Origin of the sequence: Streptomyces sp. SM18, assembly GCF_002910775.2 — a bacterium.
GTDB classification, from domain to species: domain Bacteria; phylum Actinomycetota; class Actinomycetes; order Streptomycetales; family Streptomycetaceae; genus Streptomyces; species Streptomyces halstedii.
On the sequence record NZ_CP029342.1, the window covers coordinates 575,620 to 1,036,992 of the forward strand.

Consider the following 461,373-nt stretch of genomic DNA (forward strand, 5'->3'; position numbering starts at 1 on the left):
CTATCCGCTGGTCGGTCTCCGAACCGCTGTCGGAGAACAGACCGCAGCCTGCCAGCAAAGAAAGGGAAGCAAAGGCTGCAGCGGCCTGCAGACTGGCCCGGTAGAACACGTGCACGCTCCTCGATCAGCCATGGGTCGGCAGACCATACCGCAGCGCCCCGCCAGGCCAATCCCTTGGTCTGACGGGGCACTTGACCCAATCGGGGAGAAACCGGTCCAGGCCCCTCTCAGCCGACGCCGGCGTTGAGGGAGATGCCGCCGTCGACCACGAGGGTCTGCCCGGTGACCCAGTCGGACTGGGCGGAGGTGAGGAAGGCGGCCGCGCCCCCGATGTCCTCGGGAACGCCCAGGCGGCCGAGCGGATAGGCCGCGGCGGCCTCGGCCTCCCGGCCCTCGTACAGCGCTTCGGCGAACTTGGTCTTCACCACGGCCGGGGCGATCGCGTTGACCCGGACGACGGGCGCGAACTCGTGGGCCAGTTGCAGGGTCAAGTTGACCAGGGCGGCCTTGCTCATGCCGTAGGCGCCGATGAAGGGCGACGCGGAGATCCCGGCGACGGAGGCGATGTTGACGATCGCCCCGCCGTTCTCCCGCTGCCAGGCCTTCCACGTCAGCTGGGCGAACCCGAGCGCCGAGAGCACATTGGTCTCGTAGACCTTGCGGGCGACGCCCAGGTCCAGGTCGGCCATGGGGCCGAAGACCGGGTTCGTACCGGCGTTGTTGACCAGGAAGTCGACGCGGCCGAACGTCTCCATGGCGCGCTCGACGGCCTCGGCCCGGTGCGCCTCGTCGTGCGCCTTGCCGGCGATCCCGAGGGCCCGGTCGGCGCCGAGCCTGACGACCGCCTCCTTGAGCGCGTCCTCGCCCCGGCCGGTGATGACGACCCGGTCGCCCCGGGCGACCAGCGCCCGCGCGATCCCGAAGCCGATGCCGCGGCTGGCACCCGTGATGAGCGCGACCTTGCCGCTGTCCTGCGCAGTCATGATGTCCGTCGCCCTTCCCGGGTCAGTTGAGCGGTCCGCCGGCGACGTACATGACCTGGCCGGAGACGAAGCCCGCGGCGTCGCCCGTGAAGAAGGCGATCGCGTGGGCGATGTCCTCCGGGCGGCCCACGCGCTGCACCGGGATCTGGGTGGCCGCGGCGGCCTGGAACTCCTCGAAGCCCATGCCGATCCGGGCCGCGGTCTGCGCGGTCATCTCGGTGACGACGAAGCCGGGCGCGACGGCGTTGGCCGTGACGCCGAACTTGCCGAGCTCCTTGGCCAGCGTCTTGGTGAGGCCCTGGAGACCGGCCTTGACCGCGGAGTAGTTGGCCTGGCCGCGGTTGCCGAGCGCCGAGGAGGAGGAGAGCGAGACGATCCGGCCGAACTTGGCCTCCACCATGTGCGCCTGGACGGCCTTCGCCATCAGGAACGCGCCCTTGAGGTGCACGTTCATCACGAGGTCCCAGTCGTCCTCGCTCATCTTGAAGAGCAGGTTGTCGCGGAGCACGCCCGCGTTGTTGACGAGGATCGTCGGGGCGCCGAGTTCGGCGGCGACCCGCGCGACGGCGGCCTCCACCTGGGCGCTGTCCGACACGTCGCAGCCGACGGCGAGCGCCGTGCCGCCCGCGGCGGTGATCCGGTCGACCGTGTCCCCGCAGGCCGCCTCGTCGAGGTCGAGTACGGCGACGGCGCGGCCCTCGGCCGCCAGGCGTACGGCGGTGGCGGCGCCGATGCCCCGTGCCGCTCCCGTCACGATGGCGACGCGCTGCTCGGTGGTGGACATGCTTGGTTCTCCTCGCCCTTGGGGTAGCGGCTCAGCGGACGTCAGGAAGTTCCCGATGGCTGAGCAACCGCTTAGTACCTTCAGCAGTCGAGACGCTAGAAGCCCTGGCACCCGGTGTCAACGGCCCACGGGTACCAGGGCGCATGTCACACCCGGCGACGCCGCCTCCCGTACGGCACGGGCGGCGCCGCCCGCCTCCGGTCAGCGCACCAGCACGTCGAGCAGGCGTTCGACCTCGGCCTCCGGGTCCCTGGTGAGGCCGCTGTGCACGACGCCCGGCTGGACGACCGTGGAACGCGGCGCGATCAGCCAGCGGAACCGCCTGCCCGCGTCGTCACCGGCCGCCTGGCCGGCGCCGTCGCCTCCGTGGCAGACCCCCTCGACCGCGCGCAGGGCGGCCCGCACGCCGACGACGTCGGCGGCCGGGTCCAGCGCCAGCAGCTTGCGCTCGTCCAGGTGGATCCGGGCCGCGACGAAGGACCTGGCACGGCAGTACACGAGCACACCGGCGTTGAAGCACTCGCCGCGCTCGACCCGGGGCACGACGCGCAGCACCGCGTACTCGAAGACATCGCGCTCGTTCATCGGCCGCCGTCCTTGCTGGTCCGTCCGGTGTCCGCCCGCGCGGCGCGGTCCTTCTTCGTGGGGTGCGGCCACGGGGTGAGGTGCTCGGTGAGCCAGCCCGGGGCCTGGGAGGGCCGGGGCGCGGCGGGCTCCTCCATGAGGATCCGCTCGTGGATGCTCCCGGCGCGCGCCAGCAGCGGTTCCACGTACGCCCGGCGCAGCCGGTCGGTGGTCTCGAAGCCGGGTTCGCCCTCCAGCCATACGTCGGGCACCTGGGCGACCACCTCGGTGAGCAGTTCCTCGGTGACCAGCGGGGCCAGTGCGGCGGCGGCCGCCGCGATGTCGGGGGCGAACGGCGCGAGGACGTGGTCGGAGGCGTTGTACGGCTTCGCCGCGGAGGCCCGGGCACCCGGCCAGTTGTGGTGCCAGATCATGGTGGCCCCGTGGTCGATCAGCCACGGATCACCGTGCCAGACCAGCATGTTGGGGTTACGCCACGACCGGTCCACGTTGTTGATCAGGGCGTCGAACCAGACGACCCGGCCGGCCTCGGCCGGGTCCACCTCGTAGGCGAGCGGGTCGAAGCCGAGGGAGCCGGGCAGGTAGTCCATACCGAGGTTCAGCCCGGCACTCGCCTTGAGCAGCTCCTGGACCTCCTGGTCCGGCTCGGCGAGGCCGATGACGGGGTCGAGCTCGATGGCCACGAGCTCGGGGACGCGCAGCCCCAGCCTCCTGCCGAGCTCCCCGCAGACGACTTCCGCGACGAGGGTCTTGCGCCCCTGCCCGGCTCCGGTGAACTTCATGACGTACGTGCCCAGGTCGTCGGCCTCGACGATCCCGGGAAGTGAACCACCCTCCCGCAGGGGTGTGACATAGCGGGTCGCTACGACTTCTTCCAACACTTTCCCAGGCCACCTATCTCTTCAGCCTTACAATCCACGGACGACCTCTCCGGGGCGTAGAGGCAAAAATCACCGGTCAACGGCGCTGGGGAGAATCTGGGGAGTTTCGGCTGGCGAGCCGGTCTCCCCGCTCCCCAAGCAGACCGTCGATGGTGCCGCGCCCCTTGCTACCAGCTTCCGGCATGAAGTGAGCATAGTAACCGAGGGTGATCGCCGGCGAGGAGTGTCCGAGCCACCGAGCCAGGGTCACGACGGACTCTCCGGCTTCCAACATGATCGAGGCGTAGGTGTGCCGAAGCACGTGGAAACCGTCCTTCGGGGCCGCCGCCCACTGCCAGGCTTTCGCCCCCTCGGCACGTGGCGGGATGACTCCCGCCTTGGCCAAGGCGGGCTTCCAGGTATAGGTGTTCCATGTGTTCACCGCCACGGCGTTGCCGAAGCGCGTGGTGAGCAGCAGGGAGAACTTCTCCCCCTCCCCCTCCGGCTTCCCCCACGGCAGCTCTACCTCTACCGGCGGGAACGCTTCGATGTGACGCTTGAGTTCCTCGGCTACCGAGGGGGGCAGATCCACCGTGCGGATCTTCTTCCCCTTCGGCAGGGCGAAGTATAGCCTTCCGTGAATCGCCTGCACTTGGCGCCGAACGTGAAGCATGCCGCGTACATAGTCGACGTCCTCAGGACTCAGCCCGAACACCTCGCCCTGGCGGAGCCCGCACCCCAGGCCGACCACGACAGCGATCCTGTTCCGCTCGTTGATGGCATCGCGGACCCGCAGTGCCGTAGCCATCGACCACGCGTCGCGCCGCTCCCGCGGCGACTTGGGCCACCGCACAGATTTCGCGTGCATAGGGTTGCGCACGAGGCGCTTGTCGTCGACGGCCGCTTCCAGAATGGAGGAAAGCTCGGACAGGATGCCGCGCTGGTAGTCAACCGACAAGACTGTCGACTCCAGCTTGGTTATGAACGCCCGCAGATCCGTTGCGGCGATACTCCTGAGCGGAAGCTGACCCAGGTACGGGACGATATGGAGACGCGTTCTACGCTCCTGACCGTCCTTGGTTTTCGGAGCACCGCCTCGCCCCGGTGCCCAGTGCGTCGCGATGTAGTCGGCCAGCATGATGGACCCGTCACGCGGGTCTACGAACTCACCTCGCTCCTCGTCCGTAGCGGCGCGGCGAAGCCACGCCTTGGCGTCCTCCAGCACGTCAAAGGATCGGTCTCGCACCCCAGGCACGCCGGCGACCTTGTACCGCTTGCCCTTACCGTAGCGAGCGGTCTTCTCCCTTCTCCCGGTGACCGGATCCTTCTTCTTTTTGAGCCAACGATCCTCGATATAGCCGGCCAACTTTGTTTCCTTTCACGAGGGAGCGAAACGGCTCGCGACAACCCTTCGAGGCATCAAGCACCGGGGTTACGTCGCAGCGGAGGTGTACTCAGCGGACTCAGAGCAGGGTTGGAGCGGGAGTCTGCGCTTTCCTGCTCATCGACCCAGGCGTCGAGAGCTGTGCGCCGATACATGACCCGGCCACGGGGGCCCAAGCGGAAGCTCGGCGGCCCCTGCCGTCGGTGCCGCCAGACATAAAGCGTGTGCGGTGAAATGCCGAGGTACGCGGCAGCGTCCTTGACGCTGAGGAAGCAGGTCCGTACAGCGCTCGTGGGTTCGGGCACGGCCGGGGGGTCGAGCAATGGTCGTGTAGGCATGGAGCACTTCCTGTGAGGGACGAAGCAAAGCGGGCCCCGGAGGCCCATGTCCGCTACGACTCCACCGCCAAGCACAGTCGGAGGCGAACACCTGAATAGTCCTGACCATCGCCGGTTTGGCTAACCGGTGATCGTCGGCTATGTTGCGCGCGCTGCGTCGGTTGAGATCGGCAGGAGCTCGGGGCAGCCTCGGTCATGAATCCATCCGGTACGAGCGCAGAGCCAGGGCCACGCCGTCCGCGACGAGCACCAGCAGACCGCCATCTACGAGGCGGTCAGATTTCGCGCCGCGAGGCGCTGAGAAATACCCGTTGCCCGGCCACATCCCTATTCGCGACCCCAGAGCGCGTCGCAATATGGGCGAGAATTGCGACGTCGTGGCATTAGCTTCGCTACAGCAGGTCCTCACCGAATAGGCCAGCTGAACAGACGCACACACAGAGTCCGGTAGAGTCCGCTTATCGGATAGCATAATCAGGCAGACCCCCTAAGCAGAAATAGCGCCAGAACGAGAGTCTCGCATGGTTGGAATTTCGGTCTTTCCGAGCCTTACTCGTCGAGCACCCCTCCTCTGAACTGGTATTTTCCGAGACGTTGTACGTTGACATGAATCCGCCCGAGGTTCCAGTCTTTTGCAATTGAATGTCGTCTGCCGTGAGCGAATGCCCGCTGTCTCCCAGCGGGGAGCCGCCCGCTTTGGGCACGATAAGAGATTCCCCGCAAACGGGCACCGGAGGGGTCATGGCCTGTATTCTCCGGCCGCTGTCCCCAAGTGCTGTGGTGTGGGAACCGGAAGGGTTGGTCCAGGGCGGGCCGGAAAGAGGCGCTGGGGCCTCGGGAAAATCCCGCGCCCGCGTCTGCGGGTGCTACATGATGACGGGCATGCACCTTCGTGACGAAGAGATATGGCGGGCGATCGACCAGGGCCTCCGGCCGATCGACTGGGCGGCGTGGTTCGGTAGCCCGGAGGGCGCCGACTACCTCACGGCCGCCGGTCATGCCGTGACCGAACGCGCGGTGGCCGGCCTCACCGCCTTCTTCGACAGCCGCTGGCTGCCCAGGGCCGTGAGTCCTTCCTCTGCCTCGGGTCGGACCGGCGACGCTTTCGTGGGTCTGGGCAGGTCCTCCCCGGTGTTGCAGTTCACGAGCGGAGCCGCGCCAGGAGCATGGGTGGAAGCGGTGAGGTGGTGGGCCGCGTACGCCTACCTGGAGAAGGCCCGGGTACGCGGACTGGCCACGGTCAAGCGGGATGCCCGCCAGGACGTCACTCTGTCTCGTTTCTTGCACACCCAAACCCAGGCCCGGCTCGCACTCATGGGAGCGGCCCGAGGGCTCCCTGTCGAGTTGGAGCCAGCGAAGGACAGCGGTGGCCCCGGTGACGTCCGCATCGACCGCGTCTTCATCGAGGTCGTCACCTTCGCCGAGGACCAGAAGTTCAAGGACTACGAGCGCTTCCGGAACGACTGCCGGATGCACCTCTTCGCCCTCGACAGGGGGCGTGAGATCCACTGGGAAGGCAACTTCCCTGAACACCTCAACGGCGACGACTTCGAGAGCTGGAAAAGGCGGGCCGCGGAGGCCGCTCAGCGGTGTGCGGAATCAGGGGACTCGATCGACGTACTCAGCAACGCCGGAAGGCGGCTGACCGTCCACCCCGGCAAGGCGCCCCTGGGCACCATCCTGTCTGGGGACACCGTGGAGAGCGACCAGGGCAGGAGGCTCCTGGGCAAGGTGCGCGGCAAGTGCGTCAAGACGACGGGAGCGGGCACGGCGTGGATTTGGGTCGAGGACCACAGCGGCCTCTTCCACTTCCCGACGCCCTTCGCCGAGATGTCGCTCGCCGCCAAGACCGATGCGCTCGCAGACCTGCTGGGGCCTCTGCTGGCGGAGTACGTCCACGTCGCCGGGATCGTCGTCTCGAACGGCGCCCGGCGATGCTTCCCACTTCCGCCGAACGAGGATGCGCTTCGCCCCGCCGCGCAGGGCTTCCGCCGGGGCCTGCCTCTCGACCGGGTTCGCGAAACGATCGTGATCCCCAGGAGGATCCTTCTGCCTGAACAGACCGCCCTGATTGCCAGGATGTGCGACGCCGAAGCTGATTCGCTCGACTGGGCTCTGGGGGAACTCGGTGTGCCTGGGGGCGTAGCGTCGCTGGTGGCCAGCTCTTCGACGCCGCGGCGAGTCTCCCCGCTGTGGACACCGTGAGCCGGCCGAGCTGGTAGGGCGGCGCGTAGTTCGGCCTCGGCAGCGATCCTCTACTCACGGTCACGACGCCGTCGCGGAAGGAACTCATCCCAAGCCCCCTGGGGCGACCCGCGTCGGCGTCCCGCCCTCTCTAGGGAGTCTGGGCCTGGTCGATGAGGCGGAGGAGGCTGGCGGTGTGGGTGAGGTCCGGCAGTACGTGCTGTGCTCCTGCGTCGCGTAGTTGCTGGTCGGTGGTGGTACCTGAGGCGACCGCGACGACCCTGGCACCGCCTTCCAGGCCGGTGCGCACATCTTCCAGCGAGTCACCAACGATCACCGTGTTGTCGCGACTGAACCGGCCCCCATGCTTCGCGGCTGCTCGGTCTTGTGCGAAACGCACGAGAGCCGGACGGTGGGGGTCGTCGGACGCGTAGCCGCCGATGGTGGTGTCGAGGTAGCCCACGAGGCCCAGCTCCGACAGCTTGGTCTCGGCGCTGCCCCGCAGATTGCCGGTGACGACGGTCGGGATCAGGTGCTCCGCTTGCTGGACCGCGGCGAGCGCGTCCACAGCTCCAGGCATGATGACACCCTCGGTGGCCAGCAGCTCCCGGTGGCCGGCGAGACGGTCGGGAAGCTCGGCAATGATGCGGGCCGCCAGCGTCTCCACGCTCTGCTCGGGAACACGGTTGACGCGCAGAAGTTCGCGGACGGCCAGGGGCATGGTGACCCCGGTACCACGGGCGGGCAGAGCTGTCGGAGGGCGGCCGACGACGCTGGTGAACGTCTCTTTGTAGACGCGCCGGTCGATGTCACCGGTGTAGACGAGGGTACGGTCAATATCCCAAAGGACCAGGATCATGCGGCACGTTCTTCCATGATGGCCCGACCGCGGTCGACGAGTTCCAGGGCGGGTGCCGCCGAGGAGTAGCGGCGGGCTTCGGCGAGCATCGCGGCGAGATTGTCGTCCAGGCGCGCAGATCGGACGCCATCAACGAGAGTAAGGACTTCGTGTCCGGTGGCAGATCCGGCGTCGACGTCGCCGGCGCGCATCTGGGCGGTGGCGGCGCGGGAGAGGAACTGCGCGCGTGTGCGGATCTCGTCCGGACTGAAGGCATTGCGGGCGCCGGCAAACGCCTCGGCAGCCTGCTCGGGACGGCCGAGGTCAAGCAAGCAGCTGCCGGTCTGGCCCATGACCTCACCAGGGTTGATCCAGTACAGCCAGTGCGGGTCGTCCTCTCCGCGCCCGCGGGCGCACAGGACCTGTGCCTCTTCCAGCGCGATGTGGGCCAGGCGGTCTTCGCGCAGGCGCGCGTGCCCGCGGGCCTGGCGGGTGAGGAGCATGGCATGCAGGGCTGGAGCGTCCTGGTCTGCGATGACCTGGCGGGCGGTGCGCGCGGCGGTGACCGCTTCACGGGGGTCGCCGGCGGAGTAGCCGTGGATAGCGAGGAAGGACAGAGCCCCGGCCCGTAGCCTGCTGTCGCCGCTGGCATGGGCAGCCCGCAGGGCGCCGAGGAGGAGGTTGTGGGCGACGGTGTGGGCGCCGCTGTCGAAGTGGTACCAGCCGGTCTGGATTGCAGTGTCCGCAGTCACCGATGCGAGGCGCCGACCCGTCGCCTCGTTGAAGTCACCTTCCTTCAGGAGCCGAAGGAGGACCTTGAGGTGCGCTGTAGCGGCTCGGGCCAGGTTGCCGCTGCCGTGGCTGGCGTCGGCCTGGCGCAGGGCGTCAGTGGTGGACTGCAGGCTGGTGAGGAGTTGGCCGGAGACGCTGATTCCGTTCCGGGCGGTGGCGGCGACGGCCTCAGGAGGGGCGATGGCTGCTTGCAAGATGTACTGCGTGAAACCGGCCCCGCCCAGGCCGGCGATCACGCTGCGACGGTTCAATCCGTTCATGGCTCCTTCGACGGCTGCTTCAAGTGACGTCACCATACGAGCCGCAGTCCACGGCAGAGCCGGGTCGATGGCCTCGACGAGTCGCTGTGAGTCGGCCTGTGCGAAGGGAACGAGGAGTAGCGGGCGCAGGTCAGAGGGAAGCCCCAGTCCGGTCAGGACATCGATGATCGTGTCCCGCCCGTTGACCTGTTTGAGGCCGCGCTCCAGGTCCGAGATGAAGCCCTGGGTCAGTCCGGTCAGCTCCCGTACGGCCTTCTGCGAAAGCCCGGAACGGCGCCGGACCAGACGTAAGACCGCCCCGAAATCCCAGGCGGCAAGGGCCCGATGTACCTGCTCGTCGCGCCATGCCCGGTCCGGGATGGTCGGTGACGCATCGGCTCGGGCGCAGGTGGAGCAGCGCGTATCCGGGTTGTACCGGCTGAGCGGCTGCCCGCACCGCCCGCACGCGCGCCCTGGTCTCCCCGACATGTCCACCTCGGCTCTTCCTGTCACGATCCAGCTCGCCCCAGCCGTGATACCAGGCTAGGTGGAGATCGATATCGCTGCAGCGATGCCCTCGAAGCCGACACGCATCCAGACTCGTGGCACTGCACCAGCCGTCAGCCGTCGAACTGCGCTGGTGACAGGCCGTTTTGATCTGCCGGTCCCGAGAGGAGATGCCCCGATGGGAACAGGATGTCTGGCTCCGCCCCCGTTGCGTGGCACCCGTCTTCGGCTATGCGGCGATCTCGACGCGGAGCTGCCTAAGGGCGTGGGTGGCGGCGTCATGGGTGTCGGGCAGCGCGCCGGCGGTGGTCCTCTGGACGCGCTGGAGCTGATGAGGAAGACGCTGGGCCTGAGCCTCGCGAACAGCCGAGGCCAGAAGCTGAGTAGCGCCGTGGCTGTCGCCGGCAAGGAGGCGGACGCGGCCAGTGGTGATGAGTTCGATGACACGCCACTGGGGTGCGACCGCGATGGTCGGGGCGGGCGGGGCGGACTCGGCATGCCGTATCGCGTCGCGAGTGCGGCCCGTGGAAACGAGGCCCCGAAGGCGGATCTGGTAGAGGGCGCTGGGATTGACGAGGCTGGTGTGCTGGACCCTGTCGAGGAGCTGGTGGGCCTCGCGGACGGTGTGGTCAAACAGGGCCGCGTTGCCGAGGGCGCCAGCGGCACGTGCCAGGAGCGGCAGCACCGCGGCTCGCTGCTCGGCGTCTGCAGCAGTGGCTGCCGCCTGGGTGAGCCGGTCGACAGCGGCACCGAGCAGGCCCGCCTTGCGCAGCTCGTTGCCGTGCATACGCAGGGCGGTGGTGGTCAGGGCCCGGTCGTCGAAGGCGCGGACGACATCCAGGCTCTTGGCGGTCCAGTGAGCGGCCGTGGCCAGCCGTTCCTCGGGCATCACGTTACCCAGGGCCGTTCCGAGACTCAGCCGGGCATCTGCGAGGAGTCGCAGGACATCGCGTTCGGTGCTTCCGCCCCGGGCGCGGGCTTCCAGCCGAGCGACGAGCGGCCACAGTTCGGCAACGGCCTCGGCCGCATGCCCGCATTGGCGGGCGACCTCGGCGAGCCGCACGGTGGAAGCACCGAACTGGACCATGGCCCGGTGGTCGGTATCGTCAGGGTCGGTGACGCCCAAGACGTGCGCGGGCAGAGCGAGCCGCTCAGCGACGTGACGCAGGCTCCCGACATCACTCAGTTGCCGTTTACCCAGTTCAAGCGCGGAGACGTACGTCTTGTCGTAGCCCAGAAGGTCACCGGTCTGCAGCTGGCTGATGCCGTGGACGCGCCGGTAGTACTTCAAGATCGAAGCCAGGTTGCGGGTGGCGAGGACGGCCTGGGCCTCCGGCGTTGCCCAGCGCCAGGAGACCAGCCTCGCCGACCGACGCATGGCCGACCCGGAAGCGGAGGTGGTGATGTCCATGGCGGTTTACCTTCCAGGGTGGGCGTACCAAGCTGCGACCGAGTGCTTGTAGCCCTCGGGCATGGTCAGGCCAGCAATCTCGTGCTGGTGGAACAGCCCGATCTCCTTGTGCTCGTGGCTCAGAACCGGCACATGGTCGGGGGTCAGGACCGTGCAGCCGTAGGTAACGATCAGGACCCGACGGCCGGGGAACGGCTCGTAGATCCAGGTACCGCCGTCGAGCAGAGGGCCGGCCTTGACCGTCCAGCCGCTTTCCTCGAGCAACTCCCGTTCCAAAGTGGCGTTGAGGCTTTCGTCAGCCGGTGCCGATCCGTGGCCTTCAGGTCCGATCTCCAGTCGGCCTCCCGGCAGTTCCCACTCACCTCGCTCATTGCGCAGCAGGAGCACTCGCGCCTGGGAGTCGAGGGCAACGCCCTTGACGGATACCGGCCACAGCGACGGTTTGTACACGGGCTGTCCCTGAAATGTGAGGGCGGGCATGTCCCTCGGAACGTAGCACTCGCTCGCAGAGCGAAGCCCGGCTTGCCACCTTTGTCCGGATCGACAGTCTGTCGCTTTACCCCGACCGCCACTCGTCCGGAGGCTGGACGTCCAGCCCGATTTCAGAGGAGCACGTCGATGACGCCCCCTTCGCTCACCCTGTTCGAGGCACACGCCGCGCCCCTCGCCACCGGTTTCGGCCAGATCACCACCGTGATGGAACTCGTGCGAACGCGGGGTATCGCCACCGTCGAGGGCCTGGACACGCGGACGAAGGTCCTCTCGTTCGCCCGGCAGGTGATGACGCTGGTATCGCACCGCGACAGCGACCCGGACGCGCTGACCACCATCCGCGACAGAGGCGCCTCCTCTCAGCGGCCTGGGCTGGCGGGGCTGGGTACCGGGGAACTCCTCGCTCATACCGAACGCTCCAGCCTCCCCAGCCCGCCCCGTCTGATGCTGCTGGTCTGCCAGCAGCCCGCGGACTCCAGCGGAAACGTGCTCCTGACCGATGGTCGGGCCCTCCACACCTTCCTCCTCGAACGCGCACCTCAGGCCCTGGAGATGATGACGCTTCCCGGTACGGCCTTCTACGGCGACGGCGGCGGACACCCCTCCCAGATCTTCACTCGCCACCGAGGCGAGCGGATCACCATCCGCCTACGCCAAAACGCCCTCGCCGCATTCAGCCCCCTTCTCCAGCCGCACCTGGCCCACCTGCGCACCGCGATCGAGACCGTCCAGCAGCGCATCACCCTTAACGCCGGCCAGGGCTACATCATCGACAACAGCCGCTGGCTCCATGCCCGCACCGGCTTCCGCGGCGACCGTGTGTGCCTGCGCGCCCTGGGCAGCCCCAGGACTCCGATACCCCCCGGCTTCCCCGTCGTGGACCCCAGGGCTGACGCCGTGCCGGATGGCCTACCCGGGACCTTCCTCCCGTCGGCGCCCGTCGGCCGGACGCTGCTGTGAACTCCTGCGTACAACACGACTTCGCCGCAGGCGCACTCCCCGACGGCCTTAGAAGCCATCTCATTTGGCGAGTCTGCGGTAGCAGATGAGGGTGCAGGCGATGCTGGTGAAGGCGAGGAAGTGGTCGGCCTTTCGTTCGTAGCGTCGGTGTAGGCGACGACAGCCGGCGAGCCAGGACATGGTGCGTTCCACGGTCCAGCGGTGGCGGCCCAGCCGTTGCGAGGACTCGACTCCCTTGCGGGCGATGCGGTGGGTGATGCCGCGCTGGCGTAACCATCGCCGCAGGTGGGCGTAGTCGTAGCCCCTGTCGGCGTGGAGTTTGGCGGGTTTGCGCCGGCGCCGTCCGCGGCGCGAGCGGATCGGCGGGATGCCCTTGACGAGCGGGATCAGGGCCTGGCTGTCGTGCAGGTTGGCCCCGGAAATGCCAACGGATATGGGCAGACCTGACCGTTCCGTGATCAAGTGGATCTTCGAGCCGTACTTGCCCCGGTCGACAGGATTCGGACCTGTCAGGTCCCCCTTTTCAGGGCCCGCATGTTCACCGAGTCGATCGCGCACCGCGACCAGTCCAGCTCGCCGCGGGCACCGAGTTCGTCGAGGACCAGGCGGTGGAGCTTGGCCCACACCCTGGCCTTCGACCACTCCGAGAACCGCCGGTGGGCAGTGGCTCCGGACGGGCCGAACGACGCCGAAGGCAGCTGCTGCCAGGTACAACCCGACGTGGCCACGAAGACTATCGCCGCCAGCACCTCCCGGTCGCCGTGCCGACGCCGACCACCACGCTGCGGCCGTGACGGCGCCTCCGGCACCACCCGCTGGAACAACTCCCACAACTCATCTGGCACCAGCCGCTCAACGATCCTGACGCCGGGAGGCTACCGACCGCAAAGGGGAAGGGCCGTAGTCAGTGGCCCATTCGACGCTGCTCGTCGAACCGAAGCAGCACCCGTACCAGACGCCACACTCCGGCAACCGCTCCGAGCAGTGCACCCCCTACCAACACGCCTCTCTCTGCTGAGCCAGAGAGGTCAAGGACCAGGACGAGAGCCCAGGCGACGGCAAAGATCCCCCCAGCCAGCACGGCGGCAGTCACCAGGGCGAAAACGATCTCCACCGTCATTGCGTCCTTTTCCCACCGCGACTCACGCCCCATGTCCATGCTGCAAGTCTCACATCACGGTCAAGTCAACGGGCCTGCGCCTGGTCTCCCATTGCACGGGCGGCTCGATCGCCAATTGAGATGACTTCTAAGGCTTGGGCACAGCGACATCCTTCCCACCTGCCATACAAGGCAAGCCAGTTCAGATGTCACCCGATCGTGCGGCAGACCCGTGGGACTTCGCCGAGCGCCACCACGCGCCCTGGCTGGTCTGGGCGACACTCACCGCGACGGGCCTGGGCTGCGCGCTCGCGGTCCGCGCCCTCTCCCGCACCGGAGCCCTGGCCGGCCGGAAGCCCGCGGCGGCCGTGGCCACCTGACGGGCGCCGGGACCGGGCACGGAAACGCGTGACGGCCCGCCGGTGCTTCCGGCGGGCCGTCACGCGGTGAAACCCGGACGCCCCCCCCTGGGAACTACCAGAGCATCACGAGATCTTGATCCCTACCCTTGACGGTTTTCCACAAGGTGGTTTTGCCCTTGAGTTCGCCGAACCACAGGGTCGCTTCGCATCCGTCCTCGAAGGTCAGGAAAACTGTGGTCGCCTCCATTTCTTTCGCGCTGCTCCACGTCCCCTTGCCGGTTTTTGAGTAAACGCCGCCCGGATGACATTGAAAGAATTCGGATTCAAGTTCGTTCGCCTGGAAGTCTCCGTTTTTCAGAAGCTCGACGTACGAGGATCCGTCCTCCCATTTCTTAGGAATTTCCTCGGCGCTCATGACTCGCCCTGCGGGGAACTTGGCGGATTCGTCCCGCAGGACGGAGCACGCTGCACAGAAAATCACCAAAGCCAGCGCCAGGGCGGCGCGAGTGAGCCGGACCGCTGGGCGCAGGTGGGGGCGAATGTCGGGTGCGTGTGTCATTTTAATCGCTTTCGGGGATTTCTGTTCGAGGCATCCGGGTGCTGTATCTAATATTTGTATATGACCGTGCGGAAAGTGATGGTCATGTCGTGGGCTTTTCCGAATCCCATGAAGCCGTCGCTGTCGTAATTTCGCTGGATGAAACGGTCGGCTGGCGTGTTGTAGCCGGTTGCGACGTGCGCAAAGGAGGAGATCGACATGGTATTGCTCACCGTGATTCGAGCCTGAATCCCGAACGAGTTTGCTCTGATGATTTCGAATCTCGAACTGTACGATCCCAGTACTGCGGTCGCGACGTTGGTGTCGCCGGTTGCCATGGATCTCGCGTCGGCCATGAATTGCCCGAACTTGTCACTCTTTTCCGATATTGAATTTGAGGGCAAATCGCCTTCAGTCTTTCCCTTCTCGTAATACCGACTGGCGATTATTTTCCTCTGCTCTGCCATCAGGTCGGACGATGCGACCTGGAGGGCGACCTTGCTTCCTTCTCCGTAGACCGTTGAGGGTTCGTTGGCACCGAGGGCCCATCTCAAGCCGATCGGGACCAGCCCCCAGTCGCCGCCGCCCCGGATCGCGTCTTCAGGATTGCACCGCGTGTCGATGGTCATCAGCGCGCAGTCACGCTCACGCAGGTATTCAGGACTGGCTATGTGGATCGGAACGTAGGGGAGGACCTTGGGCTGAGGACCGACGAGAGGTCCGGCTCCGGTTCCGGTCCCGCCGAGACTGTTGAAGATGGGCGGGGCGCACACGTAGCAGGGCGGTGGGCTGGACACTGCACCGCCGCCACCATTGCTGCTACCCGGCTTCTTCGTCGAGGGTTTGGCCGGCTTCTTTTTCTTCTTCATGCCGGGGACGCCGTTCTGGCAGCTGGTGATCTCACCTGTGTGACACTCCGGGACTCCGAGTCCGCTCGGGTCGGAGAGCGCTGTCGGGTTCTGGGCGCCGTAACTGTAGCCGTTGAGAGTCTGTGGCATGTCGCTCTGGAACAGCGGGTCGACGCTGATGAAACGACCTGTATCGGGGTCGTACTCGCGGGCGCCGAGGTGAGTCAGTCCCGTGTCCTCGGTGTCGTCGATACCGCCCACGAAGCCCTTGGTGCCGGGCCAGTTCGTCGGAGTCTCGCCCCGGATAGCCCCGAAGGGGAGGGTGCGGCGCTGGGTGAGGGCCAGGCTGGTCGCGTCGATGGCGAGCTGGCCGGTGCCGTGATGGTCGGCGATGGTGAGTGAGTAGACGCCGGCGTCGTTCTGGATGGCGGTCTGGCCGCCGCCGAGGTCGATGTAGCGAGTCGCCTTGGGCTTGTCCGCGCCGGTCGCCAAGGTGACTTCGGAGTGCCCGAGGTAAAGGGTGACCTCGGCGGGGGCCTTGACCCCGAATCCTGAACACGGGTTATGCGGCTTGTGCCAGCGTAGTTGGTGTGCGATGGAGGGCGTTCTCGAAGGCGATGGGTGATCGTTGTCCGAGGCGGGAGTGTCGGCGTCGGGTGTTGTAGCGGTGGAGCCATCGGAAGGCGTCGAGTCGGGCCTCGCGCTCGGTCGGCCAGCTCTTCCGTCCTTGCAGGGTCTCGCGTTTGAAGGTCGCGTTGAAGGACTCGGCGAGTGCGTTGTCCGCGCTGGACCCGACCGCGCTCATGCTTCGCCGAACCCCTGCTGACCTGCAGGCTTCGGCGAAACTCCTGCTCGTGTACTGGGCTCCGTGGTCGGTGTGCATGATCGATCCGGCAAGGCTGCCGCGGGTGCGGATCGCAACGGCCATGGCGTCGGTGACGAGGTCCGCGCGCATGTGGTCGGCGATCGCCCAGCCGGCCAGACGGCGTGAGGCGAGGTCGATGACGGTCGCCAGGTAACAGAACTTCCCGCCGTCGACGGGCAGGTAGGTGATGTCACCGACGTACTTCGTGTTCGGCCTGTCCGCGGTGAAGTCGCGGCCGATCAGGTCCGGGGCCTTGGCGGCGGCCGGGTCGGGGACGGTGGTGCGGTGTCGGCGGCGCAACCGGACTCCTTCGATCCCGGACGCCCGCATGATCCTGGCGACCCGCTTGCGGTTGACCGCGACACCGTTCTCCTCGCGGAGCTCGGCGGTGATCCTCGGGGCTCCGTAGGTGCCGTCCGATTCCTGGTGCACCGCCCGTATCCGGGCCGCCAGGCGGGCGTCGGCCACCTGCCGGGCGGCCCGGTTCGCAGCTGTCCGGCGCCAGTAATAGAAGCTCGAGCGGCTCACACCGAGGATGCTGCAGAGCCGCTTCACGCCGTAGCGGCGCTGGAGGTCGGCGACACACTGGAAGCGGTTCACCAGCGCGTCTCCCCGGCGAAATACTTCGCCGCTTTGCGCAGGATCTCCCGTTCCTCCTCCAGCTCACGGATTTTCTTCCGCAAGGCGGCGTTCTCCGCCTCCAGCGGTGCCGGCGGCAAGGCTGGTTCCTGCGTCCGCCGTCCTCGGGGACGGCTCACCCCGGCTGCCCGAACCCAGTTCCGCAGCGTCTCCGGGTTGATCCCCAGATCGGCTGCGACCGACCTGATCGTCGCTTCGGGCCGCGACTCGTACAGCGCGACCGCGTCCGCCTTGAACTGCGGCGGATAGTTCTTCATGACCACGAGATGTCCGTCCTCAGGTCCTCAGGATCCAGTGTCTCGTGTGTTCAACATCAGGGGTCAAGGCCCCTCCACCGCCTCCCTCAACGTTGCGGGACAGCCCTTAGCGTTCGATGACTCCGCGTTCGGCAAGATCTTGGTCAACAAAGCCATAGCACAAGGGCGGAGCGAACGGGCAGGATCAGCACCATGAAGATTCTCGTGCTTGGCGGAACGTGGTTCCTCGGGCGTGCCGTTGCCCAGGCTGCACTTGATCGTGGTTGGTCGGTGACTGCCTTCAACAGAGGAAGGTCCGGTACCGCACCGGAGGGGACTCGCGAGGTCCGCGGAGACCGCACCGTGCACGCGGACCTGCTTCGCCTGGGAGAGCAAGGGCCCTGGGACGCCGTGATCGACACGTCGGCCTCCGAGCTGGCCCCCCGTGATGTGCTGGCCGGGGCCCAGGTTCTGGAGTCCGCAGCGGGTAGATACGTCTATATCTCGACCGTGAACGCTTACCGGGGGTGGCCAGACGAGCCACTGATCGAGTCGTCCGAACTGCTGGACGCACCGCCCGACGCCGATGTGAATTACGGACGGCTGCCGGCGAACTGGGACGGACCCGACTGGTACTACGGTCGGCAAAAGGCGGGCGCGGAGCGCGCTGCCACCGCGGCGTTCGGTACGCAACGCGTATCGATCCTGCGCCCTGGGGTGATCCTCGGTCCCGGAGAGTACGTGGGGCGCCTTCCCTGGTGGTTGCGCCGCACGGCCAAGGGCGGGACGATCCTGGCTCCTGGCAACCCCGACAAGTCGATACAGCCCGTGGACGTCCGCGATGTGGCCGCCTTCGCGCTCGATCAGGCGGCCTCCTCGGATGGCGGAGAGTTCAACGTCACTGCTCCCTTGGGCCGGGAGACGATGGGCGGATTCCTTACGTCCTGCCTCGATGCCACAGGGAGCAACGGACGACTGACCTGGGCACCCGATGATCTGCTGGTCGAGCATGGAGTGCAGCAGTGGACCGAACTTCCGCTGTGGCGCACCCATGCCGGGGCCTGGAACGTGGACTCGACTCGGGCGCACGCGGCCGGGCTGCGATGTCGGCCTCTGGCAGAGACCGTGGCCGCTACGTGGGAGTGGATGCAATCAGGCGGTGTGCCGGTCGAGCACCCTCGTTGGGCTGAGCACGGCATCTCGTCTGAGAAGGAGGAAGAGATCCTCGCGAAGTTGAGCTCGTGACTGTCAGGGCTCGATGGCCAATGGTGGTGTAGCCGTTAGCCGTTGTGCTGACGCCGCTGCCGTGAAGTCCTCGATTCGCTCACCAAGTTCGATGGCCTCCGTGGCAGCGCGGAAATCCGCGTGGGCGAGCCCGGCGCGGACTGCCGCCATGCGTTCGAGTGTCCCAGCTCCCCTCCACTCAGCCGGCACGCTGAAGGCCGGCTCAAGCGCTGCCTGGACTCCGTCGAGTTCGCCTCGCAGAAGTCGGGCACGTGCAAGGTCCACGTACGTCTGGGTCGAGATGAGCAGGGGTCGCTGATTCTCCGGCTTGGCGTCGAGGAGCTGAAGGGCTTGCTCCGCAGCTTCCTCGGCGCCATCGGCATCTCGAAGCAGCAGGTAGGTAGTCGCGTTGCTCATGGCCACTCGGTCACTCGGGAACCCGAACTCGCCGCCGACGTCATCATGGAGTTCGTCCCGCGATCCGGAGCCCTGTTCAAGGGTGTTCCGTATTGCCCGCTGCGCTGCCGCGTGATCTCCCAGGTGTCCGTGGGCCCGGCCCTCGATGACGAACAGGCGCGTCATCGCCGTGTCGCCGAGCCCTCCGAACTGCTGCGCAGTTCGGATCAGGCGGACGGCTTCCGCCGGACGACCACCCCAGTACGACAGGAACGCAAGGGCACCGTGTGCGTACGCCTGGAGCGGGCCGTGTTCGATCACCTGGCCGTACAACGCTGCTGTACGGGATAGAGAAACGGCAGCCGGGAGTGACCCCAGGTCAAAGCAGATCGCGGAGAGCATAGCGGCCGACTGGCCAGCCGCCAGGTATCCGCGCTCCCGCTGGCGGGGCACCTGAGTCCGTTCCAGCATCGACTGCGCGATGCTCAACAGTTCCTTCGCCCTCCGGTAGACCTCGAAGGGGGACGTTCGGCTGTACTCGCGTGCCAGGGAGACGATGTCGTCGTCAAGCTGGTCGAGTGTCATGTCCGGCACGCTGAGGGACGCGGCGTCCCCAGCGTGCGAAGCGGCATCCCGAGCAGTCATTGCAAGATCACTCTCATTGATCGTGGATACGAAGCCGGCACCCGGCGGCGGCTCCTTGCTTGGCGGCGCGCTTAGGAGAGCACGGGCGCTGTGCCCGAACATGTACTCCAGAATTTCGGGTGCAGGCGGATTGGGGAGCCCCCTCACCTTGCCGCCGGTCCACCGGCGGTAGGTCTGTTCCTCTACCGTTGCCGTGGACGGGGGCTCGCCGGCTGCAGCAGATATCTCCTTCGCGGCCTTCTCGTACTCTCTCCTGAAGCGGGCGTACGTCCAGCCGCGTTCCCAGGTCAGCAGCTGAAGCAGTGTGCGTACTTCCATCTCCAACGGCTCCCTTCTGGCCGGTGGCAATGAGGAGGCCCGTCTCGGCCAGGGTGTAGGCCCCGCGGTCCAACTATTGCCCAACTTCGCTGCCGGTAAGAGATCTTGAAGCCAAGTGGGGCTCAGATGACATGTTGGTGATACCCGCGTCACCCGCCGGCGACGCAGGTGATACCCACGGTGACATGGTGGGCTCCGAGTCCCAGGGGGAACCTTGATCTCCCCTCGCCGTCACCACGATGAGCGTCTTGGACTGGCGAGGCACGGTCTGCTAATCCCCACGAAGCCGAGGCCCTCATGAGCCAGAGCACCACCTCTCAAACGTGCACCAAGCGGTACACCCGGGCCCCCCGGCAATCCACTGCACCCATAGGGGCAGACGCATTCCGGGCCGCCTTCCTGCCCGACACCTCGGCGGTCGCGCGTATGCGGGCCTCGACGGCGGCCTTTCTGCGTCGGTTCGGTCTGACGGGGCCGGTTGCCAGCAGCGTGGTGTTGGTGGTTTCGGAACTCGTCACGAACGCGATCAAACACGGTTATGGCGAAGTTGAGCTTGAGATCCGAGTTGTGAGCGGGACGATCTCCGTATCCGTGACCGACGAGAATCCGGCGCCGGCGGTGCTGAAGCAGCCGGGACCGGACGACACGTCCGGCCGAGGAATGGCACTGGTCGAGGCTTACTCGGACAGGTGGGGCAGTACAGGCGAAAAGACGTGGTGTGAGTTTCGACACGACAGAGCCGGGAGCGCGGCATGAACGCCGCATCCCGGTTGGCAACTCGCCAGAACGTTCTCGGAGACGCCCCCGGCGAACAGTTACAGCGAGCAGGTCTACGAACGCCCCGCTGCGGTGCGCCAATAGTCGGCGAGCATCTCACCCGGCCAGGTCGGTTGGGACACGGCGCCTCTGGGCCCCATCTCCTGGAAGTACGGGGCGAGGTCCACAACTGGAGTCCCGTCGACCGCATCGAGATCCGTCACCCGAAGGTCCCGGCCATCCACACCCAACAGTCGTGGATAGCTGACAGCCAGCTGGTTGGGCCGCCGGTGGTTGCGGTGGACGAATGTACCGGTCGTCGGCCACCTCGGATTTCCCCGTGGGCTCCGCGCGTGCAGCTGGACGTCTTCCGGCCGCGCCATGTGAAAGCGCCACGTCACCGTCAGGTGGGAGAACTCCTCAATGCCCTGCAATGTTTCGAGGGGATACGTGTCGTTGAGCCTGATGACGGATTCGATCCCGCCCTGGTAGTCGTCCTGAACGCGGGTGTGACCCCCGACCACCGTTGCGATCGACTCAACCTCGTACGTCGCCATCAGGGGTCGTTCCTCTCACTCAGAGTTTTGCATCCTGTTGCCGTCATGCGAAGCAACGGGCCTGCTCCAGGGTCAGCCTATGACCCGCAGCATCTCCCCTGCCCGGCGGTCCAATTCGGCAACGTGGCGACCTCCGCGTTGCCGAAAGGGCGAGAGATCACTTTGCATCCGAACTATGACGTCGCGGGCGCGGCCCGACAGAACGCCGGCCATGGCATCGAGGGCTTGCCCCCAGGTAGCGCATGCCTCGTCGAGGCGGCCTTGCTGGACCTGGACAGCGCCGAGGTACCCAAGGGTCACGCTGTGGGTGCGGGCGTATTGCTGGCGTCGGCGGGTGGCGACGCTGCGCTGGAAGTGGATCTCCGCGTCGCCTGGCTGCCCCAGGTCGCGCAGGGCGCAAGCTGTCTCGTGGGCGAGGGAGGCGTCCTGGAAGAAGTCCACGCGGCCTGGCGCATCGTCGTTGTCGGCGCGGGCGAGGTCCCGCTCCGCTCGGGTGATGGCCTCGATGGTGCCAGACCGGTTGCCGTCGGCCGCGAGCGCTCGTGCGTGAACGATCGCGAGCAGGGCTTTCTCCCGCTGGCTGGCCTGGCCGTAGCGGTCGCGGGCCATGGAGGCGTCGGCCAGGGCGAGCGCTTTGCGTGGGTGCCCGAGGTCCACCGCTTGGTGGGCGAGGGCTCGCAGGATGTGGCCGGCGAGTGGTCCGTCCCCGGCTTCGGCCGCGATGCGGGTGGCAAGGGTGAGGTAGCGCTGGGCGGTGCGGTGCTCGGAGGCGTCGAAGGCCATCCAGCCGGCGAGGTAGGTCATCTCCGCGACGGCGGAGTACGTGTCCCGGCGGCTCTGTTCCGTGCGGAATCGGCTGCCGAGCAGGGGGACCGCTTCGTCGCGGAGGTGGCCGGCCAGCGCCGAGCGCCCGGAGGCGCCTCCGCGCTGCTGGTCTCGCGCGGAATAGAAGTTGGTGAGGTCGCGGACGTCGTTGATGTCGGCCTGGGCCACCAGCCGGGGAGAAACTGCCGTGCGTCTGGCTGCTGCGGCAGGGGCGGCTGCCCACCACGAGGCGGTGGGCAAGGCCAGGCCGGCGGCGGAGTACGCGGAGGTCGCCAGCAGTTTGCGTCGGTGCATGTCCAGATCGTCGCTTCCCAGCTCGGCCAGCACAGTCAGAGGGTCGACGCTCCAGTCAAAGCCGCTGTCGGTCGTGCCTGTCGGCACGTCTTCCAGCCCGAGGTCAGCCAAGGTGAGGCGGCGGCCGAGCTTGCGGGAAAGCGTCTCGCGCAGGATATGCCGCGCTATCGCGCTGGGCTTCGTGCCCAGGACCCACATGGAGATATGCGAACGGGAGATGGCCTCCAGCTCCCGTACGTCACTCTCCGCAGCTACGCGGGCGACAGCAGCGGCTGCTTGAGGCTGGGACCAGCCCGCTTCGCGCAGAAGGGCGGAGAAGGCGAGGTTTCGCTCACGGGCCATGGACTGCCCCTCGGTTTCGAAATGATCTTTGGCGCCTTTGGCGGCCTTGGCAGCCGTGCAGGCATACCCCTCGGCGGTGATTCAGGGTTCGCTCAAAGTAGCGGCCGGATCACTCACTATGCACGTCAGCCGTCGGCACTCCAAGGCCAACCTCGCTCAACTTGGCGTGCTCTACACAGGAGTTGTGTCATGCGTCTCTCTCTGGGCCTGCATCAGAAGACCTGTCACCGCAATGGCAGAGGCAAATGGTTCGCCCTCCCTCTGGAGACGGCCGATGTCCAGCGGGATCATGCGGTGTCTGCCGCGGAGACGGTAGCCCTCGTATTGGACGAGGAGTCCCCGCTGCCAGAGAGCGCCAGCGATGTGGAGGAACTCGCACGGCGCCTTCGCGGTCACATCAGCCAACTTGGGGCCGCAGCCCCGCCGAGAGCGCCCGAGTTACTCAGCGCGCAGCGGGTCGCTTCGGCGGACGTCCCGGGCGGGTACGTGCCCAGCAGGGTGCACCTGGTCAAGCTGGCCGGGGCAACCAGGGTGCTTATCGCGACCGTGCAGGCGCTCGGTGGCACCGCCCCTTCGAAGCGGACCCGGAAATGGCGTGCGTGGAAGCCGAGGATCAACGCGATGCGCGGTTCGGTCTTCGCTCTTGCCTTCGCCTGCTTGATCGTCGCCGCCTCGGTGCCCCGGCCATGACCTCACTCTCCGCGGACGACGAGCAACCGGCCGCGCTTGTCCGCAGACAAATCCTCCCCGAGAGAGCGAGCACCCGCCGCCCCGGTAACCGCCAAATTGCTCCTCATCTACCGTTCCCGGCCGCAGCGGCGGCCCATTGCCTTCCCGGATTCCCGGGGTCTACGGAGATCCACACAATGACTCGCCTTCCGCGTATCGAGCAGTACGGTCTGATCGGCGACATGCAGACCAGTGCCCATGTCTGCGACGACGGTTCGATCGACTGGTTGTGCCTGCCCCGCTTCGACTCGCCGGCCGTCTTCGCTGGCCTGCTCGGCACCCAGACTCACGGCTTCTGGCAGATCGCCCCGGCCCCGTCTGCCGGCCGATCCGACGCTGGAGTGGTTTCCGAGCGCCGGTACCGCGGTGACTCGCTCGTCCTCGAATCGCTGTGGCGCACCCCGTCGGGGTCGGTTCGGGTGCTCGACTTCATGCCGCCGCGCGACGGAGTACCCCAGGTGATCCGAATCGTCGAGGGCGTGGCCGGCGAGGTGCCCTCTTTCTGGCTCGTAGATGCCTTGGCCCTGACGGGCCGCCTGGGTGAGGCCCACGCCCGTTTCGAACGTCTTCTCGCGCTGCGCAACGACCTCGGCCTCCTCGCCGAGGAGTACGACACCATTCAGCAGCGCCAACTCGGAAACTTTCCGCAGGCGTTCAGCCACATGGGCTTGATCCAGAGCGCCCTGCTCCTGCAGCAGCTGGCGACCCAGTCCTCTCCCCACCGAGGCGCGGTGACGATTCCGGCGTGTGGGCCGCAGCAGAACCACAACGCCACGACGTCGCAGCATGCCCAGCCGCCCCTTTTCCACTGACGAGGATTCCCATGCCTGACAGCGTGTTCCCGACACGGTCGGCCGCGACCGACCACCGCCGTCGGCGGTCGTCACGGACCGATGCGTCCACGGTGCACTGTGTCCGTCGTGCCGTGATGCTGCCCCTGCTGCTGCTTGCGGGCCTGCTGGGCGCCGCCTTCGCCGTCTGGTCGACGGCTGCAGTGGCTGTCGGCTGGCTCTTGGTCGGCCTGGTCTGCGGACTGACCTGGGTCGTGCTGGTAACGGCCCGCAGTGTGCGTACGGCCACCGAATCCCTGCAGACAGCCGCCGAGGAACGGCGAGCTGTGGTGCTGACCGCCATCACGGGAGCTGCGTCGGCCGTCGAGAAGTCGGTGCAGTGGTCGGCGGACGAGCTGTGCCGAGGGGCACGGCCGCCGCTGCCGGACATGCAGATGCCGCAGCCGGCCAGTGCGACCGCGGAGGTCGACGCAACGTTCAGTGCACTCCAGGTGCAGGCCATCGCGTCGCTGATACGTGTGCACGACGAGTCCCAGTCCGTCGTCCTTCTGGAAGTGCTGCGCCGCTTAGCCGTGCGGGAGCACGCCTTGGTCACGAAGGCCCTGGTGGCCCTCAGCCAGCTGGAGATGCTGACCGACGACCCGGAGCTGCTGTCGAAGATCTTCGAGATCGATCACCTCGTCACGCGGATGCGTCGTCAGGTGGAGAGCACGGCGGTGCTGGGCGGGCAGTCTCTGCGCAGCGTGCGTCGGCCGGTGTCCGTCACGACCACACTGCGTGGTGCGGTCTCCGAGGTGGTGCAGTACCCGCGCGTGGTAGTCGCGACCGGTTCTGTGGGGGGCGAGCTGGGGCTTCCCGGACATGTGGGTCCGGACCTGACACACCTGTTGGCCGAGCTGATCGAAAACGCCTGCGAGTGCTCCGACCCGGCGACGAAGGTGACGGTACGGGCACAACGGGTACCGAACGGGCTGGCGGTCGAAGTTGAGGACTGGGCCATCCCCATGCATCCGCAGACCCGCGCACAGATGAATCATCTGCTCAAGGCCCCCGACGAGGTCGATGTCAGCGGTCAGGTGCGAGACGGACAGCTCGGCTTGCTGGTCGCCGCGAAAATCGCGCAGTCACACGGACTGTCCGTTCTCCTGCAAGAGGCCGTGACCGGAGGCACCACCGCTCTGGTCGTCATTCCGGCCGGGCTTCTCGTAACACTTCCCCCGTCGGTGACGCGGGCGCTCACCCCCGGGAGACACGCCCTTCCTCACTCCTGCCGCGGCAACCTGCCACAGCGGCGGCTGCCCCTTCTGCGGAGCAGACCCCACACCCGATCGCCGTGGGCCCGCCGGGAGCCGACGTGGCGGGGCACGCCCTTCCAGCGCCCGACCTTCCCCGGCGTACACGGCAGGCCGGTTCCTTCCCTCCACCGCGTGAGCGGGAGCAAGCACCCCCGACTGCGGCGACGCCAGGGCTCGCAGCCGCCTTCCGCACAGGCATCGAGGCCGGCGGGGCCGCCGGTTCTCCGCCCACTCCGGCCGAGCAGCCCAGCCCCTGACCCGGAAGTATCCGCCGCCCCTTCCTCTTTCTGGAGCGATCCTCATGAGCACCCATTCTGAAACGAACCCGACGATCGGCGTCGTGCCCGCATCCGAGGCGACGGCGAGTCATCAGCGGGAGGGCATGGCCTGGCTGCTGCGGCAGTTCGCCGACGACGTTCCGGGCGTTCTGCACGCCGTTCTGCTGTCGCGGGACGGGCTGCGGCTCCTGGACAGTGAGGTCGACAAGGACTGGGCGGACGAACTGTCGGCCGCGCTCAGTGGCGTGGCGTCCCTCGCGTCGAACGTTAGTGGCCCCCGCCACCAGAAGCGGCCGGCCAGGCAGATCATCATCGAGCGCGAGGACTGCCTGTTCTTCGTCCAGAGCGCCGGTCGCAGCGCGGCCTTCGAAAACCACCCGGGCAACGAACGCGGGGAGGTGGACACTGTCCTCGCCGTCATCGCTGGCCCGGACTCCGACGCCGGCCCCGTCGGCTTCGAGATGGGGCGCCTGGTGAAGAGGTTCGCCCCCTACATGCAGATCCCCGTCCGCGTCGGCACAGGTGATGAGATCCGGTGAGCACCCGCGGCGACGCGGCCGAGGGCTCGACGTTCGTGCGGACCTACACGCTGACGCGCGGGCGTACCAGGCCGCGGCACCTGCTGGGACTGGACACCGTGCTGGACGCCGGCCCCGGACGGCCCGGCCTGGGCCAGGCCGAGGAATGCGAAGAGATCCTCGCTCTGTGTCGGGAGCACCGGCGTTCGGTGTCCGAGCTGGCGGGACGGCTCGGACGTCCCGTCACCGCCGTCAAGATCCTCGTCTCGGACCTCCTGGACGCCCACGCTCTGGTCATCTCCGTCACCGATGCCTACGCCTCCGACGCAGATGACCGTCCCACCACCCATCTGTTGGCGGCCCTTTCAGTGGCCCTGAAAAGGAAGTTTCCCGATGCCATCGCCTACCGCCAGGCCGGATGACCCGCCTGAGAGCCTGCGGACTTCGGCGCTCTCGCATGGTGGTGCACCGACCGTGCTGAAGATCGTGATTGCCGGGGGTTTCGGTGCCGGCAAGACCACCGCCGTGGGCGCGGTCAGCGAGATCACGCCGCTGAGCACGGAGGAGTACCTGACCGAGGCGAGCGCGGACGTGGACAGCTTGGAAGGTATAGAGGCAAAGCAGACCACCACGGTCGCCTTCGACTTCGGACGCCTCAGCCTCCCCGAGGCGCCCGTGCCTCTGGAGCTGTTCCTGTTCGGCACACCTGGCCAGGACCGGTTCGTCGACCTCTGGTACGAGCTCTCCCGCGGGGCCGTCGGAGCGGTGGTCCTGGTCGACACTCGCCGACTGGAGAGCAGCTTCACGCCCGTCAGCTTCTTCGAGGACATCGGCCTGCCCTTCGTCGTCGCCGTGAACCACTTCGACGTCGACGGAGCCCACCGCTACCACCCCGAACAGGTCCGCGCCGCCCTCGACCTGCCCGCCTCCGTACCGGTGGTCACCGGCGTTTCGCCCCACTGGGCGGAGGGCGCGAGGGCAACCGCGTGGGACGCCCGCAATCCGAGCCACGTCGCCGGAGTCCTGCTGACCCTCGTCGGCCACGCAGTGCAGAGCACACCGGCGCGCCCCGCTCACCCCACATCCGCCGCCACCCTCCAGGACGCCTGATGTCATATCAGCCCAACGATCCCCACCTCGGGCCCCAAACCGCCCCGTCCGCGCTGTCCCTGCCGCAACGCGGCATGCGCGACAGCGCCCACGGGCTGCCCATCCCAGCCGGTGCTGCCGTTACCGGCCCGCAGGCCCAGCAGGCGACCGAACTGGCGCAGCGGTACGAGCTGCTGGAGCGCCTGGGCGTGTCGACCGCTGCCAGCCAGTACTTCGACGAGCTGGCCCGCGACATGGCCGGGCAGACCGGGTTCCTGTACGGGTTCGTTAATCTGTTCCTGGAGGAGCAGACCTTCGTGGGACTGCACCAGCCGCCCGCGGACAGCGGGTACGTCATCGTCGGCCGCACCATGAGCCACGACCACGGCTGGTGCCCGGAGGTCGTGGCACGCAAGAAGGCCCTGCCACTGCACGACGTGCACGCCAGCCCCCGTTTCAGCGGCAACCACGTGGTCGACGCAGTCGGCATTCGTTCCTACTTCGGCGCCCCGCTCATCCACGGGAGCGGCACCGTGCTGGGCACGGTCTGCGTCATCGACCCCGAGAAAAGGCCCTTGAGCGAGGCCCGACGGCTCAGAGACATCGTCATCAACGCCGGCACGCAGGTGTTGGGCCGCATCGCCCGAGCGCCCGTCCGCTAGACCCGTTCCACCGCCTCCACCCGGGAGCAGGCGATACCCGGCCGCTTCACCGCGCGAACTTCATCCAGGGAGAGGGAGACGACCATGCCCGCCACATCCGCTACGCCGCCTCCGGCGCTGCGCCCTTATCTCACCGCCTGCCACGACCTGCTGTGGAGCGAGGCGGACGCCTTCGCAGCCGAGCACGTCGCGCCGCGCGCCGTGCGGATGGAGGCCGCTCCGGGCCGGGTGGAGCGCAAGGTCGCCGATCTGATGGCCGCGCGGGGCTGGTTCGCCGTCACCGTCCCGCCCGTCTTCGGCGGGCTGGGTGCCGGCCATGTGGCCAAGACGGTTCTGATCCACCGCATCGCGCGGGTCTCGGCAGCTGCCGCAGCCATCCTGCAGGCCACCCTGATCCCCGTCGGCGCCCTGCTGCACTTCGCCACCCCTGAGCAGAAAGCCCGGTGGCTGCCCCAGGTGGCTGACGGTTCGCTGCTCCTGTCGATCGCGGTGACCGAACCGGCCGCCGGCGGACACATCGGCGGCATCGAGACGACCGCCGAGAAGGCCGGCAACCACTGGCTGATCACCGGCAGCAAGATCCACATCGGCAACAGCCACCTCGCGGGCGCCCACCTCGTGCTCGCCCGGACCGCCGAGGCGGGCGTGCGGACCTCGCAGGCGTTGACCGCGTTCATGGTCGAATCCGACCGCCATGGGCTCTCCGTCCCTGCCCACCGTCCCGGCCTCGGCCTGCACGGCTTCTCCGCCGGCCGCCTAGACCTCGATCACGTCCGCGTCCCCGTCGACAACGTGATCGGACAGATCGGCCAGGGGTTGAGCGTTGCCCAGAGCAGCAGCATTCTGTATGGGCGCCCCAACCTGGCCGCTGTCAGCCTGGGCATCCACGAGGCTGTCGCGGCCACCACGACTTCCTACCTCAAGGCCCGGCCCCGCTACCAGGGCTCCCTGTCTGATCTGTCGGTCTTGCGGGACCGCGTCGGCGACGTGGAGGCCCGCCTGCGCGCGGCACGCATTCTGGCCTACCAGTCCGTGCATCTCCTCGACCAGGGCCTGTCCTGTGATGCCGATCTGATCAACGCAAAGTACCTGGGCCACCAGTGGGCCATGACGTCCGCCCAGGACGCCATGGAGCTGCACGGCGCCCACGCCCTCGACCGCGAGTACGTCCTCCAGCGCCTGTGGCGCGATATCCAGCACACCCACCCGCCGGCAGGAACGGGTGAAGTCCAGCGAATACGTCTGGCCGACGCCGCTTTCGACGAGGACGACATCCAGTGGTCCGAGCGCCTCGCGGCCGAGACCGCCTGGGCGCAGCCCGACCCCACCGCCGCATGAACCCCCGTGCGCGGCACCCCGTGAATCCCGACCGCCGTGCACGGGCCCGTGCCGCCGGCCCCCGTCCCCCGCGGGGACCGGCGGGACCCAGTCCCCTGAACGCCTTTCCAGACGAGAAAGAGACACCCGTGACCGCGCCCACATCACTCCACCAGCGCACCCCTCGGTTATCAGCCGTGTACGAGATGCGGACTCTGTGCACGGACGCCGAGCGGGACGAGGCCGCGGCGCTCGTCCAGGACCGTCAGAGGTGGCTCACCATGCGCAGCCTGCCAGTGCCCGCCCGTGCCGATGTCCCAGCCCTGTTCCGCAAACCGCAGGCGAAGCCGGCCGGACTGTTCGAGGACGGTGTGCTGCTGGCCTGCATGATTCCGCAGCGAGCGCCTGACCTCGGATGGGGTTCGGGCCCGTGTCTCTTTCTGAGCTGCAGCCACACCCTGCCCGACCGCTCCGATGACACCATTCTGCTGATCACCCTGTGGGCTTCCGACTTCGCCGCACGACTCGACCTGCCGCTCGTGCGCGCCGAGGCCTTGGCCCGCCAGCCCCTCGGCGTTGATCCGATCGCCCCCTTTCTTCTCCGACTCACCGACATGGGCTGGGACGTGCGCGGATCGGGCACGGGGCAGCACGAGGAGCGCGTCGCTCGCCTCGAACTCATCGCCGAGCGACGTTCTGGACTGAGTGCGCTCATATCCTGCCGGGTCCACGAACCGCAGTCTTCCGCAGACAGCCGGACCGTCGCGTGACGGCCGCCGAACCTCTGCGGCCGGACCTCGCCCGCGAACTCATCGACCGAGCCACAAAGGCGGCAGCGCGCAGAGCCAAGCGCCTGCGCAACCAACTCGACGCCGTCCAACTCGGCCAAGACCGTCATGCCGACCACGCTGATACCAAGGTCCTGCGCCGCGTCCTGGCCGAACACGACTGGCCCGGCCACCGCCTCGTCGGTACCGAAGCGGCACGCGCCGCCTGGAGCTTGGCTCTTCACGCCGACGACGACGCCGATCTTCAACGGGCGGCCACCACCCTGCTGGAGCGCGCAGTCCAGGACGGCGACGCGCGCGTCCAGCACTGGGCCCACCTTTACGACCGCACCCTGGTCAACAGCGGTCGCCCCCAGGAGTTCGGGACTCAACAGGTTTTTGCACCGGCAGGTGTTGAGCTGTGCCCGGTGCGCGCGCCCGATTCCTTGGACCAGCGAAGGGCATCCATCGGGCTGCCACCGATCGCCACGGGCTTGGAGAAGGTGCGTCGTCGGTGCGCCCAGGATCATCCGGTCGACGACTCCTCGACCGTCGTGCTCGCGGCGATCGCATGACCCAGCGAGCCCCGCCCACTTCACCCATCCGCCGCACCCACCGATCCCCCTCATACGAAAAGGACCGTTTCGTGATGAAGCTCACCACCAGCGTCCTCGCTGCTGGCACCGCAGTCTCCTTGGCGACCATCGTGGTCGGAGCCGCCCGGCTCCGGCAGGACGCGAGGCACCAGGCCGAACGAAACGAAGCGCTCCTCGCGGGCAACCAGCTGGCGTGGCTGGCGCAGGTATCCACCAATCATGACCTCGCTGAGATCTGGAAGCCCGAGGACATGGAGACCGAGGAGTACATGCGGCTCATGTCGTCCAACCGGCTCCTCTGCATGCTCAGCCTGCGCGACCGCCTCGGCTTCGTCCCGAAGGGGCACCTGCCCTTCCACGCCGAGTGGATCATGAAAAGCGACGTCAGCCGCCGGTACTGGAAGCACTTCGGTGACCTCCGCGCTCAAGAGGCCGAGGGCAACGAGCGGGCCAAGCACTTCACCCGGGTACTGAGCCACGCCGCCAAGAACACCCCCCTGGCGCAGCCCGCAGCGGTCTGACAGCACCGCATCCCGATCCCAGACCCCACGGACCAGGCAACTTCGCCAGCCTGCTCGTCCGGCACTAGACCCCGAGGCCCGACCGGGCCCCGGCATCCCGTACCACCCACTCCAAGGAGGCATGCATGACCGCCATCCAGACCGAAAGGCCGACCGCCCCCGCCCCGGCGGACCTCGTGAAGACCGACGACGACCCGTTCGGGCTCGACATCACCTTCATCGAGGGCACGCCGGCGACCGAGACGGTCCTGATGTGCAGCACCGGCGACACCTGCGGCAGCTCCTGCCCCAGCGCCTGCACCACTTCGTAAGCCGGATCACCCCGGCAACGCGGTCCGGACGGGGGTTCTACCCGTCCGGCCCGCCCCGCCCGCCACGCCAGAAGACGAGGAGAGCCCTGATGACACGGCATCGGCCCAGACTGTACGAGGCCACGGGGCAGACCATGCTACGCGCCGCGGCCCACACCACCGAGCCCGCCATGCCGCCCTGGCCGACGGCCACGGCGCCCGCGACGGAGTGGCGCGCGTGGCTGAGCACGGTATGGTCCGACGCCGACTTCCGCCGGACCGTGTCGCAGGCGAGCCCTCACCTCGCCGAGCAGGTACAGGCCATCATCGACGGCCGCACGCCGAAGGCGCGCCGGATGCGCCGCGCGGCACTGTCCACCGCCCGTTACGCGATCCGCTACGCACGCCGCTCCACCCCCTACGGCCTGTTCGCCGGCGTCGCCCCGCTCGCCTTCGACCAGACCACGTCCGTCCGCATCGGCGACGAGCACCAGGCCGTGCCCCGACCCGAGCCAGCCGGGCTCGAGGAAGTCCTCAGCGCCCGGGAGAGCGACGCCGCGTGCATGGCCGACACCGAGCTCTGCGTCAACACCCTGATCTATCAGCGCGACCGGCACATCCATGTGCCCTCCGAGGGAGATGCGGAGTTCCGCCTCGCTCTGAGCCCCGCACTGCGTCTCATCCTCGACCTGGCCCGATCGCCCATCGGATACCGCCAGTTGTCCGACAAGCTGGCTGCGGAGTTCCCCGCTGCGAGCGACACCGCGCGTGACCGGCTGCTCGGTGAACTGCTGCGGGTGCGGCTGCTGCGCTCTTCGCTGCGCGCACCCGCCACCGTCGCCGACCCCACCGACGTCTTGCCGCCCGAGGCACGCGCTCAGGCAGCCGGCCTGCGGACGGCGTGCGACCTGCGGCTGGATGCCGACGTACATCTGCCCGAGCAGGTACGGATCGAAGCGGAGACCGCTGCGACCGTACTGGCCCGCCTGGTCACCCATCCGAACGGGACACCGGCCTGGCGCCGGTGGATCGAGCGGTTTACAGAGCGCTACGGCGAGAACACGGCGGTATCGGTGGACGTGGCCACGGACCCTGACCGGGGCGTGGGCTTACCGGCAGGGTTCGTCAAGGCGAGCGAACCCCCTCGGCCGATGTCCCGGCGTGACCGCCTGCTGCTGGAGCTGGCCAGCATCGCTACCGCCGAAGGCAGCCGCACCGTCGCGGTGACCGGGGCGATGATCGAGGAACTGGAAGCAGCGGCCGACGACAAGCCTCACGGCCTGGCGCCCCACCTCGAACTGGCCGCGCAGGTCCACGCCGCCTCCGTCACGGCCCTGGACCGGGGCGACTTCAGGCTGCGTGTCCTGACCGTCTCTCGCTCGGCCGGATCGATGACCGGCCGGTTCTGGCACCTTTTCCCTGGCACCGAGGCGACGTACGCGAACCTGCCGACAGTAGATCCGCAGGCGGAACTCGTGCAGCTCTCGTTCCACGCCGGCCGGGTGCCGGCCGACCTGCTCACCCGCGCGCCGCAGGCCCTGCCCCGGGTCGTGAGCGTCGGCGAATTCCGCCGTCCCGCCCCGCACGTCCTCTTCCCCCGCGACCTCTCGGTCACCGTCACCGACGGCCGCCCTCAACTGGTGGAGTCCGCGACGGGCAAGCCGCTGGAGCTGCTGGCCCCCACTGCCATCAATTTCCTGTGGCACAACTACACGCCGCCGATGGCCCGCTTCCTCGGTGAGATCAGCCGGGCGACCTCCCCGCAGGTGACCTGGTTCGACTGGGGAGCGGCCTGGGCCCTGCCCTTCACTCCCGCCCTCACCTACCGGCGCACCATCCTCACCGATGCCCGGTGGAAGATCAGCAGCCGTACGTTGCCCGCCCGCACCGCCCCGCTCCAGCAGTGGGCGGACCAACTCCATTCCTGGCGTAATCGGTTTCGGGTGCCGGAGCGGGTGCTGCTCACGGAGGACGATCAGCATCTGCCCCTCGACCTCACCCGCGCCCTCGACTTGGACCTCCTGCGCGCGCACCTGGACGCCAGCCCCTTCGGCATCGCCACCCTGCATGAGGCGCCCCCGCCGGACGCGGACGGGTGGATCGGCGGCCGGGCCCACAGCATCGTCGTCCCCCTAGCCAGGCACTCATGACCAGGACCACCGCGCCCCGTACGCAGGACCTGTCCGAGGGCGCCCTGGGGATGGCTCTGCTCGACATCGAGCGCCATGACACGTCCATCGCCCGCCGCCACCTCACCCAGGCCACCGCACGCGGGGTCAGCACCGGAAGTAACGCCAGCCTTTTCCACGGCGCCCCGGCATTGGAGTTCGTCCTGGCTCGCGCCAACGGGGCCGGCGACGATGTCCGCGCGGCCGTCGACCGCGTCGTGGATGCCCGGCTCGCCGCCGCCCGCCGCCGTCAGGCGGCCGGCGTGCTGCCCCACCTCGCCGAATGGGACCTCATCCGCGGCCTGACCGGACTTGCCGCCCTCCTGCTGTCCCGGAAACCGCCCGCTCCCCGGCTGCCCGATGTGCTCGCCTGCCTCGTCGCGCTCGCCGGCCCCGCCCGCAGTGACGGCCGGATGCTGCCCGGGTGGTGGTCGGCGGTGGGCCCGAACGGGAAGGAGATGGCCGGCGGGCACGGCAACAACGGCTTGGCCCACGGCGTCGCCGGGCCCCTGGCCGTGCTCTCCCTCGCCCTGCGTGCCGGCGTCAGCGTTCCCGGCCAAGATGAAGCCGTTGGCACGTTCGCAACGTGGCTCGACCGGCACGGCGTCCACTACTGGTCTACCGCAGCGCACCTGGACGCCAACGAGCCAGCCGCGCCGGAGCCGGCCCGCCAGTCCTGGTGCTATGGCCAGCCCGGCATCGCCCGCGCCCAGCAGCTCGCCGCGCTCGCCCTCGGCGACCCGGCCCGCCGCCGGGTGGCCGAGGACACCGTTGCGGCCATCCTGACCGACCCGCTGCGGCTCGCCCGCATCACCGACTCCACGCTCTGCCACGGCTGGGCCGGCCTACTGACGCTCACCCGCGCGGTCGCCGCCGACAGTCCTTCGCCCGATCGCTTCGCCCCGATCATCCAGGACCTGCACCGGCGGCTGACCGCCGACTGGGAGCACCTGCCCAAACCCGGCTTCATGGAAGGCCGCGCTGGAGCCCAACTCGCTCTGCATGCCACCGATACCACCGGCTGGAGCCGCGCCCTCCTGCTCACCTGATTCCCAAACCTTCCGCCTTGCAAGGAGTTTCCTACTTATGACCTTCGACGATGAGAATCTGCCGATTCCCCCGGCCACATCCTGGTGGCACGCATCCGTGGCCTTCCCCGATCCACATGTGGACGCCGCTCGGGCCCTGGCGACCGCGCTGGCCAAGCACCGCTTTCACTTCCTGCGCAAGGACGCCGGCGTGCGCCTGCGCACCGAACAACCCACCACCGGTCTGCTGGACAAGCTCGTCGCCGACCACGTGATCACCGGCTGGACCGGCGGGACGTACGAGCCGGAGACTCATGCCTTCGGCGGCCCCGAGGGTATGGCGGTTGCGCACGAGTTGTTCTGCGCCGACAGCCCGGCTGTGCTCGCCGAGACCGGCACTCCCGGCGCCCGCGAGCGCAGCGTGATGCTGCTGTCCGCCATGATCCGCGCGGCCGGGCTGGACCCGTTCGAAGCCGGAGATGTCTACGCCCAGTGGGCCGCCCTGCGACCCCCCGTCGCCCCGCCCCAGGGGCCTGCCCTGGAGAAGGCCGTCTGCGCTATGCGGCGGCTGATGAACGCGGACGCGGCTCTGCGCCCCGACGCGGAAGCGGGCTGGGCCGAGCGCGTCGCCGCGTTCGAGGACACCGGCCGTCACCTGCGCCGGCTCGCCGCCGACGGCCGACTGATACGCGGAGTCCGGGGCGTCATCACCCATCACGCGATCTTCGCGTTCAACCGCGCGGGCGTACCTGCCGACGCGCAGGCCGCCACCGCGTGGCTCGGCCGTCACGTCGCCTTCTCCACCGGAGAAGGAGCCGACGTGCCTACCCGCAGGTCCGTATCCGCGGACCTTAGCCTCCCTCGAATGGAGACCACCTTGACACCCGTAACCGACCCCAGCCAGCTGCGCGAAGCCCTCGCTGCCAGGCTCGTCGACAGCGGCCACCTGCGCAGCAAGGCCGTCATCAACGCCTTCCGCACGACCGACCGGAACGCCTTCCTGCCCGGCGTCGATCTGGAGAGCGCGTACAAGGAGGACGCCGTCCCGATCAAGCACGACGAGCGCGGGGAGATGATCTCCTGCATCTCCGCGCCGTCCATCGTCGCCACCCAGCTCGAACAGCTCGGCGCCCAGCCCGGCCACAGGGTCCTGGAAGCCGGAGCCGCCACCGGCTACAACGCCGCGCTCCTCGGCAAGATCGTCTATCCCGGCGGGCAGGTGTGGACCCTCGACGTCGACCAGGACCTCGTCGCCGACGCGAGTAGGCACCTCGTCGAGGTAGGTGTCGACATCGCCACCGCGGTGATGGCCGACGGGGCGGCCGGCCTGCCTGAGCACGCCCCCTACGACCGGATCATCTTCACTGTCGGCGCCGGCGACGTCCCCGTGAAGATCCTCGACCAGCTCGCCCCCGCTGGACGTCTCGTCCTGCCGATGCGCATCCGCGGCAGCATCTCCCGCTCCTTCGCCTTCGAACGCGACGGGGAGACGTGGAAGACCGTCTCCTGCGAGATGGCCACCTTCATCCCTCTGCGCAAGGGCGTGTGCGACGACGTGTACACGCTGGTGCCGATGGACGGCGAGGGCAACGTGCGCCTAGAGACGTTCAGCGAGCAGGACGTCGACCGCGACGCCCTGCGCACCGTCCTCGACGAGCAGCAGACCAAGATCTACACCGGGGTGAAGTTCCGCCAGGGCTCCGCTTGGGAGTGGCTGTACCTGTACCTGGCCTGTGTGCTGCCCAACGGCCTGTCCCGCCTGCCCGGCCAGCGCCCCGGGTTCACCCCGCACTTCGGGTGGGGCTCCATGGCCGCCCTCGACGGCGGATCGCTCGCGTACCTGACCATCCGGGAGGACGAGGACGAGAAGGGCCGCTACTGGGAGGTCGGCGTGATCGGCCACGGTGAGGCGGGTGCCGGCCTCGCCGAGCACGTCGTGGACGAGATCCGCGCCTGGGACGCGACAGGGGGCAACGACGCCCCCGCACCGGGCTTCCGGATGGCCACCGCCGACTCCCGCGACCTGCTGACGGCGGGCGACCCGCGCTTCGTCGTCGACAAGCCCTACAGCCGACTGGTCGTCGACTGGGCGCGCAAGGGCTGAGCCGATGATCCCCGCGATAGCCAGCCGCATCCCTCTAGTCCTCCGGACCAAGGCGCCCGCGCTCCCCTTGGACGAGCGCATCAACCACCTCACCGGGCTGACCGTCGCACCCGCAGGTGCGAGCCACCACGACCTGGTGGCCCGCACCTGCGGGGTCCTCAACTACGCCGCGCTCATCATCTCCGACGTCGGCCTGCCCGACCTGGCCACCGACCTGTGCTGGCGCCAGCACCAAATCTTCGCCGACGCCGGACGCCTCAACGGACGGATCGCGGTCATGTCGCTGATGCCACTCGTCAACCTCTCCCGGCTGCGGATTCGCGCCGGTCAAGGGGAAGCCGCCTACGACCTACTGGTCGGTCTCAACCAGGCCGCGCGGCACCGGGAGAAGACCGAAGTCGACGGCCGCAGCGTCGACCTCTCGGCTCTGACCGACACGGACGAGGACCACCGCGCGGTGTGCCAGGAGCTGTACATCACCCTGCTCGTGGACGGCGCCCGCGCCCTCGCCCGCATCGGACGGTGGACCGAAGCCGCGGACGCCATGGCTCAGCACCGCGGCATCGGCAACCGGCTCCTCGACGGCCGCCAGATCAAGATCATGGCCTTGATGGAGCAGGGCCTGGACGAGCAGGCCCGCGCCCTGATCGACACCACCCAGCCCACCGAACCGTGGGAGGAAGCCGTCGCCCTCCTCCTGCACGCCCATTGTCAGCCCGCAGACGTCCCCGTGCCTGCACCCGACCTCGACCGCACCCTGGAAGAGGCCCTCCAACTCCTTGACCTCCCCAATCCGCCGACCGCCGCCTTCCAGACCCGGGTGGGCCTGTCAGCCCTGGAACTCGACCGCACCGGACGCCATACCGCACGCATCCTCGACTGCCTCGTCGGCGTCGCCCGACTCGACGCCTACGCCGCACGGGAAGCGCTGCACCACCCACTCGCCGCGTCCGCCCTGGACGACCGCGCGACAGACGAACTTCACGCAGTGATCACCATGGCGGGACTGGAATCCGGAGTCCTCTCCGCCTGCCACCACGAGGCACTGACGAGCACGGTCCACTACGCCGAGACAGAGTTGGAGAACCTGCTGCAGGCTGCACACGATGCCGGCGCCTGTGCAACACCGGAGTCCGCCCGATGACAAAAAAGTCCACGCACCCCGTGGAGTTGGAGACCGTCCTCAGCCTTCTCCTCCGGAACCAGATCAGCACCGGTGACTGGCCCGCAGGCACCGCCCTGCCCCTGCGTCTCCTCGCAGAGCGCTACTCGACGGACAGGCGCACCATGCGGCGGGTCCTTGACGCACTGGCCGCGGACAGCCTCGTCGAACGGAGCAGCCGCGGATGGCTGCCCATCGGCATGACGAAGGCGCTCTCCCCGCCGCCGTCGTCGGCGGACACATCACCCGCCAGACGCGCCGCGGCCGGCTCGCCCCTAGGTGTACCGGACAGCGTGGCAGCGAAGGCCCGGCGGATTGAGGGCATTCTGCGCCGCCGCCTGGAGGCAGGGGAGTACCCCCCTGGTTCCCATTTCCCCAGACAGGCCGACCTCTGCGCCGAGTTCTCCACGTCACAGACACCGGTCTCCATGGCCGTGCGGGCCCTCGCCGAAAACGGCCTGCTGGTCATGGGAACCGGGGGGCGGCCAACGGCGGTCGTCACCCCGTCGCCCGGCACGCCGCAGGCGCCTTTGCCGCTCCTGACGGGCGGTGAGCAGGACGCCGCCCACCGGTTGCGCACGTATATACATCTGCACAAATGGCGGCGGGGGGACCTCTATCAAGCCAACTCGATCGCGGGCTTGGTGCCCGGCATCCCGGTGTACATGGATCTGCGGAATGTCCTTGTGCATCTGCGGGAGGAGAACCTGGTCGAGTACCAGCCTCCGCTCGGATGGCGTCTCAACGTCGCGGGCACGGGGTGGGAACTCCCGGCCGGATGCCCTCTCTTCTTCTACATCGACCGCGAACTGCGAGACCGGTTCCGCGCAGGCCGTTACGTAGAGGGCACCCGCCTCTCCGTGCGGCACCTCGCCTACGGATTCAGCGCGCCGCAGAGCCAACTCCGCCGAATTCTGCGGACGCTGGTCAGCGACGGACTTCTGCAGGCCGTGGACGCCGGCCACGTCGCCACCGGCCGGACCGAACGCGAGCCACCCGCCCCACCGCCCCGCATCCACATCCCGGGGCCGCGACTGGCGCTGCCCAAGCCCTCCGAAAGCCGCGCGCAGCCTAGCGCCATGACGAGGACATCCCCGCAGTGAGGCGGGTCGACCCGGTCCACCCATCCACCCCACAAGCGCAGTAATTAACCAGTGAGCGAGCGAGTATCCAATGACCGTCACCGTGGACAAGTTGCCCCTGAACCCGGTTCAGTTGAGGGCCATCACACTGCTGGCTGACGGCCTCGTGGACAAGGAGATAGCCGCCAACCTTCGGATGCCCCAGACCAAGCTGCGGCGGATCGTGCTGGAGGCCCGCAACGCCGTAGGCGTGGGCACCAACAGGGCCTTGGTGCACAGACTCCTGCAGGTCGGGCTGATCTCCCCCAGCGGCGCCCAGCGCGTGGACCCGGACGTCCTGACCCCGCTGCAGCGCAATGTGTGGCGGCTGCTTCCCATCGACGAGACGCAGTACTACCTGCCCGCCGTCATTGCCACCCGGCTCGGTCTGACCGCCGGAACGATCAGACCGGTGCTGGCTTCCATCAAGCGGCTAACTGGGGTTGAGCTGCCGGCCTGCGTACGCATTGGGTACGAACTGGGCGTCCTCGCCGACGACGACGAACTCGTCGTCCACCTGCCGATCACCCGCCGGAAACAGGTCCCGGTCCGCAGTACCTCGGCCCTCACGCCCCTCCCCGCTGCCACCCGCACACCACGACCCGCCCTGTTCGATCTTCTCCCCCGCGAGCTGGCCACCCTCAGCCCGGACCACACCGCGGTCCCGCCGGAGGCGCGGGTCCTGACCCTGCGCCTGCACGACGCCCGTGACCTCCTCGCCCGCATCGCCCCCACAGATGTAGGTCCCGCGATCATCGACCCGTACGCAAGGTGCGTCCGTCTCTTCCTCGCCCCCTCGACAGTCGGTGACGGCCGCCCGCAGTGCGGCAGCCTCGCCCGCCCCGACTACAAACCTCCACTGCCGCGGACCTCCGCCCCCTCCGGCGATACCGCCCACTGGCTACTCCCGCCCTACCTGGCGCCATGGGACTACCGCCTGCTCGCACCCGTGCTCGGCGACCTCAACACGTCACCAGCTCGACCCGCCTGCCCCGCCTCGGAGCGCGCACCAGGGCGGGGCAGGCCGTCGCCTCGCCTCAACGCCGTCGAGTGACCAGTGCGAAGGAGCCCACCTACCTGATCAAGCCCCCCTGATCCCTGCCATTCGCCACTCGCCACTCGCCACTCGCCACCCAGGAGGCAACCGTGCACGCCGAGGACACCAACACCCGGGCTTGGCAGATCTATGGCCAGCGCCAACTCGCCCGCGCCTACACTCCTCCCGTACCCGACCGGCTCAGCTGGACGTCCTGGGAAGGTATTGGACCGGGAGCCGAGGTCCTCGGTGACGTCACCGGCCGCCGTGTCCTGGACATCGGCTCCGGGGCTGGCCACCACGCCGTCCACCTCGCCCAGGCACACGGAGCGCGTGTCACTGGCATCGAGTTGTCCGCGACGCAGTACGAACGCGCCGTCGGCGCCCACGCGGGCGTGGACGGCGCAGAGTTCGTCCAAGCCGACGTGACCGAGTACCTGGCCAGAACCGAGCCGTTCGACGCCGCGTACGCGATCGGAACCCTGGCCTTCATCGACCCACACCGCTCGCTGCCGGCACTGCGCGACGGCCTGCTTCCCGGCGCCCCACTGATCCTTTCGCTCCTGCACACCGACCTGCACGGCTGCGGTCCGTCCACCGAGGTCGCGCCCCGCGACCAGGTGATCCTGCTGCGCGACGACCCGCCCCTGCCGACGCAAATGTGGGTCCTGGCACCGCAACTGTGGGAGGACCTGCTCACCGAGTACGGCTTCCGCGTCGAGGCCATCGAACTGTTCCCGCACCCCGACGAGAGCGCCTCGGTCATCCAGCAGCTCATCCGTGCCCGACGCCTTCCCGACCGGCCGGCGCGAGCCTCCAGCCGACCCCGCAGCACCCAAGCCCCGGCCGCCCACGCGGCAGTCGGCGTCGGAGCCATCCTGCTCAGCGAGCAGGGCACCCTGCTGGGCCGACACCACCGGGGCACCCTCGAACTGCCCGGCGGGAGCGTGGAGGCCCTTGGTGAATCCTTCGAGGACGCGGTCGTCCGAGAACTTGCCGAGGAAACCGGTCTGGTCGCTCGCACCGGCGACGTGGAACTGCTTGGCACGCTCGTCGATCAGGTCGAAGGCATCCTGCGGGTCACCGTCGGCGCGCTCGTCCACGCCTGGCAGGGGCAGCCGGTCACACAGCCGGACGAGAACGTCGGCGACTGGGCGTGGTATCCGCTCGAACACCTCCCCGACGGACTGTTCGTGTGCAGCGCCCAGATCCTCACGGCCTGGCGTCCCGACCTGCCCATCGACCACCCGCTGGCGCACTTCACCGCCTTCGCCCCTGCCAGCAGGCGCCGCTGACACGACAGCCGCGCGCCCGGTGCCCTCCTGCGACACGACATCGGTGCCGCACCCCCGGTAGTCACACACCGCTCAACTTCAAGCTGGAGTTCTTCATGCCGCATCTCTCCACGCGCCGGTCCATGCTCTCGGACGGCGCAGTCGGCGCCGCCCGACTGCGCGATCTGGAGCAAGCTGCCCTGCGCCACGGAGTCCCCGTCGAGGACGTGCTATTAATCGCCGTCAACCTGTACGGAATCACCTCCGACCACGACCGGCACCGGGCCCGGGTCAACCTCCGGCTCGTACGACGCCGCGACACTGCCTGGCAGATCATCGTCCCGCTGAACCAGCCGGCCAGCCCGTTCCGGCTCCGCGGCGACGAGCTGTCGCTGAACGGCTCGGTAGTCGCGCACGTCGAGCGCATCGACGCCGACGAGGCCGTCGGCGGGTACTTCCGCAACGACGGCCGGGCTGCGACCCTCAACCCCAACGCCCGAAGCCGGTGCGTCGGGTGCGGCTGGTGCCCGAACACCCTGGAAGCCGCCGCCGATCCGAGAATGCAGGAGGACCAGGGGCTCGATGACCTCCTACTGGCCCTTGGGGAGCAGCACCCACGTCGCAAACTGGCCGAGTTGGAAGAAGTCACCGTCTCCACCGGCTGCTTCGAGCGCGAGGGCGCCGCCGTCACGCACCTGACCGCCCTGCGCCCCGCCCTGGAGCGTGCCGGCGTCACGGCCCGGATCGGCTTCCTCACCTCCGTGCTGCGCAGCAACGAGGCGTTCGAGATCATCGCGTCGCAGGTGTCGCCGTTCGTGCTCCGGCTGACGGCCGAGCACTTCACCCGGCGCGAGGCCCTCATGAAGGCCACCAAGGCCGACCTGCAGCCGGAGCAGATGCCGGACCTGCTGGCACGGGCGCGTAAAGCGGGGCTGGACACCTCGTACACGTACATCGTCGGCCTCGACCCGATGGAAGACCTTACCCGCGGTGTGAGCGAGCTGGTCGACGAGGTCACCGCGTTCCCGAACATCCAGGTCTTCCAGGCACACAACCTGATCATGCAGGGGATGCGGACGCCAGGCGCGGAGAGCCTGGAGTACTACCTGCAGGCGCGCACGGCGATCGAGCGGGCCATGGCGCCGACCGGGCTGCGGCCGGTGGGCTGGGAGTGCTACCGGCCGCTGTGGTACTTCACCTACGCGGGAGAGGACCTCGTCGATGGGCTTCGCTGACCCGGTCATCGACCGGGTGAGAGTCGAGCGCCTCGACGAGAAGGTGGCGGGCCCGTGGGAGACCGGCGACAGCCAGTTCGCGGTGGCGGTCGAGTCCGGCGGGGTGGCCGGAGTGTTCGCTCCGGTCGACGAGTTGCCCGCCGCCTTGGTAGCCACCCGGCTCGGGCAGAGCGCTCTGCACCACCCGGTGGTAGACCACAACGGTCTGCTGCGCAAACTCCTGGGCGAACTCGGTCCGCACGCGGCGGGGCTCGGACGCTGGGCGGTCGGGGCGCTGGACTGCGCGGTATGGGACCTGCACGGGCACCTCGCCAGCCTCCCGGTCGCGGCCCTGCTCAGCGACCGTCCCGCAGGACAGGTGCCGGTCTACGCCTCCTGGCTCTCCCTGGACCTGACCGCGGCTTCGGCCGTCGAGTCGGTCAAGACCACCGCTGGCCAGGGGTTCGCCTTCACCAAATGGGCGCTGCGCGAGGCAGAAGCCGGCGAACTGGCACTGCTGGCCGAACGGGCTGCGCAGTGGGCGGGGCAGAGCGTGGCGGTCGACGCCCTGGGCACGTGGGGCTCCACCCGATCCAGGGAAGTTGCACGGCGGCTCACCCCGGAAGCCGTGCGCTGGGTGGAGGACCCACTCCCGCGGACCGATCTGGCCGCTTACACGCTTCTGCGCAGGCAAACGAAAGGTCTACCGGTCGCGATGGGCGAGCGGCTGTCCTGCCTGGAGGAGGCCGCAGTCCTGCTGAGGCGATGCCGTCCGGAGGCGTTCACGTTCGACGCGGTGTGGTGCGGCGGCATCACCGAAGCGCGGGACTGGCTGGGTGTCGCTCACGATGCCGGGGTGCCCGTCCATCTGCACGGGCGGGCGTTCCTTCCCGCCGTGCACCTGGCCGCAGCCTTCCCTCACGCGGCGGGCGCGGTGGAGTACCAGGTGGTGTGGGAGCCACGCCGGCAGCGCACGCTGCGCGGCACGCTCCGGCCGGAGAGCGGGTATGTGGCCCTACCCGACCGGCCCGGTCTCGGGATGGAGGTGCGCCGGTAATGCCGAGGCACACAGGTGCGTTAATGGTCCGCGGACGACTGGAGCGGCGCGAAGGAACCGTCCTGCTCGTCGTGGACGAGCGGCTGAGCGGACACGACACTTTCCTGTCGACAACTCTTCGCCTCGACCAGCCGGTGCGCCTGCCCGACCTCCCTGTCCGGATCCTTACATTCGACGACGTCACCGTCCTGGCACCCCTCGTCTCCGTCCTGCCCCAGTCGCAGGACGGCGAGGAGTGGGGCGGTACCTTGCTGATCCCGCACGGCACCCGCCCGCCAGCGATCCCCGACGACCTCGCCCAGGCCGCTGCCAAGGCCGGGGTCGACACCAGCAGCTGGTCGCCGGCCGAAGCCCGCCACCTGCTGACCTTCCTTAGCGAAGCTGGTTCCGGGCCAGTGCGCACCGAGCGGATCGGCCTGATCATCGCGGCTCTGGCGGGTCTGTCGTGAACGCAAGTGGGGTGCGGCTGGTGAGCCTCGATGTCGGATACACCCTGGGCGAGCCGTCAGGGACAACGCTGACGCAGCGCCTGGTGGAGCTGTCCCCGCTCCCGGCCCGTGAGGCGAAGCAGGTCGCCCAGCGGATCCTGCACGCCCTGGACCCGCGCCGTGATGCGGCGGGGCCGCAGACGGTGTGCGCCGCTCTGGGTCTCGCGCCGTCTGCCTTCCCCCACGACCACCACCCCCCTCACTTCACTCTGTGGCCCGGCGCGGTGGTGGCGGTGGCACGAATCGCCCGCATCGTGCCAGTGGTCACCCTGTCGAACGTGAGCCACTGGGACGAGCGGGAGACCGACGTCGCCGCCCTTCTCGCCCCCCACCTCCGGGCCCACCACCCCTCGTGGCAGCTCGGGTTCACCAAGCCCGACCCACGCGCTGTGCAGACTGTTGCCTCGCTGCACGACCGTGATCCCGCGGAGGTGCTGCACGTAGGCGACAGCCTCGACTACGACGTGCGCGGCGCCCTCGCCGCCGGAGCCCAAGCTCTGTGGATCACCCCGCGCCCGCCGTCGGCCGAAGCCCTCCGGCTGCTGGCCGAGCACCCCGGGCGGGTCACGGTCGTGCCCGACCTCGCCCGCGCGGTCGGGCACATCGAGCAAACCGTCCTTCCGTCACCCCACACGATCAGGAGCACCACCCCGTGAGCCAGTTCGACACCACCGCCCCGTTCTACGCCGCCTACCGGCCCGGCATCCCGAAGGATGCCGTCGAGCTGCTCGCGCGGCGGGTGGCCGGCAAGGGGCACCCGGTCCTGCTCGACCTCGGGTCCGGCACCGGACAGGTCCCCCTCGCCCTGGCCGGGACGGTGACAGAGATCGACGTCGTCGAGCAGGACGCCGGCATGCTCGCCGAGGCAGACAAGGCGCTCGCCGGGCTGCCGGTCACCGTCCGCCTGCACAACGCCTCGGCCGAGCAGTTCACCCCGCGCTCCTCCACCCGGGCCGATCTCGTCACGGTCTGCCGCGCGTTCCACTGGATGGACCAGGAGGTGGTGTTGTCGCGTCTGGAGGGCATGACCGCGCCGGACGCGACCGTCGCGGTCATGGGCGACGGCAGCCTGTGGACCGCACGCACCGAGTGGACCGACGCCCTGCGGGACCTGATCCAGGAGTACCTGGGCGAGAAGCGTCGAGCCGGAGTGGGCAAGAAGTACGAGGCGCACGACCGGCCATACAGCGAGATCCTCGCCGAGTCCGCCTTCGGCCAGGTCGAGGAGCACACCATCGCCGTCGAGCGAGAGTGGACCACCGACACCGTGATCGGCTACCTGTACTCGACTTCCTTCGCCGCCCGGCCGCTGTTCGGCGAGCGAGTCGAGGACTTCGAGCGCCGTGCCCGAGCTCTGCTCGACAAGCACACCGCCGCAGGCGGGCTGATCGAGCACGCCTCCTTCCAGGTCGTCCTCGGCCAGCGCGGCTAACCCGCTCCTCCCTCTACGCCGGGGCGGCCCACTCCCCGCCCCGGCTGTCCCGTCCCTCCGGAAGGAGAACCACCATGCCCCGACCTCAGACGTGGAGCGACTACGAGCGGCGCCGGTTCCTCGACGACGGCGTCCTCATACGCCGTGGCCTGGTCCACGGCGAAGTCCTGTCCCGGGCCCGTGACCTCGTCAGCGACTGGTTAGCCGAGGCGTACGACCCCGCGCGGCTCACCGCCTACACCGAACGCAGCTTCGCCCCCGAGCTGGAGGAGCACCCCGGCCTCCTCGCCGTCTACCAGCACAGCGGCCTGGCGGAGCTGGCCGGAGATCTTCTGCGGCCTGCGAGGACCGCCCCGGTCACGCGGGCGCAGATCCAGATCCGGCTTCCGCACGGCGCGCAGCAGCCGGTGAAGCGGATGCACGTCGATGGCGTCTCCTGCCCCCACCTGGAACCCCGCGACCTGCGCACGTTCACCTTCATCGTCGGCGTCGTCCTGGACGGCAGCGCCACTGCGGACGCGGGCGCTCTGCACTACGTGCCCGGCGGGCACCACCAGATGGCCCGGTTTTTCGCCACGGACTGGGCTCTGGGTCAGCCGGCCCAGACCCCCGACGACATCGACGCCCAGGACGGCACCGCCTTCACGGCCGAGCCCGGCGACGTGGTCGTCATGCACCACCTCGTCCCGCACCGGGTCGGCATCAACACCAGCAGCACCCCGAGGGTGATGGCGTACTTCCGCGTCCACCACGCCCAGCACACCGACCTTGCCCTGCGTGCCCTGTCGGACCCGTGGCTGGAGTACCCGGCGCTCGCCGACCTCACCCGCCCCGGCACCGCGTGAGAAAGGGAGAGCGCCGTGGACGTCCTCATGCTCGACCAGCTCCCCGACGCTGCCCGGCTCCTGGCCGCCGGGCAGATGGTTGCCGTACCCACCTCGCGCTGGTACATGCTGTGTGCCCGCGCCGCCGACCCCGCCGCCACGAACGCGATCTCCCGCGCCAAGCAGCGCCCGAGCACCAAGCCGCTGCTGCTCCTGCTCGACTCCCCGGCCACAGCCGAGGCCCTGTTCGACCTGAGCAATGACGCCTGCCTGCTGGTCGACGGTCTGTGGCCGGGAGACCTCGCGCTGCGCCTTCCGTGGAAGCCGGGCATCGAGACCATCGCGGTGACCGGGTCCCCGGCACTCGTCGGATGTCCGGACGGGTACCTGGGCCGCCTCGTCGCCCTGGTCGGCGAACCACTGGCCGCCGCCGTGTGCAGCATCTCCACTCCCGCCGCCGGCGAGACGGACCACCCGGCGCTCAGCGCCGCCCAGGTCACGGCCTTCGACCGGGTCACCGGGGCCGGGATCGCTGCGGTCGTCGACGGCGGGATCTGCCCGCACGGCCGGCACATGACCATCGTCGACTGCCCCGCGGGCACCGCAGCCCGCCTGGAGCGGGAAGGCACCGTCCACGCCCGCGCTGTCGAAGCCGCCCTCACTCCGGCCGGAGGATCACATGTGGGCTGACCTCGCCCGCCGTTCGAACCGCCTGGTGCCCGACGTGTCAGTGGCCGCCGTCGCCGACGCCCTCGACTACCTCTGTCTCGCCCAGCTCTACCTACGCGACAACCCGCTCCTAGCCCGGCCCCTGGCCCCGGCCGACATCAAACCGCGACCGGCCGGCCACTGGGGGGTGTGCCCACCCGTCAACCGGATGCTCGCCACCCTGGGCCCGCTCCAGGCGGCCGTCCCCGATGGCTACGAGCTGCACGTCCTGCACGGCGCCGGTCACGCCGGTCCCTCCGCCCTCGCCCACGCCTACCTCACCGGCCGGCTCGGCCGCGTCCATCCCGATCTGTCCCAAGGCGAGGCCGGGCTAGGCGAACTCGTCGCGGCCTTCCCCCGGGCCGACATCGGTGGGGAGATCACCCCGATGATCCCCGGCCACCTGCACACCGGAGGTCAGCTCGGGCCCGCCCTCGCGATCGGGCAGGGCACCGTCCTCGACGCCGCCCACCGGCTGTCGGTGGTCCTGATCGGCGACGGAGAGTGCGAGACCGGAACGACCGCCGCCTCCTGGCTCGCCACCCGCGCCCTGCACGGTACGGGCGACCACGGCACCGTCCTTCCCGTCGTCCTGCTCAACAGGATGCGCATGGGCGGGCCGAGTCTACTGTCCACCCTGAGCCGCACCGAACTCACCGCCTATTTCACCGGCCTCGGCCACCGGCCCGTCTACAGCGACGGCCTCGACATCGGCCAGCTCCGCCAGGCAGTGACCGAAGCCCTCGGCGCTGCCCAGCCCCTGGGCATTCCAGGGCCCTCCAGCGTCCTTGTGCTCACCCTGGTCAAGGGCCACGGCGCCCCCGCCCACCTCGCCGGTACCCAGGCGGTCCACAAGACGCCGCTGCGCGACCCGGCCGAAGTGCCCGCCGAGTTCGACGCGCTCGCCGACTGGCTGGCCTCCTACCAGCCCGCCCAGCTCCTGACCCCCAGCGGTCGGCCCCGGCCGCACCTGCTGCCCGCGCTCCCCCTACCCCGGCCCGAACCCGCCGGCGTCCCGGCGCCGCGCGGGTGCGTCGCCGCCTCCACCCAGGTCGCCGCCCAGGCCGCCGGGCGCCCGTTCGCGCAGGTAGTCCCCGAGGTACTGCGAGCCCGCGCCGAGCAGGGAGCGTTCCGCTTGTTCAGCCCCGACGAGCTGGCCTCCAACCGCCTCGACCTCACCGACGAACACGGACGCCCGGCGCCGTGGGCGGTGGAAGTCCTCAACGAGGAGCTGTGCCACGCCTGGGCCCAGGGCTACACGGAGACCGGCCGGCACGCGCTCGTCGCCACCTACGAGGCGTTCGCGCCAATCACCCTCAGCCTCATCCAGCAGCAGCTCAAGCACCGGGCGGTGCGCCAGCACGCCGGGCTCGCCCCGCTGCCCAGCCTGGTCTACTTCCTGACCAGCCTGGGCTGGCACAACACCCTCACCCACCAGAACCCCAGCCTCACCACGGCACTTCTGGCCAGCGGCGACCCCACGCTCCACGTCCTCACCCCCGCCGACCCCGCGCGTACCGCCGCCAGCCTCACCTTCGCCCTGCGCAAGCTCGACCGGTGCACGATCGTCGTCGCCGGCAAGCACACTGCCGTCCAGCACCCGCTGGAGACCGTCGAAGAGGAATTGCGGCACGGGATCGCGATCTGGCCTCACCTGACCCACCCCGGCGGCGGCGAGCCCGACCTGATCCTCGCCTCCGCCGGCGACCTGCCCGCCGAGGCCCTGACCACCCTCGCCCGGCGACTGCGCGCCGACCGCCCCGGCCTGCGCCTTCGGTACGTCCATGTCCACGACCTCACGGCCCTAGCCGAAGACGGCACCCGCCCCCTGGCCCTCGCCCCGGACGCGTTCGCCCTGCATTTCGGCACCCGAGCGCCGATCGTCCTGGCCACCAGCGGGCACTCCGCCGACATCCACGTTCTCCTCGGCCGCCGCCACCCCGGCCCCCGGCTCACCGTCCTCGGCTACCGCGACCCCGGCCGTCCCGTCTCCCAGGAACACCTCCGCCGACTCTGTGGCCTCGACGACGCCGGCCTGTGGCAGCTCTCCACCACCCTCGCCGACACCCTGAAGGAGATACCGGTATGAGCACCCCGCTCCCGCCTGTCGCCCCGGACGCCGACACCACCGACGCCTTCGAGCGCGACGGGTACGCGATCATCCGCAATGCGATTACCCCGGATCTACGCGACCGGCTCCTGACCGCAGCCGAGAAGCTGCTGACCAGCGACATCACCCAGGGCCGTGACCAAGGAGGGGACGGCAAGCGCGGATTCCGCGGATGCCTCAACCTGGACCCCGCCTTCCTCCCGCTCCTCGCCAACCCGAACGTCCTGCCCACTGTTGTCCAGCTCCTCAGTCCGAACATCCACCTGCTGTCCGCCCACCTCATCGCCCTGCCCAGCGGCCCGCCCCGCACCATCCGCATCCCCGAGCGCCACGGCTGGCACCGCGACATGTACGGCGTCACCGCGGACCTCGGCTTCCCGAGCACCCCCCGGATGGCAATCAAGGCCGCCCACTACCTCACCCCCATCACCCCTGACTGCGGCCTGACCATGTTCCTTCCCGGCAGCCACCGCCTCACCGAAGAGCCCGTCGTCCCCGCCGGCGCCATCGACCCGCCCGGCGCCATCACCCCCGACATCACCGGCACCGACGCGGTCCTCTTCGAGAACCGGACCTGGCACACCGGAGGGATCAACCTCTCCGGTCTGCCCCGCATCGCTCTGATGCTCCAGTACGGATACCGCTGGCTCCACCCCGTCGACGACCCCGCGACCGACCTCCGGAAGGACCCTGCCCTCGCCCCGATCGAGCAGCAGCTCTTGGGCCTGCCCGACCGCCACCTGGACGGATCTCTTGCCAAGGGCAGGGGAGCCGCCCCCATCCGCTCCTGGTGGGAGAGCGCGCCATGGACTCCCAGGTCGGCCCAGCGCTGCTACGTCGAGCGTTCGAGGTAATAATCTGCGTCGACCTCTCCGATCCCCTTTGCGGGGCACGCCCTTCGACGTCACCCGTCTACGGCACGCGTGTCCTCTGACAGGTGATCTTGCCCGATTGACAGGTGAGTGTGACCGCCGGTTTGTCTCCCTGGCGGTTCTCTACAAGGGCGAGTAGGTCCGGTACTTCCCCTGCAGGGAGGAAGCCGCCGCGTCGGCCACGTCAGCGCGGGGACCGGCTGCGCATCCCCGGAGGAACTCCGTGACGCGGGGGCCCGGCCATCCTGCCGCGGCGGCAGCGGCCCAGAAGCGGAGGCCGTCGTGGGCGTCCAGAGGATCGAGGAAGTCGAGGACGTGGTCGATCGTGGCCGCGTCCAGGACGAGTCGCTGCATGGCGACGGCGCGCAGGGCGCCGTCTGCGAGCATCGGGGTGCCGGCCTCCAGGCACCAGCGCAGGGAGCGGGCCGCTTCGTCCGGTGTGCTCAACCGGACGACGGTGTCGCCGAGCGCCGTGTACACCATGGTCGCCTCGAAGGGCCGCTGGGCGAGTTCCCGGATCAGTCCGAGGGCGGGCCGGTGGCCGCACGCCCCAAGGGCCATGACCAGCTGGTACTGGGTCTCCCACGTGCGGATGTCGCTGACCTCCCGCCGGAGTGCCTCCAGCAGCGACGGGCCCGCGGCGGGATCGGCAAGCCGCCGCAGGCGCAGGGCAGCGGAACGCCGCTTGGGTGAAAGCCGATGGCCGAGCTGCCCCGCGGCTTCGTCCAAGGTCAGTGCCATCTTGAATCCCGTCCGGTCGATTCCGTGCCTGCGAAGCCTAGGCGTTCGCGCCGACAGGGCGGTTCGCGGTTTCACAGCGCCGAGCGGCCCTGCCACCGGTCAAGATCGCGTGGCAGAAACCCCCCGTCCGTCAAGATCACCTGTCAATCGGTCAAGGTCACCTGTCAGAGGTCAACGCGCGCCTTCGACTCCAACAGCCGCGCCACCACCCCGTAAACTCGAACACGTGTCCGAAGATACCTCGCGCCTCGACCTGCTCCGCTTCCTGGAACGCATCCAGGAGCGGGACCTCGCACGCACCCGCCAATGGATCATCGAGGAACAGCAGCGCTTGGCCGAGATCGCCGCCCGCCAGCCACCGCCCCCGCCGCCGGACTGGCTCGTCGAGCAGGGCATCGGTGTGGGCAGACCGATCGTGGCCGTACACCAAGGCGGGTGTCGCATGGCCGGGAAGCGCACCGCACCCATCCCCCGTGGTGAGGCGCTGCGCCTGCTCGGCGAGGACACCGGGCGGGCGTGTCAGCAATGTCGGCCGGACACGGAGCTCGGGGTGCTGTGACTGCGAGCCCGGTGCACGCTGGGGAGATGGAGCAGCACCCGCCGATCGTCGTGCACCGGCCGTCACCCACGGGCGGGCGGCGGGTGACCGCGCGCGGGCAAATCCTCGGCCTTGCACACTCGGACCACGATTTGGTGGTCTTCCTCGCCGATGCCGGGCTCCAGGACCCGGACATGCTGCTCGATAACCCGGCCTGGGTGGAGTGGCGGGGCGGTCGGGCTCACGAGTGGGGCGCGGCATGACGCCCTTCCCTAAGCGCCGAGTGCGCCACGTCTACCTGACCGACACCAAGATCACCGAACCGGTACCCCGAAAGCAATCATCGCGAAGCCTGGGACGCGGACGGGCCTTCCCGGTCACAGCGTCAGCGGCCCGGCGCTGCCGAATGCAGCGAAAAGCTCGCGACATCGGGATGCCGTACATCCAGGGGCCTGGGCAAGACGATCACTCTTTTGCGGGTTAAGCAGGGCGGGGAGGCCATCCGTCCGAGCGCGGTGCCGCTACACATAATGCCACCCGGTGATCATCCCGTACATTATATGAACATGGAGAGAGTGCACCGAACCCCCATAGGGGAAATAGCTGAGAAGCTGTATCAGCAGCCGGCGGCGGCTGACTACGAGAAGGCCCCGATCCTGCTGGAAGAGCCGTCCAGCACCCCGTTGTCGGCCGAGAATCGCGCCAGTCGGGTTCGGGCAGCACTGAACGCCATCGAAGATCGACTGGGCCCTGCCACCCAATACGGGGGCAGCGGCAGAGGCCCCAGCGTCCGCTGGAAGTCTGCGAACGGAACTCTCGTTTTGGATCAAGGTTCGGGCGGGCTGCAACTCTCCATCCACATAAGCGACGAACTTGACCGCCGAGAGGTCACGATCTTCCGCCAGGGAGTGGGCACATCCCCCCACCAGGTAGCGACATACGATGATCTCCCTTACCTGTGGCAGCTGAACCGCACCGAATCGGGCGCAGCCGAAATTTCGGCTGCGCAGACCCCTCCCGCATCCGACTGGCCGCTGCTGGAGCAATCCGTGAGATCGCTACTGGCGGCCCTGTCAGATCAGCTGCCGGCCCAGCTCGGCGCGGCCGGGGTGGGGTTCAACTTCGTCAATCACGCCGATGGAGACCGCACCCTCGGCGTCTTGTGCAGCCCAGACGACGAGCTGATGGCCCTCCTCGACACAACCGACTCGCCGGACCAAGGGAGCCCAGGTCACGCCGAGTACGAGAGTGGCATGCTGAGTCGCGGCTGGCACTCCTGGATCCCAGTGGCCCGGTGGTGGGAGGCGAGCTTTCCTCTCGGGGTTGAGGGCGCCTCGGCGTTGGCCGCGCTCGTCGTCGGCGAGCTGCGGCACCGCAGTGCTGGACGCCCTATCAATCTCGGCTTGTCGGATCTCAGCGTGAACGAGGTCTTGGACGCGGGCGGCCTGGGTCCGGAACTTGGTCAGCTATTTTTGCCAGGTCTGGGCATCAACTACTGAGCAGCAGCCCGGGGGCCGTCGCATTTGTTCGGGAGGTGACGGCAGGTCAACCAATGGGCTCCGAGGCGCGTTTGAATGCATGTGCGGGTCGATACCCGGCATCACACTCCGGCCGGCCGCTCCTTAGCTCGGTGATGCACTGTCAGGTTCATTAGCAGCCAAGGAGCTTCGTTTACTCGTAACTGCGGCACCGCTCAAACCGTAGAGATAGAGGGCACCTTACGATTACGACCTGAGTAAGCCTTCAGTGTGAGCCTATAGGGAGTCGCAGGTCCTGAATCCATGAAGCTCAGGAACGAAACTCACCAACCAGACCATTCGGTCACGGCGCTCCCCGAGTTCTGAAACTCTGTGATTCACGCCACATGAAAGCAACTCGGACCTGGCGATCTCCCCCCGTAGGCGAGATCACCGCGGGGCACGCGGTGACCTAAATCCCCCGCTACCAATCAGAGTTAGGCGCACGCAGTGATCCCTCGCCATGTCCGGGTAAATCTATGTCGAGGCATGCACCCGACAAACGGACGCCTAGCAGCCCGCTTAAGGTCATCGCACGGGGAGGCCCGTCTTCCCGATGACTCGCCTCTCGCTCGCAGCAAGGTGCCCCTCGCGCCGGACTGCGTGGCGAAAGGCCACCCAGGAAGGGGCTGTAATGGTTTCGTCGCGCGCGCTGTTCTCGGGCAGCGAGATGCGCAAGTTGCGACGGCACTGCGAAGCGAAGCTCCGTGACTTGCCCCTCCCAAGTGATGCCTTCGGCGTGGGTCCCCTGGTGGCAAACATGGAGGCTGCCACCGGCCGCAGGATCCGCCTTGTGGAGGTGGACGACGCGGAATCTGATCGTCGCACTGCATGTGGCCTGCGGGTTCGAGGACGAAACGCCACGTACATACTTTTTCGGCGACGCCCGACCCCCCATCAAACTGAGCACACGATTTTTCACGAGCTCGCCCATGAGTGGCTCGACCACCGCTCCAGCCTCTCCCCCCAAGAGGTTCTTCGCAGCATCCCTGCTGCCGTCTGGGAGCAGATCGTCGCCGATCTAGGGCCGGATGTGGTGATCCAAGCCCGGTCCCGCTACGGCACAGCCGAGGAGAGGGAGGCGGAGCTGTCAGCCAGCCTCATCAAGCTCAAGCTCCAGCGGCGCGCAGAGGTCGGGCAGGACCCGATGAGCCTCTTGGAATCCAGCCTCTCCCATCCCGTGGCGGCGCCGCGCCACGCCCGCACCGCCTGAGGTCGGCACCGATGCTCGATATCTTCACCTACATCGGAGCGACGGTCATGACGGTGATGGCCCTGTGGCGGCTGCCGGCGCTTCGCTACGACGAGCCGGAAAGACGAGCCCTCTGGGCGTGCAGCGCTGGCTTCGCCGCCGCTCTGTGGTGCCGCGTTCCTGCCGTAAAGCGCGCCTTGGACGCACCGATCACTGACCTGTATGTGCTGGTGAAGTACCTCACCTCGATTGTGGCCATCCTCGCTGTGCTGCGGTACATCACGGCGATCTACGGCAAGCCGGCAGGTGCAGCCACACCCCGATACGTGAGGACCTCGCGACGCATCAACCGCATCGCGCACGCCTGCGCACTCAGCGCGGTCGTCACAATGGTCGTGCTCTTCTTCACCGCGGTAGACCGGAGCCGGGCGAGCGTCGAGTTCGCCACCGACCACGCGGGACAGTGGGGCGCCGCCACCTTCATCAGCATCCTGTACGTATACCTGGCCTCTGCCACGGCAACCTGCGCCTTCCAATGGGCTCGCGCCGCTCGCCGTGCGGAAACTCGGCTTCTACGCTCAGGACTCGCGCTGATGGCCCTCGCCACAACCCTGTACACGGTCTACTCGCTGTTCCGGATAGCCACCGTCTGGGCGCCGACGAGCGCCGGCGCTCCGACCATGCGAGTCGTCACCGACAGCAGCAATCTCACGATCGCCCTCCTCTGGGCCGCGGGAGCGAGCATCCCTTCCGCGAAAGCCCTCTCAGCGCGCTGGATGACCTGGCGCGCCCTACAGAGGCTGTACCCGCTGCGGCGTGACCTGATGGACGCCTTCCCTGACATCCCGTTTCAACCGTCGGCATCCCGCCTGCGGGAGCAGACTCGGACCTCCCCGTCGCTCGATCTCAGGCTCGATCGGTGGACACAGGAAATAGCGGACGCGGTCGAGCAACTGCAGCATCACGCAACCCCCACCCTTCTGCACAGAGCAGAGGACATGGCTGCTGAGCACTCGGACCCAGAGCCGGCAGCAGAGGCGTACTGGATCAAGGCCGCCTTGCACAACGCACGTTCGGGCACTCGCTTCCAGCGCCCGGTAAGAGGTCTTCGGGACAAACCTCTCTCGGACAGCCACGCTGAGGCGCACTGGCTCGCTCGCGTACAGTCCGCCTATTCAACCATCTCGAACGAGCAGCTCAAGTCCCTATCCGCCCTGGACTGAGCCCCGAAGAACACCGCTTCAACGACCACGCCGCCCGTTAGCCAGGCCCACGAGGGACTCGAAGGGCATCGGTCAACGCGACTCATCCTCGTCGAGCAGCTTGTTGAGAACGGCCAGGAATGCCGGGGATACGCCTCTCTCGCCGCCTCGCGCAGCGAGCGCCACGTCGTGCTGCGCCGCCAGGAAGCGGATGTCTTCCAGTACGCGCTGCTGCGCCGACTGTCCGTCGTGGAAGACCATGGGCGAGACATCGAAGTACAGGCCGAGCGCCTCGAAGGCGACGGTCCGGGCACCGTCGTCGAAGATGTCCTGTGCACGGGCGCCGCTGAGGAGTGCGTCCACCTGCTCGGCCTTGAGAACCTCCGCACTGACCTTCGAGTTGACTGCGGCGGCCAGTTCCGCAGCCGTGGGGCGGCGTTCAGGGAATGCACCTTGCATGAGCCCGGAGAGCGTGTCGGCCAGCTGCGGGCTGGAGGGTTCAGCTGGCTCTTGCGCAGCTGCGATCTCGCCGAACGATCTGCGTTGGGCCGCCTTCAGCTCCTCGACCGTCACTCCGTAGAGCGCAGCCAGCGCGGGGAGCGACGTCTCATCGAGCTTCCGTACGCCGCGCTCTGCCGCCCCCAGACGGAATCGACTGACGGCTTCGGTCACCTCGGCCGCATGGCTCTGGGAATACCCCGCATCACATCGGAGATCGACCAGGTCGGGATCTCCATTTCGCGGGAACAGGGTGTCGATGTCTACGCCCAGCGCCCGTGCGATAGCCGGCAGCTTCTCGGCAGGCGGGATCGACTTGCCACTCTCCCAGCGGGCTACAGGCTCGTGTGACCCCACGCCGGCCTCCCGACCAAGCACTTTTTGGTGCATGTCGACTGCCCGCCGCCTGGCTCTGAGGCGTCGGCCGTCGAATCGGCGCGGAGGCATCGATTGCTCCAAAGGTGCAGGTAGCGGGGTAGAGGGGCGGCTTCATCGGGCCCTTGCAACAACAATCTACATGAAGTAGGTTCTCGTCGCACGGACTCCTGCGACCCGGAACCGGAGTTCGATCATCCGTTTGTGATCACGCTGCACTCCGCCGTGTGCTCCGTGTCGATGGCCCCTGCCTCGGAGAGTTCGTCATGATCCATTGCCTCGCTCCAGCAGCCTGGCAACTTCTACAGGGTTTAAGAACCATCTATGGACCTTGACGCGGAGCCGCGCGTATGTTCGTCGTCCCCCGCAGGGCAGACCCCCTGCACAGACGAGCACAGGAGCGTTGACGTGCACAAACTCCGGTCCTCATAGGTCCTGAACACAGCGACGGCGTCCGAGAGCTGCAACTCCCGGACGCCGGACGCCTAACGGCTGTACCGCCCCTGCAAGGGCGGAGATCGCCACCATCACCACGCTGATCCCTTCCACGGGGCGTCTCAGCGTGGCAATACCAGAGGAGATTCTTACATGCGCTCCGCCCTGCGCAAAAGGCCCTTCCGCTTGGCATGCGCGGCAGCCATATCCGCCTCGACGCCTCCGCGCTCCGAGCCGGACGACACCTCGACAGCCCCGGCAAGCCACCGGCACCGCTCCATCTCCAGGAGTGGCCGATGAGCAGCGAAGCCCGCGAGTGGGTCTGGGAACACAGCTCAAGCCGGGGGGCCGCGCGCCTGGTCCTGCTGTCGATCGCCGACCGAGTGGCCGACGACCAGTGTATCTCCTGGGCCTCGCTGTCCAGCTTGGCCAAACGCACCCGCGCCTCGGTCTCCACGGTGCGCGATGCCATCGAGCGCCTGATCCTCGCCGACGAGCTGGAACAGCTCGACGATCTCGTCGGCCCGCAGCGCAGCACCGTCTACCGCCTGCCCCTCGCGGCCGAGGCCGCAATACAGGCACGGCGAGAGCAGCAGGAGGACGGCGGCGAAGCGGTGGTGTCCGACGAGCCCGCCGCGCCGGCGAAGCTCCGCCTCTCCGCCCTCCGGCGGTACGGAATCCGTCTGCGTGAGGTGCCGGATTCCCCCGCGAGGGTCCGGAATCCGGCAGTACCGGAAACCGGCAGGTCGCGACGGAAACCGGCACCCCGTCGTACCGGCTACCGGCACAGCGATGTACCGGCTACCGGCACACAGAACCGTAGTGAACCTGATTTGAACCGGAGGTACAGCAGTAGTGGTGCTGCCGTCACCTCGGCTGCCGAGTGGCAGGTCGACCCCGCCACCCACACCTGGACCCGCCAGCAGGGACACCTCGACCGCCTCGGCGAGCAGGGCCTCCAAGTCGCCGACGCGAAATGGCGTGCCCACCGAACCGGCTACAAGCCGAGATCGGCAGACGCCTGGGCCGCCGACTGGCGGTCCTGGATCGCCCGAGAGCACGCCCCTGGCCGCCCGAACCTCCACGCCATGGCCGGCAGCAAGGCCAGCGCCGCGCCGGGCGGGATGACGCGGGCCGAGGCACACACCGCCGCCCTTCTCGCCGCCCTCGACGAGCCGACCGGAACGGAGGGCTGACCATGGAACGCCGCGAAACCGCCGCCCTGCTGGCCTACATCGGCCGACTCGACCCCCGCACCATCCGCACCGACCAAGGCGAAGCACGCGACCAGCTCGACCAGTGGCACGAGCTGCTCGGCGACGACAACGACGACGTGCCGATGATCACCCGGCACGGCTGGGACGCCCGCATCGCCGCGCGTCAGCACATCCGCACCTCGCCGTACCAGATCCTGCCCGCGGACATCGTCCGTCCCTGGGAAAGCTACCGGCGCAGCCGGCTGGCCCGGCACTCCGACCCCACGCCGTCCGTCGACCCGGACGACCAAGCCGCCTGGACCGCCGAACTGATCGGCACCCGACGCGCCGTCGCAGCCGGCACCGAGCAGCCCGCCCAGGCCCGGGCGATCACTACCGGTCGCCACGCGGTCAACCGGAAGCTGGAGGCGAGGCTCCGGGAGATCGGCTCCTGCATACCGCCCGCCGCCCGAGCTGCCCTCGCGCCTTACCGGCCCTCCCGAGCGGCACGAGAGGCAGCCGTCGCGCAGGGTCTGCCAGACGCCCTGAGTGTCCGGTGCGCGTGGTGCCTGGCCCAGCCGGGCGAACCGTGCCGCCGGCGGAGGATCGGCCCCGACGGCGGTGCCCGTGGCATCGCCCCGTGCTCAACGCACCCCAGCCGTCTCGACCTCGCCACCGCCCAGCAGGCCGAGCAGGTCCAGCAGCCCGCCGTGGCCTGACCTGCGCGCAGGCCAGCATCCCGTCCGGTGCACCGCCCTCCCCACACCACCGTCCCGCCCCGGCTGCGGCGCACGCTCTCGCGCCGCGGCCGGCCCCTGACGCCGCGTCCGCCCCCGACGACTCCTGCGGCCGACGCGGCAGCACATCGGAGATCCTCTTGCGCCACATCACCGCCCACGACGCGCCGGCCACCGGCCTGCGCGGCCTCGGAGACACCAGCTGGCACACCCGTGGAGCCTGCTATGGCCTGGACGTCGAGGACGCCGAGGCGGTCTTCTTCCCCGGCCCCCGGGACCACGAAGAGATCGCGGAGGCAAAGGAACTGTGCGGCTGGTGCCCCGTACGCCGCGACTGCCTCGACTTCGCCCTGGAACACAGCCTCAAGGACGGCGTCTGGGGCGGTCTCACCGAGGCCGAGCGGCGTCCCCTGCACGACGGTCTGGCCCAGCGCCTCGACTACCGAAGAGTGACGGCCTTCTTCCGGGGACGCGACGTTCATCTCACCGAGACCGAGCGGCAGGTCGTCATCGACCACGCCTACGTACGTGGCTGGACTCCGTACCGGCTCGCCGCCGCCCTACAGATCAGCCGCAAGCACGCCCGTGACCTGCTCCGACTGTCCGCCAACAAGGTCCTGGACCGCGACCGCACCTACGGCGTGCCACGGTCCAAGAAGAAGCGCAAGAAGATCGCTGCGACCACGGCTGCGCCCGCGCCCATCAAGCCCGGCACTCGTCCTGCGGCACCGCCGGCCTCGGCGTCCGCCCCTCTTGGAAAGGCCGCATGACCTCCCCCTCTACACACCCCGCCGTCGCGCCCATCGGGTTGTGGGACCGGCTCGCCATCGTGGTCCTCGGCCTCGCCGGATGCGCCCTGAGCTACGACGCACTGCAGCAGATGGCCGTCGCGATCCACATCCGCGGATACCTGACCTATCTCTTCCCCCTCGTGGTCGATGGCTTCATCGCCTACGGGGTACGCGCCCTCCTGGTCCTCTCCGAGGCTCCGCTGCGTGCCCGGCTCTATGTCTGGATGCTCTTCGGTACGGCCACCGCGGCAAGCATCTGGGCCAACTCCCTGCACGCGGTCCGCCTCAACCAGCAGACCGCTCACACCACCGGCCTGCGCCTGGGCGACACAGTCGTCGCCATCCTGTCCACCCTCGCCCCGCTCGCCCTGGCCGGCGCGGTCCACCTGTACATCCTCATCACCCGCCACCGCCCGGGCACCGGATACACGGGGGCAACTGCAGCGGCGGAATCCGGAGAACAGAGCACGGACCAAGGGCCCGCCTCCGCCCCACCGGCGGACTGGACCCGCCCTTCGGACCGTCCAGGAGGCGGTGCGGACCACGGGCGCGGACCAGCACCGGAGGGTGGTCCAGCGAGCGTGGACCACTCCGACCCGCCCGGTCAGGGCCCCCTATGGACCACGGACCATGACACCGGGTCCGTCCCGGCGGACCACGAGGATCCGGCTGGGGACCACCGGAGCGACTCGGCCTCGGAGCAGGCAGCCAGCCAGGACGCGGCGGCTGCGGACCAAAAGACCGGTGATGGTCCGCACGGCATCGAAAACTATGGGCGGACCGGGAAAACCCCAGGTCAATCCACTCATAGCTCCCATGGCCCGGTGGAGCACGACCGAGCGGACCATGGGCGTGGACCGGCCCAGGATCTTGACCCGACGCGCACGGACCAGGTTGCCCCGGCAGACCAGATGCCGGACCGCGAGCACTCTCGGACCGCGGTCCGGCTCGCCGGGCCCGCCGCCACGGACCAAGACGCCCCGACCCTCGCGGACCAGCCCGGGGACGGTCCGGCGGACCAGGACGAGGACGATTCCTCAGCTGGACCGCAGGGGGCTCCGACCACGGACCACGAAACCTCGCCTGAGCCGCGGACCACGTCTGCGGACCAGAACGACGAGGTCCCGTGGGAGGTGAAGGTCGAGGTGGCCCGCAAGGCGGCTCTGGAGTCGGGTCGTATGACGCGGCGGGTCATACGACCGCATCTTCGGCGCGCCAACATCACCATCAGCAACGAGGGCTTCCGCAAGCTCCAGGCTCAGTTGTACGCAGATCCTGGGCTCGCGCACCTGCCCCGAGACACGAGGAGGTCGCGATGAAGACCTGCCGCCGGTTCAGCACCGTCCGCGCGGAGTACGAGCGCGAGATCCGGTACATGCTCGCTCACTCCGAGCGGTACGAGGGCAAACCAGCAGCGAAGTCCAGCGCGAAGCAGGCGACCTCGGCGAAGCAGCGGATGGCCCGGGCGCTCAGCAGCCACGTCGGGCGCTGCCCCGAGTGCGGCTGAGCTGAAAAAAGGCCAGTTCATCACCCCTATCCGTTCAGGCGGCCTTGCTCTGTGCCGGGCCACCGCCCCTCTCCGGGAGACGCGCCGTGATCCCTCGCTCATCCGAGCCAACCGCCGCCGAGGCCAGCGCCTGGGCGGATGTCCTGGTCCGTCGGCGACTCCTGTACGCCGCAGTTCTCACGCTTACGGGCCATCGGCTTGTCCAGGACGTGCCTGACGGGCCCGTCCGCGTCCTCTGCGGACCGGCCGACATCGTCGCGCTGGCCGGGGCCATCCAGCACCGCGCCGACTCCACGAGGTCCGAAACCCGATGACGAACGCACCTCGGAACAGCACCACCCCGGAACCGGATCACGACTCCAAGTCGGTCTCAGGGCGAGCAAGTTATCGCAAGAGCATTGCTCCCGCCGGGAGCAATGCTCTTGCGTCCCCCGCCCCTGGGGCGGCGGGAGCGGATCGGCACCGGGGGGCGCCAATCCGTGAGGATGCGACCGAGGGCGGCTCGCATCCTGGGAAGCAGGACGAACACAGCTGCCACAGTGCGAACTGCACGCACACCGCCCCTTCGAAGCCGCATGTGCAGCAGCGTGAACGCCTGCGTGACGAGAACAAACGCATACGCCAGCCCAGCTGCCGCATGAACGACGACGAGTACCAACTCCTCACCCGCGCAGCCGCCGTGTGCAACATGAGCGTCGCCAGTTTCCTCGCCCACGCCGCTCTTAAAGCCGCCGGCGACCTCGACCGTACGGCGGCGGAAATCGCCGCCCAACGAGAAATCCACAACGAGCTCTTCGCTTTGCGCCGGCACCTCGGCCACATCGGCAACAACATCAACCAGGTAGCCAAGGCGACCAACTCTGGTGCCGACGTCCCGTACGCCGAAGCCGTACTCGGCGCCGTCCAGCGCGCCACCCAGCGCGTGGACGCCTTCATCCAGCACTACCTCAACACCGAAACCCGAGCCGGATGATCCCGCGCGTCCACAAGCGAGGCTCGAACACGTTCGGCCTGCTCAACTACCTCTACGGCAAAGGGACCCATGAGGAGCATGTCGACCCGCATCTCGTCGCGGCCTGGGACAGTTTCGCTCAAGACCCCGGTCGCGATCCGCAGGCCACGAAGCGGCATCTGCAGCAGCTCTTGGACCAGCCCGTCCAGGCACTCGCGGAGTCGCGCCGCCCGGCGAAGCACGTCTGGCACCTTTCGGTCCGGGCCGCACCGGATGACCCGGTTCTCTCCGACGAGCAATGGGGCGAGATCGCCCGACGCATGGTCGCCGCGACCGGCATCGCACCGGCCGCCGACGAGGCGGGATGCCGCTGGGCAGCCGTGCGCCACGCCGACGACCACATCCACATCATCGCCACACTCGTCCGCGAGGACGGCCGGCGCCCGCGCCTCAACAACGACGCCAAGCGGTCGCAGGCCGAAGCCCGCTTGATCGAAGCCGAGTACGGGCTCAAGCAGCTCAGCACCGGGGATGGGACCGCAGCGCAGCGCCCAACCAGCGCCGAGCGCCACAAGGCCCACCGACAGGGCCGCGAGCGCACCGCGCGCGAAGAACTGCGCGAGAGCGTACGTCGATCAGTGACCGGCGCCAGAAGCGAAGAGGAGTTCTTCGACCGCCTCGCCGCTGCCGGCCTGCTGATCCGCAAGCGCGAGGCGCCATCCGGCGACCTGCTCGGCTACAAGGTGGCCCTGCCGGATGACCGCAACAAAAACGGTGAGCCCGTGTTCTACCCCGGCGCGCGTCTCGCCCCGGATCTGTCCCTGCCGCGCATCCGGGAGCGCTGGTCCGCCGACTCCGACAAGACGGGGTCGCCAGATTCTCCCGGCAGTGCATCGTCCAACAGCCCTTCTGCCGCGCGTCGCCGGACGGCCACGGCTGCGTGGGTGGCAATCGGGGTCGTCGAGGACGGTGACGACGCAGTCGCTGCTGCGTACATCGCCGCAACCGGCGAGGTCCTGGACGCCCTCGCGAAAACGTCCGCCGCCCACACCCGCAGCGAACTACGCGATGCTGCCAACGCGTTCGAGCGGGCCTCGCGATCCCACATACGCGCTGTACGCGGGCACGACCGGGCCTTGCGGCAGGCTGCCCGCGACCTCGTCCACGGAGGCCCGGCCCTCGGCCGGGGCGAGGACGGCGCCAGCACCGCGATGGTGATCGACATGCTGTTCTTCCTCGTCACGGCCGCCGCCCACTGGCATGCGAGGAAGGGCCATGCCCAGCAAGCCGAAGCCGCTAGCCGGGCCGCCGAGCACCTGCGCAACGCCTACCGGCCCGCCGCCGCTCAGCCACTCGGTGTGCTCCACCAGCGCGGCCGACGCCTGAGCCAGCCGGTACTCCAACGACAGACGGCGCTTCTGCGCGAAACGCTGCCGAGCCTGGCCGAGAAGATTCTCGCCGAGCCCGGTTGGTACGCCCTGGCCGCGACCATCGCGGAAGCCGACGCCGTCGGCCACGACCCGGCAGCACTCCTGTCCGACGTCGTGGAGAGCCGAGAACTGGGCACTGCGGACTCGGTCAGTGACGTCCTGGTGTGGCGACTGCGGCGGCGAGCGGATCTACCGGCCGACGCTACGGGGATACCGAAGAACCGCACGGTAAAAAATCCCGCGAAGGTGCGTCCGGCAACGGCCCGAGCCACCACCTCTGGTCGCCGTTTCGGTGAAGAGGCACCCGGCCACACGCGATGAGCCCCCGTCGCCGGTGCAACTGCGCCTCAGAGGAACTCGTGGACGCCGCGCAATGTCGTGCGCAGCTTCGCCTGGGTGGGCCGGCTGTCGAGCCGGACGTCGAGTGCGCCGGCAAGTGAGGTGCCGTCGCGGAGGCCCTTCGGCAGTCGGGAAGCATCGAGGCCGTCCCGCTCAGCAATCAGCACACCCAGGCCGTGACGACTCACGGCATCGGTACCCGCAAGGTGGTGCATGCCGCGGGCGTCGGTGAAGGCCAGTTCCAGCAGGGCGGCGGCAAGGTCACCGACATGCACGGGGCAGCGGATGTCGTCGGTGAACAGGGCTCCGGATCGGGAGCCGGTCGCGAGGTCGTGCACGAGGCATACATGCTCGGTCTGGAGGCCCCCGATGATCAGAGAGGTACGGACGATGACGGCGTCCGGAGCCAGAAACCGGATGCCGGTCTCCGCCGCGGCCTTCGCTGCGCCGTACGGGGTGACGGGATCGGGACAACAAGATTCGTCGTAGTGGACTAGGTGTATTGATCACGGTTCATGGGGCGGGGGGATCTCACAGACGAGCAGTGGGCAGTGCTGGAGCCGTTGTTGTACTGGCCGGTTGGCGGATCGGCGAAGGACGATCCGGTCCGATTCGATTCGACGAGTAGACGTGTGGTGCCCACTGGTTGTCCGAGCCGTGGGTGACACCGGCCTCCTGCCACACGCTGCTCCGGCACGTCGGCGGAAAGCGAGTACCGATCACGACGTCAAATACGTGCCGTGGTTGATTTTTCGTTTTCACAGCCGTGGCACCGATAAGCTCATTACGGGCATTGAGGGCTGCCCCGCCGCAAACATATTGTGAGGAGAGCCACACTTGCGTGTCGCGAGTCGTCAGATTCGGTGACCTGTCAGGTCCCGCGTCGGTCACGCAAGAAATTTATCGGTCGTATTCGCTCGAACCGACTACCCTGCGTTCCGCTCAGGGGCAAGCTTCGCGTTGCGTCATGCGTTTTCACGAGATTCCCGTGTGGTGGGCCCTCTGGGGCGCGGTAGCTTTTGGTGTCACCACGAAAGCGGGAGCCCCGACTTGGCCTCGGGACCCCCGCACGTGGTGAGCCCAGTCAGATCTCCATAGAGCTCGTAACACGATCTTGTTGAAGTGTGCTGGTTGGGCGTTACCGGTGTGGCGATTCGGCCGTTCGTGAGGGTGTGGGTACTCGACCGTGGATCGTGGACGATGAGTTGTGGGCGCTGATCGAGCCGCTGCTGCCGCCGTGGCCGGAGCGGTCCCCGGGGCCTCGGCCGGTGTCGGACCGGCGCTGTCTCCAGGGCGTTCTGTTCGTCCTCTACAACGACATAGCCTGGCAACTTCTGCCCCTGGAGCTGGGGTTCGGCTCGGGTCAGACGTGCTGGCGCCGCCTGGACCGGTGGCAGAAGGCGGGGGTCTTCGACCAGCTGCACCGGGTCCTGCTCGCGGAGCTGAACGCGGCCGGCAATCTCGACTGGTCACGGGCGTGCGTGGATGGTTCTCACATCCGCGCGAAAAAGGGGGCGCCGACACCGGTCCGTCGCCGGTCGACCGGCGGAAGACGGGCAGCAAGCACCACCTGATCTGCGACGGACGAGGTACCCCGCTCAAGGTCATCACGACCGCGGCCAACGTCAACGACGTCACCCAAACCCTCGCGTTGGTCGACGGCATCCCGCCCGTCGCGGGCCGACCCGGACGACCCCGCCGAAGGCCCGTAGCCCTCCTCGGCGACAAGGGCTACGACTCCAACCCGAACCGAGACACACTGCGCAAGCGGCGGATCATGCCAGTCATCTCCCAGAAGGGCCGCCCGAACATCAAGGGCCTGGGCAAACTCCGCTACGTCGTCGAGCAGACCTTCGCCCTGCTCCACCACTTCAAACGCCTCGCCGTCCGCTGGGAACGCCGCACCGAACTCCACGACGCCTTCGTCTCCCTCGCCTGCAGCCTCATCTGCTACCGACGCCTCAAGAAGCCTCGCCCATGATCGTGTTACGAGCTCATAGGAGAAAGAACATGCGCCACCTTCTCCGTCGGCTGCACGGTGCTGTGCGGTCGACTTCGCTTGAGAGTACCCTTCCGTCATTTCTGCTGCCACAAACCACACTGCTCAGGGTTTTCGCGGTCCGGGTCACGTGGGGCTCACTGCTGCTGAGCGTACTGGTCGTCATGACGTCTATGGGAACTTTTTCTGTTCCGTCGGGTGCCTTGTGGGCGCTTGCAGCGGCCTGCGCCGCTGACCAGTCGGTGCTGATGTACCAGGGGTACTGCCGCCGTTAGCGGTCGAGCCGGAGACCGGTCTGCGGACGTGGTCTCCGGCTCTCTCCTTGTCGTGACGTGATGCCCGGGGTTCCGGGTGCCTACGCATGACGCCTTGATGAATCGGAGAGGGAGACGTGGCTCAGCTCGAAGGGACCTCCCGGGAGCACCAGTACATTTATGCCTTGTGCAGCTACGCACTGTGTCGGCGGCGCTTCCGTCGGCGGCGCGGCCCCGGACGCCCGCGGGCCTATTGCTCCACGGCGTGCCGGCGCTTGGCGCAGCGCCTGAGGGACGATCACAGAGCGTCCACTGGTCAGTGGAGCAACCGTGCGGACAATGGCAGGGTCGCTGCCGAGCGTCTTCAGTATCTGAGTGATCAGTTGCTCGATGGCGAGCGTCGGGCCGCACAGCTGGAGGACTTGGTGCGGGCTGCGGGGGCCGTTGCCGCAGGAGTGGAGTCCTATGTCGGGGCAGCGGTGAATGACGCGCGCAGGCGGGGCCAGAGCTGGGTTTCGGTCGCGCGTGCGGTGAATCTGAGCCCGGACGCGGCTCGTCGTAAGTGGCAGGGCTATACCGGCCCAGAGGCGGCCTCTCTTCCCGAGGCCGTTATGGTCGGCACCACACCGTTCAGCGGTGCCGGGTATGACGTTGCTTCGGCCCGCTCGAACAGGGAGCAGCTGGGTGCCGCCCTGCGGTATCTCCTCCGAGCCAGTGGACGTACCACCGGTGCCGTGGCTGATCAGGCGGGCATCCCGGCTACGGCATTCTCCCGGCTCCTGACCGGGGAGCGCATCCCCGAGTGGCCGGCCGTCTTTACCCTCACCACCATTCTCGACGGGCGGCCCGAAGAATTACGCATGCTGTGGGAATGGGCCAAGGGCCGGACTCCGACCGCCGCCCACGGCGGCGCCACGGCAGTGGCCCGACTCGGCAATGCGATGCGGGGGCTCCACCTCGCCGCCGGCCGTCCGACCATGCGCGATCTCGGCCTGCCAGGCGTTCACGGAGCAGGCAAGCTGCGGCTCCTGGAGGCAGTTGTCAATGGCGACTCGATGGCAGGCTGGGAGGACTTCGCGCTGCTCGTCCAGCACTTGGGCGGCTCCCAGGAACAGTTCCGCCACCTGTGGGAGGACGTTCAGTACAGCATCTTCACTCTGTCGGTGAAGGCAGCGGTACATGGCACGGACTGACCACGGCGTCACACATCCGAAGTCGCTTTGCGGCGCAGCAGCGGCGGCGCGTCGCTTCCCACACGCGGGAGCGACGGCAAGAGTGCTGTCGTCGGTGGCCGACGAGGCAGTCGAGATCGTGTTTCCCGCTGACCTCGTTGTGTTCTGCTCCCGCCGCCGCGCTCTCTACACGCGATACAGTGCGCTGCGCATCCGGAGTTGGACGGCGGGAAGCGAGATCGCTGCTGCGGCTCTCGGTGACCTGGCCCTCCTGTGGCGGGAGGCGCTGGAGAGTCCGTCGCCCGCTGCTCTGTCCTGGCAGTTGCTGGGGATGAGGGTAGTTCGTACCGTCCGGGGCTGCGGCGTAGACCGACTTCATCGGACGTTGTCCGCTCGGCAGGCGGACGTGGTGCTGCTTCGCTACCGCCTCGGCCTGACCGTACGGGAGACCTCCGACCTCATGGGACTCTCGGCGGCAGATGTGCTTGTCGCCTCCCGGGCCGCGTTGAGGTCTCCTTCTCAGTCCCGTCTTCCACTCTGATCCCAGTGCCCCCGGCGTCATTGCCGCGGGGCGACCGGACCGTTGCTGCCCTCCCGATGGCATGCCAACGGGTTTTGCGCCACCTTTCGGTGGTCCTCTCGGTGATGAGGTGGCCGAGGGTGGAGTATTACTCCTAACATGGGGCGCCATCAGGGCCGGAGGCCGGCGCACATCCCCCTGCCTGTCGGGGTATTGCGTCGGCATATGACAGTCGGGGGTCTCACATGGACGTCAGCAAGGCCAGTGTCGCGCGCATGTACGACTATCTGCTGGGCGGTACAGACAATTATGAATCCGACTGGGCCGCGTGCGAGGAACTTTTGCGTCTTGCGCCCAGTACACAGCAAGTCGCGTTAATCAACCGCCAGTTTCTTGTGCGGGCAGTCAAGTACATCGCCGGTACCGGCAACGTGAAGCAGTACATCGATCACGGGTCCGGCCTGCCGACCCAGAACAACGTCCACCAAGTCGCCCAACGATCCGACAAGAGCGCACGCGTCGCGTATGTGGACAACGACCCCATAGTCCTGGCCCACGGGCGCATGATGCTGGAGGAGAATCGGAATACCGCGGTCATCCAAGCCGACATGCTCAACACGAGGCATATCTTCGACCGTGCCAAGGAGCTGGAGATCTACCAGCCAGGGCGTCCCACTGCAGCTCTGTTCGTTTCCGTTCTCCACTGCATCCCGGATGAGAAAGATCCGTGGCAGCTAGTCCGGAATGTCGTCGAGGAACTACCTTCTGGGAGTTATCTCGTGCTCAGTCATTTGGCAAGCGACGACGCTCAACTCCGGGAGGACGTGACCAGGCTGATGCGGCGAGTCACGGGAGATAAGTGGGGAAGAGTCAGATCGTTCGCGGAAGTCGACCGCTTCTTCGAGGGCCTGGAAATCGTCGGAGAACTCTGCGACGTTTCGCGGTGGCGGCCGGACAGCGACCTGGGGCCACGGCAGGAGCAGGCGGAATGGATCGAGTACGGTGGAGTAGCCCGAGTTCCTTAGGGGTCAGCCTTCCAGCCTCTTGATGTGGCGCTCCAGGATCTTCAAAGTCGTCGTCCGGTCTTCCGCCAGGTGCCACAGCGACGTCATGGCGAGTTTGTAGCGCACCAGGTCCTGGGGACGCGTCACATAAGTCCCCATGTCCGGAACTTCCAGATACACCATGTCCATTTCACGTCCCGGCGGAAAGGCGAGGTGAGTCATAGAGGCGGCTGGGGACAGGGCTTCCGCACCGCGGTCGAAGGAAATGATGCGGAGGTGCACGTGCTCCCTGTTCTCCTCCCAGCTATACAGCTGCCGGAGTTGTTCGCGCATGACGGCTGTGCCGCCAACTCTTCGCACCAAGGCGTTCTCATCGATTACGGCGTAGTACAGCGGCGGCGAGGAGCGTTGGAGCAGTCCCTGCCGGATCAGACGAACATGAACCCGCCGCTCGACATTGCGCTCGATCTGCGCCGCGTCTATCCCGGGTTCACTGTGCACCTGCATGAGGGCGCGCGCGTACGGGCCCGTCTGCAGCAGGCCGGGAATGTACTGCAGTTGGTAGGTCCTGATGGACTTGGCGGACGCCTCGACGCTGATCAGTCGTTCCATCCAGCCGGGCACCACGTCATGGAACTCGCCCCACCACGCATCGGTGTGTGACTTCTGCACAAGGCTGGCTATGATGTCCAGCTCTTCGGCTTCATTCACGCCGTAGTGACGCGCCAGCGCGAGAACGGTCTCCTCACGAAGAGGAGTGATGGCGTTCTCGATACGGCTGAGGGTCGCGACTGATCCGATGACGCCGGCCTTGACGACGTCCGCGCCACGAAGGCCCAGGCGCTCGCGGAGTTGGCGGAGGCGCGCACCGACTACTCGGCCCGCTCCTGCCGGAGTGCCGGCCGGCTTGGCGCCGCCCGGCACTACACGGAGAGGCTGCCCGCTCAACATCCCACCCCTTGATCGGCATCTCACTCATAGCTTCTCAAGGTGAGGATGTCACATCAACCAGGTGTGAGCGGCCTCCGATGCGATTCAGGCGGCCATGCTGTCGAATTCCCCCTGCCGGGCTCCGGCCAGCATGGCCTTGATCTCCGAACGCGTGAACACCAGCGCCGGCCCCTCCGGGAAGCGTGAATTACTCATCGCCACCTCCCCATTCGGCAGCTCTGCAAATCGCACGCAGTCTCCACCGGCCGGGTTGCTGGCGGAGCTCTTCACCCACCGAACGTCACCCATCGAAGACGCCGGCGCCCCGTTTTGAAAGTTGATCATCCCAGTCCTCTCCTTCGTTGACCTGCACATTTCGCGCTCGCCAGCCTCGCCGTCACGCCCAACCCCCCAAACCTGTCGATCTGATTGTCAGGGCTGATGAAATTTCACGGGCCGGTGGAACGCACATGATCGTAGGCGTACGAGCAGGGGTTTCGCCGTCCCCCGAAAGGGCTCTTTTTCAGTATGGTGATACGAGAAAGGATTCGAATTTACGTACAAGCGGAATTCAATGTTCCGTTTCGATGATGGCCTAAACATCACCCATAGCGACAGGGTGGCTTAAGGTGGCGAAAGTGGCTCGCCACCTTTCCCCGTGCCTGGGATGGGGGGACAGAGCCTCTCGGCAAGTTTCATCGCCCCAACTCAGAAGGCACGTTCGTACTTCCTCTCTGCTTCCGGTCCCCTCTCAGCCGAAACGGCGAGGCTTGGAGCCGCACCACCAGCCTCCGGCATGACCGAAAGTGCACCTTCCGCCCCCCTTCTTGACCAAGTGCGAGGCCACCTCGCGTACCGGGCCGGATGACGCCAAAGGGTGCGGGCGCCCCGCCCGGCGCCTGCTGCCGCTTCGCCCTTGCCGCCCCCGGCCCCAGTACGGCGCCCGATGGGAGGCTCGCCCGGATTCCCGGAAACACGGTCACGCCGGCCCGTCCCCCTTGCTACAAGAGCAGCATGGGAATCTGGACCGACGCCTTCATCGCACCCCCGAAATCGACTCTCCTGCGACCGGAGGCGTTCGGTCGGCTCACGGTCGAGCTGGCGCGTGAACGTGTGGCCCGGACCCCGTCGACGCTCCTCGCGGGGCAGCTCTGCGTCAACGCGAGCCTCAACTGGGGCAGTGTCAACGGGCAGGCCCGCTGGGACGGGCGGCCGTCCGCCGGTACGGTGCTGCGGACCGAGGAGTACCGGGGAATCCCGAACCCGGACGACGCCCCCTCCCCTAGAGCGTGTCTCTCTGATCGATTGGCCAGTTGATCGGATGTGTCCGTCCGATTAGTGATCACTGATGCGATGTGGGACCGGATCGAACCGCTGATGCCGGCCGATCCGGTCCGCGGTCGGCGATGGGCCGACCACCGCCGAACCCTGGAGGCCATCGCGTGGAAGTACAGCACCTGCTCGCCCTGGCGGGACCTGCCCGACGAGCTCGGCTCGTTCCAGACCGCCCACAAACGGTTGATCAGGTGGGCCGTGGACGGCACCTGGGAACGCGTCTTCGCCGCGGTCCTGGCAGCAGCCGACGACGCTGACGACATCGGCTGGACCGTGTCGGTGGACTCCACCGTCTGCCGGGCTCACCAGCATTCCGCCGGCGCCAGGAAAAGGGGGCTCCGGGCCGGGCCGAACCCGACGATCACGCGCTCGGACGCTCCCGCGGCGGCCTGAGCACGAAGGTCCATCTCGCTAGTGACGCCCGTGCACGGCCCCTGGCCCTCCGCGTCACCGCAGGCCAAGCCGGTGACGCACCGGCCTTCGAGACCGTCATAGCCGCCATCCGCATTCCGCGAAGCGGTCTCGGACGACCGAGAACCCGCCCCGATGCCGTCCTCGCGGACCGAGCGTACTCATCCCGTGCGATCCGAGGTCACCTCCGCCAACGCGGGATCCGCGCTGTCATCCCCCAGCCCTCCGACCAGATCGGCCACCGGCTGCGGCGAGGCAGTGCTGGAGGGCGACCGCCCGCCTTCGACGCCGAGGCATACAAGCAGCGCAACTCGGTCGAACGCTGCATCAACCGGCTCAAGCAATGGCGCGGCCTGGCCATGCGGACGGACAAGCTCGCCATTGCCTACCAGGCCGCACTCCACCTCGCCGCGATCCTCATCTGGGCACGGCGATAGCCCGCTCAGCGATCGACCACCCAACGTGCGTCCGCAGGCCAAGACCCCGCGCCAACGATGTGCTCCACGAGCCTGAATGCCTCACCGATGGGGACGGTGTCCTCATCCGGATACTCGTCGCCCTGCCCGTTGGACAGGATGAACCCGTCGCTCGACCCCGCACTTCCGGGGTCCACGGCATGCTCGCCGGGATCACCCTCGCCTTCGAGCAGCACCACCATCGCTCGCTCGGCATCCGTCACGAAGGCCAGCAACCGTCCAGACGAACTGGTCAGCCACGTCTCAAGCTGCCCGTTGTCGATCCTCGACCGAAGAGCCTCCACCACCCCCGTCGACGACACAGGGACAGGGCTGTCGTCATTGACCACCCAAGACTCGATCACGAGCACGACGATCTCACAGACGGATCCAAGAGACAGGCCCTAGACCCAAATTCCGCCGGACCGCAACCACGCCCCCGCCACCGCGGACAATGCCTCGCCGACCTCCGGGCGATCTGTGCGAGCGTCTCGGCGAGGGTATCGACGGCAACCAGGGCATCGTCGGCCGCCCCGCTCCGACCGGACCCGGCCGCAGCCTCCGCGAGCTTGCACGCCGCTTCCACCGCCCGGTCCGCGCGCTCCTCGATGCCGGGCCCCCCGTTCCACCAGTCCCATGCCGAGACCGTCGCCCAACGCGCCGAAAAGACGAAAGGAGATCGCCCGACGAACGGCCCACACGCCTTGACCGGCCATGCACGTGGTGCGGCGGACTACTCATCGCTCACACCCGGAGCGAGGACCTGGACATCGCCACCGAACTCGGTCAGTCCATGCCGATCGAGGCCCGCGCCCTGCCCGGGCGGCGAAGGGGTCAGCGGGAGCGCCAGTCTGTGAAGACCAGTTCGGCGTCGGCTTCCACGACCGCGCGAAGGTCCTCGTCGTCGTCCGGGGCGTGCAGGTCGAGCGCGGCGAGGACTCTCCGGTAGTACTGGTAGGAGAAGTGCGGGTCCCCCGCCGCGATGAGGGACGACAGGAGCGGCTCGTCGTCGGCTGCGGACTGATTGATGTGGACCAGCACCTGGACGCGTTCCTCGTTGCCGAGGGGAGGAAGTGCGGAGCCGAGCTGTTGCTCCAGTCGGCTCCAGCTCGTCGAGGTCCGCTCCCGAGCGGCCTTCTTCAGGGCTCCGCGGACGGCTGACGCGGTGGGCACGAGATGGGCCGGCAGCGTGGCCGAGTGCTGCTCCGGCACCGGCACTAGCTCCGGAACTCGTTCCGGCTTCTGTGCGGAGGGGGCGGTGGCCTCCGGCTCTTCTACGGGGGCGACGGGCCTCTCCGCGTATTCGTTCACCTTGTGCGCCTCGGCCAGGGACAGAATGTCTCCGGCCCCCGCCGCCGCGAGCACGAGTTCCTCGACAAGCTCTTGCCGTTGCTCAGGCGACAGCACCTCATGCTCACGGCGCAGCCGGCCGAGGATGCTCTGGACCAGCCCTCGCGCCCTGTTCCGCTCTTTGCGTACCCGGGCCTGTTCTTGTTGCTCCTGAAGCTGCGCCTGGCGCCGCTTCATCAGTTCCTCGGCCTCCGCCGCGTCGCGGACTGCGCGTTCCCGGGCCGCAGCCGCACGGCGTGCGTCCGCCTCTCGCCGCTTCTGGTCGGCACGCTGACGGGCTTCACTCAGCAAAGTGTTTGCTGCCTTGAAGACGGTGGCTTCCTGCGGTGTGGCCGCCACGTCGTTGAGAAGAAGCTCTCGGGCCGTGAGGATCAGCGTGGAGACGTCGCGGTCGTATCCGCGTCCGACGGCGATTTCGAGCCGGTCGAAGAGCTGCCGCCGGGTTCGGTCCTGCTGGGAGATCCATCTGTCGGCGTGCTCGATCGCTCGTTGCAGGTGCGTGAGGGCCTGCCCTTCGCAGCGCGGTACCTGGAGCTGTGCGGTGTCCCGCAACTTCCGGACGGCGGCACCCTCCTCGCAGCGCACGGCCTGGTCGATGAGCCGGGTCAGAGCGCCGATCTGCACCGGTCCTTTCGGCGTCTCGGCACGGGGCTGCGGCACGGGCGCCTGTTGCGCGGCTGCGCGGGCCGTCTTCCAGCGCGTGACGACGGGGGTGATGAGGCGGCCGTGCTCATCGACGGTGCAGTCCGCCAGGTCGAAGTCCCAGTCGGTGCCGACGTACGGGACCTCGGTGCCCAGCACCATGACCCGCTGGTTGCCTTCGCTGATGAACTTGACCCGGTGTACGTAGCCGCGGCGAACCAGGGTGCGGTGGTCGATCGGGACGCCGGGCCCGAGAATGACCTCGGCCGCCGTCGTCGCTTCCCAGTCGGGCGGCGTGGCGGGGTTTAAGTGCAGCAGCAGCGTATGCCCGCCCACCTCGATCTCCACGAGGGAGCCGGCCGGGGCCTCCGCATGTTCGTGATAGCGGTAGCGCGGAGTGTGCCCCTGACCGCGCAGCCACTTCTGGGTGGCCGTGCGCACATACAGGTGATCCGCGCTCGCGATGCCCCGAGAGCGGCGGCCGCACTCGGGCAGTAAACCGTCAGGGGCGGGGAAGTGAGCGAAGTGACTGACGCGAACGTAGCCCCGCCTGGTCAGGAGTTGCCCGCCGCACCCGCCCAGTAGGATCCCGCACCAGAACGTCGTCCCGGAGAAATCCTGGCGGAATTCGTCGAGCTCGTCGGCGTCCGTCGGGCACACCACCGGATCATCTGATCCAGGACCCGCGAGCACGGCCGTCTGGATCTGCCGCGTATCAACGTCCATTCCCATGGCCAGCCCCCTCGCCAGCACAGCCCAGTCCTCACGCCGACGCCGGAGCCTCCAGGGCGAAGAGTGGGTAGGTCATCATCTGTCGGTCAGCCTAGTGAGCGTCACGGAGCGTCGCGCGAGTTTCCGGATGATGCCGTGGCCGATTACCTCGGTATTTCCGACGAAAGCGTGCGGGGCCGGTCTACGGTGGGTGGTGGCGGTCGTGCGTGGGCGCGGCACCGCGAAGGGGGACGTGTGGAAGCCGAGTTGGCCGCGTTGGCGGCTTCGGGGGCGACGACGCTGGTCGGGTTGATGGTCTCGGATGTCTGGGCCCAGGCGCGTGACAGGGTGGCGGGGCTCTTCGCTCGCGGCGGTGACCGGTCGGCCGGTGAGCTGGCACGGATCGAGCGGTCGCAGGCCGAGCAGTTGCAGGCATCCCGGGAGGCGCTGGTGATCGCTCGTGCGTCTCAGGACGAGGCGACTGCGGCCGACATCACGCAGGAGTGGGAGTCGCGATTGCGCCGACTGCTGCGCGGTGATCCGTCGACGGCCGACGAACTGCGCCGGCTGCTCGACGAACTGCGGCCGCAGGTGCCGCAGCAGCCTGCGGTGAGCGTGCACAACATCATCTCCGACGGGGAGTTCCACGCGCCGGTCTTTCAGGCAGCGCGTATCTCCGGGGTGCGTTTCGGCGCCTCGGGGTCTTCGGCCCAGGCAGGGGAGGAGAGTTCGTAGCCGGTGTCCCCACGCCGGGGGATTCACCCGGCGGATGCGGTGACAACCGGGACTCTGGCTCGTTCTTGCTGAAGCCCGCGGGTCCGGTGCGGCGTGGGGAGTAGCGTGCGCGCTACGGGAGTTCGAGGTCCCGGGTTCTGGATTCCGGGCGCGGTGGTGTCCGCCCGGGCCGGCGCACGTGATCGAACCCGCGACGAGTGTTGAGTGCCCGCAGTTGCTGTCGCCGCCGCGGGCTGCGACGGGGGTAGGGATGCGTGACGAGGCGGAGTCCGCGGCGGCGGACGGGGGGACTGTCCATAATGAGGTGAGCGGCGGTTCGCAGGGCACCCTGAACCAGGGGCGGGACTTCATGTGGTTCGTAGGGGGCTCCCACATCCATGTGCGGTCCGGGGAGGAGCTGGTCCGGGAGGGGGCCTGGTCGGACTGCCCGTATCTGGGACTTGCACCGTTCCTCCAGCGGCACGCACGGGTGTTCTACGGCCGAGACACGTTGGCCGAGCGGCTGGCCGAGCGGCTGATGACGCAACTGCCCCAAGGCATGCTGGTGGTGGTGGGAGCCTCGGGAGCGGGAAAATCGTCGCTGCTGCAGGCCGGGCTGTTACCGCTCCTGGAACGGGGTGAGCTGGGGCGATGGCCGGTGCTGAGCATGACTCCCACAGGGCAGCCGCTGCGGGAACTGGCCCACGGGCTGGCCCCGATGGCCGGGGTGGACGTGGTATCGGTGGACCGCTCGCTGCGGGACGACCCCCAGGCCGCACCGCAACTGATCGAACAGGTGATCCGCGCAACCAGCACCCACACGGACCAGGCCGCGGGTATCGACACGGACCCCGGTGGGGGTGGGCGGGCGCCCCGGCTGGTGCTGGTGATCGATCAGCTGGAGGAGTTGTTCACCCTCGCCCAGAAGAGCAAGCAGGGCCGGGAGGAGCGGGCCGCCTTCCTCGCGGCACTGCGGGCGGCGACGACCCCGGCCGAGCCGGGCGGAGCACCGGCCGCGATGGTGGTGGCAGCGGTCCGGGGTGACTTCCTGGACCAGGCGCTGCGCTTCCCGCTGCTGGCCGAGGCGATCGACGCCGAGGTGTTCGCGATCACGCCGATGAGCGAGACGGAGCTGCGGTCCGCAGTCACCGGCCCGGCCGCCGAAGCGAAGCTTGGCATCGACGAAGCAGTCGTCGACGCGGTCGTGGCAGAAGTACGCTCCGGCGACCCGGCCACCGAAGGCTTCGGAGCAGGAGTGCTGCCCCTGGTCTCCCAGGCGATGTACGCCGCCTGGAAGCACCGCGAACCCGGCGGGGAACTGAACCTGCGCGCCTACCGGCGCGGCGGCGGGACCACCGACGCCGTCAACCGCAGCGCCCAAACCCTCTACGACAACCTGCCCCCCGAACAGCAGACGATCGCGGGTACGGTGTTCACGCTGCTGACGATCGTGGCCCCGGACGGGCGTTTGGCCCGCCGCCGCCTGAGCATCGTGCAGCTCCGCGCGGCGTGCACCGCGGACCCGGCCGAGGTGGACGCGGTGGTCGCGGCGTTCGCCGCGCACCGGCTCCTGGTCATCGACGGCACCGGCGTCGAAATCGCCCACGACGTGCTGCTCACCTCCTGGCACCAACTCACCACATGGCTGGAGGGCGACCGCCTGGACCGGGCCCTGCACAGCCAACTGCTCACCGACACCACCACATGGATCGACCACCAAAAGCACAAGGCGTACCTGTACCCGGCCCCCCGGCTGACCGAAGCCCGCGCTGCGGCCGACCGCTGGACAGCCGACCCCGAGCGCTACCCACAGCCCACCGCCGACGCGGCCGAGTTCCTCCTGGCCGGCCACCGCGCAGCCCGCCGCAGCACCCGCATCCGCCGCGCCCTCATCGCCGTCCTGGTCTTCCTGAGCGTCTTGGCCGTCCTGGTCGTCCGGGATGGCGTGGACGACCGGGACCTCCAGGACGGCCAGGACCCCCAGGACGCCTGGGACTTCAAGTACGCCATGGTCAGCCTGGGCGTCTTGGCCGTCCCGGTCATCCTGGTCGTTTTGGCCGTCCTGGCCATCCTGCGCATCCTGCGCAGCCGGGTCGGCGGGGTCGGCCGGGTCGCCTTGTTCGCCCTGGTCGCCTTGTTCGCCCTGGTCGCCCTGGTCGCCCTGTCCGTCCTGGTCGCCCTGTTCGCCCTGGGCGACCAGGGCCCCCTGGGCGACCTGAGCACCCAGGTCGTCCTGGGCAGCCGGTTCGCCCTGTTCGCCCTGGTCACCCTGGTCGCTCTGTTCGTCCTTTTTCTCCTGGTCGCCCTGGGCGGCCAGGGCCCCCTGGGCGCCCGGGGCGCTCTGGGCGCCCAGGTTGCCCGAGTCGCCCGGGTCGTCCTGGGCGGCCGGGTCGCCCGGGTCGCCCGGGTCGCCCGGGTCGCCCTGTTCGCCCTGGGCTCCCTGTTCGCCCTGTTCGTTCTGTTCCTCATGGTCGTCCTGGTCATCCGGAGCATCGCCATCTGAGTGCAAAGGCCCGGAGCGGACGCCGCAGCCCACCACGAAGCGAACAGAGACGTCGAGCGCCAGGTCTTCGAGAAAGTCCTACGGTCCGGCCTCGGACGGCTGGGCACCGGGGCGGAGCGCAAGGCGGAGGTCGACGACATCGTCCGGCAGACGGTCCTGGGAGACACTCCCTAGGGCCCCTCACACGTGGACTCCACCGTCGCTCGCGCCCACCAGCATGCGGCGGGTGCCCGAAAAAAAGGGGGGATCTGCAAATCGGGCCGCCCGGTGGTGTGTTCACAGGACCCGACGACCACGGGCTCGGACGCTCCCGGGGTGGGCTGACTACCAAGCTCCACTTGGCGGTCGAGCAGGCTCAGAAGCCGATGTCGCTGGTGATCACGGCCGGGCAGCGCGGTGACTCCCCGCAGTTCCAGGTGGTCCTGGGACGCATCCGGGTGCCTCGGCTCGGCTGGGGCCGTCCACGTACCCGGCCGGACAAGGTCCGCGCCGATAAGGCATACGGCTCCCGTGCGAACCGCGCCTACCTGCGCAAGCGCGGTATCTGCTGCACGATCCCGGAGAAGTGCGACCAGATCGCCAACCGAAAGAAGCGCGGTTCTCACGGGGGCCGGCCGCCCAAGTTCGACAAGGCCGACTACGAAGAGCGCCACGCGGTGGAGTGCGGGATCAATCGCCTCAAGCGCCACCGCGCGGTGGCGACGAGGTACGACACGCTCGCCGTCCGCTTCGAGGCGACCGTCCTCATCGCAGCCATCAACGAGTGGTTGTGACTCCTTCATCTCGCCTGCGCACAGGGTCGGTGACGAGCAATTCCTGCAGGAGTTCAACGACGAGATCGGGCTGTCCTACGAACGGGCAGTGGCCCGTTTGCCACTCGCGCACGGCGTCGCTGCTCACGTGAACGAGGCGGCAGCCGTACTTCGCCCCAGCCATTGCCAGGCGGACCGAGCCATCGGCCGTGACGGCCCAGTCGGCGCCGCCGCTGCTCGCGTTGATGACCACGCAGGGGGCGAGCGAGGCAACGATCTCCTCGACACGGTCGCCGACCCGCAGGTCCACCTCGTACCACGTGGCCTCCGGACCATCGCACGGCCTGGTCGCGAAGGTCGCGGCGACGCGATGTCCAGCGGCAGATGCCTGGCGGACCAACTCGGCGCCCAGGAAACCGCCGCCGCCGACAACAAGAACAGTCATGTCATGCCACGGTAGACGGTCCTCACCTCGCTCGAAGCGGCCTCGCCTGGAGCAACGCCAGCCCCAAGAAGCGAGGAAACACCTCATGGCCTGCGGACGGTGACTGTGGACTCTGTGAATTGAAACCGCCAGGGGCATGGGGCACGATCATGAAGCGAGTCGGACGAGGCAAGGGGAGGACGCCAGGGTGTTTCACCGAATACGACGTAGGGCCAAGGGGCCGAGCGAGGCGCAGTGCCAGTTCGCCGAGGTGTATGCGCGGATGCAGAACCAGGTCCCGGCGGGCTTCGGGGAGCCGCCGGCCTACCCGGAGCCCACCGAGTCGGTCGCCGTGGTGGACGACTTCCTCCCGCCGGAGCTGCGCGTACCGAGCCACGACCAGGTCGACGGCAAGATGATGCCGTGGACGCAGCCCCTGGTCCTCGACGGTGAGATGGTCGCCTGCGCCGAGTGCGGGGCATACCGGGACTGGCTCATCCTCTCCACCCGCGACCAGATCTGGCTGCGCTGCCGGGCCGGCCACCAGCAGCAGGAGACCCGCCTCGACACGGCGTGGTACAACCGGCACTCTGGACCGGCGGACGCGACGCACGCCACGTTCGAGGACTGCCTGCGCCACCTTGGGCACTGACCACCACTCCTACGACCCCACCGGGCCTCCGGGCCCGCACTGACCACCCGTCGCCTAGCACCAAGGGGTCAGTTCCGTCATGCGCGTTCGCGTCGCCACCACCATCCTCGGCATCACCGCCGTACTCCTCGCCGTACCGGCCTGCTCCACCGACACCGTCGGCAACCCGTCCGACTCCGCGCCGTCCGCCCGTCCCGGGAAGCAGGCCGACACAGCCCAGCAGGTTGCCCTGCTCTCGTCGGCCGCGCTGGAGACGCGCCTGTTCAACGAGAGCGACCTGGGCAGGGGCTACCTGCGCAAGCCTGAACGCCCCTCCCAGCACGACGACGTCGCCGTCATCGGCTGTCCAGCCCTGAGCGAGCTGGGCGGCGACGCCGCGACCGGCGGCACGCTCAGCTTCCCGCGCAAGGCGAAGGCGGACTTCACCTACGGGGGCAGCTCCTCGGAGGTCTCCGAGGAGCTGTACAGCGACAGCCCGACCAAGCTGACCGACGGTATCGGCCGGATCTTCGACGCGATGACCGGGTGCCCGACCTATCAGGTCGTCGCCGGCGGCACCCCCATCGACATGGCTTCGCAGAAGCTGAACCGCCCCACAAGCTCGGCGACGAGCAGTGGAGCCAGCTCCTGACGTTCTCCACGAGGGAACGGAGCACCGTGGTCAAGCAGACCGCCATCCGCGACGGAAGTCTGCTGCTGATTGTCTCCGGCTCCCCGGCCCTCGTCGACCGGCACCTCGACAAGGCCCTCGACAAGGCCACGACAACGAGCTGACCTGCCCATCCGCCCTGCTGCTGCCTCCGAACGCTATGCGTCGGGGGCAGCAGTGCGTCACAGGGGCAAAGCCTTGTGGACATCAACGGTGCACCGCGACTGTCGCGGTCCGGGAAGCAAGAAGCCCGGCGCCCTCCAATGAGGAGGGACCGGGCTGCGGGCGTCGGGAGGGGCTGGCTGGATGTTAGATGGCTGGCGCGCGCAGAAGCCGAGCCTGAGTGGCCTCAGGCAGCACCCGGCGCAGGACCGGCGCGGTCGAGCTGAGGGAGGCGGCGAAGGCCACGACGAGATCGTGCGGGACGCTCGCGCCGAAGGACGCCGCCCACAGGCACGGCGCGCCGAGCGCGGGTTCCGCCCACGCCTGCCACCCAGCCGATCCCACTTCGTCGACCTCGGTGGTCAAAGCGCGGGGGTCGCCGTCCTGGATGAGGGGCGGCACCTCGCCGAGGCTGATGTGCGAGGTGAACGTCGGATCCGTCGCCGCCGCCCGGGGCTGGTCGATGTCGCGGAACCAGCCGTGTGAGGCGACGGCGTCGAGGACCAGCTCGGGGCCCGCGATCGGCACGGCGGGCTGGTCGCGGGCATCGAGTGCGACGAGAAAGTCGGCCACGGACTCACCAGGGACGCCGCAGGTGAAGTACGCCGACCACTGAGCGAGCCGGCTGCTCGTGTCCGGGCGGGCGGAAACCTGCCAGGCGATCGGCAGATCCCCCAGGTGGAACGGCTCGTCCGCCAAGCTCCACTGTGCCCACCGGAGGGTGTCGGGGCTGATGTGCAGGACGGTACTGCGCAGGACCTGGCGGTCCTCATCTGCTTCGTCCGGCTGGTGACGACCGCGGACGATCGTCAGGCTCGTCCAGCCCAGGCCAGAAAGCGTGTCAGCGACGGCGTCGTAGAGGCGCCCATCATCACCGGCCAAATATCGGGGCCCGACCCAGAACGCGGGCTGGCCACCAGGCGGAGTGGACGGGTCGAAAGGGAAGTCGGGGTACAGGGGCGCCTCCAAAGGCTCGGTGCGGGTTCTACTTGCCGCCGGCACGGCGGCGAAGTCGGCGTGGGGGTGCCTGGACAGGGCCCTGCCACGTCAGGTCGACGGCCACCTCGGGTGGCAGATGGCCGAGCTGTGCGTCCTCGTCCCGCCCCTCGGCGAGGTAGACGACGGTCCGGTCGGTCTCGTCCACCGATTGCACGACCTGTGCCAGCCGGTGTGCCATCGGAAAGTACGGATTCATGGCCTGGCGGACCGGAGCACTCCGGTCGCAGGCGGACAACAGGTCGATAAGATCACCGACGGTCATCTCCGGGGACGTCACGAAGGGCCTCCTGGGGCGAGGGGACGGGGAGCGAAGAAGGCCGGCAGGAAGCCGGTCCTCCGGGCGAGAGCTTCCACTGAGTCCTGCACGGTCATACGCGCCGCGACGTCTCCAACACTCGCGCCACGGCGGCGGCGACGATGTCGGCCGGCGTCTCGGTGTCGAACGACAGGTGGTAGCCGGGCACCTCGGCCGTGCCGGTGACGGCTATCGTCCATCCCTCACCGTCGGTGCCGGGGCGGCCGTCCGGGAACCAGCCGAGGTAGAAACGGCCATCCTTCGAGCTGACATGCACGTCCGCGCGATCGTCCACGATCAGGTGGAAATCTTCTGCAGAGAATTGGTCCATGACGAGCGTGGGCTGGCCCGGACCGAGCTGCCACTCACGCAACCGCAGGGCTTCGACGGTGGTAGAGAAACCGGCGCCCAGGGACGCTATGGTCACAGGCAATCACCTCTCTGACCTGGGGTTTCTTGTAAGGTGGTCTACGTTGACATGCCCTCGCCCGCGTTGGCCAGTCTTTCCGCGATCTTTCCTGTCTGCCCCCAGCGAACTGCCGAACCTAGACGTCCTGCAGGGCCTCAAATCTCGTTGCGCAGTCGCAGGACTGGATGCATTTCGACGGCATTGATTACGCGACCGTGAGACAGCGCAGACCAGAGGCCCGTCGCTTAGGACAGACGCCCGAAGCAGTAAGGAAATGCCACCGCGCAATGAAGCGACTGCGCCGGCCACTGTTCTCAGCGAGTCACTGTGGCCGGCATTCCGCCATGGACCCTAGTAGTCAGACGCGAAGTCCACTGAGCCTTTTCCATCTTGATCAGGTGGTGAGTTCGAGGGCGACGACGGCACGGACGACGGCGGTGATCCGGGTGGTGCTACAGCGGAGCTTCCGCAGGAGCCGCCAGCATTTGAGGGTGGCCATGGCGCGTTCGCCGAGGCTGCGGATCTTGGTGTGATCGCGGTTGTGACGCCGGCGCCAGCCGCGCAGATTCTTGCCCCGGAACGGGACGCGGACAGCAGGGCCTGCACCCTGATACGCCTTGTCCGCCCAGCACTTGATGTCGTCGGCGGCGAGACCGGCGGGAATGCCGTGGGTCCGGGCCGCGGTCAGGTCGTGCACGGCTCCGGGTAGCGCGTCCGAAGCCCAGATCAGACGGCCGGCTGGATCCGCGAGGACCTGCACGTTCATCCCGTGGTGCTTCTTCTTCCCCGAGTAGTACGGCTGGTCGGCGGCAACGCGGTCGATCGGCAGCACGGTGCCGTCGAGGATCACGTACGCCTTCTTCCGCACGGTCTGCATCGCCTGCTCCAGCGTGGGCGCCAAAGCGGCCAGGAGATCGACGGCCTCGCGTATATACCGGTAGACCGTCGCGACCCCGACGCGGAAACCCGCTGCGAGGCGGGCATAGGTGTCGCCGCAGCGCACGTGGGCCAGGACGAGCAGGGCCTGCCGACCGCAAGTCAAACGACGCCACCGGGAGCCGATCCGACGGCGGTGACCTGCGAGGAGACCGGAGAGGTGTTGCAGGGCTCGGCTGGACAGATCGATGCCGGACGGGTAGACAAGCACGCGAAAGCTCCTGGCGGACTGGTGATCTTGGTCGTGAACCGTCTACCAGGAGCTTTCTTCCTGCCCGCCGCCGGGGTTATCCGCCCAACCTCCCGTCAGGTTGGAAACGGCTCACTCACTCTTGGAGGTCCTGCGCGTGGTCTTCAGCGCTTCCAGGGCACTACGTTCGTCGCGTTGCCGGGAATCAGCTGGCTGCAGCATGCTGCCTACGGACCCATCAGGCAGTTCCGCAGTGGTGAGCAGGATGAGATCGGTCTGGTCGAGGTTGAGTTGCCCACCGTGGATCGCGTGGGCCCAAATACGCAGGGTCTTCCACAAGTCCGTACTTGCGTTAGTCATCTTCGTGCCAGGGGCACGGTGCTTGAGCTGGTAGTACGTCCGCCCGTCTCGGCGGACCTCCTCGATGTCGTCCCCAGCCTCGATTGCCAACGCCCAGTCAAGGTCTCCGAGTCGGCTCACACATAGATGGAGAGCCTCACGTAGCTGGTACACGTAGCCGAGGGCCGAGGCCGACGCCTCGAAATCAGGTTCCCGCTCAGCCATGCCTAACCCCCTGCAGGCCCAGACTCACCGTGAGTGACCCGATCTTGCCACGTACGGCCCACGACTGATACCCCCTTCACCTGACAACGTGCGCTGAACGAGGTTGCGCAACCACCTCCTGGCTCGCTCCCCGACCCGATAGCGGCGAGTGGCTGACAACCGGCGAACGGACCCCGGGGCGTCCCGCGCATGCCTACCTCTGAGCTCCGACAGCGCCATGGGAGCTGATCACGTGGAGCAAGCGGCCAGCCTGGTGCCGCAAGCGGTTGGGCAGCACCGACCGGCCTCCTGCGATGGCCCCAACCCATGAACGCATCAGCTTCATCTCTGTCGCTCATGCTCGGAACGCACGGCTCCCCTACAGCCTGAAGCGGGCTGCACACCACTCTCTGCCGACATCTCAGTTGATCTCGGTTAAGCCCGGCGGCCATGCCATCTGTGGCCCTACGATGTTCGCTCGGCTTGCACGTCCTCTGGAGTACCATGCGCCTCGAACACATCAGGATCGACAACTTCCGTGGACTGAGCCACGTGGACATGTCGTTCTCCCGTTTCGGATGCCTCATCGGCGAGAACAACGCGGGGAAGTCCTCGGTGTTCCAGGCCCTCAACATGTTTCTTCGCTCGGGCTCTGCAGTCGACACCGACTTCTTGAACCCCGCGCTCCCCATCCGGGTCCAACTCACGTTCGCCGGTATCGGTGCAGCAGATCTCCAGCGGCTTGAGGAGAGTCACCGCTCGCGCATCGCCCCTGTGGTCGCAGACGGACGCCTGACCCTGGCGCGGACATACACGGGTGCCGGCAAGGGCTCGATCTGGGTAGTCCGCAAGGTGCCAAGCGAAGCACGCTTCCACAAGGGAGCCTTGAAGGAGGTGCTCCGGCCCAAGATCTCCGCTGAGGAGCTTGAGGCGAACGTCAAGTACACCTACCCGGAGATCTTTGCCAAACTACCCGGCAAGATCACTCGTGCTGCCGTCGAGCGGGAATGGGCCGAATGCGTCGCCGCTCTTGGGGACGACGACTACACCACGGGCGATGACCCACTGATGACCGGCTTGGACAAATCGGTCGCTCCCCTGCTGCCGGAGCCCATCTACATCCCGGCCGTGAAGGAGCTCAACGACGACCTCAAGACCACCTCGACAGCAACGTTCGGACGCCTGCTGTCCATCTTGTTCGAGGATATCGAGCATCAGTTGCCGCAACTGGAAACATCCTTCGAACTGCTCCGCAGCCAGCTGAACGTCGTGTCGCAGGAAGACGGCAGCGAGTCGGATGGCCGGCTGGCGGAGGTGCGCGAGATCGAGTCGCTGATCCAGCGCAACCTCCAGGAGTCCTTCCCTCGTGCACGAGTACGCCTGGAGATTCCCCCGCCACGACTGCGTAGCCTGCTGGAGGAGGCGCAGATCACCGTCAACGACGGCATCAACGGCCCCTTCAAGACCAAGGGCGACGGTCTGCGCCGGTCAGTGGCTTTCGCCATCCTCCGCGCCTACGTGGACATGAAGACGTCGAAGCCGACTCAGCCTGACAGTGCGCAACAGCCCTGCCTGCTGCTGTTCGAGGAGCCCGAGGTGTTCCTGCATCCGCAGGCGCAGCGCCAGCTCTTCGATGCCCTGACCGTGTTCTCCAACTACAACGACGTCCTTGTCAGCACGCACTCATCGGCGTTCTGCGCGCCAGGAGCGACCGGCACCTTTGTAAAGGTCGTCAAGGACCACACGCTGGAGCCGCCAGCTAGCCGGACATACGTGATCGACCTATCCGACATGGACGCCCGCGATCAGTTCGAGATCATCACGCACGAGAACAACGAGGCGGCCTTCTTCGCTACCTCCGTGCTCCTCGTGGAGGGGCCGAGCGACCGTACCCTCATCCCTCACATCGCACGCACCCTCAGCCCGCAGTGGGACTTCGACAAGCACGGTGCCGCGATCGCCAAGGTCGAAGGCAAAGGCAGCATCGAGCGGTACCGCAGCTTCTTTCAGCGCTTCGCGATGAGGGTCTCGGTCGTCGCGGACCTGGACGTCGTGCTTGACGGGTTCGACAAGCTGGGTGCGAGCATCGAGTGCCGCCAACTGCGTGACCGCGTAGTCTCCAAAGTCAACGAACTGATGAAGAACGAGGACGTCAAGGCATCAGCCGGCACCCTCAAGAGCCTCAGCAAGAACGGTAGCGCGCGTGCTCTGTGGGAGCATGCACAGCTCAAGAGTGAAGAACACGCACAAGGTCTGTGCAAGTTCGAGGAACTGGATGCAGCCGTGAAAGCGTTCTTTGCCCGCTCCGCATCCGGAACCGCGCGGCGGATCCTCGAAGAAGCCGAGGACCCAGAACTGGCGAGGATGAAGCGGGAACTACTGCAGATGCTTCGCCACGAAGACATCTACGTCTGGGAACTCGGGGCGATCGAGGCCTATTACCCCGAACTCCAGGCCAACGAGTCGAACAACAAGAACGACCGGGCCCGCCTGTTCTGTGAGCGGTACACCACCGCTGATGCCATCCGCGGGTTGCCAGCTTTCAAGGAATCGGCGTCCTGCGAGTTCGACCTCATCTTCGAGTCCTTCTTCGGAACATCTCTGCTGCGGCCAGGCACAGTTGCGTTCCCCCACCAGGCACCTGCGGGTGACGGTGAACCTCAGCTTGGCAGCTCGGCCGAGGTTAAGGAGCCGCGGGCGCACGATGTGAGCCTTTGAACAGGTGAGTGATGTCGGCACACGGTTGTTGCCCGAGGGAATCGGGTGTCGGCCCTTCTGAGGGGAAGTCAGGCTGAAGCAGGCAACGACGTACGGGGGCGTCGGCCGCAGCCCCGGCGGGGGACGCCTTCCCGTTCGAGGACGTTACTGACAGTTGCCTTGCACATCCCAGTTGCATCGGCGATCTCTTGGAGGGACTGGTCCCGTTCGGTGTAGCGGCTGACGACCTCTTGAACCAGATGCGTGTACTGACGGCGAGGAGCTCGGGGGCGGATCTCTACACCGATGCGCCGGAGTTCACTGGCGATATTGATCCGAAACGCTTTGGGTTCGGGCTCGTTGGTTGTGTGTGAGTGATCTGGTGGGGGATGCGCGGACGTGGTCACCGGACGCGCAGGAGGCTGTGCGGCTGCTGGCGGTGTCCGCGCTGGTGGAGGGCCGGGACAGGTCGGAGGTCGCGGGCTTGTTCAGAGTGTCTGTCAGGGCCGTGGACAACTGGTGGGCGAGGTGGCAGGAGGGTGGCCGGGACGCGCTGCTGTCCCGGCCGCGAGGACGCCGCACAGGCGAGCACCAGGTGCTGTCCGAGGCCGAGCAGGCCGCGGTGCGGCAGGCAGTCCTGGAGCACATCCCCTGCGAGCTGGGGCTTTCTGGTCAGCTGTGGACGCGGGGGCTGATATTGATCCGAAACGCTTTGGGTTCGGGCTCGTTGGTTGTGTGTGAGTGATCTGGTGGGGGATGCGCGGACGTGGTCACCGGACGCGCAGGAGGCTGTGCGGCTGCTGGCGGTGTCCGCGCTGGTGGAGGGCCGGGACAGGTCGGAGGTCGCGGGCTTGTTCAGAGTGTCTGTCAGGGCCGTGGACAACTGGTGGGCGAGGTGGCAGGAGGGTGGCCGGGACGCGCTGCTGTCCCGGCCGCGAGGACGCCGCACAGGCGAGCACCAGGTGCTGTCCGAGGCCGAGCAGGCCGCGGTGCGGCAGGCAGTCCTGGAGCACATCCCCTGCGAGCTGGGGCTTTCTGGTCAGCTGTGGACGCGGGGGCTGATAGGTGAACTGATCTTCAAGCTGTACCGGGTCCGGTTCACCGAGCCCGGGGTGGGCAAGTACCTCAAGCGATGGGGGCTGACGTTCCAGCGGCCGGACAAGCGTGCTGTCGAACAGGACCCGGAGGCCGTCCGCGCCTGGTGCGAGGAGACCTGGCCGGCGATCCGGGCCAGGGCGAAGGCGGACAACGCCGAAGTCCTCTTCGGCGACCAGGTCGGGATCCGCACGGACCAGGTCACCGGCCGCACCTGGGGCGCCAAAGGCGCGACGCCGGTGGTCCGTCGCACCGGCAACCGGTTCTCCGTGAACGCGATGTCCGCGATCAGCACCCGCGGCCGGATGCACTTCATGGTCTTCACCGACACCTTCGACGCGAAGGTCATGTGCCGCTTCCTCGCCCGGCTCGTCGGCCACTTCGACCGCAAGGTGCACCTGATCGTCGACCGGCACTCGGCCCACCGCTCGAAGGCCGTCCGGGACTGGCTCGCCGACCACAAGGACCAGATCGAGCTGCACTTCCTGCCCTCGTACTCACCCGAGCTGAACCCCGACGAGCTCGTCAACGCCGACCTCAAACGCAGCCTGCCCCACCGGGCCAGAAACCAGGCCGAACTCGCCACCGAAACCCGCAGATTCTTCCACCGCCGACAACGCCAACCCCACATCGTGCGCAGATACTTCGGCGCCCGGCACGTCCGCTACATCCTCGACGAGTGAACCCAATGAGTTTCTGATCAATAGTTGCGTGCCCGCCACCGACGGTGCGGGCAATCTCGGCAATTGAATGGCCGGATGCATAGAGCTGGCGCCACGTCTCGATGCGGCCGGCAACGATTTCGTGGCGGCTGAACGGGTGGCGGTCGATGATGCAGCGGACATGGGCTGTGTTGGTGCCCAGTGTTCGGGCGACAGCAGACGCGCTCTGGGAACCCGCCTGGAGTAGATCGTGTACCTGGGTGAAAGCAATGCTGTCCAAAGAGATCCCCGCAAGTCCCAGGACGTCCAGTTGCGCCGGCACGGAGGGCTCCCACAGCACCGGTTCGTTGATGTCGTGGTCGGTGAGCAGTTCAGAGCAGCGGCGAGTGAGAGCGTCGACCTCCAAGGGATGGAGGTCGAAAGCGAAGAGAGGATACTTCTTTGGCTTGTCCTCATTGGTCACTGAGCTGGGTGACGGCATCGTCCGCACGGGATTACCAGTGAGACGTTGGTAGATCCAGCGATTTGCGTGGTGCACATATGAGGCCGCCGGGTAGTTGCGGCCCGCGTTCCTTCTGATTTCCGTCCAGGCTTCGGCGCTGATGAAGTCGTTGCGCCGTCCGAACAGCTTCCTTCGCCGCGCATAGTTGATCAGGGAACCCTCGGCATCGAGGAGATCGGCGAGCAGGGTGAGGACCCGAAGAATCTGCAGTCCTGTCTCGTGGGTGTGAAGCGTATCCAGTGAGCCGTTTCCAACCTGACGGGAGGTTGGAAACGGCTCTGTGTCGGATGCTCTGTGGGAGCGGATAGAGCCGCTGCTGCCGCGCAAGGAACGCCGGTTTCGGCACCCTGGACGGAAGCCGCTGCCGGATCGGCAGGTGCTGTGCGGCATCCTGTTCGTGCTGCACACCGGCATCCAGTGGGAGTACCTGCCGCAGGAGTTGGGCTTCGGTTCGGGCATGACGTGCTGGCGGAGGTTGCGGGACTGGAACGAGGCCGGCGTCTGGCAGCAGCTGCACGAGGTGCTGCTGGCCGAGCTCAACGCGGCGGCCCGTCTCGACTGGTCGCGTGCCGTGGTCGACTCCAGCCACGTACGGGCCATAAAAGGGGGAGCCTCACGGGACCGAGTCCGGTCGATCGTGGCCGAAGCGGATCGAAACACCACCTGATCACCGACGGACAAGGCACACCGCTCGCCGTGATCCTCACGGGCGGCAATCGCAACGACGTCACCCAGCTCCTGCCCCTGCTCGACGCCGTCCCACCCATCAGAGGCCGGATCGGGCACCCGCGACGCAAGCCGGACTCACTCTTCGCCGACCGCGGGTACGACCACGACATCTACCGCGACCAGGTCCGCCAGCGCCGCATCGTCCCTACCATCGCCCGCCGCGGCACCCTCCACGGCACCGGACTGGGAACCTACCGCTGGGTCGTCGAACGCAGCTTCGCCTGGCTCCACGGCTTCAAACGCCTCCGCATCCGCTGGGAACGACGGGCCGACATCCACGAAGCCTTCCTCAAACTCGCCTGCTGCCTCATCACCCACCGACAGATCAACTCATTGTGTTAGCCGCTGTTAAGGGCGACACCACGCTGGTCAATCTGCTTCGCCACGCCGTGCAGGCAGCGTCCGAACGACGACGGCTGGGCTCACGTCGCGAGCGGCGATGCCGTAAGGCGCCTTCCAACAGCTTCAACGGGCGGCCGACACTGGACTTCCAGTGTCGGCCGGGCCGTCCCTCCGGTTACGCACGACGAGCCCCCGGAATAGATTCCGGGGGCTCGTGGCCACAGGGCGGGTGGGTCAGCTCTCGACGGAGCCGTCGTCGGTGGAACTGTCCGTTCGCTGGCGGCGGGCTGCGAAAAGAGCACCTCCGCCCGCCACGATGAGGAGACCAGCGCCGCCGATCAGCCACGGGGTGGCATCGGCGCCGGTGTGGGCGAGCGAGCCCGCAGGGGCGGGCGTTGCGGCTATCGGCGCGGTCTCGTCGGAGGCCGGAGCGCCGACGGTCGATGGCTCCGGGGTCTCCTCGTCCTTGCCGGGCCTGTCCGGGGTCGGCCGGTCGCTCGGCTTGTCGCTGGGTGTGTCCGGGGTCGGCTGGTCGCTCGGTTTGTCGGTCGGCTTCTCCGTGGGCAGCGGGATCTTGGCGTTGGTGGTGGTTACCGTCACCGGATCGCCCGGCTGGGCCTTGAACGTCTTCGAGGGCTTGTGGATCTCATATCCCTTAGGCGCCTTCACCTGCTTGACCCAGAAGTCTCCGTTACGGGCATTAAAGGGGAGCTTGCCGCTGGCCGTGCCATCGGATCCGGTGGTCAGCGTCAGGATGGTCTTTTCGCCGCTGCCGATGTTGACCGTCGATCCGGGCAGCAGCTTGCCGGTCTTGTCGTCCTTGGCCTTCAGCAGGACCGAGGCGTCCTTGAACGGGTCGACGATCGTGAGTGGCATGTCGACGCCGGGGGTGACGATGACGTCCTGGTCGTCAACCGTGTCGTGCAGAGGGCTGCCGCTGGTGACTTCCTTGAGGCGGTAGACCCCCGGCGTGAGGCCGTTGAAAACGAGCTGCCCCTGGGCATCGGTCTTGCCGTTGGCGGCTTCCTTGCCTGCGGAGTCGAGCAGGGTGAAGGACGCACCGGCGAGCACGTCGCCTCCGGGGTCCTTCTTCAAGATGGCAACGCCACCGGTTTCCGCCTCGCCCGCGTTGCGCGTAGTCGAAGACGGTGTGGGCTCGGTGCTCTGGGCAGACGCGGTCGGTGCCCAGGACAGGCTGCCGGTCACCGCAGCGGCGACAGCTATAGCGGCCGGGAGGGTGCGAGCGGAACGGATGCGCAAGAAGAGACTCTCCAAGGGATGGGGGCGGGAGCAGGTGAAGGTGGCCGGGCTCAGCGGGAGCAGCCCTGCATCGGTCTCGGGGGTGAGGCGGCCGGGCCGCTCGCCGGACGAAAGGGCGCGGTGATGGCGGAGCGTCGGGCGGCGGCACGGACGAGTTGCTGCTGCTCGACGGGCAGCTGCTCGATGCCAATCAGGCCCTGGGCGCCGGCAAGACCGAAGGGGATCCGGCGTTGAGGCGCGGCGTCGAAAAGTTTGGTGAGCGGGACGTCGGGCAGCCGGAGCGGGGCACGGCCGACGGGGGCCGGGCCGTGCATTCAGCGAGTGCGGGCACCGTTGCGTGTGCTCGGTGGGACCGCCACGTTGAGCACGCTGCGGTTGGCCGCGGGCTTGGGCGCGGACGCGGTCCAGGCGCCAGGGAACCAGACGGCGGTGTAGTGCTCGACGGCATCCCGCAGCCCGGTCGTGACAGCCCCGTCCCACGGGGGCCGGCCAGGGCGGTGGTAGGTATCGAAGGTCGCGTACAGCTTGGTGTTCGGGTGGGTGTTGGCGGCTTCGTCGCGGCGGTGGAAAGTTCCATGGTCCAGGAAACTCAATGCCACTGCGTCGATCTCGCCGCGGTCCGGGTGGACGACCGCGACACGCAGCCCGCCGTAGGTGTCCGCGTGAATGGTGCCGGTGAAATCGATCCTCAGCCGCAGCGGTACGCCAGGCACGGGGGCGGCGAAGTAGGTGTTGCCCACGACGGTGTGGTCGTGGAAGGGAAGGCACAGCTCGGCGAAGAACTCGGCGGCCTGCAGGGACAAGTGGAATCTCCGGTCGAGGTCGGGCTGGTGTTACCGGCGAGGGCCGGGCAGGGCCGGTCGGCTGCTGGTGCTCCAGCGCGGGACGCTGGTCGCGGGGAGCGCGGCCGGGCGTCGGGATGAGACAGCCCGCTGCACCTCGAGCGGCGTGGGAGCCGGCGGGCCGGACGGCAGGACCGAAGTGAGCTGGACCATGCCCTCGCGGTAACTGAACGTCGCTTCGCGCCAACGGGGCAGTGGGGCCGGGTCGGAGACGCACTGGGTGACGGCAGTGAGCAGGGCGACCGGGGTGCCGGTGCTGGCGGTCGCGTACCAGGCAGGCCGGTCGATGGACTTGCCGGCCCACAGCTGCCAGCGGGCGTCTCGGGTGGTCAGTTCGGCTTCCGGGTCCAGAGGCCCGGTGGTGAACTCCAGCCCGGCAAGCCCGTCGGGTGACTGGACGGTGAGGGAGGCGCCCCGCTGCGGGCGCTCCAGCTGCCAGCCTCGTTTGATGAGGGGGGCGACGGCCAGGAACGGCTCGCGGTCATCGCTTCGGGAGTCCGGTGCCGCGAGGTAGGCGTCCGGGCCCTGCTCGTATGCCGTGGCGAGGGCTGTGGTGAATGCCTGGACGAACTCGGTGGGGGTGCTGTCGTTGAAGCAAACGCCCCAGGTCGGCGGCCCGAAGGAGTCCTGGTAGGCGTTGATGCGCCAGAGTCCGTCGTCCTCGCCTTCGGGGAGGTAGCCGAGGCGGATCTTGCGGTCGGGGGCGTTCGTGTACGCGTTGCCGAGGTCGTCGTGCTGCAGTTCCCAGCCGAGGTCGAGGAGGGGAGCGAGGGCTGGGTCGCCGATGCCGGTAGTGCCGGCGAGGTAGCGCGGGGAGACGTAGACGTCTCCGTCGACGTCGGTGCGCGGATCGGGCTGGTGGCTCAGCGGTCCGCCCTCGTGGTGATGGTGATCTCGTCGGCGGCGGTGTCGAGGCGGTCGGTGACCTCGACGGTGTTGCGGCCGGTGACGATGTAGAACCCCGCCCTCGCGGTGAAGAGGTCACCTTCGGGCGGCAGGAGGAGCTGCTCGCCGATCTCGCGGATCCACCGCACCTGGTGCAGCCACGGGGTGTGGGCGGCGAACGGGATGTTGATGTGCCGTGCGGTGAGGGTGCCGGAGGCGTCCGGGTGGAGCATGCGGATGCCCGCTGCCCCGCGTCGGGTCGAGGTGAGGTCCGGTGCCCGGCCGCAGGCGAGGTCGGCGGCGGCCTTTGGCAGATCGATGCCGGTGGCGAGGCGGACGAGATGTCCGATCATGTCGCCGCCGATCCGGGCGTTGACCTCGATCAGCCGGGGCTTCCCGTCCACGAGACGCAGTTCGACGTGCTGCACGCCGTCGGTGATTCCCAGGGCCCTGACTGCGGCAGCGGCGGCTGGGGCAACCTGGGTGAGGAGCGGGTCGGTGGCATCGACGGTGTGCCCGGTCTCGTCGAAGTACGGTGCTGGGCCAAGGTGTTTGCGGGTCACGGCGATCGCGGTGGTCTCGCCGCGGTGGGTGACGCACTCGACGGAGACCTCCGGTCCGTCGAGGTACTCCTCGACCAGGACAACGGTGTCCTCGCGGCTGCGGCTCGCGCCCTCGGAGGCGAAGGCGAACGCGGCGGGGAGTTCTTCGGGGCGGTCGACGCGGATCACGCCGATGCTGCCGGCGAAGGCGGCGGGCTTGATGACGGCGGGGAACCCCAGCGCCATCGTCGCAAGGCCGGCCTCCAGCAGAGTTCGTGCCTTCAACGAGGCAGCCGACGGCACCCCGTGTTGGGCGAACAGGGAGCGGGCGGTTGCCTTGTTGCGGCAGGCCCGCATCACCTCGACGGAGTTCGAGGGCAGACCGAGCGCTCGGGCGATGCGGGCGGTGGGTACGAGGTTCCACTCATCCCAGGTGACCACGGCGGCGAGGTCGTGGCGAGCAGCCAGGGCCCGACCGCCGGCGAGCAAGGCTGTGGGGTCGGTCAGGTCGACAACTGCGTGGTCGACGATGAACGGTGTCTCCCACGTCGGCTCGGTGCCGGTGAGCAGGACGACATCGTACGCGGCAGCCACCTGCTCAAGGCAGTAGCCGCGATAGGTCTCATCACCCGGGGAAACCAGAAGTACGAGAGGGCGAGTGGACAAGGGTTCTCCGTATCGGTGGACGGCAGGACGAGATGGGAAGGAGTTGTCTCTCAGGCGGCACGGCGTCGGCGCAGCTCGAACGCAGCAGCCCAGTGCGGGTGCTCGTCGATCAGGATCCGGGCGTAGAGGGCTGTGTAGCTGTTGTTCAGCCCGACGACGCCATGCGGAAGCTGACGGCGCAGGTCCTCGAAGAGATCCTTCAAGCTGACGCGGGTGGCGCCTGCGGCCAGGCGGCGGGCGGCCAGGCGTTCCAGGGCGCGATAGACGTGCGGGTAGTTGGCGTCGAAGGCGCGGAACTGCTCGGTGATGCTGCGACCGCTCGCGCGGTGTGATCCGAGGATGGCGGCGGGCATGAGGTTCTCCATAGGCTGGGGAGTGCGGAAGGGTCAGGAGCGCAGGGCGGGATCGGTGCGCAGCCGGGCGAAGGCGCAGAACAGGCCGAGAGCCTGCAGGGCGGCGCATGCAGTGATGACGTGGCCCAGTGCGTCCGGCGGGGTGAGCGCGGTGACGATGCCCGCGAGGGGGAAGGGCAGTAGGAGGATGAGGACGGTCGCCGACAGGGTGCTGCCGAACTTCTCCGGCGGAATCAGGCGGGAACGCAAGGTGCGCAGAACCACCGTCATGCCGCCTTCAGCTGCCATCAGGATCGCGATCAGGACCAGGTACGAGCGATAGTCGGGGGCCTGGGCGGCGGCGAGGCAGGCGAGTGAGGCGAGGGCGGCGCAGGTGGCGCCGACCGGCCACATCCCCAGGCGGTCGAGGGCGAACCGGCAGATCGTGACGCTGAGGAGCGTCGCTCCGGCTGCTGCGGACCAGACCAGGCCGACGGCTGTGGTGGTCTGCCCGAAGTGCTTGACGACGATCACCGGGCTGGCCGCTTGGAGTAGCCCGGTGGCCAGGTTGGACAGGGTCAGCCCGGTCACGAGCCAGCCGAGGGCGGGAAGGGAACGGATGGTGCTCCACCCGGTGAGGAGTCCGGTGCCCGGCTGTCGTTTCGAGGGGCGGGCGGGCGTGACTGGCGAGGGGGGTGTGCGTAGGGCGAGCAGCGCGGCAAGGAGCGAGAGCGTGGTGATCACGGCGAGCATAGGCGGTGGCCCTGCGAGCAGCAGCACTCCGGCGAGCGCCGGGCCGGCGACGGTCGCGGTCTGTTCGATGCCGAGCAGGATGGCCTGTACGCGATGGGCCTGCCCCTCCGCTCGGCGGCCGGCGGCGGCACCCGCGGTTTCGGCCGCGATGTAGCTGATCGCGGTGAGCACTCCGGTCGTCGGCGCGAGCACCATCACGGTCACGCTTGCGACGAGGCCGGATGGGTGGAGGTGCAGCAGGACCGCGCCGGCGGCGAGGGCCAGCGCGCGACCCAGGGCGGCGAGGTGGAAGACGGAGGCTGCCCCACGCCGGTCGACGAGTGCTCCCGCCCATCCGGACGCCGCCAGTCGCGGGATCCATTCCAGGGCGAATGCGGCACCGGTCAGCGCGGCGGAGCTCGTGGTAGTCAGGACCAGCAGCGGGATGCCGTACGTGGACATCGCGGACGTCAACGCGTCTGCCGCGCGGGGGAGGTAGACGCCTCGCATCAGCCCGGCGCTGTGGCGTGCGTGCCGGGGTGCAATCGCTGGGCTCACGCGACCGGCTCGGGCTCGGGTATCCGGGTGACCTGCGGGTTGGCGGCCAGCCACTGGATCAGCAGAGCGCGGACACGACCGAGGTCTGCCACAGCCTCGGCGCTCGACAGGCGCCCGCCCGACGGCCACGAACTGCCGTCGGCGTCCTGGGCCACGAGAGACGGCGTCAGCAGGTCGAGGACGTGTCGGATGCGGCTGCTGAACTCGCAGACCGGTGTCGGGTAGGCGTGGCGGCGGGCCCAGCGAGCTGCCGCGTCGTACAGATCAGCCAGCTCCGACCCGGGCTCGGTGAGTTCGAGTCCGGTACCGGGTGCGGTCCGGACGAGACCGTGGGCGCGGGCGGCTTCGGTGGCGCTGCGCTGTTGGTGCCTGGGGAGGTCGGGGAGGGTGTTGGCCAGTCGTCGCGGCGGTATCGCGCCGTTGTCGTCGATCTCGGTGACCAGGCGGATCAAGGGGCGTGAGGCCAGCAGCTCGACGGCGGTGCGTACTTCGGCGGGGGTGAAGAGGCTGGTCATCGGCGCGGGCCGCCCGCCGGGAGGGGCGCCTTCGGGCGAGCGGGCGTGGCATGGGAGAAGAGATCGCGGTTGTGCCACGCCGGAGAAGTCTCAAGCGTGCGGGTCTGCGGGAGGGCCGCCGGGACAGATCGTGGTTGGCTGCTGGTCCACGGCCTCGGCGCGGGTTGCGCCTGAGTGTGCCCCCAGACCGGGTGCTGGGCTGCCTGGCTGAGGGGCTGCCCGGCCGACCATGCGGACAGAGCACCGAGGACGGGGCCCAGGTCGTCGCCCGCCACGGACAGCCGGTAGGGCCGGCCGTTGCCCTCGGTGTCGACCAGACCGTCGGCGACGAGCTGCCGCAGTGGCGGGTACACGTTGGTCCAGTCACTGCTGGGCATCACGATCCGGGCCAGAGCCATCGCGCCGACGTCCTGGCGGGTCTTGAGCACCCACAGGATGGAGGCGGCGTGCCGCCGGGTGAGCAGGGTGAGACTGTCCTCGATCTGCTCGATCGCGGGCAGCGGGCGGTCCGCCGTCTCCAGGTGCTCCTCGGCCCAGGTGACGATCACCGGCAGGACCGGCAGAAGCGCCTCGCCACGCTCAGTGCGGCCGTAGGTCACATGCCGCGCGGTGTGTTCGGCGCGCTCGACGAGGCCCGCGTCGCACAACGACTTGAGCTTGGGGTGAAGCTGGCCGCTCTGCAGCCAGGACACCTTGGCCGCCAACTCGCTATAACGAAGCGGCGGCCCGGAAAGCGCCAACAAGATCCTCACGTTCCAACGTGGGGTGATCATGGCGAGGGCCTCGGTGACCCGGGCGATGTCGGCGTCGGTGTCGGGAGGCAGAGCAGTGATGGCCACGGGAAGAACTCCTGGTGAGTAAGAGGAAACCGCCGGATCAGCGGCTATGTGCCGTGCTCTGGCACGGAAGGGCCGGAGCCGGAAGGGGCGGAGCCGGGACGGGTGGCGAGGGAGTCACCGGGGAGGGCTCCGGGGCCGGGACGCGGGCGAGGCTCTGCAGAACGGCGTCGAGCGACTTGGCCTGGACGTCGCGGACCTCGACCGCCTCGGCGAGTCGGCGTGCACCGTCAAAGAGATGGGAGACCTCGTGCCGGCCGACCTGGCGCTCGGGGTGGATGAGCCGGGCGAGGTGGTCGCGGTGGAAGTCGATGCTGCGCTCGGCGAGGGCAAGGGTTCCGTGCATGCCGAGCAGAGCGGAGAGCATGCCGGGCGCCTGGCCACGGGCGTGGGCTTCGAGGTCGGCGAGCGGTGCGCCGTACAGGTCCTCGATCCGTCCGGCTATCCCGGCGGACGTGAGGTGGGACAAGCTGCGGCTTTCACGGTCGGTGGGCCCGGGCCGCCCCGGCACGCTGGGGTACCGGGGCGGCGGACGGGGACAGGGTCGCGGTGGTCCTGAGTTGTGCCATGCGGAAGGGCCGGGCCAGCTGACCAGGAGGAGGCATGGTGCGCAGCAGCTCTCCGAGGGCTGCGCGATAGCTGTCGCGTGCGTCCAGGGCAGCCTCCAGCCACTGCGCATCGGCGCGAAGTTTGTCCGCCGACAGATCACCCATATCGCGGTCCGGATCCATGTCCGTGTGCACGCGGTCGCGGACACGGGCGACCTGCTCCTCGGTGAGCGCGAGGAAGGAGCGAAGTTCCAGGGCGCGGGCGAGGGCAGGAGAGGCATCCGGCCCGGCCGCCGCCGCCTCGTACAGCTCGGGCACCGGGGGCCCAAAGACCTTCTGCAGCTCGGCGTCCATGGTGCTGGCCTTGTCCCGGCTCATCGGACGGCCGCACCCGTCCGCGATGCCGACGCCGGCGCCGGTGTCCCCGGAGGGCGTTGGGGAGCACTGGTCTGCACAGCCGGCCCGGTTCGCGGGCGCAGGCGGGTAAGGCGCTCGGCAGCGAGGTCCTTCTTACCCAGAGCGTCCGGGTCGAGGAGCCATCGCACGACCGTGGCCCGGCCGTCGCGTGTGGCGACGGCCGCGTTCACACGGTGGGCAAGGCCCATGGTCGGGTCGTCGACCTCGCTGGGCTGCGTTTCCAGCGCGGTCAGAAGGCCGTCCTCCGCGCGGTTGAGCGCAGCCTGGGCCGCGACCAGATGGCCGTGCCACTTGACGATGTCGGTGGCGTCAGGATTGTCGGTCGGCGCGGCGGCGACTGCTGCCTGCAGATGCTCCAGGTCCATGCCGAAGCGTGCTTCGATCCGTTCGGTGAGCACGCCCACGACATCCTCAGCGTCAACGGAAATGCCGTCGGACAAGAGAAAAGCTCCCTTCTGGAAAGGCCGGTGACTGACAGGCGAGCTCTGTCAGTTCAGGCACATGCGGACATCGCGGTAGACGTAGGTGCCGGACACCTAACCCTTGACGCCGGTCGACCTGTCCGTGATGTAGAGCCAGTTGCCGCTCTTCTTGTGCACGGTGAACTTGTGGCTGCGGTAGAGCACGCCGAGCGCGGTGGACTTTGTGGTGGCCTTGGACCGGATGGTGACGGCAGCCGTGCGGACCTCGTAGGGCAGCGGCGGCAGGGAGGAGCAGCTGCTCGCGGGGGCGGCGGCCACGGTGGCGGGTGCCGCGCTGGCGGTCGTGGCGGACAGCGTGGGCACAGCGAGCGCACCGAGCATTGCTGCGGATACGGCAATTCGAGTGAAGCGCATGCGGAAGAAACCTCCGTGAAGGCATGGGGGGTTGTTTGGAATGGCACTGCGGTTGGTGTCGCGGCGGCTGTATAAGAGTCCGGGGAATCGCCGGTTTGGCTAACCGGCGATCGTCGGTTATGTTGCGCAGCTCGCGTCGGGCGTGGCGCTCAGCGGGAGCGGCTGGCCGGGCGCGGGGCAAGGGGTTTCGCCACCCCTGCCGGAGGGATGGCTGCGGCTGATGGGCGGACCGGTGGGAGAGGGCTGGCCTCGCCGGTGAGACGGTCTTCGCACCACTGCAGGGCGGCCTTGCTCGTGTCGAAACCGCCCTCGCGCAGGGTGTGGGTCCACGCGTCGGTGTCGACCTCCTCGACTACGACGCGGTACGGGCTGGGAGCTCGCTCGTCCAAGGCGCGGAGTGCCACGACGGTGACCGTGTCGTCCGGGTCGTCGCAGGTGTAGGAGTAGCCCAGGGCGTAGTGGTTGCCGTGGTCGGCGAGGCGCCGCTCCAAGGCTCGCGTGGCCTCGTCCGCTGGCGGCGTGCCCAGTTCGGAGTCGAGGCCGATGGCGTCGTGCGGGCAGCCTCGGTGGATGAGCCAGGACTGCGCCATCGCGGGGAGCGGCAGCTCCACCCGCTCGAAGCTGAATGTCTGCTTCTCGTGCTCCCGTTGCAGGTGGACGGCGAGTATCTGTGGCATGCCGGGGTGCCCCCAGGTGGCGGTGCGGTCGAAAAGCACGTAGTAGCTCTGGGGACCGTCGTGGTGTTCGGCTAGGGGGACGAGCATGTCCTCGTGGACAGCGACCTTGCGGTAAAAGTCGAGGTACCTCTCCTCGTCGGCGTCGAGGTCGTCCAATTCGAAGTCAACCTGGGGAATGGACTTCCTGACCGGCGTCGGTTCGGTGGGGGACAACAAGAGCCTTTCGGTGGAGTTCAGCGGCGCTTCGCCGGAGTGGACGGGAATGCGCCCGGGCGAGCTGGGCTCTTCGGCGCATGCGTCGTGGGAGGCCGGCGGGCGTCGAGCAGTGCGGCTCGTCCGGTGTCTGTGAGGGAGACGGGCTGGCCGGCGTGCACCGGGTGGTTGGTGTCCCGTACGACCAGGCCGGCACGTTCCAGCTGCTGCATCTGGGGATAGGGGATGCGGGTGCCGGAGGAGGCGGCCACGGATGCCCGGCCGGTCAGCAGGTGTTCGTGGAGCTTGGCACCGCCGGCGATGGCGAGCAGTGCCGTCTGGTCGTCGGTCGAGAGCGGTCCTTTGTCGGGCGTCGATGGTGCGGCGGCCTCAATGGGCTCCAGGGCTGCGAACACCTTTTCGGCTGCGGCGTCGCGCGCGTCGGCGGTTTCCTCCAACTGGTCCACGGTGCGATTGATGCGTACGAAGAGAGCACCGTCGACAGGGAACTCACCGCTCGTGAGCCGGTTGAGCAGTTTGAGGTAGAAGGTGACGCCGATCTGAGCGCCGGCCAGCGTGCGGTGCCGGTCGACCAGTTGGGCGTGCGGTTCGTCGAGGACGCCGCGCTCGCGGTAGGCCCACAGGGTGTCGATGTCGTGGCCGGTGACCGCTTCGATGCGGTGGTCAAGCTGCGTGACCGCACGCCGCACTGGTGTCGGCGGGGGGTGAGGGGGCATAGGCGATGCTCCGTGCGTTCAGCGGGGGTGATGGTGCGCGGGGTTCTGTGCGGGACGGGGCAGACCCGGTGGTGCGGTGGCCGACGGACCGGGCCGGGGTGCGGGGCCGCGGGTGGTCAGCTGGGGCGGTCGGGAGCGTGCCGCGTGGGTGCGGGCACTCAGCGGCCGACGGGCCATCCCCAGGCGGCGGCCGACTTCGTCGTAGACGTCGTTGCCCGCACGCGGTCGGACCGCGACGACGTGCACTTCCTTCGGGTGTGCGGACTCCGCGGGTGCCGGGCGGATGCCGTAGACGATGCGCCATTCCTTGCGACGGTCCACGAAGAGCTTCCGGAATCCCTCCAGGTCACCGTCGAGGCGCAGCCCGAAGCGCTGGGCGGTCACGACTTCCTGAAGGTAGGCAAGGGCGAGGTCGCGGATGCCGCTGGGGGCCTGGAGGAGGTCGGTCAGGGCCCGGGGGTCGAAGCTCAGGCCGAAGGCGGGCTGCCCCTGTCTCGTGCTCATGACGTCGGCTCGTCCGGCTCCGCAGGCCCGGCGGCCTCTGCCGAGGCCGCCATCTCCGCGCGCACGGACGGCGGCGGGCCCGGCAGGAGACGGTGTGCGGGACGGTCGGGAGAGGTCATGCACGCCGACAGCGGGCCGGCCGGGGCGCGGATCGCCGCGACAGCGTGGGTGAGAAAGTCCCGGTGCCACACGAACAGGCCGGAGAGACCGGCGTCGGGTTCCTTGTGCTGCTGGTAGGCGAGCCACAGAGCGTGGAGCCAGGCCACGACATCGTCGTGTTCCTGCCACTGCAGGCACCAGGGCGCTGCGGTGGTGACCTCCGAGCCGTAGACCGGGAGGAAGAAGTCGTCGACCCAGTCCGACAGGGCGTCGAGTTCGTCTTCCCGTTCCTCGCCGTCGAGTTCGAGGATCGGGCGGGGCTCGGGCGGGGCTGAGGGAGACGGCCCGCCGAGTCCTGGCAGGCCGAACGCGGCGAACGGCGATCCGCTCGGCTCCGGGGCGGAAGCAAGGTGGTCAAGCTGCTGCGCCTGCTGCGCCGACTGCTCCATGAGCCGTCGGACGCTCGCCTCAATTCCCTCCAGCTGCGGATCCGGGACGCGAACCGGCTCCAACTCCCCGCCGTCTGCGGGCTTTGTGGATTCGGGCATGAAAAGTTTCGGCCTCCTACGGGACGCGGAAAGAGAGAAGGACGGAGGGAGCGACGCACGGACCGGACGGTGAGATACGGGATCTGCTGTGCCGGGATTCCGCTATGGGCTCCAGTCACCTCGACCGTAAGCGCGGTCGCGGCTCAGACGGTGAGAACCACGTCGTCCTGGGTAAGGGTTTCACGGACTGTTTCGGTGAGCCGGTCGGCCGCGATCGACGCGTAGTGCTCGGTCTTCTCCACACCGATAAAGTCCCGGCCTTCCAGCAGGGCGGCGACGCCCGTGGAGCCGGAGCCGGCACAGAAGTCGAGCACTGTGCCACCCGGCGGGGAGATCTTGACCAGCTCGCGCATCACCTCGACCGGCTTCTGCGTGATGTGCTGGCGCTTGGACCCCGAGGGCTGCGACGCCGAGTACATACCCGGCAGGTAGACCGGGTTCCGGGAACCGTCGATCGGCCCCTTCGACCCCCAGATGATGAACTCACAGTTCTGGGTGAACCGGCCCTTCTGCGGCCTGGCCTGCGGCTTGTGCCAGGCAAGCACGCCCCGCCACAGCCACCCGGCCGCCTGGATCGCATCCGTTGTCGTGGCGAGTTGGCGCCAGTCGGTGAACAACAGCGCGGTCCCGCCGGTCTTCGTCAGACGGTGCGCTTCGGTCATGATCTGCGTCAGCCAGAACCCATAGCTGCGCTGGTCCATGTTCTCGCCGGTGAAGTCGGCGAGGTCGTTCTTGGAATCGGCGGAGGTGTACTTCTGCTTGGCGGAGCGGGTGGTGCGCTCCTTCGCGGTCCGGCCCCCGCTGTTGTACGGCGGATCGGTGATGACCGAGTCGACGCAGCCGTCCGGAAGGCCGGTGAGGATGCCGAGGGCGTCGCCCTGGTGCAGGGAAAAAGGCAAAGAGGAACCCCTATTCGGGTATGGGAACGCGGAGCGAAATGGGACTCACTGCCTCACGCAGTAGTCCTCGCGGGCTGGAATCGGGCATGCAGAAGCCCAGAGCCACAGACCGAGGAAGGTGAGGGGGAGTCCAAAAACTGTAGAGGCGAATCCGCCGACGACCAAAAAGTGCTCCGTGAGGTGCCGGATTCCGATACCTCAGGCCGATTTTTTGGTCAACGGCCGATCCGCGCCTACTGTTTTTGAACCGTCCGGCGCACACCGCCGCTGGCTACTCCCCTCCGTGTTTCACGGAGGTACTCCCTGCCCTGGAACACCTAGTTCACGGCCTCGCCACGCGAAGCGAGCGGCAACTCATCCGTGCCGGCCCGTCCCGATCGCCCACCCCGGCCGCCGCGCCCTTCCATGACGCCTCGCGCACCGGCACGCCGGTCACCGCACCCCTCAAGGACACGTTCATGACGTCTCGTTACCCACCCATGCCCACACATGCTGACCGGCGAGCTATCGGCTCCGGTTGAAGGCGCTCGCCGCCGGCATCGGCGTCGTCTTCCTCTCCCCCATCCTGATCGCCGGCACCGGCATGGTGCTGGCAACCTCTGCCGACGCCGTGCAGAGCAACGGCTCCCTCAGCAACTGTCTGACCGACATCGACACCGACAAGGTCGCCGAGCAGGTCGGCAAGATCCTCGACGGCGCATCCGGCGAGAACGTCCGCATCGAGGGCCTGGACCTGCCTTCCGAGCAGGTCCCCCACGCGCAGACGATCGTGGCCGCCGGCCTCTCGCTCGACGTCCCCACGAAGGGACAGATCATCGCGCTCGCCACGGCGATGCAGGAGAGCCGGCTGCGCAACCTCAACTACGGCGACCGCGACTCCCTCGGCCTGTTCCAGCAGCGTCCCTCCCAGGGCTGGGGCAGCGCCCAGCAGGTCCGCGATCCGGTCTACGCCTCCGAGCAGTTCTACAAGCACTTGCTCAAGGTGGACGGTTGGCAGCAGATGACCGTCACCCAGGCCGCCCAAGCCGTGCAGAAGTCCGGCCTGCCGGACGCGTACGCGCAGTGGGAGAACCTGGCCACTGCATTGCAGGCTGCCATCGCCAAGACCTTCCCCGGCGGCGCCAACGACACGGACCAGGCCACTCAGCCGCCGACCCTTTCCACCGGCTGCGCGCCGGGCCAGGACGGTTCCGGCTTCGGTCCCATCCCCGAGGGGAGGGTCCCGAAGGGCTACACGATCCCCAAGGACGCCGCCCCGAAGGCGCGCAAGGCCATCGAGTGGGCGATGCGCCAGCTCGGCACGCTCTACCAGTGGGGCGGGTCCTGCACCAACGCACACGGCCCCGACCCGATGGGCCGCTGCGACTGCTCCAGCCTGATGCAACAGGCATACGCGCAGGTCGGCGTCACGCTTACCCGCACCACGTATACGCAGGTCAACGAGGGCAAGGCAGTATCGCCGGCCCAGCTCAAGCCCGGTGACCTGATCTTCAACCACGGCAGCGCCGCACGGCCTGAACACGTCGGCATGTACATGGGCGAGGGCCTCCTTATCGAGGCGCCGCGCACCACCAAGCCGGTCCGGATCACGCCGATCAAGGACTGGACGATTCTCGCCGCCCGCCGCGTCCTCTGACGCTCGCCCGGCACTGTAGGTTCCGATTTCACTTGTCGTTGTCCAGCCATCTTGTCGTCGACTTGTCGCCTGCTGGGGTAAACCCGCAGGTCGACCGTCCGAGACATCTGTCAGCCCGACCTATCCGGGCCCTCCCGGCTGAAGAATCCGACAAGTTCGCTGGACGATTCCGCCGACAAGTCTCCCGGACAGTCCGCCAAAGGCGCTGGTCAGCCGAGCGTCAGACGACAAGTCGAACCGGAACCTACAGGCACCGCGCCGGGCGGGCTGTCGCCGCGGCCACTTCCGCACCCCAAGCACACCTCCCCTCCGCTTCCCCTCTTCCGCCGGCCCTCGCCTGGCCCGCGTATGCAAGGAGCCTCGCCACACCTATGCCCGTCCCTCTCGCAGACCGCCTCATCCAGCTCGCCTACGACCCAGGAATCTCGCCCCAGGGCGGCGGGCTGCCCGGCCTCGCCGTGCTGAAGAACGTCGTCAACAGCATCAACATGTTCGGCATCATCGCCGTGGTCGGCGCCCTCGCCGTCTCGCTCGGCGTCTGGGCCTGGGGCCACCACAGCGGTGGCCACCAGGCCGAGGCCAACGGGAAGAAGGGCGTCCTCGTGGCAGCCGGCGCCGCCCTCGGCCTCGGTGCCGCTAACGGGATCGTCGCGTTCTTCTCCAGTCTGGGGTCGCAGGTTCACTGATGCGCAAACGATTCCCCTCCCTCTCGGCGCTCTCGTACGGCACACACTGGCCAACCGGCAAGCGCATCGCGATCGTCGCCTCCGCCGTCGCCGTCCTCCTCGCCATCGCCGCGGTCGTCGCCCTGCTGACCGGCGGTGGAAACGGGCACCAAGCTCCTGGGGCCGCCGCGCCCACCCGGACGGGCAGCCCGTCCTCCACCGAGGCGGCCCCGAAGCCTTCCTCCGGAACGGGGTCGGTGCCCAAGCCTCCCCAGATCGCCGAGCCGGTTGCCTACGCCAAGGCGGCGGCCCAGATGCTGTGGTCTTACGACACCCGCACCACCAGCCGCGACCAGCAGCTCGCCGGCATACACACCTGGATGACAGACGAGAGCATCTACGCCGACTGGGCCTCGGTCTCCGGTCAGGTGCCCGATCCGGTGCTGTGGTCACGGATGGCCGACCAGGAGCAGCACGCCACCGCCGGCGTCACCGAGGGCCACTTCCCCTCGGCGTTCAAGCAGGCGCTCGCCGATGACCCGTCCGCGATCACCGAGGCGTACATCTACGTCGTCACCGTCAACGGCAAGCAGCAGATCGCCTGGAAGAAGGGCGGCGGCGGAGCCGAGGAGCGGGCTGTGACCCTTGCGGTCCAGTGCCGCCCGAGCCATGACTGTGCCCTGGCCGCCATCGCCCCGAGCGTCACGCAGTGACCCGCGCCTGCAACAAGAACGGAGGGGTAGCTCCTCGTGGGTTTCTGTGATCTCCCCCTGGCAGACAAACTGTGCGCCGTCGGCGACGCGGTGGATTTCGCTTCGAACCCCGGCAAGGCCATCGGTGACTGGATGGCGAAGTCCGCCGGCGAACTCGCCGCCGCGGCGGCCGACCTGGCCGCCGTGGCAGTCAACACCACCACGGAGGTGGACCTGAACGCCGGCTGGTTCCGCGACAACTACGAGATGCTGTTGCCGCTGGGCCTGGTCCTGCTGGTCGCCACGTTCTGCGCGCAGTTGGTGCGGGCAGCCATCCGGCGTGACGGGCAGGCCCTGACACAAGCGTTCACCGGCACTATGAGCGGCGTCCTGTTCGCCTTCTGTGCCATCGCGTTCACGACGGTCGCGGTGGAAGTGGTCGACGCGATATCCAATGGCCTGTTCAAGGCCGCGCACCTGAACATCGAGACGGCGGTGCGCCGGATCGTGAAGGTCAACCAGCTCGGAGCCTTGACCGGACTGGGCTGGCTTGTCCCGGTCGTCGCCGGTCTCGGCGCCGCCCTCGGAGCGTTCCTCTACTGGTGCGTGATGATGGTGCGCAAGGTCGGCATCCTCGTCATGGTCACCTTGGCGATCTTCGCGTCCGCCGGTGGCGGCTGGGAGGTCGCCCGGCGCTGGCGTAAGGGCTGGATCGAGGCCACCGCGACCCTCGTGGTCTCCAAGCTCCTGATGACCGTGATCTTCGTTCTCGGTATCGCCGCCATGGGTAAGACCGAGGCCAAGGACGGCACCGCCGCTCTGGCTGACGTCATGGCCGGGATCGTGATCATGGTGCTGGTGCTGCTGTGCCCGTATGCGGTCTTCAAGTTCGTGCACTGGGCGGCCGACGGCACCGACGGCGAGTCCGTCCACCGTGCCGGTGGCGCGGGAGCCCAGATCGCCAAGGCACATGCCGAGAAGGCCGCCCGCAAGGCCGCCTCGGCTGCGGCCACCGCCGGAACCGGCGGTGCGGCAGCGGGAGCGGGGGCCGCCCCGCAAGGCCCCGATGCCGGCGGCGGAGGTGGATTTCCCGGCGATGTCGCCGCCAACCCGACCGGCGGAGGCGGAGAGGGCAAGGAAGGTTCACCATCCGGAGGCTCGGGTGTCTCGCCCGGTGGCGATGCCGTCAAGTCCGGTCTGGAGAAGGCCGTCCAGCCTGCACCGACCAGCGTGTCCGACGACACCAGCGGCCAGGTGGGCGGCAGCCAAGGGCCCGGCGGACCGGGGGCGAGCGCCTCATCCGGCCAGGGCGAGGGCTGGCAGTCCACCCCGCCGACCACGACCCCGCCGCCCCAGGGAGCACCGCCGTCCTCTGGCTCCCAGAGCGCCACGTCCAGCGGGTCGGCCACACCGCCGGCGGCCGGTCTCTGATTCTCTGCCCGACTCCCGGGGGCGGGGCCAAGCGCCCCGCCCCCGGGTACCACCCGCGCCTCCAGGAACCGCCCCTTGACTGATCTCTCCGCCGCCCCGATCACGGTGAAATTCCCGCACCGGAGCCGCCGCGGCATCCTCCTCGGCCTCTCACTGCCCCAACTTGCGCTGGCTTCGAGCACGCTGGCGCTGCTGCTGATGACGGTGATCTCCACGGGCCTGCTGGGCGCCGTCGCCCTGGCCCCGCTGTGGGCCGCCTCTGGCGCCCTCATCGCCGTCCGCCGGCACGGCCGCTCCCTCATCGACTGGGCGCCGATCGTCACCCGCTACGCTCTCCGCCGCCGTACCGGCCAGACGCTCTGGCTCGCCCGGCCCGTTACTCGCCCGCGACAGGACGGCGTCCTTCACCTGCCTGGCGCCGCCGCCTCCCTGAAGGTGGTCACTCCTGGTGACTCCGCCAACGGTGCTGCGGCCGTGTACGACCCGCACCGGCAGACCCTGACCGCCATCGCACGCGTCACCTCCCGCGCCTTCGTCCTCCTCGACGCGGCCACCCAGAACCACAACGTCAGCAGCTGGGGACGCGCGCTGGCAGGCATCGCCCGGATCGGCCACATCGCCACCGTGCAAGTGCTGGAGCGCACCGTCCCCGACAGCGGTGACACCCTTACCCGGCATTGGACCCAGAACGGGCGGCACCAGGCCCCGGTCGCCAGACAGATCTATTCCGAACTGGTTTCCTCAGCCGGCCCTGCCGCCGCTCCGCACGAGACCTACCTCGCTATATCCCTTGATCTGAAGGCCGCCAAGCGGCTGATCGCGCAGGCCGGCGGCGGTTTGCCAGGCGCGTTCACCGTCATGGAGCAGACGACCGCGTCGCTCGCCCAGGCCGCCCGGAACGCCGGTCTCATGGTGACCGGGTGGCTGAACGCCCGGGAGATCGCCGCAGTCATCCGCACCGCCTACGACCCCAAGGCCCTCGCAGCCCTCCAGCAGTGGTCCGAGACCGGCCGCGCCGAAGCGGAACCCGCCGCCGCGGGGCCTGTCGTCCAGTTCGAGGAGTACGACCGCCTCGCCACCGACAGCGCCCGGCACGCGACGTACTGGGTGGAGAACTGGCCGCGCACCGAGATGGGAGCGGGCTTTCTGCACGAGATCATGTTTACCGCCGGAGTGCGGCGCAGCCTGTCCCTCATCTACGCACCCCAGGGGCTTGAGTCCGCTCTGCGGGATGTCCAGCGAAGGAAGGCCGCGATCATCGCCGACGCGAACGAGCGCGCCCGCCGCGGTCAAGTCGATTCCGAAGAGGATTCCGTCGAGTACGCCGACGTCAAGACGCGAGAGCGCCAGCTCATCGCCGGGCACGCGGACGTGGCCCTGACCGGACTGGTCACCGTCACGGCCGAGACCGATGCTCTCCTCGACGCCGCCTGTGCACAGATCGAGACCGCCGCCGTCACCGCCGGCGTCGACTTGCGCCGCCTCAACTACCAGCAGCCCGACGCCTTCATCGTCGCCGCCCTCCCCCTCGCCCGCACGACCTTGTAGCGGAGGAGTCCAGCACATGGGGCACTGGCCCCTTCGACAATGACCTGGCAGCCGACTACGCCTTGCTGCTCGACCGGTCAGGCGCGCCCGAGGTTCTCCTGCGCCACGCCCTCTCCGAGCCGGGCAGAACCACGATCCAGAACTGGGAAGTGACGGTCGCAGCCGCAGCGGTGATCGCCTCGTCCCGTGCCGGCAGCGAGCCTCTCCACCCCGTGTACTGCCCGCAGAAACACCTGCCACCGCTCCCCCACGATCTGCGGGAACTCGCGGCTGCGGCCCTCGTCACCATCCTCACCCGCCCTTCGCAGACTTATGGATGGGTGGGCGAACAGTTCGTCACACGCTGGCTCTCCAGCCTCGCCCAACTGCACGGGGTGCTCGCAGCGAGGCCAACCCAGCTGCCTCCGGCAGCATCTCCGGCCTGTCGCCCCACCCAGACGGCGCCCGACTCGGGCACCCGTCGCCGCTGACCTCACCGACCCAGCAAGGACCTTCTTGAACACCAGTCCCGCGCACGAAGCACAGCCCTATCTGCGTGCCGCCACTGCCGGCATCCACCACCACGCCCGGAGCCTGCCCACCCAGGACCACGCCGCCGACCGCGTTCACCTGGACGTGCTGCATGCCCACTTGACCACGCTGCACCAGCTTCTGGACCAGCTCGCAGACACCACCCGGCCCCAGAATCCCGCTGCCGGGCGCCACCTCGCCACCGCGCGGACCCGGCTGTGGCAGGCCGCCACCGAAACCCACGCCGCCTTCCACCGACTGCCGACCACGACTGCCAACTCCACCGAGTGCCGCCCCGAACAGCTTCCCGAGGGACCAACAGTCCTCACGATCTGCCAGCGCCACCTCGCTGCCGGGCACATCACCCGGCGCAAGACCACTCCCAGCGACCTCCGCGCGCACACCACGGCATGCGTGCGATGAGCACCACCCGCAGAATCGAGCGCCCCCGATGAGCCACCGGCCCGCCCGCCGCGCCTTCGCCAGCCCCCTGTTCACTCCCTACGGGACCGACCGGGCCAGCCGCAGGGAAGCCCGTCGCCAGCTCTCCGAAGCCACCGCCAAGGCCCGTGCCGACGCCAGCAGCCACCGGACAGGTCCTGCACCCGCCGAGCATGAGACACCCGCTCCGCTCTACCCGTCGAGCGGACGCCCCGGGCCCGCCTCCGCCCGCCAGAACCGGCTGAAACTGCCCGCCCACCGCATGACCACCGCAGTGGCCGCCGGCGCATACCCATTCCTCGCCGAAGGCGGCCTCGGAGCCGAAGGCATCTACATCGGCCGCGACGTCCACGCCGAGGCCAGCTTCGTTTTCGATCCGTTCGCGCTGTACGGCAAGGTCGAGGGGTTCACCAACCCGAACCTCCTGTTGGCTGGCGTGATCGGCCAGGGCAAGAGCGCACTGGCCAAGTCCTTCGCGCTGCGTTCGGTGGCCTTCGGATACCGCGTCTACGTGCCGTGCGACCCGAAAGGCGAGTGGACGCCTGTGGCGGAGGCCCTCGGCGGCCGGTCCGTCGCCCTTGGCCCCGGGCTACCGGGACGCCTGAATCCTCTCGACGCGGCGCCGCGACCACAGGGCGTCTCCGAGGCCGACTGGGTCGGCGAGATCCGCAAGCGACGCCTGCTCCTGCTCGGCTCCCTTGCCCGCACCGTTCTGGGGCGGGACCTGATGCCCATGGAACACACCGCCCTAGACGTCGCCCTCGACGCCGTCGTCACCCGTGCCGCGGTTGCCAGCCACACTCCGCTCCTCGGCGACGTCGCCGCCACCCTCAACAACCCTGGCGCCCTGGCTGAGGCCGCCGCGATGATGTCAGGACAGCTCGGAGACGCAGCCCAAGACCTGGCCCACGCGATGCGCCGTCTCGTCCACGGGGATCTCGCCGGCATGTTCGACGCCCCCTCCACCGTCGCCTTCGACCCGAACGCGCCCATGCTCACCATCGACCTGTCCCGCCTCGGCGGCTCCGGCGACGACACCGCTCTCGTCCTGGCGATGACCTGCGCGAGCGCCTGGATGGAGTCCGCCCTCTCCGATCCGTCCGGCGGCCGGCGCTGGATCGTCTACGACGAGGCGTGGAGGTTGATGCGGCACGTCGGTCTGCTGCAGCGGATGCAGGCCCAGTGGAAACTGAGCCGCGGCCTCGGTATCGCCAACCTCATGGTGATCCACCGGCTGTCCGACCTACTCACCGCCGGCGACGCCGGATCACAGGGCCGCGCCCTGGCCGAAGGGCTTCTCGCCGACTGCAGCACCCGAATCATCTACCGCCAGGAAACCGACCAACTCCACGCCGCAGCCTCCCTGCTCGGCCTCACCTCCGTCGAGATGGACGCCATCGCTCACCTCAACCGAGGGCGCGGATTGTGGAAAGTCGCAGGTCGGAGCTTCATCGTGCAACACCTCCTGCACAGCCACGAACTGGCGCTCTTCGACACTGACGCCCGTATGCACTGAGGAACAGAACGCCCGTGACACCTGGCATACAACGCGACCTGATACCCAGCGCCGAGGCCCATCACCTTATCGGCACGCTCAACGTGATGAAGGACAAACTACTCAACGCCGCCGAGCAGTGGCAGCTGCTGGACGAGAACGGAGACGTTCCGGCCTCACCCTCCTACGCCGCACTGCTCCAGCACGCCGCGGACGCACAGGACCTCTCCCGCGACGTTTTCCGGCTGACCGCCGACTTCGCGCGGATCCCTCACCGCACCACCAGTGCCGGCAACACCGTTTTGAGACATCTCGCCACGGCGGCGACCATGTCGAGCCACGCAGCCTCGCACTTCTCCGAGACTGCGGAGTGTGCCCTGGCCCTGCCCCGGTCTGCCACCCCGACCGACCGGCGCTACCTCACGAACCGCATGGTCAACGACCACGCCTCAGCCCGCGCCTTCCTGCGGCGCTCCTCGGAATCCCTGCGGGACGCGGCCAAGGAACTCGACGACCACCTCGGCTTCCAGCCCTTCCTCGCGCCGCTCACCCGTCAGGAAGGCCCGCCGCTGCCTCCACCTCCCACGCCGGGCGGTCGCCGCCGCTGACCGCACCGAACCCGTAGCCCAATGCACCCACGTCCCCCAAGGAATGCCCCTGAACCGCCCCGTTCATTTCAGCGACGCCGACTGGGCCGAGTACCAGCAGTGCCAGGCCGAGCACGACGACCTCATGGCGCAGGTCGTCGCCGACCGCGAAGCCCATCTGGAACACGACCTGATCGCCACCTACGACGAGTACCAACTCGACTTCACCGCGCTTCCGAAGCCGGAAGCCGGCCCTACCCGCCGGACACCTCCGCCGCACCGCTCACCGGCCTCCCGCAGGAGGAGCCGTGGCCGCTGACGATGACAGCACCCCCGACACTCGCCGCGCGACTCCCCTCGCGCCGCTTCCTGACCACCGCAATGTGAACACCCCCTGGTGGCAGGAGCTGTGGCGCCGCCACGCGCACATCACCACACCACTGCGAGAGCGCGGGCTGGAGTGTGACATCGAGTTCGGCCTCAGCGCCTACATCGTGCGCGTGTCGCTCCCCGACGACAGTTACCTGATCATCGGCCCGCCGCAAGAGCCGCCCTCCGAGCGCCCGCCCGGGGACCCGGAGGGCTGGATCGTGACCCGTGAGCGCAACAGCGACCGGTCAAGTTATTTCGAGCGCATCTACGACTCGGCTCCCCCCGCATACCCCGATCCCCCCGAGCAACCAGAGGCCCGCCACGGCGGCAGCGTCCAGCCCTTGATCGCAGCCCTCGACCATCACCTCGCGCAGCTCGGGCTGCTGCCCCATGCCGTCGCGCCCCACGAAAGCCCACCTGTGCACTCAGCTCATCCGTCCAACCCGTCCAAGGACCCGGACGTCACCGAGAGGGCAGACCGAACCGCCTACGCCTACGGCGACGTCCTCCTCACTCTCACCGACCAGCTCAACGGGACAAACTCGCACGCGGACGCCGCCGCTCTGCTCCACCAGATCCTGGAGCCGACCCACGGCCTGCTGGAGCGGCTCGGCGAATTCTTCGAGGCAGCCGCGGAGAAGGCGAAGGAAGCAAAACAGGACGACGGCTTCGACCTGTCTTACGACCTCGCCGACGCCGCCGCCGAAATCCGCAACCTAGGGGAAGACCTACGCGTAACCGAGGACCGAATGCGGGCGCTGACACCGCTCCGTCCCACACCGCAGGTGCGCTCCGCCCCGGCCCTTCCGCCTCGCTCAGTCCCGCCAGCCGCGCCGCGACACACCCGCTGACACCGCACCCACGCCACCCCTGCCAGGAAGAACATGACCGCACCCCGTACCGATCTCTCCGCCTTCGCCAGCGGCCTCGCCGATCGCCTGCCAGGCATATGGACCAGCCACTACCAGCGCGCCCAGTACGCGGATCAGCCGCCCCGTACCGAGCAACTCTGGGACATCGGCCACGTCGACTACATAGTCAGCCAGAACGTCCTCACCCACGACGCTGTGCTCCACGGGCCGGACAACCAGCGACTGTACGTCACTGACCGGCCGCTCTACCCGCACCAGTTCGTCATCGCGCCGCTCGTGCCTACCGCAACGCACATCAAGCCGCACCACTTCGACACCGTCGAGGAGCCCAACGGCATCGCCGTACCCGATGATCCGACCCGGGCTGCGGCTCAAGTCGCCCGACGGATGCTGCCCCGCTACGAGCAGGCCCTCCAGACAGTGCTCACCAACGCAGAAACCCATCCCGAGCCTCCACACCGACCCGGGCCGCCACAGGTCGACCAGGTCCTCACCCTGACCCAGTACGCCGACGGAGTCCTCGGCACACCCTACGAGAGCGTGCCGGTGGACGCCCGTATGACGCTGTACGCCCATGGGTTCCAGTACCACCCGCACCAAGCGGCATTCCTCCTTCCCGCCGTCTACGGGGACAGCGGTCGCGCCCTTCGCGTCCACGGCGTGGTCCAGCAACTCACAGCCAAGGGCATAGGTGTGAATCTCCGCCACTCGGCGCCCACCACCACTGCGGCCCTCCCGCCGGCATCTCCGACGACGGCACCCGTGACCAGCCGTACTCGCTGAACCCTCCGGTCGGCGCCGCAACCCTCTCCCGTCTGGCCGACACGGTGATCGATGCCGAGATCCCGGTCGCCGACATGGTCCACGGCGGCTCTGATCCGGAGCAGGAGCAGCGCGTAGCCGGTCGCCGAGACCTGGCTCGCCGAAGGCGAAATGTTCCTGCGTCGGGGGCCCGCGCCAGCGCACCCCACCGCCGCCCAGCCCGGCCTCTCGCCGCGGCACGGCCCGCGCACCGCGGCCCGTGCCCCTTCCGCCCCACGTCCCGAGGAGAACCCCGCCCCCTTGCAGCCCGGCACCCACTTCGCCTTCGGCGACCACCAGGAACACGGCTTCGTGGCCTCCTTCGCCTCCTCCCTGCCCGCCCATCTCGCCCATTGGTACCTGCTCCGCGAGCAGTTCGAGCCCGTACCCGACGAACCTGGGCTGTTCCGGCTCAGCGAACCCGAGCGCGAGGGCATCCGCCGCACCCGGCAGGCCGTGCACGACCTGCGCAGCCAGGGATACACCGTGCAGGCCGACATCCCTCTCGACCCCGCCGCCGCTGCAGACCCACCACGGCCTGCCCCGTCGAACGGCCTTATGGAGCGCCGCAGCCGTCTTGCACAGGCCGCCGCCGGCCGGACAACGCAGAGGGGTACCGCACCCGCCACCTCGCCACCGTCGGCCCGGCCGATCCCACCGAAGCCCTCCTACGCGCCGACCGTCCACCTAACGGCTTCGGGCGGGGGGCGGTCACGATGACATCCGTGAACGGCCCCACCCCTCGGCCCTCGGCGGCCGACCTCGCGCACCGTGCACACGACTTCCGGCTGCGGATGTCCGTCATCGGCTGCGAGACCGAGACCGCACTCGACACCACACGCGACCGCTACGGGCGAACCGTCCATGCAGGCGCCGCCACAGCCGCCCTGGCCCACCGTGACCAGGCGGCCGTGGAGGCATACGCCAAGCACCTGGCCCCGTACGCCGACGCACTGCTCGGTTCCGCTCGCCGCGCGCTGGACGAACTGCCGCCAGCCCGGCACCTCGCCGGATGGCGGACAGTGCTGGATGGCCTCGCCGCCTCCACTGCCGAGATCCGCCGGGCCCTCGACCAGCCCGCCACCCCCAGCTCGGCAGCCGAACGCGCGCAGCATGCCGCGTTATGGCCCCACCTCGCCACCTGGGCGGATCACGGTTACATCGCCAGCAACCTCGCCGACCAGGACCAGCGGCCCCACCGCAAGACTCCGCTGAGCGGCGAGGAACAGCACGCGTGGACCGAGCGGGCCCAGGCGGCGCAGCGGCGCGGGGAGCTGGAGCTGACCGAGTCGTGGCACGCCGCCGACGGGCAGCCGATCACCCTCGCGTACCTGGTCGAGGACGACGACTCGACGGTGGTCGCCCTGCGAGGTGACCCGGATGCACCGGGCTGGCAGGTGATCGGCCACCACGTTCACGACTACGTGGCCGGGCAGGCGCTGCCCGCCGCGGTCCCGCCTGGTGTGCTGCGCGCGGACATCTCCCGGTTCAACCGCCCGGCACCCGCCCCCGAGGTCTCGCTGCAGGAACTCATCCGGGACGTCATCGAAGCCCAGACCGCCGGAGATGCGTCCAACGCGCTACTCACCGCCACCCAGCGCGGGTACAACGCGGGCCCGATGATCCGACTCCAGACACTCGTGGAGACCACAAGCCAGTTCGCTTCCGCGCTGGAGACCGTGCAGGGCCGGCAGATCGCTGCCCGGCTCGCCTCGCTCGGCCGACAAATCGACTTCCTCACCCGCGAAGTGCACGAGGCCGCCGAAAACCTCGGCGCGACCGTGGCCGTCCTGCCGCCGCACCGCACCCCCGTGCTGCGGGCCCGCCCACACGCCGCCCCAGGGACAACACTTCCAGCCGCGCCACCGCAGCGCACCACGCCGGCCGCGCGCCACCCGTAGCAGCCCCCGCACCCAGCCGGAGACATCCTGACTGCCGCCACCGCCCACATCACCTTGTATCTGAGCCCCGAGGACGGGCTCGTCGCCCTGCCCCACGGCCCCGGCACCGACTGGGCCCGCACCGCACTGGACCTCTCCGCCTTCGAGGAGCACCACGAGGGCATCCACGTCCTGGCGCTGAACACCCCGGCCACGGCGCAGAACTCAATCGACACCCTGTACCGCAATGCCCAGCACTTCGGGATCACCGTCGACATCACGCGCCGGCCCTTCATCGGCGATGCCGCCCGCCGTATCGCCCAGGCACTCGACGGGACGTGGGCGGTGGAGATCGGCAACCTCCAGCTACCCGAGTCCGACGCACGCCAGCGCTTGCGCTGGGCATGGTCCGCACCTGACGGCTCGCTGTCCTACACCGTGGGGGCCTACGGCGCACAGATGTCGGCCGCGGCGTTCCTCGCCCATGAGGACGGGCGGGAACTGATAGTGGCCGAGAGGCCGTGGGACAAGCAGCTCCTCGTCGGCGCCCTCGCTTCCCATATCGACTTCCCCTCCCTGGGCATTCAGCCGCCGGCCAGCATCGTCGCCCCCACCGAGCAGGCAGCGCTGAAGAAGATCACCCGCACCCTGTTGCCCTCCTACGACCGGGCCTTGACCGACGCCCATCTGCTGATGCTCGACGCCACCCTGGCTCAGGTGCGGGAAGCCCGTGACAGTGCGGAGCATGCCGGCCTGATGCCTCTGGCGTCCGCTCTCCGCCAGCACGCGCCGTACCTGATCCGGCAGCTGCGCAGCACACTGCCCGGACCTCTGGCCGCGCAGTCGGCCGCCGTCCTCGACCGTGCCGAGAGAACGTTCACCCTCGCGCCGCCTCCGGAGGACCAGGCCGCCAGTGTGCTGCTGGAGCACGGAGCGCGCCTGACCGAGATGACCCGTTCGCTCGATCACGGCCTCATCGACCGGCCCGCCCCCGCACCCGCCGCCCCGCCCGGGCTGCCCCAGCCTCCGAGCGGGCCCGCCTCGCCTTCGCCCAACACCCCACCGCTTTCCCGCCACCACCGATAGGAGATCTGCCTTGCCCGATGCACCAGCGGAATCGTTCACGCCGATTCGGCACATCATCACCGGCGAGATCACCACCACCGGCTACAACGCCGCCGCCCGGCGGATCCTGCTCCAGGACGGCTTCGAAGAGACGCCAGGCTGCGCCTGCCGAGCGACGGAACCCGGTACGGAGCGGACGCACGGGCCTGCTCGGCAGCCAACGAGCTGCTCGTCGCCGACCCCCTGCGCCTGGACCGAGCCCCCGGTCGGCCGGTGAGCGCCGACGGTACGCCCCAGTCCAGTCACCGATATCGGCAGAGTTCGTGATCCGCTCCGAGAGCGGCCCGCCCCTCCGGCACATCGCGAACCACGCCCGCACCTGCACCTGTTGAAGGGGCCTCATATTGACCACACCCGGACCGCCTACCAGTCCAGTGCGCACCAAGGGCGGCGAACTACGGGCCAAGGTGGCCCGACTGCTGGCCGACCGGCCTGCGGACACGCTCACCATCGGGGACATGGCCAGGCAGCTGGGCCACTCCCATGGCGCCGTCCGCAACGCGGTCCTGACCCTAGTGCGACGCGGCGAGGCCGACCAAGGCGGAACCGGACAACCGTCGTTCCGCGCGAACGCGAACACCGCCGCCGCCGCGCAGACCGCTGTGATCAGCCCACCGGGCACTCACGCTCCCCGCGCCCAGGCGGCCACGACCCGCACGACCATCACCGCAGCGGCCACGCCCAGACAGACCGGCCCGATCCGCCGCGCGGGGGGCCAGCTCTACCACCCCCGGGAGCTGGCCGATCTACCCGACGTCGAGGCGCTGAACCGTCTGCGTGACGCCGACGTGCCGGTGCTGCTCTACGGCCCTCCGGGCACCGGCAAGACGTCGCTGGTGGAGGCGGCGTTCCCGGACCTGCTCACCGTCGCCGGTGACGGCGACACCACGGTCGGCGATTTGATCGGCGAGTACACGCAGGCCGACAATGGGGGTTACGTCTTCCAGTACGGTCCGCTGGTCACTGCGATGACCGAGGGCCGTGCCCTGCTGATCGACGATGCCACCTTGATCTCGCCGATGGTCTTGGCGGCGCTGTATCCCGCGATGGACGGGCGCCGGCAGATCCAGGTCAAGGCTCACAAGGGCGAGACGATCAAGGCCGAGCCGGGCTTCTACGTGGTGGCGGGCCACAATCCCGGCGTCCACGGCGCGGTGTTGACGGAGGCGCTCGCCAGCCGGTTCAGCGTGCAGATCCAGATCGGCACGGACTATGACCTCGCCAAGGCGCTAAGGATCGATGCCCGGGTGGTCCGGGTCGCCCGACACCTCGCCCACCAGGTCGAACTCGGTGAGCTGGGCTGGGCCCCCCAACTGCGAGAGCTGCTGAGCTATCAGAAGACGGAGGCCGTCCTCGGCACCCAGGCCGCGCTCGCGAACCTCGTCGGCATCGCTCCCGTGGAGGATCGCGACGCCGTCGCCGCCGCCATCATCAAGACTGTCGGCGTCACGAAGGTCGCGCCCCTCACCCTCGGCAAGCAGCTCCCCGCCTCAGCTGCCCGGCAGCCCCCGGGCAGCACCGTCTCCGCGCACCGGGGCCGCTCGCGATGAACGCACACCACCACGTCCAGTCACCCGCCACCACCCGGGACGACGACGCCGACCTCGCGCGCTGGGACGACGACGGCGCCCCGCCCGCGCAACCGCGTTCCTCCCCGGCCGCGTGGCTGCGCGTGGGAGCCGAACTCGGCGACCGGCTGGTCGCCCTCTCCGGCCGCCAGGACCTCCTCGTCACCTGCCGCCCCGGCACGCGCAGCGGCGCACCGGCCGCGTTCTTCCCCACTCTGGGCGAGGTCGAGTTCGACGCCCGCCTGTTCGCCCCGCTGAAGCCCCACGAGATCCATCCGCAGATCGTGGGCGACGAGGAGCGCTATCCCGCCGCCTGGGGCGTCTTCGTCCACGAGGCCGCGCATGCGGCCCACTCCGTCTGGACCCATCCTGACGGAACCAACCCCCGCGTCGTGGAGGCCGCGCTCCTGCTGGAGGAGAGCCGTGTCGAAGGCGCACACCTGATCACGCGGCCCACGGACCGCACGTACCTGCGCACCAGTGCCCGAACCCTGGTCATGCCCGACATCGCCCACCCCACCCTCCAGGGCATCGAGCACGCCGCCTCCGTGGCGGCCCTGATCCTCGGCCGCCGCGACGTCGGCATCCTGGACGCCGGCGAGACCCGGGCCGTCTCCGATCTGTGCGAAAAGGTGCTGGGCAAAGACCTGCTGGCCACCCTCACCCGCATCTGGACCGCATCCCACCAGTGCGCCGACCACGACGCCACGACCATGCTCGCGCACGGTCAAGAATGGTGCGACGCTCTGGATGCTGCGGCCCCTGCCCTGCCCGTGCCGGACAATCTCACCGATCTGCTGTCCGGCGCCGTGGGGGTCGTCATGGACAGCACGGCGGCCACCGACGCCGCCGACCTCGCGGCACAGGACGCAGCGAACAACGCCATGGCGTCGCGGTCCAAGGCGCAGGCTCAGGACCGCGCCCAGCGGGCCGGCCAGCGACGCAAAGCCGCCGCCACCGCCAAGAGCGTCTTCAACACCCGTGGCACCACCGTCAACCCCGACGGCACAACGGTGCCCCACAGCACCCCAGTCACCGGCACCCGTCGGCCCACCGCCGCCGAGCAGAGTGCCGCCGCGCGCCTGAACCGTGCCCTGCGGGCCGCCGCCTACCGCGAGCGGACCGAGAAGCGGACCACCAGCCCCACCCCGCCCGGCCGCCTCAACATGCGCGCGGCCCTCGCCCGCGACGCTCAGCGCGCGGCCGGGTCGGTCCCCACCGCGGAACCGTTCACCCACACCCGCCGCCGGAACTCTCCCACCCCACCGCTGCGTGTGGGTATCGCCGTCGACGTCTCCAGCTCCATGCGTGCCGCCTGCGCGCCCGTCGCGTCCGCTGCGTGGATCGTGGCACGCGCGGCAGCCCTGACCGACCCCGAGTCCCTTACTGCCACCATTGCCTACGACCAGCACCTAACCGCATTGATCCGCCCCACCCACCGCGCACCAGAGCGCGTGACGACGTTCGATGCCACCGGCGGCCACCACAACCTCGGCGACGCCATCGACGCACTCGATCACGGCCTCGAACTCAGCCGCCCCGGCGCCGGCCGCCTCCTTGTGATCGTCACCGACGCCCGGTACGGCAGCGACGAAACCGCTCACGCCGTCACCCGCGTCAAGCGGCTCTCGACCGCCGGCTGCGCCGTACTCCAGCTCACCCTCACCGCCAGGTCCCAGCACCTGCCGGGGACCACTCTGCTGCACCTGCCCCGGCCCTCCAGCGCTCCCGTCGCCATTGCCACGGCGGCCACCGACGCCATCCGCAGGACACGCTGAGACGACGCAGGTCACCTCACCACACCCCAACAGAGAGGCACTCGATTTGAAGCCGCAGAACAACCGCGCGACCTCGAACGCAACGCCCGTGAAACAGAATTATCCGGGAGTCCGCACGGAATGGACCGTTGAGCACCTGTGCGGTGACTCGATCGTCCATGATCTGTCCGACCGTCCCGCCGACCGCCGCGCCGGCTTCGCCCGATGGCTCGCGGTCAGGAACTGCACCGAATGCTGGAAGGCGTCGCGCGACAGCGACACCGAGTCCAAGGAGAAGTGGCTCGCCACCAAGCGCGCCGAGGAGCAGCAGGCCGCCGCGGAGTGGGCCGAGAAGTTCGACATGCCGCCGCTGGAGGGTTCGGAGCGGGCTCTGGCTTGGGGCGAGCGGACCCGCCACCAGCTGATGGCGCTCGCACACACCGTGCTGGTCGTGGAGGGGAGTTGGGACGAGGCGGATTGGGCGGAGCTGGAGGAAAAGGCCCGCTCGATCACCCGGGCCGGGTGGTGGATCGACCAGCGCGGCGCCGAGGGTACCGACGTGCCCGAACTCCTCGACGCAGCTGCCGAGGCGGACCGCGGGACGGAGAACCCCTTCCGCTGATCGCGGGGAACATAGCCGGAAAACGCCGGTTAGCCAAACCGGCGTTCCTCCGGACCATTGTTCCTCCCACCCCGCCACCGATTACGTGGAAGGAACCGCATGCCTCAGCCCCCGCCTACCTCGGCCTTCGCGCCGACACCCGACCCGCTCACCCCCGACCGAGATATCACACATCGGCATTTCCAGGCCGGCGACACCGTCGTCGTCCTCAAAGGGGTCGCCGCCGGTGAACTGTGGGGAGATTCGATGCGCGTGGTCGCTCCGTCCTGGCATACCCCGACCGCTGAGGACGGATGGCGACTGCATGATGCGACTGGCGGCGCCCAGTCCTACGTCACCGCTCACCCCCGCTATCTCGTGCACCTCTCACGCCGCTGCCCGGACTGCCTGATCTACCTCCGGGCCATGGAGGACGCGCTCCTCGCGCGGTTCGCCGGCCGTGACGATCTGATCGACTGCGGCTGGTACACCACCACCGCCCTCGGGCATCTCGTCCACATCGCCGACGTCTAGAGTGGCCGGTGATCCCCCGCCTGCACGGGCGCTCCCACACTCCGCACGACCCGCTCGAAGAAGCGCTGGCGCGTCCCCTGTCACCAGACGAGAGTCTGCCGGTGTGCACGATCGTCGCCCGCTGGCACGGTATGGACCGCTTCATCGCGGATGACGAGCGGAGGACCTGGACGTCGCTGCAGTGGGCCGATCACGTCGAAGAGGCCCTGTTGGAGCACCCGTTCGCGGCCAGCCCCGGTGACGACCGGGAGGCGATTCTCCATCTCGATGTCCGTCTGCACCCGGATGACCGGGACCTGACCGGGCTGGAGTGGGCCGAAGTCGCGCACCGGCTCGCGCGGACCGCCGGCATCGAGATCCCCGGCAAGGAAAGCGGCTGCGCGTGGATCGCCGTCCAGGCCCGGCCCGGGCGCCTCGACCTGATCGCCAACCTGATCCACCTCGACGGCGCGTGGCAAGCTCCGTCCACCGACGTCCTGCGGCGCCTCGTGGACGAAGCCCGCCGCATCGAACAGGACCTCCACCTGATCTCCCCGGTACGCACCGGGCCCACAACGCGGCCCGCCCTCCGGATGGCGCCGACGGCTTCGGCCCAGCTCGCGAGCGTCCTCACTCAGCTCGCCGACGAACAGGCCGGTCCGCTGGCCGCAGTCCGCGGACTCATCGAGCACACCGCGCACCGGTTCGCCCGCCAGTCCGAAGCCGTCGGCACCGACACCGCTCACCGCCTGGAGCTGCTCGCCCGTCGCCTGCTCGCCCTCCAGCAGGACCTGCACACCACGGCCGCTCAGATGGCCCAGGCCCGGATCGCCGCCGTGCCACCCTCACCCCCGCGCAGCGCCCACCGATCACCGTAGGACAAACGTCTCATTGCCCCTCGCCGAGCGCATTCGGGAGGCCACAACTACGGACGCGACAGCCGAGGCACTGAACCGAGCTGACCACCGCCCACGACGGCATCCTCGCCGCGTTGGATGAAATTCTCACCGCCACCGCCGACTTCCACGACGGGCTCGGCCAGGCAGCCGACCCCCACATCGCGCGGCGGCTGCGCTACCTCGCCGACGAGCACCTGTGCGTCATCCGCACTGACCTCTCCGACACCAGCAACGCGCTCGCCGACCGGCACGCACCACACCCCGGGCCGCAACACCTGCAACGGAGAGGTCCCCGCCACCGAAAGCGAGCGCTCCGCCGTGTGCGCCCACCCGCCCCGCCGCGCGCGCTACCTGCCCCACCGCCCGCGGTGGCCGCCGGACTGCGCCGCTGACTCCCACCTCGCCCAAGGACACCATGCACGACCACGACACCTCCGAGCGCCTCGCCTCGTACGCCGACGTCCTCGCCAGCGAACTCCCCGACACCTGGATCAGCTCCCCCGTCCCGGCCCACGCGAAGGAAGACCTCGCCGACCGGATCTGGGACCTGGACCTGGTCGCCGGCTTTCTCGCCGAACACCCTCTCCAGCTGGCCGCCGTCCTAAGCCGCCCGGACGGCGCCCAGCTCGTCGTCCTTGACCGGCATGACGAGCGTGACGGATTCCTCATCGCCGCAGTCGCCCCCAGCGCCCTGCCCGACGAGGCGTACCGCGCCGTGCCCGAACCCAACGGCATCGCCTTGACGGACGACCCGTTCCTGAGCGCCGAGCAGGTTGCCGGCGACCTGCTCGGCCGCTACGACACCGCGCTCGCCCAGGTGCGTCACAACGCCCTGGGTGGCATCCAGCACTCCCAGGCTGACCGGGTCGTCCTGACCTGGCAGCCGGACGGAAGCGTCGCCACCGCGCCTGTCGACGGCCGCGCCGGAGCGGTCCTCATCACCAACGGCTTCGTCCAAGACCCGCAAAGCGGCATCTACCGCCTCAACAGCGACGATACCCAGGCGCAGGCACGTGCCCTGCGTGAGATCGGCCCGCAGCTGGAGGCGATCGGTATCGGGACCGCCCTTCAGCATCTCGCAGGCCGGGCCGCACCCACGTCCGCTCCGGCCGCCGTACCGCCGGTGCCGGCAGGTAACCGCGCGCCGGCGGGCCGAGGGCGATGAAGCAGACGGCGGCCTCCACACCGCCGAGTCCCACCCGACCCCCAGCCTCCCGCCGCCGTTGAGCCCGGTACCAGCCAGCGCCAACTCCCCCTCGCACCGGCCCGTTGCCCACCCCGAAAAACCGGGTGGCCCCGCCCCGCTCTGGGGCCGCCCCGCCCCGCTCGATTCCCGGAGAAACCCGTAGCCCGCACGCCCCCGCCCATCAGCCACCGGCTCAAGCCCCGCCTCGCAACCGCTCTGTTTCGCCGCTACCTGCGCGCCTGCATCCTGGCCGGCTCCGACCGTGCCTCTCTCCCCTGGCCGGTGCTCGCCCGGGGGCCGTCCTCGCCGAGACGCAGCGCGTCGGACAGCGCCACCACCACTGACCGTCCACCGACCCGGAGGAGCATGTCCCACCCCGCCCCCTGCCCGGTTGAACTGGCCGACGACATCACCCGCCGTCTCGGCCAACTCGCCGACCACCTTTCTCAGCTTCCCCCGCCCCAGGCCGCACGGGTCATCGCCCGCATTCTCGATCCGGATGCCGGAGTGCTCGGCGGCATCACCCACCTCGTCATCACCGGCAGTGTGTTCGCCAAGGACCAGGCCGAACGCGGTCTCCTACCCCCGGAGGTGTGGCTCGCTCTGGGACGCGCCTCGAACGAACTGCACGACGTCGCTCTCGACCTGGACGAACACCAAGACACCTTGCGGCAGGTCGGCACCCAGCCCTCCACTACTGCGGCCAAGCCTCCGGTCCCCGCACCGCTCGTGGTCCGGCGGCGCCGGTGAAGAAGCGGAAGCAGTGGTCCGGCTGGGGTCCGGGGGAGCAGGCCGAGCAGCATTACCTGGTCCAGCCCCGGGCCCTGGCCGGCGGCGGGGACGTCCGGCACGTCTCGGAGTTCCTGCGCGCCTCGGGGTGGCGGGACAAGTCCAAGACAGGCGGCCCCCTGCACATGGAAAGCCCGGACCGCACCCTTCGTGTCGCTTACGACCCTTACGTCCTGCCCGGTGGGTGGACCATCCACGGCAGGGCGGACGGGGCGAACGGGGAGTGGGCGGCTCACCTGGGTCGGCAGACGCCGGTGGAGATCGTCGCCGGTCTGACCGACGCGCTCACCCGTCCCCGCTCCGCCCGCGCCCCCAACGTCTGGGCGCCTTTGAAGGAGCAGGAGTGGGACATGGGTTTCCAGGGCGATCACTACATGGCCACCAGCCCCGACGGCACCGCATGGATGCAGTACCACCACAGGCCCGACGGCTCGGCAATGTGGTGGACCGGGGCGAAGGACCAGCAGGGCAACGGCTGGACGGCCACCTTCACGCCGAACACGCCGATGCACCTGGTGCAAGCCTTCTCGGCCGAACTCGCCGGTCCCGATCCCGTGATGCGCCCGCGCGGACGCGTCCCCATGAGCGCGCAGATCCGTACCTGGTCGGTCTCCGTCAAGCCCTCCCAGCTCAGCGCGTGGCAACAGGCCCGAATCACGGCCGCCCGCGCCGCCACCTGGGCCCGCAACAGCGCGCAAAGCCCCCGGCCCCACACCAACACCCGCCCGTACGCCCCGGCCGGCGGCACCCGGACCCGCCGCTGACCCACCTGCCCATTCCAAGGAACCCGATGCCCGCATCCGCCCCGGACACCATCCGCACCCTGACCGAAACACTCTCCAACCTCACCAACTACCTGCGCCAGAACCCCGACCCCGCACAGGCCCTCGCGCTCGTCGAGCCGCTGGTCCACGACTACACGGGCGCCCCCGTCCAGATAGCCGACACCCTGCGCGCCCTCGTCCGCGCCCTGCAGGACCACCCCGAGGCCCCCAACATCCGCCACACCGACTCCCTCTTCCAGGAGTTGCTCGGCGCCGCGTCAGAGCTGGAGGACCAGCACACTCTCCACTACGCGCTTGAGGACATTCGCGCCCTCTACCCCCGAAGCTGCACCGGCGAACCGGGATGCGCCCGGTGCCGGTGAGCGAGCGGCAGCTCGCCGCCTTCACGCACAGGCACGCCACCCAGCTTCCGTTCGACACCAGCCCGCGTCACCTGGCCGGCCCCGGGGATGCCCGCCACGTCACCCACGGCCTCGCCGCCGCCGGATGGACCTGCACGTCCGACCCGCTCAGCCCCGAGATCGTGCTGCGCAGCCCGGACCACCGCTACAGCATGCAGTTCGACCCGCAGTCCGCCACCTCCGCATGGTGGCGGCTGCAGGCCGAACCCACCCGCACCGAGCGGGGCTGGTACGCAGAGTTCGGCGAACTCGTCCCCGCCGAAATCCTGGGCCGTCTCACCGACGCGCTCATCGCCCCGACACCCACCGAGCACGCCGACCCGTTCCAGGCTTTGGAGTCGGCAGGATGGGCTCTCGAATCAGAGACCACAGCCCACTCCCCCGACGGAATGTGCCACGTACACCGGCCAACGGACGAAGGCGTATGGAGGTCGTCCTGGCGCATCGAGACCTGCGAGCCCGGGTTCGAAACGCCGATGGGGCCCCGGATCTGGCACGCCTTCGTCGACGAGTCCATGCCCGAACACCTCGTCTGCGCCTTCGCTGCCGCACTCGCCGGCCCTGCCCCCCTCCAGCGCGCCATGTACGACCAGACCGCCCACTACAGCGCCGTACAGAGCCGGAGCCCGCTCACGCCCGAGGACGTCGTCGCAGCCCACAGCACCCGGCTCGACGCCATCCGAGCACAGGCCCGCGCCGCCCGCCGACAGCAGCGGGCCCAGCCCGCAGTTACCCCGGCCACGGCCCGTGCCGTCCGCCCGGCCGTTCGCCGCTGATCCCAACAGGACCCTCACCATCTCCGCCGACCACACCGCACACCGCAAGCTCCTCCGTCACCTCGACCGCTACCTGAGCGACAGCAAGAAGATCCTCGACGCGTGGGACGTCTACTCCGACGAACACACCGACCTCGACGGCTGGCCCCACGACGACCACGCCTACGGCATGCGCGCCAACCAGCGCGACGCCGACACCGCCGAAGCGTTCGAGGACCTCCGCGACGGCGCCCGCCACCTGCTGGCCACAGCCGAAGTACAGCTCGGAAACCTCCCCGCCACCGCGGTGCAGAACCGCTGGGTCTACCAACTGGGCGTCCTGCAGACCACCCTCGACCGGCTCGACGAACTGCACGAGCAGTGGCTGGAAACCCGCGACAGCCTCCCCGCCAACGCCAAGCCCGGGACCCCTGTCTTCGATGACGCACTCGCCGAGCACCACGCCGAATCGTGGAGCTACCTCGACGACTGGGCCTGTCACAGCCAGGCCCTGCGCGAGATCAATTCCACCGCCCGGGACATCCCCTCGCCCCTGGCCCCGCCCCCGACCACGGTCCCCGCACCTGGCCGGCGGACGCCCGTGCGGAGGTAAACGTGTCCCCGAGTTCCGAGACCGTCGAGGTCGACTTCATCAGCCCGCGCCACCTCGCTGGCGGCGGCGACCCCGCCTGGATCACCGTTGCCCTCCACCGAGCATGCGGCTGGAGCCACGGTCACGACCCCCTGATGCCTCGCGTCCTTCTCTCCAGCCCCGACCAGAAGGCCCTCCTGCGCCTGGAGCCCGACCCCGTCGATCAGTGGTGGATCCTGCACCACGCCGCAGAGTGGCCTTGTTCGCGAGAACCGACAGCAGATGTTCACCACTTCGAGAGGCACGACGGTCAGCGGTTGTTCGATTCTGTCCCTTGAGGCGTATGGGCTGCCCGGGTGTAAGTATGTGCCCGGAGCAGCAGCGGGTGAGCTCCCCGGCCGAGGCTGGGCTGGGGCTCAGCTGTCGGCCTTGATCACTTCCATGGTGAGGTAGGAGATCACTCGGCTGACGCCGGGAATGGTGACGAGCTTGGTCATCTGGAAGACGGCGTAGGCGTCGGCGTTGGCGACGGCGACGCGGAGGAAGTAGTCGGGTACGCCGAAGACGCGGCGGACCTCGATGACCTCGTCGAGTGCGGCGACGGTCGTCTCGAAGTGCCGCAGGCTGTCGACATCGGTGACAGAGACCTCGACCGAGACGATGACCTCCACACCCCGCCCCAGGGCCGCAGGGTCGACGATCGCCCGGTAACCGGTGATCACCCCGCGCGCCTCCAGCCTCTTGAGCCGCCGCAGGCACGGCGGAGGCGTCAGCCCGACCCGGGCCGCCAGCTCGACGTTCGACATCCGCCCGTCCTGGCGCAGCTGAAACAAAATTTCACGGTCAGTCGCATCAAGAGTTTCATCATTGCCCACAGGGCAGATTCTAGCGTCGAATCCGCAACCAAATGAGGCTCGGTATTTCCTAAAATTGCTCATAGGTCAGTCACGGCATCCGGTTTGTTGCGTCCATCAGGCCGGCTTCGACGAGGAGATACCCATGAGCGCACGTTCCGACCTGGTCGCCGCGTGGCTTCAGCCGCGAGCCGAGGAGATGGTCGACTTCCTCGCCCGCCTGGTCGCCGAGCCTACCGAGAACCCGCCCGGCACGGGCCTGGGCCGGTGCGCGCGGCTGCTCGCCGAGGAGATGGGCCGTCTGGGCCTGGAGGCGGAGCTGGTCGAGATCACCGGCCCGCACAGCCTGGAGGAGCCGTTCATCGTGCGCGGCGAGGCGGGAGCCGGCTCGAAGCTGGTGTACTTCCACGGCCACTACGACGTGGTGCCGGTGCAGGACCGGGGGCAGTTCACCCTGCGGCGTGAGGGCGGCAAGCTGTACGGGCGGGGGACGGCCGACATGAAGGGCGGCATCGTCAGCATGCTCTACGGGGCGGCGGCCGCGAAGGAGCTGGGTCTGCTCGGGGACGGGCGGATCGTGGTCCACCTCGTCCCGGACGAGGAGACCGGCAGCGTCGTCGGTGCCGGGCACCTGCGCGAGCACGGCATGATCCGCCCGTCCGCGGTGGCGATGGTGACCGGCGAGCCCAGCGGCACCAGCGTCTGGAACGCCGCCCGCGGCGCTATCAGCCTCAAGGTCAGCTTCGAGGGCCGCGAAGCGCACGTCGGGCAGGCCGCGTTCGGCATCAACACCTTCGCCCACATGGTCCATGTGGCCCGCCCACTGCTGGCCTACGCCGAACAGATGGCTGCCCGGCCCACCGGCTACACCATGGACCCCGACGACCCGACCGGGTCGATGGTCGTGGTCGGCGGTCTGTCCGGCGGCGGGTCGAACTTCAACGTCGTGCCCGCCGACGCCTGGTTCACCGTCGACAGCCGCTTCAACCCCGAAGAGGACCTGCACGCCGAACTGGAACGGATGCAGACCCTCATCCGCGAGGCCGCCGCCGAGGTCGACGCGAAGGTCACCGTCGAGGTCACCCAGTTCCAGCCGCCCGCCGGCACCCCGGCCGACCACCCCGCCGGAGCCGCGCTCGCCCGCTGCGTCGAAGAGGTCCGCGGCGAGAACGCCAGGTTCGAGATGTGCGGGGGAATCCTGGAGAACCGCTGGTACGACCAGCTCGGCATCCCTGCCTTCGGCTACGGTGCCGGCCGCCTGGACGTCTCCCACGGCCCCGACGAACACGTCGACGAGCAGGAACTGTTCCGCACCGCCGCCGTCTACGCCCTCTACGCCGCCGACACCCTCACCTGACCCCTCTCTCCCCGGGCCGGGCGCCGCCCGGACCGGGGACGGCGCAGACGACGCCCGCCGTGTCCCCCTGTCCATCCTCATCGCGCGCAGGCGCGCGCACGTTCAGCCAGGGCCCCTCCAGATCCCTGTCCTGAGAAAGGAGTCCCTCGTGGAACTGTCCGCCGTCTTCGGATTCGCCGCCGTGGCGCTGGCCATGATCGTCGTGCCCGGCCCCGACTGGGCCTACGTCCTCGCGGCGGGCACCCGCAACCACGTCGTGTGGCCCGTCGTCTCCGGCATCGCCATCGGCTACGCCCTCATCACCGCCGTCGTGGCCCTGGGCGTCGGCCCCCTCATCGCCACCCGCCCGCTCGCGCTCACCGCTCTGACCGCCGCAGGCGCCCTCTACCTCATGTACCTGGGCATCCGCGTCCTGCGATCCCGCCCCGAACCCCTCCAGGCCACCGAGGCCGCAGCCGCGTCGTCGCTCCACTTCCTCGCGCGAGGAGTCGGGGTGAGCGCCCTGAACCCCAAGGGCCTGCTGATCTTCCTCTCCATCCTCCCGCAGTTCGCCCACCCCACTGTCACCTGGCCCCTTCCCCTCCAGCTCACGGCCCTCGGCGGCGTATTCATCCTGATCTGCGCCGCGGTGTACTTCCCCCTCGGCCACGTCGCCGACCGGGTCCTCGGAGCGCGCCCGCGCATCGCTCAGATCACGACCAGAGTTGCCGGGGCGGCGATGATCATCGTCGGCACCATCCTGCTGGCCGAACGCCTCATCCCAACCTTCTGACACGGACGCCGTCACCACAGTCTTCGGGAACGTCACTACAGTTCGCCCACCCCCGCAACCCACCTTGGAGCGGGCGGACTGCTGTCGCAGGACGCCTGCCGCGAAGGCATCGCAACAACGGCGCTTGGCCCAAGCAGTTCGATTTCGCGGCTCGCCCAGGTGCCTCCCGAAGTGGTGAACATCTGCTGTCGGTTCTCGTGAACAGAGCCACCGCAGAGCCGGACAGGCCCGCCTGGTATGCGAGCTTCGGCGCCGATACGTCAGTCGAACTCATCGCCGCCGCTACCGACGCCCTCACCGACCCGGCCACGCCGACGGACGCGTCCTCCGATCCGTACGAGCCCCTTCTGCAGATCGGCTGGTCGCCCACCTCCACAGACAACGGCCTCGCGTCGCCCGACGGCACCGCGTACCTCCAGCGGCTGGGCAGCGCGGAAGACCCGGGAGCCTGGTTCGTCACCGCCACCCTCGCCCCGAACCGGCCGGTGTGGCAGGCCCGCTTCAGTGAGCACACCCCCACCCGACTCGTCGCCGCGTTCACCGCTGCACTCGCCGACCCGAAGCCAGTGGCGCGAACCGGCAGCTTGCGCAGTCTCCCGACCCGCGACCCGCAGATCATCACTCGTAGGACCACGGACGTGCACGCCGAACTTCTCGCCGGGGCACTGGAAGAACGCGTCGGCTCCCTCGCCGCCCGGCATCCCGCACCGCCGACGAGCCCGGTCCCCTCACCGCAGCAACCGCCAAGGAACCACCGCAGCCGCTGATCCCCCGTCCCCGTCCGGAAGCACTTAGCCCTTGCCCCCCTCCTCCAACAGCAGCAGCAGCAGCAGCACCGAAGGATATGACCTTCTTCTGCGCCTCCTCCTCGGCGTGCTCGCTGTGGTTGTCCCCCTGTCCCACCTTGCCTGGCTGACTGGCAACATCACCGCCTACCTCAACGGCACAGGCTGGGCCCCCTACCAGCCGACCAACTCACTACTTCACCCCGAACAGGTCTGGCCCCACGTTGGAGAAACGTCCCTGCTGATCGGGGCCCGCATCGTCCCCGTACTCCTGTTCCTGGCCCTTGGAACGGCGGGGGGTGTCCTGTGGGTCCGGTACAAGAATCGAGGCGGCGGCCGGAAGAAGGTCACCGACATGGCCAAGGCCCGGGACATCGAGCCGCTGATGGCCAAGGCGATCACCGACAAGGCCCGTTCCTTGCGCCCGAGCCTGAAGGACGCCAAGCACATCGCCGCGAGGGACACCGGCATCCTCCTCGGTAACCTCCAAGGCAGCCGTCACGAGGTGCGGATGGGTTTCGAAGATGTCGCCGTCGCGATCATGGCCCCCAGGTCCGGCAAGACCACCTCGCTCGCCATCCCCTCCATGCTCAACGCGCCCGGCCCGGTCCTCCTCACTTCGAACAAGGCCGCCGGAGACGCCTTCACCACCGTTTATGAGGGCCGGGCGGCGGCAGGGACGGTGTGGACCATGGACCCGCAGCAGATCGCGCACGCCCCCCGCGTGATGTGGTGGAACCCCCTCGCCAGCGCGAAAACCCTCGACGGCGCCGGGCGTCTGGCTGGCCACTTCCTGGCCGCCTCGGTGGACGCCTCCCAGCAGGGTGACTTCTGGTCGAAGGCCGGGAGCAACATCCTGTCTCAACTTCTGCTGGCCGCGGCGCTCGACGAGCGGCCGATCACCGACATGATGCAGTGGCTCGCCTTCCCCGCCGACCGCACCCCGCTCGACATCCTCCGCGACCACGGCTTCGCCGCCGTTGCCACCCAGCTCAAAGGGACCGTCGAGGGGCCGCCGGAGACGCGCGACGGCATCTACGAGACCGCCCGCCAGTATGCCGCCGCCCTGCTCAACGCCGAGATCGCCGCGTGGGTGACGCCCCAGAAGGACGTCCCCGAGTTCCGGCCCGCCGACTTCGTCACCTCCGCCGACACCCTGTTTCTGCTGAGCAAGGACGGCGGCGGCGGGGCCTCGGCACTGATCGCGGCATGCGCGGACTCGGTGATGCGCGCCGCCACCGCCCAGGCCGAACGCGCCGGCGGACGCCTCGACCCACCGATGCTCGCGATCCTCGACGAGGCCGCCAACGTGTGCAAGATCAGCGACCTTCCGGATTTGTACTCCCACCTCGGCAGCCGCGGCATCATCCCCATCACGATCCTCCAGAGCTACCGCCAGGGCCAGAAAGTCTGGGGCGACGCCGGCATGGACGCCATGTGGAGCGCCTCGACGGTGAAGGTCATCGGTTCGGGTATTGATGATCCCGACTTCGCCGACAAGCTCAGCCGTCTGATCGGCGACCACGATGTCGAGACCATCTCGGCTTCGCACTCGGAGTCCGGCAAGTCGACCTCGGTGTCGATGCGGCAGGAACGGATCCTGCCCGCCGACGCGATCCGCGCCCTGCCCAAGGGCACCGCGCTCTGCTTCGCCACCGGCATGCGCGCCGCCATGCTCGACCTGCGCCCCTGGTACCGGGAGCCCGGAGCGGAAGAACTGTCCGCAGCCTCCGCCCGCGCGTCAAAGGCGATCACCGACCGCGCCGTCGCGAAACACGCGCCCACACAGGCCGACTTCGGGAAAGCCGCGTGAGCCGCATCCGCCTGCACCCGGTGCCGGTTCACTCCCGTGAGACGGAGGACTGCGCGCGCCTGGCAACTGAACGCCGGCCTGCCTCGGGCCAGATAACACACCCCTCCCGGCCACCTCGCCCGCTTCCTGTAGGCCCCTGAGCAAACGTCTCGCCCTAACCGCCTGCGGGACGGACTGGACGAACGCGAATCACACTCCTGGAGATGACCTGCACATCTACGAACCCACCGACCTCGATGACATGTCCCCGCGCCACGCAGTTGATGCCGTAGCTGCGGACATACGCGACCACCCCATCACCGTGGACGGCACCGGCCTGTTCAACGCCACGCGGCACATCGGCCTGCTGTGCCACCTCACCTCGCGCATGACCGCCGACGCCGAGTACCAGCTCGCCCCGAACATCACCGGCCTCCCGCCCGCCGACATCCTGGGTACGGCCGCCGGCCACCTCGGACGGGCTCTAGCCCACTACGCACAGGCCCTCACCCCGCTCATCGCCCTCACCACCACGGGGCAGCACAGGCTCCAGCGCAAGCTCGACTCGCTCGACCACCACAGCCGCCTGCTGTCCCATCTCGACGACGCCGGGCGGGCCCTGACCGCAGCCCGCACCTCGCTGGAGGCACCGCAGCCTCCCGCTGCTCCCGGCGCACCCGCTCCGGCACCCTCCACAGCGCTCGCACCTGCTGCCCGGCGCCGCGCATGACGACACCGCCCGAGGGCCTCCTGTTCGACGTGGTCGCCCCGCCGACGCCGGTTGAGCGTCTGTTGCTGCTCGCAGACCAGTACGTGCAGCACAACGACATACTCGGCCGTCTCTTGCAAGCCGGTCCACGGGCCGAGCCCGACACTCACGTCGCCTCCGCCCAGCGGCTGGCTGCCGCGACGCGCACCGCCATCAAGGCGATCGTTGACGAGCGGCTCTTCGAGAGTCACGAGCTGTCGGACGCAGTGATCCGCCTCCAGCAGCTCGCCTTCCTGAGTAACGCCTCCACGGAGCACCCGCTCCCCACGGCCCGCATGCTGACGGCCCTGGCTCCCGAAGCCACCATGAGCTGCGCCGACAGCCTCGCTGGCGAGATCCGACGCCGACGCTGGAGTACCACCGGCGCTCCAGCCCACCAGCTGAACTCCACACAGCACACCGCCCTGTGGGAGATCGCCTGCGGGAACGTCGTGGCCACCAGCTCTCTGGGACGCCAGTACGTCCACTACCGGGACGCCCGCGTTCTGATCGGCACGCTGCGGTCGCTGGAGGCCAACGGCCTCGTCGAACGCGTCCCGCAGTCCGCACCCCCCGCCTATGTCGGAGGGCCGCTGCAAGACCGAGTCCGTCTCACCTCCACTGGAACCACCGCCCTGGCCTCCACCATCTGCCTGCCTCCAGCCGCCGGGAGCCCAACGGCAACAACGCCACCCCCCACCCCTGTCAGCGCGCAGACGGCCGCCCGAAGGCGCTGACCGATCCTCCAGCGCTACCCCTTACTCACCGGAGCTCATCATCCCCCTGCGCCACATCGACCTGCCGCTCCAGATCGACCTTCTCCGCGAGCTCGGAGCCGACTTCACCGCCCTGCACACCAAGGTCACTGAGCTCGCCCCCGAGCCGGGCAGTGACCTGCTGCGGCAGGTCGGCCCGCAGATCCTCGCCATCCACGGCCTCGTGAGCCGGTCCCTGGTCCGGCTGTCCGTCCTGGACGGCAGTCAGTACACCGCCGTGCCCGGCAGCCGACTTTCCCTGGATACGCTCAGCGGCGTCACCGCCTCCGCTTCGATCGCCGCCTCTCAGCTGGCACGAGCCGTGGGCGACAACCCGCTCGAAGGCGCGGACTTCGCCGGCGGTCCGCCGGTCGAGGAGGAGTCCGTGCGCCAGGCGAGGCACACCGAGGCCGCACCGGTCCTGGCGAAAAGCCTGGCCGCCGCTGCCCAGCACCTCGAACTGAGCGCAACCTGCTGCCAGTACACCGCATCCGCCATCATCCGTGACCTGACAGAGCATCCCGAACACCGGCCCGACCTGCCGGAACTGTCACCCGCCCAGTACGCCGTGCTCGAACGGATCGCCCAGGGCGGCACCCGTCGATACGCACCGCACAACCGGCCCGTCCGCGTCACCGACGGGGACGGTCGGACCATCCACTCGAAGCCCTTCGGCGTGCTGGAGAAGGAGCGCCTGATCCGTGTGGCGCGGACTTCCAGGTATGTGAGTCAGGACGTCGTGGTCACGGCTGCCGGACGGCTCGCGCTGGATTTCCAGAAGCCGCACCGCTCCCAGGCACCGTCACCAGCCAAGCCGCCTGCCCCCCGCAACACGGGCGGCAGGAATCGGTGAACTCGTTTGCCCCGAACGATCTGGTCCTCGTCTCGCCGCGGTACCTAGCCGGCGGTGGGATGAACAAGATCAACGACGTCATCGGCCCTCTGGCCCACCTGTTCGCGTGGCCCTATGAGCACAACCCGCGAACCGGACGCATCGACATCGACAGCCCCTGCGGCGGCGTCTTCCTCGACTTCGACCCCAACCGTCCGGACGGCGTGTGGTGGACCATCGCCCATCACGAGCCCTACTGGCAAATCGAGTTCAGCCGAGGGACGCCGAGCGAGGCCATCGCGTCCGTTACCCAGGCCCTGCCCCAACTGCTCGGTGACCGCCGGCATGCCGACCGCATTCCTCTCGCGACCGGGTCCATGTCCCACCTTGCCAAGACCAGCGTCCTCCATTTTAACGGGGGTGGCGTGGGCCTCTCCCGACGGCCACTGCACCGTGGAGCACAGCACGGACCCCCTGCACCCGTGGCGGATCGAGCACTCGGTGTACGACGGCTTCGACACGCACTGGAGCGCCACGTTCACTCTCGAGGTGCCCGAGCGTCTGGTTGCCCAGTTCTTCACCCACCTCACGACCACCACGCCGGTGGAACGTCTCTTCCGCGATGTCCCGCATTTCGTGCAGAAGCTGGACGAGGTGCTCATCACCCCGGCCCGTGGAGCCGCTGTGAACCCGCATGTCTACCACGCCGGCGCCCAGCTCGGCCGTGCCGTACGCCACCGCTGATCTCCCCACCGACCGGATCCCTGCGGCGTCGCCTCCGCAGCCCTACATCAGCGCCGCTGGCGGACCCGCCCCGCGCCGTCTATGAGCACCTCGACCGTTTGGAGCGCGAGATAGCCGCCCCGGCCGGCATCCCTGTCCTGCGAGTGTCCGCCGGCAACATCCGCGACGACGCCCTCGACCCGCACCACCGGTTCGCCTCCATGCCGCTCTACATCCTGAACCAGGACGGCAAGGCCGGGATGACCCGACGGCAGTGCACAGGCGAATACAAAGTCAAACCGATAAAGAAGCAGGTCAGAACCCTTCTCAGCTATCCCTACCCCGCCCGGATCCCGCGGGAGGTATTCGTCGAGCAGTGGATCGGCATCTCGACCGACGAGTTCCACCGCGCCAAGGACGCGGACGTGAAGTACATGCGTAACCGGCACCCGCTCATTGACCTGGGCTGGTCGCGCGCCGACTGCATCCGGTACCTGACGTCGCTCAACCTGGCGGACACTCCCAAGAGCAGCTGTCTGGGGTGCCCCTTCCACGGCAACGCGCAATGGCGCCATATCCGCGACACTTCACCTGCCGAGTGGGCGGACGTGGTGGCCTTCGACGCCGCCATCCGCCAGGGAAACGCGCGCGCGAACGCCAGTGGCAACCGGCCGTTGGGCGAGGCGTTCCTCCATCGCTCCCGCGTGCCCCTGGCCGACGCCCCTATCGATCACGTCACCGCCGCCGAGTGGGCCGCCCTCCAGCAGGAGCTGGGCAGCGACGACGACGTCGCGGTGCTGGAGGAGGGTGTCCCGGACGGATGCTCGCCCTGGGCCTGCCGCGGAGACGCGGCCGCGTTGGCCCGCGACGACTTCGGGCTGGCCACGTGATCATCCTCGATCTGTTCGCCGGACCAGGCGGCTGGAGCCACGCCCTGATGATCCTCGGGGTGCGCGACGTCGGCCTGGAATGGGACGAGTGGGCCTGCAAGACCCGCGCAACGGCCCGGCAGTTGACCATCCGCACCGACGTCGCGATGTATCCGGTGGGGCCCTTCCTCGGAAGGACCGCCGGGCTCATCGCCAGCCCGCCCTGCCAGGCATGGTCGATGGCAGGTAAACGTCTCGGGATCCTCGACCAGCCGCTGGTCCACCAGGCCGTTGCTGACCTCGCCGTCGGCCGCGACACCCGCGAACAGCTCCTCACCGCCTGCCAGGACGAACGCTCGCTGCTCGCCGCCGAGCCCATGCGCTATCTGCACGCCCTCAACCAGCACGGCCAACCCGAGTGGATCGCGATGGAGGAAGTCCCGGACGTCTTGCCGCTGTGGCGTCAGTACGCTGCGATCCTGCGCAGCTGGGGCTTCTCGGTGTGGACGGGGATCCTGAACGCGGCGGACTACGGAGTGCCGCAGACCAGGCGGCGCGCGATCCTGCTCGCCTCGCGCACCCGCACCGCCGAACCCCCGCCGCCCACCCACGCCAAAGTCGCCGAGCCGGAGTCGCTGTTCGGGCCGGGCCGCGCCCGGTGGGTATCCATGGCCGAAGCCCTCGGCTGGGGTGCCACCGACCGCCCGGTGCCGACCGTGTGCGCCGGCGGAGGGCCGGGAGGCGGCCCAGAGCCCTTCCCGTCCGGATCCCGCAAAACCCTCAGCGACGCCCGCGACCGCGGAACCTGGAAGCCCCAGAGCACCCTTGTCCTGCAGTCCCGCCGGGAAGGCGCGGGGTGGTCGGCCCTCGACGGAGCCAGGGAGAACCGGCCGGCCGACGAGCCAGCCCCCACGTTCACCGGCGAGACACACCGCTGGTCATGGTCCCTGCGCAGCAACAACCAGTCCAACGCGACCGTCCGCCGATCTGACGAACCGGCCGGCACCCTGTTCTTCGGCCATCGCGCCAATGAATGCGTCTGGATCGCCGAAGCCGCCTCCAGCGCCGCTGGCGAGGAGCAGCCGGCGCCGGAGTCCATCCGGATCACCGCCCAGGAAGCCGGCCGCCTGCAGACCTTCCCTGCCGACTACCCCTGGACCGGGAACAAGGGGCAGGTCTTCGGCCAGATCGGCAACGCGGTGCCGCCCCGGCTCGCCGCCCATCTGCTGGCCCCGCACCTCGGCAAGACCCTCCACCCCGACGACTACACCCTGGCCGCGTAGATGCCCCACTCCACCGACCCGTACGAGGACGACCTGGACGACCTGCCCTCTCCGCGGCCCGTCCACTACGCAGAGCAGTCCCTGCTCGGGGCGCTCCTCCTGGACCCCCACCGGCTCTCCGACATCCGTGTTCTGGCAGCGGAGCAGTTCAGCAACCACGCCCACGGCGCCCTCTTCCAGGCCATGCGTACGGTTCCGCTGCCCGATCCGGAGACCCACCGCTCCGATCCCGCCTGGCTCAACGCCGTCCTCGACGCGGCCCGCCCCCATGCCCCAGGGCTATCCGTCTCCTACCTCCACACCCTCGTCCAGGTCTGCCCGTGGCCCCAGCACGCGCCGGCGTACGCCCGGATGATCCAATCCGATCACGCCCGGCGCACGCTGCTCATGCACGCCCAACACCTCGACCAGACCGCCACCGACGCCACCTTGCCCAACCGGGCCGCAGCCACCCTGGCCCAGGCCGACTCCCTCGCACAGTTCCTGGACACGCTCGCCGGACAGTTCGCCCCGCACCCCGGCTCCCTGCCGCACACCGCCCTGCCGACACAACCCACGGCGCGCAGCAGCGAGGAAGCCCTCGACGAGGAACACCTCCTTCTCGCCACCGCCACCGCGCACCCGGCAGCGCTGAAGGACATGCGCTGGCTCCAGCCCGAGGATTTCACGCAGCCCCTGCACGCAGCCCTGTGGCAGTGCCTGACCTCGCTGGTCCACCGCGCCGAGCCGGTAGACCCGGTCACCGTGCTCTGGGAAGCCCAGCATCGCGGGCTCCTCACCGACGACCTCGCCGCCGGTGACTTGATGGCTCTGGTCTCCACACCCGTCGGGTCGGCCGACTACTGGGGTGAACGCATCCTTCAACGGTCCCTGTTGGCCCGCGCGTGTGACGTCGCCACACGGATCGCCACCTACGCCGAGGACCCAGCCAACACGACGCACCAGCTGATCACCGGCAGCCGCCGTGTGCTGGCCGACCTCACCGCACTGCGCACCCGCTGGCAGCGCAGCACCGCCCCCACACCACCGACGACTCCCCGTGCCCCGCGCAGTCCGGCCGTCTCCCGGGCCGGCCCGCCGCCCCGAGCCACCGCAGCACGCGCACTCCGATGACCCCCGCTCCGGCCGAATCGCGCCGGCCGGAACCGCGAAACGAGACCAGATTGCCGCACCCCGAAACCGCCCCTCACATCCGCCTCGGCGTGTACCAGGAGCGCTCCAGCGCCGTCACCGCCACCATCACGGGCACGCCCACCCGCACGATCCAAGCCCTTCTCACCATCCACGGCTTCGAGCCGCTGGACGAACAGACGATGGTCATGGCACGTATCGACCGCGAGGAACCGCACCACGCCGAGCAAGCCGCACGCGCCCTGCGAGCCGAGAACCTCACCGTGGACATCACCCCCGAGCTGCGCGAGGAGATCGACACCGAATGGACCTGGGCCAACTACCCCATGCCCTGGTGCTCGCGCGAGGAGATCCGCGAGGTTTCCAACGGCGCCCAGAAGATCTACGACGACATCCGGCACGGGCGCCTGATCATCCACGCACACGCCCACGACGGCTTGACCACCGTCGCCGTCGGCACCTACCGCGAAGGCCGTCCGAGTATCCACCTCCACGGGGAAAACCACCTGCGCACCGAATCGATGCGGTACGGCAACCCCGTGGAAGCCATCACCGAGTTCGATCGCCTCTACGGCGACGCCGTACGCCCCGGCCCGGCGCCGGCCACCAGCACCGAGCACGAAGCTGCACGGATTCGCACCTCGCTACCGGGTACGGCCGACGCGCCGTCGGCACCGGCAACGACCGGGCTCGTAGACGCGCACGCTGCCGCGGTCGGCAACCACGAAGCCCTCCTGAACGACTTTCTCGCGTCGCACGGAAAGTGGGAAAAATGGCGGACCTGGTCGGACGAGACCACCCACGCTGTCCACGAATCCCTAGTCATGCGAGCCGAGTTCGTTCACGAAGCCGACCCTGATGACGCCCAGTGGAAGATCGCGGCATACGAGAGCCCGGTCGGCGAGCGCCTGTGGCACGCCACCCTGACCGCCACGGTCCCCGTGGATATCGTGCGGGCGCTGCTCGAAAGCCTCGACTCCGCGGACGCGGTCGAGATCGCTGCTGGCAACGTGGTCTCGGAGGCCAACGTCTGGGAGGCCACCCGTCCGTTGTTCGAAGCCGACTGGGACCACAGCGTCGACGGCCGCTTCATCCGATGGCAGGCACCAGGTGATCACTCCGCAGGTGTCCAATTCGATGCCTTCGCAGCAAACTTCCGGCAGTCCGACCTGCCCATGTGGACGTTCTGGGGCGAGGGCACCGCCGATGCCCCCGAGTGGGCGCTGACCTTTTCGACGCAGGCCGCCGGTTCCGTACTGCAGGACGTCGCCGTCGAGGCGGCCGGTCGATACGCAGCGCCGCTCGCCTCCGCGCGACGGCAGAACAGCCTGCGGACCGCGTCACCCGTCCCGGACCCACATGCTGGCCCCCCGGCCAGAACACGCTGACGCAGGCGCCAACCTCACCGCACGATCCGCCCTCGCGCGCCCAGCGCTCCTGGCCTGACCACCTCGGCTCGATCTTCCGCGAGCGCAGTGTATTTCCGGCATGGGAGTCCAGGTCATCAGCGGGGTGTGTGGGGCAGGATGGTATTTGAAGCGTCCCAGTCCGGCATGCTCGTGAATGCCGAGCCGCTCCACCGTGGACGGACTCGGGTGAAGTGAAGGATTGCAGTATGGCCAGCGGCACCGTGAAGTGGTTCAACAGCGAAAAGGGCTTCGGCTTCATCGAGCAGGACGGCGGCGGCCCCGACGTCTTCGCCCACTACTCCAACATCTCCGGCGGCGGCTTCCGCGAACTCGTCGAGGGCGACAAGGTCAGCTTCGACGTCACCCAGGGCCAGAAGGACCCCCAGGCGGAGAACATCGTCCGCGGCTGAGTCAGGCCGCCGTCACCATGTGGGGGTGCCCGCCGTTACGGCGGGCACCCCCACATGCGCGTCTCGCAGCGCCTGGTGTGATCACCCGGTCTTCCAGCGGACGATCAGCTACTCCTTCCCCTTGGGCGGGGGCCAGGGCACGCCCCCTCGAATTCGGCCGTGAAGCCTTCGGCACCCAGGAGCCGGCATCCCGGCGCGCTTCGATTCCGGACGAGTGGCTCGCTGTCCCGCCCGACGCCGACCTCCGCGAAACATCCCTCATCCGCGATCCCGACCCGTACACCGACGGATTGCTACGCATGGCCTCCCTGGCAGCGCTCGTCCCCGGCGATCAATTCTCGCTCTGGGTATTCCTGCGCAGCCGGGACGGCCAGAATTTCGTCATGGACCGTCACGGAGTTACGGGAAGGAGCGTCGGAAACCAACCGTTGGGGCCCCTGACTGATCTTCAGGTATACGCCACGAATCCACAGGGGCTTTACGAAAGAAAGTCGCACGGCCTGTGTGTGCACGAGAGGTGGCTGAGCCCCGAGCCTGATCTTCTCACTCTCCGAGACCTCGTTGCGCTCTACCTTCAAGACCCGGGGTACGACGACTGGACAGGCTCGGGCTGGTGCAGTGCATGCGCCGGATACGCGGTGCGGAGGCTGAACGAGGAAGAGTTCGTCCACTACTGGGCGAGCGTGCAGGCCACTCACGCCGCCTTGTCCGGCGGGCCCCGGTAGAGCCGGGCGGCAATGTAGCGGTGGATCCCCGGTTACCGAAACCGGGGATCCACCGAATACTTATAGCTCCACCGCCACTACCTGACCGCTACGTCGAAGGGCCGCATCGCGACAGACCACAACTTGGCCTCGATTCGTCAGCGGTGAGTTCGTGCTGACCGGCCTGGCGGTTCGCCCGTAATGTTCCCTCGTTGCGGTTGTCGGGCCGTCGCGTGTCGCTGCGGCTGCGCCGGGTTCCACGTCTCCCGGAGGGGGCTCCTTCCTGGTCTTCGTCGGGGCGGTTCCCGGTCGTCAGGTGACGGCCGCGAGGTCGCAGATCCGGGTCCAGGCCAGAGTGAATGCGCTGGTCCAGGGCCATGTGGGGTCGAGACGGAGGTAGCGGCGTCTGGCGTGATGGGCGAGGCGGCCGGGCTGGTGGTCGAGCGTTTCCAGAGTGCGGTGCACCGTGGAGTCAGATGCCCCCGGTCCGGTCAACCGCACCTGGTGCAGGGCGAGGTGTTCGGCCTCCAGCACACTGCGGGTCCCGAGCGCGATCGATATCGCCAGGTGTACGAGGACCACCGCCCGATCCCGCCACCCCACACCACCCTGCGGGAACACCCCGGTCAACGCCTGGGTCAGCCCCGACCGGTCCGCGAGCCGCCGCAGCAGCACCACTCCCGCGTGTCCGACCAGCCCTTTACCGTCGGCCCGCACGCTCAGACCCCGGTCCCACCCTGTACGCTCACTCACCAGAAAGGTGCCCTGATTTCTGCTACCGATGCTTCCTCGACAGTCACATCCTCGCAGGCCAGTGGCGCCTTTCTGCTATTGGGCCGTCAGATCATCCAATTCGGCTGAAGAGCCAGGGTTGATCAGGCAAGCGCACAGGGCCCTGGGGGCCATTACTCGTTCACGCCGCGGCGTAGCTCAGCCGGAACAGGTCCTGAGCACGCTCCAGGTCCCGCTCGGTGCGCAGCTGCACCTCCAGGTCGCCCGTGCCGTGGTGACCGAGCCCCGTCACGTCCCGGGTGAATCCGGGCCTGAGATCGACGCTTTTCGGGTCGGCCTTCAGGTAGACGAGCAACTTGGTCTGCTGGGGCGGGATGACGCAGGCAAAGTTCCGCAGCCGCTGGTAGGCGGCGTACTGCTTGCGCTGAACCCGCGTGACACCGTTCCCCAGGCCGCGAAACGTCTCGTCCGCAGCCACGGCCAGCTCCGCCATGGCGTCGGTCCGCCGCTGGAGCGCCTGTGGCGCGTCCGCGTGCGTATGGCGGCGGGTGCGCCGGTTCGCCGCTCCCGACTTGCCGGTGACGGAGACCACCGTTTCCAGGCTGACGTGGTCCCTGCCGTAGTACCGGTAGCGGACCAGGTCGATGCTACGACGGTGCTCGCGCACTGCGTGCGCGTCGTAGCGAGTGAAGTCGCCGGCAACGCAGATCAGGCGGGGGGCGCTCCACAGGACCTGGGCTGCGGTCGGCACTCCGAGCCTGTCGCGGACCAAGCTGTCGAAGGCGCTCCGGTGCCGCGTGAGCCACGACAGGTAGTAGAGGCCCTGGTTGATCACGCCGGCATCCGTGCCGCGCTTGTACTCAACGATGACCGGCGCACCGTTCTCGTCAATCCCGAGCGAGTCGATCCGCCCGCCGTCGACGCAGTCGATCACGTACTCGCTCGCCAGGAACCGCACCCCCAGCATCGTGTCCATGTGCGCCTCGATGAGGCTCTGCACATCCGCCTCGACGTCAACAAGACGCGGCGTGACCTCAGTCATGCCGCCTTTCGTCGTGTGGAACAGCTTCACTCGACGTCTCCCCCTCCTCGGTTCGGAGATCGTCAACGCCGAGCTGGGTCGGGATTGTTTCCGCGGGAGGCTTCGGGCGTGTGAAGGAGGTGTCAGAAGCTACGTGCGGGCCAGCATGAGGCACCCTCGTCCCACGGTTCCCAGGGACCAGCAGATCCCACATACGTCCCACAGGATCGCGGGACGAGCGCCTGGAAGACTGCGTTTCCGCAGTTCAGCCCCGTAGCTCAGTGGATAGAGCACGTGCCTTCTAAGCGCTTGGCCGCGGGTCTCGGCTGGCCGGGCACTGAGTCTCCGTGCTCGACGCGTCCCCTACGCCGAGGGAGCCTCCGCAGGTCCCGCAACCACGGAGAAGGCACGCGGCGTTCCTCGTCGTTGCTGGCGGATAGCGTGAGGTCCTTGCTTCTATACCCGTTGACTTCCTTAAGCCTGCCGTCAGCGCCGGACGTCGAACAACCTGGTCGGCCGTACCCCGAAACGCCATCCCCCATTTGGCCGCACCCTCGAACGAGTGCTGTTCGCACCTCCAATCAGATGCACGGATGCTGAACGATGTTGACCTGCGCGTCAGCCACGCTGGAACCCTGGCCGTGCGAAAACGCAACGCCCATCGGCGCGCTGCGCCCAGCGCTGGGAGGAGGCCGGTCACCGACGAGCGAAGGACCCTATCGGCCACCACTGACAGAGTCGTATCCCTCACCATTGAACCTATTTGCTCGCCCATTTCCTCGATGCTTCGATGATCCGCCATTGCCGAAGTGGGCTGCTTTAGAGGGAGGTTGGGTGGCCATTCCGTCCTCTGCGCTCACCGATCTTGGGAGGTCGATCGTGATCGAGGAGCTGTACGAACGGCTGCATGCCGCAGCCAATGCGCTGTCGGAGGACAGCGCTATTCGGGTCCGGGCAGCGTATGAGCCGACCAGCAGTTCGGGCGGCAGGATCTGCCCGCCGACGGTGAAGGCCAAGTCCACCGACGCGGCCGGCTACCTGATCGAGCCCCGCTACGTGGAGGGCGATGAGGTCAGGGTGGTGCTCCTCGATCAGCGCCAGTCGCAGGCGAACCGGTGCGAACAGGCGCTCCTGGACGCGGTACGCCGTGAAGACCTGTTCCTTCCCCATCTGGAGCTGACGACGGAGGCCGGGGGGACGGCCGTATCGATCACGAGCCTGGAGGCGCCGCACAGGTCCTGCGACGCCTACTTCCGCGACTCCCAGAACGAAGAGGGGACAACGTTCGACAAGACCGAGGTCGGGGCCGCGCTGCGCCGGGCGGGAGCGGCAGACCTCCGCGCCTATCTGGATCAGTCGCCGGCGGACCTGGTGTATGGCGTGTGGGACTCGCACCGTAAGCGCCGGATCCAGGTCAAGGTCCCCCGCGCCTACACCTCGGAGATGTACGGCGTCTCGCCCCTCGTGGGTGTGCGGGCGGCCGGGCGCGTGGACCGGCTGAACCTGGCTGGTGACACCGTCGCGGTCACCGAGACGGGGTGGTCTCCGCTCGATGGTGCGAAGCCGCCCCGCGGCGTCGCGTCCGCAAGGATGTCGGAGCTGGGCCACGGCATGATCCCACCCTCTGAAGGCATCGGCGGGGTCTCGGTCAAGGCGGTGCACCGGCAGGCGACGGTGTCCCTGGCGCAACTGTCCTCGCTGCGCTTCGGGAGCGTCACCGAGGAGTTCACGGCCGCAGGCCGGGCGTTGCTCGCGTCCATCGCGCTTCTGGGAGACCGGCTGGCCTTCGGTGCGTCGGCTCTGCACCTACGTTCGGGCTGCGACCTTGTCGTCGTCTCGGAGCAGGTGGAATGGGTGCAGCGGGGGCGCAACGGGGTGCCGGTGACGGAGCCGATGGAGTGCACGACGTCCCGCGATGCACAGGCGCTGTTCGAGATCGCTCTGGAACGGGCCCGTAAGTCCGGGCTGGAGTGGCCGGTCGAGCCGTTCCGTGTCCGCCCGAACGCGAGTCTGCAGCAAGCGATCGAAAAGTCCTACGAGATCGCCGGAATCGGCGCGGCCGAAGAGGAGTGACCTCGTGCCGTTCCATCTTGACGTGCATCTGCTGGACAGTTCGTACCACGCCTCGACACTGAATCGTTCCGGTGCGGAGTGGCCGCCACACCCCTATCGGCTGTTCTGCGCTCTGGTCTCGGTGGCCGATGAGGATGACCCGGTCCAGAACGCTGCGCTGACGTGGTTGGAGGAGCAGCCCCCTCCCACGGTCCGGGTCCCGGCTCGGTCGGTGGAAGCCGCCGAGACTCGGCGGGCATGGGTGCCGACCAATGCGGTGGAGCGGAAGAAGCCTGGGCACGCGGTGCTTCCCGGACGGATCTCCGGCGGCCAGCCGAAGCAATGGCCCCAGCGCAATCTCGCGGAGCCGATGGTGAGCTTCATCTGGCCGCAGTGCCCGTCCCCGGGTATCCAGGCGGTGCTTGAGCTCCTGCTGTCCCGCATCGGCTACTTCGGCCGGGCCAGCGGGCACGCGCTTCTCACCGCGGCCGTGGTCGGCGATGCCGAGGTGACGCCCGTGGGCGAAGGGTGGCGTGAGTGGTCTCCCGCTTCCCGTGAGGCCAGGAACGTGGAGTTTCTCCGTGCTCCCTACCCGGGCTTCCTCACACGTCTTCGCAGCGCACATGCCGAGGGTCAGCGAGCGTTCCAGCAGGCCCGGCCCCACGCCTATCAGCTCGTCGGCATCGAGTCTGCGGGGCCGAACGACATGGTGGTGGAGGGCCCGTATGTCGATCTGCTCCCCTTCGCGTTCCCCTCTGGGCTTTCGCTCGACCCGTCCCTCACGCTCAAAGTGACCTCCTCGTTGCGTTCGAAGGTCAGCGGCATGCTCTCTGCGGCAGGGCACGACGTGGACCAGATGATCGCGGTGCACGGGCACAAACCTGCCGGGGACCAGCGGCACGTCTGCGCCTTCGTTGCGCTGCCGTTCGTTGGACATCGCCACGCGGACGGCCGGCTGCGCGGGGTGGGCATCGCGTTGCCCCGAGATCTCGATCCGGCGCACCGCAAGGCGCTGCTGGCGGTTCTCCTCCGTCTCGGTGGCGGGCTGCGCAAGCTGTCCGTGCCGACGCTGTCCCGCCCCGTTCCTCTGTCATACGCCGGTGCGGGCGACACCGTGCAGAGCACGCTGCAAGCAGTGCGCGCGGAGCGATGGACCACCCCGTCCACCCAGTGGACGACGGCCCTGCCGATGGTCCTGGACCACTTTCCCAGAAGAACCCCGAACGGGATCGAGACATCAGTGGCGACCAGCTGCGTCCTGGCCGGATTCCCCGAGCCGCGATCGGTCGAGGTCCTGCACCGAGGCGCATACGTACCCGGCGCGCCGGAACTCCCCCCGTATGCGCTACGCCGCAAGGCCGGCGAGCGGCCTCTCCTGAGCCGCCACGTCCGCCTGCGGTTCGCCGAGCCGGTCACCGGGCCGATCATCCTGGGCAGCAAAAAGAGCTACGGCCTTGGCCTGTGCATTCCGGTCCCCGCGCGAGAAGGAACGGCATGACCATCCCCCTTGAAGGCGCCCTGCATCTGGAGGAGTTCTCCGACTTCGTCCAGGAAGTCCGAGGACACCGGCCCTTTCCCTGGCAGACCGCATACCTGAACCGGGTCGCGGAAAGCGGCATCTGGGCCGACCTCGACATCCCCACCGGCCTCGGCAAGACCAGCACCATCGACATCTGGTGCTTCCTCCTGGCCTGGCAGCACTCCAGCGGGGCCCGGCGGACCGTGCCTGTACGGCTGTTCTTCGCTGTGGACCGACGCCTGGTCGTCGACCAGGCACACGAAAGCGCCAGCTCCCTTCAACGGGCGCTCCACGACAGCGGCGCCACTACGGTGACCGGCCGTGTCGCCCAGGCGCTGCGTGAACTTGGCGCGAGCGACACCGCCATGGACAGCGTGCGCATGCGGGGCGGCGCCGACTGGAGCTCCCGCTGGCTGCGCTCCCCGGCTCAGCCCGCCGTCATCTCCAGCACCGTCGATCAGTACGGCAGTCGTCTGCTGTTCCGCGGCTATCACACCAGCCCGCGCATGCGCCCCATCGACGCCGCTCTGTGCGGCATGGACGCCCTCCTCGCCGTGGACGAGGCTCACATCGCGCTGCCGCTGCTGCGCACGGCCACCGACTGCGCCGCTTACCAGGCCACTGCCTCCCAACCGGACTTCGCCGGCCGTGCCGTCCAGGTCGTCAGCCTCTCCGCGACCGCTTCGGCCGCCGCGGACCGGCCCCGGCACTCGATCACCGACGCCGACCGTGCCCACCCTGTGGCCAGCCGGCGCTTGAACGCGCAGCGCCGCCTCACGCTCCTGGATGCCTCGCCGAACGTGAAGGACACGGCGGCAGCCTTCGCGCAGGCTGCCGCGCTGGCGGTCGAATCCCTGCTTCCGGTGATCGAACGACCGGTGATCGGCGTGATCGCCAATACCATCCGCGCCGCCCGCGCCACCCATCACCTGCTGGCCCAGCGCGAGGACGCCGACACCGTGCTGCTGACCGGCCGCACACGCCCCCTCGACCGCGAGCGTCTCCTGGCCCACCCGCTGGTCACCGAACTCCTCGCCAGCGTGCAACCCGACCGCGAACGGCCGCTGATCGTCATCGCCACCCAGACCGTCGAGGTCGGCATCGACATCTCCTTCGCCGGCATGGTCACCGAGAACGCCTCCCTCGCGGCACTCATCCAGCGCCTCGGCCGTCTGGACCGCACCGGCGACCTGAACCTCGCACCCGCCATCGTCCTGCGCACCAGCACACAGACCAAGCAGAGCACCATCCCCGTCTACGGTGAGTCCGCCGAACGCACCTGGGCGCATCTGACGGAGAAGGCGCCCACCGTCATAATGTCCGGACTCAAGGCTCCTTCACTGGCCGGAGTTCTTGCCGAGGGCCTGCTCGTCAATCCTGTAACCCTGCCCGCGCTGCTCGCGGACGTGGACACCAGCGTCCTCAACGTGGAGCCGCCCCTCATCCCTGTAGTCCATCGCACCCTCGTCGACTCCTGGACCCGCACCAGCCCCGCCCCAGTCCCCGACCAGGCGCCAGCCCCGTTCCTCCATGGCCTGGACACCTCACCCGAAGACGTCCTCGTGCTCTGGCGCGCCGACCTTCACGAGACCGACGGACAGCCCGACTTCGCACAATGGGCCACCCGCATGAGCCAGACCCCGCCCCACGCCGGCGAAACAGTCGCGATCCCCGCCCGGCAACTGCGCCGCTTCCTCACCTGCGCCCCCGCCGACGACGACACCAGCGACCTCGAAGGCACGACGCCCACCCTCGACACGGCTCCCACGGCCAAGAGGCAACCGGCACCCACTATGTCGCCGGTGCTGCGTTACGACGACCGCGAGAACCAGTGGGTGCCAGCCACCGAGCCCCGCGAAATCCGGCCCGGTAGCACCGTAGTCCTGCCCGCACGCTACGGAGGCCATGACGCCTACGGCTGGACCGGCACTCGCGACCAACCGGTCACCGACCTCGGCGACTACCCCACCACGGACACCGCGCCCACCCGAATCGACGCCCACGTCCTCACTCCCCGAACCACCGGCGAAGACTCGGTCACCGTCCGCCTCACGACAGCGACCGCCCACGCAGCCCAACGGCTGCGCGTTGAGGACCCGGATGAGACCACCGGCATCGTCAACGAACTCCTGGACGTCCTCCTCGCCGCCCCGGTTTCCCTCCTCGGTGGGCCGTATGCCGACCTGGCCCAGAACCGTCTGCACCGCCTGCGCACTGTCGAGCGGTGGACCACGGCACCCACCGGCCGCACCGAGGAACAAGGGCATGTTGTCCTCGACCCAGAAGACCTCTGCCGCCTCGTCCTCATCCCTGCACGGCCGCCACGCGGACAGCGCGAACGGACCCCAGGCATCGCCGACGACGCCTCCGACGCAAGCTCGCTGACCCGCCCCGTTTCGCTGTCACAACACAGCGTCGCCGTCGCCGAACGCGCCGGCGCCTTCGCCACGGCCCTGCGCCTGCCTCCCCCGCTCATCGACGCCCTCCGGGCCGCAGGACACGCCCACGACTGTGGAAAATCACACCGCCGGTTCCAATGCATGCTCTGCGCCGGAGACAGACTCCTGGCCGAAATCCTGGACGAACCCCGCGCGAAATCCGGGATGGACCCCGCCGATCACCACGCGCGCCGCCGCGCAGCCCAACTCGCGCAGTGGCATCCAGACATGCGACACGAAGCGATCAGCGCGCTCGCCGTCACCGCCTGGCTGGACACCCGCCCCGACCACCCCCGGGGTGACGACGACCACCTGGTGCTCCACCTCGTCGCCGCACACCACGGCCACGCCCGCCCGCTCCTTCCTCCCATGACCGACCCCGCCCCGGAGAAGGTGACGTGCACCATGCCCGACCAACAACAGGTCATCGTCGACAGCGCCGACATGGGCACCGACTGGACCGGCCCCGACCGGTTCCACACACTCAACCGCCGCTACGGGCCCTGGGGACTGGCCCTGCTCGAAGCCACCCTCCGTCTCGCCGACATGGCCTGCTCCGAGGAAGGAACCTGACCATGACCCGCCATTCCCTCGAACTCCCCGCCCTCTACGGCAGCTCACCCCTCGGGTTCCTCGCCGCTCTCGGCACCCTCCACCTCAGCCACCACATGCTCGATCAAGCCCCGCAACTCTCCTGGGCTGGCCCGGACGCACCAGCCATCCTCCACACACACCAGCCCCTCACCCACGACAGCCTCGCCGACCTCCTGGCAACCCAACTGCCCATCCAGCCCGAGAAGGACGCCCTGGCCCTCGCCCCCGGCATCCTCGACCAGCCCCGTTCATCCGGCCCGGGCGCACCCAACGACCCCCTCCGCATGCCCCTCCCCGAAGCCCTCGCTCACCTCCGCGCCCACGCCCAGGCGGAACGCGACCACAACGACAACCACGCCCACTGGTTCACCTCGCTGATCAACACGCTCAGCGCCAGCCCCGGCAAAACCGAAGACACCACCGCACCGAAGAGGACAACGAAAGACAGCTCCCAGGCCCTCTACACCCGTACAACCCCGCTCTTCGGGCGGACCGGCCGCATGACCCTCCCGAGCAGCTGGGCCACCGCCGCCCAACACTGCATCAACAACCCCAACCACCTCCACGCAGCCCTCACCAACTGGAAGCGAGTCGACGGCTACGCCGGCGCCAACCTCGACCACAGCTCCCTCGGCGACGCCCACATGGTCAGCCACGGCAAACCCACCCAACAAGGCGTCCCCGGAGCAACCTGGCTCGCCCTCCACGGCTTCGCCGCCATACGCCTCATCGGCAACACCAACCGCCCCCAAGCCACAAGCTGGAACACCACCACTAACGCCTTCACATGGCCCACCTGGCACCCGCCCCTCACCACCACCGCACTCACCACCCTCCTCGAACACTCAGCCATCCGCACCCCCTCCAAACCAGCGGTCCTCGAAAACCTAGGCGTCACCGCGATCTACACCGCACAACGCACCCGTCTCCTCCAAGGCGACGGACCGCTCTCCCCAGGACAGCGCGTCACCCACAGATCTCGGAACCACAGGCACCCCACGAAATGCGCCACCACTCCGAAGCGAAATGACCGAAATGCCTATACCATGCATCCATGATCATGGTCGGCCCGGTTCGCTCCCCCGGAGCGTTGCAGGCTGGGCGGGCCAACACCCCGGACTCCGTCCGGAGCACCACTGCGGCACGTTAATCACGTCACCCAGGCCACCGGTAAAGTTACCGACACTCCGGGTTCCGGCCGGAGCACCACTACGGCGGCCTGGTCGTGTCTGGCCCGCTTCGCGCCGTTCACCAACACTTCGGGTGGCGACTGGAGCACCAGTACGGCACTACGACTTTCGAGTTGCGGCAAGGCATGGCGCTCCAACACTCCGGAGACCATCCGGAGCACCACTACGGTGGCGAGACAGAGATGTCGCTCGTACAGGCGATCGCGCCAACACTTCAGGTTTCCCCCGGAGCACCACTGCGGCGCGACGTACAAACGGGTGTGGGCCAACCTGCTGGTACCCAACACTGCGGGTGCCGCCCGGAGCACCACTGCGGCTTGCGCTTGCGGAGGCTACGCGTCACCCTCGCCCACCAGCACTCCCGGTTTCCCTCCGGAGCACCACTGCGGCAGCGTCCCAGCGGTGTGGCCCACGCCAGCATTCGTCAACCACTCCGGACTCCGACCGGAGCACATCTCCGGCCACCGGTTGGCCGGGTTGAGCTTGCAGTCGAACGGCCAATACTCCGGGTTGCAACCGGAGCACTACTTCGGCACTGTCTGGCGCAAGGGCACCGCGATCAAGGCCGTCCCAAACCTCCGGGGTGCGCCCGGACACCCCGCGGTGTGAGCCCGTACGCGGCGTACAGCACACCCCGGTCCAACGCTCCGGGTTCCGTCCGGAGCGCCACTGCGGCAAGTCTGGCAAGCCGGGGACCATCAAACCCAAGGCGACCAACACTCCGGGGGCCCGACCAGAGCCCTACTGCGGCGACGCCCTGGCCACGCCCATGTGCTCCGGTCTTCCAACACTCCGGATCGCGTCCGGAGCACCACTGCGGCACGTCGATCAGCGCGATATCGCTGATGACATTCCACCCCAACCCTCCGGATTCTGTCCGGAGCACCACTGCGGCGTCGCGACTGCCGGAAGCAGTCCACCGGACCAGGACGCCAGCACTCCGGATTTCATCCAGAGCACCACTGCGGCCCGTCACTTGCCGGTCAGCAACTCCCCAAACCGTCCCAGCACTCCGGATTCCTTCCGAAGCATCACTGCGGCTATGTGTTCGTCGAGTACGACGACCCCGCGACGCTGCCAGCACTCCGGATCACCTCCGGAGCACCACTACGGCCTCATGAGGTAGGTGCCGTCGCCCTTGATCCACCACTAACACTCCGGGTTTCCTCTGGTGCACCGCTACGGCTCCTTGACGTCCAGGGGGTACAGAGCCGGAAAGAGGCCAACACCCCAACTTCGCGTAAAGCGCCACTGCGGCAGCGCAATCGGCGGAGCCCGGAGATCAAATCCCCCGCCCATCCGGCAATTCGTTCGACCAGAGCTGAGCCCCGCCAACACTCCGGATTCCGACCGGAGCACCACCGCGGCGACCTCGACACCAAGCCTGGCGACGTCGGCCCGGACCCCAGCCGCCGGATCCCGTCCGGAGCACCACTGCGGCACGGTCACCCCGCTCGTGGAGACGTCCACGCCGGACCCAACACTCCGGACCCCGTCCGGAGCACCACAGCGGCCACAGGTTTAGGAGGATGTGGTTCTCGATCTCCTGCCAGCACTCCGGATTCCGTCCGGAGCACCACCGCGGCTGCTACCTGACGGGCTGGTTTGCCGGCCAACCGTTTCAGCACTCCGGATTCCGTCTGGAGCACCACTGCGGGAGGATGATCGTCACGGCGGTGATGGCGTGGGCAGACTGACACTCCGGGGTCTGACCGGAGCACCACTGCGGGGACTACGGACAGGTGAAGCAAGCCCGCAGCCGGGTTCCGGCGCTCCGGGGTTTAACCGGAGCAACACTGCGGGTGGGCGACGGCGACGGGGACCAGCCAGCTATCCCTGCCGACACTCCGGGTTCCGACCGCAGCACCACCACGGCGGCGCGATCGTCGGAGTCCTGGGAACGGAATCCGCGACCGACACTCCGGGTTCCCTCCGGAGCACCACTTCGGCGGCTTTTGGCGCTGATCAATGTGCGAACGGGGCACGCCGACACTCCGGATTGCGACCGGAGCACCACTTCGGCAGGATAATGGAATTGCCCTGCCGCGACGGGGCGAGCCCAACACTCCGGATCCCGTCCCGGAGCACCATTGCGGCAGGTCAGCAAGGTGGACGACGATGCCGGACAGCTTGCCAACACTCCGGATCCGTCCGGAGCACCACTACGGCAGCGACTCCTTGACCATTACTGCCGGGACCACGACACCAACACTCTGGATCCCGTCCGGAGCACTACTGCGGATCCTCGACGTCGAGGCAGTACAGGACCGGAAAGACACCGACACTCCGGATTGCCTCCGGAGCACCACTACGGCTTCGATTCTCTCATGGCGCCAGCGCTACGAGAGCTTCCAACACCCGGCTCCCGGTCGGAGCACCACTGCGGCGTCCAGACGTTGCAGTCGTACGCGCGCGGGGTCCTGCCCAACACTCCGGGTCCCGTCCGGAGCACCACTGCGGCGCCGAGCCGCCCACTGGCGGAGAGGCATACATCCCCCACCACTCCGGATTCGTCCGGAGCACCACTGCGGCGGCCCAGGCCGACCGAAGGCATTGCCCCGGATACGCCAACACTCCGGGTTTCCTCCCGAGCACCACTGCGGCATCGCCCGTGTCGCGACCGGCGACTACGATGCCGTGCCAGCACTCCGGATTCCGTCCGGAGCACCACCGCGGCTGCTACCTGACGGGCTGGTTTGCCGGCCAACCGTATCAGCACTCTGGATTCCGTCCGGAGCACCACTGCGGCATCGAGACGACTCAGGTCCTCCAGGGCAACACTCCAGCACTCCGGATCCCGGCCGGAGCACCACTGCGGCGTTGCTACCCAGGCAACCGCGAATGCGTGGCGGCACCAACACTCCGGATTCCGTCCAAAGCACCACTGCGGCATGGCGCTGCCAGGGTTCGGCCCCCCGAATCGGTCCAGCACTCCGGATTCCGTCCGAAGCATCACTGCGGGTCCGCCTCCCGGGCCTCGGTGGTCGTGGCCCGTACGGCCAGCACTCCGGATTCCGTCCGGAGCACCACTGCGGGGGCGTGCAGGCGCTTGGCCTCCTCGCGCTGCTCCTCCAGCACTCCGGATTCCGTCCGGAGCATCACTGCGGCTGCCTGGCCGTCCGACCGATGGGCGTCCGGGTCGGCTCCCGCACTCAGATGGCGAACACCAGGACGTCGTTCCCAGCGCTCCGGATTCCACTACGGCGCGAACAGTTACGGGACGGAAACTGGACGCTTCCTTCCAAGCACCTGTACAGAGCCGAAAGACATCCGTCAGTTGTGGGAGTCCCCTGGGACTTTTCTGGGACTTCCGGCCCCATCAAGCGGCACGAACGTGAAATAGCCGAAAGGTCATTCGCGCAGGTCAGCGACCGCCAACCGCTCATCGCGGCAGGTCACCGCACTCGCTGGTCTCTTCCGGGACAACTGACCATCATTGCGGCCGGTTCGAGGACGGCGACGCATTCCACGTGATGCGTCGTCGGAAAGGCGTCAGCTTCCGACGGCAGATTCGAACTTGAGCCTGCTCAAGCAGAGTCAGACTCGCGCCTTGCACTCATCCGCTCGGCGCCAGGCTTCTGCCCTGCCCTCGCAGGCAGTCACTCAACGTGCCCTTGGCAGCGCCTCCGGTGGCATGACGTCCCGTGCCGCCAGGCCCGCCGCAGCGTCACTTCCTGGGGAGAATCTGGGGAGTATCGACGGTCCTGGGGAGCGCGTGGGGAGAATCGACCGCGTAACGCAGCACGATCTCGAAAGACGCTGAAAGACTTATCCGCGCAGGTCAGGGGCGGGTACAGCCGCATCGATGCAGGTCAGCGCCACCAGGTAGACAACTTCATGACGTACGTACCGAGATCGTCGGCCTCGACGATCCCGGGGAGCGAGCCGCCCTCACGCAATGGCGTGACATAGCGGGTCGCTACGACCTCTTGCAACACTTTCCCAGGCCACCCATCTTTTCGGTCTCACCCACCACGGACGATCTCGCCGGGGCGTGGAGGCAGGAATCCACCGTCAACGCTGTGGGGGAAAATCCGGTGAGCTTCGGCTGACAAGTCGTCGTCTCCCCGCCCCCGAGCAGACCGCCGGCGGTGCCGCACCACTCGCTGCCGGCTTCCGGCATGAAGTGAGCATAGTAACCGAGCGTGATCGTCGGTGCAGGGGCGGGGCTCGCACGCCCGGGCCGACGACGACGCGCAGGGCGACACGCGTCCTCGCGCGCGGGCGGAGGCGGCCCGCGTCCGGGACCGCCCTCTTCCCGGTGCCTACGACTCCGAGGGTCCGCACTCGGTACCCGAAGTGGAATCATTCGGACACGAGATCCGCCGGACCCACCCGCACGGGCAGGAGACACACGATGACTTGCCCACGCGTGCTGAGAAGACCGGCCAACAGCAGTCCGCGCTGGTTCTCCAGAACCCGGTAGCGACGGTGCTGGGGTTCCACCTGCGGGATGAGGACCGCCACATGCTTGCCGTCGCCGACGGCCCGCTCCACGTAGGCCATGAGCGGGCGGACGAGGGTGTGCTCCGGGCTGCTGATGACATCGAGCCGCACACCGGGGTTCCACCGCGCCCACTTCTCGCGCATGGCCTCGGCCTTCTGCTGCTCGTCCTGTGCCGTGACGACGACGACGTCGCTCGCCAGAGAGCAGGCGGCGGTGAGGGCTCGTTCGGCGATCTCGTCGACCTCACCGAGCGGAACGATGACAGTGGTGGGGACAGGGACGGGTGGCCGCAGGGTCCGCCTGCGGTTGAGCGCGTTGGTGACCGAGGTGTAGTAGTGCTCGATCCTGGAGAACAGGAGCATGCACAAGGGGACGACGAGGGCGACGAACCAGGCGCCGGAGACGAACTTCGTCGTCAGGAGGACGACGCCGGCCACAGCCGTGAGGGCGGCTCCGAAGGCGCTGACGGCCACCCGTGGAACCCACCCGTCGGGACGTCGGGTCTTCCAGTACCGCACGAGACCGATCTGACTGATCGTGAAGCCGACGAAGACTCCGATCGCGAAGAGGGGAAGCAGCCGGTGGAGCTGCGCGTCGACGGCGACCAACAGCACGCAGGCGACCAGAGCCAGGGCCACGACGCCGAAGCGGTGAACAGGTCGCTCGGCGCGCAGGGAGAAGAGATGGGGCAGCCGGTTGTCCTTGGCGAGCAGGCTCATCAGTACCGGCAGGCTGCCGAAACTGGTGTTCGCGGCGAGAGCGAGCGCGAGAGTCGTGATCAGGGTGAAGGCGTAGTAGACCCAGCCGGTCCCGAAAGCACCAGCGGCCAGCTGGGCCACAATGGTGACCCCCTCGCGGGGGACGACGTGGTGCCGTCGGATCAGGAGCACCAGGCCGAGCACCATGGTGGCGAGAAGGACTCCGAGCAGTACTTCCGTGTGCTGTGCCCGCCGCACACGTGGTTCGCGGAACATGGGTACGGCGTTGGCGATGGCCTCGATGCCGGTCAGGGCGGTGCATCCCGCCGAGAACGCCTTCAACAGCAGCAGTACGCCGAACGCCTCGCTGATGTGAAAAGTCTGCGCCGTACCGACCACGGCGACGGGATGGGACCGGAAGAGTCCCACGACGACGACCGCCAGAACGCCTGCGGCGAAGAGTGCCATGGGCGCCATCAGCACTCGGGCACTGTCCGCGATGCCCCGCAGGTTGACGGCGGTGAGCACAGCCAGTCCGGTCAGACACACGGCGAGCAGGTGATCGCCGAGTGCGGGGAACGCCGAGGCGAGGCTCGCGGCCCCGGCGGCGAGACTGACCGCGACGGTGAGGATGTAGTCCACCACCAGGCTCGCCGCTGCCAGGAGGCTGGTCCGGCGGCCGAGATCCTCCTTCGCCACCGCGTAGGATCCACCGCCGTTCGGGTGCACCGCGATCACCTGACGGTAGGAGATGACGAGTACACCGAGCAGGCCGGCGATGACCAACGCGATGGGCAGAGTCGCGCTGGTCGCCGAGACCCCCGCGGCGACGAGTGCGAGGACGATCGCCTCGGGGCCGTAGACGACCGAGGTGAGGGCATCCAGGGACAGAGCGGCCAGACCTCCGGCAGCTGTGAGACGGTATTTGCCGCCCTCTCCGTGGAACCGCGGCACCTTGGGGTGGAGCTTCCTGGGGGCCAGGCCGAGCATGCGTCAACCTCACTTGGTTCCGGCGACGGTCTCTCTACCCGGCGTAGAGGAAGCCGTCGGCATCTGAGGCGGATGGTCCTCGTACGAACGCTGCCCGCCGGACATCACGCGCGGTGCACGCCGGGACGGATTCGTCCCCTTGGCCCACACCCGGTCGGCGGGCTCCGCCGCCCACGGGGTCTTCCACCCGCTTTCCCTGCCCGTCGGCCCGCCGGCGGTACAGCCCCGGCACCTGCCCTTCGCGCCAGTGGGACCGTCGTTCTCATGACCTCCTGCGCGCCGGCTCGGGCAAGAAGGTGCCGTGCTTCAGGCTCTGCTCGACGGCCTCCAGGGAGCGCCCCTTGGTCTCCGGCACGCGGAAGAAGACCACGATCCACGCGATGACGTTCAACGTGGCGTACACGAGCATCGCCCCGCCCAGGGTGAGCGTGCCGACGAGGGTCAGCGCGGTGGAGGTGACCAGCAGGTTCGATCCCCACAGTGCCGCCGCGTGCAGGCCGGTGGCCGCGGGGCGGATCCTCAGGGGGTACACCTCCGACCCGATCAGCCAGCGCCGATCCGGTCGACCAGCAGCTTGCCGACCAGAGTCATCACCACGTACACGACGCCGACATAGACATTGGCCTGCAGCGAGAAGGTCGAGGGGAATCCCGCGTCGGTCAGGATCACCGGCGTGTAGTAGATCATCATCTCAAGTCCTGTGATCTGAGTGAAGATCGCCACCATGATTCCCGCGATCAGCGCCGGGCGCAGCCACTTCTCCCCGAGTGCCCGCCACGGCCCCTCCTCGGCGTGGCGTGGCGCGCGTCTTCAGCGCGGTGCCGTGGGCCTGGTCCCCCCTTCGGCGGAGAGGGACCGCAGGTCGGTCCGGGCTGCGGCGACCGCTCCCGCGGCGACGGTCAGCCAGCCGGCCACCGCCACCCACACCAGCGCCCGGCCCGGGTGCGTCAGCCAAGGCGCGGAGACGGCGGTGGCCACCGAGAGCGTCGCCGCCGCCGTCATGCCGAGCGGGAACACCGTCGACCAGCGGCGGACGTCGTAGCGGAACCGGGGCCGCACCACCTCCGAGATCAGGAGCACCGCGTACCAGGCGAGGGCGAGGACGAGCACCGCGACCGTGGCGTGCCGCAGCGCCGTGTCCGCGTCGTCGTTCCACAGGTACGGCCCCGACTGGGCCGCCGTGAGCAGCTTCGCCCCGGCCAGCGCCGAGATGGCGAGCGCGCCGCCGGCCACCCACTGGTCCCCGGCCCCTCGGGCCACCTCGCGCGGATCGAAGCGGAAGAGGGCGACCGCGTAGAGCGCGAGTCCGAACCAGAACGGCACCAGGGCCGCGTGCGCCGGCCAGGCCGTCGATGTGGTCGCGGACAGGGTGGCACCGAGCACGGCGAGCCCCTCGGTGGCCACGCACCCCAGGAAGACCGCCCCTGGCATCCGCGGCCCCCAGCCGCGGACGACCGGGACCAGCAGCACCGGCCACAGCAGCGCGGCCAGCGCCAGCAGCGCCGCCGCCACGGGTGTGGCACCCAGCAGCGCGAACCGGGTGCCGACCACGGTCGTCGCGGCGACGGCGGTGAGCGCGCCCGGACTTCCCGCTTGCGTCACCCACTTCGTACGGTCGCGCACCAGCAGGACACCGAAGTCGGCAGCGAGCGCGATCCAGGCGGCGCACGCCAGGGCCAGCGCCGCGAGGGACAGGCTCTCGTGGCCGACGAGGTGCAGGCCGACCGAGACGATGCCGGTCGCCATCACAGCGGCTCCGGCCGCCGGTGGCCTCCGCGCCCACCAAGCGCGCAGTGCGGGGATGCGCGATGCCATGGACCGACCCTAAGGGCTGTCCCGTAATCCCTGGTGGATCAGCGCGCGGCGTCAGATGCGGTGGATCGCAAGGCGGAGGGACGTCCGCATACTGGATGTATGGGCGGGCGGCCCGACAACGCGGCGAGGTGCCGTAGCTGTCGTCGTGCGCCCGCCAGGGATGACGGGACAGCTCTTGAAGAGCCTCCAGGGCCAGGACGGTCGCACCACGCCGTGCCCGTCCTGGTACGCGGCCCGCCGTGTTCGCGTGCGCCCGGTGCCACCATCCGTCCGACGCGCTTCCGGGTGTCCGCCTACCGTCCCCGCCGCCCGTCCGGCGAAAATGCCCTCCATGACACCCGCGACGAGAGCTCCCGTTCGGTCCCGCCCCGGCAGACCCCGCAGGCTGCGCGACGTCTCACCGGGCCGCAGGGGGCTGGTCCTCGCGTGGTTCGGCTTCACCGTGGCCTTCGGCCTGATGAGGCTGCTGACCTGGCTGATCCACATCGATGTCGCCGGAGTGGGTGACGTCAGCGCCGGGGGCGTCCACATCCACCACTACGTCTGGGGCATCCTGCTCCTGCTGGTCGTCGGCGCGGTGGGGCTGGTGGAGCGCTCGCCCCGCATCCGGGCGTGGCTCGGTCTCGGGTACGGGGTGGGGGCGGCCCTGGTCGTCGACGAAGCCGCGCTGCTGCTGAGCCTGGAGGACGTGTACTGGGACGACGAGGGCGGCATCAGCATCGCGCTCGCGCTGATCGTGATCGGCGTGGCCGGCAGCCTCCTCGTCCTGACCAGGCGCCCCACCGAGGACTCCGGCGGATGAGCGGATCAGCGGATCAGCGGATGAGCGAGGCCGCACCTGGTCGGACCGCGTCGAGGTCGCGTCGCCCGCGGCGGGTCTGACGGGTGGTCACTCCTCGGTGGCCACGCGCAGAGCGAGCATGGCCACGTCGTCGTCACCGCCGGAGGGGAGCATGCCGTTCAGCAGGTCGTCGCAGAAGACGTCGAGGGGGCGTCGGGCGGCTTCGGCCGACCGGCCGCGCAGCCGTTCCAGACCGGTGTCCAGGTCCTCGTGGCGGCGCTCCACGAGGCCGTCGGTGTAGACGAGCAGGGTGGACCCCGGCGGCAACGGTTCACGGGCGCTGGTGTAGCGGGGGTCTGGTACGGCGCCGATGAGGGGACTGCGTGCGGCGGTCAGGAAGCGGGCTGTGCCGTCGGGCCCGATGAGCAGAGGTGGCGGATGGCCGGCGACGGAGTACTGGAGCTCCAGTCCGCCGGGGCCGGACCGTTCGAGGCGGGCCAGGACGCAGGTGGCGGTGCACTCCGGATAGAGCGTCTGGACGGACAGGTCGAGACGGCGCATGATCACCGACGTGGGCTCCTCGCGGTCCAGAGCCAGCCCCCGGAGCATGTTGCGCGTCTGGCTCATCGTGACCGCGGCGGGCAGGTCGTGACCGGCGACGTCGCCGATGGTCAGCACGGTGGCGCCGTCCCGCAGGACGAAGCAGTCGTACCAGTCGCCGCCGACCTCGGCGCCGACGGTACTGGGCCGGTAGCGGACCGCGATGTCCAGTCCGGGCACTTCGGGCGGGGCGGGGAGCAAGCTGCGTTGCAGGGCGAGGGCGACCTGCCGGGTGCGCCGGAGTTCCAGGGCGTTGCGCAGCGGCGTCTGCGTCCGCCCGATCAGTTCACGCAGCAGTTCGGTCTCGGGTCGCCCGAGTGGCTGCCGGTCACCGCAGGTGTAGGCGACGAGCAGTGCGGCGGTGGTGCCGTCCACGGCGACGGGAAGCAGGACGACGCTGTTGCACCGTTCCGGCAGCCACGGTCCGCTGCCCGCCGGGCCGAGAGCGGGTGGGGCCTCGCCGGGCGGGAAGTCGGTGTGCAGAGGGCGGCCCTGTTCGATGGCGCGGGCGAGCGGGCCACCGGGCCGGAGATGTTCCTCGCGGTGCCGGGGCAGGCCGGGCAGACCGGGACGGGTGAGGGCGACGACGCGTTCTGCGGTCAGCGCGGCGCCGGCGGGCCGGTCCAGGGTCTGCGGCAGGAAGTAGACGCTGCAGGCGTCAGCGACCTCGGGCACGATCACATGGCTCAGGGCGTCGAGCATGTCCTCCAGCCGGGCGGTGCCGGCCGTGGCCTCGGCGGCGCGGGCCAGCACGTCCTCCCGGCGGCGTACCTGCCACTCCTGTTCGGTGTCGGCGCAGGTGCCCACCCATTCGACCACGGTGTCGCCGTCGCGGACGGGTGCGGCGTAGATGGCGAAGTGCCGGTAGCCGCCGTCGGCCACGCGGAGCCGGTAGGTGCTGGTGAAGTCCGCCGGTACCTCGGTCAGCGCCCGGTTCCAGTTCCGGGAGACCTCCTCACGGTCGTCGGGGTGGACGGCGTCGAGCCATCCGTCACCGCGGAACTCCTCCCACGTCTGCCCTGTCGTCCGTTCCCAGCCGGGACTCGTCTCGGTCATCTCGCCCGTGGGCCCGGCCACCCACACCACCTGTGTGCCGGCGTTGACCAGACTGCGGTACCGCAGCAGCGCACGGCGGCGCTGTTCGGCCAGGACGCGGATCTGTTCCGCGGCCTCGACCTGTTCGGTGACCTCCACCACGACGGCCAGGACCCCGTGGTCGTCGGCGCCGAGCGCCGTCCGGGACGCGCTGAAGTTGAAGTACCGGGTCACGTCGGCCACCGATCCCGGGTAGGTCACGTCCACCGGGGCCGTGGAGAGCCGCTCCGTGTGACCGGTCGCGAGAACGCGGTCGAAGATGCTGAAGTATCCGGTCTGCGCCAGGTCGGGAAACGCGTCCCGCAACGGCTGGCCCAGTGGCCGGTCGCCGAAGGTCTCACGGTAGACGTCGTTGCGGTAGGCGATGCGGTGCTCAGGGCCACGGGAGACGAGGACCGCGACGGGGGCGGCGTCGAAGACGTCCAGCCCGATGCCGCTGGACAGGCGCTGTGGCTCGCCACCCATCACATACCTCCCGCTTCGCCCGGCAGAGGAGCGGACCTGCGGGCATCCGGCCTCGCGCCACAGGCACTTCCCCCCGTCAAGGTATGCCATATGCGCCGTAAAGGGACGGGGAGCGTCACCGGGAGCGCACAATCGGGCCGGCGCCCCGCGAAGGCGGCGCTTCCCGCTCCCGCGCTGTCCGGCCGTACCGGCGACCGGAGAGGTCCGGACCGCTGGGCGGCGTGACCGCGCTTGTGGGTGTCCCGGCTCCCCCGCCCGCTTACGGGTGTACGGGTTCGCTCTCCCGTACGTGGCGGTCGCGGGCGGCCAGCACGCCGAAGACCCCCTGTGCGGCGAGCAGCGCCAGCAGCGCGAGGAGAGGGACGGTCCAGGAGCCGGAGGCGTCGTGCAGGGTGCCCAGGGCCAGGGGGCCGCAGGCGGCCAGGATGTAGCCGAAGCACTGGGCCATGCTGGAGAGCTGGGCGACGTGCCGGGTGTCCGGGGCGCGCTGCACGATGAAGAGCATCGCGAGGCTGATCGCGCCGCCCTGGCCGAGGCCGAGCAGCAGCATCCACACGTACGGCGCACCGGCGGGGGCCACGAGCAGACCGGTGATGCCGGCCGCGCACAGGAGGGTGGAGACGACCGTGACGCGTGCGGCCGGCATGCGGCGTTCGGCGAGGACGGGGGCGAGGAAGGAGCCGGCGATGCCGAGGAGCGAGGAGAACGACAGCATCCATCCGGCGGCGCCCTGGCTGAGGCCGGCGCTCTTGAGCAGCGTGGGGATCCACGCGGCCGCGGCGTAGTAGGTGAGGGACTGCAGGCCCATGAAGGCGGCCACGTGCCAGGCCAGGGGCTGGCGCCACAGACCCCGGACGGGGTGGGCGGCCTCGGCCGCCGCGCGGGAGGAGACCCGGTGGCGGCTGCGCGACTGCGGCAGCCAGACGACGAGCGCCAGGACGGCCAGGGCTCCCCAGCAGGCGAGCAGCGCACGCCAGCCCAGGCCCGAGAGGTGCTGGAGCGGCACGGTCAGTCCCGCCGCGGCCGCCGCTCCGGCGAACAGCGTCATGGAGTACACGCCCATCATGGAGCCCACCCGGTGCGGGAAGTCGCGCTTGATGAGGCCGGGCAGCAGGACGTTGCCGATGGCGATACCGGCGCCGATGACCACGGTTCCGCCGAAGAGAGCTCCCATGTGCGGCAGCAGGCGTATCGCGGTCCCGGCGACGACCAGGGCCATGGCGACGAGCAGGGCGCGCTCCATGCCCAGGCGGCGGCCCAGCCGTGGGGAGACCGGGGCGAGCAGGCCGAAGCAGAGCAGGGGCAGTGAGGTCAGCAGGCTGATGGCGGGTGAGCTGAGACCGGCCTCCCGTCCGATGGCCGGGGTCAGCGGTGAGACCGCGACCAGCGCCGGGCGCAGGTTGAGGGCGAGGAGCACGATGCCCGCCACGGTCATCCACACGGCGCGGCCCCCGCCGGCGCCGTGGTGACGCGGCCGGGCACCGGCCGACGAGACCGGGTGGCTCGCCGCGGCCGCCGTCGTCTCAGGTGTCATGTGCTGTGGTCCGTTCTTCTCTCGTGGAGCCGTGACGGCTCATGCCACTCGGCGCCAGGGCGGACGGAGCCGCCCTGAGGGCTCCGGGGGCCGGGGGTGGGTCAGCGGGACAGGCCGCGCAGCGCCTCCGCGGCGGCGCCGAGGTGATGCAGTGCCGCCTTCTCCGCGGCCTCCGGATCGCCTCGCTCGATGGCGTCGACGATGGCGGTGTGCTCGGCCACCTGCCGACGCACCGCCTCCGGCAGCGGCGCCCCGACCACCGAGTGGAGCGTCAGCCGCAGAGAGTCGCTGAACTGGTCGTACAGCTCGGCCAGGACCGCGTTCCCGGCCGCCGCGGCCACCGCGCGGTGGAAGGCGAGGTCGGCCTCGACGAACGCGGACGTGTCGTCGCCCCGCTCCCAGGCGTCCTCCCGCCCGGCCAGCGCCTCCCGGATCCGGGCGAGGTCCTCGTCCGTGCGCCGCACCGCCGCGTACCGGGCGGCGTCGCGTTCGAAGCTCGCGCGGACCTCGTACGCCTCCAGGGCGTCGCTGTACCGCAGCCGGCGCCGGACGGCCGCGCCGAGGCCGTCGCGGGCCAGCACGTAGGTGCCGTCACCCGGCCGAGGGCCGAGCAGCCCGGTGTGCGCCAGGGCGCGGACGGCCTCCCGCACGGTGTTGCGGCCCACCCCGAGCTGTTCCACCAGGGCGGGCTCGGCCGGGATCCTCGACCCGACCGGCCACTCACCCTGCCGGATGAGTTCCTCGATCTGCGCGATCACGGAGTCCACCAGATTCGTACGCGGCGTGGTCTGCAGCGGCATGTCCACCTTCGTCCCTCAGCTATCGTCCTACGACCGTAACATCCCATGTTTGACACCGGGGGCGTGTGTTCCGGTTCCGGGCACACCGCCGACGCGGTCTCGCGGGCACGCCGGCCGACCTTGGTGTGCTCGACGCGGGCCCTGCCGTGTTGTCGAACAGGCGGTTCAACGACTCCAGCGGTTCGCCTCCCCGCGGTGGCGACATGCCAACCCCCGCTTGCGACGGCGGCCTGACCACAACGGTCCGGGCGGTCAGACCGTCAGCGCCGCGTGCAGCGCACCGAACGTCTCACGGAGTTCCACCGTGGCGATCGGATCGATCTCCATCTGCACATGACACACATCGTCGTCCCCGTTGGGAGTCAGGCGTACGAAGAAGGCGAAACCGTCCTCGACCGGCTCCGCCGTCAGCGTCAGCGGATTGTTCCGACCGGGAGTCGCCGCTGCGGAAAAGCGCACACCCGACGGCGTGCGCAGGCGAGAGAGTATCCGCGCCGCGAAGTCGACGACCTCCGCAGCGCTGAGCTGCGCGGTGAAGTCGGCTGTCAGCCAGGAACACCAGTCCGCCGTGATCTGCCAGCTGTCCGCACCGGTCCGAGCCATCTCCAGCCACACGTCATCGCTACCGAGGCGTATCCGCGGCTGTTCCATCTCGCCCTCCGACATCCGTGCCAGGGCTCAAGATCGTACGGTGCAGCCCCCGTTGCCCCACGCGATCCGTCCTCCGGTACCCCGGGGAACCTTTCCTGCCGGACCGCTGGTGGCAGTTCCGGACGGTTCACAGCAGTTCTGGACGGTCTCACCGGACCTTGAGCGGCGGCGATCCTCATACGCCCTGGTGACCCGGGTCAGCCGAAGAGGGCGACGAGTCCGTTCACCCAGATCGCGAGGAACACAAGCGCCGCCACCAGGCAGCCGGCGCCTGCCAGCACACCGCCGGCCGTCCATGGCCCGGAGGGCGCCTCGTACTCCCCTTTCAGGTCGTCCCGGTAGGAGGCGGGGTCCGTCCAGTCGACGGGGTGTCCTGGCTTTCCGGCACAGGCGGTCCGCACCGCGACCAGCTGTCCCTCCGCGAAGGCGGTGGCGGCCTTCGCCTCAGGGCCGTGCCAGGCGAGGGCTTTCATTCGCCACCCGGGAGACTCGTACCGGGTCTCGAAGGCGGCGGTCTCGTCGGCATTCCGGTCCTCTTCGAGGTACATCCAGCGTCCGGCCTCAGCGGCGTCGCCGTAGAGCCGGTACACCTCGGCCAGACGACGGCGGAGTGACAGGTCGTGCGGGTAGGACGAGATGAGACCGCGCAGGCGTTGGCGCGCGACGGGAACACGGCCGGCGGCCAGGTCCGCGTCGACTCGGGCGAGTGTCTCTCTCAGGGGCATGAACGCATGATCGTGTACCGCACCGACCTGCGTCGAACCCGTTTTGCCGCTCAGTACCCACTCGCTCTCGACGGCATCGCCTGAACCTCACCAAGACGCGAAACCGCCAGTCGGGGACGGTCCCTGGGCTGACTCCGAGACCTGCGGCACGGACGAGCGCCACGACTCCTCCGGGGTGGCCGCGGTGCGACGGAATGTGCCGTACATGACGTCCACCTGACCTGGGAGCCACTGACCCTGACCACCCGACACGCACCCCGCCACCATTGACATGCCTCCTCCAAGCCCCCAGGCTCGCTGGGTGGTGACAACGTTGTCCAACGAGAAGAGGCGAGCCGTGCGGATGTTCAGGAGACGTGGGCGGGGCGCGGGGGTCGGTGTGCTCGCGGTCGTGCTGGTGGCGGGCTCGCTCGGGGTGGGGACCGCCTCGGCCGCCGGTGGGGAGGGCGTGGCGGCGGAGTCGGGCGGGTACTGGGCCACGTCCTACGAGCCCGGGACGCCTCGGCCCGCGGGGTTCCCGGCCCGGGGCCCGGCGCGGAACCTGCGCGGAGAGACCACCCAGGTCACCACCACCGTGCGGGACGTGCGCTCCGCACACCCCAACGCCACCAGCGCGACGGAGGGCGTCGAGAACCTCGCCGACCAGGACTCCGGCACCAAGTGGTTCGCGCGGGACAGCGGACGGCCCACCGACGACGGACCCATCCACGCGATCTACACCCTGCGTGCCCCCGCCGCCGCCACCGGCTACTCGCTCACCTCCGCGAACGACGCGGCTCCGCGTGACCCGTCGGCATGGACCGTGCTCGGGAGCGACAGCGACGCCGCCGCGAAGGACGCGGACGCCCCCTCGTGGAAGGTGCTGGACCAGGAGAAGGGGCAGCGCTTCGGCGCCCGGGGGCAGAGCAACTTCTACGCGATCGACGCCCCGCGCCCCTACCGCCACTACCAGCTCCGGATCACCGGCAACTGCGCCGAGCGGTGCGAGGGTTCAACCGGTGACCACACCAAGCTCCAGCTCGCCGACTGGACCCTGCGCGGTCCCGCGGGCTCCCAGGTCCCGGCCCTCGGCGTCGGGGTCGAGAACGCCGACTCCGTGGGCGCGGCCGACGGCTCCGCCGCGTTGCGGTACGCGGGCCGGGTCCTCGCCTCCGGACCCGCCGCCTCCACGGTGGTCCTGCGTTCCGGGCTCGACGTCCCGATCGGGCGCGATTCCAGGCTGCGCTACGCCGTCCGCCCGGACGACACCGCCTCCGCCCACGTCGCGCTCGTCGTCGTCTACACCGACCGGGACGGGCGGCACCCCCGCACCCTCAGGACCGGCACGGGCGGCCGGACTCCCACCCCTGGGAAGTGGAACACCGTCTCGGCCGACCTCGGCGCCCTCGCCGGGAAGCGCGTCCATGAGGTCCTGCTGCGTTACGAGGACGCGCACGCCAGGCCGGGCGCCCACCCCACGGGCTGGATCGACGACATCGCGATCGGCAAGCCCCTCGTGGACGACTCGACCTCCTGGAGCTACCTCGACACCCCGGGCGTCGACCCGGCGCGCGGGGACCAGGACCGCACGGCGTGGACCCGGACCGGCTTCGACGCGGGGGACGTTCCCTGGAAGACGGCGGCCGGTCCCTTCGGGGTGAAGAACGACGGCACCGACCTCGGTGACGGCTTCCCCGTCCGTACCGGGCTGAAGCTCCGCAAGGACACGGGTGACAGCGTCGAGGCGTACTTCTTCCGGACCTCCTTCTCGGTGGACCGCGCCTTCCTCGGATCCGTCACCGGGCTGCTCGGCACGGTCGTCTACGACGACACCGTGACCGTCTATCTCAACGGCAGCCGCGTCGCCGGTCACGGCGACGGGGAGATCGAGAAGAACCTCCAGTACCAGACCCCGGACGGCACCCGGGGCGCGGGAGACCCGGTGGCCGCACGCTTCGGCATCCCGGTCTCGGCCCTGCGCGAGGGGACCAACACCCTGGCCGTCGAGGTCCACCAGTGCGACGGCACCAGCTCCGACGCCTACTTCAGGTTCGGCTCGCTGGCCCCGACCACCGACTCCCTGCCCTTCACCGACGAACGGCTCGGCGCCTTCTACGCCTCCGACACACAGCCCACCGCACCCGGCGGCGGCGACTACTTCACCTGGCTGCTGCGCTCGTTCGACACCGCGCGCAACACCCCCTCGGTGATGGGAGCCAACGAGACCCTGCCGAAGGGCACGGCCTACGAGGAGCTGACCGCGCTCAACGACCGGACGGTCGTCGACATCAACAACGCCCCCTCGGGGCCCACCGATCCACGGGTGCGCAAGGCCCTGGTGGACGGCGCGGGCAGTCCGTACCGGACCATGGCGGACGGACTGGGCGGCACACTCGGCCGCCTGTACGAGCAAGCGCTGAAGAACGGCGAACTGCCCAAGACCCAGGCCCTGTTGTCCGGCCGCGTGGAGCACACCCCCGACTCCACCGCCGACTGGTACCAGACCGCCAAGAACACCTACCAGTACAAACGCCCCTTCGTCCGCATGGGGTTCACCGGCGACCAAGGCCTCATCGAGCCGTGGGACAGCCCCGGTGGGTACGACGGTCTCGCGCGTGACGGCTCCTTCCCCAGCGGACACACCAGCCACGGCTACGCGCAGGGCATCGTCCTCGCCACGTTGCTGCCCGAACTGGCGCCGCAGATCCTCGCGCGCGCCTCGGAGTACGGCGACAACCGTGTCCTGCTGGCCTTCCACTACCCGACCGACATCATGGGCGGCCGCGTCGTCGGCCAGAAGACCGCTCAACTACGCTGGTCCGACCCGGAGTTCCGTACGCTCCTGGAGCAGGCGAAAACGGAGCTGGAGACCGTCCTCGCCCAGAAGTGCCAGGAGGCCGGAGCGGGCGATTCGCCGGCGCGCTGCGCGGGCGACGGGAAGAGCTACCTGCCCACGGACGAGGCGCTCACGGTGTACCGGCAGCGGATGACCTACGGCTACCCGCACATCGGCGCGGAGAACCGGCCGCCGGCCGTCCCGGACGGGGCGGAGGACCTGCTGCGCACCGCGCACCCGAAGCTCGGTGACGGCCAGCGGCGCGCCGTCCTCGCCGCCACCCAGCTCCCCTCCGGCTCCGTGCTGGACGAGCAGGGTGACGGGGGGAGCTGGCAGCGGATCGACCTCGCCGCGGCGATGGCCGCGAAGGTCACCGCGCACCACGACGGGACGCTCACCGTCAACGGGGTGCGGGTGAGCGCCGAGGGCGTACCGGTCGGCAGGTAGACACCGGCCCGTGGGGTCCGGCCCTCTTCGCGTCGGACCCCACGGGCCGGGTGAGCGGGCCGTGGCCCGCACGACACGTGCCCGGCCGCGAGGCGGTCCGACGGCGGTACGGGAGGGGGTGGTCCCGACGGCGGTACGGGAAGGGGCGGCCGGGCGCCCGCGGCCGACGCGGAAAGTCCCTGAGCTGCGGGCCCGTCCGCGTACGCGTTACGCTCCCCACGGGCCGACGAGTGCCCCACCGGCACACCTCGCGACGCTCGCGTGGGTGGAACAAGGGTCAAGGAGGAGCTCCGGCACATGTCCAAACATGAGCGGTGGAACGCGCTGCTGGAGCTGCTGGCGGTCGAGGGCAGGCTGGAGGTCGACGAGACCGCCGCCACCCTGGAGGTCTCCCCCGCGACCGTCCGCCGGGACTTCGACGAACTCGCGGAACAGAAGATGCTCGTCCGCACGCGCGGCGGTGCCCTCGCGCACGGCGTCTCCTACGAGCTGCCCCTGCGGTACAAGTCCTCCCGGCACGCCTCGGAGAAGCAGCGCATCGCCACGGCCGTCGCCGAACTCGTCGGCGAGGGAGACGTCGTGGGGCTCAACGGCGGGACCACCACCACCGAGGTGGCCCGCGCGCTGGCACTGCGGGCGGGCGGAGGACGACGCAACGCGGCGGACATCCCGGCACCCGTTCTCACCGTCGTCACCAACGCACTCAACATCGCGGGCGAACTCGCCGTGCGCCCCCAGGTCAAGCTCGTGCTCACCGGCGGCGTGGCCCGCCCCCAGACCTACGAGCTGGTGGGCCCGTTGACGGCCGGCGTACTGAACGAGGTCGTGCTCGACGTGGCCGTCCTGGGGATCGACGGGCTCGACCTCGGACTGGGCGTGATGGCCCATCAGGAGGACGAGGCGAGCATCAGCAGGCTGTTCGCCGGACGCGCGCGGCGCGTCGTGGTGGCCACCGACGCGTCGAAGCTGGGGAAGCGGGCCTTCGCCCGGATCTGCGGGCTCGACGACATCGACGTCATCGTCACGGACTCGGCCGTGCCCGCCGAGACGGTCGCCCGCCTCACCGACCTCGGCATCAAGGTGATCGCGGTCTGAGGAGCGGCCCTCGGCGGTGTCGGGCCCCGAGCGAGCGGGTGGGCCCTGAACGGGACTCGGGTGCGGCGTCCGGCGCCGCCGTCAGACAGAACACACAGCGCGGTACACGGAGTACGGCCCCGCCTGGCGAAGGGGCCCGGCGGGGCCGTGTGCGGCGGCCTCGGGGCGTGGCGGCGCGGCCGCCCGGGGGGCGTCACCCGGTTCGGCGGCCCCCCGGCGTGGCGGGGCGGCGACCGGGAGGCCCCGGGCGGACCGCTCGAACCGCCCCGTTCGTACGGTGGGGGCCGGTTGACCGGGGCAGAGCGGTCGCATAGGAAACCGTCCGGGGACGACGGATGCCGAGCGGCGGTCGCACACCTCGCTCACGGGTGAGAATTCCGCGCCCACTTCCGGGCACATGCCGTACGGCGGCCGCTGCTCACCCCGCTCCGCACGGCCGCCCGCTCACGTATGGTTTGCCTCGGTGCGCCGGGAAGTCTGGTCGGCAGTTCATTCGAGCTGCCCTGGGAGCCCCGTGCCGATCCCCCTCTCCGTGACCGCGTCGCCGTGCGCCGTCGCTCCTCCGCGCCCCGGACCGGGGCGGCGCTTCGGCCGGGGGCTCACCCACGCGCCCCGCGTCGCTCGTCCGCCGGACTCCGAGCCGGAAGGGCGGGCCGGACGCACCGGCCCGGAACCGCGCCCTCCCCCGCCCTGGTCCACGCGCCCCCTGAGGCCGCTCGGCCTGCCGCCTCACGGACCGTCGACGTCCTGCCCCTCCTGCCTGCGAAGGTTCCCGCCCATGACTCCCCCTGCCGGACCGTCCGACGCCGAAGCCCTGTCGGCCGCCGTGGCCGACGTGCTCGCCCGTTTCGAGCGGTACGCCTACATCCGCGGCCGCCGCACGAGCATCACCGCCGCTCAGACCACCCAGCGGCAGGAGCAGCACGCCTTCGACGCACTGCTCCGCGCCGTCGACCGGCTCAGGGCCCTCCACCAGGTGTCCGAGGGACCGCAGGACTGATACGGCGGCCGGCTCAGCGGGCACCGCCCGTCCCGGACCACCCGCCGAGGCGGGGGTCCGGGGCCGCGCCCACCGGAACGCGCCACCGCCGTCAGGGGCAGCCGACCACCTGTGCCGCGTACGACAGGCCGGCGCCGAAGCCGAGGAGGAGGACGGGCGCCCCGCTGGGGACCTCGCCGCGTTCCACGAGTTTGGACAGGGCGAGGGGGACGCTGGCGGCGGAGGTGTTACCCGAGTCGACGACGTCGCGGGCGACGATCGCCTGGGGCGCTCCGATCTGCCCGGCTACCGCTTCGATGATCCGCAGGTTGGCCTGGTGGGTGACGACGGCGGCGAGGTCGGACGGGGCCACCCGGGCCCGCTCGCAGGCCTCGCGGGCGACCGGGGCGAGGGAGGTCAGGGCCCAGCGGTAGACGACCCGTCCGTCCTGGCGGAAGAGGGCGGGCGGGCCGGCCGGGCCGGTGGTCTCCAGGGTGATGGCCGAGCCGCGTTCCGGCCGGGAGCCCCAGACCACGGGCCCGATGCAGTCGGACCGCGCCTCGTCGGTGGCCCCGACGACCGCGGCACCGGCTCCGTCGCCGAAGATGACGCAGGTGGAGCGGTCCTCCCAGTCGAGGAAGTCGCTCATCTTGTCCGCCCCGATGACGAGCGCCGTACGGCCGCTGCCGCCGCGCAGGGCCAGATCCGCGTTGGCGAGCGCGTAACTGAACCCGGCACAGGCGGCGTTGAGGTCGAAGACCGCCGCCGTGGGGATGTCCAGGCGACGGGCGACGCGGGCGGCGACGCTGGGCATCCGGTCCACGGCGGTGCAGGTCGCGACGGTCACCAGGTCGATGTCGGCGGCGTCCACACCGGCTCGGGCCACGGCCTTGGCGGCGGCGGCGACCGCCATGTCGGCGACGCTCTCGTCCTCGGCGGCGATACGGCGGGTGGCGATGCCGACCCGGGATCTGATCCACTCGTCCGAGGTGTCGACCAGGGCGGCCAGGTCGTCGTTGGTGAGCACGCGGGTCGGCTGGTGATGGGCGACCGAGAGTATCCGGGCGCCGGGGCTGGTCACGGTCACGAGTCCTCCAGTGGATGGTGTTCCGGGGAGCGGGTCCGGTGGGCGTCGGTGCCCACGGAGCCGCGGAACGCTGAGCGGGGTGACGGTGCCCGGCCTCGCCCCGGAGACGGCGCCGTCCGCGGCCGGGCCCACCCGGCCGGGGTGCGGGCGTCCGGGGCCGCGCCACGGGGACCGGCCCGGCGTGTGTTCACGCCACACCGCGCTGTGGACCGGGTACGGCGTCCGGGGCCGCCGGGACCAGGGCGGCGGCGACCGCGGCCATCACGTCCGCGACCTCCGGGAAGAGGAAGAAGTGGTCGCCGGGGAGGACCACCAGCCGGGAGGGGGCGTCGGTGTGCCGGCGCCAGAGGTGCAGCCGCTCCTTCTCCACAACGGGGTCGGCGTCGCCGCCGAGCACGGTCATGGGCACCGCGAGCGGAGGCCGGTCACGGTAGTGGTAGGTCTCCAGCATCGCGTAGTCCGCGCGCAGGGTGGGCAGGAACAGCTCCATCAGGCCCGCGTCGTCGAGGATCCCGGCCGGTGTGCCGCCGAGACGGCGCAGTTCGTCGATCACGTCGGCCTCCGGCGCCGCGTGGATCGGCCGCCGGGTGCGCGGGAGTTCGGGGGCCTGCGCGCCGGAGACGAAGAGGTGCTCCGGCCGTGGCAGGCCCCGGCCGCGCAGCGTCCTGGCGAGTTCGAAGGCGAGCAGGCCGCCCATGCTGTGGCCGAACAGCGCGTAGGGCCGGTCCAGGTACTCCGCGAGGGCGTCGGCCAGCAGCCCGGCCAGGAACACCAGGTCGGTGACCGGGGGCTCGCCCCAGCGGCCGCCCCGGCCGGGGATCTCCAGGGGATGCACCTGGACCGGGTCGGGGGCCAGGTCGCGCCATTCCCGGTACACCGCCGCGCTGCCGCCCGCGTGGGGAAGGCAGAAGAGCCGGACGCCGGGGCGGTCCTGCGGCTCTCCCTGGGCAAACCACGGGTTGCGCACGATGTGCTTCTCCTTCGCTTCACTCCGGTTCACGGGGGCCCGTGCCTGGCTCGTCCACGGGCTCCCCCGACGGCCGTCGGTCGGTCGGTCGGTCAAAAGGGTGATTCGGTCAAGACGCAGGCCGGTCGGTGAGGGTCAGCGCGCCCGAAGGGCAGCGCTCCACCGCCTCCCGCGCGGCCTCGTCGGCGTCCGGCCCCCGCGGGCCGTCCGGCAGCAGGACGACGGTTCCGTCCTCGTCGGACTGGTCGAAGAAGTCGGGGGCGGTCAGCGCGCACATGCCCGCACCGACGCAGCGCTCCGTGTCAGCCTGGATTCGCATGGCCATGGTCCTTCGTGCCGTGGTGGCCGTCGTCGCCGACGGCCGGGGCGGGGTCAGACGGCGACCCCGCCGTCGATCTGGAAGGTGGTGCCGGTGATGTACGCGGCCCGGTCCGAGAGCAGGAAGGAGACCAGGTCGGCGACTTCGTGCGGCTCACCGAACCGCCCCAGCGGGATGCGCTCCGTGAACCGCTGCCGCAGGTCGGCGGGCAGTTCCATGACGGGGTCGGTGGCGACGAAGCCGGGCACGACCACGTTGGCGCGGATGCCGTACCGGCCGACCTCGCGGGCCAGGGACTTGGTGAACCCGATGATCCCGGCCTTGGACGCGGCGTAGTTGGTCTGCCCGGGATTGCCGTGCAGGCCGGCGATCGACGACATCGTCACGATCGCCCCCCGCCGGCGCTCGATCATGCCGTTGATGACGGTCCGGCAGACGTAGTACGTGCCGTCGAGATTGACCTGGAGGACATCGGTCCAGTCGTCGTCCTCCATCGCCGCCAGCGGACCGTCGCGCAGCACGGCGGCCGAGGTGACCACCGCCGCGACCGGACCGAGGGTGTCCTCGATCCCGTCGACCAGGTCCTCCACCGCGGCGCTGTCGCTGACGTCGGTACGGCGGATGTACGTCCGCCGCCCCAGCGCGCCGATCTCCTTCTCCAGGCTCTCGGCGGCGGCCGCGTCGGAGGCGTAGCACACCGCCACGTCGAAACCGTCCTGGGCGAGCCGCAGCGCGACGGCCCGGCCGATTCCCCGCGCGCCGCCCGCCACGAGCGCCACGGGGGCGTCCTGGGGCGTCACCGTCTCCCCCTGTCCGGCCGCGTCGGTGCCGCTCATGCCGTGCCCTCCTGTTCGGGTACGTCCGTGGCGAGCAACTCGCGCAGCTGGGCCTCGACCTCCTCGTCGGAGAGTTCCGCGAGCAGGTCCAGGTCGAGGTCCGGCTCCGGGGCGTCGCGGTCGATGACCTCGATGACGTCCTCGGGGCGGGCCGGGGTCCCGGAGCCGGGCCCCGCGTCCAGCAGCACGGCGGTGTGCGCCACGGTGGGGTTCTCGAAGAACGCCCGCAGGTCGAGCTCCACGCCGAGACGGCTCTTGACGCGGGTGCCGATCTGTACGGCGGCCAGCGAGTGACCGCCGAGGGCGAAGAAGTCGTCGTCGGCACCGACCCGGTCGACGCCCAGGATCTCCTGCCAGACCTCGGCGACGTCCCGCTCGCGGTCGGTGCGGGGGGCGACGTACGGCGTGGCCAGTTCGGGGCGCGGGTGGGTGCCGCCGGGCGGGGCGAGCCGCTCCATCTCCCGCTCCAGGAGGTCCGGGGTCAGGGAGCGGGCCAGCTCGCGTACGGCCGTGAACTCGCGGCGGCAGACGACGAGGTGGCCGGGGAGGCCGGGGGTGGCGAGGAGGCGGCCGAAGACGTCCTTGCCCTGCTGCTCGGTGATGCCTTCGGCGAGGACGCGCAGCACACCGGCGCCGGCCGGCTCGTCGGAGCCGTCCCCGTCCGCGCCGGGCTCGGGCGGCTCGGCGGCGCGCGCTATCTGGTCGCGCAGCCCCTCCAGGTCGTTGATCCGCTTGATGGTGAAGTCGGCGATCCTGACGAGGAGCCGGCCGTCCGGGTCGAGGAGTTCGATGTCGCAGGTGCTGGTCTCGCCCGCCGAGTCGGCGGCCTCCTTCACCTCGACGTAGGCGTGCACGGTGCTGGTCAGCCCGTGGTGGACGCGCAGGGAGCGGTAGCTGAACGGCAGGTAGTAGGTGTCCGGCGCGTGGACGCGGGCGGTGCCGCCGGCCGCGTCGAGCAGCGCCGGGTGCAGCAGGTAGTGGTCGAGGTCGCCGTGGTACTCCTCGTCGAGCCTGAGGGTGGCCATCACCCGCTCGGGGCCGACCTGGATCTCCTTCATGCACTTCCAGCGCGGTCCGAAGGAGAACTCGATCGGGCCGCCCTTCTCGAAGCGGTCCAGACGGAGCCCGAGCTTGATCGACTCGTCGGTGTCGAGGACGTCCGTCACCTCGCAGGCGGCCAGAAGCGCGTCGAGGTCGCGTACGACGTCCGGCTCCGGGTCGAGGAAGGCGACGGTGCCGCGCGCGTGGTCGGTCCAGGTCACGGCTCCGGGGGCACCGGCCCGGCTCTGTACGGCGAAGTGCCACCGTCCGTCGCGTTCCTCGACAGTGGTGAAGACCTCGCGGGACTGTCCGTCGGGCACCACCACGGGCACGAGGTACTGCACGTCGCTGATCTCGACGTCCCGTCCGGCGGCCTGCTCGGCGACGGCGGCCCTGACGAGTTCGAGGTAGGCGGTCCCCGGTACGAGGCCGTGGTCCTGGATGCGGTGGTCGCCGACGATCCAGCTGTCGGCGGTGGTCAGGACGGTGGTGTACGTGCGTGAGGTGGGCGTCGAGCGGACCAGGCGCCGCAGGAGGGGGTGGCCGTCCAGCGGGGTGCCGGTGCCGCCCCCGAACCGGTCGGCGAGGCCGGCGGCCATGCCGACGTCCCGCCAGGTGTCCCATCCCACGGCCGTGACGGGCAGTCCCGTCGTACGGCGCTTGTCCTGCGCCCACGCGTCGAGGAAGGCGTTGGCCGCGGCGTAGTCGCTCTGGCCCGGCCCGCCGAGGACGGCGGTGACGGAGGAGCACAGCAGCATGAAGTCCAGCTCGTCCCCGGCGCAGACCTCCTCGAGGACGAGCAGACCGTGGGTCTTGGCGGCGAGCACCTGGCCGGACTCGGCCGGGGACTTGGTGACGATCATGCCCTGGGAGGGCACTCCGGCCGCGTGCACCACACCGTTCAACGGCCCTGCGGTGGACCGCAGTTCGTCCACGGCCCGGCTCATCTGCTCCTGGTCGGTGACGTCGGCGCGCAGCAGGACGACGCGGGCGCCGAGCGATTCGAGGTGCCGGAGCCGCCGGATGCGGAAGGCGGTCGGGTCGCTGTCCTCGTGCGCGGCGAGATAGGCGTCCCGGTCTTCCGGCGGCGGGAACGCGGAGCGGCCCAGCAGACCGAGGACCGGGCGGTCGGCGGTCTCGGCGAGGTGCTCGGCGACGGCCAGACCGATGCCGCCGAGGCCGCCGGTGACGAGGTAGACGCCGCCGTCGCGCGGTCCGGTGGGCCCGGTGTCGCCGGGGGCGGGCCGGCCGATCCAGTCGGCCCGGTCGAAGCCGCGCGCCCACCAGTGGCGTCCGCGCAGGGCGATCTCCGCTCCGGTGTCCGGGCCGGTGAGGGCGCTCAGCAGGGCGTGGACGGCGTCCTCGCCGGGGGCGGCCGGGTCGGTGCCGGTGACGTCCAGGACGCGGCAGGTGGTGCCGGCGGTCTCCTGGGGGATGACCGTGGCCGCGCCGAGCAGCAGGGCGTTCTCGGGCCGCAGGGTCTCGTCGCCGGTGACGTCGTACACGCCGCGGCAGAGCACCTCGACCGTGACCGGTACGGGCGGCCGTTCGGCGCCGACGGCCTGGGCGAGGGCGACGAGGCCGTCGAAGCCGGTACGCCGGGCGGTGTCCAGCCGTTCGGCGGCGGACGTCCGGTCCTGGTCCGCGCCGTGGGCGGTGGCCCACAGATGGACGAGGCGGACGCGCCCGGTGTCCGGGGTCGTGAAGGGGGGTGCGGCCAGGGACCGGACGAGGGCGCCCAGATGGTCCCGGTCGGCGGGGTCGAGGGTCCAGGTGCCGGAGCCGTCGTGCTCCAGGGCGGTGCCCGCCGTGACGCGTACGACCTGGTCCCCGGTGGCGGCGAGACGGGTGGCGAGGCTGTCCCCGAGCGGGAGTTCCGCGCCGAGGACGACCCAGGTGTCTCCGGTGGCCCGTGCCGCGCTCCGGGCGGGGAGGGGCAGCCGCTGCCAGCCGGGGGTGTAGAACCAGTCGGCGGCGGTGGTGACGGCGGGCTCCGCGCCGGGCGCCGGGCCGGCGGTCTCGGTGGGCTCCACCCAGTAACGGCGGCGCTGGAAGGCGTACCCCGGCAGCCTGACCGGGAGGTGCCGGTCCGGGCCGTGCACGGCGTCCCAGTCGACGTCGGCGCCCGCGCTCCACACGGTGCCGAGGCCCGCCAGCAGGTGGGCGTCGTCGGGGGTCCGGTCGCCGGGGTGCCGCAGGGAACCGGCCACGGTGCGGTCTGGTGTCCAGTCGTGGTGGGCGCGCGCGAAGTTGGCGAGGTTCTGGCCGGGTCCGGCCTCGACCAGGACGAGGAGGGGGTCGGCGAGCAGGGTGTCGAGGGCGTCGCGGAACCGGACCGGCCTGCGCAGGTGGGTGCCCCAGTACTCGGGGCTGGTCGCCTGTTCCTCGGTGATCCAGGTGCCGGTGACGTTGGAGAGGAACGGGATCGTCGGGGGGTGCAGGACGACCTTGCGCACCTCGTCGGTCAGGGGGCCGACCGCGCCGTCCATGTCGGGCGAGTGGAAGGCGTGCGAGGTGTGCAGGCGGCGGCAGCCGATCCCCTCGCCGGTGAGCCGCTGTTCCAGGGCGTCCACGGCCTGCGGGGTGCCGGAGACCACGGTGAGCGCGCTGGAGTTGACGGCGGCCACCGACAGACCGTCGCCGAGGCGGGCGGCGGTCTCCTCCTCGGAGAGGAAGACGCTGAGCATGGCGCCCCGCGGCATCTCCTGGACCAGGCGGCCGCGTGCGGCGACGAGGTGCGCGGCGTCCTCCAGGGAGAACACCCCGGCCAGGCAGGCGGCCACGTACTCCCCGATGCTGTGGCCGACCATGGCGCGCGGCCGGACACCCCAGGACTGCCAGAGCCGGGCGAGGGCGTATTCGACGCAGAACAGCGCGGGCTGGGCGACGCGGGTCTGCCGCAGCCGCTCGGCCGCCTCCGGGTCGTCGCGGCCGAGGACCAGGGTGCGCGGGTCCTCGCCCAGGTAGGGGGCGAAGAGCTCGGCGCACCGGTCGAACTCGGCCTGGAAGACGGGCTCGCGGGCGTAGAGGTCACGGGCCATGCCCGGGTACTGGGCGCCCTGTCCCGGGAAGAGGAACGCGACCGGGGCGGTGTCGGACGCGGGCGTCCGGGGGGCGTCGCCCGCGAGGCCGCGCAGCGCGTCGACGGCTTCGCCGGTGGTCCGGGCGACGACGGTGGCGCGGTGCGGGAAGGCGGCCCGGCGCCGGGCCAAGGTGTCGGCGACGGCGCCGAGGGAGCCGCCGGGACCGGCTTCGAGGTGGTCGGCGAGGCGTGCGGCGGCCTCGGCGAGCGCGGGCGCGGACTTCGCGGAGAGCGGCAGCAGGCGGGCGGGGCCTTCCGTCGTGGTGCCGGTGCTCCGGTCGCCCTCGTCGAGGGGGTCCGGCTCCGGGGCGGGGGCCTCCTCCAGGACGATGTGCACATTGGTGCCGCCGATGCCGAAGGAGCTGACCCCGGCGCGGCGCGGCTCGTCCGCACGGGGCCAGGGGCGCAGTTCGGAGTTGACGTAGAAGGGACTGGTGTCCAGCTCCAGGCCGGGGTTGGGCCGCTCGCAGTGCAGGGTCGGCGGGATGGCCTCGTGTTTGAGGGCGAGGGCTGCCTTGATCAGGCCGGTGACACCGGCGGCCGCGTCGAGGTGGCCGACGTTGCTCTTGACCGAGCCGATGGCGCAGTAGCCCCGCTCGTCCGTGCCCGCGCGGTGGGCGCGGGTGAGGGCGGCGATCTCGATGGGGTCCCCGAGGGGGGTGCCGGTGCCGTGGGTCTCCACGAAGCCGACGGTGGCGGGATCGACGTCGGCCAGGGCCAGCGCCTCGGCGACGACCTCGGCCTGTCCGTCCACGCTGGGCGCGGTGTAACCGGCCTTGAGGGAACCGTCGTTGTTGACGGCGCTGCCGAGCACCACCGCGTCCACGGTGTCGCCCTCGGTGCGGGCATCGGCGAGGCGGCGCAGCACGACGATGCCCGCCCCGTTGCCGGGCACGGTGCCTTCGGCGTCGGCGTCGAAGGCGCGGCAGGTGCCGTCCGGGGAGAGGATGCCGCCGGATTCGTAGGCGTAGCCGCCGTGCAGCGGGGAGCTGACGGACACGCCGCCGGCCAGGGCGATGTCGCATTCCCCGTTCAGCAGGCTCTGGCAGGCCAGGTGCACGGCGGTGAGCGAGGTGGAGCAGGCGGTCTGGACGGTGACCGCCGGGCCCTTCAGGCCGAGTTTGTACGCGGTGCGGGTGGCCAGGAAGTCCTTGTCCGAGGCGAGCATCACCTGGTACATGCCGGAGGAGTCCAGCACCCGCTGGTTCCTCATCAGGTTGAACAGCAGGTAGGTGTTGAGGCCGTTGCCGGCGAAGACGCCGATACGGCCTTCGAAGCGGGCCGGGTCGATCCCGGCGGACTCCAGGGCGTGCCAGGCGCATTCGAGGAAGACGCGGTGCTGGGGGTCGAGGAGTTCGGCCTCGCGGGGGCTGTAGCCGAAGAAGCCCTCGTCGAAGAGGTCGGCGCCCTCCAGCGCGCCCTTGGCCCTGACGTAGCCGTCCTGGGCCAGGACCGCCGGTTCGACGCCGGAGTCGGCGAGTTCCTCGTCCGCGTAGTGGCTGATGCCCTCGCGGCCCTGTTCGAGGTTGGTCCAGAAGGTCGGCACGTCGTCGGCGCCGGGAAAGCGGCCGGCCATGCCGATGATGGCGACGCGGTCGAGGTCCTGGTCATGGTCTGGCTGTGGCACGTGGATCACCTGTCTCCGCGGGAGGAAGCCCGGCGTTCGGCTGCCTGCTGCCGCCGGTTTCGGGACTGTCGTCGGTTCTGTGCGCGCTGCCTGGCGCCGTGCGTGACGTTCTCGGAGTCGTCGGGTGTGCCGCCGCCCAGGTAGGCGGCGAGCGACTCGACGGTGGGGTGCTGGAACAGCTCGACCATGGTCAGTTCGTGGCCGAGCGTGGCGGCCAGTTCGGTACGGAACTCGGCCATCAGCAGGGAGTGGCCGCCCAGGTCGAAGAAGTTGTCCCGCATCCCGACGCGCTCGGCCCCCAGCAGGCGGCGCCACAGGTCGCCGAGCGCGTGTTCGGTGCCGTTCTCGGGCGCGACGAACCGGGTCCCGGATTCCGGGCGGTCCGGGCGCGGTTCGGGCAGGGCCTTGCGGTCGGTCTTGCCGCTGGGGGTCAGCGGCAGGGCGTCGAGCACGGTGAAGGAGGCCGGGACCATGTACTCCGGCAGGTATCCGCGCAGATGGCCGGCGAGTGCGCCGGGGGCCGGCGGCGTGTCGCCCGTGACGGTGACGTACGCGGCGAGGCGGATGTCGCCGGGGGCGTGCTCCCGGGCGGTGACGACCGCCTCGCGCACCGCGCCGTGCCGGGTCAGCACGGCCTCGATCTCGCCCAGTTCGAGCCGCTGGCCGCGCAGTTTGACCTGGTGGTCGAGGCGGCCGAGGAACTCCAGGGCGCCGTCGGCGCGGTAGCGGGCGAGGTCGCCGGTGCGGTAGACGCGGGCGCCCGGCACGAAGGGGTCCTCGGTGAAGCGCTCGGCCGTCAGCTCAGGGCGTTTGAGGTAACCCCGGGCCAGGCCCCGGCCGCCGATGCACAGTTCGCCGGGGATGCCGGGCGGGAGGGGCCGGTCGTGGCGGTCCAGGACGTAGAGGCGGGTGTTGGCAATGGGGCGGCCCAGCGGTACGGGGCCGGAGCCGTCGCCCGCGGCGCAGTGCCAGGCGCTCACGTCGATGGCCGCCTCGGTGGGGCCGTACAGGTTGTGCAGCTCGGCCCGGTGGAGGCCGAGGAAGCGGTCGTGCAGGGAGCGGGTCAGCTCCTCGCCGCTGCACAGGACGCGGCGCAGCCCGGCGGACTTCGCGGGGGGTTCGGCGAGGTAGAGCTGGAGCATGGACGGCACGAAGTGGACGGTGGTGATCCTCTCGGCCTCGACGGTGTCGGCGAGGTACCCGCAGTCGCGGTGCCCGCCGGGCCGGGCGACCACGAGGGTGGCGCCCGTCATCAGCGGCCAGAGGAACTCCCACACGGAGACGTCGAAGGAGAACGGCGTCTTCTGGAGCACCCGGTCCGTGCCGTCCAGGCCGTAGGCGTCCTGCATCCACAGCAGCCGGTTGCGCAGGGCCGCGTGGACGTTCATCACGCCCTTGGGGCGGCCGGTGGAGCCCGAGGTGAAGATGACGTACGCCAGGTCCTCGCCGTCCACCCCGACGCCCAGGTCGTCCGGGGACAGGCCGGACAGTTCCGCGGTGAGGTCCTCCACCCGCAGCACCGGGCAGCCGAGGGCGGGCAGCCGCTCGCCCAGGGCGCCGTGGGTGAGCACCACGGAGGGCTCGGCGTCCTCGGCGATGTCGGCGAGCCTGCCGGAGGGCAGGTCGGTGTCGAGGGGGACGTACGCCCCGCCGGCCTTCAGGACGGCGAGGAGGGCCACGACCAGCTCGACGGAGCGCTCCAGGGCCAGGCCGACGAGGACGTCGCGGCCCACCCCGTGGGCGCGCAGCAGCCGGGCGAGCCGGTTGGCGCGGCCGTTCAGCTCGGCGTACGTGAGCGAGGCACTCTCGAAACGGACGGCCTCGGCGTCCGGGGTGTCGCGGACCCGCCGCTCGACGCACTCGTGCACCAGGCCGTCGGGCCACTGCCGGTCGGTGGCGTTCCACGCCCCGGTCGTCGCGAGGAGCCGCGCCTCGTCGAAGAGGTCGAGGGAGCCGATGGGCGAGCCGGGGCGGGCGACGGCCTGTTCCACAAGGCGGCGGAAGTGGCCGGCCAGCCGGACGACGGTGGCCTCGTCGAACAGGTCGCGGTCGTACTCGAACCAGCCGGTGACGCGGCCGTCGGTGTCGAACGCCTGGAGTTCCAGGTCGAAACGGGCACCCTCGCTCCTGACCGGGAGCCGTTCGAGGCGGGCGCCGCCCATGGCACGCGGGGGCACGGGCTCGCGGCCGTAGCTGAAGCTGACCTGGTAGACCGGGGGGCGGCTCAGGTCGCGGGCGGTGTTGAGGTCCGCGACGATCAGCTCGAAGGGGATCTCCTGGTGGCCGTAGGCGCCCAGGCAGGCGTCACGGACCCGGGTCAGGGCCGTCTCGAAGGCGGGGTCGCCGGAGAGGTCCGCCCTGATGGGCAGGGTGTTGACGAAGTACCCGATGAGCGGCTCGACCTCGGCGCGCCCGCGCAGCGCGGTGGGCACGCCGACGACGACGTCCTCCTGGCCGGTGTAGCGGTGCAGCAGGATCTGGAAGACGGCGAGCAGTGCCATGTACGGGGTCGCGCCGTGCCGGCCGGCCAGCGCGGCCAGCGGGCCGACGAGTTCGGCCGGGAGGTCGATGGGGACGGAGCCGCCGTTGAAGCCCTGGACGGCGGGGCGGGGCCGGTCCGTGGGCAGGTCGAGCACGGGGGGAGCGCCGGCGAGGTGCTCACGCCAGTACGCGAGGTCCTCCTGCCAGCCGCCGTCGTCGAGCCGCTGGTGCTGCCAGGCGGAGAAGTCGCCGTACTGGATGGGGAGTTCGGGCAGCGGAGAGGGGCGGCCCGCGGCGAACGCCTCGTAGAGCTCGGAGAGTTCGGAGAGGAAGACCGCGAGGGACCAGCGGTCGGAGACGAGGTGGTGCATCGCGACGACGAGCGCGGACCGCTCGGGGCCGGTGCGCAGCAGCCGTACGCGCAGCAGCGGGCCGGTGTCGATGTCGAAGGGGGTGGCGAGTGCCTCGTCGATCCAGGTGCGGCGGTCGGCGTCGGAGTACGCGGGACCGCTGAGGTCGGTCTCGGGGACCTCGATGTCCAGGTGCGCGTGGACGACCTGGACGGGTGCGCCGTCACGGAGCTCGAAGGTGGTGCGCAGGGCTTCGTGGCGGCGTACCACCTCGGCGACCGCGGCGCGCAGCAGGCCGGTGTCGAGGGTGCCCTCGACACGCACCGCGCCGGGCACGATGTAGCCGGGGTTGCGGGGGCGGAGCTGTTCGAGGAACCAGGTGCCGCGTTGCAGGACCGCCAGCGGGAACGTGTCCTCGGAGGGGCGCTCGGCCATCAGGGCGTCGAACCGGGCGCGCTCCTCGGGGCTGAGGGCGGCCAGTCTCCGGGCGAGGTCGTCGGTCACGGGCGTGTCTCCGGACCGGACCCCGGCGCGGTGGTACCGGTGAGTTCGTCGAGCAGCGCGGCGGCGGCGTCCGCGGCGCGAGGCGCCCGCCGGATCGCGCCGGGCGCCTCGCCTCCGTTCCGTACCTGGTCCGCCGGGGAGGCGCCGGCTGTCGCCGACAGCTCCTCGACGACGCGCCCGGCGAGGCTGCTGATGGTCGCCCCGCCGAGAAACTCGGTGATCTTCAGGGTGAGGCCCAGTCTGCTCTGGATCTCGTTGCGCAGTTCGACGGCCATCAGGGAGTCCAGTCCGAAGCCGGTCAGCGGCTCGTCCAGCCCGATGTCGGTGGAGGTGGAGCCGAGGACGTCCTTGATGCCGAGCGCGAACTGGGTGCGCAGCGTCGTCAGACGCTCGTCCTCGGCCAGCGCCAGCAGGTCGGCGGCGGTCGGGATGCGGCTGGTGCGGCGCCGGCCGCGCGACGCGCGCCTCCCGGCGCGGGTGGACCGGGTGCGGGGGCCGTCCCCGGTCCCGGAGGTCTCCTCGGCAACGGCGGCGGTGCCGTCCCAGGGCCGTAGGGGCTGCCAGCAGTCGACCCGGTCGAAGGGGTAGGTGGGGAGCGGCGTCCTGGCGCGGGTGTAGTCGCCGTCGAAGCCGTCCCAGTCGACCGGCACGCCCGCCGCGTACAGCTCGGCGACGGTGGGCAGCAGGACCTCCCACTCGTCCTGCTTGGGCCGCAGGCTGGGCAGCAGCAGGTCGTCGTGGCCGGGCGGCAGGGCGTCGCTGACGACGCCGAGCAGCGTGGGGGCGGGGCCGACCTCGACGTAGGTATGGTAGCCCATCTCGCGCAGGGTCCGTACGCCGTCGGCGAACCGTACGGTGCCGCGCAGGTGCCGGCACCAGTAGTCGGCGTCCGGCACCTGGTCCCACGGCCACAGGGTGCCGGTGACGTTGGAGACCAGCGGGACGCGGGGGGCGCTGAAGGTGATCTTCTCGGCGGCGCGGCGCAGCGGCTCCAGGACGGGGTCCATGCACGGGGAGTGCCCGGCGGAGGCGATGTGCAGCTTCTTGGCCTCGACGCCCCGGGCGGCCAGGGCCGCGCACACGGCCTCCACCGCGTCCCGCTCACCGGAGATCGCGGTGTTGGCGGGGCCGTTGGCCGCGGCGATCGCGACCTGTCCGGGGTACGCGGCGATCTCGGCGGCGACCACCTCCTCGGAGGCGAACACGGCGGCCATGGACCCGGGCAGGGAGAACGCGTCGATGACGCGGGCGCGTTCGGCGACGAACGTCAGGCCGTCCTCCAGGGACATCACGCCCGCCACGCAGGCCGCGACGCACTCGCCGAGGCTGTGGCCGATGACGGCGGCGGGGGTGACGCCCCAGGACTGCCACAGCCGGGCCATGGCGTACTCGACGGCGAAGGTGGCGGGCTGCGCGTAGGCGGTGTCGTTGATCCGCGTGTCGTCGGGGTCGTCGGGGAAGAGCACGGAGAGCAGCGGCCGGTCCAGGACCGGGCGGAGGATCTCGGCGCACGCGTCGACCGCGTCCCGGAAGGTGGGCTGGGTGTCGTACAGGCCGCGGGCCATACCGGGGCGCTGGGCGCCCTGGCCGGTGAAGAGGAAGACGACCTCGGGGCTGTCGGCCTCGCCCTGGACCAGGCCGGTGTCCGTCTCGCCGCGCGCGAAGGCGGCCAGCCGCCCGGCGACCTCCTCGCGGCCGGTGCCGACGGCGGCGAGGCGGTGGCGGAAGTGGCTGCGTCCGGTGCCCGCCGAGTAGCACAGGTCGGCCAGCGGGGTGGGGTCGTCCTCGGCCAGGCGCTCGGCGTACCGGCCGGCGAGGGCGCTCAGCGCGCTCTCGGTGCGGGCGGACAGCGTGAGGACGGAGGCGGGCCTGCGGTCGTCCGCGGCGGCGGGCGGGGCGGGCGGCGGGGCCTGCTCCAGGATCAGGTGGGCGTTGGTGCCGCTCAGGCCGAAACTGCTCACCGCGGCCACGCGGCGGCCCTCGGTCTCCGGCCACGGGGTGAGGCGGGTGGGCACCTGGAAGGTGGTGCCGTCGAAGGAGATGTTGGAGTTCAGCCGGGTGAAGTGGAGGTTCGGCGGGATCTGGGCGCGGTCCAGGCAGAGCGCGGCCTTGATGAGACCGGCGATGCCCGCGGCGGCCTCCAGGTGGCCGAAGTTGGTCTTGGCGGCGCCGAGATAGACCTCCGGGCCGCTCGGGCGCCCGTACACGTCGGCCAGCGCCTCGGCCTCGATGGGGTCGCCGAGGCGGGTGCCGGTGCCGTGGGTCTCGATGTAGCCGATCCGCTCGGGTGCCGTCCCGGCGGCGGCCAGGGCGCTGCGGAACACCTCGCGCTGCGCGGCCCCGTTGGGCGCGGTGATGCCGGCGCTGCGGCCGTCCTGGTTGACGGCCCCGCCGCGCACCACGGCCAGGACCCGGTCGCCGTCACGCTGTGCGTCGGACAGCCGCTTGAGGACGACGACACCGCAGCCCTCGCCGCGCACGTAGCCGTCGGCGCTGTCGGAGAAGGCCATGGCGCGGCCCTTGCGGGAGACCGAGCCGAACTGCGACTGGGAGATCATCAGCATCGGCGAGAGCACCACGTTGACCCCGCCGGCCAGGGCCATGTCGCACTCCCCCAGGCGCAGGCTCTGGGCGGCCTGGTGGACGGCGAGCAGGGACGAGGAGCAGGCGGTGTCGATGGTGAGGTTGGGGCCGCGCAGGTCGAGGAGGTAGGCGATGCGCGCCGGTACGAAGGACGGGGCGGCACCGGAACTGCTGTAGGCGCTCACGTCGTCCGGGTGGCGGATCTGCGCGGTGATGTAGTCCCAGGAGGCGGCGCCCATGAAGACGCCGGTACGGCTGCCGGCCAGGCCGGACGGGGCCCGGCCCGCGTTCTCCAGGGCCTCCCAGCACACCTGGAGGCTGAGGCGCTGGTGCGGGTCCATCGCCAGGGCCTCGCGCTTGGATATCCCGAAGAAGTCGTGGTCGAACGACTCGATGTCGTCGAGGAACGCCCCGGCGCGGGTGTAGATCTTGCCGGGCCTGCCGGCCTCCTCGTCGTAGAACGCCTCGTGGTCCCAGCGCGTGCCGGGGATGTCGCCGACGGCGTCGACGCCGTCGGCCAGCATCCGCCAGTAGCTCTCGGCGTCGGTGACGCCGCCGGGGAAGCGGCAGCCCGTGCCGACGACGGCGATGGGCTCGGAGCGCGCCCGCTCGTACGCGTCGACCTGGCGCTGGAGCCGGTCCATCGTCAGATAGGCCCGCTTGAGCGCCTCGGCCGCTCCCGTGCCCGTTCCCGGTGCCGTCATCGCTGACCCCCTTCGTCGATCTGCTTCGTCTTGGCCATGAGGAGTGCTTCGAGTTCCGCGGTGGTCATCGCGTCGAGGTCCGGCGCCGCGTCCGCGGTGTCCGGGCCCGTGCCGTCCGCAACGGCCGGTACCTCCGGCAGGGTCCGTGGGCCGGGCGCGGGCCGCGGGTCCTGGTCGTCCTCGGCCCGTTCGCTCTCCAGCGCGATCTTCATGCGGTCGGCCAGGTAGGGCACCAGCGCGTCGATGGTCGGGAAGCGCCAGGTCACGGTGGAGGGCAGGGGGACGCGCAGCGAGGACTCCAGCGACTTGCGCAGCTCCAGCGAGAGCAGCGAGTCGAAGCCCATGCTGGTGAGCGGTGCCCCGGCGTCGACGGCGGCGGGGTCGCCGCCGAGGAGGCCGGCGGCGACGGCCCGGCAGTGTTCGGTCAGGACGGCCCTGCGGCGGCGGCCGGGTTCGACGGCGAGCATCCGCCGGTGGACGTCGTCCGCCGGTCCCGCGCCGCCGTCGTGTTCCTGGCCGGGGTCGTCCAGGAGGGTGCGCAGCAGGCCGCCACCGGGGTGTTCGCGGAGTCTGGCCCGGTCCACCGGCAGGACGCAGACCTGGGTGGCGGTGCCGCTCAGCAGCCGGTCGAGGACGGCGATGCCCTGCTCGGGGCTGATGCTCCGGATGCCCCGGGTGGACAGGGCGCCGCCCCGGTCGGGCCGGGCGGCGAGGCCGATCCTCGACCACGGGCCCCAGTCGATGCTCAGCGCGGGCAGGCCGTGTGAACGCCGGTGGTGGGCCAGGCCGTCGAGGAAGGCGCTGGCGGCGGCGTAGTTGCCCTGGCTGGCCGAGCCGAGGACGGCGGCGGCCGAGGAGTACAGGACGAAGAAGTCGAGTGCGCGGTCGAGGGTGGCCCGGTGCAGGTGCCAGGCCGCGGCCGACTTCGGGGCGGCGACGGACCGGAAGCGGTCGGCGTCCAGGCCGGTGAGCAGACCGTCGTCGAGGATGCCCGCGGCGTGGACGATGCCGGCCAGCGGCGGCATGGAGCCGTCGACGCGGGCCAGCAGCCCGTCGACCTCGGCGCGTTCGGAGACGTCCGCGGCGAGGACGGTGACCTCGGCGCGGGTCCGCAGGTCGGTGAGGACGCGTTCGGCGTCGGGGCCGGGCGCGCCGCGGCCGACCAGGGCCAGGTGCCGGGCGCCCTGCCCGACGAGGTAGCGGGCCGTCTCCAGGCCGAGCGCGCCGAGGCCGCCGGTGACGAGGTAGGTGCCGCAGGGGCGTACGGGCGGGGCGCCGGGGGCGGTGGTGACGGTCTCGTCGGCGGCCGGGCGCAGGACGATCTTGCCGGTGTGGCGGGCCTTGGCCATGGCGGTGAAGGCCTCGGTGGCGTCGGCGAAGGGATGGACGGTGACGGGCAGGGCGCTGAAGTCGCCGTCCGCGAAGCCCTGGACCACGTCGGCGAAGAGCGCGGCGATCTCCTCGGGCCGGTCGCGGATGGTGCGTTCCAGGTCCACGGCGAAGAAGGCGCGGTTGTCCTTGAACAGTTCCAGGCCGATGTGGCTGTTGTCGTAGATGTCGCGCTTGCCTATCTCCACGAAGCGCCCGCCGGGCGCGAGCAGCCGCAGGGACCGTACGAGGGCTTCGCCGGAGGCGGAGTTGAGGACGACGTCGACGCCCCGGCCGCCGGTGAGCGCGGTGATCTCGTCGGCGAAGGCGACCGTGCGGGAGTCCATGACGTGCTCGACGCCCAGATCACGCAGGAGGGCCCGCTTCTCGGGGGTGCCGGCAGTGGCGAAGACGCGGGCGCCGCGCCGGCGGGCGATCTGGAGCGCGGCCAGACCGACGCCACCGGTCGCGGAGTGGACCAGTACGGTCTCCCCGTCCCGCAGGCGGGCGAGGTGTTCGAGGCCGTGGACGGCGGTGAGGAAGGCGAGGGGCAGGGCGGCGGCCTGGTCGTCGTCGAGGGTCGGCGGAGCCGCGACGGCCAGGCGCTCGTCGAGGGTGACGAAGGCCGCCATGCAGCTGGGACCCGTGGCGATGACGCGGTCACCGGCCCGGAGCCGGGTCACCCCCTCACCGACCGCGCTGACGCGGCCGGAGCATTCGGCGCCCAGCGGCACGACGCCTTCGGCGCCGGGGTAGGTGTCGAGGGCCTTGAGCACGTCGCTGAAGTTCAGGCCGGCGGCGGCGACTTCGATCTCGATCTGTCCGGGGCCCGGCGGGGTGCGCCGCCACCAGGTGGCGCCGAGACCGGCGAGGCTGCCGGGGCGGTCGGTCAGCAGCCGGTGGTTGCCGTCGCGGGCGGCGTCGAAGGACCAGGCGGGGCGGGCCTCACGGACGGACCGGACGGGGGCCGTCCACGGCTGGAGCGCGGGGGTGAGGCGCGCCTCACCCCGCAGGGCGACCTGGTCGTCGGCGCCGTCGCGCAGTACCTCGGCGAGCAGCCGGCCGCTCTCGCCGCCGGGGCGGGCCGGGTCCAGGTCGACGACCGTGGACCGCAGTTCGGTGTGCTCCAGGCCGATCACCCGGGCCAGGCCCCACAGGGGCGCCTGTCCGACGTCCGGCCGGTCCGCGTCGGCCACGCGCTGGGCGCCGCGGGTGAGCAGCACCAGGCGGGGCGCGGGGTCCGTCCCCGCGCGGGCGAGTTCCTGTACGAGGTGGAGCGCGGGCAGGCACGCGGCGTCCCGGGCGGCGGGGAACTCCCGCTCGGGGCCGTCCGGGGTGAGGGTGACGTCGAGCGTCCAGGCCTGGACGATCCCGTCGGGGACGGTGCCCTCGGCTGCCAGGCCGGCCAGCAGCGCGGCCATGTCCTCGGCGCGGGACGGGTCGAGTTCGTAGTGGTCCGTGTCCACCTTGCGGTAGGCGGGGCCCGCGGCGGCGGTCAGGCAGCGGCCGCCGCGCGCGCGCAGTTCGGTGGCGAGGGCGTCGGCGGTGCCCCCCGCGTCGGTGAACAGCAGCCAGGTGCCGGGCCGGCGCCCGGAGTCGGGGGCGGTGAGGGGGGCGGGGCGCCAGGCGATGTCGAGGAGCGCCTCGTCGAACGGGTCGGCCGTCCCGGTGCGGTCGAGGCGCTTGAGGGTGATGCCGGTGATCTCACCGACGGGTGTGCCCGCGTCGTCGTAGAGGACGACGCTCGCGCCGGTGATCTCCTCGGCGCCGGGCCGCGGCGCGGTGACCGAGGCGTGTGCCCAGCGGGGCTCGGCACGGTCGGTGAAGAGGGTGAACCCGCCGGTGGCCACCGGGAGGTACGTGGCGTCCAGGGGCTGGTCCTGGGCGTCCAGGGCGGCGCCGAGCGCCTGGAGGGCGCTGTCGAGGACGGCCGGGTGCACCGGGTGGGCGCCACGGTCGGTGGTCAGCGCACCGCGTTCGCTGAGCCGGGCGACGACCTCGCGCCGGCCCCGCCACAGCTCCTCGATCCCCTGGAAGGCGGGGCCGTACTCCAGACCGGCGCCGCGCAGCGCGGCGTAGTGGTCGGCGACCGGGGCGGAGGTGGCGCAGCGGGCGCGTACGGCGTCGAGCGGTTCGGTGCCGGCGGCGGGGGCGGCGGGGCGGAAGGAGGCCCGTGCGGCCTCGGTCCACTCGTCGTCGGCGCCGGCCCGGGTGAACAGGCGCAGCGTGCCGGTCTCGGCGGTCCCGGGTACCAGGACGAGTTGCAGCGTGGTGGCGTCGCTCCGCTCGGGCACGACGGTGAGCCGGCTGAACGTGACGTCCTCCAGGGCCGCGTCGCCCGAGAGGTGTGCGCTGGCCGCGGCGAGCGCGGCGTCCAGGACGAGAGCGGCGGGCAGCACGGGGCTGCCGCCGACCTGGTGGTCCGTCAGATACGGGAACTCCGCCAGGTCGACGGGGGCCGACCAGTGGACGGTGTGCGGGGGGAGCGCCGAGGCCGTACGGTCCCGCAGGACCGGGTGGCCGCGGTGCGCGGTCCGGCGGCGGGCGGGCTGCTCGTACCAGTTCCGGGTGCGCTGCCAGGGGTAGGTGGGCAGGTCGGCCAGGGGCCCGGCGGGGCCGTGGACGCGGGTCCAGTCGATCCGGTGGCCGGCGGTGTAGAGGCGGCCCAGTTCACCGAGCACGGTGGCGCGGCCGGGCTGTTCCCGGCGGAGCGAGGACACCGCGACGCCGTCCCCGGAGGCCGCCAGCCGTTCGGTGACCGCGTCCGTGAGCATCGGGTGCGGTGACATCTCGACGAAGACGTTGTGGCCGGTCTCCGCGAGCCCGGTCACGGCGGTGTCGAACAGCACCGGCCTGGTGAGGTTGGACGCCCAGTACTCGGCGTCGAGCCGCTCGCCCGCGAGGGTCTCGCCGGTGACGGTGGAGACCAGGGGGACGGCCGTGGCGCGGGGCCTCAGGTCGGCCAGGAGCCGCCACAGCTCGGCGGCGACGGGCTCCATCAGCGGGCAGTGGGAGGCGAACTCGACGGATTCCAGGACCTTGGCGTAGAGGCCGTCGGCCTCCAGGGACTTGGCGAACTCCTCCAGGACCGCGCCCTCGCCGGAGAAGACGGTGGAGTGCGGGCTGTTGGCGGCGGCGGTCCACACCGGTCCGGGGGTGCGTTCGGCGAGGATCTCGCGGGCCCGTTCCAGGGAGACGCCCACGACGGCCATCCGCCCCTTGCCGGTGGCGGCGTGCAGGACGGTGCCCCGGTGCAGGGCGATCAGGAGGGCGTCCTCCAGCGAGATCGCCCCCGCGACATGGGCCGCGGCGATCTCTCCCACGCTGTGTCCGACGACCGCGGCGGGTTCGACACCCCAGGAGCGCCACAGGGCGGCCAGGGCGATCTGGACGGCGGTCAGGGCGGGCTGGCCGACCGCGGTGTCCAGGAGCCGGGAGCGGGCCGGGTCGGCGGTGAGCTGGTCGAGCAGCGACCAGTCGGTGTGGCGGCGCAGCAGGGCGTCGGCACGTTCGAGGACGGCGCGGAAGCTCTTCTCGGCGGCGAGGTCGCCGTGGAGCAGGTCGGCGGCCAGCGGCCACCAGCGGGGCCCCTGCCCGGAGAAGACGAACACCGGCCGGGACCGGAGGCCGGCCCGGCGTACGCCGGAGCTGAGGCCGGGGACCTCCTCTCCACGGCCGAACGCCTCGATCGCGGCGCGCAGTTCACCGGGGGTGCCGCCGACGCAGGCCAGACGGTGTTCGTGGTGGGCGCGGCGGACGGCGGCGGCGGACGCGAAGGCGCTCACGGGGGTGGTGTCGGTGAGCTTGTCCGCGTGGCGGACGGCGAGGTCGCGCAGGGCCTGGCCGTCGCGGGCGGAGACGGTCAGCAGGACGGCGCCCCCGGCCTCGGTGCGGGCGGGTACGGCGGACGGCGGCTCCTCCACCACCAGGTGGGCGTTGGTCCCGCCGAAGCCGAAGGAGCTGACCCCGGCGAGGGCGGGAGCGTCCTGGACGGGCCACGGCCGCAGGGTGTCGGCGACGCGGACGGGCAGGTCGTCGAAGGGGATGTGCGGGTTGGGCTCGGTGTAGTGCAGGGTCGGGGGCACCGTGCGGTGGCGGACCATCAGGGCGGCCTTGATCAGACCGCCCATGCCCGCGGCGGCCTCCATGTGACCGAGGTTGGACTTGACCGAGCCGATCAGGCAGGGCCGGTTGGGGTCGCGGCCTTCGCCGAGCACCGCGCCGAGGGCCTTGGCCTCGATGGGGTCGCCGAGGATGGTGCCGGTTCCGTGTGCCTCCACGTAGGCGATGTCGGCGGCGCGTACGCCGGCCTTGGCGTGGGCGGCGCGCACCACCGCTTCCTGGGCGCGCGGGTTGGGGGCCATCAGGCCGTTGCTGGCGCCGTCCTGGTTGACGGCCCCGCCCCGGATCACGGCGTACACGGGGTCGCCGTCGGCCAGGGCCCGGCTGAGCGGCTTGAGGATCACCGCCCCGGCGCCTTCGGACCGTACGTATCCGTCGGCGCTCGCGTCGAACGGCTTGCACCGGCCGTCGGCCGACATCACCCCGGCCTTGCTGAAGTTGATGGCGAACGCCGGGGACAGCACCAGGTTGACGCCGCCGGCGACCGCCAGGTCGCAGTCCCCGTTGGCCAGGCCCGCGCAGGCCTGGAGCACCGCCACCAGGGAGGAGGAACAGGCGGTGTCCACGGCGATGCTGGGGCCGCGCAGGTCCAGGAGGTAGGAGAGGCGGTTGGCGGCGATGCTGAGGGCGCTGCCGGTGCCGGTGAAGACGTCGATGGCGTCGAGGTCGGCGAGCTGGCCGGTGGCGTAGTCGAAGCTGGAGATGCCGACGAACACCCCGGTGCGCGAGCCGGACAGGCTGTCCGTGGGCACGCCCGCGTTCTCCAGTGCCTCGAAGGTGACCTCGGCCAGCAGCCGCTGCTGGGGGTCCATGCGGTCGGCTTCCTGCCGCGAGATGCCGAAGAAACCGGCGTCGAAGCGGTCCACACCGTCGATGAACCCGCCCCAGCGGCTGTTGGTGCGGCCGGGCGCGGACGGGTCGTCGTCGGTGAACTCCTCGGTGCTCCACCGGTCGGCGGGGACCTCGGTGACCGCGTCGCGGCCTTCGCTGAGCAGCTGCCAGAAGCTGTCCGGGCCGTCCACGCCGCCGGGGAAGCGGCAGCCGATGCCGATGACGGCGACGGGCTCGTCGGCCGGGGGTCCGGCCGGGGCGGCGAGGGGGGCGGTGGCGGGCGCGGGGGCGGCGAGGGTGGTGGCCGGCTCGTCGAGGGGCGCGGCGGACGGGGCGGGCGCGTCGGCCGGAGCGGGTGCGTCGGCCGGGGCGGGCTCTCCCGCCAGGTGCCGGGCGAGCTTGGCCGCGGTGGGGTGTTCCCAGACGACACCGGGTTCCAGCGGGACCCCGAGGCGGCGTTCCAGGTCGCCGACCATCGTGACCATCTCCACGGACCGCAGCCCGTATCCGGCGAACGGCAGCTCCGGATCGACGGCGGCCACCGTGGTGCCGGTCGCCTCGGCCAGCGCCTCGCGCAGCCACAGCTCGATCTCGACGGCGCCGGGGGCCGGGGGCCCCACCGGTGCGGGGGCGGGGCCGGTCTCCGCCTCGTCGGCCCGCCAGAGCGCGATGGGCTCGGTGGTCCCGGCGAGGAGGGCGTCCACGCAGTCCTGGCGCCGGAGCTTGCCGCTGGAGGTCTTGGGCACGGTCCCCGTGCGGACGAGGGCGACCACATGGGCCCGCAGCCCGTGCTCCCGGGAGACGTCGGCGCGGATCGCCTCGATGACCCGGGCGCGGTCCTCGGGCGCACGGCTGCCGCGGTACTCCTGGACGACGACGAGGCGTTCCTCGCCGTCGATCTCGCGGGCGGCGGCCACACCGCAGCCCTGGCGCAGGCCCGGGGCGGCGCTCTCGACGGTGCGTTCGATGTCCTGCGGGTAGTGGTTGCGCCCGGCGACGATGACGACGTCCTTGATGCGGCCGGTGACGTAGATCTGGCCGCCGTCCAGGAATCCGAGGTCACCGGTGCGCAGGAACGGTCCCTCCCCGGTGTCGAGGCGGGCCCCGAAGGTCTCCTCGGTCATGCCGGCGCGCTGCCAGTAGCCGTGCGCCACGCTCGGGCCCGCCATCCACAGCTCACCGACCCGGTTGTCCGGGAGGGCGGCGTGGGTCTCCGGGTCCACGGCGAGGACCCGCTGGCCGTCCTGGGTGGTGCCGCAGCTGGGCAGGGGGCGCACCGCCTCACCGGGGCCCGCCTCCTCGGCGACGCCCGCGAGGAGGGATTCCGCCCGCAGGTCGCGGTGGACGGGGACCGCGGTGGGGTCCCCGGTGGACACCGCCAGCGTGGCCTCGGCGAGTCCGTAGGACGGTGCGTGGGTGCTGTGCCGGAAGCCGCACGGGGCGAAGGCCTCGGTGAAGCGCTCCAGGGTCTGCCCCCGGACCGGCTCGGCACCGTTGATGGCGACCTTCCAGGTGCTCAGGTCCAGCGTCCGGCGGTCCTTCTCGGTGACCTTGGCGACCGCGAGGTCGTACGCGAAGTTGGGGGCGGCGCTCGCGGTGCCGCCGGCGTCGGAGATCGCGCGCAGCCAGCGCAGCGGCCGCTTGAGGAACGAGTACGGCGACATGAACGTGACGGGGAACCCGGCGTAGGCGGGGGTGAGCAGCCCCATGATCAGGCCCATGTCGTGGAAGGGCGGCAGCCAGCTGACCATGTGCTGGCGGGGGTCGTCCAGGAAGAACTGCCGGTGGATGCCCTCGATGTTGGCCATCAGGTTGCCGTGGCTGACCATCACGCCCTTGGGGCGGTTGGTGGAGCCGGAGGTGTACTGGAGGAAGGCGAGGTCGTCACGGCGGGTGCCGGGTTCGCGCCAGCCGTCCGCGGCGGCGGTGTCCAGCTCGTCCACGGCCAGCCAGTGGATGTCCCGGAGCGCCGGGGCGTGTTCGGCGAAGCGGTCGACCAGCGCGACCGTCTCGGCCGGGGCCAGGACCACCGCGGGCTCGGCGTCCTCGACGATGCCGACCAGCCTCGGCAGGGTCCGCATCGGGAACGCCGGGTCCGGCGGGTAGACGGGTACGGCGACGACGTCGGCGTACAGGCAGGCGAAGAAGGAGATGACGTAGTCCAGCCCGGCCGGGCACATGATCAGGGCGCGTGCTCCTGCGGGGAAACGTTCCCGCAGCATCGCGGCGACGGTGCGGGCCCGGAGGTCCAGCTCCGCGTTGCCGAGGGCCTGGGGCTCGCCCTCACCGTCCACGAGGAAACGGAAGATGTGCTCTTGCGAATGTTCGCCCAGAACCATACGGAAATGGTCGACCAGCGATTGTGCGTCCCGGCCCGACATCCGACCGTCCTCTCCATGCTCGACACCTTGCGTGAACCCTTACGTCATTACGTGGATCTCTCCACGTAATTCCGCCGCACAGACGGAAGGCGGCATCAGGCCGCTCACAGCGGGCAGCCGTCCGGCTGTTACCCGTACTTCATGCGTGTTTCATTCAGCGGATAGGCCGGATTGCGGCCGGAGGAATCGCGAGGAGGCGATCCGGAGAAGCGGTGGGGAATCGAGAGGCCGACGCACCGGCCGAGCCTCTCTATTGATTCCCGGCATTCGAGCGTCAGCATCCAACAGGCCCCGCGATCCCGTCAAGGAACATCAGCGCCGCACGGTTCACGGTGGCCCGGCTCCACGCCGGTGTCCGAATATCGCCCTGTGACCGCGAAACCGCGGGCCCGTCTTCCGGCCGAGCGCACGGTCTTCTGACGGACCCTCCCGCCTTCCGACGGGCCGTCCCGCCGTCCGGCCGGCGCGGTCCGAGGCGTCAGACGCCGGCCGGGGCGGTGCGGAACCTGTTGATCGCCGTCTCGTGCCGGGCCCGCTTCTCCGGGTCGCTGACGCCCAGCCCCTCCTCCGGCGCCAGGCAGAGCACGCCGACCTTGCCCTGGTGCCGGTTGTGGTGGACGTCGTGGACGGCCCGCGCGGTGAGCTCCAGCGGGACCACGTCGGACAGGGTGGGATGCACGTGCCCCTTGGCGATGAGGCGGTTGGCCTCCCACGCCTCGCGGTAGTTGGCGAAGTGCGTGCCGATGATGCGCTTGAGGTTCATCCACAGGTAGCGGTTGTCGTAGGTGTGCTGGTAGCCCGAGGTGGACGCGCAGCTCACGATGGTGCCGCCGCGGCGTGCCACGTACACGCTGGCGCCGAAGGTCTCGCGGCCCGGGTGCTCGAAGACGATGTCCGGGTCGTCGCCGCCGGTCAGCTCCCTGATCCGGGCGCCGAACCGCCGCCACTCACGGGGGTCCTGGGTGTGCTCGTCCTTCCAGAACGCGTACCCCTCCGCGCTCCGGTCGATGACCAGCTCCGCCCCCATCCGCCGGCAGGCCTCCGCCTTCTGCGGACTGGAGACCACGCACACCGGTATCGCCCCTCCGTTGAGGGCCAGTTGGGTGGCGTACGAGCCCAGACCGCCGGAGGCGCCCCAGATCAGCACGGTGTCACCCTGCTTGAGGCGGGCCCCCTTGTCGGAGACCAGCTGCCGGTACGCGGTGGAGTTCACCAGGCCCGACGCGGCGGCCTCCTCCCAGCTGAGGTGACGCGGCTTCGGCATCAGCTGGTTGGCCTTGACCAGCGCCAGCTCGGCGAGGCCGCCGAAGTTCGTCTCGAAGCCCCAGATCCGCTGCTCCGGATCGAGCATGGTGTCCGCGTGCCCGTCGGGGTGGTCCAGCTCCACCGAGAGGCAGTGCGCGACCACCTGGTCGCCGGGGCTCCACGCCGACACGCCCTCACCGCACCGCAGCACCACTCCGGACAGGTCCGAGCCGAGCACGTGGTACGGCAGGTCGTGCCGGGCCGCCTGTGGCGAGATCCGGCCGTAGCGGGAGAGGAAGCCGAACGTCGGCATCGGCTCGAAGATGGACGACCACACCGTGTTGTGGTTGATCCCGCTCGCCATCACCGCCACCAGCACCTCGCCGGCGGCCGGCTGAGGGGTGGCGACCTCGTCCAGATGCAGCGACGCGCGGGGGTCCTTGTCCCGGCCCTCCATCCCGTCGAACATCGCCGTCTCGTCGGCGTGCGTGGTCACCCCCCGGTAGAAGTCGGGCACCGGAAGTTCGCCCACCTCGCCGAACTCGCCCGCGAGAATCGCGTCCAGGATCTTCTGCATATGTCTCCGGCCTTCTTTCCGACTCGGTCCGCGAAACAGCGGGACGCCGAGAAACTCTGTCTGCCTTGAGAGAAGCGCGCTCGAATCGCCCCCGTGAAACCTGGCACGCGATCACTCTGCCGAATTGCGGAGGCAAGTGCGCCCCGCATGCTGGCACCGGCCTTCCGACGCGTCCAGTGCGGGCCGTTCAACTGTGGTGTCCGCCCAGTTGAACGCCGGGCCGCGCAGGCGTTCGTCAGGGTCACCCGGACTCCGTGTAGGGGATGTCCCCGATGCCGGAGCGTCCCCTTCCGGCTACCGTGAGCCAGGTGAACCGACACGACCGTCGTTCGCGCAGCTGAAGACACCGTGCGCCGGGAGACCACCTCCCGGGCGGCACCACTCGAAGACTCACCCGTGACCGACACGGGTGCCGATATTTTTCGCAAAGGGGGCGAACATGCGAACCACCTCCGCCGGTTGGACCACCGGCCGGATCGTCGCTGTCGTGTTCGGCGGGTTCCTTTCACTTGTGGCTCTGACACTCATCGGCCTGGGCGGCACCGCTCTGGCGATGGGCTTAAACGACGACGGCTACATCGATCTGGGCACCGACGAGTACAGCCACAGCACCGACACCTATGCCATGACAACCGACAGCTGGCATGCGGACAAGCAGATGGGCGGTCTGTACAAGGACCTCCGGATCACCTTCACACCGGACAAGGACTCCGACCCGGTGTTCGTCGGCATCGCCGACAAGGCCAAGGCACAGCAGTACCTCGACGGCGTGCAGCACGTCACCATCCACGACTCGGACTCCAAGGGCGACGACCAGAGCGAACACCCCGGCGGCACCCCCAAGACGCCTCCGGGCGAGAGTGACGTCTGGGCGGCCAAGGCCAGCGGCGAGGGCGCGCAGACGGTCAACTGGTCCGTGGAGCCGGGTGAGGTCACCGCGGTCGCCATGAAGGCCGACGGATCGAGCGGGCTCGCCGGACATGTGACGGTCGCGGCGAAGATCGCGGGGCTGGCCTGGGCCGGCGCCGCCCTGCTGGTCGTCGGACTGGTCGTGCTGGTCGCCTCGGTCATGTACCTGCTGGTGCGCCCGGTCCGCCGGGCACGGGGACGCGCGGCCTGACCCCGCCGGCGCGGCGGGACCCGCGAGGACGACAAGACGCAGACACCCTCCGGTGTCTGCGTCTTGTCCGTTTGTGTGCCGGTTGCCGGGCCGGCAGACCGGCCCTGGCCCGCACGGCTTCGCTGGACAGATCGATCCCCGAATAGGTAGACAAGCCCTGGAGCTCCGGGCGGACAGTCGATCGTGGTCCGCACCCCGGGGGCTTCGTCTCCTGCCAGGCACTTCCTCCTTCAACTGGTCGGTTCAGCAGTCGAGTTGCAGCACCCCGCGCCGTGGCCGGAACCACCTGGCCGCAGTGCGGTTTCTCGCAGAGCGCGGACGGCCGGCCCAGGCCGTCGCCGTGGCCCGCGAAGCCCCACCGTGGCCGCGGCCATGTCCCGTGGCCGGTCGCGGCGGGTCGCCGAGCGACCGGAACCGGCGATCCCGTCCCCCCGCACAGGCGCAGGCGGCGCCCCGCGGACCTCGCACCGCGCCGTCCGCCGCAGAGACCAACGATCAGGAGATTGGCGCATGACCGACATCGACCTGACCAGCCTCACCACGGAGCAGAAGCGCGCGCTGCTGGCGGAGCGGCTGCGGCGCAAGGGCCAGGCCCGGCCGGCGCCGCGCGAGCGGCAGTTCCCCGCGTCGTTCCCGCAGCAGCGGATGTGGTTCCTGGACCAGCTCAACCCGGGCACCGCCGCGTACAACATCCCGGCGGCGGTGCGCATGCGGGGTCCGCTCGACGTGGAGCTGTGGCGCCGCGCCCTCGCCGAGATCGTCCGCAGACACGAGTCGCTGCGCACCACCTTCGACGAGGTCGACGGCGAGCCCGTGCAGGTCGTACACCCGTCCGGCGAGCTGGAGCTGACGGTCGAGGAGTGCGGTCACCTGCGCGGGCCCGGGGGCGAGAAGGGCATCCTGGACCTGGCCCGTCAGGAGGCCGCGCGGCCCTTCGACCTGACCACCGGGCCGCTCATGCGGATGCGGTTCCTGCGCCTGGCGAAGGACGAGCACGTCCTGCTGCTCACGATGCACCACATCGTCGCCGACCTGTGGTCGACGTCGGTGCTCTTCGGTGAGCTGGTCGCGCTGTACCAGAGCTACCTCTCGGGTACCGAGGCCGCGTTGCCCGAACTGACCGTCCAGTACGCCGACTACGCGGCCTGGCAGCGCAAGAAGCTGGCGGGACCGGGCACGGCGGCCACCCTGGAGCACTGGAAGAAGACCCTCGACGGGGCCGCTCCCGTCCTCGAACTCCCCACCGACCGGGCCCGTCCCGCCGTGCTCGGCACGGCCGGTGACTCCCGGCCCTTCCACCTGTCCGCCTCGGTGATGGACGGCGTGCGCGAGCTGAGCCGGCGCACCGGCGCCACCCCGTTCATGACCCTGCTCGCCGCCTACGTCGCCCTGCTGCACCGGTACAGCGGGCAGGAGGACATCGTCGTCGGCGTGCCCGTGGCCAACCGCGGGCAGTCCGAGGTGGAGCGGCTCATCGGCTACTTCGTCAACACCCTCGCGATCCGCAACGACGCCTCCGGCGACCCCACGTTCACCGAGCTGCTCGGCCGGGTGCGCGGCGCCGCCCTCGACGCCTTCGCCCACCAGGAACTGCCCTTCGAGCGGCTGGTGGAGGAGCTGTGCCCGGAACGCGACCTGTCGCGGTCGCCGGTCTTCCAGGTGTCGTTCGTGTACCAGAACATACCCGTGCCCGAGTTCGGCGCCGGCGGGCTTCGCCTGGAGCTGATGGAGGTGCCGAGCACCACGGCGCGGTTCGACCTCGAACTCCAGGTGTTCGAGCAGGGCGACGAGCTCACCGGCTGGTTCGAGTACAACACCGAGCTGTTCGACGCGGCCACGATCGACCGCATGGGCGGCCATCTGAAGGTGCTCCTGGAGAACCTCCTCGCCGACCCGGACCAGCCGGTCCTGGAGGCCGCCCTGCTCACCGAGGCCGAGGAGCGCGAGCAGCGCCGGGAGCGGGAGTCCACCCGCCACACGTGGCCGGACCAGTTGCTCACCCATCAGCGCGTCGAGCGGCAGGCCGTCCTGCGCCCGGACGCCGAGGCGGTCCACTGCCAGGGCGAGAGCCTCACCTACGCCGAACTCGACGCGTCCGCCAACCGGTTGGCGCGCACGCTGAAGAACCACGGCGTGGGCCGGGATGTGCTCGTCGGGGTCTGCCTCGAGCGCTCGCCGGACATGGTCGTCGCCGTGCTGGCCGTGCTGAAGGCGGGCGGCGCCTATGTGCCGATCGACCCGAAGCTGCCCGCGGACCGTACGGCGTTCATGATCGAGGACTCCGGGCTGCCCGTCCTGATCACCCAGAGTTCGGTGGCGCCGGGTCTGCCGGAGTCCGAGGCGACGACGCTCCAGGTGGACACGGTGCGTGCGGAGATCGCCGCCGAGTCCGCCGAACCCCTGGACGAGCCGGTCGACGGCGCGGACCTCGCCTATGTGATCTACACGTCCGGCTCGACCGGGCGCCCCAAGGGGGTCCAGCTGCCCCACCGCGCGCTGCGCAACCTCTTCTGGGCGATGAAGCAGTGGCCGGGCATCGACTCCGGCGACAGCCTGCTCGCGGTCACCACCCTGTCGTTCGACATCGCCACCCTGGAGCTGCTGCTGCCGCTGGTCGAGGGTGCCCGTGTGGTGCTCGCCACCCGCGAGGTGGCCACCGACGGGGCGCTGCTGGCAAAGGAGATGGCCGCCACCGGCGCGACCATGATGCAGGCGACCCCGTCCACCTGGCGGATGATGCTCGACGCCGGCTGGTCGGGCCGCCCCGGGCTGCGCGGGCTGATCTGCGGCGAGGCCCTGCCCCCCGACCTCGCCCGGCGGCTGCGCGCCAAAGGCGTGGACCTGTGGAACATGTACGGCCCGAGCGAGACCACGATCTACTCCCTGGGCACCCGGATCGTGGACGACACCATCACCATCGGCGGGCCGATCGCCAACACCGAGGCGCACATCCTCGACCCGCGGGGCCGTCCGGTGCCGCCCGGCGTCCCGGGCGAACTCTGCGTCGGCGGCGACGGCCTGGCACGCGGTTACATCAACCGGCCGGAGCTGACGGCCCAGCAGTTCATCGCCAACCCCTTCGAGTCCGGGCTCGCCGACCGCCTGTACCGCACCGGTGACCTGGTGCGCCGGAGGGTGGACGGCACCATCGACTACCTCGGCAGGCTCGACCACCAGGTCAAGCTGCGCGGCCACCGGATCGAACTGGCCGAGATCGAGTCGGTGCTGCTGCGCCAGGAGCGGGTGAAGGACACGGTCGTCGTGGTCCGCGAGGACCAGCCCGGCGACCAGCGGCTCGTCGCGTACGCGGTGCCGGGCCCGGCTGCCGGTACGCCCGACGAGCTCCGCCGCCTGCTGCGTACCGCGCTGGCCGAGAAGCTGCCCGACTACATGGTCCCGTCGGCCTTCGTGTTCCTGGACGCGCTGCCGAGGACCCCGAGCGGCAAGACGGACCGCGGGGCGCTGCCCGCCCCCGAGGCGCGGCCCGGCCGCACGGCCACGGCGTACGTCCCCCCGCGCGACGCGGAGGAGAAGGCCCTGTGCGAGGTGTTCGCCCAGGTGCTGAACGTCCCCCGGGTGGGCATCGACGACGGCTTCTTCGCCCTCGGCGGGCACTCGCTGCTGGCCACCCGGCTGGTGGCGAGGATCCGCGGCACGCTCGGCGTCGAGGTGCCGGTGCGCGCGCTGTTCGAGAAGCAGACCGTGGCCGAGCTGGCCGAGTCGCTGCGGCGGGGCGACGGCGACGCCCGGCCCGCGCTGGCCCCGGCGGTCCGGCCGGATCCGCTGCCGCTGTCGTTCGCCCAGCGGCGGCTGTGGTTCCTGCACCAGATGGAGGGCCCCTCCCCCACGTACAACCTGCCGGTGGTGCTGCGGCTGACGGGCGCGCTGGACGTGGCGGCGCTGCGGGACGCCCTGGCCGACGTCGTCGCCCGCCACGAGTCGCTGCGGACCGTCTTCCCGGACGGCGGCACGGTGGCCCACCAGCACATCCTCGACCCCGGGCGGGCGCGGCCCGCGCTGCCCGTGCGGGAGGTGTCCGGGGCGGAGCTCGACGAGGCCGTGGCCGCGGCGGTCCGGTACACCTTCGACCTCTCCACCGAGATCCCGCTGCACGCCGAGCTGTTCGCGGCCGGCGAGGACACCCATGTCCTGGCCGTCGTCGTCCACCACATCGCGGCGGACGGCTGGTCGCTGGCGCCGCTCCGGCACGACCTGGCGCTCGCCTACCGGGCGCGCCTGGCCGGGCGGGCTCCCGGCTGGGAGCCGCTTCCGGTCCAGTACGCCGACTACGCCCTGTGGCAGCGCGCGTACCTGGGCTCGCCGGACGACCCCGCGAGCACCTGGTCGCGCCAGCTGGACCACTGGCGCGAGACGCTGGACGGTCTGCCGGAGCGGATCGCCCTCCCGGTCGACCGGCCCTACCCGGCCGAGGCGTCCCACGACGGGGACACGCTCACCTTCCGCTGGGACGAGGACCTGCACGAAGGGCTGGCCCGGCTCGCCCGCGGCTGCGACGTCAGCATGTTCATGCTGCTCGACGCGGCGATCGCGGTGCTCCTCGGCCGGCTCGGCGCGGGCGACGACGTCCCGATCGGCGTGGCCACCGCCGGCCGCGACGACCAGGCCACCGAGAACCTCATCGGCTTCTTCGCCAACACCCTGGTGCTGCGCACCCGTACCTCGGAGCGCCAGACCTTCCGGGAGCTGCTCGGCGCGGTGCGCGAGCGCACCCTCGACGCCCTCGCGCACCGGGACATCCCCTTCGAGTCCCTCGTGGAGAGCCTGCGGCCGACCCGGTCGATGTCCCACCACCCGCTCGTCCAGGTCATGCTGTCCTGGCAGACCGTGACGGACGAGACGGCCGGTCTGCCGGGGGTCGAGGCGGAGCCCGTGGTGACGGGCACCGGCACGGCGAGGATGGACCTGGTCTTCCTGCTGCACGAGCGCCTCGCCGACGACGGCACACCGGCCGGTATCGAGGGCGGTATCGAGTACAACGCCGACGTCTTCGACCCCGGGACGGTACGCACGATGCAGCGCAGGCTGCGACAGGTGCTGCTGGCGATGATCGCCGACCCGGACCGGCCGATCGGCGACGTGGACCTGCTCACCCCGGCCGAGCGCCACCGCGTCCTGGTGGAGTGGAACGGCGCGGGCGGCCGGGCCCCGGAGGCCGGACTGGCCGAGCTGTTCGAGGCCCAGGCCACCCGCACCCCGGACGCCGTCGCGGTGGCCGGCGGGGCGGAGCGGCTGACCTACGCGGAGCTGTCGGCGGCCTCCGACCGGCTCGCCACGCGGCTGCGCGGGCTGGGCGTCGGCGCGGAGGGCCGCGAGGACGCGGTGTGCCTGCTCATGGAGCGCTCGGTGCGGCTGCCCGTGGCGCTGCTCGCGGTGGTCAAGGCGGGCGGCGTGTACGTACCGCTCGATCCCCGCTACCCCGTCTCCCGGATGCGGCTGATCATGGAGGACACCGGGGCGGGTGTGCTCCTGGTGGACGGGGAGGGCCTGGACCACCCGGTCACCGACCGGATGCGTGTCCTCGACGTGGCCGGTGAGCTCGCCGCCGCCGACGGGGTGCCGGAGGGTGCCCCGGAGCTCGCGCACGCGGGCGGTCCCGACCGGGCGGCGTACATCATGTACACCTCCGGCTCCACGGGCCGGCCCAAGGGCGTCACCGTCACCCACGGGAACGTGGCGAGCCTCGCCGCCGACCATGTGTGGCGCGGCGGGAACCACGCCCGCGTCCTGATGCACTCCCCGACCGCCTTCGACGCGTCCACGTACGAGATGTGGGTGCCGCTGCTGTCCGGCGGCGAGGTGGTCGTCGCCCCGGCCGGGGAGCTGGACCCGGAGGCGCTGGTACGCACCGTCCGCGAACACGGCGTCACCTCCGCCTTCTTCACGGCGGCATTGTTCAACCTGCTGGTCGAGCGCGACCCGGCGGCGCTCGCCGGGATGCGCGAGGTGCTGGCCGGTGGCGAGGCCCTGTCGCCCGCCGTGGTCGCGAAGGCGCTGGCCGCCTGGCCGGACACCGTGCTCACCAACGGGTACGGGCCCACGGAGACCACGACGTTCGCCGTGCTGCACCGCACCCGCGAGGTCGTGGACGGCACCGTGCCGATCGGCATGCCGATGGACGACTCCCGCGCCTATGTGCTCGACGGGCGGATGCGGCCGGTGCCGGTCGGTGTGCCCGGCGAGCTGTACCTCGCGGGAGGGGGCCTGGCCCGCGGCTACTCCGGCCGGCCGGGGCTGACCGCCCAGCGGTTCGTGGCCTGCCCCTTCGGCGCCCCGGGCGAGCGGATGTACCGGACCGGTGACCTGGCCCGGCGGCGGGCGGACGGGCGCGTCGAATACCTCGGCCGGACCGACGACCAGGTCAAGATCCGCGGCTTCCGCATCGAGCCGGGAGAGATCGAGAACGCGCTCGGCACCCATCCGGCCGTGGCGGACGCGGCCGTGCTCGTCCGGCAGCGGCCCTCCGGCGGCAAGGATCTCGTCGGCTACGCGGTGCTCGCCGACGGCGCGCACGCCGAGCCCGCCGAGCTGAGGTCGTACGTGGCCGAGCGGCTGCCGCAGTACATGGTGCCGGTGGTGGTGACGGTGCTCGACGCCTTCCCGATGACCGGCAACGGCAAGCTCGACCGCCGCGCGCTGCCCGCGCCCGATCTCGGCGCGGACACCGCGTCCCGGGCGCCCGAAACCCCGGTGGAGCGGACTCTGTGCGCCGTGTTCGCCGAGGTGCTGGGGGTGCCCGAGGTCGGTGCCGAGGCCGGCTTCTTCGACCTGGGCGGCGACAGCATCCAGGCGACACAGCTGGTCGCCCGCTCGCGCACCGCCGGTCTCGTCTTCACCGTGCGGGACGTGTTCACCCATCAGACGGCGGCCGGCATCGCCCGGGTGGCGCGAGGAGCCGACGACGACACCGTGGCGGCCGTCACGGAGGACGGGACCGGCGAGATCCCGCTGCTGCCCGTCATGGAACGGCAGCGCCGGCTGGGCGGCCCGGTCACCGGCTTCGACCTGTCCACGACGGTCGGCCTCCCGTCCGACGTGGACGAGGAGCGGCTCACCGCGGCCCTCCAGGCGGTGGTCGACCGGCACGACGCGCTGCGCACCCGGCTGGTGGTCGGGCCCGACGGCTCCTGGTCGCTGCACGCGGACGAGCCCGGGACGGTCCAGGTGGCCCGGATCCTGCGCCGGGTGGCCGTCGGCGCGCCGGACGATCCGGACGTACGGGCGCTGATCGCCGAGGAGACGGCGGCGGCCAAGGAGCGGCTCGACCCGACCCGGAACGCGATGCTCCAGCCGGTGTGGTTCGACGCCGGGCCGGGGCGCGCGGGCAGGCTGCTGCTGGCCGTGCACCACTTCGCCGTGGACGGGGTGTCGTGGCGGATCCTGCTGACCGACCTCGCCACCGCGTGGGACGCGGTGGCGGCGGGCCGCGCCCCGGTCCTCGCACCGGTGGCGACCTCGCTGCGCGGCTGGGCGACCCGGACGACCTCCGCCGAGGCCGTCGCCCGTCACCGCACCGAACTGCCGGTGTGGCAGGACGTCCTGCGGGACGCCGCGCCGCTGGTGGCCGGTGAGCTGGACCCGGTCCGCGACGTTTCCGGCCGCGAGGGGCGGCTGTCGGTGTCCCTGCCGGCCGAGGACAGCGGACTGCTGGTCGGCATGGTGCCCGCGGTGTTCCGCTGCGGCATCCAGGACGTCCTGCTGACCGCATTCGGTCTCGCCGTGGGCCGGTGGCGCGCCGGGCGGTCCGGCGACGGCGGTCCGGTGGTGCTGGACGTGGAGAGCCACGGCCGCCACGAGCACCTGGTGGACGGTGCCGATCTGTCGCGCACCGTGGGCTGGTTCACCGGCGTCCACCCGGTCCGGCTCGACTGCGCCGCCCTGCCGTGGGACGAAGTGTCCGAGGCCGGCGACCGGTTGGCGGCCGCCGTCACCCACACCGGGCGGCAGGTGCGGGCCCTGCCCGAGCGCGGCCTCGGCTACGGGCTGCTGCGCCACCTCGACCCGCGGACCGCACCGGTGCTCGCCGCCCTGCCCGCGCCACGGGCGCTGTTCAACTACCTCGGGCGGGTCCCCGTCACCGACGCGGAGACGCCGTGGCTGCCGCTGCGGGACGACACCGCGCCCGGCACCACCGGGGCCCGGCCGCTGCCGTACCCCGTCGAGGTCAACGCCGTCACCCAGGACGGGCCGGACGGCCCCCGGCTGGTGGCCAACTGGAGCTGGGCACAATCCCTGCTCACCGAGGAGGAGGTCGGCGAACTCGCCGAGTACTGGTTCGACGCGCTGCGCGCCGTCACCCGGTGCGCCCGAGCGGTGGAGAGCGGCGCGGTCGAACTGGTCCACGAGGACGAGCGGGCGGCGGCGGCGGACGCGGCCGATCTGCTGCACGCGCCGATCCCCACGGCGGACCGCGCGGACGGCACCGGACTCTCCTTCGGCCAGCTGGAGTTCCTGCTCCAGCCGGTCGGCCCGGACCACGCCCACCACGCCGTGATCACCGCGTGGCGCGTACACGGCGGGCTCGACGCCGCCGCGCTGCGCCGGGGCCTGGACGACCTGGTGCACCGGCACGACATCCTGCGCACCCGCTACGTCCACCGGGGCTCGGCGACCCTCCAGTTCGCCGACGGCAGGCCCGTGTGGCCGATCGAGACCGTCGATCTGCGCGCGTACGACGAGGGGGCCCAGCGCGCGGAGCTGCACGAGTTGCTCACCGCGCAGACCAGGCGCCCGTTCCGCATCGAGGACGGGAACCTGCTCCGCGGCCTGCTCGTCCAGCTCTCCGACCAGGAGCACGCGCTGGTCCTGGTGGCCCATCACATCCTGGTGGACCACTGGGGTTTCCTCGTGGTCCTCAACGAACTGGAGGAGCTGTACGCGGCCCACGCGGCGGGGCGGGAGCCGAAGCTGCCCGACGTCATGGTCCAGCACCTGGACTACGCGGCGTGGGAGCAGGGGCTGCTGGCGGGCGGAGCGCTCGACGAGCACGTCGAGCACTGGCGCGGGGAGCTGGAGGGTGCCGCGCGGACGCTCGACTTCGAGGCGCCGGAGCACCAGGCGGACGACTTCCTGGAGGGCTTCAGCCACAGCGTCGTGGTCGGCGCCGAGGTGATGGCGGCCGTGCGGGAGGCCGCCCGCCGCGAGGGCGTCACGCTGTTCATGATGCTCATGTCGGCGTTCCACGTGCTGCTGCACAGCTACTCGGGGGCGACCGACATCGCGGTGAGCCACCCGCTGGCCGGACGTGAACGGCCGGAGACCCAGTCGATGGTCGGCCCGTTCATCAACATCATCCTGAACCGGTCCAGGATGGCGGACGACCCCACCTTCCACGAGCTGGTCCAACGGGTGCTCCAGGGCGAGCTGGACGCGTACTCGCACCAGAACGTGCCGGTGCGCGCGCTGGTGCACGACGGAGTCGTCGGAGACGGCAACATGCTGCCCCTGCGGGTCATGCTCAACCTGCTCGGCGTACCCAGCAGGACGCTGGCCCTCGAAGGGCTGGAGACGGCGCCGCTGGACGTGCGGATCGGCGACGACACGCCCCTCCCGGAGCTGATCACCGCCATCGAGCCGCACAACCTCGACCTGTATCTCGTGGCGCGCGAGGTCGAGGGCGAGCTGCACGGGCTGTGGGTGTACTCGCCGGACTACATCGCGCCGCCGGTCATGGGCGCGCTGGTACGCCAGTGGCCCACGGTCCTCGAACTGGTCGCGCGCCACCCGGAACTGACTGTCTCGCAGCTGCGCGAGCGCGTACGGGCCGCGGGCGGCGACGAGCGGCGCGGCCGATGAGCCCCGCCCGGCGGGCCGGCCGGCACCACCGCCACCCGGCGGCGGGCCGGTCCGCCGGGTCCCCCGCGGCGCCGGTCTTCGACCGGTCCGCATCCATCACCACAGCCGTCGCCCGGTCGACGGCGGAACGCAGGGAACATGACTGAGACAGCCAACCTCCTCACCCACGGGCTCCCGACACTCAGGGAGAAGCCGTTCGACCCGCCCCAGGTGATGCGCGCCGAGGGCCCGATCCACCGGATGACCTTCCCCGACGGCCACGAGGGCCTGCTCGTCACCGGGTACCAGCTGGGCCGGCGCATCCTGTCGGACAGCCGGTTCAGCTCGGCCGCCCACCACAAGCACCTGGCGTTCCCCTCCGACCGCCCGTCGGACCTGGAGGCCAACATACCGGGGCTGTTCGAGCACATGGACCCGCCGGACCACACCCGGTTCCGGCGGCGGCTGGCCGGCCAGTTCACCCTGCGCCGGATGCGCCTGCTGGCGTCGCGGATCGAGGAGATCACCACCGAGTACGCCGACGCGATGCTGCGTAAGGGCCCGCCCGCGGACCTGGTCTCCGACTTCGCCGTGCCGGTGTCCTCCCAGGTGATCTGCGAGCTGCTCGGGGTGCCGGTCAGCGACCGGGAGCGGTTCGAGGGCAACTCGGAGAAGCTGCTGCGCCTCGACGTCGACCCGCAGGAGGCGCAGGCCTCGCTCAAGGACCTCGTGGACCTCACCGCCGAGCTGCTCATGCGCAAGAAGGCCGAACCGGCCGACGACGTGCTGAGCGTCCTGGTGGCCGGGGACGACATCACCATCGAGGAATCGGTCGGCGCCACCCTGCTCCTGCTGGTCGCCGGGCACGAGACCACGGCGAACATGCTCTCGCTCGGCACGTACGCGCTCCTGGACAACCCGGAGCAGACGGCCCTGCTGCGCGCGGACGAGTCGCTCGTCGAGAACGCCGTGGAGGAGCTGCTGCGCTACCTGACCGTCGTGCACGTGGGGGTGCAGCGGACCGCGACCGAGGACGTCGAGATCGACGGGGTGACCCTGCGCGAGGGCGAGACGGTGCTGATCCACCTCCCCACCGCCAACCGCGACCCGCACCAGTTCACCGGCCCGGACCGTCTCGACGTCACCCGCGGCGGGGTCAGCCATCTGACCTTCAGCCACGGCATCCACCAGTGCCTGGGGCAGCAGTTGGCGCGCCTGGAGCTGCGGATCGGCTACACCACCCTGCTGCGGCGCTTCCCGGACCTGCGGCTCGCGGCCGCCCCGGAGGACATCCCGATGCGCTCCGACATGACCGTCTACGGCGTGCACACGCTGCCGGTGGCGTGGTGAGCGACCGGCCGGACACGGAGAGGAGACGACGGTGAACCCGTTCGACGACCCCGACGGCGTGTTCCTGGTGCTGGTCAACGAGGAGCGGCAGCACAGCCTCTGGCCACGCGACGTCCCGGTGCCCGCCGGCTGGTCCACGGCCTTCGGACCGGACACCCGGGACGCCTGCGCCGGTTACGTGGACACCTGGTGGAGCGATCTGCGCCCGGCCTCGATACGGACGGCTCGGTGAAGACCGCGCCGGACGGGTCGGAGAAGACCGCGACGGCGAGTTCGCCCCTGCGTTCCTGGCAGTTCCGCAAAGTCCTCACCGCCGAGTTCATCACCTCGCTCGGCACCCAGATGACGACGCTGGCGCTGCCCTGGTTCGTCCTCACGACCAGCGGGTCCCCGGCACGGATGGGGCTGGTGTTCCTCATCCAGATCCTGCCGGTGCCGCTGCTGAGCATGTGGGCGGGGCTGCTGGTGGCCCGGTGGGGTCCCCGCCGGGTCACGATCGTCGGTGACCTCGCCAACGCGGTGCTGGTGGCGAGCGTGCCCGCGCTCTACCTCGCGGACATGCTGCCGTTCTGGGCGCTGCTGGTGATCGTGGCCCTCATCGGCTGCGTGGCGTCGGGCTACCTCTCCGCGCAACGCGTGCTGCTGGCCGAGGCCATCGGCTCGGACGAGGGCGCCGTCACCGCGGGCAACGCCCTGTTCGAGACGGCGACGTCGACGGCGCGGCTCATCGGGCCCGCGGGCGCCGGCTTCCTGATCGCCCAGTTCGGCGCGCTCAACGTGCTGTGGATCGACGCCGCCTCGTTCGCGCTGTCCGCGGCGCTGCTGACCGGGCTGCCGCGCCGCGTACCGCGGCCGGAGGCCGCGGCGGCGCACAACATGACGGAGGGCGTGCGCTATCTGCTGCGGGATCCGGTGCTGCGGACGATGTCGCTGGCCGCGCTCGGATACGGCGCGCTCATGCCCGTCGTGCTGCTCGCCCTGCCGGTGATGGCCCGGACCCGCTACGACTCCGACCCGCACGTGGCCGGCTGGCTGCTGTCCGCGTGGGGCGGCGGTACCGCGCTGGGCACCCTGGTGGTGGCCCGGCTCGCGCGGCGGATCTCCCCGACCCACCTGGCGGCGTGGGGAGGTGTGGGCGCGGCGGTCGCGCTGTGGTTCCTGCCCTGGGACCAGCCGGCCCTCACGACGGCGCTGACGGTGGCGGCCGGCTGCATGTTCCTGCCGGCGGTGACCGCGCCGGCCGTCGCGCTGATGACACTGCGGCCGCCGGAACATCTGCGTCCGCACGTGGTTCCGGTGTTCGGCGCCCTCGTGTTCACCGCGAGCCCGGTCGCCTACGCGGTGGCGGGCGTGCTGTTCGAGCAGTTCGCGGTGGGCACGGTGCTCGCGGGGGTCGCCGTGGGGGCGAGTCTGTGCTCCCTGGTGCTGCTGAGCCTGGTCCGCACGCCGGCGGACTGACCCGCGCCGGCCAGGAACGCCCGTCCCGGCGGCCTTCGCCGGCCCCGTCTCCGTCGTGGAGCGCGGGCCCGGCGAAGGCCGCCGCCGTCGTTTCCGGCCCCCGGACGCGGTACGGACGTCTTTCCCACCGGAAGGCGGACTTCATGGCGAACGGGCGCGACGGCCTTTTCTCGCCGATTCACCGGGACGCGGGGCTGGAATGGAAATGCTCACAGAGTGAGTAAGAATTCATCGGCTTTCCCCGGGAAACCGAGAGAAAGATTTTACTTTTACGCGGGTGTTCTCGCGGTGGCGGAGGGTGCCGGGCGCACACCGGGCGCGGTGACGCGGCGGGACGTTCCGCGCGGCGGCCCCGGGGCGCTCCGGTGCGGGCCCGCGGTCTCAGCCGGACCCCCCGCCTCTCAACTCGGCAGGAACGGCCGAGACACGCGGCAGCAGCAGACACCAGAACCGGGTCAGCACGCGGTGCGAGGCCCACCGCGGGTCCCGCTTGGCCAGCACCTGGAACCCCACGGTGGCCGCGACCACCGCGATCGCCACGTGTTCCGCCGCCGCCCCCTCCAGCAACTCCCCCGCTGTGTCCGCGCGTTCCAGGGTCGATTCGACCCACCGCTGCCACAGGGCGCTTACCTCGTCCAGGCCCTGAGGGCTCCCGGGGTCCCCTCCCAGGTCGAACCCCGCCCGCAGCACGGTGTCCTCCCGTAACCGGCACACCAGGACGTGGCTCGTGTCGATGAGCAGTTGCAGGGCCCCGCCCTGGCCCATCCGCCGTTCGCCCTGCGCCACGACCCCCTCGAAACGCCTGGCCGCCGCGGTCGTTACCGCGGCGGCCAGGGCGGACTTGGTCGGGAAGTGGAAGTGCAGCGCGCCGTTGGTCACCCCTGCCTGACCACTGATGGCCACGAGCGAGGCGTTGCAGTACCCCTCCCGGCTGAAGACTTCGGCCGCCGCCGCGATCAGTGCGCTGCGGGTCCGTGCCGCACGTTCCTGCTTGACCATGTAGGTGCTCTCCATAGCTCCCGAGCCGGCTCCCTGCTCCCACGTCGGGAACATGGAGATGACACCCCCGTCAGCGGCCCCGCGAGAAATGCGGGACTCACCCGTCAACTCCCATTCAGCATAATAAACCGCAGATATGGTTTGCTATTGGATGATGCGCACTCGGCCGGTACATGCCTATGCGGCTCATAAACCCTCCGGGGCAGGACGGCGGCCCGCCCGACGCCTCGTCAGCACCCGGCCGGCCCGTCTCCGGGGTGAGATGTTCACGGACTTGACGAACCCCCTGGATCTCGAGAAAGAACCGACTACGCTGTTTGCGTAGCCCTACGTGAGCAAGCCGCAGCCTCCCGGAGCTACGCCGCACCCGGGGGCCACGGGGGACCGCGTACGTACGGATTCGGGGGAAGACATGGACATCCAGGTGCTCGGCGGCTTCACCGCGCGGCTCGGATCAACGCGCGTAGCTCCGACCGCTCCCAAGCCTCGCCAGGTGCTCGCCCTGCTCGCCCTCAACGAGGGCCGGCCGGTCCCGACCGCCACGCTCCTGGAGGAGTTGTGGGGCGCGCGGCCGCCGCAGAGCGCCCGTGCCACGCTCCAGACGTACGTCCTGCGGCTGCGGGAGCTGATCGACTCGGCGTCGGCCGGCTCGACGGGCCCGCCCGGACGTACGGCCAAGCAGGTCCTGGTCACGATGCCCGGCGGGTATCTGCTCGACACCGGGGGCGGCACGCTCGACTTCCGCGCGTTCGAACACCTGACCAACGAGGGGTACCGGGCCATGGCGGCCAAGGACCGGCCGACCGCGGCGCGCCTGCTCCACGCGGCCCTCGACCTGTGGACCGGGCCCGCGCTCGCCGACGTGCGGCCCGGCCGTCATCTGGACGTGCAGGTCCGGCGGCTGGAGGAGTCCCGGCGCTGCGCGCTCGACCAGCGGATCGAGGCGGACCTCTTCCTGGGCCGCCACCTGGAGTTGCTGCCGGAGCTCACCGTGCTCGTCGAGCGGTACCACCTGCACGAGAGCCTGCACGGCCAGTTCATGCGCGCGCTGTACCGGTCCGGACGCCCCGGCGAGGCGCTGCGGGTCTACCAGCGGCTGCGGTGCGCCCTCGTCCGGGACCTGGGGATAGAGCCCGGCGCCGCGCTGCAGCGGCTGCAGCGTTCGATCCGCGCCTCGTCCGACGCTCCCCACGACCTCGCGCGTGACGCCCGCAGAGCCCCCGCCGAGGTCGCCTGAGGGAAGCACCGGCGGGCACGGGCGCGCCCGCCGGGCTCCGTCGCGCCCCGGGCCCGCCGTTCAGACGGCCCGGGGCGCGCGCATGCCACCGCCCCCCTCCAACTCCTCGGCGAAGGCGAGCCATTGCTCGCCGCACTGCCGGGCGACCCGTGCGACGTCCGTGTAGCGGTGTGCGGGTACCGCGTCCATCAGCCAGCTCCACCGCTCCTCGTCGAACCCGCCCGTGGACAGGAGTTGCAGGAGCATCCGGCCCGCTTCGGAGAAGCGCAGCGAGGGATCCTTGCGCAGGTTGACGAACTGTCCGGCGCCCGTGATCACCGAGGGCTCCGGCCGGGTCCGGCCGGCCCGGCCGCCGCCGTCCACCGGGGTGGGTCTGCGTACCGGACTCCCGCCCCGCGAGGCGTCGTCGGCCTCCGGCGCCTCCCGCAGTCTGGCCGGAACCGGGTCCTCACCCGCGCGGACGCGCAGGCGGACGTCGCGGGCCGTCGCCAGCGCGATGCCCGCCTCCTGGGCGATCTCGCGCAGCGAGGCACCCGGGCGTTCCGCGATCACCTGGCTCGCCCGGCGCCGGCCGGCGGCGCTGTTGACCGGCCGGGACCGCCCGTCGCGTCCGGTCCGGGTGTTCAACTGCTCGATCCGAACGGTTGACCGCTTGCGCAGCGCCGCCACCGTGCCCGGAGCCAGGCCCGTCACCTCGGCGATCCGGCGGTCCGACCAGTCGGGGTGGCTGCCGATGATGCGCTCGGCCGCCGCCGTCCGGTCCCGGCGGGACAGCGGCAACCCGTGTGCGGCGTTGAGCTGGACGGCCAGGACGAAGGCGTCCTCGACCGAGCCGTCCACGTACCGGACCTCGATGGTCTCCTCACCCCGCAGCGCGGCCGCCTGCGCCCGGTGCAGGCCGTCGACGATCCGCATCGTCGGCCGGTGCACCACGATGGGTGGCAGGGGGGTCCGCGTCTCGGCGAGGGTCTCGATGTGCTCGGCGTCCTCCCCCGCGGTACGCGGGGAATCCGACGCCACCAGTAAGGCGAGGGGAACCCGCTCGGTGACCGGTCGCCGAGAGGCGCCAGGCGTCGACAATGTGGGCCTGTCCGCCGTCAACGGGTCGAGCATCAGCGCCTCCTCGGGTATCTCCTGTCCGGGGTTCACGGCTGGACCATAGGCGTAAAGAAACCGGCTTCCCTGTTTACTCCAGAAGGGCTCTAGCGCGCGTCCAGTCTTTCTCCATACGGGCGGCCCGCCCCGGCGCCACCGGCCGCTCCCCGCCGCGCCTCCCGCACCTCCCGCACACGCGCCGACCAGGGCGTTCAGCGGCGTCTCGGGAGGACGCGACAGCGCTCCCGGGCCGGATCCGGCCGCCGCCCGTTCGGGCACCCCAGGACGCCGTCCGGGGGCCGCGGTGCCCGAAACGGCGCCGGGAGGGCGGCGGCGACCGTCCGAGTTGTCACCCCGTCCGGCGGCGCGGACAGTGGTACGAGGAGGTCATGCCCATGCGCGTATTCGTCACCGGCGGGTCCGGCTGGATCGGCTCGGCCGTCGTCCCCGATCTCGTCGGCGCGGGCCATCAGGTCGTCGGGCTCGCCCGCTCGGACGCCTCCGCCGACGCCCTCACCGCCGCCGGGGCCGAGGTGACCCGCGGCAGCCTCGACGACCTCGGCGCCCTGCGTGCCGCGTCCGCCGCGGCGGACGGCGTGATCCACCTGGCGTTCAACCACGAACTCGCATTCGAGGGTGGGGATTTCAAGGGCGCCGCCGACGCGGACCGGCGGGCCGTCGAGGCGATGGGAGAGGCGCTGAGCGGCTCCGGCAAGCCCTTCGTCATCGCGTCGGGCACCCCCGTGGTGCCGGGGAGGACGGCGACCGAGCGCGACGGGCACGACATCCCGCCGGGCACCGCGGGCGATCCGGCGGTCGCCGGCCCGGCGACCCGGATGGCCACCGCCGAGTGGACGCTCTCGCTCGCCTCCCGTGGGGTGCGCGCGGCCGTCGTACGTCTGCCGCGGACCAACCACGGAGAAGGCGACAAGGGGTTCGTCGCGACCCTGGTCCAGCTCGCCCGGGACAAGGGCGCGGCGGGTCACTACGGCGACGGGTCCAACCGGTGGCCGGCGGTCCACCGCCTGGACTCGGCGCACCTGTTCCGGGTCGCGCTGGAGGACGCCCCGGCGGGTACGACGCTGCACGCCGTCGCCGACGAGGGCGTACGCCTGCGGGAGATCGCCGAGGTCATCGGCCGCCACCTGGGCGTGCCCGTGGTCTCCGTACCGCCCGAGGACGCGGGCGGGCACTTCGGCTGGCTGGCCAGGGTGCTCTCCACCGACCAGCCCGCCTCCGGCGCGCTGACCCGCGAGCTGACGGGGTGGCGTCCCACCCGGCCGGGGCTCGTCGCCGACCTCGACGAGGGCCACTACTTCCGCGCCCCGTCCGCCTGAACCAGCGCACGGCCGTACGGCCCGTGGGGCGCGCCCCCGCAGGGCCGTACGCGACCCGCGTGGACGCGCCGCGCGGGCCGCGTCCACGCGGGTCGCCCACGCCGTTTTCCCCGCGCTATCGTGCTCGGGCAGGCACCGGGCCGTTCCTGAGGGCGGTCCGGCGCGACCTCCGTCACCCTCGGCCGCCCGTCACCTCTCATGGCCTCGGGGAGGTCCGTCTTCTCGGCCCGACGGGTCCCACAGGCAAGGAGTTGAGCATGGGCGCGCAGGACACGGCCACCCGGCTGCGGGCGATCACCGACGAGGTGTCGGGGCGCTTCTACGAACGGGCGGACGTGGTGCGCACGCTGGTGGTGGCACTGCTGGCCGGGCAGCACTCGCTGGTCCTCGGTCCGCCCGGTACGGCGAAGTCCGAGATGGCCCGGGAGCTCACGGGAAGGATCACCGGGGCGGCCTACTGGGAGATCCTCCTGTCCAAGTTCACCGCGCCCACGAGGATGTTCGGCCCCATCGACGTCGCCGCGCTGGCCCGGGGCGAGTACCTCCAGATCTACGAGGGCCGCGCCACCACCGCGCACGTCGCCTTCATCGACGAGATCTTCAAGTGCTCGACGGCGGCGCTGAACGAGACGCTGGGCTACCTCAACGAACGGATCTACCACCCCGAGAGCGGTGGCGAGCCGATCCACTGCCCTCTGATCGGGGCCATCACGGCGAGCAACGAACTGCCCGCGGGAGAGGACACGGCCGCGATCTACGACCGGCTGCTGGTACGGATCGAGGTCGGGTACCTGGCGGACCCCTCGAACTTCGCCGCGCTGGTCCGCTCCGCCGTCGGCCGCCCCCGGGCACCGGTCAGGACCACGGTCGAGCTGGAGGAGTTGCGGCACGCGGTGACCGAGGACGTGCCGGCCGTGGACGTCCCCGACACGATCGTGGACGCGGTGTGCACGCTGCGCGCCGCCCTGCGCCGCAAGGAACTCGTCGCCTCCGACCGCCGCTGGAGGCAGGCGGTGGGGCTGCTCCAGGCGTCCGCGTACCTCGACGGCCGGCCCGCGGTCGCCGAGACCGACCTGTCCGTGCTGACGCATGTGCTGTGGGACTCCCCCGCCGAACGCCCGGTCGTCGAGCGTGAGGTGCTGCACCTGGTCAACCCGGACGCCAGGGAGGCGCTCGACCTCGCCGACACCATCGAGGAGCTGGAGGCCCAACTCGACGCCATGGCCGGGCAGTCACGCGAGGCGCTGAGCGAGTGGGTCATCAAGAACGCCCACAGCAAGCTCGCCACGGCCGGGAAGCGGCTGGAGACGCTGCGCGAGGAGGCGGCCGGCGCCGGCCGCTCCACCTCCGCCATCGACCGGGTCACCGGCCGCCAACGCGCCGTCCGCGCCCGTGTTCTCACCGAGGCCCTCGGTGTGGACGCGAGCATGGTGCGGGCCCAGCTCTGAGCACCGGACGGCCGGGACCGTGGACACGACACCGCACATGCTGGACGAGCCGGCGAGCCGGGCCGGCGCCTGGCCGGGCCGCTCCACCGGGGCCCCCGGCCACACCACGGCCGTGGTCACGGACCGGTTCGACCGCATCACCTGGCAGGACACCTATGAGCAGTCGGCCGGACTGCGCGAGCTGGCCGGGGAACTGGGCGAGCGCTACGCGCACGCCTCGGACCTCCTCACCGACGCGTTCCTGGCCGCCTACAAGGTGGCCCCGCAGCTGCGCGAGCGCGCGGAGATGGCCCCCTCCCGGCTGGTCGCGCACCAGGTCATCGCCGCGCTGACGGAATCGGCGGAGTTCGCCGGGCTGCGCCGGGAGACGGCCGGCGACCCCTACGCCGCCGCCATGGCCGTACTCGCCCAGGCCTCCGCGCTGCGCGGGATGCTGGAGAGCGGCCGCGACGCCCAGGACCGGGCCGACCGGGCGACACGGGCCCGGCAGGCCGCCCAGGACGCGGCCGACACCGTGGGCGAGGCACTGGGGTGCGCCGCGGACGGAGCGGCCGAGGACGGCACCGTACGGGCCCCCGCCGCCGACACCGTACGCAGGGCGGTCGAGGCCGCCGAGGAAACGGCCCGGCAGGCCGCCCAGGACGCCAGGCAGGCACTCGCGGCGGCGGTCCCCGGTATCCGTTCCGGGGCGCGGAAGGCGGCGGCGAGGGCCGCCGAGGCCGTGCGCGAGGAGGCGGCGCTGATGCGGGCGTGGGGCGTGGCCCCCGGCGACCTGGAACGGATGCCGTTCGACCGGCGCGCCCGGCTGGCCGAGCGGCTGCGCACCAGCCGGCTCGCCGAGTGGGCCGAACTGATCGGGCGCTTCCGGCAGATGGCCCGTGGTGAACGCGCCCGCAGGGTGGAGAACGCCACCGGGGAGCTGGTCGGCGTCACGCTCGGAGACGACCTCTCCCGCGTCATCCCCTCCGAACTGGCCAACCTCGGACTGCCCGCGCTGCGCGCCGTGTTCGCCGCCCGCTACGCCGCCGGGGAGCTGATGCTCTACGACACCCGGGGGGAGCGGGCCACCGGCCGGGGCGCCGTCGTCGCGTGTGTAGACACCTCACACTCCATGTACGAGTCGGGACCGGGCGGAGTCACCCGTGAGGCGTGGGCCAAGGCGTGCGCCCTGGCGCTGCTGGACCAGGCGCGGGACGCGAAGCGGGACTTCGTCGGCATCCTCTTCTCCTCCGCCGACAAGGTCCAGGTCTTCCGCTTCCCGGCCGGCTCGCCCGCGGACATCGCCCAGGTCCTCGACTTCGCGGAGACCTTCCTCGGCGGCGGCACCAGCTACCAGAGGCCGCTGTCGGAGGCCGCCGGCGTGCTGGAGGCCGAGTTCGCCGACGCCGCCCGTGCGCACGGCGACATCGTGATGATCACCGATGACGAGTGCGGCGTCACCGAGGAGTGGACGCGCGGCTGGAACGAGGCCAAGCGCCGGCTGGGGTTCCGTGTCTTCGGCGTGGCCGTCGGCGCCCCGCTCGCCGCCGGAGCCGGCTCCGTCCTGGAGGCGCTGTGCGACAACCTCCGCTCCGTGGACGACTTCACCGACGTACACGCCGCAGCCGACCTGTTCCGCGTGATCTGATCCGGCGGCGGGGCGGAGCGGGGCGGCCGGGCGGTGGAGGGCGGACGGTCAGGCGGTGGGGGCGGGTCCGGGCGGCAGGTGGACGGTCATGACCAGGTGGCAGGTGTCCGCGCCGGAGCCACGGTAGGCGTGCGGCACGTCGCCGTCGAAGGCGGCGGTCTGCCCGGCTTCGACGGGGTGCTCGGTGCCGTCGACGACCAGGGTCATCCGGCCGGAGGTGACGCTGACGGTCTCCACGACCCCGGCCTGGTGGGGGTGGCTGGGGTACTCCTCGCCGGGCTCCAGGCGCCAGCGCCAGACCTCGGCCGGGGCCCCGCCCGAGGTCGTCAGCATGAGCCGTGCCTCGCTGCCCCGCTCCCCCGTCCACAGGGGAGGCACGGCGTCGGCGGTCACGACGCGGACGCGGCCTTCGGCCGGTCCCTCCAGCAGCGCGGACACCGAGACGCCGAGGGTGTCGGCCAGCCGGACGAGGGTGGCGAAGTTGGGGTTGCCCTGGGCTTTCTCCAGTCCCACCAACGCGCCCTTGCTGACCTGGGCACGTCGGCCGAGCTCGTCCAGGGACAGTCCGGCCCGCGTGCGGGCCGCCCTGACGTTGTGGGCGAGTGTCCTCAGGGCTGAGGCCGTCTCGGCCATCCGATCACATCCTCGCGAGTGGACCACTGGAATGCACCGTGCGGTCGTTTGGTTGACAAGTAGCGGTCGATCCGTTGTACGGTTCAGTCGTTCTACCGAGATTCTAGGGGATGTCCCGTGCTCGCTCCGCTCCTGGCCCTGGGCAGCTCACTCGCCTACGGATGCGCCGACTTCCTCGGCGGACTCGGCGCCCGCAAGGCTCATGTGCTGCGCACGGTGATGATCGCGGCCCCGGCCGGTCTCGCGGCCGAGCTGCTGCTCTGGCCGCTGCTCGGCGCCTCGTTCGACGCCGGCGCCCTCGGCTGGGGTGCCGCGTCCGGGGTCGCCTCTGCCGCCGCGTTCGCCCTGCTCTACCGCACCCTGGCGATCGGCCCGATGAACGTGCTGTCGCCCGTGACCGCCCTGGTGTCCGCCGCGCTGCCCGTCACCGCGGGACTGCTGCAAGGCGAGCGTCTGGGCGCCGCCGGGCTGGTGGGCCTGCCGCTCGCGCTGGTGGCGGTGGTCCTGGTCAGCGCCGGGCACGGCGCCGGTCCGGCACGGCCTTCCCGTACCGCTCTGCTGCTGGCCTCAGGGGCGGGCGGCGCCATCGCCCTCCAGCTGATCCTTCTCCACCAGGCACCCTCCGACAGCGGTGTGGCCCCGCTGATCGCGGGCCGGGCGGTCTCCTCGGCCCTCACCCTGAGCGTGGCGGTGCTGCTGCGCCGCGGGCTCGGACCCGAACGTCCCGCCTACGCGATGTCGGCGGCGGCGGGTGTGCTGGACTCCCTGGCGAACCTGCTGTTCCTGCTCGCCGCGCGCGGCGGTGACCTGTCCGTCGTCGCCGTGATCACCGCCCTCTACCCGGCGGGTACGGTCCTGCTCGCCCGCGGCGTGCTCGGCGAACGCGTCCGCCCCGGCCAGATCGCGGGCCTGGGCACCGCCGCCGTCGCGGTCAGCCTCCTCGCCCTGACCTGACCGAGCCCGCCGCCCCCGGCCCATCTCCCCCACACCACGAACTCCCCCGGCACCCACACGAAACGGAGCCCTCGCCATGACCGACTTCCACCTCGCCCCCGCCGTCGCGGACGCCTTCCCCGACACCCGCATCGCCCTGGTCACCGCCAACGGCCTGCGCGGCCACGGCCCCTGGCCCCGGACCGTCGCGGTCCGGGACGACCTGGAGCGGCGGCTCGCGGACGGGACCTGGCGGCCCGCCGACGAGACCGACCCCCTCATCGAGGCCTGGCACACCGCGTACCGCTCCTTCGGGACCAACCCCCGCCGCGTCCGTCCCAGCGTGGACGCGCTCGGCCGCCGTTTCGCGAAGAAGGGGACGCTGCCGCGCGTCAACCCGGCCGTCGACGCGTACAACGCCGTCTCCGTGCGGTACGGCCTGCCCGCCGGCGCCTTCGACCTGGACCACGTCACCGGCGGTGTCCACATCCGCCGCGCGGACGGCACCGAGACCTTCACCCCGCTCGGGGAGCCCGGCACGGTCGAGAACCCCAAGCCCGGCGAGATCGTCTACGCGGACACCACGGGCGTCCTGACCCGCCACTGGAACCACCGCGACGCCCACCGCACCCGCGTCACCGAGGACTCCGGCCATGTGGTCTTCGTCCTCGAAACCCTCCACGCCACCCGTGACGGCCATCTCCTGGCGGCCGCGGCGGAGGACCTGGGGAGTCTGCTCGCGCCCCACTGCGAAGAGACCGCCCTGGACCACCTCAGCCCGGCCGAACCCCTGACCACCGTCTGAGGGCAGCCCGCCCGCCGCAATTCGCTGGGCGGCCCCACCCCCGGCCGGTACTGTGCGACACGGTCCGGCCCCCACCTCGCACGGTCGTGACGGGGCACCGCGGGGCAGCCCTGAGGAGAGACATGACGAGCGGGTTCACCGAGTCGGCCGCCGACCGCCGTGATCCGGAGGGACTTGCGGCCCTCCGGTGCGCGGTCCTGGACGTGCCCGAGACCGGCCGGGCCGGAGGCCGAGCCGGGACCGGCTCCTGGGCACCGGCCGCCGAGGACGCTCGCGCGAGGCAACTTCCGCCCGCCCTCGTACCGTCCGCCTCCGCCTCATGATCGCCAGGCTGCAGTGTGTGGTGCTGGACTGTTCGAACCCCGTGGAGCTGTCCCGGTTCTACCGGTCGCTCCTCGGCGGCGAGGTGAACCGGCCGGATCCGCGGTGGTCGCTGGACGAGGGCTGGGCGACGCTCCACGTCGAGGGCGGGCTCGTGCTGGCCTTCCAACGGGTGGAGGACCATCGGCCGCCCCGGTGGCCGGACCCCGCCCGCCCCCAGCAGTTCCACCTCGACCTGGAGGTCGCGGACCTGGAACGTGCCCACGAGGACGTCGTGGAGCAGGGGGCGACGGTGCTCGACGAGGGGGACGGAAAGCGGAGTTGGCGCGTCTTCGCCGATCCGGCGGGGCATCCGTTCTGTCTCGTGCGGCACTGACGACGCGCCCCGGGGCCGAGCCCCTTGACGCACGATGTGCCACCGCGGCCGTCCGGAAGACGGCCGCCCGGTCGCCTGCCTTCCGGGCCTGACCTCACGGCGGATCGCCGACCTCGCGTTCGTGACGGCGTATTACGGCCGCAATGGCGCGGATACGCCACTTCGACGGCGCTCACCCCCACTGCGGACCTCCGCGACACGGGCGGAACCATCGAATTCCGCGCCACCAGCAGCCTTTATCAGTCATGTGTTTCGCATGCGTTCCTCACAAACACAGGGGCACATCGAACGTTGTAGCGCCCAGGATTCCGTTGATAATCTCCTGCTGTCTGTGCCGACCGATCCCGTCGGACGAAGACCGCCGCACCGACCGGTTCGCCGAAGCTTTCCGCAGCCGGCCCGTCCGCGAAATCTGGAGTTTTTCATCATGGCGCACCGGTTCACATCCAGGATTCCCCTGACCGAAGGGCAGGCCGGAATCTGGTACGGCCAGCAGCTGGATCATTCCAAGGCCGCCCACTCCTTCACGGAATTCCTGGACATCACCGGACCGGTCGTCCCCGATCTGCTGAGAGAGGCGATTCGCCGCACGGTGCGGGAGGCGGAGGCGCTGTCCGTGTCCTGCGGTGAGGACGCGGAGGGACCGTGGCAGCGCGTGGACACCCGCGCCGCCCTCGACGTGCCCGTGATCACCCTCGGCGGCGAGGGCGGACCCTGGACGGCGGCACACCGGTGGATGCGGGAGAGGCGTGCCGCCCCGCTGGACCCGGCTCTGGGGGGCATCCAGCGCCATACCGTTCTCCGTCTCTCCCCGGAACGTCACCTGTGGTTCTGGCAGATCCACCACCTGGTGGCCGACGGCGTCAGCTCACAGCTCCTCGTCCGCCGCGCGGCCGACGTCTACACCGCCCTGGCCACCGGCCGGCCGGTGCCCGCCACCCCGTTCGGCGGCCTGCTCCCCCTCGTCGAGGAGGAGCGGGCCTACCGCGCGTCGGCGGAGTACGCAGACGACCGCCGGTACTGGCTGGGACAGTTCGAGGGCATCGACCACGTCTCCAGCCTCACCGACGAGTCGGCGCTTGCGGCCGGTGTTCCCGTCAGGGAGTCCTGGCGCGCCGACACGGAACTGGCGGAGGGGCTCCGCGCGTTCTCCAGGCTCCAGGGCGTGCACTGGTCGCGCGCGGTGATCGCCGCGTTCGGCGCGTACGTCGGCCGGCTCACCGGCTCGGCGGACACCGTGCTGGGACTGCCGGTCTCCAACCGTCACACACCCGCCGCCGCGACCACACCCGGCATGGTCTCCAACGTGCTGCCGCTCCGTCTGCGTACGTCCCGTTCCACGAGTTTCGGCGCGTTGTCGGAGCAGGTCGCCGAGAAGGTCAGGGAGAACCGTCCCCACCGGCGGTACCGCTTCGAGGAATTACGTCGCGAGATGCGCGAGAAGAACGGAAACGCGCGCGTCTTCGGCCCCATCGCCAACACCCTTTCGTTCGCCTCCGAAGTGACCTTCGACGGGTGTCCGGCCGAGCATCACAATCTCACACCCGGTCCGATCGAAGACCTGATGGTGGGGGTCTACGAGAGGCCGGAAAGCCTCACCTTCACCCTCGACGCGAACGCGGCCCTCTACGGGGAAGAGGATCTCAAGGGGCACCGGGAGAGGTTCGAGGCGTTCCTGCGCCAGGCGTTGAAGAGGCCCGAACAGCCCCTCGGCCGTATCGGGTTGCTCAGTGCCACGGAACGCCGGGAATTCCTGGGGATCCGTCCGCGCCGGCCGGTGGCGGAGAAGGAGAGGCCGCGCACGCTCGTGGAGGCGTTCGAGGCGCGGGCCGCCCGGAGTCCGGACTCCACGGCCGTGACGTGCGGCACGTCGAGCCTGACCTACGGAGAGCTGAACGCGCGGGCGAACCGGCTGGCGCGGCTCCTCGTCCAGGAGGGCGCGGGGCCGGAGCGGTTGGTCGCGGTCTCGCTGCCGCAGGAGATCACGCTCGTGGTGGCACTTCTGGCGGTCCTCAAATCGGGTGCCGCCTACCTGCCCGTCGATCCCGACTACCCCGAGGACCGGATCGGTTTCCTGCTCCGGGACGCGGAGCCCCTGCTGGTGCTCACCGAGGCCTCGGTGGCGCCCCGGCTCCCCTCGACGGGCGTCCGCCCGGTCCTCGTCGACGCCGGTGCCACCGGGGAATCCTCCGCCGCGTACACGTCGGACGACATACGGCCCGACGAGCGGACGCGCCCGTTGCTCCGGGACAACGCCGCCTATGTGATCTACACGTCGGGGTCCACGGGGCGGCCCAAGGGAGTGGTCGTCCCGCACGGGAACGTCCTGTCCCTCTTCGATGCCTGCCGGGAACTCTTCGGCTTCCGGGCGGACGACGTGTGGACGATGGCCCACTCGTACTCCTTCGACTTCTCGGTATGGGAGCTGTGGGGGCCGCTGCTGCACGGCGGCCGCCTCGTCATGGTCCCCGCCGCCACGAGGCGTTCGCCGGACGAACTCCTGCGGCTCCTGGCGGCGGAGCGTGTCACCGTCCTCAGCCAGACGCCCTCGGCGTTCTACCAACTGCTGCGCTCGGACGCGGAAGACGTGCGCACCGGACGCCGGACGGCCCTGCGCTACGTGGTCTTCGGCGGCGAGGCGCTCGACCTCGACCGGCTCGACGAGTGGTACGGGCGGCACGCCGACGACGCTCCCGTCCTGGTGAACATGTACGGGATCACGGAGACCACGGTCCACGCGAGCCATGTGGCGCTGGACCGTTCCGTCGTCGCGTCCCGGGCTCCGCAGCTGATCGGCCGGAGCCTGCCGGGCCTCGCCCTCTATCTGCTGGACGAGGACCTGCGGCCGGTTCCCCCCGGTGTCACGGCGGAGATCTACGTGGCCGGTGAGCAGCAGGCCCGCGGGTACATGGGCCGGGCGGGCCTCACCTCCTCCCGGTTCGTCGCCGACCCGTTCGGGCCGCCAGGATCCCGGATGTACAGGTCCGGGGACCTCGGCCGCAGGCAGCCGGACGGCCTGCTCCGCTACGCGGGACGCGCCGACGACCAGGTGAAGATCCGTGGGTACCGGATCGAACTGGGCGAGGTGGAGGCGGCGTTGCGCGCCTGCCCGGGGGTGGCCGCCGGCCGTGTGGTGGTCCGCCGGGACCTCGTGGGCGACCGTTCGCTGATCGCCTACGCGGTGGTGGAGGATCCGGCCGCCACGGACCCCGCCGGCCTCCGCGCGCGCCTCGCGCGGCGTCTGCCGACGCACATGGTCCCGGCGGCGGTCATGGTGATCGACCACATCCCCCTCACCGCCAACGGGAAGCTCGACCACCGCGCCCTGCCCGAGCCGGTGTACGCCGCCGCGTCACAGGGCGCGGCTGCGGCGACCCCGCTCGAACAGGACGTCGTGGACGCGTTCACCCACGCGCTGGGGGTGGCCGGCATCTCCACCGAGACGGACTTCTTCGACGTGGGCGGCGACTCCTTCAAGGCCGTACGTCTCGCGCGCGGACTGGGGCACGGGGTGTCCGTCCTGGACGTGTTCCAGAACCCCACACCCGGAAGGCTCGCCCTCCGCGTCCAGGAGCTGGAGCGAGCGGAGGGCCCGCAGCCCGTCCTGCGGCGGCTGACCCGTGAGGAGGGCGCGGGCGCCGCCCTCGTCTGCATACCCCACGGGGGAGGCACCGCCGCGGTCTACCAGGGCCTCGCCGCCGAACTGGCCCCGGTGGCGGAGGTCTGGGCGGCGGCCCTGCCCGGACACGACCCGACCCAGCCCCAGGAGACCCTGCTGAGCCTGGAGGACAGTGCCGACGTGATCGCCGACGAGATCGGCCGTTCCGTCACCGGGCCGTTCGGGCTGTACGGCCACTGCGCCGGATCCGCTCTCGCCGTGGCGGTCGCCCAACGGCTGGAGCGGGCGGGCCGGATGCCAGGGGTCCTGTACATCGGTGCCGCGCTGCCCGAGGCCGCCCCCGAGGAACAGCTCGCACGCGCCACCGGATGGAGCACCGAGTCCCTGCACGCCTACATACGCTCCCTCGGGGGCTTCGAGGGAGCGCTGGACGAGTCCCACCTCCAGTCCGTCCTGGACGTGATCCGGCACGACATGGAGCAGGGCCTCCTCTTCCACATCGAGGGAAGGAAGGGGCGCCACAAACGCTTGACGACCCCGCTCGTCGCCGTACTCGGTGACGCGGACAGCGCCACCGAGGGGTACGAACAGGACTACGTCGCCTGGGAGCGCTTCGCGGAGAGCGTCGAGCTGGCGGAGATACCCGGGGGCGGGCACTACTTCGTCACGCACCAGCCCAAGGTGCTCGCGGCGGTCCTCGCGGAACGGCTGGCGGCGCTCGCCTCCGGATGACGCGGCCTCCTCACCCACGCGGTGTCCCCCGGCTCCGGGCCGGGGACCATCGAGCGTACGTCCGTACACTCTCGCGGTAGGGTGGCGGGCATGACGACGGACCCCTTCGCGCAGGACCCGCGCTCCAACCTGGAACGGATGCTGGCCGGCGATCTCTACATCGCGGACACGGAGATCGCCGACCGCCATCACCAGGCGGTGCGCCTCGCGGCCCGCTACCAGGCCGCCTATGTCGAGGACCCCGCCGCCGCCAGGCCGCTCCTCGCGGAGCTGCTGGGTTCCCTCGGTGAGGACGCCGAGGTGCGGCCGCCGCTCCAGGTCGACCTCGGCAGCAACATCACGCTCGGCGCGCGCACCTTCGTCAACTTCAACCTCACCGCGCTGGACGTCGCGGCGATCACCGTCGGCGACGACTGCCTGATCGGGCCGAACGTCCAACTCCTCACGCCCACACACCCCTTGGAACCGCAGCCCCGGCGCGACAAGCTGGAGGCGGCCCTCCCCATCACCCTCGGGGACAACGTCTGGCTCGGCGGCGGCGTCATCGTCTGCCCCGGCGTGACCATCGGCGACAACAGTGTGATCGGCGCCGGTTCGGTGGTCACCAGGGACGTGCCCGCGAACGTCGTCGCCGTCGGCAACCCCGCCCGGCCGATCCGCACGCTCTGAGACGGACCGGCGATGGCCACCGGACGCACCGACCCGCAACGGCGCGAGCGCATCCTCGCCGCCACCCTCGACCACATCGTCGAGGAGGGCGTCGCGGGAGTCTCCCACCGCAAGATCGCCGCACGGGCGGCCGTCCCGCTCGGCTCGATGACGTACCACTTCACCGGCATCGACGCACTGCTCCGTGAGGCCTTCACACGGTTCGCGGACCACATCGTGGCCGTGTTCGAGGAGCACCTGCTCCGCGCCGAGAGCCCCGAGCAGGCGCGCGAGGCCGTCACCGACCTGGTGCACACGCTCTCCGCGGGGCCCCGGCGGGACCTCGTCCTCACCCAGGAGCTGTACACCCTCGCCGCCCGGCGGCCCGAGTACCAGGAGCTGACCCAGGCGTGGATGCGCCGCAGCAGGCACCTGCTGGAACGGCACTTCGACCCCGGCACCGCCCGCCAGCTCGACGCGCTCATCGAGGGACTCACGCTGCACCGGGCCCTGGACAACGGCGCACCGCACCCCCGCGCGCTGACCCGGCAAGCGGTCACCCGCATCACCACCACCGCCTGAGCGCGGCCCTCCAGCAGCCCGTGGGGGCGCGGACCTGACACCGCGGCCCCACGGGCGCCCTCACCTCACGGAAGACGGCGGCGCCCCGGGCACCGGAGCCGCACCCATGGCCACGGCCCGCCTCAAAGTGGCATCGGGACGTCCTCCGCGTTTCGGCCATCGCCGCCGCGACCCGCCCCCGTACCCCGCAAGGGTCGGTGCATCCCGCATAGGCCGCTCCTCGCGTGGTCCCACGGATTCCGCTCCGTCCGAAACACCCCGCGTGCGAAGGACCCGGCCCGTCGTTGGTCTTCGTGACGTGCCAAGTTCCCTTCCGCGTAACGGGATTGACATGACCGGCGACCGGCCGGGCGGGCACACCGTGAGGCGGACCGCGCGAGGAGGCAAGTGAGTGAAGAGGTACTTACGACGGGTCCGGATGGTCGAACCGGTGGTCTCCGCCGCCGAGCGGGAGCTGTTCGGCGGGCCGTTGCGCTACGACATGGGCTGGGCCGAACACGAGCGTGCCCCGCTGGACCTGACGATGCTCTCGGCGATCCGGTCCATGCCCCGGCTGGTCGGCGGAACGCTCCGCCGGGCGTGGACGGCCGACCGCCCGGCCCTGCTGGCCGTGGCGGCCGGTGAGGTCGGCCAGGGGATCGCGGCGGCCGTCGGTCTGCTGGCCGTCAACGCCGTGATGCACGCCCTGCTCGGGACCGGCGCGGCCGCCGACCGGCTGCACGACGCGCTGCCCGCGCTGGTCGCGGGCGCCCTGGTCGCGGTGGTGAACGCCGGGCTCGCGGGCCTGTCCACGTCCCGCGCCGGACGCCTGGAGCCCCTGATCGAGCGGATCGCGACGACCGAGTACCTGGAGGCCGCCACCGCCGTCGAACTGGAGGCGATCGAGGATCCGGAGTTCCGCCGTCTGATCGATGTGGCCCAGTACGGCGCGGCCTCCGCCCGGCGCATGATCGGCGCCTGTGTGGCCGCGCTGAACGGCACGATCTCCCTGCTCGCCACCGCGAGCATCCTGACCGTCCTGCACCCGGCGCTGCTCCCGATGCTGCTGCTGATCGCGGCGCCGCGCGGCTGGGGCGCGATGCGGGTGGCGCAGGAGCGGTACGTGTCGGTGATGAACTGGATCGAACATGTACGGGCCAGCCGTCTGATCGGTCATCTGCTGACCGAGCGGGACGCGGCCCAGGAGGTGCGGATCCACGGCGTGGGCGCGTTCCTGCTGGCGAAGTACCGCGGCATGGCCGAGAGCGCGGAGGCCGAGCAGAAGCGGCTCGCCGACGGCAAGGCGCTCACGGAGCTGGTGGCCGCCGCGCTGTCCGGGCTGGCGATGGCCGGGACGTACGGGGTGATGCTCTGGCTGATCCTGTCCGGGCACATGGGCCTGGCCGTGGCCGGTACGGCGGTGATCGCCGTGCGGGCGGGTTCGGCGAGTCTCGGCGCGCTGGTCATGAACGTCAACCAGCTGCACGAGGAGAGCCTCTACGTGCAGGACCACGACCGGTTCCTGGCGGAGGCCGCGCGGCGGGCCGTTCCGGCGGGCGGCCACCCCCTGCCGGAACGGGTGGGCCGGGTGGTCCTCGACACGGTCACCTATCGCTACCCGGACCGCGACGAGGCGGCCCTGGACGGGGTGTCGGTCGAGCTGCCCATGGGTTCGGTGACCGCGGTGGTGGGTGAGAACGGTTCGGGCAAGAGCACCCTGATGAAGGTCCTCGCCGGTCTGCTGCTGCCGCAGAGCGGCACCGTGCGGTGGGGCGGTGCCGATCTGGCCGGTCTCGACCGCTCGCAGGTCTTCGACCGGGTGTCCCTGCTGACCCAGGACTTCCAGCGCTGGCCGGTGACCGCCGCCCTCAACATCCGCATCGGCCGTCCCGCGCGGGAGGCGGGGCTGGAGGAGCTCCAGCCCTCGGTCGACTACGCCGGGGCCGCCCCGGTGGTGGCGAAACTGCCGAACGGGCTGCGGAGCCTGCTGGCACGCATGTTCCGGGGAGCCAGTGAACTCTCCGGCGGCGAATGGCAGAAGATCGGCCTGGCCCGTACCCACTGGCGTACCGAGACGTGCGCCGCGGACAGTGTGCTGATCGTCGACGAGCCGACCTCGGCCCTCGATCCGGAGGCCGAGATCGCCGCGTTCGACGCCATCCGCGGGCTCGCCGGGCCGCACCGGGCGGTGGTCCTGGTCACCCACCGCATGTCCGGGGTCCGCCACGCCGACACCATCTACGTCCTGGCCGGTGGCCGGCTCGCGGAGCACGGCAGCCACGACACCCTGATGGCCGCCCGGGGGCGGTACGCCGCGATGTTCGAGACCCAGGCCGCCCAGTACGCGGCCGGGCCCCGCACCGGCGTCCCGCACCCCAGTGGCCCGCCGGTCCCGGAACCCTCCTGACGGACCGGGCGCCGGGCGCACCGGGCGTGCCGCCGTGCCCCCGCCCCGGGGCCGCACGGCGGCACGCCCGGTGCTCCAAGGGGGCCGGGTGGGAGCCGCCGGTGGGGGCGCCGGACGGCCGGAAGCGGAGGAGGACGGACGGGGACACCCGAGGAGCCGAGTGTCACCGTTGGTGACATGCGGGCATCATGTCCATTATGTCTTGGCGGCGCGGCGTAGAGGTCATCCCGTGGGCGGTCATCGTGATTGCCGTGGTCGCGGATCTCGTGACGCCGACGGACGTCAGCAGCGCCCCCCTGCTGGCCGCGGCGCCGGTCTCGGCGGCGCCCCTCACCCGGACCCGGACCATCATCGGGGTCGGCGTGGTGGCGATGATCGTCCACGCCTTCCTGGCCGTCATCGACCACACGTTCGGATGGCGGCTCGGGATCGGGAACCAGGTGACGCTCGCCGCCGTCACCGTGCTGGCCGTAGCCCTGCACCGGATGATGCGGCGCCGCGAGGAGGGTGCCTTACGGGCCCAGCGCGTCGCGGAAGTCGCCCAGAAGGCCGTACTGCCGACCCCGCCCGCCCGCATCGGCAGGCTGGAGATCGCCGCGTCCTACATCGCCGCCGAGGACGAAGCCCTCATCGGGGGAGACTTCTACGCGGTACGGGAGACCGGCCACGGCACGCGCGCGATGATCGGGGATGTGCGGGGCAAGGGGATGGCTGCCGTCCAGGCCGCCTCCGTGATGGTCGGCGCGTTCCAGTCCTACGCGGACTACGCCCGTGACATGACCGAGCTGGCCGCCTGGCTCGACCGCCATCTGGAGCGCGAGGGCGAGCGCCGGGCGGGTCTGGAACAGGCCGAGGGGTTCACCACCGCGCTCTTCGTGGAGTTCGACTCCGCGTCGCAGACCGTGTCCCTGCTCAACCGGGGGCACCCGTCCCCCTTGCTCCTGGACCACCGGGGGCGGGTCCAGCCGCTCGGTCCGTCGCAGGAGGCCCCTCCGCTGGGGATGACCACCCTCGGCGTCGTACCGGCCCCCATCGACCGGTTCCGCTTCCCGCCCGGCTCGACGCTGCTGTGCATCACCGACGGCGTCACCGAGGCACGGGACCCCGCGGGCCGCTTCTACCAGCCCGAGCAGCGGCTCGCGCACCTCACCCACCGCCTTCTGGAGCCCCGCCAGCTGTTGCGGGTCCTGGCCGAGGACGTGGAGCGGCACAGCCACGGGCGCCCCAAGGACGATCAGGGCATCCTCGCGATCACCCATCTGAGGCCGCCCCACCCGGCGTGACCCGCCCCGGGGCCGCGACCGCGCCGTGCCGGGGCGGCCACGGACGGAGGCTCCGGCGGTCCGGAGTCCCGGCGGTCCGCGCGAGTCAGGAGCGCGGGGCGGGCGCTCCGGGACCGGCTCCGGCCGGTTCGTGCACGGCCCGGCCGGCGGCGCGCAGGGCGTCGACCGCCGCCCTGACCGAAGGACGCCGGTCCGCGTCCGTACGCCAGACCGCGTGGACATGGCGGCGCATCGTCTCCCGGACGGGCACCAGCCTCACCCCGTCCGGCACCGGCCCACGCCCCAGCCGGGGCGCGACACAGACCCCGAAGCCGGCCGCGATGAGGGCGAGCTGGGTGTGGTGCTCGCCCGCGAGATGGGCGATACGCGGCTCGATGCCCTTCGAACGCAGGGTGAACATCAGCCAGTCGTGGCAGAACTCCCCCTCCGGCCAGGACACCCAGTCGTCGGCGGCGAAGTCCTCCAGCCCGACCTCCGCGCGGTCCGCCAACGGATGACCGGCCGGCATGGCGATGTCCGGCGCGTCGTCCAGCAGCCGCACCGTGGCCAGGCCACCGGGAACCGGCAGGCGCTTGTTGCTCCAGTCGAGCACCACGGCGAGGTCCACGTCCCCCCTGAGCACCGCCCGGATCCCGGCCTCCGGCTCCAGCTCGGCCGTACGCGGTCTGAGTTCGGGGTGGTCCGCGCGCAGTGCGGTGAGGGCGGCGGGGAACAGCCCGCGGGCCGCGGTCGGGAAGGCCGCGAGCCGGACCTCGCCCACGACCTCGCCGCGCTGCGCCTCGATGTCGGACTGGGCCAGGGCCACCTGCGAGAGGATCGTGGCGGCATGGCCGGCGAGCAGCCGGCCGGCGTCGGTGAGACGCACGCCACGGCCGTTCCTCGCGAGGAGCTGCTGGCCCACCTCGCGCTCCAGTTTGGACATCTGCTGGGAGACCGCGGAGGTGGTGACGTGCAGCCCGTCGGCGGCACCGCTCACCGATCCGTGCCGGGCGAGTGCGTCCAGCGTGCGCAGGCGCTCCAGATTCAACATGTAAGCGATGCTACACACTCGACGCAACGAAGTCTCACTTGTGCTAAGAAAAGGAGCCCGTCATCGTTGACCCATGAGCATCCCTCCACCGCCCCCGGCCCCGGCCGGTCCGCCCGTCACCCCGGCCTCCCACCCACCCGTGGTCCCGGCGCCCCCACCGGCGCGCGGCCGGTTCACGGACTGGCGCCTGCGGTTCGTGGCACTGTCGCTCATCTGGGGATTCAGCTTCCTGCTCATCAAGGTCGGCACCGACGGGTACGCGCCGTTCCAGGTCACCCTCGGCCGGCTGCTGTTCGGGACGGCGGTGCTCGGCGCCGTGATGGCGGTGCGCCGTGAGCGGCTGCCGCGTTCCGTCCGCACCTGGGGCCATCTCCTGGTCGCCGCGTTCCTCCTCAACGCGTTGCCGTTCTCCCTGTTCGCGTACGCCGAGCTGACCATTCCGTCCACCCTCGCCGGGATCTGCAACGCGACGTCTCCGCTCTGGGGCATGGCGCTCTCGATGGTCGCGCTCTCCGAGGACCGGCCGACCCGGCGCCGGGTCGCCGGGCTCGGGCTCGGTTTCCTGGGGGTCCTCACGGTGCTCGGCGCCTGGCAGGGCTTCTCCGGCCTGGACCTCGGCGGTACGGCGATGGCCCTGCTGGCCTCGTTGAGTTATCCGGTCGGCTGGATCTACGTCCGCCGCACCCTGGCGGGCACCGGCTCCTCCACCCTCGCGCTGACGGGCAGTCAGCTCTTCCTGGGCACCGTGCAACTGGCGCTGGTCACACCGCTGTTCACCTCCTTCCCGACCCACTTCCCGCTGATGCCGACGCTCGCGGTGGTGGCGCTGGGCGCGCTGGGGACCGGGCTCGCCGTCCTGCTCCAGTACGGCCTGGTCCAGGAGGTCGGGCCCACCACGGCGCAGATGGTGACCTACCTCATCCCCGTCATCGCCACCGCCGCCGGAGTGGTCCTGCTCGGCGAACGGCTGAGCTGGAACACCCCGGTCGGCGCCCTGGTGGTCCTCGCGGGCGCCGCCCTCACCCAGAAGGCGGTGCGGACGCCGCGTCCGGTCAGCCGTGACTGACGGGACGGGCCGGCCCCGCCGCGTCCGCCACCGCGTCGGCCAGCGGCCCGATGTCGGCGGCGATCAGCGTCGAGACGGTCAGCCGTACCCCCGGCGGTGAGGCCAGCCGGAAGCGCGCGCCCGGGGCCACCGCCCACCCCGCGCGCAGCAGCCGGGTCACGGCCCCGGTCTCGTCGCTGACGGGCACCCAGACGTTCATCCCGGTCCTGCCGTACGCCGCCACGCCGCGCTCGGCCAGAGCCGCCACCAGCGCGTCCCGGCGCTCGGCGTAGGCCCGCGCGACGACGGCCGCGTCGACGGCGCCCGAGGTCCACAGGTGCGTCACGGTCCGCTGGAGCAGGCGGCTGACCCATCCGGGGCCGAGCCGCTGACGCCCCGTCACCCGGTCCACGGTGAGCGGGTCCCCGGTGAGCACGGCGAGCCGCAGGTCCGGCCCGTAGCCCTTGGCGGCGGACCGGACGAGGGCCCAGTGCGTGGTGACACCCCCGAGGGGGTGCGGCGGGGTGTCGACGATGGCGTGACCGTGGTCGTCCTCGATCAGGAGGACGCCGGGGTGCCGGGCGAGCACCGACCTCAGCTCCGCGGCCCGTTTCGCCCCCACGGCCGCTCCCGTCGGGTTCTGCGCCCTGCCGGTGACCACGAGCGCCCTGGCCCCGGCCGCCAGGACGCGTTCCACCTCGGCGGGCAGCGGGCCGTCCTCGTCCAGCGCGACGGGCGCGGTGCGCAGCCCGAGGGCGGGGACGAGGTCCAGCAGGGCACCCCAGCCGGGGTCCTCCACGGCGACCGTGTCACCCGGCCTGAGGTGGGCCGACAGCACCCGCTCGATCGCATCGAGGGAGCCGGAGGTCACGGCGACCGGTCCGGCGGGGACGCCGTCCGCGTCCAGCTCCGCGCGGGCGAACCGGGCGAGCTCGGGCAGGACCGCCTCGTCCCCGTACACGGCGGGCCGGAGACCGTGCTCCCGCGCCGCCGAGGCCAGCGCCTCACCGAGAGGGGGCAGCAGCGCGGGGTCGGGGTTGCCGTCGCCGAGGTCGCGTACGCCGGGCGGCGCCTCGACCCGCAGCGAGCCGCGCGCCGTGCTCGCGGGTCGCGTGCGCACCCTGCTCCCCCTGCGCCCCGCCGTCTCGATGACCCCGCGCTCCCGGAGCGTCCGGTACGCGGCGGCCACCGTATTGGGGTTGACCCCCAGCCGTACGGCCAACTCCCGCATCGGGGGCAGTACCTGACCGGGCGTCAGCTCTCCGGAGCCGACCCCGTCCTCTACGCTCGCGGCGATCTCGGATGCACGCCGCCCACTGATCCGGTACTCTCCTAGCACAAACGACATTATGCACTAGTGCAATGGGGGTACGCAATGCCGGAGACCGCGCCATCCACCGGAGACGGCCAGGAGACCACCGCCTCCTACACCCCGACCGCGCGCACCGTCCCGACCCGGGGCCGGGAACGCGCGTCGTACGACAGGGAGTTGGTCCACTCGGTGCTGGACGAGGCCTACGTCTGCCATCTGGGCTTCGTACGCGACGGCGCCCCCGTCGTCCTCCCCACGCTCTTCGGCAGGATCGGCCAGCGGCTGTACGTACACGGCTCCACCGGCTCCCGGCCGCTGCGCGAGGCGGGGGCGGGCACCCCGGGACTGCCGGTGTGTCTGACGGTCACCCATGTCGACGGCCTGGTGCTGGCCCGCTCCGCCTTCCACCACTCGGTCAACTACCGCTGTGTGGTGGTCCACGGCACCGCGCTCCCGGTGACCGATCCCGAGGAGCGGCGCGTCGCGCTGGACGCGATCGTCGACCAGGCGGTCCCCGGCAGGTCCCGGGACTCCCGCCCGGCCGACGCCAGGGAACTGGCCGCGACCGCGGTCCTCCGGCTCGACCTGGACGAGGTCTCCGCGAAGGTACGCACCGGAGGGCCCGGCGACGAGCCGTCGGACCTGGCGCTGCCGTACTGGGCGGGCGTGCTGCCGCTGACCCGTGGACACGGCGCGCCGGTCCCCTCCGACGACCTGGACCCGGCGGTCCCCGTCCCGGACTACCTGACCCCGCACTGAGGGATCAGACCGGCACGGCCGCGCGCTCCCGGCGTGCGGCGGCCGCCTCGCGTGTCTCGGCGAAGGCCAGTCCCGCCACCGCGGCGAGCAGCACCAGCGTGCCGACGGCCATGGCCGCCGTGAGCCGCTCCCCCAGGACGGTCACCGCGATGACCGCCGCGCTCACCGGCTCCAGCAGCATGATCACGGAGACGGTGGCGGACCGGACGACCGCGGCGCCCGCGAAGTAGAGGGCGTACGCGAGGGCCGTCGGCACCGCGGCCACGTAGACCATCAGCCATCCCACCTGAGCGGGCGCGTCGGTGTGCGGCACGAGCCCTTCGGCCAGCGCCAGGGGCAGCAGTCCCACGGCGCCGATCCCGAAGGCCCAGGCGCTGGTGGCGAGGGCGTCACCGGACGTGCCGTCGCGGCCCAGCCACCGGGTGAGCAGGGTGATCGCCGCGTAGCCGGAGGCGGACAGCAGGGCCAGCAGCACACCGGCCGGCCGCACCTCGGCCGCCCCGCCGCCCAGCACCAGCACCCCGAGCCCGGCGAGCGCACCGGCCACGGCGGCCACCCCGCCCGCGCCCAGGCGCTCCCCCAGGGTCAGCCGGGCGCCCACCGCGATGAGGACGGGCCCGGCCCCCAGGGTGACGACGGTTCCCACGGCCAGCCCGGTCGCCTCGACCGCCGCGAAGTACGCGCTCTGGAACACGGTGAGCCCGAGGCCGGTGCCCAGGACGCGCAGCAGCCGGCGACGGCCGGACTCGGGGGTACGGGGACGGCGGGGCCGCAGCGCGAGCGCACCGGCCAGCAGGACCAGTCCGCCCGCGCACCGCCAGAAGGACAGCGCCAGCGGGCCGAGGTCACTGACCCGGTAGAGCAGCGAGGCGGCGGCGCCCGCCGTACCCCAGGCGACACCGGCGACGACGAGATAGAACAGGCTCCGCCCGACGGGCAGGCCGGAAACAGGGTGGGACACGGGAGTTCTCCGCACGAAGAGGGGGTGGTGGTCGCTCGGATCCGCGTGCGGGCAGCGACGGACCGCCCGGGAGACACCCGGGCCCGGTCTTCGTCAGGAGTGGCCGCCGCGGACTAGACGGACGGCGGCGGAAGGACGGTGCGCTGCATGATCGCCACCCTATGGTGCGGCCGGTCGCCCGGACAACCCGCCGCCGGCCCCTGTGGACACGTCCCCGTCCGCGCTCTCCCCCTCGGGGAGGCCGGGCGCGCCAGGACCGGACGCCACCGGACCGGACGGCGGCCGGGGCGCGGACGACTGCGCGATGAAGGCCCCGGCCAGCACCACCGTGCCGCCGACGAGTTGGGGCGCGGAGAGGTGTTCACCGAGCAGCACCCAGGCGAGCACGGTGGCGATGACCGCCTCCAGGCAGGCGACGACCCCCGCCACCTGCGGCGACAGCAACCGCACGGAGACCACACCGGTGAGGTAGGCGAGGACGGTGGCGAGCAGGACGATCCAGCCGAGCAGCAGCCAGGCCGGCACGGCGTGGCCGTTCATGGCGGCATGCGCGCCGAGGATCCCCCAGTCCATGCCCCACGGCCTGGCGACGACGGTCAGGACGAGCGCGCCGCCCAGCAGCCCGTACGCGATCACGCCGACCGGGTGGGGCGGTTCGGCCTGCTCGGCGCCGGGGCCGTCCGCTTCCTGGCCCCGGCTCCCCTGGTCGGACAGGACGAAGTAGCCGACCTGGCAGCAGGCCGCGCCCAGGGCGAGCAGCAGCCCGAAGGCGTCGAAGCCGAGCCCCGCCCACACCTCGACGACACAGGCGAGGCCGCCCACCGCCAGCACCACCCCGACGGCGGCGGCCCGGGTGACGGGCCGGCGCTGCACGAAGCGCACCCAGCCGAGCACCAGGGCGGGCGCGAGGTACTCGACAAGGAGGGCGACCCCGACGGGGATACGGGAGATCGCGGCGAAGTAACAGGCCTGCACCCCCGCGACGGCGAACAGCCCGAATCCGGCGAGCAGCGCGGGCCGTTCGCGTACCAGGTTCCGGTGCCGCCAGGCGACCGGCAGCATGACCAGGGCGGCACCGGCCACCCGGAGCCACACCACGTGCAGCGGATCGAGACCGGCCTCGATCAGCGGTTTGGCCGCGACCCCCGAGCCACCGAATGCGAACGCCGAGACCAGGGCGAGGCCCAGTCCCGCGCTTCTCCCCTGAGTCGCGTGCATCGGCACATCATGGCAGCTGACGTCAGCAGCGTCACCCCCGTCACACCTGTCGCCGCGATGTCCGTGACCACGGTGGCCCCGGCCGGGCGGTCCGCGACCCCGCGCGGTCCGGGATCACGCGGTCGCGACAGCGCCGCCCGGGATCAGGCGGTGCGCGACGAGGCGGCCCGGAAGCAGGCGATCGGGACCACGCGGTCCGGGACCACGCGTCCGCGACAAGGCCGCCCGGGATCACGCGGTCCGGTCGGCGCCGGTCAGCCGGTGGGCCGCGCGTGCGGCGAGCAGCGCCGGGTCGGCGCCCGCCCTCTCCAGCACCTCGACGGCGCGGCACCGGGGATCGGCCATCAGCGCGGCGAGCAGATCCAGGCCGCCCGCGCGCGCCCGCCCGCACAGGGTGGCGGTGCGGACGGCGCGGCCGATCGCGGCGGCGGCGGAAGGTGACCAGGCCCCGGTGCCCGTGCCCGGCTTCCGGAGCGCGGGGAAGGCACCCGAGTCCTCCCGGGTCCCCTGCCAGCGCAGGCCGTAACCGATGCTGCGCTGCACGAGGTAGCCGAGAACCCTGGCCAGTTGGTGGCCGCCGTCGAACACCTCCCGGACCTCGGGGTCGGACTCCACGAGGGAGTGCAGGAGATGAGCCGTGTCGGTGTGCCGGTCGCCGTCGCGGACCGCCCGTCTGCGGGCACCCGTCGCCACCGCGGCCAGCTCGTCGGTGAGCGGGGCCGCGTCGTCGGCGGGGTTCGGCGGGGCCTGTTCGGGTGTCCATGGCGTCCGGTGGTGCACCCTTCCACTCCATCAGCGCCGAAAGACGAAATCGTCCCCAGCACGGCCCATCCGCGCATCCCGCGAAAGGTGGGCGGGACCGGTGGTTCCTCATCCTCCGGGATGAGATCGCACCCTCACACGGGAAGGGCCCGCAGCACGGCGCCTCGGGCCCACACACCGGGAAGGGCCCGCGGCACGGTGCCGCGGGCCCTTCCCGGGCCGCTCCCCCGGCCCACGGGTCAGTTCTCGTCGGCCAGGATCAGATACAGCTTCTTGCGTGACTCGTTGATCACGGCGAGCGCCTTCTGGCGCTGCTCCGCCGAGCCGGTCTTCCAGACCTGGCCGAACGCCTCCATCAGACCGAAGCCGGCCTGCCGGATCTCGTTCATGCTCTCCCAGTCGACACCGCGTCCCGCGTCCTCCCAGGGCGCCTCGGGGCCGGACTCGGCCTCCGTACGGCCCGCGTCGGTGAGCGTGAACAGCTTCTTGCCGCCCTCGCTGACGCTGACGATGAGCCCCTCGTCCTCCAGCAGCTGGAGGGTGGGGTAGACGGAACCCGGGCTGGGCCGCCACGCCCCGCCGCTGCGGTCACCGATCTCCTGGATCATCTCGTAGCCGTGCATCGAACGGTCCTTGAGCAGCGCGAGGATCGAGGCGCGCACGTCGCCGCGCCTGGCCCTCCCCCGGCCACCCCCTCGGCCGCGTCCGCCGCCCCCGAAGGGTCCGCCTCCACCGAAGGGCGGCCCGAACGGCCCGAAGGCCGGGCGCCCGCCCTCGAACTCCCCCCTGCCGGGGCCCCGGCGTCCGGGTCCGGGGCCGTAACCGTGGTCATGTCCGTGGTCGTGTCCATGTGAACGCATGACTGCGCTCCTCTCTTCGTCGTCGTGTCGCGACTCCTGTCATCGATCGGTTCATCATTGATCTGTCGCGATGCCTCAACGATATATCGGAAGCTATCGCCTGGCAAGGGCAGGGCGAATCCGGGACGACTGACCTGCGCCAGTGAACGTTGATCGATTGCCGCTGCAGGGCGATCAATGATCTTTCGTGTCAGCCAAGGACGACCACATGGAGGTTTGTGTCAGTGGAGGGTGACCGCCGGTGGGATAGATCCCCTTGTCAGACTGCACGCAAGATTTCAGTGCAACGGGCCGTACGGGAGGACGGGCCAGCAACCATCCGGCCGTGCGCGATCGTCTTACAGGCATGTCGCACCCGAACTCCGGCCCTTCCCTGACTCCGCCCGACTGGCCGCACTGCGGCCATGGCACCACTCCGGAGGACCTCGTCGGCTGCCGCGGCATTCACGTCCCCGGCCACACCGCGTGTCTCGCCCACCTGGCCGATCCCGACCGCGACACCTATCTGGCCAGCCTGTCCCCCGGCACCGACATCGACCACCGCGGCACCCCCTTCACCGAGCCCCTCCTCGATGCCCTCCTCAATGCTCTCCGCGACCCCGCGACTCGACACCCCAGGCTCGGCAACGCCAGGTTCGAGTCAGCAACCTTCACGGGCATGGCCTGGTTCGGGTCGGCGACCTTCACGGGCACCGCCAGGTTCACGTCGGCGACCTTCGAGCGCGCCGCCAGGTTCGAATCGGCGACCTTCATGGACGGTGCCGGGTTCGCGTCAGCGACCTTCACGGGCGACGCCAGGTTCAGGTCGGCGACCTTCACGGGCATGGCCTGGTTCGAGTCGGCGACCTTCACAGGCGACACCAGGTTCGAGTCGGCGACCTTCACAGGCGACGCCAGGTTCAGGTCGGCGACCTTCACGGGCAACGCCAGGTTCATGTGGGCTACCTTCGAGCGCGCCGCCAGGTTCGAATCGGCGACCTTCATGGACGGTGCCGGGTTCGCGTCGGCGACCTTCACGGGCATGGCCTGGTTCGAGTCGGCGACCTTCGAACGCGCCGCCTGGTTCGAGTCGGCGACCTTCACAGGCGACGCCAAGTTCGAGTCAGCGACCTTCACAGGCGACGCCAAGTTCGAGTCAGCGACCTTCACGGGCAACGCCAGGTTCATGTGGGCTACCTTCGAGCGCGCCGCCAGGTTCGAATCGGCGACCTTCATGGACGATGCCGGGTTCGCGTCAGCGACCTTCACGGGCGACGCCAGGTTCAGGTCGGCGACCTTCACCGGCGACGCCAAGTTCGAGTCAGCGACCTTCACGGGCAAGGCCTGGTTCGAGTCGACGACCTTCACAGGCGACGCCAAGTTCGAATCAGCGACCTTCGAGCGGGCGGCCAGCCTCGGGCCGCTGGTGTGTGCCGGACGAGTGCAGCTGTCGGGGGCGGTGTTCGGCGGTCCGGTGACCCTCTTGCTTGCCACGCGCCGCCTGGAGTGCCGGCGGACCCGTTGGTCCGCGACGGCTGAGCTGCGTCTGCGCTACGCCACTGTGGACTTCGCCCACGCGGTCTTCGAGTACCCCCTGACGATCGCGGCGGAGGCCAGTCCTTTCGTGCTCACCGACGGAGGGCCGATGGCAGAACAGGGTCTTGGCGGCGCGCCCGACGCCAAGGTGCGGATGGCCTCGCTGCGTGGGGTGGACGCAGCTCACCTGGTCCTCGCCGATGTCGACCTGTCACGGTGCCTGTTCACCGGGACCGTGCATCTGGACCAGCTGAGGCTGGAGGGCGCCTGCACCTTCGCCAAGGTCCCGTCACGCACAGCCTGGCGGCACTGGCGACCGGTGCGATTCACCGAGCGCCGCACCCTCGCTGAAGAACACCACTGGCGTGCCAGCCAGCCAGCAGCGGTCCCCGGCTGGAACGTAGCGGAGTTCAGCACCGGACGCGTCGGACCGGCGCAAATGGCACCCGTGTACCGGGCGCTGCGCAAGGCGTTCGAGGACGGCAAGAACGAGCCGGGAGCAGCGGATTTCTATTACGGCGAGATGGAGATGCGCCGTCACGACCGAGCCAATACCACCCGTGCCGAGCACGGGCTGCTGAACGGCTACTGGCTGCTGTCCGGCTACGGTTTACGCGCCTCTCGCGCCCTGGGCTGGCTCGCCGCCGCCATGCTCGTGACCATCGTGCTGCTCATGGGCTTCGGGCTCCCCAAGGACGACCCGAAGCAGGAAGCGACCGGCACCGTGCCACCCGGCGGCGGCAAGGTCACCTTCGAGATCGACAAGAACGAGCCCCAGAACCCCACGGGAGACAGATTCAGCGGCCAGCGATTCGAGAAGGCCCTGAACGTCACCCTCAACTCGGTGGTGTTCCGCTCCTCCGGCCAGGACCTGACCACCGCCGGCACCTACATCGAGATGACCTCCCGCGTCACCGAGCCCATCCTTCTGGGCCTCGCCGTCCTTGCCGTCCGCAACCGCGTCAAACGCTGACCCACCGCTCCCATGATCCGGGTCGTGAAGCAGCCAGTACGCCCGAACCGTCGTGACTCGCCGTACGGAAGATTTCAGTGCCCAGGTCACAGCACTGTCCACTGAAATCTTCCGTACGGCCCGACACCCCTGTCGGGCTCAGGCCGGCCAGCCCACTCGAACTCCCAGCCCACGGCCCGGCAGGCATGCCCTGTCGCGCCGAACCCCTCCCGCGTCGCCTCATCCATCTCGTCTTCGGCCCGGACGTCGACGATGCGGGGCGCCGCCGTCGGACAATCGGACGAAGTAGTCGGGAGCGTGCCGACGCTTGCGTGTGCCGTCGTGCCGGTGCAGCCAGAACGGCTGCGAGGTGATCGCGACCACCTGCGGATCACGGTCCAGCAGGATCAGCCGGTCCCGTTCCAGCCACGACTCGTAACCCACGTGATCCCGCATCGTCGACGAGTAGAACCAGCCGGCGAACCCGTGACCGTCCTTGTGCCAGCTGAACTCCCGCACCGGATCCACAGCCTCGAACGGCACGCTCCCAGCTGGCCCCAGCGATCGGCAAACGAACGTGCCGTTGGCGGAAAAAGCCAGTTCAAACGGCGCAAGGGTACCATCACCGACCACACTGACAGGTGCCCCACCACGTCCCCGCCTATACCTGTACACCGAATGATCAACCTGCGGTGGCACAAACTGGCGTTGATCATCCTTCAGTGGCAATCGATCAACGTTCACTGGCACAGGTCAACGACTGACCTGCGTCCGTGGGTGGTGATCGATGGCCGGAGAAGGCCGGTGGAGGATGACCGCAGACAGCGACGGTCGCCCTGCTCGACGGGTCTGTAGTGTGCGGCGATGACACGAAGCGAGCGGCTCGCCGACCAGTTGGACTGGTACTGGCGCAAGAACCTGCGGCCACGGCTGGACGGCCTTACCGACGAGGAGTACTTCTGGGAGCCGGTGCGTGACTGCTGGAGCATCCGCCCACGTGGCACGTCGGCCGCACCGATGCCGGAGGGCTCGGGGGCATGGACGATGGACTCCGCGTCCCCTGCCCCGGTACCGCCACCGGTGACCACGATCGCCTGGAGGCTGGCGCACATCGTCGTCTCGTGCCTGGGCTACCGGGTCGGCTGGTACTTCGGGGGCCAGGACGTCGACTCTGAAACATTCGCCTACGCGGGGACCGCTGACGAGGCACTGGGACAGCTCGACGAGATGTACGGGAGATGGAACGCGGGGGTCCGCGAGCTCTCGGACGCCGACCTGGACCGTCCGCCCACGGTGGGTCCCGAGCGGTTTCCCATGGAGAACAGGGTCCTGCACGTCAACAGGGAGCTGATCCATCACGGCGCCGAGATCTCCCTGCTGCGCGACCTCTACCGCCGGCAGAACGGAGCCGTACCGCGCCGGACATGACTTCCGGCAGCCGGCGAGCGGGCCGCACGGCGCCAGAACCGCCCGGCGGCCCGAGGGACCCCGGGGCCAGGCCCCCTCAGGCCAACCATCCGGGATTGGCCTTGGACCGGCACCGGCGTCCCGCCTACGGTCGGCTCCATGAAGATCCGCATCGTCGACGCGTTCACCGACCGGCCCTTCGCCGGCAACCCCGCCGGCGTCCTGCTCCTGGACTCCGGCCCCTTCCCCGCCCCCGACCGCCTCCAGCGCCTCGCCGCCGAGCTCAATCTGTCGGAGACGGCCTTCGCCCACCCGCTGCCGCCGGGCGGTGAGGCCGACTGGGCGCTGCGCTGGTTCACACCCACCACCGAGGTGGACCTCTGCGGGCACGCCACGCTCGCCACCGCCCACGTGCTGCGCACCACGGGGACCGCGGACGGCACGGTACGTTTCGCGAGCCGGTCCGGCGTCCTGCGTACCACCGCCCAGCCGGACGGCACCCTCACCCTGGACTTCCCGACGGCGCCGCTGACCCCCGTCGCCGTGCCGCCCGGTCTCGTGGAGGCGCTCGGCGCGTCACCGCTCTCGGTCCACGACACCGGGGAGAACGTCGGTGACCTCCTGGTGGAGCTGGCCGACGAGGCGGCCGTACGCGCCCTCCGGCCGGACTTCCCCGCGCTCGCCACCTGTTCCCGGCGCGGCGTCATCGCCACGGCCGTGGCCGCCGACCCGGCCGCCGGCTACGACTTCGTGTCGCGCGGCTTCTTCCCGCGCGTCGGCATCGACGAGGACCCGGTGACCGGCAGCGCGCACACCGCGCTGGCGCCGTTCTGGTCGGCGCGGCTCGGCCGTGCGGACCTCACCGGCCTTCAGGCGTCGGCCCGTTCCGGACTGGTGCGCACCTCGCTGCGGGGCGAGCGCACCTGGCTGACCGGGAACGCGGTCACGGTCGTCGAGGGCGACCTGCTGGCCGCGCTCTGAGGGGCCGGCCGTTCACGGGAGGGGCAGCCAGTCCACCTTCCCGGCGAGCAGCGCGTACCCGACGAACGCCCCGATGTCGAGCAGGAGGTGGGCGACGACCAGCGGGGCGACGCGTCCCCAGCGCCGGTACAGCAGCACGAAGACCACACCCATCACCACGTTGCCGAGGAAACCGCCGATCCCCTGGTACAGGTGGTAGGAGCCGCGCAGGACCGAGCTGGCCACCAGCGCGGCCATCGGCGTCCATCCCAGCTGCCCCAGACGCCTCAACAGATAACCGACGACGATGACTTCCTCCAGGACGGCGTTCTTCAACGCCGCGAGGACCAGCACCGGAAACTTCCACCACACCTCGGGCAGCGCCTCCGGCACCACCGTCAGGTTGAACCCGCCTGCCCGCGCCACGAGGTAGAAGGCCAGCCCGGCACTCCCGATCCCCGCCGCGACCAGCGTCCCGCGCACGAGGTCCGGCCGGGGGCGGGTCAGGTCGAACCCGAGCGTCCGCAGTCCGGCTCCCTCCCGCATCAGCAGATGGGCGACGAGCGCCACCGGCACCAGCACCGTGGTCATGCCGAACAGCTGCCAGGCGAGGTCCAGCCACGGCCGCCCGGGGGCGTACGAACCGTTCAGCGTCGTGGCCTGGTCCTTCAGGCCGCCCGGTTTCGTCAGCGAGCCGATGAAGCTGATGAGCGCGGACACCCCGCTGGCCCCGAGCGAGAGGGCCAGCACCAGCACGGTCTCCGACCCCAGTGTCCGCCGCGAAACCCCCTCGTGAGCAATGGTTCCCGCCACGCGCTTTGCCTCCACCCGTACATCCGCCGTCAGGGTCGCGTCCGGATGCCGCACCCGGCCCTGAGGGCTCTCCCGTAGCCCCTGAGGGCTGTCCCGTGGCCCTTGACGGGCCGGCCCCTAGCTTGCCCGACGCCCGTGGTCCGCCCCGACACCGGGGACGCCGGCATCAGCCCCGGAGGCCGTCAACGGGCCGGGAAGCCGACCGGCCAGGTGTGGACCGGCTCCCCCGTCTGCATCAGATCGCCGTAGCGCCGGGTGGTGGCCGCCAGCGCGCCCTTCCGGTCGAGCCCCGCCTCCCGTGCCCGGTGGTAGGTCCCGGCCTGCCAGGAGGCGCCGTTGACCCGGCGCCGGCAGCGCTGCTCGATCACCCCCAGATACAGGTCCCGGTCCGCCGGTTCGATGTTCCAGGCGTCCAGCCCGGCGGCGGCCAGCGGCAGCAGCTCGTCGCGCACCAGCTTGACGGCCGGCACCGTGGCCACGCCGCCCGAACGTCCGGGGCGCGGCCACAGCAGCTCGGCGTCGATGCCGTGGCGGCACGCGGTGTCGAAGTTCTCCGCTGCGGCCTCGAAGGGCAGCCTGGTCCACACCGGCCGCGACTCGTCGGCCAGCGCCCGTACCAGCCCGTAGTAGAAGGCGGCGTTGGCGATCACGTCGACGACCGTGGGCCCCGCGGGCAGCACCCTGTTCTCCACCCGCAGATGGGGGACGCCGTCGGCGAGCCCGTACACCGGGCGGTTCCACCGGTAGATGGTGCCGTTGTGCAGGACGAGTTCGGCCAGGGTGGGCGCCCCTCCCTCGGCCAGTACCTGGAGCGGGTCCTCCTCGTCGCAGATCGGCAGCAGCGGCGGGTAGTAGCGCACGTTCTCCTCGAAGAGCTCGTACGCCGAACCGACCCACCGCTCCCCGAACCAGGTGCGGGGGCGCACCCCCTGGTTCCTGATCTCCGGCGGCCGAACGTCCGTGGCCTGCTGGAACAGCGGCGGCCTGGACTCCCTCCACAGCTCCTTGCCGAACAGGAAGGGCGAGTTGGCGCCGAGGGCGATCTGCACCGCGGCGACGGCCTGGGCGGCGTTCCACACGTCGGCGAACCGCTCCGGGGTCACCTGGAGGTGCAACTGGACGGATGTGCAGGCCGATTCGGGGGCGATGGAGGCGGAGGTGGAGACCAGCCGCTCGACGCCCTCGATATCGAGGAGGAAATCCTCGCCGCGAGCCGCCGCCATTTGGTCGTTGAGAAGGGTGTACCGGTCCACGTTCGACAGGTTCGCCGAGACGACGTCATGGCGGCCGAGCGTCGGCAGGATGCCGATCATCATGATCCCGGCGTCCACCTCGGCGGCTTTGCGGTCGGCATATGCGAGACCGGTCCGCAACTCCTCGGCGAGCTGATCGAATACTCGGCCGCTCAGCCGGTGCGGAAGGATATTCACCTCCAGATTGAACATCCCCAGTTCCGTCTGGAAATCCCGGCTGGCGATACGCTGGAGCACCTCCGCATTCCGCATCCTCGGCATGCCGTCCGAGCCCGCGAGATTCAGTTCGATCTCCAGGCCCATGAGATTTCTGGGCCGGTCGAACCTCCGGTCCTCCAGGAGCCGCTCCAGGCCCTCCAGGCACCGGGTGAGCTTCCGGCGGAACTCATGCCGATCGGACAGGTCATAGGTGCCCGCCACGACCTTCTCACCCATCGAAGGGTCCCTCCTCGAGTGGGCGGCCCGCGGCACAGGCCGCTCTTATCACGATCGATAATGCCCCGAGGAAGTGATCCGTAACGCCTCCACGGCTCCCCGGTACCCAGTAGTCTGGTGGGGGAAGCCTCAGGCACATTCCAGCGGCATGCAGCATATGCGCTCTCGGGTTCGGCACACGCGAGGGAATCACCGGCGGTTTTCAGCCTACCGCCGCGTGGAGAAAATACCTGGCGAACGCACCGGCAGCCGCCCCGAACCCGGAGAAACACCGCAATTCAAAGACTCGAAACCACCTTGCGGGCAATGCCCGGGGCGGGTAGCCGAAACACCGTGTGAACATTTGTCGTATAAACTCTGCGCACGGGGCAGAGAGTTGACGCACCGGCCCGGCCGCCCGTCACCGGCCTTCCTCTGGCCCCGCCACGCCGACACCGCCGTCTGCACCCGCCCATGTACCAACGTGTCTCCGAAGTGAGAGGCGACCCACCATGCCGCTGCTTGTCTCCCCGGCCCCCGCGCCCGCACTGCGCAGCGTTCTCGCGGCACTCGGTTCTCCCACCGCAGTCCGTGAAGCACACACACCCGCTCTCCGGTCCGTCCAGGGACCGCTGAGCCCCGAACTCCCGCTTCCCGTCCATGTTCTCGACCGGATCGCGGCGGTCGGCGCGGCACCGTCCACCCGCCTCGCCGGCTGGCGCTTCCTGATCCGCGGCGGTGAGCGCACCGTCGCCGCCGCGGACACCGTCCTGACCGCCGACGGCTGGACCTTCTCGCACTTCTTCGAGGGTCCCTACCTGGCGTCGACGGAACTCGCCCTCCGGCAGGCGGAGTCGAGCACGACGCCCTACCAGGCGCGTCTGCTGTCGGTGCCCGAGCTCTACATGCTCACCCTGTGGCTGCACGAGGACACCGAGGACGACGCGGCCGGCGGCGGCCTCGCGCCGTCCGACGTACTCGTGCCGCTGGCACCCGCGCCCACCGGGATCACCGCACACCGCCCGCACCCGGTCGCCGCTCTGCTGCCCGTCATGACACTGCGTGTCGCCCCGCCCCCGCTGCCCGGCCTCCCGGAGGTGCCCGGCCTGCTCGGCTCGCCCGCCTGACCGTCCGCCCCGAGGTCCGCGCCCCCGTCCGCTCCACGACGGGGGCGCGGTCGGCTCATGCGGGCTAGCCCGCTCAGGTCACCCCTAACCACCCGAAGGGACAGTGCAGTTGCCCTGAGCCGTCCGGCCGGGTGACGAGCCGGAGCACAAAGAACGGGAGCTGCGGCGAAATCCCTGCGGAACGACGCCCGTAGGGCAACACTGGTGGGGACCGACGTGATACGGAGGCGGTCCCGGCCGCACACCGTCACCTCGCGGGACACCCGACCCCACGCAGCGAAAGAACCCGCCATGTGCCAGCACCAGCCATCCTGCCCGACCGCGGACTCCAACGACCGGGAGGCCGCCCGACTGATGGCGCACCACCCGGAGCAGGGATGGAGCCTGCTGTGCAACGGCGTCCTGCTCTTCGAGGACACCGGTGAGCTGCTTCCGGACGGCCAGGTCATCGCCCCGCACCGGCCGCTGAGAGCCGGTCAGACCCTGAAGGCGGCCTGATCCCGCCGGGTTTCGCCCGGCGGGAAGCGGCGGGACCGGCACGGGCGGACATCCGCACCGGCCCCCTGTGTGGTGCCTACCGGTCGTACGCGTCCAGCGGCGGGCAGGAGCAGACCAGGTTGCGGTCGCCGAAGGCCCCGTCGATCCGGCGGACCGGCGGCCAGTACTTGTCCGACGGCGTGACACCGGCCGGGAAGACCGCCTCCTCACGGCTGTAGGAGTGCTCCCAGGCGCCACCCAGCGCGGAGGCCGTGTGCGGCGCGTTGCACAGCGGGTTGTCGTCCGCGCTCCAGGTGCCCGAGGCGACCTTCTCGATCTCGCCGCGGATGGCGATCATCGTGTCGCAGAACCGGTCGAGCTCCGCGAGGTCCTCGCTCTCGGTGGGCTCGATCATCAGCGTCCCGGCCACCGGGAACGACATCGTCGGCGAGTGGAAGCCGTAGTCGATCAGCCGCTTGGCGACGTCGTCGATGCTGACACCGGTCGCCTTGGAGATCGGGCGCAGGTCCACGATGCACTCGTGCGCGACGAGTCCGGCCGGACCGGTGTACAGGATCGGGAAGTGCGGCTCCAGACGCTTGGCGATGTAGTTGGCGGCCAGCACGGCCACCTGCGTAGCCCGCTTCAGCCCCTCGCCGCCCATCAGGCGGACGTACGCCCACGAGATGGGCAGGATGCCCGCCGAGCCCCACGGGGCGGCCGAGACCGGACCCACGCCCGTCTCGGGGCCCGCGGCGGGCTGGAGCGGGTGGTTGGGCAGGTACGGGGCCAGGTGGGCGCGCACACCGACCGGGCCGACCCCCGGGCCGCCGCCGCCGTGCGGGATGCAGAAGGTCTTGTGCAGGTTCAGGTGCGAGACGTCGCCGCCGAACTTGCCGGGCCTGGCGAGCCCGACCAGGGCGTTGAGGTTGGCCCCGTCGACGTACACCTGGCCGCCCGCGTCGTGCACCTCGGCGCAGATGTCGGCGACGTGCTCCTCGAAGACCCCGTGCGTGGAGGGGTAGGTGATCATCAGCACGGCGAGCTCGTCGCGGTGCTTGAGGATCTTGGCGCGGAGGTCATCGACGTCGACCTCACCGTCGTCGGCGGTCTTGACGACCACGACCTTCATGCCGGCCATCACGGCGCTCGCGGCGTTGGTGCCGTGCGCGGACGACGGGATGAGGCAGACGGTGCGCCCCTCGTCGCCGTTGGCCCGGTGGTAGGCGCGTACGGCCAGGAGACCGGCGAACTCGCCCTGCGATCCGGCGTTCGGCTGGAGGGACACCGCGTCGTAGCCGGTGACCTCGGCCAGCCGCTCCTCCAGCTCGCGAATGAGGGTGAGGAAGCCCTGGGCCTGCTCGGCCGGCGCGAAGGGGTGCAGCGCGCCGAACTCGGGCCAGGTGATCGACTCCATCTCGGCGGTCGCGTTGAGCTTCATGGTGCAGGAGCCGAGCGGGATCATGCCGCGGTCCAGCGCGTAGTCGCGGTCGGCGAGGCGGCGCAGGTAGCGCAGCATGGCGGTCTCGGAGCGGTACTGGTGGAAGACCGGGTGGGTGAGGACCTCGTCCGCGCGCAGCAGGGTCCCGGGCAGCGCGTCGGCGGCCCGCTCGTCCAGCGCCTCGATGTCCCCCGTCGCCCCGAAGGCCGCCCAGACGGCGGCGACATGGGCGCGGGTGGTGGTCTCGTCGCAGGCGACGGAGACGTGGTCGGCGTCGACCTGCCGGAGGTTGACCCCGCGCTCGCGCGCGCCCGCCACGACGTCGGCGGCACCGCCGGGGACGCGCACGGTGAGCGTGTCGAAGTAGGCGCCGTGCACGACGTCGGCACCGGCGGCGCGCAGCCCCTCGGCCAGGATCGCGGCATAGCGGTGCGTACGCCGGGCGATGGTCCGCAGTCCCTCGGGACCGTGGTAGACGGCGTACATCCCGGCCATGACGGCGAGCAGCACCTGCGCGGTGCAGATGTTGCTGGTGGCCTTCTCGCGGCGGATGTGCTGCTCGCGGGTCTGCAGGGCCAGCCGGTAGGCCTTGTTCCCGTCGGCGTCCACGGAGACACCGACGAGGCGTCCGGGCAGGCTGCGCGCGAACTTCTCGCGCACGGCCATGAAGCCGGCGTGGGGTCCGCCGAAGCCCATCGGCACACCGAAGCGCTGGGTGGTGCCCACGGCGACGTCGGCGCCCAGCTCACCGGGCGAGGTGAGCAGCGTCAGGGCCAGCAGGTCGGCGGCCACGGTGACGATCGCGCCCAGTCCGTGGGCCTCGTCGATGACCGGCTTGAGGTCGCGTACGGCTCCGGAGGCACCCGGGTACTGGAGCAGCACACCGAAGACGCCGCGAGCGGCCGCGTCGGCGGGGATGCCCTCGGACAGGTCGGCGACGACCACCTCGACGCCGGTCGGTTCGGCGCGGGTCCGGAGCACCGCGACGGTCTGCGGCAGGGTGTCGGCGTCGACCAGGAAGACGCCGTCCTTCACCTTGCCCACCCGCCGGGCCAGGGCCATGGCCTCGGCGGCGGCGGTGCCCTCGTCGAGCAGGGAGGCCCCGGAGGTGGGCAGCCCGGTGAGGTCGGCCACCACGGTCTGGAAGTTCAGCAGGGCCTCGAGCCGGCCCTGGGAGATCTCCGGCTGGTACGGCGTGTAGGCCGTGTACCAGGCCGGGTTCTCCATGACGTTGCGCAGGATCACGGGCGGGGTGAACGTGCCGTAGTAGCCGAGCCCGATCATCGGGGTCAGCACCTGGTTGCGGTCGGCGAGGCGCCGGAGCTCCGCCAGGACCTCGGCCTCGGTGCGCGCCCCGGGGAGGTTCAGTGCCTCGGCGCTCTTGATCACATCGGGCACCGCGGCGGCGGTCAGCTCGTCGAGGGAGCCGTAGCCGACCTGCGCGAGCATCTTCGCCTGGGCCTCGGCGTCGGGCCCGATGTGGCGCTGCTCGAAGGGGATGCCCTGCTCCAGCTGGGAGAGCGGCGTGCGGCGGGGGGTCATGATGGAGGCCTCCTGGTCTGTCACGACCTGCGAGGGGCACCACGGCGTGGCTGCCCGGACGGCCTCCCCCTCTGTCATCTCGACCTGAGAGCTTCACCGGCCCGCCCCGCGGCGCGCCGGTTTTCACCGTCGGTGAGGCCGGGCTCGTCCCGGCACGCGTGCCGGTCCGGGATCCCGCCCTGCTTTCCAGAGTGGCTTCGTCCGTGCGGTACGGGGGCCTGAGAGATTCCGGGGAGGAGTTGCTCCTTCGGCGCCTCCGGACACCTTCACCGGAGGACTCTCCCGCACGGGGTCGGCAGCCGCTTCCAGCCTACCAGCGGGCCGGGATCGGCAGTCTCGAGTGGCCGAACCCCCGGTTCTGGCCTTTCGTAGTGCCTGTGGAGCAGCAGCGACCACGCCCATGCCGTCGTGACCAGTGGGAGGCACCGTGCAGGCCGACATCGATCCGCGCAGCCTGATCGGCCGCAAGGCCTTCGACCGGACAGGTGCCAAGGTCGGCACGGTGGACGAGGTCTATCTCGACGACGCCACCGGTACGCCCGAGTGGGCCGCCGTGCGTACCGGGATCTTCACGAGGGACGCCTTCGTCCCGCTGGAGCCGAGCGAGTTCGTCGACGGCCGGCTGCGGGTCCCCTTCGACCGCGCCCTGATCAAGGACGCGCCCGACTTCGGTGTCGGCCGCCACCTCTCGCCCGAGCAGGAGCTGCAGCTCTACCGCCACTACGGGCTGGACTCGGCCTCGTCCGCCACCCCCGCCCCGGACAGGGACTTCGGCAAGCTGGCCGGCCACGAGGAGTAGTCCGCTGGCTCGCGCACCAGCGGGAGCGGGTCGGCCGGGCGCAGACGTGGGTCGTCGGTCCGGAACGTACGCACCCGGCCGGGCGCCGAATCGGGCTCCTCGAACCGCACGGTGACCCGTCCGACGCCGCTGCCCTGCACCCAGCCGTACCCGTGGACCTCGTGCCGCACGTCGTGCCCGGCGGACCACCGCCGGGTCTCCGGCTCCCCGGAGCCCGAGCCCGGCCCGTCCGGGGCCGGAGCGCCCGCCTGGTCACCGGCCGGCGGCTCCTCGGCGTCCGGCCCGTCGTCCCCGCTCCGCTCCGCCTCGGCGGCTTTCCGGGCGTCGGCGGCCTGCCGGGCGTCCTCGGCCTCTCTCGCGTCCGCGGCCTGCGCGAACAGATCCTCCTGGGTGAAGTCCGCCAGCCCCGTGACCCCCACCCCGAGCAGCCGTACGCCCCCGGTGGTGTCGACGGCCTCCAGCAGCCGGGCGGCCGCCTCCCTGACCACCACGGGATCGTCGGTGGGCCCGCGCAGGGTCTCGGACCGGGTCAGCGTCGAGAAGTCGTAGCGGCGCACCTTCAGCACGACCGTCCGGCCCGACCGTCCCGCGCCTCTGAGCCGCCCCACACACCGGCCGGCCAGCCGCTCGACCTCCGTACGGACCCGCACCCGGTCGTGCAGGTCCACGTCGAAGGTGTCCTCCACCGACACCGATTTGGCGTCGCGCTCGGCGACGACGGGCCGGTCGTCGTGACCGAGGGCCATGCGGTGCAGGGCGGCCCCGTGGGACCGGCCCAGCAGGCGCACGAGCTCCGCCTCGCCCGCCTCGACGAGGTCGTGGACCACCGTCATCCCGGCACGTCTGAGATGATCGCCGGTGGCCGGGCCGACCCCCGGCAGGATCCGTACGGACATGGGGGCGAGCAGCTCACGCTCGGTGCCCGGCTCGATGAGCAGCAGCCCGTCCGGCTTGGCCTCCTCCGAGGCGATCTTGGCCAGCATCTTCGATCCGGCGAGCCCCACCGATCCGCTGAGACCGGTGACGGCCCGGATGACGAGGCGCAGCTGCTCGCCGATCGCCCGCGCGGAGCGGGAGTCGTCGGCGACCCCTCCGGCCTCCAGGTCCACGAACGCCTCGTCCAGGCTCAGCGGCTCCACCAGCGGGGACAGCCGCCCCAGCAGCTCCATCACCTGGTCGCTGACCGTCCGGTAGAGCGCGAAGCGGGGCACCAGATAGGCGGCGTTCGGCGCCAGGCGCCTGGCCTGGGCCATCGGCATCGCCGAGTGCACCCCGAAACGCCGGGCCTCGTAGGACGCGGTGGCGACCACGCCGCGCGTGCCCAGACCGCCCACCACCACCGGCTTGCCGCGCAGACTGGGCTTCGCCGCCTGCTCGGCGGAGGCGTAGAAGGCATCCATGTCCAGATGCAGGATGGTGGGCGCTGCTCTCACACCACCGATGCTGCCCTACGCCACTGACAACCGGTCCGTGCCGGCGCCGTGAGGGGCACCGGCACTCGCCTCATACGGCGCGGTTGCGGCGCCGCGCCAGCTCGTCGGCCGGGTTGTGCCCGACGAGCGTCTCCCCCGTGTCCACCCGCTCCCCGTGCAGCTGGGAGAGGGCCACGTCCACGTCCCGCCAGACGACGCCGACGGCGATCCCGAAGATCCCCTGGCCGCCCTGGAGGAGGTTGACGACCTCGTCGGGCGAGGAGCACTCGTAGACCGTCGCCCCGTCGCTCATGAGGGTCATCCGCTCCAGATCCGTGAATCCGCGCGCCCTGAGGTGCTGGACCGTGGTGCGGATGTTCTGGAGAGCGACGCCCGTGTCCAGGAACCGCTTGACGATCTTGAGGAGCACCACGTCCCGGAAACTGTAGAGGCGCTGTGTCCCCGACCCGTAGGCCGGACGCACGCTCGGCTCCACCAGCCCCGTACGCGCCCAGTAGTCGAGCTGCCGGTAGGTGATCCCGGCCGCCGCGCAGGCCGTGGGCCCCCGGTACCCGATGCCGTCCGCCGTTGCCACACCGTCCGCCACCACCACCGCCGGCGTCACCGGCTGTCCGATGGCCCGGTCGGCCGCACTGCCGTGCTGCCGGTACAACCCGCCCGCAGCCGTACCGTCGCCGCTGCTTCTCACGCCGACCTCCGTCCTTGACCTGCCCTCTCGAAGGTAGGCAGTCACCAGGGGTGCGTCAACGATCGCCACACTCGGCACGCCGAGTGATATTCCCCCTGAGGGTGGTTTCCCGTGACCGGTCGCGGGGAACGGCTTCTCGGATGCGCCGGTGGCGCCCCGGCGCACGCGTCACTGGCTGTTGGTACCGAAGTCCTCCGGCGAGATCTGGTCGAGGAACTCGCGGAACTTCTCCACCTCGTCCTCCTGCTCGTCGGGGATGGCGATGCCCGCGTCGTCCAGCACCCCGTCGCTGCCGTAGATCGGCGTGCCGGTGCGCAGGGCGAGCGCTATGGCGTCGGACGGCCGCGCGCTCACCTCGACCCCGCTGGCGAAGACCAGCTCCGCGTAGAAGACCCCTTCTCTGAGGTCCGTGATGCGGACCTCGGTGAGCTCCTGGCCGACGGCTTCGAGCACATCCTTGAAGAGATCATGGGTCAGTGGCCTGGCCGGAGCCATGCCTTGCTGGGCGAAGGCGATCGCGGTCGCTTCCCCAGGGCCGATCCAGATCGGGAGGTACCGGTCGCCTCCCACTTCACGCAGGAGCACGATCGGCTGGTTGGAAGGCATTTCCACCCGGACACCCACAACGTCGAGCTCGTTCACACAGCAACCCTAGGACGTGCCCGCCGTGTTTGGATAGTCGGGCTCCTCCGCACTCAGTGGAAACGCACCTTCAGGGCCGACTGCACGAGCGCCGCGTGGAGCCGTACGGACAGCTCGGCCAGCTCCTTGGCGGTGGCCTCCGCATGGGCCCTGGTCTGCGGATTCCTGTGCCGGCGCAGGGGCGCGACCACCTGTTCGACCAGTCCGGCCTCCCGCTCGGCGGCCGCCCGGACGGCCCGCAGATGGCGGGGTTCCAGACCGAACCGCCCCAGATCCGCCACCAGCCGCGCCACGGTCACCGCCTCCGCGTCGTAGCTGCCCCCCGGACCGGGCGCGATCAGCCCGTAGGACTCCCACTCGGTGAGCTGGTCCTCGGAGACCTCCGCGGTGGCGAGGAGCTCGGAGCGGCCGATACGGGCGGCCGTGGGCTGTCCCCGGTCCTGTTCCCAGACGGGGTCGGCGAGCTCCCCCTGCCCGCCCGGGGGGAGCGGGACGCGCTCCCCGCGGGCCGACGCGTCCAGGTGCTCCCTGATGACCTTGAGCGGAAGGTAGTGGTCCCGCTGCATCCGCAGCACCCGCGCCAGCCGCTCGACGTCACCGGCGGTGAACTTGCGGTATCCGGCGGGGGTGCGCTGCGGCTCGACGAGCCCCTCGGTCTCCAGGAAGCGGATCTTGGAGATGGTGACCTCGGGGAACTCGTCACGCAGGCGCAGCAGCACGGTGCCGATGCTCATGGCGCGCTCGTCCGCGGCGGCGGTGCCGTGTCCGGCACCGCCTGTGGGTGTTCGCAGCATGGCCCTTCCTGGGGTCCCCCCGGACGCGGAGTCCGGGGGTGGGTCACACGCCCCGCTGGCTGGCGTAGAAGACCAGCCGGTACTTACCGATCTGGACTTCGTCGCCGTTGTTCAGCGGGACGGAATCGATCCGCTCACGGTTGACGTAGGTGCCGTTGAGGCTGCCGACGTCGCCCACGGTGAAGCTACCGTCCGGGCTCCGGTGGAATTCCACATGACGCCGCGACACGGTCACGTCGTCGAGGAAGATGTCGCTCTGCGGGTGGCGGCCGGCCGTGGTCAGGTCGCCGTCCAGCAGGAAGCGGCTGCCGGAGTTGGGCCCCCGGCGCACCACGAGGAGCGCGGAACCGGCCGGCAGGGCGTCGACGGCGGCCTGTGCCTCCGGCGAGAGGGAGGGCAGGGCCGTCTGGCCCGTCGCCTCGGCCTCGTACGCCTCGATACCGGAGATCGAGATGGTCGAGGTCGTCTCCGAGGCACGCTCGGGCACCCCGCCCCTGAGCGGCGCGCCGCAGTTGGAGCAGAAACGACTGTCCGCGGCATTGCGGTGCCCGCACCTCGTACAAACCGCCATGGCCGAGCCCTCCGGGGCGGAGGCAAACCCTCCACCCGAACTTGAGGCTGTTGAGTCCCCGAAACCTATGCGGCCGGCACCGTGGGGGTCAACAGACGACGCGCCGGGCCCTCCCGGCACCTCGTCGCGGAAGAGCGGGCGCTCCGAGCCCTGCTCATCGGCTCCCTGACCCTGCCGCTGAGCACGGTGGCGGGCAGCGCCGGCGCTGTCCTCGCGGGAGCTCTTGCCGAACAACTTCGCAAACAACTTCACGGGCGTTTCCCCTTGACCGAAATAGACCCGCCCGTGGGGCAGGACGAACCCTGAACGAACACACCTGCCGACCCGGACATCCTCACAACGTCCGTATCCTTCCGACAGTTTCCACCACGCGTCACCGATCCGATGCGGCGACCCCCCGCTACCTCTGCCCCGTGTCCTCCGGGCGCCGTACGCGACGCCCTCACGGTGACGACGACCGAGCGTAGTCAGGCTGCTTCGCAGGTCGCAAGGCGTCGATGACGATGTCCTCGGAGCGCGTCACCTCTGCCGTCGCCTGCTCCTTCTCCAATGTCTGCACGACCCCGCCGGGGATGTTGAGAGCCGGTTCGAGGTCCTGCGGCTTGCCGATGACCTCGAACTCGTACGGGGCCCGGATCCTACGGCCGTCGACGCTCAGTTCTCCCCCGTCACCGGAGAAGTATGTATTGGCCACCACCCGCACTCCGTTGACCTCGATCGCCTCCGCACCCGCCGCGCGCAGCTCCTGGATGGCGTCAAGGAGCATATCGGCCTTCACGGCTTTGGCCGGGTCGCTGACGGTCAGGGTGATGCCCGGTCCGTGAGCCGCCACCGTGCCGGCCAGGATGCCGAGCTGACGCTCCTTCTCCAGGGTCTGCTTACGGGCCTCCTCCGCCTGGTCGGAGCTGTTCTCCAGCTCCGTGCGCTGGTCGTCGAGGCGCTGCTTCTCGTCCTCCAGGCGCTGGGTCCGGTTGTCGAGTTCGTCGAGGATACGGACCAGGTCCTCCTGGCGGGCGCCGCGCAACGCGCTGTTGTCGCTGTTCGACCTGACCTGGATGGCCAGACCCAGCCCCAGGACGAACAGCAGGAGCGCCACGACGAGTTGGGCCCTGGTGACCCGTGGAGGCCACAGGCCGGCCAGCAGGCGCCGGCGCCCGTCCGACGGGTCCTTCGGCGCGGGGGCGGCCGCCGGGGGCGGTGTGGGGACTTCGGGCGGCAGCGCGCCGCCGCGTCCCGGAATGCGGGGGTGCTCTTCGTCGGTCATCGGCGTCAGGCCCGGAAGACGTGCCGGCGGATCGCCGCGGCGTTGGAGAAGATACGGATACCGAGGACGACGACCACGCCCGTGGAGAGCTGCGCGCCGACGCCGAGCTTGTCACCGAGGAAGACGATGAGCGCGGCCACCACGACGTTCGAGAGGAACGAGACCACGAAGACCTTGTCGACGAAGATCCCGTCGAGCATGGCGCGCAGACCGCCGAAGACGGCGTCGAGCGCGGCAACGACGGCGATCGGCAGGTAGGGCTCGACCACCGCCGGTACTTCGGGCCGGACCAACAGTCCGACCACGACTCCCACGACGAGGCCCAGTACGGCGATCACGATGTGCCCTTCCCTGTGTCTGCCGCACCACTTCCCGTGTCTGCGGCCCGAGGCTCTGCTGTGCGTACGATCAGGCTCGGCGCGGCCGGCAGGCGCACCCGCTTCCGCTCCGAGAGGCTGGTGCGGATGCCGAAGCTCTCGTGCAGCGCCTGGAGGTACTGGCCGTCCGCGCTGTCCCGGAACGCGGAGGCGAGCTTCGCGGCGTCCCCCACCGCCAGCACCGTGTACGGCGGCACCAGCGGCCTGTTGTCGACCAGTATGGCGTCGCCGGCCGCGCGGATGGCGGAGAGGGCCGTCAGCCGCTGCCCGTTGATGGCGACGGCCTCGGCTCCGGACTGCCAGAGGCCGTTGACGACCCGCTGCATGTCGCGGTCGCGCACCCGCCCGGTGTCGGCGAAGCCGGTCGACTCCCGGGGGCCTCCGCCGCCCTGGTCGGTGTTCTCCGCGTCGTCCACGACCAGTTCGATCCCGGGACCCTCGACGGGCGTCGCTCCCGACAGCAGGGCGACCAGACCGCCCTGGTCCCCGCCGTGCTCCTCAAGTGCCTTGCGCTGGCGCTCGCCGACGTCCTTGCGCAGTTCCTCGACGTCGGCCTCCAGAGCGTCGGCCGAGTCGGTCTCCGCGTTGACGCGGGCGATGAGCTCCTCGCGCTCCTTGGCGACGACGGGGGCGGCGACCCGCGCCTCGGCCGCGCCCAGCGTCACCACCAGGGCGGCCAGCACGAGTCCGGCCGCGAGGCCCAGCTTCGACTTGAGCGTGCGGGGCATGCCGCTGCGGCCCTCGGCCTCGCGCCGCGCCGACGCCTCGGCGTACCCCTCGTCGAGGCTGTGCTCCATGACCGTGGTCAGCAGCGACATGGACGCGTCGGGGCGCGGAGGCGGCGGGGCGCTGCTCCGATCGGGGGGCGGCTGCGACATGCCGCACATCGTCGCACGTCATGGCGGCTGCCGCCGAATGGCCCCACCACCGGCGGGGAAGCCGCGGGTACGCGGCCTCCCCACCGTGGCTCCGGGACGGTGCCCGGGGGTCAGTCGCCCGCGCTGTCCACGACCGCGGCCCACTCGTCGAGCAGCACCTGCGCGGAGGCGTCGTCGGGCCCTTCGGCCCACAGGTGTGTCACGGCCTCCGACGGGTCGGGCAGCACCATGACCCACCTGCCGTCCGTCTCCACCACCCGGACGCCGTCGGTGATGTCCACGTCGCGGTCCCCGGCCGCCTCGACGACCCGCCGCATGACCAGGCCCTTGACCGCCCAGGGGGTGGCGAGGTCCCGGCGCAGCACATGGGCGCGCGGGATGCGGGCGTCGATCTGGCTGAGCGTGAGCTGGGTCCTGGCCACCAGCCCGATGAGCCTGACGAACGCCGCGGCGCCGTCGAAGACACTGCTGAACTCCGGGACGATGAAACCGCCGCGGCCGTCCCCGCCGAAGATGGTGGTGTCCTCGCGGCCGACCCGGGTCAGGTCGTCCGGGGACGTGGTCGTCCACTCCACCTGGGTGCCGTGGTAGGCCGCGACCTGCTCGGCGACGCGGGTGGTGGTCACCGGCAGGGCGACACGGCCGCTGCGCCGCTCGGCCGCCACGAGGTCCAGCATGACCAGCAGCGCGCGGTCGTCCTCGATGATGCGGCCGCGCTCGTCGACGAGGGAGAGCCGTTCACCGACGGGGTCGAAACGCACCCCGAAGGCCGCTCGCGCGGACGACACGATCTCCCCGAGCCGGACGAGTCCCGCCCTCCTGGTCTCGGCGGACTCGGTGGGCCGGGATTCGTCGAGTCCCGGGTTGATGGTCAGCGCGTCCACCCCGAGCCGTCCGAGCAGGCTGGGCAGAACAAGTCCCGCGCTGCCGTTGGAGGCGTCCACGACGACCTTCAGGCCGGCGTCGGCGATACCGTCCGTGTCGACGTTGCGGAGCAGGGAGCCCGTGTACGAGTCGAAGACGCTGGACGGGAAGTGCAGGTCCCCGATCTCGCCGGGGAACGCCCTGCGGTACTCCTGGCGGGCGTAGACGCGGTCCAGCTTCCGCTGGCGGGCCTGGGAGAGGTCGGCACCGCGTTCGTCGAAGAACATGATGTCCACCGAGTCGGGCACGCCCGGCGAGGTACGGATCATGATGCCGCCCGCGCTGCCCCGCGCGGTCTGCTGCCGGGCGACCGGCAGGGGCACGTTCTCCAGGTCCCGTACGTCGATGGCGCTGGCCTGGAGCGCGGAGATGACCGCCCGCTTCAGCGCGCGGGCGCCCCGGGAGTGGTCACGGGCCGTGGTGACCGTCGCCCCCTTCTTCAGGGTGGTGGCGTAGGCGCCGGCGAGGCGGACGGCCAGTTCCGGGGTGATCTCGACGTTCAGGATCCCGGACACTCCGCGGGTGCCGAAGAGGTGCGCCTGACCGCGGGACTCCCAGATGACCGACGTGTTGACGAAGGCGCCGGCCTCGATGGTCTTGAAGGGGTAGACCCGCACATTGCCCTGAATAATCGATTCTTCACCGACCAGGCATTCGTCGCCGATGACGGCGCCGTCCTCGATCCGGGCCGCTCGCATGACGTCGGTGTTCTTGCCGATGACACAGCCGCGCAGATTGCTCTGCGCCCCGACGAACACGTTGTCGTGGACGACGGCGCGGTGCAGGAACGCACCGGATTTCACGACGACGTTGGAGCCCACGACCGTGTGTTCACGGATTTCGGCACCGGCTTCGATCTTGGCGTAGTCCCCGATGTACAGGGGCCCTCGGAGTACGGCGTCGGGGTGGACGTCGGCGCCTTCCGCGACCCAGACGCCGGGCGAGATCTCGAAGCCGTCGATGTCGACGTCGACCTTGCGTTCCAGGACGTCGGCCTGGGCCTTGACGTAGCTCTCGTGGGTGCCCACGTCCTCCCAGTAGCCCTCGGCGATGTAGCCGTAGATCGGCTTGCCGTCCTTCATGAGCTGGGGGAAGACGTCGCCGGACCAGTCGACGGAGGTGTCGGCCTGGACGTAGTCGAAGACCTCGGGCTCCATGACGTAGATGCCGGTGTTGACCGTGTCGGAGAAGACCTGGCCCCAGGTCGGCTTCTCCAGGAAGCGCTCGACCTTGCCCTCTTCGTCGACGATCGTGATGCCGAATTCCAGTGGATTGGGAACCCGTGTCAGGCAGACCGTGACCAACGCTCCCTTTTCCTTGTGGAAGGCGATGAGATCGGTCAGGTCGAAGTCGGTGAGGGCGTCGCCGGAGATGACCAGGAAGGTGTCGTCCTTCAGGGCGTCCTCGGCGTTCTTCACGCTGCCCGCGGTGCCGAGTGGCTTCTCCTCGTTGGCGTAGCTGAGCTCCATGCCGAGCTCTTCGCCGTCGCCGAAGTAGTTCTTCACGAGCGAGGCGAGGAACTGGACGGTCACCACGGTCTCGTTGAGCCCATGCCGCTTGAGCAGCTTCAGCACGTGTTCCATGATGGGCCGGTTGGCCACCGGCAGGAGCGGCTTGGGCATGCTTGAGGTCATAGGGCGAAGACGCGTGCCTTCGCCGCCTGCCATCACGACGGCCTTCATGTCGGAAACGTCCTCCTTGAGAGACGACGGTCTAGCCGACCTCACCCGTCGGGGGCGACACCTCAGCATCCGCTGCGGGCCGGCGACACTGCGCGGCACCGCGTCCACGAGCTAATCGGCTACTACATCCGCCTTGACGAGTCGGCGGACCTGGACCACGTACAGGATCCCTGCCCACCAATAGAGGGTTGTACCCCATCCCGCGAACGCCCATCCGAAAACAGCGCCCAGCCATGCCAGCCAACCACTTCCGTCGCTGAGCAGCAACAAGGGGAAGGCGTACATGAGGTTGAATGTTGCAGCTTTACCGAGGAAGTTGACCTGCGGCGGCGGATAGCCGTGGCGGCGGAGGATTCCCACCATGACGAGCAGCATCAGCTCGCGGGCGAGGAGGGCGGCGGTCAGCCAGAGCGGAAGGATCTCGCGCCAGGTGAGCCCCACGAGGGTCGACAGGATGTAGAGGCGGTCCGCCGCCGGGTCCAGGAGTCGCCCGAGGTTGCTGATCTGGTTCCATTTGCGGGCCAGCTTGCCGTCGAGGTAGTCGCTGACACCGCTGAGCATGAGCACCAGCAGGGCCCAGCCGTCGCTGTTGGGGCCTCCGAACACGGGGCGGAGAATCAGCCACAGGAAGAGCGGTACGCCGACGAGGCGAGCCATGCTGAGGATGTTGGGGATGGTGAGTACTCGGTCCGTCTGAACTCGAGTCTCCTGGACCTCCACCCGGGGGCCTCCTGTGAAGAATGTGCCGACAATGCCCCATGACACTACCCCCAGCCGATGCCGGCGGGTACACGGGGGTACGAGGGGTACACGGAGGTGTCGGGCCGGCCTCCCGTACACCCCCTGAAACGCAGAAAAGCCCCGTGCCACAAAGGCACGGGGCTTTCCCGGAATAATAGTTCGGCGGCGTCCTACTCTCCCACAGGGTCCCCCCTGCAGTACCATCGGCGCTGAAAGGCTTAGCTTCCGGGTTCGGAATGTAACCGGGCGTTTCCCTAACGCAATGACCACCGAAACACTATGAAATTAACCAACACCGGGCAACAACACGGCAGTTCGTTATTTCAGAACCAACACAGTGGACGCGAGCAACTGAGGACAAGCCCTCGGCCTATTAGTACCAGTCAGCTCCACCCGTTACCGGGCTTCCACATCTGGCCTATCAACCCAGTCGTCTACTGGGAGCCTTAACCACTCAAGGTGGTGGGAACACTCATCTCGAAGCAGGCTTCCCGCTTAGATGCTTTCAGCGGTTATCCTTTCCGAACGTAGCCAACCAGCCATGCCCTTGGCAGAACAACTGGCACACCAGAGGTTCGTCCGTCCCGGTCCTCTCGTACTAGGGACAGCCCTTCTCAATATTCCTACGCGCACAGCGGATAGGGACCGAACTGTCTCACGACGTTCTAAACCCAGCTCGCGTACCGCTTTAATGGGCGAACAGCCCAACCCTTGGGACCGACTCCAGCCCCAGGATGCGACGAGCCGACATCGAGGTGCCAAACCATCCCGTCGATATGGACTCTTGGGGAAGATCAGCCTGTTATCCCCGGGGTACCTTTTATCCGTTGAGCGACAGCGCTTCCACAAGCCACTGCCGGATCACTAGTCCCGACTTTCGTCCCTGCTCGACCCGTCGGTCTCACAGTCAAGCTCCCTTGTGCACTTACACTCAACACCTGATTGCCAACCAGGCTGAGGGAACCTTTGGGCGCCTCCGTTACTCTTTAGGAGGCAACCGCCCCAGTTAAACTACCCATCAGACACTGTCCCTGATCCGGATCACGGACCCAGGTTAGACATCCAGCACGACCAGAGTGGTATTTCAACGACGACTCCACAACCACTGGCGTGGCCGCTTCAAAGTCTCCCACCTATCCTACACAAGCCGAACCGAACACCAATATCAAACTATAGTAAAGGTCCCGGGGTCTTTCCGTCCTGCTGCGCGAAACGAGCATCTTTACTCGTAGTGCAATTTCACCGGGCCTATGGTTGAGACAGTCGAGAAGTCGTTACGCCATTCGTGCAGGTCGGAACTTACCCGACAAGGAATTTCGCTACCTTAGGATGGTTATAGTTACCACCGCCGTTTACTGGCGCTTAAGTTCTCAGCTTCGCACACCCGAAAGTGCACTAACCGGTCCCCTTAACGTTCCAGCACCGGGCAGGCGTCAGTCCGTATACATCGCCTTACGGCTTCGCACGGACCTGTGTTTTTAGTAAACAGTCGCTTCTCGCTGGTCTCTGCGGCCACCCCCAGCTCAGGAAGCAAGTTCCCTCACCAGGAATGGCCCCCCTTCTCCCGAAGTTACGGGGGCATTTTGCCGAGTTCCTTAACCATAGTTCACCCGAACGCCTCGGTATTCTCTACCTGACTACCTGAGTCGGTTTAGGGTACGGGCCGCCATGAAACTCGCTAGAGGCTTTTCTCGACAGCATAGGATCATCCACTTCACCACAATCGGCTCGGCATCAGGTCTCAGACTATATGCACGACGGATTTGCCTACCGTGCGTCCTACACCCTTACCCCGGGACAACCACCGCCCGGGCTGGACTACCTTCCTGCGTCACCCCATCGCTTACCTACTACAAGTCTGGTTCATCGGCTCCACCACTACCCTCAACTCCGAAGAGATCAGGCCGGCTTCACGGACTTAGCATCGCCTGATTCAGTACTGGGCGTTTCAAAGCGGGTACCGGAATATCAACCGGTTGTCCATCGACTACGCCTGTCGGCCTCGCCTTAGGTCCCGACTTACCCTGGGCAGATCAGCTTGACCCAGGAACCCTTAGTCAATCGGCGCACACGTTTCTCACGTGTGTATCGCTACTCATGCCTGCATTCTCACTCGTGAACCGTCCACAACTCGCTTCCGCGGCTGCTTCACCCGGCACACGACGCTCCCCTACCCATCCCAGCAGGCGTTGGCCCTCATGCTGGAATGACACGACTTCGGCGGTACGCTTGAGCCCCGCTACATTGTCGGCGCGGAATCACTTGACCAGTGAGCTATTACGCACTCTTTCAAGGGTGGCTGCTTCTAAGCCAACCTCCTGGTTGTCTCTGCGACTCCACATCCTTTCCCACTTAGCGTACGCTTAGGGGCCTTAGTCGATGCTCTGGGCTGTTTCCCTCTCGACCATGGAGCTTATCCCCCACAGTCTCACTGCCGCGCTCTCACTTACCGGCATTCGGAGTTTGGCTAAGGTCAGTAACCCGGTAGGGCCCATCGCCTATCCAGTGCTCTACCTCCGGCAAGAAACACACGACGCTGCACCTAAATGCATTTCGGGGAGAACCAGCTATCACGGAGTTTGATTGGCCTTTCACCCCTAACCACAGGTCATCCCCCAGGTTTTCAACCCTGGTGGGTTCGGTCCTCCACGAAGTCTTACCTCCGCTTCAACCTGCCCATGGCTAGATCACTCCGCTTCGGGTCTAGAGCGTGCAACTCAAACGCCCTGTTCGGACTCGCTTTCGCTACGGCTTCCCCACACGGGTTAACCTCGCTACACACCGCTAACTCGCAGGCTCATTCTTCAAAAGGCACGCAGTCACGACTGCTGTTCCGAAGAACAACAGCGACGCTCCCACGGCTTGTAGGCACACGGTTTCAGGTACTATTTCACTCCGCTCCCGCGGTACTTTTCACCATTCCCTCACGGTACTATCCGCTATCGGTCACCAGGGAATATTTAGGCTTAGCGGGTGGTCCCGCCAGATTCACACGGGATTTCTCGGGCCCCGTGCTACTTGGGTGTCTCTCAAACGAGCCGTCAATGTTTCAGCTACGGGGGTCTTACCCTCTACGCCGGACCTTTCGCATGTCCTTCGCCTACATCAACGGTTTCTGACTCGCCTCACAGCCGGCAGACTGTGAAAGAGAGATCCCACAACCCCGCATGCGCAACCCCTGCCGGGTATCACACGCATACGGTTTGGCCTCATCCAGTTTCGCTCGCCACTACTCCCGGAATCACGGTTGTTTTCTCTTCCTGAGGGTACTGAGATGTTTCACTTCCCCTCGTTCCCTCCACACTGCCTATGTGTTCAGCAGCGGGTGACAGTCCATGACGACTGCCGGGTTTCCCCATTCGGAAACCCCCGGATCAAAGCTTGGTTGACAGCTCCCCGGGGACTATCGTGGCCTCCCACGTCCTTCATCGGTTCCTGGTGCCAAGGCATCCACCGTGCGCCCTTAAAAACTTGGCCACAGATGCTCGCGTCCACTGTGCAGTTCTCAAACAACGACCAGCCACCCATCACCCCGTCCTCACGGACGAGTGCACTGGGGCCGGCAACCAAAGGAACAGACTCAACGAGCCCGTACCTTCAGATACCCAACAGCGTGCCCGACCCGACCTGTCCCCCACCACGTTCCACGCCGAAGCAGTACTAGCAGTAATGAACCTGTCGTGCCGAGTAGTCAACGTTCCACCCATGAGCTAACCACCGTCGAACATTTGCCGACGTAGTGGCCCTCGATTCCTTGACGGAACCTCGATGCTCCTTAGAAAGGAGGTGATCCAGCCGCACCTTCCGGTACGGCTACCTTGTTACGACTTCGTCCCAATCGCCAGTCCCACCTTCGACAGCTCCCTCCCACAAGGGGTTGGGCCACCGGCTTCGGGTGTTACCGACTTTCGTGACGTGACGGGCGGTGTGTACAAGGCCCGGGAACGTATTCACCGCAGCAATGCTGATCTGCGATTACTAGCAACTCCGACTTCATGGGGTCGAGTTGCAGACCCCAATCCGAACTGAGACCGGCTTTTTGAGATTCGCTCCGCCTTGCGACATCGCAGCTCATTGTACCGGCCATTGTAGCACGTGTGCAGCCCAAGACATAAGGGGCATGATGACTTGACGTCGTCCCCACCTTCCTCCGAGTTGACCCCGGCAGTCTCCTGTGAGTCCCCATCACCCCGAAGGGCATGCTGGCAACACAGAACAAGGGTTGCGCTCGTTGCGGGACTTAACCCAACATCTCACGACACGAGCTGACGACAGCCATGCACCACCTGTATACCGACCACAAGGGGGGCACCATCTCTGATGCTTTCCGGTATATGTCAAGCCTTGGTAAGGTTCTTCGCGTTGCGTCGAATTAAGCCACATGCTCCGCTGCTTGTGCGGGCCCCCGTCAATTCCTTTGAGTTTTAGCCTTGCGGCCGTACTCCCCAGGCGGGGAACTTAATGCGTTAGCTGCGGCACCGACGACGTGGAATGTCGCCAACACCTAGTTCCCAACGTTTACGGCGTGGACTACCAGGGTATCTAATCCTGTTCGCTCCCCACGCTTTCGCTCCTCAGCGTCAGTAATGGCCCAGAGATCCGCCTTCGCCACCGGTGTTCCTCCTGATATCTGCGCATTTCACCGCTACACCAGGAATTCCGATCTCCCCTACCACACTCTAGCTAGCCCGTATCGAATGCAGACCCGGGGTTAAGCCCCGGGCTTTCACATCCGACGTGACAAGCCGCCTACGAGCTCTTTACGCCCAATAATTCCGGACAACGCTTGCGCCCTACGTATTACCGCGGCTGCTGGCACGTAGTTAGCCGGCGCTTCTTCTGCAGGTACCGTCACTTTCGCTTCTTCCCTGCTGAAAGAGGTTTACAACCCGAAGGCCGTCATCCCTCACGCGGCGTCGCTGCATCAGGCTTTCGCCCATTGTGCAATATTCCCCACTGCTGCCTCCCGTAGGAGTCTGGGCCGTGTCTCAGTCCCAGTGTGGCCGGTCGCCCTCTCAGGCCGGCTACCCGTCGTCGCCTTGGTAGGCCATCACCCCACCAACAAGCTGATAGGCCGCGGGCTCATCCTTCACCGCCGGAGCTTTTAACCCCGTCCCATGCGGGACAGAGTGTTATCCGGTATTAGACCCCGTTTCCAGGGCTTGTCCCAGAGTGAAGGGCAGATTGCCCACGTGTTACTCACCCGTTCGCCACTAATCCACCCCGAAAGGCTTCATCGTTCGACTTGCATGTGTTAAGCACGCCGCCAGCGTTCGTCCTGAGCCAGGATCAAACTCTCCGTGAATGTTTTCCCGTAATCGGGATGAACACCACGAGAGCGGAACGACCAGGTCGGAATAAGACCGGTCGTTCACAGCGTCCTCGCTGTGTTTCGCCTACCCGCATCCCCGAAGGGACCGGGCAGGTCTTTTCAAAGGAACCACCAACCTGCCGAAGCAGGCCGGGGTATCAACATATCTGGCGTTGACTTTTGGCACGCTGTTGAGTTCTCAAGGAACGGACGCTTCCTTCGGTCCCGTTTCACCGGGGCCCTCCGGGCGCTTCCTTTCGTTCTTGCGTTTCCGACTCTATCAGACTCTTTCGTGTCCGATTCCCGGTCGAAGCGGGTCCCGCGTTCTTCCGCTTTCCAGTTCTTCGCTTTCGCGTTTCCCTTTCCGGCGAGCCAGACTCTATCAGCCTTTTCGCTATTGCTTTGACCGCACCCCCTGCGGACATGCAGGGGTAAGGATCAGAGTTACAGTCTGGGCTTGGGAGTCGCTGCCGACCCCCGACTCATGAGTCGCGTTGGGGCCAGGCAGGGAAACGACAGTACAGGTCCCTGTGTGTCGAGGCAAATCGTTCGGGGTGCGTTCCCGGGATCGTCAAGCGGTAGGTCTCGGGCCGAACCGGGACTTCGTATGACTTACGCTGCTGACGAGTACGCCGCCCTCCATCCGCTGCGGCGGCGGCCCATATGTATCTCCACCCCCTGGGAGGCCCCCCATGACCACAGTGACCTCACCTCTTGCCGGTCGTGCCATCGGACTCGCCGAGGTGCCCGACCCGGTCTTCTCCGGCGCGATGGTGGGCCCGGGTACCGCGATCGACCCCGTGCGGGAGCCGTCCGAGGCCGTGTCTCCGGTCGACGGGATCGTCGTCTCCCTGCACCCGCACGCCTTCGTCGTGGTGGACGACCAGGGCCACGGCGTCCTGACCCACCTCGGCATCGACACGGTGCAGCTCAACGGCGAGGGCTTCGAACTGCTCGTCAACAAGGGGGACACGGTGACCCGGGGACAGGCCGTCGTGCGCTGGGACCCGGCCGGGGTCGAGGCCGCCGGCAAGTCGCCCGTCTGCCCGGTCGTGGCCCTTGAGGCGACCGCCGACTCGCTCTCCGACGTGCGCGAGAGCGGCGAGGTGAAGGCCGGCGACACGCTGTTCGGCTGGCAGTGACACCCTCGGCGCGGTAGAGCGCGCCGAGCGGAGCGACAGCCAGTTGGGCACCCACCGCGGCGGTAGGACCGCCGCACAAATCGGAGACGGTGAAATGGAGACAACGCTGCGAGGCGTCGGCGTGAGCCACGGTGTGGCGATCGGCGAAGTTCGGCACATGGGTACGGCTGTGCTCGAACCACCGGCCAAACAGATTCCCGCGAACGAGGCCGAGCGCGAACAGGGGCGTGCCCGCCAGGCCGTGGAGGCCGTGGCGGCCGATCTGATCGCGCGGGGCAATCTGGCCGGTGGCGAGGCACAGCACGTGCTGGAGGCCCAGGCCATGATGGCGCAGGATCCCGAACTCATCGCCGACGTGGAGCGGCGCATCGCCGTCGGCAGCACCGCCGAGCGCGGCGTGTACGACGCCTTCGCGGCGTACCGGGCGCTGCTCGCCAATGCCGGGGAGTACCTGGCGGGTCGTGTCGCCGACCTCGACGACGTACGCAACCGCATCGTGGCGCGGCTGCTCGGGGTGCCGATGCCCGGCGTGCCGGACAGCGACGAGCCGTACGTGCTGATCGCGCGTGACCTGGCACCGGCCGACACGGCGCTGCTCGATCCCTCGCTGGTCCTCGGCTTCGTGACCGAGGAGGGCGGGCCGACCAGCCACAGCGCGATCCTCGCGCGGGCGCTCGGGGTGCCGGCCGTGGTGGCTCTCCCCGGTGCGGGTGAGATCACCGAGGGCACCGTCGTCGCGGTGGACGGCAGCACCGGGGAGGTCTTCGTCGAACCCTCCGTGGGCCGGCAGGAGGAGATGCGTGGTGCCGCCGCGGCGCGCAAGGCCGCGCTGTCCGCCGCGACCGGGCCCGGTGCGACCTCGGACGGGCACAAGGTGCCGTTGCTCGCCAACGTCGGCGGACCCGGTGACGTCCCCGCGGCGCTGGAGGCCGGCGCCGAGGGTGTCGGGCTGTTCCGTACGGAGTTCCTGTTCCTGGACGACAGCTCGCGGGCGCCGTCCGAGGAGAAGCAGATGGCGGCCTACCGGGCCGTGCTGGAGGCGTTCCCCGAGGGGCGCGTGGTCGTACGGGTGCTGGACGCGGGGGCCGACAAGCCCCTGGACTTCCTGACTCCCGCCGACGAGCCGAACCCGGCGCTCGGTGTCCGCGGGCTGCGCAGCCTGCTGGACCACCCCGACGTCCTGCGGACGCAGTTGACGGCGCTGTCCAGGGCCGCAGAGGGGCTTCCGGTGTATCTGGAGGTCATGGCGCCCATGGTCGCCGACCGGGCCGACGCCAAGGCGTTCGCCGACGCCTGCCGCGAGGCGGGTCTGCGGGCGAAGTTCGGTGCGATGGTGGAGATCCCGTCCGCCGCGCTGCGGGCGCGTTCGATCCTCCAGGAGGTGGAGTTCCTGTCGCTGGGCACCAACGACCTGGCGCAGTACACCTTCGCCGCCGATCGTCAGGTCGGTGCGGTGTCGCGGCTCCAGGACCCGTGGCAGCCCGCGCTGCTGGACCTCGTCGCGCTGTCGGCCGAGGCCGCCGCCGCGGAGGGCAAGAGCTGCGGTGTCTGCGGTGAGGCCGCCTCGGATCCGCTGCTGGCCTGTGTGCTGACCGGTCTGGGGGTCACCTCCCTGTCGATGGGCGCCGCGTCCATTCCGTATGTGCGGGCGACGCTGGCCAAGCACACGCTCGCGCAGTGCGAGCGCGCGGCCTCGGCCGCGCGTGCCGCCGACTCCGCCGAAGAGGCACGGCTGGCCGCGCAGGCGGTGCTGTCGGGCGAGTGAGGTGTCACGGCCGCCGGTGAACGGCGGGCCGTGACCCGTGGGTGAGCGAAGGGGTCCCGCCGGTGCCGGCGGGGCCCCTTCGGCCTGTCGGTCCGGTCAGTGGTGCGCCTCCGGTTCGTCGGTGCCGAGGTCGAAACCCGCGCGGTACTCGACGTCGGGTTCGGGCGGGACGGGTTCGCCGGTGTCCGCGTCCGTGCAGTAGGCGTCGAAGACCTCCCCCGCGCTGAGCGGGACGAGGCTTCCGCGGACCAGGCGCCAGCCGTACACGCGGTCCCGGGTGTCCGGTGCGGTGGTACGCAGGACGACACCGCCCCTGGTCTCCAGCGCGACGCCCACGGCGAGGACGCCGGCGAATTCGGCGCCTTCCGACGGTTCGAACCGGTCGGGGCCGTCGGGGGCGTCGCCCGCGCCCCGGGTGGTGTGCAGGACCGCGAGGAGCCGCTCGTCCTTGGCGGGGACGGTGCACACCAGGTGGTGGGTGCCCGGCCCGGCCGCCTCCAGCAGTCGCGCCAGCAGGTGGGAGGCCCGGTCGAAGGCGGCTCGGCCGATGTCCTGCCCGCAGTCACGGCAGTCCCCGAGGTCGGCGAGGAGCATCGTGGCGTACTCCCAGGTCGCCCGGCGGACGGCCGCGGAGACCAGGAGCGGGATCAACGCGTCGATGGGCTGGCCCGTGTACGCCACGGTGGCACCGGTGGCGGCGACTTCCGCGGTGAAGCGGCTGCGGCTCCCGCGCAGATCGGGGTCGAGTCCCGCTCCGGCGCAGAACTCCGCGTAGTCCTGGGGGTCGAAGAGCGCGACGGAGGTGTGTTCGCCGCGCGCGGCGAACGCCCTGAGGAGCCCTTCGACCTCCCTGAGGTAGACGGTGTGGTCGTCGAAGGCGAAGCTGCGGTAGCGGCGCATGGCCGCGAAGTCCTCGGCGTCCACCAGGAGGCCGACGGTGCTGGGTGTTTCGCGGCGCAGCGCGCGCCGCGCGGACGGGCCGGACCTGTGGCGGGCCGGTGTGGTGCTCCGGCCGTGCTCGGTGCCTCGGTGCTTCCTGGTGTGCGTCATGAGTCCCCCTGCGCATGGTTGATCGATGCTCACTCAGCGTAGGCAGGGGGACTGACAACGGGTCGGTCAGCGGCGTTCGCGGGCGAGTTCCTCGTAGAAGTGGAGGAGTTCGGGGTGGTCGATGGAGCCGGTGCTGACGGCCTTGGAGAGGGCGGTGCCCTGGAGGAGGCGTTTGACGGGGACCTCGACGCGTTTGCCGGTGAGGGTGTGCGGGATGCCGGGGACCTCGATGACCTCGTCGGGGACATGGCGTGGGGAGAGGTTCTCGCGGATGGTCCGCTTGATGCTCTCGCGCAGGCCGTCGTCGAGGGTGGCTCCTTCGGCGAGGTGGACGAAGAGGGGCATCCAGTAGCCGCCGTCCGGTTGCTCGACGCCGATGACGAGGGATTCGCGGATCTCGGGGAGCCGTTCCACCGCCTCGTAGATGTCGGCGGAGCCCATGCGTACGCCCTGCCGGTTGAGGGTGGAGTCCGAGCGCCCGTGGATGACGACCGAGCCCCGCTCGGTGAGGGTGATCCAGTCCCCGTGGCGCCAGACGCCGGGGTACACGTCGAAGTAGCTGTCGTGGTAGCGGCTGCCGTCGGGGTCGTTCCAGAAGCGGATCGGCATGGAGGGCATGGGGGCGGCGACGACGAGTTCGCCGACCTCGCCGGTGAGTGCCCGGCCGTCGGGGTCCCAGGCCTGGAGGTCGGTGCCGAGGCAGGGTGCCTGGAGTTCGCCGATGTGGACGGGGAGGGTGGGGACGGCGCCCGCGAAGCAGCTGCACACGTCGGTGCCGCCGCTGACGGACGCGATCCAGAGGTCCTCGGCGACCGCGTCGTGGAGCCAGCGGAAGCCGTCGGGCGGCAGGGGCGAGCCGGTGGTGGCGACGCACTGGACCCGGCTGAGGTCGTGGTCGCGGCCGGGATGGACGCCGGCCTTGCGGCAGGCCATGACATAGGCGGCGGATGTGCCGAAGAGGGTCGCGCCGGTCTGTTCGGCGACCCTCCACTGGGCGCTGACGTCGGGGAAGCCGGGGCTGCCGTCGTAGAGGACGACCGTGCTGCCGGTGAGCAGGCCGGAGACGAGGAAGTTCCACATCATCCAGCCGGTGGAGGTGTACCAGAAGAAGCGGTCCTCGGGGCCGAGGTCGCAGTGCAGGCCGAGCTGTTTGCAGTGCTCCAGGAGGATGCCGCCCTGGGACTGCACGATCGCCTTGGGGAGTCCGGTGGTGCCGGAGGAGTAGAGCACCCAGAGCGGGTGGTCGAAGGGGACCTGCTCGAAGACGGGTTCGGTGTCGGCGGCGGTGAGCCGGGACCAGTCCAGGGCGCCCTCGGGTGCTTCCGTGCCCAGGAGCGGGATGTGGACGACCGCGCGCACGGTGGGCAGTTCGCGGCGGAGTTCGGCCACGGTCTCGGTGCGGTCGTGCTCCTTGCCGCCGTAGCGGTAGCCGTCGACGGTGAACAGCACGACGGGTTCGACCTGCTGGAAGCGGTCGAGGACGCCGCGGGCGCCGAAGTCGGGGGCGCAGGAGGTCCAGACCCCGCCGACGGCCGCGGTCGCGAGGAAGGCGACGGCCGCCTGGGGGATGTTGGGGAGGTAGCCGCTGACGCGGTCGCCGGGGGTGACGCCGAGGGCGCGGAGTCCGGCGGCCAGTGCGCCGACCTGGCGCCGGAGTTCGCTCCAGCTGACCGGCACCTGGGTGTGGGTCTCGTCGACGTGGATCAGGGCCGGCGCGTCGGCGCGCAGGGGGTCGTCGGCGGTGCGCAGGGCGTGTTCGGCGTAGTTGAGGGTGGCGCCGGGGAACCACTGGGCGCCGGGCATGGAGCGGTCGCCGATGACGGTCTCGTACGGGGTGGAGAAGCGGATGTCGAACCAGTCGGCGACGGCTTGCCAGAAGGTGTCGAGCTCCTCGACCGACCAGCGGTGCAGGGCCGCGTAGCCGCCGTCGGCGGGGGCTCCGTACCGTGGCGCCGCCCAGCGCTGGAAGCGGGTGACGGCCGCGGCCTCGACGCGCTCGGGGTCGGGCTGCCAGAGGGGGGCTTCGCTGGCTGCTGGGGTCATGGGGCGGCTCCCTGGCCTTTCTCGGGGTACGCGGGGTGTGCGTCTCGCGCGCACGGGCGGGGTGTGCGCGTGAGCGGCAGTTACGGACGATGCCATGTGATCGTCCTTCGCACCAGGGTCCTGGGCGCCGGTCGCGCCCGGGGCGGGATTCCCGGCCGGTGCGGACGCGCGGGGCGGCGGGGCCGGGTCAGCGGTAGCGGCCGGCGAACCAGTTGCGCACGGCCTCGGTGTGCAGGGGGAAGGCCAGCTCCCCGGGGGCGCGCAGCACGTGGTGTCCGCGGGTCTCGTCGGTGGGTGCGGAGGGCGGGAGGCCGGCGGCGGGGCGGGGCGGGAGCAGGCCGAAGAGGAGCAGGTGTCCGTCGGGGGAGCTGAGGGCGTCGGCGAGGCGTACGTCCGTCTCGTCGGCCCGGATGCCCGTCTCCTCGTGGAGTTCGCGTACGACGGCGTGCCGCCAGTCCTCGGTGTGGTCGATGTATCCGCCGGGCAGGGCGACGTCTCCGCGCCGCGGCGGGATGTCGCGGGTGATGACGACGAGGCCGGTGGTGTCCGGGCCGGTGACGGGCAGCAGGGCGACGGCGACCGGGAGCGGGTTGCGGTAGGCGGTGTGGCCGCAGGCGGCGCAGGTGCGGGGCCAGGTGCCGGCGGGGGAACGGGCGTCGGCGGGGTAGGGGGTTCCGCAGGTGCCGCAGTGGGAGTCCTTCACGGGCGGACTGTATCGGGTCACCCTTCTCCCGGCGCCCGGAGCGGTGGACGATGTGCCCATGACAGGAATCGCCCGTACGTTACGCGCCCCGGCGGCCGTCGCCGTCTCCCTCCTCGCCGTGACCGCCGCCGCTCCCCCGGCACAGGCGGAGCCCGGCCCCACGGCGCCGGGGGAGTTCGTCGATCCGCGGTCCGTCGATCCGACGGTCCTCACGGAGATGCGGTACGCCACCGCGCACACCTTCATGGGAGAGCGGGTGGACGGCTACCGGCAGCCCGTCTGCCTCCTGACCCGCCCCGCGGCCCGTGCGCTGCGCACGGCACAGCGGCGGCTGCTGCGTCAGGGGTACTCGCTGAAGGTGTACGACTGCTACCGGCCGCAGCGGGCGGTGGACCACTTCGTGCGCTGGGCGAAGGACCCCGACGACCAGGTCATGAAGGGGGAGTTCTACCCGCGGGTCGACAAGTCGCGGCTGTTCGAGGACGGTTACATCGCGGAGAGGTCGGGGCACAGCCGGGGCAGCACGGTCGATCTCACCCTGGTGAAGCTGCCCGCCGCGCCGACCCGGCCGTACGTGCCGGGCGAGGAGCCGGCGCCGTGCTTCGCGCCGCGGGGTGAGCGCTTCCCGGACAACTCCGTGGACATGGGCACGGGTTTCGACTGCTTCGACACGCTGTCGCACACCGACGATCCCCGGGTGCGCGGGGTTCAGCGCGCCAACCGGCGGTTCCTGAAGAAGACGCTGACCGACGTGGGGTTCGTGAACCTCCCCGAGGAGTGGTGGCACTTCACGTACCAGCCGGAGACCTTTCCGGACACCTACTTCGACTTCCCGGTCTCCAGGGGGTCCGTCGGCGGCCGCTGACGCCCGGTGGAGCGGGCGGACGGGACCACCCCCGTGGGCTCCGGACGCCCGCTCCTCCTCTCGGACGCGCAAGGGCCGTGTCCGGTTGCCGGTGGAGCCGTTACGGTGCCCCCATGCCACAGCAGACGTTCGGATCGTATGAAGAGTTCTGGCCCTACTACGTCGCGATGCACGCGAAGGCGGCGACCCGGTGGGTCCATCTGACCGGCACGCTGACCGGTCTCGCCGTCACCGCGTACGGTCTCGCCCGGGGCAGGAAGCGGTACGCGGCGGCGCTGCCGCTGATCGGTTACGGGACCGCGTGGCCGGCCCACTTCCTCATCGAGGGGAACAACCCGGCGACGTTCGGGCACCCCGCCTGGTCGCTGCGCGGTGATGTGCGGATGATCCGGATGATGCTCGCCGGGCGGGACCGGGAGCTGGCCGAGACCGCCGCCGCGTGGCTCGCCGAGAACCGCTGAGGCCGACCGTGCTCACAGGGTTGACGACCCGTCACCCCGGGTGAAGACTCCCTGCCGGGTCACCCGTACGCGCGGCCCGTACCCCGGTCGGCGGGGGTGCGGGCCGCGCTCCCGCGCGGTCCCCGGGGCTCAGGTCCTCGCCGGTTCCGGTTCCCTGGGCTTGCCTGCGCGCGCCATCGCGTGCTCGACGACGGCCACGAGCACGTCCCGTACGGACGAGCGTTCACGGGCGTCGCACAGGAGGACCGGCACCCCCGGGTCGAGGTCGAGCGCCGCCCGGACCGTCTCGGCGGGGAAGCGCTGGGCGCCCTCGAAGAGGTTGACCGCGACGGTGAAGGCGATGCCGCGCCGCTCGAAGTAGTCCACGGCCGCGAAGGAGTCCTCCAGCCGCCGGGTGTCGGCCAGGACGACCGCTCCCAGGGCTCCCTGGGCCAGCTCGTCCCAGAGGAACCAGAAACGGTCCTGCCCGGGGGTCCCGAACAGGTAGAGCACCAGGTCCTCGCGCAGGGTGATCCGCCCGAAGTCCATGGCCACCGTGGTGGTGCTCTTGCCCTCGACGCCGCCGAGGTCGTCGACCGGCCGGCCGGCCTCGCTCAGCCTCTCCTCCGTGCGCAGCGGCCGGATCTCGCTGACCGACCCCACCAGGGTCGTCTTGCCCACACCGAAGCCGCCCGCCACCAGGATTTTCAGGGTAACGGGCTCCACGGGCCGCCTGCTGCGGCTAGAGCGCCCGAAGGCCATTGATCACCTCGCGAAGAATGTTCACGTCCGGCAGTTCGGCCGGCGGAACGGGACGGGTGACGTGCACCAGCTCCTCCTCGACGAGGTCACCGACCAGGACGCGGACCACCCCGACGGGGAGGTCCAGTCCGGAGGCGAGCTCGGCGATCGACTGGGGCATGTCGCTGCACAGTTCGACGATCTCCACGTGTTCCGGGGAGAGCGTCTGGTCCCGGCCGGGATCGTCGGCCGCGGGTTCCGGGACGACGATCGCGATCAGGTCGAGACGGTGACGGGACGCGCTGCTGGTACGCCCCCGGGTCATGGCGTAGGGGCGGACCACCGGTCCGGCCTCGGCGTCGTACCAGCGCGAGGAGTCCGCGTCGGCGGAGCCGCGGGGCGGTCCCGGGGTGTCCCGGGCGGAGTCGGCGCTCATGCCATCTCCTCACCCTCCGGCGGACGTACCGGTCGCCCGGGGCGCGTTGGCCAGGTGGGCGCCCACTCGCTTGACCATCAAGGTCATCTCGTACGCCACCTGTCCGACGTCCGAGTCGGAGTCGGCCAGGACGGCGAGACAGCTGCCGTCACCGGCCGCCGTCACGAAGAGGAACGCCTCGTCGAGTTCGACGACGGTCTGGCGGACCCGGCCCGCCTCGAAGTGGCGGCCCACTCCCTTGGCGAGGCTGTGGAAACCGGAGGCGACGGCCGCCAGGTGTTCGCTGTCCTCGCGGCTCAGGTCCTGCGACGTGCCGGTGGCGAGGCCGTCGCTGGAGAGCACCAGCGCCTTGCGGATGCTCGATACGCGCTCGACCAGTTCGTCCAGGAGCCAGTTGAGCTGGCTGGAGCCCTGGCGTGCGGCGTCGGTTGCTGCGGCGTTCGGTGCGGTCATCGACCGTCCCCTCCCGGAGTGGTTCCTGGTGCTGTCTCGCCGGGGCCGGCCGTGTCCTCGGCGTTCTGCCGACGGCCACGCTGCCAGCCGCGTTGGATCGAGGCCATGCGGTTGCGTACGTCGTCCGCGTCCCGTCCGAACTCGTCGGCCCTGTCCGCGGGGTCGTGGCCGGGAGTCCGCTCTGCGGACTCCCGGAGCTGTGGGGCGATGCTGGCCTGCCGGATCCTGCGCGGCAGCCCGCCGATGGTGTCCGGTGCGCCGTCCGGGGCCGTGCCGGGTGCCGGGGAGTCCGGCCGGTCCGCCTTCCGGTCCGCGGCGCGGTCCTCGGAGGGCGCGGGGTGCGCACGTCCCGTCTCCGGCACCCGGCGGCCGCGGTCGGTGACCAGCGTCGGCGGCTTGCGCCGGGGCAGCGGGACGGACCCGGCGGGGCGCATGGGGCGGACGTCGGCCGTGCGGCCCTCGGAGGGGTCGGAGGCCTGCTGGTGCTGTTCGCGCTCGGTGTTCCGGCGCAGCCCGCGGGCGCGGAAGATGCCACCGCGCTCGCTCTCCGTGTCCTCCAGGTCGGACACCCCGTCCAGGACGGGCCCGAGCGCCGGATCGAGGTCACGGGCCAGGGCGGGGTCGTCGGCGAGCTCCAGCGCGCCCACCGGGCCCTCCAGCTCGACCGGGCCGTCCAGCGCGACGGTGGCGGTGGGCACCGGGGCCAGTCCGGGGGGCCGGCCGGTGTCGGCGGGGCGCCGGGCGGGGGCGCCGTCGCCCGGTCCGCCGCCGATCGCCTTCTCGGCCCTGCGGTCGAGGCGGAAGCCGGTGCCGTGGGTGTCGGGGGCGTCGGTGAGCAGTTGCCCCGGGATGAAGACGACGGCGGTGGTGCCGCCGTAGGGCGAGGTCTGGAGCGAGACCCGGACGTTCTGCCGCTGGGCGAGCCGGCTGACCACGAAGAGGCCGAGGCGGTCGGTGTCGGACAGCTCGAAGTCGGGGGTCTCGGCGAGCCGCAGGTTGGCGTCGAGCAGGACCTCGGGGGCCATGCCGAGGCCGCGGTCGTGGATTTCGAGGGTGAAGCCGTTGGCCACGCGTTCGCCGTGCACCTGGACCGCGGTGTGCGGGGGCGAGAACACGGTGGCGTTCTCCAGCAGTTCGGCGATGAGGTGGGTCAGGTCGGCCACGGCGGGGCCGCCCACGCCGATGCGGGGCAGCCGCCTGACCTCGACGCGTTCGTAGTCCTCCACCTCGGCGACCGCCGCCCGCACCACGTCCATCAGCTGGATGGGCTTGCGCCACTGCCGGGACGGGGCCGCTCCGGAGAGGATCACCAGGCCCTCGGCGTGGCGGCGCATGCGGGTGGTGAGGTGGTCGAGGCGGAAGAGGTCGGCGAGTTCGTCGCCGTTCTCGGTACGGCGCTCCATGGCGTCCAGGAGCGTCAGCTGCCGGTGCAGCAGCACCTGGTTGCGGCGGGCGAGGTTGACGAAGACCTCGGAGACGCCGCGGCGCATGTCGGCCTGTTTGACGGCGGCCTCGACGGCCGCCCGCTGGAGGGTGTTGAGCGCCTGCCCGACCTGGCCGACCTCGTCCTTGCCGTAACTCAGCTGCGGGGCCTCGGTCTCCACGTCCACCTGCTCGCCCGCGGCCAGCCTCCGCATCACGCTGGGCAGCCGGACGCCGGACACCTCGTGGGCGTCCTTGCGCAGCCGGGAGAGGTCGCGGATCAGGGCGCGGCCCACGCGTACGGAGACGAAGACAGAGACGATCAGGGCGAGGAAACCGAGGACACCGGCCACACCGGCCTGGATCAGGATCCGGTACCCGGCGGGCTCGGCGCGGTCCTGGAAGCGGTTGGCCATCTCGGTGTTGTCGTCGGCCAGGTGGTCCAGGACCGGTGGGGCCACCTGCTGCCACCGCTGTGCGTCGAGGGTCCCGGGCTTCTTGAACGGGCCGGCGGCGATGAGCTTCTGCTCGGTCGTGCGCAGCGGTTCGGTGTCGGGGCCGGACCAGTACTGGTCCATGCGGGCCCGCTCGGCCTCGGGCAGCAGCTCCAGGTTGACGTCGTAGAGGAGCCGGCGGTTGGCGGCGAGGTCGGAGACGGCGCGCAGTTCGGGGGCGCCGAGCCGGCCCGCGATCAGCCCGGACGCGACCAGCGCGTCCTCGCGGGAGAGCATCTCGCGGGCCCGCGAGACACCGACCAGGGCCCGGAACTCCTTGTCCGTCGTGACGTTCTCCATCGTGTGGAGGCCGTTGAGGAAGCGGTAGCAGGGGTCCACGAGGCCGTTGTAGAAGTCCAGGGCGCGGGTCCGGTCGATGGTGCGCCGCTCGACGGAGGACCGCAGCGCCGCCAGGCCGTCGACCTCGCGCAGGACCGCGTCGAGCTGTGCTTCGGCCTCCGGGCTGAGCGCGTCGCGTATGCCGTCGCGGTCCGCGCTGCTTCTGACGTCGGCCACGGACCGGTCGGTCGCGGCGCGTTGGCGCAGGAGGACCGGCAGGGCGTCGGAGGCCCGGGGGTCGGCCAGGAAGACGAGGGTCTGCCGGCGCTCGCCCTGGACGGCGCGGACGGTCTCCTCCAGCGGATGGCCGAGGTTCTCCATGATGGAACCGGCGCCCAGCAGATCGCGGGCCTCGCGGCCGGTGATGTAGGTGGCGAAGACCCACAGTCCGGTGAGGGAGACGAGCGGCACCAGGAGCAACGCCACGATCTTCCTGCGGATGGACTTCCCGCGAAAGCGCATGGCCTCCCCCAGCTCGACCCCGCGCCGCGGGGGTGGTCGTGTCGGTGTGTCCGGTCGTTCGGCGGTGATCCGCCGGACGACCATCGGTCTTCCGTCAACAAACGGCGCGAGCCTACTACTGACACGCGGACAACTCGAAGACGCGTCCGGACGAATTTCAGCCCTTCTTTCCGGTGTTGATCACCAGTTGTCCTGGTATAACCGGCGAAGAAGTTCGCGAAGTGTGACACGGGCGGCGAGGCCACGGCGCTTATTCACACCCCGGGCGGTTGGCTGGAAGTCTTCGTTCTGTAGGCTTTCGGGTCTGATTGAGGGCGTTCGGCGGGAATCTTCACGCACCGGCGTTCGTTCAGCTGTACGGGGGCAGACGACCGTACGGGGGATGGTGCGCGCGCCGCTGTGGTCCGCCGGCGTAGACCGGGCGGACGCCGGGCAGCCACTCCTCCTCGGGTCGTACGGCGGAGGGGAGTTGAGGGTCCGTGAGGACGGATGAACACCGGGGTACGACGGCGGCGGCCGCGTCGGCGGGCGGCGCCCGGATTCCCCGGCAGCGGCTGTGGGTGGAAGAGCCCGCGACACGGCGGCGGATGCCGGATCCGGTGCGTACGGCCGCGGTGCGGGCGGTGCTCATCATGTCGGTGACGCTGGTCCAGGCCGTGGTGGCCTTCCTGTGCACGCTGGCGGGCTCGTGGCTGGCCTTCCCCATGGTGCTCAGCGGGGTGGCCAGCACGGTGGTCGCCACCTGGTCGGTGCTGGACGTGTGGGTGACCCGGCAGGTGTGGAACCAGCGGCACGGGGTGGTCTCCGTGCCGAGCAGCACGGCGCGCCGTATGCGGCGCGAGCGGCGCAGGGCCCGCAGCGCGGCCCGGTCCCAGGCGCGCCGGGACGCGCGAATACGCCGCCGGGGCACGGGCGGCCTCTCCCAGGCCTGACCGGGTCGCGCCCGGCACGGACCGCCGTGCCGCCGGGAGGCTCAGCGTCCCAGCGGCTCCGCTGACGTGCGGCTGCCGGCCGCCGGGCGGGTCTCCGGGACGGGCACCGCGCCCGGCGTCCCGTCGGCCGGGGCGGCCCGCTTGAACATGCGGGTCGCGGTGATCTCTCCGTGGACCGTCTCCCCTTCGGGGTCCTGCTGCGGAAGGCCCGGCCGCAGGTGCTCCTCGACGCTGATGTACTTGAGCCCCGCCCGCAGGTCCGCGTCGTTGCGCAGCCGGATGACGAGGGGGAACTCGGCGAGCGCCGTGGTGTCGAAGAGCCCCGTCGTGTACAGCAGCTGGACGCCGAGCGCGTCGGCGACGGCGCGCTGGAGCTCCAGCAGGTAGGTGGCGTTGGCGCGGCCGATGGGGTTGTCGAGGAAGAGGGTCCCGGCGTGGCGGTGCCGGTCGCGGCCCCGGTCGTTGCCGCGCAGGGCCGCCATGGTGCAGTACAGCGCGATGGCCGCGGTGAGCAGCTGGCCGCCGGAGAAGACGTCTCCCATCTGTCCCACGGGCACCCGCTGGGCGCGGAGCACCGCGTCCGGCTTGAGGATCTCGACCGCGATGCCCTTGGGCCGCAGCGCCGCCTCGACTCCGCGCAGCAGCAGGGACATGCCGTCCCGGCGCAGGTCGGAGTTCTTCTTGAGGGCGGCGTGCGTGGCCGCGTCGACGACCTCGCCGAGCCGTTCGGTGAGGGTGGCCTGGTCGGGTTCTTCGAAGCGGATGCGAAGGAACTCCTGCCCCGACCACTCCCCCAGTCCTTCGGGCAGCCGGGAGAGCCGCTGGGCGGAGCGCAGGGTGGCGAGCGCGGACTCCACCAGGCCCCGGAGCCGGTCGACGATCGAGTCGCGGTTGCGTTCCAGCTGGGTCAGTTCGTCGGTGAGCACCCGGAGCCGGGGGGCGAAGGCGGCGGCCCACTTCTCGGCGTGGTCCGGCAGGGCCGCGGCCGGGAGCTCGCGGATCTGCTGGCGGGCCGGGGTGCGGACCTGTTCGTAGCGGGTGGAGTTGGCGTGCCGTACGAGGACGTCGCTCGCCTCGCGCACGGAGGACTCGGCCGCCGAGAGGTCGGCGGCACAGCCACGCAGGGAGCGTCGTGCCTCGGCGGCGGACTGCCTGGCCTCGTCGAGGGTGCCGGGGTGGGGCTCGGGGGTCTCGGTCTCCTCGTCGGGCCCGTGGTCCCTGAGCAGGTCGCGCAGGAGCGCCGCGGTCTCCTCGAAGCCGCCCGCCGACTCCTCCGCGGTGCGGTGGGCGCGGAGCAGCTGGGCGTGGGCGGCGCGGGCGGTGTCCAGCGCGTCGGTGGCGCGGGCGAGTTCGGCGGTCGCGGCGCGCAGGAGGCTCTGCGCCTGGTCCGCGTCGGCCGGGACGAGGTCGTCGGGCAGCTCGGTGTGGTGGGGTTCGCCGTCGGCCGGGGCGAGCCGCTCGGCTTCGCCGCGCAGCCGGCCCAGGTGCTCGCTGGCCGTGGAGGCCCGGGTCTCCAGCAGGTGGACGAGGGACTCGGCGCGGGCCGCCGCGGCCTGCCGGGACGGGCCGTCGGCTCCGTCGGTGCCTTCCAGGAGGGTGGCGGCGCGGGTGCGGACCTTGTTGGTGAGGCGGTCCAGCTCGGCCAGGGCGGCGCTCTCGTCGCTCTCGGCGCGGGCCTGTTCGGCGCGCAGGTCGGCACCGACGCCGACCTTCTCGTACAGCCGGGACGCGGCCCGGTAGGCCTCGCGCAGGGCGGGCAGCGAGGTCCGGGCGCTGTCGGCGGAGGGTGCGGGGAGGGACTCCGGGGCGCCCGCGATCTCGGCGCGTTCGGCGCGCAGGGCGCGGGCCGTGCGATGGGCGTCGTCCGCCGCCCGCTGGGCGGCCCTGCGGTCCTCGTCGGCGGCGCGGGCCCGGTCCAGGCACGCGGCGGCGCGCGCCTCGGACTCGGCCGCCTCGTCGGTCAGTTCCCGGAGCCTGGCCTGCCAGGCGGCCCGGTCGCGGAGGCGGTGGGCGAGGCCTGCGAGCGCGTCGGCGGTGCGGCGGGCGCGCTGGGCGGCCTCCTGCCGCTCGTCGCGGACCCGTGCGGCGTCGGCCGCGGCCTCGTCGGCCTCGGCGCGGACGGTGCGGGCCTCGGCGAGCACGCCCTGGGCGCTCTCGGCGGCCGTACGCGCGGTGTGGGCGGCCTCCCGCAGCTCGGTGAGCATGCCGGGCGGGCAGTCGGCGCGCCATGAGCCGATCCGGGCCGCGAGGGCGCGGTCGGCGCCGAGCCGGGCCGCGAGGGTCCGGATGTCCTCGTCGCGCGCGGCCGCGCGGGCCCTGAGCTCCTGCCGCTCCTCGTCGGCGGCGTGTTCGTCGTGCATCGCCGGGTTCGGCGGGACCAGGAAGACACTGTCCCCGTCCAGGGCGCCGCCGGCCGGGACGGGTGCGAGGAGGGCGGCGGTGGTCCCCACGGCCACGGCGGAGCGGGGCAGCAGGGCGGCGGTGCCGAGCACTTCGCGGGCGCGGGTGTGCGCGTCGGGGTCGGTGATGACGACGCCGTCGACCAGCTCGGGGCGGGCCGCGAGTACGGCCGCGTGGTCGGCGGGCGGGACGGCCTGGGCGAGGTAGCGCCAGCCCGGCAGGGCCGGGATGCCGTGTTCGCCGAGGTGTTCGACGGTGGCGAGGACGTCGGGGCCCGGCGGCAGCAGTCCGCCGTCGCCGAGGGCGCCGAGGATGCGGGAGTCGTCGGCAGCCGCGGTGCGCAGGTCGAAGAGCCTGCGTTCGGCGGTGGCGACGCCCTGGTCGAGCAGTTCGCGCAGTTCGTCGGCGCTGTGGTCGAGCTCCTCGGCGGTGAGCGGCTGGGCGCTCCCCGGTACGGTGGGCGCCTCCTCGCCGGCCGCCCTGCGCGGGTGGGGTACGCCCCCGCCCACGGGCATGCCCAGCAGGTCCGCGAGGCGCGGGTCGGCGGCGATCGAGTCGGCGGCCCTGCGTTCGGCCTCGTAGGACCGCTCGGCGGCGCCGGCGGCGTCGGCGGCGCGGGCGGCGGCGAGTTCGGCGCGGCTCTCGGCCGCCGCCGACTCCCTGGCGTGGTCGGCGGTGGTCCTGGCCGCGTCCCTGGCGGTGTCCCAGGCGGCGACCGCGGCCTTCTCCGCGTCGTTCGCGGCGAGGGCCGCGCGGGCCGGGTCGGCGTCGGGCGCGGTGTCGTCGAGCCAGCCGGCCCGGACGGCCTCGGCGGTCTCCTGTTCGACCTCGGTGAGGCGCTGGCGGAGGTGTCCGGCCTCGCTGCGGGCGCGCTGTGCCTCGGTGGCGGCGGTGGTGGCGTCGCGGTGGGCGGCCTCGCCGGTCGTCTGGAGGGTGGCCGAGCGCTCCTCCTCCTCCTCGGCCACGCGTTCGCCCCGCTCGGCGGCGGTGTGCAGGGCGCGTACGAGGTCGGCGGCGGCGGTGGCGCGGGCGGCGAGCGCGGGGGCGGCGTCCCGTTCGGCCTCGCGGATGGCGACGGCGACCCTGGCGGAGCGGTCGGCGGCCGCCCGGTGGCGCAGGACCGCTTCGGCGGCCTGCCAGGCGGCGTGCAGGGTGCGGGCGTCGCCCAGCTCGCGGCGCTGGGCGGCCGCGCCCTTCTCCGCCGCGGCGAGGGCGAGTGAGGCGTGCCGGTAGGCGAGTTCGGCGGCGACCAGGCCGCGGTGGCCGCGGGCGGTGTCGGCCTCGGTGACGGTGTGGGCGGCGGAGGTGACCTGCTCGGCGAGTTCGGCGGTGCGGCCGCGTTCCTCGGTGGCGCGGGCGAAGAGCCGGCGGGCGAGGGTGCGGGCGCGGCGTTCGGCGGCGGTGTGGATGTCGCGGCTGCGGGCCCTGGTCGCGGTGGCGTCGACGATCCGGCCCAGCAGATCGACGGATCCGGCGGTGAAGTCGCGCTCGGCGGTGAGTTCGGCGCGTCGGCCGAGCTTGTTGCCGAAGCCGCTGACGAGGTCGGCGAGGCCGTCGGTGTCGCGGGTGTCGGTGACGGCCCGCAGCAGCAGGTCGGTGAAGTCGGAGTCCTTCTTGACCGCGAAGAGGCCGGCCGCCTCGCCCTCGTCGGCGTTCATCTCGCGCTGGTAGCGGAAGAGTTCGGGGTCGAGGCCGAGATCGCCGAGGTGTTCGTTCCAGCGGTCGTGGATCTCCTCCCAGTACACGTCGAGGTGCTGGTAGAACTTGCCGGCGTCCGTCAGGGCGTCCCGGAAGCCCTTCATGGTGCGGCGCCTGCCCTGGGCCCCGGAGGCGCCTTCGGCCGGGCGGCCCACCGAGGTGGCCTCGGCGACGGGCAGGTTGTCGAGGCTGAGTCCGGGTCCGGGGCGGAAGGAGTACCAGGCCTCGGCGAACTTGCGCGGGTCGTTGGAGACCTGGCGTCCGCGCCACTCGCTGACCTTGCCGACGACGACGCACTCGCCGGTGAGCGTGTGCTGCCACTCCAGGGCAACGTGTCCGCAGTCGTCGGCGAGCAGGAACTTGCGCAGGACGCCGGAGCTGGCGCCGCCCAGGGTGTTGCGGTGGCCGGGCAGCATCACCGAGAAGATCAGCTTGAGCAGGACGGACTTGCCGCCGCCGTTCTCCAGGAAGAGCACGCCCGCGGGCGCCGGGCGCCGGGGCGGTCCGACCGGCTCCTCCTCGAAGAACTCCGCCTGCGCCGGGGCGGGGTCGGGGACGGGTTCCCCGACCCCGCGCAGGTCGAGCACGGTGTCGGCGTAGCGCGCGCCGGCGGGTCCGATGGAGTAGAGGCGGACCCGGGACAACTCGTACATGGCGGCGGACTCTCGTCGTTCAGGCAGCGGACGGCAACGGCGCCGTCGGCGTACGCGGGGCGGTTCGGCGGGGGCGGGTCAGGAGTGGAAGGGCAGACCGGCGTCGGCGGCCAGCTCCAGGCCGTCCGCGTCGGGCGGGGGCAGCAGGGTGGCCGACCCGTCGGTGACCGGGACGACGCCGAGCTCCAGCAGTTCGGCCATGGCGGCACCGCCCGCCATGTCGCGGACCTGGAGCTGGTAGCGGGCGGTGGTGCGGTAGGTGCCGCCCGCGTCGTCGCCGGTGCGCTGGAGGAAGCCGGAGTCGGCGAGGAAGGCGACGGCCTTGCCGATGATGCCGGTGGTGGATCCGGCGAGCCGTCTGGCGTCCTTCGTGGCACCGGTGGAGCTGCGGCGGGCGTAGACGCGCCAGCCCGATTCCAGGCCGGGGCTGTCGGTGGCCGGATCGGTGTTGTCGCCCTGCCGCTCGGCGCGCTCCTCCAGCCGGTGGCAGGCCTGGCGGACGAACGCGTCGACGCCGTTGACCGTGATGCGGCCGATGTAGGCGTCGTCGGCGAGGTCCTCGGGCCGGGGGAAGGCCATGGCGGCGACGGCGAGGTGGGCCAGTCCGTGCAGGAAGCGGTCGGCGGTGTCGGAGGAGGCCCTCCGGGCGTAGTCGCCCATGCGTACGGCGAAGACGGAGTCCTCGGCCGCGGTGACGGCCATTCCGGCGCGGGTGGAGACCTCCAGGACGACGAGGCCGAGCCCGGTGGCGACGGCGTCGGCGAGCCGGGCGAACGGGGGCTCCTCGCGGTAGCGGCGCAGGAGTTCGGCGTACTCGACGTCGCGGGCCGGCATCAGCTTGGGCTGGAGTCCGAAGGAGACGAGCCGGGCGGCGTCGGCCGCGTCCGCGGGGGTGACGGCCGTGGCGGCGGTCTGCGGGGCGGTCTCCGCCGGGTACGCGGGCTGCGGGTCCCCCCACGCGTCGGTGGGCTCGGCGTACGGCTCGGTCACTGCGGTGGCTCCTCGGTACGGGTGGTGCCGCTCTCTCGGTGCGGCCGGTGGCGGTGGCCGGGACCGGGCGCGCTCACGAGGCGTCCTTGCGGTCGGCGGCCATGCCCGCGGCGTCCAGCAGGGCGGTGCCCACTATCAGGTCGGCGCCGCCGAACTCGTGGTCGTCGAGCGGTGTGCCGTCGTCGACCGCGAAGAGCAGTCTGCGCTCGCCCTGGCGGTAGGCGGTGCCGACCGGCGGGCTCGCCGCGTGGACCGCGAGCAGGGCGACCAGGTAGGGCAGGTCGGGGTCGCGGAGCCGCGCCTCGGCCAGCAGTCCGGAGAGCCGGCGGGGCACGTCGTGGTCCAGGTCGAGCAGCTCCATGGCGTGGGCGAGCTGCTCCTCGCTGAACCTGCTGTCGTCGGGGGTGGCGACGAGGTCGGGCTCGGGCATCTCGGCGCCCAGGTGTTCCCGTTCGACCGGGGGTGTGAGCAGCATCTCGACGAGGTCGCCGACGCGCACGGAGACGGGGGTGCGCAGTCCGGTGCCGTGGGTGAAGAAGGCGTCGGTGGCCCGGGTGGCCTGGTCGACGGGGAGCGGCAGCAGGGGGGCGAGGAGCTGTCCGTACAGGTCGAGGCCCGCGTGGGCGGTGGGCGCGGCGAAGGCCTGGCGGTCCTGTTCGGCGCGGAAGAGCGGGCCGGCCTCCAGCAGCCGGGACTGGAGCTGGGTGTGGCGGCGGATGCAGTCCTTCACGATGTCGACGAGTTCGGCGGCGCGCCGCTTGTGCTCGGGCTCCTCCGCCTCGTCCCTGGCCTTGCGGATGTTGGTGAGGATCGCGTTCTCGTGGCGGTAGCGGTCGGCGACGTGGTCGAGCGCTTCGGCGATCATGTCGGGGACGGCGTTGAGCCAGTCGACGGCGCGGACGTTGCGCCGGGTCGCCTCCAGGGTCCTGCGGAGCGTCTCCGCGTACTGGACGGTGCGGTAGCGGGCCTGTTCGGCGGCGAGCTGGGCGTCGGCGAGGCGGCCTCGGCTGATGAGGACCTCCAGCTTCACCTCGGCGGCGATCTGGGCGCTGGTGACATCGGTGTCCAGGGCGCCGACCAGGACGTTGACCGCTTCGTCGGTGGTGCGGAGGTAGACGCCGCCACCGTGTCCGGGGACCTCCTCGACGAGCTTGAAGTCGTAGTCCCGGCGGATGTAGACGCCGTCGGCCCCGAAGGTGCCGTACACCGCGCGGAAGCCCCGGTCCACGCTGCCGACGTTGATCAGGTTCTCCAGGACCCAGCGGGCGACGCGCTCGTGCTCGGTGGCGGGGCGGTCCGGTGCCTGGGCGGCGATCCTGGGCAGCAGCCTGGCCACTATCTGCTCGTGGTCGGCCCCGGTGTCGAAGTCCATGTTGAGGGTGACGAGGTCGATGGCGGCCAGGGCGACTTCGGCCATGGCGTACACCGTGTAGGCGCCGGCCAGATTCGCCTTGCGCGCGTCGAGGTCGTGCAGCGGGGCGGTGCAGGCGAGCGCGCGCAGCCGACGTGAGAGCCCCTCGTCGGCGGCCGGGCCCGGGGCGGGCCGCGGCCCCGCGCTGAGCTGCGGCGCGGCGGTGTGGGTGTCGGCAGGCGAAGTCACGTTGCACAGATTAGGTCCTCGCACCGACAACGGTCGAAACGGTGCGGAAGCGACGGGCCGGGGGCGGCCCTCAGGCTGCCCCGTAGCCGCCTCCGCCCGGGGTCCGCAGCACCAGGACGTCACCGGTGTCCAGTTCGGCGGTGTCGCAGCCGTTCAGGGGGGTGACGGGCCCGCCGCCGGCCCGCTCGACCCATTGCTCGCCCAGCGCGCCGGGTTCGCCCCCGGCCATGCCGTACGGCGGTACGCGGCGGTGCCCCGACAGCAGGGCCACGGTGACGGGTTCGAGGAAGCGGAGGCGGCGTTCGACCCCGCACCCGCCGTGCCACCGGCCCGCCCCGCCGCTGCCCTCCCGTACGCGGAAGCTCTCCAGCAGCACCGGGTAGCGCCATTCCAGGATCTCGGGGTCGGTGAGCCGGGAGTTGGTCATGTGGGTCTGTACGGCGTCGGTGCCGTCGAATCCGTCGCCCGCTCCGGAGCCGCTGGCCACGGTCTCGTAGTACTGGACGCGGTCGTTGCCGAAGGTGAGGTTGTTCATCGTGCCCGACCCCTCGGCCTGGACGCCGAGCGCGGCGTACAGGGCGCCGGTGACTGCCTGGGAGGTCTCCACGTTCCCGGCGACGATCGCCGCCGGGAGGACCGGTGCCAGCATCGACCCCTCCGGGACGCGTACGTCCAGGGGGGTGAGGCATCCGCTGTTGAGCGGGAGGTCGTCGGTGACCAGGGTCCGGAAGACGTAGAGGACGGCGGCCATGACCACGGAGGTGGGGGCGTTGAAGTTGCCGGGCAGCTGGGCGGAGGTTCCGGTGAAGTCGATGACGGCGGCGCGGTGTTCGCGGTCCACGGTGACCTCCACCGCGATGACAGACCCGTCGTCCGTCTCGTAGCGGCAGGAGCCGTCGCGCAGCCGGGACACGATCCGGCGTACGGACTCCTCGGCGTTGTCCTGGACGTGGCCCATGTAGGCCTGGACGACATCCAGGCCGAACTCCTCGACGGCGCGGCGCAGTTCCGCGATGCCCTTCTCGTTGGCGGCGATCTGGGCGCGCAGGTCGGCGAGGTTGCTGTCCGGGTCGCGGGAGGGGTACGCGGCCGTGGTGAGCAGCTCTCGGGTCTCCTGTTCGCGGAACGTCCCGCCGCGTACCAGGGGCCAGTTGTCGAAGAGCACGCCCTCCTCGTCGATCGTGCGGCTGAAGGCGGGCATGGAGCCGGGTGTGATGCCGCCGATCTCCGCGTGGTGGCCGCGCGAGGCGACCAGGAAGCGCGGGCGCGGGGCGCCGCCGTCCCGTCCGGCCGGCTCCTCGTCGAACACGGGTGTCACGACGGTGACGTCCGGCAGGTGGGTGCCGCCGTGGTACGGGTCGTTGACGGCGTACACGTCCCCCGGTCGCAGGGAGTCCCCGTTGCGGCGCAGCACCTCCTTGACGGTCTCCCCCATGGAGCCGAGGTGCACGGGGATGTGCGGGGCGTTGGCGACGAGTCCGCCGTCCGGGGCGAACACGGCGCAGGAGAAGTCGAGGCGCTCCTTGATGTTGACGGAGTGCGCCGTGTCGCGCAGCCGCACGCCCATCTGTTCGGCGACCGACATGAAGAGGTTGTTGAAGACCTCCAGCATGACGGGGTCGACCCGGGTGCCGACGGCGGTCCTGGCGGGGCGCGGGGTCACCCGGCGCAGCGTCAGGTGGCCGGAGGCCGTCGCGGTGGCCCGCCAGCCGGGGTCCACGACGGTGGTGGAGTCCTCCTCGGTGACGACGGCGGGGCCGTCCACGGTGTCGGAGCCGCGCAGGTCCCGGCGCCGGTGGAGGCCGGCGTCCCGCCACCGGTCGCCGGTGAACACGCTGACGGTGGCGGCGGGGCGCGGCGCGCCGGAGCGGCCGGTGTCCTCGTCCGGCGGCGGGGCGGCCGGCGGTCCCGCCCTCCCGGCCGCCTCGACGGAGACGGTCTCGACGATCAGGGGCTTGTCCATGGTGAACCCGTAGCGGGTGCGGTGGGCGGTGGTGAACTCCTCGGTCATGGCGGTGAGTGTGCCGAGGGCGACGGGAAGGCTCGCGTCCGTCCCGGCGTAGCGCAGCAGGACCCGCGCGCGGGTGGAGACGGCGCTGTCGGGGATGTCGTCGGCGCGGAGGCCGGCGCGGGTCCGTCCGGCGAGGCGGTCGCAGACGTCGTGGACCCGGGCCGTGGTCTCCTCGTCCAGTCCGGCCTCCACGGACTCCTCGCGCATGGCGGTGGCGTCGGCGAGACCCATGCCGTAGGCGGACAGGACCCCGGCGAGCGGGGGGACGAGGACGGTGTCGATGCCCAGGGCGTCGGCGACCGCGCAGGCGTGCTGCCCGCCGGCCCCGCCGAACGCGGTGAGGGCGTAACGGGTGATGTCGCGGCCGCGCTGGACGGAGATCTTCTTGATCGCGTTGGCCATGTTGAGGACGGCGATCTCCAGGAAGCCGGCGGCCACCTCGGCGGCCGTCCGCGGGTGGCCCGTCGCGTCCGCCACCTCCTTCGCCAGCTCCTCGAAGCGCCGCCGTACGACGTCCGTGTCGAGCGGTTCGTCGCCCCGGGGGCCGAAGACGGCGGGGAAGCGGGCGGGCTGGATCCGGCCGAGCATCACGTTGGCGTCCGTCACGGTGAGCGGTCCGCCCCGGCGGTAGCAGGCGGGGCCGGGGTCCGCTCCGGCCGAGTCGGGGCCCACGCGGTAGCGGCGCCCGTCGAAGTGGAGGACCGATCCGCCGCCCGCCGCGACGGTGTGGATGCTCATCATGGGGGCGCGCATCCGTACACCGGCGACCTCGGTGCCGAGTTCCCGCTCGAACTCGCCCGCGTAGTGGGACACGTCGGTGGAAGTGCCGCCCATGTCGAAGCCGATGACCCGGTCGTGTCCGGCCTGGGCGGACGTGCGCACCATGCCCACGACGCCTCCGGCGGGGCCGGAGAGGACCGCGTCCTTGCCCCGGAAGTGGGCGGCGCCGCGCAGTCCGCCGTTGGACTGCATGAACATCAGGCGGATGCCGGGCAGTTCGGCGGCCACCTCGTCGACGTACCGGCGCAGGATCGGGGAGAGGTAGGCGTCCACGACCGTGGTGTCGCCGCGCGGGACGAGCTTGATCAGCGGGCTGACCTCGTGCGAGCAGCTGATCTGGGTGAAGCCCGCCTCGCGGGCCGCCGCCGCGACGGCCTTCTCGTGGCCGGGGTGGCGGTAGCCGTGTGTCAGGACGATCGCGGCGCTGCGGATGCCTTCCGCCCGGACCTCGGCGAGCCGTTCGCTGACGGCGGCGCGGTCGAGGGGCACCACCGTCCGCCCGTGGGCGTCGTGGCGTTCCGGGATCTCGACGACCCGGTCGTACACGGCCTCGGGCAGGACGATCCGGCGGTCGAAGAGGCGCGGCCGGTTCTGGTACGCGATCCGCAGGACGTCCCGGAAGCCCTCGGTGACGACGAGGACGGTCGGTTCGCCCCGGCGCTCCAGGAGGGCGTTGGTGGCGACGGTGGTGCCCATCTTGACGCCGGCGACCCGTTCGGCGGGGACCGGGTCGTGGGGGCCGAGCCCGAGGAGGAGCCGGATGCCGGCGACGGCCGCGTCGCTGTAGCGGTCCGGGTCCTGGGAGAGCAGCTTGCGGGAGACCAGATGCCCGCCGGGATCGCGGCCCACCACGTCCGTGAAGGTGCCGCCCCGGTCGATCCAGAACTCCCAGCGTCCGGTCATCCCCCCATTCTGGCGCGGGGGACGGACCCGCGCAGACGGGACGCGACGGCGCCGCGGGGCCCCGGGCACGGCGCGTCCCCGGGTGCGGCGCGTCCCCGGGGCGGGGCGGGCGGCCGGGCCTGGCGTTCCGGGCGCACCGCCCCGGCCGTACACCCGGGGCGGCGGGTCAAACGGCCGCGTCGGGGCCGATCCTGCTGCGTACGGCGGTCTGCACCTCGGCCTCCTCGGCCGGGTCGGCGGCGAGTCTGCGCAGGCGTTCGGCGACCCGGATGTCTCCGGTCTCCGCGTGCAGGGCGGCCACCTCCCGGGTGGTCTCCTCGCAGTCCCAGAGGCACTCGACGGCGAAGCCGGTGGCGAAGGACGGATCGGTGGCGGCGAGGGCCCGCGCGGCCCGGCCGCGCAGGTGCGAGGAGGACGTCTCCCGGTAGACGTGGCGCAGTACGGGGGCGGCGCAGGCGATCCCCAGCCGGCCCGTGCCGTCGACGAGGGTCCACAGGCGCGCGGCGTCCGGGCCGTCGCCGCGGACGGCCTCGCGCAGGGCGGCGAGGACGAGCGGGGCGTCCTGCGCGGTGCCCCGGCAGGCGAGCACCCCGGCGGCCGAGGCGCCGAGGGCGTCGGGCCGGTGCGCCCAGCGGCGGGCGCGCTCCACCGCGCTGTCGGCGCACATCCGCTCGAACGCGGCCACGGCCGCGTCCGCGACGGTCCCTGAGGCGCTGACGGCGGCCTCCTCGATGAGGTCGAGGACGGCGGGGTCCTGTGCCTCGGCGAGGTAGTGCAGGGCGGCGCAGCGGGCACCGTCCGGGCCGTTCCGGGCGGCCTCGACGATCCGGGGCCGGTCCTCGGCGCCGGCGACGGCGGCCAGGCAGCGGGCGGCGGGCAGATGGAGCACGCTGCCGCGCGCGAGGCCCTGCTCGGCCCAGTCGAAGACGGCCTGGACGCTCCAGCCGGGGCGGGGGCCTCCGGGCCGCATCTGCCGCTGCCAGCGGTCGAAGGAGCCCTGTTCGCCGGCGGCGCGGATCCGGGCGCCGACCGACGGGCGCGGGTCGTCCGCCCAGAGCCGCCAGGGCCGCGGCTCGAAGGCGTCCCGCACCGCGGCGGCCAGTTCGGCGTCGCCCTGCGGGGTGGCGGGGAAGCGGTCGAGCACGGGTCCGGCGAGCGAGCGCAGCCCGCTGTCGTCGTCGCGCAGGGCCAGCTCGTCCAGGGCCCAGGCCCAGTTGGCGCCGGTGGCGGCGTAGCGGCGCAGCAGGACCAGCGCGTCCTCGCGGCCGTAGGAGGCCAGGTGGCCCAGGACGGCGAGGGCGAGGCCCGTGCGGGAGTCGTCGGTGTCGAGGTGGTCCTCGGGGGCCCACAGGTGGCCCTCGATCTCCTCGGTGCCGCCGTCGAGGTCGAGGTACAGACGGGCGTAGTAGAGGGAGCGGTTCTCCACCTGCCAGTCGTGGCGCGGATCACTCAGGACGCAGTGGTTGAGCGCCGCGAGGGCTTCGGGACGGGGTGCGGCGAGCGCGTGGAGCGTGCCGTCACCGCGGCCCCTCTGCAACAGGCCGACGAGGGTGCCGCTCGGCGCTATGAACGGATCGAACATGGGGAAAGCCTCACATCAAGCTGTCGACGCGACCGGGACTGTGCTGTTCCACGTGCCGGGGGAGCTGGTGCCGCGTCAGCCAGGGTCTGCCCGTGGAGGAGCGGCGTCAGGTGCGTGCTCTCGGCGTGCCGGCCGGAAGCCCTCGTACTGGATGTACTCGGGTTTTCGGCCGGTGCGGCGAGAGTGCGTGCCGGGCGTCGCGGCGGGGCGAGCCTTGGCTGCCGCGACACTAGGCCGCGTGGCAACATGATCGGCCGACCGTCGTCTTCTGCCTGGTGCTCATCTTCCTCTGCCTCTCGTCGGTGGTCCGGGGCGGACCCGCGACGTCATGATGACCCAGCCATTTCGCCGACGCGACCACATTTACGGCGCACCGGTCACCCGGGCGTCCGGGCGGCGCCTCAGCGCGCACCGAAGAGTTCCAGCAGGTCGGCCTTGCCGAACATCCGTGCGGTGTCCACGGCGGACGGTGTTCCGGCGGCCGGATCGGCGCCCGCCGCGAGCAACGCCTCGACCACCGCGCGCTCGCCCTTGAAGACGGCTCCGGCGAGCGGGGTCTGCCCCCGGTCGTTGGCCCGGTCCGGGTCGGCGCCGCGCCCGGCGAGGGCGGTGACGGCCGGGGCGTGCCCGTGGTAGGCGGCGAGCATGAGCAGCGAGTCGCCCCGGTCGTTGGTGAGGTCGGCCGGGACGCCCGCGTCGACGTAGGCGGCCAGGGAGTCGGTCTCGCCGCGGCGGGCCAGGTCGAAGACCTTGGCCGCCAGTTCGACCACCTCGGGATCGGGGGTTTCGCTCATCGGACGGGCCGCCTTCCATAACTGTTCTCGCCGTTGCCGACCTGGGGGAGTACGGCGGGGGGCCGTACGAGTGAATCGACAGGGTACTGCTCCGTAGCCCACGTGAGCCTGCCCGGATGCGGCGAGAGATCACAGCGGGCAGCGTTCTTTCCAGCACGCCCCGGGGCGTCGGCCGGCCGGTCCCGGCCGCGGCGGGCGGGGACGAGCACCCCATATCCGCCGGTCGGGTGAAAAGTACCACTGTTCACCCGATCACCCCTTTATTCACATAGACACACTTTGTCATGCTGGAAGCACTCATGGTGACCGTCCCCCTCAACCAGGAGAAACCCTCATGATCCTCTCCATCTCGGGCGTGGTACTGCTCGGTGTCGTCGTCTTCCTGTTCTTCAAGAAGGACGGGCTCAAGCCCTCACACGGCCTCATCTGCGCGCTGTTCGGCTTCTACCTGGCCGGGACCGCCATCGCGCCCAGCATCACCGCCGGCGGGGCGAGCCTCGCCAGCATGCTCGGCGGGATCAAGTTCTGACGCTCCGCGACCGCTCCCACCCCTTCAGGAGACCGACGTGGCCCGGCGACCACTCCCCCGCGTTCTGAGCAGCGGCGGCGCTTCGATCACTCGCGGCCGTGCGTTCGCGCGCACGGCCGCCGACAGCGCCACCGACGTCCTCCATCCGCTGATCACCGTCACCCGGGGCCTGCGGCTGCTGGCGGGAGCGGCACGGCAGAAGTGGGCCGCGACCCCCAGGGACCGGCGCGGACACGTCCTGTTCCTGGTCGCGGCCTGCGTGCTGGGGGTGGCGCTCGTCCCGCACGGACCGGTCCTGGCGGTGGTCTCGGTGATGGGCGCCGCCGCCTGGAAGGGCCGGGCGCGTACCCCCGCGAAGACCGGCCCCGACGAGGCCGGGGCCGCGCGGCTGCGGTCGCTGTACGAGGCCCTGGTGCCGCACTTCTCGGTGGCCGAGGACCCCGGCCCGCTCTTCTCGCACGGCGGCGACTGGGACAAGGCGTTCGGCTCGTCGTACGCGTTCGACGACGACGGCCGGCTGACCAGGCTCCAGGTGACCTACCCCGCCTACTTCCCGGACGGCGACCCCGCCGCCCGTACCCGCGTCGAACAGGTCCTGGACACCAAGTCGGGCCGGGGGCGCGAGTACCACTTCTCCTGGGACGAGGAGGGCAACCGCCTCCTGATGACGGTGCTCGACCCGCTGCCGGTCACGATCGCCGCCCAGCGCTTCGTCACCGCGCCGGGAGAGACGGTCCTCGGGTTCACCGACGCCGACGCGGTGGGGCGCACCGTACCCGTACGGGACGGCGACACCACCCGGGACGCCGCGCCGGTGGTCTGGCGCACCGGCTCCCGGTCGACGGAGCCGCATCTGCTGGCCGTCGGACAGCCCGGGAGCGGCGTCACGACCCTGATGCGCTCCCTGGCCCTCCAGGCCCTCCAGCAGGGCGACCTCCTGGTGGTCGAGGGCGCGGGCACCGGGGAGTACGCCTGCCTGAGCGGACGCGACGGCGTCCTGGCCGTCGAATGCGGGCTGTCCGGGGCGCTGGCCACGCTGGAGTGGGCCGCGCACGAGACGGAGCGCCGGCTGATCGCCGCCAACCGGGCCCGGCAGGCCGGCCACCCCGAGCCGGAGGACGTCAAGCGGCCCCTGTGGATCCTGCTGGACCGGCCGAGCGCGCTCGGCCACCTGGCCGCGGCAGAGGGCCGGCCCGACCCCCAGGAGCTGCTCCAGGTGCCGCTGCGGCACGGCCGGGCCGCCGGGGTGACGGTGGTCGTGGCGGACCACTTCGACGCCCTGGACGCCCTCGCGGAGACCGTACGGGCCCACACCCGGGCCCGCGCCGTCCTCGGCCCCGCCACCCGCGACCAGGTGCGGTCGGTGCTCGGCGTCCAGCCGCACACCACGCCGACCCCCGACATGCCGCCGGGCCGGGGATACGCCCGGCTCGGCACGGGCCCGGTGCTGCGGCTCCAGGTGCCGGCGACCCCGGACCCGTACGACGGGGCGACGAGCGAGGCGCACCGGCAGGCGGTCCTCGATCTGCTGCCCGGCGCCCTGGCCCCGGTCGAGCGGGTGCCGGAGGCGGCGCCGTGCGAGGACGCGGCCGGGTCCGTCCCCGCGCACCGGGACGCCCTGGTGGCGGCCCCGGCCGTCGCGGAGGGGTGACGCGCTCCGCCGGGCGCGTCCGCCGCCGCTCAGGCCACGAACGTGCGGGGGGCCTCCGCCCCGGCGGCCGCCCCGGACCCGACCAGCTCCGCCGCGGCCGCCAGCCGCACCGCCGCCTCGTCCGCCACCGGGCCGCCCACGGTGAACGGCAGCCGTACATAGCCCTCGAAGGCGCCGTCCACCCCGAAGCGGGGCCCGGAGGGCACGCGTACGCCCACCCGTTCACCGGCCACCGCGAGACGCGACCCGGAGAGCCCGCCGGTCCGCACCCACAGCGTCAGTCCGCCGTGCGGCACCTCGAACTCCCACTCCGGCAGCTCCCGGCGCACCGCCCGCACCAGCGCGTCCCTGTTCTCCCGCGCCTGGCCACGCCTGAGGGCCACGGCCTCCTCCCAGCCGCCGGTGCGCATCAGCCAGTTGACGGCGAGCTGCTCCAGCACCGGCGTCCCCATGTCGGCGTACGCGCGGGCCGCCACCAGGCTGCGGATGACGTCCGGGGCGGCCCGGACCCAGCCGATCCGCATGCCGGCCCAGAACGCCTTGCTCGCGGACCCGACGGTCAGGACGGTGCTGCCCGCCGGGTCGAACGCGCAGACGCGGCGCGGCACACCGACCTCGTCCAGGCGCAGTTCGCTCATCGTCTCGTCGGCGATGAGCACCGTCCCCGCGGAACGGGCGGCCTCCACCAGGGCGCGGCGCTGCGGCTCGTCGGCCAGGGCACCGGTCGGGTTGTGGAAGTCCGCGACGACGTACGCCAGCCGGGGCGCGGCATCGCGGAGGACCTGGCGCCACCGGTTCATGTCCCAGCCGCCCAGCCCCTCCTCCATGGCCACCGGTACCAGCCGGGCGCCCGCCTCCTTCATCAGCTGGAGGATGTTGGCGTAGCTCGGCGACTCCACCGCGATACGTTCGCCGCGTCCGGCGAACAGGTGGCAGATCGCGTCGATGGCGCCCATCGCGCCCGTGGTGACCATGATCTGCTCCGGCATCGTGGGGACGCCGCTCGCGGTGTAGCGGTCCGCGATCGTCTGCCGCAGGGCGGGCAGGCCCGCCGGGTAGTCACCGTGGGTGTGGGCGTACGGCGGCAGCTCCTCCAGGGCGCCCCGCACGGCCCGGGTCAGCCAGGGCTCCGGGGCGGGCAGCGAGGCGCAGCCCAGGTCGATCATCGAGCCGAGGGACTCCGGGGGCAGCGGTTCCAGGCCGCGCGCCGGCAGCGGGTTGCCCGCCGGGACGGCCGTCCAGCTGCCCGCGCCGCGCCGGGACTCCAGGAAGCCCTCGGTCCGCAGTGCCTCGTAGGCGGCGGCGACGGTGGTCCGGCTGAGGGCGAGCGCGAGGGCGAGTTCGCGTTCGGCGGGGAGCCGGGCGGCGACCGGGACCCGGCCCTCCAGCACGAGCAGGCGCACCCCGTCGGCGAGGGCACGGTAGGCGGGTGGCTTACGGCCGCCGGGGGGCAGGGGGCGGGGCTGCTGGGCCTGGAGCTGCCGGGCCAGCTGAGCGGCCCCCACCGTCGACGTCCACTGCGCCATGGAAATCAGTCCACCTCTCTTGGATTGGCCATGGTTGGCGGCCGATCCCCCGCCACACAGTGACATGCGTCAGTCCACCGTCGCCACAGGGGGTACCACGTGTCCGATGTCACCGCCCGGAGCCGGGCCCGGGTCCCCCGGCGGCTGGTCCATCTGTACGTGGGGCTCGCGCTGTACGGGGCGAGTTCGGCGCTCCTGGTGCGGGCCGGGCTGGGCCTGGAGCCGTGGGGTGTGCTGCACCAGGGGCTCGCCGGGCGGACGGGGCTGTCCATCGGTGTCGTCTCGATCGTCGTCGGGGCGGTCGTCCTGCTCCTGTGGATCCCGATCAGACAGCGCCCGGGGCTCGGTACGGTCTCCAACGTCTTCGCGGTGGGCATCGCGATGGACGGGACGCTGGCCCTCGTACCGGACGTGCACGGGCTCGCCGCGCAGATACCCGTGCTGGCCGCCGGCATCGGGCTCAACGGGGTGGCGACCGGTCTGTACATCTCCGCGCGCTTCGGCCCCGGGCCACGGGACGGGCTGATGACCGGTCTGCACCGGCTCACCGGGCGCTCCCTGCGGCTGGTGCGTACGGCGATCGAGGTGGCCGTGGTGGTGACCGGCTTCCTGCTCGGCGGTTCGCTCGGCGCCGGCACCGTGCTGTACGCGCTGTCCATCGGACCGCTCGCCCAGCTCTTCCTGCGCGTGTTCGCGCTCCCCGGCCCGGACGACGGCCTCCCGGACGGCGCCGGTCCCCCGCGAGGGGCGATACTTCCGCGGTGACAGCAGTGAACGCGGCGTCCCGGGGGCGCCATCCCTACCTGGACCACCCCTCGCCGATCCCGTTCGCCCACCGGGGCGGGGCCGCGGACGGGCTGGAGAACACGGTGGCCGCCTTCCGCCGGGCGGCCGGGGTGGGCTACCGGTACTTCGAGACCGATGTGCACGCCACCGCCGACGGCCGCCTGGTCGCCTTCCACGACGCCACCCTGGACCGGGTCACGGACGCGCGGGGCCGGATCGGCCGGCTGCCCTGGAGCGAGGTGAGCCGGGCACGGGTCGCGGGCAGCGAGCCGCTGCCGCTCTTCGAGGACCTGCTGGAGGAGTTCCCCGGCGCCCGCTGGAACGTGGACGTCAAGGCGGAGGCCGCGCTGCTCCCGCTCCTCGGCCTGATCCGCCGGACCGGCGCCTTTGACCGGGTGTGCGTGGGCTCGTTCTCCGAGGCGCGGGTGGCCCGGGCGCACCGTCTGGGAGGTGAGCGCCTGGCGACCTCCTACGGGGTGCGCGGCGTGCTCGGGCTGCGGCTCCGCTCGTACGGCCTGCCGGCGGCGGTGCGGGCCGGGGCGGTGTGCGTCCAGGTACCGGAGAGCAGCCACGGTGTGCGGGTGGTGGACCGCGCCTTCCTGCGCACGGCGCACGCCCGGGGCCTCCAGGTCCATGTCTGGACGGTCAACGAACCGGAACGGATGGCGGCTCTCCTCGACCTCGGGGTGGATGGCATCATGACCGATCACATCGAGACGCTGCGCACGGTGCTGAGCGACCGGGGGGCCTGGGCCTGACCGCCGGACCGGCCGCGTGAGCACAGGACGAGCGAGGGGGACGCGCCGCGTGAGCACGGGCACCGGTACGGGTACCGAGGGAACGGCGGATCCGGAGGCGGCCCGTACGAGGGAACAGCGCGGCTGGTACTTCTACGACTTCGCGTGTTCCGTCTACTCCACCAGCGTCCTCACGGTCTTCCTCGGCCCGTATCTGACATCGGTCGCGAAGGCCGCCGCCGACGCGGACGGGTATGTGCACCCGCTGGGCATACCCGTGCGGGCGGGGTCGCTGTTCGCGTACTCCGTCTCGGTCTCGGTGGTCGTCGCGGTGCTGCTGATGCCGCTGGCGGGGGCCGTCGCGGACCGCACGGGACGCAAGAAGCCGCTGCTGGCGGCGGCCGCGTACACCGGGGCGACGGCGACGGCCTGCATGTTCTTCCTGGACGGCGAGCGCTATCTGCTGGGGGCGTTCCTGCTGATCGTGGCGAACGCGTCGATCTCGGTGTCGATGGTGCTGTACAACGCCTATCTGCCGCAGATCGCCACCCCGCAGGAGCGCGACACGGTCTCCTCGCGCGGCTGGGCGTTCGGCTACACCTCGGGCGCGCTGGTGCTGGTCCTCAACCTGGTCCTCTACACCGGCCACGACTCCTTCGGCCTCTCCGAAGCGGACGCGGTCCGCGTCTGCCTCGCCTCGGCGGGTGTGTGGTGGGGTGCCTTCACGCTCGTCCCGCTGCGCCGGCTGCGCGACCGCCGGGTGGCCCCGTCCGGCGAGGGGGCGGTGGGGTCGGGCTGGCGGCAGCTGCGGGCGACGCTGCGCGACATGCGCCGCCACCCGGTCACGCTGGCCTTCCTGCTCGCCTATCTGGTCTACAACGACGGCATCCAGACGGTGATCTCCCAGGCCTCGGTGTACGGCTCCGAGGAGCTGGGCCTCGACCAGACGACGCTGATCACCGCCGTCCTGCTCGTCCAGGTGCTGGCGGTGGCGGGGGCGCTCGGGATGGGACGGCTGGCCCGGACGCACGGCGCGCAGCGCACGATCCTGGGGTCGCTGGTCGTCTGGACGCTGATCCTGGCCGGGGCGTTCGTGATGCCGGCCGGCGCGCCGGTGTTCTTCTACACGTTGGCCGCGGCGATCGGCCTGGTGCTGGGCGGCAGCCAGGCGCTCTCGCGCTCGCTGTTCTCGCATCTGGTGCCGCGGGGCAAGGAGGCGGAGTACTTCTCGGCGTACGAGATGAGCGACCGGGGACTCAGCTGGCTTGGGCCGTTGGTGTTCGGTCTCGGATATCAGCTGACCGGGAGCTATCGGGATGCCATCCTGTCCCTGGTGATCTTCTTCGCTCTCGGTGCCGTGCTGCTGGCACGGGTTCCCGTGCGGGCGGGTGTGGCCGCCGCGGGCAATCCCGTACCGGACCGGATTTAGACGTTGAAGTCAAAGGCCGGTAGTGTACGCCTTTGGCCTGCCCGGAGGACCGTTACTGCGAGCGGAAGAAGCCGAACCGTTGGGTGATAACTTCCGCCATAGGTGACAAACCGGGCGGTGGTGGGTACTCAACCCTGATAAAGCAGCGGCACGACGGGCGACGCAGGACCGGCAACGGGAATCTTTACCGCCGACCGGACGTTGACCGGATGACGACGACAGCGACACCTGTCCTGTGGGCGACAAGCCCGGGAGGCACGATTCATGAGTGAGCGAGCTCTCCGCGGCACGCGACTCGTGGTTACCAGCTACGAGACGGACCGCGGCATCGATCTGGCCCCGCGCCAGGCGGTGGAGTACGCATGCCCGAACGGCCATCGATTTGAGATGCCGTTCTCGGTAGAGGCGGAAATTCCGCCGGAGTGGGAGTGCAAGGCGTGCGGCGCCACGGCACTCCTGGTGGACGGCGACGGCCCCGAGGAGAAGAAGGGCAAGCCCGCGCGTACGCACTGGGACATGCTCATGGAGCGGCGCACCCGCGAAGAGCTGGAGGAGGTGCTGGCCGAGAGGCTGGCCGTTCTGCGCTCCGGAGCCATGAACATCGCCGTGCATCCGCGCGACAGCAGGAAGTCCGCCTGACCCGCACACCGGGTACGGCGGCACAGCGAGCACAAGAGCCGCGGGCCGTGACACCGACCAGGTGTCACGGCCCGCGGCTCTTTCCGTACGCGGTCCGTGGCCGCCACGCGCTCTCTCGGCGCGTACGGTCCCCGGCTCCGGGGCCGGGGACCGCTCCCGGTGTCAGCGGTCGAGCGGGGGCCGGTGGTCGCCGGTGCCGTCGTCGGGGCCCTGGCGGGCGTCGGTGCCGTCCTCGCGGATCACCTCGCCTTGGACCACCTTCCCGTCCGGACGGTGGATCCGGGCCTGCTGGAAGGCCTCCGAGAGGCCTCCTGGGGCCGCCGCCGCCCGCATCCGGCGTTCCAGCGAGCGTTCCGCGTACCGGCTGAGCAGGGAGCGCACCGGGGGCAGCAGCAGGAGCAGACCCGCCACGTCGGAGATCATGCCGGGGATCATCAGGAGCACGCCGCCCAGCATCAGGAAGCCGTTGCCCTTGCTGCCCGGGGCGGCCGGCTGCCCGGTGGGCGACGCGCCCGGCTGCCCCGGCATCTGCTGGAGCGTCTCGGTGAGGTTGCGGAAGGCCCGCCGTCCGGCCCGCTTGACGACCGTGGCCCCCAGCACGGGACCGGCGACCAGGAGCAGCAGCACGGTGAAGCCGTTGGCGGCACGGGCCACCAGGATCAGCAGCCAGATCTCCAGCACCAGCCAGGCCGCGATGGCCAGCGGCAGGACGGTGCGGGCGCGCGAGCGTCGGGGACGGTTCGTGGGCGGGGTGCCGGTCGTCATGCCACCAGTGTGCCTGCCCGGGCGTCCGAGTGACGTAAGGGGGTGATCATGAACGGCGCCCCGCCCGGGTCTCAGGACTTCTTGCGGCCCAGGATCTTGTCGGCGCGGCCCGTGATGCCCCAGCCCGTGACCCGCCACAGGGCCTCGACCAGGATGTCCCGGCTCATCTTGGAGTCGCCGATCTCGCGTTCCACGAACGTGATGGGCACCTCGACGACGTGGTACCCGGCCTCGACGGCGCGGCGTGCCAGATCGACCTGGAAGCAGTACCCCTGGGAGGCGACCTCGTCGAGGCCGAGGCCCTGGAGGGTCGCGGTGCGGAAGGCCCGGTACCCGCCGGTGATGTCCCGGACCGTGAGGCCCAGCAGCATCCGGGAGTAGAAGCTGCCGCCACGGGAGATCATCTCGCGGTGCCGGGGCCAGTTGACCACCCGGCCGCCGGGGACCCAGCGCGAGCCCAGCACCAGGTCGGCGTTCTTGAGCGCGGTCAGCAGGCGGGGCAGCTCCTCGGGCTGGTGGGAGCCGTCCGCGTCCATCTCCACGAGCACGCCGTAGTCGTGCTCGGAGCCCCAGCGGAAGCCCGCCAGATAGGCGGCGCCGAGGCCTTCCTTGCCCTTGCGGTGCAGCACGTGGATCTGCTCGTCGGCCGCGGCCAGCTCGTCCACGACCTTGCCGGTGCCGTCGGGGCTGTTGTCGTCGGCGACCAGGATGTCGGCTTCCGGAACGGCGGCGCGCACCCGGGCGACGATCAGCTTGATGTTCTCGACCTCGTTGTAGGTCGGAATGATCACCAAGACCTTGCCGAGCGGGCCGAACTGCCTCTGACCGCCGTCGTTCACTACTGCCCCTTAATGTCCGTACGCAGGTGCACACCATATCGAGCGCGCGGGGTCCGGACTCCGACACGGTGGGAAGGTGTCGTGCCGGATCGCCGGGCAGGCCCCGGGAGGAAGCGTGGATACACGGACAGAAAGCATCGAACTGCGGATGGGGGCCCGGTGTCCTTCGGGCCGACCTGGGACCCGCTGGCTGCGGGTCGACCGAAAGCCGTTGTCTACTGAACCGCCGGGCCCCACCCGGGTCGCACCTGCCGTCCGGACGCAACCTTTCCTCGCCCCCGAGGCGCGGGCGCTGAACCTGGCTGTCAGTGGTGGTGCGCCGGTGCGGCACACCACCCCGTGACCCAGCGGCGTTCGACGACTGCGTGGAGGTCTGCCCGGCCGGACGTCCAGTGGTGGACCCGGCCGAACCTACCGGCCTCCGGGCGCTTTCTGTCAACACCCGCCCCACCTGCGGTTTCTTCCCAAAACGCCTGGTCAGTGACCGGGTGGCGGAGGTCGTCGCGCGGAAGCGGCGCCTACGATCGGCGGAACGGAACGGCCCGGCGTCACTCGTTCGGCCTCACATGGACGGTCCGTCCGCCGACCACGGTGCGCAGGCAGACGGGCAGGGCCTCTCCCGGGGTGAGATCGGGCAGGCCAGGGGTGCCGGAGCGGGGGTCGGTCGACCAGCGGGCCACCCGGTCGTCGGGGGCCTGGACCACCAGGTCACCGGTGCTCCAGACGGCGTAGTCGGCCGGGGCCCCGGGGACCAGCACGCCCGCGTCGTCGCGGCCCACGGCCCGCCAGCCGCCCCGGGTGTGCGCGGTGAAGCCGGCCCGTACCGAGACGCGGTGCTCCGGGGTCCGGTGGAAGGCGGCGGCCCGGATCGTGCCCCAGGGGTCGAGCGGGGTCACGGGGCTGTCCGAGCCGAAGGCCAGCGGCACCCCGGCGCGCAGCAGGGCGGCGTACGGGTTGAGCGTGGCGGCCCGCTCCGCGCCCAGGCGCCGGGCGTACATGGCGTCCGGGCCGCCCCAGGCCGCGTCGAAGGCGGGCTGGACGGAGGCGGTGAGGCCGAGTTCGGCGAAGGCCGCGACGGTCTCGGGGGTCAGCATCTCGGCGTGCTCCACCCGGTGCCGGGCGGCGCGCACGCGGGCGAGCCCGAGGGTGTCGGCGGCGGCCCGTACGCCCGTCACGACGGCGGTCAGGGCCGCGTCGCCGATGGCGTGGAAGCCGGCCTGGAGACCGGCCTCGGTGCACGCGGTGACATGGGCGGCGATCTGCCGGGCGTCCAGGTGGGCGGTCCCGGTGTGCGGGGCGTCGGCGTACGGCTCGTGGAGGCAGGCGGTGTGGGAGCCGAGGGAGCCGTCGACGAAGAGGTCCCCGGCCGCGCCGACGGCGCCGAGTTCGCGGATCCGGGCGGCTCCCTTCCCGTCCTCGACCAGGTCCGCCCAGTAGCCGAAGACCCGGGGGCCGGGCCGCTCGGCGGCGAGGGCCAGGAGGCCGGTGAAGTCGTCCTCGTCGGAGATCTCCGGGCCGGCGCACTCGTGGACGGTGCCGATGCCGAGGGAGGCCGCTCGGGCCAGGGCGGCGCGCTGGGCCTCGGCGCGCTGCGCGGGGGTGACGGCGGCGTGGGCCGCCGCGCGCACCGCGTGGTGGGCGGCGCCGGTCAGCGGGGCGTCGGGGTGGTAGCCGGCCAGGTCCCGGACGCCGGGGACAAGGTCGAGGAGGGCGGTGGTCACGACGGCCGAGTGGACGTCGATCCGGGGCAGGTAGACGGCCCGGCCGCCCGCCGCCCCGTCGAGTTCGGCGCGGCTGGGCGGGCGCTGCTCGGGCCAGCGCGTGGCGTCCCAGCCGTGGCCGAGGACGACCCGCCGCGAGGGGTGGGCGTTCGCGTACGCACGCACCGAGCCGAGGGCGTCGGCGAGGGTCCGGGCCCCGGAGAGGTCCAGTCCCGTGAGGGCGAGGCCGGTCGCGGTGGTGTGCACATGGGCGTCGGTGAACGCCGGGGTGACCAGGGCGCCTTCGAGGTCGACCACCTCGTCCACCCCGCCCGCGAAGGCGTCGGCCGCCCCTTCGGATCCCACCCAGGCGACATGGCCGCGTTCGACGACCATCGCGGTGGCGAACGGGTCGGCGGGGCTGTGGACGTCTCCACCGCGCAGCAGCACGGTGCGGTGTTCGCTCTGGGGGGCGGTGCTCTGGGTCATGGGTCCAGTCTCGCGCCTGCCCGGAGCGCTTCTGTCCCCGCCCCCTGGCAGGCGCCCTCCGGGAGGCGCCCCCTCCGCGCCTCAGATCCTCGGGGGCCGCGCCTCGTAGGGGGTGGACAGGACGACGGTCGTACGGGTGGAGACGCCCGCCAGGGTGCGGATGCGGGTGAGCAGGTGCTCCAGCTCCAGGGGGGTGGCCACCCGCACCTTGAGGATGTAGTTCTCGTCGCCGGCGACGCTGTGGCAGGCCTCCAGTTCCGGGACCCCCGCGAGCCGTTCGGCGATGTCGTCCGGGGCGCTGGGGTCGAACGGTTTCACCGAGATGAACGCGGTGAGGGGCAGGCCGACGGCCTCGGGATCGACGACCGCGGCGTAGCCCCGGATCACCCCGCGCTGCTCCAGCCGGCGGACACGCTGATGAACGGCCGAGGTGGACAGGCCGGTGGCCTTGCCCAGGTCGGTGTAGCTCATCCGCCCGTCCTTGACGAGCAACTCCACAATCTGACGGTCCAGCTCCTCCATGCGGTCAACCTATGGCCCCGAGTGCCTCCAGGCACAGCCGCGAGGGCCCCGGAAGGGCACGTTCGAGGGTCATGTGATGAACGCCACACGGCTACGGATGGGTAGCCGCCGACCTGGAGGTTACGGCCGTGCCCCCACGGGAAGTGCTTGGTGTGGTCGAGGCCGTGGCGCCGAGCCGGCCCACCCGAGGGGGGAATATCCCATGCAGAGCCTGAAGCCCACCGGGCGTACCGAACCGGAACCCGTCGATCCTGACGAGGACTCCGCTTCCGACGCGTACGACGACACGTACGAGATGTACCGCGTGATCTGCCCGGACTGCGCGCAGCCCATCGCCCTGCTGGCGGACGAGGACGTGCTGCCCGAGCACGCCCTGTGCCCCACCCCGTGGAACCCGTTCGTGCTCACCGTGTGCGCCGGTACGGGCCGCGGTGCCTCGCAGGCGCGCCCGGCGGACGAGTCGCTGGAGGTCCACGAGCAGGAGGCGGGGCTGCTGCTGACGCTGCCTCAGGGGCTCGACTGGCGGATGCAGCCCTTCTCGCACGCCGGGGGCCCCGGCTCGCGGCCGCTGCGGGTGGCACCCACCCTGCGCCGCGCCGCCTGACACCCACACGCACCGCTCACCGCCGCCGGGCCGTCCGCGCGGCGGTGTTCCGTGTGCGGCCCCGGTGCCGGAAGGGGCGGGCCACGGGCCGGGCCGTCAGGACCCCGAGGGCCATGACGTCACCCGCCCGTCCGGACCGGACCGCACGGCCCGGCGTGACCGCCGGCCGGCACGGCTCGTCGCGAAATCGGGCCCTACGGCTCGGCGGGACTCGGGCCCTACGGCCCCACGGGACTCGGGGCCGTGGCTCAGCGGGACTCGGGGCCCGCGAGGTGGCGGGCGATGACCATCCGCTGGATCTGGTTGGTGCCCTCGACGATCTGGAGCACCTTGGCCTCGCGCATCAGCCGCTCGACGGGGAAGTCGAGCGTGTAGCCGTAGCCGCCGAGCACCTGGACCGCGTCGGTGGTGACGCTCATGGCCGCGTCGGTGCAGAACAGCTTCGCCATCGCCGCCTGCCGTGAGAAGGGCAGGCCCGCGTCGCGCCGCCGGGCCGCCTCCAGGTAGAGGGACCGTCCCGCCTCGATCCGGGTGGCCATGTCGGCGAGCATGAAGCGCAGGCCCTGGAAGTCGGCGACGGGGCGGCCGAACTGGCGGCGCCCGGTGGCGTATCCGACCGCCTCGTCGAGGGCCGCCTGAGCCACGCCGACGGCACAGGCGGCGATGCCCAGCCGTCCGGAGTCGAGCGCGGACAGGGCGATGGCGAAGCCCTGCCCCTCGTCACCGATCCGGCGGTCGTCCCCGACCCGCACCCCGTCGAAGTGCAGTTGGGCGGTGGGCGAGCCCTTCATGCCCATCTTCTTCTCCGGCGCCGCGGCGCCGAGCCCGTCGGCGTCCCCGGGCACCAGGAACGCGGTGATGCCCCGGGGGCCGTCCACACCGGTGCGGGCCAGGACCGTGTAGAAGTCCGCGACGCCGCCGTGCGTGATCCACGCCTTGGTGCCGGTCAGGACCCAGTCGTCGCCGTCCCGTACGGCCTTGGTGCGCAGCGAGGCGGCGTCGGAGCCAGAGGCGGGCTCGGAGAGGCAGTACGCGCCCAGGAGTCCGCCCGCGAGCATGGCCGGAAGACGGGCGGCCCGCTGCTCCTCGGTGCCGAAGCCGGCGAGGGCGTGGCAGGCCAGCGAGTGGACGCTGACGCCGAGGCCGACGGTGAGCCGGGCCGCGGCCAGCTCTTCGAGCACCTGGAGGTAGACCTCGTACGGCTGGTCGCCGCCGCCGTACTCGGAGGCGTAGGGCAGTGCGAGCAGACCGGATTCGGAGAGGAGGGTGAAGACCTCGCGGGGGAAGTGACCCGCTTCCTCCTCATCGGCGGCCCGGGGCGCGATCTCCTTCGACACGATGTCGCGCACGAGTGCGACGAGCTGCCGGGACTCCTCGGTGGGCAGGCGGCGTTCCACCGGCTGCGGGGCACGGTCGGACATGACGGTGCTCTCCTCCCTGTCGGGCGTTGCGGCGGTCGCGCGCGCGGGGTGTGAGCGGCGCCGCCGGGTGGTCCCGGGCGCTGCCCGGACATCATGGGTTCTCTCAGCCGAATCCTGCCCTCTCGGATCACGAGAGAAGCCGGCCTGTGGCTGTGGCGGGTCGAGTATGCCCGATCGGGGCGTCCCCGTCACCGGGTCCCAGGAGCCGATGATCAGGGAAATTGGTCCGAACCATTGACCCAACTGGTCTAGTCCTCCTACGGTCTCCCCCATGCCTCATCGCGTCCATGCCAACCACGGGCGCGGTGGGGCATCCATCGAAGCCCTCCCCCACGAGGAGCCAGAATGACCGGAATTCACCGTTCCCGCAGCCGCCTCAGGGCGCTCGCCGCGACCGCCTGCGCCGGAGCCCTCGGCGCCGCGCTGCTCGGTGTCGCGGGTACGTCGACGGCGGGCGCGGCCCCCGTCACCGCCTCCGCCGCCACCCCCACAGCCGCGGAGGCCACCCCCACGGCCGCCGGCGGCAAGGTCGTCGGATACTTCACCAACTGGGGTGTCTACCAGCGCGATTACCACGTCAAGGACATCGAGACGTCGGGCTCGGCCGACAAGCTCACCCACATCAACTACGCCTTCGGCAACGTCCAGGGCGGCAAGTGCACCATCGGGGACAGCTACGCCGACTACGAGCAGGCCTACACGGCCGACCAGTCGGTGGACGGCGAGGCGGACACCTGGGACCAGGAACTCCGCGGCAACTTCAACCAGTTGCGCAAGCTGAAGAAGCTGCACCCGGATCTGAAGGTCATCTGGTCGTTCGGCGGCTGGAGTTGGTCCGGCGGCTTCGCCGAGGCCGCGCAGAACCCGGCCGCGTTCGCCGAATCCTGCTACGGCCTGGTGGAGGACCCCCGTTGGGCCGATGTCTTCGACGGCATCGACATCGACTGGGAGTACCCCAACGCCTGCGGTCTGACCTGTGACACCAGCGGCAGGGAGGCCTACGGCGACCTGCTGGCGGCGCTGCGCTCGAAGTTCGGCACCGACAACCTGGTCACCTCGGCCATCACCGCCGACGGGTCGGACGGCGGCAAGATCGACGCCGTGGACTACGCGGGGGCCGCCCAGTACCTCGACTGGTACAACCCGATGACGTACGACTTCTTCGGTGCCTTCGCGGCCCAGGGACCGACGGCTCCGCACTCGCCGCTGACCTCGTACCCGGGCATCCCGACGGAGGGCTTCAACAGCGACGCGGCGATCTCCAAGCTCAAGGGGCTCGGCATCCCGCCGGAGAAGCTGCTGCTCGGCATCGGTTTCTACGGCCGCGGCTGGACCGGCGTCACCCAGGCGGAACCGGGCGGCAGCGCCACCGGCGCGGCACCCGGCACGTACGAGGCGGGCATCGAGGACTACAAGGTCCTCAAGAACAGCTGCCCGGTCACCGGCACGGTCGCCGGCACCGCGTACGCCCACTGCGGCACCGACTGGTGGAGCTACGACACCCCGGCCACCATCGCCACGAAGATGGAGTACAAGGACCAGCAGGGGCTGGGCGGCACCTTCTTCTGGGAGCTCAGCGGGGACACCGCCGACGGTGAGCTGATCAAGGCCATCAACTAGCCCGGACCGGGTACACGCACACCAGGGTGGGCAGGGGCGGGGTGCCGGGCGGGCGCCCCGCCCTCTCCGTCGCGCGGACTCCCGCGCGGCGGAGGCGGCCGGAGGTCACAGGAGCCCGGCCTGGGTGACGAACAGGGCGAGGACCACGACGAGGGTCCAGCCCAGCAGGTGCTCCAGCACCTTCGGCCCGTCGTCGGGGCCGCCGGTACGGGCGCGGCGGGCGTGGCGGGGGTTCTCGGCGGTGGGCATCGCGGTCATGGCATCTCGCTCGGTCGTTCGGCTGCGGTCCTCCCCCCTGACCCGACCACAGTGCCGCAGAAGGCCGGGCGGGGGTAGAGACGCCCGTCACAGCGCCCGGACCACCGGGTGCCCGCCCCCGCCGCCCCGTGCCGCTCCCCCGGCGCGAGGCGGCCCTTTTCCGGGCCGCGCGGACGGCACCGGCTGTGTGCGACGCCACAGCGGGCGGCGCGGGGCCGGTACCCCGCCGCCGAGACGGCGGCCCGGGGAGCGGATGGCTCCCGTCCGGGCCCCGGCCGTACGCGCCCGAGCCCCCGGTGCCGAACCGGGGCCCCGGGTTCTCGACCCCGAGGTCACCCGCGACGACCCGCCGGGTCTCGTGCGGGCCCGCGTCTGGTCACACCAGCCCCAGCGACCCCAGCACGCGTCGCTGGCCCGGTGTCGGCCGCGTCGGCCAGTAGACGTAACACACGCCGCCCGTACCGCTCCTGACCGTGCCGTTCGCGTCGTAGCGTTTCGTGCGGAGCCAGATGTTCTCCCATTCCCGCCTGCGGTAGACCCGGTGTACCGCGTCGTTGTCCGGGGACGCGGGGTCGTTGGCGACGACGTCGCCCTCGGGGGTGAAGCCGATGACCGTCATCAGATGGCCGGAGGTGCCGTAACCGGCCCCGGTCAGCTCCTCCTTGAGGAAGGACTGGGAGGTGATCACCGGGATGCCGGCGCCGACGAGGCGTTCCACGTCGGTCAGCGACCCGAGCCGGGTGACCACGGCGTTCATGTCCCGGTAGGTCGCGGCGTAGGCGGCGTTGAAGGGCCAGTTGCCGCAGCCCTCGTACTGGTGGTCGTAGGTGTACCGGGCCGCGTGGCAGACCTGGGGGTCGGCGAGGCCGGGTTCGACCCAGGCGAGGTCGGCGGCGGTGGGGCGGCGCCCCCAGTACTCGATGATCATCTGCGAGGACGTCGGACTGCACCACGCCTCCCCGCCGTTGTCGTACTCGGGGTACTGCCCCACGTGGACGTTCTGGGAGTAGCGGGGCACCGCCAGCTCCCGGACGGTCCGGTGGGGCGCGGGCGGGACCGTGAAGCGGTCCGGAACGGCGGAGGCGGCCGCGCCGGCCCGGTGGACGACGGGGGTGCGGCGGCTGCCGGGGGCGCGGTGGAGGGTGAGCCGCAGGCGGTAGGCGGTGATCCGCGTCCCGCTCGCCGCGTCGTCCACCGCGAGGGTGTCGGTCCACACCGCGCTCCTGCCGTCGCCCTGGTCGTCGACGGAGGTCCGCAGGATGTCCTCGTCGCCCGAGGCCCAGTGGCCCATCACGTACCAGGGGGTGTCGGTGCCGTCGGAGTAGCGGCCGCGCAGTTCGATCCGGATCCAGGTCCCCGCGGGGGTGTGGGCGTTCCAGGAGGCGATGACCTCGGTGGCCGGGACGGCGCAGCGGTGGAGGGGCGAGGTCCAGGTCGCGTACTCCCAGGAGGCGGTCACGCCCGTGTGCGGGTCGGTGTGGTCGGTGGTTCCCTCGGCGGTGGCGATCACCAGGCCGGGGCGGCGCCCGGGGGCCACCCGGGTTCCGGCCGCGGAGCCGCGGCGCCAGTCGGTGTACGTACTCCAGAAGCGGTTGTCCACGAGCGGGGCCGCCGTCGGCGCGGAGGGGGTGCGGGAGGTGACGGCCGCCGCGGGCGAGGCGGCCGCCGCCCCCGCTCCGGCCGCTGCCGCGAGCGCGGCGGTGAGGACGGTCCTGCGTGACGTCGGTCTGGTCATGGGCGAGACCCCCGGTCGTGGGCGGATGTGGGGCTGTGGTGCCGGTCCGGTGCGCCAACTATCGCGGGTCGGGGCGGGATCGGACCAGTGATTCGGCGCGTGCCGCCGGAGCAATATTGGTCTGCTCCACTGGCGTGACCTGGGGCTGCGCCGGACGGGTGGACGCCGGCCGGGCCCGGCCGTGCTCGTAGGGTGGGGCCATGGACGATCTGGCGGCCCACGCCCGGCGGCTGCGCCTCCTGCCGCCGTCCTCGGGGCCCGTACGGCTGGTCGCGGTGGACGGTCACGCGGGGTCGGGCAAGACCACGTTCGCCGCCCGGCTGGCCACGGCTCTCGGCGGCGCCCCGGTGCTGCACCTGGACGACCTGGCCACGCACGAGGAGTTGTTCGGCTGGACGGAGCGGCTGCGGGACCAGGTGCTCACGCCGTTCTCCCGGGGTGAGCCCGCGCGGTACGCGCCGTACGACTGGACCGCCCGGCACTTCGGCCCGCCGCGGACGCTCGATCCCGCCCCGGTGGTCCTGGTCGAGGGGGTGGGGGCGGGCCGGGCGGCGCTGCGGCCGAGCCTCGCGGCCCTGCTGTGGATCGAGCTGGACCCCGTGAGGTCCTGGGAGCGGGGGCGGCGGCGCGACGGTCCCGGGCTCACGGACTTCTGGGACGGCTGGGTCGTCGCCGAGCGGCGCCACTTCGACCGGGACCCCTCGTATCCCTTCGCGGACGCGGTGATTCGGCAGGGGCCCGAGGGTTATGTGTGGCTGGAAGGGCCCCGAGTGACGGCGGGGAAGAATCAGATCATCACACAGAGCGAGGAGTGAGTGCCTCCGGTTCGGGTGGCCGGAAATCTCTCGGAGAATCGCCCCACGACTCTCCCAACTCGGCTTGACCGAGGGGGTGTACAGGTCTTACGTTCTGAATGTGCGGCTTTTCGGAGCCCCGTAGACACGAAGCCCCCGGTTGTTCCCCCGTGACCGGGGGCTTCGTCCTGCTCCCACCCCCGCTCCCCCGGCCGCCCCGGAGCGGCCCGACGCCTGTGCCACGGCACCGTTCTCTCACCGTGTGTCACCGCCGAGAAGCGCCGGTTACGCCCTCTCCCGCCCGCCGGACGCGCGGGTACGATGCACCCGGGTGTGGGCAATTCCCTTTCTTCGCGCGGTGATTCGGAGCGCCCCGGTGGGCATGCTGTGCGGGCGGGACATTCTGGGGGCTCGGTTTGTGGGGGAGCTGATGGACATCGGCACGCAGGGCACACAGGCCCCGGCCGACCTCGCCTGGCTGCGTGGCGTGGACGCCTACACGATGGGCGCCTACCCACAGGCCGAAGAGGAATTCAGAGCGGCGGTACGTCTCGATCCCGGCATGGCCGACGGCTGGCTCGGCCTCCACGCCCTGCGGATCGACACGACGACGGCGCTGCTGCGCATGTACCGCCACCGCGAGCGCTTCGGCGAGCAGCGCACCCGCCACCGGCGCACACTCAACTCCTGGTACTGGCTGGGGTGGTGGGTGCAGCCGGTGCTGGAGAGTCCGCGCGATCTGCTGCTCGCGCACGCCTCGCACTGGCTGGACGGCCGCCATGTGCCCGAGCTGGACCGCGCGCTGGCGGGCCTGCCGCCGGTGGACACGGATCCGCAGGTCCGCTTCCTGCACGCCTGCCGCTCCTATCTGGTCAAGGACTGGGACCAGCTCGTACGCACCACCGAGCCCCTGGTGGACGACCCGCTGCTGGGCATCGAGGCGGGGCTCTTCGGCGGCATGGCGCGGGTGCGGCTGGAGATGTACGGCCAGGCCGAACCCCTGCTGTCCGCGGCCCTGATGCGCTGCCGCAGCGAGCAGCCGCAGCGCAAGGAGCTGCGGTACTGGCTGGCGCGGGCCCACGAGGGGACGGGGCGCAGTGCCGCGGCGCTGCCGCTGTACCGGGCGGTGCACCGGGTGGACCCGGCCTTCATGGACACCTCCGCCCGGCTCGCGGCCATCTCCGAGGGCGACGGCTACGACGAGACGGCCGATCTGGCCGCGGTGTCCCTGGCCGGCCTCGGTGCGGACGGTACGGGCGCGGAGGCGCTGCCGGACGCGGACACGGTGCTGGGCACCGATCTGGTGGACGGCCCCGAACCCTGGCTGGGCGGGGACGCCCGGGGCGTCCCGGGCGCGACCGTGCCGCCGCCCCGGAGCGCCGGGCCACGGGAGAAGCCCGGACGCGGACGCGCGGCGGCCCCGGTCTTCCCGGCCGGGCCGAGCGACCCCCTGCTGCTGGCGGAGGCGCTGGCCGAACTCGAACGCATGGTGGGCCTGGAACCCGTCAAACGCCAGGTCAAGGCGCTGTCGGCGCAGTTGAACATGGCGCGGCTACGGGCCGAGCAGGGTCTTCCGGTGCAGCCCCCGAAGCGGCACTTCGTCTTCTCCGGGCCGTCCGGCACGGGCAAGACCACCGTCGCCCGCATCCTCGGCCGGGTCTTCTACGCGCTCGGGCTGCTGGGCGGCGACCACCTGGTGGAGGCCCAGCGCTCGGACCTGGTGGGCGAGTTCCTGGGGCAGACCGCGGTGAAGGCCAACGAGCTGATCGACTCGGCGCTCGGCGGGGTGCTCTTCGTCGACGAGGCGTACAGCCTCTCCAACTCCGGTTACAGCAAGGGCGACGCGTACGGTGACGAGGCGCTCCAGGTGCTCCTGAAGCGTGCCGAGGACAACCGGGACCACCTCGTGGTCATACTCGCCGGCTACCCGGAGGGCATGGACCGGCTGCTGTCCACCAACCCCGGCCTCTCCTCACGTTTCACGACCCGGGTGGATTTCCCCAGTTACCGTCCCCAGGAACTCACCGCCATCGGGCAGGTGCTGGCCGCCGAGAACGGCGACGGGTGGGACGAGGAGTCGCTGGAGGAGCTGCGCAGCATCAGCGGGCACGTGGTCGACCAGGGCTGGATCGACGAGCTGGGCAACGGCCGCTTCCTGCGCACCCTGTACGAGAAGAGCTGCGCCTACCGTGATCTGCGGCTGTCCGGATACCCGGCCGCCCCGGGCCGGGACGACCTGTCCACGCTGCGGCTGGCGGACCTGATGCAGGCGTACGGCGAGGTGCTGTCCGGCAGGGGCCCGCTGGACCGGGGGACGCAGGAGCCGGGCGCGCTGTGACGGGCCGGGCCGGGCCGGCCGGGCCGCCCGGTCCCTTCGCAGGGGGCCGCCCTTCGCCGGACCGGCGGTCCCTTCGCCGCACGGACCGTCCGGCCCGCACGGCGAAGGGGCGTGCTCAGCCCGTGAGCCCCAGCGGCGCCATCGCCTTCTGCTCCGCCGGCACCCGCACCGTGCGGCGCGGAACCGAGACGCGGTGCGCGGGGTCGCGGACCTCGCCCACCAGCATCTCCAGGACGTCCTCCATGGCGACCAGCCCGAGCACCCGGCCCGACGCGTCGGCGACCTGGGCCAGATGCGTCGCGGCGCGGCGCATCACCGTCAGGGCGTCGTCCAGCGGGAGTTCGGCCCGGACGGTGGCCATCGGACGCCAGACGTGCTGCGGGACGGCACGGTCGCCGTCCTCCAGCTCCAGGACGTCCTTGACGTGCAGATAGCCCATGAAGGCGCCACCGCCCTCCGCGCAGACGGGAAACCGTGAGAAGCCGGTGGCCACCGTCAGCTCCTCGATCCGGCGCGGGGTGACGGACGGGTCCACCGTGACCAGCGACGCGCGTTCCAGCAGGACGTCGGTGACGGGCCTGCTGCCCAGTTCCAGGGCGTCCTCCAGACGCTCCTGCGCGTCCGGTTCGAGGAGTCCGGCCTGCCCGGCGTCCTCCACGAGCCGGTTGAGCTGCTCACTGGTGAAGACGGCCTCGACCTCGTCCTTCGGCTCGACGCCGAAGAGCCGCAGCACGACCCGGGCGCAGGCCCCGAGCGCGGCGGTGACCGGCCGGCAGAGCCGGGCGAAGCCGACCAGGCCGGGGCTGAACCACAACGCCGTCCGCTCGGGCGCGGCCATCGCGAGGTTCTTCGGGACCATCTCGCCGATGACGAGGTGCAGGAAGACCACGCAGACGAGGGCCAGCGCGTAGCCGAGCGGGTGGACGAGTCCCTCGGGGAGGTGGGCCGCGTGGAAGACCGGCTCCAGCAGGTGGGCCACGGTCGGCTCGGCGACCGCGCCGAGGGTGAGGGAGCAGACGGTGATGCCGAACTGGGCCGCGGCCATCATCTGCGGCAGGTGCTCCAGTCCGTACAGGACCTGTCTGGCCCGCCCCGACCCAGCGGCCGCGAGGGGTTCGATCTGGCTGCGCCGCACGGAGACGAGCGCGAACTCGGCCCCGACGAAGAAGCCGTTCGCCAGCACCAGCAGGGCGGCGAAGAGCAGTTGCACGACGCTCATCGCGCGACCTCCAGCAGTGCCGGGGTGGGGGCGTGCGGTGCCGTGTCCGGCAGGTCCGTGAGCCGGACGAAGCGGACCCGCTCGGCGCGGTAGTGGCCGACCTGGCGGACGGCGATCCGCCAGCCGGGCAGTTCGGCCCAGTCGCCGGGGGCCGGGATACGGCCCAGCAGGTCGGCGACGAGCCCCGCCACCGTCTCGTACGGGCCGTCGGGCACGTCGAGGCCTATCCGGCGCAGGGTGAGGACGCGGCAACTGCCCTCGACGTCCCAGCCGGGGCGTCCGTCCTCGGTGGTGACGGAGGTCATGTCGGGGCGGTCGGCGCCCTCGGCGTCGTGCTCGTCGCGCACCTCTCCGACGAGCTCCTCGATGATGTCCTCCAGGGTGACGACACCGGCGGTCCCGCCGTACTCGTCGACCACGACGGCGATCGGCTGCTCGTTGCGGAGCCGCCGGAGCAGCTGCTCCACGGGCAGGGTCTCGGGGACCATGAGCGGGGTCACGGCGATGAGCCCCGCCGGGGTGCGCCGCCGGTCCTGGCCCGGGACGGCGAGCGCGTCCTTGAGGTAGACCATGCCCACGACCTCGTCGATGCGCTCCCGGTAGACGGGGAAGCGGGAGAGGCCGGTGGCCCGGGTGAGGTTGAGGACGTCCGCGGCGGTGGCCGAGGACTGGAGGGCGCTGACCTTCACCCGGGGCGTCATGACGTGCTGGGCGGTCAGTCCGGCGAGGGACAGCGTCCGTACGAAGAGGTCGGCGGTGTCCTGCTCCAGGGTGCCGGCCTCGGCGGAATGCCGGGCCAGGGAGACCAGCTCGCCGGGGGTACGGGCGGAGGCCAGCTCGTCGGTGGGCTCCACCCCCAGCAGGCGCACCAGCCGGTTGGCGGCGGTGTTCAGCGCGCTGATCACCGGGCGCAGGGCGGCCGAGAAGCGGTGCTGGGGCCCGGCGACGAACCGGGCGACCTGGAGCGGGCGGGAGACCGCCCAGTTCTTCGGGACGAGCTCACCGATCACCATCTGGACGGCGGAGGCGAGCAGCATGCCGATCACCACGCTCACCCCGGGGACGGCCCCCGCGGGCAGTCCGGTGGCGGTGAGCGGCGCGGCCATCAGGTGGGCGAGCGCCGGTTCGGCGAGCATGCCCACCACCAGTGAGGTGATGGTGATGCCGAGTTGGGTGCCGGAGAGCTGGAAGGAGAGTTCACGCAGGGCGGCGACGACGGTGCGGGCCCGGCGGTCGCCTTCGGCGGCGGCGCGCTCGGCGTCCGGCCGTTGCACCGTGACGAGCCCGAATTCGGCGGCCACGAAGAATCCGTTGGCGAGGATGAGAAGGAATGCCGCGGTGAGCAGCAACAGGGGGGTGGTCATGCCGCCGCCTCCGGGGAGGGGGCGGCGCAGGTACTACCGGACGATCCGTCCATTGCTGGAGGGAGTCACTCCTTGGGTCGCAGGAATGCCCCGCGGGCCTCAGGGGCCGTTTCGGTGCGGGGCGGGGCGCGCACGGGGCGCCGCCGTCCTCCAGAATAATCGGGAAGACGCCGAATGGGGCAGGGGGCTCAGCCGTTCCGCGTGCTCTCGTCCACTCCACTGCCATGGAATTCGGCGAGGGCGCGCAGCGCGCGGGCGTCGCGGATGGCGTGCTCGCGGGCGATTCCGGGCTGGATGCCGAGGGCGGGCAGGCTGGTGCCGTCGCTGAGGTCGAGGAAGACCCAGGGGTCGCCGGCCCGGAGGTTGACGCCCACGATCTCCGCCCACGCCAGTCGGCGCGTCCGGGTGATGTTGACCACGGTGACCCCGCTCTCGTCGGCGACGATCCTGGGCCTGCTGAGCAGGGCCAGGACGCCGAAGAAGAGCAGGGCGACGAAGACGAAGCTGGTCCGCTCCCCCGGGCTCAGGCTCTCCAGGATCATCGCGATGGCCGTGATGACGAGGAACATCACCAGTCCCACGGCCAGCAGGACCACCCGGGTGCGGGTGGGCCGGAAGGTGGCCGGGAGGGCGGGGCGTGCGGTGGGCCGGGGGGAGGCGGCGGACATGGGGTGCGTCCTTCGTGACTGGGGTTCCCCGCCGTCAGAGGCGGCAGGCGTGGATGGCCGTCGTGAGGATGGCGCGGGCCCCGAGCTCGTACAGGTCGTCCATGATCCGCTGGGCTTCCTTGGCGGCGACCATGGAGCGTACGGCGACCCATCCCTCGTGGTGCAGGGGGGAGATCGTCGGCGACTCCAGGCCGGGGGTGAGGGCGACCGCGCGCTCCAGGTGCTCGACGCGGCAGTCGTAGTCCATCATCACGTAGCTGCGGGCGACCAGGACGCCCTGGAGGCGGCGCAGGAACTGCTGCACCTTGGGCTCGTCGGCGGGGGCGCCCTTGCGGCGGATCACGACGGCTTCCGAGGTCATGATCGGCTCGCCGATGACCTCCAGTCCGGCGTTGCGCAGGCTGGTGCCGGTCTCGACGACGTCGGCGATGACCTGGGCGACGCCCAGCTCGATGGCGGTCTCCACGGCTCCGTCCAGGTGGACGACGGAGGCGTCGACGCCCGCGCCGGCGAGGTGCGCCCCGACGATGCCCTCGTAGGAGGTGGCGATCGTCATGCCGCCGAAGTCCTGCGGGCCGGTGGCCGTGCCGGGCCTGGTGGCGTAGCGGAAGGTGGAGCGGGCGAAGCCGAGCTGGAGGATCTCCTCGGCCTCGGCGCCGGAGTCCTGGAGCAGGTCGCGGCCGGTGATGCCGATGTCCAGGCGGCCGGAGCTGACGTAGATCGCGATGTCGCGCGGGCGCAGGTAGAAGAACTCGACCTCGTTCGAGGGGTCGACCAAGACGAGTTCCTTGGACTCCTTGCGCTGCTGGTAGCCGGCCTCATGGAGCATCGCCATCGCAGGCCCGGAGAGAGAACCCTTGTTGGGGACGGCGATGCGCAGCATGAGGTCAGCTTTCCTTCGTACGGGAGGAGTCGGGGAAGGGGAAGAGGAGCGGGCCGTGCTCAGAGGTGGGCGTAGACGTCGTCGAGGGAGATCCCGCGGGCGACCATCATCACCTGGACGTGGTAGAGCAGCTGCGAGATCTCCTCGGCGGCGGCTTCCTTGCCCTCGTACTCGGCGGCCATCCAGACCTCGGCGGCCTCCTCGACGACCTTCTTGCCGATGGCATGCACGCCCTTGTCCACCAGTTCGGCGGTACGGGAGGTCGAGGGGTCGCCTTCGGCGGCCTTGAGCTGGAGCTCGGCGAAGAGCTCTTCGAAGGTTTTGTTCGCCATGATGTCCTCAGAATACGGGGTCCCGATGGCCGCTCAGCGCCAGGGTTCGCTCACGGTGCGCAGGGTGGCGGCGGTGGCGACGGCGGCGGTGACCGCTTCGTGCCCCTTGTCCTCGTCGGATCCCTCCAGCCCGGCCCGGTCGAGCGCCTGCTCCTCGGTGTCACAGGTGAGGACGCCGAAGCCGATGGGCACCCCGGTGTCGACGGCGACCTGGGTGAGGCCGGCGGTGACGCCCTGGGACACGTATTCGAAGTGCGGGGTGCCGCCGCGGATGATCACACCGAGGGCGACGATCGCGTCGTAGCCGCGGTCGGCGAGGACCTTGGCGACCACCGGCAGTTCGAAGCTGCCGGGCACCCTCAGCAGGGTCGGTTCGTCGATGCCCAGGTCGTGCAGGGCGCGCAGGGCCCCGTCGACGAGTCCGTCCATGACCTTCTCGTGCCACTGGGCCGCGATCACCGCGACCCGGAGGTCGCCGCAGTTGCGTACGGACAGTTCGGGTGCGCCCTTGCCGCTCATGTCTCTCCTGGTGGTGCGTCGGTGGTTACTGGTTGCCGCAGGCCGACACCGCGGGGGCGTCGAGCCAGGGCAGGTCGTGGCCCATGCGGTCGCGCTTGGTGCGCAGGTACCGCAGGTTGTGCTCACCGGCCTGGACCGGCATGGGGACGCGGCCGGTGACGCCGAGTCCGTGCCGGACCAGGGCCGCGGTCTTGTCCGGGTTGTTGGTCATCAGCCGCAGGCTGCGCACCCCGAGGTCGGTGAGGATCCGCGCGCCGGCCGCGTAGTCCCGGGCGTCGGCGGGCAGGCCGAGTTCGAGGTTGGCGTCGAGGGTGTCGGAGCCGCGTTCCTGGAGTTCGTACGCGCGCAGCTTGGACAGCAGTCCGATGCCCCGGCCCTCGTGGCCGCGCAGATAGACGACGACGCCGCGCCCCTCGTCCGTGATCCGCTCCATGGAGGCGTGCAACTGCGGGCCGCAGTCGCAGCGCTGGGAGGCGAAGATGTCGCCGGTCAGGCATTCGGAGTGGACCCGGACCAGGACGTCCTGGCCGTCGCCGAGGTCGCCGTGCACGAGCGCCACGTGCTCCACGCCGTCCACGGTGGAGCGGTAGCCGTACGCGGTGAACGGCCCGAAGGCGGTGGGCAGGCGGACCTCCGCCTCGCGGCGGACCGTCGGCTCGGCGCTGCGCCGGTAGGCGATGAGGTCCTCGATGGAGATGATCGTGAGGCCGTGCTTGCGGGCGAACGGGACGAGTTCGGGCAGCCGCAGCATGGTCCCGTCCTCGCCGGCGATCTCGACAATGGCCCCGGCGGGCCGCAGCCCGGCGAGCCGGGCGAGGTCGACCGCGGCCTCCGTGTGGCCGTTGCGGACCAGCACCCCGCCGGGCCGGGCCCGCAGCGGGAAGATGTGCCCGGGGCGTACGAAGTCGTCCGGGCCGGCCGTACCGCCCGCCAGCATCCGCAGGGTGGTGGCGCGGTCGGCGGCGGAGATCCCGGTGGTGACGCCGTGGGCGTCCGAGGCGTCGACGGAGACGGTGAAGGCCGTCCGCATCGACTCGGTGTTGTGCGCGACCATCTGCGGGAGCGCGAGGCGTTCCAGCTCGTCGTGCTCCATGGGCGCGCAGATCAGACCCCTGCACTCGCTCATCATGAACGCGACGATCTCCGGGGTCGCCTTCTCGGCGGCGATGACGAGGTCGCCCTCGTTCTCCCGGTTCTCGTCGTCGACGACCACGACGGGCCGGCCGGCGGCGATGTCACGGACGGCCTGGGCGACGGGGTCGAGCGACAGGTCGTAGGGGAGGTCGTGGGGCCGGGCGGGACGGTCGGTCATGCCGTGGCTCCTTCCAGAACGGGTGTGCGCGTACGCAGCCACCAGTCGCGCATGCCCCACAGGACGAGGGCGCCGTAGACGATGTAGATGAGACCGGAGAAGGCGAGTCCGCTGTGGAAGTTGAGCGGGACGCCGACGAGGTCGACGAGCAGCCACGCGAACCAGAACTCGACCATGCCACGGGCCTGGGCGACCATCGCGACGAGGGTGCCGGCGAAGATGTACGCGTCGGCCCACGGGCTCCAGGACAGGGACGGGAAGGCGGTGAACAGTCCGCCGACCGCGAGGGTGCCGAGGGCGGCCGCGCCGAGCAGGTAGCCGCGCTCGCGCCAGGTGGCGAAGCGTACGGCGAGGGAGCCGTCCTGCGCCTGCCGCCGGCCGCGGGTCCACTGCTGCCAGCCCCATACGGCGACGGCGACGACGATCAGCTGCTTGCCGACGCTGCCGGCCTGCTGCACCGACACGTTGGCGGCGATCAGGACGAGGCCGGAGAGCAGTTGGGCGGGCCAGGTCCACACCGAGCGGAGCCAGCCGAGGGCCAGGGCGAACAGGCCGATGGTGTTGCCGAGCATGTCCGACCAGATGATGTGCTGCCCGAAGGCGGTGAACGCCTCGGAGTTCAGCCAGTCCAGCGCGCTCATGCGACGGGCTCCCCGGGTTCCGTCCCCGGGCCGGGGCCGAGCAGCCGCTCGACGTACTTCGCGAGGACGTCCACCTCCAGGTTGACCGGGTCGCCGGGCTGCTTGATGCCGAGCGTGGTCAGGGCGAGGGTGGTGGGGATGAGGCTGATGGTGAAGTGGTCGGGGGCCGCGTCGACGACGGTGAGGCTGACGCCGTCCACGGTGATCGAGCCCTTCTCCACCACGTAGCGGGCGAGGCCGCCGGGGAGGGAGACCTTCACGAGCTCCCAGTGCTCGGAGGGCGTGCGCTCCACGATGCGGCCGGTGCCGTCCACGTGCCCCTGGACGATGTGTCCGCCGAGCCGGCCGCCGAGCGCCATCGGGCGCTCCAGGTTGACGCGGGAGCCGGTGGCCAGGGCGCCGAGGCTGGAGCGGTTCAGGGTCTCGGCCATCACGTCGGCGGTGAACTGGTCCCCGTCGAGGCCGACGACGGTGAGGCAGACGCCGTTGACGGCGATGGAGTCGCCGTGCTTGGCGTCTTCGGTGACCAGCGGGCCGCGCAGTCGGAAGCGGGAGGCGTCGGCGAGCCGTTCGACGGCGGTGACCTCACCCAGTTCTTCGACGATTCCGGTGAACACTAGTTTCCCTTCCGAGCGGGGACGGCGGTGACGCGCAGATCGGGGCCGATGCGGACCGTCTCGGTCACCGCGAGGCGCAACGCCTGGGCGATGGTGGTGATTCCGGCGTCGGCGAGGGCGGCGGGGCCCGCGCCGAGGAGGACCGGGGCGAGGTAGCCGACGACGGTGTCGACACAGCCCGCGGCGACGAAGGAACCGGCCAGTACGGGGCCGCCTTCGAGCAGGACGGAGCGGACGCCGCGGGTGTGCAGGGCGGCGAGCAGGGCCGGGATGTCCAGGCCGGGGCCGGTGGCGGCGCGCGGCAGCCGCAGGACGGCGTCCTGCGGGAGGTGCGCGGTCTCCGCGTCCTGGGCGACGGCGATCAGGGTGGGCGCGGTGGGGTCGAGGATCCGGGCGCCCGGCCGCACGGCGGTGGCCCCGGTGTCGACGACGACCCGGAGGGGCTGGACGGCGCCCTCGACGCCGCGTACGCCCAGCTGGGGGTCGTCGGCGCGGGCGGTACCGGAGCCGATCACCACGGCGTCGGACTCGGCGCGCAGCCGGTGGACGTCGGCGCGGGATTCGGCGGAGGTGATCCACCGGCTGGTGGCGTCGGCGGCGGCGACCCGGCCGTCGAGGGTGGCGGCGTACTTCCACCGCACGTGCGGGCGGCCCAGGCGCACCGAGGTGAGCCAGGCGGTGTTGCCCTCCTCCGCCTCGTCGGCGAGGAGGCCCCGCTCCACCTGGACGCCGGCCGCGCGCAGGGTGTCCGCGCCGCCGGTGGCCCGCGGATCCGGGTCGGCGACCGCGTACACGACGCGGCGGATCCCGGCGTCGAGGAGCGCCCGCGAGCAGGGGCCGGTGCGGCCCGTGTGGTCGCAGGGTTCGAGGGTGACGTAGGCGGTGCCGCCGCGGGCCTTCTCGCCGGCCGCGCGCAGGGCGTGGATCTCGGCGTGCGGTCCGCCTGCGCGCCGGTGGAAGCCCTCGCCCGCGGGTGCTCCGGCGGCGTCGAGGACGACGCAGCCGACGACCGGGTTGGGGCTGGTGGCGCCGAGACCGCGGACCGCGAGCGTGATCGCGCGCCGCATGGCGGTGATGTCGGCCGTGGTGGCCACCGGGTCCTCCTGCCTCTTCGGGCACGGACTCCGGGGCCTGCCGAGGACGGCAGAAGAAGCGGAACGCGACAGGGAACGCCCGGACCGGCGGCCAGGACAGGGCTGTGCCGGGAGAACCCGGGCATGCCCGTCCGCCGACGGCGGCGTACCTGTGACGGCCCGCCGCGCACTGCCTCCCATCCGGACTTTAACCGTCGGTCCAGGAATCTCACCTGGTCAACCGGCCGCTGGATGCGGACGGGTCGCGGACTGTAACCGCCGGTTCGGAATTGCACCGACCCCGGAGTGCGCTGCTGCTGGTACAGAACTCATTGTGCCACGGTCGGCTCCGGGCCGGACGGGGGCCACTTGTGGGAACGCTCACAGAGTGCGTGGACTCCGTCACCGGGCGCGGGCTCATGGAAGGGCGCCGGACGACGACGGGGCGACGGGGCACGGAGCGGCCCGGCCCGCGCATCCCGGGCGCGAATGGTCCAGACCTATTGACCTTACTGGTCTAGTCCTCTTAATCTCTGCGTCACCTCCGAGGAAGCTCGACCAGGGTGTGCACACACCCGGATCCCCTTGCAACTCCCTCCCCCGCCAGTTGTGTTCAGCCGACCTCCCCAGGAGGAACAACACATGCTGTCCCCCACCCGCGCGAGAGCCACCCTGCTCGCGGCCGGCGCGGCCGCCGCCGGTCTGCTGCTGGGCTCGCTGACCGCCGCCCCGTCGGCCGCCGCCGCCGACCAGGAGTCCTGTCGCCCCGACGGGCTCTACCGGACCCCGGGCGTCGACGTCCCCTACTGCTCCGTCTACGACAGCGAAGGCCGCGAAAAGATGGGCGCCGACCACCAGCGGCGTGTCATCGGGTACTTCACCAACTGGCGTACCGGCAAGGACGGCAAGGACACCTACCTCGCCTCGGACATCCCCTGGGACAAGGTCACCCATCTGAATTACGCCTTCGCGCACGTCGACGGTGACAACAAGCTCTCCGTGGGCGCCGACGGCCCCGAGAACGCCTCGACCGGGATGACCTGGCCGGGCGTGGCGGGCGCCGAGATGGACCCCGCCCTCCCCTACCAGGGCCATTTCAACCTGCTCAACAAGTTCAAGAAGCAGCACCCGAACGTGAAGACCCTGGTCTCGGTGGGCGGTTGGGCCGAGACGGGCGGCTACTTCGACGACAACGGCGACCGGGTGGACTCCGGCGGCTTCTACACGATGGCCACCAACGCCGACGGCTCGGTCAACCAGCGCGGCATCGACACCTTCGCCGACTCCACGGTCGCCTTCCTCAAGAAGTACGGCTTCGACGGCGTGGACATCGACTACGAGTACCCGACGACGATGAAGGACGCGGGCAACCCGCTCGACCACACCCTGGCCAACGCCCGCCGGGCCGGTCTCGTCAAGGGCTACAGCGCCCTGATGAAGACGCTGCGCGAGAAGCTCGACCGGGCCTCCGCCGAGGACGGCACCCACCGCCTGCTGACCGTCGCGGCGCCCTCCTCCGGCTATCTGCTGCGCGGCATGGAGACCTTCCAGGTCCAGAAGTACCTGGACTACGTCAACATCATGTCGTACGACCTGCACGGCGCCTGGAACGAGTACGTCGGCCCCAACGCCTCGCTCTTCGACGACGGCAAGGACGCCGAACTGGCGCAGGCCGGCGTCTACTCCACCTCCCAGTACGGCGGCACCGGCTACCTCAACACCGACTGGGCCTACCACTACTTCCGGGGCTCCATGCCGGCCGGCCGGATCAACATCGGGCTGCCGTACTACTCCCGCGGCTTCAAGAACGTGCAAGGCGGCACGAACGGGCTGTGGGGCAAGGCCGCCACCACCGACTGCCCGGCGGGCGCGGGCCTGACCGCGTGCGGTGACGGCGCCGTCGGCATCGACAACCTCTGGCACGACCTGGACGACAACGGCAAGGAGTCCCCGGCGGGCTCCAACCCCATGTGGCACGCGAAGAACCTGGAGAAGGGCGTCGTCGGCGACTACGTCACCCAGTACGGCTTCCCGGCCGACACCACCCTGACCGGCACCTATGTCCGCAACTACGACTCGACGCTGGTCGCGCCCTGGCTGTGGAACGCCCAGAAGAAGGTCTTCCTGTCGACCGAGGACGAGCAGTCGGTGGCCGCGAAGGCGGACTACGTCGTCGACCGGGGCATCGGCGGCACGATGATCTGGGAGCTGGCGGGCGACTACGACTGGAACGCGGCCAAGGGCCAGTACGAGCAGGGCTCCACGCTGACCTCCGCGATGTACGAGAAGTTCAGGTCGGCCACCCCGTACGGCGCGACCCGCTCCACGATCGACCTGCCGTCCGAGGCCCTCGACATCGACGTGGCGTTCGAGCAGTTCCCGCTGGGTGACTCGAACTACCCGATCGGCCCGAAGCTGAAGATCACGAACAACACGACGGCGACCCTGCCGGGCGGCACGGAGTTCCAGTTCGACTACGCCACGTCCGCCCCGGCCAACGCCAAGGACCAGTCGGGCTTCGGTACGAAGATCGTGCGCAGCGACCACACCGCCGCGAACAACATCGGCGGGCTGAAGGGCGACTACAACCGCGTCTCGCTGAAGCTGCCCGCCTGGCAGACGCTGGCGCCGGGCGCCTCCGTCCAGCTGGACTTCGTCTACTACCTGCCGACGTCCACCCCGTCCAACTGGACGGTGACCTTCGACGGGTCCACCTACGCCCTGGCCGGGGACCTCGCGCGCGGCACCACCCTGGTCCAGCCGGGCACCGGCACCGGCCCCTCGCCCGGCACGGAGCCGGGCGGCAGCGGCGGTGACTGCGCGGCGGACGCCTGGAGCGCCACGGCGGAGTACGGGACGGGCACGACGGTGAGCCACGGTTCCCACACGTGGAAGGCGAAGTGGTGGACGAAGGGCGAGACGCCCGGTTCCACCGGTGAGTGGGGCGTCTGGGAGGACCTCGGGACCTGCTGACCCCCTCGCGAATCCCCGGGGCCCGGGGTGGGCCGGCACACCGCCGCCCACCCCGGGCTCCTCGCCGTCCGGACCGGTCCGCGCGAGCGCACCGCCCGGACCGGTCCACGGGGGCGCGGGCGCGTTCCGGGGCCTGGATCAGGCGCCGTCCCCCGGGGCGAACAGCGCGTCCTGGGCGGCCTCCCGGGCGGCCAGGACCGCGCCGCGCAAGACCGCGCCGCCGCCCAGGGCGCCGGCCCGTACCTCGGTGGGCAACGGGGACATCAGGGCGAGCCGTTCCTCGACCCGGGCGGCCAGCACGGCGCCGCCGGCCCGGCCGACCTCGCCGGCCAGGACCACACAGCCCGGGTCGAGCACGGCGACGACGGACGCGGCGCCCAGCGCGATACGGCCGGCCAGGTCCGACAGGAACGCCTCGCCCCGGGGACCCCGGTCGGCCAGCGCGGCCCGGACCGCGGACGCGGCGCCCGGCTCCCGCGCCTGGCCCGTACCGGCCGGGTCGCGCGCCTCGATGCCGTGGGCGGCGGCCAGGTCGAGTACGGCGGCCGAGCCCGCCAGTGAGTGGAACCCGCCCTCGCAGTCGGCGGCCGAGGGCACCCTCGTCGTGCCGGGGACCGGCAGGAAGCCGATCTCCCCCGCCCCGCCCGAGGCGCCGCGCCGCAGGGCGCCGTCCAGCATGACGGCGGCACCGATGCCGTGGCCGAGCCAGAGCAGGGCGAAGGTGTCGCGGTCGAGGGCGGCCCCGGTGCGGTGCTCCGCCACGGCGGCCAGATTGGTCTCGTTCTCCACGACCACGGTCGCCGGCAGCCGCCGCTGGAGCTCCTTGACCAGGCCCCGGTGCCAGGACGGGAGTCCGGCGGTGTCCCGGAGTTCCCCCGAGGCGGGGTCGATCAGGCCCGGGGCGCCGATGGCGACGCTGTGCAGCGGGGCGGGACCGGCCGAGCGGGCGGTCCGTTCGACGGCCGCGACGGCCTGCTGGACGGCGGGCCGGTCGGGGGTGTCGCCGTCGATCGGCAGCGTGGCCTCCGCCAGCGTGGCGCCGAGCAGGTCCGCGATCACCACGGCGACGCTGTCGGTCCGTACGTCCAGAGCCGCCAGATGGGCCCGGTCGGCGGCGATCCCGTAGAGCCGGGCGTTGGGGCCGCGCCGCCGCGAGTCACTCTCCCCCACCACCCGGACCAGGCCCGCTCGCTGGAGCCGCTCCACCAGGTCGGCGACGGTGGGCCGGGACAGTCCGGTCGAGGTCTTCAGCTGGCTGGCCGTCAGCGGGCCGTCCTGCTGGAGCAGTCGCAGGGCGAGCCGGTCGTTGATGGCCCGTGCGGTGCTCGGGGATGCGGGCATGCCGGGATCCTTCCAGATCACTGCCCGCCCTGATGCTGCGGGCTATTTATCAGGCAGGGTTCCTGATAGTTTACTGCCCGCACCGCACGCAGGCGCCGGACACCCCGACGCACGACACACGCTCAGGGGAGGGCACGGCGCATGACGACGGTTCCCACGGTCACGGTCTTCGGCACGGAGCAGATCAGACGGGCGCGGTACGCGGTCGCGGCGGTCTTCACCGTGCACGGGGCGGTGACCGGCAGCTTCGCCACCCGGGTGCCCTGGATCCAGGACCACACCTCGGTCAGCGCCGGACAGCTGGGCCTGGCCCTGGCCTTCCCGGCGATCGGCGCCTCGCTGGCCATGCCGCTGGCGGGCCGGGTCAGCCACCGTTTCGGCTCCCGCACCGCGCTGCGCGGGCTGCTGGCCCTGTGGACGCTGTCGCTGATCCTGCCGGCCCTCTCGCCGAACCTGCCGACGCTCTGCGCCGCGCTCTTCGTCTACGGGGCGTCCGCCGGGATGTCGGACGTGGCGATGAACGCCCTGGGCGTCGACGTGGAGGACCGCCTCGGCAAGTCGATCATGTCCGGGCTGCACGGCATGTGGAGCGTGGGGGCGCTGCTGGGCTCGGTGGGAGGCACGGTCGCCGCGCACCTGGACACCGACGCGCGGCTGCACCACACCGTGGTCGCGCTGGTCCTGACGGCCCTCGGCCTGGCCGCCTGCCGGGGCGTCCTGGACCTGCGCAGCCGGCCGGACGAGGAGCCCCCGCCGCGCTTCACCCTGCCGCCGAAGTCCGCGCTGGTCATCGGCGCGGTCGGGTTCTGCGCGGTGTTCGCCGAGGGCGCCAGCATGGACTGGTCCGCGGTCTACCTCAGGGACGTCATGGGCGGCTCCGCCGGGCTCGCCGCCGCCTCGACCACGGCGTTCGCGCTGACGATGGCCATCGCCCGGATCGCGGGCGACCGGGTGGTCGACCGCTTCGGCGCCGTACGGACCGTCCGGGGCAGCGGCGTCCTGGCCACCGCCGGAGGTCTGCTGGTGGTCCTCGCGCCGAACACCGCCCTGGCGCTGTGCGGCTTCGGGCTGCTCGGGCTGGGCGTCGCGGTCGTCGTCCCGCTGGCGTTCGCCGCGGCGGGGCACAGCGGGGACAACCCGAGCCGGGCCATCGCGGGCGTCGCCACCATCACGTACACCTCCGGGCTCATCGCCCCCTCGGCGATCGGTTCGCTGGCCGAGGCGACCTCGCTGCTGGTGTCGTTCGGCCTGGTGACGGTGCTGGCGTTCGGGCTCGTGGTGGGCGCGGGTGTGCTGCGCGGGGGCGACCGCACGGTGGCCGGGGGCGCGGTGCCCGGCCCCGCGCCGGCCGAGAGCCCCACCGGGAGCTGACCCGCCCGCTCGGAGGCGGAAGCCGCGCGTCCCCCCGGGGAAGCCGTGCGTCCCCCGGGCGCGGCCCGCACGGCGTACCCCATTAACATGGCGCTGATCTTTTCCGCGGGTGCCGCACGGCGGACGCACCGCACACACCACACAGGGAGCGACCATGGGCGGCCTCGGCGTGCGCTGGACCTTGCACGGCGACGGGAAGACCCCCGCGCCCGGGGCGGTGGTGCGGCCCGACGAACGGCTGACCTGGCCCCGTACGTTCGGCCTGGGCGCCCAGCACGTGGTGGCCATGTTCGGCGCGTCCTTCGTGGCGCCCGTCCTGATGGGCCTGGACCCCAACCTCGCCATCATGATGTCCGGTGTCGCCACCGTCATCTTCCTGCTGGCGACGCGCGGCCGGGTGCCGAGCTATCTGGGCTGCTCGCTCTCCTTCGTCGGGGTCGCGGCCACGATCCGGGCGAGCGGCGGCACCAGCGCGACCGTCACCGGCGCGGTGCTGGTGGTGGGCGCGGCGCTGTTCCTCGTGGGACTCCTGGTGCAGCGGTTCGGGGCGCGGATCATCCACGCGGCGATGCCCCCCGTGGTGACGGGCGCCGTCGTCATGCTGATCGGTTTCAACCTGGCACCGGTCACCGCCTCGACGTACTGGCCGCAGGACCAGTGGACCGCGCTGCTGGTGATGCTGTTCACCGGGCTGGCCGTGGTCTGCCTGCGCGGGTTCTTCTCCCGTATCGCGATCTTCCTCGGGCTCGTCTTCGGTTACGTCCTGTCCTGGGTGCTGGACCTGGTGTTCGGGAAGATCCACTCACCGGCCGGCGGCGGGGACGCCGTGGACCACTGGCGCCTGGACCTGTCCGGTGTGGCGCACGCCGACTGGGTCGGGCTGCCCTCCTTCCACGCGCCGGCCTTCGAGTGGTCCGCGATCCTGGTCGCCCTGCCCGTCGTGATCGCCCTCGTCGCCGAGAACGCCGGGCACGTCAAGGCCGTCGGCGAGATGACCGGCGACTCCCTCGACGACAAGCTGGGCACCGCCATCTCCGCCGACGGCGCCGCGTCGATGCTGTCCACGGCCGTGGGCGGGCCGCCCAACACGACGTACTCCGAGAACATCGGGGTAATGGCCGCGACCCGGGTCTACTCCACCGCCGCGTACTGGGCGGCGGCCTGCTTCGCTCTGCTCTTCGGGCTCTGCCCCAAGTTCGGCGCCGTCGTCGCGGCGATCCCCGGCGGGGTGCTCGGCGGCATCACCGTCATCCTCTACGGCATGATCGGCCTGCTGGGCGCCCAGATCTGGCTGAACGCCAAGGTGGACCTGCGTAACCCGCTCAACCTCGTCCCGGCCGCGGCGGGCATCATCATCGGGGTCGGCGGGGTCAGCCTGAAGATCAGCGACAACTTCGAGATCGGCGGGATCGCGCTGGGCACCCTCGTGGTGATCACCGGCTACCACACGCTGCGGGCCTTCGCCCCGGCCCACCTCAAGACCCAGGAACCGCTCCTGGACTCCGGCACCTCGGCGTACGACGAGAAGGAGGCCGCCGACCGGAAGCCGGGAAGCGGCGGACAGGGCTGACGGAACCCTTCGGTACACCACCGACGCCACTCCGGCTCGGCGCACCACCGACGCCACTCCTCCTCCGCGAACCTCAGATTCCGCTCTGGTCTTCGCGGGACGGGGCTCGGGCCGGGCCCCGGCGCGGACATGATGCCCGGCATGAACCCCTCGCTGAAGCGGGCCGTGTCCGTCGCCGCTCTCACCCTGGCCGTCGTCGGGTACGCCCTTCTCCTCTGGCGCGGCCCCTGGTGGATCGACGGTGACCACCTGCGCACGCACGACCTCCAGCCCGCGGACGGCGTGGTGATCACCGGTGTCCGTACGGCCCTCGTCGCCCTCGGGGCCGGCGGCCTCGGCGCGGCCGGGCTGTACTACACCCACCAGACGTTGCGGCAGACCCGGAAACGGGACGCCGAGCAGGCCGAGGCGACCGCCGAGGGCCAGATCAACGACCGGTACGTCGAGGCCGTCAAGCTGCTGGCCCACGAGGACAGCCTGACGCAGCGCCTCGGCGGCATCTACGCGCTCGAACGCAACATGCACGACTCGCGGCGCGACCATCCGACCGTCATCGCGATCCTCTCCGCGTTCGTCCGGGGCGCCGCCACCGTGCCCCCGGACGACGCGGAGTTCACGGGCGACCCGGGCCTGTGGGTACGGCACAGGCTGCGCCAGGACGTCCAGGCCGCCCTGGACGTCATCGCACGGCGTCCGGCCCTGTCTCCCCCGGTCCGGCCGGACCTGTGCGCCGTCGACCTCAGGGCGGCACGCCTCGACGGGGTGTGCCTGACGACGGCCGACCTCGTGGACGCGGACCTCACCGGTGCCGATCTCACCGGCGCCGACCTGTCGGGCGCCGATCTCTCGGGGGCGGACCTGAGCGGCGCGTGGCTCCACGGGGCGAATCTGGCGGGCGCGGACCTCAGCGGCACGAGCATGGACGGGGCGGCTCTGCACGGGGCCCGACTGGACCACGCGGTCGTCAACGGCACGAGTTTCGCGGACACCCGTCTGCACGGCGCGTCACTGGTGGGCGTGGACCTGTCCAACGCCGACCTGCTCCGTACGGACTTCACCGGCGCGGATCTCACGGGCGCCGTCCTGGGCGAGGGTCTCGCGGATCTCGGGCTCGTCGGCCTGGACCCGGGCCGGTCCTCCGGCGCCGCCGCGGTCCGGGCCGTGCCCGCCCCTCCTCCGGCGCCCGGTGTTCGCCCGATCCGATGAATGTCCCGGCCGGTCGGCGTCGGGACGGGCCGCGTGCTGGGACGCTGCCCGCATGAACCGGATCCAGCAGTTCGCCCCGCCCGCCGTCGCGGGCGGCACGGTGGCCGAGGTCGGCATGGTGATCGACCGCATGCGCGCCTACGGCTCCCAGTGGCCGCCGGGGGACGGCGTCGCGGTGTTCAACCAGGTGTATCTCACGGTGACCGAGGCCGTCGGCGGGCGGATCGCGGACGGCTCCTTCGGGGAGCCGGACGCCCTCGCGACGCTGGACGCGCGTTTCGCCGAGCACTATCTGCGGGCGGTGGACACGGAGACCGCGGGCGGCCGGCCGCCGGACTGCTGGCGCCCGCTCTTCGCCTACCGGCGCCATCCCGGCGTACGCCCGCTGCAGTTCGCGCTGGCCGGGATCAACGCCCACATCGGCCACGACCTGGCGCTGGCCGTGGTGGACACCTGCCGGGCGCTCGACTGCGCCCCGGAGGACCTGGAGGACGAGTTCGAGCGGGTGGGGGATCTCCTGGTGATGCTGGAGGAGGAGATCCGCGAGGAGCTGATGCCGGGGCCCGATCTGCTGGAGCTCGCGGACCCGTTGACCCATCTGGCGGGCGTCTGGAGCCTGGAACGGGCCCGGGAGGCGGCCTGGGCCGCCTCCCGGGTGCTCTGGCGGCTGCGCGCGGTGCCGCCGCTGGCCGAGGAGTTCCGGGCGCGGATGGACGCGGGGGTCGGCCTGGTGGGGCGCTTCCTGCTCACCCCGTGCCGCTGATACGTTTCACCGCCGCGCGCGCCGCCGTCGCGCTCCCCCGCGCGCCGGTCCTCGTATCCGCCGTCGCGCTCCCCCGCGCGCGCCGCCCTCAGTCCTCCGGCAGCTCGACCGGGGCGATCTCGTCGAAGACGTCCCCGGGGCCGGGGTTCGACGGGTCCGTGCTCCCGCCGAACTGGTGCATCACACCCCACACGGCGTTGAGCGCGGTCTGCACCGCGCCCTCCGCCCAGCCCGCGGTCCACGAGATGTCGTCGCCGGCCAGGAACAGTCCGCGCTTGTCGGCGGGCAGCCGGTCCTGCATGAAGTGCGTGAACAGCCGCCGCTGGTAGCGGTAGTGGCCCGGCAGGTTGGCCTTGAACGCGCCCATGAAGTACGGCTCGTTCTCCCAGGACACCGTGACCGGATTGCCGATGACGTGCGAGCGGATGTCCACCCCCGGATAGATCTCCCCCAGCGACTTCAGCATGACCTCCATGCGCTCGTTCGGCGAGAGCGGCAGCCACTTCAGGCTGTCGTCGCACCAGGTGTACGAGAGACAGATGACGGCGGGCCGGTCCGGGCCGTCGTCCAGGAGGTAGGTGCCCCGGGTCATCCGGTCGGTGAGCGTCATGGACATGGTGTCGCGGCCGGTCGGAACACCCTGGGCATCGACGGCCCCGTCCAGCCAGAACGGCCGGTCGACGGGCACGAACAGCTTGGAGGACTCCATGTAGTGGGTGCGCTCCACCGCCGTCCAGTGGTCGATCGGGAAGAGCGCGTCGTCGCAGGCGATCTTGGAGAGCAGCAGCCAGGACTGCCCGGTGAAGACCACGGCGCGGTAGCTGCGGATGTCGCCGCCGGCGTCGGTGACCGTGATCCGGTTCCCGGCGGTGCGGTCGAGGCGGGTCACCGCGGGCCGGGGCGCCCCGCCGTGCAGGGAGGACAGCGACGTGCCGAGCGGCCAGTGCGTGATCTTCGCCGGTTCGCGGTCCCACAGCCGCAGCGGCAGCTGCTGGCTGCCGCCGACGATCCCGCGGTGGTGGTCGTCGGCCTCGGTGTAGACGACCCGCAGGATCTCCAGGATGGAGTTGGGGAAGTCGGTGTCCCAGCCGCCGGTGCCGAAGCCGACCTGGCCGAAGATCTCACGGTGCCGGAAGGACGAGAACGCCTCTGAGTCGCAGAGGAAGCCGTAGAAGGTCTGGTTGTCGAGCTTCTCGACGAGCTTCGCCCAGATCTCCCGGATGCGCGGGACGTCGCGCTCACGCATCGCCCGGTTCATGTCGGAGAAGTCGGCGCCCTCCTCCAGGCAGGCGCTCCAGGCGGCGGCCACGTCGCGGTAGACCTGGGGCAGGTCGTCGATGGTGCGCGCGTAGTGCGACTCGCCCTTGAGGTCCACCACGGTGGAGGGGGTGGCCGGGGACAGCGGGTTGGGGAACGGCCTGGTCTCCAGCCCCACCAGGTCGATGTAGTGCTGGAGCGCGGTCGAGGAGGGCGGGAAGCGCATGGCGCCCATCTCGGCGGTCAGCGAGGGGTCGCAGCCCTCGAAGCCCTCGGTACGCAGCCGGCCGCCGATGCGGTCGGCCTCGTGGACGACCGGTTTCAGGCCCATCTTCATCAGCTCGTAGGCGGTGATGATCCCCGACAGCCCGCCGCCGATGACCGCGACCTCCGCCCCGTGCTCGGTGGCGGGGATCTGGCCGACGCCCGCGGGGTGGGCGAGGAAGTCGTCGTAGGCGTACGGGAAGTCCGGCCCGAACATCGTGATCGGCGGCTGGGCGTCGGTGTGCTGGACGGCGTTGGGCACCGTGGACGTCATGGGGTACGGACTCCTTGGCGTGAAGCGCGTGAGGCGTGGGTTCGGCGGTGGTTCAGAGGAGGGAGCCGTACAGCGCGGGCCTGCGGTCCCGGAGGTACGGGTTGGCCGCGCGTGAGGCGTCGAGGAGGGCGGGGTCCACGTCGCCGACGAGGAGTTCCTCGCCGCGTCCGGCGCGGGCTCGGGCGGTGCCGTCGGGACCGGCCAGACAGCTCAGCCCGGTGAACTCGAACTCGCCTTCCACCCCTGCCCTGTTCACATAGGCGATGTACATCTGGTTCTCGAAGGCGCGGACCGGCACGACCGACTCGGCCACGAACGGGAAGGGATGCATCAGCGCGGTCGGCACCAGCAGCAGCCCGGTCCCGGCGAGCGCGTGCGCCCGGACGTTCTCGGGGAACTCGACGTCGTAGCAGATCAGCAACCCGATCCGGACGCCGTCCAGTTCGGCCTGCACCACCGGACGGTCGCCGGGGGTGAACCACCGCTGTTCGAAGGGGCCGTAGAGGTGGGTCTTGCGGTAGTCCGCGAGCGCCGTCCCGTCCGGGCCGACGAGGCGTGAGGCGTTGAAGACGAGCTCGCCGGAGCGTTCCGGGTAGCCGTAGAGGACGGCCATGCCGTGCCGTGCGCAGATCTCGGAGACGGCCCGCGCCGAAGGGCCGTCGGCGGGTTCGGCCAGCTCGGGAAGGGCGTCGCCCACGGCGTACCCGGTCAGGAACAGTTCGGCGCAGACGAGCAGCCGGGCCCCGGCCGCGGAGGCCCGTCCGGCCGCCTCGTCGAGCAGGGCGAGGTTGTGGTCCACCGCGCCGGGACGTCCGGAGCTCTGGAGCAGGGCGGTACGCAGCGGCGGCATGGCTGACCTCGGACGGTGCGGGCGGGGCAGGGGGACACATCGACGGTACGGGGCCGTGATCGGGCCGGACAAGACGCGGATGTTGCGTGTCCACCGTCGATTCGTTGCGCGCGGAGCCGGAAAAGCGGCGATTCGTTGCACACGGGCGTCTTCGCAGGTCAGACGGTGGTCAGGCGGGCGGCGGCCCGCCCCGGACCACGACCCGGTCGAGCGGGCGGAGAAGCTGCGGGCCGAGGCCGAGGCCGAGCGCGCGGGGCGGCCGCCTCAGGCGGGCGGTCCCTGGGAGTAGCGGCGCAGCAACGGTGACAGGACGAGGACGGACTTGGTCCGTTCGATGTACGGCTCGCCCGCGATCCGTTCAAGTACCTGCTCGAAGTGGCGCATGTCCGCGGCGAAGACCTGGACCACCGCGTCGGCCTCCCCGGTCACGGTGGAGGCGGACGCGACCTCCGGGAAGCGGGCCAGGCCCCGCTTGATCGCCTCGGGGGCGGTGTTGCGGCTGCAGTAGATCTCGATGAAGCCCTCGGTGTGCCAGCCGAGGGCGGCGGGGTCCACCCGGACGGTGAAGCCGGTGATGGCGCCTTCGGCGCGCAGCCGGTCCACCCGGCGTTTCACGGCGGGCGCGGACAGGCCGATACGCGCGCCGATGTCGGCGTAGGAGCGCCGGGCGTCTTCGGCGAGGGCGTGGACGATGCGTTCGTCGAGGTCGTTCAGGCGCACGTCGGGCGGTTCACTTCTCTGCGGACGGACTCGGGGGCGGCGCGGGCCGCCCCCGAAGTAGACCACGGGAGCCCGGACGTGCCGTGGCACGGTCCGGCCAGGTCAGAAGGGGAACTGCGAACGGCCGTGCTGCACCGAGATCCACTTCTGGGTGGTGAAGGCCTCGATGGTGGCCTCGCCGTTGAGGCGGCCCAGGCCCGAGCTCTTCTCGCCGCCGAAGGGGACGAGGGGCTCGTCGTGGACGGTGCCGTCGTTGATGTGGATCATGCCGGTGTGGATGCGCTGCCCCACCCGGACACCGCGTTCGACGCTGCCGGTGTGCACGGCGCCGCTGAGGCCGTAGGGGGTGTCGTTGGCGATCCTGACGGCCTCGTCCTCGCCGTCGAAGGGCACCAGCAGGGCCACGGGGCCGAAGATCTCCTCGTGCAGGACGGGGGAACCGGCCGGGATGCCGGTGAGCACCGAGGGGCTCACCAGGTTGCCGTCGGCCCGGCCGTGCAGCAGGGCGGTGGCGCCCTCCTCCACGGTCCGCTCGACGATCCGGGAGACCGCGTCGGCCTGCGAGGAGTTGATCAGGGGGCCGATGTGGGTGGCCGGATCAGCGGGGTCGCCGACGCGCAGGGAGGCGACCTTGGCGACGAACTTCTCGGTGAACTCCTTCTCGACCGCGCGGTCGACGAGGATGCGGTTGGCGGCCATGCAGACCTGGCCCTGGTGCACGTACCGGCTGAAGACGGCGGCGTCGACGGCGTAGTCGAGGTCCGCGTCGTCCAGGACGATCAGGGCGCTGTTGCCGCCGAGTTCGAGCACGGTGCGCTTGAGCTGGGCCGCGCAGACCGTGGCGACGTGACGCCCGACCTTGTCCGAGCCGGTGAAGGAGATGAGCTGCGGGACGGGGTGCTCCAGCAGGGCGTCCCCGATCTCCGCGATGTCGGTGACCACGACGTTCAGCAGGCCGGCCGGGAGACCGGCCTCCTCGAACACCTTGGCCAGCAGGGTGCCGCCGCAGACCGGGGTGTTCTGGTGGGGCTTGAGGACCACGGCGTTACCGAGCGCGAGGGCGGGCGCCACCGACTTGAGCGACAGCAGGAAGGGGAAGTTGAAGGGGCTGATCACCCCGATGACCCCCACCGGCACCCGGTAGAGGCGGTTCTCCTTGCCCTCGACCGGCGAGGGGAGGATCTGCCCGGCGGGGCGCAGCGCGAGCTGGACGGACTCGCGGAGGAACTCCTTGGCCAGGTGCAGTTCGAATCCGGCCTTCACATGGGTCCCGCCGAGCTCCGCGACGATCGCCTCGGTGATCTCGGCCTCGCGCTCCTCGACGACGCGCAGCGCCTTCTCCATCACGGCCCGGCGCGCGTAGGCGTTGGTCTCGGCCCATTCCGCCTGGGCCCGCTCGGCCGCCCGGTAGGCCTGGTCCACCTCGCCGGTGGTGGCGACGGTGATCGAGGCGAGCTTCTCCCCGTTGTACGGGTTGAAGTCGATGATGTCCCAGGACCCCTTCCCCGGCCTCCACTCGCCGTCGATGTACTGAAGGGCCAGGTCGGTGAAGAAGGAGGACATGAGTTCCCTTACCGCAGAGGAGGGCGGGCAGCTGAATACCCCTCATGTTACTGAGATCGCAGCCGAGTTGAAGATGACATTCGGCCCTGGTGGTGAGGTCCGCGGCCGGTGGACGACGGGCCCGCGCCCCTCCTGGGAACAGGGCCGCGCCCCTCCCGGAGGGCCGTCCGGGAGGGGCGCGGGTGGAGCGGGGCGGGATCAGATCCAGCTGGCGTGCAGCGGCTTGCCCTCCGCGTAGCCGGCCGCGCTCTGCACGCCCACGACCGCCTTCTCGGCGAACTCCTCCAGCGAGCCGGCGCCCGCGTAGGTGCAGGACGAGCGGACCCCGGCGATGATCGAGTCGATCAGGTCCTCCACACCGGGGCGCGCCGGGTCGAGGAACATCCGCGAGGTGGAGATGCCCTCCTCGAACAGGCCCTTGCGGGCGCGGTCGTACGCGGACTCCTCGGACGTGCGGTTGCGGACCGCGCGGGCCGAGGCCATCCCGAAGGACTCCTTGTAGTACCGGCCGTCGGCGGACTGCTGGAGGTCGCCGGGCGACTCGTAGGTACCGGCGAACCAGGACCCGATCATCACGTTGGACGCGCCCGCGGCCAGGGCCATGGCGACATCGCGCGGGTGCCGGATCCCGCCGTCGGCCCAGACGTGCTTGCCGTGCCGGCGCGCCTCGGCGGCGCATTCCAGGACGGCGGAGAACTGCGGCCGGCCCACGCCGGTCATCATGCGGGTGGTGCACATGGCGCCCGGTCCCACACCGACCTTGACGATGTCGGCACCGGCCTCGACGAGGTCGCGCACGCCCTGGGCGGAGACGACGTTGCCCGCGACGACCGGCACCCGGGGACCGAGCGCGCGCACCGCCGCGACCGCGCTGATCATGGATTCCTGGTGGCCGTGGGCGGTGTCCACGACGAGGGTGTCCACGCCCGCGTCGAGGAGCTGGCGGGCCTTGCCGGCGACGTCGCCGTTGATGCCGACGGCGGCGGCGACGCGCAGCCGGCCGGCGGCGTCGGTCGCCGGGGTGTAGAGCGTGGCCCGCAGCGCGGCCTTGCGGGTGAGGATGCCGACGAGCCGCCCGTCCGCGTCGACGGCGGGGGCGAGCTTGCGGTTGGCCCCGTCGAGGGTGTTGAAGGCGTCGCGCGGGTCGATGTCCGCGTCGAGCACCACGAGGTCCTTGGACATGACCTCGGAGAGCTGGGTGAAGCGGTCCACGCCGCTCAGGTCGTGGTCGGTGACGACGCCGACCGGCCGGTGCTCCGCGTCCACGACGATGCCGGCCCCGTGGGCCCGCTTGTGCAGCAGCGACAGGGCGTCGGCGACGGTCTGCCCGGGAGCGAGCACGATCGGGGTGTCGAGCACGAGGTGGCGCTTCTTCACCCAGCCGATGACCTCGGTCACGACCTCGATCGGGATGTCCTGCGGAATGACGACCAGACCGCCGCGCCGGGCCACGGTCTCGGCCATCCGGCGGCCCGCGATCGCGGTCATGTTCGCGACGACCAGCGGGATGGTCGTACCGGTGCCGTCCGGCGAGGAGAGGTCCACGGCCTGCCGGGACCGGACCGCGGAGCGTCCGGGGACCATGAAGACGTCGTCGTACGTGAGGTCGTGGGGGACCGAGGGGGAGGCCGTGTGACGACCGGTGCCGGGCTCAAGAAAACGCATAACACTCATTTTTTCATACGAAACGGTGCAGGTCGTCTCTCCGAAGACACAGCGATGGCCCCCCGCGTTCGTACGTTCCTCCGAGGAGGCGCTCCGGGGGGTCGGGACAGCGGAACCTGCCTTACCCCGGGACCCTACCCGAACAGGATTCAACCAATCGCGATCACTATCCCTGGACCAGGTGACGAGGGGTCAGGTAGCTTCAAAACCGCAGGTCCTGTGGTAGCCGGCACACTGCCCGGGTGTGCCCCCGGAACACCCCCACGCGTTCGACCGGAGAGGATCCAGATCCACCTGTGGAGAGCGAACTGCCTGACATCTACTGCCCGTTCCCCCAGCGGAGCAACCCGCACGTGCCGCACACCCGGGAGCACCTCGACGCGTGGACACGGTCCACCGGCCTGGTGCACCGGGAGTCGGCCAGAGCACGCTTCGAGCAGGCCGACTTCGGCGCGTTCGTCGGCATGGTCTACCCCACGGCGGACAGCGAGCACCTGGATCTGGTCGCCGACTGGTTCGTCTGGCTCTTCCTGGTGGACGACCAGTTGGACGACGGCCATCTCGGCCGCAGCCCCGAACGGGTACGCGACGTGGTGGACCGGATGCGCGCCGTGGTCGAGGGCACCGCCCCCCGCCCGCTGCCCGGCGAGGAGCTGCCCGCCGCCGTCGTCGCCCTGTGCGATCTGTGGGAACGTACGGTGCCGCGGGCCGCTCGGCACTGGCGCACCCGTTTCGGGTGGCACCTCATGACGTATCTGACGACCGCCACCACCTGGGAGGCCGGCAACCGGGCCGACGGCGTGGTGCCGAGCGAGGCGGCGTACATCGCCAAGCGCCGCCACACCGGGGCGATCCACGTGTGCATGGATCTGATCGAGATAGTGACGGGGACGGAGGCGCCCGAGTCCCTGCACAACGATCCCCGGTTCATCACGGCGCTGGAGGCCTCCTGCAACGTCGTGTGCTGGGCGAACGACGTCTACTCCTACGAGAAGGAGCAGGTGCTCGGCGAGATCCACAACCTCGTCCACCTGGTGCGCCACCACCGCGGATACGGGGAGCAGCAAGCGCTCGACCACGTCTGCGCGGAGATAGCCACGGAGACCGAGCGGTTCCTCACCGCCGAGGACGAGCTGATCGATCTCTATCCGCAGCTGACGGACCTGCTCGTGCCCTACCTCGACGGGATGCGGAGCTGGATGCGCGGCAACCTGGACTGGTCACGGCAGACCCCCCGCTACAACCCGGCGGACGTCAGCCAGTACGCGGCGCCCGGGGAGTATCTGGAGGAGACGGTCCTCGGTGTCGCCACCGACCCGGTCGTCCAGGGGGCGGCCGACGGCCACCGGGGCTGAGTCCGTACCCGGCGAAGGCCGGCCACCCCGAGGGGCGGCCGGCCTTCGCCGTGTTCCCGGCTCCGACAGCCGCCCCGGCCAGCTCAGTCGTCGCTCCGGCCGGATCAGTCGTCCGGGTCGGCCCGCTCCAGGGCCGGGCGCTGTCCGGCGGCGAACTCCGTCAGCAGGTAGTCGGCGGCGGCCGTGTCCGTGACGAGGCTGGTGACCAGGCCGGAGCGGAGCACCGCGCCGATGGCCGCCGCCTTGCGCTGGCCTCCGGCGATGGCGACCACCTCGGGAATCCGGCGGAGCCGGTCCGCCTCCACGGTGATGCACCGCTCCCCGAGGTCGCGGCCGACCCGGCGGCCCTCGGAGTCGAAGAGGTGGGCGGACATCTCCGCCGCCACCCCGAGCGAGGCGTAGTGCGCCCGCTCCTCGTCCGAGAGCATGTCGTGGACGGTGGAGATGCCGGGCTCCCAGGAACCGATCGAGACCGCGGCGACCGTCACCTTGTCGAAGTACTCGAAGGCGCGGGCGATCCCCGTCTGGTGCCGCAGGGCCGCCGCCGTCGCCGGGTCGGGCAGCAGCATCGGCGCGTAGATGGGATGCGCCTCGCCGCCCGACACCTGGGCCGCGCGGCGCACGGCCTCGACCGAGCCGCGTTCGGCGGTCCCGGCGTCGTAGACCCCGGTCAGCTGCACCACGGTGCACGGCGGCAGGCGGTCGAGCGCCGCCGCCATGTGGATGGTGGACCGGCCCCAGGCCAGGCCCAGCACATCGCCCTCGTTCACCAGTTCGCCGAGCAGGTCGGCGGCGACCTCGCCCAGGTTCTCCGGGTCGGCGGCGTCGTCCTGCTCCTCCGCCGGGGACTCCACCACGACCGCGTGCCGCAGGCCGTAACGCGCGCGGAGCGCGTCGGAGCGCTCGGCGTCCAGCTCCGCCGGAACCCGGATCTCGATGCGTACGAGATCACGTTCGAGAGCCGTCTCCAGGACCCGCGCCACCTTGAAGCGGCTGACGCCGAACTCCTCGGCGATCTGGATCTTGGACTTCCCCTCAAGGTAGAACCGGCGGGCCATGGCCGCCGCCTGCACCAGCTCCGCGGGTCCCATCCGCATGGCTGACCGACCCGCCGAGATGCCAGACACCGCGACCTCCTTGACTCTCTTCACGCTCGATACGCCGGTCATCCTGTCAGATCCGGCGACCCTTGCTCCGGCCCGTGGGGCCGCGTTCATCCGCCCTTTGTTCAGTGGCCGCATGCCCAGGAGGCTCCGGCCGTGGCCGCGTCCGCCCGGTCGCGCAGCGCCCGGACTGCCTCGGCCGGGTCCTTCGCCCCGTACACCGCCGAGCCGGCCACGAACACGTCCGCGCCGGCCTCCGCGCACCGCTCGATGGTGGTGGCCGAAACCCCTCCGTCGACCTGGAGCCACAGCTCCAGTCCGTGCTTGGAGATCAGCTCACGGGTGCGGCGGATCTTCGGCAGCATGATGTCGAGGAACGCCTGGCCGCCGAAGCCCGGCTCCACCGTCATGATCAGCAGCATGTCGAGTTCGGGGAGCAGGTCCTCGTAGGGCTCGATGGGCGTCGCGGGCTTGAGCGCCATCGAGGCGCGCGCCCCCTTCGCCCTGATCTCCCGCGCCAGCCGTACGGGCGCGGCCGCGGCCTCCACGTGGAAGGTGACCGAGCCCGCACCGGCCTCGACGTACTGCGGGGCCCAGCGGTCGGCGTCCTCGATCATCAGGTGGCAGTCCAGCGGGGTGTCCGCGGCCCTGCTCAGCGCCTCCACCACGGGCACCCCGAGGGTCAGGTTGGGCACGAAGTGGTTGTCCATGACATCGACGTGGAGCCAGTCGGCTCCCTCGACGGCCTTCGCCTCCTCGGCGAGACGCGCGAAGTCGGCGGACAGGATGCTGGGGTTGATCTGCGCCATGCACCAAGCCTGCCATGCCCGGCGCCACTTCCCCGCCTCGGTGCGCCCCAAAGCCTCACGGGATCATTACGGTTCGCACAATCCCGGCTTTTCGCCCCGCCTGTACGGGCGGGGCGGGGGCGTCCGGACCGTGCGGACGGGGGCGGGCGTCCACACCGTCCGTACGGCCCGGGGGCGCTCAGGACGTACGGCGCGGGGCGGGGCGCTCGGGCCGTACGGACGGGGCGGGGGCGCTCAGGCCGTGCGGCGCAGCAGCGCCAGGTACATCGCGTCGGTGCCGTGCAGGTGCGGCCAGAGCTGGACGTCCGGGCCGTCGCCCAGCGCGGGCACCCCCGGCAGCAGCGGGCGGGCGTCCACCCATTCCGCCTCGGCGGCCGCCCCGCCGCGCCCCTTGAGCACGTCCTCGACGACCACCCGGGTCTCCGCCAGGTGCGGGGAGCAGGTCGCGTATCCGACCACGCCACCGATCCGGACAGCCTTCAACGCCTCGCGCAGCAGGCCGCGTTGGAGGGGGGCGAAGCTCTCCAGGTCCTTCGGCCCGCGGCGCCAGCGCGCCTCGGGACGGCGGCGCAGCGCGCCGAGGCCGGAGCACGGGACGTCCATCAGGACCCGGTCGAAGGAGCCGGGCCGCCACGGCGGGCGGGTGCCGTCGGCGGTGACCACCTGGTACGGCCCCGGGTTCCCGGCCAGCGCGCGTTCCACGAGCCGGGCGCGGTGCGGCTGCTTCTCGGCGGCGAGCAGGGTCGCGCCGCGTCCGGCGGCGAGCGCCGCCAGCAGGGCCGCCTTGCCGCCGGGACCGGCGCAGCCGTCGAGCCAGCGGCTGTCACCGCCCTCGACGGGCGCGTGGGCGAGGGCGGCGGCGACGAGCTGGCTCCCCTCGTCCTGCACCCCGGCCCTGCCCTCCCGCACGGCGCTCAGCGCGCCGGGCTCGCCGCCCTCGGCCATCCGCACGGCGTACGGGGACCAGCGGCCCGCGAGTCCGCGCTCCTCGCCGAGGGCGTCCAGCAGTTCGCCGGTGGTGGAGCGGCCCGGACGGGCCACCAGGGTCACCTCGGGCCGTTCGTTGTCGGCCTCCAGCAGATCCTCGATCCCCGCCCGGCCGCCGCCGAGGGCGTCCCAGAGCGCGGAGACCACCCAGCGGGGGTGGGAGTGCACGACGGAGAGGTGCTCCTCGGGGTCCTCCTCGTAGGACGGGGCGACCCGCTCCAGCCAGCCGTCGAGGTCATGGGCCGAGACCTTGCGCAGCACCGCGTTGACGAACTTCGCGCGCCCCTCCCCCAGCACGACGCGGGCCAGCTCGACGCTGGCGGAGACGGCGGCGTGGGTCGGGATGCGAGTGCCGAGCAGCTGGTGCACGCCCATCTCCACGACGTCCAGCACCGGGGGATCGACCTCGCGCAGCGGCCGGTCGATACAGGCGGCGACGATCGCGTCGTAGGTGCCCTGGCGACGCAGGGTGCCGTAGACCAGCTCGGTCGCCAGCGCCGCGTCCCGGCCGTCGAAGTCGCCTCGCGCGCGGGCCTTGCGCAGCAGCGGGGGCATGACGAGGTTGGCGTACGCGTCGCGTTCGTCCACGGCCCGCAGCGCCTCGAAGGCCAGGAACCGGACGGGGTCCTTCTTGGGGCGGCGGTGCTGCTGGGCGGGACGGCGACGCTGCTGGTCGTTCACGTGAAAGGTGCTCCGCTTGAAACGAGGGGGTGGATCCCCACCAGCCTACGTCGGCCGGCGGGTCCCCCTCGCGGCGGCCGCTCAGGCCCCCAGCGGCTCCCCGGGGGCGATGCGCACGCCCCTGGCCCAGTCGGCCGCCCGCATCGGCTTCTTGCCCTGCGGCTGGACCCAGAGCAGCTCCACGGCGTGCGAGCCGGTGCCCACGTACACGTTGTTCTTCCCGGCGGACAGCTCGCCCGGCGCGAGATCGGTACGGTCCGGGACGGGCGCGGCCTGGACCAGCTTGAGGCGCTCGCCGCGGAAGACGGTCCAGGCCCCGGGCGCGGGGGTGCAGCCGCGTACGACACGGTCCACCCGCAGCGCGGGCTGCGACCAGCGCACCTGGGCGTCCTCGACGGTGATCTTCGGGGCGAGGGTGACACCCTCGGCGGGCTGCGGGACGGCGTGCAGGGTGCCGTCCTCGATGCCGTCCATGGTCGCCGCGAGCAGTCCGGCGCCCGCGAAGGCCAGCCGGGTGAGCAGGTCGCCGCTGGTGTCGGTGGGCCGGACCTCCTCGGTGAGGACGCCGTAGACCGGTCCGGAGTCGAGCCCCTCCTCGATCAGGAAGGTGGACGCCCCGGTCACCTCGTCGCCGGCCATCACCGCGTGCTGCACGGGTGCGGCGCCGCGCCAGGCGGGGAGCAGCGAGAAGTGCAGGTTGACCCAGCCGCGTGCGGGCACGTCGAGGGCGGCCTTGGGCAGCAGCGCGCCGTAGGCGACGACGGGGCAGCAGTCCGGGGCGATCTCCCGCAGCCGGGCGAGGAAGTCCTCGTCGCGCGGCCTCCTGGGCTTGAGCACCTCGATGCCCGCCTCCTCGGCCCGCTCGGCCACCGGGCAGGCGACCAGCCGGCGTCCGCGTCCGGCGGGCGCGTCGGGGCGGGTGACGACGGCGGCCACCTCGTGGCGCTCGGAGGCGATCAGGGCGTCCAGGGCGGGGACGGCGACCTCGGGGGTGCCTGCGAAGACCAGCTTCATGGGTGGCGCACTGCCTCTCGGGCGGGACGTACGGACGAGCGGCGCACCAGTCTAAGGGCTGTCCCGTGATCCCTGGCGGGCGCGCGGGGGCGGACCGGCCGGCGGACGCGTCCGGCGCGAACCGGTGGGGGCGTGCGCACGCCCGTGCGCCCCGCGCGCCCACGCACACGCCCCTGGTGCGTGACCACATGGCCGGGTGAGGCGTTGGTCAAGTGAGATTGACCGAAGGGGGCCGCCGTATGCGGTCCGATCCCTCCAACGCCGGTTCGAGAGGCTTGTTCATGGCCGACCACGCAACCCACGACGCCCAAGCGCGTGCAAGTCTGCACCTGTTGGTGCGGGACATCGAGCGGGTCCGGCGGCAGGTGGACGCGCTGCGCACGCTGACCGCGCAGCTGGGCAACGTCTACCGTCCCCGCCGCTCCGGCCCGTCCGCGGGCTTCGTCGTCTACGGCAGGGCTCCCGCCCCCACGGTCCGGCTGGCGCAGGAGCTGCGGGACAGCGTCGAGACGCTGGTGACGGCCGCGGTGGACTTCGACCGTTCGCTGGGCTTCTCGTGGGACGCGGTGGGTTCGGCCCTGGGCGTCACCAAGCAGGCGGTGCACCGCCGTTACGGTGCGCGCCGCACCACCGCCGCGCAGCCGTCCACGGGTGAGGCCGCCGACACCCCGGCCCGCAAGCCGCCCGCGCCGGCGGGCCCTCCGTCCCCGCTGCCGGTCGTACCTGCGGCCCGTTCCATGCCGCCGCAGCCGTCGACCGCCGCCTCCGCGCCGCCCTCGTCCCTGCCCGCGCCGTCACCGGACCGCACCGCCGCGCACGAGGAGGCGCGCCCCGGCGCCTTCCCGGGTCCGCGCAACGGCTGACGGAGGCCGGGCTGCCCGTCCGGGGCAGCCCGCCGGGCCGCCCATGCCCCCTCCGGCCGTTCGCACAGGCCGACGCCCGCGCCGACCGGCCTGACCAGCCCGACCCGTCCCGACCGCACGGTCCCGACGAATTCCGTCCCGGCCGGCCCGTTCCGACCGACCCGTCCCGACCGACCCGTCCCGACCTACGCCCGTCCCGGCCGACGCCGTCTCAGCCGATGTCCGGTGGATCGACCCGGATCCGCACCGGGTCCCCGCCGCCCCGGGCCGTCCGCGCCGCCGAGGCGGCCTTCAGGGCCGCCGCGAGCGCCGCTCCGCTCCCCGGCGGCACCCTGACCAACGCCCGCTCCACGACCTCGCCCGGCGGCACCTCCCCCGCTCCACGGGCCCGCCCCGCGGCAGTCGTGGGCAGCGGCACGGGGCCGAGCACCTCCGCCTCGGCGGGCAGCTCGACCGTGGCCAGGAACGCGGCGAGCGCCTCGGCCGGCCCCGTCACCGACGCCATCCGGGACACCGGCGGGAAGCCGAGCTCGGCCCGCTCCGCGAGCTCGCGACGGGCGTGGCCCACCGGATCCCAGCGCACCAGCGCCTGCACCGGCCGCAAGGTCGGCTCGGCCACGATCACCACCGTGCCGCCCTCCGGCTGGCCGCGCACCAGGGCGGCGGCGGCCGTCCAGCGCCGCAGCGCCTCCTCCCCCGCCCGCAGGTCGGGACGGCCCACCATCGCCCAGCCGTCCAGCAACAGCGCCGCCGCGTAGCCGCCCTCGGCCACCGGCTCCGCCCCGGGCGTACTGACCACCAGGGCGGGCTGGTCCGGTACGGAATCGAGCACATGGTCGCGGCCCGACGTCCGCACCGGGACGGCCGGGAACGCCCGGCCCAGCTCCTCGGCGGTCCGGCGGGCGCCGACGATCCGCGCCCGCAGCCGCAGGCCGCCGCAGGCCGGGCACTGCCAGGCCGTCTCGGCGCGCCCGCACCACGCGCAGTCCAGGTCCCCCCGGTCCGGCGCCTGGAGGGGACCCGCGCAGTGCCGGCAGCGGGCGGGTTCGCGGCAACGCTCGCAGGCCAGCCGGGGCGCGTACCCCCGGCGTGGCACCTGGACCAGCACCGGGCCGCGGCGCAGCCCGTCGCGCACGGTCTGCCAGGCCAGGCTGGGCAGCCGTGCCGAACGCGCGGCCCCGTCGCGGGCCAGCTCGCCGTCGTCGACCGTACGCACCAGGGGCGCCGCGATCCGCACCCGCTCCCGCTCCGCGCGCAGCGGCAGCGCCCAGCCGGTCTCCACCAACTGGGCCGCCTCCACCGTGCAGTTGGTCCCGCCCAGCAGGAACCCGCACCGGCCGTGCGCCGCCCGCAGCTCCAGGACCTCCCGGACGTGCGGGAAGGGGGCGTTGTCGTCGCTGTGGCTGGAGTCGCCGTCGTCCCAGACGGCCACCAGCCCCAGGTCGGCCACGGGGGCGAACATCGCGGCCCGCGTCCCGACGACCGCGCGCACGGATCCGCGCCGGACCGCCAGCCACTGCCCGTACCGCTTCTCCGGCCCGGAGTCGGCGGTGAGCAGCGCGTGGTGCCCCCGGCCGAGCAGCCCGGCGAGCGCGGCGTCCACCCGCCCCGCCGTCCGGCCGTCCGGTACGACGACGAGCGCGCCCCGGCCCGACGCCAGGGTCGCGGCGACGGCGCGGGCGATCTCCTCGGGCCAGTGCGGTCCGGGCAGCGCGGTCCACACGGCCCGGGGCGCCCCGCCCTCCGCGAGCGCGCGCAGGAAGCCGGGCCCCTGCGCGTACCGCTCCCAGGTGCCGGGCTCCGGGGCGGGCGGCGGCGGCAGCGGTGCGGGCGAGGTCCGGGCCTCGGCGCGGCCGTTCCGGGGCGGCACGGCGAGCTGGAGCACGTCGGCGAGGCTGCCCGCGTAGCGGTCGGCGACGGCGCGGGAGAGCGCCAGCAGTTCGGGCCCGAGCACCGGCTCCGGCGAGACGACGTAGGCGAGGGCCGCGAGGGCGCCCGGATAGTCCGACGAGGCCCGCCGCTCGACGAGGAACCCGTCGATGAGCCCGCCGCCCTCGCGCCGTCCGCCGCGCACCTGACGCCCGCCGGCCCCGAACCGCACCCGCACCCGGACACCGGGCCGGGCGTCGGCGTCCAGCTCCTGGGGGACGGCGTAGTCGAAGTACTGGTCGAGGTGGAGCGCGCCCTTGTTCACCAGGACCCGGGCGACGGGCAGATGCTCGGCGAGTGCCGCACCCCGCCAGGTGCGGGGCTTCGCGCGCGGCACCTTGGCCCGGCGCACCGTCTCCCGGATGAGCGCAAGCTGCTCCGGCGCCCCGCCCTCGGCCTCCTCGGCCTCCTCGGGCCGCTCGTCGTCGCTGCTCACAGCCACCTTCCTACCAGACCCCACCGACAGCGCCGCCGGACACCGAGCGCGCGCACCGGGGCCCGGCCGGCACCGGACCGGGGCGGCCTCCACACACCCCCGGCCCACACGCCCCCGCCCGCACGCGCCGGGGCCCGGACACCATGACGCGGTGTCCGGGCCCCGGCGGGAACGACGGTGGGGACGAGAGACCTCTAGGCGCCCGCGGCCTTGCGCAGCGCGTCCACCCGGTCGGTGCGCTCCCAGGTGAAGTCGGGGAGTTCCCGGCCGAAGTGGCCGTACGCGGCGGTCTGGGCGTAGATCGGGCGGAGCAGGTCGAGGTCGCGGATGATCGCGGCGGGGCGGAGGTCGAAGACCTCGCCGATCGCGTGCTCGATCTTCTCCGTCTCGACGGTGGCGGTGCCGAAGGTCTCGACGAACAGGCCCACCGGCTCCGCCTTGCCGATCGCGTAGGCGACCTGGACCTCACAGCGGGTGGCGAGCCCGGCCGCGACGACGTTCTTGGCGACCCAGCGCATGGCGTAGGCGGCCGACCGGTCGACCTTGGACGGGTCCTTGCCGGAGAAGGCACCGCCGCCGTGGCGGGCCATGCCCCCGTAGGTGTCGATGATGATCTTGCGGCCGGTCAGACCGGCGTCGCCCATCGGGCCGCCGATCTCGAAGCGCCCGGTCGGGTTCACCAGGAGGCGGTAGCCCTCGGTGTCGAGCTTGATGCCGTCCTCGACGAGCTGCGTCAGGACGTGCTCCACGACGAACTCACGGATGTCGGGCGCGAGCAGCGAGTCCAGGTCGATGTCCGACGCGTGCTGCGAGGAGACGACGACCGTGTCCAGGCGGAGGGCCTTGTCGCCGTCGTACTCGATGGTGACCTGGGTCTTGCCGTCGGGGCGCAGGTACGGGATGGTCCCGTTCTTACGGACCTCGGAGAGACGGCGTGAGAGCCGGTGCGCCAGGTGGACCGGGAGCGGCATGAGCTCGGGCGTCTCGTCGCAGGCGTAGCCGAACATCAGCCCCTGGTCGCCGGCGCCCTGCTTGTCGAGCTCGTCCTCGTCGCCCTCGACGCGCTTCTCGTAGGCGGTGTCGACGCCCTGCGCGATGTCCGGGGACTGCGCCCCGATGGACACCGACACGCCACAGGAAGCTCCGTCGAAGCCCTTCTTGGAGGAGTCGTAGCCGATCTCCAGCACCTTGTTGCGCACAAGGTTGGGGATGTCGGCGTAGGCCTTGGTCGTGACCTCACCCGCGACATGCACCAGACCGGTGGTGATCAGGGTCTCGACGGCGACGCGCGAGGAGGGGTCCTCGCGCAGGAGCGCGTCGAGAATCGTGTCGCTGATCTGGTCAGCGATCTTGTCGGGGTGGCCCTCGGTGACGGATTCCGAGGTGAAGAGACGGCGGGACACATCGCTCCCTGGGGTTGCAGCGGCTGCTGGCTGATCAGTGAGGGACGGCCGGGAGCTGCGCCCGGCTCGTCCGGCGACCAGTTTATCGGTCGCTTCCGGCGGATGGGTCACGTGTCTCGCCCCTTGGGAGCTCTGTGACCTGCGGCACTGTTGACTGCGGTACGACAATCACTCCTTTCCGGTGCGAGGACACGTACGGCTCCAAGCTTCTGCCCGCCGGAGCGGCGCATAGGCAATCTAGCCCAAGCGGGCCGCCACGAGGTCCCAGACCACGTCGGCGAGTGCTTCCTTCGGCCCGTACGGCACAGCGGTCTCGGAGCCGTCGGACCCCAGGACGACCGCCTCGTTCTCCTCGGAGCCGAACGTCTTGCGCTCCCCGACCTCGTTGACCACCAGCAGATCGCAGCCCTTGCGGCGCAGCTTGGCGCGGCCGTTGGCGAGGACGTCGTCGGTCTCGGCGGCGAATCCGACGACGAGCTGTCCCGGGCGTGCCCGCTCGGCCGCGACCTCGGCGAGGATGTCCGGATTGCGTACCAGGGCGACGGGGCCGGGTTCCTGGCCGTCCTTCTTCTTGATCTTGCCCGTGGCGTACGCGGCGGGGCGGAAGTCGGCGACCGCCGCCGCCATCACGACGACGTCCGCGTCGGCCGCCGCCTTCAGCACCGCCTCGCGCAGCTGGACGGCGGTCCCGGCGCGCAGGACGTCGGCGCCGGCCGGATCGGGCAGAGCGGTGTTCGCCTCGACCAGCGTCACCCGGGCCCCGCGCGCCACGGCGGTGCGCGCCAGGGCGTAGCCCTGCTTGCCGGAGGAGCGGTTGCCGAGGTAGCGGACCGGGTCGAGGGGTTCGCGGGTGCCGCCGGCGCTGATGACCACATGACGGCCCGCGAGGTCGGGGGCGGCGGTCCCGCGGTCCAGGACCCGGCGGCAGACCTCGAAGATCTCGCGGGGGTCGGGAAGCCGGCCCTTGCCGGTGTCCACGCCGGTGAGCCGGCCGACCGCGGGCTCGACGACCACGGCGCCGCGCCGGCGCAGGGTCGCGACGTTCTCCTGGGTGGCGGGGTGCTCCCACATCTCGGTGTGCATGGCCGGCGCGAAGACGACCGGACAGCGGGCGGTGAGCAGGGTGTTGGTGAGGAGGTCGTCGGCGAGGCCGTGGGCGGCCTTGGCCAGCAGGTCGGCGGTGGCGGGGGCGACCACGACGAGGTCGGCGCCCTGCCCGATCCGCACGTGCGGCACCTCGTGCACGCCGTCCCACACCTCGGTCGCGACGGGGTGGCCGGAGAGCGCGGACCAGGTGGCGGCGCCCACGAAGTTCAGCGCCGCCGCGGTCGGTACGACCCGTACGTCGTGCCCCGACTCGGTCAGCCCGCGCAGCAGCTCGCACGCCTTGTAGGCGGCGATGCCCCCGCTGACCCCCAGGACGACCTTCGGCTTGTCCACTGCGTTCTCCCCGCACTCGTATCGGCGCGCACCCGTCCGGCACGCTCCACCGTGGTGTGCGCGCTCCATGCTGCCTCACCGCGCCCCGGCGGCCCCGGGCGGGACACCTGACGGGGCGCGGCGGCCGGACACACCCCAGGCCCGGCGGTCGGGCCGCCGGGCCTGGGGTGAAGATGCGTCTGCCGCCGGAGCGGGACGCGGTTCCTGCCTACTGCGCGGGGCCCTCGATGGCCTCGGAGGTCAGCAGGCCCGCGTTGATCTCGCGGAGCGCGATCGAGAGCGGCTTCTCGTGCACGTGGGTGTCGACGAGCGGACCGACGTACTCGAGGAGGCCTTCACCGAGCTGCGAGTAGTACGCGTTGATCTGGCGCGCGCGCTTGGCGGCGTAGATCACGAGGCTGTACTTCGAGTCGGTGGCCTCGAGGAGCTCATCAATCGGCGGGTTGATGATGCCCTCGGGCGTGGTGATGGAAGAGGACACTCTCTGCCTTCCGAAGGGGATAGAGATCAAAGAGATCTTTGACCGTGCTGGTTCCGCGGTGGTGCTGCTCTGCGTCCGCGGCGGCGACCGGGCCGGTGAGGGTCAGTCGTCGGTGCCGGGGAGGCCGGAAGCCTGCAGCATCAACGTTAGCAGCTCGCGTGCCACGTCCTCGACGGAGGTGTTGACGAGCGTGGTGTCGAACTCGGCCTCGGCGGCCAGCTCGACCTTGGCCGCGGCGAGCCGGCGCTCGATCACGTCCGGTGCCTCGGTCCCCCGGCCGGTGAGCCGGCGGACCAGCTCCTCCCAGCTCGGCGGGGCCAGGAAGACCAGCTGCGCCTCGGGCATCGACTGGCGTACCAGCCGGGCGCCCTGGAGGTCGATCTCCAGCAGCACCGGCTCGCCCGCCTCCAGGCGGTCGGCCACGGCCCGGCGCGGCGTGCCGTACCGGTTGCCCGCGAACTCCGCCCACTCCAGCAGCTCGCCGTTGGCGATCAGCTTGTCGAACTCCTCGTCGTCCACGAAGAAGTAGTGGACGCCGTTGCGTTCGCCGGGGCGGGGCTTGCGGGTCGTGGCCGACACGGAGAGCCAGACCTCGGGGTGGACCTTGCGCATATGAGCGACGACCGTGCTCTTGCCGACCCCTGAGGGGCCGGAGAGCACGGTCAGCCGCGGACGTACGTCCGGGGGTACGGGGGACGTCCCCCGGGATGTTGCAGCCATGGGGCGATTATCCAGGTTCTCAGGAGTGCCTGAGAACCTCAGGCGGCGGTACCGCCGAACTCACGCTCCAGGGATGCGATCTGGTTGGAGCCAAGACCCCGGACCCGTCGGCTCTCGGAGATGCCGAGCCGCTCCATGATCTGCTTGGCGCGGACCTTGCCCACGCCCGGCAGGGACTCCAGGAGGGCGGAGACCTTCATCTTGCCGATGACGTCGTTCTCCTGGCCCTGCTTGATGACCTCTTGGAGGGAGGCGCCGGAGTGCTTGAGTCGATTCTTGACCTCGGCCCGCTCCCGGCGAGCCGCGGCGGCCTTTTCGAGCGCGGCTGCGCGCTGTTCAGGGGTAAGGGGCGGAAGAGCCACGCCTACGTCACCTCGGATGTCGATCTGTCGGATACGGACCGGTGAGAAACCTCATGGCTCCCCACCTGCTGAGCAACGGGCACGTCGTGCGCGTTGGCTCTCGACGGAGACTAGCGGCCATGACCGCCCGAGTCAGCGAGAACAGACGAAAAGTCCTGGTCAGCCTCGACCGACCGGGACTTTTCGGTCATACCGACCATGATTTTTGGTCAGGATTCCGTCAACTCGCCGTTACGTGGCATGGTCAGCTTCCGGAGACCGCCGCACGGACCTCGTCCGCGAACCGTCCGGCGGCTTCGCGCAGCCCTGCCGCGTCGGGTCCGTGACGCAGCACTCCCCGGCTCACGCTCGGCACCACGTCGCCCACCGCGGAACCGAAGACGCGGGGCAGATCCGCGGGGGTGGCTCCCTGGGCGCCGATGCCCGGGGCCAGCAGCGGGCCGTTGATCGCCAGGTCCGCGCCCGCGTCGCCGAGCGTGGCGCCGACCACCGCGCCGACGGAGCCGAGCGGGGTGGCCCCGGCGTTCTCGGCGGCCATGTGGTCGAGCATCACCTGGGCCAGCGACCGGCCGTCCGCGGCGGTGGCCCGCTGCACCTCGGCCCCCTCCGGGTTGGAGGTGAGGGCGAGGACGAAGACACCGGAGCCGCAGGCGGCGGCCGCGTCCAGTGCCGGGCGCAGCGAGCCGAAGCCGAGGTACGGCGACACGGTGAGCGCGTCCGAGAAGAGCGGGGAGTCCGGGTCGAGGTAGGTGGCCGCGTAGGCGCCCATCGTGGAGCCGATGTCGCCGCGCTTGGCGTCCATCAGGACCAGGGCCCCGGCGGCGCGCGCCTCCTGGACGGCCTTCTCCAGGACGGCGACGCCGCGCGAGCCGAAGCGCTCGAAGAACGCGGACTGCGGCTTGAGCACCGCGACCCGGTCGGCCAGGGCCTCGACGACGGTACGGGTGAAGCGCTCCAGGCCGGCGACGTCGTCGTCCAGACCCCAGGAGGCCAGGAGCGAGGCGTGCGGGTCGATGCCGACGCAGAGCGGCCCGCGGGTGTCCAGGGCGTGGCGCAGCCGGGCGCCGAAGGGTTCGGGGGTCACTGCGCGGCCTTCCGGGTCTGCGCGCCGACGGCCTCGGCGAGGGTGGCGTGGGGCGAGGCGGCCAGCCGGGCGGCCAGCCCCTTGTGGATCGCGCGGGCGTAGAACGGCCCCTCGTAGATGAAGGCGCTGTAGCCCTGGACGAGCGTGGCCCCGGCGAGGATGCGCTGCCAGGCGTCCTCGGCGGTCTCGACGCCCCCGACCCCGACGAGGGTGATCCGGGACCCCACGCGGGCGTACAGGCGGCTCAGCACCTCCAGGGAACGCGCCTTGAGGGGCGCGCCGGAGAGCCCGCCGGTCTCCTCGACGAGGGACGGGGCGGACGTCAGGCCGAGGCCGTCGCGGGCGACGGTGGTGTTGGTGGCGATGATGCCGTCCAGGCCGAGTTCGACGGCGAGGTCGGCGACCGCGTCGATGTCGTCGTCGGCGAGGTCGGGGGCGATCTTGACGAGCAGCGGCACCCGACGGCCGGTGACGGTCCGGTCGGCGGCCTCGCGTACGGCCGTCAGCAGCGGGCGCAGCGCCTCGGTGGCCTGGAGGTTCCGCAGGCCGGGGGTGTTGGGCGAGGAGACGTTGACGACGAGGTAGTCGGCGTGGGCGGCGAGGCGCTCGGTGGACTTCACGTAGTCCGCGACCGCGTCCGCCTCGGGGACGGCCTTGGTCTTGCCGATGTTGACGCCGACCGTGGTGCGGAAGACGGGCCTGCGGGCGGCCAGACGGGCTGCCACGGCGGCGGAGCCCTCGTTGTTGAAGCCCATGCGGTTGATCAGCGCCCGGTCGGGGACGAGGCGGAAGAGCCGCCGCTTGGGGTTGCCGGGCTGCGCCTCGCCGGTCACGGTGCCGATCTCGACGTGGTCGAAGCCGAGCATCGCCATGCCGTCGACGGCGACGGCGTTCTTGTCGAAGCCGGCGGCGAGCCCGAACGGGCCGTGCATCCGCAGCCCGAGGGCCTCGGTGCGCAGCTGGGTGTACCGGGGCGCGAGCACGGCGGCGGCGAGGGTGCGCAGGACGGGGACGCGGGCGGCCAGGCGGATCCAGCGGAAGGCGAGGCGGTGGGCGCGCTCCGGGTCCATCCGCTTGAAGACGAGCTGGAAGAAGAGTCGGTACATCACGGTGTCCTCATGAGGAGGGGGACACCGTTTCCGGTGTCCCCCTTCGAAAGTGGCCAGGGCGTGTTTCGAAAGTAGCGCCGTCCGCCCGGAGGGCGGGGCCCGCGGCGTCCGGTGCGTGCGATCGCAAGGCGGAGGATCGCCCTCGTACTGGACGTACTCGGGCGACTCCGACAACGCGGCGAGCGTGCGTGCCGGGCGTCGCGGGCCAGGCGGGACTTTCGGAATACGCCCTAGTCGCGGGCCGCGGTGAGGCGTTCCGCGTGTTCCTGGAGGGAACGGACGCCGACGTCGCCGTGGTGGAGCGCGTCGATGCCCTGGACGGCGGCGGCGAGCGCCTGGACCGTGGTGAGGCACGGCACGGCACGGGCGATGGCCGCGGTACGGATCTCGTAGCCGTCGAGGCGGCCGCCCGTTCCGTACGGGGTGTTCACGATGAGGTCGACCTCGCCGGCGTGGATCAGCTGGACGATGGTCTTCTCGCCGTTGGGTCCCTCGCCCTCGGACTGCTTGCGCACGAGGGTGGCGTTGATGCCGTTGCGCTTGAGCACCTCGGCGGTGCCGGAGGTGGCCATCAGCTCGAAGCCGTGGGCGACCAGTTCGCGCGCCGGGAAGATCATCGAGCGCTTGTCGCGGTTGGCGACGGAGATGAAGGCGCGGCCCTTGGCCGGCAGCGGGCCGTAGGCGCCGGCCTGCGACTTGGCGTACGCCGTGCCGAAGACCGAGTCGATGCCCATGACCTCGCCGGTGGAGCGCATCTCCGGGCCGAGGACCGTGTCGACGCCCCGGCCGTGGATGTCGCGGAAGCGCGACCACGGCATGACGGCCTCCTTGACGGAGATCGGCGCGTCCAGGGGCAGGGTGCCGCCGTCGCCGTGCCGGGGCAGCAGGCCCTCCTCGCGCAGTTCGGCCACGGTCGCGCCCAGAGAGATACGGGCGGCGGCCTTGGCGAGCGGGACGGCGGTGGCCTTCGAGGTGAAGGGCACGGTCCGGGAGGCGCGCGGGTTGGCTTCGAGGACGTAGAGGATGTCCCCGGAGAGCGCGAACTGGATGTTGATCAGGCCGCGTACGCCGACACCCTTGGCGATGCCCTCGGTGGAGGCGCGCAGCCGCTTGATGTCGTAGCCGCCCAGGGTGATCGGGGGCAGCGCGCAGGCGGAGTCGCCGGAGTGGATGCCGGCTTCCTCGATGTGCTCCATGACGCCGCCGAGGTAGAGCTCGGTGCCGTCGTAGAGGGCGTCGACGTCGATCTCGATGGCGTCGTCGAGGAAGCGGTCGACCAGGACCGGCCGGGTGGGGCTGATCTCGGTGGACTCGGAGATGTAGGCGGACAGCCGGGTCTCGTCGTAGACGATCTCCATGCCGCGTCCACCGAGCACGTACGACGGCCGTACGAGCACCGGATAGCCGATCTCGTCGGCGATGGCCTTGGCCTCGGCGAAGGTGGTCGCGGTGCCGTGCTTGGGGGCGGGCAGTCCGGCCTCGGCCAGCACCCGGCCGAAGGCGCCGCGGTCCTCGGCGGCGTGGATGGCCTCCGGGGGCGTGCCCACGACCGGCACGCCGTTGTCCTTGAGCGCCTGCGACAGGCCGAGCGGGGTCTGGCCGCCGAGCTGGACGATGACTCCGGCGACCGGGCCCGCGAGCGTCTCGGCGTGCACGATCTCCAGGACGTCCTCCAGCGTGAGCGGCTCGAAGTACAGCCGGTCGGAGGTGTCGTAGTCGGTGGAGACGGTCTCCGGGTTGCAGTTGACCATCACGGTCTCGAAGCCCGCGTCGCTCAGCGCGAAGGAGGCGTGGACGCAGGAGTAGTCGAACTCGATGCCCTGGCCGATGCGGTTGGGGCCGGAGCCGAGGATGATCACCGCGGGCTTGGTACGGGCGGCGACCTCGCTCTCCTCGTCGTAACTGGAGTAGAAGTACGGCGTCTTCGCGGCGAACTCGGCGGCGCAGGTGTCGACCGTCTTGTAGACCGGGCGGACACCGAGCGCGTGCCGGACCTCGCGGACGACGTCCTCGCGCAGCCCGCGGATCTCGCCGATCTGGGCGTCGGAGAAGCCGTGCCGCTTGGCCTCGGCGATCAGCTCGGCGTCCAGTCGCTCGGCGGCGGCCAGTTCGTCGGCGGTCTCCTTGATGAGGAAGAGCTGGTCGACGAACCAGGGGTCGATCCGCGTGGCGTCGAAGACCTCCTCGGGGGTGGCTCCGGCGCGGATCGCCCGCATCACCGTGTTGATACGCCCGTCGGTGGGGCGGACGGCGTCGGCGAGCAGGGCGTCCTTGTCGCCGGGCTCACCGGTGAACGCGAACTGCGAGCCCTTCTTCTCCAGGGAGCGCAGGGCCTTCTGGAGGGCCTCGGTGAAGTTGCGGCCGATCGCCATGGCCTCGCCCACCGACTTCATGGTGGTGGTGAGGGTGGAGTCGGCGGACGGGAACTTCTCGAAGGCGAAGCGCGGGGCCTTGACGACGACGTAGTCGAGGGTCGGCTCGAAGGAGGCCGGGGTCTTCTCGGTGATGTCGTTGGGGATCTCGTCGAGCGTGTAGCCGACGGCCAGCTTGGCGGCGATCTTGGCGATCGGGAAGCCGGTGGCCTTGGACGCCAGCGCCGAGGAGCGCGAGACGCGCGGGTTCATCTCGATGACGATGATCCGGCCGTCCGCGGGGTCCACGGCGAACTGGATGTTGCAGCCGCCGGTGTCCACGCCGACCTCGCGGATGATCGCGATGCCGATGTCGCGCAGCCGCTGGTACTCACGGTCCGTGAGCGTCATCGCCGGGGCGACGGTGATGGAGTCCCCGGTGTGGACGCCCATCGGGTCGAAGTTCTCGATGGAGCAGACGACCACGACGTTGTCGTTCCGGTCGCGCATCAGCTCCAGCTCGTACTCCTTCCAGCCGAGGATGGACTCCTCCAGGAGCACCTCGGTGGTCGGGGAGAGGGTGAGGCCCTGTCCGGCGATGCGGCGCAGCTCCTCCTCGTCGTGGGCGAAGCCGGAGCCGGCGCCGCCCATGGTGAAGGAGGGGCGGACGACGACGGGGTAGCCGCCGAGCGTGTCGACGCCGGCGAGGACCTCGTCCAGGGAGTGGCAGATCACCGAGCGGGCGGACTCGCCGTACCCGATCCGGGCCTTGACGGCCTCGACGACGCCCTTGAACAGCTCGCGGTCCTCGCCCTTGTTGATGGCCTCGACGTTGGCGCCGATGAGCTCGACGCCGTACTTCTCCAGGACGCCGTTCTCGTGCATGGAGATCGCGGTGTTCAGCGCGGTCTGGCCGCCCAGGGTGGGGAGCAGCGCGTCGGGGCGCTCCTTGGCGATGATCTTCTCGACGAACTCGGGGGTGATCGGCTCGACGTAGGTGGCGTCGGCGATCTCCGGGTCGGTCATGATCGTGGCCGGGTTGGAGTTCACCAGGATGACGCGCAGGCCCTCGGCCTTGAGGACGCGGCAGGCCTGGGTGCCGGAGTAGTCGAACTCGGCGGCCTGCCCGATGACGATCGGGCCGGAGCCGATGACCAGGACGGACTGGATGTCGGAGCGCTTAGGCACGCTGGCCCTCCATCAGGGAGACGAAGCGGTCGAAGAGGTACGCGGCGTCGTGCGGGCCGGCGGCCGCCTCGGGGTGGTACTGGACGCTGAAGGCCGCCTGGTCCAGGAGCTGGAGGCCTTCGACGACCTGGTCGTTCAGGCAGACGTGGGAGACCTCGGCGCGGCCGAACTCGGTGTCGGAGACCCGGTCGAGGGGGGCGTCCACGGCGAAGCCGTGGTTGTGCGCGGTGACCTCGACCTTGCCGGTCGTGCGGTCCTGCACGGGCTGGTTGATGCCGCGGTGGCCGTACTTCAGCTTGTAGGTGCCGAAGCCGAGGGCGCGGCCCAGGATCTGGTTGCCGAAGCAGATGCCGAAGAGCGGGGTCTTCCGCTCCAGGACGCCCCGCATGAGGGAGACGGGGTGTTCGGCGGTGGACGGGTCGCCGGGGCCGTTGGAGAAGAAGACGCCGTCGGGCTCGACCGCGTAGACCTCGTCGAGGGTGGCGGTGGCGGGCAGGACGTGCACCTCTATGCCGCGCTCGGCCATGCGGTGGGGGGTCATGCCCTTGATGCCGAGGTCGATCGCGGCGACGGTGAACTTGCGGGTGCCGATCGCGGGGACGACGTAGGCCTCCTGGGTGGCGACCTCGGCGGCGAGGTCGGCGCCGGCCATCTCGGGGGCCTGGCGCACCTTGGCGAGCAGGACGCCCTCGTCCTCGATCGCGTTGCCGGAGAAGATGCCGACGCGCATGGCGCCGCGCTCGCGCAGGTGGCGGGTGAGCGCCCGGGTGTCGACGCCGCTGATGCCGACGACGCCCTGGGAGATGAGTTCCTCGTCCAGCGAGCGGCGGGAGCGCCAGTTCGAGGGGAGGCGGGCGGGGTCGCGTACGACGTATCCGGAGACCCAGATCCGCTTCGACTCGGCGTCCTCGTCGTTCACCCCGGTGTTGCCGACGTGCGGGGCGGTCATCACGACGACCTGGCGGTGGTAGGAGGGGTCGGTCAGGGTCTCCTGGTAGCCGGTCATGCCGGTGGAGAACACCGCCTCGCCGAAGGTCTCCCCCACGGCCCCGTAGGCGCGGCCGCGGAAGGAGCGGCCGTCCTCCAGGACGAGTACGGCGGGAGCTTTGCCGGCTCCCCGGGTGGAGATCGTCATCGTGCGGTGCCTTCCGTAGTGCTGGTGAGGTGGGTGACGGCGTCGACCCAGGCCTGGTGTTCGGCCGCGTGGTCGGAGCGGAATCCGGAGTCGATCAGGGTCTCGCCGTGGGCCCAGGTGATGACCAGGAGGCCGCCCTCGGGCAGGACCTTCCCGGCCAGCGCCTTGTCGAGCCGGGCCTCGCGCAGGGCGGCGGCCGGTACGAAGAAGTCGGTGGCGCCGGGGCGTACGACGTCCAGGCCCTGGCCGGTGAGCGTCAGCTCGACCCGGCTGCGGGTGCCGAGCCCGTGGGCGACGATCCGGTCGAGCCACCGGCCCGCGGTCGTCGAGGCGTGGTAGCGGCCGCGCAGGGTCAGCAGCGGCTCACCGTCGGCGAAGTCGTCCGGGGTGGTGGCGAGGGCGGGCAGGCCGGACTGGAGGCGTCCGCGCCATTTCCATCCCTGGCGCATCAGCCAGTAGACGAAGGCGATGAAGAGGAGGAGTCCGACGACCCAGCTGATGCGGGCGGACCAGTCCGTCACATCGGCCGACTTCTGCTCGGCGGCCAGTTGGTACAGGGGGTTGAGTGTTGTCACGCGAGCTTCCCGTCGACGACCGTGGCACGGCCCCGCAGGAAGGTGTGGGTCACTCGGCCCGGCAGCTCGCGCCCCTTGTAGGGGGTGTTGCGGCTGCGGGAGGCGAAGCCCGCGGGGTCCACCGCTCCACGGTATGCCGGATCGACCAGTGTGAGGTTGGCGGGCTCACCGGCCGAGACGGGCCTGCCGTGTCCTTCGAGCCGTCCGATGGCCGCGGGGCGGTACGACATGCGGTCGGCGACGCCCGCCCAGTCGATCAGGCCGGTGTCCACCATGGTGTGCTGGACCACGGAGAGCGCGGTCTCCAGGCCCACCATGCCCATGGCGGCCGCGGCCCACTCGCAGTCCTTGTCCTCGTGCGGGTGCGGGGCGTGGTCGGTGGCGACGCAGTCGATGGTGCCGTCCGCGAGCGCCTCGCGCAGGGCGATGACGTCGGCCTCGGTGCGCAGCGGCGGGTTGACCTTGTAGACCGGGTCGTAGGACCGGACCAGCTCGTCGGTGAGCAGGAGGTGGTGCGGGGTGACCTCGGCGGTGACGTTCCAGCCCTTGGACTTGGCCCAGCGGACGATCTCCACGGAGCCGGCGGTGGACAGGTGGCAGATGTGCACCCGGGAGCCGACGTGGGCGGCGAGCAGCACGTCGCGGGCGATGATCGACTCCTCGGCGACGGCGGGCCAGCCGCCGAGGCCGAGCTCGGCCGAGACGACGCCCTCGTTCATCTGGGCGCCCTCGGTGAGGCGGGGCTCCTGGGCGTGCTGGGCGACGACGCCGTCGAACGCCTTCACGTACTCCAGGGCGCGGCGCATGATCACGGCGTCGTCGACGCACTTGCCGTCGTCGGAGAAGACCGTCACACCGGCGGCGGAGTCGTGCATGGCGCCGAGTTCGGCGAGCTGCTTGCCCTCCAGGCCGACCGTGACGGCGCCGACGGGCCGGACGTCGCAGTAGCCGGACTCCTTGCCGAGCCGCCAGACCTGCTCGACCACACCGGCGGTGTCGGCGACCGGGAAGGTGTTGGCCATGGCGTGCACGGCGGTGAAGCCGCCGACCGCGGCGGCCTTGGTGCCGGTCAGGACGGTCTCGGAGTCCTCGCGGCCGGGCTCGCGCAGGTGGGTGTGCAGGTCCACGAGGCCGGGCAGCAGGATCTGGCCGGCCGCCTCGACCACGGTGGCGTCACCGGGCTCGATGCCGGTGCCGACCTGGGTGACGGTCTCGCCGTCGATCAGGACGTCGGCCGGCTCGCCGCCGAGGATCTTCGCGCCGCGGATCAGGATGGTGCTCATGGTTACTTGTTCTCCTCGGTACGGGCGGCGGCGGACGGCAGGGCGGTCTCGGAACCGCCCAGCAGCAGGTACAGGACGGCCATGCGGACGGACACCCCGTTGGCGACCTGTTCGACGGCGGTGCAGCGGCCGGAGTCGGCGACCTCGGCGGTGATCTCCATGCCCCGGTTCATCGGGCCGGGGTGCATCACGACGGCGTGTTCCGGCATCTTCGCCATGCGCAGCCCGTCCAGGCCGTAGCGGCGGGAGTACTCGCGCTCGGTGGGGAAGTACGCGGCGTTCATCCGTTCGCGCTGTACGCGCAGCATCATGACGGCGTCGGACGTGGGCAGCACGGCGTCCAGGCTGTAGCTGACCTTGCAGGGCCACCGCTCCACACCGACCGGTACGAGGGTGGGCGGGGCCACGAGGGTGACCTGGGCGCCGAGCGTGTGCAGCAGGTGCACGTTGGACCGGGCGACCCGGCTGTGCAGGATGTCGCCGACGATCGTGACCCGGCGGCCGTCGAGGTCCTTGCCGAGCCCGGCGTCGGCCCCCACCAGCCTGCGGCGGACGGTGAACGCGTCCAGCAGGGCCTGGGTGGGGTGCTCGTGGGTGCCGTCCCCGGCGTTGACGACCGCGCCGTCGATCCAGCCGGAGGTGGCGAGCCGGTAGGGGGCTCCGGAGGCGCCGTGCCGGATGACGACGGCGTCGGCGCCCATGGCCTCCAGCGTCAGGGCGGTGTCCTTGAGGGACTCGCCCTTGGAGACCGAGGAGCCCTTCGCGGAGAAGTTGATGACGTCGGCGGAGAGCCGCTTGGCGGCGGCCTCGAAGGAGATGCGGGTCCGCGTCGAGTCCTCGAAGAAGAGGTTGACGACGGTGCGGCCGCGCAGGGTGGGCAGCTTCTTGATCGGCCGGTCGGCGACCCGGGCCATCTCCTCGGCGGTGTCGAGGATCAGGACGGCGTCGTCGCGGGTGAGGTCGGCGGCGGAGATGAGGTGGCGGGGGTTTCCCCCGGGAGAGCGCAGCATCGGGGAGGGGCTCCGTGGAAGGTGGAGGAATCAGGCGTGCGGGCGTGCGGAAGCCGCCGTACCGCTGTGACGGCGTACGGGGGTACGGGTGGCTACCGCTCGCCTGCCGGGACGGCCGGCTTGACGCCGAGCAGCACGGCGTCGCGGCCGTCCTCCTCGGCGAGCTGGACCCTGACCGTCTCCCGCAGCGACGTGGGGAGGTTCTTGCCGACGTAGTCGGCGCGGATCGGGAGTTCGCGGTGGCCGCGGTCGACGAGGACCGCGAGCTGCACGGCGCGGGGCCTGCCGATGTCGCCGAGCGCGTCGAGGGCGGCGCGGATCGTGCGGCCGGAGAAGAGCACGTCGTCGATCAGGACGACGAGCCGCCCCTCGATGCCGTCGGCGGGGATGTCGGTGCGGGCCAGGGCGCGGGCGGGACGCAGCCGGAGGTCGTCGCGGTACATCGTGATGTCGAGCGAGCCCACGGGCGTCGCGCGTCCGGTGATCTCCTCGAGCTTCGCGGCGATCCTGCGGGCGAGGAAGACTCCCCGTGTCGGGATGCCGAGCAGCACCACGTCGTCGGCGCCCTTGGCGCGTTCGACGATCTCGTGGGCGATACGGGTCAGGACCCGGGCGATGTCGGGGGCCTCGAGAACGGGCCGGGCGGTGTCGCCGGGACGGTCGTACGGTGTGTCCATAAGAAACGGACCTCCTTCTCCGCCTCACTGGACGGTCGTTAAAGGACGTCGGATGTACGTGGAACAGGTTACCAGGGCCGTGACGGACCCCGGCGGCGCCCCCCTGGGGCCCGGATCCGGACCTTTCGGCTTGACGCGAGCAAGTAACGCTGCGTAACCTCACAGTGAGTTACCAGCCACGCGGCCCAGCCGCAGAATGTCCAGCGTCCGGGGAGCCATATGTCCAGCGAATACGCAAAGCAGCTCGGGGCCAAGCTCCGTGCCATCCGCACCCAGCAGGGCCTCTCCCTCCACGGCGTGGAGGAGAAGTCGCAGGGCCGCTGGAAGGCCGTCGTGGTCGGCTCGTACGAGCGCGGCGACCGCGCGGTGACCGTGCAGCGCCTCGCCGAGCTGGCGGACTTCTACGGCGTCCCGGTGCAGGAGCTCCTGCCCGGCACGACGCCCGGCGGTGCCGCCGAGCCGCCGCCGAAGCTCGTCCTGGACCTGGAGCGCCTCGCCCACGTCCCGCCGGAGAAGGCGGGCCCGCTCCAGCGCTACGCGGCGACGATCCAGAGCCAGCGCGGCGACTACAACGGCAAGGTCCTCTCGATCCGCCAGGACGACCTGCGCACCCTGGCCGTGATCTACGACCAGTCGCCGTCCGTGCTCACGGAGCAGCTGATCAGCTGGGGCGTGCTGGACGCGGACGCGCGCCGCGCCGTGGCCCACGAAGAGGGCTGAGCCGCCCCCGCACCACCGACAGGACGCCGGGCCGCCCCGGGGCCGCACACCGCCCCCGGCCGCCCGGCGTCCTCGTGTCTTCTCGGGGGGTGTTTTCGCGCCTCCGGGCCCCGGTCCGCGCTCACGGCCCGTGCCGGTCACGGGTCCTCCTCACACGGAAGGGCCCACGGCCGGTCCCGGCCGTGGGCCCTTGGAGGGCGTACGCCACCGCGTGCTACGGCTCGCGGCGCAGATTCGCCTTGAGGTCCTTGAACCGGGCCAGCAGACCGTTCACGAAGGCCGGGGAGTCGTCCGTGGAGAACTCCTTGGCGAGCTGGACGGCTTCGTCGATCACCACGGCGTCCGGAGTGGAGTCCATCCAGATCAGCTCGTAGGCGCCCAGCCGCAGGATGCTCCGGTCGACGACCGGCATGCGGTCTATCTCCCAGTCCACGGCGTAGGTGACGATGAGGTCGTCGATCCGGTCCGCGTACCGCGCGTACCCCTCGACGAGCTCCATCGTGAATTCACCGACCGGCGGCTGACGGTCGTCGGTCCGCGAGAGCCGCACCCAGTCCGCGAGGACCGTCTGCACGGACTCACCGCGCTGGTCCGCCTCGAAGAGGATCTGGAAGGCGCGCTTGCGGGCCTTGTTACGGGCAGCCACGGTTAGCTGTTCACCCGGCCGAGGTAGTCGCCCGTGCGGGTGTCGACCTTGATCTTCTCGCCGGTGGTGATGAAGAGCGGGACACCGATCTCGTAGCCGGTCTCCAGGGTGGCGGGCTTGCTTCCACCGGTGGAGCGGTCGCCCTGGACGCCGGGCTCGGTGTGCTGGACCGTGAGCTCGACGGCGGCCGGCAGCTCGACGTAGAGCACCTCGCCCTCGTACTGGGCGACGGAGGCGGTGAAGCCCTCGACCAGGAAGTTGGCGGCGTCGCCGACGGCCTTGCGGTCGACCATGAGCTGGTCGTAGGTGTCCATGTCCATGAAGACGAAGTACTCGCCGTCCATGTACGAGAACTGCATGTCGCTACGGTCGATGGTGGCCGTTTCGACCTTCACGCCGGCGTTGAACGTCTTGTCGACGGTCTTGCCGGAGAGCACGTTCTTGAGCTTGGTGCGCACGAAGGCGGGGCCCTTGCCGGGCTTGACGTGCTGGAACTCGACGACGGACCAGAGCTGGCCCCCGTCGAGCTTGAGCACCAGGCCGTTCTTGAGGTCGTTCGTGGAAGCCACGGTTGCGGAATCTCCTGGACTGAAGCTGGTGGACGGCCGAGGACGCGCGCCGGGAGACCTCCGCGAGGACGGTCCCCTACAGCGCGAGCAGCTCCTTGGTCGTAATGGTGAGTAGCTCGGGTCCGCCGTCCGCCTCGGGGCGTACGACGAGCGTGTCATCGATCCGGACACCGCCCCGGCCCGGGAGGTGGACCCCCGGTTCGACGGTGACCGGCACGCAAGCGTCCAGTTTACCCATGGCTGCCGGTGCCAACTGCGGGTCCTCGTCGATTTCCAGTCCGACACCGTGCCCGATGGCGGCCGGGAGGCCGTCCGTGTGGCCCGCCGAGTCCAGCAGATGGCGGGCCGCGTGGTCCACCTCGCGGTAGGCGGCGCCGGGCACGAGAGCTTCCCGTCCGGCCCGCTGAGCGGCGAAAACGAGGTCGTAGAGCTCGATCTGCCAGTCCGCCGGGGCGGTGCCGATGACGAATGTGCGGCCGATCTCGCACCGGTAGCCGCGGTAGTTGGCGCCGAGGCAGACGGAGAGGAAATCACCTTCCTCGACCCTGCGGTCGGTGGGCCGGTGGCGGCCATGGCCCGAGTTCGGCCCGGTTCCCACGGAGGTGGCGAAGGCGGGTCCGTCCGCGCCGTGGTCCACCAGGCGGCGCTCCAGCTCCAGGGCGAGGTGGCGTTCGGTGCGGCCCACCAGGATGGACTCCAGGAGCTCACCGAGGGCCTGGTCGGTGATCTCGGCGGCGATCCGCAGGCAGGCGATCTCCTCCTCGTCCTTGACCAGCCGCAGCTGCTCCACCGCGCTGCCGAGGTCGGCCAGGCGCAGGCGGGGGGCGACGGCGGCCATGGCGCGGTGGCGGGAGACGGTCAGATCGTGTTCCTCGACGGCCAGGCGGTCCGCGTCCAGGCCGAGCGCCAGTCCGGCGGCCGCGACGACGGGGTCGCCGTCGGGCACGGGCAGCACGTCCAGCCGCAGCCGCTCGTCGGGCTGTCCGTGGGCGGGGTCGCCGGTCGGGGCGCGGGGGCAGAGCAGGACGTCCTCACCGGGGCCGAGCAGCAGCACGGCGCCGGGCGGGGCTCCGCCCGCGAGATAGCGGACGTTGGCGGGGCGGGAGACCAGGGCGGCCGCGGATCCGGCGGCGGCGTACCGGTCGCGCAGCAGCCCGCGTCGGACGGCGTACACCTCTGACATGTGTCCGAGCGTACGAGCGGGCGCGGCGGCCCGCCCGGTCAGCGCATCCGACCGGGGTCCCGCCCGCCCCGAGGGAGCCCATGGGCGCACCGGGACCGCTACCAGGCCGGCGGGCTGGCTATGGAGCGGGCCAGGACGTCGTCCAGGACGCGGGCGGTGGTCTCGACGTCGTACGTCGAGTTGTCGATGATCGGGAGGCCGGAGCCGTACCAGCCGGCCATCCGGCCGTGGATCCGGGCGACCTCCTCGTCGGAGAGCCGGCGGTTGCCGCTGCGGGCGGCGTTGCGCTCCAGGACGACTTCCAGGCCGGGCAGCAGGACGACGGGCAGCAGGCCGGGGCCCACATGGCGTTTCCAGCCGCCGAGGCCCACCACCGGCCGGTCCGGGAAGACCGCGTCGTCCAGGATGCAGGAGATGCCGTTGGCGAGGAAGTTGCGGGCGGCGAAGCCGCAGGTGCGGCGGGCGAGGCGGTACTGGGCCTCGGAGTGGTCGTTCCATCCGGTCTGCGGGTCGGCGAAGCCGGAGCAGACCCATTCGCGGACGTCGTCCAGGGAGACGTGCGCCGTGGGGACGCGGCGGCGGCCGGCCCACAGCTTGGCGACCGTGGTCTTGCCGGCGCCGGCCGGTCCGATCAGCAGCACCGCGAGGGTGGCCGTGCCGGTGCCGGGTTCGGCGGGCGGCGCGGGCAGCGGGACGGGCCCGCCGGGCGGCAGCTGGACGTGTCCGGTGGTCTCCCTGGCGGGAGGGCCGGGGGCGTGCTGGGGTGCGGGGCCCGTCCATCCCGCCGGTCCGGGCACCGGTGCGCTCCCCTGCCTCGGGGGCGGTCCGGGCGGCTGTCCCGGCAGGGGGCCGGGGTGGCCGGTGTGCTGGGCCTGGTCCGTCCACGGTCCCCCTCGGGGAACGTGGGGCGGCGGCAGCGGGGCCCCCACTGCGTGCTGCATCCGGTGCCACTCCGTCTCGTACAGGCAACTGGCGCGGGTCGAGGGGCAACGGTACCGCCCCCGGACGTCAAGGGGTGAACGTCCGGGGGCGGCCTGAGGTGCCCGGTGGCCGATCCCTGTCAGCCCGTCAGTTCGTCGGCCAGCGCGCGCAGGGCCAGCCGGTAGGAGCCGATGCCGAACCCGGCCACGGTACCGGTGGCCACGGGCGCGACCACCGACGTGTGGCGGAACTCCTCGCGCGCGTACGGGTTCGAGATGTGCACCTCGATGAGCGGGGCGGTGCGCTGGGCGGCCGCGTCCCGCATGCCGTACGAGTAGTGCGTGAAGGCACCCGGGTTGAGAACGACCGGAATCGAACCGTCGGCGGCCTCGTGGAGCCAGCGGATCAGCTCGCCCTCGTCGTTGGTCTCACGGACCTCGACGTCGAGGCCGAGCTCCTCGCCGAGCGCCCGGCAGGCCTGGACCAGACCGGCGTAGGACGTCGCCCCGTACACCTCGGGCTCGCGGGAGCCGAGGCGCCCGAGGTTCGGGCCGTTGAGCACGAGGACGGCGCGCGCGCTCACGCGGAGACCTCCCCGTAGGCGGCGAGGAGGACCGCCGGGTCGGGGCCTTCGAGCACGGCGGGCCTGCCGATGCCGTCCAGGACGACGAAGCGGAGCAGGTCGCCCCGGGACTTCTTGTCGACCTTCATGTTCTCCAGCAGCCTGGGCCACTGGTCGCCCCGGTAGGTGAGCGGCAGTCCGACCGATTCCAGCACGGCGCGGTGCCGGTCCGCGGTGGCGTCGTCCAGCCGGCCGGCCAGCCGGCCGAGTTCGGCGGCGAAGACCATGCCGACCGAGACCGCCGCGCCGTGGCGCCACTTGTAGCGCTCGTTCTTCTCGATGGCGTGGCCCAGGGTGTGGCCGTAGTTGAGGACCTCCCGGGGACCGGACTCCTTGAGGTCGCCGGAGACGACCTCGGCCTTGACCCGGATGGACCGCTCGATGAGTTCGGCCGTGTGCGGTCCGGCGGGGGTACGGGCGGCCTGCGGGTCGGCCTCGACGAGGCCGAGGATCACCGGGTCGGCGATGAAACCGGCCTTGATGACCTCGGCCAGGCCGGAGACGTAGTCGTGGACCGGCAGGGAGTCCAGCGCGGCGAGGTCGCAGAGCACCCCGGCCGGCGGGTGGAAGGCGCCGACGAGGTTCTTGCCCTCGGCGGTGTTGATGCCGGTCTTGCCGCCGACGGCCGCGTCGACCATGCCGAGCACCGTGGTCGGCACGGCGATCCAGCGCACCCCGCGCAGCCAGCTGGCGGCGACGAAGCCGGCGACGTCGGTGGTGGCCCCGCCGCCGACGCCGACGATGACGTCGGAGCGGGTGAAGCCGGTCTGGCCGAGCGCCTTCCAGCAGTAGGCGGCGACCTCGGCGGTCTTGGCCTCCTCCGCGTTGGGCAGCTGGATCGCGATGGCCTCGTAGCCCTGGGCGGCGAGGTCCTCACGGACCGCCTCACCGGTCCCGGCGAGCGCCTCGGGGTGCAGGACGGCGACCCGCTTCGCGCGGTCACCGATGAGGTTCGGCAGCTCGCCGAGGAGTTGGCGCCCGACGAGCACCTCGTACGGCTCGGTGCCCGCCGTGCCGGCGATGCGGATACGCGTGGTGGCCTGCTCGGTCATGGGTGTGTTCTCCCGGCCGGAGGCCACGGCTGCGGGCTCCGGCAGTTCCAGTGCGTCGAGGACCGCCTGGGCGACCTCTTCGGGGGTGCGTTCGTCGGTGGCGACGGTCGTGCGGGCCACCTCTTCGTACAGATGGCGCCGGGCGTCCATGAGTTCGCGCCACTGCCGCCGCGGGTTGACGGCGAGCAGGGGGCGGGCGGTGTTCAGTCCGACCCGCCGCACGGCCTCCTCCACGTCCATCGCGAGGTAGGCGACCGGACGGCCGGCGAGCAGGGCGCGGGTCTTCGCGTCGAGGACGGCGCCGCCGCCGAGGGCGAGGACACCGGTGTGCTGGTCGACGGCGTCGCGTACGGCCCGCCGCTCCAGCTCCCGGAAGTGCTCCTCGCCCTCGTCGAAGAAGATCTCCGCGATGGCCTTTCCGGCGGCGGCCACCACGTCCGCGTCGGTGTCGCGGTAGGTGGTGCCCAGCCGTTCGGCGAGGAGTTCGCCCACGGTGGACTTGCCGACCCCCATCGGGCCGACCAGGACGATCAGCGGGCCGCTCACCGGATCTGGAGGTGGGAGAGGTAGGACGCCACGTTGCGGTGGGTCTCGGCCACGCTGTCCCCGCCGAACTTCTCCGCGACGGCGTCGGCCAGCACCAGGGCGACCATCGCCTCGGCGACGATCCCGGCGGCCGGGACGGCGCAGACGTCGGAGCGCTGGTGGTGGGCCTTGGCGGCCTCGCCGGTGACGACGTCCACCGTGGCGAGCGCGCGGGGCACCGTGGCGATGGGCTTCATCGCGGCGCGCACGCGCAGCAGTTCGCCGGTGGTCAGCCCGCCCTCGGTGCCGCCCGCGCGCCCGGAGGTGCGCTTGATGCCGTTCTCGGTGGCCACGATCTCGTCGTGCGCCTGGGAACCGGGCACCCGGGCCAGGTCGAAGCCGTCGCCGACCTCGACGCCCTTGATCGCCTGGATGCCCATCAGCGCGCCGGCCAGCCGGGCGTCCAGGCGCCGGTCCCAGTGCACGTGCGAGCCGAGTCCGACCGGGACGCCGTACGCCAGCACCTCCACGACACCGCCGAGGGTGTCGCCGTCCTTGTGGGCCTGGTCGATCTCCGCGACCATCGCCTTCGACGCGTCGGCGTCCAGGCAGCGCACCGGGTCGGCGTCGAGGCGCTCGACGTCGGAGGGCGTGGGGTGGACGCCGTAGGGCGCCTTGGCCGCGGCCAGTTCCACCACGTGGGAGACGATCTCGATGCCCGCGGTCTCCTTGAGGTAGGAGCGGGCGACGGCGCCGAGCGCGACCCGGGCGGCGGTCTCCCGCGCGCTGGCGCGCTCCAGGACCGGGCGGGCCTCGTCGAAGCCGTACTTCTGCATCCCGGCGAGGTCGGCGTGGCCGGGCCGGGGCCGGGTCAGCGGGGCGTTACGGGCCTGCTCGGCCAGCACCTCGGGGTCGACCGGGTCGGCCGACATGACCTGCTCCCACTTCGGCCACTCGGTGTTGCCGACCATCACGGCGACCGGCGACCCCATGGTCAGGCCGTGCCGGACGCCGCCGAGGAAGGTGACCTGGTCCTTCTCGAACTTCATCCGGGCCCCGCGCCCGTAACCGAGCCGTCGCCTGGCGAGCGCGTCCGCCACCATCTCCGTGGTGACCGGGACACCGGCGGGAAGCCCCTCCAGCGTCGCCACCAGTGCGGGGCCGTGCGACTCTCCGGCGGTCAGCCAGCGCAACCTGCTCAACGGTGCTCCTCATGCTCGCGCCTGAAACTGCGACGGCGCGACCGGGTGCGCGGCCCTGGCCCGCCACCCCTGATCCTCCCACGACCCCGGGGGCGCACCGGCCGCCGGTCCAGCAGACGGACGCCGCTACCGCTCGCGGGCGGCCAGGGCCGCTTCACCGGCCGCGCGCATGACGGCGAGGGGCGCGTCGCGCCCGGTCATCCGCTCCACCTGGAGGACGGCCTGGTGCACGAGGAGGTCGAGGCCGCCCACCACGGCCGCTCCGGCCTCCGCCCAGCGGGACGCCAGCACGGTCGGCCAGGGCTCGTACAGCACGTCGAAGAGCGTGCCGGGTGCCCCGGGTACGGCGGAGGCCAGCGCGTCCGTCGTGCCCGCCGGGGTGGTGGCGATCACCAGCGGGGCCCGCAGGCCCTGGGCGGCGTCGGCCCAGTCGGCGGTGCGGACGTCCACACCGAGGCGTTCGCCCCAGCCGCGCATCTCGTCGGCACGGGCCGCGCTGCGGACGTACGCGGTGACGGGCCCGGCGCAGAGCGTGGCGAGGGCCGCCAGCGCGGAGGAGGCGGTGGCGCCGGCCCCGAGGATCGCGGCGGACTCCACCTTCTCCACACCGCGCTCGCGCAGGGCGGCGACCATGCCGGGGATGTCGGTGTTGTCGCCGGTCCGGCGGCCGTCCTCGGTGAGGACGACGGTGTTGACGGCCTCGACGGAGGCGGCGGTCTCGCTGATCCGGTCCAGCAGCGGGATGACCGCCCGCTTGAGCGGCATGGTCAGGGACAGCCCCGCCCACGAGGCGTCCAGGCCCTCGACGAAGCCGGGCAGCGCCGCCTCGTCGATCTCGAACCGGTCGTACGACCAGGTGTCGAGGCCGAGTTCGGCGTAGGCGGCCCGGTGCAGGACCGGGGAGAGGGAGTGGGCGATGGGCGAGCCGAGGACGGCGGCGCGACGATGCCCTTCAGCCGAGGCCATGCAATTCCCTGAACTTCTCGTTGAGTTTCTCGTGTTCGGCCACCGTCTTGGTGAAGTCGGTCTTCTTCCCGTCGAGCGAGATGAAGAACATCCACCCGTCACCGGTGGGATTGAGCGCGGCCCTCAGGGCGTCGTCACCAGGATTACTGATGGGCCCCGGAGGCAGACCCGTGTGGTAATAGGTGTTGTACGGGTCGTTGTTGGTGCGGATCTCCTTCGAGGTGATCTTGATTTCGCTCTGCTTCTTCAAATAGTTGAAGGCGGAGTCGAATTCGAGCTTGCGGTTGGTGACCGTGTTGTCCGGCTTCAGGCGGTTGTAGACGACCTCGGCCATCTTCCGGAAGTCGTCGTGCGTGAGCCCCTCCGCCTGCACCAGACTGGCCACGGTGATCACCTGCCACGGACCGTCGAGGTCGTACTTCTTGGCAGCGTCTTCCAGGTCGAGCTTGTTGTACTCCGCGTTGGCCCGGCTCACCATCTTCTTCAGGACGGCCTCGGGTTTCGTGCCCTTGGCGACCGCGTAGGTGGCCGGGTAGAGGAAGCCCTCCAGCGGATCCTTTATCACCGGGTCGTTGTCCGCCCAGTCGGGAAGTCCGAGGCTGCCCGCATTCGTCTTGGCGACGTCCGCGGTCGTTCCCTCCTTGAGGCCCAGCTGTTTGTCGATGGCCGCGTACACGGTCTCGTTGCGCTGGCCGGGGCGGACCATCAGACCGTTCTGGCTGGCGGGGTCAAGCATCAGTTCGACGGCGCTCTTCGCCGACATCTCCTTCTTCAGGAGATAGACGCCCGCCTGGAGGGACTTCCCCTTGGGATTCCCGTTCTGCGCCGAAATGAAGGCGTCGGTCGATTTCACGACGCCGGCCTTCTTCAGGATGTTCGCGATCTCGTTCCCGTACGCGCCCTCGGGGATCTCGACCTCCACCGAGCCCGATCCGTCGCCCGCGTAGTCGGGGGCCGCGCCGAACCGGTCCTGGTAGTACGAGTACCCGACGTAGGCCACCCCGCCGAGACCGCCGACGAGGACCACCGCGACGCCGAGGCAGGCGCAGCCGTTGCGGCTCTTCTTCTTCCCTTTGCCGCGGCGCTCGCCGCCGCCCCTGCGGGAGGCGCGGGAGCCCTCCTCCAGGTCGCCGTCCTCGTCCTCGTCACGGCGGGGGCGGGTACGGGTGTCGTCGGCCGGTTCGTCCGCGCCCGTGAAGAAGGGGTGCGTCTCCTCCTGCGGAGCGTCCGGATCCCAGTCCGGGTTCTGGCGGGCGGGGTCCGGCTGCCGCTCGGGCTCCGGTTCCGGCTGGGCCCGGCGGCCGGGGGGCTGCGGCGGGGGGTAGGCCTCGGGAGTGCCGTAGTGGTCGGGCTGTTCGCCGTAGCCGCCGCCCTGACCGGGGTCGTACGAGGCCGCCTGCGGGTCGTACGGCATCGTGGCCTGCCGGCCGGTGTCCCAGCCGCCGTCGTACGGCGGCTGGGACTGAGGCTGCTGGGCGTAGGGGTCCTGCGGGTTCCCGTAGTACTGCTGCTGGTGCTGCGGGGCGTACGGGTCCTGCTGCTGGTGCTGCTGCTGGGCGTACGGATCCTGCTGGTGCCCGTACTGCTGCTGGGCGTACGGGTCCTGCTGCTGCGCGTACGGGTCCTGCGCGTAGCCCTGCTGGGCGTACGGGTCCTGCGCGTAGGGCTGCTGCTGGCCTTCGTACGGCCCCTGGCCCTGGCCGTGGCCCTGGACGGCCTGACGGCCGTCCCAGCCCTGGTCCCCGTACAACGGGTCCTCAGGGTGCCACGGTTCGGAGCCGGGGCCCCGGCCATACTCAGTCATCGATCCCCTAGAGCCGCGAGACGACGTTCCGTCTCTTCGCTTGGCTGTGCGGTGTCTGTTCGAACACCGGCGCATCGCGCGGAACGTTACCGTATCGCGATCAGGCAACCACTTCGACGCCCTCACCAGGGGCGGTGCCTGACGCCCGTTCGGACTCCAGAGCGTTCTGGAGGATCACCACAGCGGCGGCCTGGTCGATCACAGAACGGCCCTTCTTGGACGTCACGCCCGAAGCGCGCAGCCCCTGACTGGCCGTCACTGTGGTCATCCTCTCGTCGACCAGGCGCACCGGGACCGGGGCGATCCCCCGGGCGAGCACCTGGGCGAAGGCGCGGACCTTGACGGCCGCGGGGCCTTCGCCGCCGCCCAGCGAGCGGGGCAGCCCGACGACGACCTCGATCGGCTCGTACTCCTCGACGATCCGGCCGAGCCGCCGGTGGGCGGCCGGGACGTCGCGTCCCGGCACGGTCTCCACCGGCGTGGCGAGGATCCCGTCGGGGTCGCACGAGGCGACCCCGATCCGGGCGTCCCCGACGTCGATCGCCAGTCGGCGTCCGCGGCGCATCCGCGTCGTCCCCGCGGTCACGCCGTCTCGATGACGAGGCGCTCGACGGCGGCGACGGCGTCCCCGACGGCGTCCGGGTTCTGGCCGCCGCCCTGGGCGACGTCCGGCTTGCCGCCGCCTCCGCCGCCGAGGGTCTTGGCGGCGGTACGGACGAGGTCACCGGCCTTGAGACCGCGTTCGCGGGCGGCCTCGTTGGTGGCGATGACCGTCAGCGGACGGCCGTTGACCGTGGTGAACAGGGCCACGACGGCCGGCCGGCCGCCCTGGATCCGGCCGCGCACGTCCAGGACGAGCTTGCGCAGGTCGTCGGCGGCGGTGCCGTCCGGCACCTGGCCGGTGACCAGGGCGACTCCGCGTACGTCCCTGGCGGACTCCACCAGTCCGGCGGCGGCCTGGAGTACCTTCTCCGCGCGGAACCTCTCGATCTCCTTCTCGGCGTCCTTCAGCTTGCCGAGCATGCCGGAGATCTTCTCGGGAAGCTCCTCGGGACGGCCCTTGACCAGTTCCTGGAGCTGGGCGAGGACCGTGTGCTCCCTGGCGAGGAAGCTGTACGCGTCGACGCCGACCAGGGCCTCGATGCGGCGCACCCCGGAGCCGATGGACGACTCCCCGAGCAGCTTGACCAGACCCAGCTGGGCGGTGTTGTGGACGTGCGTGCCGCCGCACAGCTCCTTGGAGAAGTCACCGATGGTCACGACGCGGACCCGCTCGCCGTACTTCTCCCCGAACTCCGCGATGGCGCCCTGCTTCTTGGCCTCGTCGATGGACATGACCTCGGCCTGGACGTCGAGCTCCCGCGCGAGGACCTCGTTGATCTTCTGCTCGACGTCGGTGAGGACCGTGCCGGGTACGGCGGCGGGCGAGCCGAAGTCGAAGCGGAAGCGGCCGGGGGAGTTCTCCGAGCCGGCCTGGGCGGCGGTCGGGCCCAGCGCGTCGCGCAGCGCCTGGTGGGTGAGGTGGGTGGCGCTGTGGGCGCGGGCGATGGCGCGGCGGCGGGTGACGTCGATGGAGGCGTACCCGGAGGCGCCGACCGTCACCTCGCCGACCTGCACCGTGCCCTTGTGGACGGTGACGCCCGGGACCGGCTGCTGTACGTCGTGGACCCGGATCACGGCGCCGGTGTCGAGCCGGATACGGCCCTGGTCCGCGAGCTGGCCGCCGCCCTCGGCGTAGAACGGGGTGCGGTCCAGGACGACCTCGACGTCGTCGCCCTCGGTGGCGGCCGGCGAGGGCAGGCCGTCCACGAGCAGGCCGACGACGCTCGTCTCGTCCTGGGTGGAGGTGTAGCCGGTGAACTCGGTGGCCCCGGAGGCGTCGGCGACCGCGCGGTAGGCGGACAGGTCGGCGTGGCCGGTCTTCTTGGCCCTGGCGTCGGCCTTGGCGCGCTCCCGCTGCTCCTTCATCAGGCGGCGGAAGCCGTCCTCGTCCACCGAGAGGCCTTGTTCGGCGGCCATCTCCAGGGTGAGGTCGATCGGGAAGCCCCAGGTGTCGTGGAGCAGGAACGCCTTGTCGCCGGCGAGGACCCTGCCGCCTGCGGCCTTGGTCTCGGTGACGGCGGTGTCGAGGATGTTCGTGCCGCCCTTGAGGGCCTTGAGGAAGGCGGCCTCCTCGGCGAGGGCGACCGTCTCGATGCGCTTGCGGTCGGTGATCAGCTCCGGGTACTGCTGCCCCATCGTGTCGACCACCACGTCGACCAGGTCCTGGACGACCTGCCCGGTGGCGCCCAGCAGCCGCATGTTGCGGATGGCGCGGCGCATGATGCGGCGCAGCACGTAACCGCGGCCCTCGTTGCCGGGGGTGACGCCGTCGCCGATGAGCATCACCGACGTGCGGATGTGGTCGGCGACGACGCGCAGCGAGACGTCGGAGCCGTGCTCGGCGCCGTAGCGGACACCGGTGAGCTCGGTGGCCTTGTCCATGACGACGCGCAGGGTGTCGGTCTCGTACATGTTCTGGACGCCCTGGAGGATCATCGCGAGGCGTTCCAGGCCGAGACCGGTGTCGATGTTCTTGGAGGGGAGGTCGCCCAGGATCGGGAAGTCGTCCTTGCCCTCGCCGGCACCGCGCTCGTACTGCATGAAGACCAGGTTCCAGATCTCCACGTACCGCTCGTCGTTGACGGCGGGGCCGCCCTCGACGCCGAACTCGGGGCCGCGGTCGTAGTTGATCTCCGAGCACGGGCCGCAGGGGCCGGGGACGCCCATGGACCAGAAGTTGTCCGCCTTGCCCAGGCGCTGGATGCGCTCGGCCGGGACGCCGATCTTCTCGCGCCAGATCTCCTCGGCCTCGTCGTCGTCGAGGTAGACGGTGATCCACAGGCGCTCGGGGTCGAGGCCGTAGCCGCCCTCGGCGACGGAGTTCGTCAGGGCCTCCCAGGCGAACCGGATGGCCCCTTCCTTGAAGTAGTCGCCGAAGGAGAAGTTGCCGCACATCTGGAAGAACGTGCCGTGCCGGGTGGTCTTGCCGACCTCTTCGATGTCCGGCGTGCGGACGCACTTCTGCACGCTGGTGACGCGCGGGGCGGGCGGCTTGACCTCGCCGAGGAAGTACGGCTTGAAGGGGACCATGCCCGCGGGGACCAGCAGCAGAGTCGGGTCGTCCGCGATGAGCGACGCCGAAGGCACGGCGGTGTGGCCACGCTCCTCGAAGAAGCTCAGCCAGCGGCGGCGAATTTCAGCCGACTCCATCAGTGGTCCTCATTCCGGTTGTCCGAGTTGTAGGGGAGGGTGCGACGGGGGGTGGGGCGGTGCGCCTCGGGAGCCTCGACGGCGAGGTGCCCGCGCACCGGGAGGTCGCGGTCGACCGGTGTCTCCAGGCCCAGCGCGCCGCCCAGTTCGGCCTCCCGCCGGACCATGCCCTCGCGCACGTCGAGGGCGAAGTCCTTCAGCCGGTGGCCCGTCTCGACCGCCTTGTCGGCGGCCTGCGCCGCGAGGCTCTCGGGGGTGAGCCGCCTGATCTTGGCGTTGACCTTGGTGGTGGCCCAGACGCCGGCGGCTGCGCCGGCGGTGAACCAGAACGTACGGCGGAACATCGCTGGGTCAGTCCTTCTGTCCGCGGGGGTTTCGGGCGTTCCGCTTCTTGCGGGCGGACGGCACGGTACGGCCGACGATCACCGTGCGGCGGGGGGTCCGACGGTCCGGCTCCGGCTCGGTGCGGCGGCCGAGCGCCTGCCGCACCCCGTAGCCGAACGCGGCGACCTTCACGAGCGGGCCGCCGAAGGTGGAGGCGACGGTGGTGGAGAGCGCGGAGGCGTTGGAGGTGACCTCCTGCACGTCACTCGCGATGGCGTCCACCTTGTCGAGCTGGGTCTGCGCGGAGCGCAGTGTCGCGGAGGCGTCGGCGAGCAGCGGGACGGCCTGTTCGGTCACGTCCGCCACCAGCGCGGTGGTCGCCTTGAGCGTCTGGGCCAGCCTCACCAGCACCACGGCGAGGAAGGAGACCAGGATCGCCCAGAAGACGGCCACCAGGATCCCGGCCACCTCTCCACCGGACACAGTGCACCGCTCTCTGCTCGTCGATCGCCCCGGACGGGGCTTCGTCCGCGGCCGCGACGCCCGGGCCCGGGTGTACCGTCACCGCGGCCGATCGTCGTCCTGTCTTGAGCCTATCGCGCCGGACGTCGCGCCCCGTACCGCGTTTCCGCCGGGCGGGGCGGTGTCGGCGCGGGGGCGTTTGTACGCAGCACACGCGTGCGCGTACGCTGCGTGTCCCATGCGACACCCTGAGCACCCCTCCCCCCTGCCCGACGACGCGGAATCCCCGTCCGCGCGGGGCCGTGGGAAGCTCCCCGCCGAACTGGACGCGTTCGTGGGGCGCGTGGCGGAACTGGCCCGGCTCGAAGCGCTCCTCGGGGAGTCCCGGCTGGTGACGCTGGCGGGCGGGGCCGGGATCGGCAAGACCCGTTGCGCCACCCGGATCGCGGCCCGCATGGAGAAACGGTACTGCGACGGGGTGCGGATCGCCGGGCTCTCGGCCGTCCGCGAACCGGCGCTGCTCGACCACGCCGTGGCCGAGGCGGTGGGCCTGACCGACCACACCCGCAGACCCCCGCGCACGGCGCTGCTGGAGTACTGCGCCGAACGCCAACTCCTGCTGGTGATCGACGGGTTCGAGCATCTGGCCGAGGCCTGCGCCGGACTGGTACGGGAGTTGCTGCTCCGGGCGCCGGGGCTGACGGTGCTCGCGGCGGGCCGGTGCCCGCTGCGGGTGGAGGGCGAGCACACGTTCACGCTGGCGCCGATGACGGACGAGGACGCGGTGGAGCTCTTCGCCCGGCGGACCCGCGCCGTGCGGCCCGGCTTCACGCTGACCGGCGCGGACCGGGACACCGCCCGGGACCTGTGCCGGCGCCTCGACGGCATCCCGCTCGCCGTGGAACTGGCGGCGGGGCGGATGCGCGCCCTGTCGATGGAGCAGGTGCTGCACCGGCTGGACGACCGGTTCCGGCTGCTGACCGGGGGCGGCCGCGGCGCGCTCCCCCGCCACCAGACCCTGCGGACGGCGGTCGGCTGGAGCCATGAGCTGTGCGCACCGGGGCACCGGCTGCTCTGGGCGCGGTTGTCGGTGTTCGCCGGGTCGTTCGACCTGGAGGCCGCGGAGTACGTCTGCGGCGGCCGCGGTCTGCCGGCCGAGTCGGTGCTCGACGTGCTCGACGACCTCCTCGCGCAGTCCGTGGTGATGCGCGAGGACACCGGGGCGGCCGGCCGCTACCGGCTGCTGGACACCGTGCGGGAGTACGGCGCCCAGTGGCTGGAGGCGGCCGGGGACACCGGGCGGATGCGCCGCAGGCACCGGGACTGGTTCCTGGGGCTCGCGACCTGGTGCGAGCTGGACTGGTTCGGCCCCCGGCAGGCGGAGGCGGCGGCCCGTGTCGACCGCGAGCTGCCCAATCTGCGCCGGGCGATGGAGTACTCGATGGAGAGCCCGGAGGAGGTCCGCCTCGCCCAGCACCTGGCGGGCGCGCTCTGGTTCTACTGGGCGGGGTGCGGCCGTCTCGCGGAGGGCCGCCACTGGCTGGAGAACGTGCTGGAGGAGGAGTCGGGGCACGACACGTCCCGGCTGAAGGCGCTGTGGGTGCTCGGATACGTGGCGGTGCTCCAGGGTGACCCGGCCGGCGCGGTCCCGGCCCTGCTGGAGTGCCGTGAGGCCGGTGAGCTCTCGGGGGACGCGGCGGCCGTGGCGTACGCGGTGCACCGCACCGGGTGCCTGGCGCTGGTGACCGACGACCTGCCGCGCGCGCGGAGGCTGCTGGGGGAGGCGCTGGACCGCTACCAGGAGGCGGGCGAGCTGAACAGCACCGTGCTGATGGCCCGGGTCGAGCTGGCGATGGCGGTGGCGTTCGAGGGCGATCTGGACGAGGCGGCACGGATCTGCCAGGAGGTCCGGGAGATCTGCGAGGACCACGGGGAGCGCTGGACCCTGGCCTACGCCCTGTACGTCCTGGCCTACACCGCCCTGCACCACGGGCACGGCGGGCGGGCCCGGCGGATGCTGCGGGAGTGCCTGACCATCGCGCACACCTTCCACGACCTGCTGGGCACGGTGCTCTCGCTGGAACTGCTCGCCCTGGTCACGGCGGTCGAGGGGGACCCGGCCGAGGGGGCGGTGCTCCAGGGGGCGGCGGAGCGGATCTGGCCGTCGGTGGGGCTCCCGCTGTTCGGGTCGGTCCACTACGGGCGGCCCCGGACGCGGTGCGCGGAGCTGGCCCGGGAGGCGCTCGGCGGCGAGCGGTACGAGGCGGCGAGGAGCGCCGGACGCCGGCTGGCCACGGAGGACGCCGTGGCGCGGGCGGTGGGCGCCCGGGTGCCCGGCGGACGGGACGGCGGGCAGACGCCGCGCGGAGCGGGCGCGGGGGCCGTCGGCGCGGAGGCGGACGGCGGGGAGACGGGCGGCGGGGAGACGGACGCCGGGGAGGACGGCGAGGGGGCGGGCCCGGACGCGCGAAGGCCCGCCACCTCCCGGACGACAGGGAGGGGCGGGCCCGAGCTCTGACGGTGACTACGCCTGGATCAGCGGGCGTAGTACTCGACGACGAGCTGCTCGTCGCAGATGACCGGAATTTCCTTGCGGTTCGGGTCACGGTCCAGGCGGAAGGCCAGGGCCTTCAGGTTCACCTGGAGGTAGCGCGGCGTCTCGCCGTCGGTGTCGTAACCACCCTCGCGGGCCACCTGGAAGGGGACCTTGGAGCGGCTGCGCTCGCGGACCTGCACGACGTCGTCGGGACGCACGCGGAAGGACGGCTTGTCGACCTTGCCGCCGTTGACCTCGATGTGGCCGTGGACGACCATCTGACGGGCCTGGTAGATGGTGCGGGCGATGCCCGAACGCAGGACCAGGGCGTCGAGGCGGCGCTCGAGCTCGACGACCAGCGCCTCGCCCGTCTTGCCCTCGGCCTTACGGGCGCGGTCGTAGGCGCGCGCCATCTGGCGCTCGCTGATGTCGTACTGGGCGCGCAGGCGCTGCTTCTCCAGCAGACGGACCTTGTAGTCCGAGTTCTGCTTGCGGCCACGGCCGTGCTCGCCCGGCGGGTAGGGGCGCGCCTCGAAGTACTTGACAGCCTTCGGCGTCAGGGCGATGCCGAGGGCACGCGACTTCTTGACCTTGGGACGCGACTGGTTAGGCACGTTCTCCAGACCTCCGTTGTAGGTTAGGTTAGGCTTACCTTACTCAAGGAGATCGCATGTCTCGCCCTGGGAACACCACTCACGTCACGGACAGCACGGACAGCGACGGCGCGCACAAAGGCGCCGCGATGACGGAAGGCCGATCTGATCGTGGTCAGCCGCGTCCCAGCGGGCCAGAAACCACCCGACTGCCGTCAGCAGCCGAGCGCACACGAACTCTCGTACAGAGTACCTGCTCGTCCGTGCTGCTCGTACCAGGGCTCCAGGTGGTCCACCCCGTGCAGCTCATGCCGGACAGCCGGGCGGTCGGCCCGGAGGGGGACCTGTTCCTCGGCTTCGCCGCCGACTCCCCCGCGGTGCGGGCCGCCACCCACGCCCAGGGCGACGAACTGACCGCGGCGCTGGAACTCACCGACGTGGCCCCGGTCTCCGTCCCGCACCGGATCCGGGGGCGGGCCAGGATCACCGGGTGGCTCACCGCCGTACCGGGGCTCGCGGGGCCCGGCCGGATGACGCTCCGGCTGGAGTTCGGCGAGGCCTCCGTCGACGACCTCTGGGGCGCGGAGATGGTCGAACCGGACGCCTTCCGGGACGCCGTCGCGGATCCGCTCGTCACCCATGAGGCGGAGCTGCTCCAGCATCTGCACGCGGCCCACGGCGAGCAGATGGCCACCCTCGCCACCCTGCTCGGCGAGCGGACCGCCACCGGCCGGGCGGGGGGCGTGCCGCGCGCGGTGCCGGTCGCGCTGGACCGCTTCGGACTGCGGGTCCGGTTCATCGAGAGCGCGGCGGCCTGCTTCGACGCACGCTTCGAATTTCCTGATCCCGTACGGGACGTCGGGGAGCTGCGCCGCGCGATGCACACCCTCTTCGAGGCGGCGGCCCACTGAGCGGAGGCGGCCCGCCGGGAAGCGCGGCCCGCCGGGCCCGAGCCACCCCGGCCACGGACCACCGAGCCCGGAACGCCCCCGCACGGGGTGACGGATCCCGGCCACCGGCGTCACGACGGGGTGGTGCCGCCCGGCTCCCCTCGGCCGAGCCGCTCGCGGACCCGCTCCACCACGTCCGCGTACCGCGCCTCCGCGCCGTACCGCGTGGGCTCGTAGTAGGTCCTCCCCCGGACGGCCTCCGGGGCGTACTCCTGGGCGGCGATTCCGCCGGGCACGTCGTGCGGGTAGACATAGCCCTGGGCGTGGCCCAGCTTGGCGGCGCCCTGGTAGTGGCCGTCACGCAGATGGGCCGGGACCGGGCCGGCCAGCCCCCTGCGCACGTCCTCCCGCGCGGCGGAGATCGCCAGCGTGGCGGCGTTGGACTTGGGGGCCAGTGCCAGCGCGATCGTGGCATGGCTCAGGGTGAGCGCGGCCTCCGGGAAGCCGATCAGGGCGACGGCCTGGGCCGCCGCCACGGCGGTGGGCAGCGCCGTGGGATCCGCGAGCCCGATGTCCTCGCTGGCGGAGATCATCAGCCGCCGGGCGATGAACCTCGGGTCCTCCCCCGCCTCGATCATCCGGGCCAGGTAGTGCAGGGCCGCGTCCACGTCCGATCCGCGGATCGACTTGATCAGGGCGCTCGCCACGTCGTAGTGCTGGTCGCCGTCCCGGTCGTACTTCACGGCGGCGCGGTCGACGGTCTCCTCCAGCGTCTCCAGCGTGACCTCCGGCTCGCGCTTGGCCAGGGCCGCTCCGGCGGCCGCCTCCAGGGCGGTCAGCGCGCGCCGGGCGTCGCCGCCCGCGATCCGCAGCAGATGCGCCTCGGCGTCCTCGGGCAGGGTGACCGCGCCGGTCAGACCGCGCTCGTCGGCCACGGCCCGGCGCAGCAGCCCGCGCAGGTCCTCGTCGGTGAGCGGCTCCAGGGTCAGCAGCAGGGAGCGCGACAGCAGCGGGGAGATGATCGAGTGGTACGGGTTCTCGGTGGTGGCGGCGATCAGCGTCACCCAGCGGTTCTCCACGGCGGGGAGCAGGGAGTCCTGCTGGGCCTTGGAGAAGCGGTGGATCTCGTCGAGGAAGAGGACGGTCTCCTTGCCGAAGCCCCCGGTGGCGCGGCGCGCCCCGTCGATGACGGCGCGGACCTCCTTGACGCCCGCCGTGATCGCGGACAGCTCCACGAAGCGCTTGTCGGTGGCCTTGCTGACCACGTACGCCAGGGTCGTCTTGCCGGTGCCCGGCGGACCCCACAGGAGCACCGAGGAGGCGCCCGCCGGTCCCCCGCCGCCCTCGCCGACGAGGCGGCGCAGCGGTGAGCCCGGCTTGAGCAGATGGCGCTGGCCCACGACCTCGTCGAGCGTACGCGGACGCATCCGGACAGCGAGGGGGCTGCTGGACGGGTCCTTCTCCTGGCGGTCTTCGGCGGCTGCGGTAAAGAGGTCGGGCTCCACATGCGAAAGCCTATGTCACCCCACTGACAGCGCCCCGGCCGCTCAGCTGGTCCAGAAGTCCCACCAGCGGGTCAGGATCAGCATGCCGATGACCCCGATCCAGAGCACCGGCGGGACCCAGTGGAACTCGGCGAGGCCGTTCCTGAGCCAGGCCGGGGCGGGCAGGACGCGGTTCTTGACGTTGTGCGCGGTGACGTAGCAGAACATGACGATCGTGGCGACCCAGGCCAGGCAGCACCAGAGGCAGAGGGAGTTGATGTTGTACAGCGACTGGTACTGGAGCCAGGTGCAGAACCCGACGCCGAACAGCGTGCCCGCGTTCAGACCGAGCCAGTACCAGGCGCGGAAGCGGGCTCCGGCCAGCAGGGCCATGCCGATGCCGATGACCACCGAGTAGGTGGCGATGCCGAGCATCGGGTTGGGGAAGCCGAAGGCGGAGGCCTGCTCGCTCTTCATGATGTTGCCGCAGGCGACGACCGGGTTCAGGCTGCAGCCCGGGGTGAAGCTCGGGTCCTCCAGCAGCTTGAACTTGTCGATGGTGATCACCCAGGCGGCGAGCAGCCCGGCCGCTCCCGTGATCACCAGGAGCAGGGCGAGCGCGCGACCGCCGCCGAAGGTCTTCGTCCCGCCGTCCTCGTCGTCTCGCCGGGAGGAGGCGTGGTCTACCGCTGCCATCGTCATATCGCCGTTCCATCACTGAGTAGCCGGCCGGGGCACCGTCATTCTGCCGCATCACCGGTCCGCTCAATCGTTCGACGGTGATATCGGTGTTCGCTCTTCGGCTCCTCGCCCTGGGCACTCCGGGAGGCCCTTCTGCCCCGGCGCGACCGGCGGCCGGTGCCCGGGGTGGCTCCGGGCGGCGCCACCCGCCGGGCCCCGCGGACGGCCTCGACCTGCGGATTCACCGGGTGGAAGGGTGCCGGCGCCCCGGTCCGGACGCGGTCGGCGCGAGCGCCGCCGCGCGGAACCCCCGGGCGTCGGGGCCGCGCCGGCCGGCACGCTTACGTGTCCTGAGCACGGATCCGGCCTCCGCGATTGCCGGAGGGTTCCGCGCCGGAACCCTCCGGCAGGATGAACGCACGCGCGCCGCGTTGACGACGGGGCGGTGTACCCCGCTCCACTAGGGCGTGTTTCGAAAGTCCCGCCTGGCCTCCGGGCGGACGGCGCTACGTTCGAAACACGCCCTAGGCGGCCTCACCGGAGGGAAGGGCGCCGGAACGCGCGATGCCCGCCCGGGAGGACCGGGCGGGCACGCGGGGCGATCAGGTCCGAGCGGCCGGGACGGGACCGTGACGGCCCCGGCCCCGGCCCGGGTCAGGCCAGCTTGCCCTGGAGGACGGCCACGAGGTCACCGACCGGGACGGCCTGCTGCTCGCCGGACTCCATGTCCTTCACCTGCACGTCGCCCTCGGCGAGATCCCGCTCGCCCGCCACGACGGTGTAACGGGCACCGGAGCGGTTGGCGCTCTTCATCGCGCCCTTGAGACCTCGGCCGCCGAACGCGAAGTCCGTGGCGACCCCGGCCTTGCGCAACTCGGTGACCAGACCGAAGAGCACGCGCCGCGCCTCCTCCCCGAGCGGCACCGCGTACACGCTGGTGGTGGCCGGGATGTCGAGCGCGATGCCCTCCGCCTCCAGGGCGAGCACCGTGCGGTCCACACCGAGCGCCCAGCCGACGGACGGCAGCGCGGGGCCGCCGATCATCTCGGACAGCCCGTCGTAGCGGCCGCCACCGCCCACCGCGGACTGCGAGCCGAGCCCGTCGTGCACGAACTCGAAGGTGGTGCGCGTGTAGTAGTCCAGGCCGCGGACCAGCTTCTCGTCGTCCTCGTACGCCACGCCCGCCGCCGTCAGCAGCGCGCGGACCTCCTCGTGGTACGCCTTGCAGGCGTCGCAGAGGTAGTCGCGCAGCATCGGGGCGCCGGTCAGCTGCTTCTGGACCTCGGACCGCTTGTCGTCGAGCACGCGCAGCGGGTTGATCTCGACGCGGCGGCGGGTCTCCTCGTCCAGGTCGAGATCGCGCAGGAAGCCCTGGAGCGCCTCCCGGTAGACGGGGCGGCACTCCTTGTCGCCCAGCGAGTTGAGCAGGATGCGGAACCCGCGGAGCCCGAGGGCGCGGTACGCCTGGTCGGCCAGGATGATGAGTTCGGCGTCCAGCGCCGGGTCCTCGGCCCCGATGGCCTCGGCGCCCACCTGAGAGAAGTGGCGGTAACGGCCCTTCTGCGGGCGCTCGTAGCGGTAGTACGAGCCGGAGTACCAGAGCTTGACGGGGAGGTTGCCCCCCTTGTGCAGGTTGGCCTCCAGCGCGGCGCGCAGCACGGAGGCGGTCCCCTCGGGACGCAGGGCGAGCTTGTCGCCGCCCTTGGTCTCGAAGGCGTACATCTCCTTGGAGACGATGTCGGTGGACTCCCCGACGCCGCGCGCGAACAGGGCGACGTCCTCGAAACCGGGCGTCTCGATGTAGCCGTAACCGGAGTTGCGCAGGGGCGCGGACAGGGCCTCGCGTACCGCCAGGTACGTCGCGGAGTCCGGCGGGATCAGGTCGTACGTGCCCTTGGGGGCCTGGAAGGTGCTCACGGGGTCTTTCTCTCGTCACATTCCTCGGCGGGGCGCGTCCAGTCCGTGCAGATACGGATTGGAGGCGCGCTCGCGGCCGATGGTCGTCTGGGGTCCGTGGCCGGACAGCACCACGGTCGAGTCGTCGAGCGGCAGGCACACGCGGGCCAGCGAGTCGAGGAGCTCGGCGTGGTCGCCGCCGGGCAGGTCGGTGCGTCCGACGGAGCCGGCGAAGATCAGGTCGCCCGAGAAGAGGATCTGCGGTACGTCCGCGGCCTCGGGCATCCGATACGTCACCGACCCCTTCGTATGGCCGGGCGCGTGCGCGACGCCGAACCGGAGACCCGCCAGCTCCAGCACCGCGCCGTCGTCCAGCTCGCGGACGTCGTCGGGCTCGCCCACGGTCAGCTCGCCCATGAGCGGCATCCCGATGGAGCGGCCGAGCGCCTTCTCCGGGTCGCTCATCATGAAGCGGTCCTCGGGGTGGATCCACGCGGGCACGTCGTGCGCGCCGCACACCGGGACGACCGAGGCGACATGGTCGATGTGGCCGTGGGTGAGCACGACGGCGACGGGCTTGAGCCGATGCTTCTTCAACGCGTCCTCGACTCCCTGGGCGGCCTGGTGGCCCGGGTCGATGATCACGCACTCCTCGCCGGCGGCGGGGGCGACCAGGTAGCAGTTGGTCCCCCAGGCCCCGGCGGGGAACCCGGCAATCAGCACGTTCGTCCTTAGTGTTCGTCCGACGGGAACGGGCCGCGGAGAGGGATGCGGCAGACACAGAGCCTACCGGCGCTCCTCATTCCACAGCTAACCCATATACCGTACGGGGCAATCCAGGCCCGTTCACACGACGTACAAGGAGATCAACCGGTGGTCAGCAGCGATCAGCGGCGGCGGCAGCTCGCCCGGGAGAAGTTCGAGCGGCAGCAGCAGCGCCGGGAGGAGGCACGCCGGCGGACGCGGCGCCTGACCGCGATCATCGCGTCCTCGGTGGCCGTGGTCGCGGTCATCGGCGTGGGCGCGTACCTCTCGCTCGACGACGACGGCGACTCCAAGGACAAGGCGAAGGCGGCGGCGAGCCCGAGCGAGAGCCCGGAGGAGACCGAGAGCAGCGCGCCCGAGCCGGCGATGAGCATCGACAAGAAGGCCACGTACACGATGTCGATGAAGACGAGCCAGGGTGACATCGGCATCGCGATGGAGGCGGCGAAGACCCCGCACACCGTCAACTCCTTCAAGTCCCTCGCGGACAAGGGCTTCTTCGACGGCACGAAGTGTCACCGGCTGACCACGGAGGGCATCTTCGTGCTCCAGTGCGGCGACCCCGAGGGCAACGGCCAGGGCGGTCCGGGCTACACGATCCCGGACGAGAACCTCACCGCGCTGGGCAAGGCGGGCGACGACGGCGCGGTGACCTACCCGGCGGGCTCGGTCGCGATGGCGAACACGGGCCAGCCGGGCAGCGGCGGAAGCCAGTTCTTCCTGGTGTACAAGGACACCCAACTGCCGCCCACCTACACGCCGTTCGGGACGATGGACAAGGAAGGGCTGAAGACCGTCAAGAAGATCGCCGAGGCGGGAGCCGAGGGCGGCGCCCCCGACGGTGCGCCGAAGAAGGCGGTCACGGTCGAGAAGCTCGCCGTCGCCACGTCCTGACCCCCGGCGCCGGTCCGCCCGGCACGGCCCCGCGCGGGCCGGATAATTTCGGCCGCGCTGAGTGCGGACAGCCGGGCGGCCGGTCGCCTAGATTGGCGTTGTGCAGGGCGGGCGCTGCCCGCCCCAGGAAACTGTGGACGATGCCAGGGGGGCGAACCCCCTCGCGGGCATCAGGTGGAGGAGGCGCTGTGAGCAGCGACCCGTGGGGCCGTGTCGACGAGACAGGCACCGTGTACGTGCGTACGGCCGACGGCGAGCAGGTCGTCGGATCGTGGCAGGCCGGTTCCCCCGAGGAGGCACTGGCCTACTTCGAGCGCAAGTACGAGGGCTTGGTGGTCGAGATCGGCCTCCTCGAACGTCGGGTGAAGACCACCGACCTGGCGGCGAAGGACGCGACGGCCGCGATCGATCATCTGCGTCAGCAGGTCGACGAGCACCATGCCGTCGGTGATCTCGCCGCGCTCCGCGTCCGGCTGGACGCGCTCGTCGCGACGGTCGAGGCGCGGCGCGAGGAGCGCAAGGCCCAGAAGGCGAAGCAGACCGACGAGTCCCGGCGGGCCAAGGAGGCGCTCGTCGTCGAGGCGGAGGAGCTGGCGCGGAGCGAGCAGTGGCGTTCCGCCGGTGAGCGGCTGCGGGCGCTGGTGGACACGTGGAAGGGCCTGCCCCGGCTGGACCGCAAGTCGGACGACGAGCTGTGGCACCGCTTCTCGCACGCCCGGTCCGCCTTCTCCAAGCGCCGCAAGGCGCACTTCGCCTCGCTGGACGCCCAGCGCGAGGAGGCCCGCAAGGCCAAGGAGAAGCTGGTCGCCGAGGCCGAGTCGCTGTCCGGATCGACGGACTGGGGGGCGACGGCGGCGCGTTACCGCGACCTGATGACCGAGTGGAAGGCGGCGGGCCGCGCCCAGCGTGAGGCGGAGGACGACCTGTGGAACCGTTTCCGCGGGGCGCAGGACGTGTTCTTCGCGGCGCGCGGCGGTGTGTTCGCGGAGCGGGACGCCGAGCAGGGCGAGAACCTCAAGCTGAAGGAGGAACTCGCCGCCGAGGCCGAGACGCTGGTGCCGGTGACGGATCTGAAGGCGGCCCGTGCCGCGTTCCGTTCCGTCAACGAACGCTGGGAGGCCATCGGCCACGTGCCGCGTGACGCCCGGGGGAAGGTCGAGGGCCGGCTGCACGCGGTGGAGCGGGCGCTGAAGGAGGCCGAGGAGACCGAGTGGCGCCGGACGAACCCGGAGGCGCGGGCGCGTGCCGAGGGTCTGACCGGTCAGCTCCAGGCGGCCGTCGACAAGCTGCGCACCCAGATCGACACCGCGCGGGCGTCGGGCAACAACTCCCGCGCGGACAAGCTGTCGCGCGAGCTGGAGGGCCGGCAGGCGCTGCTGGACCAGGCGTTGAAGGGTCTGGAGGAGTTCGGCGGCTGAGCCGGGCTCCGGCATACGGAAGGGGCCCCGGTACGTGTCACGTACCGGGGCCCCTTCCGTGTGTCCGTCCGCCGGGCGGGGCGTCTTCCCCGCCGGCGCCGTGCGGGACTACGGGCGCCGTGCCGAGGTCACCCGGTAGACGTCGTAGACGCCCTCCACGCCCCGTACGGCCTTCAGTACGTGGCCCAGGTGCTTCGGGTCGCCCATCTCGAAGGTGAAGCGCGAGGTGGCCACCCGGTCGCGGGACGTCTGCACGGCCGCCGAGAGGATGTTCACGTGCTGGTCGGACAGCACCCGGGTGACGTCGGAGAGCAGGCGGGAGCGGTCCAGCGCCTCGACCTGGATGGCGACGAGGAAGACCGAGGACTGGGTGGGCGCCCACTCCACGTCGAGGATCCGCTCGGGCTGCTGCGAGAGCGAGTCGACGTTGACGCAGTCCGCCCGGTGCACGGAGACGCCGCTGCCACGGGTGACGAAGCCGATGATCGGGTCGCCGGGGACGGGCGTGCAGCAGCGGGCCAGTTTGACCCAGACGTCCTCGACGCCCTTGACGACGACGCCCGGGTCCGCCTTGGCGCGGCGCTTGGTGCGGCCGTGCGAGGGCGGCGAGCTCTCCGCCAGGTCCTCGTTGGCCGCGTCCTCGCCGCCGAGCGCCTGGACGAGCTTCTGGACGACCCCGGCCGCCGCGACATGGCCCTCGCCGATCGCCGCGTACAGCGAGGAGATGTCGGGGTAGCGCATCTCGTGGGCCAGGGTGACCAGGGAGTCGCCGGTGAGGATGCGCTGGATCGGCAGGTTCTGCTTGCGCATGGCCCGCGCGATGGCGTCCTTGCCCTGCTCGATCGCCTCGTCGCGGCGCTCCTTGGAGAACCAGGCCCGGATCTTGTTGCGCGCCCTGGGCGACTTGACGAACTGGAGCCAGTCGCGGGAGGGCCCGGCACCGGCCGCCTTGGAGGTGAAGACCTCCACCAGGTCGCCGTTGTCGAGCGTGGACTCCAGCGGCACGAGGCGTCCGTTGACCCGGGCGCCTATGGTCCGGTGGCCGACCTCGGTGTGCACGGCGTAGGCGAAGTCGACCGGTGTCGCGCCGGCGGGCAGCGCTATCACGTCGCCCTTCGGCGTGAAGACGAAGACCTCGTTGCGCGAGAGGTCGAAGCGCAGGGACTCCAGGAACTCGCTGGGGTCCTCGGTCTCCTTCTGCCAGTCCAGGAGCTGGCGCAGCCACGCCATGTCGTTGACGGTGTCCTGGCCCCGGCCGCCCCCGGTGTTCTTGGGGACGTCGGTGCGCACCTTGGAGGCGCCCGCGACGGCCTCCTGCTTGTACTTCCAGTGCGCGGCGATGCCGTACTCGGCGCGGCGGTGCATGTCGAAGGTACGGATCTGGAGCTCGACGGGCTTGCCGCTGGGACCGATCACCGTGGTGTGCAGCGACTGGTACATGTTGAACTTGGGCATCGCGATGTAGTCCTTGAACCGTCCCGGCACCGGGTTCCACCGGGCGTGGACGGTGCCGAGCGCCGCGTAGCAGTCGCGGACGGTGTCGACGAGGACGCGGATGCCCACCAGGTCGTAGATCTCGGCGAAGTCCCGGCCCCGCACGATCATCTTCTGGTAGACGCTGTAGTAGTGCTTGGGCCGGCCGGTGACGGTGGCCTTGATGCGGGCGGCGCGCAGGTCGGACTGCACCTCGTCGGTCACTATGGCGAGGTACTCGTCGCGCTTGGGCGCGCGCTCGGCGACGAGGCGGACGATCTCGTCGTACATCTTCGGGTAGAGGATCGCGAAGGCGAGGTCCTCCAGCTCCCATTTGATGGTGTTCATGCCCAGGCGGTGGGCGAGCGGCGCGTAGATCTCCAGGGTCTCGCGGGCCTTCTTCTCCTGCTTCTCCCGCTTGAGGTAGCGCATGGTGCGCATGTTGTGCAGCCGGTCGGCGAGCTTGATGACCAGGACCCGGGGGTCCTTGGCCATGGCGACGACCATCTTGCGGACGGTCTCGGCCTGGGCGGCCTCGCCGAACTTCACCTTGTCGAGCTTGGTGACGCCGTCGACCAGCAGCGCGACCTGGTCCCCGAAGTCCTTGCGCAGGGTGTCCAGGCCGTACTCGGTGTCCTCGACCGTGTCGTGCAGCAGCCCGGCCATCAGCGTCGCCGGGTCCATGCCCAGCTCGGCGAGGATCGTGGTGACGGCGAGCGGGTGCGTGATGTACGGGTCGCCGCTCTTGCGCTTCTGTCCCCGGTGCCAGCGCTCGGCGACCTGGTAGGCGCGCTCGATCTGCCGCAGGGTGGAGTTCTCGATCTTCGGGTCGTTGCCACGCACCGTGCGCAGCAGCGGCTCCAGCACCGGGTTGTACGGACTGGAGCGCTGTACGCCCAGACGGGCGAGGCGGGCCCGGACACGGCTGGAGGAACCGCCGGAGCGCACGGCCGGAGCGGGGGCCGGGGCCGGGGGCTTGGCCGCGGGGGACTTCGGCGCGGCCGGCGGTACGGGCGGCTGGCCGGTGGGCGCGGGCGGCTGGACCGCCGGGGCGGGGGCCGGGGGCTTGGGACCGGCGGTGGCGTCCCGCGGGGCGGTGTCGCCCTGCGCGTCGGCCTCGGGGGTGGTGTCCTTCGGGGGTACCGCCGCCGGGGAGGCCTGGGCCTCGCCGTCCGCGGACTCGTGCGCGCGGGACTCGCCCACCGGGCCGGGCCGCCCCTTCCCGGGCGTGGCGGGAGCCACCGCGGGCCGGTCGGGCTGCGCGGCGGTGACTGGACGGGCCTCGTCTGGCAAGAGCGCTCCTCGTGCGGATCCGGGCTCCCCGGAAGGCCCATGGTATCGACCCCCCGCTCGGGCCTCTCCCGGGGACGGAGTGGATCTCCTGACAACGCGGAACGGGCACCCGGGTGTTCCCGGGTGCCCGTCCTGTGGCGCCTTACACCGCCCTGCGCGCCCGGCCGGGGCGCCCGGGGCGGATCAGAGCGTGATCACCGACTCCAGCGGGGCGCCCGCCAGCGCGGTCTCCAGCCGGGCACGGCCGGCCAGGAAGCCGAGCTCCATGAGGACCGACACCCCCGCGACCTGGGCACCGGCCCGGCGGATCAGCTCCAGCGAGGCCTGTGCGGTGCCGCCGGTGGCGAGGACGTCGTCGATGACCATGACCCGGTCGTCGGCGGACAGGTCCTCGGCGTGGATCTCGACCTCGGCGGTGCCGTACTCCAGCTCGTACGCCTGCCCGAGGGTCGCCCCGGGCAGCTTTCCGGCCTTGCGGACGGGTACGAAGCCGAGCCCCGCGCGCACGGCGACGGGAGCCGCCAGGATGAAGCCGCGGGCCTCCAGCCCGACGACCTTCGTCGCGCCGTACCGGACGCACTGGTCCGCGAAGAGGCCGGTGAGCGCGGTGAAGGCGACCGGGTCCGCGAGCAGCGGGGTGATGTCCTTGAACACCACCCCCGGCTTCGGGTAGTCCGGTACGTCGCGGATCCGGGCGAGCAGGAGCTCCCGGACGGCCTCGGTGGCGGTGGCGCCGGTCATCGCCGGTTCCCCGGCGTCCGGCCCTGGCCCCGGGGCCGCTCACGCTGGCCGACGACGGCACCGGCGGTCTCCGGGGTCCCGGCGCCGAGCTCCCGCTCGTCGTCACGGTCGTCGTCCTCGCCGTCCTCGCCCTTGGCCGCCGCGGCGGCCCGCTTGGCGAGGATCCGCTTCTTCAGCGCCTTCATCTGCGGGTCGCGTTCCTTGAGGTCGGCGACGAGCGGGGTGGCGATGAAGATCGAGGAGTACGCGCCGGCGGCGAGGCCGACGAAGAGCGACAGCGAGATGTCGTTCAGCATGCCCGCGCCGAGCACGCCGCCGCCGATGAACAGCAGACCGGCGACCGGCAGCAGCGCCACGACGGTGGTGTTGATGGAACGCACCAGCGTGCCGTTGATGGACCGGTTGGCGATCTCGCTGTAGGTCCAGCGGGTCTGCCGGGTGATCCCGACGGTGCTCTCCTTGAGACTGTCGAAGACCACGACCGTGTCGTACAGGGAGTAACCGAGGATGGTCAGCAGACCGATCACGGTGCCCGGGGTGACCTCGAAGCCGACCAGGGCGTAGACGCCGACCGTGATGGTGATGTCGTGGATCAGCGCGACCAGGGCCGCGATGGCCATGCGCCACTCGAAGGCGATGGCCAGGTAGACCACGACGAGGACCATGAAGATGCCGAGGCCGGTCCAGGCCTTGTTGGCGATCTGCTCACCCCAGCTGGGGCCGACCAGGTCCGCGTTGATCTTGGACTCGGGGATACCCAGGTCCTCGGAGAGCTGCGTCTTGACCGCGTTGGCCGTGGCGGTGTCGACCTCGGTGATCTGGATGCGCATGTTGCCGTCGCCCAGCCCCTGGACGATGGCCTCGTGCCCGGAGGCCTCGACGGCGCTCTCGTGGGCCTGGGAGACGGAGATCTTGGGCTTCTCGTCGGTCGTGAAGACCGCGCCGCCCTTGAACTCGATGCCCATGTTGAGCCCGCTGACCGCCAGGCCGACGATGGCCGTGATGGTGATCAGGACCGAGACGCCGTACCAGATCATGCGGTTGCCGATGAAGTCGTAGCCGACCTCGCCGCGGTAGAGCCGGGCGCCGAGATTGCCGAGTCGCGACATCTCACGCCTCCTTCGGGTGGTCGATGGGGGCGTTGACACGGCGCGAGCGGCGCAGCGGCGGCTTGGCGCCGAGCCGCTTGGGATCCAGACCGGACCAGGGATGACCGCTGGAGAAGAACTTCGTGCCGCCCATCATCGTCAGGACGGGCTTGGTGAAGAAGAACACCACGACGACGTCGAGCAGCGTGGTCAGGCCGAGCGTGAACGCGAATCCCTGGACCTTGCCGACGGTGACCAGGAAGAGCACCGCGGCGGCGAGGAACGACACGAAGTCGGAGACCAGGATGGTGCGGCGGGCACGCGGCCAGCCCCGCTCGATCGCGGGACGCAGCGTGCGGCCCTCGCGGATCTCGTCCCGTACGCGCTCGAAGTACACGATGAAGGAGTCCGCGGTGATACCGATCGCCACGATCGCACCGCAGACCGCGGGCAGGTTCAGGGCGAAGCCGATGGCCGGGCCGAGCAGCGCCATGATCGTGTAGGACAGCACACCGGAGACGCCGAGGCTGAGGAGCGCGATGAACGCCAGGCCGCGGTAGTAGGCCACCAGGTAGATCACCACGAGGGCCAGGCCGATGGCGCCGGCGATCAGACCGGCCCGCAGCTGGTCGCCGCCGAGCGCGGCGCTGACGGTGGTGACGCTCTGCTCCTGGAAGGAGAGCGGGAGCGCGCCGTAGGAGAGCACGTTGGCCAGGTCCTCGGCGGACTGCTGGCTGAAGCTGCCGGAGATCTCGGCGCTGCCGGTGAGGGTCGAGTTCACCTGCGGGGCGGAGACGACCTCGCCGTCGAGGGAGATCGCGAACTGGTTCTGCGGGGACTGCTGCGCGGACAGCTTCTTGGTGATCGCCTGGAACTTCTTGGAGCCCTTGTCGGTGAAGTCCATGGAGACGAGCCAGATGCCGCGCTGCTGGTCGAACTGGGCCTTCGCGTCGTCGACGTCCGTGCCGGAGACCTCGGCCGGGCCGAGGATGTACTTGGCGTCGCCCTCGGAGCTGCACGCAACCGTGGGGTCCTCGGGCGCGACGCCCTCACCGGCCTTGGCGCGGGCGGAGGGGTTGGAGCAGTCGAGCTCCGTGAACTTCTTCTCCAGCGCCGCGGTGGCGGGGTCGGGCGTCTCGGAGGCCGCGGCGCCGTCGGAGGCGCCCGGGGTCGGGGTGCCGTCCTCTTTCAACGCACCGGTGACCGCGCGTCCCTGGGTGGTGGCGCTCGCCGAGGGCGTGGACCCGGAGTCGGAGGCCGTCCCGTCGGAGCTCGCCTTCGCGCTGGGCGTGGCGTCCGGCTCCTCGGAACCCGTGGCGGAAGGGCTCTCGGTCCCGGTGGGCGTGGCTCCGCCGTCCGTGACCGTCAGGACGGGGCGGAAGTAGAGCTGGGCCGTCGTGCCGACCTGTTCCTGGGCCTGTTTGGAGTCCGTCCCCTTGGGAATGTTGACGATGATGTTGCGATCGCCCTGGGTCTGAACCTCCGCCTCGGAAACGCCGAGACCATTGACACGGCGTTCGATGATGCTGACCGCGGTGTCCATGTTGGTCTTGTTGATGGCGTTCGGCTTGCCGGGCTGGTTCTTGGCCTGGAGCGTGATCGAGGTCCCGCCCGCCAGGTCGATACCAAGCCGGGGCTTGGTGTTGCCCGACAAGAACATCCCGCCGGTGAGCGCGACCATGGCGATCAGGATCAGGGCCAGGGCGCGCCCCGGCCTGCTCTGGCCGCCGGCGCGCCCTTTGCCCTTCTTCGGTGCTGGCACCTTCTCGTTTCTCCCTGTCCAACCGCCGCGCGCCGGGTACGCGCCCGAGCGGCCATGAAGTGTTGTGGGGACCCCGCCCCGCAGAAGACCCCACGGCCCGCGGGACGCCGGACACCCAGGGGTGCCCGGCGTCCCTGGATCGTGGAACTACTTGGCGTCGCCCTCGCCGTCGGCCTTGGCCTCCTCGGCTCCGGCCTCCTTCGGGGCGGCGTCGCTCTCGGCCTTCTTGTCCAGGTCGATCTTCGCGTCGTCCTCGGCCGCGTGGCCCTCGGTGAGGGAGGAGGCGTCGTCCGGCACGACCGTGCCCTCGACGTCCAGGTCGTCGTCACCGTGGACGATGCGGTTGTACTCCGCGTCGTCCAGGACGGCGCCGATGGCGTTCTTGGCGTAGACGGCGTGGACGCCCGGCGCGACCTCCAGGAGGACCGTGTCCGTCTGGATCTCCTTGACGGTGGCGTACATGCCTCCGATCGTGCGCACGCCGGTGCCGGGCTGCATGTCGTCGCGCATCTGCGCAGCCGCCTGCTGCTTCTTCTTGGCGGACCGGGTCATCAGGAACATGGCCCCGATGAGCACGATGAAGGGGAGGAGGGTCACGATACTCACGGGACGGTACTTCCTTCGCACGACCGCGCTGATGCGGCCTGGACTACGGGGGTGGGTACACCGGCCCTGTGTACGGGCGGCATCGGCGGAGTCTAAGCGAGTCCGCATCAATGGAACAACGCCCAGCATGACACCCTGGTTCCCCTTGTGGAAAACCTGTGACGCATCACGCCCCGAAGAGGCCCTGTTGTCCCTTTGCCGTGTGTTGCGGCGGAACGAGTCCCAGGTGTCCCCAGGCGGCGGGGGTGGCGACCCGGCCGCGCGGCGTCCTGGCCAGCAGGCCTTCGCGTACGAGGAAGGGTTCGGCGACCTCCTCGACCGTCTCGCGCTCCTCCCCCACCGCGACCGCGAGGGTGGACAGGCCGACGGGTCCGCCGCCGAAGAGCTTCAGCAGGGCTTCGAGGACCGCGCGGTCCAGCCGGTCCAGGCCCCGCTCGTCCACCTCGTAGACCTTCAGGGCGGCGGCGGCGATCTCGCGGTCGATCCGGCCGTCGGCCCTGACCTGGGCGTAGTCGCGTACGCGGCGCAGCAGCCGGTTGGCGATGCGGGGGGTGCCGCGGGAGCGTCCGGCGATCTCCGCGGCGCCGTCGGTGTCTATGGCCACGTCGAGGAGTCCGGCCGAGCGGTGCACGACGCGTTCCAGTTCGCGGGGGGCGTAGAACTCCATGTGGCCGGTGAAGCCGAAGCGGTCGCGCAGCGGGGGCGGCAGGAGTCCGGCCCGGGTGGTGGCGCCGACGAGGGTGAAGGGCGGCAGTTCCAGCGGGATGGCGGTGGCGCCGGGGCCCTTGCCGACGATGACGTCGACCCGGAAGTCCTCCATGGCCATGTAGAGCATCTCCTCGGCGGGCCGGGACATGCGGTGGATCTCGTCGAGGAAGAGCACCTCGCCCTCCTGGAGGGAGGAGAGGATGGCGGCGAGGTCTCCGGCGTGCTGGATGGCGGGGCCGGAGGTGATCCTGATCGGCGCGTTCATCTCGGCGGCGATGATCATGGACAGGGTGGTCTTGCCGAGGCCGGGGGCGCCGGAGAGCAGGACGTGGTCGGCGGTGGCGCCGCGGGCGCGGGCGGCCTTGAGGACCAGGTCGAGCTGGGCGCGCACCTTCTCCTGGCCGACGAACTCCTCCAGGTCCTTGGGGCGCAGCGCGGCCTCCACCGCGGTGTCCTCGCCGTCGGCGCCGGCGGCGACCAGCCGGTCCGCCGGCCCCTCGTCGCTCAGGCCGCCGGTGTGGGGCCCGGTCTCGTCCCAGTTCATCTCGTGTCCCGCCTCGGGTGTTCGGTGCCCGGCCGCGCGGTGTCCCGGCCGGCGTACGGGGGCGTCGTGCCCCGGGGGTCAGCGTGCGCGGTTGAGGGTCTGCAGCGCGGCGCGCAGCAGTTGGGGCACCGGCGGCCGCGCGCCGTCGGCGGTGGCGGCCTCGGCCTGCGGGGTCACGGCGGCCACCGCTTCCTCGGCGTCGCGCGGGGTGTAGCCGAGGCCGACGAGTGCGGCGTGCAGCTGGTCGCTCCAGGAGTCGGGCCCGCTGGGCGCGGCCTGCCGGCCGATGTGGGTGCCGACCGGTTCGCCGAGCCGGTCCTTGAGCTCCAGGAGGAGCTTCTGGGCGCCCTTCTTCCCGATGCCGGACACGGCGGTGAGCGCCTTCTCGTCCCCGGTGGCGACGGCGAGGCGCAGGGCGTCGGGGCTGTGCGTGGCGAGCATGGCCTGGGCGAGCCGCGGGCCGACGCCGCTGGCGGTCTGGAGGAGTTCGAAGACCTGCCGTTCGTCGTCGTCGGCGAAGCCGTAGAGGGTGAGGGAGTCCTCGCGTACGACGAGGGAGGTGGCGAGCCGGGCGTCCTGGCCGATCCGCAGGCCGGAGAGGGTGCCGGGCGTGCACTGGACGGCCATGCCGATGCCGCCCACCTCGATCACGGCCGTGGCGGGGGCGAGGGCGGCCACCGGGCCGGAGACGAAGGCGATCATGCGGTGCGGCCTTTCAGCGTGCGGTGGGCGGCGACGGCCTGCTGGAGCCGGTTCTGCGCGGGCGCGCGCCAGATGTGGCAGATGGCGAGGGCGAGGGCGTCGGCGGCGTCGGCCGGCTTCGGTGGGGCGTCGAGCCGGAGCAGCCGGGTCACCATGGCCCCGACCTGGGCCTTGTCGGCGCGTCCTGAGCCGGTGACGGCGGCCTTGACCTCGCTGGGGGTGTGCAGGGCGACCGGTATGCCGCGGCGGGCGGCGCAGAGCATGGCGACCGCGCTGGCCTGGGCGGTGCCCATCACGGTGCGGACATTGTGCTGGCTGAACACCCGCTCCACCGCGAGGCGTTCGGGCCGGTACTCGTCGAGCCACCGCTCGATGCCGCGCTCGATCTCGACCAGCCGGCGGCCGAGCTCCGCGTCGGCGGGTGTGCGCACCACCCCGACGCCGACCATGGTCAGCGGGCGGCCCGCGACCCCCTCGACGACCCCCACACCGCACCGGGTCAGCCCCGGGTCCACGCCGAGCACCCGCATGGCGCCCCCCCTCGTCTCGCTGCCCGTACCGTTCGGTCACCTGTTCAGGCAGGCTATCGGCTCGCTCGGACAATGCGACGGGCCGACGGGGTGTGTCCCCGCCGGCCCGCCCGGAACCGGTGCCGTGCCGTCCGTGCCCTCAGGCGTCGACCTTCTCCATGACCTCGTCGGAGACGTCGAAGTTGGCGAAGACGTTCTGCACGTCGTCGCTGTCCTCCAGCGCGTCGATCAGCTTGAAGATCTTCCGCGCCCCCTCCTCGTCGAGGTCCACCTGCATGGTGGGCAGGAAGTTGGCCTCGGCCGAGTCGTAGTCGATGCCGGCCGCCTGGAGCGCGGTGCGGACCGCGACCATGTCGGTGGCCTCGCTGACGACCTCGAAGGTGTCACCGAGGTCGTTGACCTCCTCGGCGCCCGCTTCGAGGACCGCGTCGAGGACGTCGTCCTCGCCCAGCTCGCCCTTGGGGACGATGACGACGCCCTTGCGGTTGAACAGGTACGAGACCGAGCCCGGGTCGGCCATGGAGCCGCCGTTGCGGGTCATGGCGACGCGTACGTCGGACGCGGCGCGGTTGCGGTTGTCGGTGAGGCACTCGATGAGCACCGCGACGCCGTTGGGGCCGTACCCCTCGTACATGATCGTCTGGTAATCGACGCCGCCCGCCTCAAGACCGCCTCCGCGCTTGACCGCGGAGTCGATGTTCTTGTTCGGGACGGAGCTCTTCTTCGCCTTCTGGACGGCGTCGACGAGGGTCGGGTTCCCGTCGAGGTCCACACCGCCGGTACGGGCCGCGACCTCGATGTTCTTGATCAGCTTCGCGAAGAGCTTGCCGCGCTTGGCATCGATCACGGCCTTCTTGTGCTTCGTCGTAGCCCATTTAGAGTGGCCGGACATCTGCCTTCTCCTTCGCGTCACCAAAATCGATCCGAACCCGAGAGATCCTACCGGGATCGAGTCAGTTCACGGCGCGCACCATGTCGGCGAAGAGCGCGTGCAGGCGGTGGTCCCCGGTCAGCTCCGGGTGGAAGGAGGTCGCCAGGGCGTTCTGCTGGCGGACGGCGACGACGTGGCCGTCGTACTCGGCGAGGACCTCGGCGCGGGTACCCACCGACTCCACCCAGGGGGCCCGGATGAAGAGGCCCTCCACCGGGCCGCCGGGCACCGCCGCGACGTCCACGGCGGCCTCGAAGGACTCGTTCTGGCGGCCGAAGGCGTTGCGGCGCACGACCATGTCGATGCCGCCGACGGTCTCCTGCCCCGAGCGGGGGTCGAGGATCTCGTCGGCGAGCAGGATCATCCCGGCACAGGTGCCGTAGACCGGCATCCCCGCGGCGACCCGCTCGCGCAGCGGTTCCAGCAGGCCGAAGAGGACGGCCAGCTTGGACATCGTGGTGGACTCGCCGCCGGGCAGGATCAGCCCGTCCACCTCGGCGAGTTCCCCGGGCCGCCGGACCGGCCTGGCCACGGCGCCCGCCGAGGCCAGGGCGGTCAGGTGTTCCCGTACGTCGCCCTGGAGGGCCAGGACGCCGACGACGGGGCTGCCGGTCATCGTGGGCCTACCAGCCGCGGTTGGCGTAGCGCTCGCCCTCGGGCAGCGTGTCGCAGTTGATGCCGACCATGGCCTCGCCGAGGTTGCGGGAGGCGTCCGCGATCACCTTCGGGTCGTCGTAGAAGGTGGTGGCCCTGACAATGGCCGCGGCGCGCTTGGCGGGGTCGCCGGACTTGAAGATGCCGGACCCCACGAAGACGCCCTCGGCGCCGAGCTGGCGCATCAGCGCCGCGTCGGCCGGGGTCGCGACGCCGCCGGCCGAGAACAGGACGACGGGCAGCCTGCCGAGCTCGGAGACCTCCTTGACCAGTTCGTAGGGGGCGCGGAGGTCCTTGGCGGCGGCGTACAGCTCGTTGGTGTCGAAGCCGCGCAGACGGGCGATCTCGTTCTTGATCTGGCGCAGGTGGCGGACGGCCTCGACGACGTTCCCGGTGCCGGCCTCGCCCTTGGAGCGGATCATCGCAGCGCCCTCGGCGACGCGGCGCAGGGCCTCGCCCAGGTTGGTGGCGCCGCAGACGAAGGGGGTGGTGAAGGCGAACTTGTCGCTGTGGTTGACCTCGTCGGCCGGGGTGAGCACCTCGGACTCGTCGATGTAGTCGACGCCGAGGGCCTGGAGGACCTGGGCCTCGACGAAGTGGCCGATGCGGGACTTGGCCATGACCGGGATGGAGACGGCCCCGATGATCTCCTCGATCATGTTCGGGTCGGACATCCGGGCGACCCCGCCGTCCTTGCGGATGTCGGCGGGCACCCGCTCCAGGGCCATGACGGCCACGGCGCCCGCGTCCTCGGCGATCCTCGCCTGCTCGGCGTCGACGACGTCCATGATCACGCCGCCCTTCAACTGCTCGGCCATGCCGCGCTTGACGCGGGCGGTGCCGGTGGCCGGGGCGCCGGTGGACTGCGGGGTGCTGGGAAGCGTGGACACGAGGACCTCACTGGGGTGAAAGACGTGGGACGGTGCAACCCCGAGCAAACGCCCCGGGACCGGTCCACGGCAAGGGCCAATGAGGAGCCGGTGGATCGTTCGGGGCGCCGCTGTCCGCTTCCTGGACGGTCCCCTCAGCTGACGGGCCGGTCCGCCAGGGCCACCGGCGGCTCGTCGTCCATCTCGAACGCCAGCGGGAACGGCGCGTGCCCGGCGAGCCGGAACAGCCGTACCGTGCGGTGCCGGCGCAGCGCGCGGGCGGCCCGCACGGCGTCGTTGTGGAAGCGCCGGGCCATCGGTACGCGGCGTACGGCGGCGGCCAGTTCGCCCGCCGCGTCCTCCCCGCCGGGGTACTCCTTCACCGCCTCGACCTGGGCGGGCTCGCCGAAGACGGCCCGCAGCGCGGTGCTCAGTTCGCTCTCGGCGACCTCGCGCCGCTCCTCCTCGGCCTGCCGGGCCGCGTGCGCCGCCTCGTACAGGACGATCGACGCCGCGGGGTCCAGGACGCCCGAGGTGGCGATCTCCTGGGTGACCGAGGCGCGGCGCAGCAGTTGGGCGTCCAGGGCCGCGCGCGCCGCGTCGATGCGGGCGTGGAGCCGGTCGAGCCGGCCGGCGGTCCAGCTGAGGTACAGGCCGGCCGCGAGGAGGGCGACGGCGATCCAGATGAGGGTTTCGATCACGGGCGGCAAGGCTACCGTCGCCGGCCCCCCGCCCGGCCCGCCGGGCACACGCCCCTGGTGCCGGGCCGGTCCGCCCGGCGGGCGGGTCGGGCTCAGTCCCGGGCGGTCAGCCCGAAGCGGGAGCGCAGGCCCGGGCGTTCGTCGGTGTCCACGGCGGCGGCGCCGTCCGTCACCGTCTCGTACACCGCGAGGATGTCCGCCCCGACCGTGGACCAGTCGAAGCGGCGTACGTGTGCGCTGCCGCGTGCGCGCAGGCCGTCCCGCCGCTCCGGGTCGCCCAGCAGCCGGATCGCCGCCGTGGCCAGGGCATCGGCGTCCTCGTTGGCGAAGAGGTCCCCGGCGGTGCCGTGGTCCAGCACCTGGGCGAACGCGTCGAGGTCGCTGGCGAGCACGGGGGCGCCCGCCGACAGGGCCTCGACCAGGATGATGCCGAAGCTCTCGCCGCCGGTGTTCGGCGCGACGTACACGTCCACGCTGCGCAGCAGCCGCGCCTTGTCCTCGTCGCTCACCATGCCGAGGAACTCGACGCGTCCGCGCATGGGCTCGGGCAGGGAGGCGACGGCCTCCTCCTCGTCGCCCCTCCCCGCGACCAGCAGCCGGGTCTCCGGGCGGGCGGCGAGGATCGCGGGGAGGGCCTTCATCAGGACGGGCAGCCCCTTACGGGGTTCGTCGATACGGCCTATGAAGCCGAGTGTGCCGCCCTGCCAGGCGGTCTTGGGTTCGGCCCGTGCGAAGAAGTCGACGTCCACGCCGTTGGGGATGACCACCGCGTCCCCGCCGAGGTGCTCCACCAGGGTCCGTCGGGCGTACTCGCTGACCGCGATCCGCGCGCTGATCTTCTCCAGGGCGGGCTGGAGGATCGGGTACGCGGCGATCATCGCCCGGGAACGGGGGTTGGAGGTGTGGAAGGTGGCGACGATCGGTCCGCGCGCCGCCCAGCAGGTCAGCAGGCCGAGCGAGGGCGAGGTCGGTTCGTGGATGTGGATGACGTCGAAGGTGCCGTCGTGCAGCCAGCGCCGTACCCGCGCGGCGGACAGGAACCCGAAGTTGAGCCGGGCGACGGAGCCGTTGTACGGGACGGGGACGGCCCGGCCCGCGGACACCACGTACGGCGGCAGCGGGGTCTCGTCGTCGGCCGGGGCCAGGACGGAGACCTCGTGCCCGAGGCGGATCAGGTGTTCGGCCAGGTCCCTGATGTGGAACTGCACTCCGCCCGGTACGTCCCAGGAGTACGGGCAGACGATGCCGATCTTCACGGCGCTTCCCCTCGGGGTTCCAGGTCGGAGAGCCAGAGCCGCTGGAGCATGTGCCAGTCCTGCGGGTGCTCGGCGATCCCGGCGGCGAAGGCGTCGGCCAGCGCCTGGGTCATGGAGGACGTCTTCTCGGCCCGGGTGCCCGTGGTGGGCACGGGCACCGCCGGGTGGATCCGGGCCCGCATCACGGGTGTGCCGTCGTACCGGAGCGTGACGGGCAGCAGCAGCGCGCCGGTCTGCTGGGCCAGCAGGGCGGGTCCGGCCGGCATCCGGGCGGTGTCGCCGAAGAAGGTCACCTCGACGCCGGACGCGGACAGGTCGCGGTCGGCGACCAGGCAGACCAGGCCGCCGGAGCGCAGCCGCCGGGCCAGCGTGCCGAACGCGGCCCCTCCGCTGTGCGGCAGGACCTCCATGCCGAGGCCCTCGCGGTAGGCCACGAACCGGTCGTACAGGCTCTCCGGCCTGAGCCGCTCGGCGACCGTGGTGAAGGGCACCTTCAGGTCCGTGGTGACCCACGCCCCGGCCAGGTCCCAGTTCCCCAGGTGGGGCAGGGCCAGGACGACGCCCTTGCCGGCGTCGAGCCCGTCGGTGAGCCGCTGGACGCCGTCCACCTCTATCGAGGCCCTGATCCGCTCCGGGGTCCAGGTCGGCAGCCGGAAGGACTCCATCCAGTAGCGCATGTACGAGCGCATCCCGGCCTTGGACAGCTCCGCGAGGCGTGCGGCGTCCGCGTCGGGAACCACCCGGGCGAGGTTCGACTCCAGCCGCAGCACGGACTTCCCGCGCCGCTTCCACACCTGGTCGGCCAGGGTCCGGAAGAGCGCCTGGGCGACCGGTTCGGGCAGGGTCTTCACGGCGCCCCAGCCGAGCCCGTACAGCCCGTCGGTCAGCCGGTCCCTGAGACCGCCGCCGCTCACCGGTCGGCCTCGCTCCCCTGTTCCGCAGTCCCGCCGGCCGCCGCGGCGTCGGCCTCGGCGGACTCGCGGCGCACGGTCACCACGCGCTGGACCAGAGTGACCAGGCTGCCCACCGCCACGATCCACAGGGCGACGGGCAGCAGGACCTGGATGCCGGGCACACCGAAGGCGTGCAGTCCGGCGAATCCGGCGGCCACCAGCGAGATCACCAGCCGCTCGGCGCGCTCCACCAGGCCGTTGACCGCGACCGGCAGTCCGATCGACTCACCGCGGGCCTTGGTGTACGAGACCACCTGGCCGCTGGCGAGGCAGAAGATCGCGACCGCGCACATCACGTTGTCGTCGCCGCGGCCCGCGTACCAGAGCGCGAAGCCCGCGAAGATCGCCCCGTCCGCGACGCGGTCGAGGGTCGAGTCCAGGAACGCGCCCCACCGGCTGGAGATCCCGGCCTGCCGGGCCATGTTGCCGTCGACCAGGTCGGAGAAGACGAAGACGGTGATGACGATCGTGCCCCAGAAGAACTCCCCCATCGGGAAGAAGACCAGCGCTCCTGCCATCACTCCGGCCGTACCGACGAGCGTGACGGCGTCGGGGCTGACCCCGAGCCGGAGCAGCAGAGCGGCGAACGGTGTGAGGACACGCGTAAAAAATGCACGCGCGTACGTGTTCAGCATGGCCTTCCCGAGGTTCGGCGGGCCGTGCGGCCCCTTCGGCCACCGGCGGGCCCATCGTAGTCACGAGCCGTGCCGTCGCACGGCGGGGCACCCCGTCCCCGGCCGGTGCCGTGCGCCGGCCGGGCCCCGGAGCGGGCCGCTCCGGTCCGGCGCGCGCCGCGCCGCCTCGGCGCACCGGCCACCGCCCGGTATCGCCATGGAACGGGATCAACACCTCATAAGACAACAGTCGGGTGGCATTCCCCGCCCGCCCCGCGCCCTCAATCACGGGCGGTGGCACGTTCTGGACGCTACGCTGTTGACCCCAGCTCAGCGGGTGTGCGACATACGGTAGTTGGGAACAGCCGCAGGAGCAGACCGTGCGGGCGAGTGGGGGCGACAGCAGCGATGGACGGATTCGATTTCTCTCCCGGAGCGCAGATCCCGCTTCAGGGTTCGGGCGGGCAGGCGGTGGCGACCAACGCCCTGGCCTCCGCCGCGTACCGCGACAGCGATGTGACGGAGATCCTCAAGGCCAACAGCGAGTGGCACAAGTCCGAGGTGAAGGCCGGCAGCTCCAAGCTGTTCAAGTCCGAGTACTTCAAGCCGAATCTCGGTGAGGCCTTCTGCCGAGCGGTCCAGGACCGCATGCTCGGCGGCGGCCGCGGCGCGCTCATCCAGTCCTTCGGCCTGGATCCGCAGACGGTGGTGGAGCACTGCCTGTCCGCGAGCGGGCTCCGCAGGGCGCGGGACCGCAAGCTCACCCTGGTCACGGTCCTGTTCGGGGTGCTCTTCCTGCCCGGCTTCCTGCTGTGGGTGCTGGTCTTCCGGCTGCGCGACTCCTTCAACAAGTCCAAGGACGTGGCGTTCCGCTCGCTCGGCACGATCCTGCTCCTGGTCGTCGCCGGCCTCGCGGTGGCGTTCCTGGTCGTGATGCCGCTCACCGGGCTCATCGCGCTCTACCTGCGTGCCGCGGTCGTCGCCCCGGTCCTCGGCTGGCTGCTCGCCAAACGGATCGCCGAGTCGTCCGCGAAGGACATGCGGGTCCGCTGGGAAGGTCTGCTGAGCGGCTCCGGGGTCATCGCCAAGATCCCGGAGGCGGCCCCGAAGAACCCGAACGAGACGGCCCGGGAGGCCCTGCGCCAGGGCCTGGAGAAGCTCTCCGCCGAGCAGCAGTCCAACTCGGTGTTCTACGCCGGGCCCAAGGGCATCCTCGGCATGGGCACCCGCTGGGGCAGCTGGCAGCTCGCCGAGGAGCTGGTCTCCGCGGACCCGGCCAAGGAGATCCACCAGTTCCGCAGCTGGGACGTGGTCCGGGCCATCCACGACCAGCTCAAGCTGCTGGAGCGCGGCCCGCTGAACACCGGCGGCTTCACCGCACCGTCCGTGAAGCACTGGATCGTCTCGCCCGTCGGGGAGGACGCCGGGTCCGTCTCACGCCCCGAGGGCGAGGACGTCGCCACCTTCCAGATCAAGCCCCACGAGATCCAGCGGATCTGCAACCACCAGCAGTTCGGCAGCGGCGACCGGCACTATCTGGGCGTGCAGTTCACCCTCTGGGAGGGCCAGCTCGTCCTCACCATGCTGATCACCGTCACCGTGCTCCACGAGACCCTGCGCATCGAGGTCACGGGCCACGCGCTCGGCCCGGTCCACCCGCTCTTCCTGACCAAGCCGGCCGGCCGGACCAAGACGGTCAAGAAGGCGGTGCGGTTCTGGGAGACCCGGAGCATCTCGCTCCCCCTGGTCAAGGCGGAGGAGGTCGTCAGGCTCGCCCTGCGCGCGCCGCTGACCTGGTATCCGCCGCTGCTGGAGTACTTCGGCGGGAAGATAGTGCTTCCGGAGCCCTTCGGCCTGCGCCACGCCTGGGCCGCCAAACCCTGGGGGCACCGCTTCATGGCCGACGACGCCATGCGGACGGCCGCTCCGGTCCTGCGGGTCGTGCACTCCGCGGCGATGCAGGTCCTCAAGGAGCACGGCGTGGACACCGAGCGCTTCAACAGCCGCTCCATGGCCCTCAGCGGCGCGGTCCAGGAGGCGGCCCCGAAGAAGGCCGACGTCTACGACGCCTGACGGACGCGACGGGGTGCCCTCCCGGGGCACCCCGCACACCGTGCCGGACGGCCGGTCACACGGGCCACACCCCGGCCAGCATCGTCCTGGTGTCCCCCAGCAGTTGCGGCAGCACCTTGGTGTGCCCGACCACCGGCATGAAGTTGGTGTCCCCGCCCCAGCGCGGCACCACGTGCTGGTGCAGATGGGCGGCGATCCCGGCACCGGCGGACTCGCCCTGGTTCATCCCGATGTTGAAGCCGTGCGCCCCGGACGCCGCCCTCAGCGCCACCATGGCACGCTTGGTGAAGTCGGCCAGCTCCACGGTCTCCTGACCGTCCAGGTCCGTGTAGTCGGCGACGTGCCGGTAGGGCACCACCATCAGGTGGCCGCCGTTGTACGGGTAGAGGTTCAGCACGGCGTACACCCTCTCACCGCGCGCGACGACGAGCCCGTCCTCGTCCGACTTCGACGGGATCACACAGAACGGACAGCCGTCCCCGGCGTCCGGACCGCTCGGCTTGTTCTCACCCTGGATGTAGGCCATCCGGTGGGGCGTCCACAGGCGCTGGAACGCGTCGGGCGTCCCCACTCCGATCTGCTGTTCCGGCTCACTCGTCATGCCCGTCAGCATATGGCTTCGCCCAGGCCGCGCGTGTCGCCGGGGCCGCCCACGGCGGCGCACCGCGATGCTGGCGCCATGAGCGACCGCGCGACCGTCCCCGCCCCCCGCCGGCTCACGCGGTGGGAGCACCGTACGGACGTACCGCTGCTCGTCGCCTCCCTGCTCTACCTCGCCGGGTACGCGGTCCGCGTCCTGGTCCCGCCACACACCGAGCCCTGGGACGATGCCGCCCTCGCCGTGGTCGGCGCCACCTGGTTCCTGTTCGCCCTGGACTACGGCGTACGGCTCCGCCTCAGCGGCCTGGGCCGGCGCTTCGTCCGCGTCCACTGGCTGGACACCCTGGTCCTCCTGCTGCCGCCGCTGCGCCCGCTGCGCGTGGTCCAGCTCCTCACCCGCGTCCAGCTGCACCGGGAGCGGCCCCGGCTCAGTCTGTACGGGCGGGTCATGGCGTACGCGGGCACCTCTGCGCTCGTGCTGGGCTTCACCGCGTCGCTCGCCGTCTACCAGCAGGAGCGGGACGCCCCGGGCGCCACGATCCGTACGTTCGGCGACGCGGTGTGGTGGGCGTGCGCGACGCTCACCACGGTGGGGTACGGCGACGTGGTGCCGGTGACGCCGCTGGGGCGGGTGATCGCGGCGGCGCTGATGGCGTGCGGGCTGGCGCTGCTGGGCGCGGTGACGGGGTCGTTCTCGTCGTGGCTGGTCCAGAGGTTCGCCCGGCAGGACGACACGGGGCCCCCGGAGAGCCGGTAGCTCTCCGGGGGCCCCGCGCACGACGCGGATCAGACCTGTACGCGACGCTCCACCAGGTCCACCAGCTTGGCGATGGCCTCGTCGCGGGGGATGCCGTTCTCCTGCGAGCCGTCGCGGTGGCGGAAGGAGACCGTGCCCGCGTTCATGTCGTCGTCACCGACGATGACCATGAACGGGACCTTGGCCTTCTGGTGGTTCCTGATCTTCTTCTGCATCCGGTCCGAGGAGGCGTCCACCTCGACGCGCAGGCCCTTCTTCCGCGCCTCGGCGGCGAACTCCTGGAGGTAGGGGATGTGCGTGTCACCGATCGGGATGCCGACGGCCTGGACCGGGGCCAGCCACACCGGGAAGGCGCCCGCGTAGTGCTCCAGGAGCACCGCGAAGAAGCGCTCGATGGAGCCGAACAGCGCGCGGTGGATCATGACTGGGCGCTGCTTGGTGCCGTCCGGGCCGGTGTACTCCAGGTCGAAGCGGTCCGGCAGGTTGAAGTCGAGCTGCACGGTCGACATCTGCCAGGTGCGGCCGATGGCGTCCTTGCACTGCACCGAGATCTTCGGGCCGTAGAAGGCGGCGCCGCCCGGGTCCGGGACCAGCGGGAGGCCCTGCTTCTCGGCGACCTGGCGCAGCGTCTCGGTGGCCTCGTCCCAGGCCTCGTCCGAGCCGACGAACTTCTCCGGGTCCTTGGTGGACAGCTCCAGGTAGAAGTCGGTCAGCCCGTAGTCGCGCAGGAGGTTCAGGACGAAGGTGAGCGTCCGGTCCAGCTCCTCGGCCATCTGCTCGCGGGTGCAGTAGATGTGCGCGTCGTCCTGGGTGAAGCCGCGCGAGCGGGTCAGGCCGTGCACGACGCCGGACTTCTCGTACCGGTAGACGGTGCCGAACTCGAAGAGGCGCAGCGGGAGTTCACGGTAGGAGCGGCCGCGCGCGTCGAAGATCAGGTTGTGCATCGGGCAGTTCATCGGCTTGAGGTAGTAGTCCACCCCGTCGTCGAGCTGCATGGGCGGGTACATGCCGTCGGCGTACCAGTCCAGGTGGCCGGACTTCTCGAAGAGCTTGCCCTTGGTGGCGTGGGGGCTGTAGACGAACTCGTACCCCTCCTCCTCGTGGCGGCGCCGCGAGTAGTCCTCCATGGCCCGGCGGACGACGCCGCCCTTGGGGTGGAAGACGGCGAGGCCGGGGCCGATCTCGTCCGGGAAGGAGAAGAGGTCCAGCTCGTTGCCGAGCTTGCGGTGGTCGCGCTTGGCGGCCTCCTCCAGGAACTCCAGGTGCGCCTTGAGCTGGTCCTTGGTGGGCCAGGCGGTGCCGTAGATGCGCTGGAGCATCGGGTTCTTCTCGCTGCCCCGCCAGTACGCGGCCGCGTTCCGCATCAGCTTGAACGCGGGGATGAAGCGGGTGGTGGGCAGGTGCGGGCCCCGGCAGAGGTCCTTCCAGCACAGCTCGCCGGTCTTGGGGTCGAGGTTGTCGTAGATGGTCAGCTCGCCGCCGCCCACCTCGACGTCCGCGCCGTCGTCCGAGGACGCGGAGCCCTTGATGCCGATGAGCTCCAGCTTGTACGGCTCGTCGGCCAGCTCCTCGCGGGCGGCCTCGTCGGTGACGACGCGGCGGGAGAAGCGCTGGCCGCGCTTCTGGATCTCCTGCATCTTCTTCTCGACGGCCCTGAGGTCCTCGGGCGTGAACGGCTTCTCGACGTCGAAGTCGTAGTAGAAGCCGTCCTTGACCGGCGGGCCGATGCCCAGCTTGGCCTCGGGGAAGAGCTCCTGCACGGCCTGGGCCATCACATGCGCGGTGGAGTGCCGCAGGATGTCCAGGCCGTCCTCGGAGGTGATCTCGACGGGCTCGACGACCTCGCCGTCCCTGAGCGCGTACGCGAGGTCCCGCAGCTCGCCGTCGACCCGGGCGGCCACGACGGTGCGCTGTCCGGGGAAGAGTTCGGCGGCCGTCGTGCCCGTCGTCACCACGTGCTCTTCCCGCTCGGAATCGCGTTGGATGATCACACGGACGTCTGACACCGGTCTCTCCTGACTGAGGGGGTGCGCCGCCTGTCGCGGACGCAAGGGGAATCGTACCGAGCGACGGGCCCCGGACGCGAAAGGGTTGTCCGGCGGGGCCGCCCGGTGGTCACGGACGGTACGCGCCAGGGGCGGTCCGGAGCGGGGCCGGGGCGGTCCGGCCGCCGGTGCCCGGCCGCCTCGGGCACGGACGCGGCCGCCTGGACGGGTACCGGGCGGGGCGTCCGGGTATCTATCACGGAACCGAGAGGAATGCCGTCATCTGCCGCCCAGGGGCGAGGAGTTCGGTGATGATGCACTGGTTCGACGGCCCACTGGCCGCTTTGGACACCCAGACGACGGGCCCGGACGCGGAGGAGGACCGGATCGTGTCGGCCGCCCTCGTCCTCCAGGACGCCGCCGGCGGACGCTTCCGGGTCACCCGCTGGCTGGTCAGCCCGGGGATACCGGTGCCCGGCCGGGCGACGGAGGTACACGGGCTGACCGAGGACCATCTCCAGCGCAACGGCCGGTGGCCCGCGCCGGTGATGGAGGAGCTGGGCCGGGCGCTGGCCGAGCAGTGCGTGACGCGCCGGCCGGTCGTGGTGACGGACGCGCCGTTCGGCCTGACGCTGCTGGACCGTGAGCTCAGGCGGCACCGGGCGTCGTCGCTCGCCGGGTATCTGGGCGACACCCCGCTGTGTGTGCTGGACCCGCGGGTCCTGGACAGGCATCTGGACCGCCACCGCGAGGGGCCCCGCGCCCTGGGCGATCTGTGCGCGCTGTACGGGGTGGAGCTGGAGAGCGCGCACGACGCCGCGGCCGACGCGGCGGCGGCGCTGGAGCTGGTGCGCGCGCTGGGCCACCGGTACGCGGGCCGGCTGGAGCAGCTGAGTCCGCCGGAGCTGCACGCCTTGCAGGAGGAGTGGCACGCGGCGCAGGCCCGGGGCCCCCAGGCGTGGTTCGACACGGGCGGCGGCTCCCCGCAACCGGTCGATCCCGCGTGGCCGTTGCGGCCGGTGCTGCCCGCCGCCGCCTGAGGTGGCGGGAACGCGAGAGCCGGTCCGTCGGTGGTGCTGACGGACCGGCTCTTCCCGGGGTGGGCGATACTGGGTTCGAACCAGTGACCTCTTCGGTGTGAACGAAGCGCTCTCCCACTGAGCTAATCGCCCGGGAACGGGTTGAACCATACAGGGCCCGGCGGGCTGTGTTCAAACCGCTCGGAGCCACGCGGCCAGCCCGCGGCGTCCGGCCCGCATCATCAGGGCGTGGTTGGCGCGGAAGAAGGGGCGTCCGGGGACGGCCAGCCGGCGCAGCGGCGCGGCCCGCACATGGACCTCCTGCTCGTAGACGACCCGGCTGCCGCCGCCGTGCGGGGTGACGGTCCAGCGGGCCCAGCCGTCGAGATCGCCGCTCAGGGCGGCCTCCAGGACGCGCGCGGCGGGGTCGTGCCGCCTCTGACGGAGTGTCAGGACGAGGTCGTACGGGAGGACGGAGCGGAAGCGCGCCGTCGCGGTGGTGTCGTCGACGCGGGCGATCTCGCGGACCTGGGGCCACCAACGCGGGTAGTCCTCGGCCTGTTCGAGCGCGGCGTAGACGGCGCCGGGCGGCGCGGGGATGTCCCAGACGGTGCGGAAGCGGTAGTGGTTCCAGTCCATGGTCCCAGTGTGCGCGTGACGGGGCCTACTCAGCCGTGGAACTGAGTAGCCGAGCGCATGTACGCGCCGGTGTCCGCCGCGACACTCCGGTACATGGAACATGTGCCGCCGCCCGCCGAGGAATTGGCGCTCCTCGACCGTGAACTGGTCCGGCTGGACGCCCGCCGGACCCAGTTGCTCCACCGCCGCGCCTGGCTGCTGACCGTGGTGCGGCCGCCGGCCGCTCCGCCGCCGTTCGCGCCGCCCGGTGCCCGTCCGCCGGCCGCCCCCTCCGTCTGGGGTCCTCCGCCCGCGGGCGCGCCCGCCGCGTCCGTCTCCGGCGCGAGGGGTGCGCAGAACGTGCTGCTGGTCCTGGGCGGCCTGCTGCTGGCGGTCGCCGCGATCGCCTTCACCCTGCTGAGCTGGGGCGAGATGGGGATCGCGGGCCGCTCGGCGGTGCTGGCGGCGGTGACGGCCGGTGCGCTGGCGGCGCCCGCCGCGCTGCTGCGCCGGGGGCTGTCCTCGACGGCGGAGGCGCTGGCCGCGCCGGCGCTGGTGCTGACGGTGCTGGACGCGTACGCGCTGCACGCGGTGGCGCTGCCCGGTGCGGACGGCGCCGGGTACGCGGCGGCCGCCTCTGTGGTCCTCGCCTCGCTGTGGGCGGCGTACGGGCTGTCGCTGCGGCGGCTGAGGGTCCCGCTGCCCGCCGCGGTGACGGCGGCGCAGTTCCCGCTGGTGCTGTGGGCCTGGTCCGCGGGGGCGCCGGCGGTGGTCTTCGGGTGGGCGCTGCTGGTGACGGCGGCGGCGGACGCCGTGGTGGCCTCGCGGTGCGGGGGTCTCGCGGTGCGGGTCACGGCCTGGTCCTGGGCGGCGGCGACCGGGGCGGTGGCGCTGCTGATCGGCCTGACGGCGTCCCTGTCGGCGGACGGCGCGCTCTCCGCCGTGGGTCCGGCGGCGCTGCTGCTGGCCGGTGCGGTGGCGGTGGCCGCCGCCGGGTGGCGGGCCCCGGGTGAGTGGGCCGTGGCCGCGGGTGCGGTGGCGGGCGCCACGGCGGTGGTCGCGGTGGGCGGGGTGCCGCGAGCGGCCGTCCCGTGGAGCTGGGCGGTCGTGGTGTATCTGCTGTGCGCGGCGGCGCTGTCGGCGGTGGAACGGCTGCGGGCCGTGCCGCGTGGGGTGGTCCGGGGTGCGCTGGGGGCGTCGGCCGCGGTGGCGGCGGGTGCGGTGCTGCTGGTGCTGCCCGTCGTGGCATCCGCGCTGCTGGGCCCGGTGGCTCTGCCGGCCGGGGTGTGGTCCGGGGCGCCGGAGGGGGTGCGGGAGGCGCTGGGCGCGTCGATGCCGTGGCGTGACGTGGCGCCCGCGCCGGTGGTGCCGCTGGTGGTCGCGGCGCTCCTGGGTGCCCGGTACGCGGCACGGCCCCGGACGGCCGGGCCCGTGCCGGGGTGGTGGGCGGCCGCCGGTGCGGGATCGCTGGGCCTGGGCTGGGCGGCGGTGCCGGTGCTGCTCGCGGTGGCGGACGCGCCGTACGCGGTGGCGGTCGCGGTGGACGTGGCGGTGGTGGCGGGCCTGCTGGCGGTGGCGGTGCGCCGGGCGCCCGACGGCCCGATGTGGACGGCGCTGGGCTGTGCCCTCGCCGGGGCGGTGGGCGCGGGGCTGCTCGCCCTGGCCTCGGAGCCCGCCACGTACGCGGTGTCGGGCGCGCTGGTGGTCCTGTTCGGGTGGGCCGCGACCGTGTCGCGGGTGGTCGCGGTCCGGTCGCTCGCGGCCGTCGCCTCGGTGCTGTGCGCGCTCGTGGTGCCCGTGGCGGCGGGGGTGTCGCTGGAGTGGAGCGCGCCCCGGGCCGCCCTGGTCGTCCTGGTCGTCCCGGCGGTGACGGTGGCGCTCGGGGTGCGGACCGGGCCACCGGTGGTCCCGCTCGCGGTGTCGGTGTCGCTGGAGGGCGCGGGGGCGTTCGGCGCGCTGGTGGCGGTGGGCATGTCGGTGGCGGACGCGCCGCACCTGGCACTGGTGCTGGCGTCCTGCGGCGTCCTGGCGGCGACGACCGCGCTGCGGCCGGAGCGCCGGCCCGGTGCGGGGTACCTGGCGGCGGGGCTGCTCGTGGCCGCGGCCTGGGTGCGGCTGGCGGCTTCCGGGGTGCCGGACGTGGAGGCGTACACCCTGCCGCTCTCGGTGGTCGCCTGCGCCGTCGGGTTCCTGCGGAGCCGTACGGACCCGGCGCTGTCCTCGTGGGCGGCCTACGGTCCCGGGATCGCCCTGACGCTGGTGCCGAGCCTCCTGGTGGCGTGGGGCGACACGCAGTGGCCGCGCCCGCTGCTGCTGGGGGTGGCGGCCCTCGCGGTGACGCTGCTCGGGGCCGCGCGCCGGCTCCAGGCGCCCCTGGTCCTGGGCGGCACGGTGCTGGCGCTGGACGCGCTGCACGAGCTGGCCCCGCAGGTGGCACAGGTGTTCGCGGCACTCCCCCGCTGGGCCTTCCCGGCGCTCGCCGGACTGCTGCTGCTGACGATCGGCGCGACGTACGAGCAGCGGTTGCGTGACGCGCGCCGGGTACGGAGGTCGCTCGGCCGGATGCGGTAGGCCACGGCTGGTCCGGGGCCGCTCGCGAGGGCGGCCCGGGGCCCGGACCGGACCAGGCGAAGAAGGGCGCGCGGGCGTCATGGAAACGCCGAGGGCCGGAAGCTTCGGTGAAGCTTCCGGCCCTCGGTAGGGGTGGGCGATACTGGGTTCGAACCAGTGACCTCTTCGGTGTGAACGAAGCGCTCTCCCACTGAGCTAATCGCCCCCGCGCACCGCACACATTACCCCATGTCAGCGGTGCTCCCGGACCGTCTCCGGGTCACCGGTCGATCTTCCACGGCATGACGATGCCGAAGTTCCACACGTAGATCCCCACCAGCACCGCGATGATCACGAGCCCCACGGTGGTGAGGATGACGTTGCGGCGGCGCACCTTGGGGTCGAGGGCGCGCTGGGTGGCCGCGGTGACCTTGCGCTTCGTCCAGCGCAGGACGAGCTGCGCCCAGACGAACTCGGTCGCCCAGATCGCCATGCCGCCGAAGATCACCAGCCAGCCCGGTCCGGGCAGCGGGAGCATCACGATGCCGGCGGCCACGACCGCGAGGCCGACGACGAAGATCCCGGCCTGCCAGCTCAGGTGCAGCACCCGGGACGACCGGATGTACGCGGGCGCCCGCGACCCCAGCTCCCGCTCCGCCGTCCGCCCGTCCACCGCCGAGGAGCCCGACGCCACCGACGCGGTCGCCCTGCCCTCCTCGTCACTCTCCGCGTTCATGCTGACCAACCTACCGGAACGGTCTCCGTCACCGGAATGGACGCATGACGCAAAGTTACACACCGCTGGACGAGGGAGTCGAAGCATCACAAATAGGTCAGAGGGGTTTACATCGGCACCGTAGGTGGCATGTCGATTTCGCCGACGTGCGAATCCCCGAGCGCACACTGAGCGAAAGGCCCTGGCGCTTATGAACACCACGGTCAGCTGCGAGCTGCACCTGCGCCTCGTTGTGTCGAGCGAGTCCTCACTGCCTGTTCCCGCGGGCCTGCGGTATGACACGGCCGATCCCTATGCCGTGCACGCCACCTTCCACACCGGAGCGGAGGAGACGGTCGAGTGGGTTTTCGCCCGCGACCTCCTCGCCGAGGGGCTGCATCGGCCCACCGGCACCGGAGACGTCCGCGTCTGGCCTTCACGGAGTCACGGCCAAGGCGTCGTCTGTATCGCGCTGAGCTCCCCGGAGGGCGAAGCACTGCTGGAAGCCCCGGCGAGGGCCCTGGAGTCGTTCCTGAAGAGGACCGACGCCGCGGTCCCACCCGGCACCGAGCATCGTCACTTCGACCTCGATACGGAGCTCTCACACATCCTGGCCGAGAGCTGAGCCAGGCCGAGAGCTGCGGGACGCCGTCCGACTCGGGGAGACGGCGTCGCGCGGACAACCTCATACGGCGGACACCGGTGCCGTCGCCGCGGAAGCCACCGCGGCGGCGGCACCGGCGCGTCCGGGGGCGCCGCCCGCCCGCGTCCCGCGCACACGGGCGCCCGGACGGCCCTCGCGGGCGCCTGGAGGGCCGGCGGTGCTTTCCGGACGGAGTTTGACCGCCACGCCGCCGCCGGGCCCGCACCGGGCCCTGAGGGGCTCCGGGGAGCCAGTAGAGTCATCCGCCATCGGCGGGCGCCCGCCCGCCGGAGGCCAGGGAGCGAAGCGTGCTGATCCCACACGACACCCGGATCGCCCTCGACACGGTGGTGGAGCTGGTGAACACGGCGCCGGAGGGCGAGCACGGCGACGGCCTCCCGGACACCGAGGCGCTCCACCTCTTCGCCGAGCGGCACCACATCAGCGGCGTCGGCGTGCTCACCGGGAAGGACCTCACCGCGGTGCACGAGGTGCGCGACCGGTTCGCCGAGATATTCGCCGCGACGGACGCCCCCGTCGCCGCCGCGCTGGTCAACCGGCTCGTGGCCGCCGCGGGCACCACGCCGCAGCTCACGAACCACGACGGTTACGACTGGCACGTGCACTACTTCGCGCCGGACGCCTCGCTCGCGGACCACCTCGCGGCGGACTGCGGCATGGCGCTGGCCTTCATCGTCGTGGCCGGCGAGCAGGAGAGGCTACGGCGCTGCGAGGCCCCGGACTGCCGGCACGCGTTCGTCGACCTCTCCCGGAACCGTTCGCGCCGCTACTGCTCCAGCCGCACCTGCGGTAACCGGCTCCACGTCGCCGCGTACCGGGCCCGCCGCCGGGAAGCGGCTCGCTGACCGCGGTACCGGGCCCGCGTGCCCGCTCGCCGCGGGAACCCACGGGCCTCCGCGCGCCCGCTCACAGCAGGAAGAGGTCGTGCAGCGCGGCCATCAGCAGCAGGCTTCCGACCACCGTCAGGAAGATCATCAGCGGCGGCTGGGACAGCGCGAAGAGGCAGCCGCGCGGCTCTTCGGCAGGGGGTGCGGGGGCCTCGCCCCGGAATGTGTCCACCATCTCGGAACGATCATGACGCAGGCGGACCCCTGGTCATGGCCAACATCGGTCCCTGGGCGGTGAGTTCACTCTCTCCAGGCGGTGTAGATTCGCTCCGGCGTCGGGAAGTCGATCATGTTTCCGGCCGGTGGACCAAGGGGTGAGACGCCCGGCCCCTCACGGGGCGGCGCGGACGACCGGTCCGGGCCGGCGCACCCCACGGCGGTGGCGCCGGACACTGCCCCGGCCGCCATGAAACGGCGCGCTCCTTCACGCGGGCCGCCATGAAACGGCGTACTCCTTCACGCGCCCCGGAGCCGTGTCAGATGCCGTGCTTCTTGAGGATCGCCTCGATGTCGCTGAAGTCCTCCCCGCCCGCCGCGGTCTCCTTCTTCCTGGCCCCACCCCGCGGCCGGGTGTCCGCCGCCGGGTTACCGCTCGTGAGGGCCGGGGACGAGGAGCCCGGGGCGACGGCCGTCTCCGAGGAGGCCGCCCGCGCGGCCTTGCGCTCCTCACGGGTGGTGCCGCTTCTGCGTTCGACGGCACGGGTCGTCATGAACAGCAGCCAGGCGAGCGCCAGCAGCCCGAAGCCCGCCCACACCGTCGGCTTGAAGACGATGCCGGAGACCCAGGCGACGACACCGGTCATCACCAGCCCGACCGGCACCAGCGAGTAGGCCGCGATCCGGGTCGCCGCCAGGAAACGCTTGCGGTACGCGGTGATCGCGGCGATGCCCAGGCCGGCCGCCGACACCGCGGAACAGATGGTCTCGGCAAGCATCAGGCCTCCAGTGGATCGGGAACGTCCCTTCCATCCTGCACCGGTACGCCCCGTCGGGGCCACGCCCCCGCCCCACATCAGGGACTTCTCAGGGCTCCGCTCCTCCCTGAGGACTGCCGGGCCGCCCGCCCCGCCCGGCCCTTGGGCCCAGGCCGGGGCGGGTGCGGGAGCCGTCGCGGTCCGGGTTCGGGAACCGCCGCGCGGCCTGGAAGACTGGCCGCATGAGCGATTCCACCTCCGCGGCACCGGTCGTCCTCGACGTCTGGTGCGACCTCGAATGCCCCGACTGCCATCTGGCTCTCACCGACGTCCACGCCCTGCGCGCCCGCTACGACGGCCGGCTGGAGGTCCGGCTGCGCCACTTCCCGCTGGACAAGCACAAGCACGCCTACGCCGCGGCGCAGGCCGCCGAGGAGGCCGCCGTCCAGGGCCGGGGGTGGCCGTACGTCGAGGCCCTCCTCGGGCGCACCGACGGTCTCGGGCGCGACGGTGAGCCGGTGCTGCTCGACGTGGCCCGGGAACTGGGGCTGGACGCCGAGGAGTTCGACACGGCCCTGATCGACGGGCGGCACCTGCTGATCGTGGACGCCGACCAGGCCGAGGGAAAGGCGATCGGCGTCACCGGGACACCCACGTATGTGATCGGTGACGAGCGGCTGGACGGCGGGAAGAGCCAGGAGGGGCTGCGGGAGCGGATCGAGGAGATCGCCGACCGGCTGCTGGCCGGCCAGGGCTGAGCGGGAGCGTCCGGGGCTGGGGGTGAGCCCTCGGCCCCGGACCGTCACCCGGCGCGGCCGCCGGTCACCCCCGGCCGGCGCGCCCTCCGGCCACCGTGCCCCGGTCCGGGCCGTGCCCCCGGCCGGCCGTCACAGGGCCTTGGCGAGGTTGTACTGGGTCGTGGCGTAGCCGAGCGACTCGTACAGCCGCAGCGCGGGGGTGTTGGACTCGAAGACGTGCAGGCCGAGCCGGTCCAGGCCCTGGTCGCGGGTGAGCTGCTCGGCCCGGTGCATCAGCGCGCGCCCGTACCCGTGCCCGCGCCGGTCCTCGCGCACCTCGACGTCGAAGACGTAGCCGATCGGCTCGGCGCCCGGCGGGTCGCTGTGGCGTGCCACCCAGACGTGGCCGACGACGTCGTCCCCGTGGGCCAGGACGTCGAAGCGCATGCCCTCGGTGGCCAGGCCGTCCGGCAGATGCGCGGCGTGGTCGGTCTCCGACTTGTGGCGGGCCTGGTCCTCGGGGACGCCGCGCTCCGTCCACTCCCGCGCGTAGGTCTCCACGGCGGTGCTCCTCCAGACGTCGAACTCCGCCTCGGTCATGGGGCGTCCGACGAGTTCGCCAGGGGGTGCGGGGACGGGTTCCCCGAGGTCCTTGACCATGTTCCGGCTGCGCGCGGTGTAGCCGAGCGCGGCGGCGAAGGCCCGCGCGCCGGGGTCGTCGGCGAGCGCCACCAGGCGGACCTGGGTGCAGCCCCAGCCGCGCAGCACCTCCTCCGCGGCGAGCGCGGCGATCGTGCCCCTGCCCCGCCGGCGGTCCGGCTCGTCGATCCGCAGGCGGCGCAGTACGGCCGCCGAGGGGCCGAAGCGCGGGTCGGTGCTGATCTCGACGGCCCCGACGGGACGCCCGTTGTCGCACACGTCGTACGTGCGTACGCGCGTGCCGTCGGTGTCTTCTTCGATCGGCCCGGTCGGCCGGAGTGTGGTGGTCATCAGGGCTTTCTATCCGGCAGACGGCCGCCCGTCATCCGGATTTCCGGTTTCAGGGGTCGAGATCGTCCGCCGCGCGCTCGTCGAAGATCCGCATGGCCTTCGCCGTGACGGGCCCGGGGGCGCCCGGCACCGCACGCCCGTCGACCGCGTGGACGGCCTGGACGTCGCGGAGCGTGGAGGTCAGGAAGATCTCGTCGGCCCGTTCCAGGACGTCGTGCGGGAGGTCGGTCTCCCTGGCCCCGGTCCACCCGGCGACCAGGGCGCGGGTGATGCCCGCGAGGCAGCCGGAGGAGAGCGGGGGTGTGTGGAGCTCTCCGTCGAGGACGACGAAGACGTTGGAGCCGGTGCCCTCGCAGAGCCGCCCGGCGGTGTTGGGGAACAGCGCCTCGGTGGCCCCCCGCTCATGGGCGCGGGCCAGGGCGACGACGTTCTCGGCGTACGAGGTGGTCTTGAGCCCGGTCAGCGCGCCACGCTCGTTACGCGTCCAGGGGACGGTGATCACCGCCGTGCTGTCGGGGCGGCGTACGGACTCGCCCAGGGCGACGTAGAGGCCGGGGCCCGCGTCGCCCCGGTCGGATCCGAGCGGGGAGAGGCCTCCGGTGTAGGTGATCCGCAGCCGGGCGAGCGGCACGGGGTTGGCCTCGACGACGGCGCCCACCGCGCGGCGGACCTCGTCCGTGTCGGGGTCGGGCAGGCCCAGACCGCGTGCGGAGCGGGTCAGCCGGTCCAGGTGCCGGGTGAGGGCGAAGGGGCGGCCGCGGGTGATCTTGACCGTCTCGAAGACGCCGTCCCCCACGGTGAGTCCGTGGTCGAGCACGGACACCCGTGCGTCATCCGCGTCCCGCAGTCCGCCGTCGACCCAGATCCTCATGCGCCGGTCCTTCCCGTGTCCGCGTCGTCCCCGCAGGTGACGGGGTCGTACGCGCCCGACGCTACAGCCAGCAGGCGGGACGCCTTGAGTTCGGTCTCCGCCCATTCGCGCGCCGGGTCGGACCCCCAGGTGATGCCGGCGCCGGTACCGAAGCGGAGCAGGGGCGCGGGTCCGGCGCGGTCGATCCAGAAGCTGCGTATGCCGACGGCGAGCGAGGCGATGCCCCGGTCGGCGTCCACCCACCCGACGCCTCCGCAGTAGGGGCCGCGCGGCGCGGTCTCCAGGGCGCGGATGATCCGCAGGGCACTGGACTTGGGGGCGCCGGTCACGGAGCCGGGCGGGAAGGCGGCGTCGAGCAGTTCCGGCCATCCGGCGCCGTCCGCGAGCCGCCCCCGGACCGTGGAGACGAGGTGGACGAGCCCGGGGTGCTTCTCCACCACGCAGAGGTCGGGGACGGTGACGCTGCCGGTCGCGCAGACGCGGCCGAGGTCGTTGCGGACGAGGTCCACGATCATCACGTTCTCCGCGTGGTCCTTCTCCAGCAGGTCGCCCTCGGTCCGCCCGGTGCCCTTGATCGGCCCGGACTCCACGGTGCGGCCGTCACGCCGGAGGAAGAGTTCGGGGGACGCGGTGGCGACCTCCACGCCGTGCGCGGGCAGCCGGACGGTTCCGGCGTACGGGGCGGGGTTGCCGCGGGCGAGCAGGGCGGTGAGGGCGTCCACGTCGGCGGCCGGGTCGGGCAGGGGCGCGGTCAGGACACGGCAGAGGTTGGCCTGGTAGACCTCGCCGGCCGCGATGTGTTCACGGATCCGCCGCACGCCCGCCGTGTAGGCGTCCTCGTCCAGTGATGAGGTCCAGTCCCGGGGGGCCGGTCCGCGCCAGGCGCCGGGGACGGGCGGCGGTACCGGCTCGTTCCGTACGGTGGCGAAGCGCGCGCAGGTCAGACGGCCTTCGAAGTCGGCGCAGACGGCCCAGAAGCCGGACGATTCGAGGGCCGCGGGGTCGCTGGTGACGTCCTTCAGACCGGAGGCGACGAGGCCGCCGAAGCGGGCCAGGGGGGCGTGGTCGTGCACGTGGACGAGTGTAGGACGGCCCTCCCGCCGGCCGGCGCGGGCGGCGGGTGACCTGCGGCGGGGCGACGGCGGCGCAGCACGCTGCGTAAACGCGTTTTTGTGCTGGCCCGGGAATCCGCTAGAGTTCAACACGTCGCCGGGACGCGCAAGCGGACCGGGAAAGACAAGCGGACGTAGCTCAGTTGGTAGAGCGCAACCTTGCCAAGGTTGAGGTCGCCAGTTCGAACCTGGTCGTCCGCTCGCAGAAGATGGGGGATCGTCCCGAGCCCCCATCCCTGGTGGAGTGGCCGAGAGGCGAGGCAACGGCCTGCAAAGCCGTCTACACGGGTTCAAATCCCGTCTCCACCTCCAAGGACGATTAGCTCAGCGGGAGAGCGCTTCCCTGACACGGAAGAGGTCACTGGTTCAATCCCAGTATCGTCCACTGGTCCGGAAGGATCTGGTCCGTAAGGATCCCCGCGCGATTAGCTCAGCGGGAGAGCGCTTCCCTGACACGGAAGAGGTCACTGGTTCAATCCCAGTATCGCGCACGCGGTTCACGCAGGTTCACCTGCGCGATTAGCTCAGCGGGAGAGCGCTTCCCTGACACGGAAGAGGTCACTGGTTCAATCCCAGTATCGCGCACCACCGTCCGAAGCCCCGGTCATGTCGATGACCGGGGCTTCGTCGTGTGCGCGGGCGGGGGCGGGTCAGCCGGTGAAGAGCTGGGTGGCCTTGCGGACGAGTTCGTACAGGCCGTAGGCGAACGGTACGGCGACCCAGAGCCAGACGAACGCCATGAGCGGCTTACGAGTCCTGGTGGACACGGGCGGTCCCTCCTTCCGGTGCCTCGTGGCCTCGCGGCGTCTCGTGGAAGCGGGCGTGGACCGGGCGGATGCATTCGTTGGCGACGAAACCGACGGCCAGCAGCACGGTCATCACGACGAGGGACGTCGTGTAGAGGCCGGGGCCGCTGTGACCGGCCCGCTCCCCCGCGTCGGCGACCCGGTTGACGATCAGCGGGCCGAGCACGCCGGCGGTGGACCAGGCGGTGAGGAGCCGGCCGTGGATGGCGCCGACCTGGTAGGTGCCGAAGAGGTCCCTGAGGTAGGCGGGCGCGGTCGCGAAGCCGCCTCCGTAGAAGGAGAGGATCAGCAGCGCGCAGCAGACGAAGAGGGGCTTGGAGTCGTTGCCGAGCTGGGCGATCACGACGTACATCAGGGCCCCGGCGCCGAGGTAGACGCGGTACATGTTCTTGCGGCCGATCAGGTCCGAGGTGGACGACCACACGAGCCGGCCGCCCATGTTGGCGAGCGAGAGCAGGGCGACGAAGCCCGCGGCGGCGGAGGTGCTGACCGGTACGGGGGTCTCGCCGAAGAAGTCCGTGATCATCGGGGCGGCCTTCTCCAGGATGCCGATGCCCGCGGTGACGTTCATGCAGAGCACCACCCACAGGCACCAGAACTGCGGGGTGCGCAGGGCGTTGCGGGCGGAGACCTGGGCGGTGGTGACGAGCCTGCGGGTCTCCCGCTTCGGCTGCCATCCGGCGGGGAGCCAGCCCTCGGGCGGTATCCGCACGAGGAGGACGCCGAGCGCCATGAACGCCGCGTAGACGACGCCGTGCACGAGGAAGGCGGTGGCGATGCCGGAGCGGTCGGTGCCGAAGCCGTCCAGCATGCCGGTGGACCAGGGGGAGGCGATGAGGGCGCCGCCGCCGAAGCCCATGATGGCGATGCCGGTCGCCATGCCGGGGCGGTCGGGGAACCACTTGATCAGGGTGGAGACCGGCGAGATGTAGCCGATGCCGAGCCCGATGCCGCCGATGAACCCGTAGCCGAGCACGACGAGCCAGAACTGGCCGGTGGCGGCGCCGAGTGCCGCGACGAGGAAGCCGGACGAGAAGCAGACCAGCGAGACGAACATGGCCCAGCGCGGGCCGTTGCGCTCGACGAGGGTGCCGCCGAAGGCCGCGGAGAGGCCGAGCATGACGATGCCCAGCTGGAACGGGAGGGCGCTCGCGGTGCCGGAGAGGTCCAGGGCGGATTCGAGCGGCGGTTTGAAGACGCTCCAGGCGTAGGCCTGACCGATGGAGAGGTGCACGGCGAGCGCGGCGGGTGGCACGAGCCACCGGCTCCAGCCCGGGGGTGCGATGGTGCGGGACCTGTCCAGGAAGTTCATGGGGCCGCACTCTAGGCATCGGCCGCTCCCGTGAACAGATCATGGACACAAGCGCTTTCGGGGACCGTCGGCCCGCGCGGGTACGGACGGGCGCCACGGCCGGTACCGCGCGGGTACGGACCGGGCTCCCGCGGCCGGTGCCCGCGCGGACGCGGGGTTCAGGAGGAGAAGAGCATCCGGCCGAAGCTCTTGTGGCGGTGGTGGCCGCCGTAGTGGCCGCCCTGGTGGGGGGCGGCGCCCCAGGCGGGGCCCGGGGCGGCGGGGTAGGGCTGCTGCTGCGCGGGCGGGTAGGCCTGCGGCGCGGGCGGGGCGGGCGGCGCCTGCTGCGTCCACTGGGACTCCAGGCGGGTCAGGGACTCCAGCTCGCCGTAGTCCAGGAATATCCCGCGACAGCCGCCGCACTGCTCGATCTGGACACCGTTGCGGTTGTACGTGTGCATCTGGGCGTGGCACTTGGGGCACTGGAACATCGGGTCGGCTCCTCACCGTCGTGTCGACGTCGCCGGAATGCGTGCCCGGCGTCCGCCGGTTCACCCTACGACGCGGATGTCCCGGTCAACTCGCCCGGGAGAGAGGCGATTCGGGCGCAGGCGTCGAGCATCAGCCGCTCCACCTCGTCCGGACCGCGGCCTTCCGCCGAGGACTTGGCGAGCGCGAGCGCGGCCGTCTGCACGGTGAGCGCGCGCGCCGGGACGTCCAGCTCGGGCCATGGATCGCCGTCGGCGCGTACGGCGGGGCCGCCCTCGGCGCGGTAGGCGTCCAGGAAGCGCAGCCAGACCTCGGTGCCCAGCAGCCCGGCCGCGTACCAGGCGGCGGGGCGGGCGAGGTCCCAGGCGGGGTCGCCGAGGCCCGCGTCGTCGATGTCGATGAGCAGCCAGGGGCCGTCCGGTGTGCCGTCCCGGACGGGGTGCCGGACGAGCTGGCCGAGGTGCAGGTCACCGTGGCAGAGGAAGCCGGCCCGGTGCGCGGGGGCGGGCGCCTCGCCGCGCGCCCAGCCGGGCAGGGAGCACCAGGCCGCGAGGACCGTCCGGCCGGCGTCCGGGTCCCCGCCCGGCGGCGGCCCGGCGGCGCGCATACGGGCGACGGCGCGGGCCGCCTTGGCCGGGCCCCGCATCGGCGGGAACGGGTGCGGCGGCGGGGTGCGGTGCAGCCGGGCCAGGAGGACGGCGGCCTCCTCCCAGGGGGCGGCGTCGGGGTCCGCGGGATCGACGGGCCGGCCGTAGGGCCAGAGGGTCACGGCGCGGCCGTGGACGGTGCGGGCGGCCCGCGCGTCGCCGGGCGGGACGGGCGGGGCGCCGAGCGGCGGGAGCAGGATGCCCGCCGCCCGGGGCGAGGCCGCGAGTGCCAGCCGGGCCGCGAGGTCCGGGGGGTGCGCGTCCGGGGCGTGCGCCTTGGCGACCACCGGCCCGCTGCGGACCACCGTGCCGTCGGGGCGGTCCGCGAGGACCTCGGGGGGCGCGCAGTCGCACGGGCCGGGCGGATGGGCGCCTTGGTGCGCCAGGGTGCCCAGGGCACGCGCGACGGAGGCGGTGGTCATCGGTTGGACTCCCCCGGACGGCGACCGGCCGACCGTACGGCGGGCCGGCCGCGAGCCTACGCGGGGCGGGGAGTGGCCGGGGCCTGCGTGGGGCGGCGGGCATCGCGGGGCGGGCGTCCGGCCCACGGGGCGCCGTACGGCGGGGCGGGCGGGCACCGGGCCTGTCGGGGGTACGGGGAACGGCCGTGCGGCGGGAGAGCCGGTCCTACACGGCGCCGGGCGCCGGGCCGTCAGGACTACGGGCCGTCAGGACTACGTGGCGTCAGGACTACGTGGCGGCACAACCTCGGGACGCCCGGTACCCGGCGCGGCCCCCGGACAGGCGGCGCGCGGGCCCCGGACAGCGCGATGTCCGGCCAGCTCCCCAGCTGGCCGGACAAACGCTGCCGTCCGCCGCACCCCCGTCCCCACGGGGTTGTTGGCCGGATGTCCCGGTCCGGACCGCTCTTCCGGACCCGGGGCGCCGCTCAGCGCCCCAGCATCACGCCCACGGACGACGCCTGTGTGACCACTGCTTCCCAGCCGCCGAAGACGACGACGAGCAGGGCCGCCAGGGGAAGGACCATGGCCGTCGCCACCACCGGGTGACGGCGGCCGGACGGGCGTGCGCCGAAGGCGGCGTACGCCCTGCGGCTCCGTGCGCGGATCATGGTCCGCGTAGCCGTGTCCGCCATGTTCCTCTCCTGACCAGTTCCGGAGCGGCGGGCGTCTGGCCTCGGGGGACGAGTTCCACGCCCGCCGCTTGACCTCAACATTAGGGAAGCGGGGACCGCCCGGCGTCATGCCCGCGTACCGATTGCCGGGCCTCCCGGAGGATGAGCGGATCCCGTGGGCGTACTCCCCTGGGTGGAGACGGGGCGCCGGATCCCGGGGACTTCCCGGAGGGGTCGTAGGGGGGAAGGCCTCCGTGGGCGGCACCCGGGGCACGGGCGGCACCCGGCGGGCGCACCGGCCGCCATGGGCCCCCGGGAGGCCGCGACGCGGGGTGACTTCACTCACGTCCGGGGCCCCCGGGTGGAGGCCCGTCCCCCTTCCGCGGCCCCTCCCTGACGTCCCCGGGCCGCCGGTGCCGGTGGCGGGGACCCCCTCGGACGAGGTAACGAACTGATGAACCGCCACTGATCCAACCACCCGGCCATGGACGCCCTTTGGGGCCGCCCGCCGGCCGTCGGCCGTACCGCCGCGGTTCCCTGATTCCGGCTCACCTCCCGTGCCTGGCAACGGCAATCGGTCGCGGGACGAGGGCGCGGCCTCTGAGCGCGCCGCGCCACGGGTACGTAAGCTGTGCCTCGTCAGGCGGACCAGGCAGCGGGGATGGGCAGACGATGGCGATGATGCGGCTCCGGCGCGAGGACCCGCGTGTCGTCGGCTCGTTCAGGCTCCACCGGCGGCTCGGCGCGGGCGGCATGGGCGTCGTCTATCTGGGGTCCGACCGCCGGGGCCAGCGGGTGGCGCTGAAGGTGATCAGGCCCGACCTCGCCGAGGACCAGGAGTTCCGGTCCCGCTTCGCCCGCGAGGTGTCCGCCGCCCGGCGGATCCGCGGCGGGTGTACGGCCCGTCTGGTGGCGGCCGACCTGGAGGCGGACCGCCCGTGGTTCGCGACCCAGTACGTCCCCGGACCGTCGTTGCACGACAAGGTCGCCGAGGAGGGGCCGCTCCCGGCCGCCGAGGTGGCCTCCATCGGGGCGGCGCTCTCCGAGGGGCTCGTGGCGGTGCACGAGGCGGGGGTCGTCCACCGCGACCTGAAGCCGTCGAACATCCTCCTCTCCCCCAAGGGCCCCCGGATCATCGACTTCGGTATCGCCTGGGCGACCGGGGCCAGCACGCTCACCCACGTCGGGACCGCCGTCGGCTCCCCCGGCTTCCTCGCACCGGAGCAGGTGCGGGGCGCGGCGGTGACACCGGCCACGGACGTGTTCTCGCTGGGCGCCACCCTGGCGTACGCGGCGATGGCCGACTCGCCGTTCGGACACGGCAGTTCCGAGGTGATGCTCTACCGCGTGGTGCACGAGGAGCCGTATCTCTTCGACGTGCACGACGCGCTCGCCCCGCTGGTGCGGGCCTGTCTCGCGAAGGACCCCGAGGAGCGGCCGAGCACGCTGCAACTGTCCATGCGGCTGAAGGAGATCGCGGCGCGCGAGGCGCAGGGGCTCCACGAGCGGCGGCCTCCCGTCCAGCGCGACGAACGGGAGCTGGACCGGCCGACCGGGCGGCTGGAGAGCCCGTACGCCGAGCAGCAGACCCGGCGGTCGGGCGGCGGGCCCACCCCGGCGCCGCGTTCGCCGGTCAGGCGGCCCGCCGCGTCGCGGTCGGGGGTCTCACCCCGTACGGGCGGGTCGCGGCCTCAGGCCGCCCGGGGCGGCTCGCGCCCGGCCAAGCGCCCGCACTCCACCGGTGCGACGGGCGGTGTGCCCGGTACGGGCCGCCGTCCGGGCACCCGCCCCGGGGCGCGGACGACGGCGACCGGCCGCGGCGGTGTGCGGCGGCCCGCCAATCCCCGGTTGCTGCGGCAGCGGCTCGTGGTGTTCGTCGTGGTGACGTTGCTGGTGGCGCTGGGGATCGCGGCCGCCCAGGGCTGCCAGGGCCCGGCGCGTGGGATGGGCGGCGCACCGCCGTCCCCGTACACGGGCGCGGCCGTCGTCGCCCCGGCGCACGGACACGTGCCCGACGGGGTCAGGGCCGCGTGAGGCGGGTCGCGTAGAAGGCGACGGCGGAGGCGGCGGCCACGTTGAGCGAGTCGACCCCGGCGTCCATCGGGATGCGGACGTGCAGGTCGGCCGCGGCGAGGGCCTGGGGCGTCAGCCCGTCGCCCTCCGTACCGAAGAGAAGGGCCAGCTTCCCGTCCTGGCGTGCGGCGAGTGCGTCCAGGGTGATCGAACGGTCGCTCAGGCACAGCGCGGCGGTGGTGAACCCGGCCGTACGGAGTGACGTGAGGTCGTGGGGCCAGGATTCCAGCCGGGTCCAGGGGACGTGGAAGACGGACCCCATCGACACCTTCACGGCCCGCCGGTAGAGCGGGTCGGCGCAGCGCGGGGTGAGCAGGACGGCGTCGACGCCGAGCGCGGCGGCGTTACGGAAGGCGGCGCCCAGGTTGGCGTGGTCGACCAGGTCCTCGAACACGGCGACACGGCGTACGTCCCCGTGGGCGGGGGCCAGGAGGGCGTCCACGGACGGCAGGGGCCGGCGCCCCATGGCGGCGAGCGCCCCGCGGTGGACGTGGTAGCCGGTGACGCGCTCGGCGAGTTCCGGGGTGACCGCGTAGACCGGGGCGCGTTCCTCGTCGATGACGTCGCGCATGACGTCGAACCACTTGGCGGTCAGCATCATGGACCGCATCGCGTACCCGGCGTTCCTGGCCCGCCGGATGACCTTCTCGCCCTCGGCGATGAAGAGGCCTTCGGCGGGTTCGCGCCGGCGCCGGAGCTGGACGTCGGTCAGGTCCGTGTAGTCGCTCAGACGCGGGTCGTCGGGGTCGTCGACGGTGAGGAGTTCAGCCACGGGTCGTACTGCCTTGTTTCCGGTCGAGAGGAGCGGGAGGAGGGGTGGACGGCCGGCCCGCCCGGGGGTGTCCGGCGGATCAGGGCCGGGCGCCCCCGAGGCCGGCACCGACGGCGACGACCTCTCCGACGACCACGACCGCCGGGGGGCGTACGTCCTCGGCGACGGCCCGCTCCCCCACCGTGGCGAGGGTGGCGTCGACCCTGCGCTGGGCGGCCGTGGTGCCCTCCTGGACCAGGGCGACCGGGGTGTCCGGGGACTTGCCGTGGGCGATGAGCGCCTGGGCGATGGAGCCGATCTTGTCGACGGCCATCAGCAGGACCAGGGTGCCCCGCAGCCGGGCGAGCGCCTCCCAGTCGACCAGGGAGCGCGGGTCGTCCGGGGCGACATGGCCGCTGACCACGGTGAACTCATGGGCGACCCCGCGGTGGGTGACGGGGATACCGGCCGCTCCGGGCACGGAGATGGTGCTGGAGATGCCGGGGACGACGGTGCACGGGATGCCTTCGGCGGCCAGCGCCAGAGCTTCCTCCATGCCCCGGCCGAAGACGTACGGGTCGCCGCCCTTGAGGCGGACGACGGCCTTGCCCGCCTTGGCGTGGTCGATCAGCGCCTGGTTGATCGCCTCCTGGGCCATGAAGCGGCCGTACGGGATCTTCGCGGCGTCGATCACCTCGACGTGCGGGGGGAGTTCGTCGAGCAGGGCACGGGGGCCGAGCCGGTCCGCGATGACGACGTCGGCCTCGGCGAGGAGGCGGCGGCCGCGGACGGTGATCAGGTCCGGGTCGCCGGGACCGCCGCCGACCAGGGCGACACCGGGGGCGCGGGTGCGGTGGTGCGGGGCGGCGAGGGTGCCGTCGCGCAGGCCCTCGACGATGGCGTCCCGTACGGCGGCGGAGTGGCGGGGGTCCCGGCCGTGCGAGGTGGTGGTGAGGACGGCGACCGTGATGCCCTCGCTGCGGCCGGTGGCCGGGGTCCACGCGGTCGCGGCCTCCGCGTCGTCGCTGCGGACGCACCAGGTGCGGGTGCGTTCGGCCTCGGCGGAGGCGGCGTCGTTGGCGGCGGCGTCGGTGGTCGCGATCAGGGCGTACCAGGTGTCGGCGAGGTCGCCGTCCTGGTACCGGCGGCGCTCCCAGCGGATCTCGCCCGCGTCGGCCATCGCCTCGACGGACGGGGTGGCCGACGGGGAGACCAGGGTGATGTCCGCCCCGGCCGCGACGAGGGCGGACAGCCGGCGCTGCGCGACCTGGCCGCCGCCCACGACGACGACGCGGCGACCGGTCAGACGCAGTCCGACGGGGTAGGCGGGGTGATCGTCGTACTCGGCCATGGCTCGTGCGGCTCCTCGTGCGGGGTGCGGTGTTGCTGCGGGCCGCTGCGGCGATGGAGCGGCGGTGTGGCCGCCGGGACCCGCCCGTCGGCGCCTTCGGTACGTCGTCGTGTCGTCGTGTCGTACGCGCGCGGCACGGCCGTACGGCGTGGGACCACGATACGGGGTGGTGGGAGGGGGTACGGGAGGGGTGGGCGTGCTCGCCGCCCCTCCCGTGCCCCGGGCTCCCGCCCGGCCGGTTCGACCGGTCGGGACGGCCGGGCCCGGCCGCTTCGCTACTTCTCCGTCACGCCCGCCGCGTCGAACGTCGCGACCTCGTGCATGGCGCGGGCCGCGCTCTGGACGATGGGGAGCGCCAGCAGTGCCCCGGTGCCTTCGCCGAGGCGGAGGTCCAGGTCGACCAGCGGACGCAGGCCCAGCTTGTTGAGGGCCGCCACATGGCCGGGTTCGGCGCTGCGGTGTCCGGCGACGCACGCGGCGAGCGCCTCGGGGGCGACGGCCCGCGCCACCAGTGCCGAGGCACCGGCGCTCACGCCGTCCAGGATCACCGGCGTGCGCAGGGACGCGCCGCCCAGCAGGAAGCCCGCCATCGCGGCGTGCTCCAGGCCGCCGACCGCGGCCAGCACCCCGATCGGGTCCGCGGGGTCGGGCTGGTGCAGTTCCAGGGCGCGGCGGACCACGTCCACCTTGCGCGCGTGCATCTCGTCGTTGATGCCGGTGCCCCGGCCGGTGACCTCGGCCGGGTCCATGCCCGTGTACACGCAGATCAGCGCGGCGGACGCGGTGGTGTTGGCGATGCCCATCTCACCGGTGACGAGGGCCTTGTTCCCGGCCGCGACCAGGTCCCGGGCGGTCTCGATGCCGACCTCGATCGCGGCGAGCACCTCCTCGCGGGTCAGTGCCGGGCCGGTGGTGAAGTCCGCCGTACCCGGACGGACCTTGCGGGGCAGCAGTCCGGGGGACGCCGGCAGGTCGGTCGCCACACCCACGTCGACCACACACACCTCGGCGCCCACCTGCGCGGCGAAGGCGTTGCAGACGGCGCCGCCGCCCAGGAAGTTGGCGACCATCTGGGCAGTGACCTCCTGCGGCCACGCGGTGACGCCCTGGGCGTGCACCCCGTGGTCCCCCGCGAAGATCGCCACGGCCGCGGGTTCCGGGATCGGCGGCGGGCACATCCGGGAGAGCCCGGACAGCTGGGCGGAGATGATCTCCAGCATCCCCAGGGCGCCCGCGGGCTTCGTCATCCGCTTCTGGCGTTCCCAGGCCTCGCCGAGCGCCTTGGCGTCCAGCGGGCGGATGTTGGCGATGGTCTCTTGGAGCAGGTCGTGCGGCGCCTCACCGGGCAGGGCGCGGCGGCCGTACGTCTCCTCGTGCACGACCCAGGACAGCGGGCGGCGCTTGGACCAGCCCGCCTGCATCAGCTCGGGCTCCTCGGGGAACTCGTCCACGTAGCCGACGCAGAGGTACGCCACGACTTCCAGGTGTTCGGGCAGGCCCAGGGCGCGGACCATCTCCCGCTCGTCGAAGAAGCTCACCCAGCCGACACCGAGCCCTTCGGCTCGGGCGGCGAGCCAGAGGTTCTCGACGGCGAGCGCCGAGGAGTACGGGGCCATCTGCGGCTGGGTGTGCCGGCCGAGGGTGTGCCGGCCGCCACGGGTGGGGTCGGCGGTGACGACGATGTTCACCGGGGTGTCGAGGATGGCCTCGATCTTCAGTTCCTTGAACTGCTTGGCCCGCGCCTTGGGCAGCGACTTGGCGTACGCCTCGCGCTGGCGCTGGGCCAGTTCGTGCATGGAACGGCGGGTCTCGGCGGAGCGGATGACGACGAAGTCCCAGGGCTGCGAGTGGCCCACGCTGGGCGCGGTGTGCGCGGCCTCCAGCACCCTCAGCAGGACCTCGTGCGGGATGGGGTCGCTGCGGAATCCGTTGCGGATGTCGCGGCGCTCGCGCATGACGCGCAGGACGGCCTCGCGCTCGGCCTCGTCGTAGCCGGGGGCGGGCGGGGCGAGGGGGACCTCATCCTCCGCCGCCACTCCGGGCTCTCCCGGCTCGGCGTCCTGGGTGTCCTGGTCCTCGGCCGTGTGTGCGGCGGGGGTGGCTGGGACGGGCCCGGCGGGCGCCTCCACGGGGGCGACGGGGGCCTCGGAGGGCTGTTCCGCCGTGGCCTTGGGGGGCTGTCCGGCCGTGTCCCCGGCCGGTTCCTCGACGGTGGCGGGGGCCGGGGCCGGCGAGGCGGGAGCGGGCCGGTCCGGGGTTCCGGCTCCGGGGGTCTCTGCCTGCGGGGTCTCGGCCTGCGGAATCTCTACCTGCGGATCCGCCGGTGCGGGGGCCTCGGACTCGGTGGTCTCCGCTTCGGAATCCGCTCCGGCTACGGGGGCGGCCTCGGCTTCGGCGGGCCCGGCTTCGGAGGCGGCCTCGGCTTGAGGGGTCACGGCTTCGGGGGTCTCGATGATCTCCGGGCCGGTGCCCGCCTCCTCCGGCCGGACGTCCGGTGCCACGGCGACGGCCGGGGCCTCCTGCGGCACGGCGGCGGCACGGGCCGCGGCGGCCTCCACGAAGGGCGGCTCGGCAGGTACCGGCTCCGGCGCGGTGGCGGGCTGCTCGGCCTCGGCCTCCGGCGGCACCGGCCCGGCGACGGGAGCGGGGGCGGCGTGCGTGCCCTCGGAGACGGGGCCGTCCACGGCGACGAACTGGCCGCCCATGCTCTCGGTCGACGAAGCCCGCGCGACCTCCTCGGCCGAAGGCGCCGGCGTCGGCTCCTGTACGGGCACGGCGGGCTGCTCGGCCACGGGCTGTTCGGTGACCGGCTGTTCGGCGGTGGGCTGCTCGGCCACCGGCTGCTCGGCCACCGGCTGTTCGGCCACCGGCTGTTCGGCCACCGGCTGTTCGGCAAGGGGCTGTTCGGCGGTGGGCCGGGGCGCCGCCTCCACGGCGGCCTGTACCGGGATCTCGGCGGGCTCGACGCCCGGCCGCGGTGCCTCCGGTTCCGCCACGGCGGCCTCGGACGGTGCCGGGACGACCGTTTCTGCGGTCGCGGGCCGCTCCGGCGCGGGAACAGCGGCCGGTTCCTGGACCGGGGCGGGCTCCTGGACGGCGGGCGCGACCTCCTGGACCGGGGCGGGCTCCTGGACCGGGGCGGGCTCCGGGAGGGGCGCCGCCTCCGGGGCGGCTTCCTGGACGGCGGGGGCCACGGGCTCGGCAGGGGCGGCTGCTTCGGCCTGGGCCACGGCCTCGGCGATCTGGCCCGCGGGCTCGGCGATCTGGCCCGCGGGCTCGGCGGCCTGGGCCACGGCCTCGGCGGCCTGGGCCACGGGCTCGGCGGCCTGGACCGAGGCCTCGGCGGGAACGGTGGGCTCGGGGGCCTGGACCGCGGCCTCGGGGCGGATGGTCGGTTCCGGTGCCTGGGCGGCCCACGGGGTCGCTCCCCGCGGCGGGATCTCCCCCAGCTGCGGGCCCGGCAGCAGGCCGAGGTCCGCCGGGACCTCGATGTGCTCGGGGCCGCTCACCGGCGGTCCGGCGTGCCGTGCGGGCGCCGGGGCCTGCGGGGCACCGGCCGGGCCCCGGTCGGCCAGCGAACGGACGACCCCGCCGGTGGCGTTCGCCCCGTACGACGGGGCCTCGACGGGGCCTCGGCGCAGCGGGCGCCGGGCGGCCGGGGCGGGCGCGCCCGCCGGGGCCGGGGTCCGCGCCGCGGCGTGGTCGGCCGGGCCGGTGCCGTGCGCTCCGGCCGCGGTCCGGCCCTGCGCGGGTACCTGGGGCGCGGGCTGGGCCGGGTGGTCGCCCGGTGCGGCCGGGCCGTCGCTCCAGGCGCCCTGGGCCGCGGGCATCAGCAGGAGGTCGTCGTCCTCGGGGGCCTGCTCGGAGGGGTCGAGGAAGGTGTACGCGTCCGGGGCGGGGATGCCCGGCTGCTCCACCATGCCTGCGTGCTCCGGCAGTCCCTCGCCCGGGATCTGGCCGGTGTCGGTCATGCGTACCCCTCGCCCATCGTCAGTGCTCCTTCGGCCCTTCGCCCGGGACGCCCGAACCACGGCACGCCGGTGCTCGTCAACAAGAACGAGCGGGCTCGCCGCGCGGCACGAACCGCGCGTGGAGCCGTCCGTACCCGCGGTCGTTCGCCGCCGCGACGGACCGTCCGCACGGCTCGCTGTGGACTGCGCCACGTTGCGCGTCCCCCGGTTGCGCCGTACCACATCGTGGACCAAAACGGTCCCCTTTTCCGGACATTGACGAACGAACCGTCGAACGGCCGGGTGCGGTACAACAATCGCTCAGCCTACCTCGCGCCGTGCCCGGAGCGGGTCAGGGGGCGAGGTCGGAGCGGACCGCGGAGAGCAGGAACACGACCGAGCGCTCGCGCTCCGTCCAGGCCGACGTGTCCAGCGCGACGGACTGGAGCAGCACGCATTCGACGGCGTAGCCGTTGCCGCCGAGCGCCGCTCCCAGCGCCTCGGCCTCGTCGCGGTTGGCGGCGTGGGTGACGACGCGTTCCGGGCGGCGGGCGGCGACCGCGGTGACGACGGGGACACCGCCGCCCCCGATCCGTACCACGTCGGGTTCCGGCAGGCGTTCCAGGACGTGCGGGGCGCGGCCCTGGACGACCTGGAGGGGCACCTGGAGCGTGCGGGCGGCGGCCGCCGTACGGGCGCAGGCGGCCGGGTCGCTGTCCACGGCGAGGACCGCCGCCCCGAACCGGGCCGCCTCCGCCGCGAGGGCGCCGGAGCCCGAGCCGATGTCCCAGAGCAGGTCCCCGGTGCGGGGGCCGAGACGGGCCAGTTGGGCGGCGCGGAGCGCGGGCGACTCGCCCTCGGCGGGTTCGGCCCCGGCCGGACCGGGCGGATCGTAGGACGCCGGGGGCAGGGCCCAGCCACGGACGCCCTGCGGGCTGTCGGGGCGGCGGCCGGCCAGCCAGGCGGAGGTGGCGGTGGTCTCGGGGCCGCCGCCGATGACGATGACGACGTTGGGGTCGCGCCAGGCGTGGTCGGCGGTCTTGTCGGAGGTGAGGACGGTGACCCGCTCGCGGGCGGTGCCGAGTTCCTCGCAGATGACGAAGGTGCGGTGGACGCCTTCCAGGAGCAGCGCGAGTTCGGCGGGTCCGGCCCCCGGTGAGGTGAGGACGGCGACCTTGTGATGGGCCCGGCAGACGTTGACCGCGCGGCGCAGGGTGCGGGGGTGGGCGACGACGATCTGGGCGTCGTCCCAGGGCATTCCGGCGCGGGCGAAGGCGGTGGCCACGGAGGAGACGGCGGGCACGACCTCGACCTCCAGGCCGTGTTCGGGCGCGCGCAGGGTGCGTACGACTCCGAAGAATCCGGGGTCCCCGTCGGCGAGCACGACGGCGCTGCCCCGGTGCCCGGCGATCCGGCGGGCGGCCAGGTCCACGCTGCCGAGGCGGATGCGTTCGGCCCCGTGCGGGACCTCGGGCAGGGCGAGGTGGTGGGCGGCCCCGGCGACGAGTGTGGCGGCGGAGAGCGCGGCCGTGGCCGCTGCGGTCAGGGGTGAACCGTCCCAGCCGATCACCGTGACCCGGTCGGACATCGTCGTCAGTCTCCAGGGGTGTGGCGGGCGGGGCCTCCGCGCGGGGGCGGCGGAGCAAGGGTGAGCGTATCGGGTCCGCGCCGGGGTGCGGCCGGAGAGTTTCCCGGTCGCGGAGCGGTGTTCACTTCCAGTCGTCGTAGGTGCCGTAACCGCCCGCGTCGGCCAGCTGTTCGGCGACGCCTTCCAGGTCCTCGGGCAGCAGTCCCCACACGATGAGGTCGGTCCTGATGTCGGTCCAGCCGCCGTCGGTGCCGTTGTCGGTCCGGGTCCGCGCTATCCGGGCGTTGCGCAGGACGCCTTCACTGATGCAGCCGATCTTCTGGGCGACCTGCTGGGAGGCGGTGTTGTCGGCGGGGGTGCGCAGTTCGAGGCGCTCGAACCCCTGGTCGCGGAAGAGCCATTCGGCGACGGCGAGCACCGCTTCCGGGGCGTATCCCTCGCCGCGCCCCCAGGGCGCGGTGATGTAGCGGATCTCGGTGGACCGGGTGCGCCAGTCGGTGTTGAGCAGCCGCACGGAGCCGACCAGCCGCTGGGTGAGGAACTCCGTGACGGCGAGGACGATGCCGTGGCCCTGGGTGCGCTCGGCGGCGGCGATCCTGCGGACCCACCGCTCGGCGTCGACCTGGGTGTAGGGGTGGGGGGCGTCGGCCCAGGCGACGGTCTGCTCGTCGTTCATCATCTCGATGTACGCGGGGACGTCGGCCATGTCGAAGGGGCGCAGCACCAACCTGTCCGTGCTGATGGAGATGGACGGGAAGGTGGTAGTCATGCGCAGCTCCATGCCTCAAGACCGTGTAAAGGCACCAGCATGCAGCATCGGGGCGGTGGCGCGCATGGCCGGGTCCACGGGCCGGGCCCCGTACACCCGGTGCGAATGGACGGGGCCCGGCCGTGCGGGGTGTGCCGGGGTCAGGAGGCGGCGGGGGCGCCGAACGCCGGGACGATCGAGCCCTGGTAGGTGTCCTCGATGTACTTCTTGACCTCGTCGGAGTTGAGCAGCTTGACGAGCTTCTGGACGCGGGCGTCCTTCTCGTTGCCCTCCTTGACGGCGAGGAAGTTGGCGTACGGGTTGCCCTCGGCCTTCTCCAGCGCCAGCGAGTCCTGACCCGGCTTCAGGCCGGCCTCGATGGCGTAGTTGCCGTTGATGACGGCGGCGTCGACGTCGTTGAGGGCGCGGGGCACGGTGGCGGCCTCCAGCTCCTTGAACTCCAGGCCCTTCTTGTCCGTGATGTCGCTGAGCTTGGCGTTGGTGCCGACGCCGTCCTTGAGGGTGATCAGCCCGTTCTCGGCGAGGAGCTGGAGCGCGCGGCCCTCGTTGGTGGTGTCGTTGGGCACGGCGACGGTCTGTCCGGCCTTGAGGTCCTTGAGGTCCTTGACCTTCTTGGAGTAGAGGCCGAGGGGCTCCAGGTGGACGTCGACGACCGGGACGATGTGGGTGCCGTTCTTCTCGTTGAAGTCGTCCAGGTACGGCTTGTGCTGGAAGAAGTTGGCGTCGACCTGGCCGTTCTCGGTGGCGGTGTTCGGCAGGACGTAGTCGGTGAACTCCTTCACCTCCAGCTTGAGTCCGGCCTTGTCCGCCAGGTTCTTCTTGACGTAGTTGAGGATGTCGGCGTGCGGCGTCGGGGACGCGGCGACGACGAGCGCCTTGGAGGCGTCGGCGTCCGACGCCTTCCCGGAGGCGGGGTCGGAGTCGGTGCCGCACGCGGTGAGCCCGAGGGCGAGCGCGACGGTGGCAGCGGCGGCGGCGGTGAGCTTGATGTTCTTACGCACGAAGAGTGCCTCTTTCCGGTGGTGAAGGTGGTGCGCCCGGACAAGGAGTGCGGGCTTGGGGGAGGAGAAGTCAGGAGGTGGCGCGGCCCCGGCGGGCCAGCAGGCGTACGGCGATGTCGCCGATGAGCTGGACCACGGTCACGATCACGACGAGCAGCACGACGGTGACGAGCATGAACCGGTCGTCGAAGCGCTGGAATCCGTTGGTGATGGCCAGGGAGCCGAGTCCTTCGCCGCCGACCGCGCCGGCCATGGCGGAGTAGCCGATGAGCACGATGACGGTGGTGGTGACGCCGGAGACCAGCGAGGGCAGGGCCTGCGGCAGCAGCACCTTGCGGACGATGGTGGGGACCGAACCGCCCATGGACTGGACGGCTTCGACGAGCCCGTGGTCGACCTCGCGCACGGCGGTCTCGACGAGCCGGGCGAAGAAGGGGATGGCGCCGACGGCGAGCGGCACGATCATCGCGGTCGGGCCGATGAAGGTGCCGACCACCCAGGTGGTGAAGGGGATGATGGCGATCAGCAGGATGATGAAGGGCAGCGAGCGGCCGATGTTCACGACGACGCCGACGACCTTGTTCACCACGGTGTTCCGGAGCAGCCCGCCCTGGTCGGTGAGGACCAGCAGGATGCCCAGCGGGAGCCCGCCGACGACGGTGACGAGCGCGGCCCAGAGCACCATGTAGAGGGTGTCGACGGTGCCTTGGGCGAGCAGGGGCTGCATGTCGTTCCAGCTCACTTCGCCACCTCCTCGGTGAACACGGCGGGGGTCTGTGCGGGCGCGGCCCCGGCGGCCTCGTCCACGGTCTCGGCCTGGAGGCCCCGCTCGCGCAGGAATCCGATCGGCACGACGTTGTCCGCGTAGCCGCCGGGCAGTTCGATGCGCATCCGGCCGATCTGCCGGCCGCCGACGGTGTCCATGGCGGCGCCGAGGATCGAGATGTCGATGTTGTACTTCCGTGCGAGCTGCGAGATCACGGGCTGGGCCGCCTCGTCGCCGCGGAAGGTGACGTCGACCACGGTGCGGTCGGGGCCCGAGGCGGTGCCGCCCACCGGGAACAGCGCGTCGGCCAGCTCGGATCCGGGCGTGGCCAGCAGTTCGTCGACGGTGCCGGACTCGACGACGCGGCCCCCGCGCATGAGGGCGGCCGAGTCGCAGACGGTCTTGACGACGTCCATCTCGTGCGTGATGAGCAGGACGGTGAGGCCGAGCTGCTGGTTGACGTCGCGCAGCAGTTGAAGGATGGAGCGGGTGGTCTCGGGGTCGAGCGCGGAGGTCGCCTCGTCGGAGAGGAGCACCTTCGGGTCGCCGGCCAGGGCGCGTGCGATGCCGACGCGCTGCTTCTGGCCGCCGGAGAGCTGGCCGGGGTAGGCCTTCGCCTTGTCGGCCAGGCCGACCAGGTCGAGGAGTTCGAGGGCCTTGCGGGTGCGGGCCTGCCCGGAGATCCCGAGGATCTCCAGGGGCAGTTCGACGTTGCGCTGGACGGTGCGCGAGGACAGCAGGTTGAAGTGCTGGAACACCATGCCGATGCGGCTGCGCGCCTCGCGGAGCCCCTTGCCGGCGCGCCGGCCGCGGCCGGCGAGGGCGGTGAGGTCCTGTCCGTCGACGGTCACGGTGCCGGAGGTGGGGCGTTCGAGCAGGTTGACGCAGCGGATGAGGGAGGACTTGCCGGCGCCGCTCTGTCCGATGACGCCGTAGACCTCGCCCTCGCGTACGTGCAGGTCCACACCGTCCAGGGCGGTGACCTCACGTCCGCGTGACTGGTAGACCTTGGTGAGGCCCGAGGTGGTGATCACAGGGATTCCGTCACTGTCGAGTGCGCGGCGCGGTGGTGCCGGGCACGGGGCGTTCGTCTGAAGAGACTGTGCTCAGGGGTCTGGGTGGTCGACCGGTGGGAGTCTCGGCACGGCCGGGCCCGGGTTCCGGGCGCGGCTGGTGTCCGGGCAGGCTCGGTCCGCTGGACGCGGACGGCTCGGGCTCGGGTCTCGCTTCGGGGCGCGAGGCTCAGGCGGGGGCCCTCAGAAGGCGCGCATTCGACACATACAACGAGCACCGGGCGTCGTGTGCGCCTCGGTCGCGGGGATGCGGGAGCTCGTCGTGGTCATGGGCCCCAGTAAAACAGACGTAACGTTCCGGCGATCCCGGCTGTCCGTATAGCGGACAGCGGTGGACGGGTGCGGCCGCTCACCGGCCGGGCCCTCCCGATCGCCCCGCGCACCGCTCTGACCTGCGGTGATGCGAGGGGGCCCGGATCGGCGGCGGTCGGCACCGGCGGTCCTCGGCGGGTGTGTGCTGTGGCCAAGGCCACGATTCCCGGGCACGGCCCCGCCCGGACCCGGCCGCCGGGGCCCTTCCGGGGCGCCGGGGCCGCACGCGGCGGCACCCCCGGGCCGTAATACCCTCGGTCCATGCTCGTCGCCCTGACGGTCGCGGTCGCCGTGACCGCCCTCGCCCTCGCCGCCTGGTGCGGATTCGCCGCCTACCGGGACCAGCCCACCAAGGACTGGCACTTCATCGGGATGGCCGTGGTCTCCGTGCTGGCACTGGCCCAGTTGGTGGTGGGCATCGTGCGGCTGGCCGGCGGCGACCGCCCCGAGCAGGGCATGACGATCTTCATCGCCTATCTCATCGGCGCCTTCGCGGCCGTACCGGCGGCGGGCTTCCTCTCGCTGACCGAGCGGACCCGGTGGGGCTCGGTGACGGTGGCGGCCGGCGCGGTGGTGCTGGCCGTCCTGGAAGTACGGCTCTACGACATCTGGGGAAGCTGACCGTGACCGACACCGACCGTTCCGGGGCCCCGGCCTCCGCGCCCGCGCAGAAGCAGCAGTTCGAGCTCGGCACCGGGCCCGGACGCGTCCTGGTCTGGTTCTACGGGGTGTTCACCGTGGCGGCCGCCTCCCGCTCCGTCGTCCAGATGATCGTGGACTTCGGCAGGGCTCCGCTGGCGTACGTCCTGTCGGCCGTGGCCGCGGTGGTGTACGGGTTCATCACCTACTCGCTGGTGCGGGGCGGTGAGAAGGCGCGCCGGGCGGCCCTGGTGTGCTGTGCCGCCGAACTCGCCGGGGTGCTGGTGGTCGGCACCTGGACGCTGGTGTCGCCGTCCGCGTTCCCCGACGCCACGGTGTGGTCGGACTTCGGGATGGGCTACCTGTTCATCCCGGTGATCCTGCCGGTCACCGGGATGATCTGGCTGCGCCGCGCCCGCCGGGCCTGACGTCCGGGGGCGGTGTCAGGCGCACGACCCCCGGAGCCCCGGGGCTCCCGGGACCGGTCAGGCACCGGGCTCCCCGGACCGGTCAGGCGCTGGTGACGAACTCGGGTGCGACGGCGGGCTTCTCCAGCAGGATCAGACGCACGCCGTCCTCACCGGTGGTGTCGCCCACCCGGGCGTAACCCGCCTTGCGGTAGAGCCGCAGATTGCCCTCGCTGCGCTCACCCGCGGTCAGCCGGAAGCGCGTGGCCGCGCCCCTGTCCACCAGGGCGGACTCGGCGGCGCGCAGCAGCCGGGTACCCAGCCCGTGCCCCTGGAGGCGCGGGTGGACGCAGAGCCGGCCGATCCGGCCGACGCCCTCCGCGTCGAGGGAGCCGCACACCGAGCCGACGACCTCCTCGCCGAGCCGGGCGACGCACACGAGGTCCGTGGCGACCTCGTCGCGGACCGACGCCAGGGTCTGGACGAGCGGGGCGATGCGGTAGTTGCCGTACAGCTCCGCCTCGCTCTGGAAACAGAGGTACTGGAGTCTGAAGATCTGCTCGGCGTCCCGCGCTGTCGCCGCCGAGATGGTCACGCTCATGCCCATGTGTGCACGCCTCCCGCTCACCTGCTCCGCCGGTTGTCTACCGCTCCATTCCCCCCGCGTCAGGAGCTACAACCTCCGCCGCGAGCATTCTGCGCAGACATCCAAGGCAACGAGAACGCGTTGGACCCAAACTCCCCTGTGAGATACCCAACTCCCCTGCGATTTCGCGGTACGTGGGATCGTGGGCGGCCAGCATCGCGCCGAGCAGCCGGCGGCAGTTCCCGGGGAGCCGGCCGACCGCGGCGCGCAGTGCCCGGCGCTCGTCCGCTCGTTCGGCGATCCTCTCGGGCCGGGCGGCGCCGTCGGCGGGCAACTCGTCGGGCGGGCAGGGGTGTTCGCGCCGGGCCCGGCGCCGGGCGGCGCGTGCCTCCGCGCGGACGGCGGCGCGCACCCAGCGGGCGGGGTCGGCCGGCTGCCCGGGGCCGGACCGGCGTTCCAGCAGCCGCAGCCAGACGGACTGCTCCAGGTCGGCCGCCTCCATCCCGGCGGCCGGCGCCTCGGCGGTGGCCTCGGCCCGCACCAGCGGGTGCAGCGCGCGGACGAGAGCGAGAAGCGTCATGCCCCGTCAACGCGGGGCGGGGACGGGCGGTTGCCGTACGGGCGCGGCTCCACCCGACCGGGGCATCCCGGCCGGGTGGCTGACGGACGGGCCCGGTCAGCGCGTCCGGAAGTCCGCGGCGGCGAGCAGGGCGGTGTCCGGGTTGTCGGAGAAGATCCCGTCGATGCCGGTCGCGAAGTACGCCTGGAAGGCGCCGAACACGTCGCCGTAGGCGTTCGGGTCGGTGCCGCGCCGGAAGTCGGCGGGCAGGAAGGTGTTCTCGTTACGCAGGGTGTACGGGTGCAGCACCAGGCCCTTCGCGTGGGCGTCGGCCACCAGGGTGGTCGGCTCGGTGAGCCGGCCGGCGGCGTCCTTGGGGATGACCAGGTCCAGGGTGGGGCCGATGCCCTGGGCGAAGGAGGCGATCCACTTCAGCCCGGCGGGGGTCACCAGGTCGGCCACCGTGCGCGGGTCGCCGGACTCGACGAAGTCCCAGGGGCGCTCGGTGGGCCCGGAGAGCAGGACGACGCGCGGGGTGGCGACCAGCTTCGCCAGCCGGCGCATGGAGCCCGGCTCGAAGGACTGGAGGAGCAGCGGGGAGTTCGCGCGGTGCCGGTCGTGGCGGCGCAGCAGCCGGGCGAGGGGTTCCTCCAGGCCGAGGCCCAGCTTCCGGAAGTAGGAGGGGTGCTTGGTCTCGACGTACAGCCAGACGGGTGCGCCCCGGCGGCGGCCCTCCCGCTCGGCCCAGCGCAGCACCTCGTCGAAGGTGGGCACCTCCCAGCGGCCGTCGTAGACGGTGTTCCTCTGCCGGTTGCCGGGGATGCGCTCGGTGGCCCGGAGGGTCTTGAGCTCGGCCAGGGTGAAGTCCTCGGTGAACCAGCCGGTGAGGCTGACGCCGTCGATCACCTTGGTGGTCCTGCGGCTCGCGAACTCGGGGTGGTCGGCCACGTCGGTGGTACCGGTGATGTCGTTCTCGTGGCGGCAGACGAGGTGGCCGTCCCGGGTGGGTACCAGGTCCTGCTCCACGATGTGCGCGCCCATGTCCAGGGCGAGCTGGTAGGAGCCGAGGGTGTGCTCGGGCCGGTAGCCGCTGGCGCCGCGGTGGCCGATGACGGTGGGGACCGGCAGGTCGCGGTAGGTCCCGTGGCCGGTTCCCTGTCCGCCCCGGCCGCGGTCGGCGGCGTACGCCGGGCCCGCCGCCGTACCCGCCGCGGCGAGAGTCGCCGTACCGAGGACCGCCGCTCCCAGGAGGGTCCGCCGTCCGGGGCCCTGCTGCGCGCGCTGTGTCATGGATGCTCCTCGCGTGTGAGGCCGTGTGTGATGTCCGGCACCTGTCGGGCGCATGTGATCGTAGGGATCTACGCCGTCCGACGGGCGCACCCTGGACGAACGTGGCGCGAACACCGGTCACCACCGTGTATCCGTTCTGTGAACCCGATGTGCGCGGGGGCGGGGCCCGCGAGTATCGTCCTCACCTGCACAGACCCTGAACGATTCCGACCCGGCCGGGCCGGCCCGACCCCGGAGGACGCGTTGTCCCGACTCACGGTCATCAAGGCAGTGCTCGGACCGATCCTGCGCCTGCTGTTCCGCCCCCAGGTGGAGGGCGCCGAGAACATTCCGGGCAGCGGGCCGGTGATCCTCGCGGGGAACCATCTGACGTTCATCGACTCGATGATCATGCCGATCTGCTGCGACCGGCCGGTGTTCTACATCGGCAAGGACGAGTACGTCACCGGCAAGGGCCTCAAGGGGCGGCTGATGGCCTGGTTCTTCACCGGCTGCGGCATGATCCCGGTGGACCGGGACGGCGGACGCGGCGGTGTCGCCGCGCTGATGACGGGGCGTCGGGTGCTGGAGGAGGGCAACGCCTTCGCCATCTACCCGGAGGGCACCCGCTCCCCCGACGGCCGCCTCTACCGGGGCCGTACGGGCATCGCGCGGCTGACGCTGATGACCGGCGCGCCGGTGGTCCCGTTCGCGATGATCGGCACGGACAAGCTCCAGCCCGGCGGATCGGGGCTGCCCCGTCCCGGCAAGGTCACGGTGCGCTTCGGTGAGCCGATGGAGTTCTCCCGGTACGAGGGCATGGACCGTGACCGGTATGTGCTGCGGGCCGTGACGGACTCGGTGATGGCCGAGGTCATGCGGTTGTCGGGCCAGGAGTACGTGGACGTGTACGCGACGAAGGCCAAGGCGGCCTGAGACGGCCGACCGGCCGGAGCGCCGCAGCACGTGATCGCCGTTGTGTGACGGCGGGTAGTGGTCCGGACAGCCGCTTGGCCGAGCGGCTGTCGGTCGTTCCGGGCCGGGCGCCCGGCGAGCTCACCTTTCCCGGCCGTGGTTTCCCGGACGCCCGAGGGACTGATGGACTCACGCCATGACGACGCTACTTCCCCGCATCATGCGAGCGCTTGACCAGTTCCACGCCGACCGTCCCTGGGACCACAACGCTCATTACCACCGGTGGATCCTGCGCCAGCTCCCCAGACGTTACGGCAGCGCTCTGGACATCGGTTCAGGCAGTGGTGACCTCGCCAGACTCCTCGCCTCACGGTCCGGAGCAGTGCACGGTATCGACGTCGATCCCACGATCACCGAGCGCGCCCGGGAGTTCACGGACCCCGCCGTCCCGGTGACCTTCACTGTCGGGGACGCGTTGGAGGAGGTGCCGCCCGGCCCCTATGACGTCATCACATGCGTCGCCACCATCCACCACGTTCCGTTCGACCACGCCCTCATCCGCTTCCGCCAGCACCTGGCTCCCGGCGGAACCCTGGTCGTCGTCGGCGTCTACCGTCCACAGTCTCTGAGCGATCACCTGATCGACGCCGTGGCCATTCCGGCGAACCTCGTCGTGGCCTGGATCAGGAACAAGGGCCGCAAGGCGCCGCGACCGGCTTCGATGACCGCCCCCACTCGACCGGCGACCATGACCTTCGCGGACATCGTTCGCGAAGCCCGCCAGGCGCTACCCGGTGCACGGCTGCACCGACGACTGTTCTGGCGCTACACGCTGCTCTGGCACCGGCACCAGGAGGCCGGCCTCACGGCTTGACTGGGGCCAGGACAGCGGCATGTTCGCGGCGGAATTCTCCACGGCCCTGGCCGTAACAGCACGGTCTCCGGTCTTGGACGGACACCCGGCACACATGAGCGCCCGGGGTACGGGCCCTTCCGTGTGCCGGGTGTCCGGCCGGTTCACGGGTGTTCGGCGCCGTCCTCCAGCCTCTGTCCCCGCAGCAGGAACCACGCGGCGGCGGCGGTCGCCAGCAGGACGGCCGCGCCGACTCCCGCGGCGGCCCCCAGCCCGTGCACGAACGCGTCCTGGGCGGAGGAGACAAGGGCGTGCGCCTGCGGGGCCGGCAGTGTGTGCGCGGCCTCCACGGCGCCGCCCAGCGACTCGTGCGCGGCGGCCGTGGTTTCCGGCGGGATGCCGCCCGGGGTCTCGAAGCCCCGGTAGACCCCGGTGACGATGGATCCGAGCAGGGCGATGCCGAGAGCCGCCCCCAGCTCGTACGCGGTCTCCGAGACGGCGGACGCGGATCCGGCGTGCTCCTTGGGCACGCTGGAGAGGATCACGTCGGCGGTGACGGTGAAGGAGAGGCCCGCGCCGACTCCGACCACCAGGAGCACCGCGCCGAGCAGCGGGTATCCGGTGTCCTGGTGGATGACGGTGACGACGGCGAGGGCCAGTCCGATCCCGGCCAGCCCGCCGGAGACGACGGAGCGCACCGAGAAGCGGCGGGCCGCCCTGCCCGCCAGCAGTCCCGCGACCACCGCGCCGACGGCGGCGGGCAGTTCCGCGAGTCCGGCCTCCAGCGGGCTGCGCCCCTGGACCAGTTGGAGGAACTGGGAGAGGAAGAACACCAGGCCGGACAGGCCGAGGATGGTCAGCAGGTCGGCGAGCACCGCGCCGGAGAAGCCCCGGTGGTGGAAGAGCCGCATGTCCAGCAGCGGTGCGGGCAGCCGGAACTGCCGCCGTACGAACTGGACGAGGGCGAGCACCCCGACGGCCGCGGCCCCGGCCACGGCCCAGCTCACTCCGTGCGCCGCCGCCTCCTTGACCGCGTAGACGACCCCGACCATGCCGATGAGGGACAGCGCGACGCTGAGCAGGTCCCAGGGGCCGGGGGACGGGTTCTTCGACTCGGGGATCATCTTGACGCCGACGACCACCAGGACGGCCATGACCGGCAGGTTGATCAGGAAGACCGAGCCCCACCAGAAGTGCTCCAGCAGCACCCCGCCGACGACCGGGCCGACGGCGGCGCCCGCGGAGGCCATGGCACCCCAGATGCCGATGGCGAGGCTGCGTTCGCGCGGGTCGTGGAAGAGGTTGCGGATGAGGGCGAGCGTGGACGGCATCAGGGTGGCACCGGCCACGCCGAGCAGCGCCCGCGCCACGATCATCATCTCCGGCCCGGTCGCGTAGGCGTTGAGCACGGAGACCGCGCCGAACGCCAGCGCGCCGCTGAGGAGCAGCTTCTTGCGTCCGATGCGGTCGCCGAGGCTGCCCATGGAGACCAGGAGCCCGGCGATGACGAAGGAGTAGACGTCGCCGATCCACAACAGCTGGGTGCCGGTCGGCTTGAGGTCCTCACTGAGGAACGGGGTCGCCAGGCCGAGCACGGTGGCGTCGACGGCGACGAGCAGCACGGCCAGGACGAGGACGGTGAGGGCGACCCACCGCCCCGGAGGACGCAGTTCGTCGGCCGTGAGGGCCTGCTGAGGGGGTGTGCTGGGGGTGCTCACTGCTCCACGCTCCGGCGTGCTCCGCCGAGCAGCAACTCGGCGATCATGTGGGGGAAGTCCTGTCCGGCGACCCGTCCGGCCTGGACGGCCCAGGCGCCGGCGCCGATGAGGGCGTAGAGCGCCTCGGTCAGCCAGGCCGGGGTGAGGTCGATCCGGAACTCGCCGCGTTCCTGGCCGCGCCGGAAGAAGGCGGCGACCCGGGCGTCCAGCCGGTCCCAGCCCTCGTTCATCTCGTCGCCCTCGAAGAGCTGGTTCTCGGTGACGAGGAAGGACAGCAGCCCGGCGGCCGGCTCCACGGCGACGATCAGCCGTCGCAGACCGTCCTCGGCGCTCCCCTCGTCGAGCCCGGCCGCGTCCAGGGCGGCCTCGAACTCCTGGATGCCGAGGTCTTCCAACGCCCTGACCAGGGCGTCCCGCCCGGCGAAGTGGCGGTGCAGGGTGGCCCGGCCGATGCCGGCGGCCCTGGCCACCTCGTCCATGGTGGCGGTGGATCTGCGGGACAGCAGGGCGGCGGCACTGCGCAGCACCTGCTCACGGTCAAGACTCATGAGACGACAGTAACTCACGTGAGACACGAATGTCTCACCGGGGGTCCGTGGGGCGCCCCTGAGGTGAGGGCGTGGGTGCCGCCGGGGCCCGGCCGGGCGGGGCCCCGGCCGGGCCCCGCGGTGGCCGCTCAGCCCCCCACGTACGCCGCGAGGTGCTCTCCGGTGAGGGTGGAGCGGGCCGCGACGAGGTCGGCGGGGGTGCCCTCGAACACGATCCGGCCGCCGTCGTGGCCGGCCCCCGGACCGAGGTCGACGATCCAGTCGGCGTGCGCCATGACCGCCTGGTGGTGCTCCACGACGATGACCGACTTGCCGGAGTCCACGAGCCGGTCCAGCAGTCCGAGCAGCTGCTCGACGTCGGCCAGGTGCAGCCCGGTCGTCGGCTCGTCCAGGATGTACACCCCGCCCTTGTCGGACATGTGGGTGGCCAGCTTGAGCCGCTGCCGTTCGCCGCCGGACAGGGTGGTGAGCGGCTGACCGAGGGTCAGGTATCCGAGCCCGACGTCGGCCAGGCGGTCGAGGATCCGGTGCGCCGCCGGCGTCCGGGCCTCCCCCTCGCCGAAGAAGTCGCGCGCCTCGCTCACCGGCATGGCGAGCACCTCGCTGATGTCACGGCCGCCGAGGTGGTACTCCAGCACCGACGCCTGGAACCGCCGCCCCTCGCAGTCCTCGCAGGGGGTGGCCACCCCGGCCATCATCGCCAGGTCGGTGTAGATGACACCGGCGCCGTTGCACGTCGGGCAGGCGCCCTCGGAGTTGGCGCTGAACAGGGCCGGCTTCACCCCGTTGGCCTTGGCGAACGCTTTGCGGACCGGGTCGAGGAGCCCCGTGTACGTCGCCGGGTTGCTCCGCCGCGAACCGCGGATCGGGCTCTGGTCGATCGACACCACCTCCTCACCGGCGGGGAGCGAGCCGTGTACGAGGGAGCTCTTGCCGGACCCCGCGACGCCGGTGACGACGGCGAGCACGCCGAGGGGGATGTCCACGTCGACGTCGCGCAGGTTGTTCGCCGTCGCCCCGCGGATCTCCAGGGCGCCGGTGGGCTCGCGTACCGTCTTCTTCACGGTGGCACGGTCGTCCAGGTGGCGTCCGGTGAGGGTGTCACCGGCGCGCAGCCCCTCGACGGTCCCCTCGAAGCAGACGGCCCCTCCCCCGGTCCCGGCGCCGGGACCGAGGTCGACCACGTGGTCGGCGATGGCGATCACCTCGGGCTTGTGCTCCACCACCAGCACCGTGTTGCCCTTGTCCCGCAGGCGCAGCAGCAGGCCGTTCATCCGCTGGATGTCGTGCGGGTGAAGGCCCGCGGTGGGCTCGTCGAAGACGTACGTGACGTCGGTCAGCGAGGAACCGAGGTGGCGGATCATCTTCACCCGCTGCGCCTCGCCGCCCGAGAGGGTGCCCGCGGGCCGGTCCAGCGAGAGGTAGCCGAGCCCGATCTCCACGAACGAGTCGAGGGTCTGCCGCAGCGTGGTGAGCAGTGGCGCCAGGGCCGGTTCGTCCAGCTCCCGTACCCATACCGCCAGGTCGCTGATCTGCGTCGCGCACGCGTCGGCGATGCTGATCCCCTTGATCTTCGAGGAGCGGGCGCCCTCGCTGAGCCGGGTGCCGCCGCATTCGGGGCATGCGGTGAAGGTGACCGCCCGCTCCACGAACGCCCTGATGTGCGGCTGCAACGCCTCCTTGTCCTTGGAGAGCATCGACTTCTGGATCTTCGGGATCAGGCCCTCGTACGTGAGGTTCACCCCCTCGACCTTCACCTTGACCGGCTCGTGGTGGAGGAAGTCCCGCATCTCCCGCTCGCTGAAGTCGCGGATCGGCTTGTCCGGGTCGAGGAGGCCGGACTCGGCGTAGACCCGGACGGTCCAGAAGCTGTCGGACTTCCAGCCGGGGATGGTGAACGCGCCTTCGGAGAGCGACTTGGAGTCGTCGTAGAGCTGGGTGAGGTCGATGTCCGAGACCCGGCCGCGGCCCTCGCAGCGCGTACACATCCCGCCGGTGCGCTGGTAGGTCGCCTTCACCGCCTTCTTGGTGCCGCGCTCGACGGTGATCGCGCCGCTCGCCCGCACCGAGGCGGTGTTGAAGGAGTACGCGCTGGGCGGGCCGATGTGCGGAACACCGACCCGGCTGAAGAGGATGCGCAGCATCGCGTTGGCGTCGGTGGCGGTGCCGACGGTGGAGCGCGGGTCGGCGCCCATGCGCTGCTGGTCGACGATGATCGCCGTCGTCAGCCCCTCCAGCACGTCCACCTCGGGGCGGGCCAGGGTGGGCATGAAGCCCTGGACGAAGGCGCTGTAGGTCTCGTTGATCATCCGCTGCGACTCGGCGGCGATCGTGTCGAAGACCAGTGAGCTCTTGCCCGAGCCGGAGACCCCGGTGAACACCGTCAGCCGGCGCTTCGGGATCTCGATGCTGACGTCCTTGAGGTTGTTCTCGCGCGCCCCGTGCACGCGGATCAGGTCGTGGCTGTCGGCGGCGTGCGGCGCGGACGCCTGGGTGTCCGTCGTCGTGGCCCTGCTCATCGTCTCTCCATCTGTCGGGCGGGGCCGTGTCTCGTGGTCCCCGCCGGCGTCGCCCGGCTCGGTCGCGGTCCCGCCGGCGCGGGCGTACCGGCGTGGGTCCCGGTCTCCGGAGCGCTCCGTGGAGGCGGGCCGAGAACGTACCCCACCGCCTCACGCGGGGTCATGTGCACGGGGCCGGGCCCCCCGCTCCGCCGGTGGGGCCGACGCTACCGAGCGGGGGCGGCCGGCGCTTCTCGTTTCCTGACCGGTCGTACCGCCGTGGCCGGGGCGGGGGCGGCGGCCACGACGGACGGCGCCCCGGACCGCTCCGGGAGCACGGCGGGCTCAGGACCAGGGCAGCGAGGCGCGGTAGCGCCAGTAGGCCTCGGGCTCCTCCACCAGGGCGCTCAGCCGGTCGAGGCGTTCGGCGTCGAGGTCGAGCAGCGGGGCGTGCAGGTTGCCGGCGAGCTGGGTCACGGTGGCCGCCCCGGACAGCACGACGCCCGCCCATGGCTCGCGGAGCACCTGGGCGAGCGCGACGGCGTCGGGCTCCAGGCCCGCCTCGGCGGCGATCTCCCGGACGACGGCGGGCGCGTCGGTGCCCGCGAGCCGGCCGTTGGCGACGGCCTCCTTGACGATGACGGTGAGTCCGGCGGCGTGGGCGTCCGCGAGCGCCTGCCCGGCCGAGGTCTCCAGGGCGTTGTAGGTGGCCTGGACGGTGCCGAAGAGGGGCTCGCCGTCCACCGTGACGGCGAGGGCCGCGCGGATGGCGTCGGCCTGGGCGGGTCCGCTGGTGGAGAAGCCGACGGTGACACCCTGGCCGGCGAGTTCGGCCAGCCGCTCGTGCAGCGCCGTGTCGGTCAGGGCCGGGCTGTCGGCGGTCACCGAGTGGATCTGGTAGAGGTCGAGCCGGTCGCCGAGGAGTCCGGCGGTCTCGGCGCGCTGGCGCTCGTACGCGGCGAGGCCGTGGTCCTTCACCTCGTGCGTCTCGGCGTCGGTCTTCCAGTCACCGGTGTACGTGTAACCCCACTTGCTGCCGACGACGACGTCCGCCGCCTCCGGGTGGTCCGCGAGCCACTGGGCCAGGAACTCCTCGGCGCGGCCGTAGGAGCGGGCCGCGTCGATGTAGCGGACGCCCTGGGCGTAGGCGGCGTCCAGGAGCTCGTGGGTGCGCTCGCGCAGCGCGTCGACACCGCGTCCGGCGGGGAGGTCCCGGTCGCGGTGCGGGGTGATGTAGCCGGGCCTGCCGACGGCGGCCAGGCCGAGCCCGATGTGGGCGGTCGGGGTGGTCGCGCGGTCCAGGCGGGCGAAGGGCATCGCGGGCTCCTTGGGTCGGGTTCGGACCTTCCCGTCCAACGTAGCCCGCGACGCCCCCGGGTCAGCCGCGCGCGGTGGCCCAGGCGTGCTGCGTCACCAGGTCGGCCTTCACCTCGGCGAGCTGGACGGCCACGGCGGACGGGGCGGTGCCGCCGCGGCCGTCGCGGGAGGCCAGCGCGCCGGGCACGTCGAGGACGGTCCGCACCTCGGGGGTGAGGTGCTCGGAGATCTTCTCGAACTGCTCGTCGGTCAGCTGGTCCAGCTCGATGCCCTGCTGCTCGCAGACCTTCACGCACTCGCCCGCGACCTCGTGGGCGACCCGGAACGGCACCCCTTGGCGGACCAGCCACTCCGCGATGTCCGTGGCGAGCGAGAACCCGGCCGGGGCCAGCTCCTCCATGCGCTCCCGGTTGACGGTGAGGGTGGCCATCATGCCGGTGAAGGCGGGCAGCAGGATCTCCAGCTGGTCGCAGGAGTCGAAGACCGGCTCCTTGTCCTCCTGGAGGTCGCGGTTGTACGCGAGCGGGAGGGCCTTGAGCGTCGCCATCAGGCCGGTGAGGTTGCCGATGAGGCGGCCGGACTTGCCCCGGGCCAGCTCCGCGATGTCCGGGTTCTTCTTCTGCGGCATGATCGAGGAACCGGTGGAGAAGGCGTCGTGGAGGGTGACGAAGGAGAACTCCTTCGTGTTCCAGATGATGATCTCCTCGGCGATCCGGGAGAGGTTGACGCCGATCATGGCCGTGATGAACGCGAACTCGGCGACGAAGTCCCGCGAGGCGGTGCCGTCGATGGAGTTGGCGGCCGATCCGCGCTCGAAGCCGAGGTCGGCCGCGACCGCCTCCGGGTCCAGGCCGAGCGAGGACCCGGCCAGCGCGCCGGAGCCGTACGGGGAGACGGCGGTGCGCCCGTCCCACTGGCGCAGCCGCTCGGCGTCCCGGGACAACGACTGCACATGGGCCAGGACGTGGTGGGCGAAGAGGACCGGCTGGGCGTGCTGGAGGTGGGTGCGGCCCGGCATGGCCACATCCGGGTGCGCCTCGGCCAGGCCGACCAGCGCGTCCTGGAGCTCGGCGAGCAGGCCGCCGATGACGCGGGCGTGGTCGCGCAGGTACATCCGGAAGAGCGTGGCCACCTGGTCGTTGCGGGACCGGCCGGCCCGCAGCTTGCCGCCGAGGTCCGGGCCGAGGCGCTCCAGGAGACCGCGTTCGAGTGCGGTGTGGACGTCCTCGTCGGCGACGGTGCCGGTGAACGACCCGTCCGCGACGGCGGTTTCGAGCGCGTCCAGTCCCGCGGTCATCCGGGTCAGCTCGTCCTCGGTGAGCAGCCCCGCCGTGTGGAGGACGCGCGCGTGGGCGCGGGAGCCGGCGATGTCGTACGGCGCGAGCCGCCAGTCGAAGTGGACGGAGGCGGACAGCTTGGCCAGCGCCTCGGCCGGGCCGTCGGCGAAACGCCCGCCCCACAGGCGTACGTCGCTGTTGCCGGTGCCGTTGCTCACTGCGTGCTCCTCGGGAGTGCAAGGGGTATGCGTCCGCCTCGCGGCGCGATCACGTATGGCATAACTATGCAATGGACCGTATGCCTTGTCAAAGCACCTGCTCAGGGTTCCGGTCAGATCTCCGGCCGGGACCGGGTCCGGTCCCGGGACGGCGGAATTCCCGGCGCCGGCCGAGGGGCGGCACGAGAATGCGGCCATGGGAAAGACATACGAACGCATCGAGGGCCGACTCCGGACGTTCATCGAGCGACAGCCGCTCTTCTTCACCGCGACGGCGCCGCTGGACGCCGACGGCACCGTCAACCTCTCGCCCAAGGGCGTCAGCGGTTCGTTCGCCGTCCTCGACGAACGGACCGTGGCCTACCTCGACTTCGCCGGGAGCAACGCCGAGACCGTCGCCCACCTCCGGGAGAACGGGCGCATCACCCTCATGTGGTGCGCCTTCCAGGGGCCACCCGACATCGTCCGGGTGCACGGCCGCGGTGAACCGGTCTTCCGTGACGACCCGCGCTTCCCCGCCCTGCTGAGCCGCTTCACCGCGGTGGACCCGGCCCCGCACGGGCTGCGGGCGATCATCGTGGTGACCGCCGAACTGATCCGGGACACCTGCGGTTTCGCCGTGCCCCTCATGTCGTACGACCAGGACCGTTCGCTGCACGGCGACCGCTTCCGCCGGGAGGACGACGCCGGTCTCAGTGCCTACTTCGAGAAGAAGGAGCACGTCGCCACCAGTATCGACGGGCTGCCGGGCCTCCCTCTGCCGCTGCCCGCCATGCCCTCCGTGCCCCCCGCCGCCGGGTGAGGTGCTGGGCCGTACGGAGCAGGCGCGGTGGGGGCGGGCCGCCGCGCCCCGTACGGTCCGGGGCATGCGCAGATCCCTGGCGGTCGTGTCCGTGCTGTTCGCCCTGGCGGGTTCCGTCGCGGCCGCGCCCGGGAATCCGCCGCCCCTCCCGGAGCGGATGGCCCGCACGGGCGGCGGCAGCCAGCTGATCACCGCCGTGGCGCCCGGCACCGGCTCCACCACCGGCACGGTCACCTGGTGGGAGCGGCGGCGCGGGCGATGGGTGGCGGCGGGTTCGGCGCCGGCCCGGTTCGGGGCGAACGGCCTCACCGAGGGCGCCTCCCGCGTGCAGGGCACGGACACCACGCCCACGGGGCTGTTCGGCCTGCCGTACGCCTTCGGGACCCGGCCCGCGCCGGACGGCACCCGCTTCCCCTACCGCCCGGTCCACGACGGCTCCTGGTGGTGCCAGGACAACGCGTCGCGGGCGTACAACCGGTGGGTGGACCCCCGGCCCGCCGACTGCCGGGCCGAGGAGTCGGAGCACCTGGCGTCGTACCCCACGCAGTACGCCCGCGCGCTCGTCATCGGCTTCAACTACCGGCACCCGGTACGCGGCCGGGGCGCGGGAATCTTCCTCCACGTGAACGGGAAGGGCGCGACCGCCGGCTGTGTGTCCGTACCGGCGGCCGCGATGGACCGGATCCTGGTCTGGGCGGACCCGGCGCGCGGCCCGCACATCGCGGTCGGCACCGCCTCCGGGCCGACCGCGGTCACGCGCTACTGACCGCGTGGCGACGGACGCTGACGCCGGGTCAGCGGTCGTTCTGCGCCAGGCGCAGCAGATGGTCGGCGAGCGCCTGGCCGCCGAGGGGGTCGCGGCTGATCAGCATCAGCGTGTCGTCCCCCGCGATCGTGCCGAGGATCGCCCGCAGTTCGGCCTGGTCGATGGCCGAGGCGAGGAACTGGGCGGCCCCCGGCGGCGTGCGCAGCACCACCAGGTTGGCCGAGGCCTCGGCGGAGATGAGCAGTTCGGAGGAGAGGCGGCGCATCCGCTCCTCCTTCGCGGACTCCCCGAGCGGTGCCTGCGGGGTGCGGAACCCGCCCTCGCTGGGCACCGCGTAGATCAGCTCGCCGCCGGTGTTGCGGATCTTCACCGCGCCCAGCTCGTCCAGGTCGCGGGAGAGCGTCGCCTGCGTGACGCTCAGCCCGTCGTCGGCGAGCAGCCGGGCCAGCTGGCTCTGCGAGCGCACCGGCTGCCGGTTCAGGATGTCCACGATCCTGCGGTGGCGTGCGGTGCGGGTCTGCGGCACCGACGGCCCGCCGTGCTCGGTGTCCTGTGCCTCGGTCATCGTCGTCGCCTCATTCTCCGGATGGTCCGTCCCCGTACGCCGCGTCGAGGGCTCCCGGCAGGATCCGCAGGAACGTGTCCACCTCCGCGTCACCGATGATCAGCGGCGGCATGAGCCGTACGACGTCGGGGGCGGGCGCGTTCACCAGGAGTCCGGCACTCTGGGCCGCCTGCTGCACCCGCGGTGCGAGGGGTCCGGTGAGCACGATACCCAGCAGGAGTCCGGAGCCACGGACGTGGGAGACCAGGGGGTGTCCCAGCGCCTCGACGCCGTTCCTGATCTTCTCACCGAGCCGCTTGACGCCGTCGAGGAGGCCGTCGGCGGCCAGGGTGTCCAGGACCGCGAGTCCGGCGGCGCAGACCACCGGGTTGCCGCCGAACGTGCTGCCGTGCTGACCGGGCTTCAGCAGGTCGGCCGCCGGGCCGAAGGCCACGGTCGCCCCGAGGGGCAGGCCGCCGCCGAGCCCCTTGGCGAGGGTGACGAGGTCGGGTTCGACGCCCTGGTGGGCCTGGTGCGCGAACCACTGGCCGCACCGGCCGATTCCGGTCTGCACCTCGTCGAGGACGAGCAGGGTGCCGGTGGCCCGGGTGATCTCCCTGGCCGCCTCCAGATAGCCGGGGGGCGGCACGACGACGCCGTTCTCCCCCTGGACGGGCTCGATGACCAGCAGCGCGGTGTCGGTGGTGACCGCGGCCCGGAGCGCCTCGGCGTCGCCGTACGGGACATGGGTGACGTCGCCGGGCAGCGGCTGGAACGCGTCGCGCTTCGAGGGCTGGCCGGTCAGCGCGAGGGCGCCCATGGTCCGGCCGTGGAAACCGCCCTCGGTGGCGACCATGTGGGTCCGTCCGGTGAGCCGGCCGATCTTGAAGGCGGCCTCGTTGGCCTCGGCCCCGGAGTTGCAGAAGTAGACCTTGCCGGAGCGGCCGAAGAGCGCCAGCAACCGTTCGGCGAGGGCGACGGGCGGTTCGGCGGCGTAGAGGTTGGAGACGTGGCCGAGGGTGGCGATCTGGGCGGTGACGGCCTCGACGACCGCCGGGTGTCCGTGGCCGAGCGCGTTGACCGCGATGCCCGCGACGAAGTCGAGGTACTCGGTGCCGTCGGCGTCCTGGACGGTGGCACCGGAGCCCCGGACCAGGGGCAGCCCCGGGGTGCCGTAGTTGTCCATCAGCGCGCCCTGCCACCGCTCCGCGTACGCCTCGTTGCCGCTCATGACTCCCCCTGCGTGTTCTCGGGTGCGTCCGGCACGACCATGGTGCCGACGCCTTCGTCGGTGAAGATCTCCAGCAGGATCGAGTGCTGGACGCGTCCGTCGATGACCCTGGCGGTCCGCACGCCGTTGCGTACGGCGTGCAGACAGCCCCGCATCTTGGGGACCATGCCGCTGGAGAGGTCGGGCAGCAGCTTCTCCAGCTCGGTGGCGGTGAGGCGGCTGATCACGTCGTCGCTGTTCGGCCAGTCCTCGTAGAGGCCCTCGACGTCGGTGAGGACCATCAGGGTCTCGGCGCCCAGCGCGGCGGCGAGTGCGGCGGCCGCGGTGTCGGCGTTGACGTTGTAGACGTGGTCGTCCTCGGCGGAGCGGGCGATGGAGGAGACGACCGGGATGCGGCCGTCGTCCAGCAGCGCCTGGAGGGCCCCGGTGTCGATCGCGGTGATCTCGCCGACCCGGCCGATGTCCACCGGTTCGCCGTCGATCAGCGGCCGGTGCTGGGTGGCGGTCATCGTGCGGGCGTCCTCGCCCGTCATGCCGACGGCGAGCGGCCCGTGCCGGTTGAGCAGCCCGACGAGTTCCCGCTGGACCTGTCCGGCGAGGACCATGCGGACGACGTCCATCGCCTCGGGCGTGGTGACGCGCAGACCGGCCTTGAACTCGCTGACCAGGCCGTGCCGGTCGAGCTGGGCGCTGATCTGCGGACCGCCGCCGTGCACGACGACCGGCTTGAGGCCGGCGTGCCGCAGGAAGACGACGTCCTGGGCGAAGGCGGCCTTCAGGTCGTCGTCGATCATGGCGTTGCCGCCGAACTTGATGACGACGGTCCTGCCGTGGTGCCGGGTCAGCCAGGGCAGGGCTTCGATGAGGATCTCGGCCTTCGGCAGTGCGGTGTGCTTCCTCGCGGCGCTCATGAGCTGTACGCGCTGTTCTCGTGGACGTACTCGGCGGTGAGGTCGTTGGCCCAGATGACGGCGCTCTCGCTCCCGGCGGCGAGGTCGGCGGTGATCCTGACCTCCCGGTAGCGCATGTCGACCAGGTCGCGATCCTCGCCGACGCTGCCGTCCTTGCAGACCCAGACGTCGTTGATGGCGACGTTCAGCCGGTCGGGCTCGAAGGCGGCCTTCGTGGTGCCGATCGCGGACAGGACGCGGCCCCAGTTGGGGTCCTCGCCGTGGATGGCGCACTTGAGGAGGTTGTTGCGGGCGATGCTCCGGCCCACCTCGACGGCGTCGTCCTCGCTCGCCGCGTTGATCACCTCGATGCGGATGTCCTTGGAGGCGCCCTCGGCGTCTCCGATCAGCTGCCGGGCGAGGTCGGCGCAGACGCTCTGCACGGCCTGCTCGAACTCGGCGCGCTCCGGGGTGATTCCGGAGGCCCCGGAGGCGAGGAGCAGCACGGTGTCGTTCGTGGACATGCAGCCGTCGGAGTCGACCCGGTCGAAGGTGGTACGGGTGGCGGCGCGCAGGGCGCCGTCGAGGGCGGGCGCCTCCACGTCGGCGTCGGTGGTCAGGACGACGAGCATGGTGGCGAGGCCGGGGGCGAGCATGCCCGCGCCCTTGGCCATCCCGCCGACGCTCCAGCCCTCACCGCCCGCGACGGCCGTCTTGTGGACGGTGTCGGTGGTCTTGATGGCGAGGGCGGCCTTCTCGCCCCCGTGCTCGCTGAGGGCCGCCGCGGCCCGCTCGATGCCCGGCAGCAGCTTGTCCATCGGGAGCCGCAGGCCGATGAGTCCGGTGGAGGCGACCGCGATCTCGCCCGCGCTGTGGCCGGGCAGCACCTCGGCCGCCTTCTCGGCGGTGGCGTGGGTGTCCTGGAAGCCGAGCGGGCCCGTACAGGCGTTGGCGCCACCCGAGTTGAGGACGACGGCGCTCACCTCGCCGCCCTTGAGCACCTGCTCCGACCAGAGGACGGGCGCGGCCTTGACGCGGTTGGAGGTGAACACGCCCGCGGCGGCCCTTCGGGGCCCGTTGTTGACCACGAGGGCCAGGTCGGGGTTCCCGCTCTCCTTGATCCCGGCGGCGATACCCGCCGCCGTGAATCCCTTGGCTGCCGTGACGCTCACTGCATCTCCTCGTTCGCTCGCGCGTCCCTGCCGCACCCCTGTGCGGCACTCGTCCGTGCCCGCAGCCGGGCGGCTGCGCCTGCGCGTACGTCTGTGTCCGTGTCCGTGTTGTTCGTGTCTGTGTCTGTGACTACGTCCGTGGCGGTGTCGCTCACGGGGCGGTCCCGACGGTGGAAAGGCCCGTCTCCTCGGGGAGGCCGAGGGCGATGTTCATGCTCTGCAGGGCACCGGAGGCGGTGCCCTTGGCGAGGTTGTCGATGGCGCTGATCACGACGACACGGCCGGCGGCCTCGTCGTGGGCGACCTGGATCTGGACCGCGTTGGAGCCGTACACCGCCGCGGTGGAGGGCCACTGGCCCTCGGGGAGCAGGTCCACGAACGGCTCGTCGGCGTAGGCCTTCTCGTAGGCGGCCCGCAGCGCCGCCCCGTCCACCCCCGGCTTGGCCTTCGCGCTGCACGTGGCGAGGATGCCGCGGGGCATGGGCGCGAGGGTCGGCGTGAACGACACGGTGACCGGCTCACCGGCGGCGTCGCCGAGGTTCTGGATCATCTCGGGGGTGTGCCGGTGGACCCCGCCGACGCCGTACGGGGACATGCTGCCCATCACCTCGGAGCCGAGCAGGTGCGGCTTGGCCGCCTTGCCCGCGCCGGAGGTACCGGACGCGGCGACGACCACCGCTTCGGGCTCGGCCAGCCGGGCCGTGTACGCCGGGAAGAGGGCGAGCGAGACAGCGGTCGGGTAGCACCCGGGCACCGCGATCCGCTTGGCGCCCGCCAGGGCACCGCGCGCCCCGGGCAGCTCGGGCAGGCCGTACGGCCAGGTCCCGGCGTGCGGGGAACCGTAGAACTTCTCCCAGTCGGCGGCGTCCTTCAGCCGGAAGTCGGCCCCCATGTCGACCACGAGCACCTCGTCCCCGAGCTGTTCGGCGACGGCCGCCGACTGCCCGTGCGGCAGGGCGAGGAACACCACGTCGTGACCCGCCAGCACCTCGGCGGTGGTCGGTTGCAGCACCCGGTCGGCCAGCGGCCTCAGGTGCGGCTGGAGCCCGCCGAGCCGCTGACCCGCGTTGGAGTGCCCGGTGAGCGCGCCGATCTCGATCTCCGGGTGGCCCAGGAGCAGACGCAGCAGCTCCCCGCCGGCGTATCCGCTCGCCCCTGCCACTGCCGCACGTACCGCCATCGGAACCCTCCTCGTCGATGGCATGACTATACGCATAGCCGCAGTTTTATGCAAAGAATTACGGGTTCCGGGGTGCCCGCCGGAACCGAGGTGCCGCCCGTCCCCGGGAGGCGGCGGGCGCGGGCGAGCGGGCCGGCGGAGATCGGCGGCGCATCCCACAGCGTGTCATCCGATCGGACCCGCCCCGGCGGGGAACTGTGAAGGTATGACGACGCAGCTCGGACTTCCCGAAGGCATCCAGGCCTGCCTCTTCGACCTCGACGGGGTGGTCACCAGAACGGCGGTGGTGCACGCCGCCGCCTGGAAGGCGACCTTCGACGCCTTCCTGCGCGAACGGGACGGAGAGGACTTCCGCCCCTTCACCGACTCCGACTACGACCAGTACGTCGACGGCCGTCCCCGCGCCGACGGCGTCCGCTCCTTCCTCGCCTCCCGGGGCATCGAGCTGCCCGAGGGCACCTCCGACGATCCGCCGGACACACGGAGCGTCAACGGCATCGGCAACCGCAAGAACGAACTCCTCCTGGAGAAGATCCGCACCGACGGCGTGGAACCGTACGAGGGCACGCTGCGCTACATCGACGCGGTCCGCGCCGCCGGACTCGCCACCGCGATCGTCTCCTCCAGCGCCAACACCCGCGACGTGCTGCACTCCATCGACGCCGAGCGGCTGTTCGACGTGCGGGTCGACGGCGTGGTGGCCAGGGAACGGAAACTGCCGGGCAAACCACACCCCGACACCTTCCTGGCGGCCGCCCGCGACCTCGGCGTCGAGCCGTCCCACGCCGCCGTCTTCGAGGACGCGCTGGCCGGCATGGACGCGGGCCGGTCCGGGCACTTCGGATTCGTCGTCGGCGTGGACCGCGTCGGGCAGACCGACGCCCTCTACGCCCACGGCGCCGACCGTGTCGTCAAGGACCTCGCCGAACTCGGAGGCCGCGCGTGATCACCAACCGGACGTACACCGTGGAGCCCTGGCGCGTGCGCGAGACGGAGCTCGACCTCGACCTCCTGGCGCAGAGCGAGTCCGTCTTCGCCCTGTCCAACGGGCATGTCGGCTGGCGCGGCAACCTCGACGAGGGCGAACCGCACGGCCTGCCCGGCAGCTACCTCAACGGCGTGTACGAACTGCACCCGCTCCCCTACGCCGAAGCGGGTTACGGCTACCCCGAGTCGGGCCAGACCGTCATCAACGTCACCAACGGCAAGCTGCTGCGGCTCCTGGTCGACGACGAGCCCTTCGACCTGCGCTACGGGCGGCTCGGCAAGCACGAACGCACCCTGGACTTCAGGCGCGGCGTGCTGGAGCGGAGCTGCGAGTGGACCTCCCCGGCCGGTACGACCGTACGGGTGCGTTCCACTCGCCTCGTCTCCCTGACCCAGCGCTCCATCGCCGCCGTGGAGTACGAGGTCGAGCCCGTCGACAGCCGGACCCGGGTGGTCATCCAGTCGGAGCTGGTCACCAACGAGAGCCTGCCCTCCTCCGACGGCGACCCGCGGACGGCCAAGGCGCTCCAGTCGCCGCTGGAGCCGGAGGAGAACCTGGCCATGGGGTCGCGGCTGCGCCTGGTCCACCGCACCCGGCACAGCGGCCTCAGGGTCGCCGTGGCCGCCGACCACGTCGTCGACGGCCCCGGGGAGATCACCACCAGCAGTGAGAGCGACGCGGACGTCGCCCGCCTGACCATCACCTCCGTCCTGGACCCGGGACAGCGGCTCCGGGTGCGGAAGACCGTCGCCTACGGCTGGTCGGGCGCCCGCTCCCGGCCCGCGATGAGCGACCAGGTCGAGGCCGCGCTGGCCGCCGCCGCACACGGCGGCTGGGACGGGCTGGTGGCCCAGCAGCGCGCCTACCTCGACGACTTCTGGGCCAACGCCGACGTCGAGGTGCACGGTGACGAGGAGATCCAGCAGGCCGTCCGCTTCGCCCTGTTCCATGTGCTGCAGGCCGGCGCCCGCGCCGAACAGCGCGCGATCCCGGCCAAGGGCCTGACCGGTTCCGGATACGACGGCCATGCCTTCTGGGACACCGAGATGTTCGTGCTGCCCCTCCTCACCTACACCGCACCCAAGGCGGTCGCCGAGGCGCTGCGCTGGCGGCAGGCCACCCTGCCCGCCGCCCGGGACCGCGCCACCCAGCTCGGGCTGCGCGGCGCCGCGTTCCCGTGGCGGACCATCGACGGCTCGGAGGGCTCCGCGTACTGGCCGGCCGGCACCGCCGCCTTCCACGTGGCCGCCGACATCGCGCACGCCGCGGTGCGCTACACGGCGGCGACCGGCGACACCGGTTTCGAACGCGAGACCGCCCTGGAACTCCTGGTGGAGACGGCCCGGCTGTGGCGCTCGCTGGGCCACCACGACCACCACGGTGTGTTCCACATCGACGGCGTCACGGGGCCGGACGAGTACAGCGCCGTCGTCGACGACAACACGTACACCAACCTCATGGCACGCTCCAACCTCCTCGCCGCGGCCGACGTGTGCGAACGCCATCCGGAGGAGGCGGCCCGGCTCGGCGTGGACGCGGAGGAGAGCGCCGCCTGGCGGGACGCCGCCGAGGCCATGCACATCCCCTACAACAAGGAGATCGGCGTCCACGAACAGCACGCCGGATTCACCCACCACCAGCGCTGGGACTTCGCGGGCACGGGCGCCGACCAGTACCCGCTGATGCTGCACTTCCCCTACTTCGACATCTACCGCAAGCAGGTGGTCAAGCAGTCCGACCTCGTGCTGGCCATGTACACCTGCGGCAACTGGTTCGAAGCCCACTGCGACGACGACCAGATGGCCGCGAACTTCGCCTACTACGAGCCGCTGACCGTCCGGGACTCCTCCCTGTCCGCGTGCTGCCAGGCCGTCGTCGCCGCCCGGACCGGACATCTGCGGCTGGCCTACGACTACGCCACCGAGGCCGCCCTGATGGACCTGGCCGACCTGGAGCACAACACCCGCGACGGACTGCACATCGCCTCGCTGGCCGGTACGTGGGTGGCACTGGTCGCCGGCTTCGGCGGCACCCGCCGGGAGGGCGACAGCCTGCGCTTCGCGCCCCGGCTGCCCGAGAAGTTCAGCCGCCTCGCCTTCCGGCTCCAGTTCCGCGGCCGGTGCCTGCAGGTGGAGATCGGCCCCGGCAAGGCGACGTACTCGCTGCTGCTCGGCGATCCCCTGACGATCCACCACCACGGAACGGAGGCGCACGTGAACGGGGACGGGCCCGTCACCCTCGCCATCTCCGCGCCGAAGCGGCGGCCCACACCCGAACAGCCACCACACCGCCGTCCGGGCGGCGCCGACCGGTCGGGTCCGGGGAGCGACGAGACGGCGTGACCGGCCGGACTCGGCCCGCGTATCGGTGGCACACGTGGTGGACCACCCTGGCGGAAACTCCGCTGCGGCACCACCCGGATCTTCGCCGTCGTCCGGGCCGTCGTCCGGGCCGTCGTCGCCGTCGAACTCGCCGCCTGGTCAAGCGAGAGGGAGAAGGGATGGCGTCGATGAAATTGGCCGTAATTCGCCTGCCGTCCCACGTCCCGCACGGGCTTAATGATGCTCCCGCGCCATGCACCGCGCGGGTGGTCGTGACGACACGGGGGGATCATGGATCACACCGGCGGCATCGGCGCACCACCTCCTGGGCCTCCGCCACAGCCTCCGCCCCGGCCCCCGTCTCAGCCGCCTCCTCAGATACCGCCGATGCCGCTGCCTCCCCGCAGGGGAAAGCCGCTGGAACTCCGGGTCCAGCGGCAGATCCTGTGGGTGGGGTCGGCGGCGGTCCCGTTGCGCAACGTCAGCTGGGTCGAGGTGTTCAGGCTGAAGCCCGCCTGGGGCAAGGCCGCCGTCTACTTCCTGCTGCTGGTGGCCATCGCCTTCTTGGTCTCCGCCCGGCTCGACTCCACGGATGGGGGCCGCGGCCCCGCCCCGGGCGTCCTGATCCTGTTCACGCTGGTCATCGTCTGCGCCGTCCTGCTCTGGTCGAGGAAGCCGGTGCTGGTCGTCGAGCTGAACAGCGGTTCCAGGGTGGTCCTGACCCTGCCGACCATGGACGAACTGCGGGCAATCGCCGGGCAGATCGTGTACGCGATCGACCACCCCGAATACGAGTTCTCCGCCGTCCTCGAGCAGTACAACACGACAAACAACTTCGGTTCCGTGGTCAACATGAACGGCGGCAGGGGAAACGCGGGGATCAAACTATGAGCGACACATCGAACTACTACGGAGACGTCGTCAACGTGAACGGCGGCGAGAAGGTCGTCGGCATCAACCACGGCACCGTCGTGCACAACGACGGCACCGCTCAGGACACCGAGCTCCAAGCCGCCGTGACGGACCTCATCCGCCTCCTCACCGACCTGCGCCCGGCGCTCACCCCGGACCAGGCCCGGACCGTGGGGAACGCGCTGCCCGCGCTCACCCCCGACCGGGCCGCCCTGCGTGAGCGCGGCATGATCCTGGCGTCCGTCTCGCAGATCGCGGCGACCGTGGGCGAGGTGGGCAGGCCCGTCGTGGAGGCGCTGGGGCGGCTGTTCGCGCTGCTGGGCTGACGGCGCTACGGGCCGGGTGGGCGGGGCCGGGCGTCGCACGACACGGCGGGAACGCGTCCGGCCCAGCACTTCGACGGGCCGACCAGAGCCCGTCGCCCAAACGCCCACCGCGCCCGTAGACATGACGGAACAGACGGTGCGGGCCGCGCGGGGCGTCCGGACGCGGGCCGTGGGTCACGTGGCCCGAGAATTCTCCAGCGCCCTGACACACATCGGTGCGGATCACCGTGTGCCGGCCGGAGGCCTCGGTCACCACCGGGAGGAGACCGAGCGCGACCTGAGACGATCAGCGGGACCGACTGAACGAACGCAGAGGTGGGGAGCATGGTCGTTCTGGTACTGCTCGGGGTCCTGGCGCTCGCTGTCGCCGGGTGCGCGTGCGTGGTGTGGGCGGAGCGCGGCGGCCCCCGCTGGGTACGCGCCGTGGCGACCATGACGCTCGCCGCGGGCACGGTGGTGCGGCACTCCAGGAGGAACCGGCGCCCGGGTCTGAACGGGTCCACCGGTGACGACGGGTAAGGGCTGGCCCGTCGTCACCGAGGTACGGGCGCAAGGCGGCGACGTGCCGTGGCCGCCGTCGCGTACCCCTCGGAGATGACGGGAATGCCCCTAGGGTCACGATATGCGCCCGATGCCGTCAGCCGACATGGTCACCCTGATCTCGTTCCTCGCCGTCCTGCTGATCTTCTTCAGCATCGACGTGCGATCGAGGGACTCCGCGGACTCGAAGCCATGGCACGCACGACTCTTCGAGTGGTCCTCCCGCGTCGGCGGGATCGCCACCGCACTGGCCCTGGCCCTGGGCTGGGTGGACCTCTTCCTCCCGGACGAGAACAGAGCGATCCATGTGGTGTTCGTGGCCGTTCCCGGGTCCGTGGCGGTGCTGTGCGCGATCGTGCTGGGGCTGGAGATGCTCTGGCAGCGGTGGGAGTCGCCGTAGACGAGTGGACCGGGGGCAAAGGGGCGGGCTTCGGGCCGTCCTCCGGGGCCCGAACCCTTGGTGACGGCTCCTGCCCGCGCCCCGCATGCTGCGGTCACCCTGTCCGGATACGGCCGAGAGCGGCACGGGCCGCCGCCAGACGCTCCCTGGATTCGGCCGTCCACCCCTCGCCCATGTCGAGCGGTACGGAGACGACGACCCC

General features: G+C 71.2%; 394 protein-coding genes, 7 tRNA genes, 3 rRNA genes, 7 pseudogenes and 2 riboswitches (2 of these 413 cut by a window edge). Of the genes and pseudogenes, 188 read left to right on the top strand and 223 right to left on the bottom strand.

The annotated features are described in order from the left end of the window. The 7 genes from B9S64_RS02380 to B9S64_RS02410 form a co-directional block, all read right to left on the bottom strand. Positions 1-109, bottom strand: partial view of an ABC transporter substrate-binding protein gene (locus tag B9S64_RS02380; RefSeq protein WP_103493580.1) — the beginning only. The gene continues 1,472 nt to the left of window position 1, outside the view; only the first 109 of its 1,581 coding nucleotides appear in the window; it begins with the start codon at positions 107-109; the stop codon falls past the left edge of the window. A 118-nt stretch (positions 110-227) separates the two neighbouring features. Next, the gene (locus B9S64_RS02385) at positions 228-983 is read right to left on the bottom strand and encodes an SDR family oxidoreductase (RefSeq protein WP_103493581.1); all 756 of its coding nucleotides are present in this window, start codon (positions 981-983) and stop codon (positions 228-230) included. A gap of 22 nt (positions 984-1,005) precedes the next feature. Next, complete coding sequence (gene fabG, locus B9S64_RS02390; protein ID WP_103493582.1) at positions 1,006-1,767, bottom strand: 3-oxoacyl-ACP reductase FabG; 762 nt, start codon at positions 1,765-1,767, stop codon at positions 1,006-1,008. A gap of 201 nt (positions 1,768-1,968) precedes the next feature. Beyond that, positions 1,969-2,352, bottom strand: a complete 384-nt coding sequence (locus tag B9S64_RS02395; RefSeq protein ID WP_103493583.1) for a DUF3037 domain-containing protein — start codon at positions 2,350-2,352, stop codon at positions 1,969-1,971. Further along, positions 2,349-3,233, bottom strand: a complete 885-nt coding sequence (locus B9S64_RS02400; RefSeq protein ID WP_181012440.1) for a HipA family kinase — start codon at positions 3,231-3,233, stop codon at positions 2,349-2,351. The genes B9S64_RS02395 and B9S64_RS02400 overlap by 4 nt, the downstream gene beginning before the upstream one ends. Before the next feature lie 76 nt (positions 3,234-3,309). Next, a complete protein-coding gene (locus B9S64_RS02405) occupies positions 3,310-4,437 on the bottom strand; it encodes a site-specific integrase (RefSeq protein WP_103493639.1) in 1,128 nt (375 codons plus the stop codon). Positions 4,438-4,631: 194 nt separating this feature from the next. After that, positions 4,632-4,982, bottom strand: coding sequence for a helix-turn-helix domain-containing protein (locus B9S64_RS02410; protein WP_308460777.1), 351 nt, complete (start codon positions 4,980-4,982; stop codon positions 4,632-4,634). 834 nt (positions 4,983-5,816) lie between these two features. On the opposite strand from B9S64_RS02410, the gene B9S64_RS34285 reads away from it, so the two are divergent. Then, positions 5,817-7,139: a hypothetical protein gene (locus B9S64_RS34285; protein WP_181012441.1), complete on the top strand. Its 1,323-nt coding sequence runs from the start codon at positions 5,817-5,819 to the stop codon at positions 7,137-7,139. 130 nt (positions 7,140-7,269) lie between these two features. Here the strand turns inward: B9S64_RS34285 and B9S64_RS02420 are convergent, their stop codons facing one another. The 4 genes from B9S64_RS02420 to B9S64_RS02435 all read right to left on the bottom strand — a co-directional run bounded on the left by B9S64_RS02420 (position 7,270) and on the right by B9S64_RS02435 (position 11,385). Further along, positions 7,270-7,977, bottom strand: coding sequence for an HAD family hydrolase (locus tag B9S64_RS02420; protein ID WP_103493584.1), 708 nt, complete (start codon positions 7,975-7,977; stop codon positions 7,270-7,272). After that, positions 7,974-9,476 (bottom strand): helix-turn-helix transcriptional regulator, encoded by a 1,503-nt coding sequence (locus B9S64_RS02425; protein WP_103493640.1) that lies wholly within the window; start codon positions 9,474-9,476, stop codon positions 7,974-7,976. Before B9S64_RS02425 ends, B9S64_RS02420 begins: the two co-directional genes overlap by 4 nt. A gap of 247 nt (positions 9,477-9,723) precedes the next feature. Further along, positions 9,724-10,905 (bottom strand): helix-turn-helix transcriptional regulator, encoded by a 1,182-nt coding sequence (locus B9S64_RS34290; RefSeq protein WP_181012442.1) that lies wholly within the window; start codon positions 10,903-10,905, stop codon positions 9,724-9,726. Positions 10,906-10,911: 6 nt separating this feature from the next. Then, positions 10,912-11,385, bottom strand: coding sequence for an NUDIX domain-containing protein (locus B9S64_RS02435; protein ID WP_103493585.1), 474 nt, complete (start codon positions 11,383-11,385; stop codon positions 10,912-10,914). A 138-nt stretch (positions 11,386-11,523) separates the two neighbouring features. Between B9S64_RS02435 and B9S64_RS02440 the strand changes: the two genes are divergently transcribed. After that, on the top strand, positions 11,524-12,357 hold the full coding sequence (locus B9S64_RS02440; protein WP_103493586.1) for a TauD/TfdA family dioxygenase: 834 nt from the start codon (positions 11,524-11,526) through the stop codon (positions 12,355-12,357). A gap of 60 nt (positions 12,358-12,417) precedes the next feature. Here B9S64_RS02440 and B9S64_RS02445 read toward each other — a convergent pair. Together B9S64_RS02445 and B9S64_RS02450 are read right to left on the bottom strand one after the other, a co-directional pair. Then, positions 12,418-13,217 (bottom strand): IS5 family transposase gene (locus B9S64_RS02445; protein ID WP_181387641.1). Its coding sequence is split into 2 segments (ribosomal slippage): positions 12,418-12,878 and positions 12,878-13,217, totalling 801 coding nucleotides; the frame shifts between segments, so codons are not numbered across the junction. Between the two features lie 44 nt (positions 13,218-13,261). After that, positions 13,262-13,516: a DUF6332 family protein gene (locus tag B9S64_RS02450; protein ID WP_181012443.1), complete on the bottom strand. Its 255-nt coding sequence runs from the start codon at positions 13,514-13,516 to the stop codon at positions 13,262-13,264. 146 nt (positions 13,517-13,662) lie between these two features. On the opposite strand from B9S64_RS02450, the gene B9S64_RS02455 reads away from it, so the two are divergent. Then, a complete protein-coding gene (locus B9S64_RS02455; protein ID WP_181012444.1) occupies positions 13,663-13,836 on the top strand; it encodes a hypothetical protein in 174 nt (57 codons plus the stop codon). A 94-nt stretch (positions 13,837-13,930) separates the two neighbouring features. On the opposite strand, the gene B9S64_RS34110 is transcribed toward B9S64_RS02455, so the two are convergent. From B9S64_RS34110 to B9S64_RS02465, 3 genes are all read right to left on the bottom strand, one after another. Further along, positions 13,931-14,377 (bottom strand): hypothetical protein, encoded by a 447-nt coding sequence (locus B9S64_RS34110; protein WP_146060183.1) that lies wholly within the window; start codon positions 14,375-14,377, stop codon positions 13,931-13,933. A 47-nt stretch (positions 14,378-14,424) separates the two neighbouring features. Next, the gene (locus B9S64_RS35370) at positions 14,425-15,696 is read right to left on the bottom strand and encodes an RHS repeat-associated core domain-containing protein (RefSeq protein ID WP_309136899.1); all 1,272 of its coding nucleotides are present in this window, start codon (positions 15,694-15,696) and stop codon (positions 14,425-14,427) included. A gap of 70 nt (positions 15,697-15,766) precedes the next feature. Continuing rightward, positions 15,767-16,971 (bottom strand): IS3 family transposase gene (locus B9S64_RS02465; RefSeq protein ID WP_103493589.1). Its coding sequence is split into 2 segments (ribosomal slippage): positions 15,767-16,680 and positions 16,680-16,971, totalling 1,206 coding nucleotides; the frame shifts between segments, so codons are not numbered across the junction. A 186-nt stretch (positions 16,972-17,157) separates the two neighbouring features. Between B9S64_RS02465 and B9S64_RS02475 the strand changes: the two genes are divergently transcribed. Beyond that, positions 17,158-18,189 (top strand): NAD-dependent epimerase/dehydratase family protein, encoded by a 1,032-nt coding sequence (locus tag B9S64_RS02475; protein ID WP_103493591.1) that lies wholly within the window; start codon positions 17,158-17,160, stop codon positions 18,187-18,189. A gap of 3 nt (positions 18,190-18,192) precedes the next feature. On the opposite strand, the gene B9S64_RS02480 is transcribed toward B9S64_RS02475, so the two are convergent. Beyond that, positions 18,193-19,527, bottom strand: a complete 1,335-nt coding sequence (locus tag B9S64_RS02480; protein WP_258038042.1) for a hypothetical protein — start codon at positions 19,525-19,527, stop codon at positions 18,193-18,195. A 297-nt stretch (positions 19,528-19,824) separates the two neighbouring features. On the opposite strand from B9S64_RS02480, the gene B9S64_RS02485 reads away from it, so the two are divergent. After that, entirely contained in the window at positions 19,825-20,283 is a 459-nt protein-coding gene (locus tag B9S64_RS02485) for an ATP-binding protein (RefSeq protein ID WP_103493593.1), read from the top strand. Positions 20,284-20,357: 74 nt separating this feature from the next. On the opposite strand, the gene B9S64_RS02490 is transcribed toward B9S64_RS02485, so the two are convergent. Both B9S64_RS02490 and B9S64_RS02495 read right to left on the bottom strand, forming a co-directional pair. Continuing rightward, positions 20,358-20,840, bottom strand: a complete 483-nt coding sequence (locus tag B9S64_RS02490) for an SAM-dependent methyltransferase (RefSeq protein ID WP_103493594.1) — start codon at positions 20,838-20,840, stop codon at positions 20,358-20,360. Positions 20,841-20,912: 72 nt separating this feature from the next. After that, positions 20,913-22,301, bottom strand: a complete 1,389-nt coding sequence (locus B9S64_RS02495) for a Tat pathway signal protein (RefSeq protein ID WP_181012445.1) — start codon at positions 22,299-22,301, stop codon at positions 20,913-20,915. A gap of 189 nt (positions 22,302-22,490) precedes the next feature. On the opposite strand from B9S64_RS02495, the gene B9S64_RS02500 reads away from it, so the two are divergent. From B9S64_RS02500 to B9S64_RS02635, 28 genes are all read left to right on the top strand, one after another. Further along, positions 22,491-22,991: a DUF6415 family natural product biosynthesis protein gene (locus B9S64_RS02500; RefSeq protein WP_258038043.1), complete on the top strand. Its 501-nt coding sequence runs from the start codon at positions 22,491-22,493 to the stop codon at positions 22,989-22,991. 176 nt (positions 22,992-23,167) lie between these two features. Next, a complete protein-coding gene (locus B9S64_RS35465) occupies positions 23,168-23,842 on the top strand; it encodes a trehalase-like domain-containing protein (RefSeq protein ID WP_374936103.1) in 675 nt (224 codons plus the stop codon). An 11-nt stretch (positions 23,843-23,853) separates the two neighbouring features. Beyond that, on the top strand, positions 23,854-25,434 hold the full coding sequence (locus B9S64_RS02510) for an ATP-binding protein (RefSeq protein ID WP_258317475.1): 1,581 nt from the start codon (positions 23,854-23,856) through the stop codon (positions 25,432-25,434). Continuing rightward, positions 25,418-25,933, top strand: a complete 516-nt coding sequence (locus B9S64_RS02515) for a roadblock/LC7 domain-containing protein (protein ID WP_103493596.1) — start codon at positions 25,418-25,420, stop codon at positions 25,931-25,933. The genes B9S64_RS02510 and B9S64_RS02515 overlap by 17 nt, the downstream gene beginning before the upstream one ends. Beyond that, a complete protein-coding gene (locus B9S64_RS02520; RefSeq protein ID WP_103493597.1) occupies positions 25,930-26,334 on the top strand; it encodes a DUF742 domain-containing protein in 405 nt (134 codons plus the stop codon). The genes B9S64_RS02515 and B9S64_RS02520 overlap by 4 nt, the downstream gene beginning before the upstream one ends. 52 nt (positions 26,335-26,386) lie before the next feature. Beyond that, on the top strand, positions 26,387-27,022 hold the full coding sequence (locus tag B9S64_RS02525; protein WP_181012446.1) for an ATP/GTP-binding protein: 636 nt from the start codon (positions 26,387-26,389) through the stop codon (positions 27,020-27,022). Next, positions 27,022-27,663, top strand: a complete 642-nt coding sequence (locus B9S64_RS02530) for a GAF domain-containing protein (protein ID WP_103493598.1) — start codon at positions 27,022-27,024, stop codon at positions 27,661-27,663. The genes B9S64_RS02525 and B9S64_RS02530 overlap by 1 nt, the downstream gene beginning before the upstream one ends. 84 nt (positions 27,664-27,747) lie before the next feature. Then, the gene (locus B9S64_RS02535; RefSeq protein WP_103493599.1) at positions 27,748-29,001 is read left to right on the top strand and encodes an acyl-CoA dehydrogenase family protein; all 1,254 of its coding nucleotides are present in this window, start codon (positions 27,748-27,750) and stop codon (positions 28,999-29,001) included. Positions 29,002-29,261: 260 nt separating this feature from the next. Further along, the gene (locus tag B9S64_RS02540; protein ID WP_258038044.1) at positions 29,262-29,750 is read left to right on the top strand and encodes a hypothetical protein; all 489 of its coding nucleotides are present in this window, start codon (positions 29,262-29,264) and stop codon (positions 29,748-29,750) included. Then, positions 29,747-30,322 carry a DUF6624 domain-containing protein gene (locus B9S64_RS02545; protein WP_103493601.1) on the top strand — a complete coding sequence of 192 codons (576 nt, stop codon included), beginning with the start codon at positions 29,747-29,749 and terminating at the stop codon, positions 30,320-30,322. Before B9S64_RS02540 ends, B9S64_RS02545 begins: the two co-directional genes overlap by 4 nt. 74 nt (positions 30,323-30,396) lie before the next feature. Further along, the gene (locus tag B9S64_RS02550; protein WP_103493602.1) at positions 30,397-30,864 is read left to right on the top strand and encodes a DUF6082 family protein; all 468 of its coding nucleotides are present in this window, start codon (positions 30,397-30,399) and stop codon (positions 30,862-30,864) included. A gap of 125 nt (positions 30,865-30,989) precedes the next feature. Next, the gene (locus tag B9S64_RS02555; protein ID WP_103493603.1) at positions 30,990-31,175 is read left to right on the top strand and encodes an FxLD family lanthipeptide; all 186 of its coding nucleotides are present in this window, start codon (positions 30,990-30,992) and stop codon (positions 31,173-31,175) included. Positions 31,176-31,264: 89 nt separating this feature from the next. Continuing rightward, positions 31,265-33,304 carry a lantibiotic dehydratase family protein gene (locus tag B9S64_RS02560; protein WP_258038045.1) on the top strand — a complete coding sequence of 680 codons (2,040 nt, stop codon included), beginning with the start codon at positions 31,265-31,267 and terminating at the stop codon, positions 33,302-33,304. Continuing rightward, positions 33,301-34,371 (top strand): lanthionine synthetase C family protein, encoded by a 1,071-nt coding sequence (locus tag B9S64_RS02565; RefSeq protein WP_030817277.1) that lies wholly within the window; start codon positions 33,301-33,303, stop codon positions 34,369-34,371. The genes B9S64_RS02560 and B9S64_RS02565 overlap by 4 nt, the downstream gene beginning before the upstream one ends. A 37-nt stretch (positions 34,372-34,408) precedes the next feature. Then, a complete protein-coding gene (gene fxlM / locus B9S64_RS02570) occupies positions 34,409-36,454 on the top strand; it encodes a methyltransferase, FxLD system (protein WP_103493604.1) in 2,046 nt (681 codons plus the stop codon). A 67-nt stretch (positions 36,455-36,521) separates the two neighbouring features. Then, on the top strand, positions 36,522-37,598 hold the full coding sequence (locus B9S64_RS02575; RefSeq protein WP_181387616.1) for a hypothetical protein: 1,077 nt from the start codon (positions 36,522-36,524) through the stop codon (positions 37,596-37,598). Then, positions 37,595-38,719: a GntR family transcriptional regulator gene (locus B9S64_RS02580; RefSeq protein ID WP_103493605.1), complete on the top strand. Its 1,125-nt coding sequence runs from the start codon at positions 37,595-37,597 to the stop codon at positions 38,717-38,719. The genes B9S64_RS02575 and B9S64_RS02580 overlap by 4 nt, the downstream gene beginning before the upstream one ends. Before the next feature lie 82 nt (positions 38,720-38,801). After that, on the top strand, positions 38,802-39,791 hold the full coding sequence (locus tag B9S64_RS02585; RefSeq protein WP_146060184.1) for a hypothetical protein: 990 nt from the start codon (positions 38,802-38,804) through the stop codon (positions 39,789-39,791). Between the two features lie 92 nt (positions 39,792-39,883). After that, positions 39,884-41,068, top strand: coding sequence for a bifunctional class I SAM-dependent methyltransferase/NUDIX hydrolase (locus B9S64_RS02590; protein WP_103493607.1), 1,185 nt, complete (start codon positions 39,884-39,886; stop codon positions 41,066-41,068). Between the two features lie 95 nt (positions 41,069-41,163). After that, positions 41,164-42,282: a hypothetical protein gene (locus B9S64_RS02595; protein ID WP_258038046.1), complete on the top strand. Its 1,119-nt coding sequence runs from the start codon at positions 41,164-41,166 to the stop codon at positions 42,280-42,282. Continuing rightward, positions 42,269-43,318, top strand: coding sequence for an enolase C-terminal domain-like protein (locus B9S64_RS02600; RefSeq protein ID WP_103493608.1), 1,050 nt, complete (start codon positions 42,269-42,271; stop codon positions 43,316-43,318). The genes B9S64_RS02595 and B9S64_RS02600 overlap by 14 nt, the downstream gene beginning before the upstream one ends. Before the next feature lie 23 nt (positions 43,319-43,341). Next, positions 43,342-43,767, top strand: a complete 426-nt coding sequence (locus B9S64_RS02605; RefSeq protein ID WP_258038047.1) for a hypothetical protein — start codon at positions 43,342-43,344, stop codon at positions 43,765-43,767. Between the two features lie 20 nt (positions 43,768-43,787). After that, on the top strand, positions 43,788-44,462 hold the full coding sequence (locus B9S64_RS02610; protein WP_258038048.1) for an HAD family hydrolase: 675 nt from the start codon (positions 43,788-43,790) through the stop codon (positions 44,460-44,462). Next, positions 44,459-45,238 carry a class I SAM-dependent methyltransferase gene (locus B9S64_RS02615; protein ID WP_030817308.1) on the top strand — a complete coding sequence of 260 codons (780 nt, stop codon included), beginning with the start codon at positions 44,459-44,461 and terminating at the stop codon, positions 45,236-45,238. Before B9S64_RS02610 ends, B9S64_RS02615 begins: the two co-directional genes overlap by 4 nt. 74 nt (positions 45,239-45,312) lie before the next feature. After that, positions 45,313-46,083, top strand: coding sequence for a phytanoyl-CoA dioxygenase family protein (locus B9S64_RS02620; protein ID WP_103493609.1), 771 nt, complete (start codon positions 45,313-45,315; stop codon positions 46,081-46,083). Positions 46,084-46,098: 15 nt separating this feature from the next. Continuing rightward, on the top strand, positions 46,099-46,752 hold the full coding sequence (locus B9S64_RS02625; protein WP_030817314.1) for an L-threonylcarbamoyladenylate synthase: 654 nt from the start codon (positions 46,099-46,101) through the stop codon (positions 46,750-46,752). Beyond that, entirely contained in the window at positions 46,742-48,859 is a 2,118-nt protein-coding gene (locus B9S64_RS02630) for a phosphoketolase (protein WP_103493610.1), read from the top strand. Before B9S64_RS02625 ends, B9S64_RS02630 begins: the two co-directional genes overlap by 11 nt. Then, positions 48,856-49,734, top strand: a complete 879-nt coding sequence (locus tag B9S64_RS02635; protein WP_051730041.1) for a phytanoyl-CoA dioxygenase family protein — start codon at positions 48,856-48,858, stop codon at positions 49,732-49,734. Before B9S64_RS02630 ends, B9S64_RS02635 begins: the two co-directional genes overlap by 4 nt. A gap of 141 nt (positions 49,735-49,875) precedes the next feature. Here B9S64_RS02635 and B9S64_RS02640 read toward each other — a convergent pair whose 3' ends face one another. Beyond that, a complete protein-coding gene (locus B9S64_RS02640) occupies positions 49,876-50,493 on the bottom strand; it encodes a HEAT repeat domain-containing protein (protein WP_103493611.1) in 618 nt (205 codons plus the stop codon). 226 nt (positions 50,494-50,719) lie between these two features. Between B9S64_RS02640 and B9S64_RS02645 the strand changes: the two genes are divergently transcribed. From B9S64_RS02645 to B9S64_RS02665, 5 genes are all read left to right on the top strand, one after another. Then, the gene (locus tag B9S64_RS02645; RefSeq protein ID WP_030817323.1) at positions 50,720-51,052 is read left to right on the top strand and encodes a DUF6233 domain-containing protein; all 333 of its coding nucleotides are present in this window, start codon (positions 50,720-50,722) and stop codon (positions 51,050-51,052) included. A gap of 26 nt (positions 51,053-51,078) precedes the next feature. Further along, the gene (locus tag B9S64_RS02650; RefSeq protein WP_030817325.1) at positions 51,079-51,294 is read left to right on the top strand and encodes a hypothetical protein; all 216 of its coding nucleotides are present in this window, start codon (positions 51,079-51,081) and stop codon (positions 51,292-51,294) included. Positions 51,295-51,597: 303 nt separating this feature from the next. Then, the gene (locus tag B9S64_RS02655) at positions 51,598-52,530 is read left to right on the top strand and encodes a hypothetical protein (RefSeq protein WP_146060185.1); all 933 of its coding nucleotides are present in this window, start codon (positions 51,598-51,600) and stop codon (positions 52,528-52,530) included. Positions 52,531-53,182: 652 nt separating this feature from the next. Further along, positions 53,183-53,761: a hypothetical protein gene (locus tag B9S64_RS02660; protein ID WP_258038049.1), complete on the top strand. Its 579-nt coding sequence runs from the start codon at positions 53,183-53,185 to the stop codon at positions 53,759-53,761. 11 nt (positions 53,762-53,772) lie between these two features. Continuing rightward, positions 53,773-54,963, top strand: a complete 1,191-nt coding sequence (locus tag B9S64_RS02665) for an MAB_1171c family putative transporter (protein WP_103493613.1) — start codon at positions 53,773-53,775, stop codon at positions 54,961-54,963. A gap of 72 nt (positions 54,964-55,035) precedes the next feature. Here the strand turns inward: B9S64_RS02665 and B9S64_RS02670 are convergent, their stop codons facing one another. Then, a complete protein-coding gene (locus B9S64_RS02670; protein ID WP_103493614.1) occupies positions 55,036-55,887 on the bottom strand; it encodes a helix-turn-helix transcriptional regulator in 852 nt (283 codons plus the stop codon). A gap of 659 nt (positions 55,888-56,546) precedes the next feature. Here B9S64_RS02670 and B9S64_RS02675 point away from each other — a divergent pair. The 7 genes and pseudogenes from B9S64_RS02675 (at position 56,547) to B9S64_RS02710 (ending at position 63,184) form a co-directional block, all read left to right on the top strand. After that, on the top strand, positions 56,547-57,446 hold the full coding sequence (locus B9S64_RS02675) for a helix-turn-helix domain-containing protein (protein ID WP_030817343.1): 900 nt from the start codon (positions 56,547-56,549) through the stop codon (positions 57,444-57,446). 2 nt (positions 57,447-57,448) lie between these two features. Beyond that, positions 57,449-58,165, top strand: a complete 717-nt coding sequence (locus B9S64_RS02680; protein ID WP_103493615.1) for a hypothetical protein — start codon at positions 57,449-57,451, stop codon at positions 58,163-58,165. A gap of 158 nt (positions 58,166-58,323) precedes the next feature. Beyond that, complete coding sequence (locus B9S64_RS02685; RefSeq protein ID WP_103493616.1) at positions 58,324-58,953, top strand: WhiB family transcriptional regulator; 630 nt, start codon at positions 58,324-58,326, stop codon at positions 58,951-58,953. Beyond that, positions 58,950-59,384: pseudogene (locus tag B9S64_RS35470) on the top strand (DUF2637 domain-containing protein); the annotation flags it as partial. The gene B9S64_RS02685 and the pseudogene B9S64_RS35470, both read left to right, overlap by 4 nt. A 905-nt stretch (positions 59,385-60,289) precedes the next feature. Further along, entirely contained in the window at positions 60,290-60,481 is a 192-nt protein-coding gene (locus B9S64_RS02695) for a hypothetical protein (protein WP_103493618.1), read from the top strand. Positions 60,482-61,058: 577 nt separating this feature from the next. Next, positions 61,059-61,454: a plasmid mobilization relaxosome protein MobC gene (mobC, locus tag B9S64_RS34820; RefSeq protein ID WP_103493620.1), complete on the top strand. Its 396-nt coding sequence runs from the start codon at positions 61,059-61,061 to the stop codon at positions 61,452-61,454. Next, entirely contained in the window at positions 61,451-63,184 is a 1,734-nt protein-coding gene (locus B9S64_RS02710; protein WP_103493621.1) for a relaxase/mobilization nuclease domain-containing protein, read from the top strand. Before mobC ends, B9S64_RS02710 begins: the two co-directional genes overlap by 4 nt. A gap of 26 nt (positions 63,185-63,210) precedes the next feature. Here the strand turns inward: B9S64_RS02710 and B9S64_RS02715 are convergent. Continuing rightward, positions 63,211-63,696, bottom strand: a pseudogene (locus B9S64_RS02715) (sugar nucleotide-binding protein); the annotation flags it as partial. 696 nt (positions 63,697-64,392) lie between these two features. Between B9S64_RS02715 and B9S64_RS02720 the strand changes: the two are divergent. The 4 genes from B9S64_RS02720 (at position 64,393) to B9S64_RS02735 (ending at position 68,172) form a co-directional block, all read left to right on the top strand. Then, a protein-coding gene (locus B9S64_RS02720; protein WP_103493837.1) for an IS5 family transposase occupies positions 64,393-65,183 on the top strand; the annotation gives its coding sequence in 2 pieces (ribosomal slippage) (positions 64,393-64,707 and positions 64,710-65,183; 789 coding nt in all). Positions 65,184-65,730: 547 nt separating this feature from the next. Then, a complete protein-coding gene (locus B9S64_RS02725) occupies positions 65,731-66,648 on the top strand; it encodes a helix-turn-helix transcriptional regulator (RefSeq protein ID WP_258038050.1) in 918 nt (305 codons plus the stop codon). A gap of 310 nt (positions 66,649-66,958) precedes the next feature. Then, positions 66,959-67,168, top strand: coding sequence for a sigma-70 region 4 domain-containing protein (locus B9S64_RS35475; RefSeq protein ID WP_226995231.1), 210 nt, complete (start codon positions 66,959-66,961; stop codon positions 67,166-67,168). Positions 67,169-67,392: 224 nt separating this feature from the next. Beyond that, positions 67,393-68,172, top strand: coding sequence for an SAM-dependent methyltransferase (locus tag B9S64_RS02735; RefSeq protein WP_103493625.1), 780 nt, complete (start codon positions 67,393-67,395; stop codon positions 68,170-68,172). A gap of 3 nt (positions 68,173-68,175) precedes the next feature. Here B9S64_RS02735 and B9S64_RS02740 read toward each other — a convergent pair whose 3' ends face one another. Continuing rightward, positions 68,176-69,102: a helix-turn-helix transcriptional regulator gene (locus B9S64_RS02740; RefSeq protein ID WP_103493626.1), complete on the bottom strand. Its 927-nt coding sequence runs from the start codon at positions 69,100-69,102 to the stop codon at positions 68,176-68,178. Between the two features lie 84 nt (positions 69,103-69,186). Continuing rightward, positions 69,187-69,426, bottom strand: a complete 240-nt coding sequence (locus tag B9S64_RS02745) for a DUF397 domain-containing protein (protein WP_014046763.1) — start codon at positions 69,424-69,426, stop codon at positions 69,187-69,189. A gap of 669 nt (positions 69,427-70,095) precedes the next feature. On the opposite strand from B9S64_RS02745, the gene B9S64_RS34115 reads away from it, so the two are divergent. Together B9S64_RS34115 and B9S64_RS02750 are read left to right on the top strand one after the other, a co-directional pair. Beyond that, positions 70,096-70,398, top strand: a complete 303-nt coding sequence (locus B9S64_RS34115) for a hypothetical protein (RefSeq protein ID WP_146060186.1) — start codon at positions 70,096-70,098, stop codon at positions 70,396-70,398. Positions 70,399-70,434: 36 nt separating this feature from the next. After that, positions 70,435-71,264, top strand: a protein-coding gene (locus B9S64_RS02750) for an IS5 family transposase (RefSeq protein ID WP_374936106.1) whose coding sequence is annotated in 2 segments (ribosomal slippage) — positions 70,435-70,761 and positions 70,764-71,264 — 828 coding nt in all. Because the reading frame shifts where the segments join, the coding sequence is not laid out codon by codon here. Between the two features lie 5 nt (positions 71,265-71,269). Here the strand turns inward: B9S64_RS02750 and B9S64_RS02755 are convergent. After that, positions 71,270-71,647, bottom strand: coding sequence for a hypothetical protein (locus B9S64_RS02755; protein WP_093820863.1), 378 nt, complete (start codon positions 71,645-71,647; stop codon positions 71,270-71,272). A gap of 469 nt (positions 71,648-72,116) precedes the next feature. Further along, positions 72,117-73,715: a hypothetical protein gene (locus tag B9S64_RS02760; RefSeq protein ID WP_146060187.1), complete on the bottom strand. Its 1,599-nt coding sequence runs from the start codon at positions 73,713-73,715 to the stop codon at positions 72,117-72,119. 525 nt (positions 73,716-74,240) lie between these two features. Here B9S64_RS02760 and B9S64_RS02765 point away from each other — a divergent pair. The 3 genes from B9S64_RS02765 to B9S64_RS02780 all read left to right on the top strand — a co-directional run bounded on the left by B9S64_RS02765 (position 74,241) and on the right by B9S64_RS02780 (position 77,975). Further along, complete coding sequence (locus tag B9S64_RS02765) at positions 74,241-74,720, top strand: hypothetical protein (RefSeq protein WP_030817626.1); 480 nt, start codon at positions 74,241-74,243, stop codon at positions 74,718-74,720. A gap of 250 nt (positions 74,721-74,970) precedes the next feature. Then, positions 74,971-77,202 carry a hypothetical protein gene (locus B9S64_RS34725; protein WP_219818812.1) on the top strand — a complete coding sequence of 744 codons (2,232 nt, stop codon included), beginning with the start codon at positions 74,971-74,973 and terminating at the stop codon, positions 77,200-77,202. 338 nt (positions 77,203-77,540) lie between these two features. Further along, complete coding sequence (locus B9S64_RS02780) at positions 77,541-77,975, top strand: transposase (protein WP_374936104.1); 435 nt, start codon at positions 77,541-77,543, stop codon at positions 77,973-77,975. Positions 77,976-78,084: 109 nt separating this feature from the next. Here B9S64_RS02780 and B9S64_RS02785 read toward each other — a convergent pair. Next, positions 78,085-78,399: pseudogene (locus B9S64_RS02785) on the bottom strand (sugar nucleotide-binding protein); the annotation flags it as partial. Between the two features lie 187 nt (positions 78,400-78,586). Between B9S64_RS02785 and B9S64_RS02790 the strand changes: the two are divergent. Continuing rightward, complete coding sequence (locus B9S64_RS02790; RefSeq protein WP_103493648.1) at positions 78,587-79,030, top strand: hypothetical protein; 444 nt, start codon at positions 78,587-78,589, stop codon at positions 79,028-79,030. A gap of 79 nt (positions 79,031-79,109) precedes the next feature. Further along, a pseudogene (locus B9S64_RS02795) lies at positions 79,110-79,804 on the top strand (hypothetical protein). 184 nt (positions 79,805-79,988) lie between these two features. Here the strand turns inward: B9S64_RS02795 and B9S64_RS02800 are convergent. The 5 genes from B9S64_RS02800 to B9S64_RS02820 form a co-directional block, all read right to left on the bottom strand. Next, the gene (locus B9S64_RS02800; protein ID WP_103493628.1) at positions 79,989-80,810 is read right to left on the bottom strand and encodes a DUF317 domain-containing protein; all 822 of its coding nucleotides are present in this window, start codon (positions 80,808-80,810) and stop codon (positions 79,989-79,991) included. Between the two features lie 16 nt (positions 80,811-80,826). After that, the gene (locus B9S64_RS02805) at positions 80,827-81,117 is read right to left on the bottom strand and encodes a hypothetical protein (RefSeq protein WP_103493629.1); all 291 of its coding nucleotides are present in this window, start codon (positions 81,115-81,117) and stop codon (positions 80,827-80,829) included. 91 nt (positions 81,118-81,208) lie between these two features. After that, the gene (locus B9S64_RS02810; RefSeq protein ID WP_030817633.1) at positions 81,209-81,562 is read right to left on the bottom strand and encodes a DUF317 domain-containing protein; all 354 of its coding nucleotides are present in this window, start codon (positions 81,560-81,562) and stop codon (positions 81,209-81,211) included. A gap of 376 nt (positions 81,563-81,938) precedes the next feature. Beyond that, on the bottom strand, positions 81,939-82,691 hold the full coding sequence (locus B9S64_RS02815; RefSeq protein WP_103493630.1) for a transposase family protein: 753 nt from the start codon (positions 82,689-82,691) through the stop codon (positions 81,939-81,941). Positions 82,692-82,802: 111 nt separating this feature from the next. Next, positions 82,803-83,234 (bottom strand): hypothetical protein, encoded by a 432-nt coding sequence (locus tag B9S64_RS02820; protein ID WP_103493631.1) that lies wholly within the window; start codon positions 83,232-83,234, stop codon positions 82,803-82,805. Between the two features lie 483 nt (positions 83,235-83,717). On the opposite strand from B9S64_RS02820, the gene B9S64_RS02825 reads away from it, so the two are divergent. The 4 genes from B9S64_RS02825 (at position 83,718) to B9S64_RS02840 (ending at position 89,240) form a co-directional block, all read left to right on the top strand. Next, on the top strand, positions 83,718-85,931 hold the full coding sequence (locus B9S64_RS02825) for an ATP-dependent endonuclease (RefSeq protein WP_181012451.1): 2,214 nt from the start codon (positions 83,718-83,720) through the stop codon (positions 85,929-85,931). 430 nt (positions 85,932-86,361) lie between these two features. After that, positions 86,362-86,655, top strand: coding sequence for a helix-turn-helix domain-containing protein (locus B9S64_RS02830; protein WP_258038053.1), 294 nt, complete (start codon positions 86,362-86,364; stop codon positions 86,653-86,655). A 73-nt stretch (positions 86,656-86,728) separates the two neighbouring features. After that, a complete protein-coding gene (locus B9S64_RS02835) occupies positions 86,729-87,688 on the top strand; it encodes an IS630 family transposase (RefSeq protein ID WP_374936107.1) in 960 nt (319 codons plus the stop codon). Positions 87,689-88,449: 761 nt separating this feature from the next. After that, positions 88,450-89,240 (top strand): IS5 family transposase gene (locus tag B9S64_RS02840; RefSeq protein WP_375153024.1). Its coding sequence is split into 2 segments (ribosomal slippage): positions 88,450-88,752 and positions 88,755-89,240, totalling 789 coding nucleotides; the frame shifts between segments, so codons are not numbered across the junction. A gap of 234 nt (positions 89,241-89,474) precedes the next feature. Here the strand turns inward: B9S64_RS02840 and B9S64_RS02845 are convergent. The 17 genes from B9S64_RS02845 to B9S64_RS02930 form a co-directional block, all read right to left on the bottom strand. Beyond that, on the bottom strand, positions 89,475-90,500 hold the full coding sequence (locus B9S64_RS02845; protein ID WP_103492498.1) for a SpaA isopeptide-forming pilin-related protein: 1,026 nt from the start codon (positions 90,498-90,500) through the stop codon (positions 89,475-89,477). Between the two features lie 314 nt (positions 90,501-90,814). Further along, on the bottom strand, positions 90,815-91,303 hold the full coding sequence (locus B9S64_RS02855) for a hypothetical protein (RefSeq protein ID WP_103492500.1): 489 nt from the start codon (positions 91,301-91,303) through the stop codon (positions 90,815-90,817). A 30-nt stretch (positions 91,304-91,333) separates the two neighbouring features. Next, a complete protein-coding gene (locus tag B9S64_RS02860; protein WP_103492501.1) occupies positions 91,334-92,209 on the bottom strand; it encodes a DUF317 domain-containing protein in 876 nt (291 codons plus the stop codon). Continuing rightward, the gene (locus tag B9S64_RS02865) at positions 92,206-93,435 is read right to left on the bottom strand and encodes an ATP-grasp domain-containing protein (RefSeq protein WP_181012376.1); all 1,230 of its coding nucleotides are present in this window, start codon (positions 93,433-93,435) and stop codon (positions 92,206-92,208) included. The genes B9S64_RS02860 and B9S64_RS02865 overlap by 4 nt, the downstream gene beginning before the upstream one ends. 50 nt (positions 93,436-93,485) lie before the next feature. Continuing rightward, a complete protein-coding gene (locus B9S64_RS02870) occupies positions 93,486-93,788 on the bottom strand; it encodes a hypothetical protein (RefSeq protein ID WP_103492503.1) in 303 nt (100 codons plus the stop codon). 33 nt (positions 93,789-93,821) lie between these two features. After that, positions 93,822-95,057, bottom strand: a complete 1,236-nt coding sequence (locus B9S64_RS02875) for an MFS transporter (RefSeq protein WP_103492504.1) — start codon at positions 95,055-95,057, stop codon at positions 93,822-93,824. Continuing rightward, on the bottom strand, positions 95,054-95,572 hold the full coding sequence (locus B9S64_RS02880; RefSeq protein WP_103492505.1) for a regulator: 519 nt from the start codon (positions 95,570-95,572) through the stop codon (positions 95,054-95,056). Before B9S64_RS02880 ends, B9S64_RS02875 begins: the two co-directional genes overlap by 4 nt. Then, positions 95,569-96,411: a winged helix-turn-helix transcriptional regulator gene (locus tag B9S64_RS02885; protein WP_103492506.1), complete on the bottom strand. Its 843-nt coding sequence runs from the start codon at positions 96,409-96,411 to the stop codon at positions 95,569-95,571. The genes B9S64_RS02880 and B9S64_RS02885 overlap by 4 nt, the downstream gene beginning before the upstream one ends. Positions 96,412-96,448: 37 nt before the next feature. After that, a complete protein-coding gene (locus tag B9S64_RS02890; protein WP_181012378.1) occupies positions 96,449-96,877 on the bottom strand; it encodes a hypothetical protein in 429 nt (142 codons plus the stop codon). Positions 96,878-96,887: 10 nt separating this feature from the next. Further along, positions 96,888-97,334: a hypothetical protein gene (locus B9S64_RS02895; protein ID WP_103492507.1), complete on the bottom strand. Its 447-nt coding sequence runs from the start codon at positions 97,332-97,334 to the stop codon at positions 96,888-96,890. Next, positions 97,331-97,813 (bottom strand): hypothetical protein, encoded by a 483-nt coding sequence (locus B9S64_RS02900; RefSeq protein ID WP_103492508.1) that lies wholly within the window; start codon positions 97,811-97,813, stop codon positions 97,331-97,333. Before B9S64_RS02900 ends, B9S64_RS02895 begins: the two co-directional genes overlap by 4 nt. 96 nt (positions 97,814-97,909) lie before the next feature. Next, positions 97,910-98,209 carry an SH3 domain-containing protein gene (locus tag B9S64_RS02905; RefSeq protein WP_309136900.1) on the bottom strand — a complete coding sequence of 100 codons (300 nt, stop codon included), beginning with the start codon at positions 98,207-98,209 and terminating at the stop codon, positions 97,910-97,912. Between the two features lie 149 nt (positions 98,210-98,358). Next, positions 98,359-99,102, bottom strand: coding sequence for a hypothetical protein (locus B9S64_RS02910; RefSeq protein ID WP_103492510.1), 744 nt, complete (start codon positions 99,100-99,102; stop codon positions 98,359-98,361). A 17-nt stretch (positions 99,103-99,119) separates the two neighbouring features. Then, a complete protein-coding gene (locus B9S64_RS02915) occupies positions 99,120-99,815 on the bottom strand; it encodes a hypothetical protein (protein WP_103492511.1) in 696 nt (231 codons plus the stop codon). An 18-nt stretch (positions 99,816-99,833) separates the two neighbouring features. Then, positions 99,834-100,319, bottom strand: coding sequence for a hypothetical protein (locus tag B9S64_RS02920; RefSeq protein WP_103492512.1), 486 nt, complete (start codon positions 100,317-100,319; stop codon positions 99,834-99,836). Further along, positions 100,316-100,867 (bottom strand): DUF4913 domain-containing protein, encoded by a 552-nt coding sequence (locus B9S64_RS02925; RefSeq protein ID WP_030817654.1) that lies wholly within the window; start codon positions 100,865-100,867, stop codon positions 100,316-100,318. The genes B9S64_RS02920 and B9S64_RS02925 overlap by 4 nt, the downstream gene beginning before the upstream one ends. 242 nt (positions 100,868-101,109) lie before the next feature. Next, positions 101,110-101,865: a site-specific DNA-methyltransferase gene (locus B9S64_RS02930; RefSeq protein ID WP_103492514.1), complete on the bottom strand. Its 756-nt coding sequence runs from the start codon at positions 101,863-101,865 to the stop codon at positions 101,110-101,112. Between the two features lie 517 nt (positions 101,866-102,382). On the opposite strand from B9S64_RS02930, the gene B9S64_RS02935 reads away from it, so the two are divergent. The 29 genes and pseudogenes from B9S64_RS02935 to B9S64_RS34825 form a co-directional block, all read left to right on the top strand. Continuing rightward, entirely contained in the window at positions 102,383-103,501 is a 1,119-nt protein-coding gene (locus tag B9S64_RS02935; RefSeq protein ID WP_103492515.1) for a C40 family peptidase, read from the top strand. 371 nt (positions 103,502-103,872) lie between these two features. After that, positions 103,873-104,187, top strand: a complete 315-nt coding sequence (locus tag B9S64_RS02940; RefSeq protein ID WP_030817660.1) for a DUF6112 family protein — start codon at positions 103,873-103,875, stop codon at positions 104,185-104,187. Continuing rightward, positions 104,187-104,879 (top strand): hypothetical protein, encoded by a 693-nt coding sequence (locus tag B9S64_RS02945; RefSeq protein WP_030817662.1) that lies wholly within the window; start codon positions 104,187-104,189, stop codon positions 104,877-104,879. Before B9S64_RS02940 ends, B9S64_RS02945 begins: the two co-directional genes overlap by 1 nt. A 36-nt stretch (positions 104,880-104,915) precedes the next feature. After that, positions 104,916-106,289: an ATP-binding protein gene (locus B9S64_RS02950; RefSeq protein ID WP_030817664.1), complete on the top strand. Its 1,374-nt coding sequence runs from the start codon at positions 104,916-104,918 to the stop codon at positions 106,287-106,289. A gap of 75 nt (positions 106,290-106,364) precedes the next feature. Next, the gene (locus B9S64_RS02955) at positions 106,365-107,837 is read left to right on the top strand and encodes an SCO6880 family protein (protein ID WP_181012379.1); all 1,473 of its coding nucleotides are present in this window, start codon (positions 106,365-106,367) and stop codon (positions 107,835-107,837) included. Next, positions 107,720-108,307: a DUF4259 domain-containing protein gene (locus B9S64_RS35480; RefSeq protein WP_146060148.1), complete on the top strand. Its 588-nt coding sequence runs from the start codon at positions 107,720-107,722 to the stop codon at positions 108,305-108,307. The genes B9S64_RS02955 and B9S64_RS35480 overlap by 118 nt, the downstream gene beginning before the upstream one ends. Positions 108,308-108,332: 25 nt before the next feature. Continuing rightward, positions 108,333-108,770, top strand: coding sequence for a DUF6238 family protein (locus tag B9S64_RS02965; RefSeq protein ID WP_030817668.1), 438 nt, complete (start codon positions 108,333-108,335; stop codon positions 108,768-108,770). Positions 108,771-108,798: 28 nt separating this feature from the next. Beyond that, positions 108,799-110,304, top strand: coding sequence for a VirB4 family type IV secretion system protein (locus tag B9S64_RS02970; RefSeq protein ID WP_030817670.1), 1,506 nt, complete (start codon positions 108,799-108,801; stop codon positions 110,302-110,304). Positions 110,305-110,318: 14 nt separating this feature from the next. Continuing rightward, positions 110,319-110,891, top strand: a complete 573-nt coding sequence (locus tag B9S64_RS02975) for a hypothetical protein (RefSeq protein WP_181012380.1) — start codon at positions 110,319-110,321, stop codon at positions 110,889-110,891. 43 nt (positions 110,892-110,934) lie between these two features. Then, on the top strand, positions 110,935-111,189 hold the full coding sequence (locus B9S64_RS34305; protein WP_037706056.1) for a hypothetical protein: 255 nt from the start codon (positions 110,935-110,937) through the stop codon (positions 111,187-111,189). Then, positions 111,179-112,093 (top strand): hypothetical protein, encoded by a 915-nt coding sequence (locus B9S64_RS02985; protein WP_030817674.1) that lies wholly within the window; start codon positions 111,179-111,181, stop codon positions 112,091-112,093. The genes B9S64_RS34305 and B9S64_RS02985 overlap by 11 nt, the downstream gene beginning before the upstream one ends. Positions 112,094-112,126: 33 nt before the next feature. Further along, complete coding sequence (locus B9S64_RS02990; RefSeq protein ID WP_103492517.1) at positions 112,127-112,897, top strand: hypothetical protein; 771 nt, start codon at positions 112,127-112,129, stop codon at positions 112,895-112,897. A 279-nt stretch (positions 112,898-113,176) separates the two neighbouring features. Then, the gene (locus B9S64_RS02995; protein WP_030817678.1) at positions 113,177-113,635 is read left to right on the top strand and encodes a hypothetical protein; all 459 of its coding nucleotides are present in this window, start codon (positions 113,177-113,179) and stop codon (positions 113,633-113,635) included. Then, positions 113,632-114,816 (top strand): hypothetical protein, encoded by a 1,185-nt coding sequence (locus B9S64_RS03000; protein ID WP_103492518.1) that lies wholly within the window; start codon positions 113,632-113,634, stop codon positions 114,814-114,816. Before B9S64_RS02995 ends, B9S64_RS03000 begins: the two co-directional genes overlap by 4 nt. Before the next feature lie 54 nt (positions 114,817-114,870). After that, positions 114,871-115,881: a hypothetical protein gene (locus tag B9S64_RS03005; protein WP_103492519.1), complete on the top strand. Its 1,011-nt coding sequence runs from the start codon at positions 114,871-114,873 to the stop codon at positions 115,879-115,881. A 10-nt stretch (positions 115,882-115,891) separates the two neighbouring features. After that, the gene (locus tag B9S64_RS03010) at positions 115,892-116,137 is read left to right on the top strand and encodes a hypothetical protein (RefSeq protein WP_181012381.1); all 246 of its coding nucleotides are present in this window, start codon (positions 115,892-115,894) and stop codon (positions 116,135-116,137) included. Positions 116,138-116,327: 190 nt separating this feature from the next. Continuing rightward, positions 116,328-117,470 (top strand): AAA family ATPase, encoded by a 1,143-nt coding sequence (locus B9S64_RS03015; protein WP_181012388.1) that lies wholly within the window; start codon positions 116,328-116,330, stop codon positions 117,468-117,470. Beyond that, the gene (locus tag B9S64_RS03020) at positions 117,467-119,266 is read left to right on the top strand and encodes a hypothetical protein (RefSeq protein ID WP_103492521.1); all 1,800 of its coding nucleotides are present in this window, start codon (positions 117,467-117,469) and stop codon (positions 119,264-119,266) included. Before B9S64_RS03015 ends, B9S64_RS03020 begins: the two co-directional genes overlap by 4 nt. 151 nt (positions 119,267-119,417) lie before the next feature. After that, the gene (locus tag B9S64_RS03025) at positions 119,418-119,867 is read left to right on the top strand and encodes a hypothetical protein (protein ID WP_103492557.1); all 450 of its coding nucleotides are present in this window, start codon (positions 119,418-119,420) and stop codon (positions 119,865-119,867) included. Between the two features lie 99 nt (positions 119,868-119,966). Continuing rightward, complete coding sequence (locus tag B9S64_RS03030) at positions 119,967-120,380, top strand: hypothetical protein (protein ID WP_103492522.1); 414 nt, start codon at positions 119,967-119,969, stop codon at positions 120,378-120,380. 8 nt (positions 120,381-120,388) lie between these two features. After that, on the top strand, positions 120,389-121,237 hold the full coding sequence (locus B9S64_RS03035; protein WP_103492523.1) for a relaxase/mobilization nuclease: 849 nt from the start codon (positions 120,389-120,391) through the stop codon (positions 121,235-121,237). Between the two features lie 113 nt (positions 121,238-121,350). Further along, positions 121,351-121,650, top strand: coding sequence for a hypothetical protein (locus B9S64_RS03040; protein WP_258037957.1), 300 nt, complete (start codon positions 121,351-121,353; stop codon positions 121,648-121,650). Positions 121,651-121,673: 23 nt separating this feature from the next. Beyond that, entirely contained in the window at positions 121,674-122,423 is a 750-nt protein-coding gene (locus B9S64_RS03045; protein ID WP_103492558.1) for a hypothetical protein, read from the top strand. Positions 122,424-122,810: 387 nt separating this feature from the next. Next, positions 122,811-123,194, top strand: coding sequence for a hypothetical protein (locus B9S64_RS03050; protein ID WP_103492524.1), 384 nt, complete (start codon positions 122,811-122,813; stop codon positions 123,192-123,194). After that, positions 123,191-123,997 (top strand): DUF317 domain-containing protein, encoded by an 807-nt coding sequence (locus tag B9S64_RS03055; RefSeq protein WP_103492525.1) that lies wholly within the window; start codon positions 123,191-123,193, stop codon positions 123,995-123,997. Before B9S64_RS03050 ends, B9S64_RS03055 begins: the two co-directional genes overlap by 4 nt. Before the next feature lie 26 nt (positions 123,998-124,023). After that, a complete protein-coding gene (locus B9S64_RS03060; protein WP_103492526.1) occupies positions 124,024-124,380 on the top strand; it encodes a hypothetical protein in 357 nt (118 codons plus the stop codon). Next, complete coding sequence (locus B9S64_RS03065) at positions 124,371-125,195, top strand: DUF317 domain-containing protein (RefSeq protein ID WP_103492559.1); 825 nt, start codon at positions 124,371-124,373, stop codon at positions 125,193-125,195. The genes B9S64_RS03060 and B9S64_RS03065 overlap by 10 nt, the downstream gene beginning before the upstream one ends. Further along, entirely contained in the window at positions 125,167-125,787 is a 621-nt protein-coding gene (locus tag B9S64_RS03070) for a hypothetical protein (RefSeq protein ID WP_258037958.1), read from the top strand. Before B9S64_RS03065 ends, B9S64_RS03070 begins: the two co-directional genes overlap by 29 nt. A 2-nt stretch (positions 125,788-125,789) precedes the next feature. After that, positions 125,790-126,020, top strand: a pseudogene (locus B9S64_RS34825) (hypothetical protein); the annotation flags it as partial. Positions 126,021-126,182: 162 nt separating this feature from the next. Here the strand turns inward: B9S64_RS34825 and B9S64_RS03080 are convergent. After that, positions 126,183-126,641, bottom strand: coding sequence for an Lrp/AsnC family transcriptional regulator (locus B9S64_RS03080; protein ID WP_103492527.1), 459 nt, complete (start codon positions 126,639-126,641; stop codon positions 126,183-126,185). 124 nt (positions 126,642-126,765) lie between these two features. Here B9S64_RS03080 and B9S64_RS03085 point away from each other — a divergent pair, with 124 nt between their 5' ends. From B9S64_RS03085 to B9S64_RS03110, 6 genes are all read left to right on the top strand, one after another. Next, positions 126,766-127,977, top strand: coding sequence for a M20/M25/M40 family metallo-hydrolase (locus B9S64_RS03085; RefSeq protein ID WP_103492528.1), 1,212 nt, complete (start codon positions 126,766-126,768; stop codon positions 127,975-127,977). A 148-nt stretch (positions 127,978-128,125) separates the two neighbouring features. Beyond that, positions 128,126-128,749: a LysE family translocator gene (locus B9S64_RS03090; protein WP_181012383.1), complete on the top strand. Its 624-nt coding sequence runs from the start codon at positions 128,126-128,128 to the stop codon at positions 128,747-128,749. 197 nt (positions 128,750-128,946) lie between these two features. Beyond that, entirely contained in the window at positions 128,947-129,516 is a 570-nt protein-coding gene (locus tag B9S64_RS03095; protein ID WP_258037959.1) for a DUF317 domain-containing protein, read from the top strand. Between the two features lie 31 nt (positions 129,517-129,547). Next, positions 129,548-131,347 (top strand): type IV secretory system conjugative DNA transfer family protein, encoded by a 1,800-nt coding sequence (locus B9S64_RS03100; RefSeq protein WP_103492529.1) that lies wholly within the window; start codon positions 129,548-129,550, stop codon positions 131,345-131,347. 241 nt (positions 131,348-131,588) lie between these two features. Continuing rightward, positions 131,589-132,056, top strand: a complete 468-nt coding sequence (locus tag B9S64_RS03105; protein ID WP_146060146.1) for a hypothetical protein — start codon at positions 131,589-131,591, stop codon at positions 132,054-132,056. Next, positions 132,053-132,811: a hypothetical protein gene (locus B9S64_RS03110; protein ID WP_030817732.1), complete on the top strand. Its 759-nt coding sequence runs from the start codon at positions 132,053-132,055 to the stop codon at positions 132,809-132,811. The genes B9S64_RS03105 and B9S64_RS03110 overlap by 4 nt, the downstream gene beginning before the upstream one ends. A 25-nt stretch (positions 132,812-132,836) precedes the next feature. On the opposite strand, the gene B9S64_RS34310 is transcribed toward B9S64_RS03110, so the two are convergent. Continuing rightward, entirely contained in the window at positions 132,837-133,007 is a 171-nt protein-coding gene (locus B9S64_RS34310; RefSeq protein ID WP_167345713.1) for a hypothetical protein, read from the bottom strand. A gap of 6 nt (positions 133,008-133,013) precedes the next feature. Between B9S64_RS34310 and B9S64_RS03115 the strand changes: the two genes are divergently transcribed. The 8 genes and pseudogenes from B9S64_RS03115 to B9S64_RS03150 all read left to right on the top strand — a co-directional run bounded on the left by B9S64_RS03115 (position 133,014) and on the right by B9S64_RS03150 (position 139,486). Further along, positions 133,014-133,682, top strand: a complete 669-nt coding sequence (locus tag B9S64_RS03115) for a hypothetical protein (RefSeq protein ID WP_103492531.1) — start codon at positions 133,014-133,016, stop codon at positions 133,680-133,682. A gap of 59 nt (positions 133,683-133,741) precedes the next feature. After that, a pseudogene (locus B9S64_RS34830) lies at positions 133,742-133,921 on the top strand (hypothetical protein); the annotation flags it as partial. 160 nt (positions 133,922-134,081) lie between these two features. Continuing rightward, positions 134,082-134,405: a DUF317 domain-containing protein gene (locus B9S64_RS34835; protein ID WP_103492532.1), complete on the top strand. Its 324-nt coding sequence runs from the start codon at positions 134,082-134,084 to the stop codon at positions 134,403-134,405. Between the two features lie 68 nt (positions 134,406-134,473). Then, positions 134,474-135,274: pseudogene (locus tag B9S64_RS03130) on the top strand (hypothetical protein); the annotation flags it as partial. Beyond that, complete coding sequence (locus B9S64_RS03135; protein WP_030817748.1) at positions 135,274-136,536, top strand: DNA cytosine methyltransferase; 1,263 nt, start codon at positions 135,274-135,276, stop codon at positions 136,534-136,536. The pseudogene B9S64_RS03130 and the gene B9S64_RS03135, both read left to right, overlap by 1 nt. Continuing rightward, a complete protein-coding gene (locus B9S64_RS03140) occupies positions 136,537-137,649 on the top strand; it encodes a DnaB-like helicase N-terminal domain-containing protein (protein ID WP_103492533.1) in 1,113 nt (370 codons plus the stop codon). An 89-nt stretch (positions 137,650-137,738) separates the two neighbouring features. Beyond that, complete coding sequence (locus B9S64_RS03145) at positions 137,739-139,055, top strand: DUF317 domain-containing protein (RefSeq protein WP_157851380.1); 1,317 nt, start codon at positions 137,739-137,741, stop codon at positions 139,053-139,055. A 227-nt stretch (positions 139,056-139,282) separates the two neighbouring features. Further along, positions 139,283-139,486, top strand: a complete 204-nt coding sequence (locus B9S64_RS03150; protein WP_030817760.1) for a cold-shock protein — start codon at positions 139,283-139,285, stop codon at positions 139,484-139,486. Positions 139,487-140,502: 1,016 nt separating this feature from the next. Here the strand turns inward: B9S64_RS03150 and B9S64_RS03160 are convergent. After that, complete coding sequence (locus B9S64_RS03160) at positions 140,503-140,943, bottom strand: transposase (protein WP_181012385.1); 441 nt, start codon at positions 140,941-140,943, stop codon at positions 140,503-140,505. A gap of 160 nt (positions 140,944-141,103) precedes the next feature. Beyond that, on the bottom strand, positions 141,104-141,964 hold the full coding sequence (locus tag B9S64_RS03165; RefSeq protein WP_103492564.1) for an endonuclease NucS domain-containing protein: 861 nt from the start codon (positions 141,962-141,964) through the stop codon (positions 141,104-141,106). An 813-nt stretch (positions 141,965-142,777) separates the two neighbouring features. On the opposite strand from B9S64_RS03165, the gene cas7u reads away from it, so the two are divergent. Genes cas7u through B9S64_RS03185 form a run of 4 tightly spaced genes read left to right on the top strand, consistent with a single transcriptional unit; the run spans position 142,778 to position 149,604 of the window. Beyond that, the gene (gene cas7u, locus B9S64_RS03170; protein WP_258037960.1) at positions 142,778-144,016 is read left to right on the top strand and encodes a type I-U CRISPR-associated RAMP protein Csb1/Cas7u; all 1,239 of its coding nucleotides are present in this window, start codon (positions 142,778-142,780) and stop codon (positions 144,014-144,016) included. Positions 144,017-144,020: 4 nt separating this feature from the next. Beyond that, entirely contained in the window at positions 144,021-145,493 is a 1,473-nt protein-coding gene (gene csb2 / locus B9S64_RS03175) for a type I-U CRISPR-associated protein Csb2 (protein WP_103492536.1), read from the top strand. Then, positions 145,490-148,525 (top strand): type I-U CRISPR-associated helicase/endonuclease Cas3, encoded by a 3,036-nt coding sequence (gene cas3u / locus B9S64_RS03180; RefSeq protein WP_103492537.1) that lies wholly within the window; start codon positions 145,490-145,492, stop codon positions 148,523-148,525. The genes csb2 and cas3u overlap by 4 nt, the downstream gene beginning before the upstream one ends. 2 nt (positions 148,526-148,527) lie before the next feature. Continuing rightward, positions 148,528-149,604 carry a hypothetical protein gene (locus tag B9S64_RS03185; RefSeq protein ID WP_103492538.1) on the top strand — a complete coding sequence of 359 codons (1,077 nt, stop codon included), beginning with the start codon at positions 148,528-148,530 and terminating at the stop codon, positions 149,602-149,604. Positions 149,605-152,688: 3,084 nt separating this feature from the next. On the opposite strand, the gene B9S64_RS34320 is transcribed toward B9S64_RS03185, so the two are convergent. The 5 genes from B9S64_RS34320 to B9S64_RS03200 form a co-directional block, all read right to left on the bottom strand. After that, positions 152,689-152,835, bottom strand: coding sequence for a hypothetical protein (locus tag B9S64_RS34320; protein ID WP_181012386.1), 147 nt, complete (start codon positions 152,833-152,835; stop codon positions 152,689-152,691). Between the two features lie 1,206 nt (positions 152,836-154,041). Then, entirely contained in the window at positions 154,042-155,871 is a 1,830-nt protein-coding gene (locus B9S64_RS03190; protein WP_103492540.1) for an APC family permease, read from the bottom strand. Between the two features lie 262 nt (positions 155,872-156,133). After that, positions 156,134-156,403, bottom strand: a complete 270-nt coding sequence (locus tag B9S64_RS34840) for a sugar porter family MFS transporter (RefSeq protein ID WP_258037961.1) — start codon at positions 156,401-156,403, stop codon at positions 156,134-156,136. An 11-nt stretch (positions 156,404-156,414) separates the two neighbouring features. After that, complete coding sequence (locus tag B9S64_RS34845; protein ID WP_258037962.1) at positions 156,415-156,597, bottom strand: MFS transporter; 183 nt, start codon at positions 156,595-156,597, stop codon at positions 156,415-156,417. 84 nt (positions 156,598-156,681) lie between these two features. Further along, on the bottom strand, positions 156,682-157,686 hold the full coding sequence (locus tag B9S64_RS03200; RefSeq protein WP_103492541.1) for a tellurite resistance/C4-dicarboxylate transporter family protein: 1,005 nt from the start codon (positions 157,684-157,686) through the stop codon (positions 156,682-156,684). 331 nt (positions 157,687-158,017) lie between these two features. Between B9S64_RS03200 and B9S64_RS03205 the strand changes: the two genes are divergently transcribed. Beyond that, positions 158,018-158,488: a hypothetical protein gene (locus tag B9S64_RS03205; RefSeq protein ID WP_103492542.1), complete on the top strand. Its 471-nt coding sequence runs from the start codon at positions 158,018-158,020 to the stop codon at positions 158,486-158,488. A gap of 87 nt (positions 158,489-158,575) precedes the next feature. On the opposite strand, the gene B9S64_RS03210 is transcribed toward B9S64_RS03205, so the two are convergent. From B9S64_RS03210 to B9S64_RS03230, 5 genes are all read right to left on the bottom strand, one after another. Then, positions 158,576-160,627, bottom strand: coding sequence for a SpoIIE family protein phosphatase (locus tag B9S64_RS03210; RefSeq protein WP_181012387.1), 2,052 nt, complete (start codon positions 160,625-160,627; stop codon positions 158,576-158,578). A gap of 259 nt (positions 160,628-160,886) precedes the next feature. Next, a complete protein-coding gene (locus B9S64_RS03215) occupies positions 160,887-162,161 on the bottom strand; it encodes an MFS transporter (RefSeq protein ID WP_103492543.1) in 1,275 nt (424 codons plus the stop codon). A 101-nt stretch (positions 162,162-162,262) separates the two neighbouring features. Beyond that, positions 162,263-162,961, bottom strand: a complete 699-nt coding sequence (locus tag B9S64_RS03220; RefSeq protein WP_103492567.1) for a FadR/GntR family transcriptional regulator — start codon at positions 162,959-162,961, stop codon at positions 162,263-162,265. Between the two features lie 252 nt (positions 162,962-163,213). Next, positions 163,214-163,612: a hypothetical protein gene (locus B9S64_RS03225; RefSeq protein WP_146060147.1), complete on the bottom strand. Its 399-nt coding sequence runs from the start codon at positions 163,610-163,612 to the stop codon at positions 163,214-163,216. Between the two features lie 197 nt (positions 163,613-163,809). Then, a complete protein-coding gene (locus B9S64_RS03230; protein ID WP_103492545.1) occupies positions 163,810-164,337 on the bottom strand; it encodes a DUF6584 family protein in 528 nt (175 codons plus the stop codon). Between the two features lie 343 nt (positions 164,338-164,680). Here B9S64_RS03230 and B9S64_RS03235 point away from each other — a divergent pair, with 343 nt between their 5' ends. The 3 genes from B9S64_RS03235 to B9S64_RS03245 all read left to right on the top strand — a co-directional run bounded on the left by B9S64_RS03235 (position 164,681) and on the right by B9S64_RS03245 (position 169,694). Further along, positions 164,681-167,599 carry a phosphatase PAP2 family protein gene (locus B9S64_RS03235; protein WP_258317488.1) on the top strand — a complete coding sequence of 973 codons (2,919 nt, stop codon included), beginning with the start codon at positions 164,681-164,683 and terminating at the stop codon, positions 167,597-167,599. 297 nt (positions 167,600-167,896) lie between these two features. Next, positions 167,897-168,694, top strand: a complete 798-nt coding sequence (locus B9S64_RS03240) for a DeoR/GlpR family DNA-binding transcription regulator (protein WP_103492547.1) — start codon at positions 167,897-167,899, stop codon at positions 168,692-168,694. 778 nt (positions 168,695-169,472) lie between these two features. Further along, positions 169,473-169,694, top strand: coding sequence for a hypothetical protein (locus tag B9S64_RS03245; RefSeq protein ID WP_103492548.1), 222 nt, complete (start codon positions 169,473-169,475; stop codon positions 169,692-169,694). 91 nt (positions 169,695-169,785) lie between these two features. On the opposite strand, the gene B9S64_RS03250 is transcribed toward B9S64_RS03245, so the two are convergent. From B9S64_RS03250 to ccrA, 9 genes are all read right to left on the bottom strand, one after another. Continuing rightward, positions 169,786-170,760, bottom strand: a complete 975-nt coding sequence (locus B9S64_RS03250) for a beta-ketoacyl-ACP synthase III (protein WP_258037963.1) — start codon at positions 170,758-170,760, stop codon at positions 169,786-169,788. Positions 170,761-170,947: 187 nt separating this feature from the next. Then, positions 170,948-171,760 carry a thioesterase II family protein gene (locus tag B9S64_RS03255; protein WP_228873194.1) on the bottom strand — a complete coding sequence of 271 codons (813 nt, stop codon included), beginning with the start codon at positions 171,758-171,760 and terminating at the stop codon, positions 170,948-170,950. Between the two features lie 76 nt (positions 171,761-171,836). Next, positions 171,837-172,046 carry a ferredoxin gene (locus B9S64_RS03260; protein WP_103492570.1) on the bottom strand — a complete coding sequence of 70 codons (210 nt, stop codon included), beginning with the start codon at positions 172,044-172,046 and terminating at the stop codon, positions 171,837-171,839. A gap of 53 nt (positions 172,047-172,099) precedes the next feature. Then, entirely contained in the window at positions 172,100-172,882 is a 783-nt protein-coding gene (gene fabG, locus B9S64_RS03265) for a 3-oxoacyl-ACP reductase FabG (RefSeq protein ID WP_103492549.1), read from the bottom strand. Then, positions 172,879-178,632 (bottom strand): type I polyketide synthase, encoded by a 5,754-nt coding sequence (locus tag B9S64_RS03270; RefSeq protein ID WP_258037964.1) that lies wholly within the window; start codon positions 178,630-178,632, stop codon positions 172,879-172,881. The genes fabG (B9S64_RS03265) and B9S64_RS03270 overlap by 4 nt, the downstream gene beginning before the upstream one ends. A 5-nt stretch (positions 178,633-178,637) precedes the next feature. Then, a complete protein-coding gene (locus B9S64_RS03275; RefSeq protein WP_103492550.1) occupies positions 178,638-181,967 on the bottom strand; it encodes a non-ribosomal peptide synthetase in 3,330 nt (1,109 codons plus the stop codon). After that, complete coding sequence (locus B9S64_RS03280; RefSeq protein ID WP_103492551.1) at positions 181,964-185,254, bottom strand: type I polyketide synthase; 3,291 nt, start codon at positions 185,252-185,254, stop codon at positions 181,964-181,966. The genes B9S64_RS03275 and B9S64_RS03280 overlap by 4 nt, the downstream gene beginning before the upstream one ends. Beyond that, complete coding sequence (locus B9S64_RS03285; protein WP_258317489.1) at positions 185,251-193,914, bottom strand: type I polyketide synthase; 8,664 nt, start codon at positions 193,912-193,914, stop codon at positions 185,251-185,253. The genes B9S64_RS03280 and B9S64_RS03285 overlap by 4 nt, the downstream gene beginning before the upstream one ends. A 520-nt stretch (positions 193,915-194,434) precedes the next feature. After that, on the bottom strand, positions 194,435-195,778 hold the full coding sequence (gene ccrA, locus B9S64_RS03290) for a crotonyl-CoA carboxylase/reductase (RefSeq protein ID WP_103492785.1): 1,344 nt from the start codon (positions 195,776-195,778) through the stop codon (positions 194,435-194,437). A 439-nt stretch (positions 195,779-196,217) separates the two neighbouring features. Here ccrA and B9S64_RS03295 point away from each other — a divergent pair, with 439 nt between their 5' ends. From B9S64_RS03295 to B9S64_RS03315, 5 genes are all read left to right on the top strand, one after another. Next, positions 196,218-196,898, top strand: a complete 681-nt coding sequence (locus B9S64_RS03295; RefSeq protein ID WP_103492786.1) for a hypothetical protein — start codon at positions 196,218-196,220, stop codon at positions 196,896-196,898. 510 nt (positions 196,899-197,408) lie between these two features. After that, positions 197,409-206,711, top strand: a complete 9,303-nt coding sequence (locus B9S64_RS03300) for a non-ribosomal peptide synthetase (protein ID WP_103492787.1) — start codon at positions 197,409-197,411, stop codon at positions 206,709-206,711. A 138-nt stretch (positions 206,712-206,849) separates the two neighbouring features. Then, positions 206,850-208,040, top strand: a complete 1,191-nt coding sequence (locus tag B9S64_RS03305; protein WP_103492788.1) for a cytochrome P450 — start codon at positions 206,850-206,852, stop codon at positions 208,038-208,040. A 31-nt stretch (positions 208,041-208,071) separates the two neighbouring features. After that, positions 208,072-208,272 (top strand): MbtH family protein, encoded by a 201-nt coding sequence (locus B9S64_RS03310; RefSeq protein WP_103492789.1) that lies wholly within the window; start codon positions 208,072-208,074, stop codon positions 208,270-208,272. Next, complete coding sequence (locus B9S64_RS03315; protein ID WP_103492790.1) at positions 208,269-209,498, top strand: MFS transporter; 1,230 nt, start codon at positions 208,269-208,271, stop codon at positions 209,496-209,498. The genes B9S64_RS03310 and B9S64_RS03315 overlap by 4 nt, the downstream gene beginning before the upstream one ends. A 381-nt stretch (positions 209,499-209,879) precedes the next feature. On the opposite strand, the gene B9S64_RS03320 is transcribed toward B9S64_RS03315, so the two are convergent. Further along, entirely contained in the window at positions 209,880-210,512 is a 633-nt protein-coding gene (locus B9S64_RS03320; protein ID WP_228873219.1) for a ScbR family autoregulator-binding transcription factor, read from the bottom strand. 397 nt (positions 210,513-210,909) lie between these two features. Here B9S64_RS03320 and B9S64_RS03325 point away from each other — a divergent pair, with 397 nt between their 5' ends. Then, complete coding sequence (locus B9S64_RS03325; RefSeq protein WP_103492791.1) at positions 210,910-211,734, top strand: AfsR/SARP family transcriptional regulator; 825 nt, start codon at positions 210,910-210,912, stop codon at positions 211,732-211,734. Between the two features lie 60 nt (positions 211,735-211,794). On the opposite strand, the gene B9S64_RS03330 is transcribed toward B9S64_RS03325, so the two are convergent. Continuing rightward, on the bottom strand, positions 211,795-212,883 hold the full coding sequence (locus B9S64_RS03330; RefSeq protein WP_258037982.1) for a ParB/RepB/Spo0J family partition protein: 1,089 nt from the start codon (positions 212,881-212,883) through the stop codon (positions 211,795-211,797). Between the two features lie 341 nt (positions 212,884-213,224). Between B9S64_RS03330 and B9S64_RS03335 the strand changes: the two genes are divergently transcribed. From B9S64_RS03335 to B9S64_RS03345, 3 genes are all read left to right on the top strand, one after another. Continuing rightward, positions 213,225-214,166 carry an SDR family oxidoreductase gene (locus B9S64_RS03335; protein WP_103492792.1) on the top strand — a complete coding sequence of 314 codons (942 nt, stop codon included), beginning with the start codon at positions 213,225-213,227 and terminating at the stop codon, positions 214,164-214,166. A gap of 257 nt (positions 214,167-214,423) precedes the next feature. Then, on the top strand, positions 214,424-215,614 hold the full coding sequence (locus B9S64_RS03340) for an AAA family ATPase (RefSeq protein WP_103492793.1): 1,191 nt from the start codon (positions 214,424-214,426) through the stop codon (positions 215,612-215,614). A 37-nt stretch (positions 215,615-215,651) separates the two neighbouring features. After that, a complete protein-coding gene (locus B9S64_RS03345) occupies positions 215,652-217,241 on the top strand; it encodes a VWA domain-containing protein (RefSeq protein ID WP_103492794.1) in 1,590 nt (529 codons plus the stop codon). Between the two features lie 48 nt (positions 217,242-217,289). On the opposite strand, the gene B9S64_RS03350 is transcribed toward B9S64_RS03345, so the two are convergent. Further along, on the bottom strand, positions 217,290-217,874 hold the full coding sequence (locus B9S64_RS03350) for an XRE family transcriptional regulator (RefSeq protein WP_103492795.1): 585 nt from the start codon (positions 217,872-217,874) through the stop codon (positions 217,290-217,292). Positions 217,875-217,991: 117 nt separating this feature from the next. Here B9S64_RS03350 and B9S64_RS03355 point away from each other — a divergent pair, with 117 nt between their 5' ends. The 8 genes from B9S64_RS03355 to B9S64_RS03395 all read left to right on the top strand — a co-directional run bounded on the left by B9S64_RS03355 (position 217,992) and on the right by B9S64_RS03395 (position 229,559). Continuing rightward, positions 217,992-218,828: an EamA family transporter gene (locus B9S64_RS03355; protein ID WP_103492796.1), complete on the top strand. Its 837-nt coding sequence runs from the start codon at positions 217,992-217,994 to the stop codon at positions 218,826-218,828. A gap of 76 nt (positions 218,829-218,904) precedes the next feature. Next, positions 218,905-219,612: a B3/4 domain-containing protein gene (locus B9S64_RS03360; protein ID WP_103492797.1), complete on the top strand. Its 708-nt coding sequence runs from the start codon at positions 218,905-218,907 to the stop codon at positions 219,610-219,612. A gap of 319 nt (positions 219,613-219,931) precedes the next feature. Continuing rightward, positions 219,932-220,309: a VOC family protein gene (locus B9S64_RS03370; protein ID WP_103492799.1), complete on the top strand. Its 378-nt coding sequence runs from the start codon at positions 219,932-219,934 to the stop codon at positions 220,307-220,309. Positions 220,310-220,736: 427 nt separating this feature from the next. Then, positions 220,737-224,660, top strand: a complete 3,924-nt coding sequence (locus B9S64_RS03375; RefSeq protein WP_181012400.1) for a non-ribosomal peptide synthetase — start codon at positions 220,737-220,739, stop codon at positions 224,658-224,660. 90 nt (positions 224,661-224,750) lie between these two features. Beyond that, on the top strand, positions 224,751-225,329 hold the full coding sequence (locus tag B9S64_RS03380) for a sugar O-acetyltransferase (RefSeq protein ID WP_103492801.1): 579 nt from the start codon (positions 224,751-224,753) through the stop codon (positions 225,327-225,329). 12 nt (positions 225,330-225,341) lie between these two features. Continuing rightward, positions 225,342-225,890, top strand: coding sequence for a TetR/AcrR family transcriptional regulator (locus B9S64_RS03385; RefSeq protein ID WP_103492802.1), 549 nt, complete (start codon positions 225,342-225,344; stop codon positions 225,888-225,890). Between the two features lie 418 nt (positions 225,891-226,308). Next, positions 226,309-228,276, top strand: coding sequence for an ABC transporter ATP-binding protein (locus tag B9S64_RS03390; protein ID WP_103492803.1), 1,968 nt, complete (start codon positions 226,309-226,311; stop codon positions 228,274-228,276). Between the two features lie 197 nt (positions 228,277-228,473). Beyond that, entirely contained in the window at positions 228,474-229,559 is a 1,086-nt protein-coding gene (locus tag B9S64_RS03395) for a PP2C family protein-serine/threonine phosphatase (RefSeq protein ID WP_181012401.1), read from the top strand. A gap of 85 nt (positions 229,560-229,644) precedes the next feature. Here B9S64_RS03395 and B9S64_RS03400 read toward each other — a convergent pair whose 3' ends face one another. After that, positions 229,645-230,589 (bottom strand): LysR family transcriptional regulator, encoded by a 945-nt coding sequence (locus tag B9S64_RS03400; RefSeq protein ID WP_103492805.1) that lies wholly within the window; start codon positions 230,587-230,589, stop codon positions 229,645-229,647. Between the two features lie 73 nt (positions 230,590-230,662). Here B9S64_RS03400 and B9S64_RS03405 point away from each other — a divergent pair, with 73 nt between their 5' ends. Next, entirely contained in the window at positions 230,663-231,655 is a 993-nt protein-coding gene (locus B9S64_RS03405) for a DMT family transporter (RefSeq protein ID WP_103492806.1), read from the top strand. On the opposite strand, the gene B9S64_RS03410 is transcribed toward B9S64_RS03405, so the two are convergent. Further along, entirely contained in the window at positions 231,642-232,973 is a 1,332-nt protein-coding gene (locus B9S64_RS03410) for an aminotransferase class I/II-fold pyridoxal phosphate-dependent enzyme (RefSeq protein WP_103492807.1), read from the bottom strand. The two genes, B9S64_RS03405 and B9S64_RS03410, sit on opposite strands and share 14 nt — an antisense overlap. A gap of 36 nt (positions 232,974-233,009) precedes the next feature. Here B9S64_RS03410 and B9S64_RS03415 point away from each other — a divergent pair, with 36 nt between their 5' ends. Next, the gene (locus tag B9S64_RS03415) at positions 233,010-233,705 is read left to right on the top strand and encodes a pyridoxamine 5'-phosphate oxidase family protein (protein ID WP_103492808.1); all 696 of its coding nucleotides are present in this window, start codon (positions 233,010-233,012) and stop codon (positions 233,703-233,705) included. A gap of 4 nt (positions 233,706-233,709) precedes the next feature. Here B9S64_RS03415 and B9S64_RS03420 read toward each other — a convergent pair whose 3' ends face one another. The 4 genes from B9S64_RS03420 to B9S64_RS03435 all read right to left on the bottom strand — a co-directional run bounded on the left by B9S64_RS03420 (position 233,710) and on the right by B9S64_RS03435 (position 237,506). Continuing rightward, on the bottom strand, positions 233,710-234,666 hold the full coding sequence (locus tag B9S64_RS03420; protein WP_103492809.1) for a DMT family transporter: 957 nt from the start codon (positions 234,664-234,666) through the stop codon (positions 233,710-233,712). Between the two features lie 159 nt (positions 234,667-234,825). Next, positions 234,826-235,884 carry a DMT family transporter gene (locus B9S64_RS03425; protein WP_103492810.1) on the bottom strand — a complete coding sequence of 353 codons (1,059 nt, stop codon included), beginning with the start codon at positions 235,882-235,884 and terminating at the stop codon, positions 234,826-234,828. 231 nt (positions 235,885-236,115) lie between these two features. Continuing rightward, positions 236,116-236,664, bottom strand: coding sequence for a Clp protease N-terminal domain-containing protein (locus tag B9S64_RS03430; RefSeq protein WP_103505293.1), 549 nt, complete (start codon positions 236,662-236,664; stop codon positions 236,116-236,118). 221 nt (positions 236,665-236,885) lie between these two features. Beyond that, positions 236,886-237,506 carry a PadR family transcriptional regulator gene (locus tag B9S64_RS03435; protein ID WP_028443109.1) on the bottom strand — a complete coding sequence of 207 codons (621 nt, stop codon included), beginning with the start codon at positions 237,504-237,506 and terminating at the stop codon, positions 236,886-236,888. 478 nt (positions 237,507-237,984) lie between these two features. Between B9S64_RS03435 and B9S64_RS03440 the strand changes: the two genes are divergently transcribed. Then, positions 237,985-239,994 carry a pentapeptide repeat-containing protein gene (locus tag B9S64_RS03440; RefSeq protein ID WP_375153038.1) on the top strand — a complete coding sequence of 670 codons (2,010 nt, stop codon included), beginning with the start codon at positions 237,985-237,987 and terminating at the stop codon, positions 239,992-239,994. Between the two features lie 219 nt (positions 239,995-240,213). Here B9S64_RS03440 and B9S64_RS35485 read toward each other — a convergent pair whose 3' ends face one another. Beyond that, on the bottom strand, positions 240,214-240,516 hold the full coding sequence (locus B9S64_RS35485; RefSeq protein WP_375153025.1) for a TnsA-like heteromeric transposase endonuclease subunit: 303 nt from the start codon (positions 240,514-240,516) through the stop codon (positions 240,214-240,216). A 321-nt stretch (positions 240,517-240,837) separates the two neighbouring features. On the opposite strand from B9S64_RS35485, the gene B9S64_RS03450 reads away from it, so the two are divergent. Together B9S64_RS03450 and B9S64_RS03455 are read left to right on the top strand one after the other, a co-directional pair. After that, on the top strand, positions 240,838-241,401 hold the full coding sequence (locus tag B9S64_RS03450) for a DinB family protein (RefSeq protein WP_103491979.1): 564 nt from the start codon (positions 240,838-240,840) through the stop codon (positions 241,399-241,401). A gap of 138 nt (positions 241,402-241,539) precedes the next feature. Continuing rightward, the gene (locus B9S64_RS03455; RefSeq protein WP_103491978.1) at positions 241,540-242,361 is read left to right on the top strand and encodes a PhzF family phenazine biosynthesis protein; all 822 of its coding nucleotides are present in this window, start codon (positions 241,540-241,542) and stop codon (positions 242,359-242,361) included. 12 nt (positions 242,362-242,373) lie between these two features. Here B9S64_RS03455 and B9S64_RS03460 read toward each other — a convergent pair whose 3' ends face one another. Further along, positions 242,374-243,153, bottom strand: a complete 780-nt coding sequence (locus B9S64_RS03460) for a CPBP family intramembrane glutamic endopeptidase (RefSeq protein ID WP_103491982.1) — start codon at positions 243,151-243,153, stop codon at positions 242,374-242,376. Between the two features lie 182 nt (positions 243,154-243,335). Further along, the gene (locus B9S64_RS03465; RefSeq protein WP_103491977.1) at positions 243,336-244,841 is read right to left on the bottom strand and encodes a glutamate-cysteine ligase family protein; all 1,506 of its coding nucleotides are present in this window, start codon (positions 244,839-244,841) and stop codon (positions 243,336-243,338) included. Positions 244,842-245,332: 491 nt separating this feature from the next. Here B9S64_RS03465 and B9S64_RS03470 point away from each other — a divergent pair, with 491 nt between their 5' ends. After that, complete coding sequence (locus B9S64_RS03470) at positions 245,333-245,947, top strand: hypothetical protein (protein ID WP_103491976.1); 615 nt, start codon at positions 245,333-245,335, stop codon at positions 245,945-245,947. Between the two features lie 291 nt (positions 245,948-246,238). Continuing rightward, the gene (locus B9S64_RS03475; RefSeq protein WP_093678037.1) at positions 246,239-246,445 is read left to right on the top strand and encodes a DUF5999 family protein; all 207 of its coding nucleotides are present in this window, start codon (positions 246,239-246,241) and stop codon (positions 246,443-246,445) included. A gap of 76 nt (positions 246,446-246,521) precedes the next feature. On the opposite strand, the gene gcvP is transcribed toward B9S64_RS03475, so the two are convergent. Further along, complete coding sequence (gene gcvP, locus B9S64_RS03480) at positions 246,522-249,407, bottom strand: aminomethyl-transferring glycine dehydrogenase (protein ID WP_103491975.1); 2,886 nt, start codon at positions 249,405-249,407, stop codon at positions 246,522-246,524. Positions 249,408-249,603: 196 nt separating this feature from the next. Continuing rightward, positions 249,604-249,702, bottom strand: a riboswitch (glycine riboswitch). A gap of 132 nt (positions 249,703-249,834) precedes the next feature. Between gcvP and B9S64_RS03485 the strand changes: the two genes are divergently transcribed. Next, positions 249,835-250,206 (top strand): PRC-barrel domain-containing protein, encoded by a 372-nt coding sequence (locus tag B9S64_RS03485; RefSeq protein WP_103491981.1) that lies wholly within the window; start codon positions 249,835-249,837, stop codon positions 250,204-250,206. On the opposite strand, the gene B9S64_RS03490 is transcribed toward B9S64_RS03485, so the two are convergent. From B9S64_RS03490 to B9S64_RS03550, 13 genes are all read right to left on the bottom strand, one after another. Then, positions 250,128-251,639, bottom strand: a complete 1,512-nt coding sequence (locus B9S64_RS03490; protein ID WP_103491974.1) for a DNA polymerase IV — start codon at positions 251,637-251,639, stop codon at positions 250,128-250,130. The two genes, B9S64_RS03485 and B9S64_RS03490, sit on opposite strands and share 79 nt — an antisense overlap. A gap of 70 nt (positions 251,640-251,709) precedes the next feature. Then, the gene (locus B9S64_RS03495; protein ID WP_103491973.1) at positions 251,710-252,327 is read right to left on the bottom strand and encodes a MerR family transcriptional regulator; all 618 of its coding nucleotides are present in this window, start codon (positions 252,325-252,327) and stop codon (positions 251,710-251,712) included. Between the two features lie 168 nt (positions 252,328-252,495). Further along, on the bottom strand, positions 252,496-252,969 hold the full coding sequence (locus tag B9S64_RS03500) for a bifunctional nuclease family protein (RefSeq protein WP_006123076.1): 474 nt from the start codon (positions 252,967-252,969) through the stop codon (positions 252,496-252,498). Positions 252,970-253,022: 53 nt separating this feature from the next. Next, positions 253,023-253,763, bottom strand: coding sequence for a MerR family transcriptional regulator (locus B9S64_RS03505; RefSeq protein WP_103491972.1), 741 nt, complete (start codon positions 253,761-253,763; stop codon positions 253,023-253,025). A gap of 43 nt (positions 253,764-253,806) precedes the next feature. Continuing rightward, positions 253,807-254,586, bottom strand: coding sequence for an FHA domain-containing protein (locus B9S64_RS03510; protein ID WP_103491971.1), 780 nt, complete (start codon positions 254,584-254,586; stop codon positions 253,807-253,809). Between the two features lie 190 nt (positions 254,587-254,776). Further along, positions 254,777-255,598: a DUF881 domain-containing protein gene (locus B9S64_RS03515; RefSeq protein WP_103491970.1), complete on the bottom strand. Its 822-nt coding sequence runs from the start codon at positions 255,596-255,598 to the stop codon at positions 254,777-254,779. Positions 255,599-255,603: 5 nt separating this feature from the next. Beyond that, the gene (locus tag B9S64_RS03520) at positions 255,604-255,936 is read right to left on the bottom strand and encodes a small basic family protein (protein ID WP_003970459.1); all 333 of its coding nucleotides are present in this window, start codon (positions 255,934-255,936) and stop codon (positions 255,604-255,606) included. Continuing rightward, positions 255,933-256,853 (bottom strand): DUF881 domain-containing protein, encoded by a 921-nt coding sequence (locus tag B9S64_RS03525; protein WP_181012336.1) that lies wholly within the window; start codon positions 256,851-256,853, stop codon positions 255,933-255,935. The genes B9S64_RS03520 and B9S64_RS03525 overlap by 4 nt, the downstream gene beginning before the upstream one ends. Before the next feature lie 110 nt (positions 256,854-256,963). Next, positions 256,964-259,459, bottom strand: a complete 2,496-nt coding sequence (locus B9S64_RS03530) for a mannose-1-phosphate guanyltransferase (protein ID WP_103491968.1) — start codon at positions 259,457-259,459, stop codon at positions 256,964-256,966. 111 nt (positions 259,460-259,570) lie between these two features. After that, the gene (locus tag B9S64_RS03535) at positions 259,571-260,179 is read right to left on the bottom strand and encodes a CDP-alcohol phosphatidyltransferase family protein (protein WP_103491967.1); all 609 of its coding nucleotides are present in this window, start codon (positions 260,177-260,179) and stop codon (positions 259,571-259,573) included. A 178-nt stretch (positions 260,180-260,357) separates the two neighbouring features. Continuing rightward, a 5S ribosomal RNA gene (rrf, locus tag B9S64_RS03540) occupies positions 260,358-260,474 on the bottom strand. Between the two features lie 79 nt (positions 260,475-260,553). Further along, a 23S ribosomal RNA gene (locus tag B9S64_RS03545) occupies positions 260,554-263,677 on the bottom strand. 302 nt (positions 263,678-263,979) lie between these two features. Next, a 16S ribosomal RNA gene (locus B9S64_RS03550) occupies positions 263,980-265,505 on the bottom strand. The 16S, 23S and 5S rRNA genes sit together here, the layout of an rRNA operon. Positions 265,506-266,203: 698 nt before the next feature. On the opposite strand from B9S64_RS03550, the gene B9S64_RS03560 reads away from it, so the two are divergent. Further along, the gene (locus tag B9S64_RS03560; protein WP_103493133.1) at positions 266,204-266,653 is read left to right on the top strand and encodes a PTS glucose transporter subunit IIA; all 450 of its coding nucleotides are present in this window, start codon (positions 266,204-266,206) and stop codon (positions 266,651-266,653) included. 94 nt (positions 266,654-266,747) lie between these two features. Continuing rightward, on the top strand, positions 266,748-268,418 hold the full coding sequence (gene ptsP / locus B9S64_RS03565) for a phosphoenolpyruvate--protein phosphotransferase (RefSeq protein ID WP_103493134.1): 1,671 nt from the start codon (positions 266,748-266,750) through the stop codon (positions 268,416-268,418). A gap of 96 nt (positions 268,419-268,514) precedes the next feature. On the opposite strand, the gene B9S64_RS03570 is transcribed toward ptsP, so the two are convergent. The 3 genes from B9S64_RS03570 to B9S64_RS03580 form a co-directional block, all read right to left on the bottom strand. Continuing rightward, a complete protein-coding gene (locus tag B9S64_RS03570; RefSeq protein WP_103493135.1) occupies positions 268,515-269,468 on the bottom strand; it encodes a hypothetical protein in 954 nt (317 codons plus the stop codon). A gap of 66 nt (positions 269,469-269,534) precedes the next feature. Beyond that, positions 269,535-271,511, bottom strand: a complete 1,977-nt coding sequence (locus B9S64_RS03575) for an acetoacetate--CoA ligase (RefSeq protein WP_103493136.1) — start codon at positions 271,509-271,511, stop codon at positions 269,535-269,537. Between the two features lie 187 nt (positions 271,512-271,698). Further along, entirely contained in the window at positions 271,699-272,214 is a 516-nt protein-coding gene (locus B9S64_RS03580) for an NUDIX domain-containing protein (RefSeq protein WP_103493137.1), read from the bottom strand. A 58-nt stretch (positions 272,215-272,272) separates the two neighbouring features. Between B9S64_RS03580 and B9S64_RS03585 the strand changes: the two genes are divergently transcribed. After that, positions 272,273-273,079, top strand: coding sequence for a M15 family metallopeptidase (locus B9S64_RS03585; RefSeq protein WP_103493141.1), 807 nt, complete (start codon positions 272,273-272,275; stop codon positions 273,077-273,079). Between the two features lie 113 nt (positions 273,080-273,192). Continuing rightward, positions 273,193-273,540, top strand: coding sequence for a DUF962 domain-containing protein (locus tag B9S64_RS03590; RefSeq protein WP_103493138.1), 348 nt, complete (start codon positions 273,193-273,195; stop codon positions 273,538-273,540). A gap of 129 nt (positions 273,541-273,669) precedes the next feature. Here the strand turns inward: B9S64_RS03590 and B9S64_RS03595 are convergent, their stop codons facing one another. Genes B9S64_RS03595 through B9S64_RS03610 form a run of 4 tightly spaced genes read right to left on the bottom strand, consistent with a single transcriptional unit; the run spans position 273,670 to position 277,866 of the window. Then, a complete protein-coding gene (locus B9S64_RS03595) occupies positions 273,670-274,281 on the bottom strand; it encodes an ATP/GTP-binding protein (protein WP_103493139.1) in 612 nt (203 codons plus the stop codon). Then, complete coding sequence (locus tag B9S64_RS03600; RefSeq protein ID WP_093532426.1) at positions 274,262-274,696, bottom strand: DUF742 domain-containing protein; 435 nt, start codon at positions 274,694-274,696, stop codon at positions 274,262-274,264. Before B9S64_RS03600 ends, B9S64_RS03595 begins: the two co-directional genes overlap by 20 nt. 9 nt (positions 274,697-274,705) lie before the next feature. After that, complete coding sequence (locus B9S64_RS03605; RefSeq protein WP_103493140.1) at positions 274,706-275,149, bottom strand: roadblock/LC7 domain-containing protein; 444 nt, start codon at positions 275,147-275,149, stop codon at positions 274,706-274,708. After that, a complete protein-coding gene (locus B9S64_RS03610) occupies positions 275,146-277,866 on the bottom strand; it encodes a nitrate- and nitrite sensing domain-containing protein (protein WP_109492208.1) in 2,721 nt (906 codons plus the stop codon). Before B9S64_RS03610 ends, B9S64_RS03605 begins: the two co-directional genes overlap by 4 nt. 479 nt (positions 277,867-278,345) lie before the next feature. Here B9S64_RS03610 and B9S64_RS03615 point away from each other — a divergent pair, with 479 nt between their 5' ends. Then, complete coding sequence (locus B9S64_RS03615; RefSeq protein WP_109491955.1) at positions 278,346-278,798, top strand: hypothetical protein; 453 nt, start codon at positions 278,346-278,348, stop codon at positions 278,796-278,798. Positions 278,799-278,839: 41 nt separating this feature from the next. On the opposite strand, the gene B9S64_RS03620 is transcribed toward B9S64_RS03615, so the two are convergent. The 6 genes from B9S64_RS03620 to B9S64_RS03655 all read right to left on the bottom strand — a co-directional run bounded on the left by B9S64_RS03620 (position 278,840) and on the right by B9S64_RS03655 (position 292,209). After that, positions 278,840-283,549, bottom strand: coding sequence for a hypothetical protein (locus tag B9S64_RS03620; protein WP_258317491.1), 4,710 nt, complete (start codon positions 283,547-283,549; stop codon positions 278,840-278,842). Between the two features lie 78 nt (positions 283,550-283,627). After that, complete coding sequence (locus B9S64_RS03625; protein ID WP_103489534.1) at positions 283,628-284,539, bottom strand: hypothetical protein; 912 nt, start codon at positions 284,537-284,539, stop codon at positions 283,628-283,630. A 73-nt stretch (positions 284,540-284,612) separates the two neighbouring features. Further along, positions 284,613-286,139 (bottom strand): hypothetical protein, encoded by a 1,527-nt coding sequence (locus B9S64_RS03630; protein WP_103489535.1) that lies wholly within the window; start codon positions 286,137-286,139, stop codon positions 284,613-284,615. 70 nt (positions 286,140-286,209) lie between these two features. Then, entirely contained in the window at positions 286,210-289,833 is a 3,624-nt protein-coding gene (locus B9S64_RS03635) for a hydantoinase B/oxoprolinase family protein (RefSeq protein WP_103489536.1), read from the bottom strand. A gap of 166 nt (positions 289,834-289,999) precedes the next feature. After that, positions 290,000-291,415: a hypothetical protein gene (locus B9S64_RS03640; RefSeq protein WP_109491956.1), complete on the bottom strand. Its 1,416-nt coding sequence runs from the start codon at positions 291,413-291,415 to the stop codon at positions 290,000-290,002. A 401-nt stretch (positions 291,416-291,816) separates the two neighbouring features. Further along, positions 291,817-292,209, bottom strand: coding sequence for an ankyrin repeat domain-containing protein (locus B9S64_RS03655; RefSeq protein WP_103488936.1), 393 nt, complete (start codon positions 292,207-292,209; stop codon positions 291,817-291,819). 334 nt (positions 292,210-292,543) lie between these two features. Here B9S64_RS03655 and B9S64_RS03660 point away from each other — a divergent pair, with 334 nt between their 5' ends. Continuing rightward, complete coding sequence (locus B9S64_RS03660; RefSeq protein WP_028444229.1) at positions 292,544-292,738, top strand: hypothetical protein; 195 nt, start codon at positions 292,544-292,546, stop codon at positions 292,736-292,738. Positions 292,739-292,775: 37 nt separating this feature from the next. Further along, positions 292,776-294,389 (top strand): hypothetical protein, encoded by a 1,614-nt coding sequence (locus tag B9S64_RS03665; RefSeq protein WP_109491957.1) that lies wholly within the window; start codon positions 292,776-292,778, stop codon positions 294,387-294,389. A gap of 29 nt (positions 294,390-294,418) precedes the next feature. Here the strand turns inward: B9S64_RS03665 and B9S64_RS03670 are convergent, their stop codons facing one another. Next, a complete protein-coding gene (locus tag B9S64_RS03670; protein WP_109491958.1) occupies positions 294,419-295,915 on the bottom strand; it encodes a PLP-dependent aminotransferase family protein in 1,497 nt (498 codons plus the stop codon). Between the two features lie 99 nt (positions 295,916-296,014). Here B9S64_RS03670 and B9S64_RS03675 point away from each other — a divergent pair, with 99 nt between their 5' ends. The 4 genes from B9S64_RS03675 to B9S64_RS03690 all read left to right on the top strand — a co-directional run bounded on the left by B9S64_RS03675 (position 296,015) and on the right by B9S64_RS03690 (position 299,506). Next, the gene (locus B9S64_RS03675; protein ID WP_103488574.1) at positions 296,015-296,680 is read left to right on the top strand and encodes a YitT family protein; all 666 of its coding nucleotides are present in this window, start codon (positions 296,015-296,017) and stop codon (positions 296,678-296,680) included. Between the two features lie 5 nt (positions 296,681-296,685). Next, complete coding sequence (locus B9S64_RS03680) at positions 296,686-297,459, top strand: glycerophosphodiester phosphodiesterase (protein WP_103488575.1); 774 nt, start codon at positions 296,686-296,688, stop codon at positions 297,457-297,459. A gap of 49 nt (positions 297,460-297,508) precedes the next feature. Beyond that, complete coding sequence (locus B9S64_RS03685; RefSeq protein ID WP_103488576.1) at positions 297,509-298,867, top strand: MFS transporter; 1,359 nt, start codon at positions 297,509-297,511, stop codon at positions 298,865-298,867. A 264-nt stretch (positions 298,868-299,131) separates the two neighbouring features. Beyond that, positions 299,132-299,506 (top strand): RNA polymerase-binding protein RbpA, encoded by a 375-nt coding sequence (locus B9S64_RS03690; protein WP_014044757.1) that lies wholly within the window; start codon positions 299,132-299,134, stop codon positions 299,504-299,506. A gap of 162 nt (positions 299,507-299,668) precedes the next feature. On the opposite strand, the gene fxsA is transcribed toward B9S64_RS03690, so the two are convergent. The 4 genes from fxsA to B9S64_RS03710 all read right to left on the bottom strand — a co-directional run bounded on the left by fxsA (position 299,669) and on the right by B9S64_RS03710 (position 303,821). Continuing rightward, on the bottom strand, positions 299,669-300,271 hold the full coding sequence (fxsA, locus tag B9S64_RS03695; protein WP_103488577.1) for an FxsA family membrane protein: 603 nt from the start codon (positions 300,269-300,271) through the stop codon (positions 299,669-299,671). A 71-nt stretch (positions 300,272-300,342) separates the two neighbouring features. Further along, positions 300,343-301,110, bottom strand: a complete 768-nt coding sequence (locus B9S64_RS03700) for a polyprenol monophosphomannose synthase (protein WP_103488578.1) — start codon at positions 301,108-301,110, stop codon at positions 300,343-300,345. Between the two features lie 548 nt (positions 301,111-301,658). After that, entirely contained in the window at positions 301,659-303,299 is a 1,641-nt protein-coding gene (locus B9S64_RS03705; RefSeq protein ID WP_109491959.1) for an amidohydrolase, read from the bottom strand. A gap of 81 nt (positions 303,300-303,380) precedes the next feature. Then, a complete protein-coding gene (locus B9S64_RS03710; protein ID WP_010057405.1) occupies positions 303,381-303,821 on the bottom strand; it encodes an Lrp/AsnC family transcriptional regulator in 441 nt (146 codons plus the stop codon). 202 nt (positions 303,822-304,023) lie between these two features. On the opposite strand from B9S64_RS03710, the gene B9S64_RS03715 reads away from it, so the two are divergent. Continuing rightward, on the top strand, positions 304,024-304,425 hold the full coding sequence (locus tag B9S64_RS03715) for a hypothetical protein (RefSeq protein ID WP_103490245.1): 402 nt from the start codon (positions 304,024-304,026) through the stop codon (positions 304,423-304,425). 248 nt (positions 304,426-304,673) lie between these two features. On the opposite strand, the gene B9S64_RS03720 is transcribed toward B9S64_RS03715, so the two are convergent. After that, positions 304,674-305,846, bottom strand: coding sequence for an acyl-CoA dehydrogenase family protein (locus B9S64_RS03720; protein ID WP_103490246.1), 1,173 nt, complete (start codon positions 305,844-305,846; stop codon positions 304,674-304,676). A 345-nt stretch (positions 305,847-306,191) separates the two neighbouring features. On the opposite strand from B9S64_RS03720, the gene B9S64_RS03725 reads away from it, so the two are divergent. After that, entirely contained in the window at positions 306,192-307,466 is a 1,275-nt protein-coding gene (locus B9S64_RS03725) for a glycoside hydrolase family 18 protein (protein ID WP_103490247.1), read from the top strand. 105 nt (positions 307,467-307,571) lie between these two features. Here the strand turns inward: B9S64_RS03725 and B9S64_RS03730 are convergent, their stop codons facing one another. Together B9S64_RS03730 and B9S64_RS03735 are read right to left on the bottom strand one after the other, a co-directional pair. Continuing rightward, entirely contained in the window at positions 307,572-307,724 is a 153-nt protein-coding gene (locus B9S64_RS03730) for an SCO1431 family membrane protein (protein WP_103490248.1), read from the bottom strand. A gap of 376 nt (positions 307,725-308,100) precedes the next feature. Next, positions 308,101-309,459, bottom strand: a complete 1,359-nt coding sequence (locus tag B9S64_RS03735) for a peptidase C39 family protein (protein ID WP_103505177.1) — start codon at positions 309,457-309,459, stop codon at positions 308,101-308,103. A gap of 200 nt (positions 309,460-309,659) precedes the next feature. On the opposite strand from B9S64_RS03735, the gene B9S64_RS03740 reads away from it, so the two are divergent. Together B9S64_RS03740 and B9S64_RS03745 are read left to right on the top strand one after the other, a co-directional pair. Continuing rightward, positions 309,660-310,274 (top strand): uridine kinase, encoded by a 615-nt coding sequence (locus tag B9S64_RS03740; protein ID WP_103488753.1) that lies wholly within the window; start codon positions 309,660-309,662, stop codon positions 310,272-310,274. A 409-nt stretch (positions 310,275-310,683) separates the two neighbouring features. Next, complete coding sequence (locus B9S64_RS03745) at positions 310,684-312,591, top strand: AAA family ATPase (protein WP_103488754.1); 1,908 nt, start codon at positions 310,684-310,686, stop codon at positions 312,589-312,591. A gap of 115 nt (positions 312,592-312,706) precedes the next feature. Here the strand turns inward: B9S64_RS03745 and B9S64_RS03750 are convergent, their stop codons facing one another. From B9S64_RS03750 to ribD, 10 genes are all read right to left on the bottom strand, one after another. Continuing rightward, complete coding sequence (locus B9S64_RS03750) at positions 312,707-313,810, bottom strand: hemolysin family protein (protein WP_103488752.1); 1,104 nt, start codon at positions 313,808-313,810, stop codon at positions 312,707-312,709. Continuing rightward, complete coding sequence (locus tag B9S64_RS03755; RefSeq protein ID WP_103488751.1) at positions 313,807-315,174, bottom strand: hemolysin family protein; 1,368 nt, start codon at positions 315,172-315,174, stop codon at positions 313,807-313,809. Before B9S64_RS03755 ends, B9S64_RS03750 begins: the two co-directional genes overlap by 4 nt. Before the next feature lie 188 nt (positions 315,175-315,362). Next, the gene (locus B9S64_RS03760; protein WP_103488750.1) at positions 315,363-315,842 is read right to left on the bottom strand and encodes a PH domain-containing protein; all 480 of its coding nucleotides are present in this window, start codon (positions 315,840-315,842) and stop codon (positions 315,363-315,365) included. Between the two features lie 34 nt (positions 315,843-315,876). Beyond that, a complete protein-coding gene (gene hisG / locus B9S64_RS03765; RefSeq protein ID WP_103488749.1) occupies positions 315,877-316,725 on the bottom strand; it encodes an ATP phosphoribosyltransferase in 849 nt (282 codons plus the stop codon). Between the two features lie 59 nt (positions 316,726-316,784). After that, positions 316,785-317,057, bottom strand: coding sequence for a phosphoribosyl-ATP diphosphatase (locus B9S64_RS03770; RefSeq protein ID WP_018490177.1), 273 nt, complete (start codon positions 317,055-317,057; stop codon positions 316,785-316,787). Positions 317,058-317,090: 33 nt separating this feature from the next. After that, entirely contained in the window at positions 317,091-317,576 is a 486-nt protein-coding gene (gene ribH / locus B9S64_RS03775; RefSeq protein ID WP_093531258.1) for a 6,7-dimethyl-8-ribityllumazine synthase, read from the bottom strand. Positions 317,577-317,601: 25 nt separating this feature from the next. After that, a complete protein-coding gene (locus B9S64_RS03780; RefSeq protein ID WP_103488748.1) occupies positions 317,602-318,888 on the bottom strand; it encodes a bifunctional 3,4-dihydroxy-2-butanone-4-phosphate synthase/GTP cyclohydrolase II in 1,287 nt (428 codons plus the stop codon). Beyond that, the gene (locus B9S64_RS03785; RefSeq protein WP_103488747.1) at positions 318,885-319,529 is read right to left on the bottom strand and encodes a nicotinamide mononucleotide transporter family protein; all 645 of its coding nucleotides are present in this window, start codon (positions 319,527-319,529) and stop codon (positions 318,885-318,887) included. Before B9S64_RS03785 ends, B9S64_RS03780 begins: the two co-directional genes overlap by 4 nt. After that, positions 319,526-320,146 carry a riboflavin synthase gene (locus tag B9S64_RS03790; RefSeq protein WP_103488746.1) on the bottom strand — a complete coding sequence of 207 codons (621 nt, stop codon included), beginning with the start codon at positions 320,144-320,146 and terminating at the stop codon, positions 319,526-319,528. Before B9S64_RS03790 ends, B9S64_RS03785 begins: the two co-directional genes overlap by 4 nt. After that, positions 320,146-321,240, bottom strand: coding sequence for a bifunctional diaminohydroxyphosphoribosylaminopyrimidine deaminase/5-amino-6-(5-phosphoribosylamino)uracil reductase RibD (gene ribD / locus B9S64_RS03795; RefSeq protein WP_103488745.1), 1,095 nt, complete (start codon positions 321,238-321,240; stop codon positions 320,146-320,148). The genes B9S64_RS03790 and ribD overlap by 1 nt, the downstream gene beginning before the upstream one ends. A 162-nt stretch (positions 321,241-321,402) precedes the next feature. Further along, a riboswitch (FMN riboswitch) is annotated at positions 321,403-321,533 on the bottom strand. Positions 321,534-321,861: 328 nt separating this feature from the next. Between ribD and B9S64_RS03800 the strand changes: the two genes are divergently transcribed. Beyond that, on the top strand, positions 321,862-324,192 hold the full coding sequence (locus tag B9S64_RS03800) for a chitinase C-terminal domain-containing protein (RefSeq protein WP_103488744.1): 2,331 nt from the start codon (positions 321,862-321,864) through the stop codon (positions 324,190-324,192). Positions 324,193-324,330: 138 nt separating this feature from the next. Here B9S64_RS03800 and B9S64_RS03805 read toward each other — a convergent pair whose 3' ends face one another. Continuing rightward, on the bottom strand, positions 324,331-325,533 hold the full coding sequence (locus tag B9S64_RS03805; protein ID WP_109491960.1) for an ROK family transcriptional regulator: 1,203 nt from the start codon (positions 325,531-325,533) through the stop codon (positions 324,331-324,333). A 141-nt stretch (positions 325,534-325,674) separates the two neighbouring features. On the opposite strand from B9S64_RS03805, the gene B9S64_RS03810 reads away from it, so the two are divergent. The 4 genes from B9S64_RS03810 (at position 325,675) to B9S64_RS03825 (ending at position 330,443) form a co-directional block, all read left to right on the top strand. After that, positions 325,675-326,904: an MFS transporter gene (locus tag B9S64_RS03810; protein WP_103489769.1), complete on the top strand. Its 1,230-nt coding sequence runs from the start codon at positions 325,675-325,677 to the stop codon at positions 326,902-326,904. A gap of 154 nt (positions 326,905-327,058) precedes the next feature. Next, positions 327,059-328,474 (top strand): uracil-xanthine permease family protein, encoded by a 1,416-nt coding sequence (locus B9S64_RS03815; RefSeq protein WP_103489768.1) that lies wholly within the window; start codon positions 327,059-327,061, stop codon positions 328,472-328,474. A gap of 141 nt (positions 328,475-328,615) precedes the next feature. Next, positions 328,616-329,680, top strand: a complete 1,065-nt coding sequence (locus tag B9S64_RS03820) for a pentapeptide repeat-containing protein (protein ID WP_181012186.1) — start codon at positions 328,616-328,618, stop codon at positions 329,678-329,680. 52 nt (positions 329,681-329,732) lie between these two features. Then, positions 329,733-330,443, top strand: a complete 711-nt coding sequence (locus B9S64_RS03825) for a DUF5995 family protein (RefSeq protein WP_181012185.1) — start codon at positions 329,733-329,735, stop codon at positions 330,441-330,443. 88 nt (positions 330,444-330,531) lie between these two features. Here B9S64_RS03825 and B9S64_RS03830 read toward each other — a convergent pair whose 3' ends face one another. The 5 genes from B9S64_RS03830 to B9S64_RS03855 all read right to left on the bottom strand — a co-directional run bounded on the left by B9S64_RS03830 (position 330,532) and on the right by B9S64_RS03855 (position 337,036). After that, positions 330,532-332,238: an NAD(P)/FAD-dependent oxidoreductase gene (locus B9S64_RS03830; protein WP_103489766.1), complete on the bottom strand. Its 1,707-nt coding sequence runs from the start codon at positions 332,236-332,238 to the stop codon at positions 330,532-330,534. A gap of 52 nt (positions 332,239-332,290) precedes the next feature. Continuing rightward, a complete protein-coding gene (locus B9S64_RS03835; protein WP_103489765.1) occupies positions 332,291-333,088 on the bottom strand; it encodes a carbon-nitrogen hydrolase family protein in 798 nt (265 codons plus the stop codon). 264 nt (positions 333,089-333,352) lie between these two features. Continuing rightward, positions 333,353-333,808: an Lrp/AsnC family transcriptional regulator gene (locus tag B9S64_RS03845; protein ID WP_103489763.1), complete on the bottom strand. Its 456-nt coding sequence runs from the start codon at positions 333,806-333,808 to the stop codon at positions 333,353-333,355. Positions 333,809-333,910: 102 nt separating this feature from the next. Next, positions 333,911-335,371 carry an aldehyde dehydrogenase family protein gene (locus B9S64_RS03850; RefSeq protein WP_103489762.1) on the bottom strand — a complete coding sequence of 487 codons (1,461 nt, stop codon included), beginning with the start codon at positions 335,369-335,371 and terminating at the stop codon, positions 333,911-333,913. A 198-nt stretch (positions 335,372-335,569) separates the two neighbouring features. Next, positions 335,570-337,036: a GuaB1 family IMP dehydrogenase-related protein gene (locus tag B9S64_RS03855; RefSeq protein ID WP_103489761.1), complete on the bottom strand. Its 1,467-nt coding sequence runs from the start codon at positions 337,034-337,036 to the stop codon at positions 335,570-335,572. Between the two features lie 296 nt (positions 337,037-337,332). On the opposite strand from B9S64_RS03855, the gene B9S64_RS03860 reads away from it, so the two are divergent. Continuing rightward, entirely contained in the window at positions 337,333-338,391 is a 1,059-nt protein-coding gene (locus B9S64_RS03860) for a terpene cyclase (protein WP_103489760.1), read from the top strand. A gap of 104 nt (positions 338,392-338,495) precedes the next feature. On the opposite strand, the gene B9S64_RS03865 is transcribed toward B9S64_RS03860, so the two are convergent. The 4 genes from B9S64_RS03865 to fmt all read right to left on the bottom strand — a co-directional run bounded on the left by B9S64_RS03865 (position 338,496) and on the right by fmt (position 342,985). Further along, a complete protein-coding gene (locus B9S64_RS03865) occupies positions 338,496-339,488 on the bottom strand; it encodes a sugar-binding transcriptional regulator (RefSeq protein WP_030625223.1) in 993 nt (330 codons plus the stop codon). A 131-nt stretch (positions 339,489-339,619) separates the two neighbouring features. Beyond that, positions 339,620-340,303 (bottom strand): ribulose-phosphate 3-epimerase, encoded by a 684-nt coding sequence (rpe, locus tag B9S64_RS03870; RefSeq protein ID WP_028444193.1) that lies wholly within the window; start codon positions 340,301-340,303, stop codon positions 339,620-339,622. A 234-nt stretch (positions 340,304-340,537) separates the two neighbouring features. Beyond that, positions 340,538-341,971 (bottom strand): RsmB/NOP family class I SAM-dependent RNA methyltransferase, encoded by a 1,434-nt coding sequence (locus B9S64_RS03875; RefSeq protein WP_103505028.1) that lies wholly within the window; start codon positions 341,969-341,971, stop codon positions 340,538-340,540. An 81-nt stretch (positions 341,972-342,052) separates the two neighbouring features. After that, positions 342,053-342,985, bottom strand: a complete 933-nt coding sequence (gene fmt, locus B9S64_RS03880; protein ID WP_103488585.1) for a methionyl-tRNA formyltransferase — start codon at positions 342,983-342,985, stop codon at positions 342,053-342,055. 281 nt (positions 342,986-343,266) lie between these two features. Between fmt and B9S64_RS03885 the strand changes: the two genes are divergently transcribed. Then, complete coding sequence (locus B9S64_RS03885) at positions 343,267-343,848, top strand: hypothetical protein (protein WP_109492209.1); 582 nt, start codon at positions 343,267-343,269, stop codon at positions 343,846-343,848. A 211-nt stretch (positions 343,849-344,059) separates the two neighbouring features. On the opposite strand, the gene B9S64_RS03890 is transcribed toward B9S64_RS03885, so the two are convergent. The 14 genes from B9S64_RS03890 to pyrR form a co-directional block, all read right to left on the bottom strand. Further along, positions 344,060-346,213, bottom strand: a complete 2,154-nt coding sequence (locus tag B9S64_RS03890; protein WP_109491961.1) for a primosomal protein N' — start codon at positions 346,211-346,213, stop codon at positions 344,060-344,062. A 194-nt stretch (positions 346,214-346,407) separates the two neighbouring features. Then, positions 346,408-347,616 (bottom strand): methionine adenosyltransferase, encoded by a 1,209-nt coding sequence (metK, locus tag B9S64_RS03895; protein ID WP_103492670.1) that lies wholly within the window; start codon positions 347,614-347,616, stop codon positions 346,408-346,410. 237 nt (positions 347,617-347,853) lie between these two features. Beyond that, positions 347,854-349,056: a bifunctional phosphopantothenoylcysteine decarboxylase/phosphopantothenate--cysteine ligase CoaBC gene (coaBC, locus tag B9S64_RS03900; protein ID WP_103492671.1), complete on the bottom strand. Its 1,203-nt coding sequence runs from the start codon at positions 349,054-349,056 to the stop codon at positions 347,854-347,856. A 208-nt stretch (positions 349,057-349,264) separates the two neighbouring features. Next, on the bottom strand, positions 349,265-349,537 hold the full coding sequence (rpoZ, locus tag B9S64_RS03905; RefSeq protein WP_003970369.1) for a DNA-directed RNA polymerase subunit omega: 273 nt from the start codon (positions 349,535-349,537) through the stop codon (positions 349,265-349,267). A 102-nt stretch (positions 349,538-349,639) separates the two neighbouring features. Then, entirely contained in the window at positions 349,640-350,257 is a 618-nt protein-coding gene (gene gmk, locus B9S64_RS03910) for a guanylate kinase (protein ID WP_051422504.1), read from the bottom strand. 38 nt (positions 350,258-350,295) lie between these two features. Then, the gene (locus tag B9S64_RS03915) at positions 350,296-350,619 is read right to left on the bottom strand and encodes an integration host factor (RefSeq protein WP_014044803.1); all 324 of its coding nucleotides are present in this window, start codon (positions 350,617-350,619) and stop codon (positions 350,296-350,298) included. Positions 350,620-350,863: 244 nt separating this feature from the next. After that, positions 350,864-351,703 (bottom strand): orotidine-5'-phosphate decarboxylase, encoded by an 840-nt coding sequence (pyrF, locus tag B9S64_RS03920; protein WP_103492672.1) that lies wholly within the window; start codon positions 351,701-351,703, stop codon positions 350,864-350,866. After that, the gene (locus B9S64_RS03925) at positions 351,700-352,809 is read right to left on the bottom strand and encodes a quinone-dependent dihydroorotate dehydrogenase (RefSeq protein ID WP_103492673.1); all 1,110 of its coding nucleotides are present in this window, start codon (positions 352,807-352,809) and stop codon (positions 351,700-351,702) included. The genes pyrF and B9S64_RS03925 overlap by 4 nt, the downstream gene beginning before the upstream one ends. Before the next feature lie 233 nt (positions 352,810-353,042). Then, the gene (gene carB / locus B9S64_RS03930; RefSeq protein ID WP_103492674.1) at positions 353,043-356,351 is read right to left on the bottom strand and encodes a carbamoyl-phosphate synthase large subunit; all 3,309 of its coding nucleotides are present in this window, start codon (positions 356,349-356,351) and stop codon (positions 353,043-353,045) included. Next, the gene (gene carA / locus B9S64_RS03935; protein ID WP_103492675.1) at positions 356,344-357,486 is read right to left on the bottom strand and encodes a glutamine-hydrolyzing carbamoyl-phosphate synthase small subunit; all 1,143 of its coding nucleotides are present in this window, start codon (positions 357,484-357,486) and stop codon (positions 356,344-356,346) included. The genes carB and carA overlap by 8 nt, the downstream gene beginning before the upstream one ends. After that, positions 357,483-358,061 (bottom strand): hypothetical protein, encoded by a 579-nt coding sequence (locus B9S64_RS03940; protein WP_103492676.1) that lies wholly within the window; start codon positions 358,059-358,061, stop codon positions 357,483-357,485. Before B9S64_RS03940 ends, carA begins: the two co-directional genes overlap by 4 nt. After that, on the bottom strand, positions 358,058-359,344 hold the full coding sequence (locus B9S64_RS03945) for a dihydroorotase (RefSeq protein WP_103492677.1): 1,287 nt from the start codon (positions 359,342-359,344) through the stop codon (positions 358,058-358,060). Before B9S64_RS03945 ends, B9S64_RS03940 begins: the two co-directional genes overlap by 4 nt. A 2-nt stretch (positions 359,345-359,346) precedes the next feature. Continuing rightward, positions 359,347-360,354 (bottom strand): aspartate carbamoyltransferase catalytic subunit, encoded by a 1,008-nt coding sequence (locus tag B9S64_RS03950; protein ID WP_103492678.1) that lies wholly within the window; start codon positions 360,352-360,354, stop codon positions 359,347-359,349. Positions 360,355-360,446: 92 nt separating this feature from the next. After that, positions 360,447-361,031 carry a bifunctional pyr operon transcriptional regulator/uracil phosphoribosyltransferase PyrR gene (pyrR, locus tag B9S64_RS03955; RefSeq protein WP_103492679.1) on the bottom strand — a complete coding sequence of 195 codons (585 nt, stop codon included), beginning with the start codon at positions 361,029-361,031 and terminating at the stop codon, positions 360,447-360,449. Between the two features lie 219 nt (positions 361,032-361,250). Between pyrR and bldD the strand changes: the two genes are divergently transcribed. After that, on the top strand, positions 361,251-361,751 hold the full coding sequence (gene bldD / locus B9S64_RS03960; protein WP_014044812.1) for a transcriptional regulator BldD: 501 nt from the start codon (positions 361,251-361,253) through the stop codon (positions 361,749-361,751). 214 nt (positions 361,752-361,965) lie between these two features. Here the strand turns inward: bldD and nusB are convergent, their stop codons facing one another. The 13 genes from nusB to B9S64_RS04030 all read right to left on the bottom strand — a co-directional run bounded on the left by nusB (position 361,966) and on the right by B9S64_RS04030 (position 375,285). After that, a complete protein-coding gene (nusB, locus tag B9S64_RS03965) occupies positions 361,966-362,397 on the bottom strand; it encodes a transcription antitermination factor NusB (RefSeq protein ID WP_103492680.1) in 432 nt (143 codons plus the stop codon). 2 nt (positions 362,398-362,399) lie between these two features. Next, a complete protein-coding gene (efp, locus tag B9S64_RS03970) occupies positions 362,400-362,966 on the bottom strand; it encodes an elongation factor P (protein WP_028444176.1) in 567 nt (188 codons plus the stop codon). A gap of 76 nt (positions 362,967-363,042) precedes the next feature. After that, positions 363,043-364,149: an aminopeptidase P family protein gene (locus B9S64_RS03975; protein ID WP_103492681.1), complete on the bottom strand. Its 1,107-nt coding sequence runs from the start codon at positions 364,147-364,149 to the stop codon at positions 363,043-363,045. Positions 364,150-364,247: 98 nt separating this feature from the next. After that, complete coding sequence (locus B9S64_RS35375; RefSeq protein WP_103492682.1) at positions 364,248-365,090, bottom strand: Pro-rich N-terminal domain-containing protein; 843 nt, start codon at positions 365,088-365,090, stop codon at positions 364,248-364,250. A 119-nt stretch (positions 365,091-365,209) separates the two neighbouring features. Then, positions 365,210-365,653 (bottom strand): type II 3-dehydroquinate dehydratase, encoded by a 444-nt coding sequence (gene aroQ, locus B9S64_RS03985; protein WP_103492683.1) that lies wholly within the window; start codon positions 365,651-365,653, stop codon positions 365,210-365,212. Further along, complete coding sequence (gene aroB / locus B9S64_RS03990) at positions 365,650-367,290, bottom strand: 3-dehydroquinate synthase (RefSeq protein WP_103492684.1); 1,641 nt, start codon at positions 367,288-367,290, stop codon at positions 365,650-365,652. The genes aroQ and aroB overlap by 4 nt, the downstream gene beginning before the upstream one ends. Then, complete coding sequence (gene aroC, locus B9S64_RS03995) at positions 367,287-368,471, bottom strand: chorismate synthase (RefSeq protein ID WP_103492685.1); 1,185 nt, start codon at positions 368,469-368,471, stop codon at positions 367,287-367,289. Before aroC ends, aroB begins: the two co-directional genes overlap by 4 nt. A gap of 126 nt (positions 368,472-368,597) precedes the next feature. Beyond that, the gene (locus B9S64_RS04000; RefSeq protein ID WP_103492686.1) at positions 368,598-369,437 is read right to left on the bottom strand and encodes a shikimate dehydrogenase; all 840 of its coding nucleotides are present in this window, start codon (positions 369,435-369,437) and stop codon (positions 368,598-368,600) included. Continuing rightward, entirely contained in the window at positions 369,424-371,241 is a 1,818-nt protein-coding gene (gene mltG / locus B9S64_RS04005; protein ID WP_103492687.1) for an endolytic transglycosylase MltG, read from the bottom strand. The genes B9S64_RS04000 and mltG overlap by 14 nt, the downstream gene beginning before the upstream one ends. 100 nt (positions 371,242-371,341) lie before the next feature. Further along, the gene (gene ruvX, locus B9S64_RS04015) at positions 371,342-371,827 is read right to left on the bottom strand and encodes a Holliday junction resolvase RuvX (protein ID WP_037631720.1); all 486 of its coding nucleotides are present in this window, start codon (positions 371,825-371,827) and stop codon (positions 371,342-371,344) included. After that, the gene (gene alaS, locus B9S64_RS04020; protein ID WP_103492688.1) at positions 371,824-374,493 is read right to left on the bottom strand and encodes an alanine--tRNA ligase; all 2,670 of its coding nucleotides are present in this window, start codon (positions 374,491-374,493) and stop codon (positions 371,824-371,826) included. The genes ruvX and alaS overlap by 4 nt, the downstream gene beginning before the upstream one ends. Continuing rightward, complete coding sequence (locus tag B9S64_RS04025) at positions 374,493-374,837, bottom strand: hypothetical protein (protein ID WP_103492689.1); 345 nt, start codon at positions 374,835-374,837, stop codon at positions 374,493-374,495. Before B9S64_RS04025 ends, alaS begins: the two co-directional genes overlap by 1 nt. Before the next feature lie 7 nt (positions 374,838-374,844). Beyond that, positions 374,845-375,285, bottom strand: coding sequence for a DUF948 domain-containing protein (locus B9S64_RS04030; RefSeq protein WP_028444165.1), 441 nt, complete (start codon positions 375,283-375,285; stop codon positions 374,845-374,847). A gap of 232 nt (positions 375,286-375,517) precedes the next feature. Here B9S64_RS04030 and B9S64_RS04035 point away from each other — a divergent pair, with 232 nt between their 5' ends. Next, positions 375,518-377,797 (top strand): AAA family ATPase, encoded by a 2,280-nt coding sequence (locus tag B9S64_RS04035; RefSeq protein WP_109491962.1) that lies wholly within the window; start codon positions 375,518-375,520, stop codon positions 377,795-377,797. Between the two features lie 17 nt (positions 377,798-377,814). Here B9S64_RS04035 and rpsD read toward each other — a convergent pair whose 3' ends face one another. Further along, a complete protein-coding gene (gene rpsD / locus B9S64_RS04040) occupies positions 377,815-378,429 on the bottom strand; it encodes a 30S ribosomal protein S4 (RefSeq protein WP_014157362.1) in 615 nt (204 codons plus the stop codon). Positions 378,430-378,617: 188 nt separating this feature from the next. Between rpsD and B9S64_RS04045 the strand changes: the two genes are divergently transcribed. After that, entirely contained in the window at positions 378,618-379,319 is a 702-nt protein-coding gene (locus B9S64_RS04045) for a DUF2470 domain-containing protein (RefSeq protein WP_181012096.1), read from the top strand. A gap of 110 nt (positions 379,320-379,429) precedes the next feature. On the opposite strand, the gene B9S64_RS04050 is transcribed toward B9S64_RS04045, so the two are convergent. The 4 genes from B9S64_RS04050 to B9S64_RS04065 all read right to left on the bottom strand — a co-directional run bounded on the left by B9S64_RS04050 (position 379,430) and on the right by B9S64_RS04065 (position 384,082). Further along, positions 379,430-380,803 carry a replication-associated recombination protein A gene (locus B9S64_RS04050; RefSeq protein ID WP_103488415.1) on the bottom strand — a complete coding sequence of 458 codons (1,374 nt, stop codon included), beginning with the start codon at positions 380,801-380,803 and terminating at the stop codon, positions 379,430-379,432. Positions 380,804-380,845: 42 nt separating this feature from the next. Beyond that, entirely contained in the window at positions 380,846-381,484 is a 639-nt protein-coding gene (locus B9S64_RS04055) for a vitamin K epoxide reductase family protein (protein WP_103488414.1), read from the bottom strand. Between the two features lie 633 nt (positions 381,485-382,117). Further along, a complete protein-coding gene (hisS, locus tag B9S64_RS04060) occupies positions 382,118-383,380 on the bottom strand; it encodes a histidine--tRNA ligase (RefSeq protein ID WP_103488413.1) in 1,263 nt (420 codons plus the stop codon). A gap of 15 nt (positions 383,381-383,395) precedes the next feature. Beyond that, the gene (locus B9S64_RS04065) at positions 383,396-384,082 is read right to left on the bottom strand and encodes an MBL fold metallo-hydrolase (protein ID WP_028444158.1); all 687 of its coding nucleotides are present in this window, start codon (positions 384,080-384,082) and stop codon (positions 383,396-383,398) included. 150 nt (positions 384,083-384,232) lie between these two features. Here B9S64_RS04065 and B9S64_RS04070 point away from each other — a divergent pair, with 150 nt between their 5' ends. Together B9S64_RS04070 and B9S64_RS04075 are read left to right on the top strand one after the other, a co-directional pair. Continuing rightward, positions 384,233-385,018, top strand: coding sequence for a peptidylprolyl isomerase (locus tag B9S64_RS04070; protein WP_103488412.1), 786 nt, complete (start codon positions 384,233-384,235; stop codon positions 385,016-385,018). Positions 385,019-385,206: 188 nt separating this feature from the next. Next, positions 385,207-386,436 carry a DUF349 domain-containing protein gene (locus tag B9S64_RS04075; protein WP_103488411.1) on the top strand — a complete coding sequence of 410 codons (1,230 nt, stop codon included), beginning with the start codon at positions 385,207-385,209 and terminating at the stop codon, positions 386,434-386,436. A 108-nt stretch (positions 386,437-386,544) separates the two neighbouring features. Here the strand turns inward: B9S64_RS04075 and B9S64_RS04080 are convergent, their stop codons facing one another. The 15 genes from B9S64_RS04080 to pgsA form a co-directional block, all read right to left on the bottom strand. Beyond that, positions 386,545-389,112, bottom strand: a complete 2,568-nt coding sequence (locus B9S64_RS04080) for a RelA/SpoT family protein (protein ID WP_375153039.1) — start codon at positions 389,110-389,112, stop codon at positions 386,545-386,547. 273 nt (positions 389,113-389,385) lie between these two features. Beyond that, positions 389,386-389,943 (bottom strand): adenine phosphoribosyltransferase, encoded by a 558-nt coding sequence (locus tag B9S64_RS04085; protein ID WP_103489308.1) that lies wholly within the window; start codon positions 389,941-389,943, stop codon positions 389,386-389,388. Beyond that, positions 389,940-391,052, bottom strand: a complete 1,113-nt coding sequence (secF, locus tag B9S64_RS04090) for a protein translocase subunit SecF (RefSeq protein ID WP_103489309.1) — start codon at positions 391,050-391,052, stop codon at positions 389,940-389,942. Before secF ends, B9S64_RS04085 begins: the two co-directional genes overlap by 4 nt. 1 nt (position 391,053) lies before the next feature. Continuing rightward, positions 391,054-392,793 carry a protein translocase subunit SecD gene (secD, locus tag B9S64_RS04095; RefSeq protein WP_103489310.1) on the bottom strand — a complete coding sequence of 580 codons (1,740 nt, stop codon included), beginning with the start codon at positions 392,791-392,793 and terminating at the stop codon, positions 391,054-391,056. Positions 392,794-392,940: 147 nt separating this feature from the next. Further along, the gene (yajC, locus tag B9S64_RS04100) at positions 392,941-393,399 is read right to left on the bottom strand and encodes a preprotein translocase subunit YajC (RefSeq protein ID WP_103489311.1); all 459 of its coding nucleotides are present in this window, start codon (positions 393,397-393,399) and stop codon (positions 392,941-392,943) included. Positions 393,400-393,565: 166 nt separating this feature from the next. Next, positions 393,566-394,651 carry a Holliday junction branch migration DNA helicase RuvB gene (ruvB, locus tag B9S64_RS04105; protein WP_103489312.1) on the bottom strand — a complete coding sequence of 362 codons (1,086 nt, stop codon included), beginning with the start codon at positions 394,649-394,651 and terminating at the stop codon, positions 393,566-393,568. 78 nt (positions 394,652-394,729) lie between these two features. Next, positions 394,730-395,353, bottom strand: coding sequence for a Holliday junction branch migration protein RuvA (gene ruvA, locus B9S64_RS04110; protein WP_103489313.1), 624 nt, complete (start codon positions 395,351-395,353; stop codon positions 394,730-394,732). Beyond that, complete coding sequence (gene ruvC / locus B9S64_RS04115; protein ID WP_103489314.1) at positions 395,350-395,883, bottom strand: crossover junction endodeoxyribonuclease RuvC; 534 nt, start codon at positions 395,881-395,883, stop codon at positions 395,350-395,352. The genes ruvA and ruvC overlap by 4 nt, the downstream gene beginning before the upstream one ends. 139 nt (positions 395,884-396,022) lie before the next feature. Continuing rightward, positions 396,023-396,775, bottom strand: coding sequence for a YebC/PmpR family DNA-binding transcriptional regulator (locus B9S64_RS04120; RefSeq protein WP_028444147.1), 753 nt, complete (start codon positions 396,773-396,775; stop codon positions 396,023-396,025). Positions 396,776-396,836: 61 nt separating this feature from the next. After that, positions 396,837-397,430 (bottom strand): pyridoxal 5'-phosphate synthase glutaminase subunit PdxT, encoded by a 594-nt coding sequence (gene pdxT, locus B9S64_RS04125; RefSeq protein ID WP_103489315.1) that lies wholly within the window; start codon positions 397,428-397,430, stop codon positions 396,837-396,839. A 7-nt stretch (positions 397,431-397,437) separates the two neighbouring features. Next, positions 397,438-398,358 (bottom strand): pyridoxal 5'-phosphate synthase lyase subunit PdxS, encoded by a 921-nt coding sequence (gene pdxS, locus B9S64_RS04130; protein ID WP_103489316.1) that lies wholly within the window; start codon positions 398,356-398,358, stop codon positions 397,438-397,440. Positions 398,359-398,492: 134 nt separating this feature from the next. Further along, the gene (locus B9S64_RS04135; RefSeq protein WP_103489317.1) at positions 398,493-399,038 is read right to left on the bottom strand and encodes a hypothetical protein; all 546 of its coding nucleotides are present in this window, start codon (positions 399,036-399,038) and stop codon (positions 398,493-398,495) included. Positions 399,039-399,130: 92 nt separating this feature from the next. Beyond that, a complete protein-coding gene (locus B9S64_RS04140; protein WP_103489318.1) occupies positions 399,131-400,294 on the bottom strand; it encodes a glycosyltransferase family 4 protein in 1,164 nt (387 codons plus the stop codon). Further along, positions 400,291-401,208: a phosphatidylinositol mannoside acyltransferase gene (locus tag B9S64_RS04145; protein WP_103489319.1), complete on the bottom strand. Its 918-nt coding sequence runs from the start codon at positions 401,206-401,208 to the stop codon at positions 400,291-400,293. Before B9S64_RS04145 ends, B9S64_RS04140 begins: the two co-directional genes overlap by 4 nt. Then, the gene (gene pgsA, locus B9S64_RS04150; RefSeq protein ID WP_103489320.1) at positions 401,205-401,882 is read right to left on the bottom strand and encodes a phosphatidylinositol phosphate synthase; all 678 of its coding nucleotides are present in this window, start codon (positions 401,880-401,882) and stop codon (positions 401,205-401,207) included. The genes B9S64_RS04145 and pgsA overlap by 4 nt, the downstream gene beginning before the upstream one ends. Before the next feature lie 387 nt (positions 401,883-402,269). Here pgsA and B9S64_RS04155 point away from each other — a divergent pair, with 387 nt between their 5' ends. Continuing rightward, the gene (locus tag B9S64_RS04155) at positions 402,270-403,934 is read left to right on the top strand and encodes a hypothetical protein (RefSeq protein WP_103493187.1); all 1,665 of its coding nucleotides are present in this window, start codon (positions 402,270-402,272) and stop codon (positions 403,932-403,934) included. A 55-nt stretch (positions 403,935-403,989) separates the two neighbouring features. On the opposite strand, the gene B9S64_RS04160 is transcribed toward B9S64_RS04155, so the two are convergent. Then, the gene (locus tag B9S64_RS04160) at positions 403,990-404,547 is read right to left on the bottom strand and encodes an HIT domain-containing protein (RefSeq protein ID WP_103493188.1); all 558 of its coding nucleotides are present in this window, start codon (positions 404,545-404,547) and stop codon (positions 403,990-403,992) included. A gap of 66 nt (positions 404,548-404,613) precedes the next feature. Here B9S64_RS04160 and B9S64_RS04165 point away from each other — a divergent pair, with 66 nt between their 5' ends. Next, the gene (locus B9S64_RS04165; protein ID WP_103493189.1) at positions 404,614-405,291 is read left to right on the top strand and encodes a potassium channel family protein; all 678 of its coding nucleotides are present in this window, start codon (positions 404,614-404,616) and stop codon (positions 405,289-405,291) included. Positions 405,292-405,320: 29 nt separating this feature from the next. Here the strand turns inward: B9S64_RS04165 and thrS are convergent, their stop codons facing one another. Continuing rightward, the gene (gene thrS, locus B9S64_RS04170; RefSeq protein ID WP_103493190.1) at positions 405,321-407,297 is read right to left on the bottom strand and encodes a threonine--tRNA ligase; all 1,977 of its coding nucleotides are present in this window, start codon (positions 407,295-407,297) and stop codon (positions 405,321-405,323) included. 290 nt (positions 407,298-407,587) lie between these two features. On the opposite strand from thrS, the gene B9S64_RS04175 reads away from it, so the two are divergent. Beyond that, positions 407,588-408,316, top strand: a complete 729-nt coding sequence (locus tag B9S64_RS04175; RefSeq protein ID WP_103493191.1) for an exonuclease domain-containing protein — start codon at positions 407,588-407,590, stop codon at positions 408,314-408,316. Positions 408,317-408,376: 60 nt separating this feature from the next. Here B9S64_RS04175 and B9S64_RS04180 read toward each other — a convergent pair. Both B9S64_RS04180 and B9S64_RS04185 read right to left on the bottom strand, forming a co-directional pair. Next, positions 408,377-408,448, bottom strand: a tRNA-Val gene (locus B9S64_RS04180). Positions 408,449-408,487: 39 nt separating this feature from the next. Further along, positions 408,488-408,934: an SRPBCC family protein gene (locus B9S64_RS04185; protein ID WP_103493192.1), complete on the bottom strand. Its 447-nt coding sequence runs from the start codon at positions 408,932-408,934 to the stop codon at positions 408,488-408,490. Between the two features lie 93 nt (positions 408,935-409,027). Here B9S64_RS04185 and B9S64_RS04190 point away from each other — a divergent pair, with 93 nt between their 5' ends. Continuing rightward, positions 409,028-411,484, top strand: coding sequence for an SCO7613 C-terminal domain-containing membrane protein (locus B9S64_RS04190; protein ID WP_181387617.1), 2,457 nt, complete (start codon positions 409,028-409,030; stop codon positions 411,482-411,484). A gap of 133 nt (positions 411,485-411,617) precedes the next feature. Here B9S64_RS04190 and B9S64_RS04195 read toward each other — a convergent pair. Beyond that, positions 411,618-411,689 (bottom strand) — tRNA-Val (locus B9S64_RS04195). 54 nt (positions 411,690-411,743) lie between these two features. Beyond that, a complete protein-coding gene (locus B9S64_RS04200; protein WP_103491136.1) occupies positions 411,744-412,199 on the bottom strand; it encodes a TIGR02611 family protein in 456 nt (151 codons plus the stop codon). 190 nt (positions 412,200-412,389) lie between these two features. On the opposite strand from B9S64_RS04200, the gene B9S64_RS04205 reads away from it, so the two are divergent. Then, positions 412,390-412,803: an SsgA family sporulation/cell division regulator gene (locus B9S64_RS04205; protein WP_003959770.1), complete on the top strand. Its 414-nt coding sequence runs from the start codon at positions 412,390-412,392 to the stop codon at positions 412,801-412,803. Positions 412,804-413,129: 326 nt separating this feature from the next. Then, positions 413,130-413,687: a CGNR zinc finger domain-containing protein gene (locus B9S64_RS04210; RefSeq protein ID WP_103491453.1), complete on the top strand. Its 558-nt coding sequence runs from the start codon at positions 413,130-413,132 to the stop codon at positions 413,685-413,687. 61 nt (positions 413,688-413,748) lie between these two features. On the opposite strand, the gene B9S64_RS34325 is transcribed toward B9S64_RS04210, so the two are convergent. Further along, on the bottom strand, positions 413,749-413,904 hold the full coding sequence (locus B9S64_RS34325) for a hypothetical protein (protein WP_014044863.1): 156 nt from the start codon (positions 413,902-413,904) through the stop codon (positions 413,749-413,751). Positions 413,905-414,205: 301 nt separating this feature from the next. After that, positions 414,206-414,664 (bottom strand): hypothetical protein, encoded by a 459-nt coding sequence (locus B9S64_RS04215; protein WP_103491454.1) that lies wholly within the window; start codon positions 414,662-414,664, stop codon positions 414,206-414,208. 221 nt (positions 414,665-414,885) lie between these two features. On the opposite strand from B9S64_RS04215, the gene B9S64_RS04220 reads away from it, so the two are divergent. Beyond that, on the top strand, positions 414,886-415,401 hold the full coding sequence (locus tag B9S64_RS04220) for a DsbA family protein (RefSeq protein ID WP_103491455.1): 516 nt from the start codon (positions 414,886-414,888) through the stop codon (positions 415,399-415,401). Between the two features lie 129 nt (positions 415,402-415,530). Here B9S64_RS04220 and B9S64_RS04225 read toward each other — a convergent pair whose 3' ends face one another. The 3 genes from B9S64_RS04225 to B9S64_RS04235 are packed head-to-tail and all read right to left on the bottom strand — an operon-like array spanning position 415,531 to position 418,314. Then, complete coding sequence (locus tag B9S64_RS04225) at positions 415,531-416,370, bottom strand: GNAT family N-acetyltransferase (RefSeq protein ID WP_103491456.1); 840 nt, start codon at positions 416,368-416,370, stop codon at positions 415,531-415,533. 49 nt (positions 416,371-416,419) lie between these two features. Further along, complete coding sequence (locus B9S64_RS04230) at positions 416,420-417,241, bottom strand: aminotransferase class IV (RefSeq protein WP_103491457.1); 822 nt, start codon at positions 417,239-417,241, stop codon at positions 416,420-416,422. Then, a complete protein-coding gene (locus B9S64_RS04235) occupies positions 417,238-418,314 on the bottom strand; it encodes a chorismate-binding protein (protein WP_181012304.1) in 1,077 nt (358 codons plus the stop codon). Before B9S64_RS04235 ends, B9S64_RS04230 begins: the two co-directional genes overlap by 4 nt. Before the next feature lie 167 nt (positions 418,315-418,481). Between B9S64_RS04235 and B9S64_RS04240 the strand changes: the two genes are divergently transcribed. The 5 genes from B9S64_RS04240 (at position 418,482) to B9S64_RS04260 (ending at position 418,941) form a co-directional block, all read left to right on the top strand. Next, positions 418,482-418,554: transfer RNA gene (locus B9S64_RS04240), tRNA-Gly, on the top strand. A gap of 37 nt (positions 418,555-418,591) precedes the next feature. After that, a tRNA-Cys gene (locus tag B9S64_RS04245) sits at positions 418,592-418,665 on the top strand. 1 nt (position 418,666) lies between these two features. Next, positions 418,667-418,738, top strand: a tRNA-Val gene (locus B9S64_RS04250). Positions 418,739-418,772: 34 nt separating this feature from the next. Further along, positions 418,773-418,844: transfer RNA gene (locus tag B9S64_RS04255), tRNA-Val, on the top strand. A 22-nt stretch (positions 418,845-418,866) separates the two neighbouring features. Further along, a tRNA-Val gene (locus B9S64_RS04260) sits at positions 418,867-418,941 on the top strand. A 159-nt stretch (positions 418,942-419,100) separates the two neighbouring features. Here B9S64_RS04260 and B9S64_RS04265 read toward each other — a convergent pair. The 4 genes from B9S64_RS04265 to B9S64_RS04280 form a co-directional block, all read right to left on the bottom strand. Beyond that, complete coding sequence (locus B9S64_RS04265) at positions 419,101-420,471, bottom strand: OFA family MFS transporter (RefSeq protein WP_103491458.1); 1,371 nt, start codon at positions 420,469-420,471, stop codon at positions 419,101-419,103. Between the two features lie 158 nt (positions 420,472-420,629). Next, positions 420,630-420,941: a zf-TFIIB domain-containing protein gene (locus B9S64_RS04270; RefSeq protein WP_103491459.1), complete on the bottom strand. Its 312-nt coding sequence runs from the start codon at positions 420,939-420,941 to the stop codon at positions 420,630-420,632. Between the two features lie 65 nt (positions 420,942-421,006). Further along, entirely contained in the window at positions 421,007-422,008 is a 1,002-nt protein-coding gene (locus B9S64_RS04275; RefSeq protein WP_109491965.1) for a phosphotransferase, read from the bottom strand. Between the two features lie 467 nt (positions 422,009-422,475). Then, a complete protein-coding gene (locus B9S64_RS04280) occupies positions 422,476-422,682 on the bottom strand; it encodes a hypothetical protein (protein WP_028444124.1) in 207 nt (68 codons plus the stop codon). Positions 422,683-423,333: 651 nt separating this feature from the next. Here B9S64_RS04280 and B9S64_RS04285 point away from each other — a divergent pair. Continuing rightward, the gene (locus B9S64_RS04285; RefSeq protein ID WP_109491966.1) at positions 423,334-424,695 is read left to right on the top strand and encodes a serine/threonine-protein kinase; all 1,362 of its coding nucleotides are present in this window, start codon (positions 423,334-423,336) and stop codon (positions 424,693-424,695) included. Here the strand turns inward: B9S64_RS04285 and B9S64_RS04290 are convergent. The 8 genes from B9S64_RS04290 to B9S64_RS04325 all read right to left on the bottom strand — a co-directional run bounded on the left by B9S64_RS04290 (position 424,682) and on the right by B9S64_RS04325 (position 435,944). After that, the gene (locus B9S64_RS04290; RefSeq protein WP_103489222.1) at positions 424,682-425,506 is read right to left on the bottom strand and encodes an RNA methyltransferase; all 825 of its coding nucleotides are present in this window, start codon (positions 425,504-425,506) and stop codon (positions 424,682-424,684) included. The two genes, B9S64_RS04285 and B9S64_RS04290, sit on opposite strands and share 14 nt — an antisense overlap. A 79-nt stretch (positions 425,507-425,585) precedes the next feature. Then, complete coding sequence (gene cobA, locus B9S64_RS04295; RefSeq protein ID WP_103489221.1) at positions 425,586-426,836, bottom strand: uroporphyrinogen-III C-methyltransferase; 1,251 nt, start codon at positions 426,834-426,836, stop codon at positions 425,586-425,588. Between the two features lie 275 nt (positions 426,837-427,111). Continuing rightward, positions 427,112-430,807: a nicotinate-nucleotide--dimethylbenzimidazole phosphoribosyltransferase gene (gene cobT / locus B9S64_RS04300; protein ID WP_109491967.1), complete on the bottom strand. Its 3,696-nt coding sequence runs from the start codon at positions 430,805-430,807 to the stop codon at positions 427,112-427,114. A 331-nt stretch (positions 430,808-431,138) separates the two neighbouring features. Then, a complete protein-coding gene (cbiE, locus tag B9S64_RS04305) occupies positions 431,139-432,374 on the bottom strand; it encodes a precorrin-6y C5,15-methyltransferase (decarboxylating) subunit CbiE (RefSeq protein ID WP_103489467.1) in 1,236 nt (411 codons plus the stop codon). Between the two features lie 121 nt (positions 432,375-432,495). After that, positions 432,496-433,143 (bottom strand): GNAT family N-acetyltransferase, encoded by a 648-nt coding sequence (locus tag B9S64_RS04310; RefSeq protein WP_103489468.1) that lies wholly within the window; start codon positions 433,141-433,143, stop codon positions 432,496-432,498. Between the two features lie 140 nt (positions 433,144-433,283). Continuing rightward, on the bottom strand, positions 433,284-434,144 hold the full coding sequence (locus B9S64_RS04315) for a MetQ/NlpA family ABC transporter substrate-binding protein (protein WP_103489466.1): 861 nt from the start codon (positions 434,142-434,144) through the stop codon (positions 433,284-433,286). Between the two features lie 70 nt (positions 434,145-434,214). Beyond that, entirely contained in the window at positions 434,215-434,886 is a 672-nt protein-coding gene (locus B9S64_RS04320) for a methionine ABC transporter permease (protein ID WP_103489465.1), read from the bottom strand. Continuing rightward, entirely contained in the window at positions 434,883-435,944 is a 1,062-nt protein-coding gene (locus B9S64_RS04325; protein WP_103489464.1) for a methionine ABC transporter ATP-binding protein, read from the bottom strand. The genes B9S64_RS04320 and B9S64_RS04325 overlap by 4 nt, the downstream gene beginning before the upstream one ends. Before the next feature lie 612 nt (positions 435,945-436,556). Between B9S64_RS04325 and B9S64_RS04330 the strand changes: the two genes are divergently transcribed. Together B9S64_RS04330 and B9S64_RS04335 are read left to right on the top strand one after the other, a co-directional pair. Beyond that, positions 436,557-436,916, top strand: coding sequence for a hypothetical protein (locus B9S64_RS04330; RefSeq protein ID WP_028444114.1), 360 nt, complete (start codon positions 436,557-436,559; stop codon positions 436,914-436,916). 2 nt (positions 436,917-436,918) lie between these two features. Then, a complete protein-coding gene (locus B9S64_RS04335; RefSeq protein WP_103489463.1) occupies positions 436,919-437,362 on the top strand; it encodes a hypothetical protein in 444 nt (147 codons plus the stop codon). 82 nt (positions 437,363-437,444) lie between these two features. Here B9S64_RS04335 and B9S64_RS04340 read toward each other — a convergent pair whose 3' ends face one another. The 3 genes from B9S64_RS04340 to B9S64_RS04350 all read right to left on the bottom strand — a co-directional run bounded on the left by B9S64_RS04340 (position 437,445) and on the right by B9S64_RS04350 (position 439,776). Then, positions 437,445-437,948: a GNAT family N-acetyltransferase gene (locus tag B9S64_RS04340; protein WP_103489462.1), complete on the bottom strand. Its 504-nt coding sequence runs from the start codon at positions 437,946-437,948 to the stop codon at positions 437,445-437,447. Positions 437,949-437,985: 37 nt separating this feature from the next. Beyond that, positions 437,986-438,507, bottom strand: a complete 522-nt coding sequence (locus B9S64_RS04345) for a sigma-70 family RNA polymerase sigma factor (RefSeq protein WP_109491968.1) — start codon at positions 438,505-438,507, stop codon at positions 437,986-437,988. 96 nt (positions 438,508-438,603) lie between these two features. Next, positions 438,604-439,776 carry a glycerophosphodiester phosphodiesterase gene (locus tag B9S64_RS04350; RefSeq protein ID WP_103492054.1) on the bottom strand — a complete coding sequence of 391 codons (1,173 nt, stop codon included), beginning with the start codon at positions 439,774-439,776 and terminating at the stop codon, positions 438,604-438,606. Positions 439,777-440,019: 243 nt separating this feature from the next. Between B9S64_RS04350 and B9S64_RS04355 the strand changes: the two genes are divergently transcribed. Together B9S64_RS04355 and B9S64_RS04360 are read left to right on the top strand one after the other, a co-directional pair. Next, positions 440,020-440,691 (top strand): 1-acyl-sn-glycerol-3-phosphate acyltransferase, encoded by a 672-nt coding sequence (locus B9S64_RS04355; protein WP_103492055.1) that lies wholly within the window; start codon positions 440,020-440,022, stop codon positions 440,689-440,691. A gap of 175 nt (positions 440,692-440,866) precedes the next feature. Beyond that, positions 440,867-441,544 carry a bifunctional 2-polyprenyl-6-hydroxyphenol methylase/3-demethylubiquinol 3-O-methyltransferase UbiG gene (locus tag B9S64_RS04360; RefSeq protein ID WP_103492056.1) on the top strand — a complete coding sequence of 226 codons (678 nt, stop codon included), beginning with the start codon at positions 440,867-440,869 and terminating at the stop codon, positions 441,542-441,544. 143 nt (positions 441,545-441,687) lie between these two features. Here B9S64_RS04360 and B9S64_RS04365 read toward each other — a convergent pair whose 3' ends face one another. The 5 genes from B9S64_RS04365 to argH all read right to left on the bottom strand — a co-directional run bounded on the left by B9S64_RS04365 (position 441,688) and on the right by argH (position 449,099). Then, positions 441,688-443,241 (bottom strand): MFS transporter, encoded by a 1,554-nt coding sequence (locus tag B9S64_RS04365; RefSeq protein ID WP_103492057.1) that lies wholly within the window; start codon positions 443,239-443,241, stop codon positions 441,688-441,690. Next, on the bottom strand, positions 443,238-443,789 hold the full coding sequence (locus B9S64_RS04370) for a TetR/AcrR family transcriptional regulator (protein ID WP_103492058.1): 552 nt from the start codon (positions 443,787-443,789) through the stop codon (positions 443,238-443,240). The genes B9S64_RS04365 and B9S64_RS04370 overlap by 4 nt, the downstream gene beginning before the upstream one ends. Before the next feature lie 128 nt (positions 443,790-443,917). Next, positions 443,918-446,308, bottom strand: a complete 2,391-nt coding sequence (locus B9S64_RS04375; RefSeq protein ID WP_103492059.1) for an excinuclease ABC subunit UvrA — start codon at positions 446,306-446,308, stop codon at positions 443,918-443,920. Positions 446,309-446,632: 324 nt separating this feature from the next. Continuing rightward, positions 446,633-447,604 (bottom strand): aldo/keto reductase, encoded by a 972-nt coding sequence (locus tag B9S64_RS04380; protein ID WP_103492060.1) that lies wholly within the window; start codon positions 447,602-447,604, stop codon positions 446,633-446,635. A 61-nt stretch (positions 447,605-447,665) separates the two neighbouring features. Continuing rightward, a complete protein-coding gene (gene argH / locus B9S64_RS04385) occupies positions 447,666-449,099 on the bottom strand; it encodes an argininosuccinate lyase (protein ID WP_103492061.1) in 1,434 nt (477 codons plus the stop codon). Positions 449,100-449,295: 196 nt separating this feature from the next. On the opposite strand from argH, the gene B9S64_RS04390 reads away from it, so the two are divergent. After that, positions 449,296-449,901 (top strand): pyridoxamine 5'-phosphate oxidase family protein, encoded by a 606-nt coding sequence (locus B9S64_RS04390; protein ID WP_103492062.1) that lies wholly within the window; start codon positions 449,296-449,298, stop codon positions 449,899-449,901. A 64-nt stretch (positions 449,902-449,965) separates the two neighbouring features. After that, positions 449,966-450,667, top strand: coding sequence for a L,D-transpeptidase (locus B9S64_RS04395; RefSeq protein ID WP_103492077.1), 702 nt, complete (start codon positions 449,966-449,968; stop codon positions 450,665-450,667). Positions 450,668-450,695: 28 nt separating this feature from the next. Here B9S64_RS04395 and B9S64_RS04400 read toward each other — a convergent pair whose 3' ends face one another. The 5 genes from B9S64_RS04400 to argC all read right to left on the bottom strand — a co-directional run bounded on the left by B9S64_RS04400 (position 450,696) and on the right by argC (position 455,684). Continuing rightward, the gene (locus B9S64_RS04400; protein WP_103492063.1) at positions 450,696-451,232 is read right to left on the bottom strand and encodes an arginine repressor; all 537 of its coding nucleotides are present in this window, start codon (positions 451,230-451,232) and stop codon (positions 450,696-450,698) included. Between the two features lie 10 nt (positions 451,233-451,242). Continuing rightward, entirely contained in the window at positions 451,243-452,442 is a 1,200-nt protein-coding gene (locus tag B9S64_RS04405) for an acetylornithine transaminase (RefSeq protein WP_103492064.1), read from the bottom strand. Further along, on the bottom strand, positions 452,439-453,353 hold the full coding sequence (gene argB / locus B9S64_RS04410; protein ID WP_103492065.1) for an acetylglutamate kinase: 915 nt from the start codon (positions 453,351-453,353) through the stop codon (positions 452,439-452,441). The genes B9S64_RS04405 and argB overlap by 4 nt, the downstream gene beginning before the upstream one ends. After that, positions 453,350-454,504 carry a bifunctional glutamate N-acetyltransferase/amino-acid acetyltransferase ArgJ gene (gene argJ / locus B9S64_RS04415; protein WP_103492066.1) on the bottom strand — a complete coding sequence of 385 codons (1,155 nt, stop codon included), beginning with the start codon at positions 454,502-454,504 and terminating at the stop codon, positions 453,350-453,352. Before argJ ends, argB begins: the two co-directional genes overlap by 4 nt. 151 nt (positions 454,505-454,655) lie before the next feature. Further along, positions 454,656-455,684, bottom strand: coding sequence for an N-acetyl-gamma-glutamyl-phosphate reductase (argC, locus tag B9S64_RS04420; protein WP_103492067.1), 1,029 nt, complete (start codon positions 455,682-455,684; stop codon positions 454,656-454,658). 205 nt (positions 455,685-455,889) lie between these two features. On the opposite strand from argC, the gene B9S64_RS04425 reads away from it, so the two are divergent. From B9S64_RS04425 to B9S64_RS04450, 6 genes are all read left to right on the top strand, one after another. After that, positions 455,890-456,630 carry a beta-phosphoglucomutase family hydrolase gene (locus B9S64_RS04425; protein WP_103492068.1) on the top strand — a complete coding sequence of 247 codons (741 nt, stop codon included), beginning with the start codon at positions 455,890-455,892 and terminating at the stop codon, positions 456,628-456,630. Beyond that, complete coding sequence (locus B9S64_RS04430) at positions 456,627-459,014, top strand: glycoside hydrolase family 65 protein (RefSeq protein ID WP_103492069.1); 2,388 nt, start codon at positions 456,627-456,629, stop codon at positions 459,012-459,014. Before B9S64_RS04425 ends, B9S64_RS04430 begins: the two co-directional genes overlap by 4 nt. Before the next feature lie 366 nt (positions 459,015-459,380). Further along, positions 459,381-459,884 (top strand): DUF6232 family protein, encoded by a 504-nt coding sequence (locus tag B9S64_RS04435; protein WP_103492070.1) that lies wholly within the window; start codon positions 459,381-459,383, stop codon positions 459,882-459,884. After that, positions 459,881-460,231 (top strand): hypothetical protein, encoded by a 351-nt coding sequence (locus B9S64_RS04440; protein WP_103492071.1) that lies wholly within the window; start codon positions 459,881-459,883, stop codon positions 460,229-460,231. Before B9S64_RS04435 ends, B9S64_RS04440 begins: the two co-directional genes overlap by 4 nt. 324 nt (positions 460,232-460,555) lie before the next feature. Then, positions 460,556-460,750, top strand: a complete 195-nt coding sequence (locus B9S64_RS04445) for a hypothetical protein (protein ID WP_181012341.1) — start codon at positions 460,556-460,558, stop codon at positions 460,748-460,750. 112 nt (positions 460,751-460,862) lie between these two features. Beyond that, complete coding sequence (locus B9S64_RS04450) at positions 460,863-461,171, top strand: hypothetical protein (RefSeq protein WP_228873506.1); 309 nt, start codon at positions 460,863-460,865, stop codon at positions 461,169-461,171. Positions 461,172-461,265: 94 nt separating this feature from the next. On the opposite strand, the gene B9S64_RS04455 is transcribed toward B9S64_RS04450, so the two are convergent. Beyond that, on the bottom strand, positions 461,266-461,373 hold the 3' end of the coding sequence (locus B9S64_RS04455) for a DUF5959 family protein (RefSeq protein WP_103492074.1). 369 nt of this gene lie beyond the right edge of the window; only the last 108 of its 477 coding nucleotides appear in the window; its start codon lies off the right edge, out of view — the gene reads right to left on this strand; it ends in the stop codon at positions 461,266-461,268.

Coding starts and splice junctions, on each gene's coding strand:
- B9S64_RS03350 (WP_103492795.1), bottom strand. CDS start 217,874: ATGGCCGAGACGGCCTCAGCCCTGAGGACACTCGCCCACAACGTCAGG.
- B9S64_RS02670 (WP_103493614.1), bottom strand. CDS start 55,887: ATGCCTCCGCGCCGATTCGACGGCCGACGCCTCAGAGCCAGGCGGCGG.
- B9S64_RS34110 (WP_146060183.1), bottom strand. CDS start 14,377: ATGACACACGCACCCGACATTCGCCCCCACCTGCGCCCAGCGGTCCGG.
- B9S64_RS03950 (WP_103492678.1), bottom strand. CDS start 360,354: ATGCTGCGCTCTCCCGGGGGAAACCCCCGCCACCTCATCTCCGCCGCC.
- B9S64_RS03465 (WP_103491977.1), bottom strand. CDS start 244,841: ATGGGTGAGAAGGTCGTGGCGGGCACCTATGACCTGTCCGATCGGCAT.
- B9S64_RS03110 (WP_030817732.1), top strand. CDS start 132,053: ATGACGACACCGCCCGAGGGCCTCCTGTTCGACGTGGTCGCCCCGCCG.
- B9S64_RS03595 (WP_103493139.1), bottom strand. CDS start 274,281: ATGGCCTTCGGGCGCTCTAGCCGCAGCAGGCGGCCCGTGGAGCCCGTT.
- B9S64_RS03380 (WP_103492801.1), top strand. CDS start 224,751: ATGACGACGGACCCCTTCGCGCAGGACCCGCGCTCCAACCTGGAACGG.
- B9S64_RS03455 (WP_103491978.1), top strand. CDS start 241,540: ATGAAGATCCGCATCGTCGACGCGTTCACCGACCGGCCCTTCGCCGGC.
- B9S64_RS04440 (WP_103492071.1), top strand. CDS start 459,881: ATGAGCGACACATCGAACTACTACGGAGACGTCGTCAACGTGAACGGC.
- B9S64_RS03375 (WP_181012400.1), top strand. CDS start 220,737: ATGGCGCACCGGTTCACATCCAGGATTCCCCTGACCGAAGGGCAGGCC.
- B9S64_RS03585 (WP_103493141.1), top strand. CDS start 272,273: ATGACAGGAATCGCCCGTACGTTACGCGCCCCGGCGGCCGTCGCCGTC.
- B9S64_RS02540 (WP_258038044.1), top strand. CDS start 29,262: ATGCGCAGCCTGCCAGTGCCCGCCCGTGCCGATGTCCCAGCCCTGTTC.
- fxsA (WP_103488577.1), bottom strand. CDS start 300,271: ATGACGACCGGCACCCCGCCCACGAACCGTCCCCGACGCTCGCGCGCC.
- B9S64_RS02735 (WP_103493625.1), top strand. CDS start 67,393: ATGGACGTCAGCAAGGCCAGTGTCGCGCGCATGTACGACTATCTGCTG.
- B9S64_RS02940 (WP_030817660.1), top strand. CDS start 103,873: ATGCCCGTCCCTCTCGCAGACCGCCTCATCCAGCTCGCCTACGACCCA.
- B9S64_RS03600 (WP_093532426.1), bottom strand. CDS start 274,696: ATGAGCGCCGACTCCGCCCGGGACACCCCGGGACCGCCCCGCGGCTCC.
- B9S64_RS03340 (WP_103492793.1), top strand. CDS start 214,424: ATGGGCGCGCAGGACACGGCCACCCGGCTGCGGGCGATCACCGACGAG.
- B9S64_RS04190 (WP_181387617.1), top strand. CDS start 409,028: ATGGAACATGTGCCGCCGCCCGCCGAGGAATTGGCGCTCCTCGACCGT.
- B9S64_RS04285 (WP_109491966.1), top strand. CDS start 423,334: ATGGCGATGATGCGGCTCCGGCGCGAGGACCCGCGTGTCGTCGGCTCG.
- argB (WP_103492065.1), bottom strand. CDS start 453,353: ATGAGCGCCGCGAGGAAGCACACCGCACTGCCGAAGGCCGAGATCCTC.
- B9S64_RS35475 (WP_226995231.1), top strand. CDS start 66,959: ATGAGGGTAGTTCGTACCGTCCGGGGCTGCGGCGTAGACCGACTTCAT.
- hisG (WP_103488749.1), bottom strand. CDS start 316,725: ATGCTGCGCATCGCCGTCCCCAACAAGGGTTCTCTCTCCGGGCCTGCG.
- B9S64_RS34325 (WP_014044863.1), bottom strand. CDS start 413,904: ATGGTGGACACATTCCGGGGCGAGGCCCCCGCACCCCCTGCCGAAGAG.
- B9S64_RS03475 (WP_093678037.1), top strand. CDS start 246,239: ATGTGCCAGCACCAGCCATCCTGCCCGACCGCGGACTCCAACGACCGG.
- B9S64_RS02745 (WP_014046763.1), bottom strand. CDS start 69,426: ATGATCAACTTTCAAAACGGGGCGCCGGCGTCTTCGATGGGTGACGTT.
- B9S64_RS03830 (WP_103489766.1), bottom strand. CDS start 332,238: ATGACGTCCACGGTGCCCAACGCCGTCCAGCACACCGACGCCCAGCCG.
- B9S64_RS02550 (WP_103493602.1), top strand. CDS start 30,397: ATGAAGCTCACCACCAGCGTCCTCGCTGCTGGCACCGCAGTCTCCTTG.
- B9S64_RS03715 (WP_103490245.1), top strand. CDS start 304,024: ATGCAGAGCCTGAAGCCCACCGGGCGTACCGAACCGGAACCCGTCGAT.
- B9S64_RS04405 (WP_103492064.1), bottom strand. CDS start 452,442: ATGAGCGGCAACGAGGCGTACGCGGAGCGGTGGCAGGGCGCGCTGATG.
- B9S64_RS02555 (WP_103493603.1), top strand. CDS start 30,990: ATGACCGCCATCCAGACCGAAAGGCCGACCGCCCCCGCCCCGGCGGAC.
- rpe (WP_028444193.1), bottom strand. CDS start 340,303: ATGGCGCAGATCAACCCCAGCATCCTGTCCGCCGACTTCGCGCGTCTC.
- B9S64_RS03435 (WP_028443109.1), bottom strand. CDS start 237,506: ATGCGTTCACATGGACACGACCACGGACATGACCACGGTTACGGCCCC.
- B9S64_RS34725 (WP_219818812.1), top strand. CDS start 74,971: ATGCGTGACGAGGCGGAGTCCGCGGCGGCGGACGGGGGGACTGTCCAT.
- B9S64_RS04215 (WP_103491454.1), bottom strand. CDS start 414,664: ATGCTTGCCGAGACCATCTGTTCCGCGGTGTCGGCGGCCGGCCTGGGC.
- B9S64_RS04395 (WP_103492077.1), top strand. CDS start 449,966: ATGCGCAGATCCCTGGCGGTCGTGTCCGTGCTGTTCGCCCTGGCGGGT.
- B9S64_RS04350 (WP_103492054.1), bottom strand. CDS start 439,776: ATGACACAGCGCGCGCAGCAGGGCCCCGGACGGCGGACCCTCCTGGGA.
- B9S64_RS04085 (WP_103489308.1), bottom strand. CDS start 389,943: ATGACCGGCGCCACCGCCACCGAGGCCGTCCGGGAGCTCCTGCTCGCC.
- B9S64_RS04000 (WP_103492686.1), bottom strand. CDS start 369,437: ATGGCCTCGGCTGAAGGGCATCGTCGCGCCGCCGTCCTCGGCTCGCCC.
- B9S64_RS02650 (WP_030817325.1), top strand. CDS start 51,079: ATGGAGCAGCACCCGCCGATCGTCGTGCACCGGCCGTCACCCACGGGC.
- B9S64_RS03140 (WP_103492533.1), top strand. CDS start 136,537: ATGCCCCACTCCACCGACCCGTACGAGGACGACCTGGACGACCTGCCC.
- B9S64_RS03305 (WP_103492788.1), top strand. CDS start 206,850: ATGACTGAGACAGCCAACCTCCTCACCCACGGGCTCCCGACACTCAGG.
- B9S64_RS03805 (WP_109491960.1), bottom strand. CDS start 325,533: ATGCCCGCATCCCCGAGCACCGCACGGGCCATCAACGACCGGCTCGCC.
- B9S64_RS02425 (WP_103493640.1), bottom strand. CDS start 9,476: ATGTCGGGGAGACCAGGGCGCGCGTGCGGGCGGTGCGGGCAGCCGCTC.
- B9S64_RS03560 (WP_103493133.1), top strand. CDS start 266,204: ATGACCACAGTGACCTCACCTCTTGCCGGTCGTGCCATCGGACTCGCC.
- B9S64_RS04310 (WP_103489468.1), bottom strand. CDS start 433,143: ATGACTACCACCTTCCCGTCCATCTCCATCAGCACGGACAGGTTGGTG.
- B9S64_RS03835 (WP_103489765.1), bottom strand. CDS start 333,088: ATGCCGCCGCTGCGTACCGCCCTGCTCCAGAGCTCCGGACGTCCCGGC.
- B9S64_RS35465 (WP_374936103.1), top strand. CDS start 23,168: ATGACTCGCCTTCCGCGTATCGAGCAGTACGGTCTGATCGGCGACATG.
- B9S64_RS04380 (WP_103492060.1), bottom strand. CDS start 447,604: ATGCCCTTCGCCCGCCTGGACCGCGCGACCACCCCGACCGCCCACATC.
- B9S64_RS03670 (WP_109491958.1), bottom strand. CDS start 295,915: ATGGCGCAGTGGACGTCGACGGTGGGGGCCGCTCAGCTGGCCCGGCAG.
- B9S64_RS02595 (WP_258038046.1), top strand. CDS start 41,164: ATGCCGCATCTCTCCACGCGCCGGTCCATGCTCTCGGACGGCGCAGTC.
- B9S64_RS03750 (WP_103488752.1), bottom strand. CDS start 313,810: ATGAGCGTCGTGCAACTGCTCTTCGCCGCCCTGCTGGTGCTGGCGAAC.
- B9S64_RS04035 (WP_109491962.1), top strand. CDS start 375,518: ATGCGACACCCTGAGCACCCCTCCCCCCTGCCCGACGACGCGGAATCC.
- B9S64_RS02820 (WP_103493631.1), bottom strand. CDS start 83,234: ATGGCTGAGCGGGAACCTGATTTCGAGGCGTCGGCCTCGGCCCTCGGC.
- B9S64_RS04425 (WP_103492068.1), top strand. CDS start 455,890: ATGACGACGCAGCTCGGACTTCCCGAAGGCATCCAGGCCTGCCTCTTC.
- B9S64_RS03620 (WP_258317491.1), bottom strand. CDS start 283,549: ATGTACGAGTTGTCCCGGGTCCGCCTCTACTCCATCGGACCCGCCGGC.
- B9S64_RS02640 (WP_103493611.1), bottom strand. CDS start 50,493: ATGGCACTGACCTTGGACGAAGCCGCGGGGCAGCTCGGCCATCGGCTT.
- B9S64_RS03800 (WP_103488744.1), top strand. CDS start 321,862: ATGCTGTCCCCCACCCGCGCGAGAGCCACCCTGCTCGCGGCCGGCGCG.
- gcvP (WP_103491975.1), bottom strand. CDS start 249,407: ATGACCCCCCGCCGCACGCCGCTCTCCCAGCTGGAGCAGGGCATCCCC.
- B9S64_RS02480 (WP_258038042.1), bottom strand. CDS start 19,527: ATGGAAGTACGCACACTGCTTCAGCTGCTGACCTGGGAACGCGGCTGG.
- pgsA (WP_103489320.1), bottom strand. CDS start 401,882: ATGCTGAACACGTACGCGCGTGCATTTTTTACGCGTGTCCTCACACCG.
- B9S64_RS02565 (WP_030817277.1), top strand. CDS start 33,301: ATGACCAGGACCACCGCGCCCCGTACGCAGGACCTGTCCGAGGGCGCC.
- B9S64_RS02635 (WP_051730041.1), top strand. CDS start 48,856: ATGAGCACCCCGCTCCCGCCTGTCGCCCCGGACGCCGACACCACCGAC.
- B9S64_RS03000 (WP_103492518.1), top strand. CDS start 113,632: ATGACATCCGTGAACGGCCCCACCCCTCGGCCCTCGGCGGCCGACCTC.
- B9S64_RS03850 (WP_103489762.1), bottom strand. CDS start 335,371: ATGTCCTCCTTCTTCACCGACCTGGCCCTTCAGTACATCGACGGCGAG.
- B9S64_RS03210 (WP_181012387.1), bottom strand. CDS start 160,627: ATGGGTGGCGAGCCACAGCGCCTGTCCAGCGGCATCGGGCTGGACGTC.
- bldD (WP_014044812.1), top strand. CDS start 361,251: ATGTCCAGCGAATACGCAAAGCAGCTCGGGGCCAAGCTCCGTGCCATC.
- B9S64_RS02500 (WP_258038043.1), top strand. CDS start 22,491: ATGCGTCTCTCTCTGGGCCTGCATCAGAAGACCTGTCACCGCAATGGC.
- B9S64_RS02395 (WP_103493583.1), bottom strand. CDS start 2,352: ATGAACGAGCGCGATGTCTTCGAGTACGCGGTGCTGCGCGTCGTGCCC.
- B9S64_RS02490 (WP_103493594.1), bottom strand. CDS start 20,840: ATGGCGACGTACGAGGTTGAGTCGATCGCAACGGTGGTCGGGGGTCAC.
- B9S64_RS04185 (WP_103493192.1), bottom strand. CDS start 408,934: ATGGACTGGAACCACTACCGCTTCCGCACCGTCTGGGACATCCCCGCG.
- B9S64_RS03345 (WP_103492794.1), top strand. CDS start 215,652: ATGCTGGACGAGCCGGCGAGCCGGGCCGGCGCCTGGCCGGGCCGCTCC.
- B9S64_RS02945 (WP_030817662.1), top strand. CDS start 104,187: ATGCGCAAACGATTCCCCTCCCTCTCGGCGCTCTCGTACGGCACACAC.
- B9S64_RS02740 (WP_103493626.1), bottom strand. CDS start 69,102: ATGTTGAGCGGGCAGCCTCTCCGTGTAGTGCCGGGCGGCGCCAAGCCG.
- B9S64_RS04450 (WP_228873506.1), top strand. CDS start 460,863: ATGCCGTCAGCCGACATGGTCACCCTGATCTCGTTCCTCGCCGTCCTG.
- B9S64_RS03280 (WP_103492551.1), bottom strand. CDS start 185,254: ATGACGGCACCGGGAACGGGCACGGGAGCGGCCGAGGCGCTCAAGCGG.
- B9S64_RS03400 (WP_103492805.1), bottom strand. CDS start 230,589: ATGTTGAATCTGGAGCGCCTGCGCACGCTGGACGCACTCGCCCGGCAC.
- B9S64_RS02530 (WP_103493598.1), top strand. CDS start 27,022: ATGTCATATCAGCCCAACGATCCCCACCTCGGGCCCCAAACCGCCCCG.
- B9S64_RS02485 (WP_103493593.1), top strand. CDS start 19,825: ATGAGCCAGAGCACCACCTCTCAAACGTGCACCAAGCGGTACACCCGG.
- B9S64_RS03225 (WP_146060147.1), bottom strand. CDS start 163,612: ATGGAACAGCCGCGGATACGCCTCGGTAGCGATGACGTGTGGCTGGAG.
- B9S64_RS03590 (WP_103493138.1), top strand. CDS start 273,193: ATGCCACAGCAGACGTTCGGATCGTATGAAGAGTTCTGGCCCTACTAC.
- B9S64_RS02710 (WP_103493621.1), top strand. CDS start 61,451: ATGATCCCGCGCGTCCACAAGCGAGGCTCGAACACGTTCGGCCTGCTC.
- B9S64_RS02825 (WP_181012451.1), top strand. CDS start 83,718: ATGCGCCTCGAACACATCAGGATCGACAACTTCCGTGGACTGAGCCAC.
- B9S64_RS02475 (WP_103493591.1), top strand. CDS start 17,158: ATGAAGATTCTCGTGCTTGGCGGAACGTGGTTCCTCGGGCGTGCCGTT.
- B9S64_RS03575 (WP_103493136.1), bottom strand. CDS start 271,511: ATGACCCCAGCAGCCAGCGAAGCCCCCCTCTGGCAGCCCGACCCCGAG.
- B9S64_RS03335 (WP_103492792.1), top strand. CDS start 213,225: ATGCGCGTATTCGTCACCGGCGGGTCCGGCTGGATCGGCTCGGCCGTC.
- B9S64_RS02605 (WP_258038047.1), top strand. CDS start 43,342: ATGGTCCGCGGACGACTGGAGCGGCGCGAAGGAACCGTCCTGCTCGTC.
- B9S64_RS04225 (WP_103491456.1), bottom strand. CDS start 416,370: ATGACCACCACACTCCGGCCGACCGGGCCGATCGAAGAAGACACCGAC.
- B9S64_RS03300 (WP_103492787.1), top strand. CDS start 197,409: ATGACCGACATCGACCTGACCAGCCTCACCACGGAGCAGAAGCGCGCG.
- B9S64_RS02510 (WP_258317475.1), top strand. CDS start 23,854: ATGCCTGACAGCGTGTTCCCGACACGGTCGGCCGCGACCGACCACCGC.
- pdxT (WP_103489315.1), bottom strand. CDS start 397,430: ATGACCGGCAGCCCCGTCGTCGGCGTCCTGGCCCTCCAGGGCGACGTA.
- ruvC (WP_103489314.1), bottom strand. CDS start 395,883: ATGCGGGTGCTCGGCGTGGACCCGGGGCTGACCCGGTGCGGTGTGGGG.
- B9S64_RS04360 (WP_103492056.1), top strand. CDS start 440,867: ATGACGACGCTACTTCCCCGCATCATGCGAGCGCTTGACCAGTTCCAC.
- B9S64_RS03215 (WP_103492543.1), bottom strand. CDS start 162,161: ATGACACCTGAGACGACGGCGGCCGCGGCGAGCCACCCGGTCTCGTCG.
- B9S64_RS03200 (WP_103492541.1), bottom strand. CDS start 157,686: ATGGCATCGCGCATCCCCGCACTGCGCGCTTGGTGGGCGCGGAGGCCA.
- B9S64_RS04445 (WP_181012341.1), top strand. CDS start 460,556: ATGGTCGTTCTGGTACTGCTCGGGGTCCTGGCGCTCGCTGTCGCCGGG.
- B9S64_RS03785 (WP_103488747.1), bottom strand. CDS start 319,529: ATGAGCGCGCTGGACTGGCTGAACTCCGAGGCGTTCACCGCCTTCGGG.
- B9S64_RS03370 (WP_103492799.1), top strand. CDS start 219,932: ATGATCGCCAGGCTGCAGTGTGTGGTGCTGGACTGTTCGAACCCCGTG.
- B9S64_RS03450 (WP_103491979.1), top strand. CDS start 240,838: ATGACACGAAGCGAGCGGCTCGCCGACCAGTTGGACTGGTACTGGCGC.
- B9S64_RS03690 (WP_014044757.1), top strand. CDS start 299,132: ATGAGTGAGCGAGCTCTCCGCGGCACGCGACTCGTGGTTACCAGCTAC.
- B9S64_RS03825 (WP_181012185.1), top strand. CDS start 329,733: ATGAACCGGATCCAGCAGTTCGCCCCGCCCGCCGTCGCGGGCGGCACG.
- B9S64_RS04330 (WP_028444114.1), top strand. CDS start 436,557: ATGCTCGTCGCCCTGACGGTCGCGGTCGCCGTGACCGCCCTCGCCCTC.
- B9S64_RS04390 (WP_103492062.1), top strand. CDS start 449,296: ATGGGAAAGACATACGAACGCATCGAGGGCCGACTCCGGACGTTCATC.
- B9S64_RS04345 (WP_109491968.1), bottom strand. CDS start 438,507: ATGACGCTTCTCGCTCTCGTCCGCGCGCTGCACCCGCTGGTGCGGGCC.
- B9S64_RS02905 (WP_309136900.1), bottom strand. CDS start 98,209: ATGCGCTTCACTCGAATTGCCGTATCCGCAGCAATGCTCGGTGCGCTC.
- B9S64_RS04280 (WP_028444124.1), bottom strand. CDS start 422,682: ATGGCGGACACGGCTACGCGGACCATGATCCGCGCACGGAGCCGCAGG.
- ribH (WP_093531258.1), bottom strand. CDS start 317,576: ATGAGCGGCAAGGGCGCACCCGAACTGTCCGTACGCAACTGCGGCGAC.
- B9S64_RS03735 (WP_103505177.1), bottom strand. CDS start 309,459: ATGACCAGACCGACGTCACGCAGGACCGTCCTCACCGCCGCGCTCGCG.
- ruvA (WP_103489313.1), bottom strand. CDS start 395,353: ATGATCGCCTTCGTCTCCGGCCCGGTGGCCGCCCTCGCCCCCGCCACG.
- B9S64_RS02665 (WP_103493613.1), top strand. CDS start 53,773: ATGCTCGATATCTTCACCTACATCGGAGCGACGGTCATGACGGTGATG.
- B9S64_RS04265 (WP_103491458.1), bottom strand. CDS start 420,471: ATGAACTTCCTGGACAGGTCCCGCACCATCGCACCCCCGGGCTGGAGC.
- B9S64_RS03325 (WP_103492791.1), top strand. CDS start 210,910: ATGGACATCCAGGTGCTCGGCGGCTTCACCGCGCGGCTCGGATCAACG.
- B9S64_RS03720 (WP_103490246.1), bottom strand. CDS start 305,846: ATGTCCGACCGTGCCCCGCAGCCGGTGGAACGCCGCCTGCCCACCGAG.
- B9S64_RS03605 (WP_103493140.1), bottom strand. CDS start 275,149: ATGACCGCACCGAACGCCGCAGCAACCGACGCCGCACGCCAGGGCTCC.
- pyrR (WP_103492679.1), bottom strand. CDS start 361,031: ATGGACACACCGTACGACCGTCCCGGCGACACCGCCCGGCCCGTTCTC.
- ptsP (WP_103493134.1), top strand. CDS start 266,748: ATGGAGACAACGCTGCGAGGCGTCGGCGTGAGCCACGGTGTGGCGATC.
- B9S64_RS02915 (WP_103492511.1), bottom strand. CDS start 99,815: ATGCCCCCTCACCCCCCGCCGACACCAGTGCGGCGTGCGGTCACGCAG.
- B9S64_RS03190 (WP_103492540.1), bottom strand. CDS start 155,871: ATGCTCGGCCTGGCCCCCAGGAAGCTCCACCCCAAGGTGCCGCGGTTC.
- B9S64_RS03505 (WP_103491972.1), bottom strand. CDS start 253,763: ATGCTGCGAACACCCACAGGCGGTGCCGGACACGGCACCGCCGCCGCG.
- B9S64_RS04155 (WP_103493187.1), top strand. CDS start 402,270: ATGGACGGATTCGATTTCTCTCCCGGAGCGCAGATCCCGCTTCAGGGT.
- ruvB (WP_103489312.1), bottom strand. CDS start 394,651: ATGAACTGGGACGAGACCGGGCCCCACACCGGCGGCCTGAGCGACGAG.
- B9S64_RS03415 (WP_103492808.1), top strand. CDS start 233,010: ATGCCGGAGACCGCGCCATCCACCGGAGACGGCCAGGAGACCACCGCC.
- B9S64_RS02560 (WP_258038045.1), top strand. CDS start 31,265: ATGACACGGCATCGGCCCAGACTGTACGAGGCCACGGGGCAGACCATG.
- B9S64_RS34320 (WP_181012386.1), bottom strand. CDS start 152,835: ATGCTCCGGACGGAATCCGGAGTGCTGGAGGAGCAGCGCGAGGAGGCC.
- B9S64_RS03360 (WP_103492797.1), top strand. CDS start 218,905: ATGACCGACTTCCACCTCGCCCCCGCCGTCGCGGACGCCTTCCCCGAC.
- cas3u (WP_103492537.1), top strand. CDS start 145,490: ATGACCATCCCCCTTGAAGGCGCCCTGCATCTGGAGGAGTTCTCCGAC.
- B9S64_RS34290 (WP_181012442.1), bottom strand. CDS start 10,905: ATGGACATCACCACCTCCGCTTCCGGGTCGGCCATGCGTCGGTCGGCG.
- B9S64_RS03060 (WP_103492526.1), top strand. CDS start 124,024: ATGCCCGCATCCGCCCCGGACACCATCCGCACCCTGACCGAAACACTC.
- B9S64_RS02600 (WP_103493608.1), top strand. CDS start 42,269: ATGGGCTTCGCTGACCCGGTCATCGACCGGGTGAGAGTCGAGCGCCTC.
- B9S64_RS03245 (WP_103492548.1), top strand. CDS start 169,473: ATGACTCCCCCTGCCGGACCGTCCGACGCCGAAGCCCTGTCGGCCGCC.
- B9S64_RS03885 (WP_109492209.1), top strand. CDS start 343,267: ATGGCCGACCACGCAACCCACGACGCCCAAGCGCGTGCAAGTCTGCAC.
- B9S64_RS04375 (WP_103492059.1), bottom strand. CDS start 446,308: ATGAGCAGGGCCACGACGACGGACACCCAGGCGTCCGCGCCGCACGCC.
- B9S64_RS02680 (WP_103493615.1), top strand. CDS start 57,449: ATGGAACGCCGCGAAACCGCCGCCCTGCTGGCCTACATCGGCCGACTC.
- B9S64_RS03945 (WP_103492677.1), bottom strand. CDS start 359,344: ATGAGCACCATCCTGATCCGCGGCGCGAAGATCCTCGGCGGCGAGCCG.
- B9S64_RS03660 (WP_028444229.1), top strand. CDS start 292,544: ATGATCCTCTCCATCTCGGGCGTGGTACTGCTCGGTGTCGTCGTCTTC.
- B9S64_RS03030 (WP_103492522.1), top strand. CDS start 119,967: ATGCCTCAGCCCCCGCCTACCTCGGCCTTCGCGCCGACACCCGACCCG.
- B9S64_RS02895 (WP_103492507.1), bottom strand. CDS start 97,334: ATGAGCCGGGACAAGGCCAGCACCATGGACGCCGAGCTGCAGAAGGTC.
- B9S64_RS03815 (WP_103489768.1), top strand. CDS start 327,059: ATGGGCGGCCTCGGCGTGCGCTGGACCTTGCACGGCGACGGGAAGACC.
- B9S64_RS03470 (WP_103491976.1), top strand. CDS start 245,333: ATGCCGCTGCTTGTCTCCCCGGCCCCCGCGCCCGCACTGCGCAGCGTT.
- B9S64_RS02660 (WP_258038049.1), top strand. CDS start 53,183: ATGGTTTCGTCGCGCGCGCTGTTCTCGGGCAGCGAGATGCGCAAGTTG.
- B9S64_RS02870 (WP_103492503.1), bottom strand. CDS start 93,788: ATGCCCGCCGCCATCCTCGGATCACACCGCGCGAGCGGTCGCAGCATC.
- B9S64_RS03050 (WP_103492524.1), top strand. CDS start 122,811: ATGTCCCACCCCGCCCCCTGCCCGGTTGAACTGGCCGACGACATCACC.
- B9S64_RS03530 (WP_103491968.1), bottom strand. CDS start 259,459: ATGAAGGCCGTCGTGATGGCAGGCGGCGAAGGCACGCGTCTTCGCCCT.
- B9S64_RS34305 (WP_037706056.1), top strand. CDS start 110,935: ATGCCCCTGAACCGCCCCGTTCATTTCAGCGACGCCGACTGGGCCGAG.
- B9S64_RS02410 (WP_308460777.1), bottom strand. CDS start 4,982: ATGGGCCTCCGGGGCCCGCTTTGCTTCGTCCCTCACAGGAAGTGCTCC.
- secF (WP_103489309.1), bottom strand. CDS start 391,052: ATGTCGCGACTCGGCAATCTCGGCGCCCGGCTCTACCGCGGCGAGGTC.
- B9S64_RS03235 (WP_258317488.1), top strand. CDS start 164,681: ATGTTCAGGAGACGTGGGCGGGGCGCGGGGGTCGGTGTGCTCGCGGTC.
- B9S64_RS03150 (WP_030817760.1), top strand. CDS start 139,283: ATGGCCAGCGGCACCGTGAAGTGGTTCAACAGCGAAAAGGGCTTCGGC.
- B9S64_RS03925 (WP_103492673.1), bottom strand. CDS start 352,809: ATGTACCGACTCTTCTTCCAGCTCGTCTTCAAGCGGATGGACCCGGAG.
- B9S64_RS04275 (WP_109491965.1), bottom strand. CDS start 422,008: ATGACCACCGCCTCCGTCGCGCGTGCCCTGGGCACCCTGGCGCACCAA.
- B9S64_RS04160 (WP_103493188.1), bottom strand. CDS start 404,547: ATGCTGACGGGCATGACGAGTGAGCCGGAACAGCAGATCGGAGTGGGG.
- B9S64_RS04370 (WP_103492058.1), bottom strand. CDS start 443,789: ATGAGTCTTGACCGTGAGCAGGTGCTGCGCAGTGCCGCCGCCCTGCTG.
- B9S64_RS03760 (WP_103488750.1), bottom strand. CDS start 315,842: ATGTCCGCCGCCTCCCCCCGGCCCACCGCACGCCCCGCCCTCCCGGCC.
- B9S64_RS03260 (WP_103492570.1), bottom strand. CDS start 172,046: ATGCGAATCCAGGCTGACACGGAGCGCTGCGTCGGTGCGGGCATGTGC.
- B9S64_RS34845 (WP_258037962.1), bottom strand. CDS start 156,597: ATGGTGGCGATCTTCACTCAGATCACAGGACTTGAGATGATGATCTAC.
- B9S64_RS03295 (WP_103492786.1), top strand. CDS start 196,218: ATGCGAACCACCTCCGCCGGTTGGACCACCGGCCGGATCGTCGCTGTC.
- B9S64_RS02620 (WP_103493609.1), top strand. CDS start 45,313: ATGCCCCGACCTCAGACGTGGAGCGACTACGAGCGGCGCCGGTTCCTC.
- B9S64_RS02695 (WP_103493618.1), top strand. CDS start 60,290: ATGAAGACCTGCCGCCGGTTCAGCACCGTCCGCGCGGAGTACGAGCGC.
- B9S64_RS03205 (WP_103492542.1), top strand. CDS start 158,018: ATGACACCCGCGACGAGAGCTCCCGTTCGGTCCCGCCCCGGCAGACCC.
- cobT (WP_109491967.1), bottom strand. CDS start 430,807: ATGACCGACACCGGCCAGATCCCGGGCGAGGGACTGCCGGAGCACGCA.
- B9S64_RS02880 (WP_103492505.1), bottom strand. CDS start 95,572: ATGACCAGCCTCTTCACCCCCGCCGAAGTACGCACCGCCGTCGAGCTG.
- B9S64_RS02385 (WP_103493581.1), bottom strand. CDS start 983: ATGACTGCGCAGGACAGCGGCAAGGTCGCGCTCATCACGGGTGCCAGC.
- B9S64_RS02435 (WP_103493585.1), bottom strand. CDS start 11,385: ATGCCCGCCCTCACATTTCAGGGACAGCCCGTGTACAAACCGTCGCTG.
- B9S64_RS03745 (WP_103488754.1), top strand. CDS start 310,684: ATGGACATCGGCACGCAGGGCACACAGGCCCCGGCCGACCTCGCCTGG.
- B9S64_RS02925 (WP_030817654.1), bottom strand. CDS start 100,867: ATGGAGCAGTCGGCGCAGCAGGCGCAGCAGCTTGACCACCTTGCTTCC.
- fxlM (WP_103493604.1), top strand. CDS start 34,409: ATGACCTTCGACGATGAGAATCTGCCGATTCCCCCGGCCACATCCTGG.
- B9S64_RS03770 (WP_018490177.1), bottom strand. CDS start 317,057: ATGGCGAACAAAACCTTCGAAGAGCTCTTCGCCGAGCTCCAGCTCAAG.
- B9S64_RS03820 (WP_181012186.1), top strand. CDS start 328,616: ATGAACCCCTCGCTGAAGCGGGCCGTGTCCGTCGCCGCTCTCACCCTG.
- B9S64_RS03525 (WP_181012336.1), bottom strand. CDS start 256,853: ATGTCGCAGCCGCCCCCCGATCGGAGCAGCGCCCCGCCGCCTCCGCGC.
- B9S64_RS03755 (WP_103488751.1), bottom strand. CDS start 315,174: ATGACCACCCCCCTGTTGCTGCTCACCGCGGCATTCCTTCTCATCCTC.
- B9S64_RS34285 (WP_181012441.1), top strand. CDS start 5,817: ATGCACCTTCGTGACGAAGAGATATGGCGGGCGATCGACCAGGGCCTC.
- B9S64_RS34115 (WP_146060186.1), top strand. CDS start 70,096: ATGGGAATCTGGACCGACGCCTTCATCGCACCCCCGAAATCGACTCTC.
- B9S64_RS02970 (WP_030817670.1), top strand. CDS start 108,799: ATGAGCCACCGGCCCGCCCGCCGCGCCTTCGCCAGCCCCCTGTTCACT.
- B9S64_RS03515 (WP_103491970.1), bottom strand. CDS start 255,598: ATGACCGACGAAGAGCACCCCCGCATTCCGGGACGCGGCGGCGCGCTG.
- B9S64_RS02515 (WP_103493596.1), top strand. CDS start 25,418: ATGAGCACCCATTCTGAAACGAACCCGACGATCGGCGTCGTGCCCGCA.
- B9S64_RS03045 (WP_103492558.1), top strand. CDS start 121,674: ATGCACGACCACGACACCTCCGAGCGCCTCGCCTCGTACGCCGACGTC.
- B9S64_RS02455 (WP_181012444.1), top strand. CDS start 13,663: ATGTCACCCGATCGTGCGGCAGACCCGTGGGACTTCGCCGAGCGCCAC.
- B9S64_RS03865 (WP_030625223.1), bottom strand. CDS start 339,488: ATGCGGATGGGACCCGCGGAGCTGGTGCAGGCGGCGGCCATGGCCCGC.
- B9S64_RS03165 (WP_103492564.1), bottom strand. CDS start 141,964: ATGACTGAGGTCACGCCGCGTCTTGTTGACGTCGAGGCGGATGTGCAG.
- B9S64_RS04205 (WP_003959770.1), top strand. CDS start 412,390: ATGAACACCACGGTCAGCTGCGAGCTGCACCTGCGCCTCGTTGTGTCG.
- B9S64_RS04270 (WP_103491459.1), bottom strand. CDS start 420,941: ATGTTCCAGTGCCCCAAGTGCCACGCCCAGATGCACACGTACAACCGC.
- ccrA (WP_103492785.1), bottom strand. CDS start 195,778: ATGCAGAAGATCCTGGACGCGATTCTCGCGGGCGAGTTCGGCGAGGTG.
- B9S64_RS04435 (WP_103492070.1), top strand. CDS start 459,381: ATGCCGCTGCCTCCCCGCAGGGGAAAGCCGCTGGAACTCCGGGTCCAG.
- B9S64_RS03185 (WP_103492538.1), top strand. CDS start 148,528: ATGACCCGCCATTCCCTCGAACTCCCCGCCCTCTACGGCAGCTCACCC.
- B9S64_RS03725 (WP_103490247.1), top strand. CDS start 306,192: ATGACCGGAATTCACCGTTCCCGCAGCCGCCTCAGGGCGCTCGCCGCG.
- B9S64_RS02535 (WP_103493599.1), top strand. CDS start 27,748: ATGCCCGCCACATCCGCTACGCCGCCTCCGGCGCTGCGCCCTTATCTC.
- B9S64_RS02655 (WP_146060185.1), top strand. CDS start 51,598: ATGGAGAGAGTGCACCGAACCCCCATAGGGGAAATAGCTGAGAAGCTG.
- B9S64_RS03220 (WP_103492567.1), bottom strand. CDS start 162,961: ATGCCGCTGCAGACCACGCCGCGTACGAATCTGGTGGACTCCGTGATC.
- B9S64_RS03655 (WP_103488936.1), bottom strand. CDS start 292,209: ATGAGCGAAACCCCCGATCCCGAGGTGGTCGAACTGGCGGCCAAGGTC.
- alaS (WP_103492688.1), bottom strand. CDS start 374,493: ATGGAGTCGGCTGAAATTCGCCGCCGCTGGCTGAGCTTCTTCGAGGAG.
- B9S64_RS03570 (WP_103493135.1), bottom strand. CDS start 269,468: ATGACGCACACCAGGAAGCACCGAGGCACCGAGCACGGCCGGAGCACC.
- cobA (WP_103489221.1), bottom strand. CDS start 426,836: ATGGCCGAGTACGACGATCACCCCGCCTACCCCGTCGGACTGCGTCTG.
- B9S64_RS02630 (WP_103493610.1), top strand. CDS start 46,742: ATGTGGGCTGACCTCGCCCGCCGTTCGAACCGCCTGGTGCCCGACGTG.
- argC (WP_103492067.1), bottom strand. CDS start 455,684: ATGGCGGTACGTGCGGCAGTGGCAGGGGCGAGCGGATACGCCGGCGGG.
- cbiE (WP_103489467.1), bottom strand. CDS start 432,374: ATGTCCGACCGGGTCACGGTGATCGGCTGGGACGGTTCACCCCTGACC.
- B9S64_RS03610 (WP_109492208.1), bottom strand. CDS start 277,866: ATGCGCTTTCGCGGGAAGTCCATCCGCAGGAAGATCGTGGCGTTGCTC.
- B9S64_RS03285 (WP_258317489.1), bottom strand. CDS start 193,914: ATGGTTCTGGGCGAACATTCGCAAGAGCACATCTTCCGTTTCCTCGTG.
- mltG (WP_103492687.1), bottom strand. CDS start 371,241: ATGACTGAGTATGGCCGGGGCCCCGGCTCCGAACCGTGGCACCCTGAG.
- B9S64_RS03810 (WP_103489769.1), top strand. CDS start 325,675: ATGACGACGGTTCCCACGGTCACGGTCTTCGGCACGGAGCAGATCAGA.
- B9S64_RS03740 (WP_103488753.1), top strand. CDS start 309,660: ATGGACGATCTGGCGGCCCACGCCCGGCGGCTGCGCCTCCTGCCGCCG.
- gmk (WP_051422504.1), bottom strand. CDS start 350,257: ATGGCTGCAACATCCCGGGGGACGTCCCCCGTACCCCCGGACGTACGT.
- B9S64_RS03390 (WP_103492803.1), top strand. CDS start 226,309: ATGGTCGAACCGGTGGTCTCCGCCGCCGAGCGGGAGCTGTTCGGCGGG.
- B9S64_RS02495 (WP_181012445.1), bottom strand. CDS start 22,301: ATGGCCCGTGAGCGAAACCTCGCCTTCTCCGCCCTTCTGCGCGAAGCG.
- B9S64_RS03425 (WP_103492810.1), bottom strand. CDS start 235,884: ATGCACGCGACTCAGGGGAGAAGCGCGGGACTGGGCCTCGCCCTGGTC.
- B9S64_RS02420 (WP_103493584.1), bottom strand. CDS start 7,977: ATGATCCTGGTCCTTTGGGATATTGACCGTACCCTCGTCTACACCGGT.
- B9S64_RS04340 (WP_103489462.1), bottom strand. CDS start 437,948: ATGGGCATGAGCGTGACCATCTCGGCGGCGACAGCGCGGGACGCCGAG.
- B9S64_RS03640 (WP_109491956.1), bottom strand. CDS start 291,415: ATGTTCGATCCGTTCATAGCGCCGAGCGGCACCCTCGTCGGCCTGTTG.
- B9S64_RS04055 (WP_103488414.1), bottom strand. CDS start 381,484: ATGACGATGGCAGCGGTAGACCACGCCTCCTCCCGGCGAGACGACGAG.
- B9S64_RS02580 (WP_103493605.1), top strand. CDS start 37,595: ATGACAAAAAAGTCCACGCACCCCGTGGAGTTGGAGACCGTCCTCAGC.
- B9S64_RS02675 (WP_030817343.1), top strand. CDS start 56,547: ATGAGCAGCGAAGCCCGCGAGTGGGTCTGGGAACACAGCTCAAGCCGG.
- B9S64_RS03975 (WP_103492681.1), bottom strand. CDS start 364,149: ATGTCAGAGGTGTACGCCGTCCGACGCGGGCTGCTGCGCGACCGGTAC.
- B9S64_RS03240 (WP_103492547.1), top strand. CDS start 167,897: ATGTCCAAACATGAGCGGTGGAACGCGCTGCTGGAGCTGCTGGCGGTC.
- B9S64_RS02450 (WP_181012443.1), bottom strand. CDS start 13,516: ATGGACATGGGGCGTGAGTCGCGGTGGGAAAAGGACGCAATGACGGTG.
- fabG (WP_103493582.1), bottom strand. CDS start 1,767: ATGTCCACCACCGAGCAGCGCGTCGCCATCGTGACGGGAGCGGCACGG.
- fmt (WP_103488585.1), bottom strand. CDS start 342,985: ATGAAGCTGGTCTTCGCAGGCACCCCCGAGGTCGCCGTCCCCGCCCTG.
- B9S64_RS03635 (WP_103489536.1), bottom strand. CDS start 289,833: ATGACCGGACGCTGGGAGTTCTGGATCGACCGGGGCGGCACCTTCACG.
- B9S64_RS03730 (WP_103490248.1), bottom strand. CDS start 307,724: ATGACCGCGATGCCCACCGCCGAGAACCCCCGCCACGCCCGCCGCGCC.
- B9S64_RS03705 (WP_109491959.1), bottom strand. CDS start 303,299: ATGACCCAGAGCACCGCCCCCCAGAGCGAACACCGCACCGTGCTGCTG.
- fabG (WP_103492549.1), bottom strand. CDS start 172,882: ATGAGCGGCACCGACGCGGCCGGACAGGGGGAGACGGTGACGCCCCAG.
- B9S64_RS35375 (WP_103492682.1), bottom strand. CDS start 365,090: ATGCAGCACGCAGTGGGGGCCCCGCTGCCGCCGCCCCACGTTCCCCGA.
- B9S64_RS03320 (WP_228873219.1), bottom strand. CDS start 210,512: ATGGAGAGCACCTACATGGTCAAGCAGGAACGTGCGGCACGGACCCGC.
- B9S64_RS04200 (WP_103491136.1), bottom strand. CDS start 412,199: ATGAACGCGGAGAGTGACGAGGAGGGCAGGGCGACCGCGTCGGTGGCG.
- B9S64_RS03085 (WP_103492528.1), top strand. CDS start 126,766: ATGAGCGCACGTTCCGACCTGGTCGCCGCGTGGCTTCAGCCGCGAGCC.
- B9S64_RS02990 (WP_103492517.1), top strand. CDS start 112,127: ATGACCGCACCCCGTACCGATCTCTCCGCCTTCGCCAGCGGCCTCGCC.
- B9S64_RS04165 (WP_103493189.1), top strand. CDS start 404,614: ATGAGCGACCGCGCGACCGTCCCCGCCCCCCGCCGGCTCACGCGGTGG.
- B9S64_RS03105 (WP_146060146.1), top strand. CDS start 131,589: ATGTCCCCGCGCCACGCAGTTGATGCCGTAGCTGCGGACATACGCGAC.
- carA (WP_103492675.1), bottom strand. CDS start 357,486: ATGACGATCTCCACCCGGGGAGCCGGCAAAGCTCCCGCCGTACTCGTC.
- B9S64_RS04025 (WP_103492689.1), bottom strand. CDS start 374,837: ATGTTCCGCCGTACGTTCTGGTTCACCGCCGGCGCAGCCGCCGGCGTC.
- B9S64_RS03405 (WP_103492806.1), top strand. CDS start 230,663: ATGAGCATCCCTCCACCGCCCCCGGCCCCGGCCGGTCCGCCCGTCACC.
- B9S64_RS03395 (WP_181012401.1), top strand. CDS start 228,474: ATGTCTTGGCGGCGCGGCGTAGAGGTCATCCCGTGGGCGGTCATCGTG.
- B9S64_RS04120 (WP_028444147.1), bottom strand. CDS start 396,775: ATGTCCGGCCACTCTAAATGGGCTACGACGAAGCACAAGAAGGCCGTG.
- B9S64_RS04400 (WP_103492063.1), bottom strand. CDS start 451,232: ATGACCGAGGCACAGGACACCGAGCACGGCGGGCCGTCGGTGCCGCAG.
- B9S64_RS03780 (WP_103488748.1), bottom strand. CDS start 318,888: ATGACCGACCGTCCCGCCCGGCCCCACGACCTCCCCTACGACCTGTCG.
- B9S64_RS03710 (WP_010057405.1), bottom strand. CDS start 303,821: ATGGAGGAGCTGGACCGTCAGATTGTGGAGTTGCTCGTCAAGGACGGG.
- B9S64_RS03385 (WP_103492802.1), top strand. CDS start 225,342: ATGGCCACCGGACGCACCGACCCGCAACGGCGCGAGCGCATCCTCGCC.
- B9S64_RS03855 (WP_103489761.1), bottom strand. CDS start 337,036: ATGCGTTTTCTTGAGCCCGGCACCGGTCGTCACACGGCCTCCCCCTCG.
- B9S64_RS04230 (WP_103491457.1), bottom strand. CDS start 417,241: ATGAGGATCTGGGTCGACGGCGGACTGCGGGACGCGGATGACGCACGG.
- B9S64_RS03230 (WP_103492545.1), bottom strand. CDS start 164,337: ATGCCCCTGAGAGAGACACTCGCCCGAGTCGACGCGGACCTGGCCGCC.
- B9S64_RS03020 (WP_103492521.1), top strand. CDS start 117,467: ATGAACGCACACCACCACGTCCAGTCACCCGCCACCACCCGGGACGAC.
- B9S64_RS02920 (WP_103492512.1), bottom strand. CDS start 100,319: ATGAGCACGAGACAGGGGCAGCCCGCCTTCGGCCTGAGCTTCGACCCC.
- B9S64_RS04175 (WP_103493191.1), top strand. CDS start 407,588: ATGATGCACTGGTTCGACGGCCCACTGGCCGCTTTGGACACCCAGACG.
- B9S64_RS02440 (WP_103493586.1), top strand. CDS start 11,524: ATGACGCCCCCTTCGCTCACCCTGTTCGAGGCACACGCCGCGCCCCTC.
- B9S64_RS04220 (WP_103491455.1), top strand. CDS start 414,886: ATGAGCGATTCCACCTCCGCGGCACCGGTCGTCCTCGACGTCTGGTGC.